Origin of the sequence: uncultured Aquimarina sp. (assembly GCF_947496855.1) — a bacterium.
Taxonomy (GTDB): Bacteria; Bacteroidota; Bacteroidia; order Flavobacteriales; family Flavobacteriaceae; genus Aquimarina.
The window spans coordinates 115,344-576,716 of record NZ_CANMED010000001.1 but is presented as its reverse complement, the minus strand read 5'-3'; the positions used below and the strand labels follow the sequence as shown (position 1 = coordinate 576,716).

Genomic DNA, 461,373 nt, shown 5'->3' with positions numbered 1-461,373 from the left:
TAAAAGAGGTTCGCTCTTTAGTAATTGCTTTTTCTGTTGCTAAAACAGAAACTGCTGTTATATGATCTGGCTCAAAAGAATGTAAAACCCCGGCCATTAAAGGGCGTAGCATATTTGTAAATGTCATTTTTTTATATATTTAATATAGTCTCCGTCTTTACCAATAAGGTAAATATCCAATTCCGTTTTATTAATTATTATTTGAGTTTGCTCATAGCATTTTTGAAGTAGTTTTTGGTAAAAAAGAGCTTTTTGTTCAAGAGGAAATAACTCTATTAAACGTCCTGCCATATTTAGGTCTTTTATAGCATTTTGTTTAGTACTATCGTAACCACATTCTTTAGCAATGTTAGCTACAAAATCCTTGTTCCAACTTGAAATACAACTGTGTGTATCTGTTTTTCCATAGGCTAATTTCACAGCTTTACCAAGCATAATACCTATCGTTACTTTACGTATTGGTGGTGATTCCTTTATTTTTTTAAGCGTTTCTCCAATCCAATTTCCATAATGAATAAATGCCTGTTCTTGTGAATTTGGAAATAATTGCCTTAAATACTTCTCACTTCTCCCTCCAGAATTAATTACTAATTCATCAATTGTATTCGCAATTGCTACATCTATACCTTGAACAATACTTGCGATATATGATGCCGATGAGTAGGGTTTTACAACTCCAGTTGTTCCAAGAATGGATAACCCATTCATTATCCCAACACGTTCATTTAATGTGCGTTTTGCTAATTTTTTTCCATTCGTTACAAAAACAGAGATCATAACACCACATTCTAAATCGTAATCATGCAATAGTTTTTTAACAGCACTTTCCATCATTTGTCTTGGTACAGGGTTTATTGCTGGCTCACCTACACTAAGCTCTAAACCTGGCAATGTAACGGTTCCAACACCTTCTCCTCCGAGAAAAATAATATCTTTACTTTTCGTTAATTTAAGTTCGCATCCCACTTCTGCTCCATTAGTAACATCTGGATCGTCTCCTGCATCTTTTATAACACTACATTTTGCCCAATTGGATTCATAAATATTAGAATGGATTTTAATTTCTAGTATTTTATCTATTGGTAACTGTACTTTTACAGTCCTTTGTTTTTTTTGCTTAATAATCGATACTAACGCCGCCTTAACCGCTGCAGTGGCAGAAGTCCCAGTAGTAAACCCTTCCCGTAATGGACCTTTCGGTATCGCTTTTAGATCCATTACTAATTCTTTTTTAAGAGTAATGGATTATACATTTTGACTAATTGTTCTTTTAATTCTGTTTCGCTTTTTATACTATTGAAAACACTTGGTAACTCTGGTTTTTCAAGAATAATAATGGGTATATTATAAGTTAAAGCAGCATTAATTTTAATAGACAACGCACCACTTTCGCCACTCTCTTTTGTTAAAATAATTTCTATATTTTTTTGCTTAAAAATGGCAATTTCTTCTTCAATCGTTTTATTTGGCAAGCCTAAAATAAGTTGCGATTCGGGAAAATTATTGGCCTTAGCAATTGCAATTGAAGAGTCTCTATCTAAAATTCTAAAATGAGTGTTTGCTTTCTTCCAATAAGGAATCAATTTTTCTATAGATTGTACCCCAGACAATGCTAACAACCGTTTATCTTGAAATTGATTTAATACAGTTATAGCTGAAGCATAATTAGGAACATAATGAACCAAAGGATGTAATGTTCTTTCTGGAAACGTTCTTTCTAATCGCAATACCACTGTTTTTGTTTTTTGAGCAACAGCTGCAATCGTTTTATGTAACTCTAAAGCAAAAGGATGTGAAGCATTAATAATGGTTTTTATCGTTCTATCTGTTATTAATACTTCAAGTTTAGCTTTAGTTAAAGCACCAAAACGATATTCGAAATGAGTTGTCGTTTCAATAGCTGTTTTAACTTTGGTGGAATAGATAAATGGCAAGCCTAATGTTTTTAATACATTAACAGCTTGCTTTCCTTCTGTTGTTCCTCCAAATACTAAAATCATGGTTTCGCTTTTATTATTATATATCTTCTATTACAAACTTTTTGTTTGTTCTAAAAATGTGTTTCCATTCTGGACTATAGAGTAATGACCTATTTTTTCTTGCTCTTATAGCTTTGCCTACAATAATTAAAACCGTTCTTGTTTTCTTGCTTTCTTTTACCATTTGTGCCAATTCATGTAACTGTCCTTCATAAATAGCTTCATCTTTCCAGGTTAAGCGGTATAATACAGCTACTGGAGTATTAGCATCATAGTGTTCTAGCAATTGCGCTTGTACTTTTTTAGCAATCCCTGCACTTAAAAAAATACACATCGTTGCATTTGTTTTTGCAAAAGCAGCGATACTTTCTTTAGCAGGCATTGGGGTTTTTCCTTCTCCTCGGGTTAAGACAATAGATTGTACAACTTCTGGAATAGTAAATTCAGACTTTAAAACAGCAGCAGCTGCACTAAAAGAAGAAATACCAGGTACAATAAAATAGTCCATTTCTAACTCATCAAAAATGGTCATTTGTTCTTGAATGGCTCCATAAAGCGACGGATCGCCAGAATGCAATCGTACAACGTTATGCCCTTTCTTATAATGTGTGTGCATTAAATTGACCTGTTCTTCTAAAGTCATCATTGCCGAATTTTGAACAACAGCTTCAGGTTTACACCAACTGGTCATTTCCTCAGGAATTAAACTCCCAGCATACAGTACACAATCTGCAGTTTGCAAATAGCGCTTTCCTTTTACAGTAATCAGTTCTTCATCTCCAGGTCCGGCTCCAATAATTGCGATTTGAGGACGACGCTCTACTTTTCGATCTAAAGCCACCGCAAAGGTGAATTTCTCACTCGTTTCTATATGTACTTTTTGTTTCTCTACTAAAAGTTTCGTGTTATGAGATAACAATAACGATGTAGATTCTGAAACACCATCTACTCCTATTTTTTCATGGACTACTACACTAGGGTTTGGAACTGTAATCGTATTTATAATTTCCGCAGAGAATGTTTTAAAAGGAATGTTATTCTTTTTGCTCCAATCTAAATACGCTTGTTGTTCTGACTTTATACTAATAGAGCCAAAATTTTTAATGGCCGAAAACAATAATCCCTCATTCTTTAGTTTTTCTTTTAAAACCGTATCAAACAATTCTGAATCCAATGTTTTTGAACAACCTGATCCTATAGACAGTACCTTTGGAACATAAAACAATGAAGGAATAGAAAAATCATACAACTTATACGTCACTGCAATTATGAGTTCAAACTGTGAATGATCTATCTTCTTTTCATCATAAAATACAGTTACAAAATGAGGGCAATTTTTTTCTAAATATTCGGTCCCCTTATCATTAATATCCAATAACAATGCTGTCCGTTTATTATTAACAAAAAGCGCCATTTCGTCTTTTATGGACTGCTTTGATTCTGTTTGCCAATTAAATTGTTTTCCTAAAGTATCTAAGGTCCAAATACCTTGAACATCGCTAGATGTTGAAATAATAGGGGTTCCTCCTACTAATTGCGCTACTTTTAGTGCCAAATCATTGGCGCCACCTTGATGCCCACTTAAAACCGATTGTATATTCTTACCGAAATCGTCTACACATATAACTGCTGGATCAGTTTTTTTATCTTTTATAAAAGGTGCTATTGTTCTTACACAAATGCCTAACGCGCTCACGAAGCAGAGACCGTCTAATTTTTCAAAATTAGATTCTAAATAATTTGTAATTGAAGGCACTACAGAAACTGTATCATGAGCGGTCTCACGCGTAGTGATAACTAATGACTTTGGAAACTGTTTTTGCAAGACTAAAGCCTGTGCTATTCCTTTATCTGTAATGGCTATTATGGTTATTTTATTCATTTTCTAAACTTCAATTTGAGCGCTACAAATCATGATTTTATTATGGTCATTTATTTGAATTGCTGTGGCTTCTATGTTGTATTTTAAATCAGTTAATACCGATTTAAAGGTTATTAATGTCGTTTCTAAGACTGCATTGGTTACAAATCTTACTTTAGGGTTTAGTTGATGAATTTTAAGAATCATTTCTTTTAATCGATTACCATGTCCGCCAATAAAAACAACATCTGGTATCACGAGTTCTGAAAGGTTTACCTTAAAAAAATCATTAATAATGATCTTGATTCCTGGTGTTGAAAACTGTTCTTTATTTTGTTGAATAATAGTACCGCATTCTTTTCGTTTTTCAAACGCAAGGACATTGAGTTGTGGATAGTGCTTTTTGGCTTCGATGGCTACAGATCCTGTACAAGAACCAACATCCCAAAAGCACGCTTTAGTTGCTAAATTTAAGGCATGAATGGTATTTAAACGTATTGGCATTTTGGTAATCATATTTGCACGCTTAGGAAGCGGAACAAATAAATGATCTGGAAAACCAAAAGAAACTGCTTTAGGCGTTATTCTTGACAAAAGCATACAATTTAAAACATTGTGATTTTTAGTAGTACATTCTTTTATATCATAATTAGATATTATTTCATGTTCACCATCTAAAGCCTCCCCTACACTAATGTTATAATTATCAAAGCCATATTGTAATAATCGTTTTGCAATTACAGCTGGTGTTTTAACCCCATCGGTTAAGACCCCAATAAGCGAATGATCTTCAATAAGTGCCGTGTCTAATGCAGACCAATCACGACCGTGAACAGATACTGTTTTTAATGCATTATAATTGGTTTCTGTTTTATGACATAACCGTTGGATACTATTAAAATAAGGCAACGTTTTTAATATCGATTCTGGTAAAAATCGTTTCAAAGTATTGCCAAAACCATAAAAATAAGGATCACCAGAAGTAAAAATAACAACAGTTTCGTTTGCGGTTTTGTATTGAGAAACTACCTGTTCCATTTTACCAGAAATAGTAATCCAAAAGTGTTTTTTAGGCAGCAATGGTTTTATTAATTCATAATGACGTTTACCTCCAGAAAACACAAGATGACTATCAATAATGCTTTTTATTTCATTATTAATTTCTTGAATAGGTTGATTTCCTATTCCTATAAGATAAAAATCTATGTTTTTATTTTTTTTCAATGCTTCAGTCATTTAATAACTGTTATTTATTACAACCTGCTCTAATCTTTTCCTTTTTTCCCATTTTAATTTTTCTAATTCAGGACTTTCATAAAACAGATCTACATGACCTAAGCATAAATAACCTATTAACTGCCTATCTGCGGGAGCTTTTAAAATGGTTTTCACTTTTTCAGGATCTAATATACTAACCCAACCTAATCCTATATTTAGTGCTCTGGCCATTAACCACATATTTTGGATTGCACATACCACACTATACACCCCTGCTTCTTCCATAGATGTTTGCCCCAATACAGGGCGATCACTTGGTTTATAAAACACAGCTATATTTAAGGCTGATTCGGTAATTCCTTCTAATTTTAATTGTGAATACTCATTTGCTTTAGACGTTTCAAATTGCTTCTTCGCTTTTTCATTTTCTTCAAAAAAACTTTCTTTTATTTTATTTCGTATTTCATTACTTTTTATAATCACAAATTCCCAAGGTTGTGAAAACCCAACAGACGGTGCATTTACACCAGCAAAAAGAATTTTCTCAATATCTTCTTCTTCTACTTCTTTATTAATAAAACGGTTACCTCTAACATCTCTTCTGGAAAGAATAATGTTTTCTAAAATGGCTATATCGTCTGTATTGAACTTGGTCATTTTTATAGTGATAAATACGGTATTATTCGTTTACAAAATACCCTGATGATTCTTCTAAAGTAAACGCTGCATTTACGATTGCTGCTGCCACATTACTTCCTCCTCTGTTACCTTCGATAATTACCCAATTTGTATTAGTTACTTGAGATAATTGTTCTTTAGATTCTATTACATTTACAAATCCAACAGGGGTTCCAATTACACCAGCGGGTTTGAAATTTTTATTATTTCGCAATTGCTCTGTAATTTCCATTAAAGCAGTTGGTGCATTTCCTATAACATAAAGTGCATTAGGATATAAACTAATCGCTTTTCGTATTCCAGCTTGCGAACGTGTTATATTCTCTTTAACTGCTAATGCTCTAGCATCTTCATCATTTAAACAGCATTGTACTTTGGTTCCATATTTTTCAATAAATGCTCGGGTTATTCCAGATTGTACCATGGTCACGTCTGTAATAATTTCACCTCCATTTTTTAAATGTGTACTCATCTTAGAAATAGCTTCTCGGCTGGCTTTATAATATTGATGATCGTCTAAAACCCCAGTGGTATGAATAACACGTGTAATTGCCCATTTATCAGCTTTATCAAACGTTAATTCTTTAATATGATTGGTTACAATTCTAAAACTTTCTTGTTGAATTTCTTTACCCGTATGTGGTTTTCGATTTAAATACCCTCTGGGCGTTACTAAATAATTTTTAAATTGAAATGTTTGAGAATTCCCAATCATTACCAAACTAAACATATCGACATCTTCAGGGTCAAACTCACTTAAAGTTGTAATGATTATGTGTTCTTCTGGTCTGGTAATTTGTTTTAAAATAGCAACTGGTGTTGTTTCTGCTCGTTCTTCTAAAAACAGTTTTTTTAATCGGCCCAATTGCCAATGCCGTTTTTTACTTTTAGGATTGTATAAACTGGTTACAAAATCACCAAATGCGGCGGCTTTAATTCGTTTTTCTATAACATTCCACGGGGTCATTAAATCTGATAAAGAAATACAACAAAAATCATGTCCCAGTGGCGCTCCTAATTTACTTCCTGCTGCTAAAAATGCCGATATGCCCGGTAATGTTTCTAATTCTAAATTAACGGCACCACTTTTAGCGACCATTTCATAAACTATAGCAGCCATTGAATAGATACTTGCATCTCCAGAACCTATTACAACAACATATTTGTCTTCTTTAGCTTTACGTATTGCTTCTGCTGCTCTATCTTCTTCCTTTCCTAAAGGCATCGCTATTAATTCGGCTTCTTTTTTTATAAAATCTTTCGCAAACTGAAAGTAATAATCATAACCAATGACCACATCGGCTTTAGCTAATGCGTTTTGCACTAATGGTAAAATATAACTTTTATCTCCTGGTCCTAAACCTGCTACAGTTATTTTCATTAATTTATTTCTTAATGGTTATTAAAGAAAAATAAGGAATAGTCCTTCTCATTATTGTTTCCCAATGTGATGTTGTAAATTGTTTTTTTGTGCCTAAACGTTCACTATACCATATTTTATACCCCCCTTTATCTACTACCGTATTTATAACTTCCATAACTGATTTAATTTTCATTAACACCACCGTGTCAAAATAAGTTAATGCTTCTTCTAATTCTTGCGCAGTTTGCACTCTTGGTAAAATGATTAGTTTTTCATTTTGCAGACATAATGGCGACTTGTGTTCTGAAGCGGATAACGCATAGGATGTAATTCCAGGAATTAATTCTACATTCAACTTATTAGCCTGCATTTTTTCTAACAGATAGGAAAAAGAACTAAACGTATTAATATCACCTTCACTAACCACCGCTATTTTTAAGCCTGCATTGTAATCATTCTCTATCTCTTTATATGTTTTTGAATACAACACTTTCGCTTGTACACGCTCTAAATTCATTTCTAAGAAAAACCCTTTAAGCTTATTTTTATCTAATTGATAATATTCTAATATGGATAACGAATAACTAGATTGTATTCCGTTGCTAAATAAAGAACCTGGATAATAAATGACATCAACCTTTTTGAGCACGTTTAATCCTTTAACAGTAATTAAATCCGGATCTCCTGGTCCTAATGATATTCCATATATTATTGCTTCTTTTTTAATCATCTAGTTAGATTCCTAATAGTTTTTTAATGGTTTTTGTTACCGTTTGTTTTTCGCCTACTTTCACATCCTCTTCAAACAACACACCTTTCACATTTAAATGATGTCCCACTTGTTCTTTACCTTGTTCTTGTTCAAAACCAACGATTTGTTTTCGATATTTACATAGTTGGCAATTCATATTTCCTGTACCATTAATGGTTTCTTCTAAACGTTCATCGAAAGCTTTTAAAATCCACTCGTCTTTTCCAAAGGCTTTAGTATAAACGTGTTCATTCTCAGCAGAATTATTAAAATCATTTATTTGTCCATAAATACGTTCTAAAAGAATACCTGTAAAAAAGAAAAATGGTACTGCTATAGTGCGTTTAAAGCCCATTTTATTAACTAAACTCAAACTTTCTTTTACAGTCGGATACGCAGTCCCACTATACGCCACTGTTGTAAATCCAAAGCCTAAACCTTCTCCTAGCATACAGGCCAACTTATGCACATCTGAATTAGCATCTGGATCTGTTGTTCCTCTTCCTACAACAACTAAACACGTTTCTTTTCTATCAATAAGAGATAAAGTCTCCTCTCGTTCTAAAATTCGTTTCTTAGCTAGCTCCAATAAATTTGTATTTACACCTAAGTGTTTACCCATTTTTATGGTTAGATCTGAATAATTCTTCTGTATAGTATTCATCTCATACGGAATGTCATTCTTGGCGTGAGATCCAGCAAATAAAATAACAGGTAAAGCATAGATTTCTCGAATTCCTTTTTCATACATACGTTCAACTGAAGCTTCATAAACAGGATGATTAAATTCTAAAAAACCATAATCAACTTCATAATCCGTATAACGCTTTTTTAAAAGCCCAACTAGCTCCTTAAACGCATCTGTCCCTGTTTTGGTTCGGCTACCATGGCCACATAATAAAATTCCTTTTTTCATAAAGCACTCGCTAAAACTGGTTTTTTTTTATTTAACTTACTATTATCTATAGCTTTCACACCAATAATAAATACTACTGGCATTTCTAATGGGTTATTTTTTATATCCTCTTCTATTTCCCCTAAGGTTGAAGTGAGTAAAACTTCATTCACTCTAGAAACATTAGAAATCGCATTAACAGGAATATCTGGATTTTTACAAACACTCATTAATTTTGGAATGATCTTATCTAAACTCTTATATCCCATATATAAAGCCAGTGTATTACCCTCTTTTAAAAGTTCTGCAATGCCTTTTAATTGTTCTAATGAATAATCTGCTGTATGTGCTGTACAAATTAAGACCGCATTAGATTTTCCACGTTCTGTAATAGGAATATTGCAATTATTAGCAGCTGCTAATGCTGCAGAAATTCCTGGCACAACTTGAAATGGTAATTTATGATGTCTTAAAAAACGAGCCTCTTCTGCCGCACGACCATACACATAAGGATCTCCAGATTTTAAACGCACTACCCTTTGTCCTAATTCATAATGTTTAAGAAGTAGTTGGTTAATTATATTTTGGCGCTCTTTCTGATTGGATGTATCGCCATACTTTCGTCCTACATAGATTTTTTCAGCTTCAGTATTACTATTCAATATCGCGTCACTTACTAAATTATCGTGTAAGATAACTTCAGCCTCTTGCAGTTTTTCAAAAGCTAATCGCGTTAGTAATTTCTCATTTCCTGGTCCTGCACCTATGATAGAGAGTTCTCCTGTTTTATTTTTAGTAAAAATGGCTTCTGGATTATCATAAATATATTGATATCCAAGTACCCTTTTAGATTTTGAATTGTCTATAATTTTTAATGCTGAAGTTTTTTCTGCTGCTTCAAAATTTGGAAGCTCTAAATTTAGTAGTCTAGCAGCCTTCTCGTAATATATTTTTCGTATTGGATGATCTGAAGCACAACCATTAATAATTTCGCCAAAACACTCTTTATTAATTATCGTTTCTATTAAACCAATACAATCTTCTCGATGTATTAAATTAACAGGAACTAGGGGGTTTTTTAATATACGTTTACCTGCTAAAAACTTACCTGGGTGACGATCTGGCCCTATTAAACCTGCTAAACGTAAAATAGTTAATCGTTTACCAAAATAGCCCCTTAACAGTTGCTCTGCCTTTAAAACACCAACTCCGGATGGTTTTATTGGACTTGTTAGTTCCGTTTCTATAAAAGGGACCTCGCTAGTACCATAGACAGAAGTTGAACTTATAAAAATAACTTTTATGGTTTTTGGCGTTCGCGCTATAATTTGCTGAATTTGAGCAGGGAAAATAGTTTCAATATTAGCAATTCGTTTCGGTGGAAAATTAATTATGAGTGTAGAAATGTTCTCAATAAATGTTTCCCAATCTCCCTGAATACAATCTGATTCTACTTTTATTTTCCCAACATAAAAAGGTTGTTTAGAAAGTTCTTCTAATTTTTCGGTTGAAATGGTCGATCCTTTTATTTCAAACCCTTTACTAATCATTTTTTTAGCAAGAGCATTACCAAGCCAACCTAATCCTAATATAGCTATATGACTATGCATTAAAATATTCCTTTTCGTTAACAGTTGCTCCTTTTAATTGAATATTTAAACAGTATTCCCAAGTTTTAGTAGCTGTTTCTGGGATATAAACCATGCCGCATAATCGCGTAAGCTTATCTTTAAACCGAATGCCTCTTAGATTTGTTTCTTCTAAAATAAAATACTCTGTACTTGTTATTTTTTTCTGAATGGCTTCCAAAGGCTCCTCTTTTGAAACGCTTCCTATAATCAAGTGTATTACTCTATTGTCTTTAAAGTGAAGCGTTACTGTATAAGTTGATGTGTACTCTATATCTTGAAGTTCCGAAAAAAAATAGCGCTCTCCGTTTGCTAATACTAAAGATATATTTTCATTAACCGTTTTAAGAAATAAAAATAGTGGATATAAGTATTGATCTGAGCTAAATCCCTTGGTAAGCATACATCGCTCTAATTGATCATCAATTTTGTATTGAAACGGTTTAGGTGTTATTTCTGGTCGCTCATCATCAGAGAGTAACGATTCCCAACCGTCTTGATAGATTAAATGATCTTCTATTGGTTTATTATGAATAAGATGTGACTTTAATACAGGAATAATAGTATTTGCTGTTAGTTTCTTATACCAATAATTACCTTTTTGTACAATACAAGTTGGTGCATCTTCACAACGGCCGTTACATCTTGTTTTTATAGTATGGGTTTTATCCCAAAGACCATTGTTTCTTAGATAAGCACGTGCTTCCCTTATAACAGGTTCGCTTCCCGCTTTTCTACAAGAGCCCCCATCACAAAAAAGGATATTCATTTTGGTTTTCGCAATATTTTTTCCCATCAGTATATCTAATAATTAAATGCTTTATTAGAGATATTATGAGCTATTACAAAATGAGTGTTACTCCATTTAAAAGCCGTAAAAAATTGTAATTATCTCTTTTTTAGGAACAAAAAAGAGCAACAAGGCCTACTGTTAAGAATAGGCTTAGATATACTCCAACTTTTATCCCGAAAGCTTAGTTTATTTGCATATGGCAGGTCTTCTGACTTACTCCAACTTTTAACGCCTTCCCACTAATTTACTTAGCAGTGGCTTTATGTTAAAAGCTATAAAGAGCTTACAGCTGCGGGAACAGTTCTCGATTTACACGAGATTCCCTTTTAATTCTATTTTCATTATTATGGAAATAGAAACCAAAAGCATTGCGAAGTTATACAATAATTTCTAGAATATTAGAAGAAGTTATGAACTACTATTGTTTTTATTTTTTAATTCATTCAAAATAAATCTAACTCTCTCTTTTACAGTTGAAAAAGGCAAATACACTAAATCAAAATTCTTCTTAAAATAGGTTTCTACCAACTGCTTTGATAATGCAAGTTGAACATTAAAACCTTCTGGGCGTTGTAGATCTGTTTTATAAATAGATTCCCAAGGTAGAGCTATAAAAACAGTTTTGTGGTAATATTTTGTGTAGTCAAACTGTTTCAAATAATCTGGAATAGTTTTATTATAATGTCTTAAATATGCTAAGTTATCAACTAAGCTACGATCGCAAAACACACTTTCATTTTCATTCAATAAAGCTGCTTTAGTTTCTTCGAAAACTAAATATGTAAAGCGGTTTATATTTTCCCAAGGCATACCATCATTACCGGTATTCTGTTCGTTTATTATAACTTTTCTAGACATTTCTTTTAAACAAGGAATTCCCTGATGTTCCAAAGCGTCAATTAAAGTTGATTTCCCTGTACCTGGAGCTCCTGTTATAATATACTTTTTTAGCATTGCAACCAATAAATGATTAGAAGAATTATAATAACTGCTAAGAAACTCGTACGATAATTAATTCTAGCTACTTTAAAAATCTCTTCATGACGTATTAATCGATCATTTGTTCCTATAAATGGTTTGTCAAGTAATTTTCCTTTATAAAAATTTGGCCCTCCAAATTTACAAGATAAAATATAGGCTAAAGCTGCTTCCGGGTAACCCGCATTGGGGCTTGAATGTTTTTTTCCTTCATAGAAAACAAAAGAAATCCCTTTTAATTTAAAAGTAACTAGTAACATTAGCAATGCTGTTATTCTTGAAGGAATAAAATTAACGACATCATCTAGGTTAGCAGCGAATTTACCAAAGAATTCATATTTTTCATTACGATAACCTACCATAGAATCTAATGTATTAATCATTTTATAAGCCATAGCTCCTGGCACTCCTAAACAAGCAAAATAAAACAAAGGAGCAATAACACCATCACTTAAATTTTCGGACATGGTTTCCAAGGTAGCAATTCGTATTTGTTGGGCATTTAGATTTGTAGTATCTCTACCTACAATCCATGATAACCGCTTTCTCCCTTCTTCTAATCCTTTGTTTTTCAAAATTTTAAATACCGATTTTCCTTCTGTTACTAATGTCTTATTTGCTAAACAATAGAATAATAATATCGTAGAGAGGATTAGTTTTATTATAACCCAATCATTTTTATTACAATAGTTAATGGCAAAATAAGGAATGCTAAAAGCAGCTATAACCAAACTAATGGTAAGCAATACGCCTTTTAAAAATTGAAATTTGGGATGATTCCACTTTTTTTCACCAAAAGCAATTAAATACCCATAACCAACTATTAAATGAGGGATACTTCTAGGGTCTCCAATAATTAAATCGATTAAAAAGGCAGCTATTAATATGTAAATAGTATTTAATTCCACTCTTTAAGCGCCTTAATTAATTTATTATTTGCTGTTTGTGATTGAACCGCTAAACGAATATACTCTCCTTGTAACCCTGTAAAATTAGTAGCATCTCGTATTAATATCTGGTGTTTTTCAATGAGATAATTCTTTAAACTTGATGCTTTTCTATTTTTTAATTTTACTAAGAAATAGGAAGTTGTTCCCGGTATAATTTCTAGCCACTCTATTTTTTTGAGCTGTTGTTTAAATTGTTCTGTTTCATTAAAAAGAGCTTCTGCATCAAAAGCTAGTTTCTCATAATTCTCAAAAATAAATTGGCCTCCTTTTATTGCTAAACTATTAACACTCCATGGCATTTTATAGGTTAACACTTCTTTTATAAAATTAGAATTCGAGATGATATACCCTAATCGTAAACCTGGTATTGCAAATGTCTTAGTAAGTGAGCGCACTATAGTAAGGTTTGTATACAAATTTATTAAGGGTACTGCTGTTTCTACTTGATTAGAAAATTCTATGTAAGCTTCATCTATAATAAAATGTGTTTGAGGGTGTGTAGATAATAATCGCTGAATTTTATCAAGCTCTAAAATCTTACCATCAGGATTATTTGGATTACATATAAAAACTAACTCACTATCAAAATTAGTAAATTCAATAGCCTCTCTATCGGCAAAGCAGCATTCTAATTGATTAATCTTACAGGCATCTTCATATTCTGAAAACGTAGGGCTTGTAATTGTAGCCCTTTTATTTTTATACAATTGAGCAATTAAGTAAAACGCCTCAACAGCTCCATTAGTAAATAAAAACTGATTGGAGTTTAAATTAAATTTATCAGCTGCCAATACATTTAACTCGCGAGCTATTGGGGAAGGGTAATTTTCAATGGTTTGAATCGCGTTACTTATTGCTTCCAATAGAAGCTTTTTACAGCCTTTGTAATAAACGTTAGAGCTAAAATTATAATCTATTTGAGAATTATATCGGTATAGATCGTCTCCATGCCCTTTTAACATACGCTTATATCCTTAAGTATTTTACTCATGTCTAGATGTTCATCTATTAATTTAGCTAGTTTTTCGTAGTTATCTTCTTTAAATTTCTTATGACTTAACACTTCGCTTTTACCATATTTTAATTCTAACAATTCGTCTACAACAATGCTGTTATCAAAAATGCCATGAAAATAAGTGCCCCAACTTCGTTTACCATCAAAATAGCCTTCAGGAGTAGTATTTATGGTATTTAGATGTCTGCCCTTAGGTACTTTAGTTTCCCCCATATGTATTTCGTAGCCAGAACAAATATGTTTACTATCTTTAAATTGAAATTCTTGCTGAACGGTTTTTTTGGTTTCAGTTAAGACCGTATCAATATCAAACAGTCCTAAACCTTTTATTGTTTTCAAATTACTTTCTACCTTATGAGGATCAGCTATAGTTTTACCCATCATTTGATATCCCCCACAAATACCAATAATGGGAGTGTCTTGATAGCGTTCTTTAATAAGTGCTGCAATCCCCTCTTCTTCCAAAGCTTTATAATCAATTAATGTGTTTTTTGTTCCTGGTAAAATAATAACATCAGCTTTATTTATTTCTGAAAGGTTTCTCGTAAAATACAATTGGATATTTTCATTTTGTTCTAAAGGTTGAAAATCGGTATAGTTAGAAATATAGTGCAATTGAATAACAGCAACGTTTAATTTATCTTTAACTGATTTTGTATTTCTTTTTTCTAATGCTAGAGAATCTTCTTCTTCTATAATAATATCTTTTGCATATGGTAGCACTCCCAACACAGGATAACCAGTAATTTCTTCCAATTTTTTAATTCCAGAATTAAAGAGAGCGGGATCCCCTCTAAACTTATTAATGATAATACCTTTAAGTAGTTTTTTCTCCCAATCCTCTAATAATGCAATTGTACCATAAACACTTCCAAAAACTCCGCCTTTATCAATATCTGCAATTAAATATACACAAGCATTAGCAGCTTCAGCCATACGCATATTTACAATATCGCGATGTTTTAAATTAAGTTCGCTAATACTTCCAGCGCCTTCCATTACAATCGGATTGTATTTTTTGCTTAATGTATTAAATGCCTTTTTTGCTTCTTCGAATAATTGCTTTTTATTATTGCCTAAAAAATAATCTTTCGCAGTTTGACTTCCTATAGGTACACCGTTTAACACGACTTGAGATTTCGTTTCTCCCGAAGGTTTTAATAGTATAGGATTCATTTCAACTTGGCATAATAATTTACAAGCTTCTGCCTGAACAGCTTGAGCTCTTCCTATTTCCTTACCGTCTTTTGTAACAAAGCTATTTAAAGACATGTTTTGAGATTTAAAAGGAGCAGGATCATAGCTTCTGTTTTTTAGCCAACGACAAATTCCGGTAACGACCCAGCTTTTACCAACATCTGAATTGGTACCTACTATCATTACTGGACGCATTTTTGTTATATCTAGACTCTTCAACAATTAAATATTTCTAATTTAAGTTTTCAAAAATAACACTAAAATCAAGAACATTGATAGTATGTTCTACATTAAGAAAATTGATACATATTTTGATAAACTATGAAGTATGAAAACCTTACCATAGATGTTTTAATTTATATTTAATGAATTGGATTTATCTGGTTAAAGTATCTGATATAAAATAAATTATAATAGAATCTAGAAGCAAGTACACGACGGAACTAAAAAATGGAGAACATATACCCATTAAAAGAACGAAATACAAAGATATAAAAGCGAAGTAGCTCTAATTTAATCTTAAAAAATAAAATTTATAATCAAGATGGAGTACAGAATACGTATTTACTATAATTTCTCATGCATTAGATATCCCTTTTAAACTTCCTGTATTGATTTATAAAATTCACTATAAGTTACATTAATATCTTATTACAAAAAAAACATGCACTTTATTAGGAAACTGTTAAAATAAACTTAGCATTAATAAAAGTATGGCAAATTATAGATGTTTTGATTTCACATAATATTTTTTATTTGCGACATTTTAGTCTATTTCGTCAATTCATTCAGCTCTTCTTCACAATAAATTGATAAAATTGAAGTTACGAAAACATTATCGCTAGTTAGATTATAGCAATATTATTGTAAAACACAAATTATCACGTCATGAAAAGAAAAACTCTAAAAAACCAACATGTAAAAAGAAGATATTGGCAGACTTTATTTTGTCTAGTCGTATCATTAACTTTTGTACAATCTATATCTCCTCATGGAACAGTAACCAGCCCTCCTAGCCGTGTTTGGGTTTGTTTTCAGGAAAATCCTGAAAGCCCAGACTCCCCTGCCTGTCAAGATGCTGTAATTGGTTGGGGGACACAAGCCTTCTATGACTGGAATGAAGTCGCCAGAATGGATGCTAACGGAATGCATATGGATATTATTATGGATGGTAACCTAGCCAGTGCCGGACGACCCGACAAATACGGTGGATTAGATCAAGTAAGAGACGATTGGGTAACAACATCAGTTACTCCTGGTCCATTTACGGTAACTTGGACTAATTCTGCACCTCACGAAACCTTGTACTATCGAGTTTATATCACTAAAGCAGATTGGACCCCAAATCAACCACTAACTTGGGATAGTCTAGAACTGCTAGTAGAAACTGATCCAAGACCGGCGTCAGAAACTGATAATATTGATGTTGTATTACCACAAAGAACCGGTAAACATGTGATCTATAGTATTTGGCAACGATCACTTACTGGAGAGGCATTTTATTCAACCAGTGATGTTGATTTTGGAGTAACTACAGAACCTTTACCTCCTGTTGCCGCCTTTACAAGCGATAATGGAAGATGTGGAGGTCCTAATGTTAGTTTCAGTGCGGCTGATTCTTATGATCCCAATGGAGACCCATTGACCTATTCTTGGGATTTTGGAGATGGAACAACGGCAGAAGGTGTTGAAGTATCTCATACTTATTCTAACTTAGAAAGTGCTACCGTAACATTGACTGTTAGTGATGGCCAGTTTAGCAGTGGTACTGTAGAAACAATTAACTTAATAGCAGATACGGAATGTGAGGAAAACTCTTGTTCTTTTGATACACCAAGAACAGCTCCTTTGCCTTCATTGAATGAAACCTATAACTATGCATATGTTATTGGTGATAACGGACCCGATTTTAGTGATATTTATAAGTTTTTTATCAATTGGGATTTAAATAACAAAGGATTATATAATTTTGATTATCAAACTCTAAGTACTTATACTTCTTTTGCACAAATGCCTCATAATTTTGATGAAGTAAATCCTGAAGTTACGTTTGTAAATAGCGAAATTGAAAGATTGGATGGGTCTTACTACGTTACTGTAGACGAGGGTAATCTTGTTCTGGTTTCTAAAACTGAAGGTTTTACAATATATTTCACAACAACGCCAACCGAACCTGTGTGCAATATTCTATCGATAAATTCTTTTGACAAATTAGGACTTACAGTATTCCCTAATCCTGCAAATTCTATAATCAATATTTCAGGAGTTTCTAAGCTTAATGGAGCCGTTGTACAACTAGTAAGCCTTACTGGCGCAATAATTAAATCTAGTCGTGTTTCTGAAGTGTCAACCTATTCAATTGATGTAAGTGATGTGACTTCAGGCTTATATTTATTGACTTTAGAATCAGTAACTGGAGAAAAATCAATGACCAAAGTTTTTGTAAATGAATAAGATTATGGTCTTCGTATTGCACATACATCATATTTATTACAAAATGTAGACTATAAAAGAGGTGAAAAAAGTATCTCTATATTGTTATTGTTAAACTGAGTTTGTTGAAGTTTTTAAAACGTCTTCGACAGACTCAGGATAACAGATATAGTATATTAAATAAATACTTGACTGAATAAATGCATTAATCATTTTATCCATAATATTTTAACTTTTTACTAAACTTTTTACTGCATATTGTTGTTAAAAATAATATTTAATATAAAAAATACGCTTAATTTTATGATTAGTGTGACTTTTTTTGCTTTCAAAAAGAGGTTTTCAAGCTCAGTTTTCTTTTTTTATTCTTAGTATCTTCTTAACATAAGATACATCTGAACTTGTAATATGTAATTATTATAATTTTTATTCTCTTCATGAAACACTATCATAGAAGTAAATGATGAGATAATTTTCATACAGATAATAAATGTTAAGACTTTATATAGATATCTAATTGAATAATTTCATCTACTAATTATCTTTTTACCTTACAATTTTCTTAAATTTAGTAACGACTCAGTAGTAATAGAAAATAATTAAAATTATAGGCTAACTATCAATTTTTGTTTTTAAACTATATGAATGAACCTAATGGTAGACATCGCCAATAATCTTAATTAATATTCAAAAAATTTATGTTTGATATCTTCCCTTATCAAATAGTAAATTGAACTAATACTCTAATCAAAATATAAATAAACAACTATGGAAAGAAAATCCATAGGTTCTTTAAATCCAACTTTAATCGGCTACACGAATTTTCTATTTTAAAATTTGCAATTAATAATGTAGTTGACAAAAGTTAATTGCAAAGATTTTTTTAGCACATAGCAATTAATATGAAATATACCAAATCAGATAATTACTGCTATTTTTCAGACCAATCAACACAAACTATAATTCTTAAAACCTAAAACTATCATGAAAAAAAAACCTCAAAGAAATGAAATCCTAAAAACTATAGGTTTTCATTTAAAAAGACGTTCCTTGCAGATCCTGTTATGTACGGGTCTATTTTTAATCCCTAGTCAATCAATTTCTCCACACGGAACAGTAACCAGTCCACCTAGCCGCGTTTGGATTTGTTTTCAAGAAAATCCTGAAAGCCCAGACTCCCCTGCCTGCCAAGATGCAATTATTGGTTGGGGTACACAAGCCTTCTACGACTGGAATGAAGTTGCTAGAATGGATGCTAATGGAATGCATATGGATATTATTATGGATGGTAACCTAGCCAGTGCTGGACGACCAGATAAATACGGTGGATTGGATCAAGTAAGAGATGATTGGGTTACAACACCGGTTACTCCTGGCCCATTTACGGTAACTTGGACCAATTCTGCACCTCATCAAACTTTGTACTATCGAGTTTACATCACTAAAGCAGATTGGACACCGAATCAACCACTAACTTGGGATAGTTTAGAACTGCTAGTAGAAACTGATCCAAGACCAGCAGCAGCAATTGATAATATTGATGTTGTATTACCAGAAAGAACGGGTAAACATGTGATCTATAGTATTTGGCAACGATCACTTACTGAAGAGGCGTTTTACTCAACAAGTGATGTCGATTTTGGAGCAACATCAGAACCTTTACCTCCTATTGCCGCCTTTACAAGTGATAACGGAAGATGTGGCGGCCCTGAAGTTAATTTTAGTGCGGCTGATTCTTATGACCCTAATGGAGATCCATTGACCTATTTTTGGGATTTTGGAGATGGAACAACGGCAGAAGGTGTTGAAATTTCTCATACTTATTCTAACTTAGAGACTGCTACCGTAACATTGACAATTAGCGATGGAGAGTTCAGTAGTGGGGCAACAGAAACGATTAGTTTAATTATAGACCCCGACTGCCAAGAAATACCTTGTCCTTTTGATACGCCAAGAGACACAGCGTTACCTTCTATAAATTCATCCTATGAAAATGTATATGTATTAGGAGATAATGGACCAAATTTAGATAACGTTGCGAATTGTTCTATAAACTGGGATTTAGGAAATAATGGTTTATATCAATTTTCTCTAAGTACAAACAATGGTATTCCTGATTGGTATAACAATTTGATATCTGTTTCGACCGAAAACTTTGGTTTAGCAGAACCCCAAATAACTATTTCTGGTTCAAGTTTTGTTGGCCTGGATGGTTCTTATTACGCCACCGTTGACGGAGATAACTTTGTATTAGTTTCTATCACTGGAGGTTTTACTATCTATTTTAGTAATTCCGCAATTGCTCCAGATTGTGATGATACTACAGGACCTACAAATACCCCTCCTGTTGCGGCTCTAACAGCTAGTCCAAATACAGGATTAGCGCCATTAACAGTGGTTTTTGATGCTTCTGAATCTACCGATGCTGATGGAGATTTATTAACATATAATATTGATTATGGTGATGGTACTTCTGGATCAGAAATTACTTCTACTCACATATACACTGTAGGGGAATATATTGCTACGGTTACCGTAGATGATGGTAATGGTGCTGCGGATACTGCTTCGATATCGATAACAGTCGAAGAAGATATCATCATCGGACCACCGACGGCTGATTGTACTTTTGATACACCAATGAATTCTTCATTAGTTAATATAAATACTTCTTATGAAAATATATATGTATTAGGTACTGGAGGCCCAAATTTAGATAATGTTACTTTGTTTACCTTAAATTGGAATTTAGCTAATAATGGTTTATATCAGTTTTCATTTAATTTAAATACAGCACCGTGGTATGTTGATCTTTCGGATGCTACTCAAAATTTTAATGAAGAAAATCCACAAATTTCTTTGACAGGTACAGGTATTTCTGGTTTAGATGGAGATTATTATGCAACCATTGATGAAAGAAACTTTGTATTGGTCGCAGATGGTTATACTATTTATTTTAGTAATTCATCAACTGCTCCCGATTGCTCGTCCGAAAGAAACCAAGGAAATCCTGAAATAGAAAATACAGAAGAACATTCTTTTACTATGTTTCCAAACCCTGCATTTTCTAGTGTTTTAATACAAAACAAAAAAGATCTAAAGGATAGCTTAATTACAATCTCTGATCTTAGCGGAAAAGAAATAAAATCCTTACAAGTGATTGAGAGTAAAACGATTATGACTATTGATGTTTCTGATATTAAAACGGGATTATATTTAGTACGAATTTTAGATCGTTCAGGTTCTAAACGTATCCTTAGATTATTAATAAACTAAGATCCTGTTTGAAAATAATTCAAATTTAGTAGTATAATACTGATAATGTAATTAGTGTAGTCTACTTCCGGATTCTTTTACAAAAAACAGCCTTCTAAATTTTAGAAGGCTGTTTTATTTATAAGTTCTAAATGAAAGTATTTATTATTTAAGAAAAATAATACTAGTACAATATATTTCGTACCCATTTCCATTTATAGGTATATCTAACCAGCTATTATTTAATGTTGTTTTTCTTGAAAAATTGACGAATGTATGCTGCAATCTCATCTCCTTTATCTTCTAGAGCAAAATGTCCTGTATTTAATAAATGTATCTCTACATTATTTAAATCTCTTTTGTAAGGTACTGCACCTATACCTGGAAATATAGGATCATTTTCTCCCCATACAATTAATGTTGGTGGTTGATGTTTTCTGAATTTTTTATGCCATTCTGGATATAAGGCTACATTTGTTCTATAATCATAAAACATCGCCAATTGTATTTCATTATTCTCTGGCCTCTGAATATGTTGATAGTCTAAATACCAATTATCTGGACTAATTTTTGATGGATCTTCTACACCAGTCGTGTATTGCCATTCCAAACCTCCTAAAGTGTGAAACCCTTCTAAAGCTTTACGTGTTTCTTCATTATTATTAGCCCAATTAGCTTTTAATGCATCAAATGGTACTCCTAAACCTTCTTCATAGGCATTTCCATTTTGTACGATTAGAGCCTGTACTCTTTCTGGATGTTTAGAAAATATTCTATATCCTACTGGCGCTCCATAGTCCATAACATAAAGGCTGTATTTTTTAATACCTTTTTGATCTAAAAACTTCTCTACTATACGAGCCATATTATCAAATGTATAATCGAAATCTTTAATTGCAGGTTGAGAACTTCTACCATAACCTGGATAATCCGGTGCTATTAAATGATATTCAGTAGAAAGCTCTTCAATAAGGTTGCGAAACATAAATGAGGATGTTGGGTATCCATGTAATAATACTAGTGCAGGTTTGTTTTTTGATCCCGCTTCTCTGTAGAAGATATCTAAGTCATCTACTACTTCGGTACTATAAGTTGTTGTTTGACTAAATCCGGAAAATGTTGTTATAATGGATAAAATAAGTACTGTTAAATAATTTTTAAGTATTTTCATTTTTTCTATTATTCTAGTTTAAATAATTTATTGCTTTTTGATAATTATTCTTTTTGGTTCATTTTTAATTTTAATAATTTTTCACATGTTACCGAACGTTCGGTAATAATTTTATTTAAATTTTTTTAAGTATACCTGTTTTTGATTTTTTCAAGTACCGTCAAAAAAGGTTCTGTTATATTCAATGATTTTGACAAAACCAAACTTCCTTGAATATCAATAAAGGTTTGATTAGCATTATCTCTCGCTTCTTTAACACTCATTCCTTTTTCTAAACCAAAAACCTCAAATCCCTTTATAAAGAGCTGAATCCCCTCTTGTATTTGATCACCAAATAATGCAATTCCCGAATCTAAGGATAGAGATCTAAATACACAGACTTCAGTACCATCCTTATAAATTTCTCTCATGTTTGAAATTACCGTATCTATGCGTTCATCAAAATTCTCAGTATCGTCGGTTAAAACGTCATAAACGTTTTTATTATTCCACGAGTGCAAATGAGCCAATACCGCAGCCGACATATCTTTCTTGCCCCCAGGAAAACGATGATAAAGACTAGCTTTTTTTAATCCAGTAGCAGTCGCTAATTCAATTAAACTTGCTCCATCATAACCTTTGGATCTGAAAACGGACATTAACCCATTTAACATATCTAAATCCTCTACTTTTTGCGGTCTCATTTAGCAAATATAGAATGTAATAGTTATTTACCAAACGTTCGGTTAAATATTAACTTTGTTTTAACTTTAATTTGATTCCATACTATATATAAAAATAACATAATCCTTATTGATACTATTCCTATTCCTCCTACCCTCCTATAAATTCAATAACATTTTGATAAGCTTCGTATGTTAGATAGATACAGACTAGCTTCGAGAAATAACGATTCCACTTCCTTTTTCAATTTAATTATTTATTAAAAAACTTTGTAAAAGCACCTTGCCTTTTACAAAAGCAAGGTGCTTGACATAATATTAAATAAAAATACTTAAGGTGTTTATAGCTTCCAAGCAACCCGCTTATTGCTTTAGAATTTTCATCACTGATTTCTCTTGTAAACCAATTATTTTCACATAATACATCCCTTTGGCTAAAGCACTCATATTAATCGTTGCGCTATCCTCGGTTATATTTTTAGTTAAAAGGAGTTTCCCATTAAAATCATAAACTCGTGCCGTGGAACCTGATGCTCCTAATATGGTAGCTGTTTTTATTACTGGATTAGGATACAGTTGAATTTCTTGTGGTACTATGACTTCTGGAGCTCTTACTGGTCCTCCTATAGGGGTAATAATCCAATGTAAGTTTTCACTTGTCTCGGACGAGTCAAAAAGATTTACATTTTGCCCATTGGCTCCATTAGAACCTCCATTAATAGCAAAGTCAGGAGCATTACGTTTAATAAGCTTAAACGCTCCTCCACCTACGGCTACTTTTTCCCAGTGTTGGTTTTGATTATTTTCTGCACATGTCCATAAATATACATTTTGTCCGTTGATTCCTCCATGATCTCCATCGATACAGTAATTGGTTCCTTGCTTTTGGTATGAGTAATACCCATTACCCTGATCGATCTCAATCCATTGTTGGTTGATATTGTTTTCATTTTCTGACCATAAATACACGTTTTGTCCGTTTGTTCCACCCCAATCACCATCGATAGCAAAACCAGATGCATTACGTTTTGTTATATGGACTGCAGTAGCTGTAGGGACATTATCTATTATTACAAAATCAAAAGTTTCTTCAGTTCCATCAGTATTTCCTTGAGGGAAAAGCGCACTGTTATCTACGTCCCAATCTGCTTGAATCCATCCGTTATTAAATAAACTTTGAAGCGCTACTTGATTATCTCCTTTTTGCTCCCATCCAAAATTTTCCCAAGTTCCTGGAGCATTCCCATTTGCACGGATCGATACATTCTGATTACCACCAACTACCTGAACATATTTATCCGTATTCACTGATTTAAGTGCAATACAACCATTAGGGTGTTCCTCTATATAAAATAATTCTCTATCTGCCTCTTCTCCATTAGCAATCAGATTAGAATTTGCCTCGTTGATAGTAATCCATTTTTGATCACCACCTGATTTTCTTAACGCAATCATTTTTCCTATTGGTGCATTCGTATCACAGGTAGGTATAGATGGATCATCACCCCAACCTAATGTAGCTACATCTTCTTCTGGGAATTCATCTTCAGCTTTTATTCTAATATTGCGATAGTATAATTCAGCACCTTCAGACTGTATTTGTATTTGACCACTAGTTAAGGTAGTTCCATTCCGAGTAGCGTCTTGTAATGCATTTACCATTACACCATTTACATAATGAATTGCTCTATCACCAATAACAATAACTTCTAATAAGTTCCATTCTCCATTAGGATATTCAGGATTTGTTCCTGCTCTTATTAGTGTTCCGGTATTTAGTGTACCCATTGGTGTAAAAGTTAATCCTCCTCTATTTTCTGAGGGAACCAACCCTCTTGAACCCGCTAGACCAATATAATCACCTAAGTCTCCTTCTTGTACTTGAAACTCTAATGAAGATTTCCAAACATCCCAAAAAGTTCCATGTTCACCTTGACAGTGATATAGAATACCACTATCTCTTAACAAATTTAATCTTGGCTCCCATTTTAGTTCACCCCATTTAAACTCCATACTTAAATGGTAGTTGCTGTATTCGTTTAAAGTGGTTAAACCACCGTACACTTCACCTGAAATATATAATTGCTTTTCGCCATCGACTTCAATTATGGAGAAAACATTAGTAGGATCATTATCTAAACCTAAAGGAGTTCCTGAACCATTTGTAACGTTATTACTCGATCCTGGTAAACCAGTAGATGTATGTGGCACTCCCATAAATTTTTCCCAACATTCTAAATCGTTTTCTAAAAGATCTGTCCAGCTATTGGTTAAATCGGCACCACAATCATTTTCAGATGTATTTGGGTCTAATCGGTCGGCTGTCCAAAGTACTGCCTTTTCAATCATTTCTCTGAAAGTTTCATTATTATTATACGTAGCTCCATTATGACCTAGTGCCGTATAAAATGATCTTCCTCCGTCGAATTCTTTTAACCAAGTTATTGGACGTGTAGCATCGTAACTTTGGCCACCTGTAGATTCGACTTCTAATAGATTCTCATTTGTATCGCTTAGTTGGCCTCCATTAAGTTCCCAATAGTACCATTCTTCTTCGTGAGCCCAAGTATCGCCAACACTTCCAATATGATCAATTACAGGATGATCGACAAGAACATTCATAATACCGGGAAGATTATTTGATGTATGGTTCGGACTAGTTTGTACAATAGCTCCAACTAATTCATTATACCAAGGCCAGGATGACCCCTCATTAGTATTTCTATATGTATCAGTAGCTGAATGAAAACCAATAAATCCACCACCATTTTGTATAAAAGTTTCCATTGCAGCTTGCTGACTGTCATCTAAAAGATCTCCACCTGTTGTATTTGAAAATACAATGACTTCATAATTAGCTAAATTTTCGGTAGTAAAAATAGAGGCATCTCTAGTTGCTTCTACTGACCACGTATCGTGCTCTGCATTTGCCCCTAAGTCTTCCAACATACTAATACTAGCATTTATAGCTCCCGTATGTCTAAAACCATTGGTTTCGTGAAAAACTAAAACATTGAAATCTTGACTATAAGAAGAAAATATTCCTATGGAAAAAAGCGATAAAACAAATAGTATATTTTTCATAATTCTAAATTTTGTTGATTGGGAATATTATGGATTAAAAGGAGTTTTCTTTTTGTTGTGAGTGTTTAATTATAACTTTGAATTATTATATTCATATAGGCGTTTAGGCTAAATGGATAGTAAGCATGTAGATTAAATACGTTACCAAAAGCAATAGTAATGATTAAAATAGGTTGTTTTTACGAGTATTATTTTTTGTGAATTGATTATGAATAAATCCCTAATAACGGTAAGTAGGGTTGTTTTTAAATGAGGTCTCATAATTGTAAGTTTTCAATAAAATGATTTGGTGAGTTCGTAATTTACATTTATTTTTTAATCAAAAAATTCGTGTTTGGGGGTCAAATTGTTCATTATATATATTCTTGTAATTATCCAATACTTCAATTGATACTAAAGAAATATTAGCACTAATTCTATTCTTTTAAAATTTTCATCACTGATTTTTCTTGTAAACCAATCATTTTTAGATAATACATCCCTTTGGCTAAAGCACTCATATCAATCGTTGCACTATCCTTGGTTATGTTCTGGGTTAAAAGTAGCTTTCCATTGATATCATAAACTCGTGCTGCGGAACCTGATCCTCCTAATATCGTAACTGTGTTTATTACTGGATTAGGGTATATCTGTATATATTGTGATGCTATCTCTTCTGGAGTTCTTACTGATGCTCCTAGCGAAGTAATGAACCACTGCAAATTTTCATGATTGCTCGATGAATCATATAGTTCTATACTCTGATCATTTACACCACCACTACCTCCATCGATCGTATAATCTGACGCATTACGTTTGATTAGTTTAAAAGCTCCGCCACTCACAGCTACTTTTTGCCACTGTTGATTCTGATTACTATCATCGCAATTCCATAAATATACATTCTGATTATTAGCGCCTCCACGACCGCCATCGATACAATAATCCGTGCCTACTTTTTGGTAAGAATAATAGCCATTTCCTCTATCGGTCTCTAGCCATTGTTGGTTTACATTATTTGTATCAGCTGACCATAGCTTTACATTCTGACCATCACTACCACCATTACCACCATCTATAGCAAAACCAATAGCATTACGCTTGGTAATATGAACTATAGTAGAACCACCACTTACAAAACCAGTCTCAGTAATCGTAAATGATTCCCAAGATCCATTATATGATGAGGGTACCATTCTTACATCGCCATTAGGATCTACCTGTAATCTTTTAAAATCATTTGGACCATCAGGTAAGGTAAAAAAATAGGTGTTCCCTGATTCTGTAGCCTCCATATCATAATACGTATATGTACCATTCCAATCATTAGACTGCATATCAGCATTGGCGGAGTTATCTGTACGTAGTCTTGGTAAAAATCCTCCTGCGGCACGTTGCAAATGCCAAGAACCGTTACCTTTGGCTACAAATTGCCATACCACATCAGATCCTGTAGTACTAATTGAAGTAGTATAAGCATCTTCTGACGCTCCTGTTGCCGCTAAACGTACATTATGTATCGGGGAATCTATATAATATGTTTTATTTGGATCTGGTGTAAATATTGTTGTTGGCGGAGTTTGTGTATCAAGAGTGATCTCGAAACAACTAAGTGATCCTGCTGGAACAGTACCGCTAATACTTGATGAATTAGTACTTAGATAATTACTAACAACTCCTTCAACATCGCTATCGGTATTCCAGTACGTTCTTGTTATCGTTTGGTTAGTTGATGTATAATCAGTTAAATCAATTGAAATATCTACACTTGAATTATTTGGATTCACAGCCCATACAGTAAGTAAATTATCCTTTATTAATGCAGTAGTATGTGAAAGCTCTCTAGGTGTTTCGATGTCTAGAGCTTGCCCACGATGAGAAGTATTTGTTAGCTTATTAAAAATAAAATATTTTACATTTCTACTAGGTGTACCCGATGGATTTAAAATATAGCAATGTCCTTGATTTTTTGTTCCGATAGCCAACCAACCAGTAAGACCAGAAAAACCAGCATTAATGGCTTCCATCATATACGAAAAAGTAAGTACTTCATCATAACCACCAGTACTTTTCCAATCATGAAGTTCTGTATTCCAGATTTCTTTTTTAGTTCCTAAAATATCGTGAGAGCGTTCAACAAAAGCCTCTGCACTGCCACCTGGATCTGTATTATGTGATGCAACGATATCGATAGCATCTCTACGACGTTTAGTATTTACTGAATTTAGCCACGAAGCTCCTTGGGCATAACTCCATGTAGAAGGGGCTATTACTTGAGGCATAGTAAGGCCTTTTCCTGTTAAATCGTCTTCAAGATATTCTGCAATATCTCTAACATGAGTAGATGTTATATAATTCCATTCATTAGTTAAGTCAAGATAACTTATCTCTAGACCATAAGAATCCATAAGCTCAATATAGCGCACTAAGTATTCCGCACATTTTTCCCAATTAAAAGAGAAATTACTATTACTACCCGAACTACCTGTTATCCATTGCGGGTAAGGTTGCCAAGAAACATTATTCATAGCTTCATCCAATGGTCGTGGCGATGCAAAAAACTTAATATCAGGATTTGCATCCTGCATATCCTTCATCATAGGAATAATCTTATTTGTGTAAGCTGATAGATCGTAATCACCTTCAGTAAGCTCATACCCACTATTAATAGCCACACGTATAAAATCAATATCATTATCTACAACTGACCATTGAGAAACTAAATCCTTTTCGGCAGTAGTTAAAGAATTAGTCCAATACCAAAGACGTTCGTAATCCATACCATAGCGCATCGTTTGTTTAGGTATTGATCCTACTTGTACAGCAACCTGCGCTTGAGTTAAAGAACATAAACCTATCCATACTAACAAGGTTATTAAAAATTGATTCGTTGTTTTCATTTTTTGATTTGTGTAATTATTTTTTACAATTCTCACTATTGATTTTTCTTATAAACCAATCATTTTTATGTAATAACCCCTTTATATTTATGTACTCATATCATCACGTCATTATCTTCAGTAAATTTTTAACAGCTAAATTGGTTAACCAATTTAGCTGTTAAAAATTGAAAAAATTAATGATACATCTAATAGCCTTATAGAATTCGAAGGGGTAATTCTAGAATTCGTTAACATAGTCAAGTAACCGAAAATCCCGAGTGTAACTGAAAATACATAAAACAATCAAAAAATAAATTACTTAAGTTATTGCTAGTAATATATGTTTTGATATAACTATCATAAGTTGTCAGTTATGAAAAATCTAGAAAATGGATTAATAGTATCAATTTGGCGACTTCTTCCCATGCTTTATGAGCTTCAAATCAGAGTTTATGGTAATACAACCTAAGATTTGTTGAGAGTGAATAAAATTAGTACGAAAAAGATTTTGGCTATTCTGTTTACCGAAATCACGCTATCAATAATTAAGTCAAATATGGTTATTATGCGTGTTTCAAAATCGCAATCAAACCCTTTTAAACTATCCGAATCTATTATTTTTAAAACTTATTAGTAAGAATGGTTTCAAACATGATCATTACTTAGTTATAAAAAGGGAACATAGAAATAAGAAGTACATCCGCGATTTCATATCTCATTTTTAATAAGATGTTTTAGAAGTATAATTCATTACAAACATACTATGCTTAACTCTTATCCTTTGCAACACTTAGAGATTTAGACAAACTTATTGTAACAGTTTAGAAATCAATATATCACACATGAAAATTACCATCAAGATGCTATCGGTTATTTACTGAAACATATTTCTTCTGTTTTATGAATTAAAGCTAATATTTTATCTTGATTGTAGGCATCTTGATGTGCTGGACCAAATACTCCTTTGGGACTCCCTTTATCATTATCAAAATATTTTCCTGTTTTATCTTTATATTCTTCAGAAACAGATAAATCATATAATATATCAGAACCTTTAGTTGCTGGTGACCAATGCTGCCCATAAGCTTCGGTAGCCATTCGGGTATTTAATAATGAACCTGGGTTTACGGCAATTACTGTTACGTTATCCTGTTGACTTGCTAAATAAAAACTCCACATTGTCAATGCTAATTTACTTTGAGCATATGCAGAATTTGCATCAGAAATCTCAGCCCCCGCAATAGCTTCTAAAGAAACAGGTGATTGTGCAGCAGAACTTAAATTTATAATTCGTGATTCATTACTTATTTCTAATAAAGGCATTAAAGATTTGGTTACTATATATGGAGCCAGATAATTTACTACAATACGAATATCACCGTATTTATTATGATCGATAGAACTTTTAAAAATTCCAGCATTATTGATGAGCACATCTATTTTTGAAAGTTTGAATTTAATTTCTTCAACCATTGATTTAATGGTTTCTAAATTTGAAAAATCTGCTACGAAACCTTCAATATTTGGATTATTAGATTCTTGTTTAATTTCTGAAATTACATTTGCCAATTTTTCTGGACTTCTCCCATGAAGATAAATTTGATGTCCATCCTTAGCAAGTTTGATAGCCGTTAGTTTTCCAATACCATCGGTACTTCCTGTAATTAATATACTTTTCATAATCTAATTTCTTATTTTATTTCTTAATGAAAATGTGGTAATACTTTTTTTGACAACTGCTCTAAAGTATCTTCAATATTTTTTGTATTAAAACGTAAATTCAAAGCAATATGATTAACTCCAATGTCTTGTAAGTTTTGAAAATAATTAATTAAATAATGAGCACCTGTTTTAAATCCTAAATGAATGGGTTGTGGTTTAAAATCATCATTTTTTTGCAAATCTATATACAATGGTTGCATAAAAGGTTTGCTATTTTCTTGCAGAATTAACTCACGCCATTGAGTAATGGTATTTTGTTGTTGCAATGGATTTCTAGGGTAATACATCCAGCCATCTCCATTTTCTGCATTCCATTCTAAAGATTGTTGACTATAACCAGTAATCAACATTGGAATTTTATGTGATTTCGCTTTTGGCAATACATCAATATGCCCTTGTAAAACTCCAAAAGAATTATTGTCTAAAACAGGAAAATTATCTTGTGACTTTCTAATATATTCAAAAGCATTTTTGAACAATTCGCCTCGTTTTTGATAATCTACATTCATTGCAGGATATTCGTCGTATCTATCTCCAGAAGCTACACCAAGAACTAATCTTCCATCAGATAATTGGTCAATTGTTGTAACTGATTTTACTACGTGAACTGGATGATGTAATGGCAACGCAATACTCGAAACTCCTAATGTAATTTTAGAAGTTTGTCCTGCCAAATATCCTAAATATGTAAATGGATCATACGTTTGTCCAGCATCACCAAAAGATGGGACGTGAAACGGAACGTCTCGTACCCAAAGTGCTTTAAAACCAAGTTCTTCAATAAGCTTAACACGTTCTAAGTGGTTTTTCAATGTTGGAATTGAATTATTAGCGTAGTTCTCTATGGGAACAACTATACCAATACTCAACTTATTGGGTTGGAATGTATTGTTAAAACCTTTATTTATTTGTTCGAAATACATTTAGGCTAAATACTTACCCCCGTGTTTAGCTACAATTTTTCCTGAAGCTATAACATAATCTTCAATCCAATCAGTGCTAATTGGTGTTACATCTAATACCGAATAATATCTCATAATTATTTAGCCTATAATGTTTAAACAATTTACTATATTTTTTATAGTTACAAAATTAAGTATAGTTTTATGACTATACAATAACGGTCAAAAAGGATAGTAGAAAAAACATAGTTAAAATCTAATGAGATATGAATAACACAATAGGATATCATTAAGACTATAATTAAGTACTAGAACTCATCTATGTATTTTATAATTACCGATTCATCATTACTATAAACTCACAAATATTAAAGATTAAACAGTGATCAATTATAAAAACTTATGTAACATTTCAGAAGATTTATAGTTATTCATATGATGTATCATATTTTGCGAGGAAACCTTCATCCTTAATTAATTTACGCATCTCATTTAATTTTCATACCATTAATTTCTATAAAGATTGAATACAACATTATTAGATTTAGCAGTAATTACTAGCGGAATTATGGGATATTTTATAAGTATCTCTTTAGTTACTATTTCTTTTTATAAGAGTCGCGCAAACAATTATTTTGCCTTAACATTATTCTTACTTTCTACTTTAACTCTTTTAAGTTGGTTTGACTTAGAAAATATTTTTTTGCATTTTTTAAGCATTATCATGCTAGAGTTTTTAGTAGCCGTAACTTTGTTTACCTATTTTCTAATTCAGATACAGCATGAATACCTTAAAAAAAGATGGTATAAATGGCTCTACTTTCCTTTCATTGGCTCTGTGATTATTGAAGTTTTTATCTCTTTTTCAGATTTTGTTCTTAATCTTTATAACCCAGATCTTGATGCTTTGCTATTTTATATTAAAGAAAATGGATGCTTTGTTTATAATGTAATTTTAATTTTTTGGGGAAGGTATTTAGTGAAAAAGTCAAATAGCATTTCAGAAGCAAAAAAACATTGGTTATTGAGATTAAACTTTTTTATAATATGTATTGTTGTTATTTGGTTTATTTCGAATATAGAATTTTATGTGTTTGATTCAGAATATATCGTAGATTTTCTAAGTATACTACTTTCTGTTTTTTTATGGTGGATATTGTATTACGGAGTATTCAAACTACAAATCATAGTTCAAAAAGAAGAAATACACCAATATTTAATTACGAAAAAAACACATGATACTAAAGTAAAAAAGAGAATAAATGAAACAACGGCTTCTAAAATCATCACTCAGCTATATATTCTAATGGATAAGGAAGAGTTATATAAAAACCCTCTTTTGAGCAGATTGGATCTCGCAACTCGATTGGAAACAAGTGAAGGGTATTTATCTCAAATTATAAATCAGGAAATCAATAAAAGCGTTGTTCAGTTTGTAAATGAATATCGAATAGAAGCTGCTAAAAATCTATTACAAAACCCTGTCTTCAATAAATATTCTATAGAGGCTATTGGCTTAGAAGCTGGTTTTAAATCTAAGAGTGTTTTCTATAGTACTTTTAAAACTAATTTAGGCATGTCTCCCGGAGCTTTTAGAAAGCTTCAAAAAACGTCCTAATTCGTGTAATCCTACTGTTTTAGTACTTCTTCCTTACCGAAATCATTCTTTTTATTTTTTGATTCTGATACTTTTACATTGGGAAATCAAAAAAATGAAATGACATAATACTACCTAACTTTTAATTAATAATAACTTTTATGACAATATCTAAAATGACTAAAATAGTTTTTATTTTTTTGTTAGTAATGAATTCTTATTTCGGGTTTTCTCAAAATGTACAAGAAGCATCTGTAGAAAAATCAATCTTTGGAGCCCAAATTGGAATTATGGGCGTGTGGGTTCATAATGAATTAAAAATATCTAATCAAGTTGCATTACGAAGTGAAATAGGAATAGCAATCGTAGGTTTGTGGACAGATGGCAATGGTACTGAAGTTGGCAATGGTTATTCATTACCTATAGTAGCGTTAGAACCTCGTTGGTATTATAATTTACAAAAACGCTCAAGTCAAGGCAAAAGAATAGACGGTAATAGTGGAAATTATGTATCGTTACGTAGTAGTTACTTTTTTTATGATGATTCTGACATTGATAGAAATTTATCTAATCATCCATTTTCAGCAATAACTTGGGGAATTAGAAGAAACATTGGTAATCATTTCAATTATGAGGTTGGAGTTGGCGGAGGACTTGGTTTCGGAAATAGCACTGGTAGAAACATTGGTTTAACACCATATTTTAACCTCAAAATTGGATATCGTTTTTAAATATAAGACGTTAAAAATCACGTCCGATTTTCTTCAGTTCTAATAAAACAGAGACTTGATCTTTGTACAATATTTTACTTTTAAAAAAAAAAATCTTATGATATTATATGCAATCAAAAAAGAAATTCCTGTTATAATCATTAAAAAATGGTATATATGTTTTCTGCTATTTTTTATATTTTCTTGTCAGTCATATGACGATACATCTTCTCCCGTAAAAGATTCGATGAATGGTTTTTGGTTTTCAGCCGAAAAAGGGTACATTTTTGAATTCACGGATGATAAAGATGTATTTTACAATATAAATGCTATAGGGTGTTCTGTTCAAGATGATGATTTTGTTCTTGAAGATTTTAGAGTGAATCAAGTAAGTGAAAATGAATTAATCGCAACTTCGGATCTATCAGATTCTGAAGTTAAACTTACTCGATTACTAAATCAGAATCCCTTTTGTCTGTCTGATCAGATTTCTGCTACGGAAGATCCAACAGTTAACTTTGACCATTTCTGGAATATTTTTAATGATTACTATGTTTTTTTTGAGGCAAGAAATATTGATTGGTCTCAGTATGAAAACCTAAGAGAACAAATTACAGCGGATAACTTATATAATATTATAGAAGAGTTAGCTTATTTGTTAGAAGATGGACACGTAAGTATCATTGATGAAGATAATGATATACAAATTGAATCAGGAATCCCAAAACTTTTGGAAAGATTAAATACAAACCTAAGCGGAGATTTTATACTAGAAAATGTAGATGATTTCTTTAACCTTGGCAACGAAAAATTAATAACCATAGTAACAGATTATTTAGGAGGAGATTTTGAAATAGATGAAAGAGAGAATATCATATGGGGATTGATTACTAACGATGTTGGTTATATTAATATTTTAGGGATGGAAGGATATGGAACTAATTTCAGTAATGAATTATCATCATTAAATATTTTATTAGATACGATAATGGATGACCTTAAAACATCAGGAGTTTCTAAATTGGTTATTGATATACGTTTTAACAGTGGTGGAATTGATACTGTCGCTTTGGATATCGTATCCCGCTTTACGGACCAAGAAAGAGTTTCATACTTTAAAAAAGCTAGATTAGGTAATACTTTTACAGAAAACAAATCTTTTTCTGTAGGGCCTAGTGGTGATTTTCAGTTTACTGAGGATATTATCTTACTTACAAGTCCTGCTACTTTTAGTGCAGGAGAACTCTTTGCGCTTTGCATGAAAGATTTACCATATGTAACGATTGTAGGAGAGAATACAGGAGGTGCATTTTCTACGATTCTTACACATGTATTACCGAATGGAGCAGAAATCGGATTGTCTAATGAAATATATAGTGATGCACAAGGAGAAGTTTTTGAAATTGTTGGTATTGGACCTGATAATCAAGAAAATCAAGTACCATTTTTATCAACTTTAGATTTTGAAGGAGAAATAGATAGTGGAATAGATCGTGCTTTAGAATTATTTAATAATTAGTGATCCGTATTTGTTATCATATGTATTTTATACTTTTATCTTTACTTATAAAATCGTGTGTAAATGAAGTATACAATTACAAAGGAGGATCTTAGTAAAAGAAGATATGGGATATCTTTTGATAGTTTAGATTATGATTTCTTACTTTTTATTAAAAAGGAAAAAGAAAATAATAATCCTTTTTTAAGTGTTACTAATATACATACACTAGAAAAAAACGCAAAAAAAGATATAAACATTAGTATTTACATGTTCGGTCTTTTGGGGTTTATAGGGTTGCTTTATGGTCTTTATATTTTTTTCAATTTCGAACCTAGAGTTGCAATTAATCTTTATACGCAATTTCCTCTCATAGAAAATGGATCTGTTGCAATCGTATTAGGTTTATCGATGGTGATCGGTTGCGTTTATAGTTATGTTAAAAGAGAGGAGATTTTAATAACGAAAGTAAAATCTAAAGTTATTGAACACCTAAAAAAGGAAAAATCATTAAAAAACTCTTTTGAAACGACAAGAAAACAAAAGAACTCTAATCGACAACCTAAAAAAAAGCGTCATAGAAAAAGATAAAAATTTAGTGCCAATATATAAGAATATACTAGTATATACTTTCGCCATTGTTATGTTTTCAGTATCTAGTAGTATTAAGGATATAAGAGCCTTCTTATGCAAAAGATACAAAGTTGTATAAAAACAAGTCCATTATCGCAGGGCAACAAAAGAAACTATAGATATTTCCTTAAAATTAAAGAAACCACAATTGAAAAAATAGATCATAAAAAAAGTCCATCAATATTGATGGACTTTTCATTAAACTTGAAAGTATATGTATGTATTAGATAACTTTTACGTTCACTGCGTTTAATCCTTTGTTTCCTTCTTGTAAATCAAATTCAACTGTATCGCCTTCACGAACTTCGTCTACTAATCCAGAAATGTGTACAAAGTGATCTTTGTTAGCACCTTCTTCAGTGATAAATCCAAAACCTTTAGCGTCATTGAAGAATTTTACTGTTCCTTTATTCATTGTAATGTAATTAAATTAAAATATTTTTATTAAAGTGCAAAAGTGACTCCTTTTTTTGGATAAACAACATATTAATTAACTTATTTTCAATTTATTATAAATAACCTCTCTTTATATATCATAATATTGAGATTAAACTTTGTTCTTTCTATATCTAGATGGAGTCATTCCTTCGAACTTTTTAAACGCATTATTGAAAGAAGAAAGGCTGCTAAAGCCTATATCATAAGCAATAGAAGAAATAGTGTATTTATCACTTTCCGTATTGGAGAGCAACTCTTTAGCTTCCTGAACACGGTAATGATTAACAAAATCATTAAAATTCCGTTTGGCATATTGATTAATAACTAATGAAGTAATTTGCGTGCTTTTTCCTATCAGTTTACTAAGCTTAACTAAAGAAATATCAGGTTCGAGATATAATTTTGTATCAGTAACTAATTTTGAAATTTGATCAAATAAAAGATTGTTATCATTTATACGAAATACATCTCCATCCAGATCCGTAACCTTTAATTGAAATGCCTTATAACTTAAGATATATATGATTAAAGAATATAAAATAGGTCCCACGATATAAGGTACAGTTTCATCTAGAATATTTAATACATAGGTAATCCAGATAGCTATGAAACCTAGGATAAGGAAACGTAACCAACTAAATATAGCTTTCTGGGATTTTGTTTGTAGAATTTGTTCATATTGTTGCTTTGTTTTTTTTAATGTCCACCAGCCATACAATATGTAAAAAGCTAAATGCACGTATATAAACAAAAGACCACTTCCAAAAATTACAATGACCAGTTTACTGTTTTCATACCACTCTTTGGTAACAAAAAGGCTAGAAATAAAAATCAAAACAAATGGAATAATTTCTAAATAATAGTACTTCGGTAATTTAAAATCCGGTCGGGTCATTCCTAAAATATACCATCTAAATAATGGCCCAATTAATAAAAGAAAAGCTAGTCCTATAAAAATAAAAATAGGCTCTAGACCATCGCCAAAGTTAAGCATTACCGATTTTCCTATACGGAATGCCATAAACACGAGGATTAACCCAAGCAACAAATTAGTTAATGTCTTTTTCTTTTTGAAAACAATTAAATAACACGCAAAAAGTACTCCATGCAAAAGTCCAGCACTACTAATAATAATTAATAATATATCTAAAAAACTCAATAAACTAATTTTTTCAAATGTAGGGATATTTGATATTCCAAGAAAGTATAAACTCTTAGAAGAATTTATACTTTCTGTTTAGCAATGATATGTTTTTATATTTTTATTTTCATAGATCTTTTGATATGTTTTTTGCGTAAGATGTTAACCCGACCAAACTAAAAAACTTTCCTATTTTACCTTGCATTGCAGCAATAATACCGTGTTTTGCTATTAGTATTCTTTCCATAGGTTTGTTATCTATAGAAACCATTTGTTTCATTAATTCCTTTGCTTTATGAGATCCTTCTGCTTCATATACCTTCAAAACTTTTACGGCATTTTCCTCTGCTGTAATTTCTCTATATTTTAGAGCATATCCTAATTGAGTGATCATTGTTTCTGCTAATTTCCATGTAGACCAAGGATTTTGACCAGTTACTAAATTATTCTCCTGACTTATATTTTCCAAATACATAGTACCCTCATTAAAAATGCCACCTTGATCTTCTAATTCATCTTGTAATAGAAAAGGAAATATATTTTTTGCGTCCGAAATCAATAATAATTCTTCATCATTAGTGAAACCACTTACATTTTTGTTTTCCAATAATGGACGACCGGTATCAAGAGTTACATTTACTAGTGCTGCAGGTCCGTGACATACTGCTCCTATAACCTTATTAGACTGATACATTTTTTTGACAATTAACTGAATTGACGTGTTTTCTGGAAAATCAAACATGGCTCCCTTTCCTCCTGCAAAAAATACCGCCTCATACAATGCGGGATTAACATCTTTTACAGGAATAGTATGTTTTGCTTTATATTGAGCCAAACTATCATTTAAAAAAGCAAAATCGTAAGGCCCCATATCTTCGTCATCAATTACTACGGGTGGTTCTCCTCCTAATGGGCTAGCTATATCCACCTCAAAACCATTAGCCTGAAAAACGTAATAAGCACGAGACAATTCGGTTAATTCATAACCAGTACTTTTATCGGTATTACCCATTTTAGCAGTACTAGTAACTATTGCTAAAATTTTTCCGCGTTTTGATAGAACATCTTTAGAAAGGTATGGTAAATCTGATACTTTCGTGATTGTTACATCCGTTCTATTCTCTGCGGATGGTAATAGATTCATAAACCACCAGCCAAAAATAAAAAGTGACAAAACAATACCTAAAAAGGAAATTATACTCCATTTGAGAATTCGATATTTTTTAAACATGCTATTTAATTTTAAAAATTATAGCACGAAGTAAAACGAAACAGCAGATAAAATATGTCGAAATGATAATTCCGTCAGAGTATATTATGTTTTAGGTTGGTGGTTTTTACTAAATCAATAAGCTCCGTAATTACTTACGGAGCTTATCTCAAAAACTAACTAATTAATAAAAACTCTAAAAGAGCATATTTAACACAAAATCAATTAGAAGTTCGGTTGACATGATTAACGTCATTAGAAATTTCATATACTAAAAACAGATATATCTGATTTAAATCGAACATATTGCCCATATTTATAAAAGTCATATTATTTACCTATTTCGATTTTTCTTATTTATTATTTCAATTTTGCTTTAAACCAAAAGTCTAATAATTCTACCGGAGATTGTTTTCCACCTTTTGATCTTCCATGATCTCCCGAAAGACCATTGCCAGATCTCCCTTGTCCTCCACTGCCTCTTGGAGGCCCACCTCTACCCGTTCCTCTTCCTGATTGTTGTTGATTGGATGATCTAGCTCCCTCAGATTTGTTTTTTGATATTTCTACCGTTTTGACACCTATGGTTAATTTATTAAGATTAATATTTGCATCATTAGTTATTTTTAGTTTGGGTATTTTCAAACTATATAGTAAACTATTTTTCTCTTTATCTAATTCTATGTTTATAGAGATACCATCATTATTAAGAAATGTATTAAATTCTTTAATGTTATCATAATAGGTATACAATGCTTTCTGTGGAGGATCATTCTGTAACCTATGATCTATTTGTCTCATTAAACTACTATCTTCTTTAGGCCTTCTTAATTCGCGTGATTCATCTTCATTTCTTTTAGTTGGTCTTTGATTTCTTATAATTGGATACGTTATGGATACGTTCTTTTTCTTTCTTCCTTTAACATCAAAATAAATTGTTACTCCTTGACGTAATATAGATGTAGCGATTTTGGGGTCTATCGTATTTATAGTTAGGTAAACATGTGTGTTATCATGGTATACAGAATATGTTTCCGTATCAGAAAGCACTGTTGTGGTATCTATAGCCCTATTTGCAATTATAGAATCAGCCGTTATAATATTTACAAAGGATAAAAATAAAATAGTTGAAAATATATTCTTCATAATGTTTTAAGAGTTTGATGGTGATGGTTCTATTTTAGGGAATATTGATACACATACTAGTATAGCAATTAATAATATGCCCATAATAATGAATAACCAAATTCGATGAATTGACCTTAGATCACTGACAAATAATACTTTATATTCTATAATGTTAAAGCCGGCATTATCAATTAATAGTTGATACATTGGAGTATTTTCCTGTTCAGTTTGACTATGTTCTGGATCTATACTTACAATTCCAAAAAATATAATCATACTAAATAGTATTACTATTTTCAATATGTTTTGTTTCATAATCTAGTGACTTGAAATTACATATTAATGACTATAAAAATGTTGAGAAGTTTAATCGTTAAAAGAAGTTTTCAGCGAAATACTATTCTTTTTCTGTAGAATATATTTTATATCCAGTAATTTCTTTGTTATAGAAATTGATATTTTTCATTTTCAAAACGAATAACGAGGCATTTAGTAGTATAAAAAAACTACCACTAATCTTAGTAAAATTTACAATTCGAAATCTTCTAAATTTTAGCGATAGAAAAAGTAAACGTACTACCAACTCCTTCTGTAGAAGTAACAGAAATAGCACCTCCTAAATTTTTAATTATTTTCTTTACAGTTGCTAATCCAATACCTGTACCAACATTACCGTCCCTGTCCTCTACTCCAACGACAGTAAAAAGATCAAATATTTTATCTAGAAAATCTTTAGGAATTCCATCGCCATTATCATTAACCACAAAATTGTAAAAATTCTCTTCTTCTGTTATAATTATATCAATTATGATCTCAGTTTTTGAGTTATACTTAATCGCATTGGTAATCAGATTTATTAGAATTCGCATTAAGGCAGTTTCATTTGCGAATATTTCTTCAACATCCGAAGAAATATTAAATCTCACTTTATGCTCGGAATCAGTTATTCTCTTTAACTCTTCTAACAAATGGCTAATTTGTATCTCTGTTTTCCTGTTTTTTATAATGTCATCACTTTTATAAAACCTTAGAATCCCATCAATATAATCTCTTAGAGAATATGAAGAAGTCTTCAAATATTCTAAATATTGTAAAGATTCTTCATTAAGTTTACCCTTATTATCATCTTCTAACAGCTCTGTAAGTGAAATAATATTAGCTAAAGGGGATTTGAGATCATGTGAAACAACACTAGCAAATTTTTTAAGGTCTTCGTTTCTTTTTTCCAGCTTATCACTAAGTTGTGTAAGTTTTAAGTTTTGATATCGTTGTTCAAACAAATTCACTACTTGTTTAGACATAGCTAGTAATGCATTTTTTTGTTCAGAAGTTAACTCCCTGGGTTTTGTATCATACACGCATAAAGTCCCTAACTTAAAGCCATCCGAATCAATTAATGGTGCACCAGCATAAAAAATAGCTTGATGTTCATCAACTAAAGGGTTTCCTTTAAAACGTTCATCCTCTCTTGAGTCCTTTATTATAGTAATTGGATTATCAGAATTAATTGCATGACCGCAAAATGAAATATCTCTAGGGGATTCATTAAAAGGAATTCCGTGATGTGATTTTAAGAAATTCCGATCTTTATCCAGTAATGTAATAAGTGATATTGGTACATCACAGATGTATGACATAATGGATGTAATATTATCATAACTTTCTTCTGGCAGAGTATCTAATAATATATACTTCTCCACAGCTATTTGTCGATGTTTTTCGTTTATAGGTAATCCAGGCGCTATCATTGGGGTAAATCTAAAAAAATAATCTTATTATAATCATAGTGAACATCGCAAAATTACAATGTTATACTTACTTAAAGTCGTAAGATTTTGTTATTTCTTACCATAGATCAACTATTTAATGCATTTTTATTTTGAACTTTGTATTATTAATTTCAAATCAAAGTCTAGTTGACTTAAATAATAATATAAAATCATGAAAAATTTTGAATTATTTGTCCCTACAAAAATGATTTTTGGTAACGGACAAATTGAGAAACTATCCACAGAAGTACCAAAGGATAAAAAGGTTTTATTGCTTTACGGTGGAGGAAGTATCAAGAAAAATGGTGTTTATAATCAGGTAATATCTGCTCTTAAAGATCATAACGTTATAGAATTTTCTGGAATTGAAGCGAATCCTGAATATACTACATTATTAAAGGCATTAGAGGTAATAAAGAAAGAAGATATCGGTTATATGCTGGCTGTTGGAGGAGGATCCGTTATTGATGGAACTAAATTTTTATCTTCGGCAGCACTTTATGAAGGAGATAGTCCGTGGGATATTTTAGAAAAAAGAATTAAAACATTAAAAGGATTGCCTTTTGGTACTGTCCTAACCTTACCCGCTACTGGAAGTGAAATGAATAGTGGTGCTGTAGTAAGTAGATCAGAAACAAATGAAAAAATGGTCATGGGTGGACCTGGATTATTTCCAGAATTTTCAATTTGCGATCCAACAGTTGTTCACAGTATTCCAAAAAGACAGTTGGCTAATGGTATTGCCGATGCTTATACTCACGTATTAGAACAATACATGACATATCCAGCTGATGCTATGCTGCAGGATCGTTTCTCTGAAGGTATTTTACAAACCTTAATAGAAATTGCTCCTACGGTAATTAAAAATCCAAGTGATTACAAAGCCGCATCCAATTTTATGTGGTGTTGTACCATGGCGCTAAATGGTTATATTCAAAAAGGAGTTCCAACCGATTGGAGTGTGCATATGATTGCACATGAATTAACTGCTTTTTACGGAATTGATCATGCACGGACGCTGGCAGTAATTTTACCTAGTGCTTACGCAAAGAAATTTGAACAGAAAAAAGAGAAACTGGCTCAATATGCAGAGCGCATCTTTAATGTTACAGAAGGAACTATCGAGGATAAAGCCAGAGAAGCTATTAAGAGAACTGAAGAATTTTATCAATCCCTGGGTATTGATACCAGATTAAGAGATTATACTGATGACTATGATGGATTTTCAAAGAAAGTAGCAAAAAACCTTACTGATCATGGAATGACTGCCCTAGGGGAACATCAAGACATTACTCCAGACATAGCTGCAGAAATCGTAGAGATGGCTTATTAGAGAATTTTTAATTACGGTTAAAGTATTTGTTTTCAAAACACATAAATTAAATACTTTAACCGTAATTAAATACCTTTTTAAGTGTCTGTGATAATAGCGTAAGTATATACCTAGATTTTGTAGGCTTTAGAAATGAATCTTTATGAGTAACTCTTTCTGAAAAGATATTAATCCTAAAAATAGGTTTATTTAAATCCAGTCCCCTTCTGTTATCATTTTTTATAAAAAATAGAGTTTGTTATTTTTTAAAATAAATATTTAAGACCAAAATTTTTATTTCACTTCTATTCGCTACTTGTATTGTTTTCTTACTTTTTTTATCCAAAAGACATTGACAAGTACATTAAATAAACAATCAAGATCCATAGTTTTATTCTTCTTCTATATAAAATACTTTTTATTAACCTAAATAGTAACTATTTATTAGATAAAATAATTCTTAAAAAGGCTACAAAATTATTTTCTAAACTCGTTCTGATACAAAAAAAACAAACAGCATTAATAAGGTGATTTAAACTATAATATTTGTAAATATTGAGAAAATCACTATCCAACTAGCTCAATAAATGGTTAATGCCCAACCTTAATATGGTCTTCCCTTTCATTCAGAAAAAACTTAAAAAAAATTTAAAATACTGATAGAATTTAAGTTAAATTTAAATCAATTAACCATTTAAATTAACACAAATGAAATTAAAACTCACATTATTAACAGCCTTTCTTGTGGTCTCTTTTATGACTCAAGCACAACAAACTGGAACAAAAGCATTCTATCATGGAAAAGTATCCTCTGTAGAATATGTTTCTTCTTTAGCATCAAGACCTGATGACCTTATTGCTCCTGATAATTCAGTTAAAGAAGCAAAGGATAAAAGATCTTTAGGCAATCAAATTATTTCGGGTAAAGACCCACAAACTGAAAATGATTATTTTTTCAGAAATAAAAACGCAATGGAGCAAAGTGTTCAAAGAGCTCCTGCTAGTTTAGTTTTTGATACCTATTCATCAAATTCTCAACCTACAGATCCTTCTGTGGCTGTAGGTCCTAATCATGTAGTTGTTGTTTACAATACAGGGTTTATGATTTATGATAAATCAGGTAATCAATTAGTTGGTCAAACATCTCCTAACCCAGCAATTTTTCCTTCAGGTGGTTGTTGTGATCTTACTGCATCTTATGACAATGCAGCAGATAGATGGGTGCTTTCGTTTTTAGGGTCAGGTGCTCAGGTTGCAGTTTCCGATGGACCAAATCCTATAACATCTGGATGGTACGTTTACAATATATCTGGAATTCAGGATTATCAAAAACTATCAATCTGGAGTGATGGATACTATATCACAGAAAACACTGGTGGTACTAATAAATTATGGGCACTAGAAAGAGACGCTATGTTAGCTGGAGATCCAAATGCACAAATTCTTGGTTTTAATCTTCCCGGAATAGTGACTAGTGGTTTTTTTAGTCCACAAGCTTTAAATGTTACCAATGGTAATTTACCAGCTCCTGGAGGTGCTACCATTGTATATTTACAAGATAATGCATGGAGTGGAGTTTCTGTAGATCATATTAAAGTATGGACTGCAGATGTAAATTGGAATAATCCTGGTAGTTCTACCGTTTCTGCCCCACAAGAAATTGTCACTACACCTTTTATCAGTGTTTTTGATGGAGGAAGTTTTGTTAATCTATCACAACCAGGAGGAGGTACTTCTATTGATGCATTACAAGCTACTATTATGAATCAAGCACAATTTAGAAAATTTGCAACACATAATTCTGCAGTATTTAATTTTGTAGTAGATGTGGATGCAGGGTCAGGAAAATTAGCAGCTGTACGATGGTATGAATTTCGTCAGAGTGGAGATAATCAACCTTGGTCTTTGTATCAAGAAGGGACTTATACAGCTCCAGATGGTAGACACGCATGGCATGCAAGTTTGGCGATGGATGGACAAGGGAATATAGGAATGGGATATACTTCTATGTCAGGACCTTCTACTCCATCAACTGTAAGGGTGAGTTCTTATTTTACAGGTAGATTAAGTTCTGATCCATTAGGAACAATGACCAGTGCAGAAGAACTTATAGCTAATGGAACAGGTAATATTCCTGGCACACGTTATGGGGATTACAGCAAAATTGATGTGGATCCATCAGATGATTCTTCATTTTGGTTTATTAATGAATATGTTAATGGTAGTAGACGTGGTGTTGTTGGTAAATTCCAAATCGAAGCTGGAGTTCCTGATACAGAAGTTCCTACGGATCCAACAAATTTAACAGCTAGTAATATTACGGCTGGTACTGCCATTCTTAACTGGACTGCCTCTACCGATAATGTAGGCGTAGCTCAATATACTATTTCTATTGATGGTAGTGTTGTAGGAACCTCTGCAACAACAGACTTTAATGTCACAGGTCTTTCTCCATTGACTTCATACACCGCTTCAGTAAGCGCAGAAGACGCTGCTGGTAACGTTTCAGGAAACGCAACCACTACATTTACTACTATAGACGGTAGTACTACTGTTTATTGTGATTCTGCTAGTACCAATGTAAACGACGAATTTATTAGCAATGTTCAATTGAACACGATTAATAACAACTCTGGAGCTCAGTTTTACTCTGATTTTACCGGCATTTCTACTGATTTAAATGAAGGTCAAACATATACAGTTACTGTAACTCCTACTTGGACTGGTACTGTGTATGCAGAAGGTTATGCTGTTTGGATTGATTATAATAATAATGGAGATTTTGATGATGCAGGAGAGCTTGTTTGGTCAAAATCACCCTCTACAGACACTCCTAATAGTGGATCATTTACAGTTCCAAACGGTACTTCTGAAACTTCAGTAAGAATGCGAGTTTCTATGAAGTATAACGCTGTTCCTGCATCTTGTGAGACTTTTACTTATGGCGAAGTAGAAGATTACACTATTAATTTAGGCGCCAATGGAGGTGGCGGCACATCAGGAGAGATTGCTGCATATTATTTTGAAACAGGATTTGAAGGCTGGACTGACGGAGGAAGTGATTGTGCTCGTATCAATAACAATGTACGTGCATTCGAGGGTGATTTCTCAATTAGACTGAGAGACAATAGTGCTTCATCTAATGCTATATCACCAATACTTGATTTAACAGGAAACACACAAGTATCTATCGAATTTCACACCTTTGCTAATGGAATGGAAAATGGAGAAGATTACTTTGTTGAATTCTTTAATGGATCTTCTTATGAAGTTATTGGTCAATATGTAACAGGAACAGATTTTAATAATGGTTCTTTCTTTACTGATACTATCGCACTAGATGCTGGAACTTATGACTTTAATTCAAGTAATAGATTTCGTATACGCTGTGATGCTAGTGTAAATAACGATCAAATTTATTTTGATCAAATAATAATTAGTGGTGATAATGCAAGAAGCACTACTAATCCTGTTAATCCAGGAGATACTGATGAAACTGCAGAAATAATATCATTCACAAGAATAGCAGAAAAAAGTATTCAATTATATCCTATCCCTGCTACTTCAACATTAAATATTGAGCTAAATGAAGGGAAATTTGATGAGATTATTATGATTTCTTCAAATGGTGCTATTGTTAAGAAAATAACTCCAAAAGAATCTTCTTTCGGAGTTGATATTTCTCAATTTGCTGATGGATTGTATTTTGTGAGATTTACTAATTCTGATGGATTAGCAATTACAAAACGATTCCTTGTTAAGAAATAACTAAAAATATTTATTAGTTAATAGAAAAGGCTGTCGATACATTAATCGGCAGCCTTTCATTATTTACTTCAAATTAAAAAAACCTTATATCTTTTTTTAGATAAAGAATGAAATCATGATTATCTCCATTGGAGTAGAGATAAGCCTATTCCAAAAGTCGTTTGGCTATGATTATAATCTATTAAACTTTCTCCATATCCGTGAAAAATTTGTGCGTGAATCTTCAATTGTCCTAAAATTTCGATTGCATAATCTAGTCGTATACTACCTCTATTGTTGTTTCCACCTCGTAATGAGTGTTTTCCCAATATACTTATATCATGCTTTCCTTTAGAAAAAGCCGCTAGAAATTCTGTTCTACCTACATAATTTTCTATTCCTGGATTATTATTTTCTATCGTATCTTCCGGTAATCGCCACCACGGTCTTAACATAAAACTCCAAGAAGGATTCTCCCACCCGAACTGCAAGATAATTCGATTCCAGCTTCTTGATAATGGATTGGATCTTCCATTACTTTGATGATTTATTCCAATACCAGTTAATACTCCTTTTAATCCTAAAATTTTATAAGGAGTAGAGAAAACTAACATTACTTCAGGTTCGTAATTAGTTTCTCTAAATGGTCTGGAAATATTAGTGCTATACAATTGCCATCGTGAAGATTGTGTATACCCTATCCAAAGATCACCTCCTATCTTTTTTCCAAATAAATTCCTAACTGCTCTGGTTTTGAAACTTAATTGAAATTTTAATTCAGTATCAGAAAAATCTGATGACTCTTCTACCGAATTAAGAGGATTGTCACTAGTTGGGAAATTATTAATATCTGTAGTATAATTAGCTATTAGAAAATAAACTGGTTTATAAGGCTCAATTTTAAAACGTTTAATACTATCACCTTTAATTCGCCACCTTTTAGACAAGCTTCCTTTGGGATTTTTAGTAACTACTTGACCATAACTAAAAGAAAACATAAGAACCGATATTGTTATAGTAATTTTTACTTTCCTAAAGTTATTATTCATTAGTTCTAACACTTTTTTCAAATTTATAAAAAAAAGCCAGTAAGCATTGAGATACTTACTGGCTTTTGATCAATATTTTAATAGAGCTCTATTTCTCTATCCCTTCGAGATCTAGCATAAAAGCATACTCTAATGCTACGCTTTTATATCTTTCGAAACGTCCAGAAGCACCTCCATGTCCGGTTTCCATATCACAATCCATAATTAATAGATTATCATCTGTTTTCAGCTCTCTAAGTTTGGCTATCCATTTTGCTGGTTCCCAATACTGCACCTGACTGTCCCAATACCCTGTAGTTATCAGTATGTTAGGATAATCCTTTGCTTCTACATTATCATAAGGAGAATATGATTTCATATAATCATAATACTCTTTATTCTTTGGATTTCCCCATTCATCAAATTCAAATGTTGTTAAAGGTATTGTTTCATCCATCATTGTAGATACTACATCAACAAATGGCACTGCAGCGACTACTCCATTCCAAAGCTCTGGTTTCATATTTAAAATTGCTCCCATAAGCAGACCTCCTGCACTACCACCTAAGGCATACATGTGATCAGAACTTGTATATCCTTCTTTTACTAGATAATCTCCAACATCTATAAAATCAGTAAACGTATTTTTCTTTTTAAGAAGTTTTCCATCTTCATACCAATATCTACCCATTTCCTGACCTCCTCTAATATGCGCCATCGCAAAAACAAAGCCTCGGTCTAACAAACTTAATCTAGTAGAACTAAATCTTGGTTCTGTGCTACTCCCATAAGAACCATATGAATATAATAAAAGTGGCGTACTAGCATTTCTTTTTACCCCTTTCTTGTAAACAAGTGATATCGGAATTTTTACACCATCGACAGCTGTAGCATATAAACGTTCTGACACATAATTATCTTTAGAAAAGTTAGAATCTAATACTTCTTGTTCTTTTAAAACAGTTTGCTCTTTGGTATCCATGTTATAATCAATAACACTATTTGGAGTTGTTAAAGATGTGTAATTATAACGCAAAACATTTGTATCAAAATCCATATTAATACTAGTTCTAGAAAAATATGCAGGATCGTTAAAAGATATGTAATGATCCTCTTTACCATCCCATTTGCGGACTCTTAATGTGCTTAAGCCATTTTTTCGCTCACTTAACACTAAATGATTTTTAAAAGCAGTAAAACCTTGTAGTAAAACATCCTCTCTGTGCGGTATAACATCTACCCAATTTTCTTTGGTTGTTGCTGTTACAGGTGTTTTTACTAATTTAAAATTTTTCGCATTTAGATTCGTATTAATATAAAAATGATCACCAAAATGAGCTACATCGTATTCTAGATCTCGTTCTCTAGGCTGGATTACTTTCCAAGTACCATTAGGAGTATCGGCGTCTAAATATCTATATTCTGTAGATAACGTTTGATAGCTACCACTAATAATGTATTTATCAGATCTAGATTTGTAAACAAACGTACTAAATGTATCATCTTCTTCATTAAAGATTAATTCATCTTGAGACTGATCAGTTCCTAATATATGCTTGTAAATTTTGTTTGCTCTTAACGTAACCGAATCTTTAGAAGTATAAAAAACTGTTTTATTATCATTAGCCCAAGCTACACTACCCGTGGTATTTACTAATTTATCAGAAAGTGTTTCGTTAGTTACCAAGTCTTTAAAATAAATAGTATACCTCCTTCTAGAAACCGTATCAACACCATAAGAAAGCATTTTATTATTAGAGCTAATTGACATTCCTCCTAGAGCAAAATAAGCCAATCCTTCTGCCATTTTAGGGGCGTTTAGCATAATTTCTTCCTTAGTATTATCCTCTATTTTTTTACGACAATACAGCGCATAGTCCATTCCTTTTTCAAATCTAGTGTAGTAGGAATATCCATTATCGTTATATGGTACTGATGAATCATCCTTTTTAATTCGTCCAACGATTTCATCGAATAATGTTTTTTGTAGACTATCCGTATGCTTCATAGCAGCATCCTTATAATCATTTTCTGCATTTAAATAATCCAAAACGTCTTGTGTCTGGACATCTGGAGTGTCTGCATTTTTCTGTTCGTCGCTTAAGCGCATCCAGAAATAATTATCAATACGAGTATCTCCATGCGCTATTAATTTTTCTGCTATTTTCTTAGCAACTGGAGTATCTAATGATTGATGCTCACTTAATTCGGGCTTTTCTTCTGTAGCACTATTACAGCCTATAAAAAGAGCCGGTACAATAAGAAGTAGATTGATGATGTTAGTTTTCATATGTAATAGTATGATTAAATGATAAATGGATATTCAAATTTTTACATAGAATTTGAATAATTAGGATTTAAAAATACTAGTATTCTGCAACAATTAGTAATTAATTTAATTTAAAAAGTAATAAATTTTATTCTTATTCTGGATTTTAGCACAAGAAATGGACGAATTCTATATTATTCTCTACGTATTCTAAAGGTTTAAGTATTCCTTAAAATCATATGCTATTTTTATATATTAAATTGGTTAACCAATTTGATATTTGAAATATAATTCTATTATTTTCATAAAACAGGAAAATGCTGTATAAATTATGTTAAAAATGATAGTAATAGATAATGAAAAAAACTAACAAAAACAAAACACAAACCATACCATCAAAATGAAAACTTCTAACTTTAAATTCTCCATCATCCTTGGAATATTCCTATTACTTAGCAATACTTCTAAGGCACAAATTCTTGTATCTCACGATTTTGATGATGGTAATCTCGGTCCATTTAATGTATGCACAACTCAAAATCCTAATTATTCCAAAGTAGTTAATGAACGTCTAAAAACCTGGTGGACATCAGAAGGCTACAATGGAACGAGAATGGACAAAGGAGCAGAAGCTTGCGGAGATCAATGGACAACCTATAAAGAAGGTTGGTATGGCATGAATTTAGAGTTAGGCTCTGATTATCCAAAAAACAAAAAAGCAGGTATTGCTCAGATTTTTGGATTTATTCCAGGTTTCTGGTCTTGGGAATCAATGCTACAGGTTGAAAATGGAGATTTAACAATTATTCATAGATCTAATGGCGGAAGTAGTAGTAATGTTGAAGAAGTAGTATACGCCAACTTTCCATATAAAACAGAAGTTCCAATTATTATTCATTTTATTTTATCCAATCAAAATAAAGGTGAATTTGAGATTTGGGTTAATGGAGTAAGCGAGTACAAGAAAACGAATATAAATTTTGGATTTGGAAATTTTGACAGTAACGATACAAAAATAGGAAATGCAGATCAAGATTTCGGATCTGAAAGTGCAGGCTCATTAACAGTTCTAAAAATGGGTCAGTATAATTTTCAAGATTCTGAATATGAAACTAATGAAACAAGAACCGTATATTATGATAATGTTTCTTGGTATAATGGTCCTAACGGATATGATATTGTTAATCCCAGTGAAGATATTGTGGATGTTTGTGAAAGTCACGATGCTTTTTCACAAATAGAAGCTGAAGATTTTTGTGAGCAATCTGGCATACAAACAGGAGCTACTAATTCTTTTGTAGGATGGGTAAATAATGGCGATTGGGTACATTATGAAAATGTTGATTTTGGATCTGGAGCAAATTCCATAGAAATATCTGCTTCAAGTGGTACTTCTGGAGGAGTTATTGAAATAAGGCAAGGAAGTATTTCAGGAACGCTATTGGGGACAGTAGAAGTTACCAATACAGGTTCTTTTACCTCATGGAAAACCCTTACAGCAAGTATATCTGAAGTAAGTGATGAGCAAGATATCTATTTTGTATTTACTGGTGGAAATGGTTATTTATTAGATATTGATTGGTTTCAGTTTTCCAAAGATACTACAACAAACCTTTGCAATTCACCATTGACAGATGTTACGCCTCCTACTAACCTATCTTCTGGTATTAGTTATATGTATTATGAAGGTAGTTGGAATTCACTTCCTAATTTTAACTCACTGTCACCAATATCAACTGGGACTGCTTCTGCAATTGATCTTAGTAACACCAGAAGTCAAGATAATTTCGGATTAACCTTTGATGGTTATATAAATATCCCAAGTAATGGTAGTTATACGTTTTACACAACTTCTGATGATGGATCTTCCCTTTGGATTGATGGAATTAAAGTAGTAGACAATGATGGATTACATGGTGCACGTGAAGAATCTGGAGCAGTTTGTTTAGAAGTCGGATATCACCAGATAGCGGTTCAATTTTTTGAAAAAACTGGCGGCAATGTATTGTCTGTAGCATATGAAGGACCAAGTATTTCTAAACAAAATGTGCCTACTTATTATGCAGCTACAAATAATACAATCACTATCCAAGAAGATGAAACAGGACTCTGTTCTTTTGAAGGAACTATTGATAACAATCATGCAGGACATACGGGAACAGGTTTTATTAATACGGCTAATGTATCTGGTAACGGCATAGATTGGAAGCTAAATGGATCAGCTGGATCATATACCATTACTTGGAGATATGCTAGTAGCAGTAACAGATCAGCAAATCTAATTGTGGATGGATCCACTGTAGCGAGTAACATTGCTTTTAATACTACAGGAAGTTGGACTACCTGGGATACTGAATCAGTAACAGTGAATCTTTCTGATGGAGTAAAAGACTTGCGTCTTGAAGCTACTAATAGCTCAGGACTTGGAAATATTGATTATATGCAAGTTACAGGGTCGAATGTTTCAGCATTGGCTTGCACGGTTATTGGTGAGGATTGTTCTGATTTCTTTGGCGGGCTTTCGATTACACAGGTTAATCCCGATTGTAGCAATAATAGTGGTCAAATTACTGTAAGATTTGAAGATTCGGATGTGTATACACAAATTCAATTGAGCATTGATGGAGGAAACTCCTACCCTATTACGGTTAATGATAATGTTGGCTCTTATAGTTTTACTGGGTTAAGTAACGCAGAATATCAAGTAGCTGCTAGATATGCAGGTGGAGATTGCGAATACAATGTGGCCCACCTCATTCTAATTCAGGATTGTGGAGATATTCCTTTAAATCCTGGAGGAGTTTCTTGGCATGATAGTTATGAAGCAAATGGATTTTGTTGGTGTAGTACAAATTTTGATCACAATTTAGGGAGTAAAAAAGTAATTGTTAATGGAACTCAATACAGCGTAGTTGATATTTGTGATGAATTAGAAAAGCACCCATCATTTAGATCAAGAAATAATGAAGACAATATATATAATGATGTTCAATGTGGTAATGGGCCGATAAATGACTCGGATGATGAACCATTGTGTCCCGGTAGAGTTGATATGGGTGTTGAAGGATGTTTATTGAGAGGTGTACATTGGGATATGGAATGGCTTGCTAGTAGAGATCGTTTCAAAACAAATAATAAATTTCCTGAAGATATAACAAAAGAAGCTCCTTCAATATATCCTAATCCTTTAAAAAACAATAACTTACTAAACATAACTGTTTCAGGTTTAGGTTCGGCTCGAGTGGAAGTATACAATTTAGCTGGTTTACGAATACATTCAGAAAACATTAATGGGAAATCAGTAGCTTTAGATTTACAACAATTGAATACCGGTGTTTATATTGTCAAAATCCTTGACAATAAACAATCATATTTTAACAAAATAAGTATTCAAAAATAATTGTTTTGTATGTGACGTTTTAAAACAAACAACTTAATTATTAAGATCAAATTGAAGTTATACTTGATATAAACTAGATTAAATTAAATATTTTTCTATATAAGAAATTATCAAAACAAGGAAGCCTTTCTAAAATGAAAGGCTTCCTTGTTAATCATTGAATACAATAATCAATTAACATCTATATTCCGACTCATACCATACCAATCGGAACAATGTATAAAACCAATGTTACTCAATTATTCAAATAAATAATCATACAAATTATAATATAACTCCTTAAACATTGTCTATTTTATTCAAAACCAATTTTCTGTAAGACTTACTTATTGGTAATTTACTATCATTTTTTAATACCATCTGATTACCATCGATTAATTTCAATTTATTAAAGTTTACAATAAATGACTTATGTATTCTGATAAAATCATTTGATAATTTTTCTGCAAAATCTGATAATGTTGTGGGTGTTAGAATCATTTGATCCGTATAAATTTTAATGTAATTTCCATACGCTTCTACATAATTAATAGAATCTAAATCTAGCTTAATAATTTTTTTATCACTCTTTACATATATCGATTTAATAGTATCTTCTTTCTCAACAATCACATTATTGGTATTATTATTTAGTCTTTGTTGTACCTTAATAACAGCCTGTATAAATCGTTCTAAAGAAAAAGGTTTGAGTAAATAATCTGCTACAGACAATTCAAACCCTTCTACTGCATATTCTGGATATGCAGTAGTAATAATAACTTGAGGTTTTTGCTGCATTGTCTTTAATAAACTGATACCAGACAATTTAGGCATATTGATATCTAGAAATAATAAATCCACATTGTTTTCTTGTAAAAACGTCATCACTTCAAAAGCATTTTTACAAGCAGAAACTACTTCTAAATAAGGTATTTCTTTAATATAATTCTCAATGATTTGGCGAGCTATTGGCTCATCATCCGCTATCAAACATTGTAATACTTTCACAGGTTAAAAATTAAGAGTTAATTCTACTTGATAGGAATCTTCTTGTTGTTCTATCTGTAATTCATGTTTATCAGGATACATCAAATCTAAACGTTTTCTAGCATTTTGTAAACCAATACCACTTTTTCCTTTTTCGAGACCATTATCCTTTAAATCCAAAGAATCAGTGGTGTTAACACACTGAAAAATAAGTAAACTCTCTCTTACTTCTATGTCAACTAATACTTTACTTTTTACACCTTCTAGAACTCCTAAATGTTTAAACGCGTTTTCCACAAAAACAATCAGTAACATTGGTGCTATAGCAGTACTGGATATAGTACCACTTATATTAAACTGAATATCTGCTTTATCTTCTAAACGTATTTTCTCTAGAGAAATATAGTTTTCGAGATATTTGATTTCCTTTTCTAAAAGAACAAACATTTCTTTCGTTTCATATAAACTATATCGCAATAAATCAGAAAGTTTCAACATTAGATTCGGTAATTTTTCGGATTTCACTACGGATAATCCATATAAATTATTCAAAGTATTAAACAAAAAGTGTGGATTCAATTGCGCTTTCAGAAGTTTTAACTCCGCTTCTCTTTCTTCCTGACGACGAAAAAAACTATCTCTGGCAAGCTTTAACGCAGTTCCAAAAAGTATGACCAATAAAATAGCTCCAAAAACATTTAAAAGCATTTTCCATTGAAAATTACCAAAGAAATTACTTAATAAGAATACACCCAAAAATGTAAAAAATAAAATATTTACAAAGAACAAAATTCCTCCTAGCAACTTACGACTGTTTAAGAATAAGGGAAGTATTTTTAAATTACTTATATAAACCGGTGGCATAATAAATACGATAAAAGCCAAAGATGCAATGAACCTGTTCTCTGCTTGAATGACCATCATAAAAATAAGCATCAAAAATAACCATACCGTTATATTTTGCAAAAGCTTGTTATCAATCCAAGTGTCTAATTTTGACATGTTATCAGGTTAAAAATTCTTGTCAAAAATAGGTTTTGATATTTTAAATAACACTTTTTAATGATATAAGTCACCTATTATGGTCTGTGTGACCTCTTTTTCGTGTTAAGATGATTCTTATACTAATATCATTCTATTACCTCCTCTTATCATTCTTTTTTTATTCTAAACTTAAATTAAATGAGTTTTGATCTAACAAATTATAAAAACAGACTTATGAAAACTTTACAAAAATTAACAGTACTATTAGTATTCTTCCTTATAAAGTATATGGGATATGGCCAAACAAATGATTTAGATATTATTTCTAAAAAATATGATTCGGGATTAAAAGAACAAAATAAAGGAGTAGCTATTCTAATCAAAAAAGATAATGAAATAAAGACAATGAGTCTAGGTAATTTTAATCTAACAGAACGCAGCGTTTTTAATATTGGTAGTGCCACAAAAACGTTTACTGCAATACTAATATTGCAGGAGGTTGAAAAAGGAAACCTAAAACTAACCGACAGTATTGGTACATATTTAACGCCAATACACAATGTAGATGGATTTTTGACTATAGAAGCTTTACTAACACACGAAAGTGGCTTAGATGAAGTCATAGGAAAAAACATTCAAGATATATTTTATGCTAAAAACGATTCACTTTACAATACTGCTTTATTACACCAAGTAGAAAAATCAAATCCTAAAATGATTGGTAAGTTCGATTATTGCAATACCAACTATTTTCTTCTGGGAAAAATTATCGAAAAAATCACAGATCAAAGTTATTTTGATTTGTTGCGAGAACGTATTCTTATTCCTTTAGAAATGAAAAACACATATCCTTATGTACATAAAAATATCCCAAATTTAGCAATACCCTATCATAATGGAGAAGATGTAACTGATTATCTAGACTATCGCTATTTTGCAAACATTGCTTATGCAGCTGGTAGCATCGCATCCACTCTAACAGATATGGAAATATTCTATCGATCCTTATTTGAAACAGAACAATTACTTGAAAAAAAGACGGTAAAAATGATGATGGAGTCTGGAAACGAATATTATGGCTACGGGTTGTTTAAATCTAATCAGGAAGGTGTTAATTATTACGGACATGGCGGAAATAATATTGGGTACGCATTTAGGAACCAATATAACCCAATGACCAAAAATTTATACCTAATCTTTACGAACACAAAATCAATTCCATCAAAAAAATCTATTAACAATGATCTACTAGGATATATAAACAATAAACCCGTAGAAAGTTTTAAAACTATTGATTTAAAGAATTTCAAAAAATATACCGGAACTTATTTACTTAAAGAGGCTAATCTAACACTAGAAATAATTCTAGAGAATAATAAAATGTACTTGGTTTCTGAAGCACAAGGTGTTAAAAGTGAACTTATCCAAAAGGATGATAAATCACTTTATGACACTACAGTCGGAGTCGTTTTAACACAAATTGAAGAGGACACTAATAGTTTATCATTTAGCCAAAATGGTTTTGTAACAACAATTAGCAAAAAATAAGTAAATAAAATCGATAATTATGACACTTGAAATTCAAAACATATCAAAAAAATATAATAGAAATAAATACGGATTAAAAGATTTTTCTATAACAATAGAGAAAGGAATATTAGGGTTATTAGGTCCTAATGGAGCAGGAAAATCTACGCTTTTGAAAATGATAGCAACTGTAAGTAAGCCTACAAAAGGTGTTATTATTTTGAATAAAAATAACATTGTAAAAGATGCTAATTATATGCGAAAACAACTAGGTTTTCTTCCTCAAGACTTTGGAGTATATCCTAATCTTAACGCTTTCGAGTTTTTAGAATATATAGCAGCGATGAAAGGTATTGGAGGATCCAATCTTAAATCAAAAATAGAGCAGTTACTTGATGGGCTTAATTTACTAGACGCAGCAAGAAAACCTATTGGTAGTTACTCTGGAGGGATGAAACAACGTGTGGGAATTGCACAAGCACTTCTTAATGATCCCAAAATTGTAATTTTTGATGAACCAACAGTTGGGCTTGACCCAGAAGAACGAGTTCGTTTTAGAAATCTTATTTCGGATTTAGCGCAGGACTGTATTGTGATTTTGTCATCTCATATTGTATCCGATATCGATACCATAGCGGATCAAGTGGCTGTGATGAAAAATGGTTCTTTACTCTCCTATGGCAATCAAGAAAAATTGATAAAACATGTTGATCAAAAGGTTTTTAGTATCATTATAAATAAAGAACAACTTGGAGGTTTTAAAAACAATCAAATTGTAGTAAGTACTTCTCGAAAAGAAGGAATGTTGGATGTTAGATACATTTCAGAAACTCCAGTAGAACATTCTATTCCCCAGCAAGCAAATCTAGAAGATGCTTATTTATTCTTAACGAAAAGAAATTAAAACAATGAAAAAGTCAATAAACAAAAAGACAATTGCAGGAATATCTTTTGCAACTATAATATTTCTAATCACCGTTCTGGTTTTCTTTAAAAAGGCACATATCGGAGTCTATTATGCTTACTAAAAATCTGTATTATGAAAACATTCATGTCAATTATAAAATTCGATTACCTGCAGCGAACCAGAAGTTACAGCTTCTTAATCACACTATGTATAAGTTTAGCTGTAGCCTATACATTCGTTCCAGAACCTAATTCTTCATATTCAACAATAAGAATTTCTGATTATGTCGGATATTACAATGCTGCCTGGTTTGGTTATGTAACCGCAATTATGACCAGTGTGTTTTTATCACTGGTTGGTTTTTATCTAGTTAATAGCGGAATTAAAACTGATCAAGTAACTAAGATTGGACAAATTACTTCAGCGACTCCTGCATCTAACTTTAAATATTTATTCTCAAAGGTATTTAGCAATTTTTTAGTATTGTCAACTATAGTATTCATTGTTTTTGTGATGAGTATACTTCTTTTCTTTCTATATAATGATGGATTTCCTTTCGAACTATCCCAATTTATAATTCCATATGTATTGATTCCGATTCCGGCTATGTTTTTTATTGCCGTATTGGCGGTGGTTTGCGAAGTTCTTTTCAAAAAATATTCAGTTATTCAAAATATAAGTTTTTTCTTTTTATTTTCTGCAATGGTATTTTCTACTTCTCCAACTGAAAATCAATTTGTATTGGATCCTTTTGGAACTAAAATAGTAATACATCAAATGGAAGAAAGTGTTAAAGATATTTTACAAGTAGATGAGCAGACTAGTTTATCAATAGGCTATGTTTTGGGAAATGTTGAGAAACCAAAGAAATTCGAATTCAATGGAATGTCTTTTCCTATATCCTTTTTACTAAGTAGAATAGCTTGGATGTTACTTAGTACGATATTAATTATCGTTATATCTCCATTTTTTCATCGATTTAACACAAAAGACAGACTTAAGATTATCGGTACAACTCCCAAATTATTTCATAAGAGGGAAGTTAAAGAAATTGTTCTTTCTAACTTACATAAATCAGAAATTGATTACGGAATATTTTCTTTAGTAAAAACTGAGTTAGTATTACTTTTTAGAAAAGGAAAAAGATGGTTATGGATTATAAACCTTATAGGTATGGTTTTATTAGCAATCATTCCTATTGAAATTGCTTATCCATTAATCCTACCTGTATTATGGTTTTTACAAGTGCATAGACTTTCAGAGATATCCTCTAAAGAAATCTATCATAATGTTCATTATTTTGCATTTAGTTCACATAAACCATTAGGCAGATTATTAACCTCACAATTAATTGCTGGGATAACCATGATACTATTTTTAGCATCTCCTCTATTAATTAGATCGATAATACTAAAGGATTTTTCATCGGTAGGCTTTATTATAATGGGATCTGCTTTTATTGTTTTACTAGCTTCTGCATTAGGCATACTCACTAAAGGAAAGAAACTATTCGAGATATTGTTTTTTATAATTACATATGCTAATATCAATAAAATACCATTAGCAGACTATTTCGGTGGACTTGCTCATAGTTCTGATTATATAGTATCACTAATAATAGGAACCATAGCTTTAGGAATTATTGGTTTCTTAACGAGGAGGTATCAGTTGAGAAAATAAAAATATCTTATACACTTTGAATTCGTTGCAATAAAGATTGTTTCGTTACAAACTCAAAGTGTATAAGTTATGAACACCCTCTGTTGGTTATAGAAAAACTTCACTAATAAAAGAGGTATTTTTATGCTTCATTCCAAATGATATCAAATCCTCTTTTCAAACCAAAGATTCTTTACTCTTTCTGAAGAAACTTTAAACCCAGTAACATTATCTTTATTAATTATAAAATCCAATATACCAAAGAACCAGGTGTTTCCTGTAAACTTAGTAGGTTCTAGTGCTGTTAATTTAGTAGTATCTTGTCGCTGATGACCGGCAATTAATTGACCATCTTGTATCGATAACTCATAGTATGTGTTTAATTCTTTACTGTAATAAACACCAGCGTACTTTTCCAAGATAGATTTATCAATATCATACGTTATTCTTTTGGCAGAATTAACAGTTCCATTATGATCGAAACTTAATGTATTTACAAGCCCATCCTTATTTTTTATAAATGTAATTATCGCATCTATTCTTCTAATCCTAAATTGAGTTTCACTAAGTGTCTCTAAAGGTAGCGTTCCTTGCCCAGTAGCTGTAATAAAAAGACTTCCCTCCTTCTCATTAAATTCTAACACAAACCCTGGTTGCAATTGAAACTTCCCCTCATACTTTATTAACATTTCTTCTGTAATAGATAAATTAGATAGTATTTTTGGATTTGGTTCGTTTTTTAAAGATTTCACGTCATTACCTAAATATAAATCTGCAATGCGATATGCTTTTTCTTCTGCATTTAGGGAACCATTATTTGTTAATACAATGATGGATAGTTTCTCCTCAGGAAAGCGTAAAATCTGACTTTTATACCCTGCATCCGAACCTCCATGACTAATAACTTTGCGATTTTTATATGAATGTACTACCTGACCTAAAGCGTATGATAATGTATTGCCATTTTTCAATATAGCTGGTGTTATTAATCGAGCAACCATCTTTTTATTACCCACTTTTGGATTTTCAAAATTATTTAACCATTTACTTAAATCCTCTGTGGATGTTCTGATACCTGTAGGGCCTACAATATCTTTTGAATTTCTAATAGCTACTTTGTATGATTTACCGTCAAAATAGTATGGATATGATAAATTGTTAATGATCTTACTATTGTCTTCAAATACCACTGTATTTTTCATTTCTAAAGGAATAAAAATATGATCTCTTAGATATACATGAAATGGTTTTCCTGAAACCCTTGCTATAATTTCTGCCAGTAATATATATCCAGAGTTATTATACAAAAAATCTGTCTCAGGTGGAAAATTCAGCTCCTTTTGTTGAGTAAATAATTTAAAAACATCTTTTTTAGTGATAACATCTTCTATATTCCACCCTGCCATTCCTAATAAGTAAATTACACCTCGTATTCCGTGAGTGTGTTGTGCTAGATTTTTTACCTTTATTTTATGTCCAAAATCGGGAAGTTCAGGGATGTATTTTCGAATATCATCTTCCAAGGATAACTTCCCTTCTTCTTCTAGTAATAATGCTGCAAATGCAGTAAACTGCTTAGAATTAGATGCTATATTAAAAAGACTAGAGGTTGTATTAGGAATATTATTTTCGATATTCCCTAAGCCATATGCTTTTTTAAAAATAATAATCCCATTTTTGATAACTGCGATAGAAGCTCCAGGGGTTTTACCTTGGTTCCAGGTATTAAACAACGTATCTATTTTTTTAACTTGTACTGTAGAGTTTTGAGATTGCAACACACTGATTGAAAGCATATAAATACATACTGAAATTATTTTTATAACTGCTCGTTTTGATTGTATCATAATTGATTAAAGTTGATTGATGAAATGATTTTTAGGTTATAAACGCTAAATAGTAATAAGTTAATTTTAAGTATTGATTTTATTTTTTTCCATTTTATAGTTAATAATAATGCTGATTCCTCCAAATAAAAGTGTCATAGAAAAATAAAATACAGGATGATCTTTTTCTAGCATGAATAAATTTACACCGTATGCTACTAAAATTCCTATAGCGATACCTATAAGAAACATTCCATATTTTAATGATTGCGCTAAATCTCTTTTTTTATTTGCTAATTGAGAAGCATTCACTCCATATTTAATCATAGCAATACGTTCCCTATGTCTGGAGGTAACATATGTGTAAATGATTCCAAACACAGAAACTAAAAATGAAATAGGTACTAAAATATTTCCATCCATATTGTTAAGTTTTTAATTGTTATCTAATAAGATGCACTTTTTAGATGTGTGGTTACACATTGTAGATAATGATTGATTAATATTTAATTAAAATAAAATTAAGTGTAACCAAAAGACATAAAATAGCATCCTAAGTATGGATGAACTTAGAAGAAGACTTCATATATATCGAAAAAATACAACAAGGTGATCTTGAAGCTTTATCATATATTATAGATAAGTACAAAGATATGGTGTATAACATTGCTTTAAAAATTGTAAAAAACAGCATAGAAGCAGAAGATATAGCTCAGGAAAGTTTTATAAAAGTATATCAACAAATACACTCTTTTAAGAAAAAATCTAAATTTTCTACCTGGTTGTACACTATTACCTATAGGACTGCTTTATATGATCTTCGAAAAAACAAAATCAATACACAAACACTCATTAATGAGGATCATGAGAAATTAAAGTCCCCAGCTATCTCTCAAGAAGAAAGTCTTCAAAATAAAGATAAACAGTATTTTGTAAAATTAGCTATCGATTCATTATCAAGTACCGAAGGGCTTTTAATTACCTTATTCTATATTGATGAAAACAGCATTGAAGAAATACAGATCATTACTGGTTTATCTAAAGCGAATATTAAAATTAAACTATTTAGAGCTAGAAAAAAGTTAAGAAAAAAATTGAATGGCTTGTTGAAAGATGAATTAAAAAATATTCTATAAAATGAATAAAAAAGATAAACTTCTCATAAAGTGGATTAAAAATCAGCAATTAGAATCTCCTAATGTTGATTTTACTGAAGATTTTTTGGAAATACTACAAGAAAATGAAACTTCTTTAAAAACGGAAAATGCTATTGTAAATAAAACCCTAGATCACAGCACTTTAGACCCTATTAATAAAGATTTCACAAAACGAATTGTTTCCTTGATAGAAAAGAATGAAGAAAATCAAGTAATAGAACCCTTGATTTCCAAGAAAGTTCTAGGTGCTATCATTTCGAGTAGTATTCTTCTTTCTTTGTTCTTCGAAATTTATAATAATTCAGAACAAATAGAGGTAAGTAGTGTGTCTTTAGACATTATATATATTATGTCTAAATTTATGCAAAAAACACCTATTATATTAATATATAGTATGGCTAGTGCAGTACTTATTTTAACAATAGAAAAAATACTTCAAACCCTAAATAACGAATTATCGAAAAATTAAATTCTTACAAAGTAATACGTAATAGATGATATATCGTTTAATAGAATTACAAGATTAAGTAATGTATTAAAAGCTTTAAGCAAAGTAAAGTATCAATTTATTATTTCAAATTTGAATTCAGCCATATCATAAAGTTTATTTAAAACTGTAATATCCGATACCCACCATTATATATGGTGGGTATTATTTTATATATTTATAACCATATTAACACACACCAATCATCTCATGAAATCTGTAAAATCTAACCTTCACTACAATATTATTTTTGCCTTAGCGCTATCTTTTATTACGGTATCTTGTGGGAAAGACAATACCAAAAAAGATAATGCCTCAAAAAATAATGTTCCAAACGATGTAGCTAAAAAGGATACTACAAAAACAGCATTAAAAAAAGCTTTAACTTTCTATTCATCTTTTGATAAAGGAATTGATGCAGATTTTTCTTTAGGAGACCCTAAATTATACACTGTTCCATCAAGAAAAGCTAGAGATTCTGCTCAGGTAGGGTTACATAAAAAAGATATTAGTATTGCTGAAGGTCAAGGATTAAAAGGAGATGCATTACTGTATAGTTCTAGTAATAAAGGTTATATCTATTATGCTAGTAAAGATAATATTGCTTATAATAACAATGACTGGAATGGAGCAGTATCTTTTTGGCTCAGCCTTGATCCTGCTACAGATTTAGAACCAGGATATTGTGATCCAATCCAAATTACAGATGTAAGTTATAACGATGCATCTATTTGGGTGGATTTTACTAAAGAAAACCCAAGAGATTTTAGACTCGGAGTTATTGGAGATAAAACTTCTTGGAAAAAAGACACAACAATATCCGATAACGATGATTCTGTTTTTAAAAATCAATTAATACCAGTATCTAAACCTCCTTTTGCTAAGGGAACTTGGACACATATTTTTATTAATTTTAAAAGTCTAAACACAGAAAGAGGTGAAGCTTCTTTATATATTAATGGTGAATTAAAAGGAAAACGCGATGATATTACAGATCCTTTTTCGTGGGAATTAGAAAAATCTAACATTTACTTAGGATTGGGGTATATAGGATTGATGGATGAACTTTCTATCTTTAATAGAAATCTCACTCAGCAAGAAATTTCCGCATTATTTGCTCTAGAAAACGGAGTTCATACACTTCTAAAATAACCATTCAATCATTCCTCAGATTATAAAATAAGTTCTATGCTACGATCAAAAATCATATTTTTTTGCGTTACCACCTTCCTGCTTTTCTCTTGTAAAACTGAAACTAAAATAGAAATTAGTGATGAAGAAAAACGTTGGCAAGAGCATTCACTAAACACAACAATTATAAGAGATGATTTTGGTGTACCACATATCTATGGAAAAACTGATGCGGATGCTGTTTTTGGATTGTTATACGCGCAATGTGAAGATGATTTTAATCGTGTAGAGCAAAATTATATTTGGGCTACTGGGCGTTTAGCGGAAGTTGAAGGAGAGAAAGCTATTTATAGCGACTTACGCGCAAAACTATTTATGACAGAAAAAGAGGCAATTGCAAATTATGAAAAAAGCCCACAATGGCTCAAAGAATTATGTATTGCTTTTGCTGATGGTATTAACTATTATTTAAAAACACATCCTGAAGTGAATCCAAGATTATTAACACATTTCGAGCCGTGGATGCCTATGTATTTTAGTGAAGGTTCTATTGGTGGTGATATCGAACGTGTTTCTACTCGTAAAATTAGAGCGATGTATGAAAATGGTATGGAGTTACCTATATCAGAAGAATTGGCCCTTCATAAAGAAAAAGAAATGCTAGAACCACAAGGCTCTAACGGAATTGCAATTTCTGGATCATTAACGAAGTCAGGAAATGCAATGTTATTGATTAATCCACATACTTCATTTTATTTTAGAGGAGAAGTACATGTAGTAAGCGAAGAAGGGTTAAATGCATATGGAGCTGTTACTTGGGGACAATTTTTCGTATATCAAGGATTTAATGAAAAAACAGGCTGGATGCACACTTCTACCTATACCGATGTCATTGATGAATTTACAGAGACTACCACTAAGAAGGATGGAAAACCCATGTATAAGTATGGAGACGAACTACGATCTGTAGAACAGTATGAAGTTGTTTTAAAATATAAAGATGGGAATACGATAAGAGAAAAAACATTTCCGGCTTATAGAACCCATCATGGTCCTATTACACACCTTAAAGATGGTAAATGGGTTGCAACAGCATTAATGTGGGAACCTGTAAAAGCACTAGAGCAATCCTATATACGTACTAAACAAGATGGATACAAAGGGTTTCGTACTATGATGGATATAAAGACAAACTCTTCCAACAATACAGTCTACGCGGATGCGGAAGGAAATATAGCCTATTTTCATGGTAATTTTATTCCTATTAGGGATCAATCTTTTGATTACACCAAACCCGTTGATGGAAGTAATCCTAAAACAGATTGGAATGGATTACATCCTGTAAATGAGGCTATCACTCTTTTAAACCCAAAAAATGGCTGGTTACAAAATTGTAATTCTACACCTTATACTGCAGCGCTAGAGTTTAGTCCAAAAAAAGAAGAATATCCTACATACATGTCTATTGACAGAGAAAACTTTAGAGGTGTCCATGCTATTGAATTACTAAAGAACAAAAAAGATTACACAATAGACAGTCTTATATCATTAGCATATGATCCATATTTACCAGCATTCGAAAAATTAATTCCAGGGCTTATAAAGGCGTACGACAAAATCGACAAAACTAAAACATTAGGAAGTGCAATAGAAATCTTGCGCAATTGGGACTACAAAACCTCTAAAGAATCTAAAGCAATGACATTAGCTCATTTCTATGGTACCAATTATGCGAAAAAAGGAAAAAGACCAGGAGAAAGAATTAGTGATATGGCACTCCTTACTTATTTTGGTGAGAAATCTCCTATAGAAGAAAGAATATCTATATTTAAAGAAACGTTAGAACAGTTAGAATCTGATTTTGGAGGAATTCTTCCTTGGGGTGATGTAAATCGTTTTCAACGTGTTAATGGAGATATAAAACAACCGTTCGATGATAGTAAACCTAGTACTGCTGTTGGATTTGCATCTGGACGCTGGGGAGCGCTTGCTGCATATGGAGTTCGTTATACAAACAATACCAAAAAAATCTATGGAACCAGAGGAAATAGCTTTGTTGCAGTTGTAGAGTTTGGTGATAAAGTGAAAGCTAAAACTAGTTTAGCTGGTGGTCAAAGCGGAAATCAAGATTCTGTACATTTTAATGATCAAATACAACCCTACGTAGATGTAAAATTTAAAGAGGCAGCTTTTTATAAGGACGATGTGCTAAAACGAGCTAGAAAAACATACCATCCTGGAGAAAAATAGAATTGTACTACCTGTTTAAATAAAATATGTTAACTATTTAAAAAACAAGTATCTACATATCCATAAAATCTTTAAATATTATTTTTTAATATTATAAAATGTTAGGCAGCATCGAGGTCTCTATTTGATCAAAATAACTTAATAAAAATTAGATGGATTATTCTTTTTAAAACAAAAAAATCACGGAAAACAGTGATATCTGATTAGTGGATTCTTACTAATTTCACAAAGAGTAGAGCGAAGATGAAAATGCAATAAATTAACAATTTATCAAATTGAATATTCCGAGCTTAAAAACAATATTAAGTAGATAAAAATTACATGAATCGAATTACAAAAAATAGTGTACTGGTCATCGTAACTTTTCTTTTCATTACAGCTTTTAACTCAAAGGAAATGAATCAAGAAAAATATAAGGAAATAAAAATTGAAACCCTAAAAAAAGGTCCTTTTAAATATTATCAAGCAGAAATACAAACTGTTAAAGGACTAGAAGGTGCCATTTATTTAAATGACACAAAACTACTTGATATTGAAAAAAGTCATTCTGATCAATTAAGCAGCAATCAAGCCCAAGATCTAATTACAAACGGTACCAATGAGATTAGACTAGAGATATCTTCAATAAACGAAGATATAAAAAAAGACTATTTTTCGGAATGCGTTGCTTTTATAGCTATACACGGTGTAAGTGAAAAGATATTTCCTTCTAAAGAAACACAAATAATTCGTTTTAAATGGAATCCGGAAAAAAATCAAAAAACAGCGTATATAAAATATGTATTCGAACTTAAGAGATAATTCTATTTTATGACACTATCTTATTTATTTCGATAAATTAAGAACTGCAAGATAACATAGAACAACCAATCTTATTTCTTGCCCAATCCGGACGTTTTGCAAACCATTTATCATATTTTGGTTGCTCATTATATGGATTTTTTAGCATCTGGTATAACTCATCGATTAAATTATAATCACCTTTATCAGCGTTATCAATCGCCAACTGAGCCATATAATTACGTAGAACATATTTAGGATTAATACTATTCATTCTATCTTTTCGCTCCTTATCTACTATTTGTTCTTTTTCTAATCTAGTATTGTATTTTAGAAACCAAGTATTCCATCTGTTTTTAATATCATTTTCTATATCATGGAGATTGTAAAAAGAATCATTTATTATAGCATACCAATTAGAGGTTTTTCCTTTCTCAAAATTAGCTAAATTTCTAAAAAAAATAGTCATATCAGTCTCTGAGAGCTGCAGTAATTCTTCTAAATCTTGTATTAGAAGATGATCATTTTCCTGATAGAAAAATAATCCAATTTTAGTAATCATCATATTTACATATGCTTTCGTATATGTTTCTTGATAATCATTTAATACTTTTTCTAAAGAATCTGTTTCTTCTATTAAGGGATACAATGCATTAGCCAGTTGATATAAATTCCAAAGTACAATTTCTGGTTGTGTTCCGTATTTGTAACGTTTAAACTGGCTATCTGTAGTGTTAGGAGTCCATCCTAAGTCATAATCTTCTAACCATCCGTAAGGACCATAATCTATCGTTAATCCCAAAATAGACATATTATCTGTATTCATAACACCATGAACAAAACCTACTCGCTGCCAATCAATAACCATTTTCAGGCTTCTTTTACTAATTTCTGAAAGAAGTGCGATATACGCTTCTTTACCACTTACTTTTATTTCAGGATAGAAATGCTTTATTGTGTAATCAGCTAGTAGTTTTAAGTTCTTATGATCACCATGGGCTGCAAGAATCTCAAAATTTCCAAATCTAATAAATGAAGGTGCCACACGACATACAACAGCTCCTTTTTCATAGGCTGCATTTCCATTATATAGTACATCTCTTAATACTTGATCTCCAGTGATAGCCAGAGACAAAACTCTAGTAGTTGGAACTCCCAGATGATACATCGCTTCACTACATAAATACTCACGAATAGAAGATCGTAAAACTGCTAAACCATCTGCATTACGAGAATACGGAGTTTCACCCGCTCCTTTTAACTGAATAGCCCAACGATTTGAGTTATGAACAACTTCAGCAAGATTAATAGCACGACCATCTCCTAATTGCCCGGCCCAGTTTCCAAATTGATGCCCCCCATAATGCATAGCATAAGGTTTAGTTTGCTCTATAACCTTATTGCCAGTCATTATTTGTAAAAACTCATCTGATTGTGCATCTTCTTTAGAAAGCCCTAATTCTTTACTCATTTCTTCTGAAACATGTAATATCTCTGGATTTCTTGTTTTCTTTGGAGTCACATAAGAAAAACAAGCATTTCTGACCTGTCTTCGGGAATTTTCAAGTATTGGATCAGAAGGCAGTTCTTCTGAAAAAGTATTGTTTATATTTAATTTCATTACTTAATTATTTCTAGTAATAGTTATAGTTTTGATCCAGAAATTTTAATCATTCTTTTAATATAATAATATTGAAACCAGGATAATACCCGTAAAAGCAAATGGTACTATAATCATCATATATACATAACTAATAACAAATCCTCGCAAAATTGCACCTATCCAACTACTCTTGTAAAAATTTCTAAAAGCAACGATTAAATAAATAATAAATGATAAAAAGAACAAAACCTGTAACCAAATAGGTATTTGAACAACTAAATTAATTAAAATCAGAAAACAGAGCGAGGTAAAAACAAATGTGAAAAAATAAAAGCTAAATACCATATGATGTGCAAAAGTTGCTCTTTTCCAATAAAATACTTTTAGTAAAAATGCAAATAATGGTAACATTAAAAACATCGTAATAGGAATCGTATCGTAGAGTGTCTTCAGAATCCCTCCTCCTTTTTGCTCATAAAGTTTTAAAATCTGTGCGAAGAATTTTTTAGTAATCCCCCCCTCTTCATCCAATCCCATAAATTTTAATTTTTCTTCTAATGGAGCATCCCTTGCTATTAAAGAATCCAGCTGCTTTCGTTTAAAACTGAATGAGGATTTAGATGACATTTGTTCAGCAGACATTAAGGAATCAAGGATTTTAAGATCTTTTTTCGCTATTTTAGGAAGACCTGGATTCTCCGTTAGTGCCTTTTTAGCTATTTCCACACCAATAGAATCTTTTTTAAAATCTAATGAGTCTAAAGCGGTCTCTCTATTAAATTGTTTTTTTAATGTTCTACTTAAATCATCATCAGCTTTTCTGATGGTAAATGAAAAAGCAAAAAAGAACACAACCGAGATAAAAAGATAAAACTGCGCAGGATGCAAATAAGAAAGACGTTTTCCATCTACAAAAAGTCTTGCCAAAACACCTGGTTTTGTCATCAAAGGGATAAAACTCTTGAAAAAACGAGCATCAACAGCAAAATAATTACCTATCGTATTACTAAATAATACTCCAAACGTTAACTTATCAGCGGTTTCTTGTCCACAATAAGGACAATAATCAAAAGATTCATCAAAAGATTCATCACAATTTTTACATTGGTTAGTAGTAGACATTTTTAATCATTTGTTTAAATGTACTGAACGAAATTACAAATATATTTTGATCTATTTATGTTAGTTTCTATCCTTCTAAAATGTAATTAAAAGTACTCTGAAATATTCAATCACGTCTATTTTTGCAATCACTTAACAAAATCACACATTATTTCTTGTATTTTTGGCTGAAATCATTCAATTAATATTCACACATCTTTTTATGAAAAAAGTAATTTCCGTTTTAATAATAACGGCATTCATTGCAGCTTGTGGTACTAAAAAGAGTACTACGAGTTCATCCACAGAAACAAAGAAAGTAGTTAGTAATCCAGTAACCTATGCCAATACAATTACTTCCGAAGATTTGAAAACTGCATTATATACATATGCATCTGATGAATTTCAAGGAAGAGAAACTGGTAAGCCCGGACAAAAATTGGCTATTAATTTTCTGAAAGACCATTATATCAAATATGGTGTGCCTGCAGCTAAAAGTGATGGTAATTATTTTCAGGAAGTACCGCTTGATATTACAGGTAACCCTGATGTAAAACTGAGTGTTAACGATAAGTCTTTTATCTATAAAGAAGATTTCATCTCTCTTTCATCAGGAAAAACTGATAATTTTTCTTTAGATGAAATTGTTTATGCAGGATTTGGAATTGATGACGAGAAATTTTCAAACTACACAGATATAGATGTCAAAAATAAAGTTGTTCTTATCAAATCAGGCGAACCAAAAAAAGTTGATGGAACATTTACAATCACTGGGACTTCAGAAGGATCAAAATGGTCAAATATGAGACAACAGTTTGCAGCAAAACGCAATGCCGCTAAAGAAAAAGGTGCTAAGGCTATATTATTCTATTTCCCAGAAGTTTATCAAATGGCGGTAGCACAATTTGGGAATGCATCCGGTAGAATGGCGCTTTCAGGTAATTCTGAAGAAGCTTACTTCTTTTTAATTAATAATAATTTAGCTAAGGCTTTGTTAATTGATATCGAGACAAATAACACATCCAATACCATAAAAACTAAAATGACTGTGAACTACAAAAGTGTTTCTGAAAAAGTAATTTCGGAAAACGTAGCTGCATTTATCAAGGGATCTGAGAAGCCAGATGAAATTATTGTGATATCAGCTCATTTAGATCACGAAGGAGTAAAAGATGGAAAAGTCTACAATGGAGCTGATGATGATGGATCCGGTACTGTTGCCGTGATGGAAATTGCTGAAGCTTTCGCAAAAGCAGTGAAAGATGGGAATGGACCAAAAAGGTCTATTTTATTCCTTAATGTTACTGGAGAAGAAAAAGGTCTTTTAGGATCTCGTTATTATACTGATGTGGATCCTATTTTTCCATTAGAAAATACAGTCGCAGATTTAAACATCGATATGATAGGTCGAATAGACCCGAAACGTACAAGCGAAAACAGAAACTACGTATATTTAATAGGTAGTGATAAGTTAAGTACTGAACTTCATAACATTTCTGAAGAAGTAAATACTAAATACACGAATGTAGAATTAGATTACACATACAATGACGAAAATGATCCTAATCGTTTTTATTACCGATCGGATCATTATAATTTTGCAAAAAATAACATTCCGGTGATTTTCTACTTTAATGGAACTCATGATGATTATCACCAACCAAGTGATACTGCGGATAAGATAGAGTATGATTTATTAGAAAACAGAACTAGATTGGTATTTTATACTGCTTGGGAATTAGCAAATCGTGAAAATCGAATAGTTGCAGATAAAGCTGAAAAGAAATAATAATAAGAATAGCTTTCAAGAAAAGAGGCCTGATCAAATCGATCAGGCCTCTTTTTATTTACTATTAGCGTAATTGTTTTATAAAAAACGTGTGTTACAGTTTTTTCTGATTAAAATGTAAAACATACGTAGCATTAAAGCCAAAAACAAAATTTCCATCACTAAGATTAAAATTATTAGGCGTTTGTGTTATAAATGCATCCTCAACCATATTTCTTGCATTTGTCATCTGAAATTGAAGCATTAAATCACTCATTTCCCAATTAACACCTAAAACAAAAGCATCATACGTATCAATTGACTCTAGTGGGTTGGCTAAATAATAATACTCTGAAACTATTGATATATGACCACCTACCTTATACCTTGCTCCTATTCCTAGCGCAAAATGATTATTTGGATCTTCATCTAAAGAAGAGCCTCTGTGAATATATGTAGGTGATAACTGTAATGAAAACTGAGAGGTGAATTTACGTGCTATTAAAAGCTGACTAGTAAATGCCATACGATCTATAAAATCATCAGACAACTCTACACCACCATAAACCTCATTACTCTTACTGCTATAGGAAGCATTCTGAAAAAGAGTAACACTAAAAGGAGAACCCTTATCATTTTTTACTTGTTTTATAAGATTATATTTTAAAAACCCATCAAAGATTCCGTCTAAGGTTGATCCTCCCGCTCCAAAAGTTAATCTATTAGACAAACCGTATTCTAACGCTATTCTTGCTGTCCATTTATCAGCAACAAAACTTTGGCTAGGACGATTAGGTATGTTCCAAAATAAATTCATAGCCTTTATTTCCAAAACTCCTTTTCTTCGGTTTTCTATAGAGTGTCCTAATGAAATACGAGTTCCTTTGAATGTAGCTATTTCATACTGAGGTTCATCTGGATATTCCTTTTCTAGTTTATCCAATAAGTCCTGAGCATTCGCCGGAACACTACATCCAATTAGCATAAGGATAAACAAAAGAAAAAATGTATTATTTTTCATAAGGTTGATATTCAAATCTGAATTTAATTGATATATTTTTAGCTATATTAGGTGCTAAGATTGGTGGGATTTTAATCTCGAAATCTTTAACAATGACTTCAAAATCACCTGTTATTAAATACGTTCCATCGATATTTTCGATACTTGTTTTAATTTCTACCTCTTTAGTAATATCTCGAATAGTAAGTGTTCCTTTTACCATTTTGGTTTGAATTCCTTCTGCTAAAGGATCAAAGTCAATAATACTACCTTGAAAAGTGGCTTTAGGATATAAATCCGATTCAATATAGCTTTCATTAAAATGCTCGTGCATTAGTGATTTCTTAAATACAAACGCATTCATTAGCATACTTATAGCGATCTCATTTTTCGAAAAATCAACAATGCTTAAAACCTGATTGTTTTTGGCTTCAATATTTTCTACAGAAGTATACGAAAAGAAAGACACCTGTCCCTGACGGGTAATAACTTGATCTGATCTATTATCAGAATCCATAAAATTGATCAAAAGAGATAGTAGAATAATAATTCTATTCATTGCTTTGTTGGTTAATCAGCATACAATTTAGTAATATAGCATCTTTAAGAAATCCTTTACAAACTCCTTTCAGTACAATATTCTGACCTTTTACTAGTTTTTTTATTTCCATAATTTGATTGGATTGCATATCACATAATACGCCAGAATTTTTATTATTACCATACAATATTACTGTATTTCGCTTATTTAAAAAAGTAACTTCTTTTACTACACCTTCTACTTCTATTATTTTATCTTTATAAATTGAATTTGCATTTTTTTCATTGCGAATAAACGATGCTGTAAGATTTTTAGAGCTTGTTTTTATTTCTGTAGACACCTTATCGATATCAATATCTGTATAATTACAAAATTCAAAATAGATATAAAGACCTCCTAACAATAGTAAGGTGATAAGAGAGAAAGTTATTTTGTTTTTTTTACTCATTTGTTATCAAAACAAAACTAGTGCTTCTTGATGATATTATTTTGATTTTATAAAATATAATCTTAACAATGATATAAATCTTTGGTATGTATCTGTTTTCATATTTTGTTTATTTAAAATTAGAATTATAAACAAATTAACAGTTAATGGAATATTCTATCATTAAAAATATACTTAAGAACGAAAAATAGTCGTTAAAAAGGAAAATATACATTCGAATGATTCATAATTATTTCAATGTTTAAAAACAATAGGGCAAAAAATATAGTATTTTCGTTTCGGAAACAATCAATAAGCATATCAAGTAATTATTAAAAGTGATAGCTACATAGTCAATGAGAAAAGACAAATTATACTTCTTAACTTTTATTTCTATATCTGTAATTTTTTTAATTATTGCATCTTTTGGGGTAAAGTACTTTATTAAATCAAGTGCCAATCAATTAATAGAAATACAATTAGAGTCTAGTAAACGAGAAGCTAACGAAATATCAAAATTAACTGAAAGTCAAATAGCTGAAGGTATCGTAAAATCAAAAATTGTCAGTAGCGTTCAAAATGCTATTGAAAACACTCACAACGAAGCTTCTTTCATTTGTTTATTTGATTGGTCAGGAAAACAGGTATGTCATCCAGATATTACAAAAGTAGGATTAAAGGTAAATTCAGATCAATCACTGATAAAATCATTAAATGAAGAGGATAGTTCCGATAAATTATATGACCTCCTTATTAACCAAAGAAAGGAAAATGATAGTATAACCAGTGCCGAAATAGTATCTGAGATTGTTTATATATCACCTGTGAAAGATTCTGATCTTATTGTAGCTGCACAAGTAAATCTAAGTAAAATATCTGCTCAAATAAGAAAATTGAAAACAAGTTTTTATACCATTTTTGCTCTAATGGGAGGATTAATTATTCTCTCTTCTTTTTTTGCAGTTCGAATTATTGGGAGTTATTACGAAAAGCAATTAGAACAAAAAAATATAAGTTTAGAAAGTGAATTACTTAACCTATCTAAATTAAACACCGATCTTATTGCGTATCAACAAAAAGTAGTTGAAAATACCGAAGAAGAATCAATAGAATCACTGGAATCAACGGCAGAATCTTCGAAGGAATCTAGTAAAAAGAGAATTCTAACCTATATCAGGAATGAATTGATTCCTGTTCCTATAAATAATATATCATATATATACACAGAAAACACTATAACCTATATCGTATGTTTTGATGGTAAAAAATCTACTAGTAATGATAGTTTAGATGATATTTTAATGAATCTAGATACTTCTCTATTTTTTAGAGCAAATCGCCAATTTATAATAAGTATTACCGCCATAGCAAAAATCATCAAATATGGAAATAGTCAACTTAAAATTCTGATCAAAGATGCAGATGTTGAAATAATCATAAGTAAAAATAAAGCTGCAGAATTTAGACAATGGCTAAATACTTAATGCACATTTGTTTTTTACATTATACATTCTTCTTAAAAATTATAAACATACGTTAACTCCCTCTATCCTTGTCTGTGAAATAGTTATTTTGATAGATTCAGGTTCTTTTATAAAGATAATTTAGATAGACATTATGTGAACATTTTCTAATGAGAATGATGTAAAATACTCATTTACAGATTCTTAATTGTTAGTTATTTATTCAATTATAGTATAATTCGACAAACAAAGAATGCTTTATAATTTCAAAGCTTTTTTTTCCTTTTTAACGCTTCTTTTTCCTTCTCACACACTTTAATTTGATTTTAGCTCCTTCATTGATTGTTATTTGTGGTATAAATCATAAATAATTTAAAAATGAAAAACTCAATTTTCTTATTACTTACTTCAATATCATTGTTATCAAGTTGCAGTAGTGATGACGCAGATCAACAAATTATCACAGAACCAGAAGCTAATAGTATAAAACTAGCTGACAACAATGTACACGGAAAAATTCTTACTGATTCTGAAGGTATGTCACTTTATTTCTTCTCAAGAGATACCAAAGTACAATCAGAATGTAATAACGACTGTAAAACAGCTTGGCCAATATTTTATCAAGCTGATTTAACATTAGATGATGGATTAGAAGCTTCGGATTTTGGTGTTATTACAAGATCAGATGGTGATAAACAAAATACATATAAAGGATGGCCTTTGTATTATTTCCTTAATGACAATGTAGCTGGGGACACTAATGGAGATAAGATTGGTAATAATTGGTATATCGCAAAACCCGACTATTCATTAATGTATGCAGAAGCGCAATTAATTGGTAGAGATAGTGATGGAAATGATCAAAATTTCACAAGCGAATATACTCCTGGAGATGAGCTTACTTTTTATATGACGAGCAGTAAAGGTAGAACTATATATACTTTTAACAATGACACAAAGGACAATAACAACTTTACTACAGAAGATTTTTCTAACAATTCAGTATGGCCGGTTTTCCATATCGATATAGATAGATTACCGAGTATTCTTGATGCCAACGATTTTGGATCTATAGATGTTTTTGGCACACCGCAATTAACCTATAAAGGAAGACCTCTCTATTATTATGGAGGCGATGTAGAAAGAGGAGATAATTATGGAATAAGTGTTCCTAATCCAGGAATATGGCCAATTGCTAATACAGACACGACAGAGCTTTAAAAAAATAATTATTGGTTTATTTATTAAGTAGTTAGTTAGTTGATCATAAGAGGAAGATAAGGTTTTCTTTCTTCCTCTTATACTTAAAATTCTTTTCAAAATGAATATCATTTCAAAAATTAAAAGCACACTGATAATAACACTAAGTATCACTCTTTTCTCTTGCGAAACTAACGTAGAAGAAGATGTCGATATAATCATAGAGGAAGAATCTTGTGACACCACTATTTCCTTTACAGCTAGTATTAAACCTATTATTGATAGTAACTGTATTACCTGTCACGGAGGAAGCCAATTTCCTGACTTAAGAACTTATGACGGTATTAATAATAACTCAGCTAGAGTAAGAACTCAAGTTGTAAACAGAACAATGCCACAAGGTGGCTCATTAAGCAATGAAGATATAGAACTGATTCGTTGTTGGATAGAAAATGGTGCATTAAACAATTAAATTAAATCCGATGACAAAAAAAAATAACAAAAAAATTCTTATCACTGGAACCATTATTCTATTAGCTGGTGTTTTTGTTTTCTTCAAGATATACAACAAGCCCCATATAGATGTTTCTGCCGCTAAACCTAATATATCAACGGAGGCGGGTATTTTATTAGGTGAGTTTCTAACAAATGAAACAGAAGCGAACTCAAAATACTTAGAACAAATAATTCAGGTTGTCGGCACCATCGCAGAAATTGACACGGATAAAAATGGTAATGCTATTATCGTTTTAAGAAAAAATGATGATATCGAGAGTGTAATATGTCACATATTACCAGAAGAAAACAAAAAAGCTAGTAACCTAAAAATCGGTCAAGAAATCAATATTAAAGGCATCTGTACCGGATATTTGATGGATGTAATATTGGTAAAATGTGTAATCCTTAATTAACAATTTAATTATAAAAAAATGAAGTTATTAAATATATTATTATTCAGTTTATTATGTACTGTGGTTTCCTTCGGGCAGGGTAAATTCCTAACAAAACAAGGGAACACATCATTCTTTTCTAGTTCTCCTGTAGAAGATATTAAAGCAGATAATAATCAGGTGTTAAGCATAATAGACACATCAACAGGGGCAATTGCTATTTCTATACTTATGAAATCCTTCATGTTCGAAAAGTCATTAATGCAAGAGCATTTTAATGAAAATTATGTGGAATCTGATAAATACCCTAAAGCTATTTTCAAAGGCAAAATACTGGACTTTAATGATGTTAATGAAAACGAACAAACAGTATCTATAGTCGGAGATATTACTATTCATGGTATTACTAAGAAGCTAGAAACACAAGGCACGATCAAAAAAACCAATGAAAACATATCGGTAAATGGAGATTTTCTAGTAAAAGTTGCTGATTTCGAAATAGAAATACCATCGGTAGTTGCGAATAATATAGCCGAAACAATAAAAGTGTCATTTGAATTGGATCATAAACCTTACAACAAATAACATGAGAAAAATAGTATTTGTTTTTATACTTTGGGCGATTAGTTCTCAAACATTTGCCCAAGACCTATTAGATATTTTAGAAGAGGAAACTCCACAAACAAAAAACTACATTACTTCTACCTTTAAAGGGACTAGAATATTAAATGGTCATTCGATAGAAAATCGTAAAAAAGGAATTTTAGAGTTTGTAATCTCTCATCGTTTTGGTAGAGTAAATTTAGGAGCTGATGAATTATACGGATTAGATCAATCCAATATTCGTTTTGCATTTGAGTATGGATTATCTGATAATATTATGCTAGGTGTTGGTAGAAGTAGCTTTGATAAAACATATGATGGATTTGTTAAATATAAATTTTTAAAACAAAGTTCTGGTAAAAATTATTTCCCATTTACCGCATCTCTTTTTACTAGTATTGCGTATAGAACGCTAAAAGATTTTGACCCAAACAATGAACCAAGCTTTAATCAAAAGCTATCTTATGTTACTCAAGTATTAATAGCTAGAAAATTCAGTTCGGGGTTTTCTTTACAAATTACTCCAACTTACATTCATAGAAATTCTGTAAAAATCAATGAAGATCCACACGGCATATTCGCCGTCGGTGTTGGTAGTAGAGTAAAATTAACAAAGAGAGTTTCGATAAATGGAGAATATTTTTATACAGTAAATCCATTGGAATCAATTGATGCTTCAAATTCTATAGCTTTTGGAGTAGATATAGAAACTGGAGGACACGTCTTTCAGATAATACTATCTAATTCTATAACTATGATAGAAAAAAGTTTCATTACTGAATCCACCGATGATTTTTTTGATGGTGATATACATCTTGGCTTTAATATTTCAAGAGCTTTCCAAATTGGAAACAAAGAGAAGAAAAAACTAAAAAAAATGAAAAATGCTGGCATGTAAATAAGTAAGATTACCGTCAAAATGAATATTAAACAAATTACATTATAAGCAAAATGTTTAGAAGAAATTTTAAAGTTAAAGGAGAAGATGTCGATGATTTTATGGTAATGCAGGAAAATGCTTATCAAAACTATACATCGTCAATACTTAACTCTTATTTATTTGAAAAAGGATACGCTAAGCAAAAGAGAAAAACAATCAACTTTGATTTGCAAGAATTCTTAGAAACAAAAAAAATAAGAAAACACTTAATGTTTATGCAAGATTTTTTTATAAATATGGAACTCTTGTCTTTTGATGAAACTCAACAAAAATTAACGGTTAGAAATAGTTTTTTTAATTCTAGTAATGAATTATGCGTAACGGCAAAAACTAGTATATCTTGGTTTGATCACAGCTAATAAAACATGGTATACATAAAAAAGCATAGATAGATAGATAAATCAATTATTTAATTAAAACTACTTGATAGAAAAGTCAATGGGGTGAAATTGCTATGAAGAATAGTTTAGACTAGATGATTGATATAAAGAAAGGCTGAATTCTTAAGGATTCAGCCTTTCATATTATTAAAAGTTCTTTCAAAAATAAATCTTTCCATAAATACAAAAAATACTAAATCTTCAGTTTTATAGTCTTTGGCTAATAAATTTTTAAAAATTCGTTTCTGATTTCAAAGTATTAATATCAACTATAAGTTGTTTAATTGACGTCCTATTCAGACCATTATAAATCCCACGGATATGTCTGTTTTTATCAATTAACAAAAAATTCTCTGTATGCAAGAAATCTTCTTCATCCTTTTCCACTCCCAGATCCTCTTCTACAAAATAATGATTCCTTCCTAAATCATAAATCTGCTTTCTATCACCAGTCACTAGGTGCCATTTATTATCAATAATTTCTTTCTCTTTAGCATATTTTAGTAAAACAGGAACAGAATCATGTTCAGGAGTTACAGAATGCGATAATAACAATATGGTTGAATCTGCTTTAAATTCTTTCTGAAGCTTATTCATATTTTCGGTCATTTTTGGACAGATGCCTGGACAGGTAGTAAAAAAGAAATCTGTTATATATATTTTATTTTCAAAAGTTTTATTTGAAATCGTATCTCCAAGTTGATTTACCAGGGTAAAATCCGGTATTACATGAAATTCTTTTTCTTCCTGACTACCGGGCGTCAACCAATGTGGAGTAAATGTAGCTTCATTAAAATAAGGTAGTGATTCTACCCTACTTGTTTCTTCTACTTTATAATCTTTACAACCACTTATAAAAACCAATAAAGCAACAATTAAGTATACCATTTTATTGATATTGTACAACTTCTTTTTCCAGTTCATAACATAAATTTGAGCGTCTAAGACCAAAAACACGACCATTTTTAGCCTCATAGTTAACATATATCTTACCATTTTCTAACCAAGCTTTTTGCATCCCCTCTTCTTTCCCATAATTTATATTGGTTTGCTTCGATAACTGTCCGGTTGGATACCATTTTTGCTGAATCCCATGCTTTTTTCCATTTATATAATTTGATTTTGAAGCTAAAGATCCATTACTCCACCAGATTTCTACTACTCCATCAAGACGATTACTTTTATAAAAACATTGCTTGCGTAGCGTTCCATCAGAAAACCATTTTTGGGCAATTCCCTGTTTTTTTCCTTTATAATAACCAACCTTTTCTTCTAAAACGTTATTTGGATGATAACTCATTGCATATCCAGAAAAAAGTTGATTATTATAATACCATTTTCCTTCATTTGATTTAAGAACCAACTTTTTCTTAAACACCCGTTTATTATGAATATTTGTAACATTTTCAGTGTATAGTTCTATACTCTCTGAAATATTTTCACAACTGATCAAACAAAGGAAAATGGCGATATAATTTATTTTAATTAACCGCATTTGGAGTTCCATTATATGGTCCAGCAAAAACTATATAACTACCTGTCGTAGAATATAACTCATTGATTATATGATAATGATATTCAGCTTCATCAATATGCTGGGTAGTACTTGTATGTCCTCCAGACGCATCTAAATCAATTGGGTATGTTCCTAAAGAATTACATTTTCTGCCATAAATAAAAAAGCCATCCGCAATAATTCCTATAAGATCCTCATCATCGTCTGACCATGCTCTCGGTTCTAAATGATAATGATATTCTGATGGGCCAATATGCCCTCCAGAATAATCTAAGGATGCTGCAGCTTGATCTAAAGCACCGTTACCTTCTTGATCATTAAAAAGCGCTGCTCCACTTATAGCTATCCCAATAGCTCCAAGAGATGTAGCAGTTGTATTACTAGCCAATTGAGGATCAGTAGAAACCATTAATGTAGCGGAGGCATCATAATTAGGAATCAAACTTGGTGTTGCTGCAACATCAGGTTCATCTATGTATAACGCATTACCTTGTCCCCAATAAGAGCTAGTATGATTTGGTCTTCCGGTAGTTTCTATAACCACATTAGAGCCATCTAGATAAATATCCGTTTCGTCTGTATCGAACTCAGCAAAAGCTGCATGAAGCTCAGCTACTGTCCCATCATCATCGGTAATATCAATGTTGTTATCATCATTACTACAAGCTATTAAAGTAATGACTAACACGAATAGTCCAAATATTGTTGCCACTATTTTATTTTTTTTCAAGTTAAGATTCATTATTTTTTCGATTTAGTTCATTAATGTTATATTATTGTTCTCTGTTTGGAGGATCTTTTCTTTCTGGTTTAGGTGCTTTCTCTAGTTCTTCTTTTGTGATGAATCCATCTTCATCCATATCGATTTTAGAAAAGTCTCTTTTCAATGGTCCTTTTACTTCTTCTTTAGTTAGTTTCCCATCCTCGTCGGAATCCATCATTTTAAAGATTTCTTCTACACTTGGAGGTTTTTGATCTCTATCTTTTCTGTCTTTAGACTGAGCATTTGATGTACAAGACACCATAATAGTTACCAATCCTATTATCAATCCTAAATTCATTTTGTTTCTTCTTAAATTCATATCTATACGTATTATTATTTCTTATATAGACTATTAAATTAATCAAAAGTAGTAGTATAAATCTCTGTTATCAGTGAATAACACTATCTTTTCAGTAGATGATCGTTTTTAACGTATAGAAAGTATGTATAAAAAGGGTTTACATTGGATTTTACAAAATCACTGACTTTATTTTTCATTAATTTGCAATATGAGTACATCAAAAAGATTTTTTTTTCAAATACTTTTATGGTTAACTGTCTGGATAATTCTATCATTGGGTCAAGTGGGTAATCGTAGATTGTTTATAGAAAACTTATTAATGTTCAGCTTTCAGGTTTTTCTTATAGCAGGCCTTATATTTTATCTTGCAGAGAAATTTTTATTTAAGAAAAAATATGTACTCTTTTTAGTAATCTCTATTTCGGCGATTGGTATATGCACATTTATTTCTTCTAATCTATTTACTCCCCCAAGAATGCCTCCGGTTGAAGAATTCAGACGTTTACCTAGAAGACCTCCATCCAAGTTTTTGATTACATTATTGTTTTTAACCATTTCATATGTAATTGCTACATTTATAGAGACTTTCCTTTTTGCACAAAAGAAAGAAGAAGAAACTATCCGGAGTAAAAATGAAAACCTTCAGACTGAACTTAAACTTCTTAAATCACAGATTAATCCACATTTTTTATTTAATTCTCTTAATAATATTTACGCACTTTCAGTAATGGATTCTGATAAAACACAACAAAGCATTAGTTATTTATCCAATATGCTTCGATATGTTTTATATGAATGTGAACGACCTTTAGTACCTCTCGAAAAAGAAATTACTTATATCGAAAATTACATCAAATTATTTTCGCTAAAAAGCAGTAAATCATATCCAATAAAAACAAATTTTAATGTATCTGACAATAATTTGATGATAGCTCCAATGCTATTCATCCCTTTTATTGAAAATGCATTTAAGCATAGTAATATTGAGAAAAATAATGGTTCTTATATACATATCAGAATTAATGTTACATCACAAAATATTGTATTTCAGATTGAGAACAGTATTCCAAAAGAAAAGATACAAAAAGATAATGTTGGTGGAATTGGATTAGAAAATGTTAAAAAAAGATTGAGTATATTATATCCAGAATCACATCAATTAGAAATTAATGAATCTAAAGAAATATTTGAGATTATGTTAAACATAAAATTTATTGATAATGTTTAAATGCCTTATAATAGATGACGAAGAATTAGCAAGAGCTCTTCTAAAAACGTATATCAATAAGTTAGATTTTATTGATATAGTTGGCTCGTTCGAAAGCCCTATTGAGGCTATAGAATCGCTTAAAAAACAACCTGTAGATCTAGTCTTCTTAGATATTCAAATGCCAGAATTAAAAGGCACTGATTTCGCAAAAATAATTCCTTCATCCACACAAGTTATTTTTACAACTGCTTATTCTGAATATGCATTAGAAGGATTTGAATTAAACGCATTAGATTATTTACTGAAACCTATTACTTTTAATCGGTTTTTAGTTGCTGTGAATAAAATTAAAAAAAATATTACATCTGTAGATGGCGAAGAGACCATTACCATTAAATCAGGATATGATTTGTACAAAATTAAATATAACGACATTCTTTATGTCGAAAGCGATAGCGAATATGTTGTTTTTAATACAATCAATAAAAAAGTAATGAGCCATCAAACATTAAAATCTCTTAATGAAACATTACCAGATAGCTCTTTTATGAGGGTTCATCGTTCATTTATAATCAATAAACATAAAGTCACCTCGTTAAAAGGAAAAGATCTTTTCTTATCGGAAATAAAAATACCAGTAAGCGCTACTTACTATGAATTAGTTAAAGAGCAGTTATTTTAAATTGAATAAAAGGGCCTTTTTTCTACTAATTATCAGTTATTGAACTCTTTATACTTGAGCTAACAAAATATAAATTGCGTTATACAAAAATAAATAATTATGGCGCAATCATCTTTTCAAGTTCAAACGTATACGTATTATAATTAGTCTTCCAGAAGTACAAGTAAAACAAATTTAATTCTAGGAGGATCTAGTGAACAAACCTGCTCGGTTAGGTTTAGAGAGGATCTTAATGCAGTTCTTCCTGTTGCTAAACAATCCGGTTCCTATTATAGTTTCTTTTATCATTACAATCAATTACAACATTTGATTAACATGTTACGAAATGAAAATCCAATTTACGTATACTTCAATAATGACCATGGATTTAACAACTCTAGAATATCTACAGCTAGTGAGCCTGTAGGTGAGGAAGAATTGAATTAATAAAAAGTAATGATAATATGAACCGGGAAATAGCATCCTTTTTTCCAGTTTCAAATATTTCAAAAGACTAAAAATAAGCAAAAAGTTACTCGATGTTCATCAGTTAGGTTCGATATCAACTACAGTATTGGCAATTATTTAACTCTAAGAATTATTCATTTTTATTACTTTTAAAACTATTGATCTATTCATAAATCACAAATCATGAAAACACTCACCTCTTTTATTATTTCATTGATCTTATCTTTTTTTGTTAATAATGCTCAAGCAAATTCTTCATTAAAAACAAATTTCAAAACCGGAAATCCAGGCATTACTTCTATTCACAAAATGACGTTTGGTCCTGAAGGTATTCTTTTTATTGGCGACAGTAATGCCGCCCAGATTGTAGCGGTAGATCTTAGTGAACATCCAAAAATAGATAATTCTAAAGTGAAATTAGATCAATTAGATAAACTAATAGCTGATATGATGGGTACTACCATCGATCAGATACAGATTACGGATATGGTGGTTAATCCAGGTAATGACAATATCTACCTATCTATCAATCACAGCTCAGGAGTTCCTATATTACTAAGAGTAGAAGATAATATACTAAAGCAGGTTCCCCTTGATAATGTTTCTTATAGTAAAACAATTTTAATAAATCCCGTAACCGAAGAAGCAAAAGATCGTAGAGGCCGAAAACTACGTAAATGGGCCGTGGCTGATATTAAATATATAGAAGGAAAAGTGTTGTTATCTGGTTTGAGTAATCAAGAGTTTGCTTCTACATTTAGATCAATTGATTTTCCATTTAGTGAAAAACAAAATTATAGCTCGTTAGAAATTTATCACGCTGCACATGGAAAATACGAGACTCATGCTCCAATAAAAGCATTTATCCCAACTGATATTAATGGAAATCCACACCTAGTTGCTAGCTATACGTGCACTCCATTAGTAGTTTTTCCGATGAATGAAATTAAACCTAGCGAACACAATAAAGGTAGAACTGTTGCTGAACTAGGAAGCGGAAACTCTCCAATAGATATGATTGAGATTGAAAACGAAGGAAATCGTTATTTACTTATTGCTAATAGTAATAGACCATTAATGAAAATAGATTTTAAAGACCTCGAAGCATATAAAGGCTCTCTTACCACACCTGTTGTTAAAAAAGGAGCTGCCGTTGGTGTAGATTATGTAAACCTGCCATTTGTTAATGTACAACAACTAGATAAACTAGGTGATAGTTTTATTATGGTACAAAGAGAATCCAATGGAAATTTAGCACTAAAAACAGGAAATAGTTGGTGGGTGAAATAATTAGGTTCATAACGCACAACTCATTTCTTTTTATTGAAACTTTATTGTGAAGAATTTTTTCGAGATTTTATTAGTTTTTATAAGTCTAATACAAGTAACTCAAGCGCAGTCATCGCTAGATTTTACTGTTACTAAAAACCAAATTCTTATAAAAAAAGGCAACGTATCAGAAGAAAGAATTGTCGCATTTATAGGTGAGATCCCTGAGGATAAGCTAGGTTCTTCTACTCCAGTTCTGGGAAAAACCCTTCAGACAAATGAAGGAATTCTATTTATACCTATAGTCCCGTTTGGATGGAATCAAAAATACACTTTAGTATATAATCATATTATAGAATATTTTGAACTAACAATTCCCAAAAACTACGAATCTCTCTCGGTAACAGAAGTCTATCCTTCGACTCCTATCCTACCTTCCAATATTTTAAAATTATATATCCGATTTTCAAAACCAATTAACACTGCTTCAGTATATGATCACATAAGATTTATCAACTTAGCAGGGGATACACTATCGAGAACTATACTTCCATTAGAAAACCCACTTATTTCTAATGATAGAAAACTCTTAACCTTATGGATAGAACCTGGAAGACAAAAACGAGGTCTAGGTCCAAATAAACAATTAGGACGTGTTTTTAATAAAGATACCTATCGTTTAATAGTTACAAAGGATATAAAAGATAGTAATGGGATTTCTATGCAAAAAGATTTTATACATTCTTTCAATATAGGAAATACGGATCGCATAAAACCAACTATAGATGACTGGAAAATAGATATTCCGAAAATCAATTCTATTTCAAAGCTCTTAGTTCATTGTAGTGAACCCATGGATTATGGTAGCCTCCAAGATAATATTAATATAGTCGATAGTAATACGCTAGAAGTAAAAGGGATGTGGCAACTATTAGAGCAAGAAACTATACTTTCTTTCCAACCAAAAGAACCTTGGAAAAAAGGTAATTATCAAATTTTATGTAATCCGGAAATTGAAGATTTAGCAGGTAATAATCTAAGTCGATTATTTGATAAGGAAATCAAAAACGGATCTAATAAAGAAAGTATTAATCAACAGTATTCATTAAGATTTACTATAAATTAAAAAGGGCAGTCTAATTAACTGCCTTTTTTATCAAAGTAGGTATATCATCTCAGTAGTAGTTTCGAGACTCATTTGAGGTTTTCAGTTTCCAGCTAACAAAACAAAAGAGTTGCCTGCAACCGGAGACACATTATAACTTTTTACATTTTTTAATGTTTTCATATATTTTTCCGCTTCAATAAATGCGCTTTCCATTGGACTAACGTATGAATTTTGATCTAAGGTAATTGTTTTAGAAATCACTTCTCCGCTGGTATATTCAATTGTCATTTTCCATTTTTTTACAGAATGAAAATTTTTGGAAACTAATGAATTTTCTTCTTTACCACTCTTCTTCTCTTTTTCAACTTTTTCTTTTTCGTTTCTCGGATTTGTTGTTGCATAGCTAAAAGATACACAGAACAATGTAGTAATAATAAGGAGTTTCATAAGTGATGTTTTTTGGATTTGTTCTGACGAATATACATATATAATTTGATTATACAAATATTTTTTTAATAAAATTTTATTTGAATATTCAAAAAATACATGTATGTTTGAATTATGATAAATAAGAATTTGAAAAGGCTCCTAAAAAGAAGCAAAGGAGCAAAAACGGTATACGGTATTTCTAAAACTTTGGGAGTAAGTCCGCAAGCAGGAGATTATGTAGTAAAGAGAAAAAATCTGGCTAAAGATTTTGAACGACTACAAAGAATTGCTGATTATATGGAAGTTGATATTAAGGATATCATAGATAAAAATAAATAGCGTAGTTCACTTAAATGTTATAATGATTGGTTTTGCAGCTGCTCTATAGAAATGGTAAGCTGTATTTTTTCTGGATTATATTCGATGGAATAATCAAGAGATATTTAGCATAATTGATTGAGATAAAACTAAAATCAAACTTTTATACTTATATTTCCAAAGAAAACTAATCTAAATAACACATTCTTTTTCATGAGATTAATGCTCTTTCTCTTCTTAACTTCTCTTTGTATCTCGTCGATAAAACCCGAAACTTATATCGGTAAATGGCGTATAGAAGGTGGCTCTATAATTGAGATTTATAAAAATGGAGATCGTTTTTTTGGTAAAATTAATAAACGAGCAGAACACCCCATATCAAACCTTAATGGATTAGATAATAAAAATCCTAATCCTACTCTTAGACAACGTCAACTATTAGGAATCGATATTCTTAACGACCTAAATTTTGAAGATGGAGAATTGTCTGGTGGAACTATCTATAATGCGGACAGTGGAAAAACATATACTGTAAAAGTATGGATTGACCCAAGCAATACGGATTTATGCTATATAAGAGCTTATAAGGGTATACTATTTAAAACTTTCGAAGCAATTCGAGTAGGAAGTTAAAAAACTAAATTAAACTTTTAGTCGTATTACAAATAGCTAACTAAATGCAGTTTATCTGCACTCAATCAACCATCCTAATTTTAAAAAAAATGATCACTTCCTAATAAGGTTCGATTATTTTTCAATATATCTACCTGTTCGTTTGTAATTTTTTTTCTTAAACATGGTCTTATTTCATTCATAGTATTTCCTTCCGTTGTATAATAAAATAAACTTAAAGTATAAGTTTTTTCGTACGCTACTCTTGATTTATAAAGAAACTCAATAGTAATCAAAGAGCTCTTTTATCCTTTCTTATTTCTACTATTTCTATGGTATTATATTAGATCTTTTGATCATATGTAATAGATCGTACTAACAACCAAATTAACACGGAATAATTATTACCTTAAGTGTTTATGTAGATTATTTTTAAATTTAAAAAATCAAACAGATTACAACGTAAAAATTACAACCTGTTTGATTTTACTTTATACACAGCTACTCTAATAATAATTTAAAAGAATAACTAACTTACTAAAAGGGGATGTCTAAATAAATTAGAATACTGATTGGGGTTTGAAATTATTATCAATTGAAATACATCAGCATTAATTTTGATTTAAAATCGAAGGTAAAATCTTACTTTTCAATAAGGGACTAAAAGGCGAGATTCTATTCATTCAATAATGAGTTTTATTAAGTTATTAAAAATACTATTCGACTATCTTAGTCATAATAAGATAATCTTCAGTTTGTCTATCAAAATTAATCTTGTCACTTTTACTTAAATTCAAAACCTTTATGTCTTTTTTTTCCTACACAAACATTTAGAAAAAGGCCACATGAAAAGAAATACAAATGGTACACTATCAGTCAGCCTCTTTCTGTTTAGCTTCAGTCAAAAATAACAGCATAAATTATGGTTGCTATTCAACGACTTGACACTTTTAATACATAAAATAATTCAAATGATTGGGGCAACGCAGTGGGTTCTTTATATACCCACTATTTTAGTTATTGTATTTTTCATTCTATCGGTCTGAGTATTTGTGAATTCTTTTCTCATATGAGGACGTATTTGCCCCATGATATTTCCCTCTTCATGATAATGAAATAAGCCCAATGCATGACCTATTTCGTGAGGCACCGTAGTTGTTTCCAGAAATTCATCTGTAATCAATGCTCGCTGATCTTTTCCTATACCTGCAATAGCAACCGTATGAGCTCTCTTAATTATATAAATACTCAATCTATTTTCGTCATAAGAATCCTGTGTTTCGGTTAAAAAAACACTTGATTCTTGTCCTCTGTTATCACGTAAATCATATAGTTCATCATTGATGATCGTTTTGATAACACCTTTTTCTAAACCAATACCATATCTATGAAAAAAATTACCATTAAGATTGTGGATAAAATTAGTTTCGTTCAGATTATATGAACAATGACCTGAAGAAGATTGTACATAGATGATATCTACCTTTATCACTTTGTCTAAATTATCAGAAAACACCTGTTCCACTTGAAAAGGAACAAAATCATCTTCAGTTGTACAAGAAAGAAAAACAGATAGTATTAATAGTATTTTTATAAATTTCATGGCTCAATCATTTTGGTTTATACTCACTATGCAATATTGATGTAAACAATTAGTTGAAATTTCATTTTTTATCATTAATAAAAACTAAAAATTCCCCTAATAATTCATGAGTTTAATTAAGCTTTTTTCATAGTAACCCTTTTCAAAGCAGACTATTAAAAAAATAAGAAATAATTTGTGTATGTTGATCAACTTGTTCAAATATAGGGAAATATCCAACTTTTAAACAGGGTGTTTTCCCCCTAATCGTAATTATGCAAGAATAGTTTATAGTATTGTTTTACAGTTTATTACCAAAATGAAATGTTAAATTGAAAATGTTAAAAAATTGCTTAAATTTTATATGAAATAGGGATACGAAAGGTATGCGGATAGATGAGGTTTTTGGGTTAAAATATTTTGATTACGGTAAAAACGTAATAAAAATACTGTTATATTAAACCTATTTAACTTGATCACAATAGGCTATTTAACATTATTTTTAAGAAAACTTTAACAATACTAACTGTTATTTCGTCGATATTTATCTACTTTTTATCGAAAAAAAGATAAAATATTTAATAGAATTTCCATTTTAACACTTTTTTTCATGTTATTATAGTTAATATAATCGAAAATTGAATGCTTTGTTATGTTTTAGAATATGAAAAATATTCAATTATTTTATAGAAAAAAACACTGTAATCTTTAAAAATGATATTTATGGCCATTTATATATTATGTATATTTACAGCTTTATAATCTATTCTATTGTGCACCCAAAAAATCTTCACAATTCCTCTTACGATTTTAATACATTAACAAGAGCACATCTAGAATTATCAAAACATGTATTTATAAATTCATTTGGAAAAAAAAGTATTGATTTTTCTAACAACCAAGCTGTCCTAGAACTGAATAAAGCTATTTTAAAGCATCATTATCGATTAAATGACTGGAATATCCCAAAAGATTATTTATGCCCTCCTATCCCAGGAAGAGCTGATTACATTCATCATATTGCTGATCTATTAGAAGAAGATCCTATTCGTTATCAAATAAGCGGGCTAGATATTGGTGTTGGCGCAAATTGTATCTATCCCATTCTAGGAACTCAGATAAACAACTGGAAAATGGTTGGTGTCGATATTAATAGGACTGCAGTTACTGCTGCACAAGCTAATGTAGATTTGACACCTAATTTAAAGAACAACATTGAGATAAGACATCAAGAAAATAATGCTAATATTTTTGAAGGTGTCATTCAACTTAATGAATATTATCATTTTTCTATGTGTAACCCTCCTTTTCATTCATCAGAAAAAGAAGCTACTAAAGGTGCACTTCGTAAATTAAGAAATTTGTCTGCAATTAGCTCAAAAGGCAAATCTTTAGTATTAAATTTTGGTGGACAGGCTAACGAATTATGGTGTAACGGTGGAGAAGCTTTGTTTATTAAACGAATGATTAAACAAAGTATAAATTACAAAACTCAGGTAGGCTGGTTTACTTCATTAGTATCCAAAAAAGATAATTTACCAAAAATTCACAAACAGCTTACTAAACTAAAAACGATTCACAAAACAGTAGAGATGTCTCAAGGAAACAAGCAAAGTCGATTTGTAGCCTGGAAATTCCCAAAAGAATAAAAATAAACGATTATAATTTATTCAGGAGGTCTACCGTGAATTTCTTCGAATTTTACATCAAAATTTTCTCTTAGATAAGCATTCAGCTTTTTCCTATAGTCATCCTTTAACCAGGATAAAAAATTATAGGTACTTCTACTTATACATTTAGCATAACTTTGTATTCTGTGATCTATATCATCTCCTAACATTTTAGCTAAAGCTATGGCATCATATACATCTTCGCTATTCTCTATACAAATCTTTGCGTGTTGTGCTATAGATCTTTCTAAAACAACTTTAGAAGACTCCCCTTTTCTAACAGAATCTTTATAGGTCTCTTTAATATCAAAATACACTTCTTCAGAATTAGCAAACTCAACTCTTAATTCTTCTGGCATTTCATGCCTAAATTTATCCTCTATATCCTCATCATTAAGGAGTTTATCCATGTAATAATCCGGAGAATTGAATATTTTCTGCCAATCTAAATCTGCTCCCCAAGGTCCAAACCGATGATAGTTATTTCCAAGATCAATAACATTAAATGTAGATTTATTTTTTAATATACGAGACCCACGACCGATCATCTGATAATATAAAGTTAATGATTTTGTTGCTCGATTTAGAATAATAGTATCTACCGTAGGTTCATCAAACCCTGTAGTCAAAATACTTACAGAAGTTAAAATAGCATCAGGTGTTTCCTTAAACCATTGAAGAATTTGTTTTCTTTGTTTTTTAGTAGCTGTGTTATCAAGATGCGCAATAGGATATCCCGCAGATCTAAACGTATCATATACGTGTAATGAGGTGTTAATACCATTATTAAAGATCAATACCTTCTTTCCTTTAGAGTGTTTTTCATAGGCTTGTAATAGTTGACTAAGCATCGTACTATTGGTATATAAATCTTCTGAAGATTTTACTGTATAATCTCCATTAGACCCAACTTCTAGAGAAGTTAATCCCATATTATATGCAAATACATCTGCCCGCGCCAAAAATTCATTCTCAATTAATGATTCTATCGTTTCACCAACAATTAATTCGTCATAATTGTCTTTCATTGGTAATTTTATATTAGAGCTTAACGGTGTAGCTGTAACTCCTAAAACAAAAGACTTTTCAAAAAATTTAAATAACTTAGTAAAAGAATTATAATGTGCCTCATCAATAATCACTAAGCCAATATCCGAAATATCTAACTTACCTTCAGTAAGTCTATTGTTTAATGTTTCTACCATTGCTACAAAACAACTATACTTATCCTGATCATCCAGATTTGCTTTGCTATCAACTACTTTATTATCAACACCAAACCCTGTAAGCATCCTAGATGTTTGCTTACACAATTCTATACGATGTGTCATCACCAATACTTTTCTATTGTGATGCTTAAGATATTGTCTTACTATTTCGGAAAAAATAACTGTTTTCCCACCTCCGGTCGGTAATTGGTATAACAAATGGTAATCTTCACGAGCATCTTCAAAACTTTTAAAAATCTTATTAATCGCTCCTTTTTGATAACTATATAAATCCTTACCTGTTTTTTTTTCTTGTAATTCTGTAGTGGTATCCGACATATTTTCTCATTTCTAGGGCTGCAAAACTACTTCCTTTTATGCATTTTTGCAGAATTTTTATCATAAAATATGTTATTTTTTTTCTACAATTTGTTTTCTAATGAATAAAATCGAATATTAAAAGCCCATTATTCCGTGAATATAGAGGTTTCGAACTGTACCTCATCTGATATCAAATTATCACCAAAACTACCAAAAATACTACCAGATGCATATACTATATTCCATAGTGTTCGATCAATTGTAAATTTTGAAGTAAAGATTAACTTATTTTCGTTATAGCTTATACGAGCATCAAACTCCACGGGTTGTAACATATCTTTAATAGTTAGATTGGCCAGTACTGATACATTAGAATCATCAATATATTTAATGGTTATTATTTTGAGTGTAGCCATGGGATATTTTTCTGTTTCAAAAAAATCAGCGTTTTTTAAGTGATCAACAAGAGACTCACTGTAATCTCCATCAGTGTTTATAATAGTATTCATATCAATTAAGAATTCACCTCCAAAAATTTTATTCTCTTTTGCATAAAATTCGCCACTATGGAAAGTAACAGTTCCATAATGTCCGTTTGTATGAAGTTTATCGAATCCTTCCCATTTCAGAATACTTTTCTCTTTGTTAATTTTCAAAATATTGCCATCAACAGTTTTAGGTACTATTTTCTCTTTTACAATATCTATTAATTCAATTTCATAAAGTAATGTAGAATCAGGATGCGGAAAAGTAACGTTTCCGGTTCTTTTACTTAAAGATGGTGGTACAATAAGTTTACGTATTTCTCCAATTTTCATCCCCTGTAAACCCTCATCTACTCCCTTTATAACTTGATTACCTCCTACCAAAACCTTAAGAGGACTTGGTCTATTTCTAGAAGTATACACCAAAGAATCATTAATGTATTTTGTGGTTTCATGAATAAGGACTTCTTCACCTTTTACAACTGAAGGGCCTGAACCAGTTTTTACTATTTTGTATTGAAGTCCTGAGGCCGTAATAGTAAAGTCTGTCTTATTAGAACACCCAAACAATACCATAAGTACAAGTATACTTATATATATTTTAACAATATTGATATTCAATTTATTAAGTTGAATTCTTACATTAGTTTTCATCTATTTTATATTTTAAATTTTAGTTGAGACGAAAATAATTCGGAGTCTATTCTACAATGCTAAATCAATTGTAAAAAAGTGTATAGGAATTGTAAATTTTTCGTTATTTGTTAATAAGAAACTTTTTTACGTGAAAAATAAATTCAAAATACTAATAACCGTTATCATCTTATTGATGAGCGTTATGACGATCCATAGCTTTTCTCCAAAAGAAGATTTATTTCATACGGAAAAAATTAAGATAGCTTTAAGAGCTGTTGGAAACCAGTTGTTATTAAAGAACAATGACCCTACATCTCTTGTATTACCGATAAAAGAGATTTCTGATTATAAATTTGAATTGTCATTTCAGGAAGAGTTAACAATTGATCCAAAAGTGTTAGTAACAATTATTGATGCAGAATTAAAAAAAACAGGCCTCCCGGACAATTATATTACCGAAGTAATTCATTGTGAAACCAATGAAATATCATATAGTTATCAAATATTAGGGCCATTAAAAAATAATGAAATTTCATGCTTTGGCAGAAAGCTTCCAGCAAGCTGTTACACTATCCGGGTTATTATGCTCAAAGAAGAAACTTCTTCTTTATATAGTGCGATGGGAAATATATATACCTTTTCTTTATTAATATTGTTTATTATTCTAATAACGAGTACTACCTTACTCAAAAAGAGACATAGAGAAAATAATCCAATAATTTCGCCCAACCAAATCGTTTTGGGTAAACTTATATTTTATCCGGATCAACAGAAGTTAAACAAAGATCAAATTGAAATTTCCTTAACAGCTAAAGAAAGTGAACTACTAGCTATTTTTGCGCAACATCCTAATCAGATTGTTAAAAGAGAACAACTTATCAAACAAGTATGGGAGGATAATGGTGTTATTGTAGGCAGAAGTCTAGATATGTTTATTTCTAAATTAAGAAAAAAACTCGGCAAAGATTCGGAGGTTAAAATTATAAACGTCCACGGGGTAGGCTATAGACTTGAAACAGCTAACAAAAATACACTATAATCCATATAAGATTAAGATACAACTATACTTAAACAAAAATTCAGATTAATCTTTAAGAGCTCGAAACTTATAGGACACCTTGTTATTAATAAACAAGGTATCCTATATTATACCTTTAATGATGTTCTTTTTGCCCGAAAGGCTTTATAATGATACCGGCACTAAATATAAAACCATCCGCTGGAGCATAAATTTCTGTGAATGTAGGATCATTGGTTGGAGGTAATACTAATGGAGAAAATCTACTTTGTCTTCTATCTGTGAAATTTTCAAAATTAACAAAGATAGTTCCCCAACCGAAATTACGCATTCCTAATAACCCCATTAAAACAAAATCTGTAGTTTTTGTTCCATTAGAAAGTAATTGCTTACCCGTATAATAAGTCTCAAAACCTATTCTCCATTTTTCGTTTTCATACATCACTACGCTACCAGCATTATGCCTTGCTGTTAATGGCTTTTGTGGATTACCATTGAGATAGTTTAAGCGAGTATCAATAAAAGCATAATTAAGAAACCATTTCAAATCTTTGTATGTGAATTTAATATTAGTCTCTGCTCCTTTACTAACGATATCATCTTGCGCATTTTCAAACTCAAAAAAACCAGTTGTAGTATCAGTCAGTAATAAACCATTCTGAATAGCCGTTACATAAAACAATTGATTTATTGAAAACCCTATTTCATTAGTTAAATAAGTGTCGTAATTAAAATCCAAATTTACACCATAAGAACGTTCAGCTTCTAAACCATCTTTATCAATAGCCAATATATTATTGAAATTAATAAATTCAGCCTCTTCTGTAAAAATATCCGGAATTTTATAACCTAAACCCCCTCCTATCCTACTTGAAAATGAATTATTCGCTTTGAATAGCAGCGATATTTTTGGTAAAGGAAAAAATCCCCAGTCTTTTGCATAATCTGCTCTAAAACCTGTCTCTACTATCCAGTTATCAGTAATATCAAAGATGTTATTTATAAACAGTCCAGCTGATATATCATTTTGGTCACGTTCTGAGGTAGTGGATTCCTCATCAAAATCTACTGTATATAAATTTACACCTAAAATCCAATCAGCTCTTAATCCTTGCTCATTATAAGCTATTTCTGTAAAAGAATTGAATTGATTTCCTTTAAAATTTAGGCTTGGAACAATAAGATTTCTATTAAAATAGGCAAAACTATTTTTTATATTTAATGAACGTATAGTATCTATTTCTGTGGTATATATAGCTTGCGTACTAATACGTTTGGAAATATTTTCTTCTGTGTACAAATTACTATTTCCATTATTTCTGATTGCATTTATATCACCTCCTATCCTATCATCATATGTTCCGTTTATTCCAAACCAAAAAGTAGTTTTTTCTGATGGATAATAAAATAATTTTGGGTTAATTGATACCGATTTTGTTCTTGGTAAATTACTAAACCCATCATCTTCCGGATCAAATTCCTTTTGATAATGACCAGACCCATATAAAGTAACTCCAAATTTATTATTTCGCTTACTATAAAAAACATTCCCTGTAGTTCCTAATGCGTGTGTTTGTGTAAGCATAATATCTAAGTCAGGTTCTTCTTCAGGGGTTTTCGAGATCATGTTTACCAATCCTGCAATGGCACCTCCTCCATAAAGCGTAGAAGAACTTCCTTTTATAATTTCGAATTGTTTTAAATCCAAAGGTGGTATCTGCATAATACTCAAACCACTAGAAAATCCTCCATATAAAGGAAAGCCATCTCTTAATAGCTGCGTATATCGCCCATCAAGCCCCTGAATCCTAATATTAGAATTCCCACTACTTAATGATGTTTGCTGCATTTGTATCCCGGTACTTTCTCTTAATACCATCGAAATATTTGTAGCATTCATGGCATTTTTCTCACCCAACTCTTCTGCTCCAATTAATTCAATTCTAGTAGGAATTCTTTGGATAGTTCTAGTACTTCGGTTGGATTGTAAAACTACTTCTTCTAAAGATTCATCGTCTTCTTTAAGTTTTATAACTAATACTTCTGTATATGGAATCTCTATGGTTCTTTTTACAGATTCAAAACCTAAAAATGAAATCGTAAAATCATAAATTCCGCCTGGAATCGAATATAAAGCTGCCATACCATCAAGATCCGTCACAGATCCTTTTTCTATTTGCGCTGAATAAATAGTAGCTCCAACAAGGGGTTGATTATTTGATTCTGATAGTATCTTTATTTTTAATGTATTTATTTGCGCATTAGCATATGCACACATTGATATAGAGAGCAGTATGCCCCATATTATATTTTTCATTCTAAACTTTAGTTTTTTAAATTCTCCAAATTTGATATATGGCTAATTTTCGCGTAAGCCAACTGAGTTCTTAGCTAATCACTTGAGGTGGTTGCCATATATTAGGAAAGAAATAAAAAGTATAGTCTGATTGATAGATACAATCATCTTTAGAAATGATAACAGTCCTTATATCTACATTATATTGTTTTAGCAATTCATAAGCAATTGTTAACCCACAACAAGCACATATACATATAGAATGACAGGAATCATCCGTATCCTCAGAATTATCGTGCTTTTCACTAAAAGATATTTCTTCCTGATGCTCTGAATTAAATTCATCAGAACATGGTGCCGGCACCAAGCCTAATATAAAAACAGATAATATGATTGTAATAAACTTCATTTCGTTTACAAAGATAGATGAAATCTAATGTAATTGAGTAGCTGTTGATCTTATATTATTTATTTTGAAATTTCCCAGCAAATACACTATATTAAAATACAGGATTCAATTGTTGACTATTATTTAGTCCCTACTAAAATCCACATTCGCTTATCCTCTTCATTTTTCCATCTACCAAAATCCTTAATCTGCGTTTTAATAGTAAATCCAGTTGTCTCCAATTCTTCTTTTACATAACGCATAGCTAACGTATGTTCATCCGTTTGCTCATCTCTAGATTTATTAAGCATATGCTTCTTAAATTTCTCTATAAGTACAATCTGTCCTTTTGGCTTCAAAGCCTTTTTAACGCGCGTTAATATTTCTTTATAATCATCCATTTCATGGTAAGTATCCAAAATAAAAACAACATCTAAAGAAGTATCAGGTAGCTTTGGATCATTATAATCTCCTAGAATAGTTTTTACATTTCTGATTTTTCGTTTCTCCAGATGTTCATCTAGCTTCTCTAATCTATCTTTTCTAACATCTACTGCAAAAACTTTTCCTGATGCTCCAACCTCCTTAGCTATATGAATCGATAAGTAACCTTCGTGGCAACCTATGTCTGCCACTTTATCACCTTTTTTGATTTCGGCTATCTCCAATATCTTTGACACATTCATCCAGGTATCTCTTTCTTTCCAATCGTTCTCTTTATATTGAGCTTGTCCAAAATGGACTCCAATCAAAATTAGTACTCCCAAAAATTTATTATGCAACTCCATATACCTTCTATTTTATATTTACAGCTGATTGTTTGATGGTTAACCTAATTAAAATATCGATTAATTAAACTTTAAATACTTAATTTATGAAAAGTTTATAATTTATTTACATTTAAAAAGTGATATTCATCTAAGATCTATGTAAGATTACAATGCATTTTTATTCTAATATATTTAGTTAGTAATTCAGTATATGAAAAACGAACTTTTTGCAGCTTTTAAAGTATATGTCTTCACTTGGTTAGTGAGCTTAATTCTTTTTGTTATAGGCGCAATATTAACTGGGCTTACTTTTTCAGAATCTTTACAATATTTCGGAAAGATGCTAACAAGATTAAAATTTGTTTTTGTAATTCACATCTTTTTTATAATACTATATTTATTATTCCTAATTCTTAGATATTTTATTCGGATACAAAAAAAGAAAGGCTCCACAGTGATGCTAAAACATTTTTCTTTAAAATTATTTACTCCTGCACTAGTTCTATTTGGAGTATTCAAATTTATTATAATCAAAAATAGTTCAGAAGACTTTCAATACAACTGGATTTCATCCTTAGAAAACAATAGTGGTATTTCTAAGAATTTATATCAAATTGATAAAAAACATCGTGGAATGACGGTATTTGGTTGGAATCATAATGAGAATAATAAAGATGCTATTGATAACTTAGTTCGATCCAATATAGAATGGGTAGCGGTGGTACCTTTTTTAGACCAAGAAGACGAGGAAACATTAAAAATGAGCACTCCAAAAAAAATTGGTCAATGGTCTCGTAGAGACAGTGTATTTATAAATACAATTACAGAGCTTAAGGATAGAAATATTCACATAATGCTAAAACCTCACCTTTGGTTAAGTTCTGGATGGAGATCTAACGTAAAACATTCCAATGTTGCTAATTGGGATACTTGGTTTGAATCTTACCGCACAAATATGATACATTATACAACTATGGCTGCTAAAACTAACGCGGAACTACTTTGTATAGGTACAGAATTAAAAAGTTCTCTAATGGCCCAACCGGAAAAATGGAAGGATCTAATAAAAGAAATTAAAACTATATATAAAGGAAAACTCACGTATGCAGCAAATTGGGATGACGAATATGAATTCATCGATTTTTGGAATGAACTAGATTATATAGGAGTCCAAGCATATTTTCCGTTAACCGAGGGTTCGAATCCTGATCTAAATACAGTAAAAGAAGGTTGGGAGACACATGTAGAAATGTTAGAATTGTTATCAAAAAAGCATAAAAAACCAATATTGTTTACGGAAATAGGATATAAAAGTGAAGTATCGGCAACCATCAAACCTTGGGAATGGGGTTCAGCACTCAGTATTTTATCAAAACAAAAGTCTGACAAGACACAGCAAATAGCATATCAAGCCCTTTATGAAACATTATGGAATAAAGATTGGTTTGCTGGAACATATATCTGGCAATGGAATACCAGATCAAATAAGGAAAATGCACCTACTAATTTAGATTTTTCTCCAAGGTTTAAACCCGCCGAAAACACTATCGCTAAATGGTATGCCACTGATGGCTCCAATTCAAATTAAGATAAGAACTCAGCAGGATTATTACGTGCTATAATATCAAACTCTTCTACTGTTAAATTACCAGTTGTTGTAGCAACCAAATTCTTCTCTGCAGAATGATTTCTTACCACATAAAAATCAGTACCAAACAAAACTTTCTTTCCTAACTTAGGGTGATTGATAGTTTGTCTTAGTAACGGAAAAATATGTTCATCATGAAGTATGTAACTGATATCTGCATATACATTATCGTGTTGTAACATCATACTACAAATAATTGAATACCAATCTACATACTTCCAACAATCTTCTAGTTTCTTCCAACTTATATTCTCCTGATCAGTTTTTGTATATAAAAATTCTATTCCATGATCGGGATTCTTAAGTAAATCATTACTATATCCATATCTATCAAACTCAAGAAAACGATTCCATTGATCTTCGCCTCCAAAATGAGCAAAACATATTTTCAATTTAGAAAGATCATGGTCCAATTTTGTGTCCAAATCTTTAAACCCAAATAATTTTTTTGTTTCATCACTGCAAGTACTTACATAAATCCTAAGCAACTCTTCTTTTAATAGTATCAAGTAATTTAGAGGGTGTGTAAAATTAAGTGAGAAATCTTTATTTTTTACTTGTGGCAATAATAGAGGGCCATAAGTTGGAGGTTGTAATCTAATTGTCTCTTTAAAAACAGGATGCTCATCCCATTCTTTTTTCTTCGCACCTCGGTAAAATATAGTTCCCTTAATACAATGTGTCATGATAGGAATACCTCGATCGGCAGCATACTTCCATAATGGTAATAATGCTTCATCAAAAGGGTAATATCCCAGTGCTGGATAAATCTTAAATCCATCAAATTTTTTATCTTCTATATATTCTTTTATAAAACAATCCTGAAGTGTTACTTTTCCTTTATCAAATGTAAATTTAAGATGATCTTGTTCTTCTCGGATTCTTCTAGGTTCTGCAAATATAAAAGGAAGTATTTCATTTTTATGTTTTCCTCTTTCTTTGATATCTGCAATTTCCTGCATTTGATGTTTATATGAAAAATTAGGATCCAATTTACCTGCCCCCATATACTCCATATCCATTGGTAAAACAATAAATTTAGTACGAGGCGGATATTGTTTTTTCATTACTGAAAAGATTCTTGTTTGATGTTCATATAGCGTAAAACGTCCTAATAATAAGTACCGTTCTAATAAATCTCGTGTCATTTTTCCTGGTAAAATGGAAAAAAACTTCAATGTTTTACGAAGAATAAACCAAATTAAATTTCTACCACTTTTAAAAAACAAAAACAATATTGTGGCCAGTGCTATTTTAAATATAATATTTTTTATTGGGTATAAAAGGTATATGGATTCCACCCATTCCTTCAATAACAATCCGTATTTGATAACATCATTCTTTTCAGGACTAAAAACAAGAGATAACCACTCAAAAATAATAAACAATACATGATACGTTAATACAAATCCAATAAGTGACAAAGTACCGTTCAGTAATTTATTTCGTCGAAGATTAATTTTTCTTATTACTTTATTTCGCTTTTTTTCTAGATAAGGATCCTGGAATTTTTTATTACTATCCTTTACACTACGCTTATACAGTTTTAATATCAGCGGAGTACTAAGCAAACGATAAAATGGCCAAGGAACAAATGTTTTGGCAAGATAAGGAGGTACATGTTCTCCTTTAAAAATATGGGCGTGGCAGTTTATGATTGGTTTTTTAGTTGAATCACTCATAATTTTTTGATTTAAAAAAGTGCTCTATATTAGTTTATTAGGGGTGATTTTAAATATTTATTTGTACTATTTCCATTCCTGAATCTGGATACATTGTTGTATAATTATATCTGTTTTTCATAAAACTTTCATCCCAAATCTTATTAATCTTGGACTTATAATTAAAAATAAGTTGGACATTGGCTCCGCTAGATTTTAAGATTCTGGCTATAGTTACTTCTTTAGGGTGTTTATAGATTCTTCCATTTGTAGAAATAACAAAATTCTTGCAGTTCACCTTGTCTAACAATTCTGGGCTTGTATTATGAGAACTGGCATGATGTGATACTTTAAAAAGATCTAAATCTATTTTTTCATCTGGAGCTATTATATTAAGCGTATCCAATAGCTGACTAGGAAACGCATCTCCGCAAAACAATACTTTCTTTCCTTCATATTCTGCTAAAAAAGCAATACTACTACCGTTTCCCGCAGACGTATCTTCTTCAAAATTTTCCTGTGATAGTATATCTATATTGGGTATCTCTTCACCTCCAAAGCTATCAATTCCATCATCGGTCTCCTCTTCATCATTAACTGCTAAACCAACACCTGGATACAAATTAGCTTTTCTTACCTCACACTCCCACTTATCTTTAAGTTCTGACAAGTGCTTTGGTGCAGGAGATAGAAGTGTCAGTTGCATACCTCCCGGAAGCGTTACTTTTGGTAACTCTTCATTATCTACTACAATAGTTTTCTTATCAAAATCTCCATTCCAAGATAAATTATGCTTTAATATGGCAGTCGAAAGACGTTCACCTTGTACTGCACCAAAAACTTCTATTTCTCCATTAACTGGTGCACTCAAATGCCCCCAGCCATTAAACCATAAATCACGTATACTAAAAGGTAATTCTTCTTCTTCTAACAATTTAAGAATACCTTCGATATGATCTCTATCTATGTGCGTTACGACTAATAATTCAAGCTTTCTTTCATTTTCAGGGAGTTCTTCCACTAATTTTTTAATACTATGTCTTGTGCCTCCAGTACCCCCATCAATAAGAATACGACTAGGATTATTTTCTGGACCATAAGTTATCCAGATACAATCGCCAAATCTTGCCGGTAAAAATTTGATATTAAACATATATTTATAGTTTTCCTTTTCCCATTCTGTATTTTCTTATTTCAGAATCAAAGTCTTTTTTAGGAAATTTAATATGAATATTTTCTAATTTTTCGTTTATAACTCCGTCCATAGTTCCTTGTCCCTTGAGTTCCTTTGCTGCTTTATAAATAGAATCAAACTTTATTCCTTCATCTGATCTGATACTACCATCAGATTGTATCTTGAATCTTTGGAAAACGGTATCTCCTGTATATATTTCCATGTTATCATCAATAGGATCAAGTACCGTATCTTTTATTAACTCTTTTATAGGAACATCATAGATATATGCTATAAAATCCTTGTTGTGAGGTGTTCCCTTCTTTGCCTTTTTACGAGGTTGCTGAGGATCAATTCCATTAAAAGTAGTGGTAGTTGTTGTCCAGTCTGCGGCTTCAGCGTATTTTTCTACTATTTTTAATGCTTCTTCAATTTCTGAGTCTAAATTATCATTATCAAATAATATTTTTAACCCCTTCCATAATAACCTTAAACCTTCTGTATATAGAGGTATTCCTCTTTTTGTAGCTTCCAGAAAACGTGATTTGATTTCGATAATATCCATATTACCATTATTCCTTCCTTCTTTGATCAATTGCCACGCCCAGATAATTGAACCATCTGACATCCACGGCATCCAATTGGCTAGATTTTCAGCCCAGTTATGTAATCGATCTAATTCTCCGGCTTTTAGTAAATAATACCCTCCTATTGCGGCGGCAGCGGGATCCGACATCTTTCCGTATAACAAGTCTTCTGCAGAAGATGATTTCAGTCCTGAATTGTCATAAAGATCTTGTGCTTTCGATCTAGAATCTTGATTTAGTAAGGTTAAAATAGTTTCTGCGTGCCAGTTTTCTGAAGTTACTGTGACTTCTAAAGGATGTACTATGCTTTTAGGACCTTCATTAGGTCGGATTAGACACATCAAATTGCTATTAGGAGGTAATGCGATTAATCTCCAAGGAATTTTAGGACCTCCTACTTGTAAAAATTGTTGACTACGGTCTACATTTAGTTCATAACTTACACCCTCTTCGTCCCAAGAACTAGATTCTTGAATTGGAATATTAACAACTTTCCAGTTTTCTCCTTCTTTTTTCCATAATCGAATCCAGGCACCTAAATAAATATTATCTACTAAATCTTTTTCTTTATCAATACGGGTTGATAGGTTTTTGGATAAATATGCCCATTCCTGTGTTTCCCTTGGACTTAATCCAGATAAGTTGAACGTTACTTTTCCTATTAAATTAGGCTTCACTATGACAGCTTTCTCCATTTTCTTACCAGAAGCCAATGTAAGCACTACTCCGTAAACTCCCGGTTCTACCTCTAAGTTTTTGTAATTATCATAACTCATCCAAAAAGAATCAATCTCCTCTAGTATAGAATTGAGAATAGTAATCTTCTTAGGAATACGGAAAGAATCATTTCCATGTGTTACAATATGTATAGATAGATTACTCATTTCGGGAACAGTTTATTTTTTCGTTAGTTAATGCGCGTACTAAGGCTAGTGTTTCTCCATTGTTAAATTCCTCACTTTGTGATTCCGTCTGTAATGTATAGTATCCGGCAATCATATCTAATTCCCAAGATTCCGATTTTGGATCTTCTGTAAATTCAGTTTCTCCTTCAAGAGCTTTACATTTCAATTTAGACACATTTGTTGCTTCAGCTGGATCACAAGCCACAGATAGATGTGCTGGAGGTGCTTTACTAAAAGTAATTATACCAGAAGGTTCACTAGCTGTATAGACACATCGCTGTTTATATCCTTCAGTAGATTTAATCATACGAAGAATATTATGAATCTGCATAGCAATATCACCTGTATTTACAGCCCATTGTCCTCCTCTTTTATCCGCTGCATAACCTTGTAAAGCTTTTATAATAGACTGTGTGAAAAAAGAAGGTTTTTTTTGGGGGCCATACGCAGCTTCATTATGTGCTGCTGCTTTCATTGTAAGATCATGTTTGCAATCTGGAGTTGTTAATAAAGGAACATCCAAAGGAATATCAGGAAGATCACTTTGGAGCATACCTGCGTTAATCTTTCTACAAGAATCTATAAAAAAACATTGAGTAGACGCTTTACATGAATGAAATGCATTTCTGGTTTTATTGAAAGTAAAACTTCCATTTAACCAAGGGTTATTAGGATTAGCTCCAAAATCCTCAGTTAACAGATAATGATCTTTTTTTTCTACCCCATGACCACTGAAGAAGAAAATAGCGACATTATCCACATGACTATCGCAACGTTGTTTCCAATCATTATACGCCCGTGAAACATTATCAAAATTTGAGGCTTCAAACTGTTCTCCATCCTCACCTGGAAACGGATCTTTAGGTGAAGGAGAAATCAATAACTCAATACTTCCTAAAGGTTTGACAAATCCTTTTTGTTCATCGTTTTCAATTTCTAGTAAATGATCTCTAAAAGCCAAAGCTGATTTAGGAGGTGATGATAATTGTTTCAAAATACCAACTCTTTCGTAATTCTGAACCTTTTCTTCTGTTCCTTCAGAAAGATAACGATAGCCTCCTACTCCTATAATTAGTACGTGAGTTTGAGCTTCCCCATTTATTTGATCATAAATCAATGCCATATAATAATTAGTGTTTGTATGCGTCATTGTCAGAGAAACATGTAACAAGAAATTATTTCTTATTATCTAACTGAGTACAAATTAGCATTTGTAATTTCTATAATTTTGAATATGTATAACATACCTATTATTGGGTATTTTAGTTAAAACACCCTGTATGTATATGTATTCAAAATCATCAAAGTGTTTTTCACTTTGATACTAATAATTAAAAAATGGGGAAAATATACTTACGATTGAGGACTATCAAAGTAATAAGAAATATTCAGTTAAAAAAATCACTTTGCAATTTTTTAGCAATTCATTAATATACAGTAGCTATAAAATCATAAAAACAGGACTTTAACAAAAAAGCAACCAAAAAGTTGCTTAACTAAACAAATTGATTAAATTTGCAACCATATAGTTGCTTTATTAATTTAAAATCAGATTCAAAATGAAAGATCGTATCACTAAAGAACACATTTTCAAACATTCTATAGACAAAATATGGAATGCCATTTCTAAAGCTGAAGAAATATCTACTTGGTTTATACCTGCAGATTTTAAAGCCGAAGTTGGTTATAACTATAGCTTTAATTCTGCTGATAAAGAAAATTGTTCGCAAATTACAGGTACCGTAAAACAAGCTAGTCCTTATACTTTGATTTACACTTGGATAGTGGCAAATACAGATGTAGAGACTACAGTTACCTGGAAGTTAGAAAAAATCGAAGGAGGAACTAAATTATATCTGGAGCACTCAGGTATTTCTAACTACCCAGTAGACAATGTTATAACCATGTTTAAGAGCTTTAATGGTGGATGGGATAACTGTATCAACCAACTATCTGGATATTTAACACAAGAAGTGCATGCAAGATAAAATCACCAAAATACTAAAGGCAATAGCCGATCCAACTAGGAGAGAAATATTTCACGCCTTGGTATTGGCTGCTACTGCCCTACCCATTACTCAGATTTCAAGTCAATTTGAAATGAGTCGTCAGGGAGTAACTAAGCATCTTAAAACACTTGAGGATGCAGGCTTAGTTCGAATAAATTCTAAGGGGAGAGAACGGTTTTGTTTTGCAGACACAAAACCACTTAAAGAAGTAAATCAATGGTTGAAGTTCTATGAGCAATTCTGGGATGATACACTTACTAATTTAGGATCCTATCTAGATAAAAAGTCATAGAAATAATGGTTAAGAAATTTTAATCTAAACCAAATGCATCATATATCTGTACTTTATTCCACAAAGAAGAAGCCTCTTTAATAAACAAAAGATGTGCTTCTTCTTTTTGATATAAATCCTGCTCCTCTTTAGAAGAAAAAGTAACTACAATTGCATAAGTATATGAATTATCGACTACTTCTCTATCCGTCCCCGCAGGAGTTCCAACAAAGTTAGTTTTTGCATACTTTGATGTTTTCAGAAACTTTGATAATGACTCTTCGAAAAGCTTTCTATCTTCTTCATTCTCTGGATTATTCAGCCAAATATATACTGTATGAACAAAGTTTTTATCAAACTGATTATCATTTGATGTAGAATCTTTACAAGAAATAGCACTGAGTAATAAAATGCCAAAAATTAAATATTGAAATTTTCTATTAATATTAAATCCAGAATTCATTTTATAAAAATCATTAGTTATTCCTTAAAAGTACAAAAACATTACATTCCCTTTTAATTAATGAGTCAGATTTCATAAATCCTATTATATATAGAACCAGAATCTAGTATTAGATTCTGGTTTTGTTTTAAAATATATTTAAAAAATTATTCTTCGGCTTGTAGGTCTCTTAATATACTTTCTGCTTCATCGATATTTTTTCCATAACATTTTTTAGCCCATTTGGCAAAAAACACAAAGAATGTAATTCCTAAAGGAATAAAAATCATCAAAGGCCAAATATTCTTTACACCTGTAAACATATCCTTTCCACCTATGATTTTAGATGTTACCGGTAGTATTAAAAAGATTAATAAAAAACTTAAATAATAAGAGGCTTTCTGAAGAGATTGGAATTGTTTTTTATTTTTAGTGTACTTTATTAAGGTATCCTTATAACTATTTTTGTAAAAATTTATCCCACTCATTTTATTGATAGATCGTAAGGAGAATATTGGTAAAACCAGTAAGATAATAGCTGACAAAATACCAGGTAATATATTATACCAAGTTTCTAATTTAGAAATATTGAATAGAATTAATATCGCTACACTAAAGCAAATAATTGTACCAAATATTTCTGGGTATACTATTTTGTTCCATTTTTTTCTGTACCGTTCCTGTGTCATCATAATTATCATTTTATCAGTTAACTTTTTTTGTTTTTCTAATTGGCCACTTATCTCAGACCATACTTCTTGCATTTCTTCTAATTCCATAGCCCTTATTCTTTTATTATTTGAGTTTTTAACTTTTGCTTGATTCTAGATACTCTAGTTCCTACATTGGATGGAGTCAATCCGGTAATCAAAGCAATTTCCTCATATTTCTTTCCTTCTAAAAGCAATAGAATTAACCCTTTCTCAAGATCACTAAGCATTTTGATATGAGCATATAAAATTCTTAATTTCTCCTCGAATTCTATATTATAGTTTTCTGTTTGCTTTAATACTACTTGATCGATTCCAACTTTATTACCCATTCTTTTTTCCTTCTTAAGTCTTGTGATGGCTGTATTTAGTGCTACACGATACATCCAAGTGCTTATTTTAGAATCTCCTCTAAACGAATCATAGGCTTTCCATAATTGATATACGATTTCCTGATATAAATCCTGTTGATCCTCTGATCGATCAGTATATACAGTAGTTATTTTAAAAATAACACCTTCATTCTTCTTAATTATTCGAGTAAACTCTTCTTCTTTACTCATATTGAGTTTGTTTTTTATTATTAGTATATTATTTATAAAAAAAATCACATAATATTTCAAAAATATTATGAATACGATGAACTAAATATATCCAACACCCTATAAACACTATAAAAATTATTACTAATTAGCGTATGAAAATAACAGCAAAAAAATAATGTAATCCTTAAAGATACATTTACTATAAAAATTAGCGAAGAATTAATTTAGGTGAAAAAGTTAAACAAATAAGAAACCCCACCTCGAATGAGAAATAGGTTTTGTTATTCCAACAAGAGCTTTAAATAAATGAAGGATTACTCTTTAACAACTATAATTGTAGCTTTTACTCCAGTAGTAAGATTCCATTCGTTAGCAGTAACTATATTTCCTAAATCATCATGTAATTGAAATTCTGCAGTATTAGGGCCAGAAGTACCTTGATTTAGTGCTTGGATATCTATTTTATTAAATCCTTTGACAAGGTTAATCTTGAATCCTTTGAAAACAGCATCTAAATAAACGTTAGATTTAATTACGTCGTCATTAATAAAAATTCGAACCAAGTCTCCATCTACCGATTGATGATCTCTATAAATAAGATATACATACTCTGATGTACTTTTAAAATCTCCTAGATATTGATCGGACTTATACTCTTCTTTTATTTCTTTATCCTTTTGAAAATGTTTAGGCACAACTTTAAAACTTGGCTGTAAAAGACCATTATCTCCAGTCATATCAAAAGGTTTCTGTGTTCTATTAAACCGAATCGAATCTTTTGAATTGTTATATAAGGTAAAATTATTTTTAGGTTTAGTCAACCCTGAAGAGATACTGTATTTGCTAGTACTTAAATTACTATTCTCATCAACTTTTAAAGAAGATAAAGGTTTTTCTATTTGTGCATTCATAGAGATCACAAAAAAAACTGCTAATACTGATACATATGTATATTTTATCTTCATAGTTCCTTTATGCATATAAGTCGTTAAAGGTAATCAATCCCTTACTTTTTTTTATTATTTGTAATCAAAAACTCAACCAAACTGGTTCTTTGTCAAGTTAAAAATTAAAAAAAGCTCTAATTACCAAAAAAATACGGTTTCAAACTTGTAAGATAAATCTGATATCTCTTATTTTGCTATAAAATGTTTCAAATGATTTATTACATCATCGGAATTATCCTTTTATTCGGTATTATCTATTTAGGTTATCGATGTTTTATATTAAGTAAAAAACTTAAAAATAAGAACAATGAGTTAGATTCGCTGCTTAGTTCTACCGAGAAAAAGACCCAAATGAACCAAGAATTTATTTCTTCTCTAAGCCAAGAATTAAGAACACCGTTATATGGAATTATGGGTTTAACGAATATTCTAGCTAATGAACACCCGCAATTGGAAAGCAATAAAAATCTTAGATCATTAAAATTTTCAGGAGACTACTTATTAACGCTCATTAATAATGTACTTCAGATTAATGTTTTAGAATCCGAAGAAATTACGCCCATTAAAAAACCATTTAATTTAAAGGAGTTAACTGAAAATATTATAAATTCTTTTAGTTATGCGATCGAAAATAGTGATAACTCATTACATTCAGAGTTCGATCCTGATCTACCTGAAACATTAAATGGCAATCCTGCTATTATTTCTCAGATATTGATGAATCTCATCAGTAACGCCCTAAGGTTTACCAGAAATGGAAATGTTGTTTTCTCGGCACATCTAATCAACAAAAAAGGGAATGTCAATCATATTTCTTTTAAAGTAACACATGATGGAAACGAAGTCTCAGAGGAAGATAAAAAGTCGATATATCAAGAGTTTATTGGTATTGAAAATGTTCAGAAATCATATCTGGGCACCAGTGTTAATTCAACTATAGTAAAAAGACTCGCTAAATCTTTAAATGGCGAAATCATACTACAAAATAATTCTCAATCGGGATCTGAATATGCTTTTGTTGTGGATCTAGAAACATTTAATCCTAACGATGAAACTAATCAAACTGCGGGTAGTAGTGATAGGCAAAAAGTACTAATCGTTGATGATAATAAATTGAATTTATTGGTTGCAGATAAAATTCTTTCAAAAGAAAATTTTGAATGCACCACTATAGACAATGGTTTTGATGCTATAGAATTAGCAAAAGATAATTCTTATGATATTATTCTTATGGATATCAATATGCCAAAACTTAACGGTATAGGTACTACAAAAAGAATTAGAGAATTTGATGGCACAACTCCTGTAATTGCATTAACTGCCGTTGATGTTACTCAATTAAATAGACAAATTATGAGAGCAGGATTAAATGACTACATATTAAAACCTTATGACAAAAGCGTTTTATTAGAAATGATACACAAATATGTAAGGAATTAATAAATTACAATTTCCTGTCCTACATTCAGAACCGAGTTGTATCTAATTTCATTTATTTTACATATTTCAGATACTTCGATATCATGCTTTCTCGCAATCCCATACAAGGTATCTCCTCTCTTTACTATATATACACTTTTAGTAGGAGTTTCATTTGTTATTTCTTCAATATTTGTTTGAACGACAATTTTACTTTTTCTAGTTGACCGATGTGATCTTGGGGTCATCCATTTTTTTGTAACAGCAATATCTTTTGATCTAACTTTAGTCTCTTGATCAAACTCGAAAAGATACTCTGGATGAATACTTTTTCCTTTATATCTCACTTCTAAATGAAGATGGCTGCCTCTGGCATTGCCCGACACACCGCCTTTACCTATAACTTGACCTTTTTCTACAATATCATTCTCTTTTACTAAATATTTAGAAAGATGTGCATAAACAGTTTCCAAACCATTATCGTGACGAATTACAATAGTTTTTCCATGACCTCCATGACGTCTCGCATATCTTACTTTTCCACTAAGCAATGTTCTTACATTATCACCCGTTCTAAGGTCTATATCGATTCCTTGATGCGGCCTACCTCTCCTCCAACCATATCTGGAAGTCACTACCATTTTATGTTCTACGGGTGATGAGAAAACTTCATCCTCAAAATTTAATACAAAAGGATCTATAGACTTTTTTAACCAGAAAACATTAAAAACTGTATTACTCCAGTCTTTATCATAAACCGTTTTGAAATCTTTGGATTCAAGTATATTATTAGAATTAATTCTGGCGATAATACTTTCTTGATTCAACTTATATATTGGTAAGTACGTAATGGTGCCGTCTAACACTATCGTCTTATATCTCAACAATAACTTATCACCATTATTTTCGGTTATTTGTGCAGATGTATTTATAAATGCTACGCAAATTAAAATTCCAAACAGGAATAATTTTCTTTTATTCAAAAACATGAACTTTCAAAAATTTTTAAATTTAAAGTAAAATTGATTCAGGGTTTTGCTTTATAATAAGACGACACATTTTTAATATCGTTACAACAATAAAAAAAATAGTTTCGAATAAGAATCTTTCAATCATACTAGAAAAAACATTAAAGTATTATTATTCAGTTTATTAATAATAACAAAGCAATAAATTTACCGTAAAAATAGTACGGTATATTAATTTTAACAATTTTTTTTAACAATTTTTAAGAATTCGATATGAAAAGTTTAGTAGGTGAAAATATAATAAAACGCACAAGAAGCAGTTTTAGTTAGGTATAAAAGATTAATTAAATAACCATGAAAAAAGTAATCACACTAATCGTATTATCGGGAGTTTTAATGACTACCTCTTGCGTATCTAAAAAGAAGTATCTAGCGCTAGAGACTGATTTAAACAATACTCGAAGTACGTTACAGAAAACCACTGTAGAAAAAGAAGAGTTAGAGTCTAAATTTGCAAAAATCGAAGCTAGAGTTTCTGATTACAATGCAAAAATTAATTCGCTAAGAGAATCTAACGATGAGAAAATGGTAATGGTTGATAACCTTGCCGTAATTTCCAAAAACACTAAAGAGAAGATGAAAGAAACATTGGCTCAAGTAGATCCAGAAAAACTTCAGGGAGCTAGAACCCTTGAAGATTCTATGAATCTTGCCGTTTCTCATAATCTAAAAAGCTCTTTAGATGACAGTTTGAAAGAGGATGAAGATATTTCTATCGATATTGATAATACCGTAGTTATGATCTCTATATCCGATAAAATGTTGTTTAATAGCGGAAGCTATAGAATAAGCAACAAAGCGAATGATGTTTTAGAAAAATTAGCACAGGTTATTAATTCTGAACCTAGTCTTGATGTTATGATCGAAGGTCACACAGACCCAAGAACAATTAGCACTCCTGCATTAGAAGATAACTGGGATCTAAGTGTTAAAAGAGCAACTTCTATTACTAGATTATTACAGAAGAAGTACAATGTGGATCCGGCTAAGTTAATAGCATCAGGAAGAAGTAGCTATCAACCACTAGTTGAAAATGATACTGAAGAAAATATGGCTATTAATAGACGTACAAGAATCGTATTGTTACCCAATCTAGACAAATTCTTTGCGATGTTATCATCGAATTAGAATCATATAAATTTATAACAAAAAGGGATGAGTACTTTATACTCATCCCTTTTTTTGTCTTCAATAATTATTTTAGTTCTGTAATACTCATCAATTTATTATCTAATGTATTAAACAATAAACTATTATCCTTCTGTTGATATTCCTTTGTTTTCTTTTGAAATTTAGACAGATCGTTTAAAAAATCATGTATTCCATCTATTTCAAAATCTTTAAGCATTTTTCCATATTCTAATTTTTCTATATAAGCGCCATTTAGGTATTGTTCAAACTGATTCTTGATAGGAACAGTACAGATAGGTTTATTCAAGAATAATGCTTCTGTTATAAAAGAATATCCCCCATTACAGAAAACGGCTTTAGCTGTTCTAAAATTATCAATAAATTCAGTTTCACTAAATTTCTTCAACGATACATTTCCATGAACTTTTTCTTTATTAAAACCGTACAACAAGAAATTTTCCTCAGGTAGTTTGTTTAAAAGATGTATCATTCTTTTTTCACTACAGGATGACTGATATATTAATATATGATTCTTTATCTCTCGTTTAGCATCCAGAATTTCTTTTCTAATTATTGGTGGGATTAAACAACTATTCTTTTTCTTTACTTTGGTATTAAAAAAGGAGGATATCAAATATTGATTACAATTAGGAAGTTTTGCTTTTACTACCGCTTTTGCTATTTTATAATTCAATTTTTCAGACTCAGGTATATTGACATCTATTTCACCACGATCAATAATCTGCATATTATCGATACTTATTATAGGAACCCTATGATACTTCGCATACAGATAAGTAAAAGATTCAAAATCAGATATGATGATATCTGGTTTAAAATCATCCTGTAGGTCTTTATATTTTTTAAAATTAGTCATTAAATTTTCTGGCGCATGCTTTATGATATCGATGGATGTTCTAGATCTAGAGACGATTCCATCTTTATATGAAAAATGAAATCCTTTTATTTCGTAAGTTTGATCCGGAAATGCTTTCTGAAGAAATTGATATGCTCGATCACTTGATACAATTCTTATATCATGACTTTTAGTCAAATGGGTAAGAATTACTTTTGCTCTTGTTGCGTGCCCCATTCCCTCTCCGGGAACTCCATATAATATTTTCAAACTAAGTAATTATGGTTGTAAAACAGATATTAACCAATATATGTATTAACACTGGTAGTTAATTTACAAGAACTATGAAGCATTTGCTTAAATTTTAATGCCAAATGCTCATCATTAAACTTCATTGCTTCACTGATACTATTAGATAAAATCAACTCTCCTATAAGATATTCTACAAAATAGGTTTGATTATCAGTTAATAACACATATTCAGTCATATTATATTCTCGTTTTCAAGCTAGAATGTGTTTTTAATTATAAATATTAAAAACCTTATATCTATATTATCAAGTTTCAAAGTTACTTTTTATGATTACTACTTTTATCAGTAGGTCTTGTATGTTATCAAATTCTTATTCACAATCACTCCCAAATAAATTATAAAGCCATTTCAAAACAAAATAATCTCACAAAATTTTTGTAACTTATTAAGGTTCAAACTTAAAACCTCTTGACCATGAAAATATTTGTATTGATTATTCTCGGATTATTTTCTACTACCACTATTAAAAACACTAATTCTACTCCCTCAATTGATGTCTATAATCTCGAAGGCGTATGGAATCTAAAGCATCAGTTATTATATGACCAGAATCAAGTTTCGGATACAATATTTAATACCAATGGATACCGCCAGGTAAAAGTCTACAGTAAAGGAAAAGTGATGTGGACTCGATTTGATCCAGCTGATAGCAATGAATGGTTTGGGTACGGATCATACGTGATTAAAGGTAATATATTAGAAGAAAGATTAGAATATGCCTCAGGTCCTATGATGAAAATTATAGACACAATTCAGGTTTTCAAATTTGAACTAGTAATGGATAAAAATTCCTATCAGCAGATCACAGTAGATGAAAATGGACAATATTATCAGTCTGAAAACTACATAAGAATCGAATGACCTGTTAATAATCCTGACAGATAAGTTAGGTACCTAAATCTTTTTATATAAAATCATTTCTTCATAAAGTATTAAAAAATAAAGGGTGTTACCCCACTAATAAGGGTTTTTCACCCCTTTTTCTGCTTATTATTTCATCTTATTTTTGAAAACAATAAAAAGGGTATAATTCTATACTCTAGTTATGTTCCTATCCTAAAATTATTTCTATTACAGCCTCTTTATTAAAAGGTTTCTAATAGAATATCCCTCTGAAACCTACTTTATGAAATAGAAAAACTATTTCATCTGTGAGGTGTTAAAATACTATTGTTTCGCTACTTTTTTTGATTTCACCGTAGCGTTACTATACTAAAATCATGAAAAATCTAATATTTATTGAGTCTCAAAACTTAATAACCAAGTTCTATTGTATAAAGTGAATTCGAATAATTATTCTGTAAAGAACATTAATAATCAACCACAACTAAATATATTAAAATGAAAAAAATTAAATTATTAGCACTTTGTGCAATTGTTCTGGCAATTACATTCTCTTGCCAAAAAAAAGAAATTACTGAAGAAGCGCAGGAAATTGTTCTTGAACCTACTAAAGAACAGCTTAATAAATTATTGAGTATGGGTATAAACATTGATGATGTTTCTATAGAAGAAATCACCAATTTAGACGGAAAAACTTGTAAATACCTAGTATCTGGAGATATACTAGTACTTATATCAGACTTAAATTCGTATCCTGAATTAAAATCTTTGGATGGAGGTGACAAACAATATAGAGACGTAAACATAGTATCTCCTGCTAATAGAAATATTAATATTCTTGGGTATACTGGCGGTAGTTTTGCACTAACTTCAAAAATGCAAACAGCACTAAGCTGGGCAGTTAATAATTATAATGCATTACCTAATACTCTTAATTTTAATCTAACATTTGGCACAAACTTTGGCCCAGCAGATATTGTAGTATATAAAGTAAATAATGCTGGTGGTGGCGGAAGTGCAGGTTTTCCAAATGCTCAAGGTGAACCGTACAAATGGATAAGAATAAATTCTGGAACAGATACATTTAATGTAAACGTAAATGAGCATGTAATTGGGCACGAAATTGGGCATTGTATTGGACTAAGACATCAAGACTGGTATAATCGTCAAAGTTGTGGTTACACTGGTTCACTACCTGCAGAACCGCCTGCTATTTGGATTCCAGGCACCCCTATTTCGTCATTTGCAGATTCTTTAATGCTAGCATGTTTTGGGCCTAATGAAGACGGTGAATTCACAGATACAGACAAAACAGCTTTAAACATATTATATTAGATATTAAGGCTTAATCATATTACTCGAAACCACATACTTTAATTATATGTGGTTTTTCTTTTATCTAAATGTCTACACCAAAGTAAACTGAAAAAGTATGCACTATTAAACCTTTTAGAACTTATAAAGTCATATTACAGAACATTAAAATTTGAACTATGAAAAATTTAGGAATACAAAAAATAGCATTGCCATTCTTCATCATTATCTTTTTAGTAGGAAGTAGTTTTACGTCAAACATTGTAAAATGGGAACATTTAGGTTCTAGAACCGTAAACTATAAGATAGATCGTGATGTTATAAAAGTAACTGCCATAGACGGAGCATTTAAAAAGTTAAAAGTAAAGATCACTAATGGCTCATTAAACATGCATAGAATTGTGGTGGAATATGAGAATAGAGAAAAACAAGTTATTCAAATTAGAAAAAACTTTAAAAAAGGTGAAGTAACAAGACTTATTGATCTAAAAGGTAATAAACGAATTATAAGAAATATTACTTTTTTCTACGATACTAAAAATCTATCCAAAAAACGAGCAAAAGTTCACGTTTTTGGAATGCACTAATAACTACATAATAATATTCTGAGTCTACATTGGTTATAATATATCACGTAAATACTTACTTTTTCAATTAGACTCAGGTTTATTATTTTTCTGTATACTTTTCTAATCTATTTGATAATATCCACATTTCAGATACGCACCTTCTGGAAAAGTGATAGGATGATCAATATCGTGATATGTCTTATCTAATAATTTAAATCCTTTTCCAGTATTAGAAATATTTTCTTCACAAATTTCAAAAAACTCTTCTGCTACTACTCTTGATGAACAAGAAGCTAAGACTAAAATTCCTTTAGTTTTTACCAATTGCGCACCAAGTTTAGTCAATCTGGCATAACTGTTTTTAGCTTTTTTAATTTCACTTTCTCTTTTCGCAAAAGATGGTGGATCAATCACAACAACATCAAATTTCTTTTTCTGATGGATTAACCCCTGTAAACCTTCAAAAGCATCCGAGACCATAATAGTATGATTTCCTGAATGTTCATTTAAAGAAGCATTATCTTCTGCCATTTCCAATGCTTGTCTACTAATATCCAAACTTATAACTTCTTTTGCATCACCAGCTAAAGCATGAATAGAAAATCCACCTGCATATGAGAAAACGTCTAATACTGTTTTTCCTTTAGATAAATCTCCTACTCGTTTACGATTATGTCTATGATCCAGAAAATAACCAGTTTTATGTCCTTTAATTACATTAGCAGAAAATAAGACACCATGTTCTTTAAAAACTACAACTTCATTCTCCAGATTTCCATAAATTATCTTACCATCTTCCAGACCATAAGTCCCCCCTATCGTTTGTAAAGACCTACTTAATCTAACCACAACCGTTTTGCAATTAGATTGTTTAATCAAATGAGGGACTATCCAATTAAGATATGGAAACCAAATATGAGAATATAATTTTATAACCAAAACCGTATCATAAACATCCGCTATAAAACCAGGCATCTGGTCATTCTCACCAAACAATAATCTATAGCTATTCGTATCAGTCTCTAGTAAAGGTTTCCTTATAGCATAAGCTTCCAGTATTTTATTACCAAACCAATCACTATTAATCTGTGCAGCTTTTTTAAACTGGATCAGTTTAATCCTAATTGGAGAGTGGGGATCATATAGTCCTATGGCCAATATTATATTCTTTTTATGATCGTATATAATAGTTAAGTCACCGGCATTTCCTTTTACATTTTGTTTAAGAATACTGTTTTCAAAAATCCAAGGATGTCCACGTTTCACCATCTTTTCTGCAGAAGGTTTGAGTTTTATTGCCAATCTTTGAGTCTTTATATCAGATACTATATTCATAGTCTGCAAGATTAATGATATTTTTTAGCTTATGGGAATATATGACAAAAAAAACGGGATTGCTTTTAACAATCCCGACTAACCAAAACTCTTTAGCTAATGAACCTATCGAGGAATACTATAGGTGTGACATTTCAAAATTAGGTTTTAAAAGTTTTTCACGTGTAATATATATGTTGGTTGATAAAAACATGTATTGAAAAACAAAGTCTGGTTTACGGAATAAAAGTAAGATATTTATACAACTTTTTGATGCGCGTAAACCTCAAAAAAAGTGGACTAAAATGGTTGATTTACCCTATAAAATAAGAAAAGCGCTCATCCCAAGTAGTATCAGGATAAACGCTCAAAAAATATTGTTCGAACTTGTAATTATTAGTAAAGTAAATTACGTTTTTGATTGCTAGTTAAATATAATACTTCATTTTAAAAGTACCCATCCCAAGATGTATAAGGATGAACCCCCTTTCAATATCAATTCAACTTTTGATGATCTACTAAAATATAGTGTTAATTTCTCTACTGTTTACATATATGACGAGCATTGTTAAAATTTGTTACATATTTATTCTATTTTTTTTTAAGTAATTATCTAAAAATCATAAATATGCAATAGAATCAATAGATTCAAGCGTTTAATTATTTAAAAAAAAGATCTATTAGGTTTTTAAAACCTAATAGATCTAATATTCGTTGGCAACAGATAATTTTTCAATATTTACTCTGAAAACAATTTGAATAAACGTTTTTTTTGTTTTAAGTTAAATATCTGTAATTACATTATAATCTATTAATTGATTATAGTTTTTTAGCATTATTAACCTTGCCTTTAGTCAATGCTAATTCTAATACTTCACTCATTTCTTTTACGTAGTGAAATTTCAATCCTTTAAGATATTCTGATTTTATTTCTTCAATATCTCTTTTATTATCTTCACAAAGCAATATTTCTTTGATATGTGCTCTTTTTGCAGCTAGAATTTTTTCTTTAATCCCTCCTACTGGCAATACCTTACCTCTTAATGTAATCTCTCCGGTCATCGCAATGCTCTTTTTTACCTTTCTTTGTGTAAATAATGATACTAACGAAGTTAACATCGTTATACCCGCACTTGGTCCATCTTTGGGAGTTGCTCCTTCTGGAACGTGAATATGAACATTATAGTTACTAAAAATATCCTGATTGATTCCTAGTATATCTGCATTTGCCTTAATATATTCCATAGCAATAGTGGCAGATTCTTTCATCACTTTACCTAAGTTACCAGTTATTGTAAGGTTTCCTTTTCCTTTAGAAAGAATAGATTCTATAAACAAAATATCACCTCCTACACTCGTCCAAGCTAAACCTGTTACTACACCTGCTACCTCATTGTTTTCATATTTGTCACGCTCTAATCTAGGAATTCCAAGTACTTCTATAACATCTTCATTACTAACCTTTACATTGTATGAATCTTCCATTGCAATGTTCTTAGCTGCATATCGCACCATTTTTGCTATCTGCTTTTCTAAGCCTCTTACTCCTGATTCTCTAGTATATCCCTCTACGATCTTTTCTAATTGAGCTTTTCCTATTTTAAGATGTGACTTATCTAATCCATGTTCTACCAATTGTTTTGGAAGTAAATGTTGTTTTGCTATTTCTACTTTTTCTTCGATTGTATATCCAGTTACATTAATAATCTCCATACGATCACGTAATGCGGGTTGTATCGTATTCAGGCTATTAGAAGTAGCTATAAACATTACTTTAGAAAGGTCAAATCCCATTTCTAAGAAATTATCATGGAACTCAGAGTTTTGTTCAGGATCCAAAACTTCTAATAAAGCGGAAGAAGGATCTCCTTGATTTCCTACAGAAAGTTTATCTATTTCATCTAAAACAAATACAGGATTACTAGTTCCTGCTTTTTTAAGACTTTGAACAATTCTACCCGGCATCGCACCGATATACGTTTTTCTATGCCCTCTAATCTCAGCCTCATCACGCAATCCCCCTAACGAAATACGAACATATTCTCGACCTAGCGCTTCTGCAATAGATTTCCCTAAAGAGGTCTTACCAACTCCTGGAGGTCCATACAAACATAATATTGGAGATTTCATATCATTACGAAGCTTCAATACTGCTAAATACTCGATAATACGTTTTTTTACTTCATCTAATCCATAATGATCACGATCAAGAATTTTCTTTGCACGTTTCAGATCAAATTTATCCTTACTAAACTCGTTCCAAGGTAAATCTAGAAATAGATCAAGATAGTTTCGTTGAATAGAGTATTCCGCTACCTGCGGATTCATACGCCGCATTTTAGATAATTCTTTGTCAAAGTGATTCTTTACATCTTCATCCCACTTTTTATCCTTACTACGGGCTTGCATCTCCTCTATTTCATCTTCATGTGATACTCCGCCAAGCTCTTCCTGAATGGTTTTCATCTGTTGATGAAGAAAATATTCACGTTGCTGTTGACTCATATCATGCTGCACCTTGTTTTGAATATCATTTCTAAGTTCCAATTTCTGAAACTCTAGATTCATATACTTCAGTGTAGCAAGTGCTCTATCTTTTATACTATTTATTTCTAATATTTTTTGTTTCTCATCAACAGGTAAATTAAGATTAGAAGAAACAAAATTGATCAAAAAGGAATTGCTTTCTATATTTTTTATAGCAAAAGATGCTTCAGAAGGAATATTAGGACTTTCTTTAATAATCTCTAAAGCTAATTCCTTAATAGAATCAATAATTGTATTAAATTCCTGATTCTCCTTAGAAGGCCTATTTTCAGGAACTTCTGATACTTTTGCTCTGATATAAGGGTCTTCTTCTAAAATTTCATCGATCTTAAACCTCTTTTTACCTTGTAAAATAACGGTAGTATTTCCATCAGGCATCTTAAGAACCCTTAAGATTCTTGCCACTACTCCAACTTTATTTATATCTTTTGATGTCGGATTTTCTACATCTTCTTCTTTTTGAGAAACGACACCAATAGTTTTATTTCCATTATTGGCTTCATTTAGTAGCTTTATTGATTTATCTCTACCAGCTGTTATAGGAATTACCACACCAGGAAAAAGCACCGTATTTCTAAGTGGTAATATAGGGAGAGTTTCTGGTAAATCTTCTTTATCTATTTCCTCCTCGTCTTCAGGAGTCATTAAAGGTATTAATTCGGCATCTTCATTTATTCCTTGTAATGACAAACTGTCAAGAGTTGTTAATTTGGATTTCGTCATAAGTATATATCAAAGTCATTTTGTCATTAAGTCAAAACAACATTCTTTAAAAATTAAATAAAACTGATTTTAGAATCAATAATAATAACAAAATAAGCCATTTATAGTTGATTCTATTTAGATATTTCAATTGTTATGCCATAAACTTCAAAAAAATATTTTTAAAACTGTAACAAAGTGTATCTATCCATATCTTTATATAAAGTAAACTGAAGTTTTTGACACTAACCAAACTAAATACCGAGCAACTGGTAGAAAGATGCCGTAAGTCCGATCAGGGAGCGCAAATGGAAATTTATAATCGATATTATAAAGTTATGTACAATAGTGCCTTTAGGATTATAAAGGATTCTGCAGAAGCTGAGGACATAATGCAGGAGGCTTTTCTAACAGCATTCACAAAGTTATCAATGTTAGAGGACGGTAAATTGTTTGGAGCTTGGTTAAAAAAAATAGTTATCAATTCGAGTCTTACAATATCTCGTAAGCGTAATATTTATGGTGAGGTCCCTTTAGAAACCGTAGAATATGCACTTACAGATGAAACAGAAGGGGTTGTAAGAGAAGATTTAACCAGTGTTAAAGCGAATGCCGTTTTAAATACATTAAAAGAATTAAAAGAAAGTTATAGCACTGCATTATCATTACATTTAATAGAAGGATATGATTATGAAGAGATCTGTGAAATTTTGAATATATCATATTCTAACTGTCGTACACTTATTTCTCGCGCGAAAGAAAGTTTACGAAAAAAATTATTAGTTGCATGAAAACCGAAGATGAAATAGAGAAATTATTTGAACGCATGGAAAATCAACTTGATGTATTTGAACCATCAGATGATCATAAATTACGTTTTTTAGAAAAACTACACAAGCAAAATAAGGTAGTTACATTACAACCTAAGAAGCGAAATTGGATGAAGCCACTGGCTCTAGCTGCCTCTATTGCAATGCTTATAGGCGTGATATCGGTAGCTCCTATTTTTAGTGATAATGAGAAAGCCGATTTAGCAAGTGTTTCTCCACAAATGGAGGAAACCCAAAATTTCTTTACAGTTGCAATTAAAACTCAACTGGAAGAAATAGACAAAAATTCATCTGCAGAAACAACCGAATTAGTTATTGATGCAATGAGACAATTAGAAAAATTAGAATCTAGTTATGAAATTCTAAAAAAAGATCTAGTAGAAAGTAGTAATGATAAAAGAGTAATCAGCGCGATGATTAAGAACTTTCAGAAACGTGCTTCTTTACTAGAAAAAGTGTTAGAAAAAATTAACAATGTCAACAAATTAAAATTATCAGAAAATGAAACCAATATACTATAAAATAATATGCTTATTATTTCTTGTTCCTGCAATCTCGCTTGGAAATGGAGATGTTAGAAAAAAAGGGAAATATACCAAAGAAAAATCACTCAAAAAAGAATTTACTGTAAACAGTAATGCTTTACTAAAAATTAGTAATGACTATGGGAATCTCGATATTACTTCTTGGGATAAAGATAGGATTGTTATGGAAATTAATATAAAAGTTAATGGAAATGATGAGGAAAAAGTAATAAAAAAATTAGAAAATATAGATGTAATTTTTGAAGCTAGCTCACAATTAGTTAGTGCAAGAACAACTTTTGATAAAAATGAAAAATCATGGTGGTCAAAATTTTCCAATGATTGGGGCGGGAATAATTTAAAATTAGAAATTAACTATACCGTAAAAATTCCTGCTACTAACAACATAAACCTTAACAATGATTACGGAAGTATTACGCTTGATAAAATTAAAGGTAATGCAAAAATCAACTGTGATTATGGACAGATAATTGTTGGTGAATTAATGGGAAATGATAATTCTATAAATATAGATTACACAAACAATAGTACCATTAGATATATGAAAAATGGAAAAATCAACGCTGATTATTCTGATTTTACTTTAGAAAGAGGTGATGAAATTCTGCTCAATGCGGATTATACACAATCTAAGATAATGTCGGTTAAAGAACTTAATTATAATTGTGACTATGGAAGTTTAAAAGTTGAGAATGTCGGAGTATTTAAAGGAAATGGAGATTATCTGGATACAAATATTGGAAATGTAAGTAATAGTGTAAACATCAACACTGATTATGGTTCTATTGATATTAAAAATTTAGAGTCTACAACCAAAAACGTAACAATAAGAACTGATTATACTGGTGTTGATATCGGTTATAGCAGTAATCTGAATTTTGACTTTGTTATTAAAACTTCGTATGGTGGAATCAACCTTGATGACGACATCAGTATTATGAAAAAGAATAAAGAAAACTCCAGTAAAGATTATCAAGGGTATCGAGGACAAAAAAATAGTGGAGCTACTATTAGCATTTCTACCAGTTATGGTGGAGTAAAACTTATAAAAAATTAATCATCAAATATTCAATCAATTATGAGAACAGTAACAATCATTTTAGGCTTAGCATTATGTAGCATTACATCAGTAAACGCACAATGGTGGGGAAAAGGTGAAAAAGTAGAAGGAAATGGTAATGTAGTAACCAAAACCAGAAATCTATCCAGTTATGATCAAATAAAACTAAAAGGTAGTTTAGACGTAGCGCTGGTAGCTGGAACAGAAGGAAATATTAAAATTGAAGCAGAAAGTAATCTAATCCAACATGTAGTTACCGAAGTTGAAGGTGATATACTAAAGATTTATGTAGAAAAGGATTATTATCTAAAACCAAGCAGAAATAAGATAATATTAATCACCGTTCCTTTTAAAGATATCTCTAAAGTGAGTTTATCTGGCTCTGGTGATATTTATTCTGAGGATATTATCAAAGCTAACTCCTTTGAAACAAGAGTTTCTGGTTCTGGAGATGTTCGATTAGCAGTAGAAGCAAATGAGCTGGAAGGATCTGTTTCTGGAAGCGGAGATCTAACACTAAAAGGATCAGCAGAAAATCTAGAATTTAATGTGACTGGTTCTGGAGATGTAAGAGCTTATGATTTAAAGGCAAAAAATGTGGACGCATCTGTGACTGGTTCTGGAGATATTAAACTAACATCTACATATTCACTAAAAGCTCGCGTTACAGGTTCTGGAGATATTGATTATCAAGGAAATCCAGAAAAAGAAGATAAAAAGGTTTCTGGATCTGGAGATATAACAAAACATTAAAAAGAAGCATATTTCAATAATTCGAAACTGCTTAGGGAGTTTAGCTTCTTAAGCAGTTTTTTTTACGTATAATAATCTTTACTTTTGTATATAACTTTTTTATTAAGTTATAAGTAATACTCATCATAAATTAAAAGGTTACAGCTTTAATTTACCCCAAAACAAGAAGTACATTTTGCATTTTTTATCTAAAAAAGAAATTCCACTTAAAGAATTCATACCCAAAGGTTATGTAGATATGCATTCACATTTGCTACCCGGAATAGATGACGGAGTAAAAACAGTGTATCAGTCTGCATTTATTATTGAACAATTTGAGAAACTAGGCGTAAACAAAATAATTACTACACCTCACGTGATGCAAGATGTATGGCCCAACACCTCAGAGGTTATTACATCTAAACATACCGAAATGCGAAAAGTATTGTCCTCTCTAGATATTGAAGTATCATTAGAATCCAGTGCGGAATATATGCTAGACGATCTCTTTTATAAAAGAATAAAAAACAAAGATATTATACCATTGCATCAAAAATATATCTTGGTAGAAATGTCTACTTTTAATCCTCCTATTAATTTAGATGAAATACTGTTTGAAATTAAATTGGCCGGTTTCACTCCTATTCTAGCTCATCCAGAGCGTTACTCTTTCTACAAAGATGATATCAATAAATTTATAAAATTAAAAGAATCAGGTTTTTTATTTCAACTTAATTTACTTTCTATCTCAGGTTATTATGGTGAAAAAGTGAAAGATATGGGGATGAAATTACTGACTGAAAACCTTTTTGATTTTGCTGGTTCTGATGTACATAATCACCAACAGTTTGAAGTCTTAGAAAAGGGATTTACTGCGAAATACGCATCTAAAATATCTGAATTAATGAAAAACAACCGTTCTTTTAGTTAGTCCTTTGCTCCATATCCGTACCCATAACCATAACCAACTTTATCCCCAGCAGCATTAAGAAGGACTGCCATATTAGGCAAGCGTTTTTCTCTATAAAAGTTTTCAGGTACTTGTAAAATTCTTTTATCTGAATAATTTTCTCTTACAATATATATACTTAGATCTGCAAAATGACCAATTAACAGTGTATCTGTTACTAAACTAACAGGTGCTGTGTCTACAACAATATAATCATAGTTTTCTCCTAAATATTCAAACATCTCTTTCACTCTATCATTCATTAGAAGTTCTGCAGGATTAGGAGGGATAGCTCCTGAAGGAACTACAAAAATAGGATCATTTTCACCTTGCTCATATATAATATCTTCAGGTTTAATATCCAAATTCATAATGTAATTAGTAAATCCTGGGGTGTCTTTCCCCTTTGGCAATTCAAAGAAATTATGAAATTTTGGATCACGAAAATCAGTCCCTAAATATGCTATTTTTTTGCCTGAAATAGCTAAGGTCTTAGCTAAATTAGATGAGACTAATGTCTTACCTTCTCCGGAAATAGTAGAAGTTACAAATATAACTTTACCTGTTTCCTTATTAGTTCCAGCCATTAAAAAACCTAAGTTAGTTCTAAGAATTCTAAAAGCCTCTGCTACAGATGATCTGCTGTTTCTAGAAACTACTATTTTACTTTTCTTATTTTTCGTTTTTGGGATAGCCCCTAAAATTGGCATGGAAAGCACACTTTCTAAATCTTCTCTTGAGTTTACTTTAGTATTAAATAAATCCAATAAATAAATTATTAAAAAAGGAAGTACTAATCCTAGAAATATAGCACCAAAATAGATCATTTTCTTGTTAGGAGAAACCGGATACGAACCCAAGGTAGAAGCCCTATCAATAACCCGTGCATTAGATAATGTAATATGACTTGTGATTTCCGCTTCCTCACGTTTTTGTAGTAAATAAAGGTACAGTTGTTCTTTAATCCCCTGTTCACGACCAATGGCTGTCAATTCTTTTTGTCTTAGCGGAGCATTATACAATTGCCCACTAAAGTATTTATCCTGAGTTCTTAAACTATTTAAACTTATACTTATAGAACTTTTAGCTCCATTTAAACTAGCAATTAGTCCTTGGCGTAATGAACCAATCTGTTCATCTATATTAACTACTACTGGGTTTTGCTCGCTTGATGACTTTAATAATCTTTTTCTTTGGCTTATCAATCCATTGTATCGCGCTACAGTTCCGGATACAGATGGATCATCAAATCCAAGAGTTGAAGGTAAAATATCATATTTTCCATCCTGACTTAATACAAAACGTCTAGTAGACTCTATTTTTCTTAGTTGAGTTTCTAAGCTATTAATCTCCTGAATATTCCTAGAATCAATGTCAGCAACGCGCTGAGTTTGAGCAGAAACATCATTAGTTAATCCAAATTTAGACTTATAACCTGCCGCTTCATCATCAACCTCAGATAAATCTCCAGAAATAAGTTCTAATCTTTCATTTATAAAATCGGCAGTTCTTGCAGAGGTTTGTTTTTTATTTTTAATCGTATATTTATTATACTCTTCTACCAAATCGTTTATAATATCTTTGGCCTTCTCTTTAACAGGGTCATTTAGAGACATTCTTACAATTGAAGATCCTTTTCCAATCGTAGTAACAGATACTCTATTTCTGTAATTTTGGGCAACAATATTAACGGGAGTTATTTTAATATGAATTATATTTCCCTTATTAGAAGTGATGTCTTCAATACTTGGAGTAATGATAATATCTCCAACACTAGTGTTTATGGTCTTACCAAAAGAATGATCACTAATGTTTTTCCCCTCCTTATCCACAAATGAAAAAGAAGTTTCTGAATTAATAAGTACTCTAAAGCTTTTTGATTTGGTATGTACAATCGAATCTGCAGATAAAAAATTAATCTCTATCAAAGATTTAGGATAATTTTCTGATTCAAGTACTCTACCTTTCGTAAAATACTGAACGTTTAGTTTCAGGTTATTTACAACATTAGTTAATAATGTTCTTGATTTTAGAATCTGAATCTCATTTTCTATTTTATTTTGCGAATCATCAAGTAAACCAAGGTCTTTAAAAGCAGATAGTTCAGATTCACTAACACTTTCTTCTTGGGATATCAGAATGGTTCCAGAAACATTATACTTTGGAATCGTGTATCTTACGTATAAATATGCTAACGTCCCGAAAACCAACACACTTAGCAAAAACCAGTACCATTTCTTTACATATTTTAGAATTTCATCTCTGAAATTGAAACTAGACTTCGGTGTATTCACGGGAGTATTATTATCAGAATTCGTATTAGAAATCATAAATTTTCTATCTTAAAAAAAGTGCTAAAGCTGCTAGACCCACACTTATAACACTTAAAACAACTCCCACTGTATTATCTCTACCTTTAGAATTTTTTACTTGAGTCTTATTTGGTTCTATATATAATACATCATTTTGTGCTAAATAATAAACAGGTGAATCAAAAATTGATTTGGAAGTGAGATCAACCTTATGATATGTATTCACACCATCATTTTCTCTAATGACCATCACATTACCTCTTTTCCCCATAATGGTAAGATCTCCTGCTAAACCAATAGCTTCTATAATTGTTACTCTTTCATTAGGAATGGTAAATGATCCTGGTCTATCAACTTCGCCAATAACTGTAATCTTAAAATTTTTGAGTCTAACATTTACTATAGGATCTTTTATATAAATTCTCAACCGTTCTTTTAACATATCTTTGACCTGCACTCGAGTCAATCCTGCTATTTTTAATTTTCCAATAACTGGAAAATCAATAGTTCCTTCTTCATCAATAAGATATGTAGGTTCTGTTCCACTCGTTACACTCGCTGTAGCAGTAATTTCTCCTGATGGGGGAGGTAAACTAGCACCTTGCATTAAATTAAAAGGTCTGGCTGCATCCATATCTGTTGCAGAAACCAAAATACTAACAACATCATCTACTTTAAAAACAGGAGTAAATGAGTTCGTCGATTTTATCTTTTCTAAATCTTTAGAATTCTGAAAATACACCACATCAGTAGGGGTTTTACAGGAAAAAATAAATATTGATATTACTAATAAAAGTAAAAACTTATATAAGTTCATATTTTTTAAATTCTTTAGGGCATTTTAATAAGCAAACAAAAATATGATAATATTCTCGTTTATTACAACAATTTTAAAAGAAGACTAGACTAATACTTTCCCTTTTTTACTATTAATTTCTTCGTTCTTAATATCGATACTTTCGAAAGTAGAATTCTTAGAAATAAATTCAGGTACTATCTCTTTTAGCTTCCCGACAATTTGATGATCCTGATTAAATAAATTCATAATGCAGAGATCATCAATTTTATCCATTACTAAATGACAATCTGCATCATCAAATTTACTAATCATAATTTTTTTATGGTATGTTGGTAAGGTATTCTCTGTATCCGCTAATAGTTCTTCATATAGTTTTTCTCCTGGTCTTAATCCGGTGATCTCTATATCTATATCATTAGGATAGTTAAGTCCCGATAGTCTAATCATTTTTTTAGCTAAATCGAATATTTTCACCGATTCACCCATATCAAAAATAAAGATCTCACCACCATTACCCATTGTTCCTGCTTCAATAACTAATTGAGAAGCTTCTGGTATCGTCATAAAGAAGCGAGTAACATCTTTATGAGTTACAGTAAGAGGCCCACCTTTATCTATTTGTTTTTTGAATAAAGGAATTACAGAACCGTTAGATCCCAAAACATTTCCAAATCTTGTAGTAATAAATTTAGTCTTGCTTCTTTTATGTAGACATTTTATATACATCTCTGCAACTCTTTTGGTTGCTCCCATAACATTGGTTGGATTCACGGCTTTATCGGTTGAGACAAAAACAAATTTATCTACACCAAACTCCGACGATAAATCTGCTAATTTCCGCGTACCTAAAACGTTTATCTTAATTGCTTCACAAGGATTATTTTCCATTAACGGCACATGCTTATATGCAGCGGCATGGAATACCATATTAGGTCTAAATCTCTTAAAGATCGTTTCTATACGCTGGTGATCCCTAATATCGGCAACAATCGGCGTAAAATTATTAACTCCTTTACTTAACAACTCTTGCTGTAAATCATATAAAGGTGACTCTGCCTGATCCACTAGGACTAAGTGTTTATAACTATAAAAAGACGCCTGTCTAACAATTTCACTTCCAATAGAACCTGCTGCACCAGTAATCAAAATTACCTTATCATCAAGTTCTTTTTTAATGTTTTGGTTTTCTAATGCAATTGGAGCTCTATCTAATAAATCTTCTATCTGGATTTGTTTGATCTGAGAGACATTTAATTTCCCATCAATCCAATCATTAATTGCAGGAATAATCTTAACCTTCACGGAGAGCTTGAGTAAATTATCCGAAATTTCTGATAAGCGCTGTTTATCAATATGAGGGATTGATACAATAATCTCAGTTATATTATTTTTTGTAATATACCCTTGAGTAATCGTTTTCGAACGGTGAACAGTAATACCGTTAATTGTTTTTCCAACTTTTTGAGGGTTATCATCTATAAAACCAACTACGGTAACAGACTTATGTGAGTCATTTGTAATAGCTGCCAAGGTTATTAAACCTGAATCTCCTGCTCCATAAATCATTACTCTAGAAGAATCCCCAAGTTTTGACTTTACAAAATGGTAACAATATTTAAATACTAATCGACTAAGGGTTAAATTAATAATATTTAATAGGTAATGCACACAAATAATAGATACAGGAATGTTAAGAAGCTCTGGAATCAAAGATAATCTACTTGACACCATTAAAGCTCCACTTAAAGAAATTACTACTGTAACTGCCAAAAACAAATTATATGCATCCCTCATTCCAGTATGTCTTACTACTCCTTTATGGGAACCTATCATCAAGAAACTAATTGCAGCTATAGCTATCATTACCGGTATTTGATAAATGAAATTTGTCTTATCAAAATCAAGGGTTATACCAAACCTAACCACATATGCTAAAAAGAAATTAAAGATCGTAATTGCAATATCGATAGATAACACTACCCATTTTGACGCATGCTTATGTGAATTATTAATTATGTAGTCCTTAATCATCTCAATATATTTTTAATTACCGATACAATTCTAAATAAATCTTCTTTTTTAAGATTAGACCCGCTGGGTAAGCAAAGCCCTCGATCAAATAGGTCGTCAGAAATTCCATTGAGGTAAGCATCACAATCTGCAAAAACAGGTTGACGATGCATGGGTTTCCATAGTGGTCGTGATTCTATGTTTTCTTCTGCCAAAGCTAATCTTAGACCTTCTCTTAATTCATAAGATGTGGTCTCTATACAAGTCAGCCATCTGTTAGAGTGAAAACCAGTAGGTTCTTCCAAAAATTTAATTTCAGCAGAGCTACTCAGGTTATTTTTATAAAAATTAAAGTTATCTCGTCTGTTGTTTACATGCTCCTCTAAAACCTGCATCTGCCCTCTTCCTATTCCAGCAATTATATTACTCATTCGATAATTATGCCCAATTTCGGTATGCTCGTAATGCGGAGCATTATCTCTAGCTTGAGTGGCAAGAAAAATAGCTTTCTCTTTATGTTCAGGCGTTTTGGCTATTAATGCTCCACCACCTGAAGTAGTAATAATTTTATTTCCATTAAAAGAAAGTATAGCAATATCTCCAAAAGTTCCACACTTAACACCGTTATAAGAACTCCCTAGCGATTCTGCACTATCCTCTAAAACCGGAATTTTGTATTCTGAAGCTATTTTGTGTATGGCATCAACATTATATGGCATACCATATAAATGCACGGCGATAATAGCCTTTGGTTTTTTACCCTTTGCTATTCTATCCTTAATAGCTAATTCTAATTGCTCTGGACAGATATTCCAAGTTTGCATTTCACTATCCACAAATATTGGTTTTGCTCCTAAATAAACAATAGGATTAGCAGAAGCAGCAAATGTCATACTCTGACATATTACTTCATCTCCTCGCGAAACACCTAAAAGCTTGAGTCCTAAATGTAAAGCTGCGGTACCAGAATTCAAAGCAGCTACAAAATTGTTACTACCAAGAAAATTCTCGATATCCTTCTCAAAACCATCTACATTTGGTCCTAATGGTGCAACCCAATTAGTATCAAAAGCTTGTTTAACATAGCTTTGCTCCATTCCCCCCATGTGTGGTGAAGAAAGCCATATTCTCTTGGATTCTACTGCATTCATAATTTTTCCCATTAATTAATGAACAATATTTTATCCTCTATAACCATAACATTACCGTTATAATTACCGAATATTTTTATGACAATCTAATAATATAAGGAAGAAGGGGGGTAGCACTTCCAAAAATTGTATTTTACTCTTACTTGCTTTAACCGGCGCTAAAATAGTTCAGTTACGTTTAATATTACTAGAAAAAACAACTTTTTAGATAGAATACTCAAAAAAGGCGTTTAACAGCATTAGTGCTTCCTGATAATTTACCGAACGAGGGTTTTCCCGTAAGAAAAGTACTATAAAAACTAACCTTAGTTATAGGTGAAAACTTACAAAACACCCTTTTTTATTTAACTAATATCGTTAATATTCCATATTTTAACACTTTTTAACTAATTTTTACAAAAAATATAACCGTAATTTCCTACTTTAAGTTAGTCATAAAGAATGTTTCAATAATACTAGTTAAATTTGATAAAATGCGCAGTGATTCACCTGTTTTTTAAACAGGTTTTTTCCCTTCTTCTTGAAAATGAATTGTAATTTTCTATTCTTATATCTTTATATTTTAATTATGTCATTAATAAAATAATTGTCCTTATAATATAACAAAAGTAATTAAGCTAACCAAGTAACCAAAAAAATGATCACAAAAAGAATACATAAAAGAGCTAATGCACTCATTATTTCGATAAACTACACACAATGAGTTTTCGTCACACATTTAAAACGTAATACACTATAGGGTGAATCTTTATATTCCGAACAGCACTTTTGTTGTTGTTATATCTACTTAAGCATATTTCTTAATAAAAATTGATTAGAATATTTGATTTATTAAATTAAATAAACAAAATTTACAAGCTTCAGAAAAACAAAGGGATTATCTAATGATAATTTCAATTTAACACCCCCGATCTTATATTAATGATTTTGCATGTTATTTAATTCATTAGATTTTTTTATTTTTTTACCAGTTGTTTTTATTGCATATTGGTTCTTCTTCTATAAAAACTTAAGGCTTCAGAACATTTTTATCCTGATTGCTAGTTATTTATTCTATGGAATATGGGATTGGCGTTTCCTGTTTCTTATTTTGGCTAGTACTACAGTTGATTATTTCGTTGCTCAATATATCCATAATAGTGATTCTAATAAACAAAGAAAGAGATGGTTGTGGGTTAGTGTAATTTTTAATATAGGACTATTAGGTTTTTTTAAATATTACAATTTCTTTGTAGATTCCTGGGTAGATCTTATTCATATTTTTGGCTATAAACTACAAAGCTCTTGGACCTTACAAATTATACTTCCTGTTGGAATCTCTTTTTATACCTTCCAGACCATGTCTTATTCACTAGACATTTATTATAAAAGACTCACTCCTTCTAAGGATTTTATTTCATTTGCTACGTTTGTTAGTTTTTTTCCGCAATTAGTTGCGGGCCCGATTGAGAGAGCCTCTAATTTACTCTCTCAGCTTACAACAAAAAGAACTTTTAATTATAAGCAATGTACAGAAGGTCTAAAACTCATCATATGGGGATTATTTAAGAAAGTAGTGATTGCTGATTCTATTGCGCCAATTGTTGATGACATTTTCGCTAATTACGAAAACTACCCCGCCTCTACTCTTATACTAGGTGTTACTTTGTTTAGTTTTCAAGTATATGGAGATTTTAGCGGTTATTCTGATATCGCAATTGGTACTGCTAAATTGTTTGGTATAGAACTAATGTCTAATTTTAAATTTCCAAATTTTTCCAGAAATGTTGCAGAATATTGGCAACGATGGCACGTATCATTATCAACCTGGTTTAGACATTATGTATATATTCCTCTTGGTGGAAGTCGGGTTAACAAACTAAAATCAATAAGAAATATTTGTATTATTTTTTTGGTAAGTGGTTTTTGGCATGGCGCGAATTGGACTTTTATCGCTTGGGGAGGAATTCATGCACTTCTATATATCCCCGTTTTTCTGATGGGGCGTAATCGAATTTATATGGATAACGTAGTCGCAGAAAATAGTTGGTTTCCTCCTATTAAAGAGATATTCCAAATACTCCTAACTTTTTCATTAATAACATTTTCTAGAATATTTTTTAGATCAGAATCCATAACCGATGCCTTTGGATTTTTAGAACAGATATATAATAATTTTAGTTTTGAAATATATGAACATCCTCTAGGTTACCGTATGATTGACTACTTTGTGCTTTTAGGACTTTTTACCCTATACGAGTTTAGAATAAGAAGAGATGAACGATCTCCTTTTAAATTTAAATCAAGGATAGTCCGATTTATAGCATATACTTTAGTAATTTTATGTATGCTTCTTTTCTTTGATGACAATATTGATAGATCATTTATCTACTTTCAATTTTAAACATAAAAGTTTATTAAAAAACGGAACTGAAAAAATGAAAAAACTTATTCTAAAAAGCGGCTTATATATTTTTCTATTCCTCATTTCATTAGAGTTATTAGTTCGCCTTTTTCATTTAGGAAAAGATACACCGACCAGAATACTGGATGAATACAAAGTAGAGAAATGGATGCCTAATCAAAATGGTTATTCTGTAACAGGAAATAGAAGACAGAATTTCTCTGAATATCGGATAAACAACTCTGGATTCAACTCCTACCGAGAGTTTACACCAACTAAAAAAAACATAGAAATTGCCCTTGTAGGAGATTCATTTATAGAAGGATTCCATCAAAACTATTACAATTCTATCGGTAAAAAAGTTGAAAAATCTATTCCAGAAATTGAAGTGTATGAATATGGATATGCAGGCTATGATTTTGCAGACCAACTACATCTTATTCATGCTTATAAGGAAGAGTTTGAAACAATTGATCATATTGTCTTAGGGATAAAATTCTCTAATGATTTAACCAGAGGAGAATATCAGGTTGTTACTAGCCGATTGGCACTAGAATCTCCTATAAATAAATTACTTAAAAAAAGTAAACTGCTTGTGTATTCCAAAAGCATTGGTATTTTGAATTCCCCACAAAAATTGTTGTACCGATTAATGAATATATTAAACCCTGCACCTAAAACCCAATCCGTAAGTGAAGAGGAAATATTACGTATCAAAAAAGAGAAAGAAAATCAATATTTAGCTAATTTTGATAGTCTTGTTAGTAAATATGGTTATGATAAAAATCGTTTTACACTTCTTTTAGATTCAAGAATTACTAGTAGACTTTTCATATCTCATTTAAAGGAAAATGATTATAACTATATTGATTTTTCAGAATATTTTGAAAAAAGTGATCACCCTACAACTTTGATTTATGATAGACATTGGAACAATTACGGGAGAGATTTGATTGCAAAAGCTATAAGTGAATATCTTAAGAAAAAAGAACTAATCAAAGAATAACTACTTTATCAATGTAACTTTTTGCATCTTCGATCTCCCCACAATTAAATAAGTCTTTTCTTTTTTAGAAACTTCTAACACCTTTACATTAATAACATTATCAATACTTGTGTAAAGAAAATTAAATACGATTTTTCTAAGTCCCTTATGTTCTTCGCAATTATAGTCTATCGTTGGTAATCCTTTATCATAAACTGCCTCCTCTATAGGAGAGACTTGATGTTCTTCGGTAAAAGCGATAGATTGTGTCTTTCGCTTTGTCTTGTACTTTTTATAGCGGACATAAGTAAGTTTAAAAACAAATTCTTTTAGTTTTACTTTTGTATACTCTATATTTCCTTTAAAAAAACCTACAATTGATTTTTTTGGATATATGATTTGATGTTCAAAATTATATATATGATTACACCACTCTCTTTTATAACTTAGATCTCCCATTCCCATCTCATATGATTTATGATTGTTCTCTATCAACCAATCTATTTTTTTATATATCTCTACACTTCCTAAGCTAAACTTTGAATAATCAATGTCATATGATGAAATTGCACTAAATAATCTATTTTGAAAATGATGGTTTAAGGAAACGATAATAGGTTGATTATCTTCAAAAGCCACAAACATTGATGCCTTTTTTTCATTAATTAAAGAAAAATACATTTGCTTATAGTAATCCCATCTCAAAAGACTCTGACTTACGTCATTGCGCTGTTCGAATCTTCTGACTAACATTTTTTCTAAACAATTCATCAAGAACTCATAATCCTCCCCCTCTATTGCTCCATAATATGTCTTATACGAAATATCAAAACAAGACTCTAATCGTTTTATTCTTCTTCTGATTCCTTTTGCATTACTTCTAAAACGATGCTTGATATAAGCATCAGCACTTGCAAAACCATCAAGAAAAATAGCGTAACCTTTAAAAAACTGTTCTACTTTCTTGATTACAAAAATGTCACTTTTAATAATTGGTCTTAAATAATTCGGAATAAAAAAAACAGAATACATTTTATCTGGATTCTTCTCTAGGCTATTATCATAATTAGGATTAGTTATCGATTTATCGTTTTCTAATGAGTTTACTTCTGAGAATAGTTTTGGAATTGAACATTTTTCAAAAAGTTCGAAAAAATAATCTATATTGTCTTTTTTCATCTATTGTTCAATCTATAAAATGGAAAGAAATAATTTTTTAGATCTTCCTTCCTGATATTTTCATATTCGCTATCTGAAGCCAGACATAATTCATCATACACTTCTTCATTTACTATTTTTCTACCTGTACAAAACATTACATCATCATCTTTAGGAAATAGTGACTTTTTATTTTTATACAATCCATCTCCATCCTTCATTCCTCCGCCGAGCACATAATATTTTTTTTCATTTTCCACAGCCCATTCTATTACTTTCACTCTTAAGAAATCATTTGGCCTATAACTAAAATACTCTGCATTAGTACCTCCTAAGAATGCGAAAATTATGTCTTTATAATTAATAATAAGCTCTACTGAAATTGGAACGTCTTCATAATAGACAATAACGATGGAAAAATTATCTAAATTAGATAATATAAGATCTTCAAAATAAGTCCCTGAAAAAAAATAAATACTATCCGCCTTATTTCTTGTCATTGTATCTACATAGATATCATGGAAGATTTCTATAACATCTTTAGTAATTTGATTTTTATGAAAAACCTTAAAACTCAAATTATAATTTATTGCTTTTCTATAATTATTTCTAACTTTGGGAAGAAATGCATTCCATTGATCTTCAAAATTCTCTAATAAATGACCTTTTACATTAGAAAGTGTTTTTATAAGTGAACCGGAATAATTTTGGTGATTTTCATGAAGACTAAAACGAACAAACTCTGTTACAATCTCGTTTTCCTTATACCATGTATCTACATGATCCCAAAATTGAGCAAGATCCTCTGAAGAAACATCATCATTATACAAGGGGCCACTGTATCCATATGGACTAATAACATCATAATATGGATGTTCCTTTTCGTGTATTTTTATCTTCCTTAAAACAAAGGGCATCAATATGATAGGTACATCATTCTTTTCAAACAAAAAGCATCTTAATTCATCAGAATCTTTTTCAGAATGACGTAAATGCTCAATTGAATAATATACATTATTATTCCATTCTCTCTTAAGAAGTGATTTATATTTCACAACTTCCGAACTGTCATCAAGATCTTTTATTAGTATTTTGTAATTTTTGTTCAATGCTCGGGTGGTTTATTAGTGATTCGTTTATAGATTGATTCTTATATTATTCTTTCATTACTTTTGATTAAAATAATTATATACTTTTTCAGCTAAAAGTTCCGAAAGCCATATAATCCTTCCGCAGTGCTCTACATGCCAAACAGCGTTTCCTTCAAAAATATTACCTGCTAATAATGGTCCTATAATATGCAGATTATCTGATGTCTCTAAAGATTCATTAACCTCAAAACCTATATTTGATTCATTTGGAGCACATAATTTTTTTGTTATAACTTTTTTCAGTAACGGGGGTATGTCTGAAGCAATTAAGTTTGTACTACCGATACAATTAAAAATAATATGTACAGAGTCTTTGCTTATCCTATTGGTTTTTGATTTTGTATCCAAATATTCTAAAGAATATATATTATCAGCATTTTTCTTTATATCAATAAATCTTCCAGCAATATGATCAAAACGATTTTCTTTTTTTAAAATCTCTATAGTTTTAGAATAATGATACCCAGCACATCGCTGCCTTCTTCCTATATCATTACCATATAAACATGCAAACTTTTTTAGCTCTTCCCTATCTAGTTTTTTCAACAGGGAACCAAAGGCTTTGGAAATAACATCTACTGTAGAGGCTGCTCCCAAGTGAATTTCATCCGCTAAGTCTAGGTCTCTATAAGTTGCATCAGCAATTTGCTTAGCTGTTAAGTTTTCATGATCGGCTAGAGAAAGTAAATTATTCGGTGAATATCTCTTTTTTCCTTCTTCATCAATTATAGAATCCGGGGATAATCCTTGCGTAGAAAGTAAAGTAAACTTATTAATTTTGGATTTAATATGATCGTGATCATTAAGTTTATAAAGCATTTCTAACCCACTAGCATTTGCTCCTACAATTAAAGCATTTAGCTGTTTTTTTGGCTTATCTACTAAGAAAGTTTCAAGTTGCGCAAAAACCTCTTTTAAAGAAGGTTTATAGGGATTATTAACAAAAAATAAATTATCGTTTGTAATTAAATCTTCTTTTTTCCATAAATGTACGGTAGGAAGCGAACCTAAAGAAAGAACAACTTTCTCTGAAATAATCTCCTGATCATTTCCAAGTGATAATGAATATAATTTGTCAGTCTTATCTATATCAATTACTTCTGTATTAATGTAGTTTACCGCAATACTATCTCTCTCCTCAGCTTCCTTAATATACTTCTTTGTTTTTTGATCAATGTAGCTACCAAAAAAGCGACGAGGAATAAAAAGATCTCCCCATTCGTTATTTTTAAGCTTATCCTCATGTTTAGAAAGCCAATCCGAAGACAAAGCACCACCATCAGACCTAAATTCTTCTAGTAGCCATTCTTTATTTACATTAAGCCATTTAATAAATTTACCTAATTCCGGCTCAGGTAAGAAATTCTTTAAAGATGTAATTAAAAGAACTGAAAAACCAGATCTCACACCATAGGGTATTCCTGTATAAAATTCTGGATATTTATCAATAATAGTTATTGATATTTTCTTTCTTATTGCTTGTTTTTTTAATCGATCAAGAAAATGTAAAATAGTAAATGACGAAGAAATACCTGATCCTATAAAAGTGATATCAGATATTTTAGTTTTATTTTCAAAAAGCATGAACTATGATTGTTTTATTTTGATAATTTTCCCAGGATTCCCTACTACTGTTGCATAATCTGGAACATCCTTTAAAACAACTGTTCCCGCGCCAATTGTACACCACTTACCAATCTTTACTTTTGGGATAACCACAGCACCTACTCCAACATGTGAACCTTCACCAACTTCTACATGACCGCATAGAGCTGCCTTGGGAGAAACGTGAGCAAAGTCACCAATAATATTATCATGATCTATACTAGCACCTGTATTTACAATTACATGCTCGCCAATAGATGTATTTGGTTGAATTATAGCTCCAGCAAAAACAACGGTCCCTTGCCCTATTTTTGCAGTAGAAGCAACAATGGCAGACTTATGTATTGCCCTCTCGAATCGACTATTCAGAAAACCAGCAATTTCTGCTCTCTCTGCATTAATACCAACAGCAACAATTACGGGATGTCCTTCATGTGGAAATGCTTCTAGATTCCCCCTCGCTCCAGAAGTCACATTTTTAGAAGCATAATGACTATCAGAAGGTTTATCGTCAAAAGTATCAGTCACCTCGTACCCATTATCTTCTAATACAGCTTGAATGACCTGAGAATGCCCTCCTGCTCCATAAATCCTTATTTTATTAGATTTTTCTACTACTTTCATTTCGTTATACTTCAATATTTAAGTTAATCGTTGGTTATTCAATTTATTGTCAAAGGATAAATTAATATTATTCATTTCCTTTCCATGCTTTCATGGTTACATTTTGATCGGTGTTTACCCCTTCTTTTTTAACAACTTTTAGAATTGTCAAAAGCAAAATTTTAACATCTAAAATAAAACTTATATTATCAACGTACCACACGTCATATTCAAATTTCTGATTCCAGCTTATAGTATTTCTTCCTTTAACCTGAGCCCAACCAGTTATACCTGGCTTAACCCAATGCCTCTTCTTCTGAGCATTATTATACAAGGGTAAATATTCTACCAATAACGGTCTGGGACCGACCAAACTCATATCACCTTTAAAAACATTAATGAGCTGTAACAATTCATCTAATGAGTATTTTCTAATAAACGCTCCTGCTTTCGTAATGCGAGAAATATTATGTTCATTGTTACTATCATCTAATTTTAAATCAGACATCGTTTTAAATTTAATAATTTTAAAAGGCTTTCCATTTATTCCTGGTCTTAACTGTAAAAAAAAAGGTTTACCATTGTTTACAAAAAGTAATATTAATACGATTAATAAAATAAGAGGCGAAAGCATTAGAAGTCCTAATAAAGATATAATGAAATCTAATAATCGTTTTATATATGGGTAATACATATGACAAATGTAACTTATAATGATAATATTAACAGCATTTTATGCTTTTAGGTATTCTTTTTAACCAAACTAAAATCAACTTCACAACTGATTCATATTTAACTATGCTCTGAATATCGATATAACGGAAAAAAATTAATATCGTTTATCATATTAATAAGTCCTTGTTTTTTAACTAATTCATTATAAACTGACTGATTAATTACTAGTTTCCATATTTCAAAATCTTTAAAACATTTAGAAAATGAAGATTTAAAACGAAATAAAGAATCTTCATTGCTACCTCCTAACCCACCTCCTAAATTGAAAACTTCATATTTTTGCTCAGTGCCTTGTATCCTCATCTCATCAATCAATAACTTACTTGGCATCAAATGTAAATATTCATTTTTTGTTCCCGACAAATGATATTGAATAATCTTATTTGTTTTTATAAATATACTACCTCCAATACTCTTGTTAGTTTCTTTATCAAATGCGAGTAAAACCTCTGTTTCAAAGCTCTTACTTGCAATCAGAGAAAAAAAATAATCTGTACTAAAAAAATAGAAAGATGCGGCATCAACACGCTTCATATTTTCATAATAAATATCTATGAACTCTAAAATTTCTTCCTTAGTAGTTGCTTTTTTAACGATACAATTTCGTCTAGACTTATTAATATGAGTCCTTAATCTATTTTGAAAGTTATGATGTTGAACATCTGCACTGGCAGTAATATCAATATTAACCAATTTACCTTGTAAAACTATTTCCCCATAACTATTCAGAATAAGATTTTGGTTTTCAATAAAAGGATTAAGACGACTAAATACAGATACAATATTTTTATTTTTAAAGTATTCATTTAAATTTTCTATGAATTCTTCATTATTAAAATCTTCTATGTTTTTGTTTACTATAGGGCCACAATAACCATAAACACTAGTTGCATCATAATAAGTAGTTTCGGGAATATTTCTAATAACAATAGGAAAACCAATCACTAAATCTCCTTTTTTGTATGTTAACAATACCGCCAGATCATTCTCATTCTTCGCTATTTGATGATAGTCAAACGTATGATAAAAATCATAGTGTTTAATTCCTATCAAAAAATGATCCCAATCATTCTTCGAAGTGATTTCGCTTATTTTTAACATTCTCGCCTCTTAAAAGTATAATTTTCTTTTTCTAGTCATCTTTTTCTTAAAAAAATTTCCCCTTTTTTTATTACTCTTATTTCCTTTCCTGGAACTCCATAATACAGCTTAAAATCTTCAACATTATCTATAATTAACGAACCCGCTCCAATCGCACTATGCATACCAATATTAATATTTTGAATAATATTTGCTCCTAAAAATATTGCCGTACACTTACCAATATTCACGTTTCCACCAACGGAAACCCCAGGAGCTAAACTTGAAAAATCTGAAAGACTACTATCATGACCAAAATTGCAACCTGTATTTAGAATACAAAAATTATTAATTCTTGCGTCTGCATTAACAGTTACAGAGGCTAAAATGACAGTTCCCGCACCTATCGTTACGCTAGGGGAAATTACTGAAGAAGGATGAATTACTGATATAAATTCAAAATCAGGAACTAATTCTATGATTTTTTTATACATTAAATACCTATCCCAATTATCTCCTATCGCTATAATTCCCTTATTAACACCCTTATCGAATAAATCAAGAATACAATTTTCGTCACCAATAATCTCATGTCCAAATACTTTACTTCCCTTAGTTTTAAAGGAATCTATGAGTCCATAAATTTGATAATTTCTGTTTAATTCTACAGTTTCTATTATTACTTTAGCGTGACCAGATGCACCTATTATAAGGATTTTATCCATATGTTTTAATAGACCTTAGTTAATAACGATTATTTATATATACCCTTTTTTCAAAATTTATTTAAATTTATTTTTATCCGAATTGTTATCATTAAGCTCTAATTACATTTTTTTCGAAATACAAAACCTTCAAATTCAGATTGTCAACAAAAATATCTCTGAATTCATAATATACGATTTTATAAAGTACCAAAAAACAAACATTTTATCACCAAAAAATTTTTAATTAGAACCATGCATGAGCAACTCAATTAAGACTACAACTCTGATTCAATAATACTTATCAAATCTCCGATATTACTCATATTCATTAAATCCATAAGTTTAAATTTTATTTTAAATCTTTGTTCAACTTCAGATATAATCATCATATGAGTAATAGATTCCCATCCATCTACATCAGCGGCAGTTGTCTCGTCAGTAAGTTGAAAATTCTTATGTTCTAATACAGATACAAATGCTTCCGTCACTTTAGATAAAATCTCTTCTTTATTCATTATTCATTACTAATTTATGTCAAAATACTCCTTTAATTTTTTCCTATTTACCTTTCCATTAATACTATGCGGAAATTCTTTTATAAATCTTACATGCCCAGGGATCATGTAGTCCGGCATTTTAGTTTTAAAATAATCAAATATTTCTTTAGTATCAAATGGTTCACTTTCTATGGCTAGACCTAATTCTGCATTACCTAAATTATTAGTAATGTCGAGTGCCACCATATTCACTTTTTTATCAGATTTGGATTTTGCATGGAACTCAATTTCTGCAAGTTCTACTCTATATCCTCTAATTTTTACCTGAAAATCTGCTCTGCTTACATATAAAAAATCTCCTTCTTCATCTTTTAGACAAAGGTCTCCAGTTTTATAATACCTAACAGTCTTGTCATTTTCTTCTCTTGTGAAAAAACTTTGGATATTACGTTCTTCATTTTTCCAATATCCAGGTGTTATCTGAGGTCCACCTAAGCATAATTCACCGGTTTGACCAATACCAACTTCTTCATTCTTTTCATTTACTATGAGGTATAATGTATCTTTTTGTGGAGCACCAATTGCAATAATACCATTATGAGACTTTGTATCTGTTTCCTTTTGATATGGATAAAAACCACTATATACTGTAAACTCAGTAGGCCCATAATAATTAAAAATTTTACAGTTTGGTAAACAATCGCTCCACTCCTTTGCTATTTCGCTATGCAGAGCACCACCCCCAAAACTACAATACCTTAAATCAGGTGCATTTATCTCTGAAAAATAAGGGCGTAAATAATTTATAATAGAAGGTACCATAGTAAGTACTGTAAGCTTCTGTTCTTTAATAAGCTTAAAAATATAGAAATATTTGATAGCTTTCTTTGGTATAGTATACATACAAGATCCTGATAATAATGGAAATAAATAGGTAACTACTGAGAAATCAAAAGTTAGCTCGAACATTTGCAAACATCGATCGTAAGGTTCCAAATTGAATGTTGGTTCAGCATCAATTGCTCCTACCAACGCCTGAACATTATCAAATGTGATAGGAACTCCTTTTGGTAAACCTGTAGTTCCTGAAGTAAATAAAATATATGCTAATTGGTCTCCTGAGAACTCCTTAGGAACCAAGTTAATCTCAGTATTTAATAATTCTTTAGAAGCGATTACTTTACAATCAATATATATGGACCTTTCAGAAGAATCTATAACATATTTAGTTTCTGTTAATTCAAAAACTTTTGCATTCCTCTCAAATGGAACTTCTGGGTTGACAGGAACATAAGCCTTTCCTTCTAACCAAAGCGCAACGATACTCGCATAGGTTTGAAGATCATCATTAGTAACCAAACCAATAAGTTTTTCCGAATCTTCAATGGTATTAACTATTGTAGTTCTTATTTTAGATATTTCCTTAGCAAACTCTTTATAGGTATAGAAAGTGCTATTAATGCATAATACATTATAATCTGAGTGCTTTTCTATTGATTCCTGTAATCTTTTTACAAATTCCATTTGTAGTTTATTATGCAATTGGTTTAATAAAAATGTCCATCACTGTTTAACATAACAAAATTCTTAGAATCTATCTCCGTATCATTATGCGCCAACCCTTTTTTGGTAACTTTATGTACAAAAATTGTTCTGTATCTTTTGGTAATATTCTCAGACAATTTTGTGTCATCAGTAAATATGAACGTTTTTCGATGTTTAATAAAGTTTTCTATTAATGCATCTACGCACAAATTATAACTCTCGTCATCTTCTACCAAAAAATATTTAACATTAAACTCATTATAATTTATAACATACGACAAAAATCCAATGATTTTATCTTCTTCCATTATTTTCAGATTATGAAGATAAATATTATTACTGATACCTGTTTGTAATGATGTATAAGTATGTTTATCAGGTACTGGAGTCTGAAGGTACTGACTAGTGTCAATTTGCCAGTTGATATACTCCTTTGTTTTATAAATCAAATCATTATAGCAAAGAGGCTTAATAAATTCCCAAGTATCATCATCTATTTGATTTACAAATTCATAAGAAAGTATTTTTACCTTGTTTTTTAATTTAGATCTATTTATGGATCGTATGATTAAGCCAACAAAACTATCTATGCGATCAAGAACAAATTTAAAAGATTTTAAAAAATTGAATCTTCCAATTAACATAGAAGTATCTAAGCTAAAGAATATAGTATGTCTCAATCTTTTAGCTATTATTCTAAAAGGTTGTTTTTCATAAAAACTATTTACATTTTCTGCATAGGATTTAATCAATATTTGTTTTCCTGTTAGATTAACTGCTTCATTATAAATGTATGTTCCTAAAACAGTGTCCTTGTAAGTTTTATGAACCCACCAGGATATCATCCAATACACTTTCTTCGGTTTACTATCCTTTGTATTTAATAAATCCGGAAACATAAAAATAAAAGAAATCATTTTATCTCCTTCGTATCCAATTACACCACAGTAATCATCATCACTGATCCTATTGTTAGAAATCATCCATAATGCTTTACTCTTTGGCAATGGCGCCAGATCATTTTTCCAATAGGTATTCTTATCAATAGCTTCCCTTAACATTATTTTTGTTAAGCCTATTACTTGTAAATCTTTACTCATCGTTCTTTTGAATAAGATAAAATTAATTAGTACCATTAAACCATTCAGATGTTAATTCTTGGGACAGATTAACATCTTCTTTTTTCAAAACTTTTTGTAGTGTTAGACCCATAATTTTTAGATCTAATAAAAAGCTACAATTCTCCACATACCAAACATCATACTCAAATTTATTTTTCCAAGTAATTGAATTTCTTCCATTTACTTGCGCCCAACCCGTAATTCCAGGTCTCACATTATGTCTTTTTTTCTGAGCTTCATTATATACTGGTAGATATTCTATAATTAATGGTCTAGGGCCTATTAGTGACATATCTCCTTTTAGTACGTTTACTAACTGAGGAATTTCATCTAAGGAGGTTTTTCTTGCGAATGTTCCAACTGATGTTATTCTATTTATATCCGGTAACAAATTACCTTCATCATCCTTTAGGTCATTCATCGTTTTAAACTTGATAATACTAAAAATTTTTTCAGATTTACCTGGTCTTTTCTGAACAAAAAATGGTTTCCCCTTATTAGCTATTACAAGAAAAACAATAAGTAACAGAAATATCGGAGCAATCATAAAAAGTAAAACTAAAGCAATACTAAAATCAAGAACTCTTTTAAAAAAATATTTATACAGCATATTTTATCGTTTAAAAATGACTATACCAAAAGCCACGGAACAAATCCCATGTGATGCTTTCATACTTAAAAAATGGGGGAAATGAAATAGATACATGATTTTTATCTGTCAAGGGGAATGCAGTCATCCTCATATCTATAATTCTGTTCTTAGAATCGGTGACAAATATACAATCTATATTTTACTTTTTTAACTAAATTTAACTACTTTTTTAATAAAAAAACCCTCACTGAAAATTCAATTTTTCATCTACTTTATATGTCAACCTCATTAACAATAGCTCTTTGTTTACCAGAAACTAATAACGGAATTTCTTCTACATATAACAATTTGATTATTGCATCTTGTCCTAAATACCCTTTAAACTCTCGTATAAATTCTTTTTCTTTTGTAAAATATTGATTATCAATCTTTAACTTAAACACATACTCATTTTTTGTTTTCTGAATTATCTGTCTCTGTTCGATCTCCTCATATTTATTAATAAGCAAAAGAATACTTGTCGAGAGTATTTCTCCTGCGGTATTCTTTATCATATCCATTTTTCTCCCTTCTATCTTCGTAAGAACTAATACTTCCTTATCATCTTCAATTACAGAATCCATTATCCCTATATCCCCGGTATCATATCGAATCATTGGCTCATTATAATTGAATAAATCAGTGATAACAATTCTTCCTAAAACTCCATTTTCTGTTGTATTATCATTATCGAAATTTAGAATTTCGACATAATAGCTCGCCCAATTGATCTTAAAATATTCTTTGGATAGCGGTTGTTGGGCAATCATCCCATTCTCTGCATTAGAATATCGCGAAACCATATCCACATTAAAATACTTTTTCATCGCGAGCTTAGTATAGGGTTCCAAACGCTCTGAAATACCTATTACAGATTTAACATTACCTTCAATATTTTCAGATTCTATTACATCTAGATACTTACATATCTTATTGAAAGATGAAGCATACCCAATCATTCCTTTATTTGATTTGCTTTTCGATATTATATTAATCATTTTTTTTATGGTCAGTGGGGACAAATCAAATACGTTTACAGAAACAACATTTTGTATAAGAGACATCAACATACTTTTCTCTTTAAACATATTCCAAAAGCGTAAATAAAATAATCTATATCCAACCTCAAATCCTGCTAATTCAGAAAAATAGACAATATCCGCTGTATTTCTTGCCTTTTTATTAAGATCCTGATAAACAGTAAATGAAGCCCCAGTAGATCCACTGGTATACACAGCAACTTTTTTCCTTTTCACATACTCTACAGACTGAAATTTATCTTGTGCAGACTTTACAATTTCCTTATTAATAACTAAGAAATTTTGAAGATCCGCAGGATTAATGGTTTTATAAAAAGGTGATGTCTTTGATGCATGTTTGAGTATCAAATCTAAATATAGTTTCTGCTTATCTACAGTGGACTCTTTTTCAGGATACTCAATTAAACTCTTGACATCGTTATAATGTTTTCTTACGCTGCCACCATTTATAAAATCGACAAACCAAAAAATAATATTTCTAATACGTTCATTAAATCTCATATATACCTGCACTGCTTATATAATAAAACAAATAGAAAAATTACAATACCTAATAAAGATATGATGATATTGCTAATCCTTTAATTAAAACCCTATTGTTTCTCCCTATATGCAAAAGAAACATTTTTTAAATAATTATAAAAACATTTTACAATTGTCGATACTCTTCTAATATCGCATCCCAAACATGTTGCCTCTCGTAATTTTCACATATAACCATTCTAGCATTTAATGCCAAATTATTAGAGTAATCCTGATCTATAATCAGTTTCTTCATAGCGTTATATAAAGCATCAGAACTTTTTACTGGTATTATCGTACCATTTAGTCCTTCAGAAACGATTTCATTACAACCATTTATATCAGTTACAATACTAGGCAACCCCATAGAACCAGCCTGCATTACTACATTGGGAAACCCTTCTCTATAGCTAGGAAAAGTCAATGCATTAGATATTGCAAAATATGGACGTACATCGTGCTGCCATCCAACCGAAATAATATTAATGTTTGTATCAATTTCAATTTCCGTCTCAGGTAATAATGGATCTAATTCTTTTTCATAGGTTCCTACAAGCAATAATTTTGTATTTATATATCCCCTATTTATTTTTTTAAATGCTGCTATCAGCTCGTTAATTCCTTTATCAGCTACAAATCTTCCGACAAATATAAAAACAATATCAGATGCATCTATATTCAGTTCTTTCCTTAACTTAACATTATCTTCTTTTGTATAGGTAACAGGGTCAAAATGTGAAGTATCGATCCCGTTAGAACTTCCATTTGCTAGTACTTTTAACTTTTTTATTTTAGTATAATTATTATCAATTATAATATCTTTGAGACCAAACGAGTTTGGATAGATCATTGTAGCACAGGAATAAGTTAGTTTCTCCACGATATCTAATAAAATTCGTTTAGGACCCGTTGCTTCCAGAAGAGGCAATCCAGCAATAGTATGCAAACGATGAGGTACGCCTGCTAATTTTGCAGCCAACATGGATAGTGTTCCGGCCTTAGGTGTATGGCTATGAACAATATCGGGTTTTTCTTTTCTAAAAACCTTATAGAGTTTATAAACAGCTTTAAGATCTTGTATCGGGGTGATTTTGCGAGTCATTTCTACTGGAATGATTTCAATCCCTTCCTGTTTTGACACACTATCAATAGCATCTCTTTCTCCTTTACTAGAGATACCTATCATATCATAATATTGCGACATAAACTTTAATTGTCCCATTAGTAATTTCCCTAATGAAATAGGCACTGTCGTAACCCTTATAATTTTACTTTTATTTTTCACTATTATATATCTTAAATGAATTATATGAGCACTATAAAATAATCGCAAATATAAATATATAGAGTTCCCTTACATGTCTAATATCTTATAAATTATGAAATTTTGGGATATTTGACCTCAAACACTAGTATTTAAGAAAATAAATTTTATTTTTAAAAAAAATTAGTGATAAATAAATTACGTACTGAAAGATGTTTCTTACGTAATGTGTGGAATTTCCACATAATATAGATTTGTCTTGTTTTTGTTTATGCGATAATCAAAAATTTAACATTTAAAATGAAATAGAGCAAGAAACCACTGAATATCAAACAATTAATATGTTTTATAGATAATAAAAAACATATTTAAACCTAAAATTTACTTGAAAACCGTAATTTTTTAAATCTTTATCAATCAATTATTTACGTTGTTTATAAAAAATAGAAAAAATTCGACATAACATACAATAACCTCGATAAAGACCCGTTATCTAAAACAGATAACCAAAAAAATGTCCCCCCTATGAAAAAAGTGCCTTATTTTTTGTTACTTATTTTTGCTCTTTACGTCACTTCTTGTAGTACTGAAAATTTTGATGATATTACACAAGAGGTAAGTGATGAAGATCCCGACACTACTGACCCTGATACTGATGACCCCGACGAAGACGTAAACACATCAGATACTCCTTGTGATTTCGATTTATTTGATATTGCTGCTAACTCTACAGTTGTGATCGATTGTATTTTAGATTTAGAAGGAGAAACTATTAATCTACCAGATGGTGTTATATTGACATTTGATGGTGGAGATATAATTGGAGACGGTATCCTTAACTTCTCTGGTGGTGGTAAGATTGCTGGGGAACTATTAAGCTCTAAGGTAACATTATTAGGTGACGTAACTCTTATTGATCCTATTTTCAAATTTGTTGCTTCTAGATGGAAAAATATTAAACAAGGTCAAACAACCTCTGATATAGCATTAAAAAACAATACTGAATTAGAAAAACTTTTTTTTGATATAAAAGAAATGGGAGGTACAACCTTTGAAATGGGCAAGTTTGACGCTTATTTTGAAACTACAAAGGTTACTAGCACGACGACTAATCAAAACTTCTATGCCTCATCTGAAGCCGTTAATCTACCTTCCGACTTTCATTTAAAATTGTCTAGTGAAACTGTTTTACGTCAGTTCCCAGCAGAATCAGGGGTCGAAAACGGTACGATATTAGCTGTTAGAGATGTTTCTAACGTTACGATAAGCGGTCCTGGTACACTTATGGGAGATCGTGATGATCGTATTTATTCTCCTGGAGATATTGGATTAGAAGGAACTCATCTTTTGCATATTCACGCAAGTAGAAATATCACTATTGATGGAGTAAACTTTGTAGAGGGTTCTAAGGGCGCCATTCATATTTATTCTTTAGGTTTTTCATTCAATCCAGACTATATACCAACTAGAACGGTAAAAGTTCTAAATTGTAAATTTACGGATATCCGAAGAATGTCTATTGCATTAACAGACGGAAGCGATATTTTAATTGAAGGTAATACTTTTAAAAATATCGGTCAACCTTCTGCTAATTCTGATGGTGGCGAAGTTGGTCATGCTATCAATATTGAAGCTTATAGAAGGAGAGATGATAATGGCAACTTACTGGAATATGAAAAAGCATATGACATTACCATACGTAAAAACAAAGAAGAAAATAGCCGAGTTGGATTTGCAACTGTTCATATTGGTCAAGATGTAACTATAGAAGAAAATGAAATTTCAACCAACATTTCATACACCCTTGCATCAAAAGTAAGAATCATCAACAATAAATTAACGGCTCAAAATAGTGATGAAAACTACGGAATCTTGGCCACCGGTGAAGGAGAGACAGTTTTCAGCAATGAAGTTTCTAACAATAGTATTTCTGGATATAATATAGGTATATCAGTAAATACTAAAGATTTAATTGTTAATAATAATATTATTTCAAATTGTGAAGGCGGGATTCAACTAATAAAGGCTATTAATGTAAAGTTAAACAATAACACTATTCAGGCTAAAAACAATGGTATTATTGCGGTAAACACCTACGCAGATAATATTACATTTAAAGGCAACAGCATAACGTCTGATGGTTTTCATGTTAAGCTTTCTGGAGTTAACCAGAATACAACAGAATCTGGCTATAGAATCACTTTTGATGACAATAATGAGTTTTTTAACAATAGACAAGTATCATTTTATAACACCAACGGTGTAGTATTTAAAAATAATATAGTGAACGGCGGAATAGAAATAGGTAATTCTTCTAACATAGAAATAGGTGAAGCTTCTTCCGCTCAAACAACAAACGAAATTTACCCTTCCGAAAGTGACGGTATCCGTATTTATGGAGATCAAAATAACGTTTCTATTTTTAATAATGCTATTAACGAACCAACTGGTGCAGAGAGATTCCAGTGTATTAATAATAATGCCAATAATCCAAATGCGGTTACTATTGCTAATAACATATGTAATCAGTAGACACACTCTAGAGAAGAATTAAAACAAGTAAAAAGTCAGAACATTTAATTAATATTCTGACTTTTTACTTTCTACCAAATTTCTATTTTTTATTTCATCAGCCAAATATTTACAAAACAATTGAGCTCCATCGTTATTTAAATGTGACGTATCATGAAATAATTCATGTTTATATTTAAACTGCGTAGCATTAAAAAAATTCACAAAAGGTATATTTTCTTTTCCTGCTATTTCCTTGATTTTATTATAAGAAATATTATTAGAGTGATCAACTTCACTAAAAGTCGGTGAAGTAACAAATAATAAACTAATACCCTTATTTTTTGCAGTAGAGATAAAGTTTTTCAACCCCATGACAAAATTTTCATCAATTTCTTCAACATACTCTTTAATTAAAATCTCTTCACTTTCATCTACAACTGATTTTACTTGACCAGATAATGGGCGATATCCATTATAATCAATCTGAGGGGACAAATAGTACTTAATAGCGTGTATAACTGTAGAATTCGTTTGATAAGATTTAAAAAACATTTTAAAATCTATAAGTTTAGATTTCAACCCTAATATTGGTCCAAGCTCTTCATCATAATCAGAGTAGTACGGATGTAAATCACTTAATCTATCATATGCAACTTTTGATTTATAAAGAAAATTTTCATCTATATTTAAGATAATCAAATCTGGCTTAGTTCTTTTTAAAATCATTTTTAACATTGCAGTATGGTAGAGCAATTGCTGTCCTTCTGCACCTACATTGTAACAAGTTTTACCAAGCTCTTTTTCAAAAACTTTTGGGACATAATGCCTATGCGCATGAGAGCTGCCAAAAATCAAAATTTTAGAGTCTGTATCTTTAATGGCATAAGTAGATCTAGCATACTTGCCTGTTTTTTGATTAAAAAATATTTGCTTAGAGATAGTACCCAATACTAAATCTGCAATCAGAAAGATAACTACAAACTTTGCTAACTTAATTAACGACAATTTAAATTCTTTTTTAATCATCCTTTAAAATTGAAAATAAATAAATTGACTTTCTCCAAATACTCCTAAGTATAAAATCAGATAAATTAAAACAGCATACCCCACGAATCTTATGAATTCGAACTTATTTTGTGAAATAGAAAAAATAGCATTAAAGTACTCTTTCTTTATTTCTACCAAAAGAAGAATTGCTATTGATAATGTAGCATATAATGATGCTGCAATATCATCTCCACTACCTATATATAGTCTGCCCGGAGAAGTGAAAATCATTTTTATAATATATAATGCTTGTTCGATGCTATTTGCACGAAAAAATATCCAGGCAAAATTTATTAGTAAAAAAGTAAGTAATATATTAATCAAACCTTTTCTTTTCTTTCTAAAAAGCTGAACTTCTAGAATCAAATAAATACCATTTAGAGCACCCCAAACTACAAAAGTCCAATTAGCACCATGCCACAATCCACTAATTAAAAAAGTAATGAACATATTAAAAAGCCAACGTAGTTTTTTCGTTCGATTACCTCCAAGTGGAATATATACATAATCTCTAAACCAGGTAGATAATGAAATATGCCATCTAGTCCAAAACTCACTTACAGAGGCTGCAAAATAAGGTCTTCTAAAATTTGTCATAAGATCAAATCCAAAAAGTTTTGACGTCCCGATAGCAATTAATGAATATCCTGCGAAATCACCATATATCTGAAAAGCAAATAAAACAGTAGCTGCGATAAAACTTAATCCATCGTGATTTTCTACATTATTATAAACTGCATTAACATAAATAGCCGCACGATCTGCAACGACTAATTTTAAAAAGAACCCCCATATTATTAGTTTTAGACCATACGAAAAACCTCTATAAGTAAAAGTTCTTTTGTTTAAAAACTGGGGTAATAAATTAGTAGCCCTTTCAATTGGTCCGGCGACAAGTTGTGGAAAAAAAGATACAAAAGCAGCAAAGGCAATAAAATCTTTTGTTGGCTTAAGCTTTGCTTTATAAATATCTATGGAATATGAAAGTGTCTGAAAGGTATAAAATGAAATACCTACAGGTAAGATAACTTTTAGTGTCCAAGTATTTCTCATCTGATATCCAAAAGAATTAAAAAGATCAACCCAGGAATCAATAAAGAAATTAAAATATTTAAAAAAACCTAATAAACTTATATTAAACAGAATACTAACCCAAAGCCATCTTTTTTTTATCGATACATTTTTTGATTGATAGATCCGAAACCCTACTAAATAATCCATCAACGTACTCAGTGCTATTAAAGAAAGAAAACGCCAATCCCACCAACCATAGAATACATAACTGGCAGCTAATATCAATAAATTTTGAAGATTGATTTTTTTGTATACTACAAACCAATAGAGTGAAAATACAATTAGCAGAAAAAGAAAAAAATCGAGAGAGTTAAAAAGCATAGGATAAAAATCAATTCTTAATTTTATCTTTAATATTGTTCTTGATCAATCTAAACTTACCACTTTTTTCAACCGGTATTTCATCCACATACCTTACTCCTATTTTGATGCTATTACCAACTCTATCTCTTAAATTTTTCAGAAATTTTTTTTCATATTCAGTAGTATAAACTACCGAGTCTTTTTCAATCAAAACCAAAAGTTCCTTAATAGAGTCTTGTTGAATTTGAAATTTAACAATTCCTTTTACACCTTTAAGACAGTTAGAAATATTCCCTAAATTGATTTTCCCTATTTCTTCTGAATAAATATAATCAGAAATTCGGCCAAGGATTTCTTTAACCAAAGGATTATTATTTCCGCAATTACAGGTGTCATCAGAAAGTTCAATTTGATCTCCAATGTCGTATCGAATAAGAGGTGTCCCGTGTGTATTAAAAGATGTTATAATCATTCTTCCCTTATTTACAGGATTACAATTCTCATCCAAAACTTCAAAAACTCCACTTTGTAATTCGAGATGCAAATTTTTATTTTTACATTCTAAAATAAACGGCGCGCCTTCGGAAGATGCATATTGGTTATATAAATTGGTTTTAAAATATCCCTCTAAAACAGCACGAATATCATCAGTAATTGTCTCTGCTGTGGGAAATATAGCTTTTACTATATTTGCAGGGAAATCAATATTATTAGCAATACCATATTTTGCAATTTCATACATGGTAGAAGGAAAACCTACCATATATAGAGGTTTATATTTTATTAAATTTTCAATATAATATTTTAGATATTTACCGTGTATATGAAATGTTGAATAGTATCTTACGTTATATATATGATCTGTTTTCCAAAACCTGTTTTTTTTAATATCCTTTTGGGTCAAAAGATTTTTACCACTAAACCAAGCTGTTTTCTTACCCAATTTATAACCAAAATTACTTCTAAAATCATCTAATAAAGCAAACCTTTCTTGAATATCATCCTTGGTATACAATACCTCTAGAGATTTTCCTGTAGTTCCCCCGGTTTTAGAGATCACCCCTCTACTCCTTTCAATAGTATAAATATCTGAAATATTATTTCTTAATGTCTCTTTGTTTATTATTGGAAGCTGGTTTATATTAGATAAAACGTCTGGAGATTTTATTTCGCTTAAAATTTCAGTGTAATATCCAGAATATTTTTTTGCATATTTAATAAAACTACTATATTTTTTTGCTTGAACATCTTTTAATTGATCAGTTGATAAATTTCTATTTTCTAAATAGTGTTTTATAAAGTGCCTGTATTTACCAGAATATCTTTTTTTGTAAGCCAAAATATTATAAATAGATACAATACTGTTTTGTATAAAGTGAGGGGATTTTTCGTAGATTTTTTCCTGTAAATTACCCATACTATTTATTGTCCTTGTTTTAAATAAAAATTCTGAAATATTTCAGTATTCTTTTGAATATCGTAACCTTTGCTTTCAATTACATCAAAATTATTAACTTTTTCGTCCGATACTTTTTCTAAAATTCTGTTTGCCCATTCTTCTGGTGGAGATGTAATAGGAAGAAATTCAATATCCTCTGTTAAATATACTTCATCTGTAATCTTATCTGAAGCAAAAACCTTAAGCCCAGCTGATTGAGCCTCTATTAAAGTAACTGGTAATCCTTCATAAAAAGATGGAAAAACAAATACATCTAACATTTGATATAACTGGGGTATATCAGTTCTCACTCCTAAAAAAAGTATTTTATTATCAATACCTAAATTCTTAGCTTCTACCTCTATCTTATTTCTTAAAGGTCCGTCTCCTATAAGAACTAACACACAATTATCTTTCTTTTTAACCAAACTGTTAAAAACATTTAATAAGTATGAATGATTTTTTTGACTTGTAAACCTCCCAACGTGACCAATGGTTAATTGATCATCTAAATCATATTTCTTTTTATATGTAGCACTAACTACTGGATCATAAGCAAAAGCTGCAGCATTTATAGCATTATTCATTATAGTGAACAGATTCTTTTCTCCGAACAACCACTTTCCGGCCTTTTCTCCACAAGAAAAATTATGTGTTGAGTATTTGTTAATTTTCTTTTTAAGTTGAAATTTAATTAGTTTTTTGAACGTTTCCTTAAGGCTTTCGTTATTTGGTAATAAGTCTTTTAATTTTATTTTTTCTATGGCAATATGAGCGTGTGCAATCCTACATTCTATTTTAAATTCTTTTGCAATTTTTAATGGAAAACAACTAAATGTATTCAAATGAGAGTGAATAATATTGTATGATTTATGCTCTTTAAAAAAATTTCTTAACTCATTATAATAGGTATTAGGGAATAATGGATTAATAGGGTTTAATTTATAAATTTCACCACCCATACTTTCTATTTCATCATCAAAAGCTGCTCTCTCTTTTCTATGTACTAGAAAATCAAACTGAACTTTATCTCTGTCTATAGCTCTATAATAGTTCATAATCATGGATTCTGCTCCTCCACGATTCATAACAGTAAAAACTTGTAAGATTCTAATAGCTGCCATTAAAATTCATTTTTTGTTTTAAATCTAATATATAAGTTCAGCAGAATTCCCAATGGTATAGCCAAAATTGTTGTGATTTTTTTAGGAGATTCATTTACAAAAGCTCCATTTTTTATGAATATAGAACTAGAAACATAATGAATAGCATTTTTAAATCTATCTTTAAAGTTTTCTGCTAGTTTCATTCTACTTTTTCTCGAAAATGCAAAACCTCTAGGATGTCGTCTATATTGTTTTAATATATTCATACTAGATCCATCTTCCATATATTCTACGATACAAAATACCTCATTTACAGGAAATAATTTATAATCCTGATCTATGAGCTGATATAAGTATCCTAATGGGACAAAACGTTCTCCTTCGAAAATTGGATATGCTGGATATTTTTTAACGACATCTGTTCTTAGTACTAATTTTTTATCTCCTTTTACACCATACCTATTATAAATATTATATAATGTTACTTCTTTTAATGAATCTGGTATTTTAGTACCTATAATAGCTCCTTTCTTATCAGCGTCTAATCCAACTAAACCTGCCAATTCTTGTTTATCCTTGATAATTTCCCAGTTAAAAAGAATTTTTTCAATTGCATCATCCGGCATGAAATCATCACTATCAATACATACATTAAGTGTTGTATTTATTAAACGATATGCTGCATTATGCCCGCCATGCATTCCTTGATTTTCTTGATAATGATATTGTATATCTATTTTATTTTCATCAATCCATGAAGATACTAATTCTTTGGTATTATCAGAGGAGCCATCATCGATAATAAGCCAAGTAAAGTCTTGATTAGTTTGTCTTATATAACTTTGATAGCATTGATCCAGACAGTAAGCTCTGTTATAAGTAGGAGTAAATACTGTTATAGTTTTCATCTGTCTTTATTTATTGTTTTTTATTGTTTCTTATCTTCGATCATAAGATCTCGAAGTATACTAATAATTCTATAAATCACATATAATTAACTATCATCATTTATATAAATAATACATTAAATAAGTGAATGAAAAATAAACTGTCATTACTTTACCGGTCATTAAATGATGTTTTACAAATGATTCTTTTTTAAGAAAAGGATAAATAATAATTAATCCCATCATAAACCAGGATAAGTAAGCAAATCTATTAGAGAAATTAGCTTTAATAATCAATATCCAAAATCCATTACATATTAAATAGGTAACTAAGAGTCGAGAATATAATTTATCCTTAAATTGTTTCTTAAATATAAAGTACCAACCAGCAAAAACTGCAAATGCACTATGAAATAAAAAATCCCAACGAAAACCTGTACTAGAAAAAGTGCCTTCTTCTGCTTGACTGGTTAGATACCCCGAAAGTCTATCGTCTGCAAAGCCTAAACTACTAAAAAAAGAAATCCATACACTACTTAATAAAAGTGATAATGGTATACATACAAGCCATCCTATTAAAAAACTCTTAGGATTGCTATAAAAATAGGTTATCACAAACGCTATTACGGGTAAAAACATAGTTTTATGAAATGAGACTGAAAGTAAAAAAAACAATCCCATGATTACTTTTTTCTTATGATAAGATATTCCCCATAAAAAAAATGAAGTCGCTAAGCCATTTCGGATGCCATTGACTCCATAAGTATAGAAAGAAAATGATACTACAAACATAAAGAAACAGTAAAACCAATATTCTTTAAAAAATCTCTTCGAAATTGTATAAAGAGGAAAAACATAAAGAAATACACATAAAGTAAAAAAGCCATGCACGTTCATGAATGCTGAACAAAACTTCATGAATATATGAAAAAACACATCCTTATCCGAAGTAATATCACCTCCAGTGACATAATACTGAAAATACCTGGAGTATATAATGGTATCTCCAAAATAACGACCACTTATTGGCCGAAGACCTAAATATAAAATAACACTAAATAATATGAAATACCCAACTAAATTTGTAAATAATAAGTTCTTCCCACTAGAAATTGGCAATACCGCTGAGTTCAAAAAACAGAATAATGTTATTATTAAGAGTATATTAATATACAACCCAAAATAATTTTCTAACGGAATAAAATCAATCATTAAATTTTATATTATTCATTATCTTTTACAATTAAAAACTGTACACTTATTAACCTCTATTAGAAGTCATATTGGATTTTCCTTTATTTATTAATTGGTTCTAAATACTGATTTGAAACTAAATCCACATCGAATTTATTTAAAAGGTCATTTTTGCTTTTTTCTAATGATTTCTCAAAATTATCGCTTTTCAGAACTTCATACATGGCATCAGCAAAATTATGTTCTTCCTTTACAAACTCATCTGATTCTGGAATTGCTAATGTTCCTTTGTAAAAATTAGGAGTAATAATACCAGATTCTACTTCTACATTTTGGTCAAAAACCTTAATATCTTCAGTACTCATCAATTCTAAAATCCCATCTGTACAACACGAGGAAACTATTGGTATTCCTAAAGACATAGATTCGACAATAACATTTGGAGTACCTTCATACAGAGATGATAATGCCAACATCTTAGATTTAATTAAATATTGATACGGGTTACTTTTTCTTCCTAGAAAAACTATCTTATCAGATAATTTAAATTTAGATATTAAATTTTTACTGTATTCTATTACCTCTTTTACCCCATCACCCACAAAAACAAGTGTCGCATCTTTATACTTTTCTTGTAAAAGATAAAAAGATTTTATTAAATGCCACGGAGATTTCTGATGTGATAATCTTCCTAAAAATAGAATTACATTTCCTGTAAACAATTCTTGTTCACTTCTATCTTCTATGCATTTTAACGACTTATTTTTAATTTCGGCCAGATCGTGAGGATTATATATAATCTCGAGATTATCAAGTTTATAATCACAGTTCTCAATAAGATCTTTTTTTATTGCCTTACTTATACAGACTAGTTTATTAAGCTTTTTGAAACTTGTTTTAAAACAAAATCTCAACAACTTATTTAGTAATGTAGGGTTGTTTAATTCAACACTTTTTAAAGCATGTATACTACCAATCTTAAAATCCTTAGTAAAAGTTAATGAACTAAATATATTAGACATATCTCCAAAAGCAATGGAATGCGTAAACTTTTCTTTTTTTATGATTTTACGAATCATCAATGGTGCTTTTACATAAAACATCAAACGTTCTGTTTTTGACATTTCATTGAAATCATATGGCTTTAAATATAATTCATCTTCATCAAAATTTATAATATCATTATCTAATTTAATTATTTTCAAGGCTTTTACTACATATCCCTGATTTTTATAATGATTATAGAATGTAAATGCTAAACGTTCCATACCCCCTACACTTCCATAAGGCATAATTAATAAAATTTTCTTCATTCTTTAATTACCAATAAATGATTAAATATATTTGTCTTTTGACCCCATACTTTTGATGAAACTAGCATCTATGTTTTGTTATTTTCTTAATTCTAATTTCAAACCTTAATTACATCTTATTTGACAAAAGAGACTTTAACTCTTTTAATTTAAACACCTTAATAATAGTCGCAATAGTTTTCACTCCAAATAAACCAATCATTTTACGTTTTACATTGGGAAGGAATGTTATTTTCTTAGGTAACCAAGACATCGCAAAGTGATGTATCGAAAAAGTTCTTTCCGTTTTTTCGATAATTCCTGTACCATGGTTTTTTGCACAAAAAAAATCCTTTGGAAACATATAAAGCTCATTTGAAGAATTGCTAAAAGAAAGGTTTTCTATTTTAGGATTTTCCAATTCTATAATTGTATGATTTTTTTGAATATTTTCCATCATTATCCTAGGTAATGTTAACGTATCGTAACTGCCATCATCTTTTATAAATGATCGGTTTTCATAATGAATTAAACAATCGGCAATCCAGTCTGAATTTTTTTCAGAACCAAAAACTCCAGCTTCAATAATACCTCCACCTTCAGAACCAAAGAAATATGGCAAATGCAATAAAGAATCAAAACTCTTAAGCACTTCTATGTCAGTATCTAAGTAGATTCCCCCATATTTATGCACAGCATATAACCTTATATAATCGGCAGCAAAAGCATATTTTTTGGTTTTGAATGCTTGTCTAACCCAATCATTATCATCTATCGGAAATTTTTTTGTGTCCCATAATACAAATTCATAATCGGGAAGTTTTTCTTGCCAAGTCTGAACGCATTTTTTAATTAAATCAGGATATTCATCACCACTCAACCAACAAAAATGTATTATTTTAGGTATCATATAATTATTTGTTATTTTCCAGCTTGAATGAATTCCTTACACGTTTGTTTTAGTGGTTCTGCTAACTTATGATGCAATTCCAGGTTCTTAACCATTGTATTTTCTTTTATTTTTCCTTCTAACCCAAAATTACTAGTAAAGTTTCCTGTCTTACTATCTATGTCTATACGGTTGAATAATTCTAAAATGCCATCGAATCGACAAGAATCAACAAAACTATCAAATCCATTTACGAAAATTACAGGTGTACCCATAGCTAGACATGGCAATGCACAATGAATCCTAGAAGTAATAACCAGTTTCGCTCTCGCATATTTATTCAATAGGCTTTCTGCCATTTCAAATTTTTCTACATCCGTATATGTATTGGAAGGAGGTTCTTGATTAATAAACTCCGCACTAGCTAATACCTCAGAGCTAATAAAGTTTTTTAAATGCTTTTTCTTTTTTCCTAGTTGAAAAGCTGTACCATTAAGTACATTTCTAATAGTTTGTTTATAATTATAAAATATTCTTTCCGGTCTTGGATAGCTATATAAAGGATCCACAATATAAATATTATCTCCTCTTTCTGAATCGTCTACTTTATATGAATCTAATGTAAGTGTTAAACAACCTGTAAAATGTGCATCAATACCCTTAGCCTTTAAGGTATCAGCAGTAAACTGATCCCTACATCCGATAGGTTCATGTTTTTTTAGATAAGCAATTCCTTTCTCGCTAAGCATTCCAGGAGCCGCTGTATTATTCATATGAAAAGATACAAACAAAGGATTTATATCTTCTGAAGGCACCCAATTATTGGTGTTATGCGTAAACCAACCATTCATAATAAGTTTTACTGGATCGCCATGATAATCACCTAACCTTTCTCTATTTAAGAAAACATTTACTTCAGGTAAAAACTGTTTTGCCGCTAAACTTTGAATATTGTCACCAACATTAAAAAACCGTTTATTCTCGTCGTATGTAAGTAGTCCATGTTTCATCAATTATTATGCTTTAGTTCTATTATTTTTTAATTTTTTTGTAAAGATCTATTAACCAAGGAAATTTATTTCTAAATATAAACTTAAGTCTTTGTTTTCCTTTATTTTGATTATTAAGTTTTTCTTCTAGTAATCGATCAATCTTACCTTCTCTTATTTCATTTATTCGTAACAATTCTACATCTTTATTATTAAAGACATAGAATTGATCAGAATTCTTTGCTTTTTCCATCAACTCCCACCAAAAATATTTAAGCCCCGTAGTTGCGCCACCTATTTTTATCGTCTCAAAAATCTTTGTGTATACATCCATATTTACATTGAATCCATAATCATTAGGATCTTTATCATTTAAAATGATCCCCAAAATTGTTCTAAAACATTTTTCGCAATTACTACAATTAAATTCTTCTCTAAACTCCGAATAACATACTCTCAGTTTAAATTTAGTATTGCTTTCGCTTGCGAATTGTGCTATAAGGTCAACCTTATCCTGTCGTTTGAGCTCATACCCGTCGTGAATTACTTGAACAGAAGCCCAAGTAATTTTATTATCAATTTCTGGAGTAGACCCCCAAGCGACATCAACTTCTTTGGTATAAGAAGATGCTATATATATAGAGGAATAGGAATTAACATATGAAATCGGTGCTACGGAACCTATTAGTGAAAGCCCATGCTGTACTTTTCCCCACCATCCAATATCTTCTAATAACAATTCTACCTGATAGGTATAAAATCCTCTAACATTGGTTTCTATATATTCTTTACCATTTTTTTTAAGTAATTTTTCAGTTTCTACAAAATCTGTAAAATCTTTCCATTGGGATTGGTCGTCAATTCCAATATCTGCGCCAAGAATAGTTATTAAATCAGGAGTTTTATCCTTAACTCTTATATATGTGGCATATGCATCCACACCTCCACTAAAAAGCATAGCTGACTCTGATCCAATAATACTATTTTTAACCAATTTCTTGACTATCAATTCACCTCCAAGTTGATGAGTTGGATACTGTTTTTCAAATTCGATTTTCACTAAGCTCACTGCATTATAAAAATCCTCGTCCAACTCAGGAATTTCTATCTTAAAATCACCAAACCAAGCAATAGGTAGTACATTAGAAAGAAAAGGAATTACCGAAATACTATCAGGAACATCACTAACATCTATTCCATATTTGGCATAAAAAGGGTGTTCTTTATCAAATAACTTCTGAAGTTTGGAATCAACAGAATAATCATAAATAATTTTCTTGCCTTCATCCAAATACGATATTTTATGAAGTTTTAGTTTTTCCATCACAGTTTATTTTCTCTTTAACAAAAAAGCAAGAGGTTTTTTAAATAATTGTCTCTCATATTCTTGCATTCCTAAAAAGTACATCAAAATTGTAAATATTACAGTATACGTCCCTCCCTTCAGAACAAAATTTATCCACCCATTCCCAGGAATAAAATTAATAAAATAACCTATCAAAACTACAAAAAGCACAACCAATAAAGTCTTATGAAGTAATTCTTTAAAAAATCGAAAAATATTCAAACCTATTGTGTTATGATAATAAAAGTTCATTACATTTTGTACTACAAGCCATCCAGCAACTAATCCTGTAATCATACCTATTGCACTATATTCTATAGCTAAAAAACCTCCTAATACTGTTCCTAGGAGCATAAATACAAGGTACAACACTGCTTTAAAGGATAATTTATTTTTAGCTTCAAGAATAGAATTACCAAATGCCTGTAATAAAGGAAGTGTATAACCCACCATAATCATTAAGGCAATAATATAAATCTCCCTACATTCTTTTATATTATATCGAGCATCTCCTTCAAGCTCTCCTCCACCAACCCATAAATTAATGAATTGTTCTCCATAGAGCATAAAAGCTCCTAATATATACATCAATATAATGAAAGACAATCTACCTAGCTTAATCATCATACTTGTTAAATCTTCGCCTGTCGCATTATTTACAGACATCTGTGTAGCTCTTGGTAAAAACACACTTGAAATAGCTGTCGAAAAAGCTCCGTAGTATGTTCCTAATGCAATTCCAAGTCCATAAATTCCTAAAACTTTAGGGACACTTATAGCTCCCAACACCCAACTTCCTGATTTCCATTGTAACATGCCAACAATAGAAAACACGAAAATCCAACTAGAATACTTAAAAATTTGTTTAATATATTTTTTGGAGAGTTCGTGTAATTTAAACTTAACTTTAAGCTTTCTAATTACAAAATGTGCAGATACTGCAATAGTGAGAAGGTTAAATATTGTATCCACAATAACAAGGGATATTGCTCTACCTCCATACAATAGAACCATTACAACTGTAAATGATCTTAAAAGATATCTAATGACACTTACAGACTCAGGAAACACAAAAGACTCATATCCTTTACATATCCCAGTAAAAATCATACCAGGTAATTGAACGGCTAAATTAAAGATTAAAATTACAAACATTAACTTAGCTATTCTGAGTTCTTCTGGGCTAAACTTGGTGAAATACGAATCTATAAAGAAATAGAAAATAATCCCTAAAACAATAACCAACATAGAAACCCCTAAATACAGTAATCTGATTGTCGCTAAAAAATTCTCTTCTCCTACTCTATCTTTTTCTGCTCTATATTTAGCAACAAAACGAACAACAGTATTAGTAAGACCAAAATCTAATAATGCTATCGTACCAATTAAAGCACCAATTGCATTAAAAATTCCATACTCATCTTTTCCTAAATAACTTACAATTAATGGTGTTATCATTATCCCAATGACATTAGTAAGAAAAATTTTTAAATAGGTAAGTAATGCTCCTTTTTTTAATTGGCTCAATGTGGTTGGTTTAAAAAGTTGTTTTATGTTTAATACAAAAAACTTTTTACTCTAAAGTCTTCCGTCTACTTTTTCTTCTAATATTCCCTTAACATCGTATAAAACTCCATTTGGTTTTAATAATGATTTCAGATTTATGTCCAGGTACTCTTTATGCGCCACAGTTAATACAACAGCATCAAACTTAGAATTTGGCAATGCTGTTACCGTTTCCAGGCCATATTCATGTCTTACTTCTGATGGATTTGCCCAAGGATCATAAATAGTAATATCTGTTCCAAAATCTTTTAGATTACTGATAACATCAACAGCCTTAGTATTTCTAACATCCGGACAGTTTTCTTTAAAAGTAATCCCAAGCACCAAAATATTAGCTCCTTTAATCTTTATATCGTGATTAACCATTAATTTGATAACCTCTGATGCAACATATTGTCCCATACTATCATTCAACCTTCGTCCTGCTAATATAATTTCTGGATGATAACCAAATTCTTGTGCTCTTTGAGCTAAATAATAGGGATCAACTCCAATACAATGTCCACCAACTAATCCTGGTTTAAAAGGCAAAAAATTCCATTTAGTCCCTGCTGCTTTTAGCACCTCATTAGTATCTATATCCATTAGATTAAAAATCTTGGCTAACTCATTTACAAAAGCAATATTAATATCTCGTTGAGAATTTTCTATTACTTTAGCAGCCTCCGCTACTTTTATTGTTGGGGCTAAATGAGTTCCAGCAGTAATTACAGAGGCATACAATGCATCTACTTTCTTACCTATCTCTGGAGTAGAACCTGCTGTTACTTTTAGTATTTTTTCTACAGTGTGTAATTTATCTCCTGGATTGATACGCTCTGGAGAATATCCAGCGTAAAAATCTTCATTAAATTTTAACCCACTTATTTTTTCTAATACAGGAATACACTCTTCTTCTGTAACTCCAGGATAAACTGTGGATTCGTAAATAACGATATCTCCTTTTTCCAGCACTTTACCAACAGTTTCACTGGACTTGTACAAAGGAGTAAGATCAGGTCTATTGTTTTTATCTACGGGAGTTGGAACTGTAACTACATAATAATTACAATCTTTGATATCCTCTAAATCAGCAGAACAATATAATCCTTGATCCATTTGAGTATTATTTTTTAATACAGACTGTAATACTTCGTCTTCTACTTCTAAAGTGGTATCTGTTCCAGACCTTAATTCATTGATTCTATTTTGATTAATATCAAAACCAATTACAGGAAATTTTGTTGCGAATAATCTAGCCAAAGGAAGGCCTACATACCCTAAACCTATTATTGCTATTTTAACATTTTGCATCTTTGTGGTTATTTATTTTATTTATCAGTTATCTAAAGCTACTTTAAATTATGCCAATACCATTTTACAGCTTCTTTTAATCCTGATTTTATATCAAACTGGGGATCATATCCAAGAAGTGTTTTAGCTTTATCAACAGAAGCCAAAGAATGAGGTACATCCCCTTTACGTTCAGGGCCTATTTCAACTCCTACATTTATAATTTCGGAATCAAACTCCGATAAATATTCTTTTAGTAACGTAACTAATTCGTTTAAAGTAGTTCGTTCTCCAAAAGCAGTATTATATACATTATTCAAAGCTTCTTTATTATCAGAAACAATAGCTCTTAAATTCATTTGAATTACATTATCGATATATGTAAAATCTCTAGAAAAAGATCCATCACCATTAATTACAGGTGATTCATGCTTCATAAACTGCATTACAAACTTAGGAATCACCGCTGCATATGCTCCATTAGGATCCTGTTTACGTCCAAATACATTAAAATAACGTAATCCAATAGTATCTAAATCATACGTTCTTTTAAAGTTATCTGCATACAATTCATTCACATATTTGGTAATGGCATATGGTGATAAAGGTTTTCCGATCTTATCTTCTATTTTTGGCAAGGCCTTAGAATCTCCATAAGTAGAGGAACTAGCTGCATATATAAAACGTTTAACCCCAGCATCTCTAGAAGCTACAAGCATATTAAGAAAACCTCCTACATTTACATCATTACTAGTAATTGGATCATTTATTGACCTCGGTACAGACCCTAAAGCGGCTTGGTGTAATATATAATCAACACCTTGGCAAGCCTTCTGACAATCTTCTAGATTCCTAATGTCACCTTCAATAAATATAAAGTTTGGATTTTCGTTTATTGCAGATAGGTTTTTCTTATGTCCTGTTGCAAAATTATCTAAACCTATAACTTTACTGCCTTTTTCTAGTAAAGCTTCGCATAGATTCGATCCGATAAAACCTGCTGCTCCAGTAACTAAAACAGTAGAAGAACTTAAAAGCTCTAATTGATTAGTATTCATGTATTTCTTTATTATCCCTTGATTTTTAATCCCCTACGCTATGTTTATCACATAGACGGCGCGAAATTAAGATTAAACAATAGAACACACAACTTATATCAAAGGGGATTTTAACCCTTAATAAAATGACAATGTTCCGTTATCCCATAAAAAAATCAATTCATCGATTAAAAAATAACAAAACACTGTAAATCAAGCACATAAATTTTTACTCATTTTTATTAACAAAAACGTTTTCATAATAAAAACAGGTATTAATACGCACATAAATCTAATAACTCTTTTTCGAACCTGTTTTTAGGCAAATATTGAGACTCTAAGTTTGGTTGAAAAGGAATTGGTGTTTCTAAACTTGCAACTCTTTTTACTGGTGCATCCAAGTATTGAAAACAGTTCTCCATAATCAATGCGGAAATATCTGAAGCTATACCTCCAAACATAGAATCCTCTTGTAAAATAATAGCTTTACCAGTTTTCCTAACTGATGATAAAATTGTTTCAATATCCAATGGCTGCAAGGTTCTTAAATCAATAAGATCTGCTTCAATTTCCGAACGCTTTTCTAAGATTTCCAAAGCCCAATGCACTCCTGCACCATAGCTTATAACCGTTACCTGATCTCCTTCCTTTATAACAGAAGCTTTACCAAAAGGAATAGTATAATACCCTTCTGGCACCTCTTGCCTAACACTACGATACAACGCTTTATGTTCAAAAAACAATACTGGATTAGGATCTTCTATAGAAGTCAATAACAAGCCTTTTGCATCAAGCGGAAAAGCAGGATACACTACTTTCAGACCTGGAGTTTTTGTAAACCAAGCTTCATTAGTCTGACTATGAAACGGTCCAGCACCTACTCCACCACCACAAGGCATTCTAACCACAATATCAGCGGACTGATTCCAGCGATAATGAGATTTAGCTAATAAATTTACGATAGGGTTAAATCCAGAAGAAACGAAGTCAGCAAACTGCATTTCTACAATTGCTTTTATATTATTGACAGATAACCCATATGCGGTAGAAATTACAGCTGACTCACAAATCGGAGTATTACGAACTCTATCTTTTCCAAACGCTGATACAAAACCATCAGTAATTTTAAAAACCCCTCCATAATCTGCAATATCCTGCCCCATAATAACAAGATCCTTATATTTACGCATTCCTTCTTTTAGACTATCTGCGATTGCATCAACAAGCCGGAGCTCCTTCGAAGAAATATTAGGTTGAGTTTCCTTAAATTCAAATGTTTTATAAACATCTTTCAACTCTTTATCCAAATAAACTTGAACCTTTTGTTCTTCATTAGCCCTCTGCCAATGTGTTTCTATTTCTGTTTTAATAGTCGATCTTGTCTGGAGATCCTCATCTTCGAAAAGAATACCGTTTTCAACAAGATATCCTTTATAATTTTCTATCGGATCTTTTGAAGCCCAATACTGCATTAATTCTTCAGGGACATACTTTGTACCACTTGCTTCCTCATGACCACGCATTCTGAAAGTTTTAAACTCCAACAAAATAGGTCTTGGATTTTGTCGTATACTCTCTGCCAATTTATTTACTTTGTCATAAACTTCTAATACATTATTGCCATCAATAACGTGCGATTCCATACCATACCCTATACCACGATCGGCAAGATTATTACAATTATATTGTTCACTTGTTGGTGTAGATAACCCATATCCATTATTCTCAATACAAAATAATACAGGCAAACTCCATACAGATGCAATATTTAATGCCTCATGAAAATCTCCTTCACTCGTACCCCCTTCACCCGTAAATACAGCAGTAGTTTTATTCTTTTTTTTCAAAAGATTCCCTAGAGCAATTCCACAAGCAACTCCTAGTTGTGGCCCCAGATGCGAAATCATACCTACGATATTATATTCTTGCGTTCCAAAATGAAACGAACGATCTCGTCCATTAGTAAACCCTTTAGCCTTACCTTGCCACTGACTAAAAAGTCGATATAACGGAACATCACGAGTAGTAAACACACCTAAATTACGATGCATCGGCAAAACATATTCATCTTTATGCAATGCAGCTGTAACTCCTACGGAAATAGCCTCTTGTCCTATACCACTAAACCATTTAGAAATTTTCCCTTGACGTAGTAATATCAGCATTTTTTCTTCAATCAGCCTTGGTTTCAACATTTTGAAATACAAAGAAACGAGTAATTCATTACTGTACTCTTTCTTATCAAAATCTAATAACAATTTCTCTTCTGCCATACTGTTCAAAAATCAATTTGCCTTAATAATAATTGGTTTTCCTAAATTGGAAAATAGTAAAGTAAATGTACTTATTTTTATTTCAGAAAAAAACCGCCAAATACCGATAATACTATGTAGTTGTTAATTTAACTCTAAACAATTATACTAATTAATTAAATTTACCACACTTTAGTGCTAATATGTCAAAAAATAATTATTTTGACAGTTATCTACTATATTTTAAAAAAAGACATAATCTATGATGTGTATTTAATGAAATACATTTATTTTAGTTAAAGAAAAATTTAATACCCATGAATAACATACCAAGTGTAGATCTTTCGGATTTTTTATCTGAAGATCCATCACGTAAGCAAAAATTCGTTGATGAAATAGGAAAAGCCTATGAAGAAATAGGTTTTGTAGCGTTAAAAAACCACTTTCTAAGTGATGATTTAGTACAAGAATTATATAAGGAAGTAAAAGCTTTTTTTACTTTACCATTAGAAGATAAGCAGAAATATGAAATCGAAGGATTAGGAGGACAAAGAGGTTACATTTCTTTCGGAAAAGAACATGCGAAAGGCAAAAAAGAAGGTGATTTAAAAGAATTTTGGCATTTTGGTCAAGAACCTTCTGAAGACGCTAATTTATTAGAAGAATACCCGCCTAATGTAATTGTAGAGGAATTAAAAGATTTTAACCATACTGGTATGGAAGCTTATAGAATGCTTGAAAAAACAGGAATTTATGTTCTTAGAGCTCTTTCAATTTACATTGGTCTAGATGAATTCTATTTTGATCATTGGGCCAGTAATGGAAATAGTATTTTACGTCCTATTCATTACCCTCCTATTACTGAAGAACCAAAAGGAGCGGTGCGCGCAGGAGCACATGGTGACATCAACTTGATTACATTATTAATGGGGGCCTCTACTGGTGGATTACAAGTACAGCGCAAAGATGGTGAATGGATTGATGCCATACCACAAGAGGATGAATTAGTAATCAATGTAGGAGATATGCTTGAACGTCATACTAACAACAAATTACGTTCTACTATACATAAAGTAATCAATCCGCCAAAAGAACAATGGGAGGAACCTAGATATTCTATTCCATTCTTTATGCATCCTAGAAGCGATATGAAATTAAATTGTTTAGAAGAGTGTATTACAGAAGATACCCCTAAACAGTATAAAGATATTACTGCTGGTGATTTTCTGCATCAACGACTAGTTGAAATTGGATTGATTAAGAAGTAATTTCTACATATGGATTTAAAAGATCAATTAAAAAACTTATTTCCTGATCACGAACCTACTGAAGAGGAAAAGGATTTAAAAAAGGAAGATGGTATTTGGATGCAGGATGATCCAATTATCTGTAAATATGAGAAAAGAAAAGGAAAACCTATTACCATATTGGAGGGATATACAGGTGCGGATGAAGATTTCAAGAAACTTGCTAAAGAAATAAAAACAAAATTAAGCGTTGGAGGAAGTTTTAAGGACGAACGTATTATAATTCAGGGAGACTATCGTGATAAGATTATGGATATCCTAAAAGCAAAAGGGTTTAAAGTGAAAAGAGTTGGCGGATAATTTTATCGCATAATAAGAAATAGATACATACTTGGGGGCTAAAACATTACATATTACGAATGGCGATAGTTTAACAGATCGTTTAAAAGAACTTAATCTTGTTAATGGAGAATTCTTGATTTGGAGGGAGATGCTTTGCGAAGGTCCTACAGACATAAGAATTGAAACTAACAAAGCGATTGAAAGACGTAAAGGATTTCTAAAGAAATACTATAGAATTGCTAATGATGATTACGAAGAAAAGTTTATAAGTCAATTGAATAAATTGAACAATCTAGAAAAGTATGATGAAATTGTACTTTGGTTCGAATATGATCTTTTCTGTCATATCAATATGATTGCTGCTATAAGCTTATTACTGCGAAAAGAAATCAAAGATACTCCAGTGTATCTGGTTTGTAGTGGCAGAGTTGAGAATTCCAAAAAATGTTTAGGATTATGTGAGTTATCAGATGTTCAACTAAAAAAACATTTTGAGGATAAAATAGCATTAAACATCAACGATTTAGAATTAGCTTCCCACGTTTGGACATTATATTGTGAATCGAACCCAAATAAAATTGCGGGACAAATCAAAAAACAATCATCTTTTGATTATTTATCTATATGCTTAAGAGCACATTTGCAAAGATTTCCTAATATGCTAACGGGCCTTAATATCTTAGAACACAATATTCTTCAAATGGTAGATACATATGAAATCAAGAATATAAAACAATTAATGGGCTATACACTAGAATATCAAGGATTCTATGGATATGGTGATATGCAGATGAAACGAGTATTGGCAAGGCTATTTCAATTTTTTGATCAAACTAAAGAACGACTTTTACTATCCGAACGAGGCAAATTAGCATTACAAGAAAAAAAGAATTTTTATAATACACAAACACTAGATTGGTATTATGGAGGAGTCAAAAAATATGATTACCTGTATAATAACGATACACATAATTTACTAAAATTGTAATATGGCCATAGCCGAATCAGAATTAATTCTTAACCCAGATGGTAGTATTTATCATCTAAATCTAAAACCGGAGCATCTGGCAAAAACCATTATCATAGTTGGTGACCCAGATCGTGTAGAACGAGTTACTAAATATTTTGATACTGTAGAGTATACAATCAGTAAAAGAGAGTTTCATACTCAGACAGGAACATATCAAGGAAAAAGACTGACTGTACTATCAACCGGTATTGGCACAGACAACATAGATATAGTTTTTAACGAATTAGACGCTTTAGTTAATATTGATTTCGAAACAAGGGAAATTAAAAAAAATCACACATCTCTTAATATTATTCGTGTGGGTACTTCTGGAGCTATACAAAAAGAAATTCCAATAGATAGTTTCATCGTTTCTGAACTTGCTATTGGTTTTGATAGCCTACTCCACTTCTACAACAGTAAAGACATTCAATTTACCCAGATTTCTGAACCTTTAGTAAAGCACTTGAATTGGGATAAAGATAAATCTACACCTTATGTAGTTTCTTTTGACAAAAAATTAGGGAGACATATGCAGAGTGACCAAACCAGTAAAGGATTTACAGTTACAAATGTCGGATTCTATGGTCCTCAAGGGAGGGTTTTGAGACTACCAACATCAGACGTTTCATTGAATGACAAAATAGCATCCTTTAGCTATGCTGACAAAAAAATAACAAATTTAGAAATGGAAACAGCTGGGATATATGGAATGGCAAAACTTCTTGGTCATCGTGCTGTATCTATGAATGCAATGATAGCGAATAGAGCAACAGAACAATTCAGTAATGACCCGAAAAAAGCTGTTGATAATCTTATTAAGTATACTTTAGATAAAATTGCGAGTTATCTGGACTAGATTTAACCTTTAGTTAAATCCAAAATATACTGGATAACTTAACTTTAATATATGGATCTAAAAAAATACCTCTATAATGATAGAGATGTAAATTGGTTAAGTTTTAACGAACGTGTCTTGCAGGAAGCTGAAGACAATTCAAACCCTTTATACGAAAGGCTAAAATTTTTGGCAATATTCTCTTCTAATCTAGATGAGTATTTTAGAGTCCGAGTTTCACGGTTGAGACAAATAAAAAAACTAGATAAAAAACTAAGAAAAAAACTCGCTTTAAAACCAAATAGAAAGGTAAAAGAAATACTAAAAAGAGTAAAAATTCAACAAGAAAGATTTGGTGTTATTTTCTTTGAACACCTAATTCCTGAACTTGCAAAACATAATATTCATTTAATTGATCAGAATCAATATGATTTTGATCAACATAAATACGCTACGGAATATTTTATTTCGAAAATCCTCCCTATAATTAATGCTCAAACTATTAATTTATCTAAAGAAAATTCAATATTTCTTGAAAATAATAAATTGTACTTTTTAATACAATTCGAAAAAAATGATCACTTTGGAATTGTCAACATACCTTCAAGTAATTCCGAAAGATTTGTTTCCTTTCCTTCTAAAGATCATAATACACTTATAACATTTCTTGATGACATTATTAGACTCAATATAAGTCAAATTTTTAAAGACCAAAAAATAAAGGGATGTTTTCAAATAAAGCTATCAAGAGACGCAGAGTTATATATTGATGACGAATTTGAAGGTGTATTGGCAGAAAAAATAAAAGAATCTCTATCACAACGATATGACGGACAACCGACACGTTTATTATTTGATGCCGCTTTACCTAAAGAATTTAAAAATAAGATTCGTAAGTTTCTAGGATTAGGCAAAATAGATATGATGCCTGGTGGGAAATATCATAATTTCAGTGATTTTTTTAGTTTCCCAGATCCCACGAGTAATTCTTCTTTACATTATCCAATATTCTCAGAAATAAAACACAAAAAATTTGAACAAAACGCCAACTACTTTGAGGTAATATCTAAAAAGGATCAATTAGTACATTTTCCATATATGTCTTTTAATTACGTTCAGAATTTCATTGATCAAGCCGCTACAGACCCTTACACTACGGAGATAAAAATATCCTTGTATCGAGTAGCTAAAGAATCTGAACTTACCACTTCCTTATTAAAAGCGTTAGAGAATAATAAAAAAGTTACTGTATTTATAGAAGCCAAAGCGCGTTTTGATGAAAAGAATAATTTAAAATGGGGCAAGATTTTTGAAGAAAAAGGAGCGTCTGTCTTTTATAGTTATCCAAAAATTAAAGTGCATTCTAAAATACTTCTTATCAAACGTAAAGAAGATAATAGAGAACTACTTTATGCATATATTGGAACTGGTAATTTTAACTCGAAAACAGCCAAAATTTATTGTGACCATGGTTTATTTACAGCTAATAAACTTATAACTAAAGAATTATCAGAAGTCTTTGAAGTACTCTCGGGAAAAATGATTCTACCAAAACCTAAGCATCTACTTGTGTCACCTTTCACGACGAGAAAAACTTTTGAAGAACTTATTGATAAAGAAATAGATAATGCCAAAAACGGCAAGAAATCTGGTATTAGAGCTAAATTAAATAGTTTAGAAGATAAACTAATCATCCAGAAACTTTATGATGCAAGTAATGCAGGTGTAAAAATAGAATTATTAGTTAGAGGTTTTACTTGCTTAATTCCAGGTTTACAAGGAATTAGCAAAAACATAAAAATAACAAGCATTATTGATAGGTTTTTAGAGCATGGCAGAATTTATAATTTTAATAATGATGGATATGAAAAACTATATATTGGTAGCGCAGATTGGATGACACGTAATTTAGATAAACGAATAGAAGTCTTAGTACCCATTTTAGATGAAGATTGTAAGGAAGAATTAAATACGGTTTTAAATATACAACTTAATGATAATGTAAAAGCTAGAATTCAAGATACAGAAGAGGCAAATCGATATAAAAAGAAAATGGACGATAAACCGTCCATACAATCCCAACTTAAAATAAGAGAATATCTCTTAGAAAAACATTCTCTAACAAATACTTTATCCTAACAATATCTTTAAACTTATTAAAAAATTGGTTGCTAATAATAAAGCGATAAATACCACAATTCCATTTTCTAATGTATTGTTTTTTAATTTAGCTACTTTAACTTGGGCGCTTTTATTTCTTAAAAAATTCTTTTTCATAGCAAATATTGTTTTATTTGATTTTAATTACCTCAAATGTAGTCGTAATTATCAGATTTATATTTCAAAGGTAATGATAATAATTCATATTCAACGACAAAAAACAAATATAATCGATAAAATACACAATTTTAATATACTTTATATCATAACAGCATGCATACTATAAAAATAGGAGGTGTTCCTGAACATTTCAATTTACCTTGGCATTTAACAATTGAGGAAGGTGCTTACCTTGAAAATAATATAGAACTAGAATGGAAAGATTTTCCTGGAGGAACTGGTGCTATGTGTGAAGCTCTAAGAAACAAGGATATAGATATAGCTGTTATACTTACTGAAGGAATTGTAAAAGACATCATTGCTGGTAATCCTTCAAAAATTGTTCAAACCTATATTCAATCTCCGTTGATTTGGGGAATCCATGTAGGATATAACTCGAAGTTTGATAATTTAGAGAACCTCCAGAACACTTCAGCAGCAATAAGTAGATATGGATCCGGATCACACTTAATGGCATATGTAAATGCACAAAATAATAGATGGGATACTTCTTCGTTAAAATTCGAAGTAATAAAAAATCTTGATGGAGCTGTAAAAGCATTGACCAATGGCAATGCCGATTATTTTATGTGGGAACATTTTACAACTAAACCATTGGTGGATAACAAAACCTTTCGCCGTTTAGGAGACTGCCCTACTCCTTGGCCTTGCTTTGTTATCGCTGTCAGAGAAGAAATTCTACTCACTAAGAAAGATCAAATAAAAAGTATTTTAGAAATAATCAATACTACTACTTCCGATTTTAAACAAATACCAAGTATAGATAAAACACTTGCTCTTAGATATGAACAACAACTAGAGGATATTAGAGCGTGGTTACAAATCACAGAATGGAGTCAGTCCTTAATCAATAATAAAACATTAAGTGAAGTTCAAGATCAATTATATAAATTAGACATAATTGGCAAGTTAGTTGATTCTAAAGATTTAATTTTTGAGATATAAGCAACCTTTCTCATGTTTTAACATCTTCTAATAGGAAAACAACTTAATTATCATGAAACAGACATTAATAGCCATTATTATTTTATTCTCATTTAAATTTTCTTTTGCACAAGACCAATCTGATCTGCCGCCCAGAGATATTAATAAAAATGAAATCAGTATCAATCCAATTAACATTATAGCGTTTGGCGCTATTGATATAGGGTATGAAAGAATATTAACAAATAATACTACCTTAGGTTTTGACTTTTTCTACAGGTTTAGTGATAACGTTGATAGTGATAATGACATTATTGATAGAGATGGAATTTTTGATAAAGAAATAGCTTTTACAACACGGTTTAAATATTTTTTTGGAAGCAGAGTAGCTAGAGGTTTTTATGTAGAAACATTTGGAATGTTATCTTCTGGTGATCATGATAACTATATTGATTTTTTTGATGACCAAGGAATTTTCATCTCTTCTCGCAAAGTATCTGAAGATTATACCGACTTTGCCTTAGGGTTCTCTGTAGGTGGTAAATTTGTTGCCAAAAATGGTTTCTTTATTGATATTGGATTTGGTATTGGACGAAACTTATTTAATGAAAAAAGCCCACAAATTATTGTAAGACCCAATTTATATTTAGGATATAGATTTTAGTACAACGAATCTATCTAGTTATAGTATTATATGCTTATACCATAAGTTTATACAGGTTTATCATTAGCAACATTTAAAACCTGTATAGCTCTATTTTTTTGTACAAAAACAAGTTATACCAATGCTATGAAGAAAACACTAATTACAATAGCGCTTATTTTTTCTATCACAATTGGTTTTTCTCAGGAAAATCCGACCATTTTATCAAAACGTGATACTCAGAAAAATGATTTAAGTATAAACTTCCATCCCCTTGTTATCGGTGAAGGTTTTAGTATACATTATGATAGAGTAATAAACAAAGATATAAGTGTAGGAATAAATCTTTTCAAAGCATATAATAACCAAAATAGTATCGATAATAGAGATATCGATATTACAAGTCGAACAAATTTTTCAGTTATTCCTAATATTAAATACTACGTTGGTGAAAGATTTGCAAGAAGGTTTTATGTTCAGGGACTGGCTATGATATCATCGGGAAAGATATATACTTTCAGAAATAACAACTCTATATCTGAAGAAATTGACTTTACTGATGTTGCTTTAGGAATCGGTATAGGAGACAAAAGAATATTAAAAAATGGTATTTTTATTGATTTTGGACTCGGTGTTGCTTATAGTTTATTCAGTAAAAATACTCCTGATTTGCTACTCCATCCAAATTTATCTTTCGGTTTTAGATTTTAAAAGTAGGGTTTTTGATTACATAAACGTTATATAATAAGAGGAGATCCTTTGCAAATATTCAATTATTTAATATTTTTTTATTAAAACATAAATTAAATAAGGTAAATAATTGATATATAATTAAATCATAGATATTACGGAATATCCGCAATAAAAGATTTAAATAATTTTGTACATTTGCCAAGCCTACCCCAATAAACTAATTATGAAAATGTACGCAACCCTTTGGAGGTATTTGCATCTAATAATTAACTAACAAATCAATTATGGTAACGTTTCTACTAATTCTTGGAGGGCTTATAGCATTCAATTTTGTTTTATTAAAATTCAGTATCCAATCCGTTGATAGTGATAAGAAAAAAGCAAAAGCAAAAAGAGTTCAATCAACTACGGCTAATGCTGAAATTAATAAAGTAAAAACTACAGGAATTCCAAAGGCTGCATAATTAATTTACCATCTTATAGGTAATTGATTAGTCTTAATAAGATATTCATTAGTTTTACTAAAATGTTTGTTTCCAAACCAATATCCTCTATTGGCGCTTAATGGAGATGGGTGACCGCTGTTTAATATACAATGTTTTTTATTATTTATTTTCGCTCCTTTTTTCTTAGCGAAACCACCCCACAATAAGAAAACTACATCACTTTTATTGTTAGAAATAGACTGAATAACCGCATCTGTGAATTTTTCCCAACCTTTACCCTGATGTGATCCTGCCTCATGTGATCTTACTGTTAGTGTCGCATTCAGTAATAAAACACCTTGTTTTGCCCAACGTTCTAGATTTCCATTGGAAGGAAAAGGAATGTTTATATCAGATTCAATTTCTTTAAATATATTAATTAAAGAAGGAGGCATTGTAATTCCATTATTAATAGAAAAGCACAATCCGTTAGCCTGTCCAACTCCGTGATAAGGATCTTGACCTATTATTACAACTTTTACATCATCAAAACTACAATAGTCAAAAGCCGCAAAAATCTGTGAACCTTTAGGAAAGCAAGTCTGAGTCTTATATTCTTGTTCTACAAAATCTATTAATCCCTTAAAATATGGTTTATCTAATTCATCATAAAGTTGCTGTTTCCAGCTATTCTCAATATTTACATCCATGTTAGTATCATAAAAATATGCAATTGTTTACATTTGCTTCATTGTAAAATTATAACAAATACTTTTCTAAAGATAAACTCAGATTTAGTTTTATAATAAAGAAATTAACAGAAAAAGAATACCTTCTAAAAATTAGGGTAACCACATGATCCGTATTTCCGAAAAAACACTTAAAGACCTAGAATTTAATACAATACTTAATCACATCGAAGATTTATGTAATACTGATCACGGAAAAACAAAAGCTTTAAAGATTGTTCCATTAAGTACTGAAGAAGACTTGCATGTATCGTTACAACAAGTATACGAATATAAATCTTCTTATCTAAATGATTCTAAGATACCAAATCATGGATTTGATAGTATTGATAAAGAATTACAACTATTAGGTATTGAAAATACTTTCTTAGAAACATTTAATCTGAAAAAAATTATATCGATTAGCGTAACAACTAATGATTTACTTGGATTTTTTAGAAAATTTAAAGAATTCTACCCTATACTCCATCAAACATCTTCTGAAGTTCCTTTTACAAAAGAGATCATTAATCTTATTGAGATAGTTGTTGATAAATTTGGAGAAATTAAAGACAATGCTTCTCCTACTCTTCGCGTACTTAGAAAAGATATTAATGAAATACAAGGAAAACTAAACGGAAGTTTTGGTAGAGATCTTACTAGATACAATAGTTTAGGATATCTAGATGAAATAAAAGAAAGTGTTGTTGACAATCGAAGAGTACTAGCTGTAAAAGCCATGTATCGTCGTAAAGTAAAAGGCTCTATAATGGGCAACTCTAAGACTGGAAGCATTGTATATATTGAACCTGAAGCAACATTACAGTTTAGTAGAACTCTGAGTAATCTTCAATATGAAGAACGAGAAGAAATCGTTAAAATACTTAAAGAACTTACAAACAAAATAAGACCGTTCTCTGAATTACTGAAACAATATCAAGAATATCTTAGTGATATTGATATTATTTCGGCAAAATCAAAATATGCAAACCAAGTAAACGGAGTATTACCTAAAATAACTGAGGATCGAGAACTAACTATAAAAGATGCTTATCATCCTCTGCTCTACCTTAACAATCAAAAAAAAGGAGAAAAAACATATCCACAAACGATTTCTTTAGACGAAGGAAATCGAATTATTGTAATATCAGGTCCTAATGCAGGAGGAAAAAGTATTACACTAAAGACTGTAGGTTTACTACAAATTATGTTACAGAGCGGCATGCTTATTCCTGTTCATGAGTATAGTAGAATGTGCATATTTAATACGGTATTGACTGATATTGGAGACAATCAATCTATAGAAAATCACTTAAGCACCTATAGTTACCGATTAAAAAACATGAATTACTTTCTTAAGAAATGTAATAATAAAACTTTATTTCTTATAGATGAATTTGGTACTGGTAGTGACCCTGAATTAGGAGGTGCGCTAGCTGAAGCTTTTTTAGAAGTTTTTTACGAGCGGGAATCTTTTGGAATTATTACAACACATTATGCAAATCTAAAAATGTTGGCTAATGAATTACCTAACATGACCAACGCTAATATGCTCTTCGATTCTAAAACTCTCGAACCCTTATTTAAATTATACTTAGGCGAAGCAGGAAGTTCTTTTACCTTTGAGGTAGCACAAAAAAATGGAATACCCTATAGCTTAATTAATAAGGCTAAGAAAAAAGTAGAGCGAGGCAAAATTCGATTTGATAAAAGTATTGCCAATCTTCAAAAAGAAAGATCAAAACTTCAAAAAACGACCTCTTCATTAAAAACAAAAGAACAAAAAACTGAAGAAGAAAAAGAACGTTTAGATAAAATCAATCAGCGGTTACAGCATAAATTAGAAAGCTATCAAGAGCTTTATGATAGCAATCAACGTATGATTTACTTAGGTCAAAAATTAAATGAAATAAGCGAAAAATACTTTAATAATAAAAAGAAGAGAGAACTTATAGATGAATTCATGAAAATTGTTCAGATAGAAAACTCTAAAAGAAAAAAACAAACTACTAAGCAAAGAAGGGCTATAAAAGTAAAGGAGGAAAAAATAGTCAAAGAAGTAGAGAAAAAGGTAGAAGTAATACGAGAAAAGAAAAAAGAAGAAAAGAAGAAAGAAGAAAAGCTTGAAAAGGCAAAACCAAAAATGATCCTTAAGGTTGGCGACAGAGTCCGTATGATTGATGGAAAATCTATAGGAACTATAGATACTTTGGAGAAAGGAAAAGCGGTCGTCAATTATGGGATTTTCACCACAAATGTTGCAACAGATCAATTAGAATTTGTGGAACGAAAAAAATAACCTTAGTAACAAATACAGAAAAACAGTAAAAAGGCTGCTAATTAAACAATTAGCAGCCTTTTTTTCGTAGGTTAAGCTCAATCGATTATTACTTCCCTCCTGCTAGCAAAACAAAAGTATTTCCTGATACTGGTGATACATTATAAGTTTTCACTCTTTTTAAAGTCTTTATATATTTTTCTGCTTCGATAAAAGCTAGTTCCATTGCGCTAGATGATGAGTCATCATTAATCTCAATTGTTTTAGAAATAATATCGCCATTCGTGTACTCCACAGTCATCTTCCATCTCTTAATGGAGTGAAAATTTCTAGAGATCAAGTTATTTTCTACATTCTCTTTCTTATCGCCTTTTTTGTTTTTTTCCTTCTCTTTTATTGAATTCGAATTTGAAGATGTAGCGTGTCCAAATGTTACGCAAAGCATTGCAATTACTAATAGGAGTTTCATTTTTTAGCCGTTTTGATTTGTATAATTCGAATATACAAATAATTTTTGATTATACAAACATTTTTTTAATAAAAATTTATTTGTATATTTATATAATATAATACTGTTATACAATGATTAACAAGAGATTAAAAAAACTACTTAAAAAAAGTAAAGGAGCAAAAACTGTATACGGTATCTCTAAAATATTAGGCATAAGCCCTCAAGCTGGAGATTATGTAGTGAAGAGAAAAGATTTAGCAAAGGATTATGAACGACTACAGAAAATTGCTGATTATATGGGAGTGGATATTACAGATATTGTAGACTATAAAAAGAAACCCGAAGGTTAGAAAACTTGAGATACTTTTCCTCTCTAATTCCTAAATTAACTACTAAAAGAAAAGCTTTTTTATAAACACTTTTAGCTATTTTTGAAGCTCACGAAACCATTTCATATGGAGATTTATATTTACTTATCTATTTATATCATATTAATCATTGGCCTATCAATTTATATCTCAAGATCCTCTAATACCGAAGATTTTCTAATTGGTGGAAGAAATCGTAATGAGTGGACCATTTTATTTTCGAAGTTTGCCGGTGCTATCGGTGTTAGTACTTTAATTACTTATACAGGCTATGCATACAAGTTTGGTTGGGGATTATTTGCCATGTCAATAGGCTCTGTGATTGGTTACCTTTTGTTTGCTTTTTGGGCAGCACCCAGAATCAAGAAATTATCATTACAAGGTAATTTCTATACACAAGGTGATTTACCTGAATTTGTTACAGGAAATAAAATCACTTCATTAATTACCAATTCTATTACTATTATTGTTCAGTTTTTCTGGATTTTACTCTCTCTGGCTGGTGGTGCTAAGGTGATTACCTTTTTTGATTTATTTTCGTATGACATTGCACTACTGATTACTTCATCGGTAGTATTGATTTATGTCTTGTTTTCTGGTTTCAAAGCAGTTATTATTACAGATATAATTCAGGCTATAATTATTATTGTTTTTTTGGGTATTCTAATTTTCGGAATGCTAGATATAAAAGATTTTGGTTCAGTTTTAGGTACTTCCACAAATGAAAACGTAGAACTGGGTAGTATTATAGGCCTCATATTGTATGGAGGTTTATCTGTATTTGGTTTAGCAGATAGATATCAACTTTGTTATGCCGCAAAAGATGTGAAATCTCTAAAAAAGGGACTAGGGTTAGCCATAATTCCTGTATTATTAATAGCATTTTTATTATTACTTATAGGTTTATATGTTTATAATCGTGATACTTCTTTGGATCCAGATACCGTTTTCGTATTTGCAATGCAAAACTTAGTTAATCAATCCTGGATTCCTCTGTTGTTGGTACTTTTCTTTGCTGGCCTAATGAGTACAGCAGACACCTCTATTTTTGCAGTATCCTCTCACCTAGTTTATAAATCAAAAGAAGATCAGAAAGTAAAATCATTACGATATGCAACAGTCATAACCATTATTATAGCTTATGTTACTGCACTGTTTTGGAAAAGTATCGTGGACATTACCATTGTAGGTGCCGCACTAAGAATGACACTTTCTATATCGATGATCTATGTGATTAATAAAAAGAAAAATAGTGGACGTTTTATTGCAAGTGCATTAGGAGGTGTCATAGGCTTACTAACAGGTTTAATTGTTTTTGGACCTAAGCCAACTATTGCTATTACTGTTCTATTAGGTTCCCTAATCGGGTTAATCTACAGATCCAAATAGTCTTGTTAAAGTATCCTTAAACCTAAATACTGAGAATTTTATCTTTTTATATTTGACGAAACACTCAAAACTAGTATCAAACCAATATTATGCGTAAATTACTTTTTGTAATCACTTTCAGTACACTATTTATACATATAACTGAAGCACAACAACCTAAAAAACCAAATTCTGTAGAAATACATGAAGCAATAAAGAAACTAAACTTTTTAGGTTCTGTTTTGTACGTTGCTGCACATCCTGATGATGAAAATACGCGACTGATTTCTTATATGGCTAATCAGGTAAAGGCAAGAACTGCCTATCTATCTCTTACTCGTGGTGATGGTGGTCAAAATTTAATTGGTCCAGAAATAAGAGAATTACTCGGAGTAATAAGAACACAAGAGTTATTAGCAGCTCGTAATACAGATGGTGGAGAACAAATGTTTACGCGTGCTAATGATTTTGGATATTCTAAACATCCTGATGAAACCTTAGCAATCTGGGATAAAAAAGAAGTACTAAACGATGTTGTTTGGGCAATAAGAAAGTTTCAACCTGATGTTATAATTAATAGATTTAATCATAGAACACCAGGAAGCACGCACGGACATCATACTTCATCTGCAATGCTGAGTGTAGAAGCCTTTGATATGGTAGCTGATAAAAAAGTATACCCAGAGCAGTTACAATATGTGAATACATGGCAACCAAAAAGGTTATTCTTTAATACTTCATGGTGGTTTTACGGAAGCAGAGAAAAATTTGAAAAGGCAGACAAGTCAAATCTTTTAGAATTTGATACAGGTGTTTATTATTCGGATTTAGGACTCTCTAATACAGAAATTGCTTCATTAAGTCGAAGTCAACATAAATCACAAGGTTTTGGAAGTACTGGAACTCGTGGAACACAAACCGAATATGTTGAATTAATAAAAGGAGAACTACCTAAAGATAAAACCAATATTTTTGATGGAATTGATACCTCATGGAATCGAGTTAAAGGAGGAAAAGCTATTGGTGATATTCTATATGAAGTAGAAAAAAGCTTTGATTTTAAAAACCCTTCAGCTTCTGTTAATCAACTAGTAAAGGCATACCAATTAATACAGCAACTAGAAGACACTCATTGGAAAACTATTAAAACCAAAGAAATAAAAGATATTATTAAAGCAGTAACTGGTCTATATTTAGAAGCTGTTGCTACTGAGCCTTACACTACCAAGGATAGTGAAGTAACTATTAAAATCGAAGCTATTAATCGAAGTAATGCTTCAATTTTTCTAAAATCCATTAATATTTCTACAATAGGAGTTTCTGAAAATGCGAAAACAACTTTGGGAAATAATAAAAGAAATAATTATGAATTGAAAGGTAAAATCATTTCTGAAACAAAAAACACAACTCCTTATTGGTTGAATAATAAAGGAACACTTGGTATGTATAATGTTACAGATCAAAAACTAATTGGAACACCAGAAACCAAACATCAAACCGAAGCTGTATTCAATGTTGAGATTAATGGAATCAGTATCCCTTATCAAAAAGATATTGTTTACAAGACAAATGATCCAGTAAAAGGAGAAGTCTATAAACCTTTTGAAATCATTCCTGCTATTTCTGCCAGTATAAAAGATAAAGTGATTATTTATGCAAATGGTCCTGCAAAACAGATTCCTGTTACTATAAAGGCTGGAGAATCTGACCTAAGAGGAACCGTTTCCTTAAAACATCCAGAAGGTTGGCAGGTTACTCCGCAAAACATTGATTTTAGTTTAGATCAAAAAGGCGAAGAAAAAACAATAATCTTTACACTTACTGCTCCTAAAAATCAGAGCGAAGGCTATATTTCGCCAGAAATAAATATTCAAGGAAAAACATATACTGATGAAGTAATAACAATGGATTACGATCATATTCCTTTTCAGACCGTAATATTACCTTCAGAAACAAAAGTGGTTCGATTAGATATTCAAAAGAAAGGTCAAAACATTGGATATATAGAAGGTGCTGGCGATGTAGTACCTGAAAGTTTACAACAAATCGGTTATAAAGTGACTACTATTACACCTGAATCGATTTCTGAAGAAACGCTAAAGTCTTTTGATGCTATTGTTGTTGGTATACGTGCATATAATACGGTAGAAGAATTAAAATTTAGACAAAAATATTTGTTAGATTATGTAAAAAATGGTGGGAACTTAATTATCCAATATAATACTAACAGAAGACTTAAAGTAATAGATAATTTAGGCCCTTATCCTTTTAAACTTTCCAGAGATCGTGTTACCGACGAAAATGCAACTATCAAGTTATTAGCAAGTGATCATCCAGTATTAAATATCCCAAATAAAATATCTAATAAAGATTTCGAAGGCTGGGTACAAGAACGAGGATTATACTTTCCTAATGAATGGTCTAAAGAATACACCCCTATCATTTCAGCAAATGACAAAGGAGAATCTGAGAAAAAAGGAGCTTTGTTGGTTGCAAAATATGGTAAAGGCTATTATGTATACACCGGTCTAAGTTTCTTTAGAGAATTTCCTGCGGGAGTTTCTGGAGCATATCGATTGTTTGCAAATATGTTATCTTTAGGAAAATAACAACCATTATGGAAGATTCAAACAATAAAATAGTCTGGAAAAAACTATACACAATTGTATTAATTACTAATGCATTATATTTACTTTTCTTCTATTGGATTACGACTATTTTTTCGTGAAAATTTGGTACATGCTTTACTTCAAAATAATACATATAGACAAATAACATATGCAACTTATAGATTGGATTATACTCATAGGAACTTTATTGTTTATTGTATTATATGGTGTTTGGAAAACAAAAGGAAGTAAAAATGTTCAGGACTATATTCGTGGTGGTAATGAGGCAAAATGGTGGACTATTGGTCTATCCGTAATGGCTACTCAAGCATCTGCTATTACCTTTCTTTCTACTCCTGGACAAGCATTTCATAGTGGAATGGGATTTGTTCAGTTTTATTTTGGACTACCGTTTGCCATGATTATCATCTGTTTGGTTTTCATACCGCTATATCATAAATTAAAAGTATACACCGCCTACGAATACTTAGAAAGCAGGTTTGATCTGAAGACTCGTACTATTACCGCATTTTTCTTTTTGATTCAACGAGGGTTAGGTGCTGGAATAACAATTTTTGCTCCAGCTATTATACTATCTGCAGTACTAGGTTGGGATCTTACAACTTTAAATATAGTCATAGGGATACTGGTAATCATCTATACTGTTTCTGGAGGTACGAAAGCCGTAAGTGTTACACAAAAACAACAAATGGCCATTATTTTTACAGGAATGTTTATTGCCTTTTTTCTTATAATCAGTTACTTACCTGATGATGTTACTTTTACGAAAGCCTTAGATATTGCAGGAGCTAGTGGAAAGATGGAAGTTTTGGATTTTTCTTTTGATCTTAGTAATAGATATACCGTTTGGACCGGTATTATTGGTGGAACGTTCTTAATGCTGTCTTATTTTGGAACCGATCAAAGTCAGGTACAAAGATATTTATCTGGTAAGTCTGTAAAAGAGAGTCAATTGGGGTTATTGTTTAATGGATTATTAAAAATACCCATGCAATTCTTCATATTATTAGTCGGAGTTATGGTATTTGTGTTTTATCAATTTAATGCAGCTCCTCTAAATTTTAATCCAGCAGCAATCACAGCAGTAGAAAATTCTAAATATACCAGGGAATATGAGCAACTTGAAAAACAGCTCACAGAAATTCAGAACTCTAAAGAAGTTTCTATTCAAAAATATTTAAATGAAACAAACACTCAGTCAAAACTAGAAATCAAAAATGAAATAATAGCTTTAGATAAATCTGATAAGAAAACCAGGGAGGCTGCGAAAGAATTAATTACTATGGCAGATCCGGTTGTAGAAACCAATGATAAAGACTATGTTTTTATACATTTCATATTGAATAATCTTCCTAGAGGACTTATTGGTTTATTGCTGGCTGTGATATTATCTGCAGCTATGTCATCAACAGCTTCAGAACTAAACGCACTTGCATCAACAACAGCGATTGATCTATACAAACGTAATATAAAAGAAGAAAAAAGTGAGAAACATTATGTGACAGCTTCTAAGTTTTTTACACTAATCTGGGGGATACTCGCAATTCTGGTCGCATGTTTTGCAGATCTATTTGATAATTTAATACAACTCGTAAATATTATAGGATCTATATTTTATGGTAATGTATTAGGTATATTTTTATTAGCTTTCTTTATAAAATTTGTAAAAAGTAACGCTGTTTTTGTAGCGGCATTGATAACACAAACGATCATCATTTATGTATGGTGGCAAGATTGGCTTCCTTTCCTTTGGCTAAATGCGCTTGGTTGTGGAATCGTTATGTTTTTAGCGATAGTATTAGAATTGTTTATTCCGACTAGTGAAATTGAGCTCGAATAATAATAAGTATTAAAAAAGGGAAGCTATATATTCTCTCCAAATAAAGCGTTATCGTCTAATGAATTATATGTAAATCATCTAGAACTATCTGACCTTCCATCATTGATAGATCGCGGAAAAACTGATCAAATTTTATTGACAGAAGCTCAAAAACTATTTGAAGCAAATGAATATAATAAAACCTTAGATATTCTAATCAGTAATGGTTTTGATAATATTCAAAAAAAATAAAGCAACTATGTATTTATATATGGGTTTCTCACAAATGGAATTAAACGAGTCCAACAAAGCAGAAAAAAAATTTGATAAACTAATCAATAGTAAATTAATAGATGTACCAAAAAGCAAATGGTAAAAGGCTCTACTGCATGTCAAACAAAATAAGATAAAAAAGCCAAGGAACTTTTATCAGAAATAACCAAATACCTGAATAACTATAAATCTATAGAAGTACCAGAATTATTAGGTAAATTATAAACTAAAAAAAATCCATCTGCCATAGGTTGATGGATTTTTTTTAGTTTATAAAGTTTATATTCTCAGATAAGAGAAATACTGTATAATTTTAACCTAGTACTTCAGCTACTTTTTTACCAATCTCTGCAGGAGAATCCACCACGTGAATTCCGCATTCTCTCATAATTGCTTTCTTAGCAGCGGCAGTATCTTCACTTCCTCCTACAATTGCACCAGCATGTCCCATAGTTCGTCCAGCAGGAGCAGTTTCTCCAGCAATAAAGCCTACTACTGGTTTTGTAGTTCCACTTTCTTTAATCCATTTTGCCGCATCAGCTTCTAATTGTCCTCCAATTTCTCCAATCATTACAACACAACTTGTTTCTGGATCATTTATCAATAATTCTACAGCCTCTTTCGTAGTAGTTCCTATAATTGGATCTCCTCCGATACCAATAGCAGTCGTTATACCTAATCCTTGTTTTACAACCTGATCAGCTGCTTCATAGGTTAATGTTCCCGACTTAGAAACGATACCTACATTTCCTTTTTTAAACACAAAACCTGGCATAATACCAACTTTTGCTTCTCCCGGAGTAATTACTCCTGGGCAGTTAGGACCAATCAAACGACATCCTTTTCCTTTTATATAATTAGAAGCTGTAATCATATCTGCAACAGGGATACCTTCGGTAATTGTTATAATCACTTTGATTCCTGCATCAGCAGCCTCCATAATAGCATCTGCAGCAAATGCAGGTGGAACGAAAATAATAGTGGTATCAGCTCCAACCTCCTTAACTGCGTCTTGCACAGTATTAAAAACAGGTTTATCAAGATGTGTTTGCCCACCTTTACCAGGAGTCACACCTCCTACTACATTAGTACCATACTCAATCATCTGACCAGCATGAAAAGTACCTTCGCTACCTGTAAAACCTTGAACTATTATTTTGGAATCCTTATTTACTAGAACACTCATTGCGTTATGATTTTTTATATTTTTTTAGCAGTTTCAAAAGTACGGTTTTGAACACTATAGTTAAAATGAAAAATCAAAAAAAAAAATCTTTTTTGATTTTTTAATTTTCTAATACCTTTCTGAGTTTATTATTTAGAAAAAAGAAAAATAATTATAATAATTTTTAAAATCTATTTAGATAAAAATGACTTTAAATTTTCTGGTGTATTATCTCCTTGTTGACTAATTTGATATCCTCGATATAACTTACCATCTTTTAATTCCCAAATTGCAATAAAATGAGCTATTGCTTCTTCTTTATCAGGTCTTTCTATGGTTTTAGCAACATAAGTATATCGAATAGTTACCATACCATTCTCTTCTAAAAGATGACTAATCTCACACCTAAACGTTTCGAATGAGCTAGACATCTCCTTGAACATGGTCTTAATATCTTCAAAACCCTTTTTATTGTAGCCAAAACTACTATTCCAATTTAATTCTACTTCTGGATGTAAATACTCAGAAAAGGCTTCTATATTATGAATCAAATCCGTTTGATAAAAGGATTGAACCACCTCTTTTGCTATTTTACTCATTATTCTTCAATTTTTCTATTATTTCGGGTATTTGCCTGATGGCGGCAATTTCTTTATACTTTTTTCTAAAATCATCTGCAGGGGTTCCAAAATAACTTTTGTTTCCTTCTAGAGATTTACTCACTCCAGACTGTGCAGAAACAATTGCTTTTGTGCCAATAGTGATTCCACTAGTAACTCCCACTTGTCCCCATACTGTAACTTCATCTTCGATTACTACGCATCCAGCAATACCAACCTGTGAGGCTATCAAACATTTTTTTCCAATAACAGTATCATGTCCAATATGTACCTGATTATCTATTTTGGTTCCTTCTTTAATTGTTGTGTCTCCCGTAACGCCTCTATCAATAGTACATAGAGATCCCAAATCGACATCATCTTCTATCACAACTCTACCACCAGAGATTAGCTTATCAAAGCCTTCTGGTCGCTTTTTATAATAAAAAGCATCAGCTCCTAATACTGTTCCTGAGTGTATCGTTACATTATTTCCTATAATGGTTCCATCATACAAACTTACATTAGCATGAATAAAACAATTATCACCTATAACTACATTATTGCCAATAAAAGCACTCGGTTGGATAATAGTATTTTTTCCTATCCTAGACGTTTCCGACACTATCGTTGTAGCCTTTTCAAAAGGTTTAAAATACGTGGTCAGCGTATTAAAATCTCTAAAGGGATCATCAGAAATAAGCAAAGCTTTTCCATCAGGACAATCTACTTTCTTATTGATTAAAATAACTGTCGCTGCACTTTCTAAAGCTTTATCATAATATTTAGGGTGGTCAACAAAAACAATATCGCCTGATGTAACAACATGAATTTCATTCATTCCAAGTACTGGGAAATCGGGTATACCCACAAATTCTGAAGATATTATCGTCGCTATTTGCTTTAGTGTGTGTGTTTGTGGAAACTTCATCTTATAATTCAGAATTCAGAATATCATTTCTGAATTATTCTTTAATACGTTCTTTATAGGTTCCTTTCTCAGTTTCGACTCTGATCTTATCTCCTTCGTTTATAAAAAGAGGCACCATTACTTCAGCTCCAGTCTCAACTACCGCAGGTTTAGTAGCATTAGTAGCTGTATTCCCTTTTACTCCAGGTTCTGTTGAACTAACTTCTAAAATAACACTCGCAGGCATTTCCACTGAAAGTGGCATTTGGTCTTCTGAATTTATAATCACTGTAACCACTTCTCCTTCTTTTAATAAACCAGGAGCATCTAATGTAGATTTTTCAAGAGTTATTTGATTATAATCTTCTGTATTCATAAAATGATATGTATCTCCTTCTGCATAAAGAAACTGAAACTTATGCGTCTCTACTCTTACATCTTCAATTTTATGACCTGCAGAAAATGTATTATCAATTACTTTTCCTGTGGTAACACTTTTCAATTTTGTACGCACAAAAGCAGGACCTTTTCCTGGTTTTACGTGTAAAAATTCGATAACCTTAAATATATCGTGATTGTATTTAATACACAATCCATTTCTAATATCACTAGTACTTGCCATTGTTGTTTTTTATTACTTATTGCTATGTTTCGATTACCTAAACAATCTAATTAGAGAAATACCCTTTCATAATACCTCTCTGTGAGTTCTTGATAAACTCTAAAACCTCGTCTCGTTCTGGTGTAGCTTCCATCTCTGCTTCGATAATTGCTACAGCCTGAGAATTATTATAATTACTTTGATACAAAATTCTATAAATAGATTGTATCTCTCTTATTTTTTCTGTAGTAAATCCTCTTCTTCTCAATCCTATTGAATTTATTCCAACATATGAAAGTGGCTCACGAGCTGCTTTGGCATAAGGTGGTACATCTTTACGAACTAAAGATCCTCCTGTCACGAAAGCATGATTACCTATACTACAAAACTGCTGTACTGCAGCCATACCTGCTAAAACCACATAGTCTCCAACATTAATATGACCGGCGAGTGTGCTATTATTAGAAAAAATACAATTATCACCTACTATACAATCATGAGCTATATGGCAATATGCCATTATCCAACAGTTTTTACCAATTTTGGTTTTCATTCTATCTGTAGTACCTCTATTGATGGTAACACACTCACGAATAGTTGTGTTATCCCCTATCTCTGTAGTAGTATCTTCATCATTAAATTTTTTATCCTGTGGAGTTGCAGAAATAACAGCTCCAGGAAAAATGCTACAATTTTTACCGATACGGGCTCCTTCCATAATAGTTACATTGGAACCAATCCAGGTTCCTTCTCCTATAACCACATTATTATGAATCGTAGTAAAAGGTTCGATGACTACATTTTTTGCAATCTTTGCTCCAGGATGAACGTATGCTAAAGGCTGATTCATTGATTTTATTTTAATGTTTCTAGTATAAACAAATTTTATGTAGTATACTAAATAATTATTTTGATTTTACGATTTGGGCCATAAGTTCCGCTTCTGTCACTAATTTTCCATTAGCATAAGCAAAAGCTTGCATATGACAAATTCCCCTTCTTATTGGAGTAAGCAATTCTAACTTAAATATTAGCGTATCTCCCGGCAATACTTGCTGTTTAAATTTCACCTTATCTATTTTCATAAAGTAAGTAAGATAATTTTCTGGATCAGGAACCGTACTTAATGCCAAAATACCGCCTGTTTGAGCCATCGCCTCTACTTGCATAACTCCAGGCATAACGGGTGCTCCAGGGAAATGCCCGACAAAAAATGGTTCATTCATTGTCACATTTTTCATTCCCACAACATGCTTATCAGACATTTCTAAAATGCGATCAATCAACAAAAATGGTGGTCTATGCGGAAGCATAGACATAATTTTGTTGATATCCATCAAAGGTTCTTTATTTAAATCAAACTGAGGAACTTTATTACGCTTCTCTATTTTTATAATCTTAGAAAGTTTTTTAGCAAACTGAGTGTTTACATAATGCCCAGGCTTATTTGCTATAATTTTTCCTCTGATACGTGTTCCTATTAGTGCAAGGTCTCCTATTACATCTAACAACTTATGCCTTGCAGCCTCATTAGGATAATGAAGTGTAAGGTTATCTAATATTCCATTCGGTTTTATAGCAATAGAATCTTTACCGAAGGCAACTTTTAGTTTTTCCATGGTATTAGGACTCAACTCCTTATCTACATATACAATTGCATTATTGAGGTCTCCTCCTTTAATCAAACCATGCTCCAGTAACATTTCCAGTTCGTGTAAAAAACTAAATGTTCTGGCGTCGGCAATTTCCTTTTTAAATTCTGTAAGATGTTTTAATGATGCATTTTGTGTCCCCAATACTTTAGTACCAAAATCTACCATAGTAGTTACCTGATATTCATCTGATGGCATTACTATAATTTCACTTCCAGACTCTTCATCAGTATAAGAAATTACATCTTTTACGATATATTCATCTCTCTCTGCTTCCTGCTCTATAATACCAGCTTCCTCTAAAGCTTGTATAAAAAACTTACTTGAACCATCCATAATAGGCGGTTCTGAAGCATTCATTTCTATTAAAAGATTATCAATCTCTAAGCCAACACAAGCAGCAAGCACATGTTCGGATGTCTGAATACTTACGCCATTCTTTTCCAGATTTGTACCTCTTTGAGTGTTTACTACATAATTAGCATCCGCTTCAATAATCGGGTTCCCTTCTAAATCGACACGACAAAACGCATATCCGTGATTCTCAGGCGCTGGTTTAAAAGTAAGTATAACTTCCTTTCCGGTATGAAGTCCTACTCCTCTAAGTTCGACTTCTTTTTGAATCGTTCTTTGTTTATTTGCAACGGAATTACTCATTGTCATTTATCTTTTTCTCAAGTTTGTATACTCTATCTACAATTTTGGGCAAATTTTTAAAATGTACGTAAGATTTATTATAATCTGAGTACCCTAATGCCGGAGATCCTTGGATAACTTCTCCGTCTTTTATATTTCTTCCAATACCAGATTGTGCCTGAATTCTGACTTTATCACCTATAACGAGGTGTCCTGCAATACCAACTTGACCACCAATTAAACACTGCTTCCCTATTTTAGTCGAGCCTGCAATTCCAGTCTGCGCAGCGATGGCAGTATGCTCACCTATTTCTACATTATGTGCTATCTGAATCTGATTATCTAATTTAACTCCTTTACGAATAATTGTGGAACCTAAGGTTGCCCTATCAATGGTTGTTCCTGCTCCAACATCCACATTATCTTCTATAATAACATTACCTGTCTGTGGAACTTTAATATATTCTCCTTTTTCGTTTGGTGTAAACCCAAATCCATCCGCGCCAACAATCACTCCACTATGAATTACACAATTGTTTCCAATAATAGATTCAGAATATATTTTAGCACCAGCAAAAACAACTACATTATTGCCTAAAACAACATTATCACCTATATAGACATTTGGATAAATTTTAGCATTTTCGCCAATATTTACATTTTCTCCTAAATAAGAAAACGCTCCTAAATACATATCACCACTGTACTTAGCTGTATCAGAAATAAAACTTGGTTGTTCAATACCTGTTTTATTCATCTTTACCATATTGTAGTAATCCAATAATTGAGAAAATGCTTTGTATGCATCTTCAACCCTAATTAAAGTAGTTTTTATATTAGATTCAGCTTCAAATGTTTGATCCACTATAGTAATAGACGCATCGGTAGAATAAATATATGGCGTATATTTAGGATTAGACAAGAATGTTAAAGAACCTTTAGTTCCTTCTTCTATCTTTGCTAGTTTTGATACTTCGACGGTTTCATCTCCTTCGATTTCACCATTTAGAATACCTGCAATTTGTGTGGCTGTAAAAATCATTAGCAGCAAAAGTATAAAAAATGTGTTAATCTATATGCTTTGGGTAACATATAAAATATTTAGTTACAGGTTTTGACAAGGCCTTTAAATTAAATTGATCCGTAGCACTCACTATATCAACTATTTTGCTTGACTTATATAAAATATTTATATTCTGCTTATTTTGATGATATGCTTGATTAGAAATCGTTCCTGTAAATACAAAGTATCGTGCTTCTTCATCAGAAATTTTATATTTCTCTTTAAATTGATCAACTTTTCTTTTAATTTTTTCTTTATTAAACGCTTTCTTCTTTATTTTTATTTTCAACAAATCCCTATCAATAATCATATTACATAAGCTTCGTAAAACGAAATCATCCGATGTAGTCCATTCTTTCATTGCGGATACAATGTCATAATCATCCAATTTCGAAAAAGTTTCTAAAACATCATCGGTAAAATTATCAGCTGTTATCTTATTTTCTAAAAAGAACAGCAACGGCTTACTGGAACTAAGTTTTTCTCCCTGATCTACTAATTCCTTTGCTCTTTTTAGCACTCTTATTAATAAACTTTCCGCAACTAAACTTGTTTTATGCAGATATACCTGCCAATACATAAGACGTCTTGCTAATAAAAACTTTTCAACTGAATATATTCCCTTTTCTTCTACTACTAATTCATCATCCACTACATTAAGCATAGTGATTAGACGCTCACTATTAATATTTCCTTCTGCAACGCCTGTGTAAAAACTATCTCGCTTTAAATAATCTAAACGATCCATATCTAATTGACCAGAAATTAGTTGATGAAGAAATTGACGATGATACTCCCCTTTAAAAATTTGTATAGCAAGCGTTAAACTACCGTTAAATTCTTCATTTATTTTCTCCATAAACATCAAAGAAATAGCTTCATGATTTACTTCATTAACAATGCTGTGTTCCATTGCATGAGAAAACGGTCCATGTCCAATATCGTGCAATAATATAGCAGTACACAAAGCATCTTCTTCCTCAGAAGAAACACTAACACCCTTAAAACGAAGGACTCGCACAGCATTCTGCATTAAATGCATACAACCTAGTGCATGATGAAAACGTGTGTGATGTGCTCCTGGATATACTAAGTAAGAAAGACCCATCTGGGATATTCTTCTTAACCTCTGAAAATACCTATGCTCTATAAGATCAAAAATTAGTTCATTAGGTATCGTAATAAAACCGTAAATTGGATCGTTTAATATTTTAAGTTTATTTCTTTTTTTCAAGTTTACTTTACTTTTGCTAACAAATATATATGTATGAGTTCACAATTACGAATTAAGCAATAGAATTATGCAATTTCTATACATTTTAGAAAGTAAAACTGCAATAATTTAGAAAAGAGACAGTCAATATAATAGATAAGATGATCATAATATTCAAGAAAAGTTTTGTTCTTAAATCATATAGCATCTTACGATAACAAATAGCATAAAAAAACAGCCTATAATGAGCAATATAAAGATACTTTGGGTAGATGATGAAATTGATTTATTAAAACCCCATATACTATTCCTGGAAAAGAAAAATTATGAAGTAACCAAATGCCAAAGTGGTACGGAAGCTTTAGAGACGTTAGAAGAAATGAATTTTGACATTGTTTTCCTTGATGAAAATATGCCAGGGCTTTCAGGAATTGACACATTAGCAGAAATCAAAGAGAAAAATGATAGCCTTCCTGTAGTTATGATTACTAAGAGTGAAGAAGAATATATCATGGAAGAAGCAATAGGAAGTAAAATTGCGGATTACCTTATTAAACCTGTGAATCCTCATCAAATTTTATTAAGTCTAAAAAAGAATCTAGACCACTCAAGATTAGTTTCCGAAAAAACTACTTCTAACTATCAGCAAGAATTTAGAAAAATAGCGATGGATATGGCTATGGTAAACTCTTATTCATCATGGGTAGAGTTATATCAAAAGTTGGTGTATTGGGAAATTCAGTTAGAAGATATTGAAGATACCGGTATGTTTGAGATTTTGGAATCTCAGAAAGTAGAAGCCAATTCTCAGTTCTGTAAGTTTATTGACAAAAATTATCCGGATTGGTTTAATGGTGATGATGATACACCAATTATGTCTCACACACTGTTTAAGAAAAAAGTAGTTCCGGAAATCAGTAAAGACCAACCTACTCTATTTATTGTTATTGATAATCTTAGGTATGATCAATGGAAAGCTTTTGAACCAATCGTAAATAATTACTACAAGAAAGAAGAAGAAATTTCTTATTGTAGTATTCTACCAACTGCAACCCAATATGCACGTAATGCCATTTTCTCTGGTCTGATGCCTTCCGATATGAAAAAACGACATCCAGATCTTTGGTTAGACGATACGGATGAAGGTGGTAAAAACATGTATGAAAATGAGTTTCTTACTGCGCAATTACAAAGGCTCGGTTTAGATATCAAGCATGAGTATTACAAAATAACAAATGAACGATCTGGTAAAACACTTGCGGCTAATTTTAAAGGATTAAAAGATAATGATCTGACTGTAGTTGTTTACAATTTTGTGGATATGTTATCTCATAGTAAAACAGAAATGGAAGTAATTAAAGAATTAGCTTCTAATGATAAATCCTATAGATCCTTAACTCAGAGTTGGTTTAAGAACTCTCCTTTATTGGATATGATTCAGCAAGCACAGCAGATGGGATTTAAATTAATAATCACAACAGACCATGGAACGATTAATGTAAAAAACCCTTCAAAAGTTATCGGTGATAAAAACACTAGTCTGAATTTGAGATATAAAACTGGCAAAAGCCTTACGTATGAAAACAAAGAAGTATTGGCTGCTACTAATCCAAAATCAATACACTTACCCTCTATAAACATGAGTAGTTCATTTATATTTGCAAAAGGAGATTATTTCTTTGCATATCCTAATAACTATAACCATTATGTAGGTTATTACAGAAATACCTACCAGCATGGTGGGGTTTCTTTAGAAGAAATGATTATACCTTTCGTCGTATTGAAACCAAGGTAATAGTTAACATATTAGTAAATCCTATTAAGTATGCAATGCTTTAAACATAATCATTGCATACTTAATAATATACAAACTATATATTATAGTGAAAATAACCTATACTCTAGACGAACTTTCGCAGACGGCACAGCATATTATTAAGAATGCTAAAAGTAAAAAATTACTATTTAACGCGGCAATGGGTGTTGGTAAAACAACATTGATTAAAGAAATTTGCAAACAATTAGGAGTCTCTGATACAATTTCTAGTCCCACTTACTCTTTAGTGAACGAATACAGAGGGGAGCATAATATTATTTATCATTTTGATTTTTATAGAATACAAGATGAAGAAGAGGCTTATGATATTGGTTTTGAAGAATACCTCGACACAGATGCTTGGATATTCATAGAATGGCCTGATAGAATCTATAATTTATTACCCAAAAATTGTGTTAAAATAAAAATTGACCTTCTCGACGATGGTAAAAGAGTACTTTCATTGGGGTGAAAATATGTTAAAAAATCCATTTTAGTAAAATTTAACAGAATTACTCTTTTTCTTACAAGAATAATAAACTATTTTTATTGTTGATTTTTACTAGTACTTAATCGAGAAATATATGGTTTTTGACAGAAACAACGTAGTGACTTTACTTTTTTTCAGTAACAAAAACCTCTTCTTACAGCTCGCGAAATTACAATTTTTTTGAATTGAACAATCACTGGATTTTCATCTAAGTTTGAGGCATAACTAATTTAAACCCTACAAACAATGAAAATTTCAACAACTATCTTTTTCAGTTTTTTCTTTACCCTAGCAACCTACATGATCTCCGATGTAGATAAAAACAACCAGACAACCTTCGATACCTCAACCACACAAAATGACAACACCCAGCAAGGAACAACCCCCCAAAAATCAATGTCAGCCCCAAAAACCAAAATTAAAGTACCTAAAAATAAGTAGTCTGATTGTTTTCTTGATAGCAACTGTACCTTTCTTATTCTACATAAATGATATTTTCCCGGATGGAGCCATCTGGGAAAATTCTTTTTTCACCTATCAAAGTAAATATTACGAAAGCGTTAATGTATTTGTATGGGTGCTTTTAGGTAAATTCATTCCGTTAACTCTTTTTATCATTTGGTTTTTTACCTGCAAACATTGGTGGTATCCTGTAATTCTAATACCCATTACGCTATACTCTTTTCAGCTTTTTTCATTAATATTAGAAGATTCTCAGATTATCGATGAAAACGAAATTTTTTATCTTATACCAGTGACGATAATTATTTTGAGCGTAGTATATACGATTAGAACAAAAATATTTGACAAAATTCATGGAATTGATTTATCAGAATTAAACACTTTTAACAAATCGAACAAAAAATCCTGGTGGAACAGACTTAGGTAATTATAGAGTTACATAAATTACGATTATTTAATGTATTAGGAGGTTTATTTACATAATTCTATATTTAATATAAGAGCCTTTACAAATACAATAATACTAAATTTGCATACTATTCATTTTTATTCGTAATTTGAGATATAGAAGATCACACAAATGAACAAACCAACCTCTCCTTTTACCAAAGAGCAACTCTTACCACAAGAGGAAATGTTAGAAGTGGCGCGTAAAAAAGGAAAACTTTTTATAGGTATCCCTAAAGAAACAAGTTACCAAGAAAAACGTGTATGCCTCACCCCAGACGCTGTAGCTGCTCTAACGGCTCATGGACATAGGGTATTGATCGAATCTAACGCCGGACTAGGGGCTAGTTTTACAGATAATGAGTATAGTGAGGCTGGAGCAGAAATAACCAATGACATAAAAAAAGTTTTTGGCTGCCCGATTATTTTAAAAGTAGAACCACCTTCTATAGAAGAATTGACACATATCAATCCACAAACTGTATTGATCTCAGCATTACAACTTAAAACCCAATCTAAGGACTATTTTCAGGAACTGGCGAAAAAAAGAATTACCGCTCTTGGATTTGAATTTATCCGTGATACGGATGGTGCATATCCTGCAGTGCGTGCATTAAGTGAGATAGCAGGAACAGCAGCTGTATTAATTGCCTCAGAATTGATGAGTAGCGCTACCCAAGGTTCTGGATTGATGATGGGTAATATAAGTGGTGTACCCCCTGTAGAAGTAGTGATTATTGGCGCTGGCACCGTAGGAGAATTTGCAGCACGTTCTGCTATTGGACTAGGAGCCAATGTAAAAGTGTTTGATAACTCCATTACTAAACTAAGATGTATCCAGACAAATATTGGAAGACCTCTATATACCTCAACTATACAACCTAAAAACTTATTAAAAGCACTAAGACGTTGTGATGTTGTCATTGGTGCCGTTAGAGGAAAAAACAGATCTCCTATTATTGTATCAGAAACAATGGTAGAACGTATGAAAACTGGTGCCGTCGTCATAGATGTAAGTATTGATATGGGTGGTTGTTTTGAAACTAGTGAAGTTACTTCGCACGATCATCCTACTTTCGAAAAGCATGGAGTGGTCCATTATTGTGTACCAAACATTCCGTCTCGCTATGCCAAAACATCATCGCTATCTATTAGTAACATATTTACACCTTATATATTGCAGATTGGCGAAGAAGGAGGTGTAGAAAATGCAGTGCGCTTTGATCGTGGATTAAAAAATGGATTATACTTCTATCATGGCATATTAACCAGTAAATCAATTGCAGATTGGTTTGATTTATCATACAGGGATATTAACCTGTTGATTTTATAGTAATGAATTAGAGAATAGCATCAAGAATTCCAATAATCAGAAAATACCTTATTCAAAAATTTCTATCTCATCAACATAAAAACTCACACACTCACATACTCAAAAACTCAAAGACTTTACTTACTTTTGAACATTGAATTTTTGTAGCACATGAAACTAGCACATCGACTGGGATTTTACTTTTTTGGGTTTATTATTGGATTATTTCTGTTATTTTTCTTTCTAGGAGGAAAAAAGGCCTCTTGTGACTATACTCCCACTGCTCGCGTATTAAAAAATATAAGAATTAAAAAACGTGTATTTTCTCAAGAAGTACTCGTTGCAATGCAAAACTATAGTATAGATACTGCGGATATTTCTAATATTCTTAAATCTGGAGATGTAGATTTTGGCAAAAGTAATACTGATTTAGATTCTTGTAATACGTATTTTATAGAAGGTGAAGCCAAAGAGAAAACTATTGGATTACTAATAGCTAATTGTGATTCTATAGCGAAGATAAATACTTTGAAAATCATAAAATAGTTATAGTTTTTTACTCATTACCCAAAAATCAAAATACTCCTTACCAATACTAAAAAGATGTTCTCCTGTGATGGTATATAAATTTCTTTCATAAAATCGTACTGCTTTTTCATTAGATTTTAAAACTGATAACCAGATATACTGGCTGTTATTACTTATAGCTTTATCATATATTAATTGGTTTAATTGAGCTCCGATTCCCTGAGAAAGATATTCTTTCAATACATATATCTTTTGAAGCTTACAAGATTTTGTAGATTCAATAAACTCCGAAGGTGAGTTTAATTGAATTTTAGCATAGCCCACAACTGCATTGCCATAATAAGGCAGCCAATAAACATTATGTGAATTAATAATACTGCCTTTCAGCTTTTCGACAGAAAACGTACGATCAAGATAATCAGTAAGATCTTTTCTATCTTCAAAAAGATCTCCAAATGACTGATCGAAAGTCTTTTTTGCCTAAAAAAGAAATTTCATAAACCTCATCTATTGTCGCTACCCTTATACACACACTTATAATATCATCTTTCTCTGGGTTTAATATGTCTAAACCTATTCTGCAGTTCTTTATAAATTTTATAATCCACAGGTTTATGAGTAATCTTCGTACTTGTAGGATATTTTTCTAAAAGATGAGAAGGCCTGGTTGGTCTTTTGGCAAAACCTCCTCCACAATTAGGACAAACGTTATGCAAAACATCATCCACACAATCTTTACAGAAGGTACACTCAAAGCTACATATCATTGCTTCTTTACTATCATTAGGTAGTGGTTTATTGCAATTTTCACAAGTAGGTCTTATTTCTAACATAACAATAAAATTACGAATTATGGTGAAACGTCAATTTCTATAATTGATGGTACTAAAAAAATCAAGAGGTTATCTAAAAAATGTCGATCTGAGCCTGTCGTAAATCACTTATAAAAACTTTGACAAGCTCAGTATGATAATTATTTTATATTTTTTTGACGACTTTCTACATATTCTAGCACCTCATTAGGAATTTCAATATCCTCTTTCAGACCTACATCAGAAACTGGATCATTAGCAATTTGCCGAATTGGCACTACACCAGCCCAAATCGGTAAACTATGATCTTCTTTTTCGTCAACAACTCCTTCTGCCCTAATCTTTGCGGAAGCTGTATCCATCTTAATTGCCATCACTAAAGTAGCACTAAACTCCTTATCGTTTGGTTGTCTAACATTATCCCAATGACCCGGAACCATGTGATTAAGAATACATTTTAAAGCATTCATCTTCTCTATTGGATCTTCTACTTTACGCACCTTTCCAAAAACATTTACAGATCTATAGTTGGCCGAATGATGAAACGCGGATCTAGCTAAGATTAATCCATCTAGGTGAGTAACCGAAATACTAGCACTTCCTGTGTCTAATAAATTAGTTATCATTCTATTTTTTAATGACCCATGGATATAAATCGTATCTCCTTCTCTACCATAAGCTGTAGGTATAACTATAGCATTATTTTGCCAAACGTATCCAACATGACATAAAAAGGTATCATCCAGAATTTTATTAATTTCTTCTTTATCATAATTAGCTCTTTTAGACCCTCTAATTACTTTATTAAGCGCTGTAACCTGGTATTCTGACATTGCATGTTTATTTTTTGATTTAAACCAAAATTAGTAGTTTTATGGATTGTTGAACTAATCCAGTTTGTATATTATGAGTAGTCCGGTTGTATTTCCTTTTAAAAGTAACATTGATTTAGATAGAAATTCTAATCGACACCTCTATTTACAATTATGTGATCAGATGATTGGGTTTATTAAATCTGGTAAACTAGCCCCTTCATCAAAACTTCCTGGATCTCGCAAGCTATCTGAAGATCTAGATATCCATAGAAAAACAGTAGTTGCTGCTTATGACGAACTCATCTCACAAGGCTGGATTGAGAGTATTCCTGCTAGAGGCACCTTTGTAAGTCAGGATTTACCAATTGTTAATCCTAAAAAACTTCAGAGTTTTTCTAATACTTCAAGCACTAAAAACATAGCTGGTTTTAACTTTAAAAAGCGAAAACACCTGATAAGAAAAGGAATAGAAACTCCTCACACTACTATTAAAATAGATGATGGAGTTCCTGATCATCGTCTAGCTCCAATAGAGGATATCACGAAAATTTATAGAAACATTATAAAAAAAACTCATAACAGAGAACTCCTCACTTATGGAGATATCTACGGAAATATTGATTTACGCAAAGCACTGGTATTCTATTTAAATCAAACAAGAGGATTAAAGATAACTATCGATAATATTTTAATCACCAGAGGAAGTCAAATGGGTATTTATCTAGCAAGTCAACTACTGTTAAATGATAAAAAAACTATTATCACAGGAAACACTAATTATATGACTGCCGATGATACATTTACCGAAGCCGGTGGGATTATAAAACGTGCTTATGTTGATGCGCAAGGGATTAAAACTGATGAAATCGAAACGATTTGTAAACGACAATCCATTAGTGCCGTATATGTGACATCACATCACCATCATCCTACCACAGTTACCTTATCAGCAGAACGACGCATGCATTTATTGGATTTAGCACAACGATATAAATTTGCAATTATAGAAGATGATTATGATTATGATTTTCATTACAGCAATGCTCCTATCCTTCCGTTAACAAGTAATGATACCGATGGAAACGTTATATATATTGGTGGTTTTACAAAGATTATTGCCCCAGCACTTCGTATTGGTTATTTCATTGCTCCAAAAGAGGTAGTAGATGAAGCTGCAAGGTTAAGAAGAATTCTTGATAGACAAGGTGATACATTATTAGAACAAACGCTAGCTAGAATGATTAATAATGGTGATGTACAAAGACATAGTAATAAGGTAAGAAGGATTTATAAAGCACGTAGAGACTTATTCTGTAGACTATTACAGAAACAATTAGGAGGTTTTTTTGATTTTGAAATCCCAAAAGGCGGAATGGCTGTTTGGGTACAGCTAAAGAAACCATATCATTGGGACTCGGTAATTGCTTTATCTCAAAAACAAAATTTAGTTTTTATAAATGACTGGAAACGATATGATAATGATAATTCAGGTCATAATGGTTTTAGAATTGGCTTTGCAAAATTTAATGAAGAAGAAATTGTGGAGGTAATAGATACTCTGGAAATTGTTTTTGAATCTATTTCAAAATCAAATCCTGTTTTCTAAGCAATCCTATTAATGTTTCTTTAGAAAACTTAGCTTATTTTACTTGCTATTTATATTAAAATCTAATTAGAAAGATCAAATATTTTTATTTACCTGAAACCTGCTTGTGCTGTTCCATACTTGACCAAAAAAAGAACAGCCTCTATTGAGACTGTTCTATTAAAAGTTCTTCTATATAATTCAATAGTTACTTTATTGAGATGCGTTCTGTATACACAGAACCTTTTTTATCCTTAAACCGAAGTATGTACAGTCCTTGAGAAAAACCAGCAGTCGAAATATTGAAATCTTTACTACTATTTACACTTACTTTTTTCTTAATTCGACCTATCATATCAGTGATCATTATTTCTCCGTTTATTTTCTCTTTTAAAGAAAAGTTAATATTGTTTATCACCGGATTAGGCCAAACTTCAAATACACTATTAGTTTCTGGTAAATCCGTTCTATCGCCTGTTTGATAATCTTTTTCTTTAACTGAACCAGTAAATATGCGACTGGTATTTGTTCCTGTTTTAATACTTACATCATCAAAGTAACCATCATTAGACCTACCGCTATTACGTTGACTCAACAAAACAACTCTAATCTTACGTGTCCCAAAAGGAGCAAATCTCACATCATTTATTTGTTCCCAGTTCCCGCTATTATTTCTCCAATTGCTATCAAAAAACTCTAAGACGTTATTGTTATTATCCCTATACTCTATTTTAATTTTACTTCTATCTCGACCACTATATGATCTTACAAAACCATTAAACAAAAAGGATTGTTTACCTGCATCTATATTTTCCGCAAACTGTCCTACAGTTATCTCCTGATAAACTTGTCCTGTACTTGAGTTACCAAACCAAAAGATATAGTTACCACTCTTAGCAATTGGATAACCATTTTGTCCACCTTGGACACGCTTTTGATTACCTGATACTTGAGTCCAGGAATTCAGACTACTTTGTTCTGCATTACCTTGTAAAAGAAGATTATCTCCATAACTCACATCACTACCACTATCATCAGGCTCTGGTAAACTGTATGTCACCATCGCTGCACGATGATCACTAGCATAACCACTCAATTGTATTTCTGCATCATCAGCAGCGGGGCCAAATCGTACCGCTTCTGTAGCAATAAGATCATTTCCCCGATGATAAATTATATCGATTCGGTCATACACTTCGTTAGATGATCTATTTGGTGTCCAAGTATTACCGGGTTTTGACACTTCATCTGGGTATACAGAACGCCAAGAATCTTTCATGCTAATATCAGTAGCTTGTTTACTGGTAGGCCAAGCCACCTTCATTGCATGTATTCCAGCATTGGCAGCACGCTGAGTCCAATCTAAATGACTTGGTTCATTGAAATCGCCAGTAAAAAAAACAGGTGCTCCCGAAGGTACCCAGCTTTGGATCGTATTTACGATCCTTCTCATTTCGGAAGAACGTGTATTATTAGCCGAATTAATAGCTTGGGATTCTGTTCGAATACTTCCATCTCGAATGTCATATGGTTGGTACGGATAAGACGTTAAATGGGCATTAAAAACATAAACTTCTAAGCCATTTGGTAAGGTAATCTGAACACCAGAAGCATTGGTAGAGGTAATAGGATAACGAGAAACGACAGCTTCGCTGCTACTGATATTATGATAATAAAACCCTAAAGAGTTTGCTACATTTCGTGCAGCTCCATAGGATTCTTGAATACCAATAACATCAGCCCCAGATGATCTGACAACATTCAATACTGAGCTATTACTCGTCGTAAATAATTTATTAAAGGTCATTACCTTTAGCGTTGTTTGCGCCTCAATAACGCTAAAGAAACAGAATGCCATTAAACTGTACAATAGATGCTTTTTTTTGTTAATCATTTTACTATTCTTAAGTTGGTTATAGACATAACAGTGTTTCTGTTATGCGAAAATGAAATTCTTTTTAAAAAAGAAACTACAAGACAAATAGTATTACCACCACCAGGATGATGCGTTAATATCATCTCCTCCCATATCGGAAGCTGCTTGCTCGTAGTTACTTGCATTTACCGATTGTTCTAAACTTGGATACCTTAATCGTACAGGAATCTTATCACCATTAAGATTTCCTGTCCCTGCCATAATAAAAGATGGTTTTCCTGTTCGTTTCCAATCAAACCAAGGTTCAACACCCGTATGGTAGAGCGCCAACCACTTTTGCTCATATAACCGATCTGTACCATTATCATAAGGCGCAGTAACCGTTAGAAAATCTGTAGGCATTACTAATCCCCATTGATCAAAAGAAGATTGTACCCCTATATCATAATAGTTTTTAGCTGTACTAGTACTAATTATATTCTTTTCTCTAGCTTCTGCTAAAATAAAACTAAGCTCACTATAGGTTATAAATATGCCCTGGATTCTTGCGGCTTCTGTATAGAAGGCAACTGATTTTCTGCTAAAATCTGCTGGACGTCCTATTTCTCCTAAAGGCTGTCCTGGTATTACTCCCAATGTTCTATCGTCGGTACCTTCTTTGGGACTTATCCATAATTCTAAACGAGGATCATTATTCGTTGCTAATAATCCTAAAAAATGAGTTGTAGGTATACGTAAGAAATATTCATAATCTCTTCCTCCTCCTGCTTGAGATACATTGGAAACGTCTGGGACAACTCCGCTATATTTATAAATAGCATTATCTTCATTGGAAGTAAATATCGGATACGTACTTGGATTATTTAAAATCATATCAAAATCAGTACTTATATTACGCACTTCGGATATACGCATCAATAAACGAATACGCAGTGAATTAGCAAATTTCTTCCATTTATTAAGGTTTCCATTATACAAGCCATCCCCTTTAATAGTTTGTGAAACATCTATAATAGTATTTGCTTCTTCTAATTTTGATAGTATAGCTTCATAAATATCTTCCTGCTTATCATACACTGGAGCTGTAATACCTTCTTCTGTTCTATTAGCTTCATTCATAGGTATATCACCATATGCATCCGTGATAATACTATAAATATATGCCTCCAGGATCAAGGCTACAGCCTTATAATTTTGGTTATTATTATCTTCTGCTATTATCTTTAAATCACTAACATCCTGTAATATACCATACATAGGAGACCAAAACCTGTCATCCGCCTGCCAACGGTAAATGTCAATATCATTGAATTCATAATTCCCCGTATATTGCCCTATAACATCTCCAAAACCATAGGTTTGATTTACCGTAATATTAGACAAATCAAATACTATCGAAGGCAATAGTAAGTTCTCACTAGCAGTGACAGGGTCATTAGGGTCTGTGTTTAGCTCTTCGAACTGCTCTGTGCACGCGCTTAATAAAATTATGCTTACTAAATAAAATATTCTTTTCATGATCGTATTACTTTTATAATTTCATATTTAATTTAAATCCATATGTTCTTGCAGAAGGTAATTGAGTAACTTCAAACCCTGGTAATAAGGTACCGCTATTTAGTGCTTGAGCTTCTGGATCGATGTTAGGTACATCAGTCCATAACAGAAGGTTTGACCCTACTACATTAAGAGATAATTTATCTAACCCAAGAGGTTTTACAATCTCTGCGGGAAAGATAAATCCTAAACTTAGCTCACGTAGTTTTATATAAGATGCATCAAAAATATTTGCTTCAGCGTTGCCTCTTGGTACCGCATATGCCCATGCTTCTGCAGTTACTTCTTGGGTATTTGGAAGAAAACCTCCTGCGCTATCACTAACAACACCTTCTCCTATAACACCATCTCTCCATCCTGTCGTAAACTCTAATATTCCGCTTTCTCTTCCTATTGCATTGGTGTAAGAATATATTTCACCACCTTTTCTAATATCAAACAACACGGATAAATTGAACCCTTTATATCGTAGATTTGAAGACAATCCCAACATCCAATCTGGATTATAATTACCAACTTTTTTTCTATTTCCTGTAACTGGTAATCCATTCTCGTGTATAATTTCTCCGGCATCATTTCTAGCATATGTTAGCCCGTAAATATCTCCCATTTGCTCTCCTGGTCTTGCTTCTACGGTAACTCCATCTGGTCCTTGTGCAATGATAAATGACTCTAAATCTCCAAGTAGTGATTTTACTTCACTCTTGTTTTTTGAAAAATTTGCGTTGATGCTCCATTCAAAGTTTTTTGTTCTGAATGGTACAACTCTCAAAGCTATTTCTACACCCTTATTTTCTATCTCCCCAGCATTTGCAACAATAGAATTAAAACCATTAGCTCCAGAAATTCCCACATCCAAAACCTGATCTCTAGAAGTGGATGTATAATAGGTTGCGTCTAAAGAAATTCTTCTTTTAAAGAAAAAAGCTTCTATTCCAAATTCAGTTGACGTAGTTCTTTCTGGTTTTAAGTTTGCATTTGGTAACTGAGAAGGATTAGTCAAAGTTCCAGGAAACGTAGCAAAATTGAATGTCTTAAACAGATTATAGGGATCCGTATCTTTTCCCACCTCTGCTATGTTGAATCGAAGTTTTAAGAAATCAATTGCTTCGGGAATAGTAAATAAGGATGAAGGTATAAAAGATATCGAAGCTGCAGGATAGAAATATGAATTATTATCTTTAGGTAAGGTTGATGACCAATCGTTTCTTGCTGATAGGTCTAAATATAAAAAGTTTTTATATGCTATATTAGTAAAACCGTAAACACTATTAATTCTCTTTTCAAAAATATCATTCCTTAAAACTGGAGTTACATCAATGTTTTGTGAATTATAGATTCCCGGAAGTGTAAGTCCATTACCCAGTAAAAAACTTTCAGTAATTTTTTGGTCGAATCTATTTCCTCCAATAGAAGTCTTTGTTTGAACATTTCCAAGTTCTTTCTCATATGAAAGCAAAAAATCCGTATTAATTTCAGAAAAATTAATTTTTTGTTCTCTATAAAATCCATTTGGTGCTCTTTGTGCTCCGATAGATCTGCGAGACCATCTAAAGTCATCTGATTGATCTGCTCCAATTCTAGCAAGCAAGCTTAAATTTTCGGTAAACTGATAGCTAGTATTTATATTACCAATAAATCTTCTTTTTCTAAATGCATTTATATTTTCGTTAACAATGAACCAAGGATTATCACCCCAACTAAATAATTTACGTTGTTCTTCATTTTCTACGTTCCAATAATTTCTTAAATCGTCCAAATCAATGTTAATATAATTCCAAAGTAACGTATACATTATTCCTTGGGAACCATACCCCGCGACTGGTAGATTATCAGAACCTCTGGTTATATAATTGGAAGTAATATTAACTTTCCAAGAATCATTTATATGATAACCAGCATTTAACCTATAACTATTTCCTTTCAAATTAGTATTAGGAATAATACCTTCATTATATGTATTTCCATAACTGAATAAAAAATCTGTTTTATCATTTTTTCCAGAAACAGAAACCGTGTTATTCAGATTAATACCTGTTTTAAAAAAATCGTTTAAATCATACCTATTCACAAAAGGTCTGTCGATAGGTTCTCCTAAAGCCAATTCTTGTGAAATAATGGAACCATCCAGTCTTGGTCCATAGTTAGTCCCAAAATTAGAAGCATAAGCACCTGCCCATCCTCCTCCATACTCAGTCTGTAAATCTGGAAGTCTCAGTGCAGAACTGAACATAGTAGAAGAAGAAAATTCAATCCCTAAACGCGTATTTTTTTTCCCTTTTTTTGTGGAAATCACAATAACACCATTTGCTGCTCTGGAACCATATAATGCTGATGCTGCTGCACCTTTAAGTACCGTAACGGATTCAAAATCATCAGAATTCAATTCTGAAAGCCCATTACCATAATCTGTAGGAAGATCTGCTTGATCTGTAGAATTTCCTCCAACTCCAAAGATCCGGTTATTTACGGGTACTCCGTCTAAGATAAATAAAGGTTCATTACCATTAAGGTTCAAAGAATTCTCTCCTCTTATGACTATCCTTGCAGAACTCCCTAAACCATTACTCGCTCCAGTTACCTGTAAACCAGAAACTTTACCTGAAAGAGAATTAATAACATTAGTAGCTTTAACTTGATTAATATCTTCAGACTTTAACTCAGTGGCGGCATATCCCAATACTCTCTTTTCTTTTTTTATCCCTAGAGAAGTTACGATCACTTCTTCTAATTCATCCGTATCTTCCAATAAAGTTATATTGATGACATTCTGATCAATTATAGAAATCGTCTGTATTTTATATCCTATATACGAAAATTGCAAAACTTCCCCTTTACCAGCTTTGATACTATATATTCCATCAAAATTCGTTGTAACGCCCCTATCCGAATTAAGAACTGTTATATTAACCCCAGGAATTGGCGATCCATAAGGGTCTATTACAACTCCTGTAATCTGCCTCTGAGCAAACAGTGTCGTAGAAAAAATAAGGAATAAAATAATCAAATTCTTGTTCATTTTTCACAAGTTTTTTAATGTTAGTGTTATTTAAAAATTGATTTAGATTTCTTATTTGGGAATTACTTTTACCCAAGTATTAGTGGTTTGATTTTTAGTTTTCAAAACAACTTTTACATATTTTGTATCTTTAGGAGGTGCGATCTCTGCGGTAAATTCTCCTTTCTGAATATCTACTTCTCCCAGAAGAATGAAATTATCTTTTTCTCCTTTTTTATAATTATTAGTGTAGCTTATATATACTCGTCCTAGTTCACTTTCTTTACACTCTGCTAACCATTGGAGATATAGAAACTTATTATTTAGACAAACTCCTTCTAACCTAGATAGATCTATTTTGTTTATCAAAGAATTTCCGTCTAATTCGAGTGTTATTTCTTCCGGCACTTTTATATCCAAGTAATCACAAATTGTCGGAAATATATCCACAATAGCCACTCTATTATTTTCGAAATATTTATTCCCAATAGGCTTACTTAATGCAATCCAAGTACTCCGTTCTCTATGCGATTGTTGTCCATGATGTTTTCCATCACCGGGGATTCTCCCATGATCTGTGGTAACTATAATTAGCCAGTCTTCTCCTGTCTCTTGTTCTCTTAATTTTACTGAATCCCAAATAAGTCCTATGAGCGAATCCTCGTATGATACGGCATTAAAATATGTCGGACTTTCGCCAAAAATATGTCCCATATCATCACTATGCTCTAAATATATCCAGGATAGATCCGGTCCTGACTCATAGATGTGATTAGCCGCTTCTCTAGCAACCTCGGCATCTATTCTTTTCAAATACTTTTTAAATTTATCATGTGGAAACTTCACTTCATCCAATTCCAATCCATCAAAAGCATAGTCCATTTTAATAGCGCCAGTTTCTTTCAAACCTTCTCCTATAAGTTTTGTCCTGTTATCTAACCAAGATGAATAAATAGCAATCTCCTTCTCTGGATAAGAATCTTTAAACAATCTAAATATGGATGGATAATTATAGTTTGGTTTTAAAATAGAATTGCCAAAAACATTATGTTTATGCACCCAAGTTCCGGTTAGTAAGCTATTATAACCGACCGCAGATATTGTTGGTGTTTCTGAATATTTACCTTTTGTTCCTCCAACATATGCTTCGGAAAAAGCACCTTCTTTTGACATTGTATCTATAAAAGGAGTGTTTGATTTATACAGTAAATCAGTAGAAATACCATCGACTATTATAAATACTACTTTCCTAGTTTCTTCCTTTTTATTTTTTTCGGAAGTTTTATCTTGACTGTAAATCGAACACCCAATCAACATAAAAGTTATACACAAAAAGATTTTCATACGGTTTAGTAGTTAGTTGAAACAAGATTAATCCTCTACCCCATCAATGAAACAATTACTGTTTTCCCGTTACAAATCTACATCGAAGAAAAAATAGATTGAACAACCATTCAATTAAAAAAAGTTTACACTAAGGTTAAACTAACGTTAGAGATTTTCTGCGTACGTTAACTAAATTATTTCCTATACTTTTATTTAGAGGTTCTTTTTAAAAAGGAAAACATCTCGTTTATACTCATTACACTGTATTTTAAGATGTTTTGCACAATAAAATTCCAATAACTTTATTGGCATTTTATAGAAAACTTAACTCTAGTGTTTTTATAATTTTTAAAATACTAGGAGGTTTACTAAATCAAGTTTAAAATTATATTTTTGACAAAAACAACAAGTTAATGGGAAGAAAAAACCTAAGTGAAATACGACAAAAGGAAATTATTATTGCCTTCTACACTGTAGCAAAACAGATTGGTTTAGAAAACACCTCGATAGCAAAAGTTGCAGAAGAAATGGGAATTAGCAAAGGATTGGTGATGCATTACTTTGAAACAAAAGAAAGTCTTCTTGTTGCGTTAAGAGATTATATACTCGAAAAATACCTGAGTTTTATTGATTCAGAAAAACTACAATCCATTGACAGTAAAGAAAAATTGGAAGAGTTTATTATGATTTTATTTTCCAGAAAATGGAATGATTATGTAGATGATGGGGTTTTTTATAGCTTTTATGCCCAGATATATAGAAATAAGGATTTTAGTAAAAGTTTCAAGTCTTTTTTAGAAACATTACATGATGTTTTAAAGAATAAACTTCTAGACGCCCAACAGAATGGTATTATAGAGAATACAAATATAAATGAGCTTACAGAAATTATTTTTGCATTAATTGATGGGGCTTACTATTATCTAGGAACATTTACCGAAGACAGAAAAGAATACGAACGACAGGTAGCTATTTATATGAATCATGTAAGGCAATTGATTATATATAAACAAACCTAGATCAAAATCTTTTACTCTTTATAAGAGTACATTCTAATCAGAAATGGTATTAAACAACATATTTTCTTTTTCTGATAATTCTAATTATTGATACTACCCCAATTAACCCCCAAACTGTATTTACTGCAATGGTTGGATAATCATTAACCGGTAATGCATTAATTACTAAGCATATGGCACCAAAAGTGTTTAGACTATGAAATAATTCTTGATCTGATTTTAGAATTTCTAAACTTAAAAGTAAATAAGCTAACACATAGGCTATAGCTCCTATCCAACCAATAATTTGAGTTACGATCATTCTTATATTATTTTACATCAAATATGCTTCAAATTATATAACTTTTCATAACATTCCTCCTTAAAAAAGTATCTTAATCCTACTTATGTAAAGGGAGGCATAACAAAAATCAACCTTCATTATGATATGTTCATCATATATTTTCAGAATACAAACAATCTGTTTATTTTTAACAATAAAACAATATACCTACTTTACAATCAAATCATACTTCTTTAATAAACCAATCAACCCTTCTTTAGAGAATTTAGCTTTCTTTAGCTTATTTTGAGTAGGATCTATATCAAAATTGACCGCCGTACTAAAGTCCACTTTTTCCGCATTTGTTTGCTCAAAAACTGCCATGGATAAATCACAGTCTTTAAATACGGAACCTGTAATAGTAGCTTCTGTAAAATCAGCTCCTTTCAGTTTACACTTAATAAATGAAGTGTTTTTTAGTTCAAAACTATAAAAAGATGTATAATCTAATATGCAATCATTAAACGCTACTGAAAACATAAATTCATTACAACTACTAAAATTTGCTCCTAAAAGTTTACAATTTTCAAAAATACATTCATCTCTAAAAGAAGTCTGCTTAATCATAGCCTTGGTAAAATTACAATCCGTAAATGTACACTCCAAAAATAGTACAACAGATAAATTTGCCTCAGTAAAATTACAATTCACAAACTGGCAATTATCATATTCGCTACCTGGCGCTTTTTGACTTGAAAAATCTTGATTAGTAAATGTTTTATTTAGTATAACTTGTTTTGTCATTCTTACCTGATATTAATTCAAAAATTAAATATTTCTTTGCAATGAAAGTAACTACTATACACGAAACATGAGTTCTTCTATTGACTTAAATGATAAAAGTTTTGAACCAATCCATATTCTTAAGACCATATTAAGATAAAATTCAAAAGGGATTAACTTATAAGAATGTACTTTTGCTTAATATAATTACAAAACAGTACATATTTTCTAGTGGATAAAAAGAAGAAGAAGAAATACAAATGGATAAAACGGATATCTAAAATAGTTATAGGCATACTTCTAACTTTTATTCTTTTAATTTTATTTATTAGAAGTCAATGGGGTCAAGACATTATTGTAGATAAATTAGTTTCGTACCTATCTAATAAAACTGAAACGGTTATCGAAATCGATAGGGCATTTCTTACATTTTCTGGTAATATATATCTAGAAGGAATATATATTGAAGATCGACAACAAGATACTTTACTTTACTCTAAGAAACTAGAAGCTTCCATAGCACTCATACCTCTAATTAGAGGAAAAAGCTATTATCTTAAATATTTAGATTGGATAGGTGTAAAAGCAAATATTATCAAAACACAGGAAACAGGTTCTTACAACTTTGATTTTATAGTTAATGCTTTTACATCGGACACTGATTCCTTGGAACAATCAATAGATTCAACTCAAACTATTCCTATTAAAATTGGAAATATCTTTTTGAATGATTTTGACGTAACTTATTTAGACGAAATTTCAGGAATTGATAGTAGTGCAAAATTAGGTACTTTAGAATTAGAAGTAGAAAAATTTGATCTGGAATCCATGTTTTTTGAAATCGATGAATTAAAACTCACAAATTCAGTTATCGATTATGCACAAACTAAAAAAATTGTATCTGATACTACCACCAATGATAATCCTCTACCAATTATAAAAATAAACGATCTTAAAATTCAAGATATAGAAACCAACTATAAGTCCATACCCGAAAAAAATACATTGATTACAGATGTGGGTGATGTATTGATTGAATCAGGCACTTTTGATTTAGAGAAGCAAAATTTTCAAATCGATATTTTGGCATTCAATAATTCAAAAATTTCATATGTAGACTTAAACAATACTCCAAAGGATACCATAAACAATACTTCTTTTACTTTTCAATGGCCTGAATTAAAGGTATCTGCAAACAAGATATCCTTAGAAAATAATGATATACAATATCGAACCACGCCTACTATTATAAGTACTTCAGAATTTAATCCTAATCATATTGGGTTGACATCATTAACACTGAAAGCTAATGATTTAGAATTAATTCAAGGAAAAGCTAATGTAAATCTAAACAAGTTATCTTTTCAGGACAGAAGCGGATTTAAGCTGTATAAGCTATCTTCTAACATCCGTGTAAACAATACGTCAGAACTTGCTCTTAGTGATTTTGCAATTAAAACTAATGAAAGTAATATACAAGGTGGTATTCATATATACTATAATTCGCTTACTGAATTGATCAACAATCCAGAAAAAGCAGGCATAAAAATAGACTTAAATACCATAAATATTGGTATTCAGGATTCTTACTACTTCCAACCAGATATCGCAAACAATCCTTATATTGATTCTTTGGCGCAGAAAAACATTACAGGTTCTCTACAACTCAAAGGACAAATTTCAGATCTTCATACAGAAGAAACGAGTTTGAATTGGGGAGCATATACTAAAATAAAGCTTAAAGGAGGTGTAAAAAATCTTCTTACCGAAAAAGAGCTTGTTATAGATAGTCTAAGTTTTAATGCAGGAACTACACGTAATGATATTAAGAATTTTATAAACGAATCGGAATTGGGAATAGCTATCCCAAAAGAAGCGTCCATAAATGGTCAACTAAATGGTTCTTTTAATGATATTAACGGGAATACTACCTTAAATTCTTCAATCGGTTCAATAACGATACGTGGTAATTATAGAAACAAAAAGACCATCACATTTGATGGAAATTTCGAAACATCTAAATTTCAACTTCAAAAACTACTAAATAACGAACAATTAGGATCCATTTCTGTAGCAGCAAAAATTTCTGGATCTGGAACTTCATTAAATACTTTGAATGCGAAGTTCAGCTCTGATTTTGATCAATTGACCTATAATCAATACGATTTTTCTAACCTAGTATTAAATGGCCAAATTACCAACGGAGAAGGAAATGTCAATGCTAAATTTAAAGATGATAATCTAAACTTCCTGATGGATACTAAAGTAGTTTTAGACTCCGTTTCTCCAAAAATTAATGGATTAATAAATGTAAAAGGTGCAGATCTTAATCGTTTAGGAATAACTCAAGAATTGATAAAAACCCAGTTTAAACTATTTGTAGATTTTGAAGGAAATCCAAATAATTTTGCACTTACTTCTAATATCACTGATGCTTTAGTAGTAAAAGAAAATGAACCCTATCCTGTAAGTGACATCAACATCACCGCCTCTAGTAATGATTTACAAACAAAGGGATCTATAGATAGTAGATTTTTAGACGCTAACTTATCTGCTAATGCAAATATTACTAAAATATCTTCTTCTATACAAAATCAGTTAAAAAACTATATTTCTGCATCTTTCATAAAAGATACGATAACAAAACCAGTTGCTATTAAAATGGATATAACGCTAAGAGAAAAACCTATACTTAGTGAAATTTTTCTGCCTGGAATAAAGAAAATGGATTCTATTACTGCTACTATTAATTTTATAGAAGAAAAAGAAAAACTTATTGCCAACATCAAAGCTCCTTCTGTACAGTATAATAGTAGCAGTATAGATAGTCTTAATCTTACCATTAATGGGGATAAAAAGAACTTAAATTTTTCTCTGGGATGGAAAAACATTTTATCTGATCCTTTCCATATAAATAAAACTTCTATAGATGCTGTACTAAAAGATCAAACCTTATTACTTGATTTCAGTACCAATAATGAAACCGATGAGATTGCTCGTCTACAGTCTGAGTTACGTCTTAAAAATGACACTCTTTATTATCACGTAAATCCAACATCTGTAATTTTCGATAAAAATCCATGGTCTATTTCGGAAAATAACCAAATAACTATAGCAGAGAACTATCTTTACTTTAGAGATTTTCAATTATCACAAAATCAACAAAAATTAGAGATTAACTCTAATGATCAGTCTATTGCTGAAGAACATGTAAACATTACATTTGATAAGTTTAATTTATCAACCTTCACTACTGTTCTCAGTAATGATGAGATTCTTGCCAATGGAATTGTAAATGGTGAACTAACTATTGAAAAACCATTTGATGAAACAGGATTGGTGGCAGATATAAGAATAGACAATTTAGAAGTAACCGAAATACCATTAGGTGATCTCTCCTTAAATGCAACTTCTAAAAGTTTCCAAAGCTATGAGATAGCGCTAAACTTACAGGGAGAGAATGCTGATTTAAGTCTTGACGGAGATTATAAAGCCTCTGATAATGCAGCAAACATAAATTTGGACTTCAATCTCGAAAAACTAAACGTAAAAGTCATAGAAAGATTCTTGGATGATCAAATTTCTGATACCAAAGGTAAAATTACAGGAAGCGTAAAGATTACTGGCACAACAAAGGATCCTGTTTATGATGGAATATTTCATTTTGAAAATACCAGTTTAATTGTAAATACATTAAACACTAGATTCACCTTACCAGAAGAAAATATTAAAATTGATAATTCAGGATTGTTCCTAAACAATTTTAAAATTGCAGATGGAAATCAAAACACATTTTCTCTAGATGGAAAAATAGGAACCAAGAATATCAACAACCCTAATTTTGATCTTACCCTAAAAACTAAAAACTTTCAGATTTTAAATGCAACTAGAGATGATAATGATCTTTTTTATGGTAAAGTTAAAGTTACAGCTGATCTTGATGTAAAAGGCGATCTTAATGTCCCTAAGGTTAGAGGAAATCTAGCAATAGATGAAGGTTCTGACTTTACATTAATCATTCCTGAATCTGAACTAGACATTAAAGAAAGAGAGGGTGTTGTATTGTTCGTAAATCGCGAAAATCCAGATGCCATTATTACTCGTGTAGAAGAAGATCAATTCTCTACTGCCTTATTAAGAGGATATGATATTAATACTAAGTTAAAAATTGATAAAGGATCTGTTTTTAAAATAATCATTGATGAACGTAGCAAGGACAACTTCCAGATTTCAGGTAAAGGTGAATTTAAGTTCGGAATGGAGCCTAACGGAAGAACGACATTATCGGGTCGTTATGATATCAGTGACGGTCATTATGAAGTAAGTTTGTATAATATTGTAAAAAGAAGATTTACAATTGCTCCCGGTGGTTCTATAACCTGGCTTGGTGATCCATTGGATGCAAAATTAGATGTAACTGCAATTTATAATGTAGAAACATCTGCAGCATCTCTAATGGCTACAAAAACTTCTGGGGAATCCGCAGGAGTAGTTAATCGATATAGACAAGAGCTACCATTTTTGGTATATCTTAATGTAGATGGTGAATTATTAGAGCCTGAAATTTCTTTTCAATTGGATATGCCAGAGGATGAACAAGGGTCTCTAGGAGGAGAAGTTTATGGTCAAGTACAACAATTAAATAATCAAGAAGAAGAGTTGAACAAGCAAGTGTTTTCTTTATTAGTTCTTAATAGATTCTTCCCTCAGTCTGGTAGTGACGGCAGTAATGGTGGTGCTGTTTCTATTGCCAGAGACAATGTAAATAAAGTATTATCAGGGCAACTCAATAACTTTTCAGATAAATTGATCGGGGATACAGGAATAGAGTTAGGATTTGGGCTTAATAGTTTTACAGATTATCAAGGAGATTCTGCTCAAAATAGAACTCAATTAGAAATTAGTGCACAAAAACGATTATTTAACGACAGATTGATTGTGCAAGTAGGAAGCGATGTAGATATCGAAGGTAGTAGCCAGAACTCTGGAGAAACTACACCCGTAATTGGTAATGTAAGCTTAGAATACCTACTATCTAAAAATGGTAGATATCGTCTTAAAGGTTTTAGAAAAAATGAATTCGAAAGCGTAATCGATGGACAATTGGTTGTCACTGGAATAGCATTAATATTTAATAGAGAGTTTAATAAATTTAAAGAGTTGTTTTCTAAATCAGTTTCAAAAGAACTTGAGAAAGAAAAGACAAATGACAAAAAGAAGAATTAACATTGAATAAGAATCTAATATTTCTAATCAGTATAGCTGCTCTATTGTTTTCTTGTGGAGTAAAGAAGTTTATTCCTACTAACGAAACTTTGTACACGGGTGCTTCATTAACATTACAATCAGAAGAAAATATTGATAACCTTAAGGCAATCGAGGACGAACTAGAATTGGTACTTAGACCAAGACCAAACACTAAAATTTTAGGAATCAAAATAGGATTGTATTCATATTATAAAAACCAAAAGGAAAATCCTGGATTTATTAATAGGTTTTTATTTAAAAACTTTGGAGAAGAACCTGTCTATCTTTCTGATGTAGATCAAGCACGAGTAAGCGAGCTAATAAACAATAGACTAGAAAATCGAGGCTTTTTCAGAAGTATTTTAGATTCTGAGGTTCTTAAGGATAGCACCAAAGCCAGAATAGTATATAAAGCAGCTATTAAAAAACCATATAAATTACAAACATATCAAGTAGACTCCATAAAATATCCGATTGGCGAGGATATTAAAGAAACGTTAGCGAATAGTCCCATAAAAAAAGATGGTCGTTTTGATCTTGCATTGTTTGAGTTAGAAAGAGAACGAATTGATAAATCATTAAAGGCTAAAGGGTATTACAATTTTAATGCTGATTTCTTAATCTTCGAAGCTGACACTAATCAATATAAAAACAAACGGTACGATTTGTTTTTAAGATTAAAAAAAGAAGTACCCGAAAAATCCTTAGTACCATATAAGGTTAATAAAATTAATGTTTTTCCTAACTACTCCATAACTACAGATAGTATAACAAAAGATACTGACACTGTATCTTATTCTGGTATTAACTTCATTCAGAACGAAGAATATTTTAAACCTAAAAGATTAGAATCCTATATTCTTTTTAGAAAAGGGCAACTATATAATCCTACAATATCCAAAAGAACCAGTAATCGTTTATCTTCTATTGGAACTTATAAATTTGTAAATATAGAATATGATGTTCTCGACACAGGTAAGAATGGAACTGGAAAAGGTGATCTAACGGCTAATATCTATTTATCACCTTTAAATAAACGAGCTCTTAGAGCGGAACTACAAGCTGTGTCAAAATCTAATAATTTTACAGGGCCCAATCTTCTATTAACATATGCAAATAGAAACCTTTTTAGTGGTGGAGAGACATTGAATATAACTGCCTCAATAGGTTATGAAACTCAACTATCTGGTTCAGAAAACCAAGGTCTTAGCAGTGCACAAATAGGTTTAAAATCGGATCTTATATTTCCTAGGTTATTATTTCCAATAAAAATTATGGATCGGTTTAAATATGCAGTCCCTAAAACAATTGTAAGTGCTGGATTTGAATATCTTAATAGAAGTAAATTGTATAGTCTGAACTCAGTAAACACCAGCTTTGGATATAGCTGGAATGCCAATCGTTTTGTAAATCACGAATTGAATCCGATCAGTATCAACTATGTAAATCTTTCTAATACAACACAAGAGTTTAAGGATATTCTAGATGAAAATCCTTTCTTAAAAAGTAGTTTTGATCAGCAATTTATAGCAGGGCTTACCTACTCTTTCATATACAATGAACTTAATGATAGCGCTATTAGAAATCCTTTTTATTTTAATGCCAACTTTGATATCGCAGGAAATACGGTTAGTCTTTTTGGAAAAGAAGACGAAAACATAGATTCTAAAACGTTTTTAGGGTTAGAATATGCTCAATATGTAAAAGCAGACATAGATTTTAGATACCACTTTAGTTTAGGTAATGGTCAAAAATTGATTGGTCGTTTATTTGGTGGATGGGGATTGGCATATGGTAACTCTACTACCCTACCATTTTCTAAACAATACTTTTCCGGAGGACCTTTTAGTGTAAGAGCATTTAGAATACGATCACTTGGTCCTGGAACGTATACACCAATTGATGGAGATTCAGGATCTTTTTTTGATAGAGCTGGAGACATCCGATTAGAGGCAAATTTAGAATATAGATTTCCTATTATTCCATATCTCAAAGGTGCTGTTTTTGCAGATGCGGGAAATGTTTGGCTTAGGGAAGAGAATGATGCACTATCTGGAGGTAAATTTTCATCTAATTTCCTAAATGAATTGGGTATTGGTGCAGGCTTTGGACTCCGTGTTGATATTCAAAATTTTGTGATCAGATTTGATTTAGCTGCCCCATTAAATGACCCTTCAGAAGAAGAACAAAATTTTAATTTTGATGTAGCTAACCCTATTTTGAATTTTGCCATTGGATACCCTTTCTAATTTAAATCATTCCTTAATCCTCCATGGCGGATACTTTCTATTGTCTCCTGCAAAATACAAAATGATTTGATTTCCATCAGGATCCTTAAGTCTTGCTTCTCTCCATAACCAACTTTGATCTTTAGGTAATTGATCAAATTGCACTTCTTCCGTAATTAATCGTTTTACCTCCTGATCTAATTGTTTGGTTTCAAAATACACATAAATTCCATCTCCATCTGGTAATTTTTTGACCTGATGGATAGAAAAGGTAGCATCGCCTTCTTTACATTCAAAACGAGCATAATGGGGTAACGCTTTTACAATCAATCGTAAGCCTAGTTTCTCGTAAAAAGAAATAGATTGCTCTACATTAATCGACGGAACTGTAACTTGATTTAGGTTCATTATCGGTTTATTACATTGTTATCCTGTTGCAGAACGGGATCCATTATTAATTACAGTTGAAAATTTAGTTTACAGAATAGTAATTACAGCTGTATCTTATTTTATGGATTCCAGTCTACATTGGAATGACAAACAATCTATAGCTTTCTTCGTTTCCTTTCTTTAGACAATAAATCTAATTCTCTGGTAGTTTGTCCAGCTACAGAGGTGTTTTCTTCTGCTCTACGTATCAAATAAGGCATTACATCCCTCACTGGTCCAAAAGGTAAATATTTAGCTACATTATAACCTTCTGCCGCAAGATTAAAACTTATATGATCACTCATCCCATATAGTTGTCCTAACCAAACTCTAGGATCACTCTTAACTACTTGTTGCTTTCTCATTAATTCAATAGCTTTATAACAGCTCTCTTCATTATGAGTTCCTATGAACACACAAATATCATCAAGGTTCTGTAATATATACTCTAGAGTAGTATTAAAATTAAGATCTGTAGCCGCTTTACTTTCACAGATTGGTGTTGGATATCCTTTTTCTGCAGCGCGATCATTTTCTTTTTCCATATACGCACCACGCACGATCTTCATTCCGATCTTAAAACCTGACTCCTTAGCTTCTTGCTGTAATTTCTTAAGATATTCAAACCTATCGTGTCTATACAATTGTAACGTATTATAAACAATTACTTTCTCTTTATTATATTTCGCCATCATTTTTGCTACCAACTCATCAGCAGCATCCTGCATCCAGCTTTCTTCTCCATCGATTAACAACGGAACATCACATTCATATGCTTTTTTACATACCTGATCAAAACGCTCCTCTATCCTATTCCATTCTTTTTCTTCCTCTACTGATAATTCAGCACCTTCTGTTTTCTTCTGCCAAACTAAAAACCGTCCTAAACCTGTAGGTTTAAATACTCCAAACGGAATTGCTTCTTTTTGATCTACAAAGTCTAGAATTTCCATTGTTTTATCCAGTACGTGATCAAACTGTGCTTCTTCTTCTTTGCCTTCTACAGAATAATCTAATACTGAAGAAACTCTACCTTTAGCAAACATCTTTTCTACTACTGGTAAGCAATCTTCTTCATCCACACCACCACAAAAATGATCAAAAACTGTGGCTCTAATCAATCCTTGTACTGGTAAATGAGCTTTTAACGCAAAATTTGTAACCGCAGTACCAATCCTAACAAGGGGTTCATTAGCAATCATTTTAAAAAGAAAATATGCTCTTTCGAGTTCAGAATCACTTTTTAAGACAAAAGCAGTTTCTGTATTATCAAACAAAGTATGTTCCTTCATTTAGTGCAAAATTTAAAGATTCGTAACAATTATAGTAAATTCATTAAAATAATGATGGTATTATCACCTACCACTCATTTGTTTTAAGATATCTACAAATATAGAACTTGGAAGTTTATTTTATTACAAATTCTGCTTAATTTCACCGCCTGTTAAAACACCATTTATGAAGCCCATTGTTTCTAAAGATTCTATCGTATATTTTAATGATGAATGTTATACCGCACTTAATGCTTATTTAGAAAAAGCGAATCATTCTAAAATTTTTATTCTCGTTGATAGTAATACCTATCAGAATTGTTATGCTCATTTTATGAGTAATATCGAAGCTGAATACGAAATTGAAGTTCTAGAAATTGAACCGGGAGAGATCAATAAAAACATTGATACCTGTACCACTATCTGGAGTGTGCTAGCAGAATATGGAGCAGATAGAAAAAGTTTATTGATCAACCTTGGTGGTGGAGTCGTAACTGATCTTGGTGGTTTTATTGCCTGTACGTATAAACGTGGTATTCGTTATATCAATGTTCCTACTTCACTATTGGCGATGGTAGATGCTTCTGTTGGTGGAAAAACCGGTGTAGATCTCGGTAACTTAAAAAACATGGTAGGTGTAATAAGTGAATCCGAAATGGTGTTGGTGGATACCGAATTTTTAGGAACCTTACCTGTCAATCAGATGTGTAGTGGTTTTGCAGAAATGTTGAAACACGGATTAATTCAAGATCGAGCTTATTGGGAAAAAATGAGTGATCTTTCTAAGCTTACCACAGATGATCTGGATCAATTGATCTATGATTCTGTTGTAATTAAAAATAAGATCGTATTTGAAGATCCAACAGAGCAAAACATAAGAAAATATCTAAACTTTGGTCATACGCTAGGTCATGCCATTGAGTCCTTTTACCTAACACATCCAGAGAAACCAGAATTACTGCATGGAGAAGCGATTGCAATCGGAATGATTCTGGAAGGATTTATTTCTGCTGCACAATTATCTTTGAAAGAAGAAGAACTTATCATTATAAGCCAGGTAATTCTAGCTACGTTCCCAAAAGTGGATATTGATCCTAAAGATTATCCAGCTATAATGGAACTGTTGGTTCACGATAAAAAGAATGAAAAAGGAAATATCTATTTTGTATTACTTAACACGATTGGTGAAGCAAAATACAACTGTATAGTTTCTGATGATTTAATTATAGATGCTTTTGAGTATTATGCTTCGCTTTAGTTTCGGTTTGATTTAATATCTTTAAACCAAATTAAAGCAAATCATCTTGAAAAAAAGACTCTTTAAACTATTAAAAATATTCTTTACCAGTCTATTGGTAATTATGATCTTTCTGGTCGCTATTTTATATTTCTCTTTGCACAAGAAAATGCCTGAAGGAAATCCTGGAGCAGAAGCTGATAATTTTGCCTTGCAAATTCAAAAAGCTGTACAACACGATAAATACTTAAACACTGATTACATACAATGGACATTTCGTAACAAAAATCATTATCTCTGGAATAAAAAATCCGGAAAAGTTGAAGTAACCTGGGAAGATTATAAATCAAAACTAGATCTTAAAAATCATCAAAACAGCACTATTACTAAAGATAATCAACCTATTGAATCCGCAGAAAAAGATAAACTATTAGAAAAAGCATTATCCTACTTCAATAATGATTCATTTTGGGTAGTAGCACCTCATAAACTATTTGATGAGGGAGTCACCAGAAAACTAGTAACTCTAGAAAACGGTTCGAAAGGTTTACTTATAACCTATGGTTCTGGCGGAACAACACCTGGCGATTCTTATTTATGGAAAGTAGATCAAAACTACCTACCAAAAAGCTATCAAATGTGGGTTTCTTTATTACCAATTGGTGGGATCGAAGCAACTTGGGAAGATTGGACAACTACAGAAAGTGGTGCTTATTTATCGCAACAACATAAATTATTAGGTTTCGGAATTCCGGTAAGTAATCTTAAGGCTTGGAACAATAAGTAATCCTTGTTATTATCTCCAATACGTTCTATTAATTGACTACTAACTTAAATATTTTGGATTGTTTATCTTGAGTCATTACAGAAACAAAATAAACACCCTGGATTAATCGTGATGTCTCAATTTCCGCAATTTCTTTATTGCTATAATTCGTTATACTGATTAATTGTCCGTGCAATGAGTATAATCTAATACTTGTATCTTCACTAAGTCCTGAAACAAATGTATTTTGCGAATTGACTGGGTTAGGAAACATTTTAATATCTCTTTTATTATCAAGATCCTCTATACTCAACAACCCTTCACAATCTCCTACTATAAAACTATGTCGAGTAGCAGATGTATTATTTTCTCCTCCCGAAACTAAACTATAGGTATAATAAAAATGTACCGTCTCTCCTTCAGAAGCGTTTATCTGAAATGGTGTATTTGGAGTAACTCCAAAACCTGCAAAAGTATCATCAGGATTCGTTCCATAAAAAAGAAGACATGTAGCATCCCCGTTACCGGCAACCGATGGTACAAAAGTAATTGATGGATCTTCTGTATCAGACGAGGCAACGTAGCTGTAATCTCCTGTAGCAGCATCTCCTTTACATCCTATTGGGTTTACCATAGCTTCAGTAACAGTAAAAGCAATAGATCTAGAAATATTTCCGTCTTGTGCTGTAATAATAAAATCTCCAATAGTCGTGGCAGTAAATAATCCATTAACACTAATTGTTCCACCTCCCGTTGTAGACCAGTTTACATTGGCAGTAAGAATTTCACTATATTGATCATAGCCTTGCGCGGTAAACTGTTGGACACTTCCATTTTCTATTTCTGTTACATAAGGAGCAACACTAATAAATGAAAGCTTTGGCGTTGGTTCCACATATTGATCATATCCCCCAATAATTACGCGTACACTCGTTGGGAATGTACATTGTATTGTGGATGAATGATCTCCTACATCATCATAGGCAAAAGCATATGTTTGAGAATCATAGCTAATTTCCTCATTATGAAAAAAGCTCACATATTCATTATAAGGTTGGTTAATGAAGTATCGAGAAGCATCGTGAGTATATTGCACAATTGCTCCTACCTCATCTGTATAAATCGCATGACGACTAATTGCTGCAGCTATCTGAGCCTGTATCATTAAATCTTCGTCATATTTCTCTTGATTCGCACCAGACTGTATCGGAGTATATGCTAAAAAACCAGAACCTTCAATCGCATCAAAAGATTTCGGTTTACCATAAATGGTAGCAACCGACCCATCTGCAGGATCCACAAAATCAAACCGATCGCCCGTTACTCTACCTACCCAAATACCGCGATCTCCAATATCAATAGTCAGATCATTATTGGTATATGTACTCCATATTTCTTCGATATATCCATCTAATATATCTTCTGGAAACCCTTCTACTTTAGACGGTTGTTCTATTATTGGGCCTCCATCGATAGAATGTGTCTTTACAATCTTAGCGATCAGGTAATCATTAGATACATTTTCATCCCATTTAGATAATATTTCGTTGTGAGATAGCTTCTCTCCTATCTTTCCATACTTAGAGGTTCCATTTCCGCTCACAGCGCTAAGATAAGACTCCGTATATGTCGGTTCGTTAAGTCCTCCAGTAAAACCACTTACTTCTAACGATATTGGATATTGATATGCGTCAACACGACTACTATTGGTCCATAAACCTGAATCTCCCCAGGTAAGTTCCACGATTTCCCATCGAATACCATCATTAGGGTCAGAAGAAGAATTTAGATTAGCTCCGGCATATCCTCCAGTTTCGTGAAAATGTAAATACATTGGAGATTCAAACGAAATAAAAATTCTACTTCCATACAATCCTTGCGGTATCTGAATGATATTATTGGTAATATCACTTAATTTCGTAAATATATCGGGATATTTCCAAGTAGCAGGTGTGCTCCAGCTAGGACCATCTAATATATTATCTTCTGCCGTCATGGGAACTAACGAATAATCATTTAGATTCATCCAAACATCAACATTATCTCCGTATTTACCAACTAATCCAATATAGATTTCAGAATCATCATATTCAGAATTGTTTATAAATGTATACGGTAATATATCTTGGGCTGTTCCCTTAGTAGTAAAAAAAGTTACAAAAACGAGTGTGCAAAAAGTAAGTAGTCTCATTAAAATGGTGCGTGGTGATCTGGGTGTTGGTTATTAATATAAGCTATTAAACATTTTTACTACCTAACGTTATTTTTAGAATTAAATTTTAACATGTATAAAATTTTCTAGAAACTAATATTTATGATTCTGATTATAGATTTAGCAATCTATATTAAAAAAAGAATCCAACATAAAACTTAAATAACAAGACCAATAATATCACAGAGATAATATTCAGGATCAATCCAGCTTTTACGATTTCGGATACTTTTACAAAACCACTGGTAAAAACAATCGCATTAGGTGGTGTTGCCATGGATAGCATAAATGCACAACTTGCTGCCATCGTTACGAGAACTAACAATGGTAATATTGAATATGAATTGATTGATTTTGAAATAAGTTAGGTAGATTAAATTACTCCACCGATCGATATATGTCTATCTTAACAATACAAATTATGTTGCATTAGGGATTGCAATAAGTAATTTAAGAGATTAGAACGAATAGGTCATTCGCATTCATAATTATAGAAATCAACTATCAAACTAAAATCATTTTTTGTAAATTCTTCACTCTCAATTTTAGTAATGAGTTTTTCGCAATCTTTGAAATATTCCAATGCTACATTTTTGAAATTTACACTAAAAAAATCACTCAAAACTAAAGGAGTAACTTCCTCCTCTCCTTCTCGTTGTACATAATAATCATTTAGGTTTTTTTTGTATTCATAAAAAGGTAGCCCATTCCTATTATCTATAGGCAAAAAAATTCCTTTAAATTTTCTATAAATGGTTAATTTACCTTCTTCAACCAATTCAAGATATTTATATGTTGGTTTATCTTTAATCTTCTTATACGCTCTAAAATATACTCCGCCTTTCTTGTAAATCTTAATCTTATCGACATCTTTTAAATCCACCATATATGGCTTTTCATTTTTATTCTTCCTAAATTTCATTTTACCATCGGAAACAACTTTACCTAATCCTTTTAGCCGTCTTCCATCTTTAAAAATTAACACAGCTCCATTTTTTTGACCATATACATCAATTTGGTTTACTACAAAGAAAATAATGACAATTACAAGTAGTTTTTTTATCATATCGATTTTTAAAACAGTAATGAAACATAAAACTTAAACAACAAGACCAATAATATCACAGAGATAATATTCAGGATCAATCCAGCTTTTACCATTTCGGATACTTTTACAAAACCACTGGCAAAAACAATTGCATTAGGTGGTGTTGCCATGGGTAACATAAATGCACAACTCGCTGCCATCGTTACTGGTATCAACAAATGTAACATTGGTATATCCAGTCCTAACGCTATTCCCGCAACTACGGGAACAAAAATTGCAACTAAAGCCACATTACTCATCAATTCTGTCATAAAGAGCATAAAAACGATTAGTAATAGTGTTACCACTAATAAACTCAGGCCTTTGTTGGCTGCAATCATATTGGCTACTAATTCGATCAAACCTGCGTGAGACAAACCACTTGCCAACGCTAATCCACCACCAAAGAGAATTAAGATTCCCCAAGGTAGTTTCTGAGTATCCTTCCAAATTAAGGTAAACTCTCCTTTACTAAGTCTAAACGGAATTACAAATAGTGCAAATGCGCCCATCATACTAATCCCAGTATCAGACAACTTAAGATCTGGAAAAAAGCCATTAATTGTTGTTCTGGAAATCCATAAGAAAATCACTACACAAAAAATGCTAAGAACTCTACGCTCTGTGCGCTTGATCTTTCCTAGCTTTTTTAATTCTTGATCAATAAGGTCTTTGGATGCAGCAAAACTCCCAATGCGATTCGGGTATATCCATTTTACAATTACAAAATAGATGATTCCGATCATCAATACAGAAAAAGGCAATGCCAGTAACATCCAATTTAAAAAAGAGATCTCTATCTGATATTCATTTTCTAAAAACCCAACTAAGACTGAGTTTGGCGGCGTACCAATAATCGTAGCTACACCTCCTACATTGGCAGAAAAAGCGATACCCAGCATAATACTCAATGCAAAATTGCGATCGTTCTTCGTAAAACCATCGGCATCGTCAACTAATAATTGTATCACAGACAATGCGATAGGTAACATCACCACGGTACAAGCGGTATTACTAATCCACATACTCATAAAAGCCGTGGCAATCATAAATCCCAAAATTACCCGATCCGGACTCGTTCCTGTGATTTTAATAATGGATAAAGCGATTCTTTTATGAAGGTTTACTTTTTCTAACGCTAACGCCATCACAAATCCTCCAAAAAAAAGAAATACGATGGGACTACCATAACTTTGGGAAACTGTTTTTAGGTCTAAAACACCCACTAATGGGAACAAGATCAATGGAATCAATGCCGTTACAGATATAGAAACCGCTTCTGTAATCCACCAAACAATCATCCACACGGCTACTGAAATTACTTTGTCGGCAATTTCTGAAACCAACACTATAGGAAGATTAATCAATACCAAAAACAGTATAGGTCCTGCAATTAGTCCAATCTTTTTAATCAGTGGATATCGTGTCATTTACTTTTTGCTACTTCCTGTGAACTGTTGGGATTTATTATTGAACAGAACATTAAATGTAGTTAAACTCCCGTACATACGCGTAATATATTGTTGTAGATCTACCTTATCCTGATCCTCTATCACTTTAGAACTATTAATTTTTTGTTCCATCACACGGATACGATCTCTTACCATTACTATTTTATGAAAGAAGGTATCTATCGGAATTTCTTTAGACGCAAGATTTGTATCACCAGGTTCTAATATAATCTTACCGCCTTTCCATTTGTCAGCAATAGGAACAATTTCTGAGATATCGCTATATTTTTTTAGTAGTTTTTTAAAAATAGATTCTACTTCTAGGAAACTTACCGTATCCACCTCATCCTCTACCCCATCAATCACCTCAAACTCCTCGTCTACATCAATAGTTTCTAATCCGTTTTCTATAAAAGTTACCCAATACATTTTTGCTGTTACATTGGTTACTACACCTAATCCATAACTAGGGTGTTTAATTCTGGAGCCTATTCCTAAAATCATTTGTATCTGTTTTTAAAGCTAAAATATAAAAGTATCGCGATTTTATTCTCTCTTTGCGGAGAAATTACAGCTATTATTTCACCCTTCATACAATCATCGAGGACTGAGGTTCTCGAAGTCCGGTTCAACTTGAATCACGCTTCGAGTGCCTCAGGGTTCGATGGTATCATTCTCGGAGGTTGAGGCTTCCGAAACCGAAGTTCCTTTATCTCTATATGCCATGGATAGTTCCGGTAAGGTATCTACTTCCTCTCTCATCAATGATTCTTTCTTAGCTCTGCTCCATCCCTGCACTTGTTTTTCACGACAAAAGGCGGTATCGATACGATTATACTTTTCGTAGTACAATAGCTTAACAGGGAGTCTCTTCTTAGTATGATTAGCTCCTTCTACGTTTTGATGTTGCTTCAATCTTCTTTCTAAATTTTTTGTACTTCCTGTATAATAACTACCGTCACTACATTCTAATATGTACATATAACCCCTAATTGTATACTATTTATGTGTTTGCAGTATTATGTGTCTTATATAATGTATTTGTTACCATTTTTACTCACTCGAGGGCCGAGCGAAATCAAAGTTCGATTCAATATTTGAGAAGTCGAAGCCAATTCATTATGATTTGTTAAATTATAACAGCTATTTAACAATTGTAAAAGCCACCCCCATTTTACTAAGAGCTATCAAATAACTACATTTGCAATCTTGGTTAAAAATTTATGGCGATATCAAATGAAAATATAGAGGTTTTAGGGGCACGAGTTCATAATCTAAAGAATATAGATGTCACAATACCTCGTGAAAAGTTAGTTGTTATTACGGGGCTTTCAGGCTCTGGTAAATCATCACTTGCATTTGATACAATTTATGCAGAAGGACAACGGAGATATATAGAAACATTCTCTGCGTATGCCAGACAATTTCTGGGCAGTCTGGAGCGACCTGATGTAGATAAAATCGATGGTCTTTCTCCTGTAATTGCTATAGAACAAAAAACAACCAGTAAAAGCCCAAGAAGTACAGTAGGTACAATTACTGAGATATATGATTTCTTAAGACTTTTATTTGCTCGTGGTAGTGATGCATATAGTTATAACTCTGGTGAAAAAATGGTGAGTTATAGTGATGAACAAATCAAAGACCTTATTCTAAAAGATTTTGATGGAAAAAGGATAAATATCCTTGCTCCCGTTGTCCGATCTAGAAAAGGGCATTATCGAGAACTTTTTGAACAAATAGCAAAACAAGGATTTGTAAAAGTACGTACTGATGGAGAAATCAAAGATATCACCAAAGGGATGAAACTGGATCGCTATAAAATGCACGATATAGAGATCGTTATAGATCGTTTGGCAGTTAGTAGTGACAAAGATAATTCTAAACGTTTGATGGAGACTATCAATACTGCCATGTATCACGGTGATGACGTATTGATGGTAATTGAACAGGAATCTAAAGAAGCACGATTTTTTAGTAGAAATTTAATGTGTCCATCCAGTGGAATTTCTTATCCAAATCCAGAACCCAATAACTTTTCATTTAACTCACCAAAAGGTGCCTGTCCTAAATGTAATGGTATTGGAAACCTATATGAAGTAAATACTAAAAAGATAATCCCAGATGATTCTAAATCTATCAAAAATGGAGGTTTAGTTCCACAGGGACCACAAAAGAATAACTGGATTTTTAAACAATTGGAATTAATCGCACAACGCTTTGATTTTAAACTTAGTGACCCTATTAAGAAAATTCCAAAAGAAGCCTTGGAAGTCATTCTTTATGGGGGAAAAGAAAAATTTAGTATCGACAGTAAAACTTTAGGAGTTACAAGAGAATATAAAATTGATTTTGAAGGCATTGCGACTTTTATAGATAATACCTACACCAATAATGATTCTACTTCTCTGCGGAGATGGGCTAAGGATTTCATGGATAATATTGAATGTCCTCAATGTAATGGATCCAGATTACGTAAAGAATCCTTGTATTTTAAAGTTGGCGAAAAAAATATAGCTGATCTGGCAAATATGGACATTAGCGAGCTGGCAGATTGGTTCATTAATCTTCCAGGGCAACTAAATGAAAAGCAAAAACAAATTTCGGGAGAAATCCTTAAAGAAATTAATGCCCGACTGCAATTTCTAATAGATGTTGGATTAACTTATTTGTCTTTAAACAGAAGTAGTAAATCACTTTCTGGTGGCGAAGCGCAACGCATTCGCTTAGCTACTCAAATTGGATCTCAGTTAGTTGGAGTACTATATATCTTAGACGAACCAAGTATTGGATTACATCAACGTGATAATGAAAAATTAATTAATTCTTTGATTCAGCTTAGGGACATTGGTAATTCTGTTATCGTGGTTGAACACGACAAAGATATGATCGAACGAGCAGATCACGTAATTGATATTGGTCCTAGAGCAGGAAAACACGGGGGCGAAATCATCAGCGAAGGTACTCCAGAAGCCATAAGAGATCACAATACATTAACTGCTGATTATCTAAGCGGTAAAAAACAAATAGAAGTTCCTGCTAAAAGAAGAAAGGGAAATGGTAAAAAGATTTCTTTGACTGGTGCTACAGGAAATAACCTTAAAAATGTTTCAATAGATATTCCTTTAGGCAAAATGGTAGCTGTTACTGGAGTTTCTGGTAGTGGTAAATCTACATTGATAAACGAAACACTTTACCCTATTCTTAATGCTTATTATTTTAACGGTGTTAAAAAGCCTATGCCTTATAAAAAAATTAAGGGTTTAGAGCACGCTGATAAAGTAATTGACATTAATCAATCACCAATAGGTCGTACACCGCGATCTAACCCTGCTACCTATACAGGAGTATTTTCTGAAATTAGAACATTATTCTCTAAAACACCAGAAGCAATGATCCGTGGATATAAACCCGGACGTTTTAGCTTTAATGTTACTGGAGGAAGATGTGAAACTTGCAAAGGTGGCGGTCTACGTGTTATCGAAATGAATTTCTTACCAGATGTTTATGTAGAATGCGAAACTTGTCAAGGAAAAAGATTCAATAGAGAAACTTTAGAAATAAGGTACAAGGGTAAATCCATTTCTGATGTCCTGAATATGACCATTAATGAATCCTGTGACTTTTTTGATCAAATCCCTAAAATTTTCAGAAAATTAAAAACTATTAAGAGTGTTGGCTTGGGGTACATTACCTTAGGACAACAATCTACTACGCTATCAGGTGGTGAAGCACAACGTATTAAATTAGCAACAGAGTTATCCAAAAGAGATACTGGAAATACTTTTTATATATTAGACGAACCAACAACCGGACTTCATTTTGAAGATATCAGGGTATTAATGGAAGTACTAAATGAACTTGTAAACAAAGGAAATACGGTGCTAATTATAGAACATAATTTGGATGTTGTAAAAATGGCGGATTATATTATAGATATTGGATATGAAGGAGGAAAAAATGGTGGAGAGGTTGTGGCAAAAGGAACTCCAGAAGAAATTATCAAAAATAAAAAGAGCTACACCGCAAAATTTTTGAAGAAAGAGTTAGAAGTAAGTAGTCAATTTAAATGATGATTCATTATATTCTTCAACTTTAAAATAAATAAACTAATACAAGTAACAAATCAAGGTTAAATTGGCTATTTGCCGAAAACCTCAAAATATAATTTATGAGAAAAGAACGACGTCACAAAGGATGGAATGAGATAAAAACAAATGATTCATGGGCAATCTTTAAGATCATGGGAGAATTTGTTAATGGATTCGAAAGAATGAGTAAAATTGGTCCTTGTGTATCTATTTTTGGATCCGCAAGAACCAAAACCGACGACAAATATTATCAATTAACTGTAGATGTAGCTCAAAAAATTGTAGAACACGGGTATGGTGTTATCACTGGTGGTGGCCCGGGTATTATGGAAGCAGGTAATAAAGGAGCTCATTTAGGTGGCGGAACATCTGTAGGTCTTAATATAGACTTACCCTTCGAACAACACGACAATCCTTATATTGACAGTGATAAAAGTTTAGATTTTGATTATTTCTTTGTTCGTAAAGTAATGTTCGTAAAATACTCTCAGGGATTTGTAGTAATGCCAGGAGGATTTGGAACCTTAGATGAGCTTTTTGAAGCAATCACCTTGATACAAACTAAAAAAATCGCAGTATTTCCTATTATTTTAGTAAGTACTGAGTTCTGGGGAGGACTAATGGATTGGGTAAAAAGTACTCTTTTGGATAAATTTGGAAATATTAGTGCTGGAGATTTGGATTTAATTCACGTTGTGGATACACCAGAAGAAGTATTAGATATATTAGATAAATTCTATGGCGAATATAATCTAAGTCCGAATTTCTAAAAAACACCTCTTTACACGCAAACTCAGCAAACTCAATAATGAACAGGACATTAATAATTGTCATAGTATTTTATAGTGCCCAAATTTCATTTGGGCAGGCTACTATTAAAACTATGTTTTATAATGTGCTAAACTACCCTTCTGCTCCACCTACAAATAAAGAGAAATTATTAGAAACTATTATAGACAGTTATGAGCCAGATATTTTTATGAATTGTGAATTGGGGACAGAAGCCGGAGGTGATGAAATACTAAATAATTCATTAAATGATGATATTTTATCTTTACAAATAAATACTCATACGGAACCTATAGATTTAAAAATATACAATACTTTAGGACAAGAAATAAAATCCTTTTCTGCAACTGGAAACAACATTACCAATATCCCTGTATCTGCATTAAGTAAGAGTATTTGCTACCTTGTCCCAATTAGCATAAATAGTAACACGATTAAATTTCTAAAGAAAAGTTGAGCTTATCCAAAATATTCCATATCATTTTAATACTCTTTGTATTGCAGTCTGTATCAGCTCAGCACTATATTGCTATTGATGGTGCCTTGGACGCAGAAAATAAAGTAATATCAATACAACAAGAAATTACTTACACAAATTCATCAAAAGATACTTTACAAGAATTATTTTTACACGATTGGGCTAATAGTTTTAACAGTAAAACTACTCCACTTGGCGAACGCTTTTCTGAAGATTTTTTAAAACGATTCTATTTTGCAAAAGATTATGAGCGAGGAGCTACGGCTATTGAGACTATTACGGATCAATCTAAAAATAGCCTAACCTGGGAACGTTCTAATAAAACTCCTGATATTATAAAATTAGATATCGACAAACCATTATACCCTGGAAATAGTTTTACGTTTAGTTTAACCTATAAAGTAAAACTGCCTAGTGAAAAATTTACACGATACGGCTATCATAAAGATGGGGATATTAGTCTTAAGTATTGGTATATTGTTCCAGCTGTGTATGATACAAAATGGAATACTTATAGTCATAAAAATCTTGATGATTTATATGCTCCATTAACAGATTATAAGATAAATCTAAAACTTCCATCTTACTTCAACCTTACAAGTGAATTTGATCAAGAAGATATACTTAATTCAGACGATAAAACTAAAACGATCCAACTAAGTGGACAAAACAGAAACGAAGTAAACCTATATCTAGAAAAAAACAATTCGTTTTACAACCTTCAGATGAATGGGTTAAAACTTATTAGTAATATCGAGGATAATGATTTAATGCCTGAGATGAAAAGTGTGGCTACAAAAAGAATCATTAAGTTTTTAGAAAAAAGATTAGGCCCATATCCATTTGATAAAATTTTAGTCTCAGAAAATGATTACAAAAACAATCCTGTATATGGCTTAAACCAATTACCAGATATATTACGACCGTTCCCAGATGGTTTTCAATATGAGATTAAACAGCTAAAATCTATTACCGAAAGTTATCTAGAAAAGACATTAATCATAAACCCTAGATACGATGCTTGGATAAAGGATGCTATTCATATTTACTTAATGATGTCCTATACTGAGCAGTATTATCCAAATATGAAAATCATAGGAAACCTGAGTAAAGTTATTGGTATTCGATGGTTTCACGCCGCTGATTTAGATTTTAATGATCAGTATTTTCTAGGGTATAAAAATATGGCCAGGTTATTTCTGGATCAACCTCTTACTGAACCCCAAGATAAGCTCGTGAAATTTAATAAAAATATCGCTAACGCTTATAAGGCGGGAATTGGTTTTAAGTATTTAGAAGATTATCTAGAAGACGATAACATTTTATCCGAAGCTGTTAAAAATTATTATAGCGATAATGTATTAAAGCTCACTAGCTCTAAGGAATTTGAAAAAACATTAAATAATCTAACTCCTAAAAATATAGATTGGTTTTTTGAAGACTTTATACCCACTAATGAAAAAATAGATTTCAAAATTAAATCGGTTAAAAGAAGAAAAGACTCTCTGGAAGTTACCATAAAGAACAAAAGAAACAACTCGATGCCTATCTCATTAGCTGGGTTAAGAGATGGACAATTAGTATCCAAAACCTGGATCACTGATATCACAGGAAAGAAGAAAGTAAAAATTGCTAACGAAGATATTGACAAATTAGTTTTAGATTATGATCAGAACATTCCGGAAGTAAATCGTAGAAACAACTACAGAAACCGTAAAGGGATTTTCAATAAACCCATACAATTCCGATTTTTACAAGATATAGAAGACCCGACACGTAGTCAGGTGTTTTACATTCCGGAATTTGAATTTAATGTTTATGATGGTTTAACCATTGGTTCTAAATTTTACAATAAAACATTCATAAGAAGAGATTTTGACTATAGAATTACGCCTAGTTATGGTTTTCTATCTAAAAAATTAATCGGTTCAGCTTTTTTTCAATATAGAGATCAAATTGCAGATTATAATCTTTACCAGATTAAATATGCGTTTAGCGGTAGTATGTTTAGCTATGCGCCCGATTTATTGTTTAGACGCTTCTCTCCTTCTGTTGAATTTTCTTGGCGACCACAAGATCTCAGATCTAATGAGAGACAACGATTATCTATACGTAGTGTAAATGTATTTAGAGAACGAGATGACAACAATCCAGTAGAAACTCCTGATTACAGTGTTTTTAATGTTAGATACAGATATTCTGATTTTAATCTTTTAGACTTTACATCTTATATATTTGATTATCAAATAGCCAAAAACTTCAGTAAATTATCTACCACTATTAACTACAGAAAAGTCTTTCTAAACAACAGGCAAATAAATCTCCGTTTATTCGCAGGAGCTTTTCTTTATAATGATACTGAGAAAGATGGTGATTTTTTCAGCTTTGCTTTAGATCGACCAACCGATTATCTTTTTGATTTTAACTATCTAGGACGTAGTGAAGATGCCGGATTAGTAAGTCAACAAATAATTATTGCAGAAGGAGGGTTTAAATCTCAACTTGATTATCCTTTTGCTAACCAATGGATTACTACCCTTAATGCTAATACCAATATTTGGAAATGGATATATGCATATGGAGATGTTGGTTTTGTTAAAAACAAAGGAATGTCTACAAAATTTGTATATGATGCGGGTGTGCGAGTAAGTCTTGTTGCTGATTATTTCGAACTTTTCTTTCCTGTTGTATCTAATAACGGCTTTGAAATCAATCAACCCAACTACAATGAGCAGATCCGATTTATTATTACATTAAGTCCGCAAACACTTATTGGTCTATTTACCAGAGAATGGTATTAGTAAAAATTGAGTTTTAAATAAAACTCAATTCTTCCTTCAATATTCCAATTCAAATTGGTTATATCAAAGATAATTTTCGTTAGGAGGTATTTCTTTTTCTGGAGTGGTTCTTATTAAATATTTCATCAAAAGATAAATACTTAATACGTGAGCAATATTAATAAATACAGTGAAAATCCTACTTGAATAAAACAACTCATTTATAGGCAATAAAGACACTATAAATATACATAAAAAAGCTACCACAATTAATTTCAAACCTTCTTTAGAAATATCCTGTACATATATAAGATAAGATAAAATCAAATACAAAGTAGAACCAATTAAACAAACAACTACCTCTGGAAGAGCCTCTTTTACGACATCAATAAGTAATTGAGCAATAGCATATATCAAATAAACAACTAATCCAGAACTAACTAAAATAGGTACTGATAAAAAAGTATTACGGTTAATATTTTTAACTAACAAATACTTTCTCAATGCTAGTGTACACGAAATAAAGTATATAGATGTCAAAATACATATCGTTGCAAAATTCTGAACAAAATCAGTATAAATAAGAGTATCGCAAATAATCATGGAAACTAAACTGAGTACATACCAAAAATTTATTTTAAGTATCCGTTCAAAATAAATGACACCTATAGAAACTATCATTATTGGTAAAGCATATGCTAAATATTTTTTATCAAAAAAAACAGTAATTATAACAACCACTGAGAAAGTAAAATAGAATAATATATCCGTTAGCCTTATGTTTTTCAAAAATACACTGTTACATTTCTAAGAATTCATTGTTACCCATAAAAAAACACTATTATCCTTATAGTGATCTTCAATAACAGTTCTAAGTTATATTATTTTTTGGATTTGTAGGAATAAAATAGACTTAACCTTTGATCTAGTTAGTTAAACATCAAAAAAACAACTAAAAATCAAGTTTTTAAATAAAACAAAGAACCAAATAACATCATTCTTAAAAGCATCGATGCTAAAATCACATACAATACGAATATATTGGCAGTTTACTCGACAAACTCGAGCAAGCTTGTACAAATAACAAATTCAAATATTCTTTATAACAAATCAACAAAATAGTAAATGTGAAAATTTTGAACATTTGTTAATCAGTTCTTAAAAAAATGAGCTAAACAAAGAATTCAATAATGAAAATTGAATTTAAATGAATTATCCTTAATAAATTTAATACTTCTTGTCTTGGAATTGGCTTGAATTTTAACTAAATTCGCACACCGTAAAACATCGTTCACATGCAGCCTGAAACAACAATTACACCTGATATTTCTTTTGAAGAATATAGAGATCAAATACTTAGAGATTACAAAATCGCTTTAATAAGTAGAGAGTGTAGTTTATTAGGACGGAGAGAAGTACTTACAGGAAAATCTAAATTCGGAATTTTTGGTGGCGGAAAGGAATTACCTCAATTAGCAATGGCTAGAGTTTTTCGTGATGGTGATTTTAGATCAGGATACTATCGTGATCAAACATTTATGATGGCAATAGAACAATATACTGTGGAACAATTTTTTGCAGGTTTATATGCCCATACTGATATTAAAAAAGAACCTTTTGCTGCCGGTAGACAAATGGGTGGCCACTTTGCAACTCATAGTCTTAATGAAGATGGATCTTGGAAAAATCTAACAAAACAAAAGAATTCTAGTTCTGATATTTCTCCAACCGCTGGTCAAATGCCTAGATTACTGGGTTTAGCACAGGCATCTAAAGTATACCGTAATGAAAAAAGCGTAAAGGAAAATACTAATTTTTCTATTAACGGAAATGAAGTAGCTTGGGGAACTATAGGTAACGCTAGTACCAGTGAAGGACTTTTTTGGGAAACTGTAAACGCAGGTGGCGTTTTACAGGTACCAATGGTGATAAGTGTATGGGATGATGAATATGGAATTTCAGTACACGCAAAACATCAAACTACAAAAGAAAATATATCTGCAGTTCTAGAAGGATTTAGACGTGATGAAAAACATGATGGATATGAAATTATAGTAGTAAACGGGTGGGATTATCCAGCTCTTGTAGAAGCCTATGAAACAGCTGAAGATTTAGCTAGAGAACAACATATTCCAGTTATAGTTCACGTAAAAGAACTAACACAACCACAAGGTCACTCTACATCAGGATCTCATGAGAGGTATAAAAGCGAAGAAAGATTAAATTGGGAACGCGAATACGACTGTAATAAAAAATTTAGAGAGTGGATTATTGATCATAATGTCGCTACGGTTGATGAATTACTTACATTAGAAAAATCTTGTAAAAAAGTAGTTAGACAAGGTAAGACGAGCGCTTGGAATGCCTATATATCTGAAATTGTTGCGGAACAAAAGGAAGCACTTATTGTGCTGAAAGCTGTAGAAGCTAAAAGTGCTAACAAAAATTTCATCTCTCCTCTCGTAAAAACATTAGCAGATAAAGACGAACCAATCCGTAAGGATATTCTCGAAGCAACACGAATAACGTTACGATATATTGTCAAAGAAGATTTTCCAGAAAAAACTAAACTTCAGAACTGGATTAACAGTTATATAGAAAAAATTCAGCCTAAATATAGTGATCACCTGTATAATGATTTTGATAGTAATGTTACTAACATCAAAGAAGTTATACCGCAATATTCAGAAAATGCAGAGACAGTAGATGCTCGTTTGATTCTCAGAGATAATTTTGATCAAATATTTAGTAGAATTCCTGAATCATTAATTTTTGGAGAAGATAGTGGTAAAATTGGTGATGTTAATCAAGGACTCGAAGGATTACAAGAAAAATTTGGGGACATAAGAGTTTCTGATGCTGGTATTAGAGAAGCAACTATTATCGGTCAAGGAATAGGTATGGCTATGAGAGGTCTTAGACCCATAGCGGAAATACAATATCTGGATTATATTTTATACTGTATACAAGGATTAAGTGATGACCTTGCTACCTTAAGATACAGAACATTCGCTAAACAAAAAGCACCATTAATTGTTAGAACAAGAGGTCACAGATTAGAAGGTATCTGGCATTCTGGTTCACAAATGGGTGGTTTGATTCATTTATTGCGTGGAATTCATATTCTTGTACCACGAAATATGACTAAGGCTGCTGGATTTTATAATACTTTAATGGATAGTGACGAACCAGCAGTGGTAATAGAATGTCTTAACGGATATCGTCTTAAAGAAAAAATGCCTTCCAATCTATCTGAAATCAGAACACCCGTTGGTGTAGTTGAAACCGTAAAAGAAGGAAGTGACATAACTCTGGTTTCCTATGGATCAACATTAAGACTAGTAGAGCAAGCTGCCAAAGAATTATTATCCTTGGGTATTAATGCAGAAGTAATTGATGTACAATCCCTAATTCCATTTGATTTAACACACGATATTGTAAAAAGTGTAGCTAAAACCAATAGACTAATGATTATTGATGAAGATGTACCTGGTGGAGGAACAGGTTATATACTTCACAAACTTATTGATGAACAAAATATTTATCAATATTTGGATAGTGAGCCGCAAACTCTAAGTGCACAACCACATCGTCCAGCATTTGGTACTGATGGAGATTATTTTAGTAAACCTTCTACAGAAGATATTTTCGAGAAAATTTATAACTTAATGAATGAAGTTAATCCTGTCGAATATCCTAAACTAAGATAAACTGAGAACTTTAAGTAAAACTCGTTAGACGCGTTCTAATCTAAATATATTTGTTCTCAACCGACAAATTTATAAAAAAACAAACCCCTCAGACAGGGGGTTTGGTTTTAGAAAGGGTTTTCTATTCGTATACGCTCTCCTTCTTTATAGGAAATAACAAATATATTTTTATCAATAATACCCGATTTAAGTAGGATTTTTCTAAATTCCTGAGCCTCTTCGAGAGTCTCGAAAATCCCTAAACTAAGTTTATAATAATAAGTATCATTATAAAATAACGTATTGGTAAATTTTTCTGAAACTAAAGAAACCTTATCCGTTGTAAATGACTGTATCTGTACAGAATAAACGGTATCCTTATTTATTAAACTTCTATATAAATAAAGATCCTTTATATTTTTAAGATCAGGCTGATCCTTTTTTAATTCATTCAGCTGATTTTTGAGACCGTTAATCTCTGATTGAAAAGATGAGAATTCTTTATTCTCAGGTGCAACACCACTATCACCGTTATCTATCCAGAATACCGTGTATATAATTAACGCTATTGTAGTAATTAATAAAACAGAGCAAAGTATTTTAAACATTATTTTAGATGCTCTGTTCCTTTTTAATTCTAGTGACTTATCGTTAAGAAGATCCTCTAGCTTTCGTTGTTCAACCTCAGCTTTTTCTATCTGATAATGTAATGATAAAAGATCTTCATTTTTAATATCTGGCATTTTTTACTGGGTATTAAAAAAGATTTATAGGCTTATGGTAATTTCTGTTTCATTATTTTATATACAATCCCATCATTTATTTCTAAAATCATAATAGGCTTATCTTCTATAATTTTCTGAAAAGCCTTTAAAGGAAACCCTTTAGAAATTTGATTTATATCTTGAATACGAACTTTGTCATTCAATTCCAGTCTTCTTAACTTATTACTAGTGTTAGACACATAATAATTGTCGTATAAGAAATATAATGTATCACCATTTTTATCGATATCATATTCTGCTTCATTATTATCCTTAGCTTTTTCTACTGCCTTTCTTCCTTTAAAATATTCTACAAAATCAGCCTCAATAAAAATGACTCCGTTATTTCTAAATACTTTTTTAACATAACAATGTTTCCTCTCGAATTTTAATTTCTTAATAGTATCTACTATAGAATTACTTCCTTCCACATCAACCTTACTAGTGTCAACAGATTCCGTACTAAGATTATTTGTTTGATCAATTAATCCTTTTTTATAATCGGAAATATCAGATTTAAGCTTCATTAATTCCTCTTGCAGGGAATCATTAGTTTTCTGAATTTGGTCTATATCCACCTGTGTATTCTCGTCTTGATCAGCAGAAAACAAAGTTTCTTTTTCACTGAGATAGTATATTCCGCCAGCCATAACAATGATGACTGTAAGAAAAAAAATCATGAAGATCAAACTGTTTCTTTTACTCTTTTTTAATTCTTCAGAAATAGAAACAAGACGTTTCTCAAGCTTCTGCTGTTTCATTCCGGATTTTTCAATCCTATATTGTACCGATAATAATTCGTCTTCTTTATTGTTCATTCTTCTTTTTAAATTTGAAGCTCAGTATTATAACGACTATGGTATCCACTTAACATCCTTAAAATTAGGTTTTCTCTTTTCTAAAAACGCATTTCTACCTTCTTTAGCTTCATCTGTCATATAAGCTAATCGTGTAGCTTCACCTGCAAAAACTTGTTGTCCAACCATACCATCATCTGTTAGGTTCATAGAAAACTTTAGCATTTTTATTGATGTTGGAGATTTTTCTAAGATTTCCTGAGCCCATTGATACGCAGTCTCTTCCAACTCATCGTGAGGTATTACGGCATTTACCATACCCATTTCGTAAGCATCTTGTGCAGAATAATTTCTGCCTAAAAAGAAAATCTCACGTGCTTTTTTCTGGCCCACCATTTTAGCTAAATATGCGGATCCATATCCGCCATCAAAACTAGTAACATCTGCATCTGTTTGTTTAAAAATAGCGTGTTCTTTACTCGCAAGAGTAAGATCACAAACCACGTGTAAACTATGTCCTCCTCCAACAGCCCATCCCGGTACCACAGCTATTACAACTTTTGGCATAAAACGAATAAGTCGCTGAACTTCTAAGATATTTAATCTATGCATACCATCTTGTCCTACATATCCCTGATGTCCTCTTGCTTTTTGATCTCCTCCACTACAAAAACTGAATACACCATCCTTAGTAGATGGGCCTTCCCCAGAAAGCAACACTACTCCTATTGAAGTATCTTCTTGTGCATCATAAAACGCATCATACAATTCACTTGTAGTTTGAGGTCTGAAAGCATTACGGACGTTTGGCCTGTTAAATGCTATTCTGGCTACACCATTTGATTTCTTATAAGTTATATCTTGATATTCTTTTACAGTTTTCCAATTTATTGAACTCATCATATGTTTTTTAGTGCTATCAAAAATAATATAATATATTGTATCAAGCTACATCATTAAGTGAGTTAAATCAAGTTAAAAAATCCATATTTTTTTAACTTTTTACTAAATTAACATAGGTTTTGCACGATTTTTGATATTTTTAATCAAATTACGTAAAGTAAAAAATTATGGTAAGGATCTTGTTTGGATTACTTTTAGGTTGTATTGGTTTTGTTTCTTATGGACAAGAAAAAACCTCTTTTTCTCTTGCTTGGGATGAGATGAGTACACATTTATCCGAAAATGATTTTACATATACTATAGAGCATAAAGAGATCACTCCTTCCCTCTCTTTTATTAGACCCACAATATCTACTAGTAACTATCAACTGATGGAGATAAACCTTTCAATAGATTTACGAAAGCAGTATTTAAAAAATGACACTCCTATCCTACTTCTTCCAGAAAATAAATTTATCCAATCTGATTATGCCGTTTCCATTCCAACTACTGCTACAAAAAGGAATGCTAAAATAACAATCACAGGTAATGGTGGTTATAATAGTAATAACAGTGGCATTAAAAACACAGCTTACAAAGACGCCAGTGCATATACAGGTATTTATTGTCCTGTTACCGGATTACCTTTGACATCAAGAAGTAGAAGTAATTAAAATATACAATCTTTCAAACAAACCTATTCTACTAATCGAATACCATCTTTTTCTATAATAATTTGCTTTGCTTTATATAAAGAACCAATTGCTTTCTTAAAACTTTTTTTACTCAGTTGAAAAACATCTTTAATATCATCAGGATTCGATTTATCATTAAGATCAATAAAACCTCCGCTAGACTTTAACTCATCAAGTATTTGTTGCGCATTTGGCTCAATAGCTCTATACCCATGTCTTTGTAAAGTAAGATCGATTTTACCATCAGGCCGTACTTTTTTCACAAAACCTTTTAGTTGATCTCCTGGAGTAACTTTTTGAAAAATTTCATCTTCATATACCAACCCTAGATGTTTTTGATTCACAATCATATTCCAACCATAGGGAGAAGGATGTGAAGCCATCAAATCAACTTCATCATAAGATGATAACAAGACCAATGAATTATCTAAAAAAGCATTCGTCTTGCTAGATGCAACTAATCTGTTTGTTTTTTCATCAAGGTAAATGTAAATCAAATACCAACTACCTACTCGCATCTTAGACGCCTGCTCCTTAAAAGGAACAAATAATTCCTTTTCTAATCCCCAATCGATAAATGCTCCAACATCAGATACAGTTGTACATTTCAGGTAAGCAAATGAATTAACTGTGGCATAAGGCTCTAAAGTAGTTGCTACAATCCGCTCTTCATGATCTAAATATAAAAACACTTTAATTTCGTCCCTAATCATAAATTCATCCGGAACGTATTTATTAGGCAACAACACTTCATTCCCATCATCGTCACTTAGGTAAACCCCTTGATCTCTTTCTCTTACAATTTCTAGCGTATTATATGTACCAAGCTTAAGCATGTTCTATTTTTTGCGCAAAGATAATTGTTTAATCTTCCTATGTACCATATTAAAACAAAAAAGGTGCTCATTAGAGAGCACCTTTCATTATTTTATGAGCTGTTATTTTATTTGTAAACAGATTCTTTTTTGAAGTGTTTAGCCAGAAGGTAATATACCACTGCTCTGTACTTATTTCGGTTAGATTTACCATATGCATCCATCACAGAAGCAATTGCTTCGTCTAATTTTGGTCCATCAGAAAGTCCCAATTTTTTAATTAAGAAATTTTTCTTTACCGTTTCTAATTCTGCAGGATCACTTCCGGATACAGTAGCAGCATCCTTGTTATAAATAGATGGTCCACAACCAATAGTTACTTTGGTTAAAAAATCCATATCTGCTGTCTGACCAATTTTATCTTTAATATCAGCTGCATACTTAGTTATTAATTCGTCTCTTTTACTCATAAGGTGATAATGTTTTAGGTTTTAGTTAATTTATTATGTTATCTCAAATATAACTTATTTATAAATGAATAATTCATTTATAAATTATATTCTCTGGGCATTTTTAGATAAAATGCTTAAAATAATCGATTAAAACACTATCATTCATTTTTCTTGGTGTAAAAACTTCCAATAACTGTGGTAAGTCATTGTTCATATATAGATTTTTAATGTCTTTCACCAATCCTTTTATTTCATTTGCCTGCGTATATCTAATATTAAACATACTACAAAGCTGCTCCGCAGTAAGATTATGTTTCGTCTCAAAATAAGTGCTAAAATTATAAGTCTCTGATTTTCCTGGTAAAATTCTAAAAATTCCTCCTCCACTATTATTAATTAGAATGATTTTAAAATTAGCTGGTATATTATCATTCCATAATCCATTACTATCATAAAAGAAACTAAGATCTCCTGTTATCAATGTTGTAGGAACTCCAGAAGCTACTGCTGCGCCGATAGCAGTAGATGTACTTCCATCAATACCGCTTGTTCCTCTATTACAATAAACTTTATACGAAGGATTCAATGAAAACAACTGTGCATATCGTACTGTAGAACTATTACTTAACTGAATCATCTGGTCATTCGGAATATGATTAAAAAGTGTTTCAAACACTTTCATATCTGTAAAATCTATACGTTCTAAATATTCAGCGTGCCGCTCTCTTCTTTGATTTCTTCTAGATATCCAAAATGATTTATAATCATTCTCTACAGCTACAGTATCTGGAAGGAAATCAGAGAAAAAGAAATTAGGGTTCATTTTTATATGTTCCGTTAAACAAAAATATGTATCATAAGCCTTCTTCTCGTCGATATGCCAATGTACTTTAGGCTGATAGTTTCTAAAAAAGGCTTTGACTCGTTTAGAAACCACCATTCCACCGAAAGTAAGTAGAATTTCAGGTTGCAATGCTCTAAATTCTTCTTCATTTAACGCTGTAATTAATTGATCAATACAATTAACATGGCTAGCGTGATGAATATTAGATGTCGTTTCGGTCAAAACCAACACAGAAGAATCTTTAGCAAAATGATCTATCCATCTCTGCTCAATACTATTTGGTGTATTAACACCTATCAATATTATTTTTCGTTTTGCTTTATTCCATTCGACAAGCATACTGGATCGTAAAGTATCTGATATACGGCGTTGTTTTATATACTCAACAGGAATATTCTTTGGAGAAATTGTTGGTCGCTCAATGGTATCATATAGCGGCTCATAGAAAGGAACATTAACATGAACCGGCCCACTTTTTTCTATCGAAACATTAAGAGCCAAGTTGATTTCTCTTTCATTATGTTTTTGTGCCTCGTGCTGTTTCTGCTTTATTTTAAGATCATCTATTTCTGTTTCTGGTACAATTTCAGAATATAAATTCGCAGAGTACAAAATATGATTTTCGAATACGTTTTTTTGACGTATCGTTTGTCCGTCACCTATATCAATACGTTCAATAGGCCTATCGGCGCTTAATACCACTAAAGGAATATCACTATAAAAAGCCTCAGAAATTGCTGGATAATAGTTTAACAATGCGCTGCCTGATGTACAAACCAGTGCTACGGGTTTCTTAATCTGTTGTGCTATTCCTAATGCAAAAAAAGCCGCACATCGTTCATCAACAATACTATAGCAATGCATATCAGGATTTTCAGTGAAACCAATAGTCAAAGGTGCATTTCTGGACCCCGGAGATATCACAATATGATGAATTCCTTTTGCTTCACACAAAGCTACAATCGTTTGAGACAAAGGAATTTTGGAATATAATCGTTTCTTCATTCGAGTTGCTAAATTACAATATAGCCGTAATTAAAGCCAGTCTTTTAATGCAAAACTTTTTTCATAGTTTCAGTCTTTCTTACAGTTTCTTCCCATTCTTTTTCAGAAATAGAATCTTTAGTGATTCCTCCTCCCACATAAATTATTGCTTTGCCAGAAGACATCTCCATGCATCTTAGATTTACATACAGATTAGATTCAGTTTTTCCTTTATGATTAATATATAATTCTCCAAGAAAACCTGTATAATATTTCCGATCATACAACTCATTCTCTAAAATAAAAGATTTTGCTAATTTTTTAGGTAAACCGCACACAGCAGGCGTAGGATGTAACACATTGATAATATCTTCTACACTAGAATTTCTATTTTTCAAAAAGCCTTTAATATCTGTTCTCAGGTGTAATAATGTACCTGCCTGATATGTATACGTATTAGATTTTTCAATACTCTTTACTTTAGACGAGAGTTCATTTATAACAAAATCCGTAACCATAGCTTGCTCTTCTATTTCCTTTGCTCCCCAATGCACTTCTAATGAATCAACATAAGGTTGAGTTCCTGCTAATGCCATCGTAAAAAATTGATCTTCTTTTATAGTAACCAAAGTCTCTGGAGTTGCACCAAGCCATGTTCCTACAGCTGGATGATACCAGAAATAGACAAAAGCATTTGGGTAATTATCTATTAACTGTCGAAAAACCTTTAAATAATCCTTATCAGAAAAAATCATTTCTTCTTTTCTAGACAAGACCACCTTTTTAAATGAATCATTAGCAATGGCATCTATACCATCTTTTACTAGCTTTATATGATTTTTTTTTGCTGTAAGGTTGTTATGAATAAAAGAAGATTCATTTTGATTTTGAACTTTCCGTTCCGACGGGCTAACTGTAGTATAGCAACTACTTTTATCCGTTGGTATTAATATCGGTATGTCTTTATTATCAAATGGTGCGAAAACAAAACCTGATGTATCATATGCATTTGCACCATATAAGTGATTATCATTTTGAAGAAAACTATTTATTTTGTTCCCCCCAGGTTTTCTATACACAACAAAAGGTAATTGATGATCCAATTGAGATTGGATTTTCAGGTATAATGCTGAAATATCCATATTATCTGGATTTAGATAATGCTATAGTTGTTAATTTCACAATGGAAATCAAGTTACCTTCTTCATCACGTATTTTAATATCCCAAAGTTGAGTCGTTCTTCCTTTATGAACAATCTCTGCTCTGGCATACACAAATCCCTCTCGAACACTTTTTACATGATTTGCTGAAATCTCCAAGCCTCTTATATAAAACTCTTTAGTATCTAAGAATATATGTGAGGCTGCGCTACCAACACTCTCTGCAAGCGCCACCATAGCGCCACCATGAAGCACACCGTCGGGTTGATGAACCTTTGGGGTAACTGGCATCTTCGCTACTAAATAATCAGCTCCTACTTCACAAAAAGAAATATCCAATGTTTCCATCAGCGTATTCTCACACATTATAGCACATCGCTTCAGTATTTCATCTTCAGTTAACTGCATACTTTTCTAAATTTTAAGTAAAAATAAGCAATGGCATTAAATAATTCTAACTATATTTATGTATTATTTTAACGAACGTTCAATAAAATGCCTAAAGTAAAAACATCAAAAGAAGAAGTACTTAAAAAAGTGATTCCTATACTAAGAGAGCGCGGTATATCAAAAAGTAGCATGAGCGAGTTAGCTAAAGCTTGTGAAATACAAAAATCACACTTCTACTATTATTTTAATAACAAAGAACAGCTTATTAAAGAGGTACTAGCTACTGTTAATAGCTATTTTAGGCATAATTTATTCAAAGTAATTGAAAACGGTAATCTAACTATTGAACAAAAACTTAAAAAAATACACGAACTCATCGATAAAATGTTTAAAAACGCTCATAGTGGCTGTATTATGGCGAACACCGCATTAGAAACTGCTCACTTAGATCCTATTTATAAGGATGAGATAAAATATTTTTTTGAAGATTTTATTTCTGGGTTACAAGTTTTATTAGAACCTAACTATTCTAAACAGGAATCACTAGCTCTAGCAGAACAAATGGTCCAGGATCTCGAAGGTGGAATTTTACTGATGCGTATCTACAATGATCACAAATACATTAACAATGCAGTTTCCAGAATGGAAAAAATAATCATGAAACTATGAAAACATACTACAGAATTGCAAAAAAACCATTTTTCGGACGTTTTATGATTCCATGGAAAAACCCATTATCTGAAGAACAGAACAAAGAATGGAACTTTATTTCCTTTAAAAGCAAATCAGGTGCTTTACTAAAAGGAATGTATTCATCATCCGCTACTGATTTACCCAAAGCTACTATTGTATTAGGACATCCCATGGGAAAAGAAGCCAAAGGATATTTTCTTAAAAATGGATACACCGATATATTAAGGAATCAAGGCTATAATGTATTCATTTTTGATATCAACGGATTTGGAGAAAGTGAAATTGGGAATTTCTATTATCATGAAGATATAATTTCTGCTGGAGATACTGCCAGAAACCTATTCCCGAATACTCCTCTAGGATATTTAGGGATCTCTTTAGGCGGACAGTGGGCTACCATTGCTTTCGCAGAAAAACATAATTATGACTTTGCCATTATAGAAAGTGCCGCTAATACGCTTGATGATTTCTGGGTTCAATATCCTTTTGCAAATTTTGCTTTAAAAACACTAAATACTTTTAATCCTAAGTTAAAAAAGAAAATACGTATGATTGACAGAATCAAAAATGCTCATAGTTTACAAAAGGTTCTTTTTATATATCTAGATAAAGATGAACTCATTAAAGATGATGCAGGATATTGTTTTAACCAAGCTATACCTATTCAATCCGAATTACATGTTATTTCTAATGCAAAACATGCTCAGATTCCAAAATCAAAGTCCCGACATGATTACTTCAATAAAATTGTTGCTTTTTTCGACTCACAAACGGAGCTATATTTACAACAAAACTCAATTTTAAAACCTTAATATATGGAATCTTATATTGTTAAATCTTCCGATAACTACCCAATTTCGGTACACGAATTTGTTCCAAAAATATTTAATTACAAAACTATTGTATTCGCTCCTGCTGTTGCAGTTCCGCAAAAATTTTACTTTAATATGGCTACATACCTGGCAGAAAAAGGTTGTAATGTCTTCACTTTTGATTACAGAGGTATTGGATCTTCAACATCTCAAAGTATTCAGTCCCTAAAAGAATATGGATTCTTTTCCTGGGCAATGGATTTTAAAGCTATATCCAAATATGTAAAAGAGAAATTTCCTGATAACAAACAATATATGATAGGTCATAGTTATGGAGGAAACAGTGTAGGTTTTAGTGATGCGTTTCAATATTATGACAAGTATCTTACTATAGGTTCTCAGTTTGGGTTTTACAAACATTTTACTCCAAGAATACGCGCTTTGATATACCTTAACTTTAAGTTCTTTGTACCTACAACTACATCGATCTTGGGATATTATCCATCAAGTTGGTTTGGGTTAGGAAGACCATTGACCACAAAAGCAGCAAAGGATTGGGCTACTTTCTTGTTACATCCTGATTCTATGTTACATTTTGCCAAAGGAAATTCTGAAACTTATTATCAGGATATTAAAGAGTCTATGCTACTAATTAGCATTGATGATGACCTTTTTGCACCCAAAAAATCAGTTGATATATTAAGTGATCGGGTATATAATAATGCCAAAACAATCAGAAAACACTTAAAACCATCAGATTATAATCTAAAAACAATTGGTCATTTTGATTTTTTTAGAAAGAAAAATCAGAATATCTTGTGGCCTATAATTGATGAATGGTTCCAACTATAAAAAGTTACTAATTATGCAAAAAGAGGTTGTTTATCAATCCACCAATACGTACGATACTTTAAATGAGTTCACTTCTGAAACAAAAACTGTTTGGTTGGTCTTTCACGGAATTGGCTATTTAAGTAGATATTTTATTCGGTTATTCCAGAATTTAGATCCTAAAGAAAACTATATCATTGCTCCACAAGCTCCATCCAAATACTACAAAAACAATGATTACAAAAAGGTGGGATCTAGCTGGCTCACCAAAGAAAATACACAAACGGAAACGAAAAATGTACTCAATTATATTGATTCAGTTATTGAAGCAGAAAAACTTCCTTCCACAACCAAATTTATTATCCTTGGGTATTCACAAGGGGTAAGTATTGCCAGTAGATGGATTGCCAGTAGACAAATACGGCCAGATGGCTTTGTGATGGTTTCCGGAGGATTTCCGAAGGAATTAGAAAAAGAAGATTTTATATTTTTAACCAAAAAAACTAAAGTAACTCACATTTTGGGAGAAAAGGATCCTTATTTTGAAATCGCAAAAGTAGAAGCCGAAAAAATACGTGTAAAAGATATACTACCGCTAATAGAATTCAAATCACATTCGGGAGGACATGAACTAAATATTGAAACTTTAAAAAATATTGTTTAAATTTAAATTAAATTTAAACCTTCATCGATGCTTAAAAAAATACTACCTCTTCTTATCTCCTTATTTTGTTTCCAATCTTTTTGTTTTGCCGATTATTATATTGATCGAGTAACTGGGCGAGAACTTGGATCCGATGGATCAGAAACAAATAACTTAAGAGTTATTGACATAAGAGAATGGAATTATGTAATTGAAGAAAAAGAGGGGACTAAATCTAAGCTAGGAACCCAAGAATTACACAGAAATAGTTACGTAATTACTTTTGATGAAAATCAAATACAAAATGAGGTTCAGAGAATTGCAGATGACACAATGAAAGAGGGATTAGAAAATCAAGTGTTTATAGTTCTAAATGTTAATGATGGAAAAGTTTTTGCGATTAGAGACTGGATACCAGAACTTAAGACCAATAAAGAAATTATTATCAATACATATGGTATTGGTTCGAATAGTGCTCCAAGAGTTGGTGAAGGATTAATGCTTTTAGGTCAACTACACGGACATCCAAAAGAAATGAAAGATCATCTAAAAAATATTAGATCTGTTTCTGAATTTGATATTGAGGTAGCTAAAGAATTAGGCGTCACAATTTTTGCAGTTGATGCGTTCAGTTCTTTTGGAATATTCGTTTCTGGCAAATCAATTAAACATTCCAGAGCTCTTCATATTCATCGTGTAGAAAAGAATGGTGTAACTCGAAATTTTATTGGCCAGACTTTCGGAAAAAACGGACTGAATACTTTCGATTTTTCTAGCTATTTCAGTTCAATCTTAAGAACTACTAAAGGTTCAGAGGTTTTGTAATATATTATTTACCTATCAAACTTCTGGCATTCACCGTATCATAAATAATAGTCAATTTTTTGATTTTATTTTCAGAAGTAAACTCCAAAATATCGACTACTTTAAATTCGACAATTTTGTTGTTTTTTAACGTCCACATATAATCAAAAAGTAAGGAAGCTCTATTTGTGTTTTTCTCAAAAAACAATCCATCAAAGCGAAGCCGAGAAGAATTAGTGTCTTCTGCTAAAGCTTCATAGAACTCCTTAGCAGAAAGAACTCCATATAACGGAGACTCTACCAGGCCATCATATGTAAATAAATCTACTACACTATTCATCTCTCCTTTTTCCAAAAAGAAAAGATATTTTTTTACTACTTCTTCTTTAGTCATTTGATTTGCTTGTAAAATAACAGATCTATCAGATTTTACGGATTATAAATATCGTTCTTTAATTACATCCAAATGATGTTTCTGATGACCAGAAAGTATATAACCCGCTGCTCTTGTGCTCATTGGACTACCACTAGCCTCACCTATTTGGCTTAACATATCCTCTGTGAAACTTTTGAATAATGCTATTGAGTTATTTCTAACTGCTTCAAAATCTTCAATAAACTCTTGCTTACTATAGTTATTAGCATTAGAATAAGGAACATATTCATCTTGATCAAACCCCATCAATGGACTTTTGTCATTCCTAGCAAAACGAAGTGCCCTATATGAAAAAATGCGTTCTGTATCAATTATGTGTTGAAACACTTCTGCGATCGTCCATTTTCCCTCGGCATAGGCATATGTGAATTTTTCTTCAGAAATAGCATTTACAAAATCAATGAATTTCTGCTTACTTTGCTGTAAGCCTTTTACAACGTTAGCATTTGCAGCTTTATCAATATAAACACCATAATAAGGATCATACTCTCCTGAAGTTAGTAAAGATTGCATAAATTATCATTTATAAATAAAGTAGAAATGTACTAATTCTTATTTCAATATATAAAGTCATTAACAGTTCTTTATTATCTATGTTTACAAATACTATTCAATCACTTTTTTGCTTTTCTATCCTACGTGCTCTAAAATATAAAAATAACGGAAATGCAAATGCTATAGCAACCATAAAAGTTAATGGAATAAATACCCACCAATGTTTCATTTTTAATTTAATAGCTTCTGGAATATACCAAACAAAAAAAGTAAATACCACCACTAACAAATCTGCACTAAATGATTTGGCCGGAAATGTAGTTTTCGTTTGCGCTATATAGTTTAAAAGGGAAATATCTTCAGCGCTTATATAAAACAGAATATTAAAATACCAAGTGTAGCAAAGCCCTAAAATAGCTAAAAACAGGAACACGTATTTGATTTTCATAAGTATGATTTTTGATATAAAAAATTTCAAATAATAAATTCGATTTTGTAAAACTAATCCAATATATCAAGTAAGCAAATTCTCATCTTTCTATATGTTTATGTATCACAAATCATCCTTTAAATTTTGCTATTTTAAACAATTGATTATTTAGTTCACCAACGATCTTATATATGTAATAAACAAACTTAACTTCCGCAAGGAATATGCAGTTATTTAACGTTCATCGTATATAAACGTAATAACCAATTCATCTGTGCTTGATGTTACAGGATTGAACCTCGTTTGTGTTCTTATTAATTTAGTTTCAATAAGCATTGCAGTACTTGTATCAAGGGAGTTTGTTAAGAAAATTGTTTGTTGATCATCTGTTATACCCCAAGCCCCAAAACCACCTGCCTATACCCTACATTACCGATAATAATCTGAAAAATCAAAATAGTCTTCTTGGAAAGAACCATCTTCTCTAAAGGTAATTTGAGAATACGGACAATCTCTTTCTGATTCCACACCATTAATTGTTAAAGTAGAACTAATACATTTTCCTATTACATCTGATCTTAATCTATCTCTAGGAGATACGTCATCAGAGAAACAACCTAGACATACAACAAAAAGTAAGCTAGATAAGTATGTTGTTGTTTTAAATCTGTTTATTTTTAATTATACCTAAGACCTATTATTTAGTATAAGATTAATTATGTTGTTTAAGCTACTAATTTAGTAAATACAAATCGAATAGAAACCTCTCATATATTGTCTTTAATATATGCACAAGTGATTAATTCAGTACAACTATTTTTTAGCTCACCAACAATCTTCGGCATAAAATATTGAACTATAACAGATTATAAAGATTTCCTTTTTAAGGAAAACAAAAAAACCACAACAATAGTTTTGTTGTGGTTTTGCTTAAAAATTATAATTTCCTATGCTGAATTACGGCTGGCATTAATATTACCAAACAACGAACGGGTCACCATTTTTTCATAGATTTCTAGATCTTCTGTATCATTACCTGATCGGGTAATATCCTGAATTTTCTTCAGTGCGTATTGCTGTATCGTAAGTAATGGCAATACAATATTTTCTCTAATATCAATAGATGCCTTACCCGCTGATTCGTTTTCCATTAGCTCAGTATAGCCTGTTAATTTCAACAAAAGACGTTTGGTTAATTCATACTCTTTATGAATAATATTCCAAAAAGCTCCATATTCCTCATCATCTTTCATATATGCAGTCAATTGGAAAAACGACTTGGTTAAACTCATCATACTATTCCCTACCAAAGCTCTAAAGAAAGCAGACCCTTTGTATAAAGCAATGATTTTATCAAACTCACCTCGGTCTTCATACGTTTTCAAAGCAGTCCCTACTCCATAGAATCCAGGAACATTTTGTTTTAACTGACTCCAACTTCCTACAAATGGTATTGCTCGTAAATCTCCAAAATCTAAACTACTACTTTTACTTCGTTTAGAAGGACGACTACCAATATTAGCTTTTCCATAGTACTTAAGCGTACTCATATTTTCTAAATATGGTAAAAACTTAGGATGATTCTTAAAATCTACATAGGTTTTATAACTAACGTCTGCCAACTCCTGCATGGTTTCCTTATTTTCTTTAGAAAATAAATTAGCTTCATTATCAGTCAATTGATTTTCCACACCAGCACCTAACAATTGTTCTAAGTTATACTGACATGAATCCAATGTCCCAAAATTAGAACTAATCGTTTGTCCTTGAACAGTTATCTGAATTTGCTCATGCTCCACAGTTGGTCCCAACGAGGCATAAAACTGATTAGTGTTACCTCCACCTCTAGCTGGCGGTCCACCACGACCATCAAAAAATATTACTTTTACACCATACTTTCTTGACATTTCAGTTAGCGCTTCTTTAGCTTTAAAAATACCCCAATTTGCCATTAAGTATCCTCCATCTTTCGTTCCATCAGAAAAACCAAGCATAATCGTTTGCTTCATTCCACGACGTTTTAGATGTTCCATATATACAGGATTACTATATAATGCTTCCATTACCTCATGAGAAACCTTAAGATCTGGCACTGTTTCAAATAATGGTATCACATCGACTGATGGCTGCTCCCAATCACTTAACCTAATCATAGCAAAGGTTTCCATCACATTAAGAACGCTTCCATTATTACTAATAATATAACGATTAGCTCCACGTTCTCCATTATTTTGCTGTATGGTCTGTATTGCATAAATAGATTCCATTGTAGCTCTTGCCATATCATCATCTAGTACAGATGGATCTAACTTTCCGGTAACATTAGATAATACTTGTATCTGTTCTTCTTCCGACAACGAATCATAGTCGTCCGGAAAGAAACCTAAACCTAAGTTGGTAGTCTTCTTAACTATCTCCGTAAGCACACTATGATGCACTCTAGAATCCTGACGAATATCAAGGGTTCCAAAATGGAATCCAAAAATCTTAACTTTATTAATTAGATCTTGTAATTCTTCTAAAAAAAGAGATTGATGTTTACTAATCAATTCTTCTCTTACTTCCAGTAAACCATTCATCAATGTTTCAATAGATAAAGGTTCTGCAGTTTTTGCGTAATAAAAATTATCATACAATGCTTCTTCCAAAACTCCAAGCTTATCCTGCAGATTCCCAAAAGTGATTCTACGCTTTAGTTTACGCATATCTCTGTAATAATTGATAAGAATGGTTTTTCTCAATCTTTTTGCAACTTTCAGCGTTGTTTCTGTTGTTACAAAAGGATTGCCATCTCTATCACCACCCGGCCAAAACCCAAGATTAATAAGATCGTTTTCCAGATCTTCTCCCTTAAAGATATCCTGCTGAATATAGTTATAGATAGTCCCTACAGAATGATAAAATACATTCTCGAGATACCAGATTAAACTTACCGCTTCGTCATATGGTGTAGGCTTTTCTTTTTTAAAGAAAGCAGTTTTACCTAACTGCGCTAACAACTTTTTGATTCTTTGTGAATCATTGTCTCTAATAGCAGTATCAAGATCATGAATAATTCCCAATACGGTTCCTGGATAAAACTGTGTAGGATGCGCAGTTAAAGTTGGTCTAATTTTAAACCTTCTTAGATAATCTTTCAATTCTTCTAATTGTCCCTTTGCTTGTGCTTCTTCTTTAATACTTCTTAGCGTACCGCGACCATCCATATTATTAACAATAGGAAACGCTGCATCTTCAATCGCGTCAAACAATACGACCTGGCGTTCTATATACTGGATAAATCTAAATAAAAGATCATGTTTGTCTTTATCAGAAGGGTTATCCTGATATAGCTCGAAAAAGCTTTCTACAATTTCTGAAGGATTTTTCTTTTTGTCATACCCTTTTTCGCAAACTTCTTTAAAAAGCGGTAATAAAACACCAGTATTGGTGATTTCATCAAAAGGTAGTGTAATAAATATACTGTTGTATATCTGATATTTAGTAAGAACGTTATGGTTAAAACGTTCTATTTTTGGTTGTCTTGCCATAGTTGTGGTTACGAATATGGTTGATTAATAAATTATTTTACATTAAAAAACCCTCTAAGATTGATTCCTAAAGGGTTAATATATTGGAATAGAACGCCCCTTTACATTTCTTGAAAGATAGAATGCATCAAACGTTTCTTATCATTTATACTTTCTTCTAACGAAATCATAGTTTCTGTACGGTACACCCCATCGATATCATCTAATTGAAAAATAATATCTTTAGCGTGATTCGTATCCTTTGCTCTTACCTTACAAAAGATATTAAACTTACCTGTAGTAATGTGTGCAACAGTTACATATGGTATTTCCTTAATCCTTTGTAATACAAATTTGGTTTGTGATGTATTCTGAAGATATATACCTACATACGCAATAAAGGAATATCCTAATTTTTTATAATCTAATGTTAATGAAGATCCTTCAATAATTCCAGCTTCTTCCATTTTCTTTACACGCACATGAACGGTACCGGCAGAAATCAGTAATTTCTTTGCAATATCTGTAAAAGGAGTACGTGTATTTTCGATCAACATGTCTAAAATTTGGTGATCTACTTCATCTAATTTAAATTTTGCCATAGTAATTCTAATAAATTTTCCCGATTAATTACATTGCAAAAATAACAGAAAAATAATGTTTTCATACATTTTTTTTCAACTTTTTCTCAATTCTGTTGAGAATAATTCATCATTTAGTCGAAATTTTAACAACTCATTTTCTGGAAGTACCTCTACTGTAACGTTTTCGTTATATATTGTTCTTTTATTACCAATAATCTCTCTATGACCATAAAATTTTCTTAAATCCTCAATTTTAACAATTTTTGGAATGAATTTAATATCATTTTCACATAATTCTTCGGTATACTGAATTGCTATATCTACATTGTTTTTATCCAAAATAACATCTCTAATGATGATATCATAAAAACATTTTCCATTTTCTGGAATATCAAAATATCCCTCATACCCATCTCCTGCTAAATTTTTGTCCGAAATATATCGAACTGCAGTAACCAACGCATAAAATATGTAAGCCCTAGTCTCTTCTCTATCATAATCGCCAGCATAATGCCCAGCTTCGAATAATATAGTAGGTATCCCTATATCTGATAAAGTATCTCCTACACAGTTTATATTAAAGCCATCATCATACCTTCCTATACTATTAGGAATAAACTTTTGCAACACCAAATTCATCTCTGTTATAATTCCCATGGCCATTTTACGACAAGGAGTAACAGTACGTTCTTTATCTCCCGCCGGAGACAGAAAAGAGACTGTAGCTGAAAAATCAGTTTCTCCTACACTAAAAATAGTACGCTGTCCGTGAAGATTAAAAGCAACATCAGGACGAATTTTATGAATTATATTGTTTAATATAATACTTTCTTTTTGGGTCTTATCTTGAGCATCCCGATTAAGATCCACTTGATTGTAATTAAGTCTGGTATACGCTTTAGCTCCATCAGGACTTAATATAGGGATAATATATAAAGTACAAGATGCTAAAATATTCTTGGAAAACTCATTAGAATCATCCGTTAACATATTTATAAAATCTAAAACTGCTTTTGTAGTGGTGCTTTCGTTTCCATGCATCTGAGACCAGAACAATAGCTTCTTTTTTCCATTACCAAGTTTTATAAGATGTATTGGAGCATTATTTTCTGAAGCACCTAAAAGTTCAATATCTACCTTGCTTGAAAGATTGTCTAGTATCGGACTAATATGTTGTAAATGTATATAACGTCCAGACAAGGACGATTCTCTATATGTAGAAAACAATTCTAACAATTTTTTAGTATCCATAAGCTAATTAAAACGTCTAAATTACTACTGTTTACTGAAGATTCATAACAATTACTTTAGTTTTTACATATGTAAACCAAGACAAGTGTTACATCTGTAAACATTGCTAATTTACACATGTAAACAATCCCCGGTTCTTATTTGTTTAATATAGTAAACAGTATTATACCAAGTAATGTCAAAAATTTCACAACTATAAGTAGTTAATTAAGTAACGTATTTAACTATCTTATTTTCAATGATTAAAATTAACTTATTTAGAGCAATAGTTTAAACTACTATTGTGTTCATACTCCATTGATTACAAATGTAAACCAATGTTACAAACGAATTGTTTACCTTTGTAATCAACTTACAACATTAAACTCGTTTACAATGGTAAACACTACTGCTTTTGGAAAAAGAATACAAGAAATCATGAAATTTTATCATGTTTCGGCATCTGGATTTGCAGATGCTATGGGCGTAGGACGTTCTTCGATTTCTCACATTCTTTCAGGTAGAAACAAGCCTAGTCTTGATTTTGTTATGAAAATAACAGAAGCATATCCTGAAGCTGAATTATACTGGTTACTTTACGGCCAAGGTACATTTCCTAAATCCGAAGAAATTGAATCCCCTAAAGAATTATCTACTCCAATTCCAACAGCTATTCCCTCTCCTATCTCAACCTCAAACGTTACTGAATCAGAACAAGATTTATTCTCATTACCCGAACCTGAAGTTCAAAATGATATCTCTGACATCGTTGATATCAATAAAGAAAAACAGATCATTCATAATGTTGCTAGTAATAAAGAAATTAATCAAATTGTATTTTTCTATAAGGATGGTACTTTTGACACCTATAAAAACTAAAAAACTCAATAATTTTCTTCCCATTGCTGTTAAATCTGTTGAAATAGATTTATTTTCGTTTATCTTTATTATTATCCTATGAAGCGATTCGCTTTTTTATTACTTGTTTCTATATTCTTTGCGAGTTGTTATCAGCAAGATCGCAATTGTACTGATTTTCAAACTGGAACTTTTGAGTTTGAAACCTATCTTAATGGAGAACTAGCTAAAACAACATTTGTTCGTAATGACTCCATTGAAATAGATTATTTCCAAGGCAAAATTGATACAGCTAGTATTCGTTGGATTAATGACTGCGAGTATGTCGTAAAAAAATTGCATCCAAAAAACATGGCCGAGGAAAAAGCAATTCATATGAAAATATTGACTACTGATAAAAACACCTATACTTTTGAATATGGATTAGTAGGTGCTAAAAAGAATAAACAAAGAGGAACTGCAAAAAAAATAAAATAATGTTTGAAATTTTCACAACCGCCGATGCCTGGGTTGCCTTGTTAACATTGACATTTCTTGAAATTGTTCTTGGTATTGATAACATCATATTCATCTCACTCGCTTCAAGTAAGTTACCTAATGAAGAACAGAAGAAAGCAACTAATATCGGTTTGCTGTTAGCCATGGTTATGCGTATTGTATTACTTTTTGGTATTTCATTACTTGTGGCTATGGAAGCTCCTTTCTGGCATATTAATCTACCTTGGGTAGAAGCTGGAATTAGCGGACAATCACTAATACTATTTGGAGGTGGAATATTTTTACTTTATAAAAGTGTTCATGAAATTCATGAAAAAGTAGACGAAAAAGGAGAAGAAGAGAAGGAAATAAAAGAGAAGAGTTCTAGTTCATTATCCAAAGCGATTTTACAGATTACGTTGATTAATGTAGTATTCTCGTTTGATTCTATACTTACAGCTGTTGGTATGACTAATGGATTAAGTGATAACCCTACTGATGCTTTGATTATAATGATCATTGCTGTAGTTATTTCTGTTTTGATCATGATGGCCTTTGCTACACCAGTAGGTCGCTTTGTAAATAAACACCCTTCTATTCAGATTCTTGGCCTTTCGTTTTTGATTCTAATTGGATTTATGTTAATTGCTGAAGCTGCTCATTTAGCACATCTTCAGATATTTGATTCAGAAGTTGGAACGATACCAAAAGGATACCTTTATTTTACAATTGCATTTTCTTTATTTGTAGAGTTTGTCAATTTTAAACTTCGGAAGAAAGGAAAACTGAGCGGACAAAATAATTAGGATTTTAAAAAAATATCGCATTTTTGCGAAAACCAATAAAAGTCACCTCACTTATTGAATAAAACAAATGAGTAAATTAAAAGAACTACAAAACCGAAGTGGAGCCTCATGTGAACTGTGTAATACTGCCGAGAACACATCAGTATATGATATTCCTGAATCTCCTAATGTAGGGTTAGACTCTAGTATTTTAGTGTGTGTAACTTGCAAAGGACAAATAGAAGATCCATCAACAATGAATACTAATCACTGGCGATGTCTTAATGACAGTATGTGGAGCGAGGTTCCTGGTGTACAAGTAATAGCTTGGAGAATGCTTACTCGATTACGTTCTGAAGGTTGGCCACAAGATCTCCTGGACATGTTATACCTCGAAGAGGATGTTTTAACTTGGGCAAAAGTTACAGGAGAAGGCGAGGATGAAGGAACTACAGTAAAACATATGGATTCTAATGGAGCTACACTACAATCAGGAGATAGTGTTGTACTTATTAAGGATCTGAATGTGAAAGGCGCTAATTTCACTGCTAAAAGAGGTACAGCTGTTCGTAATATTTCTTTAGTACACGATAACCCCGAGCATATAGAAGGCAAAGTGAGTGGTCAGCATATTGTGATCTTGACTAAATTTGTTAAGAAATCTTAAATATGCACATCTCTCTTGCTATTAAACAAAAACTTCACTAAATGCTATTTAATTAATTAAAAATCAAATATATAAAAATGTTGTCTTGAATTAATTTTAACTTTCATAATTTATATCGGATAAATGATCCTCGTTTAAAACTGAGGCATTAAACCAACAATATTTTTCAAATTCAGAAATAAGGCTCCAGGAACAATGATAATCTAAAATCAATACGAGCCCTAATTATCTATTTTAGAAACCGCATGACCCGAGAGTAAGTTCGTTGCTGCGCACCTTTTCAAAACAAAGTTTTACTAATAATAAACTAAAGTTTTAAAATCATTTTCGATAATTTGTTACCGAAATTTATATAGTACACCCCTTTAGCAACATTAGAAATATCAATTGATTCGGTAGCAGGGCTATACAATTGTTTTTTTACAACTTTCCCAGTAGGGTCTATAATTTCAATTGTTACCTCTGACTCCAATTCTAATCCTATAATATTCACTACCCCTTTAGTAGGATTAGGATATATACGAACACCATTATAATCATTCTCCTCTACAGACAATATATAGTCTGTAGCGCTAGCTATAATTGGCTCCATAACATCCCAAGATCTATCTGTCCATGACCAAAGTAATGATCCGTGCCATCCGTTTTGCATAAGAGATATTATCATATCTACCGAACTCACCCCAAAGGTATCATCGGGATAATATTCTGCTATGACAGCTTCTTTGTCTAATTTTTCAGGATTATACTCATTATGAAATGGTGAACCATCCATACCGGCCCAATTATAATAGTGTATGTTATAGAAATCCAAATATCCTTTTTCTTCGCCTCCTTTTTCCTTTAATTTTTCATCAGAATATAAATTCTCATACCCTTTTTCCTGATCATCAATAGAAGTCAGAAAACCAAGTGCTCCATTAGTGATTTTTACGTTTGGCTGTTCTGCTCTTATAGCTGCTGCAGTTTTATTAATAAACTTTTGCACATCTACTATCGATACTCGTTCGATAAATCCAGCCCAATGATTTCCGTATTCAACAGTCATTCCTTCTGCTTCGTTGAATATCTCCCATGCATACAATCCTGGATGATCTCCTATTTCATTTACCAATGGTAGTAATGCATTATCAATATAAGATTGAAAATATATTTCTTCCGTAAGTAATTTTTTATTTGCCGCTGCATCCACATTCCATTGATCTTTTAACATATCAAAAGACCATAAGCATATTTGTATTTTTAAATCTTTGGAAGCTGCTAGATCCAATATACTTTTTATATCATCATAAAAAAAAGCTGGATTTGCAGTAACTTTTTTATCATCATCAAAAACTGGGTTTGTAGAACCATTGGTATGATACCACCATCGTATTACATTTCCTCCCGCATCTGATACAGCAGTCATAATCTCATTGAATTTTTCCATATCCGGATGGTATTGAGTCTGAAAATCTGGATCCAATCCAACATCTTTACCAAAATTTACCCAGGCAATATTTATTCCGTTTACAAAAGAATCACTTGTTATTTTAGAATTGATATCCATTTTATTTTTATCCGTATGAATATATTCATTTTTATTAAAATATAGCTCAGGATGGATTATCTGAGGGCTATTTTTTATCGATTCAATAACCTCTTCTTTATAATTTTCCGGATTAGACCAAGGTTTTTTAGATCGTTGTGCTGAGAGTTGAGCGCAGAAAAAAAAGCAAATAAACGCGGTTAAGATTTTCATTCTAAATTTTTGATTTGGTTTGGAATGTAAATTAAAGAAGAATTTTATCGTTTTTTCAATAAAATAAAGTGCGTAAAAAGCTACTTGGTTGTTTCTGCATTCTTAAGCTACCATTCAATTAGACAAAATTGCTACAAAAGATAAGATGCACTACAAATTTCCTTTTGTTTTGTGTAAGGAATTGTAGTAAAAAATACCGCAACCTGAGCCTTTTTATGGCAAAGCATGAGGAATTGTAGCCGTTCGATTTCACTCAGTATAAACCACAAGCACAACCTTGTGATCACATATAAATTTTATAATAAAACTGTGGTACGCCCAAAACAATTGTGTCTCTTATAAGACGCAGAGTCGTTTTGTTTTTAGAAAATAGTTTCAGTACTCCACACAATATAACTACAAATCAACACCTTACAACCATATGTAAGAAAACACAGTCAACTTAAGTGCTTTGATGCTTTGACATACTCAATACAACTAAATTTTCAAATCTATAAGTATTACAAATAAATACGAAAAAGAACCTACCATTATTTCAGGTTAAAAAAATATGTTTGGTATAAAATAAAACACTGAAAAAGATAGGTTTTCTTTTTTCTAAATTTTACACCCTTAAAGTATAACGCTATCTCTAATTTAAAACAGAGTTGCTTGTTCCCCGTCGGGATCAGAATCATTATTATCTAAATTTATATCCTTAGAGGCTGAGGCATCGGTAGATTCCTGAGGATTTACTGATACTACATCTTCTTCCCCTACAACTTCTATTTCCTCTGCAGGTAATTCTTCGGGTTCTTCATAAGGCAATGAATCCAATAAATTTATTTGCTTTACTTTCTCTGTGGTAAGTTGGTTTCCTTGTGCCTTAATACCTTTTACCGAAATAAAATCTTCTAAACTTATTTCATCATTTGGTTTCTGATCTTTCCCTCTTAACTTATTGTATATTATTTCTGCAACAGGCCTATGATCCGTAGAGATAATTTCTAAAAATGACTTCTGATGATCCGAAATAAACACCTCTTCGCGATCTCCATTTTCAACTAAAAATCGTTTAACATAATACTTTTCTTTTTCTCCATCCCAATAAATAGCAGAAATAGGTTTCATAGGTTTCCATTTCTCCAGCACCACCATATCAGAATCAAAATGTACTGTGATTTCAGGAACAATAGCTTTTGCTATCCCTTTTTGATTAATTATCAATAAACGATCTTCTCCTTTAAACTCACCGAGCAACTCTCCTCTTCCATCTACGTTCAATCGTTGCACAGTATCATCAAACCATATTTTACGAGGTTTTAAAGTAGAAACCCCTTGCTCCTTTAGCTCTACTTTCTTGATATTATATTTAGTAACAATATTTCCTTTTACACCTCTTCCTTTTATTAAAAGGTCAGAAAAATTAAGGTCGAACTTCAGTTTCTTAACACTTCCTGCTTGACGCAGAAAAATAGCTATCACTTCTGCTTCTCCATTAGGGTTAGCAGTAAAATAAATAACTTTAGAACCTTTTTTTCCTTGTGTTAAATCGTATTCTTTATCTCTTGTTACTCCAGTAACTGCAAATCGCTTTACATAAGCCGCTCCTCCTCTACCATCTTGATAAATCATATTATAAATTGTACGCTTATCTTTCTTTTTAAATATCGCAATATGAATAATATTTTTCCCGACAAAAGTTTTAGCATCGACTTTAGTAATCATAAGTTTACCATCTGCAGTAAAACAAATAATATCGTCTATATCAGAACATTCTGTTACATATTCATCTTTACGCAGTGATGTCCCTACAAATCCTTCTTCTCGATTTACATAGAGCTTGGTGTTTCTGATAACTACTTTAGTTGCTTCAATGTCATCAAAAATTCTTATTTCAGTTTTTCGCTCCCATCCCTTACCATAAGTACTTTTCAATCTCTTAAAATAAGATATAGCATATTCAATAAGATGTGCTAAATGATGTCTTACTTGAGCAATATCCTCTTCTAAAGCGTCAATCTTCTGTTGCGCCTTATCAATATCAAATTTCGAGATTCTTTTAATTCTAATTTCCGTTAAACGAACAATATCTTCTTCGGTAACAGCTCGTTTTAAATGTTTTATATGTGGCTGTAAACCTTTATCAATTGCCTTTATAACTCCGTCCCAGGTTTCTTCTTCTTCAATTTCGCGATAAACACGATTTTCGATAAAAATTCTTTCCAATGATGCAAAGTGCCATTGCTCCTGTAATTCATTTAACTGAATTTCTAATTCTTTTTTAAGCAATTCTACGGTGTGATCGGTAGAGCGCCTTAACATTTCTGAGACTCCTATAAAATTAGGTCTACTATTATCTTCAATTACACAACCGAGTGGGGAAATTGAAGTTTCGCAACTAGTGAAAGCATATAATGCATCAATAGTTTTATCTGGAGAAATACCACCAGGAAGATGAACTAGTATCTCTACTTTTGCCGCTGTATTATCCTCTATTTTCTTTACTTTTATCTTACCTTTTTCATTAGCTTTTAGGATAGAGTCTATTAAACTAGAAGTTGTAGTAGAAAAAGGTATCTCACTTATAACCAACGTGTTCTTGTCTAATTGAGAAATTTTAGCACGTACCCTAACTTTACCTCCACGATTACCATCACTATAATTAGTAAAGTCTGCAATTCCTGCAGTAGGAAAATCTGGTAAAATTGTAAACCGTTTACCTTGTAAATGCTTAATAGAAGCATCTATCAATTCTAAAAAATTATGAGGTAGAATTTTAGTACTCAGCCCTACTGCAATTCCTTCTGCTCCTTGTGCTAATAATAATGGAAATTTTATAGGTAAATTAATCGGCTCCTTTTTTCTTCCATCATAGGATAATTGCCAATCCGTTACTTTAGGATTATATACTACATCTAATGCAAACTTAGATAATCGTGCTTCTATATACCTAGAAGCTGCTGCTCGGTCACCAGTGAGTATATTACCCCAGTTACCTTGCATATCAATCAACAGATCTTTTTGCCCAATCTGCACCATTGCATCTGCAATACTAGCATCACCATGTGGATGGTACTGCATTGTATGTCCTACAATATTCGCCACCTTATTATATCTACCATCATCTAAGTCTTTCATAGAATGTAGAATTCTACGTTGAACTGGTTTCAGCCCATCTTCTATTGATGGCACTGCTCGTTCCAAGATTACATAGGATGCGTAATCCAGAAACCAATCCTTGTACATTCCGGTAACCTTAGTAATCACTTCTTGAGGCTGATGCTCCTCAGGAGTTAACTCATTATGTAGTTCTTCGTTTTCGTTTTCTATATCCATACCTTTTTCCGGGGCACTTTTTGTATCCTTATAATTCTTCTTCTACAGTATCTAACTCTACTTTAAGATTCTCTATAATAAACTCTTGTCTATTAGGTGTATTTTTTCCCATATAAAAAGATAGTAACTCTTCAATAGGTTTTTCTTTATCTAACATTACAGGATCTAAACGAATATCATCTCCAATAAAATGCACAAATTCATCTGGAGAAATCTCTCCTAACCCCTTAAATCGGGTAATTTCTGGTTTTCCAGATAATTTAGCTATAGCGTCTCTTCTTTCTTGTTCAGAATAACAATAGATAGTTTCTTTTTTATTTCTGACTCTAAATAATGGTGTTTGTAAAATATACAAATGCCCTTCTTTAATAACTTCTGGAAAAAACTGTAGAAAGAACGTAATCAACAAAAGTCTAATGTGCATTCCATCGACATCGGCATCTGTAGCAATAACAATATTATTGTATCTAAGATCCTCTAAGGATTCTTCTATGTTAAGTGCCGCCTGCAATAAATTAAACTCTTCATTCTCATACACAATCTTCTTGCTCATATTATAGCAATTCAGTGGCTTACCACGTAAACTAAAAACCGCTTGTGTATTTACATCTCTTGACTTCGTTATGGATCCACTTGCAGAATCTCCCTCTGTAATAAATAATGTACTCTCTAAATTCCTATCTTTCTTACTATCTGTAAGATGAACGCGACAATCTCTTAGTTTTTTGTTATGTAAACTCGCTTTTTTAGCACGTTCACGAGCCAATTTTCTTATTCCTGAAAGATCTTTACGTTCACGTTCTGCTTGCAATATCTTACGCTGTATACCTTCTGCTACATTAGAATTCTTATGTAAAAAATTATCCAGTTTTGTCTTTAGAAAATCATTTATATATGTTCTAACAGTAGGTAAATTACCTCCCATATCTGTTGAACCTAATTTGGTTTTGGTCTGACTCTCAAAAACGGGTTCCATAACCTTAATACTAATAGCAGATACTATAGATTTACGAATATCACTAGCTTCATAGTTTTTACCATAAAACTCTCTAATTGTTTTCACAACAGCCTCACGAAAAGCAGCTTGATGCGTTCCTCCTTGTGTAGTATTCTGACCATTTACAAAAGAATGATACTCTTCACTATATTGTGTTTTACTATGTGTGATTGCGATTTCAATATCATCACCTTTTAGGTGAATAATAGGATACAATCGATCTTCCTCACTTATATTATCAGAAAGTAAATCTTTCAGTCCATTCTCTGAAAAATATTTTTCGCCATTAAAAAGTATGGTTAATCCAGGATTTAGATATACATAATTTTTAAGCATTTTAGCAACATACTCAGTACGGTACTTATAATTCTTAAAAATAGTTTCATCTGGAACAAAAGAAACTTTGGTACCTCTTCTACGAGAAGTTTCATCTAAAGTTTCTTGATTGGTAAGGTTTCCTTGTTCGAATTCTGCTGAGGCAGATTTACCATCTCTAGTAGATTCTACTCTAAAAAATTTAGACAATGCATTCACTGCCTTTGTACCCACACCGTTCAACCCTACTGATTTCTTAAAAGCTCTGGAATCATATTTCCCACCAGTATTCATCTTAGAGACAACATCAACAACTTTACCAAGTGGAATCCCACGACCATAATCTCGAACAATCACTTTATCCCCTTGAATAGAAATCTCTATAGTTTTACCAGCACCCATCACATATTCATCTATAGAATTATCGAGTACTTCTTTTACTAAAATATAGATTCCGTCATCCGCTGAAGATCCATCACCTAGTTTACCTATATACATTCCAGGTCGCATACGGATATGCTCTTTCCAATCGAGGGATCGTATATTATCTTCGGTATATTTGGTTTCCTTGCTCATAAAATTTTGGGTAGAATGCTTGCTAATATAAGGTTTCACTTACACAATTAAAATAGACATCCTACAAAGTAATTAACAATTCTAACATGGTTTTTGTTGATTATTTGACCCACAATGAATTAGCTCAAAATACATCAAAAAACATAAGATCATGAGTGTTCCTTATTTTGAATTATTTACAGAGAAAAAGAAAAATACTTGAAAACACGGAAAAACCCTTATATCTCTTCTGAAAAACAATTTAACACTTTAAAAAAACCTCATAAACATCTATTTATCAATATAAAAGATCTTATTCCTGCACATTATCCTAATCTTGAATTTAGAATTAATGTTAGATAAATTCTTTACTTAAACACAATTCATTATGAGAACAAAATCAATTTTACTTTTAGTTTTTCGTTGTAATAAGTTGCAGTAGTCACGACGACGCTACATCAGTGATTATTAATAATATCAATGGAAATGCAAACTTATTAAACGATGAAATGACCGAGATCGATAATTCTGGAATGACAGTAATAGTAGAAGGAACCTCTCCCCTAATTACGGCTACTACTGATATAAACGGAAATTACTCTTTAAAAAATGCTCTATACGGAACAACCTATACCCTAATCTATGAAAAAGAAGGTTTCGGTATTCACAAGGTATTTGATGTCGAGCACGAAGATGTTAGGAAATTCACATTAATTCCTAATAAATTAGAACTTGGTCAAATATCCAATAGTATCATTCTAGAAAATACCGCGGTTATTAATGATAATTTTATAGTTCTTACAGTTACTAGACTAGATACAGAAGACTTGGTGGTTAAACGAATGCGAAGCTTTTATCACAACAGTGATGATGTAAGCAATAAACTTTATACAGATTTCTCGGCCGTTATAGGAAATACTGCTAACCCAGCGGCTCTTACCTTTTCTACTTCGTTTTTTACTAGTTTAGGTTTTGAATCTGGTGACACCTTATGATTTAAAGTTTATGGAGAGAACTTTTATACTAATTCTTATGACAATTCAGATATAGGCGCAACGATATTTCCTTATGTAAATCAAATTACTGCAGATGCTGTTTCTGTTGTTATCCATAAACACCAATAATTTATTTTCAATAAAATTTATCAATACAATGTAAACTTGATTGTTTTTTTAATTCATTTATTAATAAACATATATCATGTAACATACGTTTACCACAAAAAGATCTTAAATAAGAATAATAATTTATTGGACTTTACTATATTGGGTACTTTGAATAATAATATGGCATAACTACCAAACAAAGTAATTACAAAACTAAAAGTTATACCTACACACTTTCATCAACATCTTACATAGAAAAAACAATGTTTAATAAATTCATTCTCTCCTCTATAATCACCTTTTTTATATTTAATAATAGTTTTTCGCAACAATTTGCAAAAGAAAAGATATTAGCCGATTTAGACTACCTAAACAAATCAATAAAAGAAGCTCATTATAACATTTATGCTTACACACCCAAGAAGGAATTAGACTCTGCATATAGTGAGATAAAAAAAACAATCCATAAAGATTCTTTAAATTTATTACAAGTAACAAATTTATTCCAAAAACTAACCTCTGCAATAAACAATGGACATACAGAAATAGATTTTCCTATCAATTCTTATAAAGAATATGCATATAACAAAGGAACCGTTTTCCCGCTTGAAATATCTTTTGAAAATGGGAAAAATTTAATTCGGAAGAACTTTTCAAACAATCCAGAAATTAAAGTTGGCGCAGAGATTCTAAGCATCAATGGAATACCTATGAAAGACATTCTTTCTAAAATATATCCACAAATATCTGCGGAAAGGACCTACTTAAAAAACGTAAAAATTGAAGTCTATTCTTTTCCTAGATATTATTGGCAAGTATTTGGTAAACAAGATCATTTCGAGATTGAAACACAGGATAAAGAAAAAATTAAAAAGTACCTAATAGATGCTGTGAACCTAATTGATGGGTATGAAACGAAAAGAACGGAAGTTTTAAATACTAAAATGTCTCTACAATATTTTGAAACTTCAAGTTACTTAAACCCAGGAAATTTTGGAGGCGATGAAAAGGCCTATCAGAAATTTATTGATTCTGCGTTTTCAAAAATAAATAAAAGTGGAAAAAGAAATTTAATAATTGATCTAAGAAATAATGCTGGTGGAGATAATTCTTTTAGTGATTATCTGGTTTCTTATATTGCCAACAAACCATTTCGATGGAATTCCAAACTCACTATAAAAACAAGCAAGTTTCTTAAGGAACATACCAGAAAACATAATGATACTACAGATACTTATTTTAAAAATATTTTGAATCATACTGACAATGAGGTTTATAATTATGACTTCGGAGAGTTTCAACCGCAAGAAAAAAACAAAAGATTTCATGGCAAGGTTTATGTCCTAATTAATAGGCAATCTCACTCACAATCTGCTGTTACAGCAGCTCAAATTCAAGATTATAAATTTGGAACTATTGTAGGAGAAGAAACAGGAGATTATCCGTCTCTTTATGCATCACTATTTCAATATTCATTACCAAATACGGGAATTGTAGTAAAAGTGCCTAAAGGATATATTGTTCGTGTTAATGGTAGCAAAAAACAAGAAGGTGTAATACCTGATATATTTATAAGAGATCATTTACTTGATGAAACTGATGAAATTTTAGATCAATTATTAGAAAAAATAAACTAAATAGTGAATGATAAAAAAGGTGATCTACTCAAAGATCACCTTTTTAAAAATATAACTGATTTATAATTTTATCTTTATTTCAGATCAAATCTATCTAGATTCATAACCTTAGACCAAGCTGCCACAAAATCTTGTACAAACTTTTCTTTTGCATCTTCAGAAGCATACACCTCGGCAATAGCTCTTAGCTCTGTATTAGAACCAAAAATAAGATCAGCTCTAGTACCAGTAAATTTAACCTCTCCCGTTCTACGGTCACTACCCTCAAACAAAGCATCATCTGTTGATGTAGGCTTCCAAGTATAAGTGAAATCTAAAACATTTGTAAAGAAATCATTGGTTAATGTACCAACATTATCGGTAAACACTCCATTATTAGAACCATCATAATTTGTACCTAACACTCTTAAACCTCCAACGAGAACAGTCATTTCTGGAATAGATAGCGTTAATAATTGTGCACGATCAATTAACAATTCTTCCGCAGCTAATTTTAAATCACCTCTTAAGTAATTTCTAAATCCGTCTGCCAAAGGCTCTAAATGTCTAAACGAATCAACATCTGTTTGTTCTTGTGTTGCATCTCCTCTGCCACTTGTAAAAGGAACTGATATATTGAATCCTGAATTTTTAATTGCTTGTTCTAAACCAACGTTACCCCCAAGCACAATAAGATCTGCAATAGAAACATTACCAGAAAAATCCTTTTGAATACCTTGATAAATATTTAAAACCTTCGATAAAGCCTTTGGATTGTTTACTTCCCAGCTCCTTTGCGGTTCTAAACGGAGACGTCCTCCATTTGCACCACCACGTTTATCAGAACCTCTATATGTAGAAGCAGATGCCCAAGCTGTGGTTATTAACTCCGAAACTGTTAGTCCAGAAACAGAAATCATGTTTTTTAAAGAGATAGTATCTGAATCCTTAAGGGATGTTCCTGTAGGAATAGGATCTTGCCAAATTAATTCTTCTTTTGGAACTTCAGGACCTAAATAGCGAGACACAGGTCCCATATCTCTATGGGTTAACTTATACCAAGCTCTAATAAAAGCATCTTCAAGTTCTTCTGGATTATTTCTAAAGCGTTGAGAAATTTTTAAATAATCAGGGTCAATTTTTAAAGCCATATCAGCATCAGTCATCATCAATGCTTGTCTTTTTGAAGCATCACCAGCAGTCGGTGCATTTGGCGCCCCTGAATCCGCTTTTGGAGTCCATTGACTTGCTCCTGCTGGGCTTTTTATTAACTCCCAATCGTAATCCAATAACACTTTGAAGTAATCATCATCCCATCTATCTGGATTAGGCGTCCAAGCACCTTCTAAACCACTAGTAATAGCATCATCTAGCACTCCTGTTCCGTAAGTATTTTTCCAACCCAGACTCATTTCTTCAATGGAAGCCCCATGTGGTTCGGCACCCACATAGGTATCCGGATCAGCAGCACCATGAGCCTTACCAAAGGTATGACCACCAGCAGTAAGCGCAACAGTTTCCTCATCATTCATAGCCATTCGTCCAAACGTTTCTTTCATAAGTTTGGCTGTTTCTAAAGGATTTGATGAACCATTAGGACCTTCTGGATTCACATATATCAATCCCATATGAGCTGCACCAAGATACCCTTCAAGGTCGCCTTCCGCAAAACGTTCTTTATTAGCTAACCACTCTGTCTCGTCTCCCCAATACACATCTTGTTCTGGCTCCCATACATCTTCTCTACCCCCAGCAAACCCAAATGTTTTTAACCCCATAGATTCTATTGCACAATTACCTGCGAGAATCATTAAGTCTGCCCAAGAAATTTTCTTACCGTATTTTTGCTTAATAGGCCACAACAACAAACGTGCTTTATCTAAGTTACCATTATCTGGCCAGCTATTTAGAGGTGCAAAACGCTGATTACCCGTAGCAGCTCCACCTCTACCATCGCCCACTCGATACGTACCGGCACTATGCCACGCCATACGAATCATAAATCCTCCATAATGGCCATAATCTGCTGGCCACCAATCTTGAGAATCTGTCATTAAAGCTATAACATCCGCTTTAAGCTCACCATAATTAAGACTATTAAATGCTGCTGCATAGTCAAAATTATCTCCCATCGGATTAGACTTTGCTCCATTTTGGCGAAGAATATTTAATTTTAATTCGTTAGGCCACCAATCACGATTTACGGTACCCTGACCTGCAGCTCCTTTTGCAGCTCCGCCCATGAAAGGACACTTGCTGATATCTTTCTCTTCATTAATATTGTAACTTCCTGTGTTATCCATAATTTTATTGAGTTTTAAAGTACGTCTTCTCAAATTTAATGAATTGCCATTTTACTTTGTATAGATTAATCATATATTTAAATGAATCAACAATCAATAATATCTATACTTCGTAAATAATCATTATAAAATTATTCCAGTAAATATTTGCGTAACCGAATGATTACATTTATATTCGTAACCAATCAGTTACATTTAATAATGAGAAGAGACGTATTTCAAGCTATTGCAGATCCTGTAAGAAGAGATATTATTTCCCTTTTAGCAGAACAAACACTCTCCATTAATACTATCGCAGAAAAATTTGACATCAGTCGTCCTGCAATCTCAAAGCATTTAAAAATTCTAGAGGAATGCGGTATCATTTCCATAAATAAACAAGGTAGAGAACGATATTGTTTAATTCAACCAAAAAACTTAGTCCCCGCCTTTTTATGGATAGATCAATACAAAAATTTATGGGAGGAAAAATTGGATTCCTTCGAAAATTATTTAAACCAATTACAATCTAAAACAAAAGACAATGAATAATTTAAACAATCGCACATTATGCTTAAAAAGAACATTTAACGCACCTATTAAATTAGTATGGCAGGCTTGGTCACAGCCAGAACATATTGCACAATGGTGGGGGCCAAAAGGCATGGAAACTAAAATCATAGAACATAATTTTAACAAAGGTGGAACATGGAAATACGCTATGCTAATGCCAGATGGTAATGAATTTATTGCAGATGGTATTTATACAGAAATTATAGAGTTTCAAAAAATAATTTCATCAGCTAATTTCAAACCGATGACTGAAGGTGTAGAAATACAAGCACTGTTTGAAGAAGATGGAGACAAAACTAATTTTACTTTTAATGTTGTTCACGCTACTGAGGAATATTGCCTACAACAAGAAAGGATGGGCTTTATGAACGGTTGGGGATCTGTTTTTGATAGACTAGGAGCTTTTGTAAATGTTTCAGGTTAGAATAACGTTAGACCATAACTGCCTAGGAATTATTACTATTCAGGATTTAATATTGAAAAAATAAGATATACTAGTGCGCTATTTCTTCGCTATCTTAAAAAAATAATACCTTTAACAAAAAACTGCTAAAGAAAACAGGTTGTAATTATTGGTATTAAGTTTATGAAAAAAGAAAAAGATGCTAAAAACTCTCTCGATCGAAATAAAGAGTATGATACTATTATAGTTGGCTCAGGTGCAGGAGGGCTTTCTGCAGCAATATGTTTGGCTCGTTCGGGTCAAAAGGTATTGGTATTAGAACAGCATGATGTTCCTGGAGGATGGTGTCATAGTTTTTATCTAAATGGGTACCGTTTTACACCTGGAGTTCATTATGTTGGCTTGCTAAACAAAGGAGAATCCACAAGCAAACTTTATGAAGGACTTGGTATTGCTAATGACATTTCTTTTTTCAGAATGAATCCTAAAGCCTATGAACACTGCTGGATTGGTAATGAACGTATAGATATGCCTGCTGGATATGAAAACATAAAAGAAGTATTGGCTAAACGATTTCCTGAAGAAGAAAAAGGGGTTGCAAATTATCTGAAGCTCGTTAGTGATGTATGCTATGAGCTGCAATTAATACCTAAAGTAAAAGGGTTTTGGGCCCATCTCACAATACCTTTTCGTACTAAGAACATGGGGAAATACAGTGTTTTTAGTTTAAGAAAAGTAATAAAAAAGCATATCAAGAGCCCACTACTTAAGGCTGTTTTAAATATACAGATTGGAGATCATGGTTTACCCCCTTCTAAAACTAGTTTTCCCTTACACGCGGCTGTTATGGGACATTACTCCAGTGGTGGTTACTATCCTGTTGGTGGTGGTGGTGCGTTAGTTAAAGCCATGACCAATACTATTAAAAAACATAAAGGAGAAATAAGGACTAGTCAAAAAGTAAAACAAATTTTACTTGAAGGAGATAAGAAAAAGAAAGCTATTGGAGTACAATTAGAAAATGGTGATAAAATTTTTGCCAAAAGAATTATCTCTAATGCAGACCCTGATAAAACATTTCTTGATTTAGTGGGAAGAAATAATATCAGTAAAAAACTAAGTAAGCGTCTTGATAAAACAAAATACTCTTGTACTTCGCTAATGCTTTTCTTAACTGTAGATATGGACGTTCGAAAAGCGGGTTTAGATTCCGGTAATATTTGGATGATGAATAACGAGGATCTTGACAGGGTATTTGAGGAAACTCAAAAAATAGATCTTTTAGAAGACGATACATTTCCTGGAATGTTTATAAGCTGCACAACACTTAAAGACCCAATAAGTTTTGATGGTAGATATCATACAATAGAGGCAATTACATATATCAATCATAAATCATTTAGTGCTTTTAAAAATGAAGATGACACGCGTTCTGAATCTTATCTAGCTTTTAAGGATCGACTAATCCAAAAAATGATTAGAACTTTAGAAACAGTAATTCCAGGAATTGGCGACAAAATTGTACAAAAGGAACTAGGCACTCCAATAACCAACGAATACTATATTAACTCTACTAATGGTTGTGTATATGGAACAGAAAAAAGTTTCTGGCAAATTGGACCTTTTGCTTACAAATCAAAAAGTGAAATTGAAAACTTATATTTATGTGGTGCCAGTGTATTATCTCATGGAGTAGCTGGAGCAGGTTATTCTGGAGTAGAGACTGCGGCAAAAATTCTTAATTGCAGACAGGATGATCTTATATTACCGGATAACAATCAGAATATTAGGATTTATGAAGCAGAAGACGCTAGTGAATACCCTGATTGGATGAAAAAAAAGATTCAAGTAAAAAAAGATCGCTTAGCAGCTGGTATTGGTGGATTTCCAGATATAAAATAGTAGAAACAAATAAATTTTCTTCTTATCTTTATAACAATACTTCGCCAAAAATAAATCTTAATTATATATGTTCACAATAGAAGAATTAAGTAACGTTCAAAAACGGAAACAACTTATCGATTTAGCCCATCAAAAAAATATTGATATAAAAAAAATATTAGCTAAAATCAGATACGAAGAAGAACTTAGATTCTTACAAGCAGAGTTAGTGAGTCTTCAAAATTGGATCGCTAAAAAGAAACTACGAGTAGCTGTAATTTTTGAAGGTCGTGATGCTGCCGGAAAAGGGGGCTCTATAAAACGTTTTACAGAACATCTTAACCCTCGTTCTATGAGAATAGTAGCACTAACAAAACCTACTGAAATAGAAAAAGGACAATGGTATTTTAGAAGATATATTAAAGAATTACCAAATCCTGGTGAAATCGTTTTTTTTGATCGTAGTTGGTACAATCGTGCTGTAGTGGAACCTGTAATGGGTTTTTGTACTAATAAACAGTATAAAAAATTTATGGTACAAGTACCAGAATTTGAACATATGCTTTATGAAGATGGTATCATTGTTATAAAATTCTGGTTTTCTATTTCTAAAGAAGAACAGAAAAAACGTTTTGATGCCAGATTAAAAGACCCTCTTAAAATATGGAAATTTAGTCCTGTGGATATGGAAGGGCAAAACCTATGGAATAAATACAGCCATTATAAAGAACAAATGTTTTCCAAAACTCATACTACGTTTAGTCCTTGGGTTATCGTTAAAACGAATAATAAAAAAACCGCCAGATTAGAAAGTATGAGATATGTACTTTCTCAATTTGATTATATGGGAAGATCAAAAGCAAAAACAACAATTATACCTGATCCAAATGTCATTTTACGATATTATAGATTTATTGAACAAATAGATATTTAAGACATGTCAGAAACTCAAAAAAATAAACAAATAAATCTTTCTGAAGAAAACCTAATACTCTTAAATTCTCGTATTGGTCTGAAATATCTTTTTGCAGACAAAAAGACCGATTTACAAAAGGTAATTCGGATGGCCCATTATGAAACAGAGTTAAAAAAATTACAGGCAGAGCTAATTAAATTACAAGAATGGGCTGTAAAAAAAGAAAAGAAAATTGTAATACTTTTTGAAGGTCGTGATGCTGCTGGAAAAGGAGGAGCGATAAGGAGAATAACTGCTCACATTAATCCAAGACAATTCCGAATTATTGCATTATCTAAACCCTCAAAAGAAGAAGAAGGACAATGGTACTTTCAGCGGTATGTCAATCAACTCCCTCAGCCAGGAGAAATTGTTTTTTTTGACCGTAGTTGGTATAATCGAGCAGTTGTAGAGCCAGTAAATAATTTTTGTACGCAACAGCAATATGAAACCTTTATGGGACAGGTAAATGATTTCGAAAGGATGTTATTAGAATCCGACACCTATCTCATTAAATTCTACTTTTCCATTACCAAAGAAGAACAAGCACGCAGATTTAAGGATATAAAAATGAGTCCTCTAAAAAGATGGAAAATGACCAAAGTAGATGAAAGCGCTCAAAAATTATGGGATCAGTATACTAAGTATAAAGTAAAGATGTTCGAACATACGAATACAAAAAAGTCTCCTTGGATTATCATTGAAGCCGATAAAAAAACAAAAGCAAGAATTGAAGCGATTCAACATGTTTTGGACAAAATCCCATATGAATAACTATTTATAAAAAACGGGTCATATTAACCCGTTTTTTCTCTGTTTATGTCTTTTCTTTTCCTATACTTATCCTTTTAACCAAGCTTTTCTTAATGCTAATTGATCTTTTGACGGAGTTTCAATATCACTTAACACTATTCCTTTTGTAAAAGATTTTGTTAATTTAGTTTTTATAACAACCTCTTCTCCTCCTCTATCTAACTTTACTTCTACATCATCACCTTCTTTCCACTGCAGTGTTCCCTGTAATACAGAATTAGCATTTATTAAAGTTAACTTGGTTCCATTAAGTTCTTTTATTACATCATATGCTTTCACCCCATTATCTGCCCAAAAACTATTTTCAGCTACTAATTCTGTAAAGAAAATAGTTCCTTTATCTTGATCTCCACCAACTATAATTTCACTACCATTTCTAACATAATCAGTTTTTATATCTTTAGCACCAATAGAAAGTCCTACTTTTTCAAAAAACTCATTATAATTAATTGGAGTAGTACCTATCACATGAGTTTTCAGAAACTCTCCTATCGAAGGATATGTCATGGCAGTAATTTCTTCAATAATCTTATCATCTTCAAAAGGTTTGTTTTTACCATATTTTAATGATAATTCCTTCATTAGCGATAAAATACCGCGATTTCCATCACTTTCCTTTCTTATCAATATGTCAATACACATACCGATCAAAGCTCCTTTTTCATAAACATTAGCATAGTTCTTAGCGTAAGGTTCATTCAGAATATTTTCGCTCATTACGGTAAAACTCATTGAATCATCATACCTATTGGCAGATTCAATTTTGCCCATCATTTTAGTATAAAACTCAGCTTCTTCCACTAAGTCCTGATTAATTTGGAAAACACTTGCAAAATATTCTGTAACCCCTTCGTACATCCATAAATGCTTAGAGAAAGTAGGATCATTATAATCAAAATAATGCACATCTTCAGAATGCACACTTAATGGAGTAACTATATGAAAAAATTCATGAGACACTACATCGATCATTGCTGATGTCAATGCATCTTCTGGAATTGCTTCTGGTAGCACAACAACTGTGGATGTATGATGCTCCAGTGCTCCAAAACCAGTAGGTGCTGTTTGTGATTGAGGTGCAAGGTATAAATAGATATCATATCGAGGTGTGCTATCGATATCTCCTAAATACGCTTTTTGCGCCTTCATCATTTTAAAAACGGTTTCTTTAATTCCTGCAGCTGTATAAACTTTATTGGGAGAATAAACACTTAAAACAATTTTGATACCTCCTACTTCGAATTCCTCTACATCTAACTTGCCGTACATCATCGGGTTGTCTGTAATATCAAAATATCTAGCAGCAAAATACTTATCCGTAGTAATGGTTCCATCCTCATTCTTTTCAGATCCAACATTCTGTAATGCAGAAGTTCTTTGCATATCGGTTGGCGCTTTTACTTCCAGCGCGTATTGATTATTTTTCAATACATCAAAATATCCTATAAACCCATGTAGATTCAATACAAAATTATCTGTCTCTATATTTGTTCCAGATGGAGAAAAAGGTGTTTCTACATTAGTGTTTTCTATATCATATGTATCATTTACTTGATATACAATTTTATCCAATTGTTTAGCATTTGTAATTAACCAAGTATTCGTATCTACTTTTTCGGTAATCAACTCTACTCCATTATAATCTAATGCTCTAAAATCATCCACAAATTTTCCGAAATCACTAACTGCATACGTTCCTTGTACTACTTTTGGCAAGTAGTATTTTACTGTATCCTGAACAAAACGCCCTGGGTTTATAACAACAGGAACTTTGTCGTCGGTTATTTTTGTTAAATCTACCTCTGTAGCAATTGGTGATTTAGAAGCTATGTCGTTTGCTTGATTAATAGAACCACATCCAATTAGTAATAGACTAATGGATAGTGTAATAAATATGTTCCTCATGTATTTAATTATTTATTATGCTAGACGCAAAAAATTAGTGAGTGTTACAACTTTGGTCGCGCAAAATATATAATTTGTATAGACTTTAACCTATTTTTGATCATTATTTACTTATTTACATATCACTTTGGATATTTTAATTAACACAAATAACATACGGCTTTCTGATAATCCAGAATCATTTAATCCTTTACTTTCTACAATCATATTTCTACACGATTCTCTTGGATGCATAGAACTTTGGAGAAATTTCCCTAAAAAAATAGGCGTACTAGCTAATTGCAATATACTTTCTTATGATCGTCTAGGTTATGGCAAATCAGATAGCTTTTCTGAATTAAAAAGAGACAAAGAATATCTTCATAAGGAAGCAGAGATATTATCCAAATTAATAGATCAATTAGCATTAAAAAACGTAGTACTATTTGGTCATAGTGATGGTGGAAGTATTGCTTTATTGACTGCCTCTTTATTTCCAAAAAAAATAAAAGGAATTATTACTGAAGGAGCGCACGTTTTTGTAGAAAAAGAAACTTTGCAAGGGATAATAGATGCTAAAGTTGCTTATGAAGAAACTAATTTAAAAGATAAGCTTGCTAAGTATCACGGTAAAAAAACAGAAGATGTATTTAGAATGTGGGCAGAGACTTGGCTCTCACCATCATTTGAAGATTGGAATATAGAAAGTTACCTATCAGGAATACAATGTCCTTCTTTAATTATTCAAGGAGAAAAAGATGAATATGGTACAATAGATCAAGTCGCTAGTATTGTTAAAAAAACCTCGGGAACTTCTGAATCTCTTATCATACCAAATGTAGGTCACACTCCTCATAAGGAAGCAACAGAAGTTGTACTAAAGAAAACTACAGAGTTTACCCTAAATTTATGAATTCGTGGTAGTACTACCCCTTAAAACATTATGAAATCAAATATTTGAACAATTAAATCTCTATTTTTGATTAGTAATCACGTAAACTCTTAATTAACCTTTTATATCATGAAATTCGTCAAATCATTTTTACTACTACTATTTGTAGTATCTATTGTTAATGCCCAAGAGAATCTTTCTTATCAAAAACCCATAAAGGAAATTTTAGACTTAGTAGATGTTACCTTGGCTCCTTCTGTTAGAATAGATCAAAAAGGGGAAAACTTAATTTTTTTATATCGAGATGGTTATAAAACCATTACAGAACTATCAGAAAAAGAAATGCGATTAGCAGGATTAAGAATTAATCCTAAAACAAATATTTCTAGTAGAGCTAATTATTATAAAAATATTAAATTAAAAAAAACTGGAGACAAAGAGGCTAAACAAGTAATTGGTCTACCCAAAAACCCAAGAATTACCTATGTAACTTGGTCTCCTGATCAAACGAAAGCAGCTTTTACTAATACTACAATAAATGGTGTAGAACTATGGATTTTAGATATCAATAGTTCTAATGCTACTAAAATCACAGATGCTTCTTTAAATGCTAATATGGGCTCTCCTTTCAGATGGTTTAAAGATAATTCGTCACTTTTAGTAAAGTTTTTACCAAAAAACAGAGAATCTCTAATTGATACAGAAAACACTGTTCCTAAAGGACCTACCATTTCGATCAGTGAAGGAACAAAAGCACAAAACAGGACCTATCAGGATCTTCTAAAAAATCCAAATGATGAATATAATTTTGAGCTATTAGCTACTTCAGAAATTTCCAAAGTTTCTATAGAAGGATCTAAAAAAGAATGGATATCAGCTGGGATGTATAGTGATTTTTCTTTTTCCCCTAACGGAGAATATGTTATGGTAACAAAAATTAAAAAACCCTTTTCCTATTTAGTTCCCTATTACCGTTTCCCAAAGGAAACTACTATTTACAAAAGTTCAGGAGAAAGTTTTAAAATAGTAAATCAAGTTCCTATTGATGAAGTACGGCCAAAAGGATTTATGGCGACGAGAATTGGTAAAAGATCTATGAATTGGAGAACTGATAAGCCGGCTTCATTTATCTGGGCTCAAGCTTTAGACAAAGGAGATCCTGATATCAAAGTAGCATATAGAGATGAAGTTTTTCAGCAAGATGCTCCTTTTGACAAAGAACCCGTTTTACTATTGAAAACAATAAATCGATATAGCAATATACAGTGGAGTAATACTAATGAAGTAGCATTTGCATACGACTATTGGTGGAATACTCGAAACACTAAAACATATGTTTTTAATCCGAATAAGCCTTCAGAAAAACCACAAATAATTTATGATCGAAATTATCAAGACAGATATAGTGATCCTGGAAGCTTTGTAAGTGCTAGAAACGAATTTGGAAAATCGGTTATAAGCATTGATAAAGGGAACGTATATCTTACAGGTGATGGTTATACTAAAGAAGGACAATTTCCTTTTATAGACAAGCTTAATATAAGCGATAATAAGACAACGAGAGTTTATCAATCTTCCTATACTGATAAAGTAGAGAATATTTATTTTGCTACCGATATTAAAAAAGGAAAATTTTTAGTAGGTATAGAATCCCCTAGCGAATATCCAAACTTTTATATTAGAAATATTAATGCTAAAAACGAATTGAAGCAAATCACCAACTTCAAAAATCCTTTCTCTGCACTACAGGATGTTCATAAAGAAGTCATAAAATACAAAAGAGAAGACGGATTAGAATTATCTGGCACATTATACTTGCCTATTGGTTACGATACATCTAAAAAAGAAAAAATGCCAATGATTTTGTGGGCATATCCAAGAGAATTTAAAGATAAAAACAGTGCCTCTCAATCTACATCTAATCCAAATGAATTTACATACCCGTTTTGGGGATCAATGATTTATTGGGTAACACGAGGATATGTAGTATTGGATGACGCATCTTTTCCTATCGTTGGAGAAGGAGATGAAGAACCGAATGATTCCTTTAGGAAACAATTAATTGCCAATGGCAAAGCAGCAATTGACGCAGTCGATGCGTTGGGATACATTGATAGAAATCGGGTAGCAGTTGGTGGACATTCTTATGGTGCCTTTATGACTGCAAATTTGTTGTCACATTCCAATCTTTTTGCAGCAGGAATTGCCAGAAGTGGAGCATATAATAGAACCTTAACTCCTTTTGGTTTTCAAAGTGAAGAACGAAGCTATTGGGAAGCTCCAGATGTGTACTATACAATGTCTCCTTTTATGCATGCTGATAAAATGAAGACTCCACTCCTACTTATACACGGAGAAGCCGATAATAATTCTGGAACGTATCCTCTGCAAAGTGAGCGTTATTTTAATGCATTAAAAGGTTTGGGTGCAACAGCTAGATTGATCATGTTACCAAAAGAAAGTCACGGATATAGGGCCAAAGAATCAATTTTGCATTTGATTTGGGAACAAGATCAATGGCTAGAAAAATATGTTAAAAACAAGAAGATGCCAAAGCCTGAAGGAACTAATTAGATATGAATAAATCAAAAAAGAAGTCAGAAAAGTTTAATTTTTTGGCTTCTTTTAATATTTATCTTTAATACAATAACCATATTAAGGTATCAAGTTTTTAGCAATAATATCTCGAAGATCGTTTTTATTTAGTGGTTTATTAATGATATCGTTCATACCTATGGCTAAGCATTCTTCCTGAACTTCTCCTAATTCTGCAGCAGTTAGTGCTATTATAGGAGTGGTTTTATCAAATTCTCTAATTCTTTTTGTGGCTTCGCTACCATTTAGGTAAGGCATATTAAGATCCATTAATATCAAATCAAAATCTTCTTTTTTAACCATTTGTACTGCATTAAAGCCATTTTCTACAATAACACAATCATACCCAATCAAGCCTAATAAATTTTTAGTTACAATCTGATTAATCTTGTTATCTTCTGCTACCAGTATCCTACGATAAACATTAGTCCCTTCGTTATTCCGTTCATTTACAGACTGTTCATTCCCATCCTCTAATATTTCTAATGTTAAGTCAAAATAAAACTTAGCTCCTCGTCCTTCATTACTTTCCAAATAGACTTTACTGTCCATCATTTCTAAAAGGTTTTTTACAATCGAAAGTCCCAAACCTGTACCTTCTACCTTATTAGACTCCCTATCAACTTGAGAAAATTTCTCAAATACAAAATCTTTTTTATCTTCAGGAATTCCTACTCCACTATCCTCTACCTCATAACGAATATAAATGGTGCTTTTTTCTTTATTGAGTATTTTAATTCTCAACCATATTCTTCCATTTTCGGTAAACTTAGAGGCATTCCCAATCAAATTAATCAGAATTTCAGATAATCTAAGTGAATCAACATTTAGAGAATCTGGTAAATCATTTGGCACATCCAGAATGAGTTCATTTTCTTTACTTTTTGCTTGATACTCAAATGAATTCAGTAAATTTTGCGATAACTTAAAAAGGTTTGTTGGTGTTTTTGCTAATCTTACTTTATTGGATTCTATCTTACTTATTTGTAGTACATTATTAATTAGATTTAAAAGATAGTCTCCAGAAAACTTTAATGATCCTAATAACTGCCTATGTTTCTCTAATACATCTTTATCCTCTAGCAGTAATGAAGTTATTCCTACGACTCCATATAATGGAGTTCTGAGTTCGTGACTAACTGTCGATATAAATTGAGATTTTACTTGGGTTAGTTTTTCAGCTTCAGCTTTAGCCTCCACAAGTTCTTTGTTTTTATCTTTTAATACATCATTTAGTTTTTTCTTTGATCGATATCCTATGTATAAGAAAAATGCCGTAGCAAATAAAAATATCAAACTTGCAACAGAAATAACATTAATTATTCTGTTATTATTTGCCATTTTGGTTTGATACTCATTTTCAGTTTTTGTTACTTCTAATTCTCTTTTATACTCGTCTACATTAAAACTAACTCTTGCTATTTCTATCTGTTTCAGTTTTTCCTTATTGTAAACTTTATCTTTATACTCTTGAAAACGTTTAATATCCTTGTAAGCTTCTGCAACATTACCATTTTTTTCGTTCATCTCTGCTCTCGCTTCGTAAAGATAAGATAGCTCTAATAGCATATTATGCTTTTCTGCAATCCCAATAGATTCTTTAAAATATTCGGCTGCTTTTGCATGTTGATTTTGACTTAAGGCAAGTCTACCTTTAAGATAATATACCTCACAATATCCCTCAATATCCCTATTTTCTACTACTAATTTGTTCGCTTCTTCTAAATATGGAATAGCTTTATCAAATTCTTTTGCATCTATATAAGTCCAAGCTAGATTAATTACTGGAGTCATATATTCTTTTGAGTCGTTTAACAATTTTCCAAGCTCGGTAGCTTTACTGTAGAAGACCAGCGAAGTTTCTAAATCTTTATAACCATCTGAATATACATTACCTAAACCATTATTATTCCATAATACAAGTAATGAATCGTTTGCTTGTTCAGCATATCTTAGTGATTTTTCAAAATATTGCTCTGCATTTTTATAATCAACAAGTGTTTCATAATTATAGCCCATTAAATAATAGGCCTCCGATTTATAATGATCATTATCCAACTCATGCGCATAATTCGCGGCCTTAATTGCATACTCAAGAGATTCCTTAATCTTATACTCGAAGGTTAAATCATTAGCAGTATCTATTAAATATTGTAGACTGTCATTAATGGGGAATTTTGATTCTTTCTGACTACAAACCAAATAAGGGATAGAGAATACAAAATATGTAAATAGAAATATTTTCCTCAAAATATATAACTTTTATAAATGTCTTAATTTCTCCAATACAATGATATCAACTATCACTAAATGTATTCTATCTTTAAGGTTAATTTACTAAAAAAAAACAGAAAAACGTTGGTTTTGTATATTTAAGATAAAGATGCACTCACATATTATTTTGTTTTTTTACTCTTTTTTGTGATACTATAAATTCCTAAAATTACAATACCAGCACCAATAATCTGTATTAGCGATAAACTTTCTCCCAAAAAGAAAAAGGCAAGTATAATGGTAGATATTGGACCTAGACTACCTATAATAGCAACATTTGAAGCTCCTAACTTAGCTATTGCATAGGAAATAAGATACGACGGAATTATAGTGGAGAAAAAAGCCATCAGAATACCCAAGACATATACTTCTGAAGAATAACTTAAGAGGTTTCCTCTATCAAAAACTACATATTGAAAAATTATACATAAAGAAGATACAATCATTGCGTACGAAGTAAACGCAATAGCTCCAAACTTAGGTATTAACCAGCCGCTACCTACTAAATAGGTTGCATAAGTAAGGGCACTTAGGAAAATTAAAGATACTCCTGAAATAAGATTTGACGTATCTAATTGAAGTTCTTGCCAAAAGGTAATCACCACTCCTATATAGGTAATAATTATGGCTACCAACTGTTGTTTCGTTATTTTATTTTTTAAAAATATTCTGGAAATGACAATAACCAAAGTAGGATATACAAATAGAATTATCCTTTCTAATCCCGCTTTTATATATTGTAATCCCAGGAAATCAAAGTAACTGGCTAAATAATACCCTACAAAACCAAAGAATATGATCCACAAATAATCTACTTTTCTTATTTTTTCAGGGTTTGAAGGTTTATTAAGTGTAGCTATAACAAAATAGAAAGGAAGAGAAAATGCCATCCTAAATAATAATAAATGTTCTGAACTTATATGATACTTATAAGCCATTTTAACCATTACTGCTTTTGCAGAGAACAAAACCACACCAATAACTGCTAAGATAATTCCTAAAGAAATCTGTTTAGATTTTTGCATCAGATAAAAATAAACGCAATATTTTCTATTCTTTTTCTGAATTCATAAAAATTACGATGTCCAACAAAAAACCTCCTAGAAAAATGATCTAAGAGGTTTTGTATAAAAAATAAACTTGTATTTATATTATACATTAAATAAGAAATGCATTACATCACCATCACTTACTACATATCCTTTTCCTTCTACGCCTAGCTTACCTGCTTCTTTTACTTTAGCTTCACTACCATAAGACACATAATCGTCATACTTAATTACCTCTGCACGTATAAATCCTTTTTCAAAATCCGTATGGATCACACCTGCTGCCTGAGGAGCTGTAGCACCAATAGGAATAGTCCAAGCTCTTACTTCTTTTACTCCTGCAGTAAAATATGTTTGTTGATTTAACAGCTTATAAGCTGCACGAATCAATACGGATGCTCCAGGCTCTTCTAATCCCATATCTTGAAGAAACATTTGTCTTTCTTCATAATCATCAAGCTCCGTTATATCTGCCTCGGTTCCAACGGCCAGAATAATTACTTCCGCATTTTCTGATGCGACCGCTTCCTTTACTCTTTTTACGTGATCATTACCTTTAACAGCGGCATCTTCGTCTACGTTACAAACGTATAACACTGGTTTATCTGTAATAAATTGTAACGGTATTACAAACGCTAAATGATCATCCTCAGAAACTTCGATTGCTCTTACAGATATTCCTGCTTCTAAACCTTCTTTTAATTTTAGTAGTACTGCCTCTTCTTTCTGAGCTTCTTTATTACCGGTTTTTGCAGCACGTTTGATCTTATCTAACTTTTTTTCCAGTGTTTCAAGATCCTTCAATTGTAGCTCTATATCTATAGTCTCTTTATCACGAATTGGATCAATAGAACCATCGACATGTATGATGTTATCATTATCGAAACAACGTAACACATGAATAATCGCATCTGTTTCTCTAATATTTCCTAAAAACTGATTTCCTAAACCTTCTCCTTTACTTGCTCCTTTTACCAATCCAGCAATATCCACAATCTCTACAGTAGCTGGTAAAACACGTTCAGGATTCACTAATTCCTCCAATTTTTCTAATCTAGAATCAGGAACATTTACTACTCCTATATTTGGTTCAATTGTACAAAATGGGAAGTTAGCACTTTGCGCTTTCGCATTAGACAAACAATTAAAAAGTGTTGATTTTCCTACGTTTGGTAATCCAACTATTCCTGCTTTCATATTTTTGTATATATAAGGGTAAAAACGATGTTTTTCTAATTTTTTGAGAATGCAAAGATAACAGTATTAACGCATAGTATACAAATACTATGTAAAGAGATTGTGATTAACAGTAATTTCAAAAGCTATACATAAAAAAGCTAATTAAAGTAATAGCCTAATTACTATAAGTTACTTTTTCGTAATTTTACAATACCAAATAAACAAACCAATGAAAATGTTAAAAAACCTAGCAACAATTATGCTTTTTTTGTGCACCTTCATAAACTATGCACAATCTGAAGAGAAAAAAGAAGAAAAAGAGAAAGCTGAGGCTAAAGAAAATACTTCTGAAGAAGTGGTAACTAAAATAATCAGAATTAAGGGTGCTAATGGAGAAGAAAAAGTAATCAAACAGCAGCAGGTGATTACCAAAAAAAGTGAAGTGAAATTAAGTCCTGATGAAGAAGATGGCGAAACCAATAGAACTGCTGTATATACACCACAAAAGGTGTCTGTTAAAAACTCCGGAACAACTTCTAATGAAAATATTTATAGTAGTATCCCTGATGGCTCAGGTTACATATTAACGCTTATTGATGAAAAAGGAGAAAAAACATCCAAAGCTAAACCTGTTTCTAATGGTTATTATATCATAAATAATGGTGCTAAAGATAATTGTTTAGGACGTTTTGATGAGTCTAAAAACCTAATTCTAGAAACCTATGATACGGTTAAGGATTCTATTATCACTTTAACTTACAAATTAAAATAAACTGTATTGTTTATTGTATCAAAATGATCTTAAAATAGATAGGTTATTTTTATTGTTTATTTCATTAGTTTAAAAAAACCTCCTAAATAAATTTAGGAGGTTAATCTACAATATAAAAATGTTATTTATATTATATTAATTATTAGGAGATACTTGTAGATTTTTAATTAATACCTGACCATAAACATTCGAACTTTCGTGACTGCTACTTGTTGATTGTAAATAACAACCAGCTTTAAAGTAATTTTCATTAGCATTACCTATATCTACAGATTCAAATAATTCTGCTATTCTATTACCGCTATTATTTAAGTTATACAATCTAACAACTCCATTACTCATAGTTAACTCAAAATAATATTCTGTATCCATTTGCATATTAAAATCAATGGTTCTCCCGCTTCCTTCAATTTCTTCGGTAACATATCCTAATATTCTTAAATCAACAGATCCTGAGTTTTGACCACTACTACCTTGAACCTGAACTCTAATAACATCATCATAAGAGTCATCTCTCTCATGGATTTGACCAAATGCTAATTTACCAGAAGGAGGTAAATCTTCTATTTTGAACCTCCATTTCATCGAGTGTTCTGTATTAGTATTACCATTCCAATAGCCATCTCCTCCATTAATAACTTCTCTTAACTCAGATCTAGGATTACTAGATCCTCCAGAGGTAGGATTCCCAGGATAACATCTAAATGCAGCGTATCCATCCTTATCAAAGAAGAAATGGCTTTCATTTTTACTTGCATCATCTGCATAATTTAATCCGTTATCATTACTACCTACATTAAGATTACCGCTAAAACCATTTAATTTCCAACCATTTCCTATAATACTTGCGGCAGTTCCTCCTGTTGGGGGAGGTGGAGGATTGATCGTACCTCCTACTTCGGTAAAAAACCATCTAAATTTATCATTCCCATTCCAGGAACGCGACTCTACATTTGCACCGTTAGAAGTACTTCCTCCAGCAACACCAATAGATTTTCCACTATCGCGAGATTTTAATCTATAATATCCACTACCAACACTTATAATTTGCCATTCCTGATGACTACTTCCATTATAAGATCTTGATTCAATATTAGCTCCATTACTATTACTTCCATCCTTAACCGTAAGTGACTTACCGCTATCTATTCCCTTAAGTCTAAAATAACCGCTTCCTACGCTGATCACCTGCCATTGTCTATGGGTACCACTTGCGTTGCCCCACTGTTGTACGTTAGCACCATTGTTGTTGCTCTTATTTGCAACATCCATATGCAATCCACTTTTTTTATTTCTCAAATAATAAGTTTTTCCTGCAACTGGAGTTGCTTTTTGGAAAACTTCATCTTCTAAATCAGATTCTGTGGAATTCACTAACTCTTCTGATTCGCAAGAAACTAAAGCTACAAAGGTTAGCAACAAGAAAGTTTTAACAAGAAAAGGTAAAAACACCTTAATTCTGTGACTTACATAAGTTTTCATAATTGTGAATTTTAATTATTAATATTATTTGTGTTAAATATTTGGTTATCCAATAAAATTATTGGTCAACCAATTTAGTTATAACAATATTAATGATTAATTAACACAACTCAAACGTTTTCGTAAAATATTTTAATATTATAATAAATATCGTTAAAAATTTAACTTAAATAATATTAAATTTTTATTCTTAAGGCTATTAATATTCTCAAATTAGACAAATAATACAACAGATTTTTGAGTAGATTACAAAACATTTCTCAATAGATAAAAAAAAACCGTCTAAAAATAATTAGACGGTCTTGTATAATATCTGTAAGATTAATTATCAGGAGATACCTGTAAATCTTTTATTAGCACTTGACCAAAAACATTAGAACGTTCGTGACTACTATTAGTCGATTGTAAATAACACCCTGCTTTAAAATAGTTTTCATTAGCATTACCTATATCTATAGACTGAAACAACTCTTCTATTCTATTTCCACTACTATTCAGATTATATAAGGTAACTACCCCATTACGCATCGTTAACTCGAAATAATACTCTGTGTCCAACTGCATATCAAAATCAATTGTTCTTCCTTCACGGTCTTCAACCTTCTCAGTTACATAACCTAATATTCTCAAGTCTACTTCTCCAGAACTTTGACCAGCATCCCCTTGCACCTGAACTCTTATGACATCATCATAAAAATCATCCTTCTCATGAATTTGACCAAATGCTAATTTACCAGAAGGAGGTAAATCTTCAACTTTAAACTTCCACTTCATAGAGTATTCTGTATTTGTATTACCATTCCAATAATCATCCCCTCCATTGATGACCTCTCTCAATTCAGATCTTGAGTTACTAGACCCTCCAGAAGTAGGGTTTCCTGGATAACATCTAAATGCAGCATATCCATCTTTTTCAAAAAAGAAATGACTTTCATTTTTACTTGCATCATCTGCATAATTTAGTCCATTGTCACTACTGCCGATATTTAAGGCCCCCGTAAATCCATTTAACTTCCATCCAGGGCCAATAATACTAGCTGCACTTCCTCCTGGAGGCGGAGGTGGACCTTGAGGAGTGGCAGTAATTGTTCTAGCATCGGATATATTTCCTGTATTATCTATAGTTACGACCGTAAAAGTATATGATGTACCATTAGTTAAACCATTAATAGTTCTGTTTTCTCCAGATGTTGTAGTGTTTCCACCAGCATATGTAATCCTTACATTATTAAAATCAGCGTCTCCGGGGTTATTCCAATTTAAAGCTACAGAACTATTACCTGCTACCGCACTTAATCCAGAAACTGGTGCGGGTGGAGTCGTATCTCCAGAGTCATCGTCTTCTCCATAAATTTCTGTTTCTATGATACTATTCCAGCTATTACTAGAATTACCGAAACAAGATATTCTCACATATCTAGCTTCTACATCTTCAAAATCAAAAGTTTCTAGTCCTTCTGTAGTGCCACTACTTCCACTTGTTTTCGCATCAAATACTGTGCTTAAGGAAGATGTTGAGTTACCAACTCTAATTTTAAAATACGCTCCTCTTTCATCCCCTTTAAACCAAGCAATTTTTAAACTTGATATTGTTTTTGTAACACCAAGATCATAGGTTATATATTTACCCGTGTATCCATTAGACGACCATCTTGATTCTGTATTTTCAATTTCGCCATCAACCGTATTTTCTGGTCCATACCCAGTTTGATTTCCATTGGCAGAAACACTAATCGGTATTATCTGACCAGGATCAGTTGGTCTTTCTATCAAAGTACTATTAAGTGTAAAATCATCAAAACGAACATCTCCACTATTTCTTATCCCTAAAATAGTCACTGAAGACGCACTTCCACTGTTAAATATAACAGAAATCTCTTCAAAATCAATTGTGTCGAAATCATTTGATTGTCCTCCCACGGAAAGCTCACCATCTCCTTTTACCCAAGCTTTAAGAATATAATCTGTATTTTGACTTACATCAAGGGTTTGTTCTATTTTACCGGAAGAACTGGTTATCTTACCTGATTTGGTTCCAGAGTTTTTATCACTTGAGATTGCATAATTTTCGGGATCTCCCCAATTAACTTCTCCAAACTCAAATCCAGGGTTTTGAATAGGAATCGAAATTTTAATTTCCGAATCACCTTTAATAGTTTCTAATAGCTCATCATTAATCGCTTCATTTGTACAGCTTACTGCCGTAAGAAATAGTATCACTATAAACCTTGCAATAGATAACGAAAAAAGTCTCTTTTTTCTAATAATAAATGTTTTTTTCATTGTTAATGATTGTTTTTAAAATGTTTACGTTTTTTAAAATTATGAGTTTAATTGAAATGGTTAACCAGTCTTATAATTGGTTAACCAATTATTTTGCAATGATAATAATTTAGCCTAAAGGCACAAACGTTTTCATAAATTATACGGGGAAAAAACACCTAATTATTAAAAGATTAACATACTACCAATTACTTTGTTAAAATTAACAAAATGATTAGCAAGTATTATTAAATAATTATAAATCAAGTACTTAATTTTAAAATTCAATTCTTTTTTCGAAAAGTGAATGTAACAAGTACTTAATTAAAGTTTTAACCGTATCGGACAACCGACTACTAAAAAATAGAATTCGTTACGATCTAGTTAGTATTCGTTTCTCTCTGGTCAACCAATTAAGCTCATTTTTAAATCTATTACTCTTACTGTAAAATTCACAAAAACCTTCTACTAAAAACAAAAAATTCACAAGAACATTCGGCACTACCCGTAAACTTGTAATAAATACAGCCACTAAACATAAGTTCTAGATTAATTGAATATCTTTAATTACTAAACCAATAAATATATTCACATGAAAAAACTCACACTCATTTTATTTAGTTTATTCACAAGCTTAACCTTTAGTCAACAAATTGTTACCGGAATAGTAACTGATGTTTCAGGATCACCCATACCTTTTGTTAACATCATCGAAAAGGGATCTAATAAAGGAACTACAACTGATGATGACGGAAAGTATACTATTGCAGTAGATGAAAATGCCATCTTGGTGTTTAGCTTTATAGGTTTCCAAGCTCAAGAAATTCCTGTAGGTACTAGCAGCAAGATTGATGTTGTTCTCTTAGAAGGAGAAGCACTTAGCACAATCATTGTAGTAGGATCTAGAAGCCCTAAACGTACTGCAACAGATACTCCAGTAGCTGTTGATATTATCGACATGCAGGATATTGTCACAAAAAGTGGTAAAATAGAAATCAATGAATTATTACAGTACTCTGCTCCTTCTTTTAATGCTAATAAACAATCTGGTTCTGATGGTGCTGATCATATTGATCCTGCAAGTTTACGAGGTTTAGGTCCTGATCAAACATTAGTTTTAATTAATGGAAAAAGAAGACACAGTTCTTCTCTTATTAATATCTTTGGTACTAGAGGTAGAGGAAATTCTGGAACGGATCTTAATACGATTCCTGCAACTTCTATTAAAAGAATCGAAATTCTAAGAGATGGTGCTGCTGCACAATACGGTTCTGATGCTATAGCTGGAGTTATAAATATAGTACTAAAAGATAATATTGATAAACTAAGCGGTAGTATAAGTTACGGTGCATACAATACAAATGCCAAAGGTGATTTTCCTGAGGGAACTCCAAATACTGATGGTAATCGTTTGGACACTGAAAATGATGGTAACCAATTAGCTGATGATAAAAGTCTAGATGGTGGTTCTGTAAAAGTAACTGCCAATTACGGAGTTGGTATCGGAGAAAAGGGATATATTAATTTTACCACAGAATATTTAAGTAAAAACAAAACCCTCAGACCAGGGTTTGATTTTAGAAGAGGTTTTGGTGAAGCAGCAATAGATGGCTTTAATTTTTTTGCCAATACTAGTATTCCATTATCAGATAAAACTGAGCTATATGCCTTTGGAGGAAGAAATTACCGAGATACAGACGCATTTGCGTTTACTCGTAATGGAGGTGAACGTGTCGTAACTGAAATTTATCCTAACGGATTTACTCCAAGAATTACCTCTAATATTATTGATAACTCGATTTCTGCCGGCATAAGAACTGAAACGGATAGTGGCTGGAAAATTGATCTTAGTAATACATGGGGGAAAAACAATTTTCATTATTTTATTGAGGGTACACTCAATGCCTCACTTGAAGAAAATTCTCCATTAGAATTTGATGCAGGAGGACATAGTTTAAGTCAAAACACAATTAATCTAGACTTCTCTAAATATTATCCAAAAATTGCTAAAGGCTTAAACATGGCATTTGGAGCAGAATATAGAACAGAAAATTTTATCATATTTGCTGGAGAAGAAGGCTCTTATGCCACTTATGACATTAATGGTTTACCCATTATCAATCCTGCAACACAAATACAACCTACTTTTACCGATCCTGATACGGGAGAAGTATCTGCAAGACCAGGTGGATCACAAGGCTTTCCTGGATATAGCCCTGCTAACGAAGTAGACCGATCTAGATCTAATCTATCGCTGTATGCAGATGCAGAATTAGACATTACAGATGCATTTCTCTTAGCAGGAGCTGCTAGATTTGAAAACTATAGTGATTTTGGAAGTACTATTAATGGAAAACTAGCATTTAGAGTAAAAGCTTCAGACAATATAAACATCAGAGGTTCTGTAAGTACTGGGTTTAGAGCTCCTTCATTAGCACAAATTTATTACAACCTTAGATTTACTGATTTCCAAGGAGGTATTGCTACAGAAACTTTATTATCTCCAAACAATAGTCCTGTAACGGCATCTTTTGGAATAGATCGATTAAAAGAAGAAACTTCTTTAAATGGATCCTTGGGTGTTACTGCTAAATTAGGCGATTTCTCTGCAACTGTAGACGGTTATTATATTGATATCAAGGATCGTATTGTGTTGACCGGTACTTTTGAAGCAACAGATTTTGACAATGTAAATGAAGCTCAATTTTTTGCTAACGGAGTGGATACGGAAACCGTAGGTATGGATGTTGTACTTTCCTGGAAAAGTAATTATGATTTTGGAACATTATCAGCCTTATTCGCTGGAAATGTCAATAATATGTACATTACCTCTGTTAACACCGACCTAGATGCAGATATCTTTTTTGGAAAAAGAGAGCAAGCATTTTTATTAGCTTCAGCACCAAGAAGTAAATTTGCTTTAAATCTGAATTATAATACTGATAAATTTAATGCAGGTCTTGGTTTGACTCGTTTTAGTGATATCACTTTAGTCGATTTTGTAGATACAGAGGATGAATATAGTGCAAAAATAACTGCTGATCTTACATTAGGTTATAAATTATCTGAAAACCTAAAGGTTACTATAGGTGGAAATAATATCACTAATGAATATCCTGACCAACAAGATGATGGAGAAACCGAGGCTGGTGGATACTGGGATTCTGTACAAATGGGATTCGGTGGTGCGTATTATTATGCTAGATTAGATTTCAATTTCTAAATAGTTTAAAAGTTTTACTATCATAGTAAACGGAGCCGAAATACATTTGATAACTAAGGTTATCAAATGTATTTCGGCTCCGTTCTTATTAGGAAAAGAATATCTATCTGTCTAAGTAATTTCCCTAACAACTACTTCCATAGAAGTATAAGGTTTTTATACTTCCAAACTAATAAATACATTAATTGATATAATCCTGACAACAACACCTATTATATGAAATCATTTGGTTTTTAACATTTATTTTAAACAATCTATTATTAAAAATAGTAATCATTAAAATCAAATAATATACTAGTGAAAGTTGTCAAATATTCTAAAAAAACAACGATTTATTCTTTTATTATTGCTTAGAAAAATAATAAGCTTAAATATATGTTTCAAAAAAAATATAATATTTTTTCCCCGTTTTTAACAAGGATTTATTACTATATTTATTTTTAAATCAATTTAAAAATTACATAAATGAAAAAACTTACAATCATTTTATTTAGCTTATTTATTTCAATTACTTATGCTCAAAATACAGTTTCTGGAACTGTAACAGATGCCCAAGGAACTCCTCTTCCGGGAGTAAATATTATTGAGAAAGGAACCAACAATGGTAGTTCAACAGATTTCAATGGTTTTTACACTATAGAAACTGGTTCTAATGCTACTTTGATATTCAGTTTTATAGGATTTGAATCTAAAGAAATTGCTGTAAACTCAAAATCTACTATTAACATTACCCTTTCTAGTGGCTCAGAGCTCGATGAGATTATTTTAGTAGGAACTAGGTCTTTGCCTAGAAGTAATACTACTTCTTCATTACCTGTTGATGTATTGCCAGCTAAAGAATTAGCCTCAACTGGGCAAATTACTTTTGATAAAGCCTTACAATATAAAATACCTTCTTTTAATACGGTTCAAACTCCGGTAAATGATGCTACATCCTTATTAGATCCATATGAGATTAGAAATATGGGGCCTAGTAGAACATTAATTTTAATTAATGGAAAACGTAAGAATCTTAGTGCCTTATTATATACACAAACTTCTCCTGGTAGAGGTGAAACAGGTTCTGATATTTCTGCTATTCCTACGGATGCTATTAAACGTGTAGAAATATTAAGAGATGGAGCGTCTGCTCAATATGGTTCTGATGCTATTGCAGGTGTAATGAACATTATCCTTAAAGATAGTTATGAAGATGGTTCAGCAACATTACGAACTGGTATTACCTCTGAAGGTGATGGAGAGACTATTGGTATAAGTGTTAATAACGGAGCTTCTATTGGAGCGGATAAAGGATTCTTTAATTACACAGTAGATTTTTCTAAAGTAAGCTTAGCAAATCGTCCAGGAACAGTAGATGCGGAAGGAGAATTTGCAGATTTTGGAGGACCTAGAGTTGGAGAAAGATTAGAGGACATAACTAGTTTCTTGTCCAGAAGACCCGATGCAGGAAACATTAATGGTTCTCCTGAAACAGCTGCAGCAAAATTTTTAGTAAACGGAGGATATGATATTAGTGAAAACACTGAGATTTATATGAATGCGGCTTACGTTTATAAAAAAGTAAACAGTTTTGCTAATTATAGAACGCCATATTGGAGAGACATTCAGGATTTCCAATATTTAGGTAATTTCTTTCCTGGTGCTAATCCATTAACAACGGGAGTAGATTTTACAGATGCTAATGGAAACACATTTGATGGTAACGGATATGATGGATATGTACCTACTTTTGAAGGAGATCTAAATGATTATAATGCAACTATTGGATTTAAAACAAAAAAGAACGGATGGAATTATGACTTAAGTTTTACAACTGGAGGTAACTCTCAGGACTATGGAGTAAATAACTCACACAATCGTAATTCTGTTTTCGCACCAAGTTTTGATGACACCAATGGAAATGGTGTTCCAGATCCTGGAGAGGAGTTTATTCCTATTGAATTGTATAGAGAAAATAGTCCTGTGTCTTTTAATCCTGGAGGTACAAAGTTTTCACATAATGTTGGAAATATAGATATTGCTAAATTAGTCTCTGATCAAATAAGCATTGGTTTTGGAGCAGAATTCAGAACAGAAATTTTCGAAATTACCGAGGGTGACCTTGCTTCTTATGATGGTGGTGGTGCTGATTCATTTGCGGGAAACAGACCAGAAAATTCAGGTAAATTTAACCGTTATAACTTTGGAGGATATTTTGACATCTCTGCTGATATAACAGAAGATTTTCTATTAAATGGAACCGTGCGACTAGAAGATTATAGTGATTTTGGTGAGGCTTTTGTATGGAAATTAAGTTCTCGATATAAATTTTTAGAAGATAAACTTACAGTAAGAGCTTCGGTATCCACAGGGTTTAGAGCTCCTACATTACATCAAATCTATACCCAAAAAGCACAGTTTAGTTTTATACCTGGACAAGGTATACAAGTGGGAGGATTAATCAATAATGTTTCTCCACAAGCAAGGTTATTAGATATTCCGCAACTAGATGCAGAAGAATCTTTAAATTTTACAATCGGATTTGGTGCTAAAATTAGTAAAAATTTCAATGTTACATTAGATTACTATCATATTCAAGTAGAAGACAGAATTGTTTTAAGTACAGAAATAGGTGCCTCTGACGCGGGGAACACCCCTTTAGATGATGTATTAGCGGACAATAATCTATCAGATGTAAGTTTCTTTGTCAATGCAATTGATACGAGAACATCTGGAATTGATTTAGTAGCTAACTACAAAAACATTATGCTAGGGTCTGGTAAACTTAACTTTAGCCTCTCTGGAAATTATGTCATTCAAAACGAAAGAGATGGAGCTGTTAACAATCCACAATTAGTTGCTGATGCTGGTCAATCTGTTGTAAATGATACGCAAGAAGCATTATTTTTCACTTCCAGACCTGAGTTTAAAGCAATATTAGGTGCTAATTACGACATCGGAAAGTTTAGTTTTTCCTTAAACAACACTTTATTTGGCCCTACTAAATTTAGAAATCAAGGATTACAAGACTTAGAGGGGCTTGTAGGCGGTGATGCTGCCGATAGTGATGGTGGATCTGATCTAGGCGTAGAATTTATGACCAAAATAGTGACTGATTTAGGAATAAACTTTAACGCAACAGAGAAAATAACGATAGCACTAAATGTTAACAATATATTAAATGTACTTCCAGAATGGGAATTTAAAGCGCTTACACCAACAGGAACTGCTGTTCTTAATGACCCAGCTGCAGAAAAAACGGCATTTAACTTAATTACTTTTAATGGTAGATATTCTCAAATGTCATATGATGGATATCATTTTAGCCAACTAGGAACAATGCTAAATCTTTCTTTAAATTATAAATTCTAGTACAAATTAGAAAATAAATCAATTCACGTCGCTTTACTCTTTTTTGCTGGAGTAAAGCGATTTTTTTTCTAACACTTCATCAATTGTATTGATATATTCTTCAAAGTTTATTAAGTCATTATGTGAACCACCTTCAATAGTAATCATTCTCTTTTTTGATATAGGTATATTTTCAAACAATTTTTTACCAGATGCATACGGTACTACTCCATCGTCAGTACCATGATAAATGGTAACATCACACGTTACATTTTGTATAAATTTATTTGATGTAAATTTAAATTTCAATATACTTTTTACAGGAAACATCGGTAACCAATGAGAAGTTACTTCTTCCATGGTATTATATGGTGTTTCTAATATCAAATTAGCTGGTGCGTTGGTTGATGCTATTTTTGTAGCAATACCTGTTCCTAAAGATCTACCATAGATTATTATTTGATCCTCTTTATATAGTTTTAATGCATAATCATAAAACAACTGAGCATCACTGTATAATTTTTTTTCTGTTATTGTACCTGTACTCTTACCATAACTTCTATAATCCATTACGATCACATCGTAGTGCTTTTTAGCAAAAAAAACAGCTATCCTACCCCATCTGGATAAACTTCCTTTATTCCCATGGAAATACAAAATTATCCCTTTAGGATCTTTATTTTTAAAATGTATGGCATTAAGTCGTGTACCATCTGTAGTCTCTAAAAAAAACTCTTCAAAAGGATAATCAAATTGAAAAGTATAATCTTCCTGAAGTTTTTTAGGTTGAAAAATAATTTTATGCTGAAAGAAACGTAATAACCCTAATACCATAAAATATATTATCAATGTCCATGTTAGAACTTTTTTAAGCTTGGACATTTATTTTTTTTTCAGTATGTCTAACACCAATGCTTGTATTAGAGAGGTTTATTTTCCTCATCTTTGAATTAATAATTTCTCCTAACATCTTATGATAGGATTCAAAATTATTTAAGTTTTTATGTCCTCCACCAATCACTGTATACAATCTGGTAAGTTTTGGTTTTATTTTTGACAATTTAATGCTAGACTTAAAAGGAATCAATTTATCCTGTGTCCCGTGGATAATGTGTATAGGACAATTTACATATTTTAACCATTTATAAGTTGGTATGGGATATCTCATAATTAGAGAAACGGGCATAAAAGGAATAAACTTACCAGCTACTTTACTCAAACTATAATAAGGAGCATCAAGAATTAACATTTTTGGGTTATTGATAGAAGCTAATTTTGTTGCAAAACCAGATCCCATAGATCTTCCGTATAAGATGATGTACTTTTCGTCTACTTTTTCCTTTAGTTTATTATAAACAAATTGAAGATCTCTTTTTATAGCTTTGAAAGAACGTCTACCAGTACTTTTACCAAATCCGCGATAATCTAACATACACACGTCATATCCATGTCTAGTAAAATCAACTGCAAATTTGCCCCAACCTTTTATACTCTTAGAGTTTCCTTTAAGATAAAGAACAACACCCTTTGGGTTCTCTACCTTAAAATGTAAGCCATTAATTGTAGCGCCATCTCTAGTTTCCAGATTATACTCCTCCACAATTTGATTGTTATAATGAAACTCAAAATCTTTGTTTAACTTTTCTGGCTTGAAAATAAAATACTCCTGCAAATAATACAATGCTACGCTAGCTATAATATAAAATACAAGAATAATAATTGCTATATATCCCCAATTTGGCATATTAATATTCCTTTTTAATGTTTTGTAAGTACCTAATTTACAAAAAATTAAAACACGTAAATAAAAAAATCCTGACAAAGCAGGATTTTTTCTATACAATTCTCAATATTTTAACGTCTCGAATCATAAATCCTAAAACGGACACCTACTCTTGCATATATATCAAAGAATTTACTATCAACGTCTACTAAGTTATCTGTAAAGTCATTCATAGCACCCGCTTCAAAAAAGATATCAAACATCTCTCCTATCATCTGAGAAAAGCCTAGACCATATACTCCACCAATCACCAATTGTTCATATTGATCAGATTCTAGATCAATATCCGCGAATTCTACACCTGTATTTAGTCTAAAAGAAGGGCCAACATTAATAAAAGGTCTAAAACGATCTTTTCCTCTTCCAAATAAATATCTGAATTTAGGATTAAAACCCACTTGTAATGCTTTAAAATCGGAAGTAATTGTTCCTCCCGGAAGATTCGTTATTACTTCACTATTTCTTTGCAAAATTTCAACGGAAAAAACAATACTAGTTTTAGCACGAACACCCATGACATAACCGTATCCAGCATTAAAATGAAAACCAACACCACGATTGCTATCTGCGTTTTCAATGTTTAGACTAGAACTTGTTATACCACCTGTTACTTCCCAACGATATTGCCCATAAGAAGTAACTGAAATAGTTGCTAATAAAATAAAGAATATTATTTTTTTCATAATTTCATATTTAGATTTGAGGTTAAATTCTTGACGAAAATACTAAAATTTAAAAAACGAGTATAAAAAAACCTGTCTAAACAGACAGGTTTATAGTAAGTATCTATAAAATAATTAGTTATTCTTTATGCATAAATCCCTGTTTCTGTAATAAAAATTCCTCGGTTTCCACAACGTCCTCATCAGGAACACAGCAATCTACAGGACATACCGCAGCACACTGAGGTTCTTCATGAAAACCTTTACACTCGGTGCATTTATCAGGTACAATATAATAAATCTCATCGCTAACTGGTTCTTGAGCTTCTTCTGAATTAATGGCTTTGCCTCCAGGAAGAACAACATCTCCTTCTAAATCAGTTCCATCTGCATATCTCCAGTCATCCGCACCCTCATAAATTGCAGTATTCGGACATTCTGGTTCACATGCACCACAGTTTATACATTCGTCCGTTATTATAATTGCCATAGCTTTTTTTATTCTAAATTTGCATCACAAAAATAACCCGTAAACTAGTGATAAACAAATTAGAAATGGTATTAAATGATCGGATAGTCGCTTTTGCTGAATTAGGCAGGTTCATAAGTCAATTCAAAAACACTGGTTATGAGAAGATTAGCGATATTATGCATCAAGAAGAATTTTTTGATGGAATGATTCAAAAAATAGAATCTGCAAAACATCATAATGGTTGGTTTACAGAAGAAAATATCGTGTTTTCATTATCACAATGGAGCAAGACGCTTACAAAACATAATTTAGAACAATGGTTGTCATCTTATTCTTTAGATACTAAAACGACTAAAACAATTGGGATCATTATGGCTGGTAACATCCCTTTAGTTGGATTTCATGACTTCATTTCAGTACTCATCAGTGGGCATAATGTTCTAGTAAAACAGTCTTCAAACGATAATCAATTACTTCCGTATCTGGCTTCATATTTAATAACCATTGAACCAAGATTTGAAAAACGAATCTCTTTTACTAAAGAAAAATTCACAAATTTTGATGCTATCATTGCTACAGGAAGCAATAACACAGCTCGCTATTTCGAACATTATTTTGGTAATAGACCCCATATCATACGTAAAAACAGAAATTCTGTAGCCATATTAACCGGAAATGAGTCCAAAGAACAATTAGCCTCATTGGGAAATGACATCTTCAGATATTATGGTTTAGGTTGTAGAAGTGTTTCTAAAGTTATGGTACCAGAAGGTTATGATTTTGACTTGTTTTTTAAGTCTATTTATGAGTACAATGATATTATTAATGGAGCTAAATATGCCAATAATTACGATTACAATAAAGCGGTATATTTAATGAGTAATTTTAAGTTATTAGACAATGGTTTCTTAATGTTGAAAGAAGATTCTAGTTATGGTTCTCCAATAGCTACGCTGTTTTATGAAACATACGAATCAAAAGAGAAATTATTACAAAAACTCGAAACCGATAAAGAAGCTATACAATGCATAGTTGGTGACAATTTTTCTGATAAAAGCATTAGTTTTGGTACCACACAACACCCTTCTCTATCAGATTACGCAGATAATGTTGATGTTATTGAATTTTTAACAAAAATTGACTAAATAATTTATCATTTTGACAATGCTTTTGTTTTAGATTATTAGCACCTTTGTGGTGTTTTTTCTTACTGGTTTAAGGAGCCAGAAAATAACGAAAAAAGTAATTAATATAAAACAATAAAAACTACTGATGAAAAAGCACAACTTTAGCGCAGGACCTTGTATTCTACCACAAGAAGTATTCAAAGAAGCATCCCAGGCTGTATTAGATTTTAATGATTCTGGGCTATCCATTTTGGAGATTTCCCATCGTAGTAAAGATTTTGTAGATGTAATGGATGAGGCCCGCAGTTTGGCTTTAGAATTACTAGGCTTAGAGGGTAAAGGATATAAAGTACTTTTTCTTCAAGGAGGAGCTAGTACTCAATTCCTAATGACTGCATACAATTTATTACAATCAAAAGCTGGATATATCAATACTGGTAGCTGGAGTGACAAAGCTATTAAAGAGGCTAAATTTTTTGGAGAAGTTGTAGAAGTTGCATCTTCTAAAGATGCTAATTACAATTACATTCCTAAAGGATATGATGTCCCAGAGGATCTAGATTATCTACACTGTACCAGTAACAATACTATTTTTGGTACACAAATCAAAGATTTCCCAAAGACCAATGCTCCTCTAGTATGTGATATGAGTAGTGATATATTCTCTAGACAATTAGATTTTTCAAAATTTAGTTTAATCTATGCCGGGGCACAAAAAAATATGGGTCCAGCAGGAACTACTTTAGTAGTTATTAAAGAAGAAATTCTCGGGAAAATAGAAAGACAAATCCCGTCCATGCTAGATTATAAAGTTCATATTAGCAAGAGTAGTATGTTTAATACTCCTCCTGTATTTCCAGTTTATACCTCTATGCTAACGCTAAGGTGGTTAAAAAAATTAGGTGGAATTGCTGCCATAGAAGAAGAAAATGAGAAAAAAGCAAATCTTATCTATTCCGAAATTGAACTAAATCCTCTTTTTAAAGGATTCGCTGCAAAAGAAGATAGATCTACAATGAACGCAACTTTTTCTTTGGTTGATGGAGATCTTAAAGAAACATTTGATGCTATGTGGAAAGAAGCCGGTATAAGTGGCGTGAATGGTCATAGAAGTGTAGGAGGTTATAGAGCTAGTATGTATAATGCTATGACAATGGAAGGCGTCGCTTCATTGGTAGATGTAATGAGTGATTTAGAGCGAAAAGCGTAAGAAATGATAAATTTTAAGTGTTAAATTATTAATTATAAATATGATTGAAGAACGTAGTTTTCAATTTGCACTTAAAATCATACGACTTGTAAAATTCTTGAGAGAATCTAAGGAATATGTTTTTGCTGATCAGATTTTGCGCTCTGCTACAAGTATTGGCGCTAATGTAGCGGAGGCTGGTGCAGGTCAGTCTAAAAAAGATTTCATTTCTAAAATGGCAATTGCTTCAAAAGAAGCAAGAGAAACAAGGTATTGGCTGCGCTTATTAAATGAAAGTGATTTAGTTAACATAAACTTATCTTCTCATCTTGATGAAATAAATCAAATTATAAATATTCTAACAAAAATAGTTAAGACAAGTCAACTTAAAACTTAACATTAAAAATTTAAAACTTTTAAAATGAAAGTATTAGCAAACGACGGAGTATCTCAAAGCGGTATTGATGCCTTGGAAAAAGCTGGATTCGAAGTGCAAACTACAACAGTTGCTCAGGATCAGTTAGTAGATTATATTAATGAAAATGAAATCAATGTATTATTAGTTCGTAGCGCTACTAAAGTTAGAACCGATATCATAGACAACTGTAGTTCTTTAAAAATTATAGGACGTGGTGGTGTTGGTATGGATAATATCGATGTTGCCTATGCTCGTGAAAAAGGATTGCACGTTATCAATACTCCTGCCGCATCTTCTGGATCTGTAGCAGAATTAGTTTTTGCTCATTTATATGGTAGTGTTCGTTTTCTTCATGATGCAAACAGAAATATGCCATTAGAAGGTGATAGCAAATTTAAAAACCTTAAAAAAGCATACGCTGGTGGAACAGAATTAAGAGGTAAAACTCTGGGTATTATTGGTATTGGTCGTATTGGTCAAGCAACTGCAAAAATTGCAATCGGCGTAGGAATGAATGTGATCGTATTTGATCCTTTTATCGAGGAAGTTGATATTCCTTTGGATTTTTTTGACGGTCAATCTTTAAATTTCAAAATAAAAACTATTTCTAAAGAAGAAGTTCTTAAACAAGCTGATTTCTTTACCTTACACGTTCCGGCTCAAAAAGAATATGTTATTGGTAAAGCTGAGATTGAACAAATGAAAAATGGTGCTGGATTAATAAATGCTGCACGTGGTGGAGTTATTGATGAAGTAGCCTTAGTAGAAGCCTTAGAAAATGGTAAATTAAGTTTTGCTGGTTTGGATGTATTCGAAAACGAACCAAGTCCTGCAATTAAGGTATTGATGAATAATAAAATATCATTAACACCGCATATTGGTGCTGCCACAGGTGAAGCACAAGATAGAATTGGTCAGGAACTTGCTGATCAAATAATCTCTATACTTATATAGTATTTCATATTAACATACATACTATTTTAATCACCTTTTACAAGTACTTGTAAAAGGTGATTTTTTTAATACAATTACCTTATATCGATAAAATCCTCCTTTCATCCGTTATTTAATTAAATAAAATCATATCTATTTTATATTCTTATGAAGAAAAAATGTAAATTTAGGACACATAATAAAAAAATATAAATCATGTCTGGAATTTTAGATCTTTTAAATAGCCCAATGGGTCAGCAAATTGTAAGTGGTGTTAGTAGTCAAACAGGACAATCTGCAGATAAAACAGGAAGTTTACTAACTATGGCGATGCCTGTACTAATGGGAGCAATGCAAAAAAATGCTTCAACGCCTGATGGTGCTTCGGGATTATTAAGTGCTTTGAATGGTAAACATTCTGGAGGTGGAATTTTGGACAACCTAGGAGGTCTTTTCCAAGGTGGTGTTGAGGATAATGTTACTAGTGATGGAGCGGGAATTCTTGGACATATTTTAGGAGAAAAACAACCAGCTGTAGAAAATGCACTAAGTCAAAAATCAGGAATGGATGCTGGTTCTGTAGCTCAGATTCTTAAAGTAGCTGCTCCAATACTTATGGGAGTTTTAGGTAAACAAGCTTCTCAAAATAATGTATCTGATGCGAGTGGGTTATCAAATATGCTTGGAGGAATGCTTGGAGGAGGACAAGGATCTAAACAACAATCACTAATAGAATCTTTTCTGGACGCAGATGGTGATGGTAGTATTCTTGATGACGTAGCTGGTATGGTACTTGGCGGTGGTGGTCAGAAAAAAGGAGGTCTTGGAGGATTATTAGGTGGTCTTTTTGGAAAATAAATTTACACTATTACTTTGAAAAAAATAAAAAGAGTCTTGATACAAAAATCAAGACTCTTTTACTATTATGCCGATTAAAATAGATTTTCATAAATTAACATAACAAAAATGTTAAAGCTTAAAAGTAATTAATGTACTTTTAGTAATTTGATTTTTATTAAGATTATGAAAAACAGTATTTACACATTCATTCTATTGTTAAGTATTTATAGTTGTGGTACAACTAAGGATAGAAAACTCAATGTTACATCCGCAGATAACATTTCTGATACTATAAGAATTGCAAACGATAGTTTAGAGTACGAAATTATTATTATAGAGCCTGGTTTTAATGGTTGGCTTGCAACCCAACGACCTAGAGGATATTATTCCAAGCAATTTTTGGAAATGAGAAATAGACTGTATGTTACAGAATATAATCAAAGGGTTATGCAGCCACAACTCTTCGATCCTAATATATATATTCTACAAATAAACTATGAGCAAAATGTTGATTATGGATTGGAAGTAAACTATCTTCTATATAATTACTTTTTATTTTTTGAGAAACAATATCGACAACGATTTACGGTAAGTAGAGGTTAAAGATTTTGACACAGAAAGTTTAAGTTGTATTTTCGCTGTATGCAAAAATTCAAAGATCGCTGGGAGATTCAAGCTAATTGGCAACTTCTTTTTCCTTTACTCGGATTGTTAGGCTTATCAATTTCTTCTTTTCTATTAAGTAAAAGATTGGTTTCTGGGATTTTAAAACTTACTGAAACGCATAGTTTTTATTTCGCGTCAATAACTATAGTCACGATATTGGTTTTTACTTTATTATTGGTTTTTACTTTAAAGATTTTTGGACCTCTAGAAAAAAAATGGAATGTTACCTATCGATGGGAGTTAATTGCTATTTTTATTGCTTTTGCTGTTACAGGCTCTACAGCAGCCAGAATTTCTGACCCAATTATACAATTAATAGGATTTGATACAGAATCTACATCCGGATGGATATACTGGCCTTTAAGAATATTATTAATATTCCCGGTATATCAGATATTATTATTAATCGTAGGATGGATATTCGGACAGTTTAAATTTTTCTGGTGGTTTGAGAAAAAAATGCTCCGTAGAATGGGTCTTGCACGATTTATTAAGGATTAAAGAATACCTAAAATTTTTAATTTCTTGAAACTACAATTTTATAAATCGGAGTTATTACGAAACAACTTCTGCTTCAATTATTTTGGCATCTTTATCTATAATCTCTTCTTTATTAAAAACAAAAGTATACAACCACATTAAAGTAAACGTAGGAATTATATCCGTTCCAGGAATTATTTCTTCTATAAAAGTTATAGCGGAAGCTATTTTACCTTTTTTTCCAGGATACATATCTATCATCATTTTTGCGGCATAAGGAGCCCATATAAGATCTAAAAATGGTCCTATAACGGGAATAGCCAATGAAGCCATACCTATTAGGTCGTAAATAATACCTTTTTTTAATAATTTGTATTTCATCTTTTTCATAAGTTTCTATTTGCTAATTATATAACAAAAAAAATGCCAAAAAATTATTATGCCAAGTCTGCAGTAATTAACCTTAAAAACTCCGTACGGGTTTCAATTTTTTCGAACTGTCCTCTAAACCCAGAAGTCGTAGTTACCGAATTTTGTTTTTGAACACCGCGCATCATCATACACATATGAGCAGCTTCAATGACCACGGCAACTCCCTTTGGTTTTAAAGTATCGTTAATACACTCTAAGATGTTATGAGTTAAACGTTCTTGCACCTGAAGACGTCTTGCAAAAACATCTACAATTCTTGGCAATTTACTTAAACCAACAATTTGACCATTAGGAATATAAGCGATATGAGCTTTACCAAAAAATGGTAACATATGATGTTCACACAAAGAATACAACTCTATATTCTTTACAATCACCATATCGTCATAATCCTCCTTAAACATAGCACTCTTTAGAATTTCTTCAGGATTTTGATGATATCCTTGAGTCAAGAATTGCATTGCCTTCGCCGCACGTTCAGGTGTTTTTTCAATACCCTCTCTACTTATGTCCTCCCCTAAATCCGTAATTATAGATTTAAACTTATCCTTTACATCTTCAGTAACTTTTATATTGTATTCTTCGAAATTATTATATGGCATTATATATATGTTAGTTCTGTATTTCTTTTTTTAATTTATTTTTATAAGTAGCCTGCAATTTACTTAGTTTTGGATTAATCACAAACTGGCAATATCCTTGATTACTATTTTGATTATAATAGTTTTGATGGTAATCTTCTCCATTATAAAATGCTCCTAATGGTGCTACCTCCGTAACAATGGGATCATCAAAAACACCTTCGGCATTAAGATTCGTAATCATTGTTTGTGACCATTCTTTTTGATCATCATCTGTATAAAATATAGCACTTCTATATTGAGTTCCACGATCCGCTCCTTGTTTATTCAAAGTTGTAGGGTCATGAGTTGCAAAAAATATTTCTAATAATTCATTATAGCTGATAATATCAGTATCATATTCGAATTTTATTGCCTCAGCATGACCAGTTCTTCCTGTGGTAATTTCGCGATATGCAGGATTCTTAATGTTTCCTCCGGTATACCCAGAAATTACTTGACGTACACCTTCTAATCTTTGAAAAACAGCTTCCGTACACCAAAAGCATCCACCAGCAAAGACAGCAGTCTTTAGGTTATTTTTTCCCATAATATTGTTAAATAGTAAATATTGTTTAACAAATTTACACATATATTAAACAGAACTAGTGCTTTTTAACTTTTCATTAGTAAGCCATTTAGTTGTAAATCCTAGTTTTGCAAGTAAGTCGAAAAAGTAAGGATTTTTTTACAAAATATGAATAGAAAATTACGCCCTATCTTAAGTGTGCTATTGTTTCTGCACGCAGCTCTTTTATTTAGTCAGGAAAAAAAACAAATTACGGCGCATAGAATAACAATAGCTCCAAAAATAGATGGCATTCTGGATGATCAGATTTGGATGGATATTCCCGCTTCCGGTGATTTCAGAATGTGGCAACCAGGAAATGAAGGAATAATACCAGAGAATCTTCGTACCGAAGTTAAAATGGCTTATGATAATAAAGCGGTATATTTTGCTGCCTATTTATACGATAATGAACCAAATAAAATATTAAAACAATTTACTCAGCGAGATGATGTTTTTGCTCAAGCTGACTTTTTTAACATCTCGATAAACACCTATAATGATGGGATTAATGAAACTCGATTTTTTATTACTAGTGCAGGAACAATAGGAGATGCCCGAGCGGATCAGTTTAATGAAGATTTTAGTTATAATGTAGTTTTTAATGCCAAAATTTCTTACGATGAAAAAGGCTGGTATGCAGAATTCAAAATCCCGTACAATGCATTGCGCTTTCCTGAAGTAGCTGTACAAGATTGGAGTATTAACTTCTATCGACGTTTACAAAATAAAAATGAAACACATTCTTGGAATTTTATAGATAATAAAGTTGGTCAACGAACACAATATAATGGATTAGTAAAAGGTGTAGAAAATATAAACCCTCCTATGAGACTTACCTTTTTTCCTTTTGTACAGGGATTAGGTGCTAGCTTCGACGGAGAAACTGAAACTGATTTTAGTGCTGGATTAGATGTTAAATATGGATTAAGTGATAGTTTTACATTAGATGCAACTCTAATACCTGATTTTGGACAAGCAGCTTTTGATGAAGTACGACTTAATCTAGGACCATTCGAACAAACTTTTGGAGAAAACAGACAGTTCTTTACGGAAGGAACAGAGCTATTTAATAAAGGAAGAATCTTCTTTTCCAGACGTGTGGGTAATGGACCATCAGGTTCCGTTTCTGACGATGATCTTATGGAAAATGAAGTAGCTGAAGAAAACCCTTCTAAAATAAACTTATTGAATGCTCTTAAGATTTCTGGAAGAACTAAAGGAAATCTTGGTATCGGTTTTTTTAATGCCATTACTGAAAAAACTGAAGTTCGAATAACGGACACTATTACAGGAGACCAAAGAAGTAAAGTAGTAGAACCTTTGGCTAACTACAATATATTTGTTCTAGATCAGCAGTTTAATAATAACTCCTCCATCTCATTAATAAACACAAATGTAACCCGAAATGGTAGTGGTTTTAGAGATGCTAATGTAACTGGTCTGGCTTGGAATCTAGCAAACAAAGCAAATTCCTATAGATTAACGGGGCGATCTATAGTAAGTCAGGTAAATCTGCCAGGAGATAATATTGGAGGTTTTAGATCAGAGCTGGATTTTGATCGTATAAAAGGTAAATGGAGATATGGGTTTGGACATGATCTAGCCAATACTACTTTTGACATTAATGATTTAGGAGTAAACTTTAGAAATAACTTTAATAGTTTTAGGGTTAGTACATCTTATCAGATTTTCGAACCTACTAAATTGTTTAATAACTATAGAATCAATCTGTTCGCTAGACATCGAAGATTATATGATCCTAGTGTACAAACTTCTAATTCTGTTGGCGTAGATTGGTTTTTCGTAACCAGAGAACGCTTTGCTTTTGGAGGGTTTACAATTTATGATTCTGATACAGATGATTATTTTGAGCCTAGAGTGGATGGCAGGTTTGTAACTTTTAGCGAAAACCTTGGTGTCAATTTATGGGTATCTTCTGATTATCGTAAAAAGTTTGCTTATGATATACGCTTATTTCATCGTAATTGGTTTGAAGATGACCAGCAAACCTACAGTGTGAACCTTTCTCCTAGATATAGGTTTTCTGATAAATTTTTAGTCATTTGGGCAACTGACTACTCTATAAGAAAACGAAATTTTGGATATATTGACAATGATGATACTGATGTGTTTCTGGGTCAACGAGATATCACTACAGTAGAGAACTCTTTAAGTGCCAGCTACAACTTTGACCCGTACAAAGCCATTAATCTACGTTTTAGAAATTTTTGGAGTACTGCAGATTATTCTGAAAATGTATTTTATACATTAAACGATGATGGAACCCGTACTCAAACTGATTATGATATTTCTGAAAACGACCCTAATACTAATTTTAATATATGGAATCTTGATCTAAGTTTTAGCTGGAGATTTGCTCCTGGTAGTGAAGCTACCCTACTCTACCGAAATCAGATTTTTAACCAAGATGAACTTTCAACAATTAATTATTCTGACAGTTTGGATAATCTTTTTGGTCAACCTATTCAACATACTTTATCACTAAGAGTGGTTTATTTTCTGGATATAAATAATTTAAAAGGTTCTTTTAAGGGATAATCTTGCCGAATTTTAGGATATTAGTTATTTTCACTGATTCAAGAAACATATAGATGATCAAAGCTAAAAATATTCACAAGAATTACGGAGACTTACACGTATTAAAAGGTGTTGACCTTCATATTAAAGAAGGTGAAATTGTTTCTATCGTGGGTGCTTCTGGAGCAGGAAAAACCACTTTGTTACAAATTCTGGGAACATTGGATAGAGCATCAGAGTTAAAAGGAAGTGATTTATCGATCAATAATAACATTATCAATTTCTTATCTGAAAAACAATTATCTAAATTCAGAAATGAGCAATTAGGATTTATTTTTCAGTTTCACCAGTTGCTACCAGAATTTACAGCCTTAGAAAATGTATGCATTCCTGCTTTTATTAAAAAAGTTCCAAAAGCTGAAGCAGAAAAAAGAGCGAAGGAACTACTGGACTTTTTAGGTTTGGGACATCGATATGATCATAAACCGGCAGAACTTTCTGGGGGTGAACAACAACGAGTTGCTGTAGCACGCTCATTAATTAACAATCCAAAGGTAATTTTTGCGGATGAACCCTCTGGGAATTTAGACAGTGAATCTGCAGAGAATTTACATAAACTATTCTTTAAACTTAGGGATGAATATGGACAAACCTTTGTTATTGTTACCCATAATGAAGAGTTAGCCAATATGGCTGATAGAAAATTAGTTATGGTAGATGGTAAAATAGTCGATAAAATATAAGATTCTAGTAATTACGACTAATTTATCATCTTAGAGGATAACAAACTTCCTAGAGTTCTAAAAATAAAGAATGTTATATTTTCCTTTCTTCTTATCTAATTCTTCGAAAACTAATAAACCTTTTTCTGTAAAGTGTGCATCGTAGCTTATTGTAGTTTTACCCTTTGACTTAGTTTTAACGTAATCATAAAATTCTTGATTACTCATTATCGCTATGATAGAATTGTAACTGAATTTTATTTTTTTACCAAATAGATCTGGTAAATAGACATACGAATTCAATCCATACATTCCATGAATTGCTGGACTTGGTACATATAACTTTATATCATAACTTGATTTTTTCATTAATTCTCCGTTATCCTTTGAAACTTCAATAACTTCAAAATCATTTTTCCTAGTATTAGCAACATATAATAACAAACTTTCATCATTAGAACTTTTTGATAGACTCACTTCATTATTATAAGCCATAATTTTTCCTTTTTTCAATTTACTATTTATTAAAGGATAAAAATTCTTCCAAATTTGATTTCCATCTTTATCGAATTTGAAAATATATAAACCAGAATACCCTTTAAAAAAGGTTTGATTATTTAAGAAACTTTTACCTGTATTATTGGCATCTCCATACATTCCATAACAATAATAATTATCATTAATAATAAAGACATTACCCATAGCACCTTCATTAGGTCTCCTTGCAAGTACTCTAAGTTCATTACTTTCAATCGTAAGAAATCCCCCTGCACCATTATTCGAAGGTCTTAAGTATTTATCTCCTAAATCTACATCCAAATCTATTTGATTCTCATATTTAAGATTCGTATCATATTTAAGTATATGATATGAATCTTCTTTAACTCCTTTTAGCTCTTTAATCATAAAATATAATGGATCAATTGCAGCTAACATTTGAATTGTTGGCTTACCTTGATAATCCGTTTGATTAGGAATTACTAAATCAAAATATTCGGAGGATAAATCATTACAATTTAATTTTTCAATGATACTTCCTTTATCATTTTTTAAATCTTTCTGAAAATGTGTAAATAAATACCCATTATACGTTAACTTTGATATAAAATTAGTCGCATTTTGTTCCTTAAAATCATAATTTTTAATAGAACTTCCATTAATTATAAATTTAGAGCCAATAACATATTCAAATGTTCGCATTGTGTAATTGGATAGTTTTCTTTTACCTAATTCGACAGAGTTATGTTCTTTGAGATCCGAATTATAATACTTTAAAAACCCATTTTTAGGATAACCAGTCATAGTATATCTACTTTCATGTATAATAAACTCTCCTTCATTATTTACTTTATAATCCCAAAGTTTTTTCTTCTCTTCAAGCTTTAGAATTTTTTGATTTTTTTGAGCTTTTACCTGCGGTACAAAGAATAACAATAAAATTAAACCTATATATTTCATACAATAACTTAGTATTTTAGAGTTGCAAATATAATTAAAATAGGCTCTGGAATTGTATAAAGGGTTTCCGTTAATTCTGTTTATAAAATATAAACCTAGCATTTATTTACGTACTATTGTTTTGAGTAATTTTATAGTAATAAAATATTCATTTTGAAGAAACTTAATAAAACTGAATTAAAAGAATTTCTTGATGAAAAAGCAGCTTTTTATGAACAACCAAAATTCATAGAAACAGATCCTATCCAAATTCCTCATCTTTTTACACAAAAAGAAGATGTAGAAATTGCTGGCTTCTTAACTGCTACAATTTCTTGGGGAAATCGTAAAAGCATTCTTACCAATGCTCATAAACTGATGCTATTGATGGGAAATTCTCCTTATGATTTTGTAATGAATCATACAGAAACTGATCTCGATAACTTAGAAGGTTTTGTTCATAGAACCTTTAATAATAATGATCTGTCTTTTTTTATAAAGGCTTTACAGAATCTTTATATAAAATTCGGAGATATGGAAGGTTTTTTTAACCAATATGTCAGTGATGAATATCTACAAACAGCTATTCATCATTTTAAAAAAGAGTTTTTTAGCCTACCACATCAAAGCAGAACTGAAAAACACGTAAGTGATCCGCACAAAAACTCTGCTGCTAAGCGAATTAATATGTTTTTTAGATGGATGATACGAGATGCCAACGCTGGTGTGGACTTAGGAATCTGGAATAGCTTATCCCCTTCACAATTATCTTGCCCCTTAGATGTACATTCTGGTAATGTTGCCAGAAAACTAAATCTCTTAAGTAGAAAGCAAAATGATGCCAAAGCATTACATCAACTTGATGTTAATTTAAGGTTATTAGACCCGTTAGATCCTGTAAAATATGACTACGCTCTATTTGGTTTAGGTGTTTTTGAAAAATTTTGATATCACGATTTTCTAAATTGTTTTAAATACTATTCATAACTATCCTTCGCAACGTCATCAGAAAGTGTTTTTACATAAGCAACCAAAGCATTTAATTCATCATCATTAAGTTTTAATTCATCAAAAGGTAAGGTCTGATGTTCTAAATCAAATCCCATTCCGGCACCACCACCAAGATTGTAAAACTCCATGACTTCTTCTAATGTAACATATACACCATTATGCATATATGGTGATGTTTGTGCTGCATTTCTTATACTTGGAGTTTTAAACATACCTTTATGTAATTCCTCTTCAAACTTCCAATAAAACCCTAAATCATCGTCCAACTGCTTGTTACCGTTCGTTTCGGGCACTCCTATAACTTCTTTTTCTGTTTCTTTAAAAAACGGAGGAACTGTGCCACTCGTTAAAGGCATAAAATGACATGTAGCACATAATGCTTTGCCCATAAAAAGATTAAAACCTAGTTTCTCCTTTTCTGTGAATGTATCCTCTTCTGCCCTCATATTCTTATCAAATTTAGAATCAAACCCGTTTAAAGTAGCTATATAAGAAGATATTGCTTTGATAACATCAGTATTTCTGTTAGAAATACCTCCGTATGCTTCTTTAAATAAGTTTACATACGTAGTATCCTGAAGAATAGCATCAGAAAACTGATGAACACCACTATCAAATTCTTTTTTGTTATTAAAAACTGCAGAAATTTGATCTAACAAATTTGCAGATCTACCATCCCAAAAAAAACTTCTCTGAAATACCGAATTTATTAAAGTAGGCGTATTACGCTGAAGTGGATTCGCTGTGTTATCTAAATTACTTACCATACCATCAGCGTATGCTTTTTCTGGAATATGGCAAGTAGCACAGGCTAATTTTCCGCTTTTAGAAAGGTTTTTGTCAAAAAAGAGCTTTTCTCCTAAAGCTATTTTTTTATCAGAGGGGTTTCTATTCGTTGCAGGAGTAAAATAATTTACATTAAAAGAATTCTTTTCAAAAAAAGTAGGTGCATCAAAATTAAATGGATAAGTATCCTCTCCTTCCCACAACTCACTTTCTTTACGTATAGCAACCCAATTACGGGTAATAGGATTCATATAATCCCTAATAAAAGTATATCTGTCGAAGCTATCAAAATCCATATTCTTTTTAATAAATTCGATAGATTTTATAATGTTATCTTTAAACTCCTGATCCAGTTTTTGGTTTTTCTTTTGAATCAAAAAACCTATACTTTCACTATATACATATTGTAAACTTTCTAAAGACACAATTGTTTCTTCGATACCAAGATGACTTACAGGTGTATCAAAACCTGAAACTCCTAAACTTATAATTCTAAATAGTTGTTGATGTGTTGCAACAAAAAAACGTTTCGGGTTTAATGCTCTTTTCTTTATATTTTTTTGGAGATTTACTAGAAGCCCTTTGGTAATCCTTATTTCATATCCAAATTCTTCTTCACTGACATCTCCTTCATAAATACTCTCTTCTATTTTTTGAAAACCAACTGGGCTTAAAATTTTCCCATTATCTTCTTTAAATATTGGTAATGCTGGACCATTTGCTCTGTGACCAACATCTGGATTTAAATATGAAGCATAAGGTTCTGCTTTCTTAAACGCTATTCTTGCTTTCTTAAAAATAGCTTTCGAATTTTCTCCTTGCGCACCTTCTTTGGCTAATGTATCTAAATATGATATTGAGTTTGTAATACCTTCCAGATAAAAATTTTGTGTAGATGTCCAAGTAGGAACTGTAGTATCAATATATTCTTCTTTTTGTTCTTTACAGGAAAAAATAAAAAGAGGTGCTAAATAAAATAAAAATTTAATTTTAAATGGTGTATTCATTTTATCAATTACTTTTTAAAAAAACAAAATGATCTCCATTTATTAATGGAGATCTTTTTGTTCTATTTTTTTATTTTAAAACTATCTAGGAAGTCCTTTTAATATCACTATCTGAGAAGCTTGATCATCTTCTCTAGATGAATTGGTATGACCATCTAGGTTCATGAAATCTGGGCTCTCCCAATAATGAGGTTGCAATGCTAATAAGAATGTTCCAGGGATTCCTACTTTATCAGAAATATCTGTTAAAGCTCCAAATTCCCCACTAAAACCAGTACTATTATTAGGATCTAAATCCTGACGAACTACAAATTCTAACACTTTGCTTGGGTTGTTTCCATTAATATCTGTTTGATATATCTGTGCAGCATGTCCTCTAGAAAAAGAATTAGGGTCTTCCTGTACATAAACAAAATTTTCTGTAACACATATGTTATCTGGACTTTGTAAAGCTGATAAATTTCCATCCATATTATTTGTGTCCGTATTACCGCTAATAATCTGAGTCAATTTTCCTGTTAGAGGAGAAGCATCATCTAACTCTAATTTATAAACGGTTCCCCAATCATTATAAGTTCCTCTTCCTGGTCCTCTACCTGTTACAGCAAAAAACACATTTCTTCCATTTGCATCACTACCCTTTTGGTAATCCACGTCCTCTACTCTCATAAACTGAGAAGCAAAAACACCTGTACAAGCAGTTTCCATTTCATCTTTTGTAAGATCTTTTCCATTAGCAATCTCTACAAATTCTACGTCATACGTATTTCCAAAATCTAATTGCCCTTCGTTATAAACAGTATCAGGTGCTACATCTTGGATACCTATATTACCATCAGTATCTACAACTCCATCAGAAACTTGCTTAAACCTTAATACATAGATCTTACCATTAGTTAAATCATCATCTGCATTTTCTGAATAATACAATGTAACTTGCCCTTCAGAATCACTAGAATCATCATCTCCGCCAATAATTACCGTTTTACCAGAATATGCGTCTTTTGGAAGTGGAACTGCATTCTCCCAAGAGAATTCCCCTAGCGCATCTAATCCAAAATCAGCTGTTGGTGTAGGTGTAGTTATGTATGGATCAATTCCTTTTACATCATAATTAATACTTTCTGAAGCGGATAGAAACAAATCCTGAGATCCGCCGTGGATTGCAGCTTCCCACATTGTTCCTGAACATTGTCTAGCAAAATCAGATACTCCAGAGTTTAGTAGATAATCTCCTGAAGTAGGTATTAAATTTTCATCTAAAAATATTCTTGCAACCGCATAGCTATCTTCACAATTAACTACGTAAATGTATCCATCTCCATTAGGGTTTTTTAAAAAACCAGCGCCATCTGCAGAACCAGCTAATTGAAATGTACCATCTATAACATCTGGAGTACTTATTAAAGAATACGTATCTACATAATTAAATTGTGACGCCATTGCGATTAAAGGTTTCGTAGGCGATTTATCCGAAAAAATAGTTGGTATTGGTTCAAAATCTTGACCGTCCTGACCGTCTACACCATCCTGACCGTCAACACCATCCTCACCATCTACTCCATTTATTCCATCTCTACCATCTTCTCCTTCGCAATTCACTAAGAATAGTCCCAAAGAAAAAATAAGAGTCATTTTAAAAACAAGTTTTCCTAAATTATTCATTTTTTTTGTTGATTTAATTATAAGATTATTTATGAGGTGTAAAATTATTTAGACAATCTAATAAGATCGTTAACTAATCGTAGCGATTTAGTTAATCTAAGTTTAACTTTAAGTTAAGCAGTTACCTTAACGTTAAGTACTTTAACACTTGTTCGCTTTTTAGGTGTTATACAAAAGAACTTCATCCTTATCTTCTAAACTTTTACAATACTCATTACAGGTACTTTAATAAAACACTTGTAATTATCATAACAGATAAACACACATTTTTTGATCACACAAAACTTAATCTATTATACCTAAGAAATATTTGTATAATTAAAACAAACATGAATTATAGTATTAGAAATTTTGAGAATCTATAATCAAATTCATCTATATTGTTTAGCTAAGATCAAAAAGAACCTATTTCTTAGTCTTGAAGTGTAATTAATAAAAGCCAGTATTATTTGTAATAAAAAGGCTAGAATGATAGCACAAAGACTCATTAAATAAAATTAAAAACCTTTCCAATCTTGAAGCTGCTATGAAAATAAACCACCACATTATATGATCACTGTGTACAAAGTAAAAAATAAAAGATAGCGTTTCATTTTATGTAATCTTTAGCATATGAAATAACTGAATATTAAACCTTATCTATCATCTTAAAATATTGAAAGAAAGAAAATCCTAATTTGTAATATTTTTTTGTTAATTTTATTAAGAATTGTTTCAAACAAGGCAATTCTTGATGAAGATGATAGTACCCGCACTCCCCTTAAATGAAGATTTTAGAATTGAAGCTTTAAAATCGTTAAATATTCTTGACACCGAATCAGAAAATAAGTTTGATGAAATTACAGCGCTGGCCGCGTATTTATGTGATACAGAAATTGCTTTAATATCATTAGTCGATAGTAAAAGAGAATGGTTTAAGTCTGCTCATGGATTTTCTACTCGCGAAATACCAAGGAAACAATCTTTCTGTGCACATGCAATACTAAAGCCTAATACTCCACTAATAGTCCAGGATGCGCGAACAGATAAACGTTTTCACGATAATCCACTAACAATAAATGGTACGGTAATCTTTTATACTAGTATTTCTCTTATTGATAAAAACGGTTTTGCACTAGGAACTTTATGTGTAATTGATAGTCAACCCAAAGAACTTAGTGATAAACAACTAGAGGCACTAAAATCACTTGCTCATCAAGTTGTCATTTTATTTGAACTCAATAAAAAAAATAATGATTTAAAGAAAGTAGAAGATAAGCTGAGAAAACGAAACGAATCGTTAAAAGAATTTGCCAGAGTAATTTCTCACGATTTAAAAATGCCATTAGCTAATGTGATTACTACTTCGGATTTATTGAAACTGAAATTAGCAAATAATCTAGACAAAGAGACTTTAGAATATTTTGAATATATAAAACAATCCTCATTTTCGATGAGTGATTATATCAATGATGTACTAGATCATTACGAAAGTGATAGTTTAGCTCAAAACAAACCTGAATTGTGTAAACTTAATAACCTTCTTAGAGAAATTGCGGTGTTATTAAGTATTAAACCAGATTGCACTATTAACTTTCCAGAATCAAATCCAACGTTAAACTGCAATAAATCGGCATTAAAGCAAATATTTTTTAACCTGATAGGTAATAGTATCAAGTATAATGATAAGAAACATATTGTAATAGATATAGAACATACGGAGGATAGCATCTTCTATTTTTTTAAAATCACTGACAACGGGATGGGTATCCCGGATGATCAAATAGATTCTATCTTTGAATTATTTACGATAGCCAATGGAATCGATAGAAGTGGTAATAAAGGAAATGGAATAGGACTTTCTACGGTAAAAAAATTAGTAGAGACGCTTGGAGGACATATCAAAGTAAAATCCGATATTGGATTACAGACCACATTTGATTTTTCTATTAAAAAACAAACGAAAATCTAGTTTATACTAGCAACGCAAGCTTCAGTGCATTTTTCTCCATCAATTGCCGCAGAAATTATTCCTCCTGCATAACCAGCTCCTTCACCACAAGGATATAGTCCTTTTATTTGCGTATGTTCTAATGTGTATCGATCTCTAGGTATTCTTACTGGAGAAGAAGTCCTTGATTCCGGAGCATGTACAACAGCTTCATTTGTTAGATAACCTCGCATACTTTTATCAAAAGCTTTAAAACCTTCCTGAAGCGTGCTATGGATAAACTTTGGAAAAACTTCATTCATATCGACAGATGTTAAACCAGGTTTATATGAAGTCTCTGGTAAGTCAAGAGATGTCTTTCCTTGTGTTAAATCCACTAATCGTTGTGCAGGAACTCGTTGAGTTTCTCCTGCTAAACGCCAAGCTTGTTGTTCTATTTTTTTCTGAAAATACATTCCAGCCAACGGTCCATATTCAGAAAATTCTTTAAAATCTTCTAAACGTAATTCTACTACAATTCCACTATTAGAAGTAGGTTGATCTCTTTTAGATGGCGACCAACCATTCGTAACTACTTCTCCAGGGCTCGTGGCGCAAGGAGCAATAACTCCGCCTGGGCACATACAGAAAGAATACATACCTCTACCCTTTACCTGTTTTACTATACTATAAGGAGATGGAGGAAGATATGGCCCGCGAACTTCGCATTTATACTGTATTTGATCAATTAATTGTTGGGAGTGCTCTACTCTAACTCCTAATGCAAATGGTTTTGCCTCTATTTCTATATTTTTCTTATACAATAATTCAAAAATATCTCTTGCGGAGTGCCCTGTAGCCAAAATTACTTTACTAGTGTCGATCGTATCACCATTTTGTAATGTTACCCCAGTAATTTCAGAATTCCTAATGCCAAAGTCAATTACACGTGTTTCAAAATGTATTTCTCCACCGTGTGCTATTACTTTTTCTCTGATAGCTGCTATAATTGCAGGTAATTTATTTGTGCCTATATGAGGGTGTGCTTCTACTAAAATCTGATCAGTTGCCCCAAAACCAACTAACAATTGAAGAATACGGTTTACATCTCCTCTTTTCTTAGAACGTGTATATAATTTACCATCACTGTATGTACCTGCTCCTCCTTCTCCAAAACAATAATTAGAGTCTTCATTAACAATATGATCTCTATTTATTGCTTTAAGATCTCTTCTTCTGTTCCGAACATCTTTACCTCGCTCTAATACTATTGGCTTATAGCCTAATTCTACACAACGTAAAGCAGCAAATAATCCTGCAGGACCAGCTCCAATAATTACAATCTCTGTTGCTTTTGATACATTTGGGTATTCAGGTAACTGAATAGGTTGTTCTACAAAATCTTCATGTACATATACCTTTATTTTCAGATTTACTTTAATAGCTTTTTGGCGGGCATCAATAGATTGTTTTAAAATTTGGATATACCTGATCTCATTTAAGGGGATCCCATTTTTTCTGGACACTTGTGTTTTTAACTGATCGGGATCTGCCGCGATTTCTGGTGCTACTTGTATGCTAAATTCGTGTTGCAAAGGATATCAATTCTAATTTTTCGCGAAGATACAATATTCTTTATCTCCAGAACTTAAATAGATAAGATCTCTAATATGAATACAAGTGATCGTTTTAATTACGTCTATATAATTTTATTACTCTATTTTTCTTTATTTTCGGCTGTTAGCCTAAATCTTTGACAGCAGTACCAGTAATTTTAATTTTTCCAGAAAAAGGTAAAGCTTGAGCTTGATATATCGTTCTTGCTGGTCGTTTATTCTCTGGAAATAATTCGACAAACAATTGATTTATTTCAGGAAGGTCTTTTAAATCATTAAAAGCAATATCAATAAATACGATATCCTCTTTTTCAAACCCAGCATTATCTATAGCCGCTAAAAAATTTGAAAACGCTAGCTCTGCTTCCTTAATAACAGTTCCAGAAATAAATTTTCCATCACTATCCACAGATAATTGTCCACTAACAAAACACATGTTATTTACAACTACAGCATGACTTATAGGGTTAGTCCATTTTGGCAAACCTTCTCCTTCTAAAATATACTTTTTTTCACCCATAATCATTTTCAATTAATCAATAAGCACTTAATAAACATTAAATTACACAGAACAAATCATACAATTAGAAGCACTATTTATTGCGAACATATACCAATTTAAACTTTCGATTATTCTGATCTCTTTGTTCGATCTCGAATTCTTTTAATGACTTAAAAAGAGGCGTTAACTTTTCGAACCCAAAATTTCTTGAATCAAAATTAGGTTGCTTTTTAAGAATAAGAGAGCCTACATCTCCCATAAAAGCCCATCCATCTTCATCAGCAGCGTCAGAAACGGAATTTCTTAATAATCGCATTCCCTTAGGTGTAATTTTATCTAAGTTAGATTTTTCTGTTTTTTCTTTACCATCCTTTTTATCTGTATCTTTTTTCAGAATTTCTAGGTAAATAAACTTATCACAAGCTACAATAAATGGATCCGGTGTTTTCTTTTCTCCAAATCCGTACACGACAACACCAGCTTCTCTTAATCTCATGGCTAATTTAGTAAAATCACTATCGGACGAAACTAAACAAAAACCATTAACTTTTTCTGAATATAAAATATCCATGGCATCAATTATCATCGCAGAATCAGTAGCATTCTTACCAGTTGTATAGCTATATTGCTGTATTGGATTAATTGCATTTTCGAGTAGAATATTCTTCCATTTTGCCAAATAAGGTTTGGTCCAATCGCCATAAATTCGTTTAATAGTTGGAGTACCATACTTGGTAATCTCCTCCATCATCTCTTTTAAATATTTTGCTGGTATATTATCGCCATCAATGAGGACAGCTAATTTTGTATCTTTAATCATGTTTTTAAAGGTACGTAAATACGATATCTAAAAAAAGAATTCAATAATAATCTAATGACGATCCAAAAAATATTAAAAAACACTCAGCATCGATCTTGGGATCTCCCTAATGAACCTTGGAAATACTACCAAGAATGGAATAGCGCTTTTTTTTTACATTGGAGAGTAGATTATAGTGAACTTAAAAAATTTGTTCCTAAAGAGCTGGAAATAGATTTATTTGAAGGAAGTGCTTGGGTTTCCTTAGTAGCTTTTTCAATGGAAAAAATTAGGCCAAAATATCTTCCATACTTTCCTCCTATTTCTAATTTTAACGAAATTAATATTCGTACGTACATTAAATCAGGAAAAAAGACAGGGGTTTATTTTTTGAGTATAGAAGGTGCGAAAAAAATATCTTGTAAGATCGCCAAGAAAATTTCGGACCTACCCTATCGATATTCCAAAATGAAAAGGACAACTAATACATATGCATCTTTCAATAAGGATTACAAAGATTGCTTTAAAATTCAATTTAAAATAGGAAAAGAGCATAACACTAAATCTAGACTTGATATTTGGTTGACCGAGAGATACGCCCTTTTTCAGGATACTAATGATTCAATAAACGAATATGAAATTCATCATCCAGAATGGTCGTTACAAGAAATAGAAATTAAAAGTTTAACCATTAACTATGCTCGCTTCTCAGATTTACTAAAAGGAGCACCTAATAAAGTTGGATACTCTAAAGGAGTCCAGGTAATTGCTTGGGGAGTGAACAAGAAAAACAAAATTGAATATAATTAGATACATTATAATAACTAGCTAAACTAAAAAGTGGAAATTAAATCTCTAAAAATACTCTCAAAAAATATTGAAGCTCAGAAAGTTTTTTACAGAAACATTCTAGGGTTTTCATACGAATTAGAATCGACTGGTTTTAAAGTCAAAACTCAAGAAAACACTTTGTCTTTTGAAAAATCAGAAAAAGAGCATTATTATCATTTCGCTTTCTTGATACCAACAAGTTCAATAGAATATGCTATTGATTTTTTGGAAAAATTAAATATTAAGCTATTATTATACAAAGGAGAAAAAATAATTGAATTCGATAATGGGAGAGCTATATATTTTTATGATAAGGATGAAAACATTGTTGAATTTATTGAGCGACCCTTGGTAAACTACCCTGTAAGCAATAGTTTTTCTATTGATCAAGTGATAAAGCTTAATGAAATAGGGTTACCAGACATAACCCCTATAAAAATGGCTAATACTTTAATAAATAAATTCGGAATTAACCCTATTAATAAAAACATGTTAAGCGAAACATTTTGCTGGGTGGGTGATCATAATGGGGTAATCATAGTAACAAAAGAAGGTAGAAATTGGCTTCCAACAAATAAACCCGGAATTGTAAATGATTTCACTATCTGCTATCAAGAAAATGGAATAGAATACCACATATCTTTTGTAAACAATAATATAAAAACTATAAAATAAATTGTTGTTTCCATATTAAATCATTCTAAAAACAGTTTTTTATCCGAAAAAACAAAGCTTTCATCGACCCTTTCTATTACTGGGTTAACAAGGTTTCAATCAATAAAACGGTATTTATTTACTCTTCAAATAAACAACTTTAACCTTTTATTAATATATAAGTTTTTATATTTGAGTTGAACAATCAATACTTAAACTTATGAAAAAACTATTTTTATTGGCCATTGCGCTTATCGGTTTTACAACAATTTCTAATGCTCAAAGTTTTAAATTTGGTGTTAAAGGAGGTGTTAACTTTTCTAATATAAACGGAGATACTAATCTTGATGCAAAAACTGGTTTTCATATTGGAGCAGTTGCTCAATTAGGAATTGCTGACAAATTTGCCATTCAACCAGAAATTCTTTATTCAGCACAAGGAGCAGATAATGTAGATATAGATTACGTTAATGTGCCTATTTTATTTAAGTATAAATTCTTAAAGTTTTTGAGCTTCGAAGCAGGCCCACAATTTGGTGTGGTAGTAAACGATGATTTTCAATTTGGAGAGCCTGAAAGTTTTGATGTCAGTGGTGCTGCAGGAGCAGGCGTAGAATTTGGAAAATTCTTTGCTCAAGCAAGATATAACTTTGGTTTAACTAACGTTATAGATAATGTTAATTCTAAAAATGGAACTTTCCAGCTTTCTGTTGGGTACTATATATTATAATCAGAAACTGTAGTAAATAAAAAAAGCGGAAGTAAGACTTCCGCTTTTTTTATGACCTTTTACGCCTTCTGTTATTATTTCTATTATTACGTTTAGGTTTTCCTTGTTGATTTTTCTTTGGTGCTGCAGCGTTATAATCAAAAACAAAACTTGGTTCAAAACCTTCTATGGTTTCTTTAGGTAGTGTTAATCCCAATAATTTCTCTATTCCTTTTACATAAGCTACTTCTTCCTGAGAAACTAATGAGATTGCTTCTCCGCTCGCTCCTGCTCTACCGGTACGACCAATTCTATGTACATAATCTTCAGATATATTAGGCAATTCATAATTAATCACGTGTGGTAATAAAGGAATATCTAGACCTCTAGCAGCAATATCCGTTGCTACTAATACCCTGATTTTATTTTGTTTAAAACCTGCTAATGCTTTTGTTCTTGCACCTTGACTTTTATTTCCGTGTATTGCCGCAGATGTAATTCCATTTTTCCCTAACTTTTCACTTAAGCGATTTGCTCCGTGTTTCGTTCTTGTAAAAATGAGTACTTGCTTCCAATTTCCTTCAGAAATTAATTTGATGACTACTTCCGATTTTTTAGTCTTATCAACCTTATACATCTTTTGATCAACCTTCTCTGCGGTTGTATTCTCTGGAGCTGCTTCTACAGATACAGGATTATGTAAAATTCCGTTAGCTAATTTTTTAATCTCCTTAGAAAATGTAGCAGAAAACAATAAGTTCTGTCTTTGCTTAGGTAGTAACGCCAGTATCTTATTGATATCTCTCTGAAAACCCATATCTAGCATTCTATCTGCTTCATCCAATACTAGAATTTCAGTTTTTGCCAAAGAAAGTGCTCTTTGATTATGTAAATCTAATAAACGACCAGGAGTAGCAACTAATATATCAACTCCATTTCTTAAAGATCTGATCTGTGGATTGGCATTTACACCACCAAAAACTACCATAGATCTTAGATCTACAAATTCGCTATATGCTTTTACATTATCCAATATCTGAGCAGCTAACTCTCTGGTTGGAGTTAATATCAAAGCTCGAATCGGTCTTTTTCTAAAATGTTGTTCCTCAGATAATATTTGAAGTATTGGTAAAGTAAAACCTGCTGTTTTTCCAGTTCCTGTTTGAGCTGATGCTAATACATCTTTTCCTTCTAAAATTGGTGGTATTGCTTTTTCCTGAATTGGAGAAGGAACAGTATATCCTTTTTTATCGATTGCTTTTAATAAAGCATCGGATAATCCTAATGAATTAAATGACATATAAATTGTTTAAGAAATAACAATCTATTACGTTATGCCATTTCTGAATGCAGCAGCAAAGGTACATCTAATTTTTAGATACTACTTCGCTTATACGTTTGTTAATTAATGGAGAACCTCTGTTTTAATTTTATATTGGTAAAACTTCCAAAAATCTTCTATCGATAACAAAATGTTATGTAGTTTTATAAAAATTAAAAGAGTTATGAGTAAATCAGGATATCCAGGGCTTTTTGATAGAGTAAAAGCAGTAATTGTAGATTCTATAGTTTTAATCATATTCATGATCATTATCACTGATATTTTTTCTACTCTAGAAAATGTACATGATAACTCCAGAATAATTGCTTTTTTATTCATATTTCTTCTTTACGATCCAATATGTACCAGTATTTTTGGAGGTACTATAGGTCATAACCTTATTTGAATAAGAGTAAAAAGAGAAAACAATACTGAAAAAAACATTTTATTTCCTTTAGCTTTTCTTAGATATCTTGTCAAAGCTTCATTAGGATGGATTTCGCTATTATCGGTTATGAGTAATGAAAAGAGACAAGCAATACACGATTCAATGGTCAAGTCTGTGGTGATTTATGAGAAATAAAAAAGAATAATTCTTACCCTAAAAATTCGTTAAGCCTAAACGGTCAATATCAAATCTTATAGTATATTTGACAAACGTTAATCAAGAATGCAATTCAGACACCCAGAATTTCTTTATGCTTTATTTGCACTTGTTATTCCTATTATAGTTCATTTATTTCAATTACGTCGTTTTCAGAAAGTATCCTTTACTAATGTGCAATTTCTAAAAGCGGTTACAACACAGACGCGTAAAAGTTCTCAGATTAAAAAATGGTTAACACTTCTCGCGCGATTATTAGCACTAGCAGGGCTCATTATCGCTTTTGCTCAACCGTTTTTAGCTTCGGAAGAAATCGTTGGTAAAAAAAGTGAAACGGCAATTTACCTAGATAATTCTTTTAGTATGCAAGCCAAAGGCTCTAAAGGTCCTTTGTTACAGAGAGCTATCCAAGAGTTACTGAATGTATTACCAGAAGATGAAACGATCTCTATATTTACGAATACCAAAACATTCAAAGATGTTAACAAAAAAGACATTCAGAATGATTTACTTCAGCTGGAATACACATCTAATCAGATACCATATAGTGCAGCATACCTAAAAGGAAAACAACTTATTGGAAATGCTCCAGAAACTATTAAAAGGATTATTATGGTTTCCGATTTTCAGCAAAAAAATGAAGCTTTTGATCTGCCTTTTGATGCTGAAACCGAAACAAATTTTGTACAATTACAGCCAGTAAACCGTGAAAATATTTCGATAGATAGTCTTTCATTACAACGTAATACAAATAATGAATTAGTTCTTAACGTTCTTGTCAGCAATACAGATGCTAATGGCGATAATGTGTCTCTTGCATTTTATAATGACGAAAAATTATTAGCAAAAACCTCTGTTACAGTCCCTAAAAACGGGACAGCAAGTACTCAATTTAAAATTGATGATAACAGTAAAATAAATGGACGTATTGTATTAGAGGACCCTGCCTTAACCTTTGATAACTCTAGATATTTTACGATTAATACACCAGAAAAAATTAAGGTATTAGCCATCAATGAAGCAAACGATCGTTTTATAAAAAACATCTATACCATTGACGAATTCTTTCTAACAAGTACCGTATTAGAAAAGTTAAATTATAATGATATTAGTAATTCTAATCTGGTGTTAATTAATGAAATAAAACAAATTCCAGTCTCATTAATCAATGCGCTGAAATCATTTAAAGATCAAGGTGGTACAATATGCTTCATTCCTGCTACGGATGGTAATATCGTTTCATACCAGCAACTGATCAATAGCTTTTCTGAAGAAAGCTTATTAGAATTAAATATACAAGAAAAGAGAATAACCAGTATTAATTTTTCGCATCCTTTATACAGAGGGGTTTTTGACAAAAAAATAACTAATTTTCAATATCCTAAGGTAAATTCGTTTTATAGAACGAATTCTGATAATAGTATTTTATCTTTCGAGGATCATACGCCTTTTTTATACAAAACAAATTCTTTATACATATTCACAGCATCAATTAATAATGAGAATTCTAATTTTAAGAATTCGCCACTAATCGTTCCTACCTTATATAATATTGGCAAACAAAGTTTACAACTTTCTGACATATCTTATACTATAGGACAGACAAATACCTATGATATCCCAATATCTTTAGGGCAGGATGGAATATTATCTTTAGAATCCAAGGAAGAAAGTAATATTCCGCTCCAACAAAGCTTTGCTACTAAAGTTAGGATTACAACGGATGAAGTACCAACGAAAGCTGGAATATACGCGCTAAAAGATAAAGAAGAACTTATTCAAAATGTAAGTTACAATTACGATACCTCAGAAAGTGATTTACAATATTACAATCTTTCTACTACCCCTGAGTATGTGGTCAATGATTCTATCACATCCTTATTTGAACAAATAAAAGAAGATAGTAGTATTCATGAACTTTGGAAATGGTTTATTATTTTTGCTTTGATTTTCTTATTAATTGAAATCCTATTATTAAAATATCTCAAATGAATCTCTTATTAAAGGCTGCAACCATTATTGATCCTTCATCTCCCTTTCATAATCAAACGGTAGATATTCTAATCGAAAATGGAATCATAAAGGATATTGATGCTTTGATTGAGGCGAAAGAAAATGTAGAAGAAATTAAACTAGACACACTACATGTATCACAAGGGTGGTTTGATAGTAGTGTCAGTTTTGGAGAACCTGGATATGAAGAACGAGAAACTATAAGCAATGGATTAACTGTTGCTGCTAAAAGTGGGTTTACCAGTATAGCTATAAACCCAAACACCTTACCAATCACAGACACAAGTTCTTCTGTAGGATTTCTAAAGGGAAAAGCACTACAGAATCCTGTGAATCTACACCCTATTGGATCCTTAACAACAAAATCCGAAGGTATCGATATGGCAGAGCTGTATGATATGAAACAAGCTGGAGCTATAGCTTTTGGAGATTATAAAAAATCTGTTAGAAATCCGAACTTGCTTAAGATAGCCTTATTATATGCACAAAACTTTGATGGACTGGTACTTTCTTTTCCGCAGGATAATAGTATTGCCGGAAAAGGTATCGTAAATGAAGAAGAACAAAGCACATTACTCGGGCTAAAAGGAATTCCTGCACTAGCAGAAGAATTACAAATCTCCAGAGATCTTTTCTTACTGGAGTACACTGGAGGGAAGTTACATATTCCAACAATATCCACCGCTAAATCTGTTCAATTAATTAGAGAAGCTAAAACGAATGGATTACAAGTAAGCTGTAGTGTTTCTGTACATCATTTATCCCTTACCGATGAAGAGCTAACTACTTTCGAAACTAATTATAAAGTATTACCTCCATTAAGGACTCAAAAAGATGTAAATTCTTTACTAGAAGGTGTTAAGGATGGAACTATCGATATGGTAACCAGTGATCACCAACCTATGGATATTGAACATAAAAAGGTGGAATTTGATAATGCCAAGTATGGAACTATTGGGTTAGAAAGTGCATTTGGAATGCTAAACAATATTCTAAGTATTGATCAAACTATAGCATTACTTACGAAAGGAAAATTAATTTTTGGAGTCGAAAGTGTTTCTATTGATAAAGGAAATAAAGCTGACTTATCCTTATTTACACCAAAAGGTAGTGCGACATTCGTAGAAAAACATATACTATCAACTTCTAAAAATAGTGCCTTCATAAATAAAACTATAAAAGGAAATGCTTATGGAATTATTGGAAACGGTCAGTTAGTATTAAAATAAAATAGTGTTTTATCAATTCCTATTAAATTAGAACCAAAATAATCTGGTCACCTATCACAGATTTCTCTCTTTAATAGCATAACAAAAATGAACAACAAACAATAACATCAATCATGGAGTCAGATTACGAAAAACAAGGAAAAACAGCCGCTGTTATCTCATACATTACCATTATCGGAACAATTATAGCTTTTTTTATGAATCAAGATGACAAAAATACGTTTGCCAGTTTTCATATAAGACAAGCATTGGGTATTAATATTGGCTTTTATTTATTAGGTGCACTAGTAAGTATGTTTGATTCATGGATAATTTCATCATCATTTTACATCTTTATATTTGTTCTTTGGGTTTTTGGTTTGATAACAGCTATAAAGGAAGAACAAAAAACTGTCCCAATCGTTGGTCATTATTTTCAACAGTGGTTTACTTTCATCAAATAGACTCCTCACCTATATTTTATTCAACAGCAAATTTAGTGAGTTTTAGATCCACTGATAATACTAGGACTAATATTATTGAATCATTTTCTGATTGCACTAAGTACCGATAGCCTCCATCCTGATCCATTAAATCAAATTCTGAAAATTTACCTTGATCCTCTAAGGTTTTAGTTAAAAATTCTTTTACTTTATCAATAGTAAAAGTAGCTTGCAAATCAGTAGAGAATTGATCAAAAACTTTTTGCGCATCATTCGAGTTATATGAATCAATTATGGTTTTCATTGTGTTTTCATAATCAACATCAGATTGAGCTACACATATATGTAAACAAAATAACAAACCAAAATACATCAATTTTTTCATAACAACATTAATTTAAAAAAGGTTTTAAGAAAAGGGAATATTCCACTTATTTTATCAAAAATAAGTATTAATACGTATTTAACAAATAAGAATTACACAATTTTAAACCGGATGTACTAAGAATTTCAAAAATATATTCAAAAAAAATCCTGATAAATGTTATTTGTCAGGGTTTTTTGAATACACTATAATTAGCATACTTATTGAGTCAGTTTAGGGTTCCATTTAAGTAAATTAGGTTTAATTACTAACTGAACCCATCCCCAGTTTTGTAATCCACTTGGATTGGGTTGATTTTTCAGAAACTCCATTCCTTCTCCAGCGAACATTTGAGAATATCCAACTTTTATTGAAGCATAGGGCAGTAATTTTTGTGTAAATACAATATCCACTTCCGTTCCAAGGTATTTGTCAGCTTCTGATCCATCTGTATCATCTATAAGAGTAGCTGCTGATGAGAAATAATGTCCTTTGACAAGAAGACTTGAGGATTTTCCAAGTTTAAAATTCGCTTTGGCATATATATCAGTTAAACCAACAGAGTTTGCGTGGTTTCCAACATAAAAGTAATCCATATATCCGTTAAACTTATGATTGGTTCCATAGAGAGGAAAGAAAGAATAGTTTTTTCCATCTGTTTCGTTCTGATCTGTGCCACTTTGGATTTCAAAACCTCCTCCAATACCAACTGAACCAATTTTTCCATTGGCTTCTAGTCCAACTAAATATGCAGAAAGATCAGTGGATGGACTTGCAGCATCGCTGACGTCGGGACCTTCTCCTGCTTGAAGATAAGCATTTAAAGCAAGACCTACTTCTCCAAATTTAAACTTAGAGTGTGTTCCAAATGTATGCGTATGATAGAATCCATCTGTAGCGGCTCCATTTATTACATTCTGAAATGTATTATTTAGTGCTAAAAAGCTAAGCGTTGCTTTTTCTGAAGCCTTCCAGGTTAAATGTGCATACTCCATAGCTTTATAGCTAAAAAAACCAGTAACATTATATATAGTTCCTGTTTGATTACCAGGAAGTGCATCTAAATCATTTTGACTAAATGCAAAACCAAGATCCAATTTGATTTTTTCGTTTCCATATCTTATCAAAGCTAAATCGTGAAAACGACCTTGTAATGCCCAGTCTAAACCACCTAAGATTCTCTGATCATCATATGATATCATTTGTCGACCTACTTTAGTAGACCAACCTTTTCCAAAAGCCAAAGATGCCCAGGCTTCTGCAATTTGCAAATTATTATTAGCATCATTATCCAGAATCTGTCTAGTATCTCCCCATACTCTAACATCCTGAACACTAAAATGAGCTTTGAATTTTTCGGAAGCATATCCGAATTTTAGCCTAGCTCTCTGCTGCACAAAAGCTGCAGGATCTGCTCCTTGTGGAACTAAACTATTGAATCCGTGACGATATTCAAACCGATCTCTAAAATCTAAATCAATACTTAATTCCTGAGCTTTTACCACACACGTTAATAGCACAGTACATAATAATAATTGTAATTTTATTTTCATATTTAGTAAGTTTTTAAAAGTTCAAACAAAAAAAATACGCATTAAAAATTTTCATTAAAATACGTATTTTTCCCCGTTTTATTAACAGTATTATGTAATAATCTATATCTTAACTTTTTCGTACAAGCTAGTTACTGCATTAAAAGCTTTCGTTAAATCGTTACTAACCTTATACATCTCTAAAGGCTTAAACCCTTGATTAACAAGTTTTTCCTTGTTATTTTTTACGTACTCCCATTTTGACATAGCTAATCCTAACTTCTCGTCAATTTGTTCATTATTAAAATTAGATATAAGTAACATTGTAATAGCTCCGTCAAGTTCATTAAAAACATTATTAAGCATTTGCTCAGAATTTTTAGTCTTCAACGTAGTTTGATTAGCAAAATAATATAATGCTAATCTTTGAGAAAGCATACGCTGTCTCCCAGCCATGTCTATCATCTTTTTAAGCTCTAAATCAGATTCACTTGAACCATCATCCTCTAGTAGATTTGCATCATTTTGATTGGCTCCTTTTGATTCTACAATAACAGCAGATACTACATCATTCGTTGCTTTTAATAAATCTGTATTTAAATCTATAATTTTTTTTGCATTATCGTAATTTGGAGTAGTTTCAATAAGTTTCTTAAACTCTACCCAGATAGCGTCTACCTCGGCTATTCTGTCTTTAGTTACTTTATAACCAGAATTTTGGTTTATAATACCATTTTGTTTTTCGAAAATAATTTTACTGGTTAAGAGATCTCTTTTTGCTTTTGTATCACTAGGATTCTCTACCAAATACAAATAAGATTTAGCCATTTTTTGACTTAGCATACGTTGCTTACCTGAAATATTAACCGCTTTATTGAAGGTTAGCATTCCATATTTTACACTTTGTTGGGCATTAATAGTGTTTGTACTAGATACTATCATTCCTATCAGAAATAAAAGCATTATAGATCGTAGCGTTAAATTTTTTTTCATTTTTTTTCTTTTAATTGTTTAAATTTATTTTTAATACTCTTCTAGGGATAATTGAGTAATTTTATTATCTGAGGATAATTTTAATATTAGAATTGTTGATGAATTTTCGAACTCGACTAAGTAACGCTTGCTTCCTTGATCATCCATCAAAAAAGAAGATTCTCCTATAGTTCCTTTTTTAGCTTGATTATCAGCAATAAAACTTTGCACCTTATCTAGGGTAAATGACGATTGTAAATCCGAAGAGAATAACTCGAAAAGTTTATTAGCATCCTTTGCATTATATGCATCAGATATTTTTGTGATAGTCATTTGATAACTATCTTCTGTCTGTGTAAAACTAAAACAGATACACAGTAATAATAAGTAGGTGATTTTTTTCATGAAGTCTGGTATTTGGGATTAAATGATTAAAATTATTTTATAAGGATTTAACCTATTTTGTTATTTACTTTTAAAGAGTAATAACTTAAGGCAAAACTATTTTTAAAAATTGATCAGAACATTTATCTTCGATGAAATGCATTTTTAATAAGTCTATTTGAAATTTATCCTAAGTTCAATGGAATAAACTATCACAAACCACTATATTTTGAAATTATACTATAAATAAAACATATTTATAGTTTCACAATTTCGAAAGAAACAAATTCATTTTGACACCATTAAATTCAATTATCAACGATTAAATGCATTTTGTTGATTTTTTAATGTGTTACATAAAAAATTATTCAGGGAATATGTAGTCAATAATATTTCAAAATGGAGTAATAATAAAAACCCATTTATTTTATTAAAAAAAATAGATTCTTTTTTAAAATCGATACGGTTTTATTTGTAATATGCAATTTCAAAAAAGAATCTATTTTTTATTTAAATAATTGATTTTCAAATATTTTTGAAACGTATTAAGGAAGTATTCATTTTTCATAAATTGTAGGGTTTAGTTATTCAAATATAAATCAATGATACGGTTAAACCGTAAAATTATTATGTTTTTAACATATTTTACATTTTGTTTAACCCATTAATAAATTAGAATTTCTTTCCAAAACAATTATAAAACAACATATTTTTAAGCCAAATCAATCCAACAAAATTTGTAAGAATATTCAGCAAGTATCACTAATAAATGATTATTTAGATCATATACTAAGAACGACTGATGATAGTTTAGTAAAAATAGATTTTTAATTTTATGAAAAGAACCCTTAAAATAATTTCTAAAATATTAATTATAATATTCTTAACACTATCAACCCAAGTTGGAGGAGCTATCTATTTAATAACCGAATTGATCATTAAAAAAACTATCCGAAACTATCGTTTAATAAAAGTTGGGATTTTTATTGTAACATATCTAATAATAACATTTACAGTAGTACCTTATGTTGCTCCTGCTTTCGGAAGAGAAAAAATAAAAAACAATGATTTAATAGCGCCCTGCACTATATTCACAACCCTCTGTAATAGAAATTACGTCACTCCAGAACTGAATATTTCTTTACAAAAAATTTCAAAATCTATTAGCAAGAAACATAATGGAATAAAATTAATATATCTTGATGCTAATTTTCCATTCATAAATGGATTTCCATTACCTCCCCACCTAAGTCATAATGATGGCAAAAAAATTGATATTTCTTTCATTTATACAAATATTAAAGGAAAGGTTACTAATAAAAAACCCGCGCTTTTGGGTTATGGTATTTATGAAGGCCCAAATCCAAGAGAATATGATCAAATTGAAGCGTGCAAGAAAAGAGGGTATTGGCAATATGATTTCGCAAAATATTTAACCCTAGGAATTTCAAATAATCAACTTAAGCTTTCGGAAAAAGCAACAAAAGATTTACTTTTGGAAATTGTAAATCAACAAAAGGTGGGAAAAGTTTTTATTGAACCTCATCTTAAAAGTAGATTAGGAGTACATAATCTTAAAATACGATTTCATGGATGTCAAGCAGTACGGCACGATGATCACATACATTTACAACTAAAATAGAGCTACACGAACTTAGTGCGATATAAAAATAAGTAATATGGAAATTAAAACTTTATCATTACATCATATCATTAAAAAACCTGCCACAAAAAAAGATAAAACTCCTGTTTTATTTATGTTTCATGGGTATGGTAGTGATGAAAATGATTTATTTTCATTTGCCTCTGAGCTTCAGGATGAATTATGCATTATATCGGTTAGAGCTCCGTATCCGATGCAACCATATGGTAATGCTTGGTACGCCATTTATTTTGATGACGCACAAGGAAAATTTAGTGATGATAAGCAAGCCGTAGAGTCCCGGGATAAAATAGCAAATTTTATAGATGAAGCTGTTGCGGCTTATGGTCTAGATGCCAGTAATGTTACATTACTTGGTTTTAGTCAAGGTACAATTCTAAGTTATGCCGTAGCACTTTCCTATCCTGAAAAAGTAAAAAATATTGTAGCACTGAGCGGATATCTAAATGAAGATATTCTCAAAGAAAATTATGAGCATAATGATTTTTCAAAACTTAATTTGTATTGCTCGCACGGGAGTGTTGATCAAGTGATTCCGATAGATTGGGCTCGCAAAGCTCCATTAAAACTTACTGAACTCGGAATACAAACATCCTTAAATGAATTTCCTGTAGGTCACGGAGTAGATCCCCGTAATTTTTATCAGTTTAAAGAATGGCTAGGTAAACACCTTTAGAAATATAAAGAAAATCATACTAAGTAATAGTTTTTTTCGTTCAGATAGAGTCACTTATCTTAAAACTCTAAAAATGAAAACGCTAACCTCTCCATTTGTTTTCTTATTCTTTTTTTTTACCATTTTTACTACGGCACAAATCACGTATGAAGCTGCGTTCCCTAATGTAGATTTCGAATTCCCTACAGAAATACAGTCTCCCGGAGACGGAACAGATCGCATGTTTATTGCAGAACAACGAGGAAGAATTAAAGTATTTCCTAGAAATAACAATGTTAATCCTAATGAAGTAGAGACATTTTTAAACATCACTGATCGTGTTAGATTCAGAGATGGTCAAGAAGTAGGTTTTTTAGGGCTAGCTTTTCATCCTGATTATAGTACCAACGGATATTTCTATACATATTATACGACAAATAGTCCAGTAGCTGGTATTGCCGTAAGAATGGTGCTTTCTAGGTTTACAGTAAGTGCTACGAATCCTAACTTTGTAGATCCAGATAGTGAACTGGTCATTTTTCAGTTTGATAAAAACCAAAACAATAGCAACCACAATGGTGGTAAAATCGCTTTTGGATTAGACGGGTACCTTTATATTTCTATCGGTGACGGCGGCGGCGGAAATGATCCCGAAGGTAATGGACAAAATAAGAATACTGTTTTCGGAAGTATTCTCCGTATTGATGTGGATTTAGATGGAAACAATCCTTTAGAAACTAATTCAGATTTACCAAACGGCAATTACGAAATCCCTAGTGATAATCCTTTTGTAGGTATAAGCGGATTGGATGAAATATATGCCTATGGAATAAGAAATACCTGGAAATTTTCTTTTGATAATGTAACTGGAAGACTTTGGGGTGCTGATGTAGGTCAGGGAGCTTTTGAAGAAGTAAACATCATTGAAAATGGTAAAAATTATGGCTGGAGTCGATTCGAAGGAAATTCTGTCGCCAATAGCACTGTTACCATTACCGAACCAACTGTTTTTCCAGTACATGTCTACAACCGTAATCAAGGAGATCGTTCTATAACAGGAGGCTATGTGTATAGAGGTTCAGAAATTACTAGTTTAAGTCCAGATATAAGTTCAAAATACATTTTTGGGGATTATGTAAGCGGAAGAGTTTGGGTATTAGATTATAATCCATCAACCGGAACTTCTAGTAGTACACTACTCTTTAATACATCTGGTGAGTTTGTCTCTTCTTTTGGAGTTGATAAAAATGGAGAATTGTACTTTAGTGATTACGGAGATAATGCTCAAATATATAAACTGGTAGATGGCACATCGACCCCTTCCGGAACTGCGGTAAATGGTATTGGACAGTGGGAAGAATTGAATCAAGGAATCCCCAATGGAATTGTACAATCTGTAGTTACGGATACGAACGGTGATGTATACCACGCAGGAACCTTTACTCAAGCAGGAAACATAACTGCTAATAATATTGCAGTATGGAATGAAAATTCTGGCTGGAGAACATTAAGCACGGGATCCAATGGAACTATTAATGCTCTTAAAATTGCACCAAACGGAAATTTATATGCTGGCGGAGCTTTTACAGAAATTGGAGGCGTTTCTGCTCAAAATATCGCCATGTGGGATGGGAGTAACTGGTCTCCTCTAAGGTCAGGGGTTGATGGAACCGTAGCAGCATTAGAAATTGATACTAACAACAATGTATATATTGGTGGAGTTTTTGAAACTGTAAATGGAAATACCGTACGAAATATAGCTTTATGGAATGGAACAAACTGGCTAGCATTAACGGATGCTGCAAGTGGAGTATCAGGGACTAATAATGAGATTCGATCTTTGGTATTAGACAGTGATGGGACACTTTATGTCGGAGGGAATTTTGATGAAGCAGGAAACAATACTGCCAATAGAATTGCTACTTGGAATGGGATTAGCTGGGGAACATTAGGTACCGGAACCAGTGGTTTTGTAGAAGCAATCGCCATTACTCCAACCGAAGTGTTTATAGGTGGTAACTTTTCTATTGCTGGAGGTCAGACTGTAAACCGTATTGCTAGATGGAATAAGAACACTGCTAGTTGGTCTGCCTTAGACAATGGTGTAAATAACATTGTGAATTCACTAATTCACGATGGAAGCAACTTATACGTTGGTGGAGCTTTTGATACTGCAAATATTGATAATAGTAATAGTATTATTGTAAATAATATAGCAAGATGGAACGAAACTAATGGCTGGGAAGCTTTAGGTACCAATACGAATGTGGGTGTAAACATTAAAATCAATACCATAGATTTTGCTTCTGATAGTGACGGAATAGATAAAATTTTTGCAGGTGGAAACTTTTCAAGTGCTGGAGTAATCGATACTAACAATACGGCAAAGTGGGTTTCTGGAAATATCCTAAGTATTCCCGACCTTACAGATCAGCAAATAGTTTATCTCTACCCTAACCCTACTACAGGAATAGTGAAACTTCCAAGCGTGAATGATTGGATACTTATAAATAATTCTGGTAAAATTATGAATAAAGGTAGAAGTGCAGCTCTTGATATATCCGGATATGCAGTTGGGATGTATTTTTTAAAAATAAAAAATAATAATACCTTAAAGATCATCAAAAAATAATATTAAAACTCTAACGATATTTATTATTCAACCTAATATAATCCAGAATAATAGGTGTAATATTTTATGCTCTTGAAATTCAGATAACTTCTCGTTTTGCTGTGAATATATATTACTTTTGTTTAAATAATTATTTGATAGTATTTATATATTCTTTCAATCTTTCTCCAATAAAATAGTTCCACCCTCCCAAACAACTTTCTCTAGTAAATTCTGGAATATTAGATGGAAAATCTTCAGTTACGTTAAGAGATAGCTTAAGTGTTGTTTTATCCTGTTTATCAAATAGTTCAAAAGTTACTGAAGCGTCACCGGGATATTCTTCATATTGCCAAGTATAGGTGATTTTTTTATTCGGTATAGCTTCGATAACTTTCCAACAATGCGTGTAGTTTCTATCTTCTACTTGTACCAAAAATTGAGTCTGGAACCCCACTTCTGGCTTAAATGATTCAATATTATCAAAAAACCAAAGTCTCATTTCTTTTACATCGGTTATTGCTCTCCAAACCTTATCAACTGAAACTGTAAAAGTCTCCTCAACGGTAATAGGTGCATCCGTAGTTTTCATAACATTCCTATTTTAGTGAATCAATAATTTATATTGATTCACTAAAATAGGAATGTTATATATATTTACAAAACGTTATTATAGCACTAAAATTGATAAAATTCTTCAAACAACATCTCATGAGAGCTTTACTTTTTATCACATCTATTTTATTCTTATTTTATGCTTGTGTTCCTACTAAAATAGCACCTAATATTAAAGAAGATAAGGTAATGGTTGCCAAAAAATTCAAAAAAGGACTTCCGAAAAGGAACTCTTTTATTTTTGAAGACCCAAAAAACGCTAATGAATTCTATCAATATATCAATCAAAAATTTAAATTGAACGATGAAGACGTTCAATGGAATGTTCCATTCACAGTAAATGATGCAGAATATTACCTTTCTTTTTATGAAGTAGAAAGAACCACAAAAACAATCAATTTAGCTCCATTGGTTATAGATGCAGCTTTAGAACAAAATGACCATACTCCTGTTCTTGAAGAATTATATACCAGTCGCAGTGGAAAGTGGTATGTAGTTCTTACAATAAATGATAAAGATTTTATGGACCCTCTTAAAGAAAACTATCCTAATAGAGATGAAATAGTAAAATTTCTTAAACAACTTAGAAAAGAATATTTATCCACTAGTCATTATAAATCTTTGTTTTTCAAAAAATAAGAATATAACGGAGTCATCTATAGTTATAACCTGGATTATTGTTTAAAATATTTTATTCTATCGGTATATAAAAGTCTACCAAAAACTTATTTTCCGGATGTTCTCGGAAATCATTGTGATATATTTCAAAAGGGGTTTCTTTGGATTTTTTAAACCCTTGTTCACTCATCCATACAAAAAGACTACTCCAGGATTTTTCGAAATCATTTGGCATAATTTCAAATCGCCCTACAATATTTCTTCCTTTTTTGATTGTAAGCGGAATAATTTCACCTTCAGCAATCGCTGGCTTCACCATTAACATACAAATACTCATTCGCACTTTATCTGGTGAAGTAATTTTAAAACTATCATGAAACACTCTTCCCATTTTTGTTTCAGGGTTTTCCATCACTCCTTTAGATCTGCCCCATTGTATTAATTTTTCAAAAACGTTTTCGATTCCATTTATTCCAATATGAGTAATACTAGCAAAATGTAAATCAGAGATTTCTTTAACTTCAATTTTTGCATTCATTTTAATCCAATTTATATGATTATTAATATTGCAAATGTATTTTTCGAAAATTGAATTCTCTTGCCCGATCTTGCTTTCTCCTTTACCAATCTTGCTAAATTTGCTTGGAAGTTGTTTTCGAAATTCTGTAGGGCTAACTCCGTAAAATTTTTTGAATGCTCTAGTAAATGAAGAATTACTGCTAAAACCATATTGAAGTGATAATTCTGTAATGTTTACCTCTTTTTTATGCATTAATATAGAAGCCATTTTTTCAATACGCTTCCTATTTATATAGATATTTAATGTTTCTCCAATTACTGCTTTAAAAATCCTGTGAAAATGAAACGGTGAATACATCGCTACATCTGAAACAATATCCAAGGATAAATTAGAATCTAAGTATTCATCAATAAATTGCAATGTTAAATTGATTCGATTGATGTATTCTTTATTTATTTTTTGCCTGGATTTCATTTAAAAATATATAACAATCCTAAATGTATAATTTTAACAGTTTACATTTTAGTCAAGATTTCTTTATGTCGATAAATGTAATAAATGAATAGTATTGGAATAACATTCAATCCAAAAAAATCATTCATAGTATATATTGGGCCAAGAATAAACGACGCTCCAGGTGTTAAATTAAAGGAGAAACTTAACTCATTTAGAAACGAACTTTCAATGATGACTCCTGCCGAAATACCTGTATAATATTTCAGTGTGAAACCTAAAAATTGAAACCTTATAATTTGAAGACTTTGATTAATTACACATAAAAATGCTCCATATTTTTTTTGTTTCAAAAACAAATAACCTCCAACAATCGAGAAAAAAACCAACAATACTAAAAATACTTGAGCCCAAGCAACCATCCTAAAATCAGAAAGAAAAATGGACATCAAAAACAAAAACAATCCTCCTAATATTTGATAAACACCGATAATCTTCGGGACAAACTTTAGAATATTCTGTTCATATTTTTTATCTAATTTCTTCAACTCTTTCTTTTTCTATCTCCTGTTGAAATTTTGAAATTTCTAAACCTCTAGATTTTGCAATATCAATAACTGCATCAATGGCATCTTTTTGATATTTATTGCTATTTTCAAGGACATGCATTAATTCATCATCTGACAAACCGTTCATTTTATTCTTAAAAACCTTTTTACTCATAAATATCGATATGCTTAAAAATTATTTGAAAGGTAAAAGATACAATGAAACATTATCAAAATTGAATCCCTACCTTCTCTATAACCGCAGAATTCCATTCAAATTTCACAATCAATACTTTCTCTTTTTCATTCCAATCCACATCAACTGTCTTATCGCCAACCTTAACTGATACTGGAGTTGTTTCAATACTATGAATAAGCAATGATATTACACGAGAGCTCGTTTTATAATTAGTCCCTGTATTAGCTTTAAAATCTATAGACAGTTTGTTATCAGTATTCTTACTTTCAAAATTCAATATTTCATATTTCTCTTTTTCATACGCATTCGGAGTTTTACCATCATCATCATATAGCTTCCCATAACTACTTTTTACATTAGCATCATAATAATAATGTAAGATAAGCTCCTTAGTACTATAAGCTTCCGTATTCTGAACAGTTGCAACCATTGGAATAAATGAACCTCCTTTTACAAATACAGGGATATGATCTTTTGCAGTTTCCACTGTAATATATCTTCCACCTTCATATTTTTGAGCAGTAAAGAAATCATACCAATTAGATTCTTTAGGGAAATACACATCTTTTGATACTACTCCTGATTTTACAATTGGAGACACTAAGAAATTATCACCCCATAAATAAGTATTAGATACTGTTTGTAATTCTTTGGTATCAGCATCTTCAAAAAACAGTGGTCTCATTAATGGAATACCTGTTTGATTGTTTTCAAAAGCTAAGGTATAATTGTATGGAAGCATTTGATATCTAAGTTCAATACTCTTTTTAGCCAGTTCTTTTGTCTTTTTATCATGAAAAACAGGTTCTGGAGCAATATGCTCCTGTGCATGAGGTCTATAAATAGGCTGAAAAACTCCGTACTGTAACCAACGTGTATATAATTCAGCGTCAAATTTTTCTCCACCTGCAAATCCGCCAAGATCCGAATGCATATATCCTAATCCTTGAATCCCCATTGATAACGCTATCTCTGTTTGTGGTTGTAATCCGCCCCAACTTCTACTAACATCTCCTGACCAAGGAATCATACCAAACCGTTGCGATCCTGAATAACCAGCTCGCATTAAAATAAATGGACGTTGTTCAGGGAAATCTTTTTGATAGCCTTCTTGCATTAATTTTGCCCAATCGTGACCATAGATGTTATGTACTTCATCAGCCGATCCAGTAGCGTGCAATAATGCTGAAGGGTGTACTTCTGGTTCCCCTAGATCTCCCCACCATCCTGCTACTCCATACTCCTGAGTATAGGTTTTATAGATATTCCAAAACCAATCTTTTCCTTTTTGATCATAAATATCTATAATTCCTGTATTACCAAAATAGAAATCAAATCTAAAAGGATTACCTAAAGAATCTTTTCCTAACACTTTTTTAGCTACCGCTTCTTCCCATTTTTTAGATGTTGATAAAACAAAAGGTTCCGTAATTAATACTGTTTTTACTCCCTGATCACTAAAGTCATTGATCATTTGTTTTGGGTTAGGGAATGAATCTTTAAGAAACTCAAAATTCCCCATATGTCCCTTCATATCTTTTCCGAACCAATAAATATCCAAAATTACTGCATCTAAGGGAATAGAATCATTCTTAAACTTTGCAATTGTCTCTTTGGTCTCTTTTTCTGAATGGTATCCAAAACGACTGGCAAAATTACCAAAAGCCCATCTAGGCGGTAATGGTTGTTTACCCGTTAAATCTGTATACTGATCCATCAAATCTTTCCAATCGTCACCTGCTACAACCTGATATGTCTTTCTACCACTGATGGTTTCATAACTTAAGGTATTATCTTTTTTACTATCAATATCCAGAAACCCAATAGGCGCATTATCAAAATGAACAGCGTATGTCTTAGAAGATAATACCAATGGCATTGTATAATTCATTAATTCAGAACGGGTCTCGTACCCATAATGTGCTTTGTTATATAATTGCAATCGATTCCCTCTTCTATTCATTCCTACTACCCTTGCTCCTGCTCCATAAATAACTTCTTCTTTATCTAAATTGAAATTCAGAATTTCTGTAGAATCAGTTTTGAGATACCCTGTTTTTTCAGAAATCAACTCCTTCCCCCTATACGTGTACGCGATATGAAAAGGTTCTTTAGTAATATGAACTTTAATTCCATCAGAACCATACACAATAGTTTTATCAGTCTCAGTTACTTGTGATACTATTCCTTTTTCTAACACCACCGCATGCGATTCTGGATTAAAAATTTCTCCTGTAGGGATAAAAGAAGTTTCTATAATCTTATCAGAATATAATTTGATTATGTATTTCCCATTATCTCTCGAAATTTCGATATATCGATCCTCTTGATAACTATCAATATTAGTAATAAAATCACTTGTAGCTGTTTTACAGGAAAGCATAAAAAAAGTAAGTGTTCCGAACAGGAAAAATGAAAAAAATCTTGATTTCATATATAATGGGTATTTCTGATTTAGATAAGAACCAAATATACTAGAATCCCTTTGGAATAAGGATATAACAACAAACAGTAGTACCGAATTATCGAATTTTCAGTTAAACTAAAGAAACACAAGAAAAATCACAACAGTTTACTACAACGATTTCGTTAGTACAAAGACATCATGTTTTTGCTTAGTAATACAATTCATACAGCGGTTACAGTATCATAAAACACCTAACCATATCCTAATAATTTGTTGAGATAGATGAAACGTTTTGGTAATACTGAAAGGGTACTTTTAGGGTATTAATAACCAATTTAATCTTAATCGTATTACACATGAAAAATCATTCGTACGTTATGACAAATGGATACGGAAAATTAGTTTACTTATCTGTATGTTTAGGTCTGCTTTTTTCTTTTCCTGCTATAGCACAAACCGAAAAAAGCAAAACAGAACCACAAATTGACCTACCTGAAGACAATTATTATGGTCAGGAAATCTATGCAAAAGGAAAAGGTAAATCTTTTGGAAATTTTGGAGATTTATTATTTTCCAGAGCGGTATTAAAAGCTTCAAGTTTTTCAGAAGGACCTACTTCTGGTATTTTTATCGGTGATGAACCAATCAATGAACAAGAGCTTCCTTTTATAAACAAACAACCTATTCAAGGATTCTCTGCCGTATTAAATAATATGGATGGAACCTTTACTGCCATGTCTGATAATGGTTTCGGGAGTATTGAAAACTCTTCGGATTACAACTTACGTCTATACAAAATCAAACCTAGATTTGAAACCTTTTTTAGAAGAGGTGAAGGAGATATTAAGGTGCTGGAATATATAGAATTAAGAGACCCTAATGGATTAGTTCCATTTGCAATTACTAACCATTTTAGTCAAGATAGAATTTTAACTGGTGCTGATTTTGATATCGAATCTATTCAAAGAACAAATAATGGTGATTATTGGATCGGAGATGAGTTTGGCCCTTTCTTATTACATTTTGACAAAAATGGGGTATTATTAGATGCTCCCTATGTTTTACCTGATTTAGAAAACCCTGGTAAAGAATTACGATCTCCACAAAATCCATTTAGTGAAGAAGCAAGTGCTATAAGAGTTATGAATGCAATGAGAGCACACGCGCAAGCTAATGGTAGTAAAGCACCTGTAATGTCACCTTGGTTTGTTATGCTAGACGATAATGATGAGACTACTGTAGTAGGAAGTAGAACAACATCTGCAAATGGTTTGGTCGAAGCATCAAGTGAGTTATTTAATGTCTCTTCATTAAACCGAGCAGGACATCCTGTAGTTGTATATACCGTAAACGATACTTCAACGATGGATCGTCTATTGGATTTAGATTTACAAGGAATCATTTCTGATCGTCCAGATCTCCTATTAGAAGCTGTACAAAACTTTGATAAAGATCAAGATGGACGTGCTGATTATATGGATGCTAACGGTCTTATCGATGTTTCCCTTTTTGATGCACAAGGCCATAGAGGAGCTAGAAACTTACGCCCAGAAAACACATTACCTTCTATGGAAGCAGCTTTAGACTACTTGATGCCTACATTAGAAACAGATTGTGGAATTACTCTAGATGGAATACCTTTATTAGATCACGATCCACATATAGAAGCAGCAAAAACCAGAAAAGTGGATGGAATTTCTTATGAATTCGAAGATGAAGTATTAGTAAAAAATCTAACATTAGATAGCATCCAAAAAACTTTTATTGCTGATAAAATATTACCAGGAAGACCTGCTCAGACTAATGACCTCTCATTATCTCCCGTTTCTGTTGCTTTTGCTAATGAAAAAGGATTTATCGATCCCTATATCATGCCATCATTACAGCAATTATTTGATTTTGTAGAATTCTATGTAGCATATTATAAAAACGGTGAAGGATCGTCTGATCCAGAAGCTACAAAACGTTGGATGAATGCTGCTAAGGTTCGTTTCAATATAGAAACTAAGATCAATCCAAGAACAGATCTTGATGATCGCGGGGATGTTTTTTCAGAAAGAACATTTGGTCCAGAAACGTTTACTAATGCAATTGCGGATATTATTGTTGCTAATCAATTAACAGATCGTGCAGACATACAAAGTTTTGATTTTAGAACATTACTACTAACACAAGAACAATATCCTGAAATCAGAACAGTTTGTTTATTTGGTGATTTTCCTAAAGTTGGAGATGCGGGTGATGGTACTAATTTACAAGATCAAAATGGAGAAAATACTCCATGGTTAGCTGGAATGTATTGGCCATATAGAGTAACAAAGTTGGATACACCCTTTAATGTAAAACAGAGCGGTGGTTTTGAGGGGATGGCATTAACTACTGACAACACAACCTTATTACCACTATTAGAAAAACCTTTAGAAGGTAGTAAAAACAATAACTTATTAATTCACGAATTTAATTTAGCGAGTAAATCCTATACCAATAAAAAGTATGAGTACCCACTTAATGAAAGAGCATCTGCTATTGGTGATTTCATTATGTTTAGTGGACAAAGAGGATTAATCATAGAACGTGATGGATCTCAAGGAGATCTAGAAGGATTCAAAGCTATTTATGAAATAGAATTAGATGAAGATTCTACTATGGTTCAAAAACGACTAAATGTTGATTTACTAAAAATCAGAGACCCAAGAAGAATTTCAGAACCTGGTTTACCTGGAGACATAGGAATCGGTAGAGATTTTGCTTTTCCTTTTGTAACAATAGAAAGTGTTGTTGTCCTCAATCCATATTTAATTGGTGTATTAAACGACAATAATTATCCTTTTAGTGTTGGTCGTCACGTAGGTGAAGGATTACCTGATGATAATGAATTTATTCTTATTTGGCTGGATCAACGATTAGGATTACCCTGGTATAATAATAACGGTAATATTTCGAGATTTCAAGATAATGATTTCAAAACTTATCCTAATACTTTTACAGATCAAGTTACTTTCTCTACTACCAATAAAAATATAAACTCTATAGCTATTGATATATTTGATATAGCAGGGAACTTAATAAAAAGAGAGCGTTTTTTGAATACCAATGAGGATGGTTTTCAGTATACATGGAATGGTCAAACAGATAGTGGTACCGAGGTGGCTACAGGGATTTACATTGCAATCATCGAAGCAGAAGGGGAATTCTTTAAGAAAAAGCTGGTAAAAAAATAAAGCCGAAAATTAACCAACTTTCTATTAAGAAAAACCAAAAAAAGACCTGCTAAAAATAAGCAGGTCTTTTTAATATAATTTCAATGTATATTAATTTCTAGGATACAAGAATGATTTCTCAACCTCAAAATCGATTACTCCATCTTTTTTAACATCATAAATAATAAACAACTGCCCCCAATAAACACCATCTGTAAAATCGGCTATTATCCATTTATGATTTAGTAACCGAACCTTATTGATCGCCATATTTCCTTCCATTCCTACAAAAGGAACAATTGGATTATCTGCACCTGCTTTATTTTGACTTATAATCTGATCACTAATTGTCAATGATAATTTTTTAGCATCATATCCTTGCTCTTCAAAATAACTAATAGCCTCTTCATCACTGTCTAATGAGAAATAAGTAAGATCCAATATTTTTTCAATTAATGAATCTTTTTCTAGATCATTAGATTTTAATTCTTCTTCCTTCTCCCCTATTTTTTTTTCTAAATTTTCAATCTTTCCATCATAAGATTCCTTTGCCTTTTTGGCATTCATAAACTGAAACAATACGAACAATATTGAAAAAATAAATAAGTATAAAAATATTCTACTTCGCATATTAAATTGTAATTTTTAGATTATCGTAGGCAATAAAAACGTTTTTTGGTAATTGTTGTTGTACTTCTTCATGAAACCCTAACATATGGCTGATATGTGTCAAATAAGCCCTTTCTGGTTTGATTTCATCAATAAACTCTAATGCTTCTTCCAGGTTAAAATGAGAATGATGCGGTTCTACCCTCAATGCACTTACTACCAAAACCTTAACATCTTCTAGTTTTTTTCTCTCTTCTTCTTCAACAGTTTTAACATCTGTTAAATATGCAAAATCCTTAAATCTAAATCCAAAAACCTGTAACCGATTATGCATTAGATTTATTGGAATCACATCCAGGTTGCCCAGTGCAAATGGTTGGTTAGTTAGTTCATTTTCTATAACACTGGGTGCTCCCGGATACTTATTCTCTGATGAAAATATGTAGCTAAATCTTACTCTTAAAGATTCTAATACTCTTTTGTGCGCGAATACAGGAATATCTCCTTGTCTAAAGAAAAATGGTCTTATATCATCCATTCCCATGGTATGATCTGCATGTTCGTGGGTAAAAACAATTCCATCAATCCTGTCTATATTATTTGCCAGCATTTGTTGTCTAAAATCTGGTCCGCAATCAATTATATATTGATATTCATCCCAAGCGACCATTACTGACACTCGTAATCTCTTATCCTTTGAGTCTTTACTTAAACATACAGGATGTGTACTTCCTATTATCGGAATCCCTTGTGATGTTCCTGTACCGAGAAATGTAATCTCCATATCTTAATTAAGTGAAAGCAAATGTAATTATAATTTTTTTGCTCAAAAAGTAATTCATTTCCTCTACTTATTATTTATATCTATTATAAAATGCAAAAATTAGCATCTAGTTTTTTTTAATAATACTTAATGTATTAGTAACTTTACATAAACAAAAAAAGCCCTTTTCGCTATGCCTATTACTATCATGGGAGACAAAGAATTTGAGTCTGTCCCTTCACTTAAAAGTAAAGCTTTACGAATTAATCTAAACGCTAACATCTATGGTACCTTTGCAGAAATTGGTGCCGGCCAGGAAACAGCCCGTAATTTCTTTAGAGCTGGTGGTGCATCAGGTACTATTGCAAAGGCTATGAGTGCCTATGACAAAGATTTTAGTGATGCCATCTACGGTATAGAAGATGACAAACGTTATGTTACCGAAGCGCGATTAAAAAAGATGCTAAAGCATGAAGTTCGTCTTATAGAAGAACGTATTGCCAGAGAAAAACACCCCAATAAGTTGTTTTTTAGTTATGCTAATACTGTAGCTACTATAGATTTTGCTAAAAAATATAAAGGACACGGTTGGGTAGGTATTCGATATCAAACAAAACCAGACGAAGACTATAATGAGATTATATTACATATTCGTTTTCACGAAAACGATGCCAAGCTACAACAAATGACGCTTGGAGTATTAGGTGTAAATCTTATTTATGGAGCATATTATAAATATGATAATCCAAAAAAACTTTTACGATACCTTTATGATCATTTAGATAAAGATCAAATAGAAATTGATACTATAAATTTTTCCGGGCCTAGGTTTAAGAAAGTTGATAACCGATTAATGAGTTTACAATTGGTTAAAAATGGGATGACAGAAGCCGTAATGTTTGGTCCAGATGGTAACAATGTTTTACCAGCTGCCGTTTTATACAAAAAGAATATTCTCGCTCTTAGAGGAAGCTTTAGACCTGTGACTAAGGTGAATATGGATATTTACAAGAAGTCTCTTAATATGTTCCTGAATGAAAATAAGGTACGTAAGGAAAAAACTATAGAGATTTTTGAAATTACCCTTTCTAATCTTAGAGCAGAAGGAGAAATCGATGAAGAAGATTTTATGTGCAGAGCCCGTTTACTTTGTTCTCTCGGACAAACAGTAATGATCTCTAATTTCCAAGAATATTATAAAGTTGTGGAGTATTTCTCTAACTACACTAAAGAGCGTATGGCGTTATCTATGGGTGTAAACAATTTGGTAGATATTTTTGATGAAAAATATTACAGACATTTAAGCGGTGGTATTCTAGAAGCCTTTGGAAAACTTTTCTTTAAAGATTTAAAAGTATATTTATATCCATTAAAAAATCCTAAAACTGGGGATCTTACTACTAGTGAAAACCTTAAAGTACACCCTAGAATGAAAGAATTATATAAATTCTTTAAACATAATGGAAAACTACAGGATATTGTGGATTATGATCCCACTATTATGGATATATACTCCAGAGAGGTACTTCGGAAAATCCAAGAAGGAGAATCTGGATGGGAAGAACAATTACCTGATCTTATCCCAGAAATGATTAAAGAAAATAACTTCTTTGGTTATAAAGAAACGGAGACCGTCTAAGTAAAAGCTTATTATATATATAAAAACACATACTACATGTAAGAAAAGCTCTAATCATAATTCTACTTTTATATTATGTCCTTTTGTTATAGATGCACAGGAAAACAAACTACTAATTGAGCTAAATAAAATTGATGGAACTCATAGCCAAGTTTCTCATATTATTAAAAACCCTGTTTCGAATTTAGAGGACAACTATATAATTCTGAATTTGAAAAAAGAGCTACAATCTAAATTGAATACTATCTTTTCTTGCATGGATTTATACGCTAACAGTACAGAATTAAAATTGGATGAAAAAGCAATATCTGAGCTTAAAAAGCGTATTGAAACTATAGCTTTTATGTTTTCTAAATCAGAGAAATACACTTTAATAAAAACATCTGGAGGAATTGCCCCTATCTATGGAGTTGGAATAGACACAATTTCAAATAAAAAAGTCGCTATTGTTTATCTAGGTGGAGATTGCAGTATGAATGATATTGACTTGAAATGGGAAGAGATAACCACTGTTTTTAATAAAAAAATGAAATACTTACCCAGTAAATAAAATTTGATTATTATGAAAAATTATAATAAAGTTATTCTTTCGAATAAATCGCTAATATTAATGCTTCTACTAGTAAGTCATACTTTATTATTAGGGCAGTCTGTAAACTACACAGCATCTACCGATATTATTGCAAACCCAGAAAGAGGCTTACAAAAATACTCTATAACATCTAGTGCTTATGCAACGACTGCTAACTCTAATAACCTTTCTGTTGAAACATTAAATAACTGGAAAACAAGTGCTGATAAAGTAACTGTTGTATATCGTTATTTTCTTTTGGATGCATTTCTAAATTCTGATATTAACACAACTTTTTTAGAAAATATTCAAACTGATTTTAATAATGTTAGAGCTGCAGGTCTTAAAATCATTGTAAGATTCTCATATTCTAATGCTCAAGGAACTACAGCTCAACAACCAACAAAATCTCAAATATTAACACACATTACCCAACTATCAACTATATTAAACACTAATAAAGATGTAATTTTTTCTCTTCAAGCTGGTTTTATTGGTACTTGGGGAGAATGGTATTATACAAACTCAACAGAATTTGGTACCGATGGTACTATCTCCGAAGCTCAATGGGCAAATCGTAAAGAGATAGTAGACGCAATGTTAACAGCAGCACCTATAGAAATACCTATTCAAGTTAGATATGCCGGTATTAAAAGTACAATGTACAGTAATACCCAACTAAATGAACAAACTGCTTACCAAACCACCGCAAATGCTAGAATCGGCTTCTATAATGATGCTTTCTTGAACGATTATGGTGATCAAGGAACCTATTCTGTATCCTCGCAATGTGAAAACCCAGTAGGGACAACAGGCTACAACTATATTTCGAATGAAACCAAGTATTTACCTATGACAGGAGAAACTAACGGATTAAATACTTGTGATAATGGCTTTAGAACTAATAGCGCTAACGCGTTAAACGAACTTGATTTAACTAACTGGACAACCATTAATAGAGATTACTATACACCTTTTTGGACTCAAACAATTAATTCAGGGGATTATGAAGAACTTATAAAAAATCTTGGCTACAGATTTGTTTTAAACTCATCCTCGGTAGCAATAAACAATGGAAATTTTGAACTAACTCTAAATTTATCTAATATTGGTTATGCCAGATCTTTTAAGAAAAGAAATGTTTATTTAGTGCTAAAGAATACTCAAACAAATAATATCACAACAGCATTAATAGATACAGATATAAGAACTTGGGAATCTTCTATATCAATTACACAAAATTTTAATTTAGAATTAACAGGAACATTTCAATTATACCTTTGGATACCTGATACCGAAACTGCTTTAGAATCAAATGCTGATTATAGTATACAATTTGCAAATACAAATACATGGGAATCTGAAACAGGATATAACAATTTATTGCAAACTATAACCCTAGACAACACTACATTGAGTGTAGATGATTTTTTACCTAATAGCTTTTTCTCAATCTATCCAAATCCTTCATCAGATTTTATTAGATTTAAGTTGAAAAATTATAATGAGGCAAGAGTTCAAATTTTCGATGTAAATGGTCAATTAGTTAAGGAAGTTTCGATTTCAGATAATGATAAATTGAATATTTCTAGTTTATCAAATGGAATATATTTCATTTGTCTGAATAAAAATAAGTTATTGACTCATAAATTTATTAAGCAATAATGTGTAAAAAATAAACGTACAACAATAATAGTCGCGTTAGACAAGTGTTTAAAAGGATGACATTATTTGATGTTATCTAGAAAGGTTTTTATTAAAAATCTATATATTCCTTATAACCCGGCCATATGTAATTAAAAAACTCGATACACTATTGATGAAACAATTAACGATATTCATTTTTAGCTTATTATCCCTAATACTCTTCTGCAGCTTAATTAATGAGAATGACACAATAGAATGTTCTGATAACGAGTGTAAAGGTCAATACAAAGGTGCTGAATTTATAAATGGAGCAGATATAGCTCATCAATTCTCAAACAAGATGTCTGCAAAAGTTGGAGATAAACTGAAAGAGTTATTTAAAATAGGTAAATATTCAAAAATCGACTTTGATAATATCATAATGACGACAAAAGGAATGGGTAGCGGAAATGTAACCTATTACTTAATGATTCCTTTTAAGCGTGTTAACACAAAATGTGAAGCTTATACTTCTTTTGACCATGTTGGTGGATGGAATCACACACCTGCATTAGAATCTAGGAAAAAACAGCTTAAAAAAGTTTTAATTGATAATGAAGAACTAGATATTAGTGATCTTAAAACAACACCTGAAGGATTAGAGGAATATTGGATTCAATGGAAAAATAAGATTACTCAATCGATCTGTCGATAAAAACTGCATACAACAAAGACGTGCATAAAACATAACTAATAAATGTTTAACTGAAGGGTTTGTGTTTATTTATTAAGACCATTAAACTCCTAATTTGTCTTTAAATAAAAAAAGTGAGGTTTCTAAAATTAACAACATTAGCCCTGCTTTTCGGTAGTAATCTTAAATCTTTTGAAACGTATGTCAGAATTACAAATAAAAACAAATCCAAAGGTTGAATCGGTTTACAATAATTATACGGATATTGTTCGTAAGAAAATAATTAACCTTAGAAACCTAATTATTGAAACCGCTGAAGAAACAGAAGGAATAACAAGCTTAGAAGAGACCTTAAAATGGGGAGAACCTAGTTTTTTGACTAAAAAAGGAAGTACTATTAGAATTGACTGGAAAAAAGGGAAACCGAATCAATATGCTATGTATTTTCAATGCACCAGTAAATTAGTGACAACTTTTAGAGTTTTATATAAAAATACATTTCAATTCGAAGGAAATCGTGCAATTATCTTCTCGATGAATTCTAATATTCCTAAAAAAGAACTAAAGAACTGTATTACCGCTGCATTAACTTATCATAAAGTCAAGCATTTACCAACTTTAGGTATATAAATAGTACAAAAGCGTATCGAATTTACTTTAAGGCACACTTCAATCATAAATTCGATACACTTCGCAAAAAAAAAAAAAAAATAGACTGTGAGATTTTCACTGTAATCCTTCAAACAAAAAAAAGAACATTCATCGTATACTTACGAATAATTAGTTAGTTTTTAATCAATTTTTTAATTACACTATCCCCCAAATTACTATTGATTTTCACCAAGTAAATACCTTTAGTTAAAGTTGATATATCGATTGAATTTGATTCATATTGACCACTAATAATTAGCTTACCTTGAACACTATAAATCTCAAAAGATGAAACGTCCAGACTACGAGCGTTTGTAATATTTACATATGTATTTACAGGATTAGGGTACAACGAGACTGTTTCTGAATCGAAAATTATGTCTTCAGTGGATAAGATATTATCATGTTTAAGTTCTATTAAACCCCAACAAGAATTAAAAGTTCCAATATCTAGAGTTATAGCACCCGAACCATCAGTCTGAAACGATAAATCCACTGAAGGTTTACCAGGCATATGAAGTGAAGCTTCTACAATAGAGTTTGGAAAAACAGCTGCTGGAATTTTTACCGAGATATTATTATGGGTTTGAGCCGTATCTTCTGCTGCATTATATTTTCTATTGATTAGATGAAGCGCATAGGGTGCTGATGAATCTTCAGAAGACATCCGTGGCAACGCAGAGATAAGGTTATTTACCCACTCATCATTTCGTAAAACATTTATTTTCCAAGAAAGATTACCCATTATATCACTAGCGTTAGCTATAGGGATAACATTAGAGCTGCTTGTATTGAGTATTTGATTCTGCGCCGTAGTTAAGTATTGAACATCGCTATTATGAACAACCACATCATACTGCTCCAATTCGGAAACAGTCGGTGCTACAGGACGATCAGGATCACCAAATATTTTTAGATCAAACGAAATATTCCTTGTCACCAAATACTCCAAAGTTTCACGTGCTTTGGCACTACCTGCCATTCCTCCCTCTAATAATGAAGCATATACAGAATAAACAAGCGCTACATTTGAAACCGCTTTGTAATCATCAAATAACTCGCTATGGTTATGAATGAATTCGTAAACATCGGCAAAATTTTCCCAACCTGTATCCCATGTAGTACTTCCTCCAACCCATACTCTCCCGGGAATAGTAAAAATAGAACCTGTAGCATATGCCTGCGCTATCCATGCACGAGCCTGTCGAGGAGAATTCCTTTCATTCAGTGCTTGAAATGCATCAGGATAAGGAAAATAAATTAAATCTTTATTAAGAGCCTCTGCTGCTTTATAATGTAATAATGGTTCAATAGATGGGCTAGTAGCTACATCATGTGGATGACCATACTCACCTGCGAGATAGGTTAGCCTATCAGAAAAAACGTATCCCCTAGGTTCAACAACATTTGTTGTCGCTCCGATTTCAATTCCTGGTCTTATTGTATCGATATATTCAAACAATTGCTCCATCACATCATTAAGTGATTGGCGCTGGAAATAAACAAAATCTTTATAAAGTGGAATATTGCCATTAATACTATTCGCCCGATTTCTATACATTTGTAGTGTGAATCCATTATTCAATAAAAACTGACGATAATTGAAATTATTTATGTTATTAATTCCTAAATTCATCAACTCTTGAGCAGAATACTTATTTCTCATATATTCTCTAAAACCATTCATAGAATGAACAGAGAAATCTCCTCCTAGCCAATGTAAAGTTCGGGTTGCAGATGTTTGCGAATCAAACATCATATGAGACACTGGAGCCAAGCTCATTCGATCAGCTTGATACTTCAGCCATTCTAAGAATTCAGGGCCTTGATGACTCATCCAACTATGGACTTGTCCATTGTATGTGCCGCCATTATCAGCAGCATTCCCCCAATGAATATCATTACCATTAAGATCTTTTGCCCAGTAAGATGCTGGATTATCCATAAAATCGATCATCCATTTCCATCCCCAATCAAACTCTCCTCGACCAAAATAATACTTACCATCTGATGTACGGTTCTCTACTTTTGCAACCCAATCATTAATAGCTGCATCAGATTCAATACTAGCATTAGGCATAAAACCCCAGAAAATTCCATCGGCTTTATATTTATCATAATTAAAAGGAGTTGCTCCTGATTCTTGGGTAAATAGTACGGTTGATTTTTCTATAGAGCCATTAGTTTGTGCCAAAAGACTATGCAACACAAAACAAAAAACCATAACACATAATAATAATTTTCTTTCCATTTGATTTTTTAATGAAGGACTAAAACAATATTTATTTCAATTATAAACGTTTTTTTAATAGATTCTAAAAAATAATTGAAGTCTTTTAATAAATCGAAAAACTCGTTTTTCATATTAGAATAAACGGTTTTCACCAACATAAACACTTCAAAACCAAAAACTAAACACTTTCTGGCTATATACCTAATAGTTAAAAATTCTTATACTTTTATTAAAAAATGATTACTATAATTCCTCCGTTTTAACTAGTTAATGCTTTAAGCATAAAAAGTTTATTCGGTAATATTAATTTTTGTCACTTACTAAAGTAAAATCTTTTAAATCTAATAGACGTAAAAATAATTCAACAAAGCTAATTGCAAGAAGTGAAATAGAATTCGTTGCTATTTAATTAGTATCTGTTGTAAAACCTTTTAAGACTCATTATAACTGTCCCGTTTTGGTTTTTCGATTTGAATCCTTTATTAAAAAACTTAAATTTACTTTTGGGTGTAAGATTTATGTAATTTTAAGTCGAAACTAATAAACTATATATTTTAATGTCTCACTTATCATAAAGTAAATTATCTGCTAATTTTCAGGCATATAAAACAGAAAAGCATCTATATGTATTACAGATGCTTTTTAATAGATACAAGTTCCAAAATAGTTTGCTAGAGTATTTGAGCAGCGTGATCTTTTGTTTTAACTTTCATAATAACGTCAGAAAGCACTCCGTTTTCATCAATTACAAAAGTTGTACGGTGGATTCCGTCATATTCCTTGCCCATAAACTTTTTAGGACCCCAAACACCAAATGCTTCTATCACCTTTTTGTCTTCATCTGCTAATAATGGATAAGGTAACTCATATTTATTTTTAAAATTCTGCTGACGCTTTGCACTATCCGCACTAACACCCAGAATTTCATAGCCCTGTGACTGAAAAGTTTGATAATTATCCTTCAGATTACAAGCTTCAGCCGTACAACCCGGCGTACTAGCTTTTGGATAGAAAAAAACAACAAGTTTTTTTCCTTTGTAATTTTCTAAAGTAATAGTATTCCCATCTTGATCTAATGCCGAGAAATTAGGAGCTTTATCTCCTGCTTTTAATGATGTCATTCTTTTATGATTATGTGAAAACTTAAAAATCGTTTTGTTTAAACTTTTTTTATAAAATTAAAACAAAAATTATAATTCAATGATGATTTTATTAAAAATTTAAGTTTTAATTCGATATCTAAAACCTCCGAAATATTCATATTTTAGCAAGAAATAATTCTATTAATATGACCAAACAGGAAAAGGTTGATTTCACAATCAAAACACTTAAGGAATTATATCCTAGAATACCAATCCCTTTAGATCATAAAGATCCGTACACCTTATTAATAGCAGTTCTTATGAGCGCTCAGAGTACAGATGTTAGGGTTAATAAGATTACTCCTCTCCTATTCGAAAGAGCCGATAATCCATATAGAATGGTAAAATTATCAGTAGAAGAAATTAGGGATATTATAAGACCCGTAGGTCTTAGCCCTATGAAATCTAAAGGAATTCACGGACTATCACAGATTCTGATTGACAAGCATAATGGAGAAGTACCTCAAAGTTTTGAATATTTAGAAGAATTGCCTGCTGTTGGTCATAAAACCGCTGGTGTAGTTATGTCTCAGGCATTTGGCGTTCCTGCTTTTCCTGTAGATACCCATATTCATCGTTTAATGTACAGATGGGGTTTTAGCAATGGTAAAAATGTAACCCAAACAGAAAAGGATGCGAAACGTTTATTTCCAAAAGAATTGTGGAACGATCTTCATTTGCAAATTATTTGGTATGGAAGAGAATATTCTCCTGCAAGAGGTTGGAATCTTGATAAGGATATTATTACTAAGACAATTGGAAGAAAAACGGTAATCAATGAGTATCTTAAAAAATAAAAGACCTGTAATCTAAGATAACAGGTCTTTCACAAAGTTTAGTTTTAATTTAGAAGTGCTTCAAACTTCAGGTTTTTATAATCTATAACACTTAAAGCCTTTGAGTAATTTAGTAGAAAATCTACAGTGATTTTCTTTGGTACTAATTGTTGTTGCTCCTCTTTTCGAGAAGACTTAAAGTAAAATTTTGCCATATTAATTAATCTTAAATTAAGGGTTATTTTTATAAATAACGAGGCAAAATATACTTTATTGCATAAAGAAATGTTAATTTGTCAAAACGATGTTGTTTTTCTCAATAACCTTTCTAAGGTTAATTAACGCATATCTCATTCGTCCAAGAGCTGTATTAATACTAACTCCTGTTTTATCAGATATCTCCTTAAAACTCATATCACGATACATGCGCATCACTAATACTTCTTTTTGGTCTTCTGGCAATTCTTGAATCAAATTACGTAGATCTTCCTCTACTTGATCTTTTATGATTCTTTTTTCTGCATTCAGATCTCCATCACTAATAATTGAGAAAATACTAAACTCTCCATTATCTTCGAATTTCGGCATACGATTTCCTTTACGGAAATGGTCTATAACTAGGTTGTGCGCAATACGCATTACCCAAGGTAAAAACTTTCCTTCTTCGTTATACTTTCCAAGTTTTAAAGTACGAATGACTTTAATAAACGTGTCCTGAAAAATATCTTCAGATACATCGCGATCAAAAACCTTGGAATAAATAAAACTGTAAATACGTTGCTTATGACGTTCGATCAATGTAGATAAGGCGTTTTCTTCACCTTTGATGTAATTGTTAACCAGAACAGCATCTGATATAGTGTAATCCTTCATACCTATTACTTAATTTGAGACCAACAAGCTTGGGGCTCGGGCTATGTTAAACTTTAAAGTAATGGTATTCTATAGGCTGTTATTTTTAGATTTTGGTTCTATTACAGGGGCTAATATAATAACAATACATGAAAATCAAACTATTTTCTGTTAATTTTTTTAACTTAACTTTCCAGATCAATCCTTTAGAATACTTCTTAAGTAATCATTATATTTGCCTTCAGACCGCATATTTACTATGATTCAAGACATTACAACTTTAGATCCAAAACATAATATATTAATTAAAGGAGCTAAGCTGCATAACCTCAAAAACTTGGATGCAGCCATTCCTAGAAACAAATTAGTCGTAATTACCGGACTATCTGGGTCTGGTAAATCTAGTTTGGCTTTTGATACTTTGTATGCAGAAGGTCAACGTAGATATGTAGAGAGTCTTTCTTCTTATGCAAGGCAATTTTTAGGACGACTCAATAAGCCAAAAGTTGATTATATAAAAGGAATAGCTCCAGCAATTGCTATTGAACAAAAAGTAAATTCTACCAATCCGAGATCAACTGTGGGAACTACTACGGAGATTTATGATTATTTAAAGTTACTTTTTGCCCGAATTGGTAAAACCTACTCTCCTATTTCAGGTAACCAGGTTAAAAAGGATACGGTAACCGACGTGATTGAATATGTAAAAACATTTGATGAAGGTGAGAAACTATTATTATTAGCTCCAATTCACGTAGAAAATGGACGTACAACAGAAGAAAAACTAAAAGTATTACAACAGCAAGGATATGCTCGTGTAAAAATCAATGATACGGTTTGTAGAATTGAAGAAGCTCACATTACAAAAAAAGACGAAGTTCATCTTGTTATAGATCGAATCATAAAAAGAGATGAAGAGGATTTCTATAACCGCCTTGCGGATGCAGTTAGTTCTGGATTTTTCGAAGGAAAAGGAACTTGTTTTCTAGAAACTTTAAAAGATAACGAGTTACGACAATTTAGTAATAAGTTCGAATTAGACGGAATTACATTTCTGGAACCTAATGTGCACTTATTTAGTTTTAACAATCCTTATGGAGCTTGTCCGGAGTGTGAAGGTTATGGTGATGTGATTGGTATTGATGACGACTTGGTAGTTCCTAACACTTCTCTTAGTATATATGAAGGAGCAGTTTTTCCTTGGAAAGGGGACACTATGAGCTGGTATAAGGATCAGTTGGTTAATAGTGCTTATAAATTTGATTTTCCAATTCATAAACCATATTTCGAATTATCACCCGAACAGAAAGAATTATTATGGAAAGGGAATGAATATTTTGAAGGTATTGATGATTTCTTTATCGAACTAGAGGCCAAAGCATATAAAATTCAGAATCGAGTAATGCTTTCTCGTTATCGCGGAAAAACAAAATGTGCAACTTGTAAAGGGAAACGTCTTCGTTCAGAAACAAACTATGTAAAGATAGGAGAAGCAACGCTTACAGACCTAGTTGAGAAACCTTTAAATGAGCTTACAGACTTTTTTAAGAATCTAAAACTTAATGAATATGATGCTCAAATTGGTAAACGATTACTCAAAGAAATTAATAGTAGACTAGAATTTTTAGATAATGTAGGTTTACAATACTTAACACTCAACCGAAAATCAAACACCTTATCTGGTGGAGAATCACAACGAATTAACCTAGCTACATCTTTAGGTAGTAGTTTGGTTGGATCTATGTATATTTTAGATGAACCAAGTATAGGTTTACACCCTAAGGACACCGAAAAATTAATTAAAGTATTACAATCTTTGCGTGATTTAGGAAATACAGTCATCGTAGTAGAACATGATGAAGATATCATGAAAGCTGCAGATGAAATTCTAGATATAGGACCAGAAGCAGGTACATTTGGAGGAAATTTAGTTGCTAGTGGAACATATGATGAAATCTTGAAATCCGATTCGCTTACTGCAAAATATCTTAATGGTAATTTGGAAATAAAAGTCCCAAAAGAAAGAAAAACCTCCAAATACTATTTAGATATTGTCGGAGCACGTGAAAATAATCTTAAGAATATTGACATCAAGATTCCCTTGGGCATTTTTACAGCAATTACAGGTGTTTCTGGTAGTGGAAAAAGTACATTGGTTAAAAAAATTGTGTATCCTTCTATTCTAAAACAATTAGGAGGATATGGAGAAAAAGCAGGTCAATTCACAGAACTCAAGGGTAACTATAGCAACATTAAGCATGTAGAGTTTATAGATCAAAACCCTATTGGGCGTTCATCGAGATCTAATCCTGTAACTTATATAAAGGCATATGATGATATACGCAGTTTGTTTGCAAGTCAGAAGCTGTCTAAAATACGTAATTATCAATCAAAGCATTTTTCTTTTAATGTTGATGGTGGGCGTTGCGAAACATGCAAAGGGGAAGGCGAAGTAACGATAGAAATGCAATTTATGGCGGATGTACATCTGGAGTGTGAAACCTGCGGAGGGAAACGATTCAAAAAAGATGTATTGGAAGTTACGTTTGAAGAAAAAAACATAGACGATATTCTTACTATGACTATCGATAATGCTATTGACTTTTTTAATGATCATGGTCAAACTAAAATTATTCGAAAAATTAAACCTTTACAAGATGTAGGACTTGGATACGTGCAATTAGGACAAAGCTCTTCTACTCTTTCTGGTGGCGAAGCACAACGAATTAAACTGGCATCTTTTCTTGTAAAGGGAAACACTAAAGACAAAGCTCTCTTCATTTTTGATGAACCTACTACAGGATTACATTTCCACGATATTAAGAAGTTATTAAAATCCTTTAATGAACTCATCGACAAAGGACATTCCATTTTGGTAATAGAACATAATTTGGATTTGGTAAAATGCGCTGATTACGTAATCGATTTAGGGCCAGAAGGTGGAAAAAATGGAGGGAAAGTAATTGCGCAAGGAACTCCAGAAGAGATTAGTAAAAACAAGAAATCGTATACTGGGCAATATTTAAAGGAAAAGCTCTAAAAATATTAACATAATTATAATATATAATTCTGTAAAGTGAAGAACAATATTTCGGCTAAACCGTTCAATAATAAAAATTAAAAAAATGTCACTTACAGAAGAATTAAAAGCACGTGCTGATCAATCTGCTACAAAATATCCAGAAACTATTCATAAAATAATGAATAATGGAATTGCCAACCTAAAGGATACTCAGATTACATCCAGAACTCTAAAAACCGGAGACAAAATCCCTGAAATAATACTCCCTAACGCAACTGGAACTAATATTTCAATACAAGAATTACTATCAAACAAAAAAGTAGTTCTTTCTTTTTATCGCGGTGGCTGGTGTCCATATTGCAATCTAGAATTAAAAGCATTACAACAATACCAAGATAAATTCGAAGGATTGGGAGCAACATTGGTTGCCATAAGCCCAGAAACTCCTGATAACTCTCTCAATACTTCAGAAAAAAATAACTTACACTTTGAAGTTCTTTCCGATATAGATAATAAAATAGCCGAAGAATTTAATTTAGCATTTACACTTCCTAAAGATTTGATCGAAGTTTATAAAGGTTTTGGAATAGATCTAATAAAAAGTAACGGTAATCAAGATCATCAATTACCAATCTCTGCAACCTATGTAATTGATCAAGACGGAACCATAATTTATGATTTTATCAAAGAAGATTACAAAGAAAGAGCTGATCCAAAAGAAATTTTTAACTTTTTAAAAGACAGTTAATTACACCCGTTTCATCATTAATTTCATTGTTCTTTAAAAAAATTTGGCACGCCATTTGGTTACTTACTAATCAAATAGCGGAAACCGAAAAGCTAATGAGTAGGTAAAAACCCAAAACATTTTAAGTTATGAAAAAAATGATACTTTTTATCGCAGCAATGTTACTAGTAGGAACAGCTGCACAAGCAACCGATCAAAAACAATCGGATCAAGTAGATAGGGTTACAAAACGTTATCGTAATGCTAAACCTATTGTATTTGTAGAGAGTGGCGTGACATTCTTTGTGTATCCTAACGGAGAAATCGATTTTAAAACTCCAAGAAAAAGAAATCATCGAGTAAATTGGAACTCGAGAAACTATAATTCTCCAGGTAGCACAAGAGGATATAAATACAACAATCGCTTTACTGTAAGATACGATTATTATGGCAGATTAAATCGAGTAGGAATAACTACTATAGGTTATAATAAAAATAATAAAGTAAGACGAATTGGCTCTGTATTAATGAGATATAATAGAAGAGGGAAATTAGCTCAAGTTGGAGGATTACGTATTTATTACGGAAAAAATAATATAATTCGACATATAAAAGGTAATATACATCATACAGGATGTGGTTATTGTGGAGTTAATGAATGTAATATAACTCACGACCCATATTACAACTTTAACAGAAGATCAAACCATTACAATAAAGGTGGTCATGATGATCACTATAAAAACAGAAAAAGAAAGAAGAAATATAGTAATCAAGATAATGATTAGTATGAATAGTTAGTTGGTTAGTTGTTAGAAAGCCCATTACCGTCTTGGTAGTGGGCTTTCTTTTTTTAACTAAATATGTTAAGCTTTCTTATAGATTAGGTGATTATTTTATATTTATAGATGTAATGTAAAAATTAGATCATCTTATGAAATTCCACAAATTCTTGGTTCTATTACTTTTTATGTTTTTTATACAAGGAACTATTGCTCAAAAAATGCAATTCGAAGATTACGATCCACCTTCTACACTAATTGTTCCGGAAACTATTATTAAGAAAGCTAAATTTCCATTTATCGATGTACATAATCACCAATTCAGAATGCCTACACAAGATCTGAGGGAACTTGTTACGGAAATGGATAAACTAAATATGGCTGTAATGGTTAATTTATCAGGAAAAGGAAGAGGATCTGATGAACATCTTAAAGGTGCTTTAGAAAATGTAAAAACGAATGCGTCAAATCGTTTTATAGTCTTTACAAATATTAACCTACAAGGAATTGATGATCCCGATTGGGCTAAAAAAGCGGTAACCCAAATCGAAAAAGATGTTGCTCTTGGTGCAAACGGTTTAAAAATATACAAAAGCCAAGGGATGGATAGTAAAGATAGCAAAGGCAATAGAATAAGGATTGATGATCCACGTATCGGAGCAGTTTGGGAAAAATGCGGAGAATTAGGAATACCCGTATTAATTCATGCCGCCGACCCAAAACCTTTCTGGGATGCTCACGATAATCAAAATGAACGTTGGTTAGAGTTAAAACTGCGCTCTAGAAGAAAAAGAGAAGCTAACGTAACAGGTTCTTGGGAAACGATTATACAAGAACAACACAATATCTTCAAAAAACACAAGAATACTAAGTTTATCAATGCTCACTTAGGTTGGTATGGTAACAATTTAGTTAAACTTGGCCAGTTAATGGACGAAATACCAAACATGTATTCTGAAATTGGAGCTGTAATAGCAGAACTAGGAAGGCAACCTCGTAATGCCAAAGCTTTTTTAACCAAGTATCAAGATAGAATTATGTTCGGTAAAGATTCTTGGAATCCAGAGGAATACTATACTTATTTTAGAGTTCTAGAATCAAATGATGAATACTTTCCTTATTATAAAAGATATCATGCATTCTGGAAAATGTATGGATTAGATCTAGACGACGAAGTTTTGAAAAAATTGTATTACAAAAATGCATTAAATGTAATTCCGAATATTGATAGAAGTCTGTTTCCCAAATAGTATAGTTTCTTTTTTAAAACTACACAAAAAAAAACCTAATACATTGTAAATCAAATTTTTAAAACGATAAATAATTATAAAAAATAATTTCTTTATAACAATCTGTGTTTTTGGCACGCTGCTTGATACTATAAAAGAGAGTACGAAAAATTAATTTTGGTACTTGTTTTAAAATCACAGATTATGAAAAATATTGTTTTACTTTTTACAGGCTTATTATTAGCATCTTTTACCGCTAATGCGTTTGATACAAATTCAGAAACCGTATCTCGATACTACAATTATGGAAAATCTTTCATCTTTAGTGAAAATGGAGTAGAGTTTTCTGTATATGGAGACGGACAATTTGATTTTTATGTAAATAGACCAAGAGGCGGTGTCAACGTTAATATAAATCGCCCTGGGGTAAACATAAGTTTTAATTCTGGATTTGACTATGATGCCTATGTACAATATGATGATTATGGAGCTGTAGTACAAGTAGAAAATGTTCCTGTATTTTATGACCATTATGGAAGAATTAGTCAGGCAGGTGATGTTTTCATTAACTATAATCGTTTTGGAAGAGTATCCAGAGTAGGTGGATTGTATGTAAACTATAATACTTATGGTAATTTTGTGAACTGTACAGGATTCATCAACAATTTTAACAGAAACTATGTATACAGACCATTTCATGCCTTTTTTACCGTACCAGTAATCAGCAGATGTATCGTATTCAATAGACCATACAGAAGGTTTTATAATCCTTACAGATGTTCATTTGGTGTATTTAGAAACAACTATTACAATGGATATTACGCAAAACCTTATAGAAGTCGTAACTACTATAGACCTAATCAGAGAGTAGCTAGCTACAACAGAGGAAATAGAGTTAACAGAGCAAGAAGTGTTGATTACAGATCTAGAGATAGAAGAACGGCTATGCATACCAGAAATGATCGTAATTATAGCACTGTAAACCGTAGTAGATCAACTGCTGTAAATAGAAACAGAGCAATAGCAAATAACAATACTTCTAGAAACAGAACGGTAAACAGAAATTCTCAGAGTAGAAATCGTTCACAATCTACTACAAGAGGTACTCAAACTAGAAATAGAGTTCAGACTACTCAAAGAAACAGAAACACAGTAGCCAATCGTTCTACTAGAAATTCTGAATCTAGAGACCAAGTAAGGCGTAACGATAGAAATAGAGTAGTTTCTAAACCAAGAAACACTCAGAATAGAAATAGAGTACAATCAACCCAAAGATCTCAGAGAAATCGTAATACGGTTGCAAATCGTTCTACAAGAAGTAACAATAAAATAAGAACAACTAGAAGTAACGGAAATAATCGTTCTGGGAATGTAACAAAACGTTCTAACAATAGTCGATATACTAGTAAAGGAAATAGTTCTAGATCGAAAGTGCAGAAACAAAGAAGCAATACTTCTAATAGAAAAACAAGATCAAACAATTCCGGATCTCGTAATGCAAGAAGTAGAAGTTAAAAAATATAAGGAATTTATTTTTTTGGTTGGTTAGTTGGAAAATCCCCCAGAGTTGTATGCTTAGGCACCTCGGGGGATTTTCTTTAGTATACCATTAATATCTTCTGAAATCTTAAGAAAATATAACAAAGCAACATACCCTAGTCCAATTAAAATACTTTTCAACGTAATATTTACTATCGGATGAAATCCAAAATCCCAAAAATAAAACCCAAACACAAAAACCATAATTAGTAATAATGTTATTAAAGTGTTTTTGGAAAATGGATGCATTTTAAACTTGTTTTGAACAATACAGATCTTCGCTACGTTGTAACAAAATACAGATACAAATGTAGCTATTGCTGCTCCAGTAACACCAAAAATTGGAATACAAATCCAATTAAGAATAAACGCCAGAATCGCCATTCCAATTCCTATATACAAAATCAATCGGTAATAATCAGAATTAAATAGGATGGAATTATTATTTCCTAATAAATTATCAAATAATTTAGCTGCTCCTATCAATAACACTACCCATATAAACAATTCATACTCCGATGGAATTAACTCAAAAAGTTGATTTACATTACAAATAATCAATACAAGTAACAATCCACTTATAGCAAAAAGATTCAGAGAACTTTTTTTATATAACTCTCGTAGCTGTTCGAAACCTTTTTCATTAATTAATTTGGCGGTCAATGGATATGTAATCTGATGCATTGCTCTTGATGGAATAATAATCACACTGGCAATGTAAGCGCAAATACCATATTTAGCTACATATTCTATCGGAAGGTAGCGTTCGATCATCGTCTTATCAAGGTCTATCAATAAAGTAGCAACTGATCCCGCTAATAAAATTAATAAAGAATACTTAAAAACTGAAATGTAATTACTAGGCAATAAGAAACTAAACTTAAACTCGTGCAATCCAAATGCATACATTGACATAATTACTAATCGGAGAATATATACTACAACGATAGCATATATAAATTGACGAACCGTAATCAATTCGAAAGACACTAAAATCAAAAGAATCATAATACACACCCGAACGAATAATTCTTTAAGTATGTTACCAAAAACACTCTTTAGTTTTACTTTTGCCCAAGCAAAAAATATTTCAAAATAAGATAAAGCGATTGCCAGAACATAAATAGTCCATACATAAGATTGTACAATCGTATTCTCTTCACTAAAAAAATCAAGAATATATTCATAGAGTGCAGAACCAATAGCTCCTACAAATAATGCGATGAACATTGGTAAAATAAGCATCATAGTCAGAAACCTATTTTGTTCCCTTCTATTTGTATAAGAAGAATAAAACTTCACCAAGGTATTATGAACACCAAAAGCCATTAAAGGCCAAATTAAATTAGATACTGAGAACAAATAAGATACGAGTCCATAATACTCTTCTTCCAGAAATTTAGTAAATAGAAATAATGTATTAATAGCACCAATCCCAAAACCCAAACAGGTAATGATTACATTCTTTATGGATTGATTGACTACTATTCCCATCTATATTCTGGTTTCAGTATTTGTTAGTTAAAGACTCATCTTTATCTTATTATATTTCTTTGCTTTTTTATCAACATATTCCCTTTTCTTCATAAGTGGAGCTGAAGTGTTCATTTTTCACTTTCCACCTTCTTTAACACTTCGACCATTTTTCGGGTAAGCTCTCTCCTACTATATTTTTCTATCCCCTCAGTTTTTGCTTTTAATTTTCCCTCCAGAAATTCTCCGAAATAACTGAGTATTACGTTTTTCATTTCACTACCCTCAGAATACTCAAAAAAATAACCAGAATTTGTTTCTTTTATTAATCTTGATATATCAGCATCTTTAGGTCCGATAGCCAAAATAGGTCTTTTAGAAACCATATATTCAAATAACTTTCCAGGTATAATACATTTAGTTTCAGGTGTATCTATTTCTACTAATAATAAAACCTGAGAACTACGTTGAATCTCTATTGCTTTTTTATGAGAAACATATCCATTATTATCTAAAAAATCAGATAATCCAGCTTCATTTATAGACAACAATACATCTTCGCTTACTGCTCCAACTAATTGTAACCTAAAAGTTTTAGCAAATTCATCATTTTCTTGTGTAAGGTCAAAAAGTATCTGCCATAATTTTTCAGGATTTCTTCCTGATAATAATGAACCTATATGCGAAATTGTAAATTCACTATCCAATTTAACTTCCGAAATCTTTTCTGTATCATATCCATTCGTAATTACCGAGATTGGTTTATTAGTAATTTTCAGGAATTCTTCTTTCGTAGTATAACTTGTTACCGTTAAATGATCCGCAGCTATTAAAACTTCTTTCTCTAATTCCTTATGCTTTTCTATGGAACGTTTGGTAAGTTTTAATTTATCATGATATCCAATTGTAGTCCAAGGATCCCTGAAATCTGCTATCCAATAAAGATCGATATTTTTTTTTAACTCCTTCCCTATCAAATGTACACTATGTGGTGGACCTGTAGTAATTATAGCGTCTATATTAGCTTCAGAAATATATTTTTGTAAAAATTTAGCAGACGGTTTTACCCAAAATTTACGGGCGTCTGGTATAAAAAAGTTCCCTCTTATGTATAGCAAAAGCTTTTGAATGAGAGATTGTTTTTCTTTTTTAACGATAATACCTTTACTAATAGTTTTAGATGATTTTTTAGAAAAAAGTTCTGCTAAACGATAAGGTTCAAAAATTGGTTGTTTTATGATAGTTATTTCATCAGAAACCTCAGATATCAGTGATTCATCAGTTAAAGGGTATGTAGGATTTTCCGGAATGTACACTATTGGTTCAATTCCAAAATCCTTAAAGTATTTAACGAATTTAAGCCATCGCTGTACTCCAGGACCACCAGCAGGAGGCCAATAATATGTGATGAGTAATACTTTCAAAATTTTTAAGAATTCTCTTCTGAAATGTTTATTCTTCGTTTTTTATATTCAAAAAATAAAGCCCCTATGAATAATAACCCAAAGATAATAGAACTTGTCAAAGTAATTGTACTTCCTGTTTTTACCACTTGCGGTTCGAACTTAAACTCTATAGTATGTTTTCCTGCAGGTACTTTTAAACCACGTAACATGTAGTTTACAGGATAAATTGTTTCTAAATTTCCATCTATATAAGCATTCCATCCATCTTTATAATATGTCTCAGAAAAAACAATAAATCCTGGCTTTTCTGTATACAAATTATACGCCATATGATCTGGATCTGTTTTAGATATAGCAATTGTAGAGATACTATCTTTTTGGAATTTATAGTTCTCTAATGCTGCTTTAAATTCTTTTCTAACAACAGCGGTTTTCTTAGTATTAATAGTATTTAACGACTCAAATTCTTCCTTATAATCATCTACAAATTTTAATTCTTCTACAAACCAAGCTGCTCCATTTACCGAAGGGTTTTCTTGTACATCTAGACGTCTCTCTTCATCTTGTTGTATTACATACTTTATATTAAGCATGTTAATTACTTGGAGATTACCTTTGGTAATATGTTCATTATAAATATCATCTATTTTTCTTGGGCGAACAACAGAGTAACCACCAATCGTATTGAAGAAATTATTTGTATGAGAATTCATAAATCCTCTTGCCTGGTCTAATACTCTATAATAAGATTTATCTTTTAAAATTTCTTCATCAACAGTAGTGGGCTGGAAATATGATTTATATGTTCGTTTAGAAATAAAAGATTCACTGTCCACACTGCGACGATCCACTCCTACCAAATCAATAACTATAAGAAGACCAACCCCTACAATCATTAAATTTTCAGAAAGTTTTTTCTTTAAAGTGAACCAAAGTAAACCACCAACTAATAATATAAAGATTAAGGATCGTAAACTATCACTTTTCATAATGGTAATACGATCTTCCTTGATAGCATCAAAAATAGCAGGTTGTTCTATAGCCAATTGAACATCGTTTGGAGACTTAAAACTAAATAGACTTCCACCGAACAACCAAAAAACAATACATAATCCTCCAAAAACACCTAGTGATATTAGGAATTTCTTTTGTCGCTCCTGAAAAGAAGTTTTCTCGTTAAACAATTGATACAAGCCAAATACCGCTGCGATTGGTATCACTAATTCCAAAATAACCTGAATACTAGAAACTGCTCTAAACTTATTATATAATGGCACATATTCTACAAAAAACCGAGTCAAGAAATCTAAATTCTTACCCCAACTTAGAGCTAGAGATAAAATTATTCCGCCTAGTAACCACCATCTTAGTCTACCTTTTACTAATAACAACCCTAATAATGCTAGAAACACTACCGTTATCCCAAGATATGGAGGTGCTTCTACAAAAGGCTGAGCTCCCCAATATAATCCAGTAACATTAGCATAATAATCCGCTTGTTCTGGTGGTTGACCTAACTCGATCAATTTTTGATAAAAGGCAGAATCTTTACCCAAATCCGAAGCTCTTCCTAATCCCATTAACTTAGGAACAAAAAGATTTAAAGACTCCAATTTACCATAACTATATGCTGTTATATAATCGTAATCTAATCCATCTTTTACTGACGAAGATGATGTTTCTTCTGCTAATAAATTCTTACCTCTAATACTGGTTTTCGCATATTCTGATGTTGATAATAAATTAGTAGCATTAGTAGCTAGTCCTAAAATTGCTGCTACAATTAAAATTACTGAAGACTTTAAAAAATGTGGTAACTCTTTTCTTTTAAAAGCATCAATAAAATAGGTTACGCCAATTACAAATACTAGTAAGCCTAGATAATAAGTCATCTGGTAATGATTCGCCTGGATTTCTAATCCCATAGCCAACGCCGTGAGCATGAAACCCCAGATATATCGTTTCTGAAAAACTAATAAAATACCAGCAATTACTAATGGAAAATAGGCAATCGCGTGGGCTTTCGCATTATGCCCTACTCCTATTATAATAATTAAATATGCTGAAAACCCAAATGCTAATGCTCCTAGAATTGCCATTTTCCAAGGAATTCTCATGACCAGCAATAATATATAAAAACTTGTAAGGTATAGAAATAAGTAATCTGCAGGCCTTGGTAAAAAACGAACCAAACGATCTAGCTTATCCATATAATCATGAGGAAATTTTGCTCCGATAGCATAGGTAGGCATTCCTCCATACGCTGCATTGTTCCAAAAAGTTTCTTTTCCCGTTTCTTTACGATAATCGTTCTGTTGCTTTGCCATACCTTCGTATTGCTTGATATCGCTCTGATATATCATTTTTCCACTAAGAACTGGATTAAAAAATGCAAGAGAAGCAATTATAAAACCTAAAATAACAAGAAAATGAGGTATAAATCTTTTTAGATAAGCCGTCATGTGCGAAACAATTTACGAATGAAGCGCCAAATTAATCAATTTCCTCATAATCGATGTAGTCTCCCACATTTTTATTAGTAGATTTTTGTTTAGATTTTTTATCAATAGTTACATCCTCCTTTGGCGAAGATTGGGGTTGTTGGTATTGCCGAAATTGCTGTTGAAACTTTTCTCCTGCTTTCTTTGTTACATATCTAAGCAATAGAGGACCAAATAAACGCGTTAATATCTTTAATCCGTAATATATCAATAACAGAATGAGAATTACCTTTAATACCCCTGATAACGAAGCCTCTTGCATATTGTTTTTTTTCAAAAATAGGGAACTCTCTGTACAATTACATGAAGTCAATCCTAAAAAAATGATAAAATCTGCTATATTTGAACCAAATCTATTGAATATGAGCCCTAAATCTTTGCTATTGTTGGTTAGCCTGTTCCTACTCGGCCTAACTGCATCTGCACAATATACTGAGAAAATTAACACGAATAGACCTGGGACTTCTCAAGGCGCATTCTCTGTTGGTAATAATGTATTACAGTTAGAAGGTGGTTTTGGTGTTGGAAAAGAAAAACACAAGTTATTTGACACCAAAACGAATACTTTTAATTTCGACTACGCAATTAGATATGGATTATTGATAGAACAACTGGAAATTAATTTGAATGGTAGTTTTAGAACTGAAGGTATTAAACAAACGGTAGGTGCTAATGAAGAAAAAATTAGACGAACAGATTTTGAATACAATACTATAGGAGTTAAATATCTTATTTACGATCCATATAAAAAACCAAAAGATCAGGATTCAATAAATTATGATGAATTGAAAAGCTGGAAAGAGCGCTACAGATTTAAGTGGAAAAACCTTGTACCTGCAGTATCTGCATATGTCGGTATGAATTATGTAAACACCGACAATGCTTTTACCTTTCCTAATGATCAAACAATTAGTCCAAAAATTGTTCTAATGACACAAAATAACTGGTGGACTAGTAATGCCGGAAGCTGGGTATTAGTTACAAACCTAATCGTAGATAAAGTAACCACAGATAACCCTGCGTATGGTTGGATTATCACCAGTACTCATACTCTAAATGATAAATGGGCCGTCTTTGGGGAATATCAGGGACAGAAAAGTGATTTTTATAGTGATAATATCCTAAGACTAGGTGGAGCATATTTATTTAATAAAGACTTACAGATTGATGCCAATATAGCAACAAACTTTAAAGACACTCCTTCTATTTTTAGAGTAAGTGTTGGTGCTTCATATAGATTTGACTGGCACAACAAAGACGAAATTATTGAAAAGCCAGGTTTTGAAAGTGGTATAAAGAACGAAGAAGAATTAAATAACAAAGAAAGCGATAGCCTAAGTATCGATCAGGAATTTGAAGAAATCGAAAATGATAGTCTAAAATTAGAAAAAACTCCTTTTATTAACGAATTCGAAGATAGTAGCATTAGAGATGCAATGGAACAGGATCTGGACGAAAGAAGAACTGAACAACGCTTAGAACGTGAGCAAATCGAAAAGGAAAAGCAAGATAAAAAAGACGATAAAAAGTTTCAGAAAGAAGAACGTAGAAGATTAAAGCGAGAAGCCAAAGAAGCTAAACAGGTAGAAAAAGATCGAATCAAAGCTGAAAAAGAAAAGCAAAAAATGATCGAAGATATTGATGCCGAATTAGATAAAATGGAACAAGATGAAGGTGTAGATGATGAGTTAAAGAAAATTGATGATGAACTCAAAAAATTAGAGGAGATGGAGAAAGAAGTTGATACTGAAAAGGAAAAAGAGCCGGAAGAAGAGAAGAAAAAAGTTGAAGAAGAAGAGGAAGATGTAGACGCTGCTTATGACAAACTTCAAAAAGAGCAAGCTAAGGCTAAAAAAGAAGAAGAAAAACGCAGAAAGAAGGAAGAAAAGAAGCGTCTGAAAGAAGAAAAGAAGCGCCAAAAAGAAGAAGAAAAACGTAAAAAAGCAGAAGAGAAAAAGAAAAAAGAAGGTGATGATAATAGTGAAGGTTAGTTCTTCTTAGTTTTTAACATCTCTTGACATATAAAAAGGGCTGAACATATGATGTTTGGCCCTTTTTTAATATAACATATATACAAGTACATCATCAATGCGTTTGTTTCAAAAATGATAAAATCCTATAAAAAAGATCATTTTTTTAATATTTCTATCATTTTTTAACATTTAAAATACGTAGGTTAAAATAAAACTCTTATATTTGGTTAACCAATTTGGTTGACCAATTTAAACATATGAGAATTAACCTAGGAAACGATCCTTTATCTTCTAAAACCGAAGTTGAAACCGTAATCTCAAAAATAAGAGACCTAATCATAAACCGGCAACTTGAACCTGGAGATAAATTACCATCAGAAAGAGCATTATCCAATAAATTCGACGCTAGTAGAAGCCAATTACGATTGGCTATACAAAAATTAGAATTTTATGGACTTGTTAAGAGATACCCCAAAAGTGGAACTTTTGTATCCAAAATCGGTGTAGGAGCTCTAAACTCAATGATGGCTAATATTTTACACTTACAAACACCGGATTTTAAGTCATTAGTAGAGACGCGACTGATACTAGAAACAAAAGCTGTAAAACTAGCAGCTATGAGAAGAACTGAAAAACAATTATATCAAATTGAAAAAGCGCATGAAGCATACATTAAAAAATCTATTAATGGTCAAGATGCATTAGACGAAGATTTATTATTTCATCTTAAGGTAGCAGAAGCAAGTTGTAACAGCGTAATTAATTCCCTGATGTTAGTAATCACGCCTGAAATAATTACCAATTTCGTTACAAAAAAAATTTGTGATGCTCAAAATTTTTCAAGTTTAATAAAAGAACATCAGGATATTGTAAATGCTATAAAGAACAACGATCCGGACGAAGCTATTAAAAGTCTAAAAATTCATTTTAAAGACTTATATAATTATTGTCATACTAACTAAAAAACCTTGCTTATGTAAATTTTAACATTAAAAGAAAAAGGACAGGCAAAACCTATCCTTTTCAATTATTCTGTAATCACTTCAAGTTAGAGGGAGAAGTCAATTAACAAGAATAATAGTACACTATTACCTAAGTAAACATGCAGTAGCAAATATAACAATTCATACTATCGTTGAAATTTTGCTCTTGTTAATGTTTAGTTAAGTAACACACAAGTCCAAATAGCTTAAAAAAAGCAGATAGGCTTATATCTGAAACAAAACTAATCATTGAAACTATTACACATGAATCACAAAATAACTATAGCTTTACTACTATCGTTATTGTATCATTTTATCTCATATGGGCAAGAAAGTTATGAGTTAACAGGTACTGTAACGTCAATAGAAACAAATACACCCATTCCAGGTGTGAGCGTCCTTATTATAGGAACTTCTTCGGGCTCAGTAACGGATTTTGACGGGAAATACACCATAAATGTAAATTCGGGAGATGTGGTACAATTCTCTTACATAGGCCTTATCACAAAAAATATTACCATATCAGGGCAGACTACATTAAATGTATCTATGGAAGAAGATTCTGAAGCATTAGAGGAAATCGTTGTTGTAGGATATGGATCTCAGCGCAAAAGTGATGTAACAGGTTCTGTATCTTCTGTAAAATCGGATGAATTAACGGCTTTTCCTGTGTTGAATGCAGCACAAGCACTTCAAGGACGTGCAGCTGGTGTGGTGGTTCAATCCAATAATGGAGGTGAGCCTGGATCTGCTGTTAACATCCAAGTTAGAGGAAATACCTCGATCAACGCAAACAGTGATCCGCTTATTGTTGTAGATGGTTTTGTAGGCGCTGTTTTTCCTCAGGCAAATGACATAGAATCCATAGAAGTACTTAAAGATGCTTCTGCATCAGCTATTTATGGATCTAGAGGGTCAAATGGAGTCGTTCTAGTCACTACAAAAAAAGGTAGAAAAGGAAAATTATCTATTGATATTAATTCGAATTACTCGGTACAAAATATTACTAATGAACTAGATTTATTAAATGCGGATCAATTTGCAGCGTATCAGCAAGAATTAAATCCTGCCTATGTTCAAGGGCCTGCCAATACAGATTGGCAAGACTTACTATATAGAAGCGGTAGTACTTCGGATCATCAATTTTCTTTCTCAGGAGGAAGCGATAATATAAATTTTTATGCTTCTGCAAATTATTTTAAACAAGAAGGTGTTATTATTAATTCAGAATTCGAACGAGTAACTTTCCTATCCAATATAGATGCCCAGATGACCGATAAGTTAAAGTTAGGGATCAATCTTTTTGGTAGTAGAGGAGCTCAAGATGGTGTTCCAACACAATCTACAGGTCAAACTGCTAACGGAGGTGGTGATGATGTAGTTTCTTTAGCCTTTAGATTTGCTCCAGATTTAGGAATATTGAATGAAAATGGGGTAAATACGATTAACTCTGTTGGTGATGATGTTGATAATCCTTTTGCTATTGCAACAGAAGGGATCAATGAAACTAAAACCGATAATTACAGAGCTAATTTATATGCCGATTATGAAATCCTAAATGGACTAAATTTTAAAACTACATTTGGTTTTAGTACTCGAAATCAAACAAATGGGCTTTTTAGGCCTTCTACTTTACGAATTACTGCTGGAGATGTTGGAGGAAGAGCTATTATATCAAATGTTAGAAACACAAGTGTAATCAGTGAAAATTATCTGACCTATAATAAAGAATTCGGTAAGTTCGATTTAACGTTACTAGCGGGATATTCTTATCAAAAAAATACTACAGAAACTTCTTCTGCAGGAGCAGAAGGCTTTGTCTCAAATACATTTTCTTTTTTCAATCTATCAGGAGGAACCACTGCATTGACACCTACTTCATCTTTTTCTGAAATAGAAATTCAATCTCAGTTTGGAAGATTAAATCTAGACTATGATGATCGTTATTTGTTAACTGCTACGGTAAGAAGAGATGCTTCGTCGAATTTTGCTGTAAATAATCAAAGTGCTATTTTCCCTTCTGCTGCTATAGGATGGAAAATTTCTAATGAAAGTTTTCTGAAAGATAACAGTACTATCTCCAACCTAAAGCTTAGAGCTAGTTATGGTGTGACGGGTAATCAAGCAATTAGTGCTTATCAGTCTTTAGCTAGATTCCAAACCGTATTAGGAATTATAAATGGAAATGTGGTTGGAGCTGTTGTTCCAGATCAAGCTGCAAATCCAGATCTGCAATGGGAATCTTCTTACCAAACCAATATTGGTTTTGATTTAGGACTTATAAATAATAGAATTTCTCTCTCCTTAGATTATTATAATATAGATACTGAAGATTTACTTTTAGCCGATGCGAGTCAGCCAGAATATCTTGGATTTTTAACCACAGCTAGTATTAGAAATATTGGGGAGATTAATAATAAAGGATTTGAAATTTCTTTAAATACAAGAAACATTGTTAAAGATAATTTTACCTGGACTACAGACTTTAATTGGTCTACTAATACAAATACTGTTGAGACGTTAATAGGAGGTATTGATGTGTTTTTAGATGCTTCTCCTGGTTATTTTAACACTGAGAACACACACCTTTTAAGAGAAGGAGAAGCTGCTGGAGTTTTCTGGGGGTATGAATATAGAGGGGTGTACCAAGGAGGAGACTTGCCAGAAGGAACTGCTACTTTTGCAGGAGCACAAGCAGGAGATCAGTTATTTACAGATATACCTGATGAAAATGGTACCGCTGATGGTGTTATCAATACAGATGATCAGAAAATTATTGGGGATCCTACACCAGATTTCACATTCGGTATTACTAATAATTTCACCTATAAAAACATTGATTTAAATATCTTCTTTCAAGGTGCTGTAGGAGGTGATGTTGCAAACCTTACTGCAATTCAATTAGACGCTGGAGATTCTAATGCTTCTACCGATATATTGAATGCTTGGACACCAACAAACACTAATACAGATGTACCGCGTGTAGCATTAAGAACCGAAAAAATTCTTACTTCTCGTTTTGTCGAGGATGGGACATATGTGAGGTTAAAAAATATAGCTTTAGGATACACTATACCAAATACTGTAACTGAAAAAATGGGTATTGATAAGGTGAGAGTTTCTGTTAGTGGTCAAAACCTGCTGACTTTCACAGATTACTCCGGTTTAGATCCAGAAGCCAGCTTTTTTGGATCTGGCGGATCTGGTGGCTCTACAAATGCTAATACTACAAGAGGTTTTGATTTTGGAAATTACCCAACCGTTAGATCAGTTAATTTCGGAATTAACGTAACCTTTTAACTAGTTGATTAATAAAATATTATAACACATTAGTAATAAAATAAAAACATATGAAAACAATTAAAATCTTATTCTTATTGTCGACAATAGTCTCAACAATAGGATGTTCGGATTTGGAAGAAAATCCGGTAGGAATTTTGGCTCCAGAAAGTTTTTTTAGTTCTTTAGATGATTTACAGGTAGCTGTAAACGGAACTTATGGTCGTGTGGGACACGAAGATATTTGGGGAAGAAAATTTACGTTAACCATTATGGTACGTGGTGATATGGTAGATATTGGAGATCCGACCACTGCACAGAGAAGAATTGATCACAATGATTTTACAGTATTGTCAGATAATGGAATGATTGATGATTTTTGGCCTGCGATGTACCAAACCATTGCTGCAGCAAATCAAGCAATTGCGGGAGCGGAGTTATTAGATGCAGATGAGGCAGAAGAAAATGAAATTATTGCTCAAGCATATTTTATGAGAGCATTCACTTATTTTCATATGGTGAGACTTTTTGGGGATATCCCCTATTTAGATACGCCTGTTACCGATATTCAAACCGCATCTTCTATAGGTTCTACACCAACAACCGAAGTATATGAAAACATCATTGCAGATTTAGAATTCGCTGAAACCTGGTTACCTAACACACAAACAACAAGAACATTACCGGCAAAGGCTACAGCTACTTCTTATTTGTCTTTGGTATACTTAACTATCGGGAATTACCAAATGGCTTATAATAAGGCCAAAGAGGTAATTGACAACGAAGGCACCTATCAATTAGGTTTAGAATCTAATTTCCAAGATTTATTTGATTCGTCCAAACAAGATGCTTCACAAGAACCATTATTTGCAATTGATTTTCAGGCAATAAGAAACATTAATCAAAGTGATGATGGAACCGATTATGCACCACCATTAACAGGAATTAGATCAGATGAACAATATGACCTTGGTGGTGGTTGGTCCGTTGCTGTACCTTCTTTAGAAGTTTTTGACACCTGGGATGACCGAGATTATAGAAAAACTGTGAGTTTTGATGCTACCGGAATTTTTAATGGTATTGTGGAACCTTATACGGTATTTACGGATTTTAATACAAGAGCAGTAAACCGTCCTCATATTGCTAAATATACTCGATTCATAGGAGCAACGGCTAATGGAAATGGTCGGGCATCAGAAACTAATTATGCTACAATGAGGTATGCAGAGGTATTGTTGATAGCAGCAGAGGCATTAAATGAAATTAACGGTGGAAGCGAAGAAGCTCATCAGTATGTAAATAGAGTAAGAGCTAGAGCTCGAAATGGTTCTGATTTCCCGGCTGATGCTTCTGGTTTGTCTCAGGACGATTTTAGAACTATGGTATTAGAAGAACGCAGATTAGAGCTAGCCTTCGAATTTAAAAGATGGTATGATATTGCTAGAAGAAAAATGGGAACAGAAGTATTTGGTTCAACTGGATTTGAAGGGCAAAAAGCGAACTTTGATGTAGGTCGCGATTATTTATTGCCTATTCCAAATGAAGAAGTACTAAGAAATCCTAATTTATCTCAAAATGATGGGTATTAAATAATAACAATATTTTAAATATATAATCGCTCTGGAGAAATGTAATAAAACCATAAAAATGAGTTGAATTAGCCTTCTAAAATCATTAATGGTTTGATTTAGTTAGACTTCTACTAGCGAAGTAAATGCAACTAATTAAAGATTAGTCAAAATCCTGGATACTAAAGTTGTGTGTGTATGAATAATAAGTAAAATTATTGTTTGTTATGTATCCTTTACTCCATTGATCATTAGGTTGGTCAATGGAGTATTTTTTTATTCAAATCTGTTACGTAAACAATTAATACTAATAAGTTATCGATTGATTCATAAATTGAAGCGTTTCCATTAAAATGTTTAATAAAAGGGTCATATATTTGTTATGAACTAGCGAAGTTGTATGATTACGATTAAAGAAATTACCTCCAAAGCAGATTTGACTACATTTGTTAAGTTTCCTTTTGAATTATATAAAGACTCTCCCTATTACGTTCCTTCTATTATTAAAGAAGAATTAGATGTAATGAATCCCAAAAAAAACCCCGTTTTTAAAAATGCGGTGGCTAAATATTTCTTAGCATACAAAAATGACAAGATAGTAGGAAGAATAGCAGCAATTATTAATTGGATTGAAGTAAAAGAGCAACAAAAATTAAAAGTCCGTTTTGGATGGTTTGATGTCAATGATGATATAGAAGTTACCAAAGCTCTTTTAGAAAAAGTAGCGGAGTTTGGAAAACAACATTCTCTTGAATATATGGAAGGTCCTGTAGGATTTTCTAATATGGATAAGGCAGGTATACTAATTAAAGGGTTTGAAGAACTTAATACTATGATTACCTGGTATAATTATCCATATTATCAAAAGCATATGGAACAACTTGGTTTTGAAGATGCAGCGACTTGGGTAGAATACAAAATTAAAGTCCCTACAGAAACTAGAGAAAAGGTAATCAAGTTTGCAAAAATTATTAAGGAACGTTATCAACTTCAATTACTTAAATTTAAGAAAAGTAAAGAGTTATTGAAATATGCAGATGATATGTTTGATTTACTGAATAAAACATACAGTAGTTTACAGACATTTGTACCTATACAGCAGTACCAAATAGAAATGTATAAGAAAAAATACTTACCATATTTAAACCCTGAATACATTACTTGCATTGCTGATAAAAATGGAAAATTGATTGCTTTTTCGATTGTTATGCCATCATTCTCTAAAGCTTTGAAAAAAATGAATGGTAAAATATATCCATTAAAATTTCTACATATTCTTAAAGCACAAAGAAGAAATGACACTGCTGCTTTTTATCTTATTGGAGTTGATCCAGAATATCAAAACAAAGGGGTCACTGCACTTATATTTAAGGAAATGAATGAAACTTTTCTTCGTAATGGTATAGAAATGGTAGAGACCAATCCAGAGCTGGTGGAGAATAAAGCCATACAAGCCTTATGGAATGATTATGAGCACGAGCAGCATAAAATGCGAAGAACATACAGAAAAGATTTTTAAAATACCTGTCGAATAAAACTATTCTTTTTTGAGTAGGAAAATTAACCAATATAATTTCTAAATTAATCAACATAATATATAGATCTTTTTGATTTTAAGATCTTATATAAATCTAAAAACTCAATATTATGTTAGAAAATCTTTTGAAAATTTATGGAATTCCAATAGCTAAACAAAGGAAAATAAAAAGCTATTAACGGCGGTGGTCATCTAAATACAGAGCGTCTTTGGTGCTATAATGATTTTGATTGTACACCTAACCACATATACTGCAGCGTAACTTGCTTTAATCCTTGAATTCTTTTTGAGTTACCACATTCTTAATACATTCAGAAACATATATAAAACTAAAAAATCCATTAATTAACGGATTTTTTAGTTTTATATATGTTTTTAATTCTTCTTACTCTCCCATTGCTTCCGCAAGGGCAGCAGACATTTTTTTGTAGGTTCCGTTTTCTAAAGTTTCTCTGATTGCAGAAAATGCATGTAACGTCTCTTCAATATCTTGCATTGTATGAGAAGCAGTAGGAATTAATCGCAACAATATTAACCCTTTAGGAATAACAGGATACACGACAATAGAACAAAAGATTCCATGATTTTCTCTAAGGTCCTTAACTAATGCCATCGCTTCAGGAATACTCCCCTTTAAGTATACTGGAGTTACACAACTTTGTGTAGTTCCTAAATCAAAACCTCTATCTCGTAATCCATTTTGTAAAGCATTTACATTTTCCCAAAGTTTTGCTTTTAACTCTGGCATGGTACGCAACATATCTAATCGCTTAAGTGCTCCAACCACTAATTGCATCTGCAATGATTTAGCAAACATCTGCGAACGTAAATTATATTTTAAATAGTCTATAATCTCTTGATCTGCAGCAATAAAAGCGCCTGTACTCGCCATAGACTTAGCAAATGTAGCGAAGTATACATCTATTTCATCCTGAACTCCTTGTTCTTCTCCTGCTCCTGCTCCAGTAGCTCCCAATGTTCCAAAACCGTGAGCATCATCAACAAATAATCTAAAATTATATTTATCTTTTAGTGCTACTATTTCTTTCAACCTTCCTTGCTCACCACGCATTCCAAAAACCCCTTCAGAGATTAATAAAATTCCTCCTCCGGTTTTTTGAGCCATTTTGGTGGCTCTCATAAGATTTTTCTCTATACTTTCAATATCATTATGACGATAGGTATATCTTTGTCCTTGATGCAGTCTAACCCCATCAATAATACAAGCATGCGCATCTACATCATATACTATGATATCATCTTTACTTACCAACGCATCAATCGTGGATACCATTCCTTGATATCCAAAATTCAATAAATAGGATGCTTCTTTATGTACGAACTCAGCAAGTTCATTTTGTAATTGTTCATGAAGATCTGTATGTCCACTCATCATTCTAGCACCCATAGGGTACGCAGAACCATAAGCAGCTGCAGCCTCAGCATCCACTTTACGAACTTCTTCCATATTAGCAAGCCCCAAATAATCATTAATACTCCAGGTAACTACTTCTCTACCCTGAAACTTCATTCTATTTGATATTGGCCCTTCTAACTTAGGAAAAACAAAATATCCTTCTGCTTGATCTGCCCATTTTCCCAAAGGTCCTTTGTCCTCATATATTTTATCAAATAAATCTCTCATCTACCGCAAATTTGATTTCTTTAAGTGTGCGAAAATACAGAAAATTGACGTGATAGCATAATTATATCCAAAATCACTATTATAAACTATTTTTTCACAAAAAAGCACCTGTACAATATCAGATGCTCACGTTTTTCTATTATTAAATTTTACTTAACAAACTGAACTTTTGTAGCATCTTCTTCATGAATACTATCGAAAAATCCTTGCTCCATCATCCACTCATCACTAAACACCTTACTCATATAACGAGATCCGTGATCGGGTAAAATAACTACAATATTACTATTCTCGTCAAATTCTCCTTGACTCGCTAATTGTTTTACACCTTGTATAGCTGCTCCGCTAGTATATCCCAGAAACATTCCTTCTGTTTTTACCAATTCTCTTGCCGTGTGTGCACTATCTTCATCGCTTACTTTTTCAAACTTATCAATCACATCAAAGTCTGTTGCACTCGGAATAAGGTTTTTACCTAAACCTTCAATTCGATAAGGGTAAATCTCTTCTTCATCAAATTCTTTAGTTTCGTGATATTTTTTTAAAACAGAACCGTAGGCATCAATTCCTAACACTCTTATCGCGCTGTTTTTCTCTTTTAGATATTTGGCAGTTCCTGAAATAGTTCCACCTGTTCCACAACATGCCACAAAATGAGTTATATGACCGTTCGTTTGATTCCAAACTTCTGGCCCAGTAGAATTATAGTGTGCATCAATATTCAATTGATTAAAATATTGATTTATATAAACTGAACCTTTTATCTCTTGATGAAGTCTCTTAGCCACTTGATAATAGGATCTCGGGTCATCAGCACTTACGTGCGCTGGACACACATACACTTTTGCTCCCATATTCTTGAGCATAGCAATCTTATCCTTAGAAGATTTAGAGCTAACTGCTAGTATACAATCATAGCCTTTTATGACGCTTACCATAGCTAAACTGAAACCAGTATTTCCACTAGTAGTTTCAATAATAGTATCACCAGGTTTTAGGATACCTTTTTTTTCCGCTTCTTCTATAATATAAAGTGCAATTCTATCTTTAGTGGAGTGTCCAGGATTGAAAGATTCTATTTTTGCATAGAAATTTCCTGGATAGCCTTTCATAATTTTGTTTAATTTTACAAGTGGGGTATCACCTATAAGCTCTAAAACATTATTATAAGCCTGTATATTTTCTCTCATAAGGTTGTGTTTTACACAAGTTGGTAGAACTGAAAAAGGGGAGTCTACAAACTGTTACAAAAACGCTACGAAGTTACGTTAATTTTTTTAATTAATTCTTTATCCCTTCTAAATCTAGCAAAAAAGCATACTCTTCGGCAACTTCTTTAAGCGCTTCAAATCTTCCTGAAGCTCCTCCGTGACCAGCTTCCATATTAGTATGCAATAACAATTGATTCGTATCTATCTTTAACTCTCTTAACTTAGCTACCCATTTTGCAGGTTCCCAATATTGTACCTGAGAATCGTGTAATCCCGTAGTCACTAACATATTTGGATATTCTTGCGCTACCACATTATCATAAGGCGAATAAGATTTCATATAATCATAATATTCTTTCTCGTTTGGATTACCCCATTCATCATATTCTCCAGTTGTTAACGGTATACTATCATCCAGCATAGTGGTTACAACATCTACAAAAGGTACAGCAGCCACAATACCATTGTACAACTTTGGTGCCATATTTACTATAGCTCCCATTAATAAACCACCCGCTGAACCACCCATTCCGTAGAGGTGCTCGGATGATGTATATCCTTCTTCAATCAAGAATTTAGAACAATCAATAAAATCAGTGAATGTATTTTTCTTTTTAAATAATTTACCATCCTCATACCAGGAACGTCCAAGATATTCTCCTCCTCGTATATGTGCTATTGCATAAATAAATCCTCTATCCAATAGACTTAAACGTACTGTAGAAAAGTATGGGTCTATCGTAGAACCGTATGATCCGTAGGCATATTGAAGTAACGGATTAGTACCATCTTTTTTAATGTTTTTTTTATAAACTAATGAAATTGGCACCTTAGTTCCATCAATTGCAGTTCCCCATACCCGTTCAGAGATATAATTATTCTTATCAAAATTACCTCCTAACACCTCTTGTTCTTTCTTAACCTCCTTTTCTCTAGTATTCATATCAAAATCAATGACCGAATTGGGAGTGGTTAACGAATTGTAGGCATACCTAAGTGTTTTAGTATCAAAATCCACATTGGTGCTTACATAGGCTGTATAAGTTTCATTATCAAATGGAAGATAGTAATCATCAGTACCATCCCATTTCTTAATATTAATTCTATTTAATCCATTACTTCGCTCGCTTATTACCAGATACTCCTTAAAAATATCAACATCCTCTAACAAAACATCTTTACGATGAGAAATAAGATTCTTCCAGTTTTCTTTCAAAGTATCTTTTTCTGAAACCTTCATTAACTTAAAATTCTTGGCTGCATCAGCATTGGTCAATACATAGAAACTATCTTCGTAGTGAGCTATTCCATATTCTAATCCTCTAATTCTAGGTTGAAACACAGTAAAATCTCCAATAGGATTATCTGCCTTTAAGATATGATATTCAGAAGTTAGTGTACTACTAGATCCTATTACTATGTATTTTTTGGATTTTGTCTTATAAACAAAAGTATTAAACGTATCATCTTTTTCGTGATAAACCTCATCATCATTCTCCGAATTTGTATTCAGAGTATGTCTGAAAATTTTATAGGATCTTAGTGTTTCGTTATCTTTCTTAGTATAAAACAGTGTTTTACTATCTGCTGCCCAAGTACTCCCTCCAGTTGTAGTTTCGATTTTATCCGGATATATCTCACCTGTTATAAGGTTTTTAATACGTATCGTATATTTCCTTCTACTTATGGTGTCTAACCCAAAAGCTATTAACGTATTATCTGGACTCACATTTAATCCGACCATTTTAAAATAAGCGTGCTCTTCTGCTTCTTTGTTACAATCGAATAATATTTCTTCAGGAGCATCAAGATTTTCTTTTTTCCTAGAATATATAGGATAATCTCTTCCAGTCTCATAGCGTGTAATATACCAATATCCATTTAGCTTGTAAGGCACAGAAGCATCGTCTTCTTTAATTCGGCTTTTCATCTCTTCAAAAAGATCTTTTTGAAAACCCTTCGTATGAGCGGTCATTTTATCATTATAGTCATTTTCACGTTTTAAGTAATCGATCACTTCTGGATTATCTTTATCATTAAGCCAAAAATAATTATCGACACGAACATCATCATGTTTTTCCAGATGTGTAGCTTTTTTGTCTGCGATTGGGTTGTGAATTTCTATCTCCAATGTTCTTTCTTTAATATAGTTACGAGAAGTTGCAAAAGTAATAGTTAACGATCATATAACTCTATGGCTTTTCACAATAATCTCTTAGTTTATTAACAAGTAAAATACTAATTTTGTTCTTAATTAATCATTAAAAAAAACACCAATGTTTGGAGATATGATGGGAATGATGGGTAAACTAAAGGAAACCCAGAAAAAAGTTGAAGAAACAAAAAAAAGATTAGATACTGTTTTAGTAGATGAGAATAGTACAGATAATCTTCTTAAAGTTACAATTACTGCTAATCGTGAAATTAAAAGTATTTCTATTGCTGATGAATTGCTAAATGATAAAGAGCAACTAGAGGATTATCTAATTCTTACGCTTAATAAGGCGATTGGAAGTGCAACAGCAGTTAATGAAGCTGAACTAGCTGCAGTGGCTAAAGAAGGAATGCCAAATATTCCTGGATTAGATTTATTCAAATAAAATCTAAAAAAAACAAAAGAGGAAGCAAATTGCTTCCTCTTTTATATCTATAATACAATAACGAATTAGTTATTGATTAATCTAAATTCTGTTCTACGGTTTGACGCATGTTGACGTTCAGTACAAGTAACACCATCAGCACATCTATTCTTTAATCTATTTTCTCCATAACCGTTAGCAACCAATCGACTACCGTTTACACCTTTAGAAAGTAAATATGTAACTACAGCTTGCGCTCTTCTTTCGGAAAGGCTTTTGTTATTTGATTTAGAACCTCTAGCATCTGTATGAGAGGCAATTTCCATTTTAGATCCTGCATTATTCTCTAATACTGGCATTAGCCTTGTATCAATGATACTTTTAGCTTGAGCAGTTAATGTAGCACTCCCTAAATTCCAGTTAATTGGTAATGCAGAATATTCAACTAAAGAACACTCTACTTCTTTCCAACTTGTTAATCCTCCTTTTTGAGTAAGCACTTCCTTGCTTACTGTTTTAAAAGTGGCAGGAACAACTACTTCTTCCTTATATGAATCCTTAACCATAACCGTTTTAGTAATAGTTGCATATTCTGCAGGAATTACTGCTTCAATTACTCGAGCTGGTTCTGCTATTACTCTTTTCGTATATGAACTAGGTTGCTCTGCAATTGCAGAACTTGTAGTAGAAGCATCCGAACTTAATGTCTGGATCGGTACAGTAGTAAACTCTGCTGGATACCCTTTATAACACCAGTAACGACAATCATCTGGATTACTTGATGCACAATCAGGTGCTGGTGACCCAAGTTCCCACTGAGCGTAAGCTGGTTTGATTTCTACTGTTTCTGCTCCTTTACCAAATTTAGCAGGAATAACTGCTAATTTTGAAGCTGCTTGTTTCTTAATAAAAGTTACAGTTTCATTTTTATATTTAGCGGGAATAGTAGTAAGTTTTTTTCCTTCTTCTTTTACTAATACTTTTTCAGTTACAGTCTCGAAAGTAGCTGGAAAGGTTTTTAATTTTTTATATTCTGGTGTAATTTGCACCTCTACCGTTTGGTTTTCATAGATATCTGGAGTTGTACAACGTACATAGCATTTTCCAGGTTCTGGGTTAGGTGGAAGGTCTTGAGCTTGAACAGTAATTCCTGCAATTGCAAGAAACACGAATAGAATGTGTCTTTTCATAGTTGATGATTTTTTGTGGTTATTATTATGTTACATTTAAAGGTACGAAATTATAAAGATGAAAAGGAAATGTTAAAATTAACATTTAACAAAATAGACGTATTTTCGATGTATTGTTCTTTTATTCGACAAAAGACCAAAAAAAAACCTTATTTGTGTTTTTTTATATTTTTCTTTCTGCTTTTTATTCTATATTTTTAACAAAATCATTCTAAAATTCTTTAAAAAATCGACAATATGTTTGAACTCAAAAATAAAGAGGGATCCAGTTATCATTTCACTTTAAAAGCTAAAAACGGACAAGTCATTCTAAGTAGTGAGGTTTATAACAGTAAAGCTGCCGCTGTTAATGGAATAGCTTCTATACAAAAAAATGCTGTTGAGAATGGAAGGTATGAACGAAAAACCGCCAAGGACGGAAAATTCTTTTTTAATCTAAAAGCATCAAATGGTCAGGTAATTGGTAGCAGCCAGATGTATTCTTCTGAATCAGGAATGGAAAACGGTATTAATTCTGTAAAAGAAAATGCATCAGAAGCTGAAACTACAGAAATCTAGATATAATAAATGTTATATTTTATAATTTTAAATAAAGCTGTTCATTTAATTTTGAACAGCTTTACTTTTTTATAGCGTTTGTAATAGTCCTAAAAAATATTCGTGCATTTCTTGGGTATAATCTAAATGTGTTACAAACCTAAGCTTTCCTTGCCCCATTCCGTAAAAGTGAATGTTCTTTACAGCCATCTTTGCTATAAACTCCTCTTCATTACCATTGATAGTAAATATAATAATATTTGTATCGATAGGCTCAACACCAGTTACAAAGGATAGTTCTTTTAAAACCTTTCCAATCTCTTTTGCCTTTCTATGATCTTCTTGCAAACGGTCTATGTGATTTTCTACTGCATATAATCCTGCTGCTGCCATATATCCGATTTGACGCATACCCCCTCCCAAGACTTTCCTAATCCGAATAGCTTTTTTCATAATTTCCTGATTTCCAATCAAAACAGAACCCATTGGGGCTCCTAATCCTTTGCTGAGACAGACAGAAATGGTATCAAATACTTCTCCATATTGTTTAGGATCTTCTTTCATAGCTATTAAAGCATTCCATAACCGTGCTCCATCCAAATGATATCCTAAATTATGATCAGTGCACACTTTTTTGATTTTAATAATTTCTTGGAAATCATAACAAGCGCCTCCACCTTTATTAGTAGTGTTTTCTACGCAGACTAAACTTGTTAAAGGGCTATGATAAAAATCTGGTGGATTAATAGATGTTAGAACTTGATTAGCTGTTATCATACCTCTATTCCCATCAATCAACTTACACGAAACTCCACTATTAAAAGAAACTCCTCCTCCTTCATAATTAAACACGTGGGCATATTTATCTGCAATAAGTTGTTCACCAGATTGCGTGTGTAATTTAATAGCCGCCTGATTTGCCATACTACCAGATGGAAAAAACAAAGCACTCTCTTTACCAAACATGTTGGCTATTTTATCTTCTAAAGCATTAACTGTTGGATCTTCTTTATACACATCATCTCCCACTTCTGCATTCATTATTGCATTTAGCATTTCTGGGGTAGGTTTAGTAACTGTATCACTCCTAAGATCTATTATCATATACTATTCTAGTTAAAACGTTTATTATTTGCTATCAATGTTATAAATCAATTAAAACTCACATCTAAAACTTCCTATTGGAGAACCATCTGGAATTTTTGGCGAAGGTACTATTTTAAATTTCTCAGGATTAGTCATAAAATCCTGAATTTGCTTTAAATAGTAGTCATTATAAACTGTGTTTGAATCTTTTGCTTTTTCAGTATTCAATAGATTTTTAACGTTGTTTAGAGAAGCATACGCCAAAGCTCTTACCTGAGAATAACTATTACTATTAACACCTAAGTTCATTAGATGTTTTAATGTATTACTTTTTACCGTATGCTGAATTTCATTATGATAATTATTTTTAGGTTTAGACTCAAAAACTACTTTGATCAATCTATCCAAAACTTCTGATGCTCCCAATTGTTTTGGATCTAGACTACTTTGCTGTACTAAACGCGAAATTCTTTCCGGATGCAGTAATAGGGACAAACTCATATCACTGGCAGTAGATGTAGCACTCAGTGCATCAAAAGCTACACCTGTTTTACTATTAAAAGATTCTCTGGAACGACCATAACCAAAAGCTCTTGGCGGAAACAATTTTAGTTTATCTTCAGGAATAGCCAAAACTTCAGGAGATAACGTTTTCAGTATTTGTTCTAGTGCTTCTTTTTGTTCTTTCTCTGAAATTACCTCTACAATTGTTTGTTTATCTCCTTTGGTCGAATAATTATAATTAAGGCCGCCTATCAACTTTACTGCCGCTTCTGTTTGATATCTATGAAAAAAGTATAAAGGAACGAATACATCCTCTAGAACTGAATACGTTTCACCCGTTTTTATATTATCTTCTGAAAAATTACGAATTGCAGTTTCTCTAACTTCTAGTACATTCTTTAATTCTTCAGAAGGGCTTTTTCCATTATCCCAGAGATGCGCTAAACCATGTGCTCCTCCTTTAGGTCTTGCATCACTATCAGAAATAAAACGCAACCCGGAAGCATAAGCATTGTCTAAAATTTTATTGAGCTGCTGACTTTCATCTACTTTCTTGTCAAATTCTGAATAACTATAAGCCACTGTTACTTTATCCCAAACTCCTATTTTAGTATCATAAGCATCAGAGAAGTCTATTTCTTTATCTTTTAAACGGATGGTTGGATGTGGATAATCCATGACCGATGCTCTATTACTGGTACTTGCAGCAAAGTTATGTGCAAACCCTATCGTATGTCCGACTTCGTGTGCTGACAATTGACGAATCCTAGCAAGAGCCATTTCTAACATTGGCTTATAATTATCATCAGTATCCGCAAAAGGTTTGTTTGATAAAGCTTGCGCAATAAGAAAATCCTGACGTATTCTTAAACTACCTAAACTTACGTGTCCTTTTAATATTTCTCCTGTTCTAGGATCTACAACGCTTGCTCCATAACTCCATCCTCTCGTAGACCGATGTACCCACTGAATTACATTATACCTTAAATCCATGGGATCTGCTTTTTCAGGAAGCATTTTTACCTGAAAAGCATCTTTAAATCCAATGGCTTCATACGCTTGGTTCCACCATCTTGCACCTTCTAATAAAGCAGATCTTACTGGTTCTGGAGTTCCTGGATCTAAATAATAAATAATAGGTTCTTTAGCTTCGCTTATAACTAGCTCTGGGTTTTTCTTTTCTAATCTATGTCTAGTTATATATCTTTTTACGATAGGCTCCTGTATCGGTGTCGCGTAATCTAGATAAGATATTGATAAAGCTCCACTCCTAGGATCAAATTCTCGTTTGTTATAATTATTGTCTGGTAATTCTACAAAAGAATGATGTTGGAGTACGGTGAGAAACTTCGAATCTGGCGCTACAGACCATATCTTTCCTCGATTAGGGGATCCTTTATATGTTATTAACGCTTCGAACTCTACATTTTTCAAAAAGGCCTTTGTTCTTTCCAAACTTAAGGCGCTTTTAGTTTTATCCACACTATAAACACCTTCTTTCTGACTTTTTAATCTATTAATGATACCGTGAGTATCTTGCAACAAAAATGGTGTTAAATCAATAATATAGCTACTCTCTTTTTTTTCTTTTATAGGAAAACCAAATAATACAGATTTGGCAAATGCCTGTTCTACACTTTTTTTCTCGAGCTTGTTTTCCGTGATAGCTCTATATCTTTTATTAGGTTGCACTAATAACAATTTGTTTCCTGCTTTTTGAAACTTTACAACCACACCACCCCCTATTTGTCCTCTATCTAGTCCAATATCATTAGATCCTAAACCTGTGGCTAACGAATGAACATATAAAAACTCTGTGTTTAATTTATTAACTTCTAAATATATCTCATCCTTACTTTCACTATAATGAAAATTAAAATACCCTTTATAAGATTTTAAATCCTTTTGTTTTTCCAGAAACTGTGCCGAAAGAAAATGGCAAACTATTAAAAACAAGCAAGTAATATTTATTTTCATCTTGAAATGATTTATGTGATTTGAAAAAACAATAAAACTATAAAATAATAGTAAAATTATTTCCTACTGAACTGTTAAATCCTATTTTTGTCAAAAATAACTGAAATATGATTAATACTGAGACTTTACAAGATCTTAGGGAGCGCCTGGTTGCGTTAAGGAGGTATCTTTGACATTGATGCCAAACTTATCCAAATAGCTAACGAAGAAGAAAAAACGTATGCCCCTGATTTTTGGGATAATGCCCAAGAAGCAGAAAAACTAATGCGTGCTCTTAACGCAGAAAAAAAATGGGTTTCTGAATATGAAAAAAGTGTTACCCTTGTTGATGATCTCGAAATTCTTTATGAGTTTTATAAAGAGGGAGATGCAACAGAAACGGAAGTAGATGAACGCCATTCCATTGCCTTAGAACTTATAGAACATCTCGAGTTTAAGAATATGCTTAGTGAAGAAGGTGATAGCATGAGTGCTGTAATCCAGATTACAGCTGGAGCCGGAGGAACAGAAAGTTGCGATTGGGCTAGCATGCTTATGCGTATGTATCTAATGTGGGCGGAAAAACAAGGTTATAAAATTAGAGAACTTAACTATCAAGGAGGAGATGTTGCTGGAATCAAAACGGTAACCTTAGAAATCGATGGTGAGTATGCTTTTGGATGGCTTAAAGGTGAAAATGGAGTACATAGATTAGTACGTATTTCTCCTTTTGATAGTAATGCTAAAAGACACACCTCTTTTGCTTCCATATACGTATATCCACTAGCGGATGATAGTATTGAAATTGACATTAATCCTGCCGACTATGAAATCATCACCTCTAGATCTAGTGGTGCTGGAGGACAAAATGTAAACAAAGTAGAGACTAAAGTACAACTTACCCACTTTCCTACTGGAATTCAAATTTCATGTTCGGATACTAGGTCGCAGCAAGAAAACCGATTAAAAGCCCTACAAATGCTGAAATCGCAACTTTTTGAATTGGAACTCAAAAAACAGCAAGCGCAAAGAGATGAAATCGAAGCTTCTAAAATGAAAATTGAATGGGGATCTCAGATTCGCAACTATGTAATGCACCCTTATAAACTCGTAAAAGATGTGAGAACTGCAGAAGAAACTGGAAATGTGGATGCTGTTATGGATGGAAACATTGATGCTTTCTTAAAAGCATATCTTATGATGATGGGACAAAGAATTGAAGATTAATAACTACAGGTATGACAACAATATATCATAATCCAAGATGCAGCAAATCTAGACAATGTCTTGCCATTTTGGAAGAAAAAAATGAGGATTTGAATATTATTAAGTATCTAGACACGCCTCTGACTGAAGAAAAATTATCTAAAATCATAGATCTTCTAGGAATAAAACCCATTGACTTAGTTAGAAAAAATGAAGCAATCTGGAAACAAGAATTTAAAAGCAAAACCTTAACAGATAATCAGCTTATAAGAATTATGTGTGAGCATCCAAAACTTATTGAAAGGCCTATTGTAATAAAAAACAATAAAGCAATTATTGGAAGGCCTCCTGAAAAAGTTGTAGATATTCTGTAAAAAAAAACAGAGTCGTTTTCATAAGAAAACGACTCTGTTTTTTTGTATTACTCTTTAAGATTAAAATACTATAATATTCTATTATCTTGGAACTGGTAAAGAAGGCCCCATATTCTCGGAAGCAATTGTAACTCCCCCTACAGCAACAACTAAAGTGGATCCACTACCTATACTATTATGTTCCCCTCTAATATATACTTGCCCACTTGCTGGCATTACAAAAAGGTCTGAATCACTAGAGTTACTGGTTCCCGCACTCAAACTACCAAGTAATGCACCTGATGGAGAGTCTGCTCTAGCTTCTACTTGAATAGTGTACCCCGTACTTCCTCCTGAACTGACACTAATTTCCACAGTGTCACCCGCATTAGCTGTCAAAAGACCTGTACTTAAATCCCAAGTAGGTGTTGTAGTTACATTAAATACTATAACCTCTCTGGTAACCTCTGTAGCTTCGTTCCCTGCAGAATCAGATACATTATATGTTATAGTATATGTTCCTACAGTATTTAGATCTACAACTCCTGTTGTAACAATTTCAGAAGTTAAATTTCCATCTACATTATCCGAAGCAGTAGCACCAGAATCGGTATAACTACCACCCAATTGGACTAAAACACTAGGAGCTCCAATCAAAGTAATTACTGGAGCTACATTATCCACCACATTAATTGTTCTCACAACTTCGACAGCTTCATTATCAGAAGAATCCATAACATTGTAAGTTCTCGTAAAAGTCCCTACAGTATTTGTATTAACAAAGGTACCTCCAAATACAATTTGATTGGTGATATTACCATCAAAATTATCTGAAGCGGTAACTGTTTCTGTAAAAGCTTCTCCAACAGGAATATTTATTGAAGGACTAAGGATGCTAATAACAGGGATCACATCGTCAATTACATTAATTGTACGCAAAACTTCTTCTGCTGTATTATTAGAAGAGTCCATCACATTGTAAGTTCTTGTAAAAGACCCCAGCGTATTTGTATCTACAAAATCACCACCGAAAACTATCTGATCAGTTAAATCCCCATCTGTATCATCCAATGCTGTAGCAGTTTCTATATACGAATCAAAAACAGCTATCTGAAGCATCGCTGCACCATTAAGATCAATAACTGGTGCATCTGTATCAAGATCAATAAAAGTAAGATTAACTTCTGATAATCTAGTGACAGGAGTTGTATTCGCATTAGCAACAATAAATTCTACATCATGGTCTCCCATAACAGTACCAGTATATTGTCCTGTAGATACTCCTATTGCAACAGGAATGTCTTCTCCTGGTTGATATATCACGTCTTCATACACAAAACTTCCTGCTTGCGATGAACTGTACGTCATTGTATATGATGAGCTACTTACAGTTTCTACAATTTCGAAATTAATATCAATAGCTGTATTGGTTGCTAGAGTAGGTTCAATAGTTGTTGCTGTAAATGTAAAGTCAGGTGTTTCTCCTACTTCTATTCTAATGATTTTTGATTTAGCAATACCTAAACTACTAGTTGCTGTAAGTGTAAACTCAACAACTCCAACGGTAAGTCCTCCGAACTTCCAGATAATATCACCAACTGGAACTTCCACAGCAGTCTCCGGATTTACCTGAACTCCATTTGCAGTAATACTTCCAGTTCCTAACACATCTGCATCTGGCGTTTCAAAGACATATTGTACATCATAAGTTGCAGAACTAATCTCTTCGATATTAAGGTTTAAATCGATTTCTCCATTAACATACGTAATAGCTTCAGGAGATGCTGTCACATCAAATGTAAAATCTGTATCATTTACATTATATGTTAACACAAATTCTTCTTCTCTATTAGACTGATCTCTTATAGTTAAAGTTACCTTATTAGTACCAACTGCAGTTCCTTCATATTCTATAGTGTATTCAGGACCATCAGGTAAATCAACAAATTGATTTTCTGTTACAGCTACAGAATTCAAAAAATATGATCCTGCTCCTTCTGTCACATTATATTTTATCTGGTAATCCCCTACATTAATATCACCTCCACCAGTTATAGTAAATTGAGATGCTTTCTTAGTATCTACAAATGTTTCTATTGTAGTTTCGCTAAACTCTACTTTAAAAAACACTACTAAATCATCTGTTATTTCTTTTGTACAGGCAATCCCGATAAATAATAGGATAATACCTGAAACGACATATTGATAAAATTTTTTCATCTGTAGTATGTTTATTTATTTTAATAATTTGATTATCAAAAACCTCTCTTTTAAAAGTTTCTTTCTGAAAAAATTATTTTAATATTAATTTAATTCCAACACCAAAATAAGGAGTTAATTCTCCAATATCGCTATTGAAGTGATATATCTCTTGGGCTTTAATATTAATTGCAACTGTAGGAATTAAAAATATATCCGCATCTAGTCCTGCATATGCTCCAAAAACTACATTACTTGTTTCAATATTCAAAACCTGATTATTTTCTAGAATCTCATCACCATTATTAATAGTCTCGGAACCTACTGTCCCACCTGCACCTAGAGCAAGTGCAAATGTTCTCTTATTATTCCTAAGTACATCAAAAAAGAACCCTGCATTAAAAGCATATAAATTAACAGGTATTTTTATATCTTCATAATCTAATTTTGTGAAATTAGTTTGGATACTGAATTGTAAATAATCAAATTCATTTACCTTATAATCAAACGCAGCTATTCCGGCAAAACCTCCATCTACATAACCACCCGTTAACGACAATGCTGTTTTATGACTCTGAGCATACGTCGTAATGGAAGAAAAAAGAATAAAGACTACTAATAACAAGTTAGTACTTATAAGTTTTTTCATAAACTCTATTTTATAATTTTTGATAATATTTATTTTTTGCATTTTCCCTTAAAAACAGCTGCAAAACTAAAAAACCGAAACGTATTTTGCACTATAAATATTGTGTCTTTCTTGTAACTAAATTCTTTCAAATCATAAAAAAATATAAGCATTATCTCTTTTTTGTTAATTTATCACAACAACTTGAACACACAATAGACTTACAATGAACTTAATACATTATTTAACACCTCTTTAACCGTAATCTTTCCGACCTAATTATATTTTTGGAAACTTGCTCTCAAAAAAATATGAAAAAGACTATTTTATTGTTATTTACCATAATAATTGGTACATCATCCTATTCACAACAAAGTGAAATACAGATAACGGGAAAAATTATCGACGATGAAACCAAAGAACCTTTAGAATATGCTACTGTCTCTTTTATAAGTCTAAAAGAAAACAAAATTGTTACTGGAGGTATAACTGAACCCAACGGTAATTTCAGTATTCAAGTACCAAAAGGTATTTATAATGTTTCTGTTGAATATATTTCATTCAAAACAAAAACACTTGCGAAACAAAAGCTTTTTAAAAGTACAAATTTAGGAACTCTCGGACTTGGATTAGATACAGAATCTTTGGATGATGTTATTGTTATCGCAGAAAAAACTACGGTAGAAATTAAATTAGATAAGAAAATATACAATGTAGGAAAAGATCTTACTGTTAGTGGAGGAACGGTAAGTGATGTTTTAGATAATGTTCCTTCAGTTTCTGTAGATGTAGAAGGAAATGTAGCACTAAGAGGAAATGATAATGTAAGAATTCTAATTAATGGTAAACCCTCTGGTCTTGTTGGATTAAATAGTACCGATGCATTACGACAACTCCCTGCAGAGTCTATCGAACGCGTAGAAGTGATCACTTCTCCCTCTGCTCGTTACGATGCAGAAGGAACTGCAGGTATTCTAAATATAATCCTAAGACGAAGTAAATTACAAGGATTAAATGGAGCTCTAACACTTAACACCGGATATCCATTGCAAGCTGGAATATCTGGAAACTTAAATTACAGAGCTGGGGATCTAAATTTTTTCACAACTTCGGGTTATAATTATCGTGAAGTTCCTGGAAATTCTTTATCTGAAACACAATTTTTTAATTTTAATTCGAATACTCAGATAGATGAACCAGATACTTTTCTAAATGAACAAAGAGATTTTGATAGAATACGAAAAGGTCTTAATACTAATGTGGGAGTAGAATGGTATATTAACAATAGTTCTTCGATTACTACTTCTTTTCTATATCGATCCAGTGACAATGAAAGTAATACAACCAATTTGATCACAGAACCTGATGCTAGTGGAAATATTTTAAGTAGTAACCTACGTTTTGATCCAGAGGTAGAAGAAGACATTACTAAACAATACTCTATTAATTACAATAAAGATTTTAATGACAGTGGACATAAACTTACTTTTGATTTTCAATTAGAAAATAGTGAGGAAGATGAAAATTCTAGAATCACACAAGAAAATATTTCTACGATAGAACTTGTGAACACTTTAGAAAAACAAGATCGTATTCTTTTACAAACTGATTATGTTTTACCTATTGGCGAAAAAAGTCAATTTGAATTAGGGTATAGAGGAAACTTTAATGAATTAGATACAGAATTCTTAGTACAATTTGACAATGATGGTTCAGTAACTACAGATACAAATTTATCAAACAATTTAATTTTCAGAGAACAAGTAAATGCCGCTTATACTCAGTATGGAAGTAAAATAAGAAAATTTTCTTATCTGCTAGGACTAAGGTTGGAAAGTACGAGAATCACCATTGATCAAAAAACCAGCGGAGATTTCAACAAAAAAATATATAGTGATTTGTTTCCAACAATAAATCTAGGATACAAGTTAACAGATAAACAAAGTTTGACACTTGGTTATAATCGCAGAATAAGAAGGCCACGTTCTCGATTTATCAATCCTTTTCCTTCTAGATCAAGTGCTACTAATATATTTCAAGGAAACTCTGACCTTAACCCAAGTTACTCCAACGTATTCGATCTTGGATATTTAAATAGACTAGGAAAACTTACAATCAATTCCTCCATCTATTATAATCTTTCTACACAAGTATTTACATTTATATCGGAAGATACTGGAGATACTGCAACTATAGGCGATGGAACGGTAGTGCCAGTAATCAGGAGAACTCCAATAAACTTATCAAGTTCTGATCGATATGGATTCGAATTTACATTAACCTACAACCCTAGTAAAAAATGGAGAATTAATGGAAACTTTAATGCATTCCAAAATAATATAAAAGGAGATTTTAATGGACAAAACTTTGATGCAGATAACTTCAGTTGGTTTGCTCGACTTAATAACAAAATTACACTACCAGCAAAAATAGATTGGCAAACCACAGCTTTTTATGCTGGACCAAGTGAAGATGCTCAAACCAAAAGAGAAGGTCTTCTAAGTGTAAATCTTGCTTTTAGTAAAGATCTCTTTAAAGATAAAGCTTCTTTGACTTTTAATATAAGTGATTTATTTAATAGCAGAAAGCGTCAAAGCGTATCAACTACGGAAACTTTTATTACTGATAGTGAATTTCAATGGAGAGAGCGAAGTTTTAATTTATCATTTACTTACAGGTTCAATCAGAAAAAGAAGAGACAACGTTCTAGAGGAAATCTTAATGGTAGTGGAGAAGAATTCGAAGGATAAATATTTAAAAGCTTCAAATAAAAGAAGGGAATTGATAAATCAATTCCCTTCTTTTATATATAACTAATACTATTACTTAAGCCTGTTCCCTAGCCTTACGTTTAGCTTCTTGTTTTAACTTAAAGTTTTCAATAGTAGCTCCAAAAATCCAGTAAGGAACCACAAAGGTTAACAAAAATATCATCAACCAAAATCCTATTGTAAGGATTGTTAAGAATGCTAAAAAACCAAGGTATTGATCAAATTCGAACATAACAGTAATCTAATTTCAATTTTTGCCAAAGATAATAACTCTTCCTTTTATCTCATAACATAAATATGATTTATTTTCAAAACTAAAACTTTAATACGATTCCTTTTTAAAAAGTACATTCTTTATTCAGAAATAGCTACGCAAATTCTTAAATTTGCCCTTCGAAAAACAAATCATCACAGCTATGGAATATAGAATAGAAAAAGATACAATGGGCGAAGTAAAAGTGCCTGCTGATAAACTTTGGGGAGCTCAGACAGAGCGTTCAAGGAACAACTTTAAAATTGGCGCACCGGGTTCTATGCCTTTAGAAATAGTATACGGTTTTGCATATCTTAAAAAGGCTGCAGCTTTCACTAATTGTGAACTTGGAGTTCTACCTATTGAAAAAAGAGATCTTATTGCACAGGTATGTGATGAAATTCTAGAAGGAAAACACGATGATCAATTTCCATTAGTAATATGGCAAACTGGTTCTGGTACGCAAAGTAATATGAATGTAAATGAAGTTGTTGCCAATCGTGCACATCAATTAGCTGGAAAAACTATTGGAGAAGGAGAAAAAACTATCCAACCTAACGATGATGTAAACAAGTCTCAATCTTCTAACGATACATTCCCTACTGGTATGCATATTGCTGCATACAAAAAGATTCTAGAAGTTACTATACCTGGTATTACGCAACTAAGAGATACACTAAAAAAGAAATCAGAAACTTATAAAAATGTTGTGAAAATTGGTCGCACGCATTTTATGGATGCTACTCCGCTAACCATTGGACAAGAGTTATCTGGATATGTTTCTCAACTGGATCACGGTCTTAAAGCGTTAGAAAACACATTACCACATTTAGCAGAAATTGCTTTAGGTGGAACTGCGGTTGGAACTGGTTTAAACACGCCTAAAGGATATGCTAAAAGAGTATCAGAATTTATTGCTCAATTTACTGGTTTACCATTTATCACCGCAGAAAACAAATTTGAAGCACTAGCGGCTCATGATGCATTCGTAGAAACACATGGAGCATTAAAACAAATTGCTGTATCTCTTAATAAAATAGGAAACGATATTAGAATGTTAGCTTCAGGACCAAGAAGTGGAATTGGTGAACTTATCATTCCAGCTAATGAACCTGGAAGTTCAATTATGCCTGGAAAAGTAAACCCAACTCAATGTGAAGCTTTAACCATGGTTTGTGCCCAAGTATTGGGTAATGATGTTGCTATTAATGTTGGCGGAATGCAAGGACATTTTGAGCTTAATGTATTTAAACCTGTTATGGCAGCTAACTTATTACAGAGTGCTCAATTAATAGGTGATTCTTGTGTTTCTTTTGATGTACATTGTGCACAAGGAATAGAACCAAATCAGGCAAGAATAACAGAATTATTAAATAATTCATTAATGCTAGTAACCGCATTAAACACCAAAATCGGATATTATAAGGCTGCCGAAATTGCTAATACAGCGCACAAAAACGGCACTACTTTAAAACAAGAAGCTGTTGCTTTAGGTTATGTTACAGAAGAAGAATTTGATCAATGGGTGAAACCAGAAGATATGGTTGGAGCTCTTAAATAAAAACAGAAACCCTAGCCCAAATAAAAAACCGGATGAATATACATCCGGTTTTTTGTCCCCATTATTATAACTAAGTACTAGAATTTCCCCCAAAATTCTAATATTCTGTTTATTCCAATATACAATTACATCCTATCTGTGTATCGCGTGGCTACAAGCCTTTGGAAGTTCTTTTAAAAATTTTTTCAAAAATTTGAAATTAATACGAAATGGTTTCATAATATCGTTGTGTAAAGTTGTTGAATAGAATCTGAATTTTTATTAAAAAAAATAATTGCTTTCGTAATTTATTAAATACCTAAATACCCCTGTATTTAATCCTTACTGTTTGTTTGTAACTACTACCTGTGGATAGCGTGACTACTTGCTTTAGGAAGTTCTTTTAAAAAATCTAAAATAAAACGGAAGTTAATGCCTAGTAAGTTCATAATCTTGTATGTGTAAAAATGGTTTATAAATCTTTTATTAATATCTCTGGTACAAATATACTTCAGGAATACACATCGCGCAATGGGGGAAAACACCCGAAATGCACAGTGGGATATCCCCTATTACAACTTAAAAGCTTTAATTACAGGTGATTATACAAAAAAAATATTATCACTTATTTATCAATTAACTATCTTTTTTTTGGATATGGTGCAATTGATTCTAAATAAGCTTTAAAAATTAAATCATTATTTAAAAAATAACAACTAATTTTTCAGATAGCTGACAAAAGCTAAAATGGATTCACTTTTTGATAAATCCATAGATATGCTACGAATTCTAGGTCAACTCCTTCATATACTAAAAACAAGTTTTAATTCATTCAGTCATATTATAAATTTAGAATGTTAAAAACTTAAGTATTTACGATACAACAAACAAGTCCTTGACATACAATTTTCATTAACCATTGAGTTGATTCACAATATATATAGTCTAAAATCTTCCCGTTTTGAAAAGTTTTTATATCTCCTCTTTAATATTTGTTTTATTTACTTTTACATTTTTCATCTTAACCATAGAGGATACTAAATTTGAAACAGCCGATACCTTAATTGAAAAGCCTATAGTATTAGCTGATAAAATAGTGCTGCCAATAGAAATTTTAGGCGAAGAAGGTTTGGTCATATCACAAAGTATAGAACTAAATGCCCAAACTGTTAATATTGCCGATAGATTATGGTTAACGATTAATAATCTAAGTTACCAAAACAAAGGTTCAGTTAAAATAAACGAAGGGGCATGGCTTCAACTAAATCATAATACCGCCGAAATACACCCAAAAGAGTTAGCCTATGGAGGAATGGTACATGGAGGTTTTAACACTATCCGACTTACTATACCTGCAAATGGATTACAAGAAGGAACTAATACTATACAATTTAGATTTGACACATCTGATGGTATTTCTATAGGATATCGTGTTATCAAAATGAATTTAATAGATTCAAATAACACTAGGCTTTTAGCAGAAAGTTCCTTTATAGAAGACACCCCAAGTAATTGGACAGCTCCAGATAATAGTTCTGTTCAAAATGGAGAAAATCTATGGTATAATAAAGATTTATGGAATCACTATACATTAAATAATAATGAGGGATTTTGGTATGGAAAGACTATCCCCAATAGAAGAACAATTAGAGCTAAATGTACAGATTGTCATACACAAGATGGAAGAGATCTCGAAATGTTCAGCTACTCCAACCTATCAATAATTGAACGTTCCAAATTCCATGGAATGACAGAACAAGAAGGAAAAGATATTGCTGCTTATATTAGAAGTTTATCATCAAATTCTACTGTTGGTAGATACGGAAGACCCTGGAATCCTCCTTATCAACCTGGCCCTATACTAAAAGATATACCTATAGTACAATGGGCAGCTGGAGCTGGTTTAGAATGGGTATTAGAAAATGATGCCGATATGGCTCCTTATATTTTTACAAATGGAACTAGTAAAATAGGTATTCGAAGTGTTTTTGATTCTGATAAAATGGAAGATCGCACCATATTACCGCTTGCTATCCAATTCCCAGACTGGAAGCATTGGTTACCTATCATACATCCAAAAGATGCTTATACTAAAAATGAATGGTGGAACAATACCTTACCAGATGCTCAAAATCCAATAAAAAACTATCAAGCTATAAGATCTCAGTTTACGAACAACTACAACCCTAGTACTATTGAAAGTTTTAACGTACCTCAAAAATTACGATATTTAGGAATAGGACTTGATGGAAGAACTGGTTTTAGATATTTCTACCAACATGGAGCAAGCAATACTAATCACTGGAGATCAGATGAAGGAAATGCGAATCAACACTTAGCCAATGGTATTGATCTGGAAATGGCAAAAACCAGTATGGCTAGACTTCAGGCTGTAAAGTACTTTGAGTTGGTTAATGAATTTAATTTACAAGATAAAGCTCCACAAACAGTTCCAAATGTAGAAGAAGATCAACCTCTGGAAAGACAATGGCCAGTAAAATGGTATTCGGTGTTTGAAGTACCGGCTCATTTTACTTCAGATAATAGTAGACATTATGTAGGTCAAGAACATAAGACAGCTCACTATGAAACATCAACTTGGTACAACCTACAATTTGTAATTAATGGAGGAAATGGATTTGTAGGAGGAACTAATCCAACAGATTTTAATTATCACACACCGTTTATGGGATTTGCAGAATACTATTCTGGAATTAATGAACCATTACGTCGTTTCTCTGCAATTAATCATATGTATCAAATCCGTACTTGGTCAGGAAATAATGGTCCGGAAAATGAAGGATTTAGAATATCCAATCAAGGTATATGGGAAATGATGGGAAGTAGTAATAGCAATCAGGAGTTTCACGATCCTTCTTATGATATTGTAAAACAACTAGATAATATAGAGGCTGGTTTATCCGATAAAGTATTAGAAGCTATGCTGCTCCAATTTCTTAATGAAGCCGAAAAATATGATTTAAGTACTTGGCCTAGAACGGCAGATGGTGGAGACTATCAGTTAGACTTTGCTTCTAAGACAACAACAGACTTAATATCGGTTCCACATTTCGGAAACCCTAATCAAGGTAGATTATTATATCATTATGCTGATAAGTTTTATGATATTATCCCTAGAATTAAAGATAATTTTACTGTCCATTGCAGTATTACTAATAGAATAACAAACTGGTGTAAAGCCGCCTGGCCTCTGATAGATTTTGAAAAATATCTAATCAGTAATTGCAGTGACGAAGTGCTAGATTGCGATAATACTGTGATTGAAGATGAAAATATTTATAGAATAAAAACTACTCATGGTAAATGTATAAATGCTATAGAAAGTAATGGATATGCTATCACACAACAAAGCTGTAATGATAGTAGTGCTGGAAAATGGAACTTAGAAAATGCCGATACAGGATATTATTATATTAAAAATATCGAAACCGGTAAATATATGAGTACAACAGGTAATACTAATGGAGATCATATTGAAGAAGCTGCTTTTTCTGGTAATGATAGTCAGCAGTGGGAAATAAAAGAAATCGATGGTTGCAAATTCAATATTATTGCAAAAACCTCTAGTAAATGTCTTGATCTAAAAGGTGGAAACAGTGCAGATGGAACTCATTTTCAATTATGGGATTGCGTCAATACTAATAGTCAAAATCGTGAGTATAGTTTTGAGTTTTTAGAAACTGAAGTATTAGAGATAGAAGATTTATCTATATCAAACATGGTTTTGTACCCAAACCCTGCTCATACACTATTAAATATTGAAATACCTAACAAGCATTTTAGCAAACCTATACAAATTAAGGTATATGATTTCATGGGTAGATCCATAAAAGAAGTAACATCTAAGGAAGACCTGATCAAGATTAATTTAGATAATATTCCCTTAGGAAATTATTTTATTCTACTACTTGATGATAAAAAATCATATAATTCCTTTTTTATTAAAAACTAAAACTTAATATTTTTTCACATACCAAATAACGCTGTATCTGTTGCTAGCTTAATTGTTCGTATGGTTAACTCTTATAAAAAAAATCTATTCCGATTCAAGGTCTAAACCATAAGATTATCTTTACTTATCAAATAAGTAATTATGAAGAAACTATTCTTTACTATTAGTACGTTAGTCTTTTTAATTAGCTGTAATAATATACATCAATCCAAACAAAAAAACAAAAATGTAACAAAGTCTAATGATAGTAGTAATGTTATAAGTGATCGTCAATTACAAAGTCAAAAAAATGAAACTTATAATTTTAATACAGAGGAACAATGGGACAGTCTGAATAAAAGAGTTGACAAAAAAGTAATTCATAGAAAAGGAAAAGTTCATCCAAACACGAAGACATTCGGTTGGCATATATACTCCAACGGTTCTTCCTATAAAAATTACAATTTCTCAATGTTATGGGGACTCTCCTACTTTTCTTATGCGCTAGAACCAAAAACTGGCAGCTATAAAAGTATTCATCAATGGAAAACTACTTCTCTAATTGATAGCGCCAAGGCAAAAGACTGCAAAGTATTTTTGTCTGTTTCCAATTTTGGAAGAGAAAATAATTCGATATTTTTAGAAAATCGAAAAGCTCAAAAGACATTAATAGATAGTATATCAAATTTACTAGCTTTTAGATCTGCTAATGGTATAAATATTGATTTTGAAGGAGTTCTTAAAGAGGACAAAGAGTACTTAACCAAATTTATTATTGAAATTTCTAAAAGCCTGAAACAAGATAATCCTAATTATATGATATCTCTCTGTCTTTATGCCATTGATTGGAATGATGTTTTTGATATACAGGCTATTGATCCATACATAGATTTTTACACATTAATGGGGTATGATTACTATGGCAGTTTTAGTAAAACTACTGGACCTGTAACACCTTTTAAAACAAGTCAACTATTTGGAAATGGTCTAGAAAAATCTGTTGATTACTACAATGACAAAGGCGTAGATCTTAGCAAACTAATTATTGGATTGCCGTATTACGGAGCTGAATGGTATACGAATAAACCTGAAATAGGTGCGTTAGTTAGTAGATTTAAATCGCATCCTCGGTATTATACAATAAAGGATATATATATCGACTCCCTAAAAATACCTGTTCAGTTTGATAAAAAAAGTGCTTCAAGTTATCTTATTATTAAAGATAGCAACAAGAAATACAGACAATTATTTTTTGAAGACACTACATCATTGTCTATTAAATATGATTGGGTAAAAAGTAATAAAATTGGAGGTATCGGAATTTGGGCACTAGGATATGATGATGGTTATACCGAATTATGGGGTTTATTAAACGAGAAATTTTCAGAACAATAGTAAAATATAAAAACCCAGACACTTTGTATCTGGGTTTCTTTAACCTTGGATTACTATTTTTAGATAGTTTCTATTTCTAAGGCATTAGTAACATCAACTTTTTCTAATGCTTGCTCTAGATCCCAAATCAGATCTTTAGCACTTTCTACTCCTATAGACAATCTTACTAGTTGATCAGTAATATTCATTTGTTGTCGTTGTGCTTCATCTACACCAGCGTGTGTCATAGTTTTAGGATGTTCTGATAAACTCTCTGTTCCACCTAAACTTACCGCTAGTTTCATTAACTTAAGATTATTAAGAAACATAAATGCTTCTTTTTCACCTCCAATGATATCAAAAGAAACCATTGCTCCTGGTGCAGAACATTGCTTCTCGTAAATATTATGCGCCTCTGTTCCCTTTTTTAATAATCCCAGATAATACACTTTTTCAACTTTAGAATGTTTATCTAAATAATCCGCAACAATCTGAGCATTATGAGTTTGCTGATCCATGCGTACCTTTAATGTTTCTAAACTTCTTAACAATAACCAAGCTGTATGAGGACTTACCATATTACCCAGAAAAGTACGTAAAGTTTTAACACGAACCATTAGCTCTGCATTTCCTAGAACCGCTCCTGCAATAAGATCACTATGACCTCCTATATATTTAGTAGCAGAATATAATACTAGGTCAGCACCACATTGCAATGGATGTTGCCATAGAGGCCCCATATATGTATTATCAACAGCAACCAACGCTTTTCTATCCTCGGTACTATATTTAGCTGCAATCTGACTAAATTTTTCTATATCTACAATATCATTTGTTGGATTCGCTGGGGTTTCCAGATAAATCATAGCTAGTTTATCGGCTTTACCAGAAGTTTGTATCATTTCCTCTACTTCTTCCATGCTCTGGTTAGGCATCACTCCTATCGTATCTACTCCTATTTTGTCTAAAAAGTGATGTATAAAATGATCTGTTCCTCCATAAACAGGATTACTATACACCAATAAATCACCTGGTTTTAAGAACTCTAACAATACAGTACTAATAGCAGACATTCCACTCTCGAACACTGCACAATCATCTGCCTTATCCCAAAGACACAATCTATTTTCTAAAATTTCAAGATTAGGATTATTAATTCTACTATAGATTAATCCCAATTCTTCCTTTTCTGATTTCTCTCTTAGCCCATACGCTAATTCAAAAAATGCTTTACCCTCTTCTGCTGTTTTAAAAACAAAAGTTGAAGTTTGAAATATTGGACATTTAATGGCTCCTTCAGATAACTCAGGTTTATAACCATAGGTCATCATTAAACTCTCTGGATTAAATTCGTGCTTGCTCATATCGTGGTTGTTTTATCTTTTAGTATATGTGTTTTTCTAAAAATTAAAGCTAAGCATAAAAGAATTTAAAACTAAATAAATGATATATTTCAGCATTAAATATTAAAATATAAAGTATAAAAAGAATATTATTCTATTTTTGTTTAGAATATTAAATATGTATAGAAAAATATTATGGACAAAATAGATCGATCTATCCTTAATTTATTGCAAAAAGATGGCAAAATAACCATCAAAGAGATCGCAGAACGATTAAGTCTAACCACTACTCCAATTTTCGAACGGGTAAAAAAACTGGAACGTGAAGGATATATAAAATCTTACAAAGCCATTCTCAACAGAAAAAAAGTAGGATTACAGCTTATGGTTTTTTGTAACGTTACCCTAAACCTGCACCAAACAGATTATCTTAAAAAATTCGAAAAAGATATTCAGCAATTTCCAGAAGTGGTAGAATGTTATCATGTAGCTGGTATGTTTGATTATTTAATAAAAATATATGCCGAAGATATGGAGAGTTACCAGCATTTTCTTTCTAACAAATTAGCTTCACTAGAAAATATTTCTAAAGTACAAAGCTCATTTGTGATGACCGAAGTAAAAGGTTTTTCATTTTTACCAATTCCATAGAAAATTATATTTCGGCTTAACAAAAGATTTAGAGTTCATCATATACCTTTGTTTACTGAAGTAGCAATAAAGTATGAATGATAAAATTAAAATACTCAAAACAGAATTATTGTCTGATAATTGGTATACCTTAAATAAAGTAACATATAATTATCAAAAAAAAGATGGTCAATGGGAAACGCATTCAAGAGAAGCATACGATCGAGGAAATGGAGCCACAATACTTTTATATAATGCTGATAATAAGAAAGTCATACTTACCAAACAGTTTAGGTTACCAACATATGTAAATGGAAACCCAACCGGAATGTTAATTGAATCCTGTGCAGGATTATTAGATAAAGATAATGCTGAGAATTGTATAAGAAAAGAAACAGAAGAAGAGACAGGTTACAAAGTATCGAAGGTTAAAAAAATTTTTGAATCCTATATGTCTCCTGGTTCGGTGACAGAAATTGTACATTTTTTTGTAGCTGAATATGATAAAGAAATGAAAGTGAGTGACGGAGGAGGTCTAGCAGAAGAACAAGAAAACATTGAAGTGATAGAATTAGATTTTGACCAAGCATTTAACATGATCTACACTGGAGAAATTAAAGATGGAAAAACCATAATGTTATTACAATACGCAAAAATCCATAATCTTATAACTAACTAAAAATTTCTAGAATTCATGAACATAAAAGACGTTAAAGTATTAATTACAGGAGGAAACTCGGGAATAGGAAAAGCGACTGCTAAACTACTTAAAGAAAAAGGCGCACGGGTAATTATCTCTGGAAGAAATGAAGCAACATTAAAGCAAACAGCAAAAGAACTAAACATAGATTATATAAGAGCCGATGTGACTAAGGAGGATCAGGTGCATTTTATGGTTGATCAAGCTAAAGTTAAAATGAATGGTCTTAACACACTAGTTAATAATGCTGGTTATGGGTATATTTCGAAATTAATAGATATTGAAGCTGATAAATTCACGGATCAGTTTAAGACCAACATTCTTGGCGCTACTTTGTGTGCTAAAGAATCTGCTAAACATTTTATTGATCAGGATTACGGAAATATCATTAACATAGGATCTACTTCCTCTCTAAAAGGTTCACCAACAGCTTCTCCTTATGTTGCTACTAAATTTGCGCTCCGCGGAATGACAGAAAGCTGGAGAAATGAATTGCGCCCTCATAACATACGCGTAATGCAAGTAAACCCGAGTGAGGTGATGACTAGCTTTTCTGATAATCGTGTGGATAAAAACATTAGTCAAAAAAAATATACGGAAGCTGAGCAAAACACTAAGTTAAGAGGAGAAGAAATAGCGCATACAATTTCTAGTCTATTAGAAATGGATGATCGTGGATTTATTACTGAAGCTACTGTTTTTGCTACAAATCCTAAAACTTAAATATTATTATCAAATTATTTCTATTTGTTGCTCAATCTTTACAGATGTGCTTTTAGTTTGAAAATAATTTATCAATAGGAGTATCAGTATTACCAAAAATACACATGCTCCTATTGTAAATATCATAACATTGATACTTTCAAACATGATTCCACCAAGGATTAGCCCAAAAATACTCGCTAAGCTGCCCATACTATTACCATAACCCTGAATAGCACCTTGCATTGTTGAGTTCCCAGTTTTTGATAAAAGTGAAAGAAAACTGGGCCACATCAAACCATTTCCTAAAGACAATAATGTATTAGCTACATACAATATAATAATACTAGGATTAGAAAGAAGGAAAAAGCTTACTGACAATAACACCGTTCCGACTGCGACTAATCTAATATTAGGAATTTTGCCTGAAACGAATGATAATAAAGGTCCCTGAACTAAAATCATAATAAAACTAGAATACGCTAGAAAGATTCCAAGATCAACAGCTGTCCAATCCAACATGGTAGAAGCATATATAGGCAAGCCTGCATAAAATAGACTAAAAGCCAAAAATGTTAAAAAATAGATTGAAAACAATAACGGAATACCTTTTTGACCTAATACACCTTTAAAGCTGTTGTCATTTTTAGTAGCACCATTTTCAATAGTACTTCCAGAAAAGCAATCTTTATGTTCGACCTGAAAAAATCTTCTAAAAGATTTAAAATTCAGACCCCCTGTATCTACCATACACGGATTACTTTCTGGTAATCTTATAAAAATAACAATAATTGCTACTAGTGAAATAATAGCAGCTAAAATAATTGGCAATATTTCTCCTAAAATAGTTGAAGCTAAAATTCCTGCAACTGCAGGTCCTAGCACAAACCCTAAACTGGTAGAAGCTCCCATCATTCCGAAATTCTTATCACGATCTTCGTCTGTGGAAATATCAGACAGATAGGCATTCGCTACGGATACATTTCCGCCCGTAAACCCATCAAAAATTCTAGCAAGAAAAAGTAGAATTAAAGGAAGTGTCATAATATAGTTGCCTGTAAATTCAGAATCAGATGACCATAACTTAATCTCAGGAAGTATTAATGCTATTAAAAACAATGACCAAGCAACAAACGTTCCCGCTTGACTGATCACCAATACTTTCTTTCTTCCTATTCGATCCGAAAGTCTACCTAAGATTGGAGCTCCAATAAATTGAAAAAATGGATACATCGCTCCCAGAATTCCATAAACAAAACCATTACCTCCTAAATCAGTAACTATGAATATAAGAATTGGAATTACAATACTATATCCTAGAATCCCTATAAAATTCACCAATAGAATTGGAAAAATTGATTTCGTAAAGAATTGAAATATTTTCATTCTTTAAATTTAATCGATTCAATTTCTAATTTAGTTAAAATACCATTAATTTGTCATATCAAACCCCTTCATAATACGCTAGAAAATAGAGTGCTAAAAAGATAAAATTGTTTGAGATAACTTTAAAAGTTAAAGAGTACATATCCAAAAAGGCTGATTTTTATTTTTATAGCCGAAAACATAAAAAGTCAGTCGAAATGAATTCAAAAATTACTTTTTCCATATTTTTAATTTCTTTACTAGTTACTCCTACTCTGATATCTCAGACTCAAGAAGAAACTTTTAATTCAGAATTAAAAGTAATTATTGATAATGATATTTTTGCCGTGTTCAGAGATTCTGATCGGTACTATTCTTATGGAATGGGATTAGAATATGCCTTTAAGACTGAGAAGTTTTTAGGTTTACAATATTTATTTAAAAATAAAAAGAATTTGTTTTATACATTAGGTGTAAGACTAGAGGGATATACTCCATCTATGGTAAGAGAATTTGCAGTTACACCAGAAATTGAAGATAGAGATGACTTTGATCGCCCATTTGCAGGTTTGTTGTATGCTACTCTAACTACTACTTACACATTCGGAAAATCCTTTTTAAAATCAGAGATTCTTGCTGGTGTCATTGGACCTTCTTCGCAGGCTGGAGAAATACAAACTTGGTTTCACGAAAATATTACAGGAGATCCTGTATATGATGGTTGGCAATTTCAATTAGAAGATCAATTCATCTTTAATTTCAAAAGTTCTTTTACGTATGATTTACATCCTAATGCTAAGTGGTTTAGCACTTATGTTGGTGGGAACATCCATCTAGGAAATCTATACATTAGAGCTGCACCTCAAGCCGGTTTCAGAATTGGAAAATTTGAAAGCGTTACTAAATCTAGCAGTTTTCAAAATTCACTATTATTGCCTAAAAAACATTCTGAATTATTTTTTAAATTTAATGCGGAAACACATTTTGTAGGCTATAATGCGACGATACAGGGTAATTTATTTAATGAAAAAGCATACGGTGTGGATGATCTTAACAATGTATCTTGGCACCTAAGTAGCGGACTATATTATTCTATCAATAGTATCTCTGCTAATTTCATATATCAATGGTCCACAGGAGTTTTAAATAACATTGAGAATCATGGATATGGAACGTTTAATGTAGCTTATCGATTTTAACTAAATAGTAACAGCAATTACCCCATTATTTTTACTAAAAGTTCTTTAAGAATATCACTTGGAGGAAGATTAGCGGCTCCTACTCCTTTACTTTTAACATCTGCTTCTCTTAATAGCGCTATAATCTGGCTTACCTTTTTCATCGGGTAATTACGTGCTGCATCAGAGTAATCACTCACGAAATATGGATTGATTCGTAGCGCACTAGCAACGCTGCCTTTAGACTTATCAGATAATCCGTGGTATTGTAATACCTGAGAAAAGAAACTGTACAATAAAGATATAGTAACCACTAATGGATTGTCTTTAGGGTTCTGAGCAAAGTAGTTGATAATTCTATGTGCTTTTAAAACATCTCTAATGCCAATTGCCTTGCGTAATTCGAAATTATTAAACTCTTTGCTGATTCCGATATTCTCTTCAATCTTATCTGCTGTAATCTGATCTCCCTTAGGCATGATCAACTTCAATTTTTCTAATTCATTATTGATCTTATTTAAATCTGTACCTAAAAATTCTACCAACATTTGGGAAGCTTTTGGTTCAATACTGTAATTTGCTCCAGCCAAAACTCTTCGGATCCAATCCGAGACCTGGTTTTCATAGAGTTTTTTACTTTCAAAAATCACTCCATTTTTTGCAACTATTTTATAGAGTTTTTTACGCTTATCAATTTTCTTGTACTTATAACAAATTACTAAAACTGTAGTGGGTTGTGGATTTTCGACATAATCTGCTAATTTCTCTATAGTTCTAGATAAATCTTGTGCTTCTTTTACAATCACAACTTGGCGCTCAGCCATCATGGGATATCGCTTAGCATTTGATACAATATCTTCAATACTAACATCACGCCCATACAATACCATTTGGTTAAAACCTTTCTCCTCCTCTTCAAGTATATTCTTGTCAATATATTCTGAAATCCTATCAATATAATATGGTTCTTCGCCCATCAAAAAATAAATAGGCTTGATATTTCCATTCTTTATATCGCTTACAATCTGTTTTACTTCATCCATTCAGAAAAAATCATCAAATTTGTGTTATGCAAAACCTCAATTTTCCAGCATACCAGTTCAGGTTCAAAAGTAGCGAAAATAAAGTTTCTATTTTTGACAGAATTCGCAAAAAATTTATCATCCTTACACCAGAAGAATGGGTAAGACAACATACCATACATTATCTTATAGAAGAAAAAAAATATCCCGAAAGCCTTATTAACGTAGAGAAAATGGTAAAAGTTAATGATATGAATAAGAGGTATGATATCATTATATTTAATCCAGATGGCACTATATATCTTATCATAGAATGTAAATCACATTCCATAAAGATTACTCAAGAAGTTTTTGATCAGATTGCCCGTTACAACCTTTCTCTGAATTCCGAATATCTTATGATTACTAACGGTATGAGTCATTATTATTGTCAGATGGACTATAATGAAAAACAATATACTTTTCTAAAAGATATCCCTGATTATAAATAATACTTCAGTGACATTTATTTTCAATAAATTAACTGCCATTTTAATACAAATTACTTTTCAATAAAGATGAATTGCAAAAGTCCTCAAAGTTGGTGCATTCATCCACAAGAACTAAATAGCGCATCCTCTTTTCTATTTCTAAAAAAATTTCTTGATGTATCTTAATACATGATTTTTAACCAAATAATATATTACAATCATGAAAAAAATAAAATTTACATCTGTTTTAATTGCACTTTGTGCCATCACATTTTTCTCCTGTGAAAAACAAGAAAATCCTGAACCTTTGAGCGAAAACTCTATAGAACAACCAACTGTTCCTGAAGATATCCTACAAAAATTAGAACAAGCTGGTTTTTATACGAATGAAGGAGTTTATAAATATGAGAATGGTTATATTGTAGAATACGACATTTTTCTTACAGAAAAGGAAATATTTGAATACGACAAAAATTCTGAGACTACTATAAATTCAAAACAGTACCGTACAACGAACTTAGTCTCTGGCGCTAAAACCATTAGAGTCTATATAGATCCTGCGCTTGGATCTTTTGCGATAAACTCATTAAACAAAGCAATATCAAGGTATAATGCTCTTAATTTAAGACTTACGTTTAAGAGAACTACTAATTCTGGCAGTAATGAAATCCGTATTATCCCAGTTAACATTCCAGGAGGGTTTTTAGCTAGTGCTGGTTTCCCAAGTGGTGGTAATGCTTTTAAAACCATCAAGCTGAATACCTACTACTATAACAATACCACCAGCAGAGCAGACACTCCCTCTGTTTTAGCACATGAAATAGGTCATGCCATTGGATTTAGACATACAGATTATGCGAATAGAAGCTTCAGTTGTGGAACAGGAGGAAATGAAGGATCAGCTGGTGTTGGTGCCATACATATTCCTGGAACGCCAACAGTTCCAGTTGCTAATTCCTGGATGTTAGCCTGCAGTAATGGTAAAGACAGACCATTTATTGCAAGTGATAGAACCGCTTTGGTTAACTTATATAAAAAAATTACTCCTACAACACAACCCGTATCGTTTTATCGTTTCTTTAGAGGAGGTGCAAAAGGAAATCATTATTACAGTACTAGCCGCAGTACCCCCTCCGGATATGCATATGAAGGTGTACAATGTAAAGTCTTCAGTCAGCAAACTTCTGGAACGATACCTCTATACAGATTTTACAACAGTAGTGCTGTCAATCACCTTTACAAAACTAATCGTAATGCTGTAGGTGGTTATAGGTATGAAGGTGTCGCTGGGTATATATATCCATCAGGTGGTAGTGGTAGAATCCCGTTGTATCGATTTTATAACAGTACAGCTGTAGATCATTTTTATACTACGAACAGAAACGAAGGGAATTCTGCGGTTGGATACAGTTATGAAGGTGTGACTGGCTATGTATTAAGATAAACAATCAATTATTTTCAACACCTAATTAATTATTAATATTTAGGTTTTACCGTTATAGATTAATAAAGTAATTTGATGAAATTCAGTTTCTGTAGGTTATGAAGGCTAAACAGGAACTGAATTTTATAATTACAATATCAATTCAATTTTAAACAAATTAAGAGTTAATCAATTATTTCTTCTTCCTGAGTTACCAATTTCAGATTAAACTCTTTAATTTGCACCTGTGAATATAGCCGTAGTCATCTTAAATTGGAATGGACGTTCATTATTAGAACAATTCCTACCATCTGTTGTAAAACATTCTAAAGAAGCAACAATTTATGTAGCAGATAACGCTTCTACGGATGATTCTATAAACTACTTAAAAAACTTTTTTTCTGATATAAAAATTATCCAAAACGAAATAAATGGAGGATATGCTAAAGGATATAACGATGCATTAGCAAAAATTGACGCTGATATATATTGTTTGCTAAACAGTGATGTGGAAGTAACAAAGAATTGGCTTATTCCAATAATAGAAACTTTTAAAAGTTCTGAAAACATTGCTGCAATACAACCTAAAATTCTTGATTATAAAAAAAAGAACTACTTCGAATATGCTGGTGCTGCAGGAGGTTTTATAGACAAATTAGGATATCCATACTGTCGTGGAAGAATTTTTGACACATTGGAAGAAGATAAAGGCCAATATAATGATACTTTAGATATTTTCTGGGCAAGCGGTGCTTGTCTATTTATTCGTAAATCAATTTTTGAAGAAGTCGGGAAATTAGATGAAGATTTCTTTGCACATCAGGAAGAAATTGATCTCTGCTGGCGTATACGAAATAACGGTTATGACATCCAGTATATAGGGGCTTCTGAGGTATACCATCTTGGCGGAGCGACATTAGAGGTCATGAATCCTAAAAAAACTTTCCTAAATTTCAGGAACAATTTGCTAATGATGGTAAAAAACACTTCTGGTACTTCCATTTGGTTTATTATCTTTACACGAATGATTTTAGACGGAGTTGCTGCTTTTAAGTTTATATTAGAAAAAAAGCCATCACATTTTATGGCAATTCTTAAAGCACATTTCAGCTTTTATCAAAATTTGCCAACTTTTGTTAAGAAACGTAAAAAACTGTCTAAACAAAGGAAATATTATTCCATTTCTTCCGTTGTATGGCAGTATTATATTTTGAACAAAAAACTATTTAACCATTTGTAAGGTTATATTCATTAAATTATTGTTAACAGGACGATATTGCGTCACAATTTTAATAATTTTGAGTTATATAACCAGAATAAGACTAAAAACACATTTTCTAATGAAAAAAGCAATGATTATCGGAGCTTCAATGGCTGTACTATTATCTTCTTGTGTATCACAGAAGAAATTTGCAGAACTAGAAGGAAAACAAAAAGAAACCCAAGATTTACTAAATACTGCAACTGTTAAGTTAAACAGCTGTCTTGAAGAAAAAGCAAGTGAAAGCTCTGAATTAAAAGTTCTAAGAGATCAGGTATCAAACCTTAAAAATCAAAATTCAGCTTTATTAAACAATGTTGGTAATCTTGCTACATTATCAACTAAAGAAGCAGAAAACTTAGAGAGATCTTTAGAAAGTATTAAAGAAAAAGATCTTCAGATTAAAACAATGAACGATGCAATGAATAAAAAAGATTCTGTGACATTGGCATTGGTAACAAGTCTGAAAGGAGCTTTAGGTAACCTTGCAGATGAAGATATTGAGATAAATGTAGAAAAAGGAGTAGTATATGTTTCTATTTCTGATAAATTATTATTTAAGAGCGGAAGTTATAACGTTTCTACTAGAGCTAAAGAAGTATTAGGTAAAGTAGCTAAGGTAGTAAATGACAAGCCGGATATTGAATTTTTAGTAGAAGGACATACAGATAATGTTCCAATCAAAAACAAGGTATTATTAGATAACTGGGATCTTAGTGTAAAAAGAGCTACTTCGGTAGTAAGAGTTTTACAAAATGATTTCAAGGTAGATCCTAAACGTATGACCGCTGCAGGAAGAAGTTATTATGTGCCGATTGCAGATAATAATAGTGCTGCTAATAAAGCTAAAAACAGGCGTACTAGAATTGTAGTACTCCCTAAACTAGATCAATTCTATAACATGATCGAAGATGGAATGAAAAAAGCTTCTGAAGGAGGTAATTAAAAAAGAATAAAGTATTTTTGAAAAGGGTTAATTTAACGATTAACCCTTTTTTTTAATCAAAGTATTAAACAATGGTATAAAAATTGACATATGTCGATTAAAACATTGATATTAAATATTTTAAGAATAATGAAAAAACTATTTATCCTTGTATTCCTACTTTCCTTAGGAACTGTAGAAGCCCAAAAAACAGCAAACACTTCTATTGGAGAAAATGAAAAATTGGTGTATACCGCTTCTTATAATATGTCTGGGTTATTGACAAATCTAGCGCAAGTTACCATGCAAACTACCAGAGTAAATACTGGAAAAAGTAATTACTTAAGACTTAAGTGTAATGCTGCTACATATTCTAAATGGGATTCTTTTTTTAAAATCAGAGATGTATATGAAGCATATGTAAACCCTTCTAATCTAAAACCATACTTATATAAAAGGGACATTAATGAAGGAGGGTATATCAAAAAAGAAAAATATGTATATAGCTATAAGAGTAAAACTATAAAAGCTACAATGCAAAAGAAAAAAGATCCCAACACAAAGACACTTAAAATGGGAAACAATACATTTGATATAATTTCTACTTTATATCATATTCGAAACATGGATATCGGAAAAGCTCCCGTAGGAACTAATCAAAAGTTGACCATATTATTTGACAGAGAAGTACAAACTGCTTATCTAAAATTATTAGGAAAAGAAACAATTAGTACCAAAACAATGGGCAATAAGGAATGTTATAAAATTGCTGTTAACAATGATGCTCTAAAAGGAACTAATAAAAATATTGTATATCTTACAGCAGATGCAAATAAGATTCCAGTACTTATTAAGTTTAGTATTCCTGCAGGTACAGGTCAACTGACATTAACACAAGCTTCGGGACTAAAAAATTAAATTCTATGAGAATTGTATTGATATCTATTGCTGCCATAGCAGCGTTCTTAGGAATTATTATGGCAATACTTCCGTTTGGTAGTATTGGTATTCTACCAGGCATTATTGCCTTAATAGCCGGTTTTGGAGCGTATTTTGTTTCTAAAAAACAACTAAAACCACAAAAGTTGTCTCTTTTGTTTTTAACCATTGGGCTTCTAGTAATAGTCGCAAGTGGATCTAAATCATTATGGGTAAAAGATGAAGTTGCTGTAGATCAAGAATTTCAACAAAAGGAAGAGCAAAGTAAAGAAGAAGCTATAGAAGAGCTTAAAGAAATTGAAAGTGAGCTTGAAGAGATCGAAGACGATCTCGAAGAAATTGAATCCGAATAATCAATAATAAAACTCTTCTATAACCTGTTTTTAATTTTACTTAATTAAGTCTATAATCAAAGCAGTATTCTTAGATAAAAATACACTTTGAAGATTTTGAAGTTCTTTTCCAGTTAAGATTTCTTTTCCTTTAGTATACCCTTCTAAAGACTTTTTAAAACGTTCTAAACTAAAACTTTGATAATCTTTATCACTATTATTAATGATTATCATACTGCTCTCTGTATCTGTGTATCTAAAATATACATATACATTATCCATAGGTTGATAGTGTGTAAGTTTTCCTTCGTGAATGGATTTTGCATTTTTTCTCCAGTTCAGAATAGTTTTCACATAATTAAAAACTTCATTTTCTTCTTTTGTTCTGCCTTGTTTAATAAAAGCGTTTCTCTCATCTCCTTTCCATCCACCTGGAAAATCTTGTCTTACCTTACCATCAGGTCTCTTGTTTTTCATCAAAATCTCATCACCATAATATATTTGAGGAATCCCTCTGGTAGTTAATGTAAATACCATACTTAACTTTAACTTATTCACATCTTCATCAAGTAATGCCAATAAACGATCTACATCGTGATTCCCATTAAAAACCTTATTATTTCCAGGATTTCCATAGACGAAATCCTCTGCTAATGTTTTATAAAGCTCTGTAACATTACCCTCTTTTCCAAAAGCTCTTATCATAGAATAATAAAGTGAATAATCACTAATACTATTAACATACGATGTATATCCATCCGTATTAGCCTCATCATTATTATTCCAATAAGATAAATAAGATGCTCTTTCTGCCCAGGTTTCTGCTACCATATAAAAATCAGGATACTCAAGCTTCAGCGCTTTCATCCATCTAGACATAGCATGCTTATTTGGATAAGGATATGTATCCAGACGAATACCATCAATCCCTGAATATGCCACCCACCAAATAGAATTCTGGATCATATAGGTTGCCAAAAAATCATTTTCCAAATTTAGATCAGGCATATTAATATCAAACCATCCCTTAGTTAATAAGTCGAGATCGCCAGAAGACACATATGGATCTGAAGCAGCAATATTGGTAAAACTACTTTTTGTAAAAGTATCCCACTGATTTAACCAATCCTTTGATGGCAAATCATTCATCCACCAATGACCAGAACCACAATGATTAAAAACCTGATCCATAATAACTTTCATTCCATTTTTATGTGATTGAACAACTAATTCCTTATAATCCTCATTCGTTCCAAAGCGGGTATCTGTTTTATAAAAATCTGAAATAGCATATCCATGATATGAGTATGTGGGTTGATCATTCTCTAAAAAAGGATTCAACCATAATGTGGTTACTCCTAGTTCTTCTAAATAACCAAAATTATCAAGTATTCCTTTTATATCACCTCCATGTCTACCATCATCATTTTTTCTATTAAGCTTTTCTAGTGTATCCTCCGTAGAATCATTGGTTTTATCTCCATTCGCAAAACGATCTGGTGTAATCAAGTAAATTACATCTGCCGTTGTAACTGCTTGACCAACTTGAGATCGTTTTTCATTTTCTTTTAATTGATATTTATGAACAAACTCTTTCTTTTCATTAGTGAATTTGATTGATAAAATTCCTGGTTTTGCATTTTTAGAAATACTTAGATCTAGAAAAAGATAATTTTTGTTATCTACTTTGTTTACACTTTTTAATTGAACTCCTTCATACTTAACAGATACATTAAAAGAGCTTATATTTTCTCCATGTAATAACAACTGTAAATTAGGATTATTCATTCCGGTCCACCAAAATGGAGGTTCTACACGAGTTAACATTTCTGATTTTTGTCCTTGGCTCAGAAAAGAAATTGACAACCCCATAATTAAGAGCAATAGTACTTTTTTTGAATACGATTTCATTGATATAATTTTAATTGTTTCAATAGCTAATTACTCTATACAGCAGGTAAACGACAACTTGATTATACCGATTACTGTAATTTCAGGATAAACAACCATGAATGTTAGTTATTCTATGAACTCATAATGATCTGAAATAGGAAATATATTTTCTGTAGTATGTATTATATTGCTGGTTGTTTATCCTGAATTTTGTTTTTTTATTCAAATTTTTCAGATTTTAGACGCTCTAGCTTAATTATACCTAATGATTTATTCTCTTATAAAAAATCGCTTTTCTAATCGAATTATTATCCACATATTATATTGGATAGGATTAATTATTTTTTTCGGAATCACTTGGGGGACTTATGATAATGATTATATCCGTTCATTTACAATTCAAACTTTTAGTTTACCTGCAAGAATGACACTCGTATATGTGTCTATATATATCCTATTACCAAGTTTTTTTATCAAACGAAAATTCATTGCTTTCATCATTGCATATATTATGGTACTGTTGATTGTAAGCATTTTTATCCAAAGACCGATTATATTCTTTTATGTACAGCCCAACTACCTTCCTGGATGGCATAGTGAAGGTTATTTTATCATTACAGAATTAGTAAATACTATTTTGGATGTCAATATAGCTGCAGTTATACCTTTAGGAATGAGCTTTTTTAAATTTTATTATAATTCGCAACAAAAAGCGCTAACACTTGAAAAAGAAAAAATAGAAACTGAGCTTATTCAACTTCGTAATCAGGTGCACCCACATTTTCTATTTAACACCCTTAATAGTTTATATGCACTAATTATTAGAAAGTCTGATCTTGCCGAAACTGCTATACTGAAGCTTTCTCGATTAATGCGATATATGCTATATGAGGCTAATGTTCCTAAAGTTTCATTGACTAAAGAAATAGAATACCTAAAAAATTATGTGGACCTTGAGAAATTAAGATTTGAAACTACAATTGATATTAGTTTCAATTCTGAAATGGATAAAGATTATGAAATATCGCCTTTTTTACTAATTCCATTTGTGGAAAATGCATTTAAACACGGGACTTCATCCTCAAAAAAATCTTGGATTGTGATTAATATATTTACTAAGCAAGACGCATTAGTAATGTTAGTAGAAAATGCTAAATTGATTAATAAGAATGAGCAACATGAATTAGTCGGTGGTATTGGGTTCAAAAACGTAAGAAAAAGACTAGATCTTTTATACCCTAATAAATATTCATTAAACATCGAAGATAATGAGTTATCCTATGAAATTATATTGAAAATAAATCTTGCTAAAACTATTCTAAATGAAAGCTGAAATTAAATGTATTGTTGTTGATGATGAGCCACTGGCAAGGGAAATTATCGAAAATTACATTTCCAGAATTGATCATCTGACACTAGTAGCTTCTTGTGGCAATGCATTGGAAGCATTTAATATTGTAGCAAATAAAAGGATTGATTTAATTTTTCTGGATATTCAAATGCCAGACTTAACGGGAATTGACTTTTTAAAAGATTTAACCCCTTCTCCAAATGTTATTTTCACTACTGCTTATAGCGATTATGCTTTAGATGCATTTAACCTGGAGGTTATCGATTATCTATTAAAGCCTATAGAGTTTTCAAGGTTTCTGAAATCGGTTAATAGAGTACTTAAACTTTCAAAATCTACTTCTACTCCACTTGCTCTTTCAAATAATAATAATGATGATGAGTATAACTATCAGGATATTTTTATATATCTCAAAGTGGAGAAAAAAATGCAAAAAATATTTCTAAAGAATATTCTTTACATAGAAAGTTTAAAAAACTATATAAAAATAAAAACTTCTGATAGAGAAATAATTGCGTACAAAAGTATTAGTAGTATTGAAAGTGTATTACCTAGCACACGATTTTTAAGAGTACATCGCTCTTTTATTATTAGTATCGATCATATCGATGCTTTTTCTACTACCGAAATTGAACTAAAAGGAGTCAAAATACCAATAGGTAGAAACTATAAAACTTCTGTAAAAGAAAAACTTGGCTATTTTTAATTATTGTATCGACCTATTTTAAGTTCATCCATTCAGGAATTCATCCACTTCTAAAGAAAATTCTTCTATTTCAACAGAAAAATTTTCTACTGTATTAGAAAAAGAAATAATAAAAATTGCTGACATTATCAGGTATATTTCTGCTACTACATTCATGATTATAATTTTTAATTTCCTGTATTAAAGTTAAACTAAAGACTGTGATATAAACACTACAATATTAGCAGATATCTGTTCGATATTAACGCTAAACACTAAATAGCTGGATAAAAAAAGCAGCGTGGTTAGTGCTGCTTTTCAAGTGGTTGAGTTAATAATAAAACAATTAAATACTAACTTTCTTTATAAACGTTCTATCTTTTAAAGAAAAATATAATTGATACTCTCCTTTTGGCATTTTAGAAAAATCATATGTTCTCTTTAGTATTTTTTCTTCATTACCAATAATCTCTTCTAATACTCTCCATTCACTATCATAGATAGTAAGGTTAAGTGCTGATTTTTCTGTATTATTAAACATCACTTTCATTAAACTGTTTTCCACTTTAACTTGTGGTTTGAATACAGTTACCGCAGAAGTATTAATTAAAGAAACACCTTTTTTGTTTTTCAATAATGGCGTAACTTTTACTTCAAATAATGATTCAGTTTCTACGAAATAAACTCCATCAGGCACATTACCTAGATTAAAATACTTTTGATAATTAGGTGTAGCCTCTAAAGTAACGTTGAACAAAATTTCACCGTCATAATCTTTTAGAAACAATTTTTCTCCTTTTACAACTTCTGTCAATGATACAGTAACCATGGACGAATTGCTTATCTCTACTGATACTCTTCCGGCTGCATTAGCAATATTGCTTGTGGTGATGACTAATGCTAGCAAACATAGGTTAATTACTCTTTTCATAACTTAGGTTTTTGTTGTTGTTAATATTTTACTCTGCAAATATAGCACAGGAATTAGATACAGAAATACATCTATATTTGCATATATATGTTCTATTTTAACATGCTAAATTACTCTGGAACCTTATTGAAGTTAATTTAACATATTGTTTTTGAAATTTCACATTTTATTAACGTAATAAATACGTTATATTTACAAAATAGTTTTAAAAAGGAAAATTCCCCAATATGAAAAAAAGTATTAAACCTTCTCTAGAAAAAATAGTTCCTGAATTTGGAAGTTCTTTTTATTACGAGAATTTTTCTAAAGAGAAAATGAACAAAGCTCCTATTTGGCACTATCATCCTGAAATTGAAATCGTTTACGTTAATGGAGGAACTGGAAAACGACAAATTGGTAGTCATATGTCATATTACAGAAATGGAGCCTTAATGCTTATCGGTTCTAATCTACCTCATTGTGGTTTTACTGATAGCTTAACGCTAAATAAAAGTGAAACAATTATACAAATGTTACCAGATTTTCTGGGCGACTCCTTTTTTAATGTTCCCGAAATGAGTGGAGTCAATCAATTATTGGAGCAAGCAAAAAAAGGCGTTGTATTTCACGGAAATACCAAACGTAGGATTGGAGCTAGAATTGAAGCTCTGGCCATGTTAGATCCTTTTGATAGATTAGTAGGCATTCTTAAAGTTTTTAAAGAAATGCAGCAAACGAAGGATTACTCCATTCTGAATGCGGAAGGTTTTGTTATAGAGACATCATTACAGGATAATAATCGTATTAATCTTATCTTTAATTTTGTTCAGGAAGAATTTACCCGTCAAATTCCTTTAGATGAAATTGCAGGTAAAGTAAGTATGAGTGTTCCTGGGTTTTGTAGATACTTCAAAAAAAATACTGGGAAAACCTTTATTCAATTTGTAAATGAATATAGATTGGTACACGCTGCTAAATTATTACACGAAAAACAAACCAGTATTACGGATATTTGCTATGAAAGCGGTTTTAGCAATTTTTCCCATTTTAATAAACTTTTCAAGCAATTTTCTGGAAAAACACCAAGTACTTACAGAAATGAACTTAAATATGTGGTTTCTTAGATAATATCGATTGCTCCTTTTCCTTCTCGTATAAGAACTGGTTCGCCACTGGTAAGATCAATTACAGTAGAAGCCATATTATCTCCATAACCTCCATCGATTATAATATCCACAAGATTATCCCATTTTTCGAGTATTAATTCCGGATCTGTGGTATATTCAATAACTTCATCTTCGTCATAAATCGATGTAGATACGATAGGGTTTCCTAAATTCTCTACAATAGCTTTACAAATATCATTATCTGGGACACGAATCCCTACCGTTTTTTTCTTCTTAAAAACCGTCGGCAAATTATTACTACCAGGGAGTATAAAGGTATATGGTCCCGGAAGCGTTCTTTTTAATAATTTGAAGGTGCTATTATCTATTTGCTTTACATAATCAGACAAATTACTTAAATCACTGCAAATAAAAGAGAAATTAGCTTTGGCAAGTTTTACTCCTTTAATACGAGCAATACGCTCTAAGGCTCTATTATTAGTAATATCGCATCCCAAACCATAGACGGTATCTGTAGGGTAAATTACCAGTCCTCCTCCACGAAGGCAATCAACTACTTTTTGCACTTCCCTTGGATTTGGGTTTTCGTTATATATTTTTATAAGTTCCGCCATACTAGTTCTAAGTAGTATAAAGATACAGTTTTATACTATATTTTCATCCTAAAATACTTGTATTTACGTTTAGTAAAAAAAGCTTTTGTGTATATTAATGATCAAGCCATTTGGTTTATTTGTAGATATAAATACTATATTATCTGTGTTTTCGTATTTTTTGTAATCAAATAAATTACTTTCGCATATAAAATACTTTCAAAAGTGACTTTTAGAGATTTAAATTTAAGTACACAACTTCTCAATGCGCTGGATGATTTGGGGTTCGAAGTACCAACTCCAATCCAGGAACAAGCATTCTCCACGGTAATGTCCGGGAAAGATGTTGTAGGAATAGCACAAACAGGAACTGGTAAGACATATGCATATATGTTGCCAATATTACGAATGCTGAAATACTCTGTACAGCAAAACCCAAGAGTTTTGGTCCTTGTTCCTACCAGAGAATTAGTAGTTCAGGTAGTAGATGAAATTGAAAAACTTTCTACCTATATCAATCTTCGAGTTACTGGAGTTTATGGTGGAACTAATATCAATACCCAAAAACAAGCTGTTTCTGAAGGCCTGGATATCGTAGTGGCAACACCTGGTCGTCTATACGATCTTGCCGTAAGTAGAGTATTACAACTTAAATCAATTCAAAAAATAGTGATTGATGAAGTGGATGTAATGTTAGACCTTGGGTTTAGACATCAGTTGATGAATATTTTTGATATACTCCCTCAACAACGGCAGAACATTATGTTCTCTGCTACTATGACGGATGAAGTTGATCTAATGATTACAGAAATTTTCACAAATCCTAAAAGGATATCGGTTGCAAAAAGTGGTACACCCTTAGAAAACATAGAACAGTTTGGTTATAAAGTACCAAATTTCTATACAAAGGTAAATTTATTAGAGTACTTACTTTCTGATAAAGAAACTTATCACAAAACGCTCATATTTGTCGGCTATAAAAAAATTGCTGACCGTCTATTCGAAGCATTAGAAAATAAATACAAAGAAGAAATCTGTATTATACATTCTAATAAAACACAGAATTATCGATTAAGAAGTATTGAACAGTTTAGAAAAGGAGAAAATAGAATCTTAATAGCTACGGATGTAATGGCTAGAGGTTTGGATATAGAAAATGTAAGTCAAGTAATTAACCTCGACACTCCAGAATATCCTGAGAATTATATGCATAGAATCGGTAGAACTGGTAGAGCAGAAAAAGAGGGGGTTTCTTTTGTTCTGACGACCGAAAAGGAACAAGAATATCTGGATGCTATAGAGGGTTTAATGGAAATGGAAATAAAACAACTACAATTACCAGAAAACGTAGAAATATCTGAACAACTCACTCCAGAAGAACAACCTAAGGTTAAAGAAATATACAACCCTCATAAACGTCCTAATGATGAAACTGGTGAGGCTTTTCATGAAAAATCTGCAAAAAACAGTAAGGTAAACCTTGGAGGCTCTTATCAACGTATTATAAAAAAGAAATATAAAAAACCAAAAACCAAGGGCGATAAAACCTTTAATCTTAAGCATAAGAAGAAAAAGAAGAAATAACACCAAACAAATGGCTTCAATATTCGGACATGCGTTAACCGCTTATGCATTAGGTAAAGGCTTTAAGAAAGAAATCGTTACCTGGAAATTTTGGATATTAGGTATTATCTGTTCTATATTGCCGGATGCAGATGTGATTGGTTTTAAGTTTGGAATAGCCTACGAAGATTTTTGGGGACATCGTGGATTTTCTCATTCATTAGTATTTGCCTTGCTATTAGGTATTTTAGTTACACTTGTATTTTATAATAAAAAAATTATAAGTCGAGTTGGTTTAGCACTTATCGTATATTTTACAATCTGTACTGCATCCCACGGAATATTAGACGCACTGACCTCTGGAGGATTGGGGATTGCCTTCTTCTCCCCTTTTGATGATACTAGATATTTCTTTCCATGGAAACCTATTCAGGTATCTCCGATTGGGGCTAGTAAATTTTTTAGCATATGGGGCATTAAAGTATTGTTAAGTGAATTAATCTGGATCGGAATTCCAGCTGGTATTTATATCTTAGTGAATACATTTTTCAGAAAAAGAAATGAAGGATCTAAACTTTAATAATAAGAAATTTCATCTCCTTGAAAATTCAGAAAACGGTAAAGTAAATACTGAAACTGTTTTTGAGTACAAGCAAGATGGAAATCTAGTAACGGCAGATTATAGTGGTGGGACCATTCGATATGGTAAAATCATTGCTCATTTAAATGCCAATCAATTGTTTATGCTATATCAATGCTTAACCAATGATAATGAATTAAAAGCAGGAAAAGCTATCGCGGATATTACATTCACGAAAAAAGAAAAAATCAAATTAACACTAAACTGGGAATGGCTGAATGAAGAAAGTGAAAAAGGTACTTCTGAATATATCGAATATTAATCTATCTAACCATATAAAAGATACCATAAAACTAGTTGTTATTGTTGTTTTAGTGTCCATTCTTGGTTCTTGTAAAAAAACATATAACCCTGAGAATATTCAAATTTCTGAAGATCTTCAGATGATCAAGTTAAATAATCATAACTATATTCACATTTCATATATTACATTAAAAAATGGAGCTACCTTTCCTTGTAATGGATTTGTATATCTTAATAACAATGAAGCCTATGTTTTTGACAGTCCAGCTACCGACAAGGCGACAACTGAGTTGATTAGTTGGTTACGAAATGAGCAAAAAACAACTATAAAAGGCGTTGTTTTTAATCATTTTCACGAGGATTGTACTAAAGGAATCGAAATTTTTAAGAAATATGATATTACAACCATTGCCAGCAACAATACTAAAAAACTTATGATCCAGAAAGGAATTCCAGAACCTGATCAAACGTTTGACAATTATTTAGAATTAAAACTACAAGACAAAATTATTATCAACTCATTCTTTGGAGAAGCACACAGTGAAGATAATATCGTATCTTATTTTCCTGAAGAGAGCATATTATTCGGAGGATGTATGATCAAGAGTATAAATGCTAAAAAAGGAAATCTTACTGATGCTACTATAAATGAATGGTCCAAAACGGTGACTAAAATTAAAGAAGCATATCCGAATCTAGAAACTATAATTCCCGGACACGGTACTTATGGTGATCAAAGCCTTTTAGACTATACTATTTCCCTTTTCAATACTGAAAATTAGACTATGCGAGAATTTCAAAATAACAATACATCAAAAGATAAAAAAAAACCAAAAGTTTCGATTTTACAGGCCTTTAAAACGATAATTTGGCCAAGGCGTGGTTTGGTATTTATTGGGCTTATTCTAATTTTTTTCAATCGAGTTGCTGGTTTGGTTTTACCTTGGAAAAGCAAAACTCTTTTAGATGATGTAGTACCAAGTAAGGATATGGGACAATTGTATGAACTACTAATTATTGTAGGGTCTGCGATATTAATTCAAGCAACTACCTCATTTTTGTTAACCCGAGTTTTAAGTGTACAGGCACAATTTTTAATTTCTGAACTTAGAGCACAAGTACAGAAAAAAGTATTGACACTGCCAATTAGTTTTTTTGACAATACAAAATCAGGAGGTTTAGTCTCCAGAATCATGAGTGATGTAGAAGGTGTTCGTAATTTAATCGGAACTGGATTAGTTCAGCTAGTAGGTGGCATATTTACTGCTATTGTATCCGTGGTTTTACTAGTTGACATCAATGGATGGATGACACTTTTTGTTATTATCCCTATAACCCTATTTGGTATTGTAGCTCTAAAAGCATTTAAATATATCCGTCCAATTTTTAGAGTTAGAGGAAAAATTAACGCTGAAGTGAAAGGAAGATTAACGGAAACACTCGCTGGTGTTAGAGTGATTAAAGGTTTTGGTGCAGAGGAGCAAGAAAGTAAAGTCTTTGAAGAAGGTGTAGATCGTTTATTTCAAAATGTAAAAAAGAGTTTAACCGCTACGGCATTAATGACTAGTTCCTCTACCTTTTTATTAGCAGGTATCGCCACAACAGGAATTATGGGAATTGGTGGATACTACATGATGGAAGGAACTATGACAGCAGGACAGTTTTTATCCTTCACTATGTATTTAGCATTTATGATTGCTCCTATCGTACAAATGAGTAATATTGGTAGTCAACTAACTGAAGCTTTAGCTGGTCTTGATCGCACCGAAGAATTGATGAATATGGATCCTGAAGAAGATCCTGAAAATCGAACAATACAATTAGAAAATATTAAAGGAGATATTATCTTCGACGATGTATCTTTTGCCTATGAAGAAGGAAAAGAGGTATTACATAACATTAGTTTTAGAGCTACTTCTGGAACAGTTACTGCGTTAGTAGGAAGTTCTGGTTCTGGTAAATCCACAATTGCCGGCTTATCAGCTACTTTCCTTAATCCGAAATCTGGTCTTATTACTATTGATAGTCACGATATTTCCAAAGTAAACCTTAGCAGTTATCGAAGAAATCTGGGAGTTGTATTACAGGATGAATTCTTATTTGAAGGTACAATTCGAGCAAATATCTTATTCCCCAGACCTAATGCTTCAGAAGAACAATTACAAAAGGCAATAAAAGCTGCTTATGTAAATGAATTCACAGATCGTTTTGATGAAGGATTAGATACTTTAATAGGAGAACGTGGTGTGAAATTATCCGGAGGACAAAGACAACGTATAGCTATTGCCCGTGCAATTCTTGCAGATCCAAAAATCATAATTTTGGATGAAGCTACCTCCAATTTAGATACAGAAAGTGAAGCACTAATACAGAAAAGTTTGAGTGAATTAATGAAAGGACGTACTACTTTTGTGATAGCACATAGATTAAGTACAATCAAAAAAGCAGATCAAATCTTAGTCATTGAATCTGGAAATATTGCCGAAAGAGGAACTCATGAGGAACTGATCGCTTCAGAAGGTAGATATTTTGATCTATATACCTATCAGTCTAGAATTTAGATTAATTCTTAACTCAAGATTTAATATTTTTAGAAATATTAAAATATAAATCTATGAAAGAAAACAATATAAGAGGCGGAGACGCTCCTATTCCTTGTCAGTTAGAAGCCGATAAGAATTACGCTTGGTGCACTTGTGGACATAGTGTAGATCAACCATTCTGTAATGGTAACCACAAAAAAGAAAAAGCAACGAATCCTATAATTTTTAGTGTAGACGAAGCTAAAGAAGCTTATTTATGTACTTGTAAGAAAACTAGTAATCCACCCTATTGTGATGGTTCTCATAAAAACTAATTAAGACTCTAACTCTATATTGTATATTATAATTGATAGATTCTATATAAAGTTATTTTTTTAAAATAATTGATGTTTTCATTTTTTTGAGATGAAGTAATACTTAGTAATAAGTGCGCTTTTCATGATCTGTTTTCTACTACTTTAGCAGTATCAATCTATTGAATATCTTGGCTTAACAAAATAATATCTTTGGATAAAAACTCTCTATAATTAGGAACTGACGAGTGTCCTAAAAATGGAGCATGAAAAAAAGAAGGAGTATCGTTCCTCCATATCAAAGCGTAAGTGATACTACTACTTCTTATTGCTTTATAAAGACTTTCTGTCCACCAATCATTTTGTGTTACATTTTCTAATCCCGTTTCAGTAAGTGCAAAAAGCATGTTTTTACTAGTGGCTATATCTTCCACTATCTGTAAATTTATTAAAGCACTTTGTAAAAAGTTTCCATTCTTAAAATCATATACATCGATACCTAACATATCTACATAATCATCTCCTGGGTAATTCCTCATATATTCCGAGGAAGACGAAACCCAGTTAGGCGCATATATATAAATAAGATTATGTACATCTAAGTCTTCGGATAAAATAGTGACTGTATCTCTGTAAAGTTGAATATACTCTTCTGTAGTTCTAAAACCTTCTCCCCAATAAAAAAAATCACCATTCATCTCATGCCACGGTCGAAACAATATTGGAATTGGATTTCCTTCAGAATCTTTTAAGTTTTTAAGCAGTATTGAGGCTTTTGTTAAGTTATCTAAAAATTTGTCTCTATACATTCCTCCTTCTAACATATCGGGCACTACCGCTGTTAAAACACCCGCTGAATTATTTGGGTTTACCATATGCCAAGTCATGGTAATGATACTTCCATTTTCGTGAGCATCTACAACTGTTCTAGTGAATTTTTCGATAAATTCATCAATAAATAGAGAATTTTGTAGGCTTATCAATTCCAGATCAAAACCAGCAATTGCTGGGTAATCATTAGCTACTTCTATAAAATCTTGATCGAGTCTATCTGGCATAGGAAAATTATTACCTGTACCAAAGGGTTCTTGTTGACCAAAAGCAATTCCATTTTGCGTTGATGTTAGTAACCTAGCATATAAATCTTTAGCTTCCTGACATAAATTATCATCAGCAAAAACACCATCATTAATAAGTATAGGTGGATTCCTTTCAGCATTAGGATCAAATAAACTTTCTTCATCAGTAGAACAGTTTACAAAAACCAAAACAATAAATACTGAAAAGATTTTCTTCATAATCTTTTAGTCGGTTAAACCTGTTAACCTTACAGACAAAGCTTTTTATACAGCAAATTTTCTACAGAAGAAAATTTGCTGTATCATTCCTATGCTAAGAATTAAAATATAAAGAGATCATTTGGTGTATTTTACTTTTTTATAAAATTCACCTTGTTTCCATTTAATTCTAAAATCATTTTGTTTTCAATAGGGTTAAAATTTAACAATGCTCCTGCTCTATCTGATTTAAATCCATTTTTTGTATAAGCTTCTAAAGGAAATGTAGGTCCATCCTTTGCTTCAACGATTAGGACTGTATTATCTTTTCTAATAGTAATCTGAAAAGGAAATGACTCGCTAGTGTAAACCCCTAAATAAACATCTAAAGCTTCAGTTTTTAATTGTATTTTCCCTTCAAACTTTGGAAGTTCATACGCTTCATCATAGTAACTTTTCAATACATTAACGATAAAATTATTTGGAGACATCACGACTCCATTTCCTATATATGAAATAGTTATTTTATCATCTGGCACATACAATGTAAGTGATTGGAATCCATCTATACCTCCATTATGTCCATATGCTTGTTTATCAAAAAACGTTTCCCCTCCTAGCCCAATTCCCATTCCGGTAGATGTATCTATCATTTGTTCTAAAGAAATTTTGGATACTAATTTTCCAGAAAATAAACTGTCATAAAATGTATTTAATTCTGTTGGTGTAGAAACTATTGCACCTGCACCTACTGGAACACTCATATCGGTTGCATTTTCTACCAATCTCCATTGAGTATCTTCTCTTACATATGATAATGCCTCATTTCCTTTTGTATTAATTTTTCTACCATAGTTGGTTCTTTTTAAACCCAAAGGCTTTATAATTCTTGATTCCAAAATTTCCGAATAGGTTTTACCCTCAATTTCTTCGGCTATATAAGAAAGTAACAAATAGTTCGTATTAGAATATGCAGTTTTTTCATCTGGCTGAAAATCAACCTCTCTTTTTACTATTCTATCTAACATTTGTTTCCTAGTATTTGGAACCAACATCCATTTCATAAAATCTTCATCTTCGGTTAAATTAAATAAACCACTGCGATGACGTAGCATGTGTTCTATTGTGATCTTATTAGCATTAGACACTTCTGGAAAATAATCAACTAAAAAAGTGCCTAAGCTTAATTTCTTTTCATCTACTAACTGCATAATCAAAGTAGCTGTGAAAGTTTTAGTAATAGAACCAATTCTATATTTAGTTTTTGAATTTGAAACAATTTTATTTTCTACATCAAGATATCCTATGGAGTTTTTATAGACTTCTTTTCCGTTTTTATAAATAGAAATGCTACCCATTCCTTGATTATGAATTTCTAACAGATTAAATAAGCTATCTATTCTTTCTTTGTTAAATGTTTGTGCTTGTATGGTCGGGATGTTCATTAAAAGAACCACTATTATTATTTTTTTAATCATATCTTGCTTTTTTATGTATTAAAAAATGCTACAACTAATTATCTGATCAAAAAAAAATTCGATCAAAAATTCAGATGTCTTTTTTTAGTTTTAAATATCTATACAACCAGATAAGGTTATATATTTTCTATTGGTAAGTAGTTTTAAGAAATCTCTATTATTCCGACTCTTTACCGATCCAAGTGAAGATAATTGTCGCAACCCTTGATATTACAAAAACAAGACAACCAAACATAGTAGGTAACGCAGAAACTTTAAGCCCTCCTGCTAATCGTGCTGTAGAAATTTCACCTAAAAACTCGATCGTATCTAATGCTTGTACCAAACCAAGTAACTGACCCAAAACTCCCCAGACCAATATCATAAGACCAATAGAATTAATTATTTTAATATACTTAATCGGAAGGTTTTTTCCTTTTTTCAAAATTATAACATTCCTGATAATTAAGAACAACACCAAAAATAGTGTTGCTAATATTGGTAACATAAAAAACAATCCTCCATCATGTAATAAATGAACTGTATGAGCGATAAACGAATGACTTTCTACTGATTCATTAATAATTAGTGATACCATGGGTATAATTTTTTTAAATTAAACATACTCAAAACTACTATCTAAAATTCTCAGACTATTTTTTTTTCGCTCAATTACCAGATTCAAGGAACTTTTAACTTAATCTATACTGCATATGGAAATATTCTGTAGACTTAGCTAAAAAGAGTCTTAATTCGGTTATTCATCCAAAAATAAGGTTTGAAAAACAAAAATTACGGATATTGCACGCTAATATGGTTTCTAGAGATTTTATCCTTAAAAAAATTGTCAAACTACTATTGCATATCATCTTTTGGGTGGCTGTGCTATTATGTTATAGTTATTTTTTTGGTCATAATACAGAGAATATTAATTATGTTTTTTCTTTCTCTCTATTTCTAATGCCAGTAACTATTGGTACTACATATACAGCTACCGAAGTCTTAATTCCAAAATACTTAATCAAAGAAAAATATCTTCTATTCATATTATATTGTGTATATACCATCATCATTTCTGCTTTCTTTATTGTCATTTCGTTCTTTTATGGGTTGATTTTTTTATCATCCCTTAAATATGAAGGAATGGCTCCAATGACTAGAAGCCCCTTATTCCCTTTTATTGCGGTTTATTTCGTTGTTTTTATCGCTAGTGCTTTGAGCCTAGCGCAACATAATTACAAATCTACCTCTGATAACCAAGAACTTAAAAACAGAATTTTAGAAGCCCAATTAAAGCTTAAAGAACAGGAGTTGAATTACTTAAAAATGCAAATACATCCACACTTCTTATTTAATACTTTAAATACTTTATATGGTTTTGCTTTAAAGAAATCTGAAGATACTCCGGAAATGATATTGAAACTTTCCAATTTATTAGACTATCTACTCTACCAATCTGATAAACCCTTAGTTTCTCTACAAGAAGAAATAAATCATATCGAAGATTATGTAGCTTTAGAAAAAATGCGTTTTAGTGATGTGCTCGATATCTCTTTAGATTTTGAAAATATAAAAAGTACCTCTCAAGTAGCTCCGATGTTACTAATTCCTTTTGTAGAAAATAGTTTTAAACATGGACAGATTACAAACCAAAAATTATCCATACACATGTATTTAAAATGTGTCGATAATGAAATTCACTTTTTAATAAAAAATTCTGTTCACACTTTTACAGAAAAAGATAAAAACGGAATAGGATTAAGTAATATAAAAAAACGATTATCATTAGTATATAAAGAAGATCATGAGCTTAAAATTTCGAAAGATCAGAATTGGTATACTGTGGAATTAATCTTAAAAAATCTAAAAATACCTACTAATGAGTTCTAATATATCATGTATCATAGTAGATGATGAATCTACTGCAAGAGATATTATTGCAAACCATTTAGCAAAAATCGATCGTATCGAAGTTATTGCTACTTGCAATAATGCGCTAGAGGCTTTTAATCATATTAACTCACAAAAAGTAGACCTTATATTTCTAGATATTAATATGCCAGAAATATCTGGGATTTCTTTTGCCAAATCTATTAATAAGGAGATAAAAATCATATTCACTACTGCATATAGAGAATACGCCATTGATGGATTTGACCTACACGCAGTAGATTATTTATTAAAACCGATTTCTTTTGAACGTCTTCTAAATGCAGTAAATAATTACTTCGAGATACATCATAAAGCTTCGCCAGTAAAAACTCTGGAAGTGAAACCAAATGATTTTATTTTTGTCAGATCCGATCGAAGGATGAAAAAAGTAGATTTTTCAGAAATAATTTATGTAGAAAGTTATAATGATTATCTAAAAATTCACTGTGATAACGCTACTATCGTAACCAGAGAAACAATCAGCAACATCGAAGCTAAACTACCTATCCAACAGTTTATGAGAACACATCGTTCTTTTATAATTTCTATAAATAGAATAGATTCTTTTTCTAATGAAGAACTGGTTCTTAATAATAAATCAATCCCAATCAGCAGAAATTATAAAACTGAAGTTCTTAATAGGTTAGAAACTATGTAAATTCTTTTTTTGGCTGTATTTAAATTCCGTTTAGGCAAAACACTTTATCAAACAATTATTTTTTTTATTATCGAACTTATTTAGAGAATCTATCTATCAATTGTAGTTCCTCTTCAGAAAACTGGAGTTGTTCCAGAGATTTTACATTTTCTTTTAACTGATCTGCTGAACTAGCTCCAATAAGTACAGAGCAAACCTGTGATTTCCTCAGAATCCATGCGATTGCCATCTGTGATAATTTTTGCCCTCGTTGATTTGCTATTTCTGTAAGCCCTTGAATTTTTTCTATCTTACTGTTTAACTGATTTTCATCTAAATAGGTAAAACTCTTAGCTACTCTAGAGTTCGTTGGTATTCCTTTAAGATATTTATCCGTAAGCATTCCTTGGGCAAGTGGAGAAAATGCAATACATCCTGTTCCTGTTTCTTCTAAAGTATCTAACAAACCTTCTTCTATCCATCTATCAAAAATCGAATATCTAGCTTGATGTAATATAAACGGAACATTCATTTCTTTTAATAATTTGGCCGCTCTGGCGGTTTCTTCTGGTTGATAATTAGAAATACCTATATATAGTGCTTTTCCTTGTCTTACAATATCAGCTAATGCCGTCATCGTTTCTTCTAATGGTGTTTCAGGATCTGGTCTATGGTGATAAAAAACATCAACATAATCTAATCCCATACGCTGAAGACTTTGATCTAAACTCGCTATTAAATATTTTCGAGATCCCCAATTTCCATAAGGACCAGGCCACATATCGTATCCAGCTTTTGTAGCAATAAAAAGTTCATCTCTATATGATAGAAAATCTTTCTTATACAGCAACCCAAAATTTTCTTCTGCAGATCCATACGATGGCCCATAATTATTAGCAAGGTCAAAATGAGTAATCCCCAGATCAAAAGCACATCTAAGAATTTCTCTGGCATTATGAATACTATCTACAGACCCGAAGTTATGCCATAAACCCAAAGATATCGAAGGTAAAAGCACTCCACTTCTACCAGATCTTCTGTATTTCATGGTATTGTAACGTCCATCACAAGCAGTATATTCTTTAATTCCAGTTTTATCATTACTATGCATAATATCATCTTTTGGAAAATCAAATATATTATTTTACAGATTACATTAATTATTTTTAATCATTATTAATTATAAAAATTGCAACTTTCTTTTTGTGCTTAAAGTCTTTTAGGGAAACCTTAAAACTTTTATAAATGAAAAAATTAATTTTACTCTTATTAACTGTTGTTATCTTTTTTTCTTCTTGTAATAATAATGATGATGATGAAGAAGTTATAATTAAAGAATACATCTTACAAGAAGCTAACAACTCTGGAATTAGTGGTTCTATATTTTTTATAGGGTCTTCAGTCTATGATGACATATTCTCGATAAAGGTACATCTCACTGGTGCTGAATTAGAAGAATCTTACACAGCTAATATCCATAACAATTCACTATCAAATGGCGGTGATGTTACATACTTACTTGGGGATTTTTATGATATAGAAAATTCTGACTTAATGATAAGTTCAACTAATTTTGATTCATTAGATCGATTAGTTATTGAAAATGAGATTTTAGATTATCCGGGGTTAACTACCTTCGATGGTCATATTACGATTTTTAATAATGATGATCCATCTATCGTGGTTGCTGAGGGAAATATAGGGAATAACTTATAAGACGATAATAGCTAGAAAAAATAAAAAGCGAACTATATTCTAGTTCGCTTTTTTCATATCTAATATTTTTATAAAAACTATACGTGTAGAGCTCTATTATCAGTTGCAGCTAAAGCTGCTTCTTTTATAGCTTCTGTAAACGTTGGATGTGCATGAGACATTCTACTTATATCTTCCGCAGATGCTCTAAACTCCATAGCAGTAACTGCTTCTGCAATTAAATCCGCACAACGAGCTCCAATCATATGCACTCCTAAAACCTCATCGGTTTTCTCATCTGCTAATATCTTTACAAAACCATCTAAATCTGCACTCGCTCTTGATCTACCCAATGCTCTAAATGGAAACTGTCCTGATTTATATTTAACACCAGCTTCCTTCAATTCTTCTTCAGTTTTTCCAACAGCTGCAACTTCTGGCCACGTATATACTACACCAGGAATTAAATTATAATCAATATGCGGCTTTTGCCCTGCCATAATTTCTGCAACAAAAGTTCCCTCTTCTTCAGCTTTATGAGCTAACATCGCTCCTTTTACCACATCTCCAATTGCATATATATTCTTAACCGAAGTTTGTAAATGATCATTAACTTCTACTTGTCCTCTATCAGTAAGCTTCACTCCTGCTGCTTCCACATTTAAGCCATCAGTATACGGACGACGACCAACAGAAACCAAACAGTAATCTCCTTTAAATTCTACAGGGTTTCCTTTTTTATCATCTGCTGTAACTGTTACTTCCTTAGCAGTAGCTTTTACTCCAGTTACCTTATGAGACGTATAAAACTTGACACCTTGTTTTTTCATCACTTTTTGTAGTTCTCTGGATAAAGCTTTATCCATTCCTGGAATAATTCTATCCATATACTCCACTACTGAAACCTCAGCTCCTAGACGACGATATACTTGTCCTAATTCCAACCCTATAACACCACCACCTATAATAACCATATGTTTAGGTATCTCTTTCAGCTTTAATGCTTCTGTAGAAGTAATAACTCTTTTCTTATCTATGGTAATAAAAGGTAATGAAGAAGGTTTAGATCCTGTAGCAATAATGATATTCTTAGCTTCAATAGTTTCTACAGACTTATCAGACTTCGTAATATTCACATGTGTTGCATCTTTAAAAGAACCAACACCTTCATATCGCTCTATCTTATTCTTTTTCATTAAAAAATCAACACCACCAGTTGTTTGATCCACCACTGCTTGCTTTCGGGCAATCATTTTTTCCAGATTGATCTTTACATCTCCTGGAATTTCGATTCCGTGATCTGCAAAATGCTTTACAGCATGTTCGTAATGGTGCGAAGAATCTAATAATGCTTTACTAGGAATACACCCTACATTAAGACAAGTTCCTCCAAGTGTAGAATATTTTTCGATTATTGCAGTTTTCATACCTAGTTGTGCGCAACGGATAGCTGCAACATATCCACCAGGTCCTGAGCCAATTACGGCTACATCGTATGTACTCATAAGAGATTATTATGTTGACGTATTAAAATATAAACGTTTAAATAGTTCTTATTCTGAAAATAAGATTAACAAATGTACAAATGTTTTACTTCTTATAGAAGGGATGATCTTGTCAAATTTTTATTAAAAAAGCAATATTAGTACTGATTAAAAAGTTATACATTTAGTCCGTTAATACACTTTTAAAAAGTATACCCTTATTTTGATGAAGTTATTAATCATATTTTAATAAACATAGAAACTAAATAATGCGTTATTTATCTACTCTTCTCTTACTTGCTATTATCATTTTATGGAGTTCTTGTCGTAAAGATTTTGAAGCTGACCCCAGCACTGGTAACTTACAATTTTCTTCGGATACTTTATTTCTAGATACTGTTTTTACTAATATTGGTTCCAGTACCTATAGTTTTAAAGTTTATAACCGAACAAACAATGATCTTAATATTCCTTCAATAGCTTTAGAGAGAGGTGAAAACTCTAATTATCGTCTTAATGTAGATGGTATTCCGGGTAAATCATTTGAAAATATTCAGGTACTTGCCAAAGACAGTATTTTCGTTTTTGTAGAAACCACTACGGATATCACCCAACAAACAGGTGACTTAGAATTTTTATATACCGATCGTGTGCTTTTTGACCCTATTGGAAATCAACAGGACGTGGATTTAGTAACACTGGTTAAAGATGCGGTATTTCTATTTCCTTCCAGAGATGATGAGGGTATGGTAGAAACACTTCTTCTCGGAGTTGATGACAACATGGAAGAAATACGAATTGAGGGGTTCTTCTTAGAAGATGACGAACTCATCTTTACTAATGAAAAGCCTTATGTGATCTATGGATTTGCCGCGATTCCATCAGATAGAACATTAACGATCGAAGCTGGAGCAAGAATACATTTTCACGATGGATCAGGAATTATTGCTGCTAATAATGCTACTTTATTAGTGAATGGAGAAATTAGTACTGATCCCGATACTTTGGAAAATGAAGTAATCTTCGAGAGTGATCGGTTAGAGCCTGGTTTTAGTGATGTTCCAGGTCAATGGGGATTGATTTGGCTTACAGCAGGTAGTACAGGTCATGTGATCAATCATGCTACCATAAAAAACGCTACCGTAGGTATATTAATGGATTCTAATGATGGAGGAATAAATCCTACCCTTACAATTAGCAATTCACAAATCTATAATACTTCTGCTTATGGTATATTAGCTAGGACAGCCAACATTATGGGAGAAAACGTGGTGATAAACAATGCAGGAATATCTTCTTTATATGCTTCTTTTGGAGGAACCTACAATTTTAATCATTGCACATTTGCCAACTACTGGAATTCTAGTTTTAGAGAAACTCCTTCCGTTGCTATTGATAACCTTTTTCTAGTTAGAGATGAAAATGGTAATATTACAGAAATTCTTACTACTGATTTGTTAGAAGCTAATTTTACAAATTGTATAATTTATGGGAATGAAAACTTAGAACTAGGAATTAACAGAGCTGAAGGAACTGTTTTTAATTATAATTTCCAGAACAGTTTGATTCGTTTTAATGACTTTAATGGACAGTTTTTAGATAATGAATTATATGATTTTACAAATACTGGTTTATACGAAAATGTTTTTTTAAACGAGGATCCTGATTTCAAAGCTCCTTTTGATAATTTATTAAATATAGGTGAAGATTCTGCTGCAAACGGTCAAGCTAATACTCCATCTTCTGGAAATGATATTTTAGGGATACCAAGAAGTACCACTGTTCCTGATATTGGTGCTTATGAAAGTGTTACTTTTGAAATGGATGGAAATTAAAATTCAAACATAAAAATAACGCTGTATAGGACCTTCACTTCTAAAAATAACTAATTATATATTCTTGAAGTAAGTTTTATTATGAGAACGTCATTCTTCTTATTTATTGACAAAAGTGATTCTAATTTGATAAAAGAACCATTTGTCTAAATAGTTTATCCAAATCATATTCTACCCAAACTAAACGGGTAGTTTTTTTTGATTTTTTTAGATTATATATTCCTTTACTTTCTAATTGATCAATTTATATTTACCTTGAAATTACTTTAATTTTTTAGTTCATATGAATCCATATATTTTTCAATCCGAGAGACTCGGTTTTCGTAACTGGACACGAGATGATATAGATCCACTAGCAGCCATGAACAATGATGATGATGTGATGGAGTTTTTTCCTTTTAAACCTTCCAGAAAAGATACAAAAGAGTTCATACTAAGAATGCAAAAACAGTTTGCTAAAAATGACTTTTGTTATTTTGCAGTGGATATTCTTGATTCTAAAGAATTTATAGGATTCATCGGACTCTGTGAACAAAGTTATTTAGAAGATCAAGATACATTTGTAGATATCGGTTGGCGGTTAAAAAAAAGTATCTGGAATCAAGGCTATGCTACTGAAGGTGCTAAAGCCAGCTTGGATTTTGGGTTTAATACGATTGGTTTGGATCGTATTTACTCAGTTGCTTCAGAGATTAACTTAAAATCTGAATTGATTATGAAAAAAGTCGGAATGACTAAAGTGAAGGTTTTTGATCATCCTAAGTTAACTGATTATACAGATTTAGTATCTTGTGTATTATATCAGAAAATGTAATAGTATGAAGTCTATATTTCAAAAAATCTTTATAATTTTTATTGTAGGCGGTATAAATTTTTTATCAGCTCAGGAAGAAAAACTTCACCAAAAGATCAATCAAGATATGTATGGTAGCTTCTCTGAAGCTTATGAAAATTTAGATTATCCCCTATTTGCGTCAATTCATAGTAAAGAGATGATTAGAATAACCGGTGGTAATGGTGGTGAAATTAAAGATGTGGAAAAATATCTGGAAAGATCTCAAAAAAGATGGAGCGACCCTAAAACGAAAGCATCACCTATAGATTTTAGATTATTTGAGAGAGTGACTTCGGACTCATTAGTATCTGACCGAGGTATTTATCGAGTAACCTATAGAAGCGATAAAAGTGGAACGGAATATTCTTATGGACAATTTCATGTAGTCCTAAGATTAGAAGGTGGTTTCTGGAAAATACTGATAGATTATGATTCTAATGAAAAAAACACTGTAAATAAACAATCTTTTGATGATGCTTTCTCCCTTTCAGACTATAAAAAATACTGGAAGCATAAATAATAATGAGCTTTACCGCTACATTTAAAAAATTCTATCGTTAATTAAAGTGTATGAAGAAAATAACCAGAAAAATAAGAGTACTGCTTGTACTATCTCTAGTATTACTCAATATAGGGTGTGATCAGGTATCAAAGACCGTAGTACGACAAACTATTGCTCCCAATCAAAGGATTGAAGTATTTCAAAATAACCTAGTACTTACCAAAGTCGAAAACAGAGGTGCTGCCTATAGTTTAGGATCTGATCTAGCACCTGTACTAAAAATAATTTTTTTACAGATTTTACCTATTATCGTTCTGCTATTCTTACTAAGGCTCATTCTTATCAAAACAAGTTACTCTAAAGAAACTATACTTGGTTTTACTTTTATAATTGGAGGAGGAATTGGTAATCTTTACGACCGCATCGTTTACGGATCTGTAACCGATTTTATGATTATGGACTTAGGGTTTATAAAAACTGAAATATTTAATATGGCAGATGTCTCTATTATGATTGGCTCATTTATCATATTAATCACAGTACTTTTTAATAAAAAAGGATCATTCTTTAAAGAAGTAAATGCATAATATGAGTTGGATCAAAGAAATTTCGTTCGAAAATGCTACTGGTCAACTAGAACGAATATATAATCGTGTCAAAGGCCCCAATAATAACATAGATAATGTTTTATCTATTCATAGCCTACGCCCTCATACGTTGGTAGGTCATATGGGCTTGTACAAAAACATACTCCATAATGTTAATAATACCTTACCGAAATGGTATCTAGAAACACTAGGTGTTTATGTAAGTCATCTCAATCAATGTAGCTATTGCGTAGATCATCATTCGGCTGGATTGAAACGTTTGTTAGCTGATAATAATAAATTCAAGAAAATTATAGCGTGTATTCAAGATGGTGAAATGGATTCTTTTTTTAATGATCGATATCTGGAAGGATTGCTATACGCTAAAAAATTGACATTATCACATCATACGATTACTCAATCAGATATTAAGAACCTTAGAAAATATAGTCTAACAGACGGAGAAATTCTAGAGATCAATCAGGTTGTGAGCTATTTTAACTACGTAAACAGAACCGTGGTTGGTCTTGGTGTAAATACCGATGGCGATATCATTGGCTTATCTCCCAACGATAGTAATGATCCGAATAATTGGGGGCATTCTTAAAATGTTGATCCGAAATTTTTTAATTCTTTTTTTTAGTAATTAATTTATTTATACTGATTGTTCCTCTACTACTTAATAAATCCTTGGTTTAATAAGTATAACTATTAAGTATCCGATTATAAGCCCGATAACTGAAAATATTAAATCATTAACGTCGTATACATTATTACCTCCTAAATTGTGGAGTTTTAACTCTTGAGTTATCACATAAACTCCAGCTATTATTGGAGCCATCGCATATATAAGATTTCTTTTGATTTGTCTTTTTCTACCTAGTGTTCTGAGATTCAAGTAAAGTCCAATACCTGTTAATATTAGTGTTCCAATAAAAGCTTCAAAGAAGTTTGGCAGTGATAGTAAAGTGATTTTTATCCATTCAGGAGAATCACTATTCAAAACTGTAGGGCGGATAAATTTAAAAACCAAAAACAGAATGACAAGGAAAACCTGAATTCGTACTAACTTTAATATATCAGTCATTTCTGATTGTTATTATCTGTTATGCATAAGATTAATTGTGTTTAAACAACTAATTTAATGATTATAAAAAGAATGAAAAATACACCAAGATTTTTATGAGTAATACAAATGATACTAAAAAAGCGCTAACCAATTGGCTAGCGCTAATACTGTTATTTTTTATACATTATTATAATAAGCGATTTTTAATCATAAACCGCATTTTCGGCAATTTTTCTATTCTTTTCCAAATCTGATTTAACACTGTCTAACTTCATTCCTATTGTCATTAGTGCTACTTTTCCAAGAGGTAAACGAAGTGTTGGGTTTTCAGAATTAATCAAGTTGATAATCGCTTTAGACGCTTTTATAGGATCGCCTTCTTGTTTCCCGTTTACACCTTTTAATTTAGTCCTAAACGCGCCTGCTGTTTCAGAATAATCATCAATTACATTTTCTGCCTGTCCAAGTCCATTACCTGCGAAATTCGTTCGGAATGGACCTGGTTCGACTATTGAAACCTTTATTCCTAAAGGTGCTGCTTCCTGTGCCATTGCTTCACTAAAACCCTCTAAAGCAAATTTACTTGCATTGTAGATTCCAAAACCTGCAAAAGCCTTGATTCCTCCGTGAGATGAAATCTGAACAATGTGTCCTCTTTTTTCTTTACGCATATATGATAAAACAGTCTGTGTCATTTTTAATGTTCCAAAAAAGTTTGACTCAAAAACACTTCTCACTTCTGCCAAAGACGTTTCTTCTACAGCACCTACAAATCCTATTCCAGCGTTGTTAACTAACACATCTATTTTACCATAATCAGCTATGATTTCCTCAACACAATTTTTAACGCTCTTTTCATTGGTAATATCTAATAGCATTGCTTTTGCATTTTTAGTGTGTTTTTTGTTGAATTCTTTAACTTGTGATTCCTGTCGAAATGTACCAATTACAAAATCTCCTTTTTCAATAACAGATTCGGCAAGTGCTTTACCTAATCCACTCGATATTCCTGTGATTAACCAAATTCTATTTTTCATTGTATTATTTTTAAAGCGTTAATAATCTCTGATACTTCTACACGGTTTCTGTAGTCGCCACCTAAAGATTTTGCAAAAGAAATCGTAGTATCTTTTTCGATAATAAAAACCGCAGGAATTGGCAGTTCTCTGGAATCATCAGAGTAATGCGCATCAAAATCAAATCCAAGTTCTGTCATTGTATCTACAGGCGCATGGGCATTTGTAAAAACAGTTGTGTACTTTCTAGCAACAATATTTCCGTTATCACTCAAAACCTCAAAATTCAATTCATTTTTTTCTTTTACGCTCAATGACTCATCAGGTATCTGAGGTGAGATAGCGACTAATTCTGCTCCTAATGCTTTAATTACTGATAATGAATTTTGATAGTGTGCTAGCTGAAGATTACAATAAGGACACCAAGAACCTCTATAAAAAGTAAGAATAACTCTCCTTTTTTTCAGTAAATCAGAAAGTTTAATGATTTTGTTCGTTGCATTTGAAAGTAAAAAATCCGGTGCTTTTTCACCAACCTTAAGTTTTAGAATTGATTTATGATTTAATTGTAAATTTTCTGCATCCTTGTCAAAAATGTTAAGTGCATCCTTAGGAAGCATAGTTCCTAAATTTGTGCGCAGATCCTTTAAGTTTTCTTGATAAGAGTTTGTTTTGGTTTTCATTTTACTTTGCTTTAGATGAAGTCAAAATTGACTTTACAAAGTTGCAGTAATACACCACCTTAAAAAATGAACTGGATTAGGAAATTATCTTGAACTAGTTCAAGATTTTGTAGTGAGACGTTTACGTATTTTACTTAAAAACTCGGGTGACATTCCAAGATATGAAGCTAAAGTATATTGAGGTACTCTTTGTACAATAGAGGGATATCGATTAAAAAAGTCCAAGTAACGTTCTTCGGCTGACTTACCAAGATTGGATAAAACTCTCCGCTGAGAAAAAGCGAATGACTTTTGCGCAACCAATCTAAAAAAACGTTCAAATTTTTGATTTTTATCACAAAGATTCTCAACATCTTCATAAGTAATTTGCTGAACCGTTGAATCTTCCAAAGCTTCAACAAATAAAGACGCAGGACTTTGATTTACATAACTGTTAAAGTCACTTATAAACCAATCTTCTATTGCAAACTGAATCGTATGTTCTATTCCTTCATCATTTACAAAATAACTTCTAAAAGCTCCTTTTAATATATAAGTCTGATGCGAACAAATAAAATTCGGTTGCACAATAAACTGTCTTCTTTTTATTTTTGTTGTTCTAACAATTGAAATAAATTGTTGCTCATCGTCTTCATCTAAAGAAACGTATCGCTTAATATTGTTTAATATGTTTTTGTAATCTTTCAATATTTCTTCTAATTTTCAAGCTATTTAGTTCAATATTTAAAAAAAGTATAATGTAATACATAAGTCTATACTATTAGTATCAAAAAAATTGACTAATAAAATTAATTTTACTAGACATCATTGTTAATTTCAATCCAATATCCATTTGGGTCTTGAAAGTAAACCTGTTTAACTCCATCTTTTCTTATGTAATCTTTGTTTAATGTACCAAGCCAATCAGAGTAGTCTATTTTTAGTTCTTTTAGATACATTACGAATGAATCGAAGTCAGATGTAGTTAAAGCAAAATGAACAGCCTTATCGGTTTTTATCTCAGAATTTGGACGAGGAATCAGATGCAGCTGTTTACCATCCCCAAAAGATAGCCACCTAGTTTTAGAGTCAGAAGCAGTATTCTTAATTTCTTTTAGTTGAAGTACCTTTTGATAAAATTCAATAGTTTTGTCTACATCTTTTACGGAAAGTGCTATATGATTAAATAAAAAAGTATTCATTTATTAGAATTTACTATACCAAATATCTTAATTATAATTTTATTATTGAAAAATATCAATCTAAGATTTTCTTCTATGCTATAATTCTTCAATTACCAATTATTTTGAGGTTAGTATTAATATAAGATCAATAAATCGTTAGTACTTTTAGTGTAGATTAATTACGGATATTTTTGTTAGCCTCCATTATCATTTTTGTTCTTAGTAAATAATTTTGCTTTATAATCAGTAGTTGACTTTTCAAAATCTTTAATAGTTCCCTATATTTAATTAAAATAGCGATTTAAATCTACATTAAAACCACTATTGATTCTATACGTTGCTGTAAGCATTTTTTTATTCACTAATATATGCTTCTAATTTTGAAAATGCTTTTTCACGATAAGGTAATAATTCTTTATAATCATCACTTTCAAATACATCATTCAATGAATTCATATTTGGAAACTCCATGATTGAAACTAAACTAGGTGTATAATCTCCTATTAACAGTTTTGTTATCTTAAATTTATTAATTGGTTTTGCGTCTACTTTCTTATAAAGAACTCCTACTTTTTCAAGGTAATGTGTTAATTCCTCTTTACCATTCGGATTTATTGTTGCAACGATTGTTAAATTGATTTTTTTCATAATTTTATCATTAATTATTTTAACTATTTTGTTTTACCCATAACTCTATTAAATAATTGGAGATAGAGTCTGTTTTCGAAATTACAAGCTTATTTTTCTGTACCATCTCACTAATTTGATTTGCAGAAAACCACTGTGCTTTTTTTATTTCCTTATTATCAATACTAAATTGTTTACTTTTTGACTGTGCTGAAAAACCTAACATCATAGATGATGGAAATGACCAAGGTTGCGACGCGATATATTTAATAGTATCTACTGTCACATTAACCTCTTCTTTCATTTCTCTTATAACAGTGTCTTCAAGACTTTCGCCAATTTCCGAAAAGCCAGAAAAGAGTGAACACATATAACCATATTCTTTTTTGTGCATATTTAGTAAACATAACGGTGGTGCCCCTTCTTGTTTGTATTCAATTAATACAATTACAGCAGGATTGATTCTTGGAAAATGTAATGAGTTACAAAGGTTATTTGAACATTTTCTCCTATGGCCTTTTTCTTCAATGACTGTTGCAAAGCCACATTTCCCGCAGAATTGATGCGTATTATTCCAGGTTGCAACCCCCTTAGCATATGCAAGTAACGATGCTTCTTTTTCGTTAATTAGATGAAAACAATCGCGAACACAGCTTAATTTTGAGTGCGACAAAAAATTAGAGACAATAGAGTATTTTATTTCTGATAAGTCAATGCACCAAATTTCTTTTTCATTCAATTTACCTAAAAAGTATTTTTTATCAGATAAAGTAGCCAATTCAAAAGGAATATCCATCACTACTTCATTATTTCCTCTCGACTTAGTTATAAAAAAGTTATCCTTAAAAATTGGGATATAAGAAATTTCAAAAGAGTCTGTTAGGGTTTCTCGTAATTCAACCGCTCTGTTGAAATCATAATTACTATAAAACTGTACTTCATTCATCCGTTTTAAAATTTTTTGCCCAATCTTTAGCCCAAGATTCTAAAGGTTTAAGCAATAAGAAAATATCTTTTCCCTTATTGGTTAGTGCATATCCGTCTACTGTCCTTTCTATTAAAAAAGCTTGTGTTAATTCTTTTAATCTTTTATTTAAGGTTGTTGGCGAAATAGACTCACATCTTTCCTGTAAAACTCGGAATGTACAAGAACCTTCATGTAATCTCCAGATAATTCCCATTGACCAACTTCTTCCTAATAAATCAAATAAAGCCATTAAATGGTTTCCCGATTTTGAGCCTCTAACTGGTTTTCCTGGTGTAGGTAATGACATAATTTTTTTGCTACGTTATTGATAGCAAAGCTACATAATATGTAGCAAATAACATATAAAAATCAAACTTATTTTAGAAAATTAAAAAAATAGTCTTTAATTGTTTCCTATTATCTGAAGTTAGAGTACTTTTTCAAAATGTTTTACAACGTGCATTCTAAAACATTTGTATTCAATATTTAATAGTCAAATTCAATTCCGAAAACTCTTTTGATTTTCCCTGAATTTTGTTATCAAATTCAAGAGTTAAATGTGTTCGATTTCTATTCTTAAAATCAATATCATTAACACTTTGAAAAAAGGTTTTAAATTCTGAACAGCTATTATCCATTGGCATTTCGAATTCCGTTCGAGTTAAAAGTCTTATTCCATTTGAGTGTTCAATTGGTTTACTGTTAGTTTTCTTTTTGTCTCTATAAGGTAGTCTAAAAGTCCATGGTAGTTTTGAATAATGCTCATTTGTAATTATATCAATAGACATACCTTTTGGAAAATAATTTGGTTGATAAACTTTGCTTATTTCAAAAAGTTTGTCAGTCGATTTTGAATTTACTAAACACAAACCAAAAGGTGAATATCCGTTTTTCTTAAATTGAGAACGCTCCCAAAGTTTTGTTTGTGACGTCAATTCACTTTGAATTTCTTTCTTGTTTATAACCCATAGGATTTCAAGGAAAAAATTTTCAAAATAGAATTTTCGATTCATTGTTCCCTGCCCTGGATGAAATCGACTACTACCTTCAGTTAAACCAAAGCTAACCAATTTATCCGCTTCTTTTCCGAGAGTATTGGAAAAAACAAATATGTGATCTATTTCCATATTTTACTGGTTAAGCTAATGACTTACAATGTGTTGCTATATGCTTAGTCGCATGGTTAGGAACTAAGTTAGCAAAAGAAACCGAACCAAAGGAAAATTCGTGGAATTTTCCGGGTACACATAGAACAAGCTATTAATTATACCCGTTGTGTATTATTATTTTCTTCTATTCATAGATTTTGAATAGTCTGCATGCTTATATTTTTTTCGAAAAAACTATATTTTCATATGCTTTCCCATTGACTAAAAAATTTAATTCTCCAACGTTCTTAAATTCATTTTTTTCATAGAATTTAATGGCTCTATTGTTTTTTATGTAAACAGAAAGCCACATCGTATCTAATTGTAATTCTTTAGCTTTTCCTTCAACAAAAGTTAGAAGTTGTTGTCCTATTTTTAACGGTATAAATTGATTTTGTATGAAGATCCTTTCAAGGCGACAATTATTTTGAGAAGCAATACTTTCGTTTATGGCGTTTATTACTAATTTTGCGTAACCAACAGGTAAATCATCCACATAAACAATATAGAAAAGGTTGTTAGCGTTGTTTATATCTTGTTTCGTTTTAGAAACTGAAAAATTATTGTTTAGGTATTTCAATAGATTGCTTTTATCATCTATATAATGTCCATGAGACTCAGCCCATGTTATTCTTCCTAAAAGTGCTAAAATGGCTGTATCTGCTTCTTTGGCTATTTGTATTTTAATCATTACTGTTCTTTTTAATTTTTAATCGTCTTAGATGATACCCATGCAGAAATACAGCAATAGTGCATCCTACAATTATTGGAATTGCACTAATTAATGCCCCGTATAAAATGTAAATTATATTAGCGATTAATGAGATTAATCTTAGTTTATATTCACCTTTAGTGGACATTGAATATAAGTTTATAACTAAACCTCCATAACCAATACAATCAATTAAAAATGGACTCATACTTTCTCTTTTTTCTATTTTGAATAATTAAAATAGGTAACTACTCTTCTCTAAATCAATACACCAAATATATAATGTAATACCCTATTTTTGCTTTACAATCGAATTTATTTATCTATATTTGAATTCGATTATATCCAATAATAGTTAAAAAAAATTTGATTACAAATGGACACCCTAGACAAAAAGATACTTGAAATGCTAAAAATTAATGCCAGAGAAAGCTTCGCAACTATTGGAAAAGAAGTTGGATTGTCTGCTCCTGCTATTGGCAAACGCGTTAGACAAATGGAAGAAGAAGGCATAATAGAAGGCTATGCTTTAAAAGTAAATCACGAAAAATTGGGCATTGAGACTAAAGCATATATAACGTTAGTAATTCACCGAGGACCTACAGGAACATCTGATGTGCAAAAACAAATACAAGCAATGGAAGAAGTACAAAGTTGTGATAGAGTTACTGGTGATGATTGCTTATGCGTTTTAGGCTATTTTAGAAACAATAAGCATCTTATTTCCTTTCTTGAAAAAATTGCAAAGTACGGTGCTTCTAAAACGAGTATTATTTTAGAGGTATAATTTATTTGACTAAAAAAATATGAAGATTAATTCTGTCATATCTTTACCTAAAAGACTCAATTTTACATCTAACGCATTTCTTTTATGGTTAGTTGCGTTAGTTTACCCAAAGTTTACAAACTCTCTTAAACCAGAAAGAAATAATAGTTGATTTTCTAAGTACACAGTGACCACAGATATTAGTTATAAACCTATTGTATGTCGTTATTTTTATTATCACTTTGTGATTTCTCCAATAACTTAATTATTTCATCATTAATAATATCCGCATTCTTTTTTTTTGTAAAAATAGTTTGATGATTTCCATCGATCAAAAATTGCTTCCCATTAGACGAAAGCTTAGTGAATTCTTTCTGTGATGATATTGCTCTATTTAAAAATAAATCTGGATCAATACCATTTTCTTTATACGCTTCTTTATTAATTTCAATTGCGGTAAATACTCGTATAGGTAATGCATTGAATTCATTTGCGTCACTTGCTCTTTTTAATACTGCATGATAGCTTTCAATCTCGTTTTTATATGCTCTCGTTCGTTTTCCATTCAACAGAAAATCTTTTGTCCTCTCATTAATTTCATTTGGCAGTCCTTCTCCTGCCAATAAAGGGTCTGTGAAACTTTCAAAAAGCCCTAAAACACCTAGATCTGCAAAAAGTGCGCTAGTGCCAAGCAAAAAAAGTGTAGTTTTAAATCTAAAAGAAGATTTTGACGCAGCGTTCAATCTTTCGACTTGTTCAGGATGTGTGGAATCAATAAAAACCAAAGCTTCCACCTCATCCGGATACAATTGTGCGAAAACTCGAATATATGGGCCTCCAATTGAATGGCCAACTAATATATAAGGTGGAGACTCACCTGATTTATAAAGTAATTGATGTAATTCTTTAGCTATTGTTTCAGCGTTACGTATTGAATCACTTAGCTCACTATATCCGTTTCCTGCACGATCATACCTAACAACACGTAAACTGTCTTTCAGACCTTCGCTTAACCAATGAAAATATTCAGTCGATGAACTAGCACCACCTTCAACAATAACAGTAGGTTTGTCATTTTTTTTTCCAGTCGAATGGATATGTAAATCAATTCCATCAATATTAACAAGCTTTCCCATAGGTTTATGAGAATCTGGACCGAATGCGCGGAAAAATAAGCCTGCTAAAATAATTAAGGTTATTATAATTCCAAGAAATTTGAAGATTTTCGAAAAAAAATTCCTTATCAACTTTATCATTCAAAACTGTTTTTCGTTAATGATATATAACGTGTTTTATAAGAAACGTAGGGCATTAATAATTTATACGTTTCAGTTTAGTACTTAGTCAAATATAAATATTTTGCTTTATTTTTTTTCTCATAGCAGCTATTCCATTTCCCATATATGGGATAATAATTTTCAAATCTTGCAGCCCGTCACCGTTAATATCGGCAATACGCGTTGGTTGCTGACCAATATTCAAGGTCGAGAAAAACATTTGTTCAGTCATTTTTTGAATTTGGGTTTCATTTCTAAAAATCCGAATCACAGAAGCACTATCTACATTAGCTGTAAATGATGACAATTGAATAGTTAATGAATCTTCATCGTTGAAAAATTGTTCAATTGTTAAAGTGTAGTGGACTGTATGCTTTGTTTCTGTCTAGTCATAAAGTTTCCAATTCTTATACTCTTTATATGTTGGAACGGGATATTTCTCAAAAGAATATTGTGTATAGGCAGGAATAGTGATTAAGATAAATATTATTATAGTAAGAATCTTCGTTATAATTAGTGGTAATGTTATATAAAGCAAGTAGAACAGAAAAAAGTTATTGTTTTTGATCTAGTCACGAACCAAATATTTTGTGTTTTCTTTTAAAGTGAAATTAGAAAGACTTAACAATTTAGTAAATGGACAACAATTTTTGGATTAAAAATTAATCTCTTAATTTATTATATAGTGTAATAAGTGATTTTTTTATATTGTTTCCATCGTTTCTTCCATTATTTCATTGCTTGCTTAAGCACTAAAATCAACGAATAAATTACTTATAGAAAGTCCAATAAGGCTTTCAGAAGTTGGCGAAAACAAGTAATTACCTATAAGCTATTGTTGATTAGTAGTTATTTTATTACAATAGTTTATTTGTTATTCAGAAAGCACAAATTGCCACGATATACCATATTTGTCTTCACACCATCCGAATTTCTTGCCAAATCCATAATCTCCTTCTCCTTCGTAGTTGTCTAGCGGAACCATCACCTGACCACCATTTGAAGATAGCTTTTCGAAAAGTGTTTGTATCAAATCGTCAGATTTATCACTTATGAAAAGTGAAACTGCAGGCGTAAATGACCAAGCGTGTTTATAATTACTTTCAGAAACCATATAATCAGTTCCATTTAATGTAAATACTCCATATTTAATAAGTACAGTCGTACCTCCTGCCTCTCCTTCAGAATATTTTTTTATGGTTTTAATTTCCGAATTCGGAAAGATCGTAGTGTAAAAATTTATTGCTTCCTCAGCCTTTCCGCATTGGTCTCCTACAAATGTTAGAAATGTTGTTGTTTTCATTTTTTAATATTGGTTCAAGTCAAATTTACCTTATTTAATTACTGCCAACGTCAAATATATAATTAGAGCAAAGCAAAATGTTTCTTTGCTTCTCGATACTTCTGCGCAGATTTTTATAAATTTCCGTATTAAAATCTTATGCCACTGCAAAAATACAGTGACTTTTCGATTTGTAACTAAGATCTGTTATAATATCATATTTGGTGTTACCAGTAGTCAACTATATTTTATAGCTGCTAATTTTATATTACATGTCCCATAAAGTTATTCTGTAAGCTTTCCTTAAAACGTACCTTAATTATGTGTTCTCGAAAAGCTTGATGTATTTTGATTTGAAGTATAGAATATTATACCCGAATGGTAGATTGATTTCTATTTAACTATTTTTCGAATTAGGCTTTTAATTTGATTAATTATGCAAAATAAAAGGTTGATATTGACAAATCTGTTTAAATAACCTGATTCCTTAATTTTCTTAACAAAACGTGTTAAATTAGCCTGAGACTAACCCTTAAAAATAGATTTTGAAGGAAGATATTACCATTCACCAACTACAGAATTATTTTCCTAACGGATGTATTAAGGAATATGAAAAGGGACATATCATTTTCGATATACATAAAAAAGTTACAAAATTCAGATGGCTCATAGACGGTAGTATTAATTATTACGTTTCATTAGAAAAATCAGGTAATGACATACTAGTTTGTCAGAATTCAGAACCATTTACTACGACAGGTTTAAATGGCTTTAATGCTCCTAAAAGATATACATACAAGGCTGTAGTAGCTTCACGAAAAGTTTCTTTTTTTGAAATTTCTATTGATACTATTGCTGCTTATTTACAAAACAATACAGAAAATACGTTGCTAAAAAGTATAGGCTCAAAACTATATCATGTACTTCATACTGGGCTATTAAAACAATTGGAATTACTGAATCCAGTCCGGAATCAGCCTTTTGTAGAAAACAGAAAGTTCTTTATTTCTCCGATAGCAACCAAAGAAAAAATTGTCTCTTTAATGAGGCGTTCTCCGTTCTTGGATAATTTTGATGAAAAGTATTTGTCTTTAATGGCAACAAAAGCCGTACGGCGAGAATATGAACCAGATGAGATACTATATGTACAAGATCGAAATACCAAGGGTCTTTTTATTTTGATACATGGTGAAGTTACCATAAAAAGAATTGAAAATGCGCTAGAAATAAGACAGCGCGCCATAAAAAATTCTGGTTTTATATTTGGTTGGTCTTGCCTTTTAAAAGAGAATGATATTTGTTCTGCCGCAACCTCCACAAAAACATCAGCATATTTTATCCCAGAAGAAGAATTACTTAAACTATTTGCAAAAGATAAAGTTTTTGAGGGGCTGTTTTATAATAGATTACTTTGGCTAATGGGCAATCAAATTAATGCTGCTTTTGTGCGATATGTAGGGCTTTTGGGTAAACATAATTTACAGGCAGTATACCAGCTTATCAAAAACAATAAATCTAGAATGCATGTATCTTCTGCTTTGCATCAAGTACCACACCTTTTAAAAAACAATAATACAAAACAATTCGCCTATACTGCATTAGAAAAAATGCTTCACAACGGTACTGCTTTAGAAAAACATATTGCATCTCTAAGTTTGGAGTTACTAGCCGAAGACCAAAAAGAACTCGAGTTTATACAAGGATTACAAAACATCTATGAAAGTGTTGCAGAAAAGGGAACAACCGATACTGAGAACAATAGAAAAGTATGTGCAGAACAAACAACTAAAATGTTTCAAAAGGTTGATCATGTTATAGAAGGTTGGGAACATCTGCCAGATGAAACAGGTGCTATTTTTATTTATAATCACTTAGTAAATGATTTAGGTTATACCCTTAATAACAATTTTCAAATAACCTTAGATTCTCATTTTTTAAGTGCCCTTGTTTTACATAAAAAATATGGTGAACCTGGTATACGAACAGTAAGAATAGGGAAAGGGCAAGAATATGGTCATCAGAATTATTATGATAACCTAGGGTATATCAACGTGTATACAAAAGAATCTGAACTAACTACAGAGGAGAATCAAAGACAAGCTAGAAGTATTTTTTATAACGAGGCAACCAAGCATCTTAAGAATAAGCGTAATCTGATAATAAGTCCTGAAGGAACATCATATAGAACAGAAGATTCTCCAGGTCCATTTAAACTAGGAGCTTTTAAACTAGCACTACATACAATTCCAGAACCATACATTGTACCAATAGTTATGGTAAATTTTGACCATAGAATAGGTAAATCATTATATTATTGCGCCATTAAAAAACCTTTTAGGATAAGTGAAAAGGTAGCATCTACTGCCACTAAAGATCTAATTGCTTTTGTAAACGAATACCAAATTAGTTATCAAGAATATGTTGAGCAAGCCATTACAAGAGCAGAAGAACTTTTTATGACTCCTACAGCTACAAAACAATTGGAAGAAGCTCCAGAAATTTGGCGTAATGAAATTAGAAGATTAAAAAGGAGGGTTAATGGCTTAGCATCACAAGAAAATCTAATAGCAATTTATGGCAGTTCTTCTGTTCGGTTATGGGTAAGCATGCAAAAAGATCTTATACCGTTTAATGTTGTTAATTTAGGTTTTGGCGGGTCTACCTTTACCTGGTGTATTCATTATTTTGATGAAATTTTCAAAGAGGCTTTCCCTTCTAAAATTGTGCTGTATGCTGGCGAAAATGATTTAAGTGAGGGTAAAACTCCACAAGAAGTTTTAACAAGTTGCAATGAGCTTGTGCAGATGATTTACGCCAAATACCCTGATGTGGAACTGGCTTTAATTAGTTTAAAACCTAGTGTTGAAAGAGAGTATATGATTCCTCAAATTATTGAGACCAATTTACTTCTTTCTAAATATTTTATAACCGAATTAAAGGCGCAGTATATAAACGTCTTTGGGCAAATGATTACGACAGATAACAGACCATTTCCAGAACTATATCTATCAGACGGCCTGCATCTTAATAAAGAAGGGTACAAAGTCTGGAGTAACACTGTTAAAAAAGCGTTACAAACAGCTGATAATCTAGAATTGGAAAATCAAGACTATATTATATAAGGTATTAATCTAAATCCCTTTTCTTGTTGTTGTTGTTGTTGTTGTTGTTGTTTTTGGGGGTGGTGTCTATAATTAGTATTCTTCTGTGTATTGTTCTGAGCTTGACTATTCAACTGTTCATTAGGATACTTGGCTTACACTTTTCAAAGTGTAATATAGGATGAGGAATTGTATGGATATTGTTAAAGTATTGACAGTGCTTTTTAATGGCGTTATAACAATATAAAACTATTAGTATGAAATAATTTAAAAAATAAAATATCTTATTTTATGACCTAGAATTTAGGAAAAGGTTTTGCATAGGAGCCATTTTTGTAGCAAGTTACTTTTTTCACTAATCCTTTTGATGTGCGTCAACAATAGAAATCTTGTCAACAGTTCCATTATAAAGGTCATAAACGATATACGGGTCATTATCTATTTCAAAAAGTTAAATCTAATTTCAAATATTTATTTTCATATTATCACGCTTTTATATACCTTGTTACGTACAGTCTTTTATTTAATTACCAATATTCAAAAGATTTTAAATATTTTTCCTTTTTTGAACTCATTTTACGGACAGGGATGATAACTCGCATATATTGGTCTTTTAAACCGCTAGTATGACTGAGTAAATGACGGATAGTGATGGTGTTTTCAAAATCACGCATTTCAGGAATATAAGTTCTAATATCATCATATAAAGAAAGTTTACCTTCATTTTCAAGTAAAAGAATCGAAAAGGCCGTAAATTGTTTAGAGACGGAAGCTACGTGAAATGAAGTTTCTCTTGTTATCGGAATTTGGTATTCCAAATTGGCTAACCCAAATTGTTTTTCATCAACTAATTGGTTTTCTTTCATAATCCCTATTGTAAAGCTTGGAGCTTTCTCATCATAGTTTTTCAAAAGACTATTGATTCGTTTTTTCTATTTGGTTAAGATTTGAAAAGACATTAACATTATTTTAAGCCTTTGATTTGACTATAAAAAAAAGTATACAAATACATAAAGTGATTTGTTTTGTTGAATTCATTTTAATTGTTTTTTTTATTTCTCATTACCTTTTCTAATTCTAGTTCCAAGAGCTGCTCCAAGGACTAAACCAGCACCAGATCCTAAAGACAAACCAATTGCTATACTATTTGTCAAGATTCCAATGCAAAGCCCAATTCCTGCTCCAAAAGTTAAACCAAATTTTTTATATTTATTTTTCATATCATATGTTTTTAGTGTGTTCATAAGTATTACTTTTTGTAATTAACAACAAGACCATTAATTGACTTAAAGGTCCTATTGTATGATTGCTTTTTTATATTATAATTTTTCCGTGACTTTTTGATTCCAAATACCGCTTGCTGCAGTTTCTCGAGCAAAGGTTTCAAAATCTATAGCTGGCCTACCCAAAACTTTGGCTACATCATCAGATACTTCTTGGTTCTCTGGGTTTCCTAACACCTCTTTAAATAAATAACCGAACAGCCATACATAAGAATCAGGTAATCCTGCTTTTCGCATGCCTTCCTTAAACTCATCAATAGAAATCGGCACAAATTGAATGTGTTTATCAATAGTCTCTGCCATAATTTCTACCACTTCCTTAAAGGTTCTTTTTTGAGGACCTGTTACGGTAATAGTTTGTCCGTTATACGTATCATCCAAAATTACTTTGGATACTACATCTGCTATATCATTAACATCGACAAATGGTATTTCTGCATTTGGCATTGGTAAAGCAACAATGCCATTTAGTATAAATTCTAAAAATGCACCTTCACTAAAGTTTTGATTAAACCATGATGCTCTAACTAGCGTATAATTTAATCCAGAGTTTGCTACGATTTCCTCACAAGCTTCGGCCTCTGTCTCACCTTTTCCAGAAAGTAACACCACTTTTTCTAAACCAGCTTGTAGAGCTTTTTTAGTAAGTGTACTGATAGCATCTCTTGAACCAGGTACTGCCAAATCCGGATAATACACAATATAGGCTCTATCCATATCTTTTAAAGCCGTGTCATAGGTGTCTGTGTTTTCCCAATCAAATGCAGGGTTTGTTTTTCGTCCAACCACTCGTACGTTGTGACCTAATTGTGTTAAATTTTCTGCAACTCGGCGACCGGTTTTACCGTTTCCTCCGATAACTAAAATGTTTTCTGTTTTCATTTCTATTCGTTTTTAATTGTTATTGATTATTTGAGATTTTTTAATTTTACTTTTATAAATAATTTACTGTACTTTTTTTACTAAAAACTTTGGTATACCAATACACGGTACTCATTGCGATAAACTCTATTCCAATGAGCCAAAAACCAGCAGCAGTAAAGAAGTTATAATAGGATCCTCCATTAGGAACTATTAAAAAAGGTACAGTAATTAGAATATCTAAAACCGTTGCGATTAAAAAGAAAACTAACCCTAACCAGTATCCTTTTGTAGTGATTTTCTTTCTGTAATATAGTTTTGCTCCTAACCACACTACGGGCAGTATTCCTAAAGACAGTAAAATATTTGCCTGAAATTCTGGGTCTTCTAAAATTGGAATGTAGAAGGAAATTGTGTAAATATTTACTCCAATAATCCAGATAATAATCCCAATACCAATGGCTCTTAATTGTTTCATGATTGTTCGTTTTTGATTGATTATTTTTTTACAAATTGATGTCTTGTCTTATTTTGTGTAGAGCATGCCTATGATTAATAGTGTAAAAGTGCTAAATGATGATAATGTTCTTATGGTGTGCCAACGATTCCAAGGTTGTTCAAATTTGTTTCGAAGCTCGTGCAAGTCAATTTTTGAAAGAGTTTCTAAATTAGAGGTATCCAAAACTTCATTTAATGGAACGTTTCCAAAAATGGTTACTAAGCCGATTCCAACAAAAAATAGTATTGCAGCCGCAAGGAATAACCAAAAACTTATACTGCTGTTTTTGAATAAATAAGTATTTATAAAGAGTAATATGACAGGCCCAAAAAATACTATCATAAAACGACCATTTACAATTTCCCTATTCATCGCTTGAAAAGCTTTTAAAAAGCTTATGTTATCTAGGCGACCAATCCCAGGAGTAACAGCATTAGACCATGTAAAACATAAGCCAGCTGTAAGACCTGTAAATAGTATACTAAGCATTAATACGATAATTTTTAGTTTAAATTCCATTGATTGATGTTTTAGTGGACGTTATCCACGTTAATAATTCTTGATATTCCTTAGGGTTCAGTTTTATTTTTTTTCCCTTAGGCATTCGCTTTTTTATAAAGACTTGCTTGTAGATATCATTAGCCCAAGGATTCATGTTTTCTAATGTGAATACACGTCTTTTATTTCGTTTGTAATGACAAACATTACATTTGTTTTCTAATATTTTAAATGCTTCAGCTTTAGTATCTTTTACTACATAGTTTAAGGCGTATACCCCGGTCAATTTATTATGCTCTTCAATCGACTTGTAAGTATTTGTTGAATTAACTGTTAGTATTACTGAAATCTCGATTATTAATTTTACTAATGTTACCATCATTATATAGCATTGTTAATTTGATGATACAAAAGTGCAAAGTGATCAAATAAGATTTTTGACACTTAAAGACAATCTTTTGACATTTTAAGCCAAAAAGGAAGTTTTAGTTATTTTTTCTAAATTCTGAAGGGGTTTGGTTAGTCCATTTTTTAAAAGCACGATTAAAAGCACTTTGTTCAGAGAAACCTGTTAAGAATGCGATATCACCAATACTTTGATTTTTATCTCGTAGCATATTTTTAGCGATTTTTTCTTGAGTTCTTTTCACTAAATCCCGATAGGTAACATTTGCTTCAGAAAGCCTTCTGGTTAGTGTTCTGTTACTCATGGCTAGGAGTTCACTAATATTTTGAATCGCAGGGATACCTGTCGGAAGCCCATCTTTAATAAGAGATTCTACATCGCGCACAAATTTATTACCAGGTATTTTAATACCTTTTGTGTTTTCATCTACCTGCTTTAGTAAATACCGGTTTATAGTGGCATCTGCCTTTGCAGTTCTTAAGTTTAAGTCAGACGTTTTATAACTTATGGAATAAGTAGGCTGATTAAAGAGTATAGGACATTTAAAAGCAGCATTATGGCTAGTTAAGTCTTGCGGTGGGTTGTGTTTAAAACTAACTTGAATTGGGGAGATATCTTTTTCCGACATGGCTTGAAGTACAACTACTGTGGCAGATAAGCTAGCTTCAGTAGATAATTCCATACCTCTACGATGTGCTTCTCTATTGAGTACAACATGAGAAATGTTACCTTCTTCTTTAATTTTCCATACAAATGTATTTGAGAGAAGTTTAAAATAACGATCACTACGTTCAAAGATTTCGCCTACTTTAGAACATGTACGCCAAGATAGTCCTAATACCCCATAATCCTCAATAATCATTTGCTGACCTACGCGAATCCCAAATCCTGGTCCAAGTTTATCATCAAGCAGCTCATGTAAATCTAAAAATTCTTCAGCAGCAACAACTTGTAAATGTTTTGCTTCATCTATTGAAGTTGGTAAATCCATGAAGTCATCCCTAGACATGCCTTCTGCAATGGCACAATTAATCATCTTGAGATATAGGCTTATCGAAAAGTATTTCATTTTTCTTATTGACTGACAATTGCAACTTTTAAACTTCTTAAATGTCTTGTCCTAACATTCGATTAAAGGTAATAAAATCCTAAGAATTCACTTAGCCAATTAACAATTAGTCGTATACTGTGAACCTGTTGCAAAACTAAGTTTTTAATCAAAATAAATAATTTTCATAAATTCAAATAACTAATTCATGCTGAAAATCAACAGATGACAAATCGTGTAAAAGTAATAACCATCCCATTTTTTGAAAAAATGAACTTTTGATA

At 31.7% G+C, this 461,373-nt stretch carries 397 protein-coding genes, 1 pseudogene and 1 riboswitch (1 of these 399 cut by a window edge); of the genes and pseudogenes, 177 read left to right on the top strand and 221 right to left on the bottom strand.

Features of this window, described 5'->3' with window-relative positions; genetic code table 11:
• The 15 genes from Q0921_RS02535 to Q0921_RS02465 all read right to left on the bottom strand — a co-directional run.
• Positions 1-127, bottom strand: the 5' portion of a protein-coding gene (locus Q0921_RS02535; protein WP_299252805.1) for a hypothetical protein. Its footprint begins 587 nt before the window's first position; the window shows 127 of its 714 coding nt (coding positions 1-127); its start codon is at positions 125-127; its stop codon lies beyond the left edge, outside the window.
• Entirely contained in the window at positions 124-1,218 is a 1,095-nt protein-coding gene (gene cbiD / locus Q0921_RS02530; protein ID WP_299252802.1) for a cobalt-precorrin-5B (C(1))-methyltransferase CbiD, read from the bottom strand. The genes Q0921_RS02535 and cbiD overlap by 4 nt, the downstream gene beginning before the upstream one ends.
• A 2-nt stretch (positions 1,219-1,220) precedes the next feature.
• Entirely contained in the window at positions 1,221-2,000 is a 780-nt protein-coding gene (locus tag Q0921_RS02525) for a precorrin-6A/cobalt-precorrin-6A reductase (protein WP_299252799.1), read from the bottom strand.
• A gap of 16 nt (positions 2,001-2,016) precedes the next feature.
• Entirely contained in the window at positions 2,017-3,861 is a 1,845-nt protein-coding gene (cobM, locus tag Q0921_RS02520) for a precorrin-4 C(11)-methyltransferase (RefSeq protein WP_299252796.1), read from the bottom strand.
• Positions 3,862-3,864: 3 nt separating this feature from the next.
• A complete protein-coding gene (cbiE, locus tag Q0921_RS02515; protein WP_299252793.1) occupies positions 3,865-5,076 on the bottom strand; it encodes a precorrin-6y C5,15-methyltransferase (decarboxylating) subunit CbiE in 1,212 nt (403 codons plus the stop codon).
• Positions 5,077-5,715, bottom strand: coding sequence for a 5,6-dimethylbenzimidazole synthase (gene bluB / locus Q0921_RS02510; RefSeq protein ID WP_299252790.1), 639 nt, complete (start codon positions 5,713-5,715; stop codon positions 5,077-5,079).
• Positions 5,716-5,737: 22 nt separating this feature from the next.
• Positions 5,738-7,117 (bottom strand): precorrin-3B C(17)-methyltransferase, encoded by a 1,380-nt coding sequence (gene cobJ, locus Q0921_RS02505; RefSeq protein WP_299252787.1) that lies wholly within the window; start codon positions 7,115-7,117, stop codon positions 5,738-5,740.
• Between the two features lie 4 nt (positions 7,118-7,121).
• Positions 7,122-7,829, bottom strand: a complete 708-nt coding sequence (gene cobI / locus Q0921_RS02500; protein ID WP_299252784.1) for a precorrin-2 C(20)-methyltransferase — start codon at positions 7,827-7,829, stop codon at positions 7,122-7,124.
• Between the two features lie 4 nt (positions 7,830-7,833).
• Positions 7,834-8,766 carry a sirohydrochlorin chelatase gene (locus tag Q0921_RS02495; RefSeq protein WP_299252782.1) on the bottom strand — a complete coding sequence of 311 codons (933 nt, stop codon included), beginning with the start codon at positions 8,764-8,766 and terminating at the stop codon, positions 7,834-7,836.
• Entirely contained in the window at positions 8,763-10,355 is a 1,593-nt protein-coding gene (gene cobA / locus Q0921_RS02490) for a uroporphyrinogen-III C-methyltransferase (RefSeq protein WP_299252780.1), read from the bottom strand. The genes Q0921_RS02495 and cobA overlap by 4 nt, the downstream gene beginning before the upstream one ends.
• A complete protein-coding gene (locus tag Q0921_RS02485; protein ID WP_299252777.1) occupies positions 10,348-11,142 on the bottom strand; it encodes a (2Fe-2S) ferredoxin domain-containing protein in 795 nt (264 codons plus the stop codon). Before Q0921_RS02485 ends, cobA begins: the two co-directional genes overlap by 8 nt.
• A gap of 204 nt (positions 11,143-11,346) precedes the next feature.
• Positions 11,347-11,545: riboswitch (cobalamin riboswitch) on the bottom strand.
• Between the two features lie 29 nt (positions 11,546-11,574).
• Complete coding sequence (locus Q0921_RS02480; RefSeq protein ID WP_299252774.1) at positions 11,575-12,120, bottom strand: AAA family ATPase; 546 nt, start codon at positions 12,118-12,120, stop codon at positions 11,575-11,577.
• Complete coding sequence (cbiB, locus tag Q0921_RS02475) at positions 12,114-13,052, bottom strand: adenosylcobinamide-phosphate synthase CbiB (RefSeq protein ID WP_299252771.1); 939 nt, start codon at positions 13,050-13,052, stop codon at positions 12,114-12,116. The genes Q0921_RS02480 and cbiB overlap by 7 nt, the downstream gene beginning before the upstream one ends.
• Positions 13,043-14,056: an aminotransferase class I/II-fold pyridoxal phosphate-dependent enzyme gene (locus tag Q0921_RS02470; RefSeq protein ID WP_299252769.1), complete on the bottom strand. Its 1,014-nt coding sequence runs from the start codon at positions 14,054-14,056 to the stop codon at positions 13,043-13,045. Before Q0921_RS02470 ends, cbiB begins: the two co-directional genes overlap by 10 nt.
• Entirely contained in the window at positions 14,050-15,489 is a 1,440-nt protein-coding gene (locus Q0921_RS02465; RefSeq protein ID WP_299252766.1) for a cobyric acid synthase, read from the bottom strand. The genes Q0921_RS02470 and Q0921_RS02465 overlap by 7 nt, the downstream gene beginning before the upstream one ends.
• A gap of 705 nt (positions 15,490-16,194) precedes the next feature.
• Here Q0921_RS02465 and Q0921_RS02460 point away from each other — a divergent pair.
• Together Q0921_RS02460 and Q0921_RS02455 are read left to right on the top strand one after the other, a co-directional pair.
• Complete coding sequence (locus Q0921_RS02460) at positions 16,195-17,760, top strand: lytic polysaccharide monooxygenase (protein WP_299252763.1); 1,566 nt, start codon at positions 16,195-16,197, stop codon at positions 17,758-17,760.
• Positions 17,761-18,723: 963 nt separating this feature from the next.
• On the top strand, positions 18,724-21,015 hold the full coding sequence (locus Q0921_RS02455; protein WP_299252760.1) for a lytic polysaccharide monooxygenase: 2,292 nt from the start codon (positions 18,724-18,726) through the stop codon (positions 21,013-21,015).
• Positions 21,016-21,232: 217 nt separating this feature from the next.
• Here Q0921_RS02455 and Q0921_RS02450 read toward each other — a convergent pair whose 3' ends face one another.
• From Q0921_RS02450 to Q0921_RS02425, 6 genes are all read right to left on the bottom strand, one after another.
• Positions 21,233-22,165 (bottom strand): alpha/beta hydrolase, encoded by a 933-nt coding sequence (locus Q0921_RS02450; protein WP_299252757.1) that lies wholly within the window; start codon positions 22,163-22,165, stop codon positions 21,233-21,235.
• A 125-nt stretch (positions 22,166-22,290) separates the two neighbouring features.
• The gene (locus tag Q0921_RS02445) at positions 22,291-22,848 is read right to left on the bottom strand and encodes a TetR/AcrR family transcriptional regulator (protein ID WP_299252754.1); all 558 of its coding nucleotides are present in this window, start codon (positions 22,846-22,848) and stop codon (positions 22,291-22,293) included.
• A 342-nt stretch (positions 22,849-23,190) separates the two neighbouring features.
• Complete coding sequence (locus tag Q0921_RS02440) at positions 23,191-25,911, bottom strand: ThuA domain-containing protein (protein WP_299252750.1); 2,721 nt, start codon at positions 25,909-25,911, stop codon at positions 23,191-23,193.
• A 416-nt stretch (positions 25,912-26,327) separates the two neighbouring features.
• Positions 26,328-28,790 carry a T9SS type A sorting domain-containing protein gene (locus Q0921_RS02435; protein ID WP_299252747.1) on the bottom strand — a complete coding sequence of 821 codons (2,463 nt, stop codon included), beginning with the start codon at positions 28,788-28,790 and terminating at the stop codon, positions 26,328-26,330.
• Positions 28,791-29,642: 852 nt separating this feature from the next.
• Positions 29,643-30,452, bottom strand: a complete 810-nt coding sequence (locus Q0921_RS02430; protein WP_299252744.1) for an SDR family NAD(P)-dependent oxidoreductase — start codon at positions 30,450-30,452, stop codon at positions 29,643-29,645.
• A 23-nt stretch (positions 30,453-30,475) separates the two neighbouring features.
• Positions 30,476-31,417 (bottom strand): LLM class oxidoreductase, encoded by a 942-nt coding sequence (locus Q0921_RS02425; protein ID WP_299252741.1) that lies wholly within the window; start codon positions 31,415-31,417, stop codon positions 30,476-30,478.
• 502 nt (positions 31,418-31,919) lie between these two features.
• Between Q0921_RS02425 and Q0921_RS02420 the strand changes: the two genes are divergently transcribed.
• The 4 genes from Q0921_RS02420 to Q0921_RS02405 all read left to right on the top strand — a co-directional run bounded on the left by Q0921_RS02420 (position 31,920) and on the right by Q0921_RS02405 (position 35,792).
• Positions 31,920-33,014 carry an AraC family transcriptional regulator gene (locus tag Q0921_RS02420; RefSeq protein WP_299252738.1) on the top strand — a complete coding sequence of 365 codons (1,095 nt, stop codon included), beginning with the start codon at positions 31,920-31,922 and terminating at the stop codon, positions 33,012-33,014.
• Between the two features lie 140 nt (positions 33,015-33,154).
• Positions 33,155-33,724, top strand: coding sequence for a hypothetical protein (locus Q0921_RS02415; RefSeq protein ID WP_299252735.1), 570 nt, complete (start codon positions 33,155-33,157; stop codon positions 33,722-33,724).
• A gap of 97 nt (positions 33,725-33,821) precedes the next feature.
• A complete protein-coding gene (locus Q0921_RS02410; RefSeq protein ID WP_299252734.1) occupies positions 33,822-35,222 on the top strand; it encodes a S41 family peptidase in 1,401 nt (466 codons plus the stop codon).
• A 63-nt stretch (positions 35,223-35,285) separates the two neighbouring features.
• The gene (locus tag Q0921_RS02405; RefSeq protein ID WP_299252732.1) at positions 35,286-35,792 is read left to right on the top strand and encodes a hypothetical protein; all 507 of its coding nucleotides are present in this window, start codon (positions 35,286-35,288) and stop codon (positions 35,790-35,792) included.
• Positions 35,793-36,057: 265 nt separating this feature from the next.
• Here the strand turns inward: Q0921_RS02405 and Q0921_RS02400 are convergent, their stop codons facing one another.
• The 6 genes from Q0921_RS02400 to Q0921_RS02375 form a co-directional block, all read right to left on the bottom strand.
• Entirely contained in the window at positions 36,058-36,249 is a 192-nt protein-coding gene (locus tag Q0921_RS02400; protein WP_118456039.1) for a cold shock domain-containing protein, read from the bottom strand.
• A gap of 132 nt (positions 36,250-36,381) precedes the next feature.
• Positions 36,382-37,293: an AraC family transcriptional regulator gene (locus Q0921_RS02395; RefSeq protein ID WP_299252730.1), complete on the bottom strand. Its 912-nt coding sequence runs from the start codon at positions 37,291-37,293 to the stop codon at positions 36,382-36,384.
• Between the two features lie 247 nt (positions 37,294-37,540).
• Positions 37,541-38,644: a type 1 glutamine amidotransferase domain-containing protein gene (locus Q0921_RS02390; protein WP_299252728.1), complete on the bottom strand. Its 1,104-nt coding sequence runs from the start codon at positions 38,642-38,644 to the stop codon at positions 37,541-37,543.
• A gap of 339 nt (positions 38,645-38,983) precedes the next feature.
• Positions 38,984-39,769, bottom strand: a complete 786-nt coding sequence (locus Q0921_RS02385; RefSeq protein ID WP_299252725.1) for a hypothetical protein — start codon at positions 39,767-39,769, stop codon at positions 38,984-38,986.
• A 6-nt stretch (positions 39,770-39,775) separates the two neighbouring features.
• A complete protein-coding gene (locus Q0921_RS02380) occupies positions 39,776-40,027 on the bottom strand; it encodes a hypothetical protein (protein ID WP_299252723.1) in 252 nt (83 codons plus the stop codon).
• Positions 40,028-40,296: 269 nt separating this feature from the next.
• Positions 40,297-41,499, bottom strand: a complete 1,203-nt coding sequence (locus Q0921_RS02375; RefSeq protein ID WP_299252721.1) for a GAF domain-containing sensor histidine kinase — start codon at positions 41,497-41,499, stop codon at positions 40,297-40,299.
• Between the two features lie 193 nt (positions 41,500-41,692).
• On the opposite strand from Q0921_RS02375, the gene Q0921_RS02370 reads away from it, so the two are divergent.
• Positions 41,693-42,853 carry an iron-containing alcohol dehydrogenase gene (locus Q0921_RS02370; protein WP_299252719.1) on the top strand — a complete coding sequence of 387 codons (1,161 nt, stop codon included), beginning with the start codon at positions 41,693-41,695 and terminating at the stop codon, positions 42,851-42,853.
• Positions 42,854-43,540: 687 nt separating this feature from the next.
• On the top strand, positions 43,541-46,600 hold the full coding sequence (locus tag Q0921_RS02365) for a GEVED domain-containing protein (protein WP_299252717.1): 3,060 nt from the start codon (positions 43,541-43,543) through the stop codon (positions 46,598-46,600).
• A gap of 119 nt (positions 46,601-46,719) precedes the next feature.
• Here Q0921_RS02365 and Q0921_RS02360 read toward each other — a convergent pair whose 3' ends face one another.
• The gene (locus tag Q0921_RS02360; protein ID WP_299252715.1) at positions 46,720-47,628 is read right to left on the bottom strand and encodes a phospholipase A; all 909 of its coding nucleotides are present in this window, start codon (positions 47,626-47,628) and stop codon (positions 46,720-46,722) included.
• Positions 47,629-47,716: 88 nt separating this feature from the next.
• Positions 47,717-49,897 carry a S9 family peptidase gene (locus tag Q0921_RS02355; protein ID WP_299252712.1) on the bottom strand — a complete coding sequence of 727 codons (2,181 nt, stop codon included), beginning with the start codon at positions 49,895-49,897 and terminating at the stop codon, positions 47,717-47,719.
• 379 nt (positions 49,898-50,276) lie between these two features.
• On the opposite strand from Q0921_RS02355, the gene Q0921_RS02350 reads away from it, so the two are divergent.
• Positions 50,277-53,276, top strand: a complete 3,000-nt coding sequence (locus tag Q0921_RS02350) for a carbohydrate-binding protein (protein WP_299252709.1) — start codon at positions 50,277-50,279, stop codon at positions 53,274-53,276.
• A 279-nt stretch (positions 53,277-53,555) separates the two neighbouring features.
• On the opposite strand, the gene Q0921_RS02345 is transcribed toward Q0921_RS02350, so the two are convergent.
• On the bottom strand, positions 53,556-54,263 hold the full coding sequence (locus tag Q0921_RS02345) for a LytTR family DNA-binding domain-containing protein (RefSeq protein ID WP_299252707.1): 708 nt from the start codon (positions 54,261-54,263) through the stop codon (positions 53,556-53,558).
• 3 nt (positions 54,264-54,266) lie between these two features.
• The gene (locus tag Q0921_RS02340) at positions 54,267-55,244 is read right to left on the bottom strand and encodes a sensor histidine kinase (protein ID WP_299252705.1); all 978 of its coding nucleotides are present in this window, start codon (positions 55,242-55,244) and stop codon (positions 54,267-54,269) included.
• Between the two features lie 216 nt (positions 55,245-55,460).
• Between Q0921_RS02340 and Q0921_RS02335 the strand changes: the two genes are divergently transcribed.
• The 3 genes from Q0921_RS02335 (at position 55,461) to Q0921_RS02325 (ending at position 59,340) form a co-directional block, all read left to right on the top strand.
• Positions 55,461-56,774 (top strand): serine hydrolase, encoded by a 1,314-nt coding sequence (locus tag Q0921_RS02335; protein ID WP_299252703.1) that lies wholly within the window; start codon positions 55,461-55,463, stop codon positions 56,772-56,774.
• Positions 56,775-56,793: 19 nt separating this feature from the next.
• The gene (locus tag Q0921_RS02330; RefSeq protein WP_299252700.1) at positions 56,794-57,657 is read left to right on the top strand and encodes an ABC transporter ATP-binding protein; all 864 of its coding nucleotides are present in this window, start codon (positions 56,794-56,796) and stop codon (positions 57,655-57,657) included.
• Between the two features lie 135 nt (positions 57,658-57,792).
• Positions 57,793-59,340: a hypothetical protein gene (locus tag Q0921_RS02325; protein WP_299252697.1), complete on the top strand. Its 1,548-nt coding sequence runs from the start codon at positions 57,793-57,795 to the stop codon at positions 59,338-59,340.
• Between the two features lie 143 nt (positions 59,341-59,483).
• On the opposite strand, the gene Q0921_RS02320 is transcribed toward Q0921_RS02325, so the two are convergent.
• The gene (locus tag Q0921_RS02320; protein WP_299252694.1) at positions 59,484-61,166 is read right to left on the bottom strand and encodes a serine hydrolase; all 1,683 of its coding nucleotides are present in this window, start codon (positions 61,164-61,166) and stop codon (positions 59,484-59,486) included.
• A 66-nt stretch (positions 61,167-61,232) separates the two neighbouring features.
• Positions 61,233-61,568 carry a DUF6249 domain-containing protein gene (locus tag Q0921_RS02315; RefSeq protein WP_299252691.1) on the bottom strand — a complete coding sequence of 112 codons (336 nt, stop codon included), beginning with the start codon at positions 61,566-61,568 and terminating at the stop codon, positions 61,233-61,235.
• 140 nt (positions 61,569-61,708) lie between these two features.
• Here Q0921_RS02315 and Q0921_RS02310 point away from each other — a divergent pair, with 140 nt between their 5' ends.
• The 5 genes from Q0921_RS02310 (at position 61,709) to Q0921_RS02290 (ending at position 66,971) form a co-directional block, all read left to right on the top strand.
• Positions 61,709-62,281: an RNA polymerase sigma factor gene (locus Q0921_RS02310; protein ID WP_299252688.1), complete on the top strand. Its 573-nt coding sequence runs from the start codon at positions 61,709-61,711 to the stop codon at positions 62,279-62,281.
• Position 62,282: 1 nt separating this feature from the next.
• On the top strand, positions 62,283-62,771 hold the full coding sequence (locus Q0921_RS02305; RefSeq protein WP_299252686.1) for a hypothetical protein: 489 nt from the start codon (positions 62,283-62,285) through the stop codon (positions 62,769-62,771).
• Positions 62,772-62,999: 228 nt separating this feature from the next.
• Positions 63,000-63,941, top strand: a complete 942-nt coding sequence (locus Q0921_RS02300; protein WP_299252684.1) for a LamG-like jellyroll fold domain-containing protein — start codon at positions 63,000-63,002, stop codon at positions 63,939-63,941.
• A gap of 36 nt (positions 63,942-63,977) precedes the next feature.
• A complete protein-coding gene (locus Q0921_RS02295; RefSeq protein WP_299252682.1) occupies positions 63,978-66,170 on the top strand; it encodes an acylase in 2,193 nt (730 codons plus the stop codon).
• Between the two features lie 321 nt (positions 66,171-66,491).
• Positions 66,492-66,971, top strand: coding sequence for a hypothetical protein (locus Q0921_RS02290; RefSeq protein WP_299252680.1), 480 nt, complete (start codon positions 66,492-66,494; stop codon positions 66,969-66,971).
• A gap of 37 nt (positions 66,972-67,008) precedes the next feature.
• On the opposite strand, the gene Q0921_RS02285 is transcribed toward Q0921_RS02290, so the two are convergent.
• Positions 67,009-68,571, bottom strand: coding sequence for a YdiU family protein (locus Q0921_RS02285; RefSeq protein ID WP_299252677.1), 1,563 nt, complete (start codon positions 68,569-68,571; stop codon positions 67,009-67,011).
• Positions 68,572-68,628: 57 nt separating this feature from the next.
• Positions 68,629-69,675 carry a DUF3667 domain-containing protein gene (locus Q0921_RS02280; RefSeq protein ID WP_299252674.1) on the bottom strand — a complete coding sequence of 349 codons (1,047 nt, stop codon included), beginning with the start codon at positions 69,673-69,675 and terminating at the stop codon, positions 68,629-68,631.
• A gap of 202 nt (positions 69,676-69,877) precedes the next feature.
• Here Q0921_RS02280 and Q0921_RS02275 point away from each other — a divergent pair, with 202 nt between their 5' ends.
• Entirely contained in the window at positions 69,878-71,443 is a 1,566-nt protein-coding gene (locus tag Q0921_RS02275) for a M28 family peptidase (protein ID WP_299252670.1), read from the top strand.
• Between the two features lie 94 nt (positions 71,444-71,537).
• Here Q0921_RS02275 and Q0921_RS02270 read toward each other — a convergent pair whose 3' ends face one another.
• Genes Q0921_RS02270 through Q0921_RS02260 form a run of 3 tightly spaced genes read right to left on the bottom strand, consistent with a single transcriptional unit; the run spans position 71,538 to position 73,411 of the window.
• Positions 71,538-72,443: a DUF5777 family beta-barrel protein gene (locus Q0921_RS02270; RefSeq protein WP_299252667.1), complete on the bottom strand. Its 906-nt coding sequence runs from the start codon at positions 72,441-72,443 to the stop codon at positions 71,538-71,540.
• A complete protein-coding gene (locus tag Q0921_RS02265) occupies positions 72,433-72,981 on the bottom strand; it encodes a YceI family protein (protein ID WP_299252664.1) in 549 nt (182 codons plus the stop codon). The genes Q0921_RS02270 and Q0921_RS02265 overlap by 11 nt, the downstream gene beginning before the upstream one ends.
• Positions 72,974-73,411, bottom strand: coding sequence for a hypothetical protein (locus tag Q0921_RS02260; protein ID WP_299252661.1), 438 nt, complete (start codon positions 73,409-73,411; stop codon positions 72,974-72,976). The genes Q0921_RS02265 and Q0921_RS02260 overlap by 8 nt, the downstream gene beginning before the upstream one ends.
• Positions 73,412-73,746: 335 nt before the next feature.
• Here Q0921_RS02260 and Q0921_RS02255 point away from each other — a divergent pair, with 335 nt between their 5' ends.
• From Q0921_RS02255 to Q0921_RS02225, 7 genes are all read left to right on the top strand, one after another.
• Complete coding sequence (locus Q0921_RS02255) at positions 73,747-74,874, top strand: LytTR family DNA-binding domain-containing protein (RefSeq protein WP_299252658.1); 1,128 nt, start codon at positions 73,747-73,749, stop codon at positions 74,872-74,874.
• Between the two features lie 357 nt (positions 74,875-75,231).
• Entirely contained in the window at positions 75,232-76,074 is an 843-nt protein-coding gene (locus tag Q0921_RS02250; RefSeq protein ID WP_299252655.1) for a hypothetical protein, read from the top strand.
• Between the two features lie 100 nt (positions 76,075-76,174).
• A complete protein-coding gene (locus Q0921_RS02245) occupies positions 76,175-76,525 on the top strand; it encodes a cytochrome c (protein ID WP_299252652.1) in 351 nt (116 codons plus the stop codon).
• Between the two features lie 10 nt (positions 76,526-76,535).
• A complete protein-coding gene (locus tag Q0921_RS02240; protein WP_299252650.1) occupies positions 76,536-76,964 on the top strand; it encodes a hypothetical protein in 429 nt (142 codons plus the stop codon).
• Between the two features lie 18 nt (positions 76,965-76,982).
• Positions 76,983-77,528, top strand: coding sequence for a YceI family protein (locus Q0921_RS02235; RefSeq protein ID WP_299252647.1), 546 nt, complete (start codon positions 76,983-76,985; stop codon positions 77,526-77,528).
• 1 nt (position 77,529) lies between these two features.
• A complete protein-coding gene (locus Q0921_RS02230; RefSeq protein ID WP_299252644.1) occupies positions 77,530-78,444 on the top strand; it encodes a DUF5777 family beta-barrel protein in 915 nt (304 codons plus the stop codon).
• Between the two features lie 53 nt (positions 78,445-78,497).
• A complete protein-coding gene (locus Q0921_RS02225; protein ID WP_299252641.1) occupies positions 78,498-78,845 on the top strand; it encodes a hypothetical protein in 348 nt (115 codons plus the stop codon).
• 252 nt (positions 78,846-79,097) lie between these two features.
• On the opposite strand, the gene Q0921_RS02220 is transcribed toward Q0921_RS02225, so the two are convergent.
• The 4 genes from Q0921_RS02220 to Q0921_RS02205 all read right to left on the bottom strand — a co-directional run bounded on the left by Q0921_RS02220 (position 79,098) and on the right by Q0921_RS02205 (position 81,464).
• The gene (locus tag Q0921_RS02220) at positions 79,098-79,790 is read right to left on the bottom strand and encodes an SCO family protein (RefSeq protein ID WP_299252638.1); all 693 of its coding nucleotides are present in this window, start codon (positions 79,788-79,790) and stop codon (positions 79,098-79,100) included.
• Entirely contained in the window at positions 79,756-80,361 is a 606-nt protein-coding gene (locus Q0921_RS02215) for a hypothetical protein (RefSeq protein WP_299252635.1), read from the bottom strand. Before Q0921_RS02215 ends, Q0921_RS02220 begins: the two co-directional genes overlap by 35 nt.
• Positions 80,348-81,094 (bottom strand): YHYH protein, encoded by a 747-nt coding sequence (locus Q0921_RS02210; RefSeq protein WP_299252632.1) that lies wholly within the window; start codon positions 81,092-81,094, stop codon positions 80,348-80,350. Before Q0921_RS02210 ends, Q0921_RS02215 begins: the two co-directional genes overlap by 14 nt.
• Positions 81,095-81,155: 61 nt before the next feature.
• Positions 81,156-81,464, bottom strand: a complete 309-nt coding sequence (locus Q0921_RS02205; protein WP_299252629.1) for an EF-hand domain-containing protein — start codon at positions 81,462-81,464, stop codon at positions 81,156-81,158.
• Positions 81,465-81,654: 190 nt separating this feature from the next.
• On the opposite strand from Q0921_RS02205, the gene Q0921_RS02200 reads away from it, so the two are divergent.
• The 4 genes from Q0921_RS02200 to Q0921_RS02185 all read left to right on the top strand — a co-directional run bounded on the left by Q0921_RS02200 (position 81,655) and on the right by Q0921_RS02185 (position 86,180).
• On the top strand, positions 81,655-82,674 hold the full coding sequence (locus tag Q0921_RS02200; protein ID WP_299252626.1) for a sensor histidine kinase: 1,020 nt from the start codon (positions 81,655-81,657) through the stop codon (positions 82,672-82,674).
• The gene (locus tag Q0921_RS02195; protein WP_299252622.1) at positions 82,667-83,338 is read left to right on the top strand and encodes a LytTR family DNA-binding domain-containing protein; all 672 of its coding nucleotides are present in this window, start codon (positions 82,667-82,669) and stop codon (positions 83,336-83,338) included. Before Q0921_RS02200 ends, Q0921_RS02195 begins: the two co-directional genes overlap by 8 nt.
• A gap of 630 nt (positions 83,339-83,968) precedes the next feature.
• Complete coding sequence (locus Q0921_RS02190) at positions 83,969-85,075, top strand: hypothetical protein (RefSeq protein WP_299252619.1); 1,107 nt, start codon at positions 83,969-83,971, stop codon at positions 85,073-85,075.
• A 46-nt stretch (positions 85,076-85,121) separates the two neighbouring features.
• A complete protein-coding gene (locus Q0921_RS02185; protein WP_299252616.1) occupies positions 85,122-86,180 on the top strand; it encodes an Ig-like domain-containing protein in 1,059 nt (352 codons plus the stop codon).
• Positions 86,181-86,261: 81 nt separating this feature from the next.
• Here Q0921_RS02185 and Q0921_RS02180 read toward each other — a convergent pair whose 3' ends face one another.
• Positions 86,262-86,609, bottom strand: a complete 348-nt coding sequence (locus Q0921_RS02180) for a hypothetical protein (RefSeq protein ID WP_299252613.1) — start codon at positions 86,607-86,609, stop codon at positions 86,262-86,264.
• A gap of 129 nt (positions 86,610-86,738) precedes the next feature.
• Here Q0921_RS02180 and Q0921_RS02175 point away from each other — a divergent pair, with 129 nt between their 5' ends.
• Together Q0921_RS02175 and Q0921_RS02170 are read left to right on the top strand one after the other, a co-directional pair.
• Positions 86,739-86,930: a hypothetical protein gene (locus tag Q0921_RS02175; protein WP_299252610.1), complete on the top strand. Its 192-nt coding sequence runs from the start codon at positions 86,739-86,741 to the stop codon at positions 86,928-86,930.
• 192 nt (positions 86,931-87,122) lie between these two features.
• The gene (locus Q0921_RS02170) at positions 87,123-87,542 is read left to right on the top strand and encodes a DUF2147 domain-containing protein (protein ID WP_299252607.1); all 420 of its coding nucleotides are present in this window, start codon (positions 87,123-87,125) and stop codon (positions 87,540-87,542) included.
• A gap of 976 nt (positions 87,543-88,518) precedes the next feature.
• Here Q0921_RS02170 and Q0921_RS02165 read toward each other — a convergent pair.
• The gene (locus tag Q0921_RS02165; RefSeq protein ID WP_299252604.1) at positions 88,519-89,124 is read right to left on the bottom strand and encodes a matrixin family metalloprotease; all 606 of its coding nucleotides are present in this window, start codon (positions 89,122-89,124) and stop codon (positions 88,519-88,521) included.
• Positions 89,125-89,876: 752 nt separating this feature from the next.
• Between Q0921_RS02165 and rlmF the strand changes: the two genes are divergently transcribed.
• Positions 89,877-90,752, top strand: coding sequence for a 23S rRNA (adenine(1618)-N(6))-methyltransferase RlmF (gene rlmF, locus Q0921_RS02160; RefSeq protein WP_299252601.1), 876 nt, complete (start codon positions 89,877-89,879; stop codon positions 90,750-90,752).
• 17 nt (positions 90,753-90,769) lie between these two features.
• Here rlmF and Q0921_RS02155 read toward each other — a convergent pair whose 3' ends face one another.
• Both Q0921_RS02155 and Q0921_RS02150 read right to left on the bottom strand, forming a co-directional pair.
• Complete coding sequence (locus Q0921_RS02155) at positions 90,770-92,320, bottom strand: DEAD/DEAH box helicase (protein ID WP_299252598.1); 1,551 nt, start codon at positions 92,318-92,320, stop codon at positions 90,770-90,772.
• Positions 92,321-92,448: 128 nt separating this feature from the next.
• Positions 92,449-93,441, bottom strand: a complete 993-nt coding sequence (locus Q0921_RS02150) for a YceI family protein (protein WP_299252595.1) — start codon at positions 93,439-93,441, stop codon at positions 92,449-92,451.
• 130 nt (positions 93,442-93,571) lie between these two features.
• Between Q0921_RS02150 and Q0921_RS02145 the strand changes: the two genes are divergently transcribed.
• The gene (locus Q0921_RS02145) at positions 93,572-94,462 is read left to right on the top strand and encodes a response regulator transcription factor (protein WP_299252592.1); all 891 of its coding nucleotides are present in this window, start codon (positions 93,572-93,574) and stop codon (positions 94,460-94,462) included.
• A gap of 115 nt (positions 94,463-94,577) precedes the next feature.
• Here the strand turns inward: Q0921_RS02145 and Q0921_RS02140 are convergent, their stop codons facing one another.
• The 3 genes from Q0921_RS02140 to Q0921_RS02130 all read right to left on the bottom strand — a co-directional run bounded on the left by Q0921_RS02140 (position 94,578) and on the right by Q0921_RS02130 (position 97,913).
• Positions 94,578-96,758: a TonB-dependent receptor gene (locus tag Q0921_RS02140; protein ID WP_299252589.1), complete on the bottom strand. Its 2,181-nt coding sequence runs from the start codon at positions 96,756-96,758 to the stop codon at positions 94,578-94,580.
• Between the two features lie 70 nt (positions 96,759-96,828).
• Positions 96,829-97,146, bottom strand: coding sequence for a DUF6660 family protein (locus Q0921_RS02135; protein ID WP_299252586.1), 318 nt, complete (start codon positions 97,144-97,146; stop codon positions 96,829-96,831).
• 119 nt (positions 97,147-97,265) lie between these two features.
• Positions 97,266-97,913, bottom strand: coding sequence for a class I SAM-dependent methyltransferase (locus tag Q0921_RS02130; protein WP_299252583.1), 648 nt, complete (start codon positions 97,911-97,913; stop codon positions 97,266-97,268).
• Positions 97,914-98,106: 193 nt separating this feature from the next.
• Between Q0921_RS02130 and Q0921_RS02125 the strand changes: the two genes are divergently transcribed.
• Positions 98,107-99,483 (top strand): hypothetical protein, encoded by a 1,377-nt coding sequence (locus Q0921_RS02125; RefSeq protein ID WP_299252580.1) that lies wholly within the window; start codon positions 98,107-98,109, stop codon positions 99,481-99,483.
• On the opposite strand, the gene Q0921_RS02120 is transcribed toward Q0921_RS02125, so the two are convergent.
• From Q0921_RS02120 to Q0921_RS02105, 4 genes are read right to left on the bottom strand one after another with little or no spacing between them, the layout of a single operon-like run.
• Positions 99,480-101,225: a hypothetical protein gene (locus Q0921_RS02120; protein ID WP_299252577.1), complete on the bottom strand. Its 1,746-nt coding sequence runs from the start codon at positions 101,223-101,225 to the stop codon at positions 99,480-99,482. The genes Q0921_RS02125 and Q0921_RS02120 overlap by 4 nt on opposite strands.
• Positions 101,226-101,274: 49 nt before the next feature.
• Positions 101,275-102,357 carry a hypothetical protein gene (locus Q0921_RS02115; protein ID WP_299252574.1) on the bottom strand — a complete coding sequence of 361 codons (1,083 nt, stop codon included), beginning with the start codon at positions 102,355-102,357 and terminating at the stop codon, positions 101,275-101,277.
• A 4-nt stretch (positions 102,358-102,361) separates the two neighbouring features.
• The gene (locus Q0921_RS02110) at positions 102,362-103,849 is read right to left on the bottom strand and encodes a hypothetical protein (RefSeq protein ID WP_299252572.1); all 1,488 of its coding nucleotides are present in this window, start codon (positions 103,847-103,849) and stop codon (positions 102,362-102,364) included.
• The gene (locus tag Q0921_RS02105; protein WP_299252569.1) at positions 103,842-104,993 is read right to left on the bottom strand and encodes a caspase family protein; all 1,152 of its coding nucleotides are present in this window, start codon (positions 104,991-104,993) and stop codon (positions 103,842-103,844) included. The genes Q0921_RS02110 and Q0921_RS02105 overlap by 8 nt, the downstream gene beginning before the upstream one ends.
• Positions 104,994-105,429: 436 nt before the next feature.
• Between Q0921_RS02105 and Q0921_RS02100 the strand changes: the two genes are divergently transcribed.
• Complete coding sequence (locus tag Q0921_RS02100; RefSeq protein ID WP_299252566.1) at positions 105,430-105,858, top strand: SRPBCC domain-containing protein; 429 nt, start codon at positions 105,430-105,432, stop codon at positions 105,856-105,858.
• Positions 105,848-106,171: a helix-turn-helix transcriptional regulator gene (locus tag Q0921_RS02095; protein WP_299252563.1), complete on the top strand. Its 324-nt coding sequence runs from the start codon at positions 105,848-105,850 to the stop codon at positions 106,169-106,171. The genes Q0921_RS02100 and Q0921_RS02095 overlap by 11 nt, the downstream gene beginning before the upstream one ends.
• A 19-nt stretch (positions 106,172-106,190) precedes the next feature.
• On the opposite strand, the gene Q0921_RS02090 is transcribed toward Q0921_RS02095, so the two are convergent.
• From Q0921_RS02090 to Q0921_RS02075, 4 genes are all read right to left on the bottom strand, one after another.
• Entirely contained in the window at positions 106,191-106,613 is a 423-nt protein-coding gene (locus tag Q0921_RS02090; RefSeq protein WP_299252560.1) for a Dabb family protein, read from the bottom strand.
• A 146-nt stretch (positions 106,614-106,759) separates the two neighbouring features.
• The gene (locus Q0921_RS02085; protein ID WP_299252557.1) at positions 106,760-107,371 is read right to left on the bottom strand and encodes a hypothetical protein; all 612 of its coding nucleotides are present in this window, start codon (positions 107,369-107,371) and stop codon (positions 106,760-106,762) included.
• A gap of 5 nt (positions 107,372-107,376) precedes the next feature.
• Positions 107,377-107,865: a sigma-70 family RNA polymerase sigma factor gene (locus Q0921_RS02080; RefSeq protein ID WP_299252554.1), complete on the bottom strand. Its 489-nt coding sequence runs from the start codon at positions 107,863-107,865 to the stop codon at positions 107,377-107,379.
• A 296-nt stretch (positions 107,866-108,161) separates the two neighbouring features.
• Complete coding sequence (locus tag Q0921_RS02075) at positions 108,162-108,827, bottom strand: hypothetical protein (protein ID WP_299252551.1); 666 nt, start codon at positions 108,825-108,827, stop codon at positions 108,162-108,164.
• Between the two features lie 318 nt (positions 108,828-109,145).
• Here Q0921_RS02075 and Q0921_RS02070 point away from each other — a divergent pair, with 318 nt between their 5' ends.
• Positions 109,146-110,234: a response regulator gene (locus Q0921_RS02070; protein ID WP_299252548.1), complete on the top strand. Its 1,089-nt coding sequence runs from the start codon at positions 109,146-109,148 to the stop codon at positions 110,232-110,234.
• On the opposite strand, the gene Q0921_RS02065 is transcribed toward Q0921_RS02070, so the two are convergent.
• Positions 110,231-111,196 carry a M23 family metallopeptidase gene (locus tag Q0921_RS02065; protein WP_299252545.1) on the bottom strand — a complete coding sequence of 322 codons (966 nt, stop codon included), beginning with the start codon at positions 111,194-111,196 and terminating at the stop codon, positions 110,231-110,233. The two genes, Q0921_RS02070 and Q0921_RS02065, sit on opposite strands and share 4 nt — an antisense overlap.
• Positions 111,197-111,535: 339 nt before the next feature.
• Here Q0921_RS02065 and Q0921_RS02060 point away from each other — a divergent pair, with 339 nt between their 5' ends.
• Positions 111,536-112,369: an OmpA family protein gene (locus Q0921_RS02060; protein ID WP_299252542.1), complete on the top strand. Its 834-nt coding sequence runs from the start codon at positions 111,536-111,538 to the stop codon at positions 112,367-112,369.
• Between the two features lie 67 nt (positions 112,370-112,436).
• Here the strand turns inward: Q0921_RS02060 and Q0921_RS02055 are convergent, their stop codons facing one another.
• A complete protein-coding gene (locus Q0921_RS02055; RefSeq protein ID WP_299252537.1) occupies positions 112,437-113,498 on the bottom strand; it encodes an MJ1255/VC2487 family glycosyltransferase in 1,062 nt (353 codons plus the stop codon).
• Positions 113,499-113,527: 29 nt separating this feature from the next.
• The gene (locus Q0921_RS02050; RefSeq protein WP_299252534.1) at positions 113,528-113,716 is read right to left on the bottom strand and encodes a hypothetical protein; all 189 of its coding nucleotides are present in this window, start codon (positions 113,714-113,716) and stop codon (positions 113,528-113,530) included.
• A 239-nt stretch (positions 113,717-113,955) separates the two neighbouring features.
• Between Q0921_RS02050 and Q0921_RS02045 the strand changes: the two genes are divergently transcribed.
• The 3 genes from Q0921_RS02045 to Q0921_RS02035 all read left to right on the top strand — a co-directional run bounded on the left by Q0921_RS02045 (position 113,956) and on the right by Q0921_RS02035 (position 116,285).
• Complete coding sequence (locus Q0921_RS02045; protein ID WP_299252531.1) at positions 113,956-114,402, top strand: hypothetical protein; 447 nt, start codon at positions 113,956-113,958, stop codon at positions 114,400-114,402.
• A gap of 480 nt (positions 114,403-114,882) precedes the next feature.
• A complete protein-coding gene (locus Q0921_RS02040) occupies positions 114,883-115,719 on the top strand; it encodes a M57 family metalloprotease (protein WP_299252528.1) in 837 nt (278 codons plus the stop codon).
• A gap of 158 nt (positions 115,720-115,877) precedes the next feature.
• Complete coding sequence (locus Q0921_RS02035) at positions 115,878-116,285, top strand: DUF2541 family protein (RefSeq protein ID WP_299252525.1); 408 nt, start codon at positions 115,878-115,880, stop codon at positions 116,283-116,285.
• Between the two features lie 102 nt (positions 116,286-116,387).
• On the opposite strand, the gene Q0921_RS02030 is transcribed toward Q0921_RS02035, so the two are convergent.
• Both Q0921_RS02030 and lon read right to left on the bottom strand, forming a co-directional pair.
• A complete protein-coding gene (locus Q0921_RS02030; protein WP_299252522.1) occupies positions 116,388-117,602 on the bottom strand; it encodes a class I SAM-dependent rRNA methyltransferase in 1,215 nt (404 codons plus the stop codon).
• 798 nt (positions 117,603-118,400) lie between these two features.
• On the bottom strand, positions 118,401-120,851 hold the full coding sequence (gene lon / locus Q0921_RS02025; RefSeq protein WP_299252519.1) for an endopeptidase La: 2,451 nt from the start codon (positions 120,849-120,851) through the stop codon (positions 118,401-118,403).
• 218 nt (positions 120,852-121,069) lie between these two features.
• Here lon and Q0921_RS02020 point away from each other — a divergent pair, with 218 nt between their 5' ends.
• The 5 genes from Q0921_RS02020 to Q0921_RS02000 all read left to right on the top strand — a co-directional run bounded on the left by Q0921_RS02020 (position 121,070) and on the right by Q0921_RS02000 (position 124,928).
• Positions 121,070-121,621: an RNA polymerase sigma factor gene (locus tag Q0921_RS02020; RefSeq protein ID WP_299252517.1), complete on the top strand. Its 552-nt coding sequence runs from the start codon at positions 121,070-121,072 to the stop codon at positions 121,619-121,621.
• Positions 121,618-122,181 (top strand): hypothetical protein, encoded by a 564-nt coding sequence (locus Q0921_RS02015; RefSeq protein ID WP_299252514.1) that lies wholly within the window; start codon positions 121,618-121,620, stop codon positions 122,179-122,181. Before Q0921_RS02020 ends, Q0921_RS02015 begins: the two co-directional genes overlap by 4 nt.
• The gene (locus Q0921_RS02010; protein ID WP_299252511.1) at positions 122,162-123,262 is read left to right on the top strand and encodes a hypothetical protein; all 1,101 of its coding nucleotides are present in this window, start codon (positions 122,162-122,164) and stop codon (positions 123,260-123,262) included. The genes Q0921_RS02015 and Q0921_RS02010 overlap by 20 nt, the downstream gene beginning before the upstream one ends.
• Positions 123,263-123,283: 21 nt before the next feature.
• A complete protein-coding gene (locus Q0921_RS02005; RefSeq protein WP_299252508.1) occupies positions 123,284-124,018 on the top strand; it encodes a head GIN domain-containing protein in 735 nt (244 codons plus the stop codon).
• Between the two features lie 175 nt (positions 124,019-124,193).
• Positions 124,194-124,928 carry a CpsB/CapC family capsule biosynthesis tyrosine phosphatase gene (locus Q0921_RS02000; protein WP_299252505.1) on the top strand — a complete coding sequence of 245 codons (735 nt, stop codon included), beginning with the start codon at positions 124,194-124,196 and terminating at the stop codon, positions 124,926-124,928.
• On the opposite strand, the gene Q0921_RS01995 is transcribed toward Q0921_RS02000, so the two are convergent.
• The 4 genes from Q0921_RS01995 to Q0921_RS01980 all read right to left on the bottom strand — a co-directional run bounded on the left by Q0921_RS01995 (position 124,925) and on the right by Q0921_RS01980 (position 131,218).
• Positions 124,925-127,276: a tyrosine-protein kinase gene (locus tag Q0921_RS01995; RefSeq protein ID WP_299252502.1), complete on the bottom strand. Its 2,352-nt coding sequence runs from the start codon at positions 127,274-127,276 to the stop codon at positions 124,925-124,927. The two genes, Q0921_RS02000 and Q0921_RS01995, sit on opposite strands and share 4 nt — an antisense overlap.
• A gap of 7 nt (positions 127,277-127,283) precedes the next feature.
• Positions 127,284-128,075, bottom strand: a complete 792-nt coding sequence (locus tag Q0921_RS01990; protein WP_299252500.1) for a polysaccharide biosynthesis/export family protein — start codon at positions 128,073-128,075, stop codon at positions 127,284-127,286.
• 84 nt (positions 128,076-128,159) lie between these two features.
• The gene (locus Q0921_RS01985; RefSeq protein ID WP_299252498.1) at positions 128,160-130,088 is read right to left on the bottom strand and encodes a nucleoside-diphosphate sugar epimerase/dehydratase; all 1,929 of its coding nucleotides are present in this window, start codon (positions 130,086-130,088) and stop codon (positions 128,160-128,162) included.
• Positions 130,085-131,218, bottom strand: coding sequence for a DegT/DnrJ/EryC1/StrS family aminotransferase (locus Q0921_RS01980; RefSeq protein WP_299252496.1), 1,134 nt, complete (start codon positions 131,216-131,218; stop codon positions 130,085-130,087). Before Q0921_RS01980 ends, Q0921_RS01985 begins: the two co-directional genes overlap by 4 nt.
• Before the next feature lie 931 nt (positions 131,219-132,149).
• Here Q0921_RS01980 and Q0921_RS01975 point away from each other — a divergent pair.
• Both Q0921_RS01975 and Q0921_RS01970 read left to right on the top strand, forming a co-directional pair.
• The gene (locus Q0921_RS01975; RefSeq protein WP_299252493.1) at positions 132,150-133,601 is read left to right on the top strand and encodes an MBOAT family O-acyltransferase; all 1,452 of its coding nucleotides are present in this window, start codon (positions 132,150-132,152) and stop codon (positions 133,599-133,601) included.
• Between the two features lie 34 nt (positions 133,602-133,635).
• Positions 133,636-134,607 carry a hypothetical protein gene (locus tag Q0921_RS01970; RefSeq protein WP_299252490.1) on the top strand — a complete coding sequence of 324 codons (972 nt, stop codon included), beginning with the start codon at positions 133,636-133,638 and terminating at the stop codon, positions 134,605-134,607.
• Here Q0921_RS01970 and Q0921_RS01965 read toward each other — a convergent pair whose 3' ends face one another.
• The 13 genes from Q0921_RS01965 to Q0921_RS01905 all read right to left on the bottom strand — a co-directional run bounded on the left by Q0921_RS01965 (position 134,608) and on the right by Q0921_RS01905 (position 148,269).
• Positions 134,608-135,765, bottom strand: a complete 1,158-nt coding sequence (locus tag Q0921_RS01965; protein WP_299252487.1) for a GNAT family N-acetyltransferase — start codon at positions 135,763-135,765, stop codon at positions 134,608-134,610.
• Complete coding sequence (locus Q0921_RS01960; protein ID WP_299252484.1) at positions 135,762-136,853, bottom strand: GNAT family N-acetyltransferase; 1,092 nt, start codon at positions 136,851-136,853, stop codon at positions 135,762-135,764. The genes Q0921_RS01965 and Q0921_RS01960 overlap by 4 nt, the downstream gene beginning before the upstream one ends.
• A gap of 57 nt (positions 136,854-136,910) precedes the next feature.
• On the bottom strand, positions 136,911-138,479 hold the full coding sequence (locus tag Q0921_RS01955; protein ID WP_299252481.1) for an FAD/NAD(P)-binding protein: 1,569 nt from the start codon (positions 138,477-138,479) through the stop codon (positions 136,911-136,913).
• A 3-nt stretch (positions 138,480-138,482) separates the two neighbouring features.
• Positions 138,483-139,124, bottom strand: a complete 642-nt coding sequence (locus Q0921_RS01950) for an acetyltransferase (protein WP_299252477.1) — start codon at positions 139,122-139,124, stop codon at positions 138,483-138,485.
• A gap of 67 nt (positions 139,125-139,191) precedes the next feature.
• Positions 139,192-139,797 (bottom strand): sugar transferase, encoded by a 606-nt coding sequence (locus tag Q0921_RS01945; RefSeq protein WP_299252474.1) that lies wholly within the window; start codon positions 139,795-139,797, stop codon positions 139,192-139,194.
• A 98-nt stretch (positions 139,798-139,895) separates the two neighbouring features.
• Positions 139,896-140,939, bottom strand: coding sequence for a peptidoglycan bridge formation glycyltransferase FemA/FemB family protein (locus Q0921_RS01940; protein ID WP_299252471.1), 1,044 nt, complete (start codon positions 140,937-140,939; stop codon positions 139,896-139,898).
• A 35-nt stretch (positions 140,940-140,974) separates the two neighbouring features.
• Positions 140,975-141,643, bottom strand: coding sequence for an acetyltransferase (locus tag Q0921_RS01935; protein ID WP_299252467.1), 669 nt, complete (start codon positions 141,641-141,643; stop codon positions 140,975-140,977).
• A 257-nt stretch (positions 141,644-141,900) separates the two neighbouring features.
• Positions 141,901-142,113: an acyl carrier protein gene (locus tag Q0921_RS01930; protein ID WP_299252464.1), complete on the bottom strand. Its 213-nt coding sequence runs from the start codon at positions 142,111-142,113 to the stop codon at positions 141,901-141,903.
• A 36-nt stretch (positions 142,114-142,149) separates the two neighbouring features.
• Positions 142,150-143,646 carry an AMP-binding protein gene (locus Q0921_RS01925; RefSeq protein WP_299252459.1) on the bottom strand — a complete coding sequence of 499 codons (1,497 nt, stop codon included), beginning with the start codon at positions 143,644-143,646 and terminating at the stop codon, positions 142,150-142,152.
• A 23-nt stretch (positions 143,647-143,669) separates the two neighbouring features.
• On the bottom strand, positions 143,670-144,767 hold the full coding sequence (locus tag Q0921_RS01920; RefSeq protein ID WP_299252456.1) for a hypothetical protein: 1,098 nt from the start codon (positions 144,765-144,767) through the stop codon (positions 143,670-143,672).
• A 22-nt stretch (positions 144,768-144,789) separates the two neighbouring features.
• Entirely contained in the window at positions 144,790-145,395 is a 606-nt protein-coding gene (locus Q0921_RS01915; RefSeq protein ID WP_299254727.1) for a sugar transferase, read from the bottom strand.
• A gap of 257 nt (positions 145,396-145,652) precedes the next feature.
• A complete protein-coding gene (locus tag Q0921_RS01910) occupies positions 145,653-146,960 on the bottom strand; it encodes a CoF synthetase (protein WP_299252453.1) in 1,308 nt (435 codons plus the stop codon).
• Positions 146,961-147,108: 148 nt separating this feature from the next.
• Complete coding sequence (locus Q0921_RS01905) at positions 147,109-148,269, bottom strand: glycosyltransferase family 4 protein (RefSeq protein ID WP_299254724.1); 1,161 nt, start codon at positions 148,267-148,269, stop codon at positions 147,109-147,111.
• Between the two features lie 501 nt (positions 148,270-148,770).
• Between Q0921_RS01905 and Q0921_RS01900 the strand changes: the two genes are divergently transcribed.
• Positions 148,771-150,777, top strand: coding sequence for a right-handed parallel beta-helix repeat-containing protein (locus tag Q0921_RS01900; RefSeq protein WP_299252451.1), 2,007 nt, complete (start codon positions 148,771-148,773; stop codon positions 150,775-150,777).
• A gap of 48 nt (positions 150,778-150,825) precedes the next feature.
• Here Q0921_RS01900 and Q0921_RS01895 read toward each other — a convergent pair whose 3' ends face one another.
• From Q0921_RS01895 to Q0921_RS01830, 14 genes are all read right to left on the bottom strand, one after another.
• A complete protein-coding gene (locus Q0921_RS01895; RefSeq protein ID WP_299252449.1) occupies positions 150,826-151,785 on the bottom strand; it encodes a hypothetical protein in 960 nt (319 codons plus the stop codon).
• 3 nt (positions 151,786-151,788) lie between these two features.
• Positions 151,789-153,105 (bottom strand): MBOAT family protein, encoded by a 1,317-nt coding sequence (locus Q0921_RS01890; RefSeq protein ID WP_367183313.1) that lies wholly within the window; start codon positions 153,103-153,105, stop codon positions 151,789-151,791.
• 106 nt (positions 153,106-153,211) lie between these two features.
• The gene (locus tag Q0921_RS01885; RefSeq protein ID WP_299252443.1) at positions 153,212-154,600 is read right to left on the bottom strand and encodes a phenylacetate--CoA ligase family protein; all 1,389 of its coding nucleotides are present in this window, start codon (positions 154,598-154,600) and stop codon (positions 153,212-153,214) included.
• A 5-nt stretch (positions 154,601-154,605) separates the two neighbouring features.
• Positions 154,606-155,745, bottom strand: coding sequence for a glycosyltransferase family 1 protein (locus Q0921_RS01880; RefSeq protein WP_299252440.1), 1,140 nt, complete (start codon positions 155,743-155,745; stop codon positions 154,606-154,608).
• Positions 155,745-156,635 carry a glycosyltransferase family 2 protein gene (locus tag Q0921_RS01875; protein WP_299252437.1) on the bottom strand — a complete coding sequence of 297 codons (891 nt, stop codon included), beginning with the start codon at positions 156,633-156,635 and terminating at the stop codon, positions 155,745-155,747. Before Q0921_RS01875 ends, Q0921_RS01880 begins: the two co-directional genes overlap by 1 nt.
• A 96-nt stretch (positions 156,636-156,731) precedes the next feature.
• Positions 156,732-157,826: an EpsG family protein gene (locus tag Q0921_RS01870; protein WP_299252433.1), complete on the bottom strand. Its 1,095-nt coding sequence runs from the start codon at positions 157,824-157,826 to the stop codon at positions 156,732-156,734.
• An 83-nt stretch (positions 157,827-157,909) separates the two neighbouring features.
• The gene (locus Q0921_RS01865; protein ID WP_299252430.1) at positions 157,910-159,121 is read right to left on the bottom strand and encodes a glycosyltransferase; all 1,212 of its coding nucleotides are present in this window, start codon (positions 159,119-159,121) and stop codon (positions 157,910-157,912) included.
• A gap of 109 nt (positions 159,122-159,230) precedes the next feature.
• Positions 159,231-160,010 (bottom strand): glycosyltransferase family 32 protein, encoded by a 780-nt coding sequence (locus Q0921_RS01860; RefSeq protein ID WP_299252427.1) that lies wholly within the window; start codon positions 160,008-160,010, stop codon positions 159,231-159,233.
• Between the two features lie 11 nt (positions 160,011-160,021).
• On the bottom strand, positions 160,022-160,999 hold the full coding sequence (locus tag Q0921_RS01855) for a polysaccharide pyruvyl transferase family protein (protein ID WP_299252424.1): 978 nt from the start codon (positions 160,997-160,999) through the stop codon (positions 160,022-160,024).
• 22 nt (positions 161,000-161,021) lie between these two features.
• Positions 161,022-162,302, bottom strand: a complete 1,281-nt coding sequence (locus tag Q0921_RS01850; protein ID WP_299252420.1) for a hypothetical protein — start codon at positions 162,300-162,302, stop codon at positions 161,022-161,024.
• Positions 162,303-162,308: 6 nt separating this feature from the next.
• Complete coding sequence (locus Q0921_RS01845; protein ID WP_299252415.1) at positions 162,309-163,850, bottom strand: oligosaccharide flippase family protein; 1,542 nt, start codon at positions 163,848-163,850, stop codon at positions 162,309-162,311.
• 51 nt (positions 163,851-163,901) lie between these two features.
• Positions 163,902-165,182 carry a nucleotide sugar dehydrogenase gene (locus Q0921_RS01840; RefSeq protein WP_299252410.1) on the bottom strand — a complete coding sequence of 427 codons (1,281 nt, stop codon included), beginning with the start codon at positions 165,180-165,182 and terminating at the stop codon, positions 163,902-163,904.
• A gap of 38 nt (positions 165,183-165,220) precedes the next feature.
• The gene (locus Q0921_RS01835; protein WP_299252405.1) at positions 165,221-166,219 is read right to left on the bottom strand and encodes an SDR family oxidoreductase; all 999 of its coding nucleotides are present in this window, start codon (positions 166,217-166,219) and stop codon (positions 165,221-165,223) included.
• A gap of 254 nt (positions 166,220-166,473) precedes the next feature.
• On the bottom strand, positions 166,474-168,471 hold the full coding sequence (locus Q0921_RS01830; protein ID WP_299252401.1) for a dehydrogenase E1 component subunit alpha/beta: 1,998 nt from the start codon (positions 168,469-168,471) through the stop codon (positions 166,474-166,476).
• 296 nt (positions 168,472-168,767) lie between these two features.
• On the opposite strand from Q0921_RS01830, the gene Q0921_RS01825 reads away from it, so the two are divergent.
• From Q0921_RS01825 to ppk1, 5 genes are read left to right on the top strand one after another with little or no spacing between them, the layout of a single operon-like run.
• Positions 168,768-169,718, top strand: a complete 951-nt coding sequence (locus tag Q0921_RS01825; protein ID WP_299252398.1) for a 2-oxoglutarate and iron-dependent oxygenase domain-containing protein — start codon at positions 168,768-168,770, stop codon at positions 169,716-169,718.
• A gap of 9 nt (positions 169,719-169,727) precedes the next feature.
• Complete coding sequence (locus tag Q0921_RS01820) at positions 169,728-170,057, top strand: translation initiation factor (protein WP_299252395.1); 330 nt, start codon at positions 169,728-169,730, stop codon at positions 170,055-170,057.
• Positions 170,058-170,088: 31 nt separating this feature from the next.
• Positions 170,089-171,027, top strand: coding sequence for a DUF1835 domain-containing protein (locus tag Q0921_RS01815; RefSeq protein ID WP_299252392.1), 939 nt, complete (start codon positions 170,089-170,091; stop codon positions 171,025-171,027).
• A 1-nt stretch (position 171,028) separates the two neighbouring features.
• Positions 171,029-171,907, top strand: a complete 879-nt coding sequence (locus Q0921_RS01810; RefSeq protein WP_299252389.1) for a nucleoside phosphorylase — start codon at positions 171,029-171,031, stop codon at positions 171,905-171,907.
• Positions 171,908-171,958: 51 nt separating this feature from the next.
• The gene (ppk1, locus tag Q0921_RS01805; protein ID WP_299252386.1) at positions 171,959-174,025 is read left to right on the top strand and encodes a polyphosphate kinase 1; all 2,067 of its coding nucleotides are present in this window, start codon (positions 171,959-171,961) and stop codon (positions 174,023-174,025) included.
• Here ppk1 and Q0921_RS01800 read toward each other — a convergent pair.
• A complete protein-coding gene (locus Q0921_RS01800; RefSeq protein WP_299252383.1) occupies positions 174,017-174,163 on the bottom strand; it encodes a hypothetical protein in 147 nt (48 codons plus the stop codon). The two genes, ppk1 and Q0921_RS01800, sit on opposite strands and share 9 nt — an antisense overlap.
• A gap of 156 nt (positions 174,164-174,319) precedes the next feature.
• On the opposite strand from Q0921_RS01800, the gene Q0921_RS01795 reads away from it, so the two are divergent.
• From Q0921_RS01795 to Q0921_RS01780, 4 genes are all read left to right on the top strand, one after another.
• Positions 174,320-175,171, top strand: a complete 852-nt coding sequence (locus Q0921_RS01795) for a substrate-binding domain-containing protein (RefSeq protein WP_299252380.1) — start codon at positions 174,320-174,322, stop codon at positions 175,169-175,171.
• A gap of 52 nt (positions 175,172-175,223) precedes the next feature.
• Positions 175,224-175,814 carry a hypothetical protein gene (locus Q0921_RS01790; protein ID WP_299252377.1) on the top strand — a complete coding sequence of 197 codons (591 nt, stop codon included), beginning with the start codon at positions 175,224-175,226 and terminating at the stop codon, positions 175,812-175,814.
• Between the two features lie 126 nt (positions 175,815-175,940).
• A complete protein-coding gene (locus Q0921_RS01785) occupies positions 175,941-176,504 on the top strand; it encodes a hypothetical protein (RefSeq protein WP_299252374.1) in 564 nt (187 codons plus the stop codon).
• Between the two features lie 266 nt (positions 176,505-176,770).
• Positions 176,771-176,950: a hypothetical protein gene (locus Q0921_RS01780; protein WP_118456285.1), complete on the top strand. Its 180-nt coding sequence runs from the start codon at positions 176,771-176,773 to the stop codon at positions 176,948-176,950.
• 5 nt (positions 176,951-176,955) lie between these two features.
• Here Q0921_RS01780 and Q0921_RS01775 read toward each other — a convergent pair whose 3' ends face one another.
• Positions 176,956-177,621, bottom strand: a complete 666-nt coding sequence (locus Q0921_RS01775) for a uracil-DNA glycosylase (protein ID WP_299252371.1) — start codon at positions 177,619-177,621, stop codon at positions 176,956-176,958.
• Positions 177,622-177,766: 145 nt separating this feature from the next.
• Here Q0921_RS01775 and Q0921_RS01770 point away from each other — a divergent pair, with 145 nt between their 5' ends.
• Positions 177,767-179,938: a DNA mismatch repair protein MutS gene (locus Q0921_RS01770; protein ID WP_299252368.1), complete on the top strand. Its 2,172-nt coding sequence runs from the start codon at positions 177,767-177,769 to the stop codon at positions 179,936-179,938.
• 88 nt (positions 179,939-180,026) lie between these two features.
• Here the strand turns inward: Q0921_RS01770 and Q0921_RS01765 are convergent, their stop codons facing one another.
• A complete protein-coding gene (locus Q0921_RS01765; protein ID WP_299252365.1) occupies positions 180,027-180,386 on the bottom strand; it encodes a hypothetical protein in 360 nt (119 codons plus the stop codon).
• A 113-nt stretch (positions 180,387-180,499) separates the two neighbouring features.
• On the opposite strand from Q0921_RS01765, the gene Q0921_RS01760 reads away from it, so the two are divergent.
• From Q0921_RS01760 to Q0921_RS01745, 4 genes are all read left to right on the top strand, one after another.
• On the top strand, positions 180,500-180,718 hold the full coding sequence (locus Q0921_RS01760; RefSeq protein ID WP_299252362.1) for a hypothetical protein: 219 nt from the start codon (positions 180,500-180,502) through the stop codon (positions 180,716-180,718).
• Between the two features lie 105 nt (positions 180,719-180,823).
• The gene (locus Q0921_RS01755) at positions 180,824-182,125 is read left to right on the top strand and encodes a hypothetical protein (RefSeq protein ID WP_299252359.1); all 1,302 of its coding nucleotides are present in this window, start codon (positions 180,824-180,826) and stop codon (positions 182,123-182,125) included.
• 89 nt (positions 182,126-182,214) lie between these two features.
• Positions 182,215-184,713, top strand: coding sequence for a PIG-L family deacetylase (locus tag Q0921_RS01750; protein WP_299252356.1), 2,499 nt, complete (start codon positions 182,215-182,217; stop codon positions 184,711-184,713).
• 169 nt (positions 184,714-184,882) lie between these two features.
• Positions 184,883-186,574, top strand: coding sequence for a sodium:solute symporter (locus tag Q0921_RS01745; RefSeq protein ID WP_299252353.1), 1,692 nt, complete (start codon positions 184,883-184,885; stop codon positions 186,572-186,574).
• Between the two features lie 565 nt (positions 186,575-187,139).
• Here Q0921_RS01745 and sucD read toward each other — a convergent pair.
• From sucD to Q0921_RS01705, 8 genes are all read right to left on the bottom strand, one after another.
• Positions 187,140-188,012 carry a succinate--CoA ligase subunit alpha gene (sucD, locus tag Q0921_RS01740; protein WP_299252350.1) on the bottom strand — a complete coding sequence of 291 codons (873 nt, stop codon included), beginning with the start codon at positions 188,010-188,012 and terminating at the stop codon, positions 187,140-187,142.
• Positions 188,013-188,182: 170 nt separating this feature from the next.
• The gene (locus Q0921_RS01735) at positions 188,183-188,590 is read right to left on the bottom strand and encodes a nuclear transport factor 2 family protein (protein WP_299252347.1); all 408 of its coding nucleotides are present in this window, start codon (positions 188,588-188,590) and stop codon (positions 188,183-188,185) included.
• The gene (locus Q0921_RS01730) at positions 188,583-189,521 is read right to left on the bottom strand and encodes a UDP-3-O-(3-hydroxymyristoyl)glucosamine N-acyltransferase (protein ID WP_299252345.1); all 939 of its coding nucleotides are present in this window, start codon (positions 189,519-189,521) and stop codon (positions 188,583-188,585) included. The genes Q0921_RS01735 and Q0921_RS01730 overlap by 8 nt, the downstream gene beginning before the upstream one ends.
• 34 nt (positions 189,522-189,555) lie before the next feature.
• The gene (gene efp, locus Q0921_RS01725) at positions 189,556-190,122 is read right to left on the bottom strand and encodes an elongation factor P (RefSeq protein ID WP_299252343.1); all 567 of its coding nucleotides are present in this window, start codon (positions 190,120-190,122) and stop codon (positions 189,556-189,558) included.
• Between the two features lie 46 nt (positions 190,123-190,168).
• The gene (gene lpxA, locus Q0921_RS01720) at positions 190,169-190,951 is read right to left on the bottom strand and encodes an acyl-ACP--UDP-N-acetylglucosamine O-acyltransferase (RefSeq protein WP_299252341.1); all 783 of its coding nucleotides are present in this window, start codon (positions 190,949-190,951) and stop codon (positions 190,169-190,171) included.
• 55 nt (positions 190,952-191,006) lie between these two features.
• Complete coding sequence (locus Q0921_RS01715) at positions 191,007-192,410, bottom strand: bifunctional UDP-3-O-[3-hydroxymyristoyl] N-acetylglucosamine deacetylase/3-hydroxyacyl-ACP dehydratase (protein WP_299252338.1); 1,404 nt, start codon at positions 192,408-192,410, stop codon at positions 191,007-191,009.
• Entirely contained in the window at positions 192,403-193,431 is a 1,029-nt protein-coding gene (gene lpxD / locus Q0921_RS01710; protein ID WP_299252334.1) for a UDP-3-O-(3-hydroxymyristoyl)glucosamine N-acyltransferase, read from the bottom strand. The genes Q0921_RS01715 and lpxD overlap by 8 nt, the downstream gene beginning before the upstream one ends.
• A 25-nt stretch (positions 193,432-193,456) precedes the next feature.
• Positions 193,457-194,686 carry an HD domain-containing protein gene (locus Q0921_RS01705; RefSeq protein WP_299252332.1) on the bottom strand — a complete coding sequence of 410 codons (1,230 nt, stop codon included), beginning with the start codon at positions 194,684-194,686 and terminating at the stop codon, positions 193,457-193,459.
• Between the two features lie 223 nt (positions 194,687-194,909).
• Between Q0921_RS01705 and Q0921_RS01700 the strand changes: the two genes are divergently transcribed.
• The 5 genes from Q0921_RS01700 (at position 194,910) to Q0921_RS01680 (ending at position 199,738) form a co-directional block, all read left to right on the top strand.
• Positions 194,910-196,460 (top strand): bifunctional response regulator/alkaline phosphatase family protein, encoded by a 1,551-nt coding sequence (locus Q0921_RS01700; protein ID WP_299252329.1) that lies wholly within the window; start codon positions 194,910-194,912, stop codon positions 196,458-196,460.
• An 88-nt stretch (positions 196,461-196,548) separates the two neighbouring features.
• Positions 196,549-196,953: a tRNA (adenosine(37)-N6)-threonylcarbamoyltransferase complex ATPase subunit type 1 TsaE gene (gene tsaE, locus Q0921_RS01695; protein WP_299252326.1), complete on the top strand. Its 405-nt coding sequence runs from the start codon at positions 196,549-196,551 to the stop codon at positions 196,951-196,953.
• Between the two features lie 376 nt (positions 196,954-197,329).
• Entirely contained in the window at positions 197,330-197,860 is a 531-nt protein-coding gene (locus Q0921_RS01690) for a hypothetical protein (protein WP_299252323.1), read from the top strand.
• Positions 197,861-198,013: 153 nt separating this feature from the next.
• Positions 198,014-199,213, top strand: coding sequence for an alanine dehydrogenase (locus Q0921_RS01685; RefSeq protein WP_299252320.1), 1,200 nt, complete (start codon positions 198,014-198,016; stop codon positions 199,211-199,213).
• A 150-nt stretch (positions 199,214-199,363) separates the two neighbouring features.
• Positions 199,364-199,738, top strand: a complete 375-nt coding sequence (locus Q0921_RS01680; protein WP_299252317.1) for a hypothetical protein — start codon at positions 199,364-199,366, stop codon at positions 199,736-199,738.
• On the opposite strand, the pseudogene Q0921_RS01675 reads toward Q0921_RS01680, so the two are convergent.
• The 3 genes and pseudogenes from Q0921_RS01675 to Q0921_RS01665 all read right to left on the bottom strand — a co-directional run.
• Positions 199,739-200,116 (bottom strand): annotated as a pseudogene (locus Q0921_RS01675) (GNAT family N-acetyltransferase); the annotation flags it as partial.
• Positions 200,117-200,262: 146 nt separating this feature from the next.
• Positions 200,263-200,553 carry a DUF1272 domain-containing protein gene (locus Q0921_RS01670; RefSeq protein WP_299252315.1) on the bottom strand — a complete coding sequence of 97 codons (291 nt, stop codon included), beginning with the start codon at positions 200,551-200,553 and terminating at the stop codon, positions 200,263-200,265.
• A 140-nt stretch (positions 200,554-200,693) separates the two neighbouring features.
• Positions 200,694-201,365, bottom strand: coding sequence for a pyridoxamine 5'-phosphate oxidase family protein (locus tag Q0921_RS01665; protein ID WP_299252312.1), 672 nt, complete (start codon positions 201,363-201,365; stop codon positions 200,694-200,696).
• 73 nt (positions 201,366-201,438) lie between these two features.
• Here Q0921_RS01665 and Q0921_RS01660 point away from each other — a divergent pair, with 73 nt between their 5' ends.
• The gene (locus tag Q0921_RS01660; RefSeq protein ID WP_299252308.1) at positions 201,439-202,953 is read left to right on the top strand and encodes a PLP-dependent aminotransferase family protein; all 1,515 of its coding nucleotides are present in this window, start codon (positions 201,439-201,441) and stop codon (positions 202,951-202,953) included.
• Positions 202,954-203,140: 187 nt separating this feature from the next.
• Here the strand turns inward: Q0921_RS01660 and Q0921_RS01655 are convergent, their stop codons facing one another.
• From Q0921_RS01655 to Q0921_RS01640, 4 genes are all read right to left on the bottom strand, one after another.
• Positions 203,141-204,826 carry an endonuclease/exonuclease/phosphatase family protein gene (locus Q0921_RS01655; RefSeq protein ID WP_299252305.1) on the bottom strand — a complete coding sequence of 562 codons (1,686 nt, stop codon included), beginning with the start codon at positions 204,824-204,826 and terminating at the stop codon, positions 203,141-203,143.
• 93 nt (positions 204,827-204,919) lie between these two features.
• Positions 204,920-206,326 (bottom strand): SusD/RagB family nutrient-binding outer membrane lipoprotein, encoded by a 1,407-nt coding sequence (locus tag Q0921_RS01650; RefSeq protein ID WP_299252302.1) that lies wholly within the window; start codon positions 206,324-206,326, stop codon positions 204,920-204,922.
• 13 nt (positions 206,327-206,339) lie between these two features.
• Positions 206,340-209,384: a SusC/RagA family TonB-linked outer membrane protein gene (locus Q0921_RS01645; RefSeq protein WP_299252299.1), complete on the bottom strand. Its 3,045-nt coding sequence runs from the start codon at positions 209,382-209,384 to the stop codon at positions 206,340-206,342.
• A 51-nt stretch (positions 209,385-209,435) separates the two neighbouring features.
• On the bottom strand, positions 209,436-210,707 hold the full coding sequence (locus Q0921_RS01640; protein ID WP_299252297.1) for an alkaline phosphatase family protein: 1,272 nt from the start codon (positions 210,705-210,707) through the stop codon (positions 209,436-209,438).
• 395 nt (positions 210,708-211,102) lie between these two features.
• On the opposite strand from Q0921_RS01640, the gene Q0921_RS01635 reads away from it, so the two are divergent.
• Complete coding sequence (locus Q0921_RS01635) at positions 211,103-211,708, top strand: TetR family transcriptional regulator (RefSeq protein WP_299252294.1); 606 nt, start codon at positions 211,103-211,105, stop codon at positions 211,706-211,708.
• 49 nt (positions 211,709-211,757) lie between these two features.
• Here the strand turns inward: Q0921_RS01635 and Q0921_RS01630 are convergent, their stop codons facing one another.
• Together Q0921_RS01630 and Q0921_RS01625 are read right to left on the bottom strand one after the other, a co-directional pair.
• Positions 211,758-212,009, bottom strand: coding sequence for a hypothetical protein (locus Q0921_RS01630; protein WP_299252292.1), 252 nt, complete (start codon positions 212,007-212,009; stop codon positions 211,758-211,760).
• A gap of 189 nt (positions 212,010-212,198) precedes the next feature.
• On the bottom strand, positions 212,199-212,774 hold the full coding sequence (locus Q0921_RS01625) for a pentapeptide repeat-containing protein (protein ID WP_299252289.1): 576 nt from the start codon (positions 212,772-212,774) through the stop codon (positions 212,199-212,201).
• Positions 212,775-212,984: 210 nt separating this feature from the next.
• Between Q0921_RS01625 and Q0921_RS01620 the strand changes: the two genes are divergently transcribed.
• Together Q0921_RS01620 and Q0921_RS01615 are read left to right on the top strand one after the other, a co-directional pair.
• Positions 212,985-217,979 (top strand): translocation/assembly module TamB, encoded by a 4,995-nt coding sequence (locus tag Q0921_RS01620; protein ID WP_299252286.1) that lies wholly within the window; start codon positions 212,985-212,987, stop codon positions 217,977-217,979.
• Positions 217,980-217,981: 2 nt separating this feature from the next.
• Positions 217,982-220,249, top strand: coding sequence for a BamA/TamA family outer membrane protein (locus tag Q0921_RS01615; protein WP_299252283.1), 2,268 nt, complete (start codon positions 217,982-217,984; stop codon positions 220,247-220,249).
• Between the two features lie 6 nt (positions 220,250-220,255).
• Here Q0921_RS01615 and Q0921_RS01610 read toward each other — a convergent pair whose 3' ends face one another.
• On the bottom strand, positions 220,256-220,636 hold the full coding sequence (locus Q0921_RS01610) for a VOC family protein (protein ID WP_299252280.1): 381 nt from the start codon (positions 220,634-220,636) through the stop codon (positions 220,256-220,258).
• 137 nt (positions 220,637-220,773) lie between these two features.
• On the bottom strand, positions 220,774-221,949 hold the full coding sequence (locus Q0921_RS01605) for a proline dehydrogenase family protein (RefSeq protein ID WP_299252277.1): 1,176 nt from the start codon (positions 221,947-221,949) through the stop codon (positions 220,774-220,776).
• A gap of 166 nt (positions 221,950-222,115) precedes the next feature.
• On the opposite strand from Q0921_RS01605, the gene aroB reads away from it, so the two are divergent.
• On the top strand, positions 222,116-223,186 hold the full coding sequence (aroB, locus tag Q0921_RS01600; RefSeq protein WP_299252274.1) for a 3-dehydroquinate synthase: 1,071 nt from the start codon (positions 222,116-222,118) through the stop codon (positions 223,184-223,186).
• Positions 223,187-223,232: 46 nt separating this feature from the next.
• Complete coding sequence (locus Q0921_RS01595) at positions 223,233-223,952, top strand: hypothetical protein (RefSeq protein WP_299252271.1); 720 nt, start codon at positions 223,233-223,235, stop codon at positions 223,950-223,952.
• A 28-nt stretch (positions 223,953-223,980) separates the two neighbouring features.
• Here the strand turns inward: Q0921_RS01595 and Q0921_RS01590 are convergent, their stop codons facing one another.
• The 6 genes from Q0921_RS01590 to Q0921_RS01565 form a co-directional block, all read right to left on the bottom strand.
• Positions 223,981-226,122, bottom strand: coding sequence for a beta-1,3-glucanase family protein (locus Q0921_RS01590; protein WP_299252268.1), 2,142 nt, complete (start codon positions 226,120-226,122; stop codon positions 223,981-223,983).
• 154 nt (positions 226,123-226,276) lie between these two features.
• Positions 226,277-226,468, bottom strand: a complete 192-nt coding sequence (locus tag Q0921_RS01585) for an anion permease (protein WP_367183311.1) — start codon at positions 226,466-226,468, stop codon at positions 226,277-226,279.
• Between the two features lie 147 nt (positions 226,469-226,615).
• Complete coding sequence (locus Q0921_RS01580) at positions 226,616-227,209, bottom strand: hypothetical protein (protein WP_299252265.1); 594 nt, start codon at positions 227,207-227,209, stop codon at positions 226,616-226,618.
• 8 nt (positions 227,210-227,217) lie between these two features.
• Positions 227,218-228,660: a DASS family sodium-coupled anion symporter gene (locus Q0921_RS01575; protein WP_299252262.1), complete on the bottom strand. Its 1,443-nt coding sequence runs from the start codon at positions 228,658-228,660 to the stop codon at positions 227,218-227,220.
• Positions 228,661-229,185, bottom strand: coding sequence for a hypothetical protein (locus Q0921_RS01570; RefSeq protein ID WP_299252259.1), 525 nt, complete (start codon positions 229,183-229,185; stop codon positions 228,661-228,663).
• Positions 229,186-229,335: 150 nt separating this feature from the next.
• Positions 229,336-229,662, bottom strand: a complete 327-nt coding sequence (locus Q0921_RS01565) for a GIY-YIG nuclease family protein (protein WP_299252256.1) — start codon at positions 229,660-229,662, stop codon at positions 229,336-229,338.
• 242 nt (positions 229,663-229,904) lie between these two features.
• On the opposite strand from Q0921_RS01565, the gene uvrA (Q0921_RS01560) reads away from it, so the two are divergent.
• From uvrA (Q0921_RS01560) to Q0921_RS01545, 4 genes are all read left to right on the top strand, one after another.
• Entirely contained in the window at positions 229,905-232,754 is a 2,850-nt protein-coding gene (gene uvrA, locus Q0921_RS01560; RefSeq protein ID WP_299252254.1) for an excinuclease ABC subunit UvrA, read from the top strand.
• A 98-nt stretch (positions 232,755-232,852) separates the two neighbouring features.
• Entirely contained in the window at positions 232,853-233,542 is a 690-nt protein-coding gene (locus Q0921_RS01555; protein WP_299252252.1) for a TIGR00730 family Rossman fold protein, read from the top strand.
• A 38-nt stretch (positions 233,543-233,580) separates the two neighbouring features.
• Positions 233,581-234,018 carry a hypothetical protein gene (locus Q0921_RS01550; protein WP_299252250.1) on the top strand — a complete coding sequence of 146 codons (438 nt, stop codon included), beginning with the start codon at positions 233,581-233,583 and terminating at the stop codon, positions 234,016-234,018.
• A 41-nt stretch (positions 234,019-234,059) separates the two neighbouring features.
• Positions 234,060-236,840: a metalloprotease gene (locus tag Q0921_RS01545; protein WP_299252247.1), complete on the top strand. Its 2,781-nt coding sequence runs from the start codon at positions 234,060-234,062 to the stop codon at positions 236,838-236,840.
• Between the two features lie 63 nt (positions 236,841-236,903).
• Here Q0921_RS01545 and Q0921_RS01540 read toward each other — a convergent pair whose 3' ends face one another.
• The gene (locus Q0921_RS01540) at positions 236,904-237,608 is read right to left on the bottom strand and encodes a hypothetical protein (protein WP_299252244.1); all 705 of its coding nucleotides are present in this window, start codon (positions 237,606-237,608) and stop codon (positions 236,904-236,906) included.
• Positions 237,609-238,114: 506 nt separating this feature from the next.
• Between Q0921_RS01540 and Q0921_RS01535 the strand changes: the two genes are divergently transcribed.
• On the top strand, positions 238,115-240,529 hold the full coding sequence (locus Q0921_RS01535; protein WP_299252241.1) for a thiamine pyrophosphate-dependent enzyme: 2,415 nt from the start codon (positions 238,115-238,117) through the stop codon (positions 240,527-240,529).
• Positions 240,530-240,636: 107 nt separating this feature from the next.
• On the opposite strand, the gene Q0921_RS01530 is transcribed toward Q0921_RS01535, so the two are convergent.
• The 3 genes from Q0921_RS01530 to Q0921_RS01520 are packed head-to-tail and all read right to left on the bottom strand — an operon-like array spanning position 240,637 to position 242,969.
• On the bottom strand, positions 240,637-241,251 hold the full coding sequence (locus Q0921_RS01530) for a hypothetical protein (RefSeq protein WP_299252238.1): 615 nt from the start codon (positions 241,249-241,251) through the stop codon (positions 240,637-240,639).
• A gap of 32 nt (positions 241,252-241,283) precedes the next feature.
• Positions 241,284-242,090: a hypothetical protein gene (locus Q0921_RS01525; RefSeq protein WP_299252235.1), complete on the bottom strand. Its 807-nt coding sequence runs from the start codon at positions 242,088-242,090 to the stop codon at positions 241,284-241,286.
• A 36-nt stretch (positions 242,091-242,126) separates the two neighbouring features.
• Entirely contained in the window at positions 242,127-242,969 is an 843-nt protein-coding gene (locus Q0921_RS01520; RefSeq protein ID WP_299252232.1) for a 1,4-dihydroxy-2-naphthoyl-CoA synthase, read from the bottom strand.
• 170 nt (positions 242,970-243,139) lie between these two features.
• On the opposite strand from Q0921_RS01520, the gene Q0921_RS01515 reads away from it, so the two are divergent.
• Positions 243,140-243,625, top strand: a complete 486-nt coding sequence (locus tag Q0921_RS01515; RefSeq protein WP_299252229.1) for a hypothetical protein — start codon at positions 243,140-243,142, stop codon at positions 243,623-243,625.
• 23 nt (positions 243,626-243,648) lie between these two features.
• Here the strand turns inward: Q0921_RS01515 and Q0921_RS01510 are convergent, their stop codons facing one another.
• From Q0921_RS01510 to Q0921_RS01490, 5 genes are all read right to left on the bottom strand, one after another.
• A complete protein-coding gene (locus tag Q0921_RS01510; protein WP_299252226.1) occupies positions 243,649-244,482 on the bottom strand; it encodes a S1-like domain-containing RNA-binding protein in 834 nt (277 codons plus the stop codon).
• Between the two features lie 107 nt (positions 244,483-244,589).
• The gene (locus Q0921_RS01505; RefSeq protein ID WP_299252221.1) at positions 244,590-244,931 is read right to left on the bottom strand and encodes a DUF2853 family protein; all 342 of its coding nucleotides are present in this window, start codon (positions 244,929-244,931) and stop codon (positions 244,590-244,592) included.
• 103 nt (positions 244,932-245,034) lie between these two features.
• Positions 245,035-246,762: a 2-succinyl-5-enolpyruvyl-6-hydroxy-3-cyclohexene-1-carboxylic-acid synthase gene (menD, locus tag Q0921_RS01500; protein ID WP_299252218.1), complete on the bottom strand. Its 1,728-nt coding sequence runs from the start codon at positions 246,760-246,762 to the stop codon at positions 245,035-245,037.
• Between the two features lie 44 nt (positions 246,763-246,806).
• Positions 246,807-247,883 (bottom strand): chorismate-binding protein, encoded by a 1,077-nt coding sequence (locus Q0921_RS01495; RefSeq protein WP_299252214.1) that lies wholly within the window; start codon positions 247,881-247,883, stop codon positions 246,807-246,809.
• A 1-nt stretch (position 247,884) separates the two neighbouring features.
• Positions 247,885-248,310 (bottom strand): hotdog fold thioesterase, encoded by a 426-nt coding sequence (locus tag Q0921_RS01490; protein WP_299252211.1) that lies wholly within the window; start codon positions 248,308-248,310, stop codon positions 247,885-247,887.
• A gap of 87 nt (positions 248,311-248,397) precedes the next feature.
• Here Q0921_RS01490 and Q0921_RS01485 point away from each other — a divergent pair, with 87 nt between their 5' ends.
• The 5 genes from Q0921_RS01485 to Q0921_RS01465 are packed head-to-tail and all read left to right on the top strand — an operon-like array spanning position 248,398 to position 252,096.
• Positions 248,398-248,961, top strand: coding sequence for a TetR/AcrR family transcriptional regulator (locus Q0921_RS01485; protein ID WP_299252208.1), 564 nt, complete (start codon positions 248,398-248,400; stop codon positions 248,959-248,961).
• On the top strand, positions 248,958-249,797 hold the full coding sequence (locus tag Q0921_RS01480; RefSeq protein ID WP_299252205.1) for an alpha/beta hydrolase: 840 nt from the start codon (positions 248,958-248,960) through the stop codon (positions 249,795-249,797). Before Q0921_RS01485 ends, Q0921_RS01480 begins: the two co-directional genes overlap by 4 nt.
• Positions 249,798-249,800: 3 nt before the next feature.
• Positions 249,801-250,649 (top strand): alpha/beta fold hydrolase, encoded by an 849-nt coding sequence (locus Q0921_RS01475; RefSeq protein ID WP_299252202.1) that lies wholly within the window; start codon positions 249,801-249,803, stop codon positions 250,647-250,649.
• Positions 250,650-250,662: 13 nt separating this feature from the next.
• Complete coding sequence (locus Q0921_RS01470; RefSeq protein ID WP_299252199.1) at positions 250,663-251,292, top strand: esterase; 630 nt, start codon at positions 250,663-250,665, stop codon at positions 251,290-251,292.
• 27 nt (positions 251,293-251,319) lie between these two features.
• Complete coding sequence (locus Q0921_RS01465; RefSeq protein ID WP_299252197.1) at positions 251,320-252,096, top strand: hypothetical protein; 777 nt, start codon at positions 251,320-251,322, stop codon at positions 252,094-252,096.
• A 4-nt stretch (positions 252,097-252,100) separates the two neighbouring features.
• Here the strand turns inward: Q0921_RS01465 and Q0921_RS01460 are convergent, their stop codons facing one another.
• The 6 genes from Q0921_RS01460 to Q0921_RS01435 all read right to left on the bottom strand — a co-directional run bounded on the left by Q0921_RS01460 (position 252,101) and on the right by Q0921_RS01435 (position 258,780).
• The gene (locus tag Q0921_RS01460) at positions 252,101-252,469 is read right to left on the bottom strand and encodes a nuclear transport factor 2 family protein (protein WP_299252195.1); all 369 of its coding nucleotides are present in this window, start codon (positions 252,467-252,469) and stop codon (positions 252,101-252,103) included.
• A 42-nt stretch (positions 252,470-252,511) separates the two neighbouring features.
• Positions 252,512-253,024 carry a DinB family protein gene (locus Q0921_RS01455; protein ID WP_299252193.1) on the bottom strand — a complete coding sequence of 171 codons (513 nt, stop codon included), beginning with the start codon at positions 253,022-253,024 and terminating at the stop codon, positions 252,512-252,514.
• 97 nt (positions 253,025-253,121) lie between these two features.
• On the bottom strand, positions 253,122-253,454 hold the full coding sequence (locus Q0921_RS01450) for a DUF2834 domain-containing protein (RefSeq protein WP_299252191.1): 333 nt from the start codon (positions 253,452-253,454) through the stop codon (positions 253,122-253,124).
• Between the two features lie 929 nt (positions 253,455-254,383).
• Positions 254,384-256,966, bottom strand: a complete 2,583-nt coding sequence (locus tag Q0921_RS01445; protein ID WP_299252189.1) for a phosphoenolpyruvate carboxylase — start codon at positions 256,964-256,966, stop codon at positions 254,384-254,386.
• 101 nt (positions 256,967-257,067) lie between these two features.
• Complete coding sequence (locus Q0921_RS01440; RefSeq protein ID WP_299252187.1) at positions 257,068-257,547, bottom strand: Lrp/AsnC ligand binding domain-containing protein; 480 nt, start codon at positions 257,545-257,547, stop codon at positions 257,068-257,070.
• 75 nt (positions 257,548-257,622) lie between these two features.
• Positions 257,623-258,780, bottom strand: a complete 1,158-nt coding sequence (locus Q0921_RS01435) for a M14 family zinc carboxypeptidase (RefSeq protein WP_299252184.1) — start codon at positions 258,778-258,780, stop codon at positions 257,623-257,625.
• 375 nt (positions 258,781-259,155) lie between these two features.
• On the opposite strand from Q0921_RS01435, the gene Q0921_RS01430 reads away from it, so the two are divergent.
• The 4 genes from Q0921_RS01430 (at position 259,156) to Q0921_RS01415 (ending at position 261,546) form a co-directional block, all read left to right on the top strand.
• Positions 259,156-259,638 (top strand): helix-turn-helix transcriptional regulator, encoded by a 483-nt coding sequence (locus Q0921_RS01430; protein WP_299252182.1) that lies wholly within the window; start codon positions 259,156-259,158, stop codon positions 259,636-259,638.
• 78 nt (positions 259,639-259,716) lie between these two features.
• Positions 259,717-260,094 carry a DNA topoisomerase IV gene (locus Q0921_RS01425; protein WP_299252180.1) on the top strand — a complete coding sequence of 126 codons (378 nt, stop codon included), beginning with the start codon at positions 259,717-259,719 and terminating at the stop codon, positions 260,092-260,094.
• Positions 260,094-260,900 (top strand): TerC family protein, encoded by an 807-nt coding sequence (locus Q0921_RS01420; RefSeq protein ID WP_299252178.1) that lies wholly within the window; start codon positions 260,094-260,096, stop codon positions 260,898-260,900. The genes Q0921_RS01425 and Q0921_RS01420 overlap by 1 nt, the downstream gene beginning before the upstream one ends.
• A 67-nt stretch (positions 260,901-260,967) precedes the next feature.
• On the top strand, positions 260,968-261,546 hold the full coding sequence (locus Q0921_RS01415; RefSeq protein WP_299252176.1) for an alkylphosphonate utilization protein: 579 nt from the start codon (positions 260,968-260,970) through the stop codon (positions 261,544-261,546).
• Positions 261,547-261,853: 307 nt separating this feature from the next.
• Here the strand turns inward: Q0921_RS01415 and Q0921_RS01410 are convergent, their stop codons facing one another.
• From Q0921_RS01410 to Q0921_RS01400, 3 genes are all read right to left on the bottom strand, one after another.
• Positions 261,854-263,287: a T9SS type A sorting domain-containing protein gene (locus Q0921_RS01410; RefSeq protein WP_299252174.1), complete on the bottom strand. Its 1,434-nt coding sequence runs from the start codon at positions 263,285-263,287 to the stop codon at positions 261,854-261,856.
• 636 nt (positions 263,288-263,923) lie between these two features.
• Positions 263,924-266,605: a DNA gyrase/topoisomerase IV subunit A gene (locus Q0921_RS01405; RefSeq protein WP_299252172.1), complete on the bottom strand. Its 2,682-nt coding sequence runs from the start codon at positions 266,603-266,605 to the stop codon at positions 263,924-263,926.
• A gap of 28 nt (positions 266,606-266,633) precedes the next feature.
• Positions 266,634-268,493 carry a DNA topoisomerase IV subunit B gene (locus tag Q0921_RS01400; protein ID WP_299252171.1) on the bottom strand — a complete coding sequence of 620 codons (1,860 nt, stop codon included), beginning with the start codon at positions 268,491-268,493 and terminating at the stop codon, positions 266,634-266,636.
• A gap of 440 nt (positions 268,494-268,933) precedes the next feature.
• Here Q0921_RS01400 and Q0921_RS01395 point away from each other — a divergent pair, with 440 nt between their 5' ends.
• The gene (locus Q0921_RS01395) at positions 268,934-269,467 is read left to right on the top strand and encodes a hypothetical protein (protein ID WP_299252170.1); all 534 of its coding nucleotides are present in this window, start codon (positions 268,934-268,936) and stop codon (positions 269,465-269,467) included.
• A gap of 374 nt (positions 269,468-269,841) precedes the next feature.
• A complete protein-coding gene (locus tag Q0921_RS01390; protein WP_299252169.1) occupies positions 269,842-271,215 on the top strand; it encodes a S41 family peptidase in 1,374 nt (457 codons plus the stop codon).
• 74 nt (positions 271,216-271,289) lie between these two features.
• On the opposite strand, the gene katG is transcribed toward Q0921_RS01390, so the two are convergent.
• Positions 271,290-273,497: a catalase/peroxidase HPI gene (gene katG / locus Q0921_RS01385; RefSeq protein ID WP_299252168.1), complete on the bottom strand. Its 2,208-nt coding sequence runs from the start codon at positions 273,495-273,497 to the stop codon at positions 271,290-271,292.
• Positions 273,498-273,698: 201 nt separating this feature from the next.
• Here katG and Q0921_RS01380 point away from each other — a divergent pair, with 201 nt between their 5' ends.
• The 5 genes from Q0921_RS01380 (at position 273,699) to ppk2 (Q0921_RS01360) (ending at position 278,062) form a co-directional block, all read left to right on the top strand.
• Positions 273,699-274,028, top strand: coding sequence for a helix-turn-helix transcriptional regulator (locus tag Q0921_RS01380; RefSeq protein WP_299252167.1), 330 nt, complete (start codon positions 273,699-273,701; stop codon positions 274,026-274,028).
• The gene (locus Q0921_RS01375) at positions 274,021-274,473 is read left to right on the top strand and encodes an SRPBCC domain-containing protein (RefSeq protein ID WP_299252166.1); all 453 of its coding nucleotides are present in this window, start codon (positions 274,021-274,023) and stop codon (positions 274,471-274,473) included. Before Q0921_RS01380 ends, Q0921_RS01375 begins: the two co-directional genes overlap by 8 nt.
• Before the next feature lie 162 nt (positions 274,474-274,635).
• Positions 274,636-276,354 (top strand): NAD(P)/FAD-dependent oxidoreductase, encoded by a 1,719-nt coding sequence (locus Q0921_RS01370; RefSeq protein ID WP_299252165.1) that lies wholly within the window; start codon positions 274,636-274,638, stop codon positions 276,352-276,354.
• 67 nt (positions 276,355-276,421) lie between these two features.
• Entirely contained in the window at positions 276,422-277,267 is an 846-nt protein-coding gene (gene ppk2, locus Q0921_RS01365; protein WP_299252164.1) for a polyphosphate kinase 2, read from the top strand.
• Between the two features lie 3 nt (positions 277,268-277,270).
• Complete coding sequence (gene ppk2 / locus Q0921_RS01360; RefSeq protein ID WP_299252163.1) at positions 277,271-278,062, top strand: polyphosphate kinase 2; 792 nt, start codon at positions 277,271-277,273, stop codon at positions 278,060-278,062.
• Positions 278,063-278,128: 66 nt separating this feature from the next.
• Here the strand turns inward: ppk2 (Q0921_RS01360) and Q0921_RS01355 are convergent, their stop codons facing one another.
• Positions 278,129-280,006, bottom strand: a complete 1,878-nt coding sequence (locus tag Q0921_RS01355) for a peptidase M61 (protein WP_299252162.1) — start codon at positions 280,004-280,006, stop codon at positions 278,129-278,131.
• Between the two features lie 127 nt (positions 280,007-280,133).
• Here Q0921_RS01355 and Q0921_RS01350 point away from each other — a divergent pair, with 127 nt between their 5' ends.
• Together Q0921_RS01350 and Q0921_RS01345 are read left to right on the top strand one after the other, a co-directional pair.
• Positions 280,134-280,898 (top strand): alpha/beta hydrolase, encoded by a 765-nt coding sequence (locus tag Q0921_RS01350; RefSeq protein WP_299252161.1) that lies wholly within the window; start codon positions 280,134-280,136, stop codon positions 280,896-280,898.
• Between the two features lie 108 nt (positions 280,899-281,006).
• Positions 281,007-283,451: a prolyl oligopeptidase family serine peptidase gene (locus Q0921_RS01345; protein WP_299252159.1), complete on the top strand. Its 2,445-nt coding sequence runs from the start codon at positions 281,007-281,009 to the stop codon at positions 283,449-283,451.
• Positions 283,452-283,532: 81 nt separating this feature from the next.
• Here Q0921_RS01345 and Q0921_RS01340 read toward each other — a convergent pair whose 3' ends face one another.
• From Q0921_RS01340 to ychF, 3 genes are all read right to left on the bottom strand, one after another.
• Complete coding sequence (locus Q0921_RS01340; RefSeq protein WP_299252156.1) at positions 283,533-285,722, bottom strand: response regulator; 2,190 nt, start codon at positions 285,720-285,722, stop codon at positions 283,533-283,535.
• Between the two features lie 146 nt (positions 285,723-285,868).
• The gene (locus Q0921_RS01335) at positions 285,869-286,771 is read right to left on the bottom strand and encodes a DMT family transporter (RefSeq protein ID WP_299252153.1); all 903 of its coding nucleotides are present in this window, start codon (positions 286,769-286,771) and stop codon (positions 285,869-285,871) included.
• 126 nt (positions 286,772-286,897) lie between these two features.
• Positions 286,898-287,992, bottom strand: a complete 1,095-nt coding sequence (gene ychF, locus Q0921_RS01330) for a redox-regulated ATPase YchF (RefSeq protein WP_299252150.1) — start codon at positions 287,990-287,992, stop codon at positions 286,898-286,900.
• Positions 287,993-288,203: 211 nt separating this feature from the next.
• Between ychF and Q0921_RS01325 the strand changes: the two genes are divergently transcribed.
• A complete protein-coding gene (locus tag Q0921_RS01325; RefSeq protein WP_299252147.1) occupies positions 288,204-288,746 on the top strand; it encodes a hypothetical protein in 543 nt (180 codons plus the stop codon).
• A gap of 135 nt (positions 288,747-288,881) precedes the next feature.
• Here the strand turns inward: Q0921_RS01325 and Q0921_RS01320 are convergent, their stop codons facing one another.
• Positions 288,882-290,228 (bottom strand): RICIN domain-containing protein, encoded by a 1,347-nt coding sequence (locus Q0921_RS01320; protein WP_299252144.1) that lies wholly within the window; start codon positions 290,226-290,228, stop codon positions 288,882-288,884.
• Positions 290,229-290,549: 321 nt separating this feature from the next.
• Positions 290,550-292,511, bottom strand: a complete 1,962-nt coding sequence (locus tag Q0921_RS01315; protein ID WP_299252141.1) for a polysaccharide lyase family 7 protein — start codon at positions 292,509-292,511, stop codon at positions 290,550-290,552.
• 571 nt (positions 292,512-293,082) lie between these two features.
• On the opposite strand from Q0921_RS01315, the gene Q0921_RS01310 reads away from it, so the two are divergent.
• Together Q0921_RS01310 and Q0921_RS01305 are read left to right on the top strand one after the other, a co-directional pair.
• A complete protein-coding gene (locus tag Q0921_RS01310) occupies positions 293,083-295,713 on the top strand; it encodes a TonB-dependent receptor (RefSeq protein ID WP_299252138.1) in 2,631 nt (876 codons plus the stop codon).
• Between the two features lie 465 nt (positions 295,714-296,178).
• A complete protein-coding gene (locus Q0921_RS01305) occupies positions 296,179-299,064 on the top strand; it encodes a TonB-dependent receptor (protein WP_299252135.1) in 2,886 nt (961 codons plus the stop codon).
• 33 nt (positions 299,065-299,097) lie between these two features.
• Here Q0921_RS01305 and Q0921_RS01300 read toward each other — a convergent pair whose 3' ends face one another.
• The 4 genes from Q0921_RS01300 to Q0921_RS01285 all read right to left on the bottom strand — a co-directional run bounded on the left by Q0921_RS01300 (position 299,098) and on the right by Q0921_RS01285 (position 301,978).
• Positions 299,098-299,925, bottom strand: a complete 828-nt coding sequence (locus Q0921_RS01300) for an alpha/beta fold hydrolase (protein WP_299252132.1) — start codon at positions 299,923-299,925, stop codon at positions 299,098-299,100.
• Positions 299,912-300,787, bottom strand: coding sequence for an alpha/beta fold hydrolase (locus Q0921_RS01295; RefSeq protein ID WP_299252129.1), 876 nt, complete (start codon positions 300,785-300,787; stop codon positions 299,912-299,914). The genes Q0921_RS01300 and Q0921_RS01295 overlap by 14 nt, the downstream gene beginning before the upstream one ends.
• A 110-nt stretch (positions 300,788-300,897) precedes the next feature.
• The gene (locus Q0921_RS01290; protein ID WP_299252127.1) at positions 300,898-301,509 is read right to left on the bottom strand and encodes an outer membrane beta-barrel protein; all 612 of its coding nucleotides are present in this window, start codon (positions 301,507-301,509) and stop codon (positions 300,898-300,900) included.
• 118 nt (positions 301,510-301,627) lie between these two features.
• Positions 301,628-301,978 carry a 4Fe-4S dicluster domain-containing protein gene (locus tag Q0921_RS01285; RefSeq protein WP_299252124.1) on the bottom strand — a complete coding sequence of 117 codons (351 nt, stop codon included), beginning with the start codon at positions 301,976-301,978 and terminating at the stop codon, positions 301,628-301,630.
• A gap of 65 nt (positions 301,979-302,043) precedes the next feature.
• On the opposite strand from Q0921_RS01285, the gene Q0921_RS01280 reads away from it, so the two are divergent.
• From Q0921_RS01280 to Q0921_RS01250, 7 genes are all read left to right on the top strand, one after another.
• A complete protein-coding gene (locus tag Q0921_RS01280) occupies positions 302,044-303,105 on the top strand; it encodes an acyl-CoA reductase (RefSeq protein ID WP_299254721.1) in 1,062 nt (353 codons plus the stop codon).
• Between the two features lie 127 nt (positions 303,106-303,232).
• Positions 303,233-304,297, top strand: a complete 1,065-nt coding sequence (gene serC / locus Q0921_RS01275) for a 3-phosphoserine/phosphohydroxythreonine transaminase (RefSeq protein WP_299252122.1) — start codon at positions 303,233-303,235, stop codon at positions 304,295-304,297.
• A 40-nt stretch (positions 304,298-304,337) separates the two neighbouring features.
• Complete coding sequence (locus Q0921_RS01270) at positions 304,338-304,673, top strand: four helix bundle protein (RefSeq protein ID WP_299252119.1); 336 nt, start codon at positions 304,338-304,340, stop codon at positions 304,671-304,673.
• A 24-nt stretch (positions 304,674-304,697) separates the two neighbouring features.
• Positions 304,698-305,648, top strand: a complete 951-nt coding sequence (locus Q0921_RS01265; protein WP_299252116.1) for a D-2-hydroxyacid dehydrogenase — start codon at positions 304,698-304,700, stop codon at positions 305,646-305,648.
• Positions 305,649-305,843: 195 nt separating this feature from the next.
• Positions 305,844-306,485 (top strand): DUF937 domain-containing protein, encoded by a 642-nt coding sequence (locus tag Q0921_RS01260; RefSeq protein ID WP_299252113.1) that lies wholly within the window; start codon positions 305,844-305,846, stop codon positions 306,483-306,485.
• A 165-nt stretch (positions 306,486-306,650) separates the two neighbouring features.
• Positions 306,651-307,070 (top strand): DUF6146 family protein, encoded by a 420-nt coding sequence (locus Q0921_RS01255; protein WP_299252110.1) that lies wholly within the window; start codon positions 306,651-306,653, stop codon positions 307,068-307,070.
• A gap of 39 nt (positions 307,071-307,109) precedes the next feature.
• On the top strand, positions 307,110-307,634 hold the full coding sequence (locus tag Q0921_RS01250; protein ID WP_299252108.1) for a DUF6787 family protein: 525 nt from the start codon (positions 307,110-307,112) through the stop codon (positions 307,632-307,634).
• A gap of 54 nt (positions 307,635-307,688) precedes the next feature.
• Here Q0921_RS01250 and Q0921_RS01245 read toward each other — a convergent pair whose 3' ends face one another.
• Genes Q0921_RS01245 through msrA form a run of 3 tightly spaced genes read right to left on the bottom strand, consistent with a single transcriptional unit; the run spans position 307,689 to position 309,215 of the window.
• Positions 307,689-308,003, bottom strand: a complete 315-nt coding sequence (locus tag Q0921_RS01245; RefSeq protein WP_299252106.1) for a hypothetical protein — start codon at positions 308,001-308,003, stop codon at positions 307,689-307,691.
• A 47-nt stretch (positions 308,004-308,050) separates the two neighbouring features.
• Positions 308,051-308,647, bottom strand: a complete 597-nt coding sequence (folE, locus tag Q0921_RS01240) for a GTP cyclohydrolase I FolE (protein ID WP_299252103.1) — start codon at positions 308,645-308,647, stop codon at positions 308,051-308,053.
• 10 nt (positions 308,648-308,657) lie between these two features.
• Positions 308,658-309,215 (bottom strand): peptide-methionine (S)-S-oxide reductase MsrA, encoded by a 558-nt coding sequence (msrA, locus tag Q0921_RS01235; protein WP_299252100.1) that lies wholly within the window; start codon positions 309,213-309,215, stop codon positions 308,658-308,660.
• A 147-nt stretch (positions 309,216-309,362) separates the two neighbouring features.
• On the opposite strand from msrA, the gene Q0921_RS01230 reads away from it, so the two are divergent.
• Both Q0921_RS01230 and Q0921_RS01225 read left to right on the top strand, forming a co-directional pair.
• Positions 309,363-311,795 carry a DUF5916 domain-containing protein gene (locus tag Q0921_RS01230; protein ID WP_299252097.1) on the top strand — a complete coding sequence of 811 codons (2,433 nt, stop codon included), beginning with the start codon at positions 309,363-309,365 and terminating at the stop codon, positions 311,793-311,795.
• Positions 311,796-311,848: 53 nt separating this feature from the next.
• Positions 311,849-312,517 carry an ABC transporter ATP-binding protein gene (locus Q0921_RS01225; RefSeq protein ID WP_299252094.1) on the top strand — a complete coding sequence of 223 codons (669 nt, stop codon included), beginning with the start codon at positions 311,849-311,851 and terminating at the stop codon, positions 312,515-312,517.
• A gap of 57 nt (positions 312,518-312,574) precedes the next feature.
• Here Q0921_RS01225 and Q0921_RS01220 read toward each other — a convergent pair whose 3' ends face one another.
• Positions 312,575-313,954 carry a hypothetical protein gene (locus Q0921_RS01220; RefSeq protein ID WP_299252091.1) on the bottom strand — a complete coding sequence of 460 codons (1,380 nt, stop codon included), beginning with the start codon at positions 313,952-313,954 and terminating at the stop codon, positions 312,575-312,577.
• A 153-nt stretch (positions 313,955-314,107) separates the two neighbouring features.
• Here Q0921_RS01220 and Q0921_RS01215 point away from each other — a divergent pair, with 153 nt between their 5' ends.
• Entirely contained in the window at positions 314,108-314,881 is a 774-nt protein-coding gene (locus Q0921_RS01215) for a TIGR02757 family protein (RefSeq protein WP_299252088.1), read from the top strand.
• A 29-nt stretch (positions 314,882-314,910) separates the two neighbouring features.
• Here the strand turns inward: Q0921_RS01215 and Q0921_RS01210 are convergent, their stop codons facing one another.
• Together Q0921_RS01210 and Q0921_RS01205 are read right to left on the bottom strand one after the other, a co-directional pair.
• Positions 314,911-316,737: a cytochrome c peroxidase gene (locus tag Q0921_RS01210; protein WP_299252085.1), complete on the bottom strand. Its 1,827-nt coding sequence runs from the start codon at positions 316,735-316,737 to the stop codon at positions 314,911-314,913.
• Between the two features lie 81 nt (positions 316,738-316,818).
• On the bottom strand, positions 316,819-318,402 hold the full coding sequence (locus tag Q0921_RS01205) for a hypothetical protein (protein WP_299252082.1): 1,584 nt from the start codon (positions 318,400-318,402) through the stop codon (positions 316,819-316,821).
• 733 nt (positions 318,403-319,135) lie between these two features.
• Here Q0921_RS01205 and Q0921_RS01200 point away from each other — a divergent pair.
• Positions 319,136-320,353, top strand: coding sequence for an ATP-binding protein (locus Q0921_RS01200; protein WP_367183310.1), 1,218 nt, complete (start codon positions 319,136-319,138; stop codon positions 320,351-320,353).
• Here Q0921_RS01200 and Q0921_RS01195 read toward each other — a convergent pair.
• The 3 genes from Q0921_RS01195 to Q0921_RS01185 all read right to left on the bottom strand — a co-directional run bounded on the left by Q0921_RS01195 (position 320,350) and on the right by Q0921_RS01185 (position 323,249).
• Positions 320,350-321,906 (bottom strand): NAD(P)/FAD-dependent oxidoreductase, encoded by a 1,557-nt coding sequence (locus tag Q0921_RS01195; protein ID WP_299252079.1) that lies wholly within the window; start codon positions 321,904-321,906, stop codon positions 320,350-320,352. The genes Q0921_RS01200 and Q0921_RS01195 overlap by 4 nt on opposite strands.
• Positions 321,907-322,051: 145 nt before the next feature.
• Positions 322,052-322,447 (bottom strand): RidA family protein, encoded by a 396-nt coding sequence (locus Q0921_RS01190; protein WP_299252076.1) that lies wholly within the window; start codon positions 322,445-322,447, stop codon positions 322,052-322,054.
• A gap of 73 nt (positions 322,448-322,520) precedes the next feature.
• Positions 322,521-323,249: an NYN domain-containing protein gene (locus tag Q0921_RS01185; protein ID WP_299252073.1), complete on the bottom strand. Its 729-nt coding sequence runs from the start codon at positions 323,247-323,249 to the stop codon at positions 322,521-322,523.
• Between the two features lie 54 nt (positions 323,250-323,303).
• Between Q0921_RS01185 and Q0921_RS01180 the strand changes: the two genes are divergently transcribed.
• From Q0921_RS01180 to Q0921_RS01170, 3 genes are all read left to right on the top strand, one after another.
• On the top strand, positions 323,304-324,038 hold the full coding sequence (locus tag Q0921_RS01180) for a DUF2071 domain-containing protein (RefSeq protein WP_299252070.1): 735 nt from the start codon (positions 323,304-323,306) through the stop codon (positions 324,036-324,038).
• Positions 324,039-324,068: 30 nt separating this feature from the next.
• Entirely contained in the window at positions 324,069-324,734 is a 666-nt protein-coding gene (locus tag Q0921_RS01175) for a VOC family protein (protein ID WP_299252067.1), read from the top strand.
• Between the two features lie 199 nt (positions 324,735-324,933).
• On the top strand, positions 324,934-325,443 hold the full coding sequence (locus tag Q0921_RS01170; protein WP_299252064.1) for a porin family protein: 510 nt from the start codon (positions 324,934-324,936) through the stop codon (positions 325,441-325,443).
• Positions 325,444-325,492: 49 nt separating this feature from the next.
• Here Q0921_RS01170 and Q0921_RS01165 read toward each other — a convergent pair whose 3' ends face one another.
• Positions 325,493-326,722, bottom strand: a complete 1,230-nt coding sequence (locus Q0921_RS01165) for a DEAD/DEAH box helicase (RefSeq protein ID WP_299252061.1) — start codon at positions 326,720-326,722, stop codon at positions 325,493-325,495.
• A gap of 205 nt (positions 326,723-326,927) precedes the next feature.
• Here Q0921_RS01165 and Q0921_RS01160 point away from each other — a divergent pair, with 205 nt between their 5' ends.
• From Q0921_RS01160 to Q0921_RS01145, 4 genes are all read left to right on the top strand, one after another.
• Entirely contained in the window at positions 326,928-327,149 is a 222-nt protein-coding gene (locus Q0921_RS01160; RefSeq protein WP_299252058.1) for a hypothetical protein, read from the top strand.
• A gap of 264 nt (positions 327,150-327,413) precedes the next feature.
• Positions 327,414-329,339, top strand: coding sequence for a BatA and WFA domain-containing protein (locus Q0921_RS01155; RefSeq protein WP_299252055.1), 1,926 nt, complete (start codon positions 327,414-327,416; stop codon positions 329,337-329,339).
• Positions 329,336-330,589: a dihydroorotase family protein gene (locus Q0921_RS01150; RefSeq protein WP_299252051.1), complete on the top strand. Its 1,254-nt coding sequence runs from the start codon at positions 329,336-329,338 to the stop codon at positions 330,587-330,589. Before Q0921_RS01155 ends, Q0921_RS01150 begins: the two co-directional genes overlap by 4 nt.
• 113 nt (positions 330,590-330,702) lie before the next feature.
• Positions 330,703-331,032, top strand: coding sequence for a hypothetical protein (locus Q0921_RS01145; RefSeq protein ID WP_299252048.1), 330 nt, complete (start codon positions 330,703-330,705; stop codon positions 331,030-331,032).
• A gap of 16 nt (positions 331,033-331,048) precedes the next feature.
• On the opposite strand, the gene Q0921_RS01140 is transcribed toward Q0921_RS01145, so the two are convergent.
• The 4 genes from Q0921_RS01140 to Q0921_RS01125 form a co-directional block, all read right to left on the bottom strand.
• Positions 331,049-331,396, bottom strand: a complete 348-nt coding sequence (locus Q0921_RS01140) for a hypothetical protein (protein ID WP_299252045.1) — start codon at positions 331,394-331,396, stop codon at positions 331,049-331,051.
• 200 nt (positions 331,397-331,596) lie between these two features.
• A complete protein-coding gene (locus Q0921_RS01135; protein ID WP_299252041.1) occupies positions 331,597-332,928 on the bottom strand; it encodes an alginate export family protein in 1,332 nt (443 codons plus the stop codon).
• 102 nt (positions 332,929-333,030) lie between these two features.
• Positions 333,031-333,900 (bottom strand): type IV pili methyl-accepting chemotaxis transducer N-terminal domain-containing protein, encoded by an 870-nt coding sequence (locus Q0921_RS01130; RefSeq protein WP_299252038.1) that lies wholly within the window; start codon positions 333,898-333,900, stop codon positions 333,031-333,033.
• A gap of 30 nt (positions 333,901-333,930) precedes the next feature.
• Complete coding sequence (locus tag Q0921_RS01125) at positions 333,931-334,284, bottom strand: hypothetical protein (RefSeq protein WP_299252035.1); 354 nt, start codon at positions 334,282-334,284, stop codon at positions 333,931-333,933.
• Between the two features lie 814 nt (positions 334,285-335,098).
• On the opposite strand from Q0921_RS01125, the gene Q0921_RS01120 reads away from it, so the two are divergent.
• From Q0921_RS01120 to Q0921_RS01110, 3 genes are all read left to right on the top strand, one after another.
• Positions 335,099-335,905: a hypothetical protein gene (locus Q0921_RS01120; RefSeq protein WP_299252032.1), complete on the top strand. Its 807-nt coding sequence runs from the start codon at positions 335,099-335,101 to the stop codon at positions 335,903-335,905.
• A 37-nt stretch (positions 335,906-335,942) separates the two neighbouring features.
• Positions 335,943-336,602 (top strand): alpha/beta fold hydrolase, encoded by a 660-nt coding sequence (locus tag Q0921_RS01115; RefSeq protein ID WP_299252028.1) that lies wholly within the window; start codon positions 335,943-335,945, stop codon positions 336,600-336,602.
• 73 nt (positions 336,603-336,675) lie between these two features.
• The gene (locus Q0921_RS01110; protein ID WP_299252024.1) at positions 336,676-339,213 is read left to right on the top strand and encodes a PQQ-dependent sugar dehydrogenase; all 2,538 of its coding nucleotides are present in this window, start codon (positions 336,676-336,678) and stop codon (positions 339,211-339,213) included.
• A gap of 130 nt (positions 339,214-339,343) precedes the next feature.
• On the opposite strand, the gene Q0921_RS01105 is transcribed toward Q0921_RS01110, so the two are convergent.
• A complete protein-coding gene (locus Q0921_RS01105; protein ID WP_299252021.1) occupies positions 339,344-339,784 on the bottom strand; it encodes an SRPBCC domain-containing protein in 441 nt (146 codons plus the stop codon).
• 119 nt (positions 339,785-339,903) lie between these two features.
• On the opposite strand from Q0921_RS01105, the gene Q0921_RS01100 reads away from it, so the two are divergent.
• On the top strand, positions 339,904-340,446 hold the full coding sequence (locus Q0921_RS01100) for a hypothetical protein (RefSeq protein ID WP_299252019.1): 543 nt from the start codon (positions 339,904-339,906) through the stop codon (positions 340,444-340,446).
• Positions 340,447-340,498: 52 nt separating this feature from the next.
• On the opposite strand, the gene Q0921_RS01095 is transcribed toward Q0921_RS01100, so the two are convergent.
• From Q0921_RS01095 to Q0921_RS01080, 4 genes are read right to left on the bottom strand one after another with little or no spacing between them, the layout of a single operon-like run.
• A complete protein-coding gene (locus Q0921_RS01095; RefSeq protein ID WP_299252016.1) occupies positions 340,499-341,419 on the bottom strand; it encodes a GyrI-like domain-containing protein in 921 nt (306 codons plus the stop codon).
• Positions 341,420-341,460: 41 nt separating this feature from the next.
• Positions 341,461-341,946, bottom strand: a complete 486-nt coding sequence (locus Q0921_RS01090; protein ID WP_299252013.1) for a hypothetical protein — start codon at positions 341,944-341,946, stop codon at positions 341,461-341,463.
• On the bottom strand, positions 341,930-342,121 hold the full coding sequence (locus tag Q0921_RS01085; protein ID WP_299252010.1) for a phage tail tube assembly chaperone: 192 nt from the start codon (positions 342,119-342,121) through the stop codon (positions 341,930-341,932). Before Q0921_RS01085 ends, Q0921_RS01090 begins: the two co-directional genes overlap by 17 nt.
• A gap of 55 nt (positions 342,122-342,176) precedes the next feature.
• Complete coding sequence (locus Q0921_RS01080; RefSeq protein WP_299252007.1) at positions 342,177-344,579, bottom strand: TIM-barrel domain-containing protein; 2,403 nt, start codon at positions 344,577-344,579, stop codon at positions 342,177-342,179.
• A gap of 329 nt (positions 344,580-344,908) precedes the next feature.
• On the opposite strand from Q0921_RS01080, the gene Q0921_RS01075 reads away from it, so the two are divergent.
• A complete protein-coding gene (locus tag Q0921_RS01075) occupies positions 344,909-347,773 on the top strand; it encodes an esterase-like activity of phytase family protein (protein ID WP_299252003.1) in 2,865 nt (954 codons plus the stop codon).
• A 90-nt stretch (positions 347,774-347,863) separates the two neighbouring features.
• On the opposite strand, the gene Q0921_RS01070 is transcribed toward Q0921_RS01075, so the two are convergent.
• Positions 347,864-348,382, bottom strand: a complete 519-nt coding sequence (locus tag Q0921_RS01070) for a hypothetical protein (RefSeq protein WP_299252001.1) — start codon at positions 348,380-348,382, stop codon at positions 347,864-347,866.
• Between the two features lies 1 nt (position 348,383).
• A complete protein-coding gene (locus tag Q0921_RS01065; RefSeq protein WP_299251998.1) occupies positions 348,384-349,145 on the bottom strand; it encodes an MBL fold metallo-hydrolase in 762 nt (253 codons plus the stop codon).
• Between the two features lie 172 nt (positions 349,146-349,317).
• Here Q0921_RS01065 and Q0921_RS01060 point away from each other — a divergent pair, with 172 nt between their 5' ends.
• The 5 genes from Q0921_RS01060 to Q0921_RS01040 all read left to right on the top strand — a co-directional run bounded on the left by Q0921_RS01060 (position 349,318) and on the right by Q0921_RS01040 (position 354,284).
• Positions 349,318-350,763, top strand: a complete 1,446-nt coding sequence (locus Q0921_RS01060; RefSeq protein WP_299251995.1) for a TonB-dependent receptor — start codon at positions 349,318-349,320, stop codon at positions 350,761-350,763.
• Positions 350,764-350,974: 211 nt separating this feature from the next.
• Positions 350,975-351,313: a hypothetical protein gene (locus tag Q0921_RS01055; protein ID WP_299251992.1), complete on the top strand. Its 339-nt coding sequence runs from the start codon at positions 350,975-350,977 to the stop codon at positions 351,311-351,313.
• A gap of 12 nt (positions 351,314-351,325) precedes the next feature.
• Positions 351,326-352,999 carry a DUF4832 domain-containing protein gene (locus tag Q0921_RS01050; RefSeq protein ID WP_299251989.1) on the top strand — a complete coding sequence of 558 codons (1,674 nt, stop codon included), beginning with the start codon at positions 351,326-351,328 and terminating at the stop codon, positions 352,997-352,999.
• A gap of 154 nt (positions 353,000-353,153) precedes the next feature.
• Positions 353,154-353,675 carry a hypothetical protein gene (locus Q0921_RS01045; protein ID WP_299251986.1) on the top strand — a complete coding sequence of 174 codons (522 nt, stop codon included), beginning with the start codon at positions 353,154-353,156 and terminating at the stop codon, positions 353,673-353,675.
• Between the two features lie 180 nt (positions 353,676-353,855).
• Positions 353,856-354,284, top strand: a complete 429-nt coding sequence (locus Q0921_RS01040) for a DUF1801 domain-containing protein (RefSeq protein ID WP_299251983.1) — start codon at positions 353,856-353,858, stop codon at positions 354,282-354,284.
• A gap of 154 nt (positions 354,285-354,438) precedes the next feature.
• On the opposite strand, the gene Q0921_RS01035 is transcribed toward Q0921_RS01040, so the two are convergent.
• Complete coding sequence (locus Q0921_RS01035; protein ID WP_299251981.1) at positions 354,439-356,556, bottom strand: T9SS type A sorting domain-containing protein; 2,118 nt, start codon at positions 356,554-356,556, stop codon at positions 354,439-354,441.
• 653 nt (positions 356,557-357,209) lie between these two features.
• Complete coding sequence (gene bcp, locus Q0921_RS01030; protein WP_299251979.1) at positions 357,210-357,659, bottom strand: thioredoxin-dependent thiol peroxidase; 450 nt, start codon at positions 357,657-357,659, stop codon at positions 357,210-357,212.
• Positions 357,660-357,826: 167 nt separating this feature from the next.
• On the opposite strand from bcp, the gene nth reads away from it, so the two are divergent.
• Positions 357,827-358,477, top strand: a complete 651-nt coding sequence (gene nth, locus Q0921_RS01025) for an endonuclease III (protein ID WP_299251977.1) — start codon at positions 357,827-357,829, stop codon at positions 358,475-358,477.
• A 44-nt stretch (positions 358,478-358,521) separates the two neighbouring features.
• On the opposite strand, the gene Q0921_RS01020 is transcribed toward nth, so the two are convergent.
• Both Q0921_RS01020 and Q0921_RS01015 read right to left on the bottom strand, forming a co-directional pair.
• Positions 358,522-358,671 (bottom strand): hypothetical protein, encoded by a 150-nt coding sequence (locus Q0921_RS01020; RefSeq protein WP_299251975.1) that lies wholly within the window; start codon positions 358,669-358,671, stop codon positions 358,522-358,524.
• Positions 358,672-358,744: 73 nt separating this feature from the next.
• On the bottom strand, positions 358,745-359,329 hold the full coding sequence (locus tag Q0921_RS01015; protein WP_299251973.1) for a sigma-70 family RNA polymerase sigma factor: 585 nt from the start codon (positions 359,327-359,329) through the stop codon (positions 358,745-358,747).
• A 238-nt stretch (positions 359,330-359,567) separates the two neighbouring features.
• On the opposite strand from Q0921_RS01015, the gene uvrA (Q0921_RS01010) reads away from it, so the two are divergent.
• The 5 genes from uvrA (Q0921_RS01010) to Q0921_RS00990 all read left to right on the top strand — a co-directional run bounded on the left by uvrA (Q0921_RS01010) (position 359,568) and on the right by Q0921_RS00990 (position 366,583).
• A complete protein-coding gene (uvrA, locus tag Q0921_RS01010) occupies positions 359,568-362,348 on the top strand; it encodes an excinuclease ABC subunit UvrA (RefSeq protein ID WP_299251971.1) in 2,781 nt (926 codons plus the stop codon).
• 85 nt (positions 362,349-362,433) lie between these two features.
• Positions 362,434-363,078, top strand: a complete 645-nt coding sequence (locus tag Q0921_RS01005; RefSeq protein ID WP_299251968.1) for a peroxiredoxin-like family protein — start codon at positions 362,434-362,436, stop codon at positions 363,076-363,078.
• Between the two features lie 128 nt (positions 363,079-363,206).
• On the top strand, positions 363,207-363,845 hold the full coding sequence (locus tag Q0921_RS01000; protein ID WP_299251965.1) for a hypothetical protein: 639 nt from the start codon (positions 363,207-363,209) through the stop codon (positions 363,843-363,845).
• 146 nt (positions 363,846-363,991) lie between these two features.
• The gene (locus Q0921_RS00995; protein ID WP_299251963.1) at positions 363,992-365,089 is read left to right on the top strand and encodes an amidohydrolase family protein; all 1,098 of its coding nucleotides are present in this window, start codon (positions 363,992-363,994) and stop codon (positions 365,087-365,089) included.
• A gap of 183 nt (positions 365,090-365,272) precedes the next feature.
• Positions 365,273-366,583, top strand: a complete 1,311-nt coding sequence (locus tag Q0921_RS00990) for a hypothetical protein (RefSeq protein ID WP_299251962.1) — start codon at positions 365,273-365,275, stop codon at positions 366,581-366,583.
• 60 nt (positions 366,584-366,643) lie between these two features.
• On the opposite strand, the gene Q0921_RS00985 is transcribed toward Q0921_RS00990, so the two are convergent.
• The 4 genes from Q0921_RS00985 to Q0921_RS00970 all read right to left on the bottom strand — a co-directional run bounded on the left by Q0921_RS00985 (position 366,644) and on the right by Q0921_RS00970 (position 372,249).
• Positions 366,644-368,101 (bottom strand): polysaccharide biosynthesis C-terminal domain-containing protein, encoded by a 1,458-nt coding sequence (locus tag Q0921_RS00985; protein WP_299251961.1) that lies wholly within the window; start codon positions 368,099-368,101, stop codon positions 366,644-366,646.
• 110 nt (positions 368,102-368,211) lie between these two features.
• The gene (locus Q0921_RS00980; RefSeq protein ID WP_299254668.1) at positions 368,212-369,507 is read right to left on the bottom strand and encodes a glycosyltransferase family 4 protein; all 1,296 of its coding nucleotides are present in this window, start codon (positions 369,505-369,507) and stop codon (positions 368,212-368,214) included.
• 2 nt (positions 369,508-369,509) lie between these two features.
• Positions 369,510-371,948 (bottom strand): YfhO family protein, encoded by a 2,439-nt coding sequence (locus Q0921_RS00975; RefSeq protein WP_299251959.1) that lies wholly within the window; start codon positions 371,946-371,948, stop codon positions 369,510-369,512.
• Positions 371,949-371,979: 31 nt separating this feature from the next.
• The gene (locus Q0921_RS00970; protein ID WP_299251956.1) at positions 371,980-372,249 is read right to left on the bottom strand and encodes a DUF4834 family protein; all 270 of its coding nucleotides are present in this window, start codon (positions 372,247-372,249) and stop codon (positions 371,980-371,982) included.
• 100 nt (positions 372,250-372,349) lie between these two features.
• Between Q0921_RS00970 and Q0921_RS00965 the strand changes: the two genes are divergently transcribed.
• The 5 genes from Q0921_RS00965 to Q0921_RS00945 all read left to right on the top strand — a co-directional run bounded on the left by Q0921_RS00965 (position 372,350) and on the right by Q0921_RS00945 (position 381,309).
• Positions 372,350-373,978: a transporter gene (locus tag Q0921_RS00965; RefSeq protein WP_299251953.1), complete on the top strand. Its 1,629-nt coding sequence runs from the start codon at positions 372,350-372,352 to the stop codon at positions 373,976-373,978.
• Positions 373,979-374,217: 239 nt separating this feature from the next.
• Positions 374,218-374,922, top strand: a complete 705-nt coding sequence (locus tag Q0921_RS00960) for a FadR/GntR family transcriptional regulator (protein WP_299251950.1) — start codon at positions 374,218-374,220, stop codon at positions 374,920-374,922.
• Between the two features lie 285 nt (positions 374,923-375,207).
• Positions 375,208-378,243 (top strand): TonB-dependent receptor, encoded by a 3,036-nt coding sequence (locus tag Q0921_RS00955; protein ID WP_299251947.1) that lies wholly within the window; start codon positions 375,208-375,210, stop codon positions 378,241-378,243.
• A 50-nt stretch (positions 378,244-378,293) separates the two neighbouring features.
• Complete coding sequence (locus Q0921_RS00950) at positions 378,294-379,811, top strand: RagB/SusD family nutrient uptake outer membrane protein (RefSeq protein WP_299251943.1); 1,518 nt, start codon at positions 378,294-378,296, stop codon at positions 379,809-379,811.
• A 379-nt stretch (positions 379,812-380,190) separates the two neighbouring features.
• On the top strand, positions 380,191-381,309 hold the full coding sequence (locus tag Q0921_RS00945) for a GNAT family N-acetyltransferase (protein ID WP_299251940.1): 1,119 nt from the start codon (positions 380,191-380,193) through the stop codon (positions 381,307-381,309).
• A gap of 403 nt (positions 381,310-381,712) precedes the next feature.
• Here the strand turns inward: Q0921_RS00945 and Q0921_RS00940 are convergent, their stop codons facing one another.
• The 3 genes from Q0921_RS00940 to Q0921_RS00930 all read right to left on the bottom strand — a co-directional run bounded on the left by Q0921_RS00940 (position 381,713) and on the right by Q0921_RS00930 (position 386,314).
• Positions 381,713-382,972, bottom strand: a complete 1,260-nt coding sequence (locus Q0921_RS00940; RefSeq protein WP_299251937.1) for an aminotransferase class I/II-fold pyridoxal phosphate-dependent enzyme — start codon at positions 382,970-382,972, stop codon at positions 381,713-381,715.
• Between the two features lie 149 nt (positions 382,973-383,121).
• Complete coding sequence (locus Q0921_RS00935) at positions 383,122-384,162, bottom strand: PLP-dependent cysteine synthase family protein (RefSeq protein ID WP_299251934.1); 1,041 nt, start codon at positions 384,160-384,162, stop codon at positions 383,122-383,124.
• Positions 384,163-384,253: 91 nt separating this feature from the next.
• A complete protein-coding gene (locus Q0921_RS00930) occupies positions 384,254-386,314 on the bottom strand; it encodes a S9 family peptidase (protein ID WP_299251931.1) in 2,061 nt (686 codons plus the stop codon).
• A gap of 145 nt (positions 386,315-386,459) precedes the next feature.
• Between Q0921_RS00930 and Q0921_RS00925 the strand changes: the two genes are divergently transcribed.
• Positions 386,460-386,783, top strand: a complete 324-nt coding sequence (locus tag Q0921_RS00925) for a YbaB/EbfC family nucleoid-associated protein (RefSeq protein ID WP_299251929.1) — start codon at positions 386,460-386,462, stop codon at positions 386,781-386,783.
• A gap of 65 nt (positions 386,784-386,848) precedes the next feature.
• On the opposite strand, the gene Q0921_RS00920 is transcribed toward Q0921_RS00925, so the two are convergent.
• Positions 386,849-387,952 (bottom strand): OmpA family protein, encoded by a 1,104-nt coding sequence (locus Q0921_RS00920; protein WP_299251925.1) that lies wholly within the window; start codon positions 387,950-387,952, stop codon positions 386,849-386,851.
• A 237-nt stretch (positions 387,953-388,189) separates the two neighbouring features.
• Between Q0921_RS00920 and Q0921_RS00915 the strand changes: the two genes are divergently transcribed.
• Positions 388,190-388,510 (top strand): YegP family protein, encoded by a 321-nt coding sequence (locus Q0921_RS00915; protein ID WP_299251919.1) that lies wholly within the window; start codon positions 388,190-388,192, stop codon positions 388,508-388,510.
• Between the two features lie 69 nt (positions 388,511-388,579).
• On the opposite strand, the gene Q0921_RS00910 is transcribed toward Q0921_RS00915, so the two are convergent.
• Entirely contained in the window at positions 388,580-389,593 is a 1,014-nt protein-coding gene (locus tag Q0921_RS00910; protein ID WP_299251914.1) for a low specificity L-threonine aldolase, read from the bottom strand.
• Positions 389,594-389,644: 51 nt separating this feature from the next.
• Complete coding sequence (locus tag Q0921_RS00905; protein WP_299251909.1) at positions 389,645-392,056, bottom strand: zinc-dependent metalloprotease; 2,412 nt, start codon at positions 392,054-392,056, stop codon at positions 389,645-389,647.
• Between the two features lie 107 nt (positions 392,057-392,163).
• On the opposite strand from Q0921_RS00905, the gene prfB reads away from it, so the two are divergent.
• Together prfB and arsC are read left to right on the top strand one after the other, a co-directional pair.
• A protein-coding gene (gene prfB, locus Q0921_RS00900; RefSeq protein WP_299251904.1) for a peptide chain release factor 2 occupies positions 392,164-393,262 on the top strand; the annotation gives its coding sequence in 2 pieces (ribosomal slippage) (positions 392,164-392,226 and positions 392,228-393,262; 1,098 coding nt in all).
• Positions 393,263-393,273: 11 nt separating this feature from the next.
• Complete coding sequence (gene arsC / locus Q0921_RS00895) at positions 393,274-393,615, top strand: arsenate reductase (glutaredoxin) (protein WP_299251897.1); 342 nt, start codon at positions 393,274-393,276, stop codon at positions 393,613-393,615.
• Positions 393,616-393,696: 81 nt separating this feature from the next.
• Here arsC and Q0921_RS00890 read toward each other — a convergent pair whose 3' ends face one another.
• Together Q0921_RS00890 and Q0921_RS00885 are read right to left on the bottom strand one after the other, a co-directional pair.
• Entirely contained in the window at positions 393,697-395,814 is a 2,118-nt protein-coding gene (locus Q0921_RS00890; RefSeq protein WP_299251894.1) for a DUF5011 domain-containing protein, read from the bottom strand.
• A gap of 73 nt (positions 395,815-395,887) precedes the next feature.
• A complete protein-coding gene (locus Q0921_RS00885) occupies positions 395,888-396,442 on the bottom strand; it encodes a conjugal transfer protein TraO (protein WP_299251892.1) in 555 nt (184 codons plus the stop codon).
• A gap of 290 nt (positions 396,443-396,732) precedes the next feature.
• Between Q0921_RS00885 and Q0921_RS00880 the strand changes: the two genes are divergently transcribed.
• The gene (locus Q0921_RS00880) at positions 396,733-399,171 is read left to right on the top strand and encodes a TonB-dependent receptor (RefSeq protein WP_299251890.1); all 2,439 of its coding nucleotides are present in this window, start codon (positions 396,733-396,735) and stop codon (positions 399,169-399,171) included.
• A gap of 76 nt (positions 399,172-399,247) precedes the next feature.
• On the opposite strand, the gene Q0921_RS00875 is transcribed toward Q0921_RS00880, so the two are convergent.
• Positions 399,248-399,424 carry a hypothetical protein gene (locus Q0921_RS00875; RefSeq protein WP_299251886.1) on the bottom strand — a complete coding sequence of 59 codons (177 nt, stop codon included), beginning with the start codon at positions 399,422-399,424 and terminating at the stop codon, positions 399,248-399,250.
• Positions 399,425-399,608: 184 nt separating this feature from the next.
• Here Q0921_RS00875 and fumC point away from each other — a divergent pair, with 184 nt between their 5' ends.
• The 3 genes from fumC to Q0921_RS00860 all read left to right on the top strand — a co-directional run bounded on the left by fumC (position 399,609) and on the right by Q0921_RS00860 (position 406,332).
• Positions 399,609-401,006: a class II fumarate hydratase gene (fumC, locus tag Q0921_RS00870; RefSeq protein ID WP_299251883.1), complete on the top strand. Its 1,398-nt coding sequence runs from the start codon at positions 399,609-399,611 to the stop codon at positions 401,004-401,006.
• 940 nt (positions 401,007-401,946) lie between these two features.
• Positions 401,947-404,958 carry an RICIN domain-containing protein gene (locus Q0921_RS00865; protein WP_299251880.1) on the top strand — a complete coding sequence of 1,004 codons (3,012 nt, stop codon included), beginning with the start codon at positions 401,947-401,949 and terminating at the stop codon, positions 404,956-404,958.
• A gap of 141 nt (positions 404,959-405,099) precedes the next feature.
• A complete protein-coding gene (locus Q0921_RS00860; RefSeq protein ID WP_299251877.1) occupies positions 405,100-406,332 on the top strand; it encodes a glycosyl hydrolase family 18 protein in 1,233 nt (410 codons plus the stop codon).
• A gap of 59 nt (positions 406,333-406,391) precedes the next feature.
• On the opposite strand, the gene Q0921_RS00855 is transcribed toward Q0921_RS00860, so the two are convergent.
• The gene (locus Q0921_RS00855) at positions 406,392-407,675 is read right to left on the bottom strand and encodes a cystathionine gamma-synthase family protein (protein ID WP_299251874.1); all 1,284 of its coding nucleotides are present in this window, start codon (positions 407,673-407,675) and stop codon (positions 406,392-406,394) included.
• A gap of 174 nt (positions 407,676-407,849) precedes the next feature.
• Between Q0921_RS00855 and Q0921_RS00850 the strand changes: the two genes are divergently transcribed.
• From Q0921_RS00850 to Q0921_RS00840, 3 genes are all read left to right on the top strand, one after another.
• Positions 407,850-408,305 carry an Lrp/AsnC family transcriptional regulator gene (locus Q0921_RS00850; protein WP_299251871.1) on the top strand — a complete coding sequence of 152 codons (456 nt, stop codon included), beginning with the start codon at positions 407,850-407,852 and terminating at the stop codon, positions 408,303-408,305.
• Positions 408,306-408,378: 73 nt separating this feature from the next.
• Complete coding sequence (nudK, locus tag Q0921_RS00845) at positions 408,379-408,963, top strand: GDP-mannose pyrophosphatase NudK (protein WP_299251868.1); 585 nt, start codon at positions 408,379-408,381, stop codon at positions 408,961-408,963.
• A 15-nt stretch (positions 408,964-408,978) separates the two neighbouring features.
• Positions 408,979-409,707 carry an SDR family oxidoreductase gene (locus Q0921_RS00840; RefSeq protein ID WP_299251865.1) on the top strand — a complete coding sequence of 243 codons (729 nt, stop codon included), beginning with the start codon at positions 408,979-408,981 and terminating at the stop codon, positions 409,705-409,707.
• Positions 409,708-409,716: 9 nt separating this feature from the next.
• On the opposite strand, the gene Q0921_RS00835 is transcribed toward Q0921_RS00840, so the two are convergent.
• Entirely contained in the window at positions 409,717-411,072 is a 1,356-nt protein-coding gene (locus Q0921_RS00835; RefSeq protein WP_299251862.1) for an MFS transporter, read from the bottom strand.
• A gap of 197 nt (positions 411,073-411,269) precedes the next feature.
• Between Q0921_RS00835 and Q0921_RS00830 the strand changes: the two genes are divergently transcribed.
• Positions 411,270-412,250 (top strand): lipid A-modifier LpxR family protein, encoded by a 981-nt coding sequence (locus tag Q0921_RS00830; protein ID WP_299251859.1) that lies wholly within the window; start codon positions 411,270-411,272, stop codon positions 412,248-412,250.
• A gap of 17 nt (positions 412,251-412,267) precedes the next feature.
• On the opposite strand, the gene holA is transcribed toward Q0921_RS00830, so the two are convergent.
• Entirely contained in the window at positions 412,268-413,272 is a 1,005-nt protein-coding gene (gene holA, locus Q0921_RS00825; RefSeq protein ID WP_299251856.1) for a DNA polymerase III subunit delta, read from the bottom strand.
• 26 nt (positions 413,273-413,298) lie between these two features.
• Between holA and Q0921_RS00820 the strand changes: the two genes are divergently transcribed.
• From Q0921_RS00820 to Q0921_RS00795, 6 genes are all read left to right on the top strand, one after another.
• Positions 413,299-413,742, top strand: coding sequence for a type I restriction enzyme HsdR N-terminal domain-containing protein (locus Q0921_RS00820; RefSeq protein WP_299251853.1), 444 nt, complete (start codon positions 413,299-413,301; stop codon positions 413,740-413,742).
• A 199-nt stretch (positions 413,743-413,941) separates the two neighbouring features.
• The gene (locus tag Q0921_RS00815; protein WP_299251849.1) at positions 413,942-415,165 is read left to right on the top strand and encodes a M57 family metalloprotease; all 1,224 of its coding nucleotides are present in this window, start codon (positions 413,942-413,944) and stop codon (positions 415,163-415,165) included.
• A gap of 226 nt (positions 415,166-415,391) precedes the next feature.
• Positions 415,392-416,384: a glycosyltransferase gene (locus tag Q0921_RS00810; RefSeq protein ID WP_299251845.1), complete on the top strand. Its 993-nt coding sequence runs from the start codon at positions 415,392-415,394 to the stop codon at positions 416,382-416,384.
• A gap of 100 nt (positions 416,385-416,484) precedes the next feature.
• Positions 416,485-417,351, top strand: a complete 867-nt coding sequence (locus tag Q0921_RS00805; RefSeq protein ID WP_299251842.1) for an OmpA family protein — start codon at positions 416,485-416,487, stop codon at positions 417,349-417,351.
• Positions 417,352-417,480: 129 nt separating this feature from the next.
• Positions 417,481-418,248 (top strand): DUF3108 domain-containing protein, encoded by a 768-nt coding sequence (locus Q0921_RS00800; RefSeq protein WP_299251839.1) that lies wholly within the window; start codon positions 417,481-417,483, stop codon positions 418,246-418,248.
• A gap of 5 nt (positions 418,249-418,253) precedes the next feature.
• Entirely contained in the window at positions 418,254-418,622 is a 369-nt protein-coding gene (locus Q0921_RS00795) for a hypothetical protein (protein WP_299251836.1), read from the top strand.
• A gap of 36 nt (positions 418,623-418,658) precedes the next feature.
• Here the strand turns inward: Q0921_RS00795 and Q0921_RS00790 are convergent, their stop codons facing one another.
• A complete protein-coding gene (locus Q0921_RS00790; protein ID WP_299251833.1) occupies positions 418,659-420,512 on the bottom strand; it encodes a glycoside hydrolase family 13 protein in 1,854 nt (617 codons plus the stop codon).
• Positions 420,513-420,759: 247 nt separating this feature from the next.
• On the opposite strand from Q0921_RS00790, the gene Q0921_RS00785 reads away from it, so the two are divergent.
• Both Q0921_RS00785 and Q0921_RS00780 read left to right on the top strand, forming a co-directional pair.
• Complete coding sequence (locus Q0921_RS00785) at positions 420,760-421,827, top strand: sensor histidine kinase (protein ID WP_299251830.1); 1,068 nt, start codon at positions 420,760-420,762, stop codon at positions 421,825-421,827.
• Complete coding sequence (locus tag Q0921_RS00780; protein WP_299251827.1) at positions 421,817-422,551, top strand: LytTR family DNA-binding domain-containing protein; 735 nt, start codon at positions 421,817-421,819, stop codon at positions 422,549-422,551. The genes Q0921_RS00785 and Q0921_RS00780 overlap by 11 nt, the downstream gene beginning before the upstream one ends.
• Before the next feature lie 24 nt (positions 422,552-422,575).
• Here the strand turns inward: Q0921_RS00780 and Q0921_RS00775 are convergent, their stop codons facing one another.
• Positions 422,576-422,707 carry a hypothetical protein gene (locus Q0921_RS00775; RefSeq protein WP_299251824.1) on the bottom strand — a complete coding sequence of 44 codons (132 nt, stop codon included), beginning with the start codon at positions 422,705-422,707 and terminating at the stop codon, positions 422,576-422,578.
• Between the two features lie 169 nt (positions 422,708-422,876).
• A complete protein-coding gene (locus Q0921_RS00770; RefSeq protein ID WP_299251821.1) occupies positions 422,877-423,461 on the bottom strand; it encodes a hypothetical protein in 585 nt (194 codons plus the stop codon).
• A gap of 227 nt (positions 423,462-423,688) precedes the next feature.
• Here Q0921_RS00770 and Q0921_RS00765 point away from each other — a divergent pair, with 227 nt between their 5' ends.
• Entirely contained in the window at positions 423,689-424,564 is an 876-nt protein-coding gene (locus Q0921_RS00765) for an AraC family transcriptional regulator (RefSeq protein ID WP_299251818.1), read from the top strand.
• On the opposite strand, the gene Q0921_RS00760 is transcribed toward Q0921_RS00765, so the two are convergent.
• Positions 424,561-425,181, bottom strand: a complete 621-nt coding sequence (locus Q0921_RS00760) for an L-threonylcarbamoyladenylate synthase (RefSeq protein ID WP_299251815.1) — start codon at positions 425,179-425,181, stop codon at positions 424,561-424,563. The genes Q0921_RS00765 and Q0921_RS00760 overlap by 4 nt on opposite strands.
• A 204-nt stretch (positions 425,182-425,385) precedes the next feature.
• Here Q0921_RS00760 and Q0921_RS00755 point away from each other — a divergent pair, with 204 nt between their 5' ends.
• Genes Q0921_RS00755 through Q0921_RS00730 form a run of 6 tightly spaced genes read left to right on the top strand, consistent with a single transcriptional unit; the run spans position 425,386 to position 430,463 of the window.
• Positions 425,386-426,744: a DEAD/DEAH box helicase gene (locus tag Q0921_RS00755; protein WP_299251812.1), complete on the top strand. Its 1,359-nt coding sequence runs from the start codon at positions 425,386-425,388 to the stop codon at positions 426,742-426,744.
• Between the two features lie 10 nt (positions 426,745-426,754).
• Entirely contained in the window at positions 426,755-427,303 is a 549-nt protein-coding gene (locus Q0921_RS00750) for a metal-dependent hydrolase (RefSeq protein WP_299251808.1), read from the top strand.
• On the top strand, positions 427,284-427,625 hold the full coding sequence (locus Q0921_RS00745; RefSeq protein WP_299251805.1) for a hypothetical protein: 342 nt from the start codon (positions 427,284-427,286) through the stop codon (positions 427,623-427,625). The genes Q0921_RS00750 and Q0921_RS00745 overlap by 20 nt, the downstream gene beginning before the upstream one ends.
• A complete protein-coding gene (gene bla / locus Q0921_RS00740; protein ID WP_299251802.1) occupies positions 427,582-428,388 on the top strand; it encodes a subclass B1 metallo-beta-lactamase in 807 nt (268 codons plus the stop codon). The genes Q0921_RS00745 and bla overlap by 44 nt, the downstream gene beginning before the upstream one ends.
• Before the next feature lie 3 nt (positions 428,389-428,391).
• The gene (locus tag Q0921_RS00735; RefSeq protein ID WP_299251799.1) at positions 428,392-430,167 is read left to right on the top strand and encodes an ABC transporter ATP-binding protein; all 1,776 of its coding nucleotides are present in this window, start codon (positions 428,392-428,394) and stop codon (positions 430,165-430,167) included.
• A 53-nt stretch (positions 430,168-430,220) separates the two neighbouring features.
• Positions 430,221-430,463 carry a CDGSH iron-sulfur domain-containing protein gene (locus Q0921_RS00730; protein ID WP_299251796.1) on the top strand — a complete coding sequence of 81 codons (243 nt, stop codon included), beginning with the start codon at positions 430,221-430,223 and terminating at the stop codon, positions 430,461-430,463.
• Between the two features lie 158 nt (positions 430,464-430,621).
• Here Q0921_RS00730 and Q0921_RS00725 read toward each other — a convergent pair whose 3' ends face one another.
• The 3 genes from Q0921_RS00725 to Q0921_RS00715 form a co-directional block, all read right to left on the bottom strand.
• Positions 430,622-431,740 carry a glycoside hydrolase family 26 protein gene (locus Q0921_RS00725; RefSeq protein WP_299251793.1) on the bottom strand — a complete coding sequence of 373 codons (1,119 nt, stop codon included), beginning with the start codon at positions 431,738-431,740 and terminating at the stop codon, positions 430,622-430,624.
• 131 nt (positions 431,741-431,871) lie between these two features.
• Positions 431,872-433,197 carry a serine hydrolase gene (locus Q0921_RS00720; RefSeq protein ID WP_299251790.1) on the bottom strand — a complete coding sequence of 442 codons (1,326 nt, stop codon included), beginning with the start codon at positions 433,195-433,197 and terminating at the stop codon, positions 431,872-431,874.
• A gap of 157 nt (positions 433,198-433,354) precedes the next feature.
• Entirely contained in the window at positions 433,355-433,774 is a 420-nt protein-coding gene (locus Q0921_RS00715) for a MotA/TolQ/ExbB proton channel family protein (RefSeq protein ID WP_299251787.1), read from the bottom strand.
• A gap of 203 nt (positions 433,775-433,977) precedes the next feature.
• On the opposite strand from Q0921_RS00715, the gene Q0921_RS00710 reads away from it, so the two are divergent.
• Both Q0921_RS00710 and Q0921_RS00705 read left to right on the top strand, forming a co-directional pair.
• Positions 433,978-435,066, top strand: a complete 1,089-nt coding sequence (locus Q0921_RS00710; RefSeq protein ID WP_299251784.1) for a sensor histidine kinase — start codon at positions 433,978-433,980, stop codon at positions 435,064-435,066.
• Positions 435,056-435,766 carry a LytTR family DNA-binding domain-containing protein gene (locus Q0921_RS00705; protein ID WP_299251781.1) on the top strand — a complete coding sequence of 237 codons (711 nt, stop codon included), beginning with the start codon at positions 435,056-435,058 and terminating at the stop codon, positions 435,764-435,766. Before Q0921_RS00710 ends, Q0921_RS00705 begins: the two co-directional genes overlap by 11 nt.
• 76 nt (positions 435,767-435,842) lie before the next feature.
• Here the strand turns inward: Q0921_RS00705 and mgrA are convergent, their stop codons facing one another.
• Positions 435,843-436,856: an L-glyceraldehyde 3-phosphate reductase gene (gene mgrA / locus Q0921_RS00700; protein WP_299251777.1), complete on the bottom strand. Its 1,014-nt coding sequence runs from the start codon at positions 436,854-436,856 to the stop codon at positions 435,843-435,845.
• 134 nt (positions 436,857-436,990) lie between these two features.
• Here mgrA and Q0921_RS00695 point away from each other — a divergent pair, with 134 nt between their 5' ends.
• Positions 436,991-437,461, top strand: coding sequence for a hypothetical protein (locus Q0921_RS00695; protein ID WP_299251774.1), 471 nt, complete (start codon positions 436,991-436,993; stop codon positions 437,459-437,461).
• A gap of 77 nt (positions 437,462-437,538) precedes the next feature.
• Here Q0921_RS00695 and lpdA read toward each other — a convergent pair whose 3' ends face one another.
• Positions 437,539-438,945: a dihydrolipoyl dehydrogenase gene (gene lpdA, locus Q0921_RS00690; RefSeq protein ID WP_299251771.1), complete on the bottom strand. Its 1,407-nt coding sequence runs from the start codon at positions 438,943-438,945 to the stop codon at positions 437,539-437,541.
• A 248-nt stretch (positions 438,946-439,193) separates the two neighbouring features.
• Here lpdA and Q0921_RS00685 point away from each other — a divergent pair, with 248 nt between their 5' ends.
• The 5 genes from Q0921_RS00685 to Q0921_RS00665 all read left to right on the top strand — a co-directional run bounded on the left by Q0921_RS00685 (position 439,194) and on the right by Q0921_RS00665 (position 443,290).
• Positions 439,194-440,759, top strand: a complete 1,566-nt coding sequence (locus Q0921_RS00685) for a hypothetical protein (protein WP_299251769.1) — start codon at positions 439,194-439,196, stop codon at positions 440,757-440,759.
• A gap of 283 nt (positions 440,760-441,042) precedes the next feature.
• Positions 441,043-441,573 carry a GNAT family N-acetyltransferase gene (locus Q0921_RS00680; protein WP_299251766.1) on the top strand — a complete coding sequence of 177 codons (531 nt, stop codon included), beginning with the start codon at positions 441,043-441,045 and terminating at the stop codon, positions 441,571-441,573.
• 4 nt (positions 441,574-441,577) lie between these two features.
• On the top strand, positions 441,578-442,114 hold the full coding sequence (locus Q0921_RS00675; RefSeq protein WP_299251763.1) for a hypothetical protein: 537 nt from the start codon (positions 441,578-441,580) through the stop codon (positions 442,112-442,114).
• A 50-nt stretch (positions 442,115-442,164) separates the two neighbouring features.
• Positions 442,165-442,683 carry a signal peptidase II gene (gene lspA, locus Q0921_RS00670; protein WP_299251760.1) on the top strand — a complete coding sequence of 173 codons (519 nt, stop codon included), beginning with the start codon at positions 442,165-442,167 and terminating at the stop codon, positions 442,681-442,683.
• A gap of 1 nt (position 442,684) precedes the next feature.
• The gene (locus tag Q0921_RS00665; RefSeq protein WP_299251757.1) at positions 442,685-443,290 is read left to right on the top strand and encodes a carboxymuconolactone decarboxylase family protein; all 606 of its coding nucleotides are present in this window, start codon (positions 442,685-442,687) and stop codon (positions 443,288-443,290) included.
• A gap of 72 nt (positions 443,291-443,362) precedes the next feature.
• On the opposite strand, the gene Q0921_RS00660 is transcribed toward Q0921_RS00665, so the two are convergent.
• The 11 genes from Q0921_RS00660 to Q0921_RS00610 all read right to left on the bottom strand — a co-directional run bounded on the left by Q0921_RS00660 (position 443,363) and on the right by Q0921_RS00610 (position 450,276).
• On the bottom strand, positions 443,363-443,770 hold the full coding sequence (locus Q0921_RS00660; RefSeq protein WP_299251754.1) for a hypothetical protein: 408 nt from the start codon (positions 443,768-443,770) through the stop codon (positions 443,363-443,365).
• 185 nt (positions 443,771-443,955) lie between these two features.
• On the bottom strand, positions 443,956-444,789 hold the full coding sequence (locus tag Q0921_RS00655) for an oxidoreductase (protein WP_299251751.1): 834 nt from the start codon (positions 444,787-444,789) through the stop codon (positions 443,956-443,958).
• Positions 444,786-445,451 carry a peroxiredoxin-like family protein gene (locus Q0921_RS00650; protein ID WP_299251748.1) on the bottom strand — a complete coding sequence of 222 codons (666 nt, stop codon included), beginning with the start codon at positions 445,449-445,451 and terminating at the stop codon, positions 444,786-444,788. Before Q0921_RS00650 ends, Q0921_RS00655 begins: the two co-directional genes overlap by 4 nt.
• Before the next feature lie 99 nt (positions 445,452-445,550).
• Positions 445,551-446,138, bottom strand: coding sequence for a Crp/Fnr family transcriptional regulator (locus Q0921_RS00645; protein ID WP_299251745.1), 588 nt, complete (start codon positions 446,136-446,138; stop codon positions 445,551-445,553).
• 110 nt (positions 446,139-446,248) lie between these two features.
• Complete coding sequence (locus Q0921_RS00640; RefSeq protein ID WP_299251742.1) at positions 446,249-446,632, bottom strand: VOC family protein; 384 nt, start codon at positions 446,630-446,632, stop codon at positions 446,249-446,251.
• A 336-nt stretch (positions 446,633-446,968) separates the two neighbouring features.
• A complete protein-coding gene (locus Q0921_RS00635; RefSeq protein WP_299251738.1) occupies positions 446,969-447,262 on the bottom strand; it encodes a DUF1330 domain-containing protein in 294 nt (97 codons plus the stop codon).
• Positions 447,263-447,281: 19 nt separating this feature from the next.
• Positions 447,282-448,187 carry an NAD(+) diphosphatase gene (gene nudC, locus Q0921_RS00630; RefSeq protein WP_299251735.1) on the bottom strand — a complete coding sequence of 302 codons (906 nt, stop codon included), beginning with the start codon at positions 448,185-448,187 and terminating at the stop codon, positions 447,282-447,284.
• Positions 448,180-448,515 carry a helix-turn-helix domain-containing protein gene (locus Q0921_RS00625; RefSeq protein ID WP_299251732.1) on the bottom strand — a complete coding sequence of 112 codons (336 nt, stop codon included), beginning with the start codon at positions 448,513-448,515 and terminating at the stop codon, positions 448,180-448,182. Before Q0921_RS00625 ends, nudC begins: the two co-directional genes overlap by 8 nt.
• 172 nt (positions 448,516-448,687) lie before the next feature.
• Positions 448,688-449,335, bottom strand: a complete 648-nt coding sequence (locus tag Q0921_RS00620) for a VOC family protein (protein WP_299251729.1) — start codon at positions 449,333-449,335, stop codon at positions 448,688-448,690.
• 196 nt (positions 449,336-449,531) lie between these two features.
• Positions 449,532-450,047 (bottom strand): N-acetyltransferase, encoded by a 516-nt coding sequence (locus tag Q0921_RS00615; protein WP_299251726.1) that lies wholly within the window; start codon positions 450,045-450,047, stop codon positions 449,532-449,534.
• Positions 450,040-450,276: a hypothetical protein gene (locus Q0921_RS00610; protein WP_299251723.1), complete on the bottom strand. Its 237-nt coding sequence runs from the start codon at positions 450,274-450,276 to the stop codon at positions 450,040-450,042. The genes Q0921_RS00615 and Q0921_RS00610 overlap by 8 nt, the downstream gene beginning before the upstream one ends.
• Positions 450,277-450,444: 168 nt before the next feature.
• Here Q0921_RS00610 and Q0921_RS00605 point away from each other — a divergent pair, with 168 nt between their 5' ends.
• The gene (locus tag Q0921_RS00605) at positions 450,445-450,855 is read left to right on the top strand and encodes an Lrp/AsnC family transcriptional regulator (protein ID WP_299251721.1); all 411 of its coding nucleotides are present in this window, start codon (positions 450,445-450,447) and stop codon (positions 450,853-450,855) included.
• A gap of 191 nt (positions 450,856-451,046) precedes the next feature.
• On the opposite strand, the gene Q0921_RS00600 is transcribed toward Q0921_RS00605, so the two are convergent.
• From Q0921_RS00600 to Q0921_RS00590, 3 genes are all read right to left on the bottom strand, one after another.
• Positions 451,047-451,970, bottom strand: coding sequence for an alpha/beta hydrolase (locus Q0921_RS00600; protein ID WP_299251719.1), 924 nt, complete (start codon positions 451,968-451,970; stop codon positions 451,047-451,049).
• 208 nt (positions 451,971-452,178) lie between these two features.
• Positions 452,179-452,418, bottom strand: coding sequence for a hypothetical protein (locus Q0921_RS00595; protein ID WP_299251716.1), 240 nt, complete (start codon positions 452,416-452,418; stop codon positions 452,179-452,181).
• 567 nt (positions 452,419-452,985) lie between these two features.
• Complete coding sequence (locus Q0921_RS00590) at positions 452,986-453,414, bottom strand: VOC family protein (RefSeq protein ID WP_299251713.1); 429 nt, start codon at positions 453,412-453,414, stop codon at positions 452,986-452,988.
• 524 nt (positions 453,415-453,938) lie between these two features.
• On the opposite strand from Q0921_RS00590, the gene Q0921_RS00585 reads away from it, so the two are divergent.
• Positions 453,939-456,515: a cyclic nucleotide-binding domain-containing protein gene (locus Q0921_RS00585; protein ID WP_299251710.1), complete on the top strand. Its 2,577-nt coding sequence runs from the start codon at positions 453,939-453,941 to the stop codon at positions 456,513-456,515.
• 506 nt (positions 456,516-457,021) lie between these two features.
• On the opposite strand, the gene Q0921_RS00580 is transcribed toward Q0921_RS00585, so the two are convergent.
• From Q0921_RS00580 to Q0921_RS00550, 7 genes are all read right to left on the bottom strand, one after another.
• On the bottom strand, positions 457,022-457,405 hold the full coding sequence (locus tag Q0921_RS00580) for a serine hydrolase (RefSeq protein WP_299251707.1): 384 nt from the start codon (positions 457,403-457,405) through the stop codon (positions 457,022-457,024).
• Between the two features lie 141 nt (positions 457,406-457,546).
• Positions 457,547-457,738, bottom strand: a complete 192-nt coding sequence (locus Q0921_RS00575) for a hypothetical protein (protein WP_299251704.1) — start codon at positions 457,736-457,738, stop codon at positions 457,547-457,549.
• A 75-nt stretch (positions 457,739-457,813) separates the two neighbouring features.
• On the bottom strand, positions 457,814-458,659 hold the full coding sequence (locus tag Q0921_RS00570) for an NmrA family NAD(P)-binding protein (RefSeq protein ID WP_299251701.1): 846 nt from the start codon (positions 458,657-458,659) through the stop codon (positions 457,814-457,816).
• Positions 458,660-458,711: 52 nt separating this feature from the next.
• Positions 458,712-459,116 carry a DUF5367 family protein gene (locus tag Q0921_RS00565; RefSeq protein WP_299251698.1) on the bottom strand — a complete coding sequence of 135 codons (405 nt, stop codon included), beginning with the start codon at positions 459,114-459,116 and terminating at the stop codon, positions 458,712-458,714.
• Positions 459,117-459,164: 48 nt separating this feature from the next.
• A complete protein-coding gene (locus Q0921_RS00560) occupies positions 459,165-459,656 on the bottom strand; it encodes a DUF1772 domain-containing protein (RefSeq protein ID WP_299251695.1) in 492 nt (163 codons plus the stop codon).
• On the bottom strand, positions 459,646-460,017 hold the full coding sequence (locus Q0921_RS00555) for a hypothetical protein (RefSeq protein ID WP_299251692.1): 372 nt from the start codon (positions 460,015-460,017) through the stop codon (positions 459,646-459,648). The genes Q0921_RS00560 and Q0921_RS00555 overlap by 11 nt, the downstream gene beginning before the upstream one ends.
• 103 nt (positions 460,018-460,120) lie before the next feature.
• A complete protein-coding gene (locus Q0921_RS00550; protein ID WP_299251689.1) occupies positions 460,121-461,110 on the bottom strand; it encodes an AraC family transcriptional regulator in 990 nt (329 codons plus the stop codon).
• Between the last annotated feature and the right edge of the window lie 263 nt (positions 461,111-461,373).

Coding starts and splice junctions, on each gene's coding strand:
- Q0921_RS01405 (WP_299252172.1), bottom strand. CDS start 266,605: ATGGATATAGAAAACGAAAACGAAGAACTACATAATGAGTTAACTCCT.
- Q0921_RS01355 (WP_299252162.1), bottom strand. CDS start 280,006: ATGAGGAACATATTTATTACACTATCCATTAGTCTATTACTAATTGGA.
- Q0921_RS00720 (WP_299251790.1), bottom strand. CDS start 433,197: ATGATTAAAAAAATAATAATAGTGGTTCTTTTAATGAACATCCCGACC.
- Q0921_RS00685 (WP_299251769.1), top strand. CDS start 439,194: ATGCGTTATTTATCTACTCTTCTCTTACTTGCTATTATCATTTTATGG.
- Q0921_RS01170 (WP_299252064.1), top strand. CDS start 324,934: ATGAAAAAACTATTTTTATTGGCCATTGCGCTTATCGGTTTTACAACA.
- Q0921_RS02380 (WP_299252723.1), bottom strand. CDS start 40,027: ATGATTATATTTTTTGGAATTGTAAGTATAGATCCAGAACATAGTCAA.
- Q0921_RS01770 (WP_299252368.1), top strand. CDS start 177,767: ATGATCCGTATTTCCGAAAAAACACTTAAAGACCTAGAATTTAATACA.
- Q0921_RS02195 (WP_299252622.1), top strand. CDS start 82,667: ATGTTTAAATGCCTTATAATAGATGACGAAGAATTAGCAAGAGCTCTT.
- Q0921_RS02365 (WP_299252717.1), top strand. CDS start 43,541: ATGAAATTAAAACTCACATTATTAACAGCCTTTCTTGTGGTCTCTTTT.
- aroB (WP_299252274.1), top strand. CDS start 222,116: ATGAAGCCCATTGTTTCTAAAGATTCTATCGTATATTTTAATGATGAA.
- Q0921_RS01625 (WP_299252289.1), bottom strand. CDS start 212,774: ATGACAAAACAAGTTATACTAAATAAAACATTTACTAATCAAGATTTT.
- Q0921_RS02425 (WP_299252741.1), bottom strand. CDS start 31,417: ATGTATTTCGAACAAATAAATAAAGGTTTTAACAATACATTCCAACCC.
- Q0921_RS01280 (WP_299254721.1), top strand. CDS start 302,044: ATGGTATTAAATGATCGGATAGTCGCTTTTGCTGAATTAGGCAGGTTC.
- Q0921_RS01425 (WP_299252180.1), top strand. CDS start 259,717: ATGAAGCGATTCGCTTTTTTATTACTTGTTTCTATATTCTTTGCGAGT.
- Q0921_RS02155 (WP_299252598.1), bottom strand. CDS start 92,320: ATGTCGGATACCACTACAGAATTACAAGAAAAAAAAACAGGTAAGGAT.
- Q0921_RS01825 (WP_299252398.1), top strand. CDS start 168,768: ATGAATAACATACCAAGTGTAGATCTTTCGGATTTTTTATCTGAAGAT.
- fumC (WP_299251883.1), top strand. CDS start 399,609: ATGGAATATAGAATAGAAAAAGATACAATGGGCGAAGTAAAAGTGCCT.
- Q0921_RS00725 (WP_299251793.1), bottom strand. CDS start 431,740: ATGAAGAAAATCTTTTCAGTATTTATTGTTTTGGTTTTTGTAAACTGT.
- Q0921_RS00800 (WP_299251839.1), top strand. CDS start 417,481: ATGAAAAAACTATTTATCCTTGTATTCCTACTTTCCTTAGGAACTGTA.
- Q0921_RS00855 (WP_299251874.1), bottom strand. CDS start 407,675: ATGAGCAAGCACGAATTTAATCCAGAGAGTTTAATGATGACCTATGGT.
- Q0921_RS02115 (WP_299252574.1), bottom strand. CDS start 102,357: ATGTTTAATATCAAATTTTTACCGGCAAGATTTGGCGATTGTATCTGG.
- Q0921_RS01970 (WP_299252490.1), top strand. CDS start 133,636: ATGAAAAAACTTATTCTAAAAAGCGGCTTATATATTTTTCTATTCCTC.
- Q0921_RS01925 (WP_299252459.1), bottom strand. CDS start 143,646: ATGGAATTTGTAAAAAGATTACAGGAATCAATAGAAAAGCACTCAGAT.
- Q0921_RS00650 (WP_299251748.1), bottom strand. CDS start 445,451: ATGAAAACCAAAACAAACTCTTATCAAGAAAACTTAAAGGATCTGCGC.
- Q0921_RS01305 (WP_299252135.1), top strand. CDS start 296,179: ATGAAAAAACTTACAATCATTTTATTTAGCTTATTTATTTCAATTACT.
- Q0921_RS02190 (WP_299252619.1), top strand. CDS start 83,969: ATGAAAACACTCACCTCTTTTATTATTTCATTGATCTTATCTTTTTTT.
- Q0921_RS01180 (WP_299252070.1), top strand. CDS start 323,304: ATGACGATCCAAAAAATATTAAAAAACACTCAGCATCGATCTTGGGAT.
- Q0921_RS00560 (WP_299251695.1), bottom strand. CDS start 459,656: ATGGAATTTAAACTAAAAATTATCGTATTAATGCTTAGTATACTATTT.
- Q0921_RS01255 (WP_299252110.1), top strand. CDS start 306,651: ATGAAAAACAGTATTTACACATTCATTCTATTGTTAAGTATTTATAGT.
- Q0921_RS02330 (WP_299252700.1), top strand. CDS start 56,794: ATGACACTTGAAATTCAAAACATATCAAAAAAATATAATAGAAATAAA.
- Q0921_RS02125 (WP_299252580.1), top strand. CDS start 98,107: ATGAAAAACGAACTTTTTGCAGCTTTTAAAGTATATGTCTTCACTTGG.
- Q0921_RS02435 (WP_299252747.1), bottom strand. CDS start 28,790: ATGAAAACAACGAATCAATTTTTAATAACCTTGTTAGTATGGATAGGT.
- Q0921_RS00745 (WP_299251805.1), top strand. CDS start 427,284: ATGAAGGATCTAAACTTTAATAATAAGAAATTTCATCTCCTTGAAAAT.
- Q0921_RS01260 (WP_299252113.1), top strand. CDS start 305,844: ATGTCTGGAATTTTAGATCTTTTAAATAGCCCAATGGGTCAGCAAATT.
- Q0921_RS02320 (WP_299252694.1), bottom strand. CDS start 61,166: ATGATACAATCAAAACGAGCAGTTATAAAAATAATTTCAGTATGTATT.
- Q0921_RS01160 (WP_299252058.1), top strand. CDS start 326,928: ATGAGTAAATCAGGATATCCAGGGCTTTTTGATAGAGTAAAAGCAGTA.
- Q0921_RS02445 (WP_299252754.1), bottom strand. CDS start 22,848: ATGAGACCGCAAAAAGTAGAGGATTTAGATATGTTAAATGGGTTAATG.
- Q0921_RS02480 (WP_299252774.1), bottom strand. CDS start 12,120: ATGCTAAAAAAGTATATTATAACAGGAGCTCCAGGTACAGGGAAATCA.
- Q0921_RS01700 (WP_299252329.1), top strand. CDS start 194,910: ATGAGCAATATAAAGATACTTTGGGTAGATGATGAAATTGATTTATTA.
- Q0921_RS01485 (WP_299252208.1), top strand. CDS start 248,398: ATGCCTAAAGTAAAAACATCAAAAGAAGAAGTACTTAAAAAAGTGATT.
- Q0921_RS01515 (WP_299252229.1), top strand. CDS start 243,140: ATGGTAAGGATCTTGTTTGGATTACTTTTAGGTTGTATTGGTTTTGTT.
- Q0921_RS00705 (WP_299251781.1), top strand. CDS start 435,056: ATGAGTTCTAATATATCATGTATCATAGTAGATGATGAATCTACTGCA.
- Q0921_RS01975 (WP_299252493.1), top strand. CDS start 132,150: ATGTTATTTAATTCATTAGATTTTTTTATTTTTTTACCAGTTGTTTTT.
- Q0921_RS01920 (WP_299252456.1), bottom strand. CDS start 144,767: ATGAGTAAAGATTTACAAGTAATAGGCTTAACAAAAATAATGTTAAGG.
- Q0921_RS01310 (WP_299252138.1), top strand. CDS start 293,083: ATGAAAAAACTCACACTCATTTTATTTAGTTTATTCACAAGCTTAACC.
- Q0921_RS01015 (WP_299251973.1), bottom strand. CDS start 359,329: ATGAAGGATTACACTATATCAGATGCTGTTCTGGTTAACAATTACATC.
- Q0921_RS01155 (WP_299252055.1), top strand. CDS start 327,414: ATGCAATTCAGACACCCAGAATTTCTTTATGCTTTATTTGCACTTGTT.
- Q0921_RS00780 (WP_299251827.1), top strand. CDS start 421,817: ATGAAAGCTGAAATTAAATGTATTGTTGTTGATGATGAGCCACTGGCA.
- Q0921_RS01210 (WP_299252085.1), bottom strand. CDS start 316,737: ATGAATACACCATTTAAAATTAAATTTTTATTTTATTTAGCACCTCTT.
- Q0921_RS00875 (WP_299251886.1), bottom strand. CDS start 399,424: ATGTTCGAATTTGATCAATACCTTGGTTTTTTAGCATTCTTAACAATC.
- Q0921_RS01530 (WP_299252238.1), bottom strand. CDS start 241,251: ATGCCAGATATTAAAAATGAAGATCTTTTATCATTACATTATCAGATA.
- Q0921_RS02085 (WP_299252557.1), bottom strand. CDS start 107,371: ATGGAATTAGAAGAAATGCAAGAAGTATGGTCTGAGATAAGTGGCCAA.
- Q0921_RS01785 (WP_299252374.1), top strand. CDS start 175,941: ATGAAGAAAACACTAATTACAATAGCGCTTATTTTTTCTATCACAATT.
- Q0921_RS02225 (WP_299252641.1), top strand. CDS start 78,498: ATGTTTAGAAGAAATTTTAAAGTTAAAGGAGAAGATGTCGATGATTTT.
- Q0921_RS00735 (WP_299251799.1), top strand. CDS start 428,392: ATGCGAGAATTTCAAAATAACAATACATCAAAAGATAAAAAAAAACCA.
- Q0921_RS01630 (WP_299252292.1), bottom strand. CDS start 212,009: ATGATCGTAACTCAAATTATTGGTTGGATAGGAGCTATAGCCTATGTG.
- Q0921_RS02375 (WP_299252721.1), bottom strand. CDS start 41,499: ATGATAGCGCCTGGATTACCTATAAACGAAAAACATCGACAAATAGCT.
- Q0921_RS00790 (WP_299251833.1), bottom strand. CDS start 420,512: ATGAAATCGTATTCAAAAAAAGTACTATTGCTCTTAATTATGGGGTTG.
- bcp (WP_299251979.1), bottom strand. CDS start 357,659: ATGACATCATTAAAAGCAGGAGATAAAGCTCCTAATTTCTCGGCATTA.
- Q0921_RS01565 (WP_299252256.1), bottom strand. CDS start 229,662: ATGTACATATTAGAATGTAGTGACGGTAGTTATTATACAGGAAGTACA.
- Q0921_RS02290 (WP_299252680.1), top strand. CDS start 66,492: ATGAATCGAATTACAAAAAATAGTGTACTGGTCATCGTAACTTTTCTT.
- Q0921_RS01250 (WP_299252108.1), top strand. CDS start 307,110: ATGCAAAAATTCAAAGATCGCTGGGAGATTCAAGCTAATTGGCAACTT.
- Q0921_RS01120 (WP_299252032.1), top strand. CDS start 335,099: ATGAAAAGAACCCTTAAAATAATTTCTAAAATATTAATTATAATATTC.
- Q0921_RS02045 (WP_299252531.1), top strand. CDS start 113,956: ATGAAAATATTTGTATTGATTATTCTCGGATTATTTTCTACTACCACT.
- Q0921_RS01855 (WP_299252424.1), bottom strand. CDS start 160,999: ATGAAACATGGACTACTTACATACGACGAGAATAAACGGTTTTTTAAT.
- Q0921_RS01900 (WP_299252451.1), top strand. CDS start 148,771: ATGAAAAAAGTGCCTTATTTTTTGTTACTTATTTTTGCTCTTTACGTC.
- Q0921_RS02295 (WP_299252682.1), top strand. CDS start 63,978: ATGCTACGATCAAAAATCATATTTTTTTGCGTTACCACCTTCCTGCTT.
- Q0921_RS01755 (WP_299252359.1), top strand. CDS start 180,824: ATGGAGATTTATATTTACTTATCTATTTATATCATATTAATCATTGGC.
- Q0921_RS00660 (WP_299251754.1), bottom strand. CDS start 443,770: ATGACTGATATATTAAAGTTAGTACGAATTCAGGTTTTCCTTGTCATT.
- Q0921_RS02110 (WP_299252572.1), bottom strand. CDS start 103,849: ATGAGTAATCTATCTATACATATTGTAACACATGGAAATGATTCTTTC.
- Q0921_RS01495 (WP_299252214.1), bottom strand. CDS start 247,883: ATGGATATTTCAGCATTATACCTGAAAATCCAATCTCAATTGGATCAT.
- Q0921_RS01095 (WP_299252016.1), bottom strand. CDS start 341,419: ATGAAATCCAGGCAAAAAATAAATAAAGAATACATCAATCGAATCAAT.
- Q0921_RS02075 (WP_299252551.1), bottom strand. CDS start 108,827: ATGCATAAAGGAACTATGAAGATAAAATATACATATGTATCAGTATTA.
- Q0921_RS01980 (WP_299252496.1), bottom strand. CDS start 131,218: ATGAATGCAGTAGAATCCAAGAGAATATGGCTTTCTTCACCACACATG.
- Q0921_RS00680 (WP_299251766.1), top strand. CDS start 441,043: ATGAATCCATATATTTTTCAATCCGAGAGACTCGGTTTTCGTAACTGG.
- Q0921_RS01270 (WP_299252119.1), top strand. CDS start 304,338: ATGATTGAAGAACGTAGTTTTCAATTTGCACTTAAAATCATACGACTT.
- Q0921_RS01440 (WP_299252187.1), bottom strand. CDS start 257,547: ATGGCAAAATTTAAATTAGATGAAGTAGATCACCAAATTTTAGACATG.
- Q0921_RS01575 (WP_299252262.1), bottom strand. CDS start 228,660: ATGACACGATATCCACTGATTAAAAAGATTGGACTAATTGCAGGACCT.
- Q0921_RS02015 (WP_299252514.1), top strand. CDS start 121,618: ATGAAAACCGAAGATGAAATAGAGAAATTATTTGAACGCATGGAAAAT.
- Q0921_RS02135 (WP_299252586.1), bottom strand. CDS start 97,146: ATGAAGTTTATTACAATCATATTATCTGTTTTTATATTAGGCTTGGTG.
- Q0921_RS02430 (WP_299252744.1), bottom strand. CDS start 30,452: ATGAAAAGTATATTAATTACAGGAAGTACCGATGGTATTGGAAAACTA.
- Q0921_RS02140 (WP_299252589.1), bottom strand. CDS start 96,758: ATGAAAAATATAATATGGGGCATACTGCTCTCTATATCAATGTGTGCA.
- Q0921_RS01110 (WP_299252024.1), top strand. CDS start 336,676: ATGAAAACGCTAACCTCTCCATTTGTTTTCTTATTCTTTTTTTTTACC.
- Q0921_RS02270 (WP_299252667.1), bottom strand. CDS start 72,443: ATGAAAAATAATACATTTTTTCTTTTGTTTATCCTTATGCTAATTGGA.
- Q0921_RS02350 (WP_299252709.1), top strand. CDS start 50,277: ATGAAAACTTCTAACTTTAAATTCTCCATCATCCTTGGAATATTCCTA.
- Q0921_RS02090 (WP_299252560.1), bottom strand. CDS start 106,613: ATGAATTCTGGATTTAATATTAATAGAAAATTTCAATATTTAATTTTT.
- Q0921_RS01655 (WP_299252305.1), bottom strand. CDS start 204,826: ATGATTAACAAAAAAAAGCATCTATTGTACAGTTTAATGGCATTCTGT.
- Q0921_RS02370 (WP_299252719.1), top strand. CDS start 41,693: ATGAAAAATTTTGAATTATTTGTCCCTACAAAAATGATTTTTGGTAAC.
- uvrA (WP_299251971.1), top strand. CDS start 359,568: ATGATTCAAGACATTACAACTTTAGATCCAAAACATAATATATTAATT.
- Q0921_RS00750 (WP_299251808.1), top strand. CDS start 426,755: ATGGCTTCAATATTCGGACATGCGTTAACCGCTTATGCATTAGGTAAA.
- Q0921_RS01780 (WP_118456285.1), top strand. CDS start 176,771: ATGGTAACGTTTCTACTAATTCTTGGAGGGCTTATAGCATTCAATTTT.
- Q0921_RS00775 (WP_299251824.1), bottom strand. CDS start 422,707: ATGAATGTAGTAGCAGAAATATACCTGATAATGTCAGCAATTTTTATT.
- Q0921_RS00975 (WP_299251959.1), bottom strand. CDS start 371,948: ATGACGGCTTATCTAAAAAGATTTATACCTCATTTTCTTGTTATTTTA.
- Q0921_RS00890 (WP_299251894.1), bottom strand. CDS start 395,814: ATGAAAAAATTTTATCAATATGTCGTTTCAGGTATTATCCTATTATTT.
- Q0921_RS00820 (WP_299251853.1), top strand. CDS start 413,299: ATGCAAAACCTCAATTTTCCAGCATACCAGTTCAGGTTCAAAAGTAGC.
- Q0921_RS00695 (WP_299251774.1), top strand. CDS start 436,991: ATGAAAAAATTAATTTTACTCTTATTAACTGTTGTTATCTTTTTTTCT.
- Q0921_RS01085 (WP_299252010.1), bottom strand. CDS start 342,121: ATGAGTAAAAAGGTTTTTAAGAATAAAATGAACGGTTTGTCAGATGAT.
- cobM (WP_299252796.1), bottom strand. CDS start 3,861: ATGAATAAAATAACCATAATAGCCATTACAGATAAAGGAATAGCACAG.
- Q0921_RS02050 (WP_299252534.1), bottom strand. CDS start 113,716: ATGACTGAATATGTGTTATTAACTGATAATCAAACCTATTTTGTAGAA.
- Q0921_RS00675 (WP_299251763.1), top strand. CDS start 441,578: ATGAAGTCTATATTTCAAAAAATCTTTATAATTTTTATTGTAGGCGGT.
- Q0921_RS01125 (WP_299252035.1), bottom strand. CDS start 334,284: ATGAAAAAAATCACCTACTTATTATTACTGTGTATCTGTTTTAGTTTT.
- Q0921_RS01860 (WP_299252427.1), bottom strand. CDS start 160,010: ATGATACCTAAAATAATACATTTTTGTTGGTTGAGTGGTGATGAATAT.
- Q0921_RS01000 (WP_299251965.1), top strand. CDS start 363,207: ATGAAAAAAATGATACTTTTTATCGCAGCAATGTTACTAGTAGGAACA.
- Q0921_RS02005 (WP_299252508.1), top strand. CDS start 123,284: ATGAGAACAGTAACAATCATTTTAGGCTTAGCATTATGTAGCATTACA.
- Q0921_RS02130 (WP_299252583.1), bottom strand. CDS start 97,913: ATGGAGTTGCATAATAAATTTTTGGGAGTACTAATTTTGATTGGAGTC.
- Q0921_RS01200 (WP_367183310.1), top strand. CDS start 319,136: ATGAAGATGATAGTACCCGCACTCCCCTTAAATGAAGATTTTAGAATT.
- Q0921_RS01100 (WP_299252019.1), top strand. CDS start 339,904: ATGAGAGCTTTACTTTTTATCACATCTATTTTATTCTTATTTTATGCT.
- lpxA (WP_299252341.1), bottom strand. CDS start 190,951: ATGAATCAGCCTTTAGCATACGTTCATCCTGGAGCAAAGATTGCAAAA.
- Q0921_RS02325 (WP_299252697.1), top strand. CDS start 57,793: ATGAAAACATTCATGTCAATTATAAAATTCGATTACCTGCAGCGAACC.
- Q0921_RS01370 (WP_299252165.1), top strand. CDS start 274,636: ATGAAAAAAGAAAAAGATGCTAAAAACTCTCTCGATCGAAATAAAGAG.
- Q0921_RS02230 (WP_299252644.1), top strand. CDS start 77,530: ATGAGAAAAATAGTATTTGTTTTTATACTTTGGGCGATTAGTTCTCAA.
- Q0921_RS01220 (WP_299252091.1), bottom strand. CDS start 313,954: ATGAAATATATAGGTTTAATTTTATTGTTATTCTTTGTACCGCAGGTA.
- ychF (WP_299252150.1), bottom strand. CDS start 287,992: ATGAAAGCAGGAATAGTTGGATTACCAAACGTAGGAAAATCAACACTT.
- Q0921_RS00815 (WP_299251849.1), top strand. CDS start 413,942: ATGAAAAAAATAAAATTTACATCTGTTTTAATTGCACTTTGTGCCATC.
- Q0921_RS01570 (WP_299252259.1), bottom strand. CDS start 229,185: ATGATTTTAGGAATAGGCTCCAGAATTAAACACCCTAGTTATGGATTA.
- Q0921_RS01375 (WP_299252166.1), top strand. CDS start 274,021: ATGAATAATTTAAACAATCGCACATTATGCTTAAAAAGAACATTTAAC.
- Q0921_RS02120 (WP_299252577.1), bottom strand. CDS start 101,225: ATGAGTGATTCAACTAAAAAACCAATCATAAACTGCCACGCCCATATT.
- Q0921_RS01525 (WP_299252235.1), bottom strand. CDS start 242,090: ATGAACAATAAAGAAGACGAATTATTATCGGTACAATATAGGATTGAA.
- Q0921_RS00625 (WP_299251732.1), bottom strand. CDS start 448,515: ATGTCATTACCTACACCAGGAAAACCAGTTAGAGGCTCAAAATCGGGA.
- uvrA (WP_299252254.1), top strand. CDS start 229,905: ATGGCGATATCAAATGAAAATATAGAGGTTTTAGGGGCACGAGTTCAT.
- Q0921_RS01465 (WP_299252197.1), top strand. CDS start 251,320: ATGCTTAAAAAAATACTACCTCTTCTTATCTCCTTATTTTGTTTCCAA.
- Q0921_RS02450 (WP_299252757.1), bottom strand. CDS start 22,165: ATGAAAATACTTAAAAATTATTTAACAGTACTTATTTTATCCATTATA.
- bla (WP_299251802.1), top strand. CDS start 427,582: ATGAAGAAAGTGAAAAAGGTACTTCTGAATATATCGAATATTAATCTA.
- Q0921_RS01910 (WP_299252453.1), bottom strand. CDS start 146,960: ATGAGATTTAATGAACGTATTAGAAATATTATTTTTTGGTTTGTCGAT.
- cbiE (WP_299252793.1), bottom strand. CDS start 5,076: ATGACTGAAGCATTGAAAAAAAATAAAAACATAGATTTTTATCTTATA.
- Q0921_RS01670 (WP_299252315.1), bottom strand. CDS start 200,553: ATGTTAGAAATAAGACCTACTTGTGAAAATTGCAATAAACCACTACCT.
- Q0921_RS02410 (WP_299252734.1), top strand. CDS start 33,822: ATGATATTATATGCAATCAAAAAAGAAATTCCTGTTATAATCATTAAA.
- Q0921_RS01840 (WP_299252410.1), bottom strand. CDS start 165,182: ATGCAAAATGTTAAAATAGCAATAATAGGTTTAGGGTATGTAGGCCTT.
- Q0921_RS02285 (WP_299252677.1), bottom strand. CDS start 68,571: ATGAAATTAAATATAAACAATACTTTTTCAGAAGAACTGCCTTCTGAT.
- Q0921_RS01730 (WP_299252345.1), bottom strand. CDS start 189,521: ATGAAGTTTCCACAAACACACACACTAAAGCAAATAGCGACGATAATA.
- Q0921_RS01680 (WP_299252317.1), top strand. CDS start 199,364: ATGAAACTAGCACATCGACTGGGATTTTACTTTTTTGGGTTTATTATT.
- Q0921_RS01130 (WP_299252038.1), bottom strand. CDS start 333,900: ATGAAAAAAAATTTAACGCTACGATCTATAATGCTTTTATTTCTGATA.
- Q0921_RS01290 (WP_299252127.1), bottom strand. CDS start 301,509: ATGAAAAAAATAATATTCTTTATTTTATTAGCAACTATTTCAGTTACT.
- Q0921_RS00770 (WP_299251821.1), bottom strand. CDS start 423,461: ATGAAAAGAGTAATTAACCTATGTTTGCTAGCATTAGTCATCACCACA.
- Q0921_RS02030 (WP_299252522.1), bottom strand. CDS start 117,602: ATGAATATAGTATCTGATATAAAGACTCAAAGATTGGCAATAAAACTC.
- holA (WP_299251856.1), bottom strand. CDS start 413,272: ATGGATGAAGTAAAACAGATTGTAAGCGATATAAAGAATGGAAATATC.
- Q0921_RS00635 (WP_299251738.1), bottom strand. CDS start 447,262: ATGAAAAAAATCAATTTAACAATCGTTGCAACAATAAATCCGAATGGT.
- Q0921_RS01185 (WP_299252073.1), bottom strand. CDS start 323,249: ATGATTAAAGATACAAAATTAGCTGTCCTCATTGATGGCGATAATATA.
- Q0921_RS02080 (WP_299252554.1), bottom strand. CDS start 107,865: ATGAGTAAAGAAGAAGAGTTTACTCGAATAATTAAGAAGAATGAAGGT.
- serC (WP_299252122.1), top strand. CDS start 303,233: ATGAAAAAGCACAACTTTAGCGCAGGACCTTGTATTCTACCACAAGAA.
- Q0921_RS01140 (WP_299252045.1), bottom strand. CDS start 331,396: ATGAAAAAATTGATGTATTTTGGTTTGTTATTTTGTTTACATATATGT.
- Q0921_RS01830 (WP_299252401.1), bottom strand. CDS start 168,471: ATGGCAGAAGAGAAATTGTTATTAGATTTTGATAAGAAAGAGTACAGT.
- Q0921_RS02385 (WP_299252725.1), bottom strand. CDS start 39,769: ATGAAGAATATATTTTCAACTATTTTATTTTTATCCTTTGTAAATATT.
- Q0921_RS01475 (WP_299252202.1), top strand. CDS start 249,801: ATGGAATCTTATATTGTTAAATCTTCCGATAACTACCCAATTTCGGTA.
- Q0921_RS01775 (WP_299252371.1), bottom strand. CDS start 177,621: ATGGATGTAAATATTGAGAATAGCTGGAAACAGCAACTTTATGATGAA.
- Q0921_RS01005 (WP_299251968.1), top strand. CDS start 362,434: ATGTCACTTACAGAAGAATTAAAAGCACGTGCTGATCAATCTGCTACA.
- Q0921_RS02440 (WP_299252750.1), bottom strand. CDS start 25,911: ATGAAAAATATACTATTTGTTTTATCGCTTTTTTCCATAGGAATATTT.
- Q0921_RS01075 (WP_299252003.1), top strand. CDS start 344,909: ATGAAAAATCATTCGTACGTTATGACAAATGGATACGGAAAATTAGTT.
- Q0921_RS02300 (WP_299252684.1), top strand. CDS start 63,000: ATGAAATCTGTAAAATCTAACCTTCACTACAATATTATTTTTGCCTTA.
- Q0921_RS01965 (WP_299252487.1), bottom strand. CDS start 135,765: ATGAAAAAAGACAATATAGATTATTTTTTCGAACTTTTTGAAAAATGT.
- Q0921_RS00910 (WP_299251914.1), bottom strand. CDS start 389,593: ATGATAATAGATCTTAGGAGTGATACAGTTACTAAACCTACCCCAGAA.
- katG (WP_299252168.1), bottom strand. CDS start 273,497: ATGGATAACACAGGAAGTTACAATATTAATGAAGAGAAAGATATCAGC.
- Q0921_RS01435 (WP_299252184.1), bottom strand. CDS start 258,780: ATGGATACTAAAAAATTGTTAGAATTGTTTTCTACATATAGAGAATCG.
- Q0921_RS00805 (WP_299251842.1), top strand. CDS start 416,485: ATGAAAAAAGCAATGATTATCGGAGCTTCAATGGCTGTACTATTATCT.
- Q0921_RS01635 (WP_299252294.1), top strand. CDS start 211,103: ATGGGAAGAAAAAACCTAAGTGAAATACGACAAAAGGAAATTATTATT.
- Q0921_RS00970 (WP_299251956.1), bottom strand. CDS start 372,249: ATGCAAGAGGCTTCGTTATCAGGGGTATTAAAGGTAATTCTCATTCTG.
- Q0921_RS01390 (WP_299252169.1), top strand. CDS start 269,842: ATGTTTAATAAATTCATTCTCTCCTCTATAATCACCTTTTTTATATTT.
- Q0921_RS01745 (WP_299252353.1), top strand. CDS start 184,883: ATGCAACTTATAGATTGGATTATACTCATAGGAACTTTATTGTTTATT.
- Q0921_RS01645 (WP_299252299.1), bottom strand. CDS start 209,384: ATGAACAAGAATTTGATTATTTTATTCCTTATTTTTTCTACGACACTG.
- Q0921_RS01985 (WP_299252498.1), bottom strand. CDS start 130,088: ATGATTAAGGACTACATAATTAATAATTCACATAAGCATGCGTCAAAA.
- Q0921_RS01610 (WP_299252280.1), bottom strand. CDS start 220,636: ATGAACCTAAATCAAGTTACAGTTCCGTCGATTAATGTAGAGCAATCT.
- Q0921_RS01520 (WP_299252232.1), bottom strand. CDS start 242,969: ATGAGTTCAATAAATTGGAAAACTGTAAAAGAATATCAAGATATAACT.
- Q0921_RS01685 (WP_299252320.1), top strand. CDS start 198,014: ATGAACAAACCAACCTCTCCTTTTACCAAAGAGCAACTCTTACCACAA.
- Q0921_RS01400 (WP_299252171.1), bottom strand. CDS start 268,493: ATGAGCAAGGAAACCAAATATACCGAAGATAATATACGATCCCTCGAT.
- Q0921_RS02040 (WP_299252528.1), top strand. CDS start 114,883: ATGAAAAAAATTAAATTATTAGCACTTTGTGCAATTGTTCTGGCAATT.
- Q0921_RS01590 (WP_299252268.1), bottom strand. CDS start 226,122: ATGAGACTACTTACTTTTTGCACACTCGTTTTTGTAACTTTTTTTACT.
- Q0921_RS01460 (WP_299252195.1), bottom strand. CDS start 252,469: ATGACTAAAGAAGAAGTAGTAAAAAAATATCTTTTCTTTTTGGAAAAA.
- Q0921_RS02495 (WP_299252782.1), bottom strand. CDS start 8,766: ATGAAAAAAGGAATTTTATTATGTGGCCATGGTAGCCGAACCAAAACA.
- cobJ (WP_299252787.1), bottom strand. CDS start 7,117: ATGAAAATAACTGTAGCAGGTTTAGGACCAGGAGATAAAAGTTATATT.
- Q0921_RS01480 (WP_299252205.1), top strand. CDS start 248,958: ATGAAAACATACTACAGAATTGCAAAAAAACCATTTTTCGGACGTTTT.
- Q0921_RS01955 (WP_299252481.1), bottom strand. CDS start 138,479: ATGCTTTTTGAAAATAAAACTAAAATATCTGATATCACTTTTATAGGA.
- Q0921_RS02250 (WP_299252655.1), top strand. CDS start 75,232: ATGAAAAACTCAATTTTCTTATTACTTACTTCAATATCATTGTTATCA.
- Q0921_RS01060 (WP_299251995.1), top strand. CDS start 349,318: ATGCCTATTACTATCATGGGAGACAAAGAATTTGAGTCTGTCCCTTCA.
- Q0921_RS01765 (WP_299252365.1), bottom strand. CDS start 180,386: ATGAAACTCCTATTAGTAATTGCAATGCTTTGCGTAACATTTGGACAC.
- Q0921_RS01810 (WP_299252389.1), top strand. CDS start 171,029: ATGGCCATAGCCGAATCAGAATTAATTCTTAACCCAGATGGTAGTATT.
- cobI (WP_299252784.1), bottom strand. CDS start 7,829: ATGATTAAAAAAGAAGCAATAATATATGGAATATCATTAGGACCAGGA.
- Q0921_RS02405 (WP_299252732.1), top strand. CDS start 35,286: ATGAAGTATACAATTACAAAGGAGGATCTTAGTAAAAGAAGATATGGG.
- Q0921_RS01535 (WP_299252241.1), top strand. CDS start 238,115: ATGCAGCCTGAAACAACAATTACACCTGATATTTCTTTTGAAGAATAT.
- Q0921_RS00605 (WP_299251721.1), top strand. CDS start 450,445: ATGGACACCCTAGACAAAAAGATACTTGAAATGCTAAAAATTAATGCC.
- Q0921_RS00795 (WP_299251836.1), top strand. CDS start 418,254: ATGAGAATTGTATTGATATCTATTGCTGCCATAGCAGCGTTCTTAGGA.
- Q0921_RS02470 (WP_299252769.1), bottom strand. CDS start 14,056: ATGTTAAAAGGGCATGGAGACGATCTATACCGATATAATTCTCAAATA.
- Q0921_RS00880 (WP_299251890.1), top strand. CDS start 396,733: ATGAAAAAGACTATTTTATTGTTATTTACCATAATAATTGGTACATCA.
- Q0921_RS00610 (WP_299251723.1), bottom strand. CDS start 450,276: ATGAGTCCATTTTTAATTGATTGTATTGGTTATGGAGGTTTAGTTATA.
- Q0921_RS00990 (WP_299251962.1), top strand. CDS start 365,273: ATGAAAAATATTGTTTTACTTTTTACAGGCTTATTATTAGCATCTTTT.
- Q0921_RS02340 (WP_299252705.1), bottom strand. CDS start 55,244: ATGTCAAAATTAGACACTTGGATTGATAACAAGCTTTTGCAAAATATA.
- Q0921_RS00965 (WP_299251953.1), top strand. CDS start 372,350: ATGAGCCCTAAATCTTTGCTATTGTTGGTTAGCCTGTTCCTACTCGGC.
- Q0921_RS00920 (WP_299251925.1), bottom strand. CDS start 387,952: ATGAAAAGACACATTCTATTCGTGTTTCTTGCAATTGCAGGAATTACT.
- Q0921_RS01875 (WP_299252437.1), bottom strand. CDS start 156,635: ATGAAAACTATAACAGTATTTACTCCTACTTATAACAGAGCTTACTGT.
- Q0921_RS00945 (WP_299251940.1), top strand. CDS start 380,191: ATGATTACGATTAAAGAAATTACCTCCAAAGCAGATTTGACTACATTT.
- Q0921_RS00575 (WP_299251704.1), bottom strand. CDS start 457,738: ATGAACACACTAAAAACATATGATATGAAAAATAAATATAAAAAATTT.
- Q0921_RS01880 (WP_299252440.1), bottom strand. CDS start 155,745: ATGGCAGCTATTAGAATCTTACAAGTTTTTACTGTTATGAATCGTGGA.
- Q0921_RS01045 (WP_299251986.1), top strand. CDS start 353,154: ATGAAACAATTAACGATATTCATTTTTAGCTTATTATCCCTAATACTC.
- Q0921_RS02400 (WP_118456039.1), bottom strand. CDS start 36,249: ATGAATAAAGGAACAGTAAAATTCTTCAATGACGCTAAAGGTTTTGGA.
- Q0921_RS01135 (WP_299252041.1), bottom strand. CDS start 332,928: ATGAAAATAAAATTACAATTATTATTATGTACTGTGCTATTAACGTGT.
- Q0921_RS01165 (WP_299252061.1), bottom strand. CDS start 326,722: ATGTCATTTAATTCATTAGGATTATCCGATGCTTTATTAAAAGCAATC.
- Q0921_RS01935 (WP_299252467.1), bottom strand. CDS start 141,643: ATGGATAAAATCCTTATAATAGGTGCATCTGGTCACGCTAAAGTAATA.
- Q0921_RS02010 (WP_299252511.1), top strand. CDS start 122,162: ATGAAACCAATATACTATAAAATAATATGCTTATTATTTCTTGTTCCT.
- Q0921_RS00615 (WP_299251726.1), bottom strand. CDS start 450,047: ATGATTAAAATACAAATAGCCAAAGAAGCAGATACAGCCATTTTAGCA.
- Q0921_RS02315 (WP_299252691.1), bottom strand. CDS start 61,568: ATGGATGGAAATATTTTAGTACCTATTTCATTTTTAGTTTCTGTGTTT.
- nudK (WP_299251868.1), top strand. CDS start 408,379: ATGAATGATAAAATTAAAATACTCAAAACAGAATTATTGTCTGATAAT.
- Q0921_RS00995 (WP_299251963.1), top strand. CDS start 363,992: ATGAAATTCCACAAATTCTTGGTTCTATTACTTTTTATGTTTTTTATA.
- Q0921_RS01230 (WP_299252097.1), top strand. CDS start 309,363: ATGAATAGAAAATTACGCCCTATCTTAAGTGTGCTATTGTTTCTGCAC.
- Q0921_RS01895 (WP_299252449.1), bottom strand. CDS start 151,785: ATGATTAAAAAAGAATTTAAATTGTCGTTAATTAAGTTAGCAAAGTTT.
- Q0921_RS01735 (WP_299252347.1), bottom strand. CDS start 188,590: ATGAGTAAAATAGCAAAAGAGGTGGTTCAATCCTTTTATCAAACGGAT.
- Q0921_RS02485 (WP_299252777.1), bottom strand. CDS start 11,142: ATGAATATCCTTTTTTGTGATGGGGGCTCTTGTAGAAAAGCGGGAAGC.
- Q0921_RS01065 (WP_299251998.1), bottom strand. CDS start 349,145: ATGGAGATTACATTTCTCGGTACAGGAACATCACAAGGGATTCCGATA.
- Q0921_RS01315 (WP_299252141.1), bottom strand. CDS start 292,511: ATGAAAAAAACATTTATTATTAGAAAAAAGAGACTTTTTTCGTTATCT.
- lon (WP_299252519.1), bottom strand. CDS start 120,851: ATGACGAAATCCAAATTAACAACTCTTGACAGTTTGTCATTACAAGGA.
- Q0921_RS01415 (WP_299252176.1), top strand. CDS start 260,968: ATGAGTAAATTAAAAGAACTACAAAACCGAAGTGGAGCCTCATGTGAA.
- ppk2 (WP_299252164.1), top strand. CDS start 276,422: ATGTTCACAATAGAAGAATTAAGTAACGTTCAAAAACGGAAACAACTT.
- Q0921_RS00960 (WP_299251950.1), top strand. CDS start 374,218: ATGAGAATTAACCTAGGAAACGATCCTTTATCTTCTAAAACCGAAGTT.
- cbiD (WP_299252802.1), bottom strand. CDS start 1,218: ATGGATCTAAAAGCGATACCGAAAGGTCCATTACGGGAAGGGTTTACT.
- Q0921_RS02105 (WP_299252569.1), bottom strand. CDS start 104,993: ATGGCATTGATTTATGATCAAATAAATGGGGAAGCTCAAACTCACGTA.
- Q0921_RS01080 (WP_299252007.1), bottom strand. CDS start 344,579: ATGAAATCAAGATTTTTTTCATTTTTCCTGTTCGGAACACTTACTTTT.
- Q0921_RS01380 (WP_299252167.1), top strand. CDS start 273,699: ATGAGAAGAGACGTATTTCAAGCTATTGCAGATCCTGTAAGAAGAGAT.
- ppk1 (WP_299252386.1), top strand. CDS start 171,959: ATGGATCTAAAAAAATACCTCTATAATGATAGAGATGTAAATTGGTTA.
- Q0921_RS02310 (WP_299252688.1), top strand. CDS start 61,709: ATGAACTTAGAAGAAGACTTCATATATATCGAAAAAATACAACAAGGT.
- Q0921_RS01885 (WP_299252443.1), bottom strand. CDS start 154,600: ATGGGTAATTTACAGGAAAAAATCTACGAAAAATCCCCTCACTTTATA.
- Q0921_RS01450 (WP_299252191.1), bottom strand. CDS start 253,454: ATGAAAATCAAATACGTGTTCCTGTTTTTAGCTATTTTAGGGCTTTGC.
- Q0921_RS01865 (WP_299252430.1), bottom strand. CDS start 159,121: ATGAAGAAAATTTTATTAATTATGCCTTATGGAAGTGTAGGGGGTATG.
- Q0921_RS01945 (WP_299252474.1), bottom strand. CDS start 139,797: ATGTATTACCCATATATAAAACGATTATTAGATTTCATTATATCTTTA.
- Q0921_RS01665 (WP_299252312.1), bottom strand. CDS start 201,365: ATGTCAGAATACCAGGTTACAGCGCTTAATAAAGTAATTAGAGGGTCT.
- Q0921_RS01800 (WP_299252383.1), bottom strand. CDS start 174,163: ATGAAAAAGAATTTTTTAAGAAATAAAAGCGCCCAAGTTAAAGTAGCT.
- Q0921_RS01105 (WP_299252021.1), bottom strand. CDS start 339,784: ATGAAAACTACGGATGCACCTATTACCGTTGAGGAGACTTTTACAGTT.
- Q0921_RS00590 (WP_299251713.1), bottom strand. CDS start 453,414: ATGAAAACAACAACATTTCTAACATTTGTAGGAGACCAATGCGGAAAG.
- Q0921_RS00730 (WP_299251796.1), top strand. CDS start 430,221: ATGAAAGAAAACAATATAAGAGGCGGAGACGCTCCTATTCCTTGTCAG.
- Q0921_RS02355 (WP_299252712.1), bottom strand. CDS start 49,897: ATGAAAACTAACATCATCAATCTACTTCTTATTGTACCGGCTCTTTTT.
- Q0921_RS01995 (WP_299252502.1), bottom strand. CDS start 127,276: ATGATTTCTAATACGAATTCTGATAATAATACTCCCGTGAATACACCG.
- Q0921_RS01325 (WP_299252147.1), top strand. CDS start 288,204: ATGAAAATGTTAAAAAACCTAGCAACAATTATGCTTTTTTTGTGCACC.
- Q0921_RS01940 (WP_299252471.1), bottom strand. CDS start 140,939: ATGTTAAAAATAAGCGAAATCACTTCGAAGAATGATTGGGATCATTTT.
- Q0921_RS02460 (WP_299252763.1), top strand. CDS start 16,195: ATGAAAAGAAAAACTCTAAAAAACCAACATGTAAAAAGAAGATATTGG.
- Q0921_RS00715 (WP_299251787.1), bottom strand. CDS start 433,774: ATGGTATCACTAATTATTAATGAATCAGTAGAAAGTCATTCGTTTATC.
- folE (WP_299252103.1), bottom strand. CDS start 308,647: ATGCCATATAATAATTTCGAAGAATACAATATAAAAGTTACTGAAGAT.
- Q0921_RS00850 (WP_299251871.1), top strand. CDS start 407,850: ATGGACAAAATAGATCGATCTATCCTTAATTTATTGCAAAAAGATGGC.
- Q0921_RS00555 (WP_299251692.1), bottom strand. CDS start 460,017: ATGATGGTAACATTAGTAAAATTAATAATCGAGATTTCAGTAATACTA.
- Q0921_RS01850 (WP_299252420.1), bottom strand. CDS start 162,302: ATGGAAAAACTAAAACTTCATAAAATATCGTATTTGGATGAAGGCAAG.
- Q0921_RS01410 (WP_299252174.1), bottom strand. CDS start 263,287: ATGAAAATCTTAACCGCGTTTATTTGCTTTTTTTTCTGCGCTCAACTC.
- Q0921_RS01445 (WP_299252189.1), bottom strand. CDS start 256,966: ATGGCAAGACAACCAAAAATAGAACGTTTTAACCATAACGTTCTTACT.
- Q0921_RS01265 (WP_299252116.1), top strand. CDS start 304,698: ATGAAAGTATTAGCAAACGACGGAGTATCTCAAAGCGGTATTGATGCC.
- Q0921_RS02265 (WP_299252664.1), bottom strand. CDS start 72,981: ATGAATAGAATTATTATTCTACTATCTCTTTTGATCAATTTTATGGAT.
- Q0921_RS02200 (WP_299252626.1), top strand. CDS start 81,655: ATGAGTACATCAAAAAGATTTTTTTTTCAAATACTTTTATGGTTAACT.
- Q0921_RS01870 (WP_299252433.1), bottom strand. CDS start 157,826: ATGATTGATTTTATTCCGTTAGAAAATTATTTTGGGTTGTATATTAAT.
- Q0921_RS01430 (WP_299252182.1), top strand. CDS start 259,156: ATGGTAAACACTACTGCTTTTGGAAAAAGAATACAAGAAATCATGAAA.
- Q0921_RS01660 (WP_299252308.1), top strand. CDS start 201,439: ATGAGTAGTCCGGTTGTATTTCCTTTTAAAAGTAACATTGATTTAGAT.
- Q0921_RS01835 (WP_299252405.1), bottom strand. CDS start 166,219: ATGAATACTAATCAATTAGAGCTTTTAAGTTCTTCTACTGTTTTAGTT.
- Q0921_RS02180 (WP_299252613.1), bottom strand. CDS start 86,609: ATGAAACTCCTTATTATTACTACATTGTTCTGTGTATCTTTTAGCTAT.
- menD (WP_299252218.1), bottom strand. CDS start 246,762: ATGAAGAAACGATTATATTCCAAAATTCCTTTGTCTCAAACGATTGTA.
- Q0921_RS01510 (WP_299252226.1), bottom strand. CDS start 244,482: ATGCTTAAGCTTGGTACATATAATACGCTAGAAATTGTAAGAGAAAGA.
- lpdA (WP_299251771.1), bottom strand. CDS start 438,945: ATGAGTACATACGATGTAGCCGTAATTGGCTCAGGACCTGGTGGATAT.
- Q0921_RS00600 (WP_299251719.1), bottom strand. CDS start 451,970: ATGGGAAAGCTTGTTAATATTGATGGAATTGATTTACATATCCATTCG.
- Q0921_RS01335 (WP_299252153.1), bottom strand. CDS start 286,771: ATGCAAAAATCTAAACAGATTTCTTTAGGAATTATCTTAGCAGTTATT.
- Q0921_RS01455 (WP_299252193.1), bottom strand. CDS start 253,024: ATGCAATCTTTACTAACTTCAGGAGAGTATGATCCTTATTATGGTGTT.
- Q0921_RS01115 (WP_299252028.1), top strand. CDS start 335,943: ATGGAAATTAAAACTTTATCATTACATCATATCATTAAAAAACCTGCC.
- Q0921_RS02390 (WP_299252728.1), bottom strand. CDS start 38,644: ATGTTTAAAAAATATCGAATTCTCAAATGGAGTATAATTTCCTTTTTA.
- Q0921_RS01990 (WP_299252500.1), bottom strand. CDS start 128,075: ATGAACTTATATAAGTTTTTACTTTTATTAGTAATATCAATATTTATT.
- Q0921_RS00940 (WP_299251937.1), bottom strand. CDS start 382,972: ATGAGAGATTTATTTGATAAAATATATGAGGACAAAGGACCTTTGGGA.
- Q0921_RS02415 (WP_299252735.1), top strand. CDS start 33,155: ATGACAATATCTAAAATGACTAAAATAGTTTTTATTTTTTTGTTAGTA.
- Q0921_RS01035 (WP_299251981.1), bottom strand. CDS start 356,556: ATGGAAAGAAAATTATTATTATGTGTTATGGTTTTTTGTTTTGTGTTG.
- Q0921_RS00905 (WP_299251909.1), bottom strand. CDS start 392,056: ATGAAAATAAATATTACTTGCTTGTTTTTAATAGTTTGCCATTTTCTT.
- Q0921_RS02280 (WP_299252674.1), bottom strand. CDS start 69,675: ATGTCTACTACTAACCAATGTAAAAATTGTGATGAATCTTTTGATGAA.
- Q0921_RS01715 (WP_299252338.1), bottom strand. CDS start 192,410: ATGAGTAATTCCGTTGCAAATAAACAAAGAACGATTCAAAAAGAAGTC.
- Q0921_RS00760 (WP_299251815.1), bottom strand. CDS start 425,181: ATGGCGGAACTTATAAAAATATATAACGAAAACCCAAATCCAAGGGAA.
- Q0921_RS00955 (WP_299251947.1), top strand. CDS start 375,208: ATGAATCACAAAATAACTATAGCTTTACTACTATCGTTATTGTATCAT.
- Q0921_RS01245 (WP_299252106.1), bottom strand. CDS start 308,003: ATGAAAAAGATGAAATACAAATTATTAAAAAAAGGTATTATTTACGAC.
- Q0921_RS01950 (WP_299252477.1), bottom strand. CDS start 139,124: ATGAAAGTAGTAGAAAAATCTAATAAAATAAGGATTTATGGAGCAGGA.
- Q0921_RS00925 (WP_299251929.1), top strand. CDS start 386,460: ATGTTTGGAGATATGATGGGAATGATGGGTAAACTAAAGGAAACCCAG.
- Q0921_RS00830 (WP_299251859.1), top strand. CDS start 411,270: ATGAATTCAAAAATTACTTTTTCCATATTTTTAATTTCTTTACTAGTT.
- Q0921_RS01505 (WP_299252221.1), bottom strand. CDS start 244,931: ATGAGTAAAAGAGACGAATTAATAACTAAGTATGCAGCTGATATTAAA.
- Q0921_RS02395 (WP_299252730.1), bottom strand. CDS start 37,293: ATGGCATTCCGTATAGGAAAATCGGTAATGCTTAACTTTGGCGATGGT.
- Q0921_RS02255 (WP_299252658.1), top strand. CDS start 73,747: ATGAGAAAAGACAAATTATACTTCTTAACTTTTATTTCTATATCTGTA.
- Q0921_RS02220 (WP_299252638.1), bottom strand. CDS start 79,790: ATGAACTGGAAAAAGAAGTTGTACAATATCAATAAAATGGTATACTTA.
- Q0921_RS01150 (WP_299252051.1), top strand. CDS start 329,336: ATGAATCTCTTATTAAAGGCTGCAACCATTATTGATCCTTCATCTCCC.
- Q0921_RS02070 (WP_299252548.1), top strand. CDS start 109,146: ATGAACCAAGAATTTATTTCTTCTCTAAGCCAAGAATTAAGAACACCG.
- Q0921_RS00885 (WP_299251892.1), bottom strand. CDS start 396,442: ATGAAAAAACTTATAAGTACTAACTTGTTATTAGTAGTCTTTATTCTT.
- Q0921_RS02240 (WP_299252650.1), top strand. CDS start 76,536: ATGACAAAAAAAAATAACAAAAAAATTCTTATCACTGGAACCATTATT.
- Q0921_RS00550 (WP_299251689.1), bottom strand. CDS start 461,110: ATGAAATACTTTTCGATAAGCCTATATCTCAAGATGATTAATTGTGCC.
- Q0921_RS01470 (WP_299252199.1), top strand. CDS start 250,663: ATGCAAAAAGAGGTTGTTTATCAATCCACCAATACGTACGATACTTTA.
- Q0921_RS02245 (WP_299252652.1), top strand. CDS start 76,175: ATGAATATCATTTCAAAAATTAAAAGCACACTGATAATAACACTAAGT.
- nth (WP_299251977.1), top strand. CDS start 357,827: ATGACCAAACAGGAAAAGGTTGATTTCACAATCAAAACACTTAAGGAA.
- Q0921_RS01320 (WP_299252144.1), bottom strand. CDS start 290,228: ATGAAAACTTATGTAAGTCACAGAATTAAGGTGTTTTTACCTTTTCTT.
- Q0921_RS01300 (WP_299252132.1), bottom strand. CDS start 299,925: ATGTCCAAGCTTAAAAAAGTTCTAACATGGACATTGATAATATATTTT.
- Q0921_RS00565 (WP_299251698.1), bottom strand. CDS start 459,116: ATGAAACAATTAAGAGCCATTGGTATTGGGATTATTATCTGGATTATT.
- Q0921_RS02260 (WP_299252661.1), bottom strand. CDS start 73,411: ATGAGTAAAAAAAACAAAATAACTTTCTCTCTTATCACCTTACTATTG.
- Q0921_RS00985 (WP_299251961.1), bottom strand. CDS start 368,101: ATGGGAATAGTAGTCAATCAATCCATAAAGAATGTAATCATTACCTGT.
- Q0921_RS01760 (WP_299252362.1), top strand. CDS start 180,500: ATGATTAACAAGAGATTAAAAAAACTACTTAAAAAAAGTAAAGGAGCA.
- Q0921_RS02235 (WP_299252647.1), top strand. CDS start 76,983: ATGAAGTTATTAAATATATTATTATTCAGTTTATTATGTACTGTGGTT.
- Q0921_RS01050 (WP_299251989.1), top strand. CDS start 351,326: ATGAAAAATTATAATAAAGTTATTCTTTCGAATAAATCGCTAATATTA.
- cobA (WP_299252780.1), bottom strand. CDS start 10,355: ATGCATAGTCATATAGCTATATTAGGATTAGGTTGGCTTGGTAATGCT.
- nudC (WP_299251735.1), bottom strand. CDS start 448,187: ATGAATGAAGTACAGTTTTATAGTAATTATGATTTCAACAGAGCGGTT.
- Q0921_RS02215 (WP_299252635.1), bottom strand. CDS start 80,361: ATGCGGTTAATTAAAATAAATTATATCGCCATTTTCCTTTGTTTGATC.
- msrA (WP_299252100.1), bottom strand. CDS start 309,215: ATGGGAAAAAATAACCTAAAGACTGCTGTCTTTGCTGGTGGATGCTTT.
- Q0921_RS01750 (WP_299252356.1), top strand. CDS start 182,215: ATGCGTAAATTACTTTTTGTAATCACTTTCAGTACACTATTTATACAT.
- Q0921_RS01040 (WP_299251983.1), top strand. CDS start 353,856: ATGTCAGAATTACAAATAAAAACAAATCCAAAGGTTGAATCGGTTTAC.
- Q0921_RS00655 (WP_299251751.1), bottom strand. CDS start 444,789: ATGAAAAATAGAATTTGGTTAATCACAGGAATATCGAGTGGATTAGGT.
- Q0921_RS01550 (WP_299252250.1), top strand. CDS start 233,581: ATGAACAGGACATTAATAATTGTCATAGTATTTTATAGTGCCCAAATT.
- Q0921_RS01820 (WP_299252395.1), top strand. CDS start 169,728: ATGGATTTAAAAGATCAATTAAAAAACTTATTTCCTGATCACGAACCT.
- Q0921_RS02525 (WP_299252799.1), bottom strand. CDS start 2,000: ATGATTTTAGTATTTGGAGGAACAACAGAAGGAAAGCAAGCTGTTAAT.
- Q0921_RS02095 (WP_299252563.1), top strand. CDS start 105,848: ATGCAAGATAAAATCACCAAAATACTAAAGGCAATAGCCGATCCAACT.
- Q0921_RS02465 (WP_299252766.1), bottom strand. CDS start 15,489: ATGATAGTAGGTACCAATTCAGATGTTGGTAAAAGCTGGGTCGTTACC.
- Q0921_RS02035 (WP_299252525.1), top strand. CDS start 115,878: ATGAAAAATTTAGGAATACAAAAAATAGCATTGCCATTCTTCATCATT.
- Q0921_RS01640 (WP_299252297.1), bottom strand. CDS start 210,707: ATGAAAATCTTTTTGTGTATAACTTTTATGTTGATTGGGTGTTCGATT.
- bluB (WP_299252790.1), bottom strand. CDS start 5,715: ATGACCAAGTTCAATACAGACGATATAGCCATTTTAGAAAACATTATT.
- Q0921_RS02170 (WP_299252607.1), top strand. CDS start 87,123: ATGAGATTAATGCTCTTTCTCTTCTTAACTTCTCTTTGTATCTCGTCG.
- Q0921_RS00935 (WP_299251934.1), bottom strand. CDS start 384,162: ATGAGAGAAAATATACAGGCTTATAATAATGTTTTAGAGCTTATAGGT.
- Q0921_RS00860 (WP_299251877.1), top strand. CDS start 405,100: ATGAAGAAACTATTCTTTACTATTAGTACGTTAGTCTTTTTAATTAGC.
- Q0921_RS01605 (WP_299252277.1), bottom strand. CDS start 221,949: ATGAAGGAACATACTTTGTTTGATAATACAGAAACTGCTTTTGTCTTA.
- Q0921_RS00950 (WP_299251943.1), top strand. CDS start 378,294: ATGAAAACAATTAAAATCTTATTCTTATTGTCGACAATAGTCTCAACA.
- Q0921_RS02165 (WP_299252604.1), bottom strand. CDS start 89,124: ATGAAATTTATAAAAATACTATTAATACTATCTGTTTTTCTTTCTTGT.
- Q0921_RS02060 (WP_299252542.1), top strand. CDS start 111,536: ATGAAAAAAGTAATCACACTAATCGTATTATCGGGAGTTTTAATGACT.
- lpxD (WP_299252334.1), bottom strand. CDS start 193,431: ATGATTTTTACAGCCACACAAATTGCAGGTATTCTAAATGGTGAAATC.
- Q0921_RS01420 (WP_299252178.1), top strand. CDS start 260,094: ATGTTTGAAATTTTCACAACCGCCGATGCCTGGGTTGCCTTGTTAACA.
- Q0921_RS00785 (WP_299251830.1), top strand. CDS start 420,760: ATGATTTATTCTCTTATAAAAAATCGCTTTTCTAATCGAATTATTATC.
- Q0921_RS01580 (WP_299252265.1), bottom strand. CDS start 227,209: ATGATAAAAAAACTACTTGTAATTGTCATTATTTTCTTTGTAGTAAAC.
- Q0921_RS00840 (WP_299251865.1), top strand. CDS start 408,979: ATGAACATAAAAGACGTTAAAGTATTAATTACAGGAGGAAACTCGGGA.
- Q0921_RS01555 (WP_299252252.1), top strand. CDS start 232,853: ATGAGAAAAGAACGACGTCACAAAGGATGGAATGAGATAAAAACAAAT.
- Q0921_RS01145 (WP_299252048.1), top strand. CDS start 330,703: ATGGAGTCAGATTACGAAAAACAAGGAAAAACAGCCGCTGTTATCTCA.
- Q0921_RS01345 (WP_299252159.1), top strand. CDS start 281,007: ATGAAATTCGTCAAATCATTTTTACTACTACTATTTGTAGTATCTATT.
- Q0921_RS00765 (WP_299251818.1), top strand. CDS start 423,689: ATGAAAAAAAGTATTAAACCTTCTCTAGAAAAAATAGTTCCTGAATTT.
- Q0921_RS02335 (WP_299252703.1), top strand. CDS start 55,461: ATGAAAACTTTACAAAAATTAACAGTACTATTAGTATTCTTCCTTATA.
- Q0921_RS00835 (WP_299251862.1), bottom strand. CDS start 411,072: ATGAAAATATTTCAATTCTTTACGAAATCAATTTTTCCAATTCTATTG.
- Q0921_RS01490 (WP_299252211.1), bottom strand. CDS start 248,310: ATGCAGTTAACTGAAGATGAAATACTGAAGCGATGTGCTATAATGTGT.
- Q0921_RS01285 (WP_299252124.1), bottom strand. CDS start 301,978: ATGGCAATTATAATAACGGACGAATGTATAAACTGTGGTGCATGTGAA.
- Q0921_RS02305 (WP_299252686.1), top strand. CDS start 62,283: ATGAATAAAAAAGATAAACTTCTCATAAAGTGGATTAAAAATCAGCAA.
- Q0921_RS01795 (WP_299252380.1), top strand. CDS start 174,320: ATGCATACTATAAAAATAGGAGGTGTTCCTGAACATTTCAATTTACCT.
- Q0921_RS00665 (WP_299251757.1), top strand. CDS start 442,685: ATGAGTTGGATCAAAGAAATTTCGTTCGAAAATGCTACTGGTCAACTA.
- Q0921_RS01790 (WP_299252377.1), top strand. CDS start 175,224: ATGAAACAGACATTAATAGCCATTATTATTTTATTCTCATTTAAATTT.
- Q0921_RS01205 (WP_299252082.1), bottom strand. CDS start 318,402: ATGAATAATTTAGGAAAACTTGTTTTTAAAATGACTCTTATTTTTTCT.
- Q0921_RS00620 (WP_299251729.1), bottom strand. CDS start 449,335: ATGGAAATAGATCACATATTTGTTTTTTCCAATACTCTCGGAAAAGAA.
- Q0921_RS02150 (WP_299252595.1), bottom strand. CDS start 93,441: ATGAAAACTAATGTAAGAATTCAACTTAATAAATTGAATATCAATATT.
- lspA (WP_299251760.1), top strand. CDS start 442,165: ATGAAGAAAATAACCAGAAAAATAAGAGTACTGCTTGTACTATCTCTA.
- Q0921_RS01690 (WP_299252323.1), top strand. CDS start 197,330: ATGACAACACCCAGCAAGGAACAACCCCCCAAAAATCAATGTCAGCCC.
- Q0921_RS02275 (WP_299252670.1), top strand. CDS start 69,878: ATGAAAAAAGTAATTTCCGTTTTAATAATAACGGCATTCATTGCAGCT.
- Q0921_RS00915 (WP_299251919.1), top strand. CDS start 388,190: ATGTTTGAACTCAAAAATAAAGAGGGATCCAGTTATCATTTCACTTTA.
- ppk2 (WP_299252163.1), top strand. CDS start 277,271: ATGTCAGAAACTCAAAAAAATAAACAAATAAATCTTTCTGAAGAAAAC.
- mgrA (WP_299251777.1), bottom strand. CDS start 436,856: ATGCATAGTAATGATAAAACTGGAATTAAAGAATATACTGCTTGTGAT.
- Q0921_RS02360 (WP_299252715.1), bottom strand. CDS start 47,628: ATGAATAATAACTTTAGGAAAGTAAAAATTACTATAACAATATCGGTT.
- Q0921_RS02455 (WP_299252760.1), top strand. CDS start 18,724: ATGAAAAAAAAACCTCAAAGAAATGAAATCCTAAAAACTATAGGTTTT.
- Q0921_RS02205 (WP_299252629.1), bottom strand. CDS start 81,464: ATGAATTTAAGAAGAAACAAAATGAATTTAGGATTGATAATAGGATTG.
- sucD (WP_299252350.1), bottom strand. CDS start 188,012: ATGAGTGTTCTAGTAAATAAGGATTCCAAAATAATAGTTCAAGGTTTT.
- Q0921_RS01225 (WP_299252094.1), top strand. CDS start 311,849: ATGATCAAAGCTAAAAATATTCACAAGAATTACGGAGACTTACACGTA.
- efp (WP_299252343.1), bottom strand. CDS start 190,122: ATGGCAAGTACTAGTGATATTAGAAATGGATTGTGTATTAAATACAAT.
- Q0921_RS00640 (WP_299251742.1), bottom strand. CDS start 446,632: ATGAATACTTTTTTATTTAATCATATAGCACTTTCCGTAAAAGATGTA.
- Q0921_RS00570 (WP_299251701.1), bottom strand. CDS start 458,659: ATGAAAACAGAAAACATTTTAGTTATCGGAGGAAACGGTAAAACCGGT.
- Q0921_RS01650 (WP_299252302.1), bottom strand. CDS start 206,326: ATGAAAAGAATATTTTATTTAGTAAGCATAATTTTATTAAGCGCGTGC.
- arsC (WP_299251897.1), top strand. CDS start 393,274: ATGACAACAATATATCATAATCCAAGATGCAGCAAATCTAGACAATGT.
- Q0921_RS01295 (WP_299252129.1), bottom strand. CDS start 300,787: ATGCCAAATTGGGGATATATAGCAATTATTATTCTTGTATTTTATATT.
- Q0921_RS01070 (WP_299252001.1), bottom strand. CDS start 348,382: ATGCGAAGTAGAATATTTTTATACTTATTTATTTTTTCAATATTGTTC.
- Q0921_RS02100 (WP_299252566.1), top strand. CDS start 105,430: ATGAAAGATCGTATCACTAAAGAACACATTTTCAAACATTCTATAGAC.
- Q0921_RS01020 (WP_299251975.1), bottom strand. CDS start 358,671: ATGGCAAAATTTTACTTTAAGTCTTCTCGAAAAGAGGAGCAACAACAA.
- Q0921_RS01190 (WP_299252076.1), bottom strand. CDS start 322,447: ATGGGTGAAAAAAAGTATATTTTAGAAGGAGAAGGTTTGCCAAAATGG.